Origin of the sequence: Microbacterium songi, assembly GCF_042747925.1 — a bacterium.
Classification (GTDB): Bacteria; Actinomycetota; Actinomycetes; order Actinomycetales; family Microbacteriaceae; genus Microbacterium.
Genome location: NZ_JBHZIE010000001.1, coordinates 390,425 through 788,044, shown reverse-complemented (window position 1 = coordinate 788,044; position 397,620 = coordinate 390,425). Strand labels below are relative to the sequence as shown.

The following is a 397,620-nucleotide window of genomic DNA, read 5'->3' as shown; positions in this document are numbered from 1 at the left end:
TAACGGCCCGCGCCCAATCGAGCCTCCGCGCGACGACCGGGCCCGGTCGTCGCGCGGAGGCGGTGGCGCTCAGCCGCCGAGCTGGATCAGCTTGTCGACCGCCGCGGTGAGGCGGGCGTCGGCGGCGCCGTAGGCGGTCCAGTCACCGGCCGTCAGCGCCGTCTGTCGGTCGAGGAGCGCCTGGCGCGCCTCCTGCAGAGTGGCCTGGTACTCGATGGTCGGCGTCGTTCCACCGGTGGCGCCATCGCTGGAGCCACCGTCGCTCGCGCCCGTGTCGGACGGCGACGGGTTGGGGCTGGCCGATGAATCGGGCGCCACATCCTCGTCGCCGGCGTTGGCGCCGGACTCCCCGCCGAAGAGGGTGTTCAGTGCGTCATTGAGCGTGTCCTCGAAGGCCACCTGCGTGCCGAAGGCGACGAGCACCTTCTGCAGCTGGGGGAGCTGCGTTCCGCTCGAGGCCTGGACGAACACCGGCTGCACATAGAGGAACCCGCCACCGACCGGGAGCGTCAGCAGGTTGCCGTTGAGCACCTCGGACTGGCCCTGCTTCAGGATGTTGATCTGCGCCGAGATGGTCGGGTCGGAGTTGAAGGTGTTCTGCACCTGCCCGGGACCGGGGATCGTCGTGTCGGCGTTGATCTCCAGCATCCGGAGCTTGCCGTAGTCCTCGGCCTTCGTGCCGGCGTCCGATCCGGCGTTCGAGTCGACCGCCAAGTAGCCCATGAGGACGTTCCGCGACGTCGCCCCCTCCGAAGAAGGGATGAACGACGTGAACATCGAGTAGACCGGCGACTCCTGCCCGGGCATCTGCATCGTGAGGTAGTACGGCGGCTGCAGACGCGCATCGGTCTGCGGGTCGTTCGGCGTCGCCCATGCGTTGTCGCGCTGGTAGAACGACTGCGCGTCGTCGACGTGGTAGATGCCGAGCATGGCCCGCTGCACCTTGAAAAGGTCGGTCGGGTACCGCACGTGGCTCATGAGGTCGGCGGACATGTCGCTGATGGGCTTGAGCGTCGTCGGGTAGACCTTCTGCCACGTCTTCAGCACGGGCTCATCCGGGTCCCAGGCGTACAGCGTGACGGTGCCGTCGTAAGCATCGACGGTCGCCTTGACCGAGTTGCGGATGTAGTTGATGTTGTCGAGCGCGAAGCGCGGCGCGGTGTTGTTCGCGTCCTGGATCGCAGCAGCCAAGCTGACCGTGGTCGAGTACGGGTACGTCGCGCTCGAGGTGTAGCCGTCGACGATCCAGACGATCCTGCCGTCCACGACGCTCGGGTACGGGTCGCTGTCGAGCGTGAGGTAGGGCGCGACCTTCTGGACGCGCAGCGCCGGGTCGCGGTCGTACAGGATCTGCGAGTCGTCGTTCACGTAGTCGGAGAAGAGGATCTGCTCGGACTGGAACTTGAGGGCGTAGATCAGACGGTTGAAGACGTTGCCCACGCTCGGTCCGCCGTCGCCCTCGAACGTCGTCTTCGTCTCGCTGGCACCGTCGGCGCCGGAGGGGTAGTCCAGCTCGATCGGGTCGGTCGTCTCGGGGGCTCCGACGATCGAGTAGGCCGGTGAGTTCTCGCCGAAGTACACGCGAGGCTCGAAGTCGGTCGACGAGAGGAAACCGGTGGCAGGGATGCCGCTTTCGATGAAGACCGGGTCGCCGTCGGCGGTGCGCTCATTGCCCTTGGCCACGACGAGTCCGTAACCGTGGGTATACACGAGAGCCGTGTTCTGCCAGGAGGCGGCCGCGCCGAGCGCGCCCTGGTTCAGCTCGCGGACCGACACGATGCTGTCCTGCGACTGCCCGTCGATCTGGTAGCGGTCGACGTCCAGCGGGTCTTGGAACTGGTAGTAGGCACGGTACTGCTCGAGCTGCGCGACCGTCGGAGTGATGATGGCGGGGTCCATGATGCGGATGGAGGCCGTGGTGGCGGCATCCGATCGCAGCTGTCCCGCTTCGGCGTCGGTGGCCGCGTCGTAGTCGCTCTTCTCGAGACCGTCGATGCCGTAGGCGGTCTGCGTCGAGTCGATGTTGCGCTGGTAGTACTCGCGTTCGAGCGACAGCTGGTTCGGCTTGACCTGGAACGTGTTGACGACCCACGGGTACCCGACGCCCAGCACGATGGCCGAGACGACGAGCAGCGCCGTCGCGATCAGGGGCCAGCGCCAGCGCCCGACGAAGGCCGTCACGAAGAACAGTGCCGCGACGAGCACGGCGACGATCGCGAGGATCGTCTGCCCGGGGATGATGGCGTTGACGCCGACGTAGCCGGGCCCGGTGATGCGGTCACCCGGTTCGACGAGCGTCTTGTAGCGGTCGAGCCACAGGCTCGCCCCCTGCACCAGCAGGTACAACCCGGCGATGATGGCGAGCTGGATGCGTGCGGCCTTCGAGATCCGCAGTTCGCGCTGACCGACGCGCACCGAGCCGTAGAGGTACGCGACCAGCGCCGTGACGAGGAGGCAGATGAGCAGCACCGCGGAGATGAACCCGAGCGCGGCGCTGTAGAACGGCATGGCGAACAGGTAGAAGCCGGTGTCGAGGCCGAACTCGGGGTCGGTGGCCGAGGTCTGGACGCCGTTGAACCACATCCACGTGGTCTCCCACTGGGCCGACGCCGCGAACCCGGAGAAGAAGCCGAAGAAGATCGGGATTCCCCACATCGCGAGTCGGCGGAGGGGCTCGACGACCTCCTGGTAGCGGTCGAGCTGCGAGCTGAGACGCGCATAGACGGGCCGCAGGCGGTACGCCAGCTGGATCGCGAGCCACACGGGCAAGGCCATGCCGAGGAATCCGACGACGAACATCACGACGCGCGCGGTCCACTGCGTCAGCAGCACCTGGTCGAACCCCAGCTGCGCGAACCACATCCAGTCCGCATAGAGGGAAGCGAACACGAAGAAGGCCACGACGAGCGCGGCGATGATCGCCAGCGAGATGGCGATGATCCTTCGGGAACGATTCGGTGTGGCCGAGGTGGGGGATGCTGTGGAGGTCACCCACTCATCCTAAGCGGGGCCCTCTGGGCGGATGCCGATGGGACGCCTGAGCATCTCCCAGGAAAGGTCAGCCCGCCGAGCAGGTCGGCAGGGCGTCGAGGTCTCCGCCGTCGGCGATGGTGTTCAGCACCGCCATCGAGTCGCTGAGCGTGGCGACGGAGAACACCCGCAGACCGCTCGGAACATGACCGACGACTTCGTCGCAGTTCGACGCCGGAGCGAGGAACACGGTCGCGCCGGCCTCCTCGGCACCCCACAGCTTCTGCCGGATGCCGCCGATCGGTCCGACCGTGCCGGCAGCGTCGATCGTGCCCGTACCCGCGACGTTCTGGCCGCTGTTGAGCGAGCCTGGGGTGAGGGTGTCGATGATCCCCAGAGCGAACATCATTCCCGCGCTCGGCCCGCCGACGTTGTTCAACTGGATCGTCACGTCGATCGGGAAGTCGAAGTCCGTGGTGAGCGTCACGCCGATGAGCCACACCGACGTGCCGTCCTCCGCCGTCGCCTCGGAGGGCGTGACCGTCACGGTCTGCGGCTCTCCCCCGCGCTCGATGCCGATCTCCACGGGGGCACCGCCACCTTCGTTGATGACCGCACGCAGGGACGTGGCATCCGTCACCGGCTGCCCGTTCGCGCTCTGGATCACGTCGCCTGCCTCGAGCACACCTTCGGAGGCCGACCCGTCCGACAGCGAGTAGACGGTCAGCTTCGCGTCGACGTCGTAGCCGAGCTCGGTGAGCGCGGCCGCGGTCGCCTCCTTCTGCGAGTCCACCATCATCGCCGCGCTCTCCTGATTGCGCTCGTCGCTGGACTGCCCGGCGGGGAACACCGCGTCGATCGGAACGACCGCGCGGGAGGGATCGAACCATGCCAGTGCCAGCTCGAACCACGACGGCGTGCGCTCGCGGTTGCCGACCACCTGGACGGTCAGGAGGTCGAGCGCCCCCTCCGTCGGGTAGGTCTCGGCGCCCTCGACGGAGATGAGCGGCACCGTGGTGCCGTCGGAGGACTGCGTCTCACCCAGCGTGTTGTACACCGGTCCGGGTTGCTGGATCACGTAGGCGGTGGGCAGGAAGGTGAGGACGAGGAGCACGACCATCGCGACCACGAGAGCCCAGACGCCGACGCTCGTCCTGCGGTTCATCCGGCGCCGCGGAGCGGGCGTGATCACGACGTTTTCGTCGAACAGTGCCACTGGTGGTCTTCCTCTGCCTGGTCGTTCGCGACCGGCGTAAGCGCGAGGGTCGCAGCCGGGCACCTGCGATGGTCCGTGCGACTAGCGTAGATCGCAACGTCATGACCGGGCTGAAAGGCGGCTGAAGTGGCAGATGAGGACCGGAGCCCGGAAGACGACTTCCAGGAGCTGATGCGGCAGCTGTTCGCCGGTATGGGCGGCGACGTCGACCCCGAGCAGTTGGCGAAGATGTCGGGTATGGACCCGGCGATGATGCAGGCCGTGATGAGCCAGCTCCAGGGGGCGTTCAACACCTCCGACCCCGGCGGCATCTCCTGGGACCTCGCCAAGCGGCAGGCCCTGCACATCGCCAATCAGGACGGCCTGGGAGTGACCGCCGGACAGCGCACCGACCTCGATCAGGCCTTCGCTCTCGCGACCCTCTGGCTGAGCGAAGCCACGACGATCTCCGAACTCTCCTCTCCTCCGCGCACCCTCACCCGTGGCGGCTGGGTCGAGGAGACACTGCCGGTGTGGCAGGAGCTCGCCGAGCCGGTGGCTTCGAGCATCGCCGACGCCCTGACCGCAACACTGCGGGAACAGGCGCCCGAAGAGATGCAGAGCCTCATCGCCGGCGCCGGCAAGCTCATGCGGACCGTCGGAGGCTCGCTCTTCGCCACCCAGCTGGGCCAGGTCGTCGGCCGTCTCGCCACCGAGGTCGTCAGCGGCGGCGATGTCGGCATCCCCGTGATGCCCGCCGGCGAGGCCGCGATCCTGCCCCAGAACTTCGCTGACTTCGGCCGCGATCTCGAGATCCCCGACGATCAGCTCGCGCTCTACATCGCAACGCGGGAGCTCGCGCACGCCCGGCTCTTCCGGCATGCGAAGTGGCTGCGGCTGCACGTCATGTCGCAGGTGACGGATTTCGCCCGCGGCATCCACATCGACACCGGCGCACTGGAAGACCTCGCGTCGCGGTTCGATCCTTCTCAGCCGGACGAGCTGCGTCAGGCGCTCGAGAGCGGCGCGCTCATCCCCGCGCGCTCCGAGGCGCAGAGCGCCGCGCTCGCCCGCCTCGAGAACGTGCTGGCGATGATCGAAGGCTGGGTCGACGTCGTGACGGAGGACGCGACCTCACGCCTGCCCACCTCGCCGCGTATCGCCGAAGCGGTCCGCCGTCGGCGCGCGGTCGGCGGCCCTGCCGAACAGGCGCTCGGCTCCCTCGTCGGCCTCGAGATGCGGCCGCGCCGCATGCGCGAAGCGGCGGCGATGTGGCGTGCCGTGGGTGATGCCGTCGGCATGGGCGCGCGTGATGCCCTGTGGGACTACCCCGACCTGATGCCCACCGCAGACGACATCGACGATCCGGCTGCACTCATCGCGCGGCTCGAAGCGCGTGCGCGCGGCGAAGAGCCGGCACCGGACGAGTTCGACGACGCTCTGGCGCGGCTGCTGGCCGGGGAGGAGACGCAGGTCTCGGGCGAGGCTGCGGACGAGTCGCCGGCGGTGGACGGCGATCCGGCGACCGACACCGAGGGCGACGACGACGTCCCGGAGGACCCCCGCCCCGTCTGACGGTGACGGATGCCGCTCCCGTCGAGCATCGACGCGCATGCGGTCACAGCATCCGCTCCTCCACAGGGCGGCGATCCGCGCAACGGACGGCATGATCCTGTGGAGTTCGCCTGCGCCCGGCTGAACGCGCACACAATCGGGAGATGCTCCGATTGGACCCGGCCCACCCTCTGGTGTGGCGCACGGCGTCGACGCTGCAGTTCGGCGTCGACGCGCTCGTGGTGATCGATGACCCCTCACCCTGGCAGCAGCGCATGCTGCACGAGCTCACGCGCGGCGTGCCCGACATCGCCTTCGCCGGCATGGCGAGGTCGTTCGGCGCAGCCGCTCCCGACATTCCCGCATTCCTGGCGGAGCTGCGCCCCGCGCTGGTGTCGACGACCCTCGCCGCGCGGTCGCAGAACGTGCGCGTCGATGTCTCCGACGCGTTCCCCGCTCGGGCGGCCGCGCAGATCGCCGCGGCCGTCGGCGGCGACACGACCCGGCCCGCCGGCCCGAGCGGCACGGAAGAGGTCGCAACCGCTGTCGTCCTCGTCGGGCACCACGTCATCGAGCCGCGGCGCGGGGCGGCCCTCCTGAGCGCAGACGTCCCGCACATCCCCGTGCTGTTCACGGCCGGGCGCGTCGACGTCGGGCCGCTCGTCGTCCCGGGCGAGACCGCATGTCTGGCGTGCATCGACGAGCACCGCACCGACGTGGATCCCGCGTGGCCGATGATCGCCGCGCAGCTGATCGGTCGCGATCCCGCACCGATCAGCGATGCCCTCGCGTGCGAGGCGGGCCTGGTCGCCGCGCGCCTGATCAGCGCGGCTCGTGATGCGGGGCCCGCTTCCCGGTCGGTGCGCCTGCACGACGACTACGCTCGGCGGTGGTGGCGCGTGCATCGCCCGCACGAAGCGTGCCGCTGCCGATCTCTTGCACGAAGCGCGACACGGTCCGCTCCCGATGCCCCGACGTCCGCGCCCACGACAGGGACAGCGTCCGCTCGGCTCGCGTGATGCCGACGTAGGCGAGTCGGCGCTCCTCATCGATCTGCTCGAAAGTGGTCGCGTATGAAATCGGCAACAGTCCTTCCGCGAGCCCGACCAGGTGGACGTGAGGCCATTCGAGGCCTTTGGCGGCGTGCAGCGTCGACAGTGTCACGGTGCGCAGGGCGGGCTCGTGCTGCGCTTTGGCGCGGGCCTGCAGGTCGTCGGTGAACACCCGCAGGGTGGTCCCCGCGGGCGACTCCTCCGCGAGCCTCCGCAGCGCGGCGCGCGCCTCCCACGCGTCGCGCAGGGGGCCGCCCGCCGCGGGCGGCTCGTCGGTCATGCCGAGCGACCGCAGTACATCGCGCACGGCGTCGACCAGGGTTCCTTCCTGCGTCGCGACAGACGCGCCACGCAGAGCCATGACCGCCTGACGCACCTCCGGGATGTCGAAGAAGCGCTTGCCGCCCAGCACCGTCGTCGGGATGCCTCGGTCCGAGAGTGCGCGCAGCAGCTCCGCCGACTGCGCATGGGAGCGGTAGAGGACGGCGATCCCGCGCGGGTCGACGTCCGTCCGCAGCGCCGCCGCGATCGCGGCGGCTGTGCCGCGCGCCTCGGCCTGATCGTCGTCGTACGCGGTGACCGTCGGAACAGCGTCGCCCGCGGGAGACGGAACCACGGCACCGGAGGCATCGACAAGTGCTGCCCCGGCGGCTGCGTCATCGGCCACGTCCGACCTCACCGGTGGGTGCAGGGCCAGTGCCCCCGCCCGGTCGCGCATGAGCGCGTTCGCCACAGCCAGGATCGCGGCATCCGACCGGTAATTGGTCTCCAGACGGACGACGCGCGCGTCGTCGTGGCGCTGCTCGAACTCGAGCAGAAAACGAGCCTCGGCGCCGGCGAACGAGTAGATGGTCTGACTCGCGTCACCCACGACGCACAGGTCGCGACGTCCGCCGAGCCAGAGCTCGAGCAGTCGGTGCTGCAGAGGGGACACATCCTGGAACTCGTCGATCGTGAAGTGTCGGTACTGCTCGTGCACGGACTGAGCGACGCGCGGTTCGCTCTCGATCATCCCCGCGCACGCGAGCAGCACGTCCTCGAAGTCCAACTGCCGCCGCTCATCCTTCAGCTTCTCGTAGGCGCGCATGAGATCCGCGACGCGTGAGATGTCGTAGCGCCCCACCCCGTCGGGCCGGTCGCGCGCATACGCCTCGACGCTGCGCATCGTGACCTTGCGCCACTCGATCGCGCCGGCCATCTCGCGAAGAGTCGCCGTGTCGGGCTCCATCCCGATGCCGTCGGCCGCATGGGCGAGCACGCGCACCTTGTTGTCGATGATGGTCGGAGCCGAATCGCCCGCGACCGTCGGCCAGAAGTAGTTCAGCTGCGACAGCGCCGCCGCGTGGAAGGTCCGGGCCGAGACGCCCTGCACGCCGAGCGCACGAAGTCGCCCGCGCATCTCGCCCGCGGCTTTCGCCGTGAACGTGACGGCCATGACCCGACCGGGCGAATAGGCGCCCGTGTCGACACCGTGCGCGATCCGATGGGTGATCACGCGCGTCTTGCCCGTACCCGCGCCCGCCAGCACGAGCAGCGGACCGCGCAGGGTGGTCACCGCCTCGCGCTGCATCTCGTCGAGACCGTGGAGAGGGTCTTGCGTCATCGGGCGCTCGCGTGCCATTCCTCGATCAGTCGCCGCGAGATCGACGCGGGTCCGGGCAGCAGCAGCTCGCCCTCCCCCGCAAGAGCCTCGCCGATCTGCGAGGCGGTGAACCAGCGGACGTCGACGATCTCGTCGCCGTCGGGACGCGCGGCGTCGTCGTCCGCGGCGATGGCGTGAAAGCCCAGCATCAGCGAACGGGGGTACGGCCAGGCCTGCGATCCGCTGTACCGGATGTCGCGCAGGGCGACCCCGGCCTCTTCGTACACTTCACGCGCGACCGTGGACTCCAGCGATTCGCCTGCCTCCGCGAAACCGGCGAAGCAGGAGAAACGATTCGCCCCCCACATCGCGTTCGAACCGAGCAGGAGGCGCGATGGCTGCTGCGCGCTGGCGACGGCGACGATGACGGCGGGATCGGTGCGCGGGAAGTGCTCGCGACCGCACGACGGGCAGTGCCGGGCCCAGCCCGCCTGTCGCTGTTCCGTGTGTGCGCCGCACGCCGGGCAGAACGGTGCGTCCAGCAGCCAGCGACCCAGACTGAGAGCTTCCACGAAGAGCGCCGACTCCCCCGGTGCCAGCCCGCCGCCGACGGCACGCAGCGCCCCCCACCCCCCGATCGGCTCGACGGGGGCGGCGTCGTCGCGCGCGAAGACGGACGTCAGTACGGCGGTCCCGTCGCCCTCGCGTCCGAGGAACGCCCATTCCCCACCGTCGGCCACGTCATCAGGGGCGAAGAACTGGAGCGCGTCATCCGCGCCCAACGGAGCGGCGTCGCCGTGCAGCACCAGAACCCTCGTGGCGGCATCCGCTCGGAGGGCATCGACCAGTCCGTCGACCGTCCGCTCGTCGGCGGCGCGATCGAAGGCGGTGGGCAGGACGGGAGGGTTCGAGCGGGCAGGCGCCATCGGAGAGACCTTTCTACGACGTTCGCCATGCCGGGCGTGGCCATGCCGGGCGTGGCGCGAGGCTCCACCGACATGCCAGACCTACCCTGGGCTCATGGCACGATCTCCTCTCACTCTAGCCGCGTCGGTCGCCTCGGCTCTGCCCCAGGCCGGGGTCATCGGGGTCGGCGCGCTGACCGAGGGGGCAGCCGGGCGCTACGACTCCGCGGTCGCCCAACTCGACGACGGACGGCGGGTCGTCGTGCGCACCCCGACCGACCCCGCCGACTCGTCGGAGCTCGCCGCCGAGGCGAGAGCGCTGAAAGCGCTCACTCCGGGCGTGCGCGGACTGCTCCCGTTCCGGGCGCCTGAGCTGCTCGGCGAATCCGGTATCGGCGGCGCCCCCACGGTGGTCGTGGACTTCCTGCCCGGCTACCGGGTCGATGCCGCACATGTGCCCGCGGGCCGTGGGGCGGCCACCTCGATCGGCGAGGCCCTCGCCGCGCTGCACGCACTCCCCTTGTCGATCGTCCGCACCGAGGGACTCCCGGTACGCACGCCTCAGCAGATCCGCGACGACGTGAACCGACTCCTCGACCGCGTCGAGCACACACGCCGAGCCCCCGCAGAGCTGGTCGCCCGCTGGCGGCGGGCGGTGGAGGCCGATGCGCTGTGGCGTTTCGAGTCTGCGGTCGTCCTCGGCGGCGCGGGTGCGGCATCGTTCCTGTTCGAAGACGCCGACGGCACGCCGACGGTCACGGGGGTCCTGGAATGGCACGGTCTCTCGGTCGGCGACCCGGCCACCGATCTGCAGTGGCTGGCCTCCGCGCCCAACGCGGCTGACGACGTCTACCGGGCGTACGCCGCGCACAGCCGGCGGGCACCGGACGGTCTGGTGCGCGAACGCGCGAGGTTCTACGCGGAGCTCGAGTTCGCCAACTGGCTCGTGCACGGCTTCGACGCTGGCAGTGAGGACGTCGTCGGCGATGCGGTCGATCTTCTCACCGCCCTGGCGACGGGTCTGCAGGGTGAAGACCTCATCTCGGACGCGTCGCTCGACGTGGATGACGCGATCGCGCTGCTGGGCCGGGTGCCGGATGCCTCGACAGCGGCTGTGGACACCTCCATGCAGACCGATGCCTACGATCCGGCCATGCTTTCGCTCTTCATCGCGGAAGCGGACGCGGGTTCCGATCCGGACGTGCGGCGCGAGGACGACGGCGCCGAGCAGGGAGCGGCATCGCCCGTTCCCCTCGTGGTCCCGGCTCCCGCGGAATCGTCCGCGAGCGGGACCCGCGTCGCCGACGACGTGTCCACCGCACCGATCGACATCGCGGCCCTCCTCCAGGACACCGCCCCGCTCGGCGAGAGCCTGGGCGGTGGAAGCGACGGATCGCGACCCGGTCAGGACGTCGGTCAGGATTCCCTGCGCTCGACGGACGACCATCAGGCCGCCGCTGATCGGTCGGCCGAGGCAGCGCTGCGCCGCTGGACGCAGGACGAGAAGTAGCCTGCACCCGCCACCGGCCGCGGTTCACCCCCGGAGGACCACGTCCGCGGCGACGTAGTAGAGGGCGACGTCGATACGATCCATCGGCACTCCGCGCCCGAGATGATAGGCGCGGCGGTACAGCTCGAGCTGCAGCATCCGCTCCTGGCGCTCCGTGTCGTTCGCCGGCGGCCTGCCGGTCTTCCAATCGACGATCTCGATGCGACCATCGCGGTCGTCGCGCCGGTAGACGGCATCGAGCTTGCAGATGACGACATGCGCGGTTCCGTCGAGCCCGGTGTCGGTGAAATCGATCTCGGTCTCGACCTCGAGGGGCTGTAGACGCGCCCACTCGGACCTCTCGAAGTTCTGCTGCAGGCGCTCGAGGTCCGCCGCATCCTCCGACGTGCCCGTGCTGCCCGGCTGCTCCTCGTCGCTCTCCCACAGCGCATCATCCAGCGACCCCCGCGTTCCCACGGAACCCGAGCGCGTCTCGACCCACGCATGGAACAGCGTGCCCAGGCGCGTCTGTCGATACGGGCGCTCGGGCAGGGGGCGCGCGATGCGTGCCACCGTGCCCGCGTAATCCGTCACGAACTCCTTGTACCGCGACGCCGGGATCCGCGTCGGAGCCGTCCGCCCACCCGGTGCACGTCGGGCCTCGCGCTCTGCGAGCAGAAGCGCGAGATCGGCCTCGGGCTCCACGCGCGGTGCTCCACCCGCGGCGCGGACGACGGCGGCAGCATACTCCACCCTCTCCCGTCGGCCCCCGAGCGGGTCGATCGGCCACTCCAGCACGCGCCGTTCTCCGAGGTAGGGGTTCTCTCCCGCGTCATCGACAGGCAGATCCACCTCCAGCGCTGTCGCCATCTCGTCGAAGAACGCGCTGCGCTCGCGCGGCCGCTTGGTTCCCGACCACGTCGCACCGGTCAGGAGGAGATGGTCACGCGCCCGGGTGACCGCGACATAGGCGAGGCGCCGGTCCTCGTCGAGCTGCCGGGAACGATTGGCCTCGACGAAATCGTCGAGCGCGCCCTTCAGATCCTGCTGGGTGGGCGCGCGGTGCCGCTCCCACGCGAAGACGGGAAGCCAGGGCGCGTCGCCGCGGAAAGCGTAGGGAAGCACGCCGAACGCGAGCCAGCCCTTCGTGTCGCGTGCGGCGCTGGGCAGTTCGTCCTTGACGAGTCGAACGACGGCGACGGCATCCCACTCCAGTCCTTTCGAGCCGTGGATCGTCAGGAGCTGAACGACGTCGTCTTCGGGCGGCTCGGTGCGCGGGGCGAATTCGTCGAGCATCTCGGCGTGGTCGAGCCAGGCGAGCAGACTCGAGAGGGACCCGGATTCGTCCGCCGCCAGGAAGGCATGCAGCTCGTCGACGAATGCGCGCAACTGCGACGACGCGATGCGGGCGGGCCCCCGCGACTCGTTGGCGGCGAGCTCGACATCGAGCCGCAGCTCGCGCTCGATCACCCGCACGAGATCGGGAATCGGCATCCCGGCCGCCTGTCGGAGCGCGGCGAACACCGAACCGGCCTCGCTCAGCCGATCGCGCGCTTCGGCCGTGAACTCGGCGAGCCAACCGTGATCGGACGGGTGCCGGAGCACGAAGTCGAGCGCGTCGACCAGCGAACCCTGTTCCTCACCCGCCCCCGCGCGGATGCGCTCCGACACCTCGGGGGTGAGCGGCTGCAGTGCCGCATCGTGTCGAGCGATGCGTCTGCTCAGCTGCGCCAGCGCCCGCAGGTCGGCGAGTCCGATGCTCCAGCGGGGGCCCGCGAGCAGGCGGATGAGCGCCGAGCCGGCCGACGGGTCCGAGATCACGCGCAGCGCCGAGACGACATCGACCACTTCGGGGGTCGACAGCAGCCCGCCCAGTCCGAGGATGCGGTGCGGGATGCCGCGCTGACCGAGGGCGTCACCGAAGCGCAGCATGTGCTTCTTGCTGCGGAACAGCACCGCGCCGGTCGTGGGGCGACCGTCGCGCGCGCGCTCGGCGCGCACCCGTTCGAACCATTCGGCGACCCGGCCGGCCTCGGTGTCGAGGTCGGAGTCGAACCCGAGCTCCACCCGCCCGAGGGGAGCGCCCGGGCGCGCACGCAGCTCCTGCACCGCGACCGGTGATCGCGGTGCCAGCGGGGCCAGCACCGCGTTCGCGGCCGCCAGCACTCCTTCGCTGTTTCGCCAGCTCGTCAGCAGGGAGTACGAGGCGGAGCGGATGCCGGGGCTGAAGGCCGCCGCGAAGCCGCCGAGGTTTCCCGCGCTCGCACCGCGCCACCCGTAGATCGCCTGGTGCGGGTCTCCGACTGCCATGACGGCCGTGCCACCGAAGAGCGCCGCGAGCAGGTCGGTCTGGACGACCGAAGTGTCCTGGTATTCGTCGAGCAGCACCACTCGGTACCGCTGTCGGAGCTCCTCGGCGACGGCCGGGTGACTCTGCACGATCTGCGTCGCACCGGCGACCTGGTCGGAGAAGTCCAGCACACCGAGTCGGCGCTTCTCGGCGGCGTACGCACGGGCGAGATCGGTGAGCAGCGACAGTGCCGAGACCGACACCTCGATCTTCTTGACGTCTGCGTACACGGTGGTGCGCTTGTTCGTCGACGGCCGCTCGAGCACATCTCGGAAGCGTTCGGGGAACCCGCTCAGGTCGTCGAGGTCGACCAGGTTGTCCACCGCGTCCCTGGCGATGCGCAGCGCACCGTCGATGATGCTCCGCACCGCCTCCTCGCGGGTATCGAGGCGCTCGTCGTCCGACGCGAACACGACGCGGCGCATGAGGAGCCACGCCGCCGACTCCGAGAGGATCGCCGCTTCGGGGTCCCATCCGATCCGGACGGCGTGTTCGCGGACGATCGCGTCGGCGAAGCTGTTGTAGGTCGACACCGTGGGCCGGTGCAGAAGCGCGTCATCGCCTTCCGGCGGTGGGACGGTTCGTGTCCGGGGTACCCCATCGGGGTCGCCGGTCAGGACGACCCGCGTGCTCAACTCCGACAGGGCTGCCACGCGCTCGCCGTCGCCCGCGCCTTCGCGCTCGAGGCGCCCGAAGACCTCGAGGGCACCCTGCGCGTGCAGCTCGGGTAGAGCGCTCAGCAGTCCGCGTCGCTCGAACTCCGACAGTCGCGCGAGTCGACGGTGGATGCGCTCGGCGAGCTCGCCCGCGGCTTTCCGTGTGAACGTGAGCCCGAGCACCTCGTCGCGGCGGACGATGCCGTTCGCGATGAGCCAGACGACGCGCGCCGCCATCGTCTCGGTCTTGCCGCTGCCCGCGCCGGCGACCACGAGAGCGGGTTCGAGAGGAGCTTCGATGACCGCGGTCTGCTCGCTCGTGGGGGGGAATTGCCCGAGTGCCGCGGCGATGACGGCGGCCGACAGCGGTGCCACGGGCGCAACGGTCGCGACGTCGCCGCGGGAGGATGACGTGCTCATGAGGCGCTCACCGCAGCGATCGTGTGGATGCGGCACAGTCCGTACGAGTGCTCGTCGCGACAGTGCTCCTCGTAGGGCGCGCGGAACGTGCTGCCGCGCATGACGCCGACGGCGTCTTCGATGCGACCGAGGAACGCCTCGCGCCGCTCCTCGTCGAACGGAGGCTGTGTGGGAGTGACATAGTCCTTGCCGACCGCGGACGGTCGGAGTACCAGCAGCATGGCGCCGCCGGCCGGTCGACCACTCGCCTCGGGGATCGCACCCGACTCGAAAGCCAGCTGGTATGCCGCCAGTTGCGGGTTGTCGAGCACTTTCGCATCAGTCTGCGGCTCGTGCTTCCCCGTCTTCAGGTCCATGATCACGACGGTGCCCTGCGGAGTCAGCTCCACCCGGTCGATGTAGCCCGACAGGATCACGCCGTGCGCGAACTCCTCGGAGTCGCCCACCGGCAGCGCGACCTCGAAATGCGGCTCGGCGCCGATGAGCTCCCCGCCGTCCCGCTCGAAGCGGTGCAGGTACAGATGCAGCCGGCGCACCAGGTCGCGGGCACGTGCCTGTTCGGCCCGATCGCGCCACCCCGCCTCGAACGACAGCTCACCCCAGCGCTCCTGCACGAGCGCCCAGAGCTCTGCCTCGCTCGCTCCGTCGGAGTGCTCGAGCGCCGCGTGGATGATCGTGCCGATCCCGGCGGTCGTCCCGCCGGGGTCACCGCCGAGATCGCCGATCACCCAGTTCAGCTCGCACTCCTCGAGGGTGTGCAGCCGTGACGGCGACACGCGCACGTCCTCGCGCGCGAGGTCGCGCAGCGGCGCCGTCGAGGTCGGTGCGGCGATGCCGTACCACTGCTCCGGCGCGGCGCCCTCCACCCGCGCATCGGCGAGCAGGGCGAGCTGCCCGGGCGCACGCAGTCGGGCCCGCGGCGAAGCCTGCGGATCGGTCAGCGCCCGGCGATGCGACGCCACGAGTCCGCGTAGCGAGAGCGGATGCTCCATCGCCCGCGTAGCCGGCTCCGGAGTGGGCAGGAACTCGAAGAACACGCTCGGACCGGTGTCGTCATCGTCCACGGCCGTCACGACGAGCTGATCGGTGGCGCGTGAGACGGCCCGGGCGAAAAGTCTCAGCTCGTCGTGCATCGCGGCGCGTCGACGGTCCAGGATGCCGGGGCCCGCGGCATCCGCTCGCCCCCCACCCCCTGCGGCCGGGAGGCTCGCCGCGTCCGCGAGCCGCCACGTGTCGAGCAGACCGCCGCGCAGGCGGGTGTTCGGCCAGACGCCCTCCTGTACGCCGGCGACGATCACCGTGTCGAATTCGGTTCCGAGCGCCCCCGCCGGCGTCAGGACGCGGACGGTGTCTTCGGGAGGGGCCGCCGCCAGGCGGTCCTCGGCGACATCGCTGCCGAGCAGCCCGCGGACGAAGACGCGCACGTCGGCGTCCAGGCCCCGCTCGACGAAGCGTTTGGCCGATTCGAACAGCGCGACGACCGCGTCGAGGTCGCGGTTCGCCTGCTCTGCCAGTGGGCCATGGCCACGGGCGGTCTCGGCCCACGCCTTCTCGAGGCGGCTGTTCTCCCACGCCGTCCAGAGAAGCTCGTGCACCGTGCCCCCGCGCCCATGCTCGGCACGCAGCATTCCGAGCGTCGTGGCCACGCGGGCGGCACGTCGAGCTTCGCGGGTGTCGATGAGCTCGAACTCCAGCGGACGCAGCATCGCGGAGGCCAGCAGCTCGCGACCCGGTCGCTTGCCTCCCGCCGCGAGCTCGGTGTGGCGGAGGGCGGTTCGCAGACGCCGCAGCTCGATCGGGTCGAGCCCTCCACAGACGCCCAGGAGCGCGTCCGTGAGTTCGTCGGGAGCCCACGTGTCGGCGTCGCGCGTGGCGAGTTCGACCAGCTGCAGCAGGTCGCGCGCCGGTCGCAGCGCGCCGAGAGACCGCCCCGGTCCGCTCGCCCGCGCCGGCACCTCCCGGGCGACCAGCTCCGCCTCGAGCGCCGCGACCTGGCGGGTGTCGTGCGCGATGACGGCGCAGCGGCTCCACGGGACGCCGTCGTGGATGTGCCGCTCACGCAGCAGGCGGGCCACCGCGTCGTACTCCTCCGACGCGGAGCGCAGCGTGAAGGCGCGCACGGTGTCGTCGGTGGCCGCGCCGGAGGGCGCCCGCCGGTGCGAGACCACCCCCACCGCTCCGATGCGCGCCGTCACCTCGCGGAGCACATCGTTCTGGGCGACCGTCCCGCGGTGCGACGCACGCAGCACGACCGCCTCGCCGAGCGACCGCGCCAATCGGGCGAAGTTCTCGGGGGTCGCCCCACGGAACGCCCCCGCACCCACGTCGGGGTCGCCGAACGCGAGCACAGCCACCCCCCGGGCCGCACATGCCTCGAGGAGCTCGACCCCGCCCAACGTCAGCTCCTGAGCGTCGTCCACGAGGAGCACGCGGGTGCGAGCGAACGCCCCCAGCGCCGGAGCGGGGCCGGGCGGGGCGAGCCGGACCAGCCCCACGGCCTCGCGGACGAGACCGGCCGCATCGCGATGAGCCCCGCGCATGTCGGCCCGCACGTCGAGGTACTCGCGGAAGAAGGACGACAGCGCCGTCCACGCGCGCACGTCCGTGCGCTCGCCGAGCGCGCGCAGCCGGTCGGGCGAGATGCCCAGGTCGGTGCATTCCGCCAGAAAGGTGCGGACATCGGTGCGGAACCCTCTCGTCGAGCGGATGCCCGACCCGAGCCATTCCGGCCATCGGGAGAGGCCACGCGACTCGTCGTCGGCATCGCCCGCGAGGAGGTCCTCGATGATCTGGTCCTCGTCGCCGCCCGTGAGCAGCTGCGGCGGCTCCTCCCCCGCGTGGACAGCCGCACCCCGCACGAGCTGGAAGGCGAACGACGCGACCGACCGGGCGAGCGGACCGCTGGTCGCCGTCCCGACGGCCAGGGCGAGACGGTCGCGCAGCGCGGTGGCGGTCTGACGGGATGGAGTGAGCACCATGAGCGTGTCGACGTCGACTCCTGCTTGCACGAGAGACGCGACGCGGGCGACGAGTGCGGTCGTCTTGCCGGAGCCGGGAGCCCCGACGACGACCCCGGATGCCTCGACCGGAAGACGCGCGACGGCGTGTTGCGCGGCATCCTCCCTCATGTCATCCACGCTATCCCGCGCCGCCGACACCGCCGGCAGCCGCGGGCGCGCACGCCCGATCGGGCGTTCGCCCAGAGCGAGCGCGCTCCGGCCTGGTGCGTTCCACCCGTGTCGTAGAGTTGCCATGCGCCGGGAGATCCGGCTCGTCGGGGAGGCGCCCCGACACAGAAAGGCAGTAACTTCCGTGGAGATCCGCATCGGCATCACGAACACCGGCCGCGAGCTCAGCTTCGAGACGAGCGAGTCCGCAGACGACGTCAAGAAGTCGGTGGCCGCCGCTCTGGACGCGGCCGCGACGCACGTCACGTTCGCCGACACGAAGGGCAACTCCTACATCGTGCCCACCGCCGGCCTCGCGTACGTCGAGCTCGGGACGGAAGAGTCCCGCCGCATCGGCTTCGCCTGACCCATGGACATCCTGCTCGCCTTCATCGTGGGCGGTGTCCTCGGGATCGCTGCGCATTACCTGGCTCCCCACCGCCCCACCCGGGGCACCGTCCTCGGCCCGGTGGTCGGCGCGGTCGTGGGCGGTGCCGTGTGGCTCGCCTTCACGTGGGCGGGCGCGACGACGGCCGATCCGTGGATCTGGCTCGTCTCGTTCGTCGCACCCCTCGCCGTGACGTGGCCGTCGCTCGCACTGCTCGGCCGTCGGCGCGTCGCGCATGACGCACAGGAGCGGATCCGGCTCAAGATCGCCTGATCAGGCGGCGAGGCCCATCCCGTCCATCCGGCGGGAGTGTGCGCCCATGAGCTCGGTGAAGACCGGCTCCACCTTCTTCTCCTCCGCGGCACCGAGGGAGGACGGGCGGAGGGCGGCGCGTGCGATGAGCAGGGTGTCACCGACCAGGCGCCGGCCCCACAGCGCCAGCAGCGAGCGCCACTCCTCGTCGCTCTCGATCGTGGCGGCGATGATGTCGACGATCGCCTGGCGGTCGTCATCGCCGCGGAGGATTCCGGCGACACGGTCGCCCGTCTCGCCGTAGCTGGCGGAGAGCGCCAGATAGAAGTCGTCGAGCATGCCCGCGGTGATGTGGACCGAGAGCATCGTCTCCTGTGGCCGCACACCGTGCGTTGCGCGGCGGAAGGCATCCAACGGTTCACGGAAGGGCAGCATCAGCGCGGTCGGATCGTCGCCGCGGGCGCGGATGAGCGCAACGAGCGCCTCGTGCTTCGTCAGGGCGGCTCCCGCCGCCCGGGACAGCGCCTCCTTCTGCCCGAGCTCGGGCGTGGAGGCGATCAGCTCGCTCAGCGTCTCGACGTACCCCAGCTGGAGATAGGCGGCCTGACCGAGGAACGTGTCGACGTCGGGCGCGAGCTCCTCGAAGTCGACGCGGGTGGCGTCGCTGAGCTCGCCGCGGGACCGCAGGTGCAGGACGCGACCCTCCGGTCGCCGCTGCCAGAACCACTTCACCACGACGTCTCCTGCACGTCGACAGCCTAACCGGCGGCGCTCCGCGGCCCCGGCATCCGCGCCCTGCCGTCATCGACACCGGCCGGCTGCCCGGTCTCCGGTATCCTTGAGCAGTCCCCGGCGTCGGATCGGGGGCCCCGCGCCTGCGGATGAGTGAAGGGCGTGGACTCTCCCTCCCACCCGGCGGCATCTCTCCGCCAGACAGGCATAACATCGTGACGACCTTCGCCGAACTCGGCGTCGACCAGGACATCGTCGATGTCCTCGCAGCGAAGGGCATCGTGGATGCCTTCCCGATTCAGGAGCAGACGATTCCGCTGGGGCTCCCCGGCCAGGACATCATCGGCCAGGCCAAGACCGGAACCGGCAAGACGTTCGGCTTCGGCATCCCCGTCGTGCAGCGCCTCGGCCCCGACCCCGAGCACGGGGTGAAGGCCCTCATCGTGGTGCCGACCCGTGAGCTGTGCGTGCAGGTCTACGAAGACATCGACATGCTCACCGCCGGGCGATCGACCAGTGTGGTGGCCATCTACGGTGGCAAGGCCTACGAGGGTCAGATCGAGCAGCTCAAGGCCGGAGCGCAGATCGTCGTCGGCACGCCCGGTCGTCTCATCGACCTCAGCAACCAGCGACTGCTCGATCTGTCGCACGCGACCGAGGTCGTCCTGGACGAGGCCGACAAGATGCTCGATCTCGGATTCCTCCCCGACATCGAGAAGATCTTCCAGAAGGTCCCCGCGATCCGTCACACGCAGCTGTTCTCGGCGACGATGCCCGGGCCGATCGTCGCGATGGCGCGCCGGTTCATGACCAACCCGATCCACATCCGCGCGACCGACCCCGACGAAGGCCTCACCCAGGCCAACATCAAGCACCTCGTCTACCGGGCGCACTCGCTCGACAAGGACGAGGTCATCGCACGCATCCTCCAGTCCGAGGGCCGGGGCAAGACGGTGGTCTTCACGCGGACGAAGCGTGCGGCTCAGCGGCTGTCGGACGAGCTCGGCGACCGCGGATTCAACACCGCCTCGGTGCACGGTGACATGAGCCAGGAGGCGCGCGAGCGCTCGATGGCCGCGTTCAAGGCCGGCAAGAAGGACGTGCTGATCGCGACCGACGTCGCGGCGCGTGGCATCGACGTCGACGACGTCACCCATGTGATCAACCACACGATCCCCGATGACGAGAAGACCTATCTGCACCGTGCCGGCCGCACCGGGCGCGCCGGCAAGACGGGCATCGCGGTGACGTTCGTGGACTGGGACGACCTGCACAAGTGGGCGCTCATCAACCGTGCCCTCGAGTTCGGTCAGCCCGAGCCCGTCGAGACGTACTCCTCGAGCCCGCACCTCTTCGAAGACCTCGACATCCCCGCCGGCACGAAGGGTCGCCTCACGACGGCACCGCGCACGCAGACGATCAAGACGACGACGGATGCCGCGGCCACCGCCGACCGTTCGTCGCGCTCTCGTCGTGGTGGACGCTCCGGCGGCGGTTCGTCGCCCGCGCAGGCTGCGGAGCGCGCTGCGGCTCCGGAAGTGCCGACCGAGCACGGCGGAAACGACGGCGCAGACGGCACCGGCACCCACGACGGAGGGGGCAAGGAGCACCACGACGGCAATGCGGCACCCCGTCGTCGTCGTCGGCGGCGCGCACCCCGCACCGGCGGCGCCCCCGCAGGCACCCCGTGACGGTCAGCGCGTCGCCGGAAACATCCTGACACCGGAGCCGACCGAGGGATACAGTGATGCCGACGCCGTCGGCGTCTACCTCGTCATCTCTCGAAAGGCACACACGTGCGATTCATCGACGCGGCCGTTGAGTACAACGGCTTCTGGGGCTCCCTCGGGGACATCATCTGGTGGTTCCTCGCGGTCTTCATCTTCTTCTCCTACCTGATGGTGCTGTTCTCGATCATCGGCGACCTGTTCCGCGACCACACGCTCGGTGGCGGCGCGAAGGCGCTCTGGATCGTCTTCCTCCTCCTGTTCACGTGGCTTGCGGCGCTGATCTACCTCATCGTCCGCGGCAAGGGCATGGGAGAGCGCAGCGCCGAGCAGGCGCGCCACTACCAGGCCGCGCAGGCGGACTACATCCAGTCGGTCGCCGGAACGAGCAAGAGCCCGTCCGAAGAGATCGCGAAGGCCAAGGATCTGCTCGACGCCGGCACGATCACCGCGGCCGAGTACGACAAGATCAAGGCCAAAGCCCTCAGCTGAGAGCCCGACCGCCGCGGAAGCGCCCTCGTCCCCTACGGGTAGACGGGGGCGTTTCCCGTGGCGCGATCGATGATCCGGGCGACCATCTCGTCGCTCGTGGTGTTCTCACCCGGGACGTTGGGTTTTCCCAAGCCGTGATAATCGCTCGATCCCGTCGTGATGAGGTCGTGCTCGGCGACGATGCGGCGGAGCGTGCGGACGCCGGCCGTCAGATTCTCGCGGTGCTCGGTCTCGAATCCGGCGAGCCCTGCGTCCAGCAACCGCGTCATCAAGGGCATCGGCAGCAGACCGGCCCGCCCCGCGGGGTGGGCGATGATCGGTACACCGCCGGCACCGACGACGAGGCTCACCGCCACGACGGGGTCGGGGGCGTAGAGAGCCACGTAGTAGTCGCCGCCGGGGCTCAAGATGTCGGAGAACGCCTCCGTGCGGTCCTGCACGTGGCCTTTCGCGATCAACGCATCGGCGATGTGCGGACGTCCGACCGTCGCGTCGACCTCGGTCTGCGCCAGGACGTCGTCCCAGTCCAGGTCGTAGTCGTGCGAGATGCGGTCCACCATCACGCGCGCGCGCTCCATGCGCGACGACCGGATGCGATCGGTCATCGCCCGCAGCTTCGACTCGTCCGGATCGAACAGATAGGCCAGGACGTGGACGCTCCGCCACTCGTGCCGCGCCGACAACTCCATCCCGGGGAGGAACGTCATTCCGAGCGATGTGGCGGCGTCGGCCGCTTCCGCCCATCCGGAGGTCGTGTCATGATCGGTGAGCGCCAGCGTCCGGAGGCCTTGGCGGTGGGCGGCGGCGACCACGAGAGCCGCCGATTCCGTGCCGTCCGAGTGCACCGAATGCAGGTGCAGATCGCTCGGTCCATGGAATCGCCGCGTCACCTGCACGCTTCGACAGTAGCGCGGACGCGGCACCATCAGCTCGAAACGCAGCGTCCGGGCATCCTCCGCGTGCCGCGATCTCTCAGGCAGCTGACATAGATTTGCGACGTGTTGCGCATGCTGGGGATCCTCTTCACCGTGCTGTGCGCCGTCGCCGCGGCGATCCTCACCTGGCCGCAGTTCTTCCGCCTCGAGCGCACGTTCCCGATCGCGCAGATCGTGTCCTTCCGCGCCGTCGTCGCGCTCGCGTTCGCCGCGGCACTCGTCCTCCTGCTGCTGCTCGCGATCGCCCGGCCGCTGCGGGCTCTGGCGCTGTCCCTCGCACTGATCGCGCTGGTGGCCGGTGGCGTGAACGCGGCGATCCTCGTCACGCGCGGACTCGGAGCGGACGCACTGCCCGCCAAGACCGACGCCAGCGTGCGCGTGATGACGTGGAACACCGCGGGCTCGGCGACATCCCCCGACGCCGTCGCGAAGATCGCGGTGGCGATGGATGCCGACATCGTGACGCTGCCCGAGACCACGATCGAGACCGGGGAGCAGGTCGCCCTCGCGATGCGCGACCTCGGTCACCGCATGTGGGCGTTCCACGCCGAGTACGGTACGGATGGGTGGGATGCACGGTCCACGACCCTCCTCATCTCGCCCGACCTCGGCGACTACGCCGTGATCCAGTCCTCTGCGGACGGCACCAGCAACACCTCCACCGTTCCCAGCGCCGTCGCGATGCCGACGGACGGCGACGGTCCGATCGTCGTCGCCGCGCATGCCGTGGCCCCGCGCCAGAGCTACATGCAGCACTGGCGCGACGACATGCAGTGGCTGGCCGACCAGTGCGCTGACGCGAACGTCATCATGGCGGGCGACTTCAACGCGACGCTCGATCACATGGCGGGATTCGGTCAGGACGGGGGCACGCTCGGGCACTGCCACGACGCCGCCGCCGAGACCGGCAACGGCGCGGTCGGCACGTGGTCGACCGACGTCCCCGCCCTGCTGGGCGCGCCCATCGACCACGTGATGGCATCGGACGGCTGGAAGGCCACCGGATCGGTCGTGCTGCGGTCACTCGACGGGTCGGGAAGCGATCACCGTCCCCTGATCGTGCAGCTCGAGCCCGTCGGCTGACGCGAGGCCCTGCGCGCCGCGGCGAGTACCTGCGAGACTGGAGGCATGAGCACGACAGCCGACAGCGACACCATCGCGCAGGACGTTTCCGCCGCAGACGCATCGAAGGAGAGTGCACCGACCAACCGTCGACAGCCCTTCCCCCGCGGTTTCCTCGAGACGATCTCGACGGGATGGGCCGAGCGGCCCGAATCCACGCCGACCGCGCGGGCGCAGGCCGCGTATGCGGCGGACCGCCGCGCGATCCTGTCCGCGGCGTTCCCGGGCATGCGGCTGGTGATCCCCGCCGGCGACGCCCACGTCCGCAGCAACGACACCGACTACCCGTTCCGGGCGCACTCGGCGTTCGCCCACCTGACCGGATGGGCAGCGGATTCCGAGCCCGGCGCGGTGCTGGTCTTCGAGCCCACGGATGGCGGTCACGACGTCGTCCTGCACTTCCGTGAGCGCGCGGACCGCACGACCGCGGAGTTCTACGCCGATGCATCCGTCGGCGAATTCTGGATCGGTCCCCGTCCATCGCTCGCGGGCGTCGCTGCCGACCTCGCGCTGACGACGGCGCACGTGGACACCTTCGAGTCGCGCAGCACCGATCTCGTCGTGGGCGAGGATGACGACCTCACGCGAGCCGTCTCGGAGCTGCGACTCGTCAAGGACGAGTACGAGATCGAGCAGATGCGGCTCGCCGTCGAGGTCACGGCTCGCGGATTCGACGACATCGTCGCCGATCTGCCGAAGATCATCGAGCACCCACGCGGGGAGCGCATCGTCGAGGGCGTGTTCCACCTCCGCGCCCGCTCCGAGGGCAATTGGGAGGGCTACGACACGATCGCGGCATCCGGACCGCACGCGTGCTATCTGCATTGGACCCGCAACGACGGCGCGGTCGTCCCGGGCGATCTCATCCTGGTCGACGCGGGGGTCGAGGTCGACAGCCTGTACACGGCCGACATCACCCGCACGATCCCTGTCAGCGGCACCTTCTCGCCCACGCAGCGGCGCGTCTACGAGACGGTGCGCGAAGCGGCGGACGCGGCTTTCGCCGTCGCCCGCCCGGGTGTCACGTTCCGTTCCGTGCACGAAGAGGCCATGCGGGTCATCGCGACGAGGGTCGCCGAATGGGGCCTGCTCCCGGTCACCGCGGAAGAGGCGCTGGACGCCGACGCGGGTGGCCAGCATCGTCGCTACATGGTGCACGGGACCAGCCACCACCTCGGAATCGACGTGCACGACTGTGCGCAGGCGCGCCGCGAGATGTACTACGACGGCATCCTCGAAGCCGGCATGGTGTTCACCATCGAGCCCGGGCTGTACTTCCAGATCGACGACCTGACGGTGCCGGAGGAGTTCCGCGGAATCGGCGTCCGCATCGAGGACGACATCCTGCTGACCACCGACGGTCCGGTGAACCTGTCGGCATCGATTCCGCGGACGGCCGACGAGGTCGAGGAGTGGGTTCGGCGGCTGAACGCCCGCTGACGTGGCGACCTTTACGCCACCGCCCGCCTTCACCACCCGACCGACCCTCACGGGGACGTTCGGGATGGCCGCCTCCACGCACTGGCTCGCCACGGCGACCGCGCAGTCCGTGCTGGAACGAGGAGGCAATGCGTTCGATGCCGTTGCGGCGGGCGGCTTCGTGCTCCACGTCGTGGAGCCGCACCTCAACGGCCCCGGCGGCGACCTGGTCGGGATCTTCGCGACCGCTTCCGAGCCGGGCGTGCCCGTGGTGCTCGTCGGGCAGGGGCCCGCGCCGGCGGCCGCGACGATCGAGCACTTCGGGCTCGAGGGTCTCGACCTGGTCCCCGGAGCCGGCGGCCTCGCTGCGGCGGTGCCGGGCGCGGTCGACGCGTGGCTGACCCTGCTGCGCGACCACGGCACGTGGGAGATCGCCGAGGTGCTGGGCTACGCGATCGGCTACGCCCGGGACGGGCACCCTCTGCTTCCGCAAGCGGCAGCGACGATCGCGCGAGTGGCGGCGCTCTTCACCGACCACTGGCCCACGTCCGCCGAGCTGTGGATGCCGGACGGGGAGCTGCCCGCAGCAGGTTCACTCCACCGCAACCCCGCCTACGCCGACGTGCTGGGGGACCTCGTCGCGGCCGGTGCCGGTGCGCATGACCGCGCCGGACGCATCGACGCAGCGCTGCACGAGTGGCGTCACGGCCGCGTCGCGCACGACGCTTCCGCGTTCCTGGCCCCTCCTCACCGCCACTCGGACGGAGCCGATCATGCCGGACTCATCCGGTCCAGCGATTTCGAGGCGTTCGCCGCGTCGTACGAATCCGCCGTCGCCGTCGAGTTCCGCGGCCACACGGTGGCGAAGGCGGGCCCGTGGACGCAGGGTCCGGCGCTCCTGCAGGCTCTCCGCATCCTGGAGGGCTACGCCGACACCGAGCTCGACCCGTCGACCGAGCGCGGCGCGCACCTGCTGCTCGAAGCGCTCGGGCTCGCGCTCGCCGACCGCGACGCCTACTACGGCGACCCCTCTCCGCATCGGCCCGTCGTGCCGATCGACGACCTGCTCTCCCCCGCCTACGCCGCTCAGAGACGCGGTCTGATCGGTGAGAGGGTGTCAGAGGGGTGGAGCCCGGGAGTCGTGGATGGGGTGCCGCCGTTCCGCCCGCCCCTGCGTGCCGACGGCGCAGGGGAGGCCGACCTCAGCGCGGTGGGAGAGCCGACCATCGCACGCACAGGCGACACCCGAGGCGACACCTGTCACATCGACGTCGTCGACCGCTGGGGGAACATCGTGGCCGTCACGCCCTCGGGCGGGTGGTTGCAGTCCTCGCCCACGATCCCGACGCTGGGCTTCTGCCTCGGCACCCGTCTGCAGATGACCTGGCTCGATCCCGAATCACCCTCGGCGCTGATGCCCGGTCGTCGCCCGCGGACCACCCTGACTCCGACGCTGGTGCTGCGCGACGGCCGCGCGATGATGGCCATCGGCACACCCGGGGGCGATCAGCAGGAGCAGTGGCAGCTCGCTGCCTTACTTCGCATGCTCGCCGGCGGGTACACGCCCCAGCAGGCGATCGACGCCCCTGCGCTGCACTCGACGGCGCTCATCGACTCGTTCTGGCCGCGGGCGTTCGCGCCCGCCGGCGCGGTGGTCGAGGACCGCCTCGGCGACGACCTCATCGAAGGACTGCGGCGACGCGGCCACGTCGTCACGCGGGCGGGCGAGTGGATGCTGGGCCGCCTGTCGGCTGTCGGCATCGATCATGTTCGGGGGACGCTGTGGGCGGCCGCAAACCCGCGTGGTGCGCAGGGATACGCCTCCGGCCGCTGAGCGTCCAGCGGTCAGGGCATCAGGAACTGCGCGACGAGCGGCGCCAGGTCTGCGCCGATCGCGTCGGCCGCCCGCCGGCGACCCGCCACCTCGAACGAATGGCCGCCGCCCTCGACCCACTCGATGCGAGCCGATGGGCACGATGCGACGGCAACCTCGAGCTGTTCGTGCGGATCGACGAACGGGTCCTTGGTACCCGACAGGAACAGCTGAGGCATCGGGATCGAGGGAAGGTGGGCGGCACGCAGCTTCGCCGGATCCCCGGGGGGATGCAGGGGGTAGCCGAGGTACACGAGTCCGGCCGGCGTGATGGCACCCTCGGCCGCGGCCATCGAAGCCATCCGTCCGCCGTACGACTTCCCCATCGCCCACACCGGCAGGTCGGTCACGGTTCCGGCGAACGCGAAGGCGGCCACCCACGTCGCGATCGCGTGAGCGGCCGGTCCGGGCATCCGTCTCCCGGCCTCTCGATAGGGGAAGTTGATCCGCACCGTCGACACGTGCGCGTCCCGCAGCCCGTCTGCGAGGCCGCGCAGGAACGGGTGGTCGTAGGCGGCACCCGCGCCGGGTGCGATGACCGCCAGGGCTCGTGCATCGGCGGCGACCGTGACGGCCGCCGACACGTCGACCGAGGCCCCCGACGGAAGCGCCACCACGAGGCGCTGCTCCCCCTCGGACGAGGACACGTGCGGTGCTACTCGGGACGCGACGGCTGCGCGACGAACGACGCCGGCTGAGCGCCGGGCGGCGCGGGCTCCGGCTCGGGGATGGGCGAAGGCTCCGGGGATGCCGGCGGTGCGACCGACCGCGGCGGAACGGGCTCCCCCGCAGGCTCGGGCGACAGCGGAGGTGTGGCCGAGCTCGGGGGCTCGGGAGCCACCGGGGCGCCGGGCGAGACCACGGGCTCATCCGTGGGCGGCGTCGGCGTCGTCGGCGGGAGCCGCTCTCCGTACTGCGGCGGATCGGCGGACGCGGGGCCATCGTCGGCCGGTACCGGCGCCGTCGCCGGGGCGGGCGCCGGGGGCGCCGTCGGAAGATGCGTGCCGAGCACCTGACGCGCGCGGTGGATGCTCGAGTCGCTGACCGTCACTTCGTAGCGGTCGGCGACGACCTGCATCACGGAAGCGAAGTCCCGACGGCGGCGCACGATCGAGTACGTCACGATGCTGAGCAGCATCCCGATCGCGATGCCGACGAAGAGCACGCCGACGAAGGCCTGGATGGGAACCGAGGGCGACCCCAGCACGAAGATCGCCGAGAAGACGAGCCCGAGGAGAAGCCCGTTGATGGCTCCGGACCGGGCCGCGGTGGCGTAGCCGAGCTTGCCGGTGACCCGCTCGATGGAGCGCAGACCCTGACCGACGATTGCGATGTCGCGGGCGGGTACCTCTCCCGAGATGAGGGTCGAGACGGCCTTCTGCGCGGCTTCGTACTGCGCGAAACTGGCCACGACCTGTCCGACGTCCTCGCGTCCCGCAGGGATCCTGCCGCCCATCATGCTCATGCCTGCATTCTCGCATGGGCTCCTCGGCGTTCCCTCGACGCCGGTCGTGGGGCGGCTCCGGCCGGTTGCGGCGACGACGCGGACGCGCCGGTCGGACGGGACGAGCGGGCTACGCTGGACGCATGAGCACGCAGAGGGTTTTCGTCGCGCGCCTGACCGGGTGCACGGTCTTCGACCCGGCCGGCGACCGTCTGGGCAAGGTCCGTGACGTCGTCGTCATCTACCGCCGAGACGATCCTCCGCGCGTGATCGGTCTGCTCGTCGAGATCCCCGGCCGGCGGCGCGTCTTCCTGTCGATCAATCGCGTCTCGTCCATCGCGACCGGACAGGTCATCAGCACCGGCCTGATCAACGTGCGGCGCTTCGAACAGCGGGGCGGCGAAGTGCGCGTCATGGCCGAGCTGCTGGGCCGCCGGGTCTACCTCTCCGACGGGTCGGGACACGCGGTCATCGAAGACGTCGCCATCGAGCGCAACCGACTCGGCGAGTGGGATGTCGGTCAGCTGTTCCTCCGCCGACCGAAGACCAGCGCATCGCCGTTCGCGAAAGGCACCACGACGTTCGCCAACTGGTCCGACGTCCGCGAGCAGCAGCTCCCCGGTGAGGCGCAGTCCGCCGAGCAGCTCGTGGCGAGCTATTCGGAGCTCAAGGCCGCCGACCTCGCCAACACCCTCCTCGACCTGCCCGAAGAGCGCATGCTCGAGGTGGCGGAGGAGTTGTCCGACGAGCGTCTCGCCGACGCACTCGAGGAGATGCCCGAGGACGATCAGGTGCACATCCTCGAACAGCTCGGCGACGAGCGCGCGGCCGATATCCTCGACGCGATGGAGCCGGATGACGCGGCCGACGTCCTTGCGCAGCTTCCGGAGGGGCGACTCGAGCAGCTCCTGGACCTGATGGAGCCCGACGAGGCCGACGACGTGCGTGCGCTGCTGAAGTACGGACCGGACACGGCCGGCGGATTGATGACGCCCGAGCCCATCGTCCTCTCGGCCGACGCGACCGTCGCAGAGGCCCTCGCCCTGATCCGTCGCCATGAGCTGCACCCGGCACTTGCGGCATCCGTCTTCGTGACCCTCCCGCCCTACGAGACCCCGACCGGTCGCTTCCTCGGCACCGTGCACTTCCAGCGGATGCTGCGGTATCCGCCGCACGAGCGTCTGGGTGCCATCATCGACGACACGCTCGACCCGCTCCCCGCGAACGCGTCGGCCGCCGATGTGGCACGCGACCTCGCCAGCTACAACCTCGTGTCGCTTCCGGTCGTGGACCCCGCCCACCGCCTGGTCGGGGCCGTCAGCGTCGACGACGTCCTCGACTATCTGCTGCCGGACGACTGGCGCTCGCACAACGACGATGACCGCGCGGCCGGCCCGGCGGTCACTCCCGCTCCCATCCTTCCGAGGAGGCGCTGATGGCCCGCGGCTCTCGCCCCGTGTCGCTCGACGCCCCGCGGGGGCGCTCCGGCATCATCAGTCGCAACCCTCAGCCGTCGCGCGATCGCTTCGGGCGCTTCTCGGAGTCGTTCGCGCGCGGGATGGGGACCTCCGGGTTCCTGATCGGCATGACGATCTTCGTGGTCGTGTGGCTGATGTGGAACTCGCTGATGCCGGTCGCGTGGCAGTTCGACCCTCGCGCGACGAACTTCACCCTGCTGACCCTGATCCTGTCGTTGCAGGCCTCGTATGCCGCGCCCCTGATCCTGCTCGCGCAGAACCGGCAGGACGACCGCGACCGGGTGCAGATCGAGCAGGATCGTCAGCGCGCGGAACGCAACCTCGCCGACACCGAATACCTGGCACGCGAGATCGTCGCACTGCGGATGGCGCTCACCGAGGTCACCTCTGAGGTCGTCACGAAGGACACCCTGCGCCACGAGCTGAAGGCGCTCCTCGAGCAGCTGGACACCCGCCTCAGTCCTGACGACGGCGGGGACGGGGCCGACGCCCGCGGCACGTCGTTCGACCAGCCGGTCGAACGACGTCCATGACGCTCGACATCTCCGCCACCGTCCTGCGCAGCGTGGGCGCGGTCATCGACCCGGAGCTGCGCCGGCCGCTGTCAGAACTCGACATGGTCCGGGGGGCGGTCGTGGAGGACGGCGTCGCCCGCGTCGGGATCGCCCTCACGATCGTCGGATGCCCCGCAGCGTCCCGCATCGAAACCGAGGTGCGCGCGGCCGCGGCGTCTGTCGTCGGCGTCGACCGGGTCGACCTCACCATCGGGGTCATGTCGCCCGACGAGCGACGTGCCCTCACCGAGAAGCTCCGCGGCGGTCGCGCCGCTCGCGAGATGCCGTTCGGCCCCACCTCGCTCACGCGGGTCATCGCGGTGACGAGCGGGAAAGGCGGCGTGGGCAAGTCGACGGTCACGGCCAACCTCGCCGTGGCCCTCGCCCGGCGCGGACTCGCCGTCGGACTCATCGACGCGGACGTCCACGGCTTCTCGATCCCCGGACTGCTCGGACTCGTGGGTCCGGACGGGCTGGCGCCGGTTCCGACGCGCATCGACGACCTGATGCTCCCACCGGTCGCGTACGGCGTGAAGACGATCTCGATCGGCATGTTCCTGCGCCGCGACGCGGACGCACCATTGGGTGCCGTCGCATGGCGCGGTCCCATGCTCCACCGCACCGTTTCGCAGTTCCTCACCGACGTCTACTTCGGCGATCTCGATGTGCTGCTGCTGGACATGCCGCCCGGGACGGGCGATGTGGCGATCTCGGTCGGCCAGCTCCTCCCCCACGCCGATGTCCTCGTCGTCACGACACCGCAATCCGCCGCCTCCGACGTCGCCGTCCGGAGCGGACTCGTGGCCCGCCAGACGGGGCAACGTGTGGTGGGAGTGGTCGAGAACATGGCGCCGATGACCCTTCCCGACGGGACCACGCTCGATCTGTTCGGATCAGGCGGAGGCGAAGAGGTGGCCGTGGCGCTGTCCACGGACGACTTCGCGGTGCCCCTGCTCGCGTCGATTCCGCTCAGCCCGGCGCTGCGGATCGACGCGGATGCCGGCATCCCGGTCGTCATCGCCCACCCCGACGACCCGTCGGCCGCCGCGATCACCGAGGTCGCGGCATCCCTCGCCGCCGAACCCCGCGGCCTCGCTCGGCGTCCGCTGCCGGTGCGACCACGCTGACCGGATGCGACGTCAGGTCGATTCGGAGTCGTACGGTGTGGGCTCGTCGTCGGCACGCGGCCGCTTCTGCTCCGGCGTGGAATCCGTGGCGGCCAGGATCGCCGCGGAGGCGCTCACTGCTTTGACCGTCGGCACCGGCGGATCGTCCAGGAGGGCTTCCCGGATGATGCGGCGGGGGTCGTACTGGCGCGGATCGAGTTTGCGCCAATCGACGTCGTCGAAATCCTCGCCCATCTCCTCCTTGACGCGAGAGCGCGCGCCCTGGAGGAAGTCCCGCGCGCGCGCCGTCCAGTGCGCGAGACCCTCGGCGTAGCGAGGGAGGCGCTCAGGACCGATCAGCACTGCCGCGATCAGTCCGATCAGCAGCAGCTTCTCGATGGAGAGCCCGAAGAACATGACCTCAGATTACCGCCGCGCCTGAAGGACGGGCACCACCCGCGCGCATAGGCTTGCCGTCTGGGAGGCTCCACATGGGCGATCACGACGCGAATCACAGGTTCGCCGCCGAGGCGACGGTCGAACCCGACCACATCGCGCGAGCGCGGGCGCACGCGCTCGAATTGGGGGCCGCGCCCATCAGCGCCGAAGTCGGCGCGCAGATCGCCGTCATCGCCGCCGCCTCCCAGGCGCTGAACATCGTCGAGATCGGCACGGGCGCCGGGGTCTCGGGGCTGTGGCTGCTGCACGGGTCGCCGCGTGCGACCCTGACGAGCATCGACAACGAACCGGAGCACCTGGGCGTCGCGCGACGCGTCTTCGCCGACGCGAAGATCCCCGCCGCGCGGGCGCGCTTCATCACCGGGCGCGCGAAAGAAGTGCTGCCCCGCATGAACGAGGCCTCGTACGACATCGTGCTCGTCGATGCCGACCCCGAAGGCGTCATCGAGTACGTCGAGCACGGTCTGCGCCTCGTGCGCGCCGGCGGTACCGTGCTCATCCCCCGGGTGCTGGCAGGCGGGGCCGTCGCCGACCCCGTTCGCCGTGACGCGGTGACGAGCGCCTACCGCTCGCTCATCCATGAGACGCAGTCCTCCCCCGCCGTCATCGGCGCCCTGTCGATCGTCGGCGAAGGCCTTCTCCAGCTGACCACCGTGCCCGAGACGCCCGTGCGCTGACGGCGCTGGCCGCGCAGCCGGCGCCCCCGCACGCGAGAACGGCCGGTCCCGAGGGACCGGCCGTTCGAATCGTGAAGGAGTCAGACGGGCGCGACGACCGCACCCAGCACGCCGTAGAGTTCCTTGGCCTCTGCGTCGTTGACGGAGACGACGAGGCGTCCGCCACCCTCCAGCGGTACCCGGACGATGATCAAGCGTCCTTCCTTCACGGCCTCCATCGGCCCGTCCCCGGTCCTCGGCTTCATGGCTGCCATCGTGGCTCCCTTTCCTCGTAGGTCTGCCGTCAAGTTTATCCCGCGTCAGGGGGCTGCGGATAATCCGCGGGAAGCGCGTACCGGACGGCTCACGGAATCTGCCAATACGTGTTCCCGAGCGCGTACATGTTGTAGATCCACCACCACTGCCCCAGCAGGCAGAGGAGCAGCACACCGACGCGCCACCCGCGCGACCTCGGTACGGCGACCACGCCCCAGAGCGGAGACAGCGGGAGCAGCAGCCGGAAGATGCTCGACTGCGGAAAGAAGACGGCGAGAAGGTACAGCAGGTAGCTCGCCGACCACAGCCGCACCTCCACCCCCACCCGGCGCGCGACGGGAAGCAGGATCAGGGCCGCGGCGAGTGCCGCGACGCTCAGCGCAAGGGCGACGTAGCCGGTGACCTCGCCGAGACCCCACGTCGTGAACCAGAACGCCGTGGCCTGGAGGAAGCCTTCGAACGGGACGAAGGCGCCCGCGGTGTCGGGGAGCCAGTTGCGCCGCCAGGCGAGCTCCGTCGCGAGATATGCCCCCGGATCACCGGTCACGACCCCGGCTGCCACCTGCCAGGCGAAACCGGTGACGGTCGCGAGCGCGGCCAGCGCGATGAGGTGCACCACTTCCGCTGTGCGCAACGGCTCGATCTCGCGCCGTATCCACCGCCAGATGCCGAAAAGGGCGAGGAACAGCGCGAACGCGAGCACACCGGGCCGGGTGAACGCCATCAGGGGAATCAGCAGGTAGAGCCACACGTAGCGACGGCGGATGACCATCAGTAACGAAAGGAACAGCCAGAGGAGGAAGAGCGACTCCGCGTACCCCACCTGGAACATCGCAGCCAACGGTCCCGCCGTGAAGAAGACAACGGCCCACAACGCCGCGGAATGATCGAGCCGCGGGCGCAGCATCCGATACAGGGTGACGCTCGCGCCGTACCCCGCCACGAGCGAGACGAGAACCGCGGCCGCGCCCCAGGAACCCAGGATCCAGCCGAGGCCGTTCGACAGGTATGCGTAGATCGGCATGAACGCCCAGGAGTTCTCCGCCACACCGCCCGACTCCGTCAGCGGCAGGGTGGTCGGGTAGCCGTTCAGCGCGGTGTACCAGTACCACTGGGCGTCCCACCCGACCATGAGGTCGGCGATGGTCGCGTTCTCCCCGAACCGCGATGTCGCGCCCGACATCTGCGCGGCGACGACCAGGAAGCCCGTCGTGACGAGACGCGCCACGAGGTAGTACGCGCCGATCTGGACGGCGACCGGCAGGCCGCGCCACGGTCGCGCCGGCGCCGCCCGTTCCTCGGTCAGTGCGTCGTCAGCCACGACCGCAGCCCGCGCTCCACGTCCTCGATCTGCGAGAGCGCCACGCGTTCCTCGTCGTGGTGGGCGAGCATCGGATCGCCGGGGCCGTAGTTCACGGCCGGCACGCCCAGCGCCGAGAAGCGGGCGACATCCGTCCAGCCGTACTTCGGACGTGGTTCCGCTCCGACGGCGCCGACGAACTCCTGGGCCAGGGCGGCGTCCAATCCGGGACGGGCACCCTCGGCGACATCGATGACGTCCACCTCGAAGCCCTCGAAGACCTCGCGCACGTGCTGCTCCGCTCCGGCACCGCTCACGCTGGGCGCGAATCGGTAGTTGACCTCGATCTCGCAGAGGTCGGGGATGACGTTGCCGGCCACTCCGCCGTTCACCCGGACGGCGTTCAGACCCTCCCGATACACCAGACCGTCCACCGGCACCTCTCGCGGCCGGTAGTCCGCCAGGCGCTGCAGCACCGGCGCGGCGGCGTGGATCGCGTTCTCGCCGATCCACGCGCGGGCGCTGTGAGCCCGGACGCCTCGGGTGCGGACGATCGCGCGGAGGTTGCCGTTGCAACCGCCCTCCACCGTGCCGTTCGACGGCTCGCCGAGGATGGCGAAGTCGCCCTCGAACAGATCGGGGCGCGTCCTCGCGAGGCGCGTGAGTCCGTTCAGGTCGGCGTCGACCTCCTCGTGGTCGTACCACATCCATGTGATGTCGACACGGGCGTCGGTCAGCTCGGCGGCGAGCTTCAGCTGCACCGCGACACCGGCCTTCATGTCGACCGTGCCTCGACCCCACAGGTACGGCGCGCCGTCGATCTCGACGTCCCGCGTCGGGACGTTGTCGTTGATGGGGACGGTGTCGATGTGTCCCGCGATCACGACGCGCTGCGCACGGCCGAAAGCGGTGCGCACGACGATCGTGTCGCCGTCGCGGTAGAAGTCGAGGTGCTCGAGGTCGCGCACGGCCGCCTCGATCGCATCGGCGAGGGATGCTTCGTCCCCCGACACGCTGGGGATGTCGCAGATCGTCCGGGTGAGGTCGACGGCGGACGAGGTGAGATCGAGCGCGGGCATGCGGCGATTCTACCGAGCCTCCGCGGTGCGGCCACGGGAGCCCTCCGCATCCGGCCGGCCGGCCCGTTCGCTAGCGTGGAGGACATGAGTGCAGAACGATGGGTATGGGGCTTCGGTCTCGCGACGATCTCGAGCGACGGGACGGTGCTGGACACCTGGTATCCCGAGCCGCGCCCGGGAAGACTGCCCGCAGCGAACGAGCTGCAGGGCTTCCCCGAGCACCTCGAGCCCTTCGCGACGCCCGATCCGCGGCGCGCGGTGACCGTCGAGACAGTCGCCGTCGAGATCGACCTCAGCGCTCCCCCGCGTCGGACGGTCGACGCCTACCTGCGACTGCACGCACTGTCGCATCGTCTGGCGCGACCTGGTGACCTGAACCTGGACGGCATCTTCGCCCACCTCCCCACCGTCGCCTGGACCACCGCCGGGCCGGTGCATCCCGACGACCTCGCCCGGCTCCGCCCCGCCCTCATGCGCGCCGGGATCCAGGTGCAGAGTCTCGACAAGTTCCCCCGCATGCTCGACTACGTCACACCACCCGGAGTGCGCATCGCCGACGCCTCCCGTGTGCGACTCGGCGCCTACCTCTCGCCCGGCACCACCGTGATGCACGAGGGTTTCGTGAACTTCAACGCGGGGACCCTCGGCAGCTCGATGGTCGAGGGACGAATCGCGCAGGGCGTCGTCGTCGGCGACGGCAGCGACATCGGCGGGGGCGCATCGATCATGGGAACCCTCTCCGGTGGCGGGGCCCACAGGGTGTCGATCGGGGCGCGCACGCTTCTGGGGGCGAATGCCGGTGTCGGCATCTCGCTGGGCGACGACTGCATCGTCGAGGCCGGTCTTTACGTCACCGCCGGCTCGAAGATCGTGCTCGCCGACGAACCGGTCCGTCATGACGGGTCGCGCCCCGTGGCCAAGGGCGCCGACCTCTCCGGTCGGAATGGCCTCCTCTTCCGCCGCAACTCGCTCACCGGAGCCATCGAGGCCGTCCACCGCGCGGGGGTCGGCGTGACCCTGAACGAGGCGCTGCACGCCTGACGCGGCATCCGTCCCTCGTCTGCGCCGATTCGCACGCGCGACGTCACCCGGACGAGCGCGACTCGCGTTCGACGGGAGCGGTGGGCGCGACGACGTCCTCGCGGGCGTCGACGAGGCGCTGCCCCGACAGCACACCCGGCAGGCCACGACCGCGATCCGTCGTGAACAGCATGACGACACCGGCCACGGCGAGAGCGGCGCTGAGCAGGTTGAAGGGCGCCGGGAGCATGCCGGCGAGCACGATTCCCCCGATGCCGCCGAGGTAGCGCAGAAGCCGCGCGAGCGGAACGGGAAGCGGTCCGCCGACGTATCGCAGTTCGACCGCGAGGTCGCCGATCGTGCGGCCCTTCGCCAGTGTCACCGCGAGCCACAGTCCCGCCGTCACGATCCCACCCGCAGCGGAGGCCACGGTTCCGTCCTGGGAGAGGTCGGTGCGTCCGGCGAGGATGAGGACCAGCTGCACCAGCAGCGCCACGGCGGCCTGCACCAGCACGGCCCCGAGGTAGTCGCAGAACATCACCAGGATGCGGCGGCGCTTGCTCACGGGATCGGGCTCGTCGGCGTCGTCGGTGCGCGCGAGTCCGCGGTGCCGCCGGGGCACGACCAGGGACAGCAGCGCGCCGATCATCGCCCCGGTCGTGTTGGTCAGCAGATCGCCCACGTCGAAAACGCGGTACGCGCAGGGATAGATGCCCCAGACCCCGGTGATCTGCGTCGTCTCGATGAAGGCCGAGACGCCGAGTCCGATCAGCACGGTGACGACGAAGCCTCGCCCCAGCAGGGCTCGGACGAAGAACCCCAGCGGGAGGAACAGCACGATGTTCAGCGCCAGCTGCAGGACCTCGGGACTCGTGAGCGGATTGCCCGGTCGTCGCAGCCCCGCCTGCACATCACGGATCACCCCCCTCGGGTCGAGCTCGACACCCGCGCAACGGATCGTGTCGGGGTCCGGCAGCGGCAGCAGTGTGTAGGTCCAGATGGCGAAGAAATAGACCAGGAACGCCGCCCACCCCACCACCCGCCAGAAGGTCAGTCCTCCCCGCCGCCGATAGCTGATGGCCACGAACGGCACGAACAGCGCGATGCCCGCGACGACCCCGCAGACGATCGCGAGGACACCCAGCTCGATCTGATCACGCACGGCCGCAGTTTAGGGGGTCACGACATCCGTCCGGTGCAGCGCACCCCGCCCGTCGGTGCGCGCGTAGAGTCGCACCACCGACCGAAGGAGTGCACGTGGGCAAGCGCATGAAGAAGGACCTGTACGAATCCGAGCTGATGATCCTGCAGGCGAAGCTCGTCGACATGCAGGCATGGGTGCAGGCCAGCGGTGCGCGCATCGTGGTGATCTTCGAGGGCCGGGATGCCGCGGGCAAGGGCTCGACCATCAAACGCGTCTCGGAGTACCTCAACGCCCGCGTCACGCGCATCGTCGCCCTGCCGACGCCCAGCGAACGCGACAAGACGCGGTGGTACTTCCAGCGCTACGTCCCCCACCTGCCCGCCGCCGGAGAGATCGTCCTGATGGATCGCTCCTGGTACAACCGCGCCGGCGTCGAACACGTGATGGGCTACTGCACGAGCGAGCAGTACCACCGCTTCCTGCATCAGACCCCGATCTTCGAGCGGATGCTGGTGGAGGACGGCATCATCCTGCTGAAGTACTGGTTCTCGGTCTCGGACGTGGAGCAGGAGAAGCGCTTCCAGTCGCGCAACGAGGACCCGATGCGCCGGTGGAAGCTGAGTCCCAACGACGTGCTCGCGATCACCAAGTGGGAGGACTACTCGCGCGCGAAGGACACCATGCTTGTGCACACCGACATCCCGGAGGCCCCGTGGTACGAGGTCGACAACGAGGACAAGCGCCGAGGACGGATCAACACGATCGCACACCTGCTCTCGAAGGTGCCGTACGAGCTCATCGAACGCGAGCCGATCGAGATTCCGCCACGGCCTGCGTCCGGCGGGTACGAGCGCGCCCCGCACAACGAGGACGCGACCGTGCCCGACTATGCGGCTGAGCTCGAGCACAGCAGATCGGCGGCCAAGAAGGCCGACAAGATCGACGGCAAGTCCAAGGGCGGTAAGCACAAGGTCGCCGCGAAGATCGCCGCGAAGGGCGTGAAGAACGGCGACGGCAAGGTCTGACACAACGGTGCGCGCCCGCTCGTCGCGGATGCGCACCGTTCTTGTCAGACAGCGCCGGGGTAGTCGCGCTGCGCGGCGCCGATGTAGAGCTGCTGAGGCCTGCCGATCTTGGTCTGCGGGTCGTGCTGCATCTCGCGCCAGTGCGCGAGCCAGCCGGGGAGGCGGCCGATGGCGAACAGCACCGTGAACATGCGCGTCGGGAAGCCCATCGCCTTGTAGATCACGCCGGTGTAGAAATCGACATTGGGATACAGGCGGCGCTCTTTGAAGTAATCGTCGTTGAGGGCGATCTCCTCGAGCTCCTTCGCGAGGTCGAGCAGCGGATCGCTGACGCCCAGCGCTTCGAGCACTTCATCGGCCGACTCCTTCACGAGCTTCGCGCGGGGGTCGTAATTCTTGTAGACGCGGTGCCCGAAGCCCATGAGCTTGACGCCGTCTTCCTTGTTCTTGACGCGCTCGACGAAGCGCTGCACGCTCTCACCGGAGTCGCGGATACGGCCGAGCATGTCGAGCACCGCTTCATTGGCGCCGCCGTGCAGCGGGCCGTACAGCGCATTGATGCCGGCCGAGATCGACGAGAACTGGTTCGCGCCGGTGGAACCGACGAGACGCACAGTGGAGGTCGAGGCGTTCTGCTCGTGGTCCTCGTGCAGGATCAGCAGTCGCTCGAGGGCACGGGACATCACCGGATTGATCTCGTAGATCTCCGACAGGACGCCGAAGTTGAGCTTGAGGAAGTTGTCGACGAACCCCAGGGAGTTGTCGGGGTACAAGAATGCCTGGCCGATGCTCTTCTTGTGCGCGTATGCCGCGATCACGGGGAGCTTGGCGAGCATGCGGATGGTGTTGAGCTCCACGTGCTCGGGGTTGTTCGGGTCGGATTCGCTCTCGTAGTACGTCGAGAGGGCGGCCGTCGCCGACGAGAGCACCGACATCGGGTGCGCCGTGCTCGGAAGCGAGGAGAAGAAGCGCTTCAGGTCTTCGTGCAGCAGGGTGTGGTGACGGATGCGCTCGTCGAACGCGGCCAGCTCATCGGCCGTCGGGAGCTCGCCGTAGATCAGCAGCCATGCCACCTCGAGATAGGTGCTGTTCTGCGCCAGTTGTTCGATCGGGTAGCCGCGGTAGCGCAGGATGCCCTGATCGCCGTCGATGAATGTGACGCCCGACTTGGTCGCCGATGTGTTGACGAAGCCGTAATCGAGGGTGGTGTGCCCGGTCTGCCGGGTGAAGGTCGAGATGTCGACGCTCGCAGCCCCGTCGGTGCCTGCGAGCACCGGGAACTCGGCAGTCTTACCGCCGATCGTGAGGGTGGCCTTCTCCTGCTGGGTGTCCGCGTCGCTCACGGCGCCTCCTTGCGATTTCTGGTCGGTCGGGGTGTCGTCCGTCGTCCGGGCGAGCCGTGGACTCCCCCGCACACCGGGTCGTGCGGAGGACGGAGGGTGCCGCATCGCCGCGTTTCCTACAGCCTAGTGGGCCTGCGAACCCACTACCGCACCCGCTAACGCTCTGCGGATTCGGCTGGAGGAAACCTCCGAAACGGATGCTTCGCTCCCGGTCCGGCGGTGGAATCAGCCGCGCAGCCGAGCCGCCGCCGCGGCGACGCGCTCGTCCGACGCGGTGAGCGAGAGCCGGATGTGCTGCGGGAAGTGGTCTCCGTAGAAGTGTCCGGGGCCGGCCAGGATGCCGAGGTCCGCGAGCCGTCCCATGCTCTCCCAGGCATCGCGTCCCTCGGTCGCCCAGAGGTAGAGACCTGCTTCGCTGTGGTCGATGCGGAACCCCGCAGCCTCCACGGCCGGTTTCAGGACGTCGCGGCGCGCACGGTAACGATCTTTCTGCGCTGCGACGTGATCGTCGTCGCTCAAGGCCGCGGCCATGGCCGCCTGCACGGGCGCCGGGGGCATCAGACCCAGGTGCTTGCGAGCGGTGAGCAGCCTCGCGACAACGTCGGGGTCTCCCGCGAGGAAAGCCGCCCGGTACCCCGCGAGGTTGGACTGCTTGCTCAGCGAGTACACCGACAGGATGCCGCGCAGATCCCCGTCGGTCACGCGCGGGTCCAGCACGCTGGGCACCGGTTCCCGCTCCCACGGGCCGTCCCACCCGAGCTCGGCGTAGCACTCGTCCGAGGCCACCACCGCGCCGAGCTGCCGCGCCCTGGTCACCGCGGCGCGGAGGTCCGCCGCATCCATCACCGCACCGTCGGGGTTACCAGGCGAATTCAGCCAGACGAGCTTCGTGCCGGCCGGCCAGTCGGCGGGGTCGTCCGAGGCGAGGGACGTCGCCCCGACGAGCCGGGCGCCCACCTCGTACGTCGGGTAAGCCGCTCGCGGGTGCACGACGGTGTCGCCCGCGCCGAGGTCGAGCAGCAGCGGCAACAGCGCGACGAGCTCTTTGGAGCCGATCGTGGGCAGGACGTGGTCGGCAGTCAGCCCCGCCACCCCTCGGCGGCGGGCGTACCACGCGACGATGGCCTCGCGCAGCGCCGGCGTACCGACCGTCTGCGGGTAGGCATGGGCGTCCGTCGCCGCCGCCAGCGCGCGCGCGATCAGCGCGGGCGTCGGATCGACCGGTGACCCGATCGACAGATCGACGATGCCGTCGGGATGTGCCCGCGCGCGCTCCGCGTAGGGGGCGACGGCGTCCCAGGGGTAGTCCGCGAGGTCGGAGACGCCCATCCGCAGCTACTCGCCCTGGGGCGGGAGCACGCTGATGACCGGGTGGTCCTTCGGGATGACCCCGGTCTTGGCGGCACCGCCGGGCGATCCGATGTCATCGAAGAACTCGACGTTCGCCTTGTAGTAATCGCGCCACTCGTCGGGCAGGTCGTCTTCGTAGTAGATGGCCTCGACGGGGCAGACGGGCTCGCATGCACCGCAGTCCACGCACTCGTCGGGGTGGATGTACAGCGAACGTTCGCCCTCGTAGATGCAGTCGACAGGGCACTCGTCGATGCAGGCGCGATCCTTGACATCGACGCAGGGAAGAGCGATCACATACGTCACGAGAACAGTCTAGTTCGCCGAAACGGACGGGCCCTCCGTGTGCGGCATCGCGACGGCGCGGTGGCGGGACAGATCCGGCCACGCCACGACGATGGCGACGAGCACGGGCACGGCGATCGTCCAGATGATCCCCGTGTTGATCTCGCCCTCGGCGGGCTGGGGCACGATGACGGATCCTCCCGGTCCTCGTCCCGAGAACACGAGGGTCGCGATCATCATCCCCAGGCCCGCACCGAGGGCGGTCCAGCGGTCCGATGTCAGGAGGCGCACCGCGGCCAGCAGCGCCGCGCTGCCGACGATCGCCAGGATCAGCCCTAGGGGGAACCAGCCGAGCTGGTAGCTCTGGGCGATGGTGCCGGCGAGGCCGTAGACCGCTCCCACGAGCGCGGAGATGACCCAGGAGCCGACGCGAGACCAGGAGAAGGACACCGGGTAAGTCTAGGTGCGGCTGGTGCGGCGCCGAATCGGGAGCGATCATCTCTTGCGGAGTTCGCAGGATGCGGCGAACCGCGCAGACGGACGCTCCTATCCTGTGAGGTACGCGTCGGTCTGCGAAGTTCGCAGGTCGCCTCAGGCGGCCCAGCCCCACAGCCTGAGAAGCGCGGCCGTCCCCGCCGCCGCGACGACGACGACCAGGAACGGCGCGCGCACGAGCAGCAGCCCGGCCGCGACGAGCAGCGCCGGGACGCGCGCGTCGACGACGATGGTCTGGCCGACGCCCAGCGCCTGCACGCCCACGAGCGCCGCCAGAAGGGCGACCGTCAGCAGGTCGGCGATGCGCGCCGGCCTCGGCGCCTCGAGCACGCTCGCCGGCACCAGGTACCCGAGCGTCTTCAGCGCGACGCAGATGATGGATGCCACGAGGACCGCCGTCCACAGGGTCATGGCAGTCCTTCCCGTTCGGGCACGTCGCCGGGTTCGACGATGCTGCCGCCCGTCTGGGTGCTCGAACGCCCCAGCCAGTTGAACCAGCCGACGACGACCGCGACGACGGCTGCGACGATGACCGGCACACCGGGCATGAGCACGGGCGTCAGCACCACCGCGACGACCGCAGAAGCGACTCCGACGGCGATGGCCTGCCGTCGACGCAGGCGCGGCCACAGCAGCGCGAGGAAGGCGGCCGCGGCCGCAGCATCCAGTCCGTCCGCCCGCGGGTCGCCGAGCACATCCCCCAGCAGAGCCCCGGCAAGCGTCGACACGTTCCACCCGACGTAGATGCCCACCCCGGTGACCCAGAACCCGATCGTGCGGGCCCGCGGGGTGTGCTGCGCCAGCGACACGGCCGTCGACTCGTCGATCGTGAACTGCGCGGCGGCCGCGCGTCGCCAACCTCCGGCGCCGATGACCGGTGACATCCGCATGCCGTAGGCGACGTTGCGAACGCCGAGAAGCGACGCCGATGCGATGGCGGCGGGTGCCGCGGCCAGCCCGCCCGCCCCGATGACGCCGACGAACGCGAACTGCGACCCGCCGGTGAACATCAGCAGGCTGAGCACGCAGGTCTGCCAGATGTCGAGCCCGGATGCCACGCCCAACGCGCCGAACGAGATGCCGTAGGCGCTCGTGGCGAAGGCCACGCCGAGCGCCTCCCGCCATGCGCGCCGCGCGTGGGGGTCGGCGGTGGTGCTCACGTCGTCGAGCCTATCGACGCGCCCGCACGGGCCGCTTCGCGTGGTGCTGCGCGAACGGTCGCGACACGCCGTCACGCACCACAACGCTCCGCGGCACGCGGCATGTCGCGACCGCTCGCCGGACGAAGGCAGCCGCGCCGAGAGACCGCGAACGCGGACAGGGACGCGGACAGGGACGCGGACGGGGACGACGGGCGCGAACGCGAACGGGGACGGATGCCGCGGCATCCGTCCCCGTTCGGTCAGGTCTTCGAGACTCAGGCGTTCGCGTTCGCGTCCTGGCGCTTCAGGCGGGCGGTTGCGCGCGCGCGCTCGGTCGCGTCGAGCGCGACCTTGCGGATGCGGACGATCTCGGGCGTGACCTCGACGCACTCGTCCTCGCGGGCGAACTCGAGGCTCTCCTCGAGTGAGAGCTGCCGCGACGGGGTCATCGACTCGAACGTGTCGGAGGTGGACTGACGCATGTTGGTCAGCTTCTTCTCCTTCGTGATGTTCACGTCCATGTCGTCGTTGCGCGAGTTCTCGCCGATGACCATGCCCTCGTAGACCTCCTGGGTCGGCTGCACGAAGAACGACATGCGCTCCTGCAGGGCGATGATGGCGAAGGGCGTGACGACTCCGGTGCGGTCGGCGACGATCGATCCGTTCTGACGGGTGACGATCTGACCGGCCCACGGCTCGTAGCCGTGCGAGATCGCGTTGGCGATACCTGTGCCGCGGGTCGTCGTGAGGAACTCCGTACGGAAGCCGATGAGACCGCGCGAAGGCACCACGAACTCCATCCGCACCCAGCCGGTGCCGTGGTTGGTCATGTTCTCCATGCGGCCCTTGCGTGTGGCCAGCAGCTGGGTGATCGCACCGAGGTACTCCTCGGGTGCATCGATCGTCAGGTGCTCGAAGGGCTCGTACGTCTTGCCGTCGACCTTCTTCGTGACCACCTGGGGCTTGCCCACCGTCAGTTCGAAGCCCTCACGACGCATGTTCTCGACGAGGATGGCCAGGGCGAGCTCGCCGCGGCCCTGCACCTCCCAGGCGTCGGGGCGTCCGATGTCGACGACCTTCAGCGAGACGTTGCCGATCAGTTCGCGGTCGAGGCGGTCCTTGACGAGGCGCGCGGTCAGCTTGTGACCCTTCACCTTGCCGGCGAGCGGCGACGTGTTGGTGCCGATCGTCATCGAGATCGCGGGGTCGTCGACGTGGATCTGCGGCAGCGGACGGACGTCTTCCGGGTCGGCGATGGTCTCGCCGATGGTGATGTCGGGGAAGCCCGCGATGGCGACGATGTCGCCGGGTGCCGCGCTCTCGGCCGGGTAGCGCTCGAGCGCGCGGGTCTTCAGCAGCTCGGTGATGCGAGCACTGCTGACGGTGCCGTCCGCCCGCACCCATGCGACCGTCTGACCCTTCTTCAGCGTGCCGTTGAAGACGCGCAGAAGGGCGAGACGCCCGAGGAACGGGCTGGAGTCGAGGTTCGTGACCCATGCCTGCAGCGGCGCCTCGTCGTCGTACGCCGGAGCGGGGACGTGCTGCAGGATCGCCTCGAACAGCGGCTCGAGGTCGTCGTTGTCGGGCAGCGAGCCGTTCTCGGGACGATTGCGCGACGCGGCGCCCGCGCGACCGCTGGCGTAGACGACGGGGACGTCGAGCAGCGCGTCGACGTCGAGGTCGGGCACGTCGTCGACGAGGTCGGATGCGAGACCCAGGAGGAGGTCGTGCGCCTCCTCCTCGACCTCGGCGATGCGGGCATCGGGCCGGTCGGTCTTGTTGACCAGCAGGATGACGGGAAGCTTGGCCTCGAGCGCCTTGCGGAGCACGAAACGGGTCTGCGGGAGCGGGCCCTCGCTCGCGTCGACCAACAGGACGACGCCGTCCACCATCGACAGGCCGCGCTCGACCTCGCCGCCGAAGTCGGCGTGGCCGGGGGTGTCGATCACGTTGATCGTGACCGGGGTGTCGCCCGCGTGAACGCCCTTGTACGTGATCGCGGTGTTCTTCGCGAGGATCGTGATGCCTTTCTCACGCTCGAGGTCGTTCGAGTCCATCGCACGTTCGTCCACGTGAGCGTGCTCTCCGAACGAGCCGGTCTGACGCAGCATGGCGTCGACGAGGGTGGTCTTGCCGTGGTCGACGTGGGCAACGATCGCGACGTTGCGTAGGTCTGAACGGTGGGCGCGCGCCATGAGGGTTCCTTGCAAAGTTTGGGGGTTTCGCCGGGATCCGGCCTTCCCAGCTTACCGCAGGCATCCGAGAGGAACCCGGGAGCACCTCCCGCTCGCGGAACGGGGCGGGATTCCGAAGAATCCCGCCCCGTCCCCACCGGCCCGAAGGTCGGTCCGTGCTACTTCTTCCAGCCGACGACGGTCCAGTCGACCGTGGCGGAGACGCCGAACATCGTGGCGCCGTAGTTGACGAGTCCCTGCTTAACGGCCCAGACCTCGGGCAGCGGAGCGATCGGGAACATCGGCATGTAGGACCAGATCTTCTCGTTGATCTCGTTGGCGATCGTGATGCGCTTCGCCGGGTCGAGCTCCTCGTTGGCCTGCGTCCACAGGTCGCCGAGCGCGTCGTCCGTCGTGCCGGTGAAGTTCTGACCGGAATCGAGCGGGTAGAACAGCGACTCCGTGGAGGAGATCGGGAAGGCCGTGCCCTGCCAGGAGAACGACACCATCTCGAAGTTGCCGGGAATCACGTAGTCGCTGAAGTACTGCGCGGCGGGAACCGTCGTCAGCTCCACCGGGATCCCGAACTCGCCGAGGTCGGCCTGAACCTGCTCGGCACGCTGGATGTTGGTGGCGGTGTCAGCGGGAACCGTGATGGTGAGCTTGAGCTCCGTGCCATCCTTCGTCCACGCGTCGCCGTCCTTCGTGTAACCGGCGTCGCCGAGGAAGCCCTCCGCGGCCGACGGGTCGAGCGGAAGCGCCTTGTCGTCGTAGCCTTCCTGCCCGTTCATGAAGATGTAGTCACCCTGCGTGACGGCCGGCACACCCACGGGCGTGTTCGCCGCAGCGGCGATCTGCTCGCGGTTGACGATCGAGGCGACCGCCTTGCGGACGTTGACGTCCGAGAGCGGGCCCTCCTTGGCGTTCATCGTCACGTGCGTCCACGTCAGACCGTTGGTGGCCTGAAGCTCGGCGTCCTCGCGGGACTTGGCCGTCGCGTAGAGGTCGGCGTTGGCCGAGATCTCGAGCGCGTCGATCTCCTTGTTGGCGAACGACGAACCCTGCTGGTCCTGGCTGACGACCTTGAACAGGATGGTGTCGAGCTTCGGCGTCTCACCCCACCACTTCTCGTTCGGCGTCAGCGTGACGACCTGACCGGTCTGGTCGATGTCGGAGATGACGTACGGGCCCATCGAGGGCATCGCCTGAGCGGTGTAGCCCTCGTTGAACGCCGTCGGGTCGGAGGCCACGGAGGCCGGGAGGACGAGTCCGAGAAGACCCTGCCAGTCGGCGTACTTCGCGCTGAACGTGATCTTCACGTCATACGCGTCCGTGCCCTGCTCGATCGACGAGATCTGATCCCAGCCGGTCGTCGAGACGGGAAGGAAGGCCTCGTTCGTGCCGTTGTTCGCCTGCCAGGTGGCCTGCCAGTCCGCGACGGTGATGGGCGTTCCGTCTTCCCACACGGCGTCGGGGTTGAGCTTCATCTCGACGACCTGGGGGTCTTCGCTGACGAGCTCGACCGAAGACGCGTAGTTCTCGTTGAGAACGGGCTCGCCGTCGGTGGTGATCTTGATCGGGCCGCCCTGGGTGGCCGCCAGGATCGTGTTCGTGTCGACGTCGTTGCCGTCGATCTCGAGGTTGTTGTAGTTGACCGGCAGGGCGCCGACGGCGAGCGTCAGCGTGCCGCCGTCCTGAACCTCATCGGCGGTGGCCGAATCCCAGTCGACGGTCGGCAGGTCGGCGGCAGCACTCGCGCTGGAGCTGGGTGCGGCCGTGTTACCGGCTGCGCAGCCCGAGACCAGCAGCGCGGCTGCGCCGAGCATGGCCAGAGCGCCGAGTGTTTTCACACTCCGTGTCCTCATCATGTGATCGTTCCTCTCGTATTCCTTGTGGGGCCTCGGCGGCTTGGTGCCACCACCGGGGGTCTATGACGCTTCGGCGAGTGCCGCCTCCTCCACCAGCGCGGAGCGATCCACGTGGTGGCAGGCGACCTGCGCGCGGCCGTGCGGGGCGAGTTCGGGATCGGACTCGCGGCACCGGGCCTGAGCGGTCTCGTCGAGGAGGAGGTACAGCGGGCACCGCGTGCGGAAACGGCATCCCTCGATCTCCTGCGTGGGGCTCGGCAGATCCCCGTTCAGGAGAATGCGGGTGCGCTGGCGCTCGATGGCGGGGTCGGGGATGGGCGCCGCCGAGATGAGCGCCTTGGTGTACGGATGCCTCGGATTGTTGAAGATCTCCGCGATCGGACCCTGCTCGACGATTCGGCCGAGGTACATCACGGCGACATCGTCGGCGATCTGACGGACGACGGCGAGGTCGTGCGCGACAAAGAGATACGACAGCCCCAGGCGGTCCTTGAGGTCTTCCAGCAGGTTGATGACGCCAGCCTGGATGGAGACGTCCAACGCCGACACGGGCTCGTCGAGGATGAGGACGGCGGGGTTGGTCGACAGCGCACGCGCGATGCCGAGTCGCTGCCGTTGGCCGCCGGAGAACTCGTGCGGGTACCGATCCGCCATCGCCGGGTCGAGCCCGACGAGTTCGAGCAGCTCCGTCACCTTCGCATCGCGCTCGGCCTTCGGCGCTCCCTGAACCCAGAGCGGCTCCGTGATGACCTCGCCGACCGGAAGGCGCGGATCGATCGCACCCATCGGGTCCTGGAAGACGATCTGCACGTCCGGGCGGAGTGCGTTGATCTCGCGCTTCGTCGCGGTCCCGACATCCGTGCCCTCGATGTGGATCGTTCCCGACTGGGGGGCCGCCATCTCCATGATCTCGAGGATCGTCGTGGTCTTGCCGCAGCCCGATTCACCGACCAGGCCCAAGGTGCGGCCGGGGCGCAGCGTGAACGAGACGCCGTCCACGGCGCGGACGGTGCCGATGCGTCGGGGGAAGACCGAGCCCTTCATGAGCGGGAAGTGTCGCGTGAGGTCGGTGACCTCGACGACCGGGGCACCACCGGTCTCGGCGCGCTCCTCCTCGGGCAGGGGTGCGGGGCGCGGGAAGATCTCCGGACGCTTGAGCTCACCCGATGCGATCTCGTCCGCCCGGATGCACGCCGAGACGTGCAGAGGCGTCGCCGGATCGTGCACGGCCAGCATCGGCTCGATGTCGTGGCACGCGTCGATCGCGATCGGGCAGCGGGCAGCGAACGGGCAACCCTGAGGCAGGTTCGCCAGCGACGGCGGACGCCCGTCGAGAGGGACGAGGCGCTGCGTTCCTGCCGTCATCATGTTGGGCACCGATCGCAGCAGCCCGATCGAGTACGGCATGTGCGGAGCGGAGAACACCTCGTCGGTCGTGCCGAGTTCGACCAGCTTCCCGGCGTACATCACGCCGACGCGATCGGCGTGGCCGGCCACGACCCCGAGGTCGTGGGTGATCAGGACGACGGCGGCGCCCGTGATGTCCTTCGCCTTCTCGAGCACCTCCAGGATCTGCGCCTGGATGGTCACGTCGAGCGCGGTCGTGGGTTCGTCGGCGAGGATGACCTTCGGGTCGTTCGCGATCGCCATGGCGATCATGGCGCGCTGACGCATGCCGCCGGAGTACTCGTGCGGGAACGCCCGGGCGCGGCGCTCGGCGTCGGGGATGCCGACGACCTTGAGCAGCTCGACCGCGCGGGACGCGGCCGCCTGGGTCGAGAGTCTGCCGTCGTGCAGGCGCAGAGCCTCGCTGATCTGGTCACCCACCGTGTAGACCGGCGTCAGGGCGGACAGCGGGTCCTGGAACACCATGGCCAGGCCCTTGCCGCGGATGCGCGACAGTCGCGCGTCGTCGAGACCGAGGAGCGACTGTCCTTCGAACTCGATCGCTCCCGTCACCCGCGCGCTCGAGGGAAGCAGGCCCATGACCGCGAGGGACGACACCGACTTGCCCGACCCGGACTCGCCGACGATGCCGAGGAACTCGCCCGGATGCACGTCGTAGGAGATGCCGCGGACCGCCTGCACGGGTGCGCCGTCGCGCTGCGGGAAGGTGACGCTGAGATCGCGGACCGACAGCAGAGGAGTGCCGGTGCGCGGCGGGGTCACGGGACGCGGTTCAGTCACGGTTGTTTCCAGACGTGGGGTCGATGGCGTCGCGCAGCGCGTCGCCGACGAGGCTGATGGCGAACAGCAGCGCGATCAGCACCATGGCGGGGAACACGAACAGCCAGGGACGGGTCACCGCCGCGGCGGTGCCGTCCGAGAGCAGGGTTCCGAGCGACACTTCGGGCTTCTGGACGCCGAACCCGAAGTAGCTCAGCGCCGTCTCGGACATGATCGCCGAGACCACGCCGAGGGTGGCGTCGATGATGAGGATGGAGGCCATGTTCGGGATGATGTGGCGCCCGAGGATCTTGTGCGTCGGCATGCCCATATAGCGCGCCGCGCGCACGAAATCGCGATTGCGCAGGGATCGCGTCTGGCTGCGCACGACCTGGGCCATGATCATCCAGCTGAACAGGGCGATGTAGAGCATCAGCACCACCCATGACAGCCCCTTGATGAGCGGGCTGAGGAGGATGAAGAGAAAGAACGCGGGGATCACCAGAAGCAGCAGGATGAACCACTGGATGACGCGATCGACCCACCCGCCGATGTAGCCGGCCGTCGAGCCGACGATCGCGGCGATGATCGTGGCCGCCGGGCCCGCGACCAGTCCGATGACCAGGGACTTCTGCAGGCCGGAGAGCGTCTGGGCGTAGATGTCCTGACCGATGGAGTTCGTTCCGAACCAGTGCAGGTTGGTGGGGCCCATGCCCATGTTCAGCGGGTCGCGATCGGTCACGCCGTACGCGTAGAGGAACGGACCGAGGAACGCCCACAGGATGATCATGACCACGACGGTGATGCCGATCCAGAAGCGCGGCATCCGCTTCAGGCGCAGCCACACCAGACCGTTGCGCGAGAGCGGACGCCGAGCGCCGGTGACGTCGTTGCCCGGCTCGAGGGGCGCTTCGAGCGCCTGTTCCTGCATCACCGACATGTCAGTTCCTCACCCTCGGGTCGAGCGCGGCGTACAGCACTTCGGAGAGTGTCGAGGCGATCAGGTAGAGGACGGCCACGAACAGCGTGCTCCCCGCGACGGCGTTGATGTCGTTCTTCTGAATGGCCTCGATCTGGAACTGCCCCATCCCCCGCCAGCTGAAGACGATCTCGAGCATCGCGGATCCCGCGATGAGCGTCCCGAAGCTGTAGGCGAAGAACGTCGACATCGGGATGAGGGCGAGCCGCACGCCGTGGCGGTAGAGAGCCTGCGTGCGCGGCAGGCCCTTTGATCGCGCGGTGCGGATGTAGTCGGCGCCGAGCACGTCGAGCATGACGCTGCGCTGGTACCGGGAGTAGGAGGCGGCGCTGATCAGGACGAGCGCGAGCGTCGGGAGAAGCAGGTGGATGGCGCGATCCCACGCGAGCTCCCACCAGTTGCCCGAGATCCCCGCGGTGTACTCGCCGGTGAACTGGATGAGCTGCGTGCCGGCCAGATTGTTGAACTGCGTGGCCACGATCATGAGCAGCACGCCGATGACGAACGTCGGCGTCGCGAAGACGACGTACGACGCGTACGTCACGATCTGGTCGCTCGTGCGGTACTGCCGGACGGCGCCCCACACTCCGAGCAGCACGCCGAGGATCGCGCCGATGATCGACCCGAGAAGGAGGAGGCGCAGGCTCGCCCCCGACCGGGCGAGGATCTCGTTCGTGACCTGGGCTCCACCCACCGTGGTGCCCAGCGAGAACTGGGTGAAGAGGTTCACCAGCCAGGTCCACATGCGCACGATGACCGGGACGTCGGGATTGACGCCCATCGCATCGAGCGAGGCATCGATGGATGCCTGCGGCGGTCGCGGATTCATCCCGTAGAACCGGGCAGCCGGATCCAGGACGGTGCTGGCCAGGATGTAGGCCATGCAGGTCGCGATCAGGCTGAGGATCGCGTAGTTCAGGAACCGCCGGATGACGTAGATCGTCATCGAGCCGGCCTCGCGGTCCGGCGTAGTTCAGACAGACACATCATCGTCGTTCTTTCCTGGGGCCACCGCCACCATGCGCGGTGTCGGCTTCGGGGGGATGTCGGAACCTGTCCGACCCATAGACCCTAACCCCGGCGCTCCGTTGCGGCCGTCGACGTTGACGAGTCTTTTCACGACCGTAACATTTCGTCATTCCTTCGCAAAATGTTCTATCAGCAGACACATAGGTTCGCAGTCAGGCGACCCTAAGCCCTATGCGCTGAGCACAGCGCTCAACGCGCCGATCACGATGATTCCCAAAGCCAGCAGCGCGGGGACATCCCATTCACGGCGGATCGCGGCATCCGCTCTGCTTCGCTCACGCGCCCCGTCCCACTCGTCACGGATGATGCCCAGCTCTCGAAGAGCGGGGGGCACCGTTGCCCCGGGTCGTGCGCCCGCCGTCGGACCGACGCGGCCCGGCCGGCCCGCCACCGGCCCGCCGTATGCCTTGATCTCGGATCCGTCGAGGAGGTCGAACACCACCTGCCAGCGCATCCGGATATCGGCGACCCGACCCCACGGGAGTGTCGTGCGGCGCAGATAGTTCTGGACGATGACATCGTCCCTGCTCATCGAGATGTGCGAGGCGTACAGCACGACATAGATGAACCAGAGGACGAGCAGCACCCAGGGAGCCAGCAGCAGCATCTGGATGATGCCGGCCCGCAGGAGCGCGTCGCCGAGCAGCACCACCGCGATCACGCCCGACACGATCAGGGCGATCGTGCCGGACGTGGCGCGGAACACCCGGCGCGCCGGAGCGGGCGGGTTCGGGCGGGGCGCGCTCAGAGGCCCGCTCCCCCGCCCAGGGGAATCGATGCGCCGGGGATCGCGTCCAGCAGGCGCCTCGTGTACTCCTCGGACGGGTTCGCGAAGATCTCGTCGACGGTCCCCTGCTCGACGACCTTGCCGCGTTCCATGACGCAGACGAGGTCGGCTGTCACACGCACGACGGCGAGGTCGTGGGTGATGAACAGGTAGGTCAGACCGAGTTCGGACTGCAGTTCGGCGAGCAGCTGCAGGATCTGGTCCTGCACGAGCACGTCGAGCGCGGAGACCGCCTCGTCGAGGATGACGATGTCCGGCTTCAGCGCCAGTGCACGGGCGATGGCCACGCGCTGACGCTGACCGCCGGAGAGCTCGTTCGCGTAGCGCGACGCGAGCTCCTGCGGAAGCGAGACCTGGTCGAGAAGCTCGCGCACCCGCTCGCGCCGTGACGCCGTGTCGCCGACTTTGTGGATCTCGAGCGGCTCGGAGATCGTGTTGCCGATGTTGCGCATCGGGTCGAGCGAGCCGTAGGGATCCTGGAACACGGGTTGCATGCGTCGTCGCAGGTCGAACGTGTCTTTGCGCGACAGCCCGGCGACATCGATGCCGTCGACCTCGATGAGACCGGAGGTGGGATCCTCCAGCTTGAGCACCATCTTGGCCACCGTGGACTTGCCCGACCCCGACTCGCCGACGAGGGCGAGGGTCTTGCCGCGCGGGATCTCGAACGAGACCGCATCCACGGCGCGGAACGGCTCGCTGCGGAAGCCACCCATGCGGATCTTGTAGTCCTTCGTGAGCTCCTTCACGCGCAGCGTCGGAGCGGTGTTCGCGACATCCGCCAGCACCTTCACACCGCGGTCCTCGACGACGGCCTGGATGCGCTGCGAGGCGATGCTGGGTGCAGCCGAGACCAGCCGCTGCGTGTACGGGTGCAGCGGGTTCTCGAGGATGGTCCGGCTCGGCCCCGACTCGACGATCTCGCCGTCCTTCATGACGATGATGCGCTCGGCACGTTCTGCGGCGAGGCCCAGGTCATGCGTGATCAGGAGCACAGACGTGCCCTTCTCCCGCGTGAGCTTGGCCATGTGGTCCAGGATCACGCGCTGCACCGTGACGTCGAGCGCCGAGGTGGGCTCGTCCGCGATCAGCAGCTGCGGATCGGCGGCGAGGCCGATGCCGATGAGGGCGCGCTGGCGCATGCCGCCGGAGAACTGATGCGGGAACTGGTTCATGCGCTTCTCGGCGTCTGCGAGGCCGGCCTGCTTCAGGACCTCGATCGCGCGGGCCTCGATGTCACGGCGACCGGACGCGATACCGTTCGCACGCACCGCCTCCTTCACCTGGAAGCCGATGCTCCACACCGGGTTGAGGTTCGACATCGGGTCCTGAGGCACGTACCCGATGTCGCGGCCGCGGACGGCCTCCATCTCGGACAGCGAGTATTCGGTCAGGTCGGCGCCGGCGAGCGTGATGCTGCCGGAGGTGACATGACCGGTCCCGGGCAGGAGGTTCACGATCGCCGACGCCGTCGTGGACTTGCCCGAGCCGGACTCGCCCACGATCGCGATGGTCTCGCCGGGGAAGATGTCGAAATTGATGCCGTGGAGCACCTCGCGCTCACCGGACTGCGAGTCAAAGGCGACACGCAGGTCCTTCACGCTCAGCAACGGCTGACGGGCGGTCTCGCTCATCGGCGGGCCCTCGCTCTCGGGTCGAGGGCGTCGCGGATCAGCTCGCCCAGCAGGATGAACGCCAGCACCGTCACCGTCAGCAGGATCGACGGGTAGATCAGCGCCATGGGGGCCACGCGCAGCGACTGCTGCGCCTGGCTGATGTCGTTGCCCCACGACATCGTGCCGCTGCCGAGACCGACACCCAGGAACGACAGGGTCGCCTCGGCGACGATGGCCGCCGCGAGGCTGATGGTCGTGATGACCAGGAGCGGTGCGATGGCGTTCGGCACGACGTGGGTGACGAGCGTGGTGAACCGCGACTGACCGAGCGCGCGGGAGGCCGTGATGAAGTCCGCCTGACGCACCCGGAGCACTTCCGCACGCACCACGCGGGCGGTGGAGGCCCACGCGAACCCGCCGATGGCGAAGGCGAGGGTGAACACGTTGCGGTTCGTCGAGAAGACGCTCATCACGACGATCGCGGCGAGGATGTAGGGGATCGAGAAGAAGATGTCGCCGATGCGCGACAGCAGGGAATCGAGCCATCCTCCGTAGAACCCGGCGAACGCCCCCATGATCAGGCCGATCGTCGTGCCGATGATGGTGGCGATGAGGCCGACGGTGAGCGAGGTGCGCGCACCCCAGACCATGCGCGACCAGATGTCGCAGCCCTGGAACGTGAAGCCGAGCGGATGCCCGTCCGCCGGTCCGCCGTTGCTGTTGGCGAGCTGGCAGTCGTCGTTGGGCGGGACCGTGGTGAACAGCGTCGGGAAGATGGCCATCACGAGGACGATGCCCACGACGATCAGGCTGATCCAGAACGTGGGTCGACGACGCAGATCGTGCCAGGCATCCGACCACATGCTGCTCGGCTTCTCGCCGACGCGGACCGCGTCGACGACGAGCGTCTGGTCTTTGACGGGGGCGACGTAGTGCGCCGCCGGGGTGCGATCACTTGACATAGCGGATCCTCGGATCGAGCAGGCCGTAGAGCAGGTCCACGACGAGGTTGACGAGCACGTAGATGATGACGAACACGGTCACGAAGGAGACGATCGTCGGGCCCTCGTGACGGAGCGTCGCCTGGAACAGCGTGTTCCCGACACCCGGCACGTTGAAGATGCCCTCCGTGACGGTCGCTCCGACGAGGAGCACGCCGAAGTTGGTGGCGGAGTTCGTGATCACCGGGATGAGCGAGTTGCGCAGCACGTGCACGGGGACGACGCGTCGGCGCGACAGTCCTTTGCTGTACGCGGTGCGCACCCAGTCCTGGTTCAGGGTGTCGATCACCGAGCCGCGCATGAGGCGCATGCTCGTGGCGTAGAGGCTGAATCCCAGGACGAGCGCAGGGAGCAGGAGGTCGCCCCAGTCGTTCTGGGCGCCGACCGTCGGCTTGAACCAGCCGAACTGGATGGCCAGGAAGTACTGGGCCAGGAAGCTGAGCACGAAGATCGGCAGCGCCACGAAGATGAGGGCGATGACGAGCATCGTGTTGTCGAAGATCTTGCCCTTCCGCAGGGCGGAGACCGTGCCGATGATGATCGAGAGGGTGAACTCGATCAGGATGGCCATGATGGCGAGTCGTGCGGTCACCGGGAGGGTGCGGGCGAGGACCTCGTTGACCGACTGACCCGAGAACGTGACGCCGAGATTGCCTTGGAAGATGCCCACGATGTAGTAGAAGTACTGCACCAGGAACGGGTCGTTCAGGTGGTACTGCTCGCGCAGTTGCTCAACGAGAGCCGGGTTCGGCGTGCGATCGCCGAACAGGGCGAGAATCGGATCGCCGGGCAGGGCGAAGACCAGGAAATAAATGAGAAGCGTGGCCCCGAAGAACACGGGTATCACCTGAACCACACGTCTGAGGATGTAACCGAGCATCCTCACTCCCTCCAGCTGAAGGATGCTCTGCGACCAGCGCGTTCGGGTCGTCGCAGGCATCCGGTAAGAGCATCGTGCCGCGTTATGCACGCGATTGCGAGGCCCGGGCGGACAGACCGCGAGGCGGTGACATGACGTCACCGCCTCGCGGGTTCGATCAGATGTTACTTGGTGATCTGGAAGTACAGCGGAACCGAGTTCCAGCCGAACTCGACATTCTGCACGCCCTCGGCGTAGCCGCCGGTGACGTTCGAGTACCAGAGCGGCGTGGCCGGGAGGTCCGTGAGCAGGATCTCCTGTGCCTTCTGGAAGTCGGCGTTGGCGGTCTCCGCGTCGGTGGCCGAGATGCCGCTGGTCAGCAGGTCATCGAACTCCGGGTTGGAGTAGTCACCGTCGTTGGAACCGGCGTTGGTCGCGTACAGCGGGCCCAGGAAGTTGTACAGACCCGGGTAGTCCGCCTGCCAGCCGGTGCGGAACGCGGTCGAGATCGTGCGCCCCGTGATCTCCGTACGGAGCGACGCGAAGTCGACGTACGGAGCACCGGATGCCTCGATGCCGAGCGTGTTCTTGATCGAGTTGGTCACCGCGTCGACCCACGTCTGGTGTCCGCCGTCGGAGTTGTACGCGATCTGGAATGTACCGTCCCACGGCGAGATGGCGTCGGCCTCGGCCCACAGCTTCTTCGCCTCGTCCTCGTTGTACTCGAGGACGCCTGCGCCTTCGAGCGAGTCGGACCAGCCCGCGATGACCGGCGAGGTGAAGTCGCTGGCCGGGGTGCGGGTGCCCTGGAAGATCGTCTGCGTGATCTCTTCCCGGTTGATCGCCATCGAGATGGCCTGACGGCGCAGCTGACCCTCTTCTCCCGAGAAGTGCGCGAGGCGCGCAGGAATGGTGAAGGACTGGAAGACGGCAGCCGGCTGGTTGACCGCGCGGTCGCCCAGGTCGCTCTCGAAGGTGGCGAGCGCCGACGGCGGAACACCGTCGATGACGTCCACGTTGCCGCCGAGGAGGTCGGCGTACGCGGCATCCTGCGTCGCGTAGAAGACGATGTCGAGGCCGGCGTTCTGCGGTGCGCGGCCGCCGGTGTAGTCGTCGTTCTTCACGAGCGAGATCTGCACGTCGTGCTCCCACGCCGTGTCGCTGGCGAGCTTGTACGGGCCGTTTCCGATCGGGTTCTCGCCGAATGCTTCCATGTCTTCGAACGCGGCGTCCGGGAGCGGGACGAACGCCGAGTAGCCGAGACGGAGTGCGAAGTCGGAGGCGGGCTTGCTCAGCGCGATGGTGAACGTGTAGTCGTCCACCTCCTTCAGGCCGGTGAGCTCGGAGTCCTCGTCGTAGCTGAAGCCCTCGATGTCTTCGAAGAAGTAGCTGTTCAACTGAGCGTTGGACGCCAGCGCGCCGTAGTTCCAGGCGTCGATGAAGTTGTGGGCCTGCACCTCGGTGCCGTCCGTGAACTTCTGACCCTGCTTGAGCTTGATGGTCAAGTTCTGCGGGTCGTCGACCGTGATCGACTCCGCCATGTCGTTGACGGGCTCACCCTTGGCGTCGTAGTAGACCAGTCCGGCGAAGATCGAGTCGAGGATCTTGCCGCCGCCGACCTCGTTCGTGTTGGTCGGGATGAGCGGGTTCTCGGGCTCGGAACCGTTCGTCTTGATGACGGCGGTGCTGGTGCCGCCGCCGGACGCGCTCGGCGTGCTGCTGCCGCCGCCGGAGCAACCGGCGAGCGCGAGCCCTCCGACCACCAGCAGCGCGACGCCCGAAAGGGCGATCTTGTTGCGCTTCAACTTTTCCTCCTGTGCAAGGGTGATGCGCCCACAGCAAGGCAGACCAATACTGGGGCGCGGTTAGGGAAACCCTAGGTAAACGACAAGCGATGGTCAAAACCTCGCGCGAAAACGTTACAGACCCTTAACTCAATCGGTGTTCGATGTGGCAATCTGACAAGATGCCCCCGCTGAACCCTCCCTCGTCTTGGCCGGAGGGCACAGCCGATGACCTCGGGGGTGCCCGGTCGTCACGGTGGCGCGCACGACTCTGGTGGGAGATCGGGATCGTGCTGGCGCTCTCGGTGGGGCGCTCGGCCCTCTACTCCGTGCTGTCGCTCATCCAGGCGCTCGGGCGGGAGGAGTCCCTCGGCGGTCAGTCCCAGGCGCTCAACCCCACGGCCGATGCGGAGCAGTTCTGGGACGTCCTCTATCAGCTGCTGTCGCAGCTCTTCGCCTTCGCACCCATCGCACTGGCGGTGTGGCTGCTGTGGGAGCCGGGGAGGAGCGCGTTCGCCCGCATCGGGCTGGACTTCCGACGGTTCGGCGGCGACGTGGGGCGCGGCATCCTGCTCCTTGCCGTCATCGGGATCCCCGGGCTCGGGTTGTACGTCGCCGGCCGTGCTCTGGGCATCACCGTGCAGGTGGAGGCAGCCCCGCTCGACCCGTCGTGGTGGACCGTGCCCCTGCTGCTCCTGGCCGCGGTGCGGGCAGGACTCACCGAGGAGGTCATCTTCATCGGGTATCTGTTCGACCGCTTGCGGCGGCTGGGGTGGGGCTGGTGGGCGATCATCCTGTCGACGGCGGCGCTCCGCGGGGCGTACCACGCGTACCAGGGCCCCGGCCCGGTGATCGGCAACTTCGTCATGGGCGTCGTGTTCGGGTGGTGCTACCGCCGCTGGGGCCGTGTGATGCCGCTCGTGATCGCCCACACGCTCATCGACGTCGTGGCGTTCGTGGGGTATCCGCTCGCCGTGGCGCTCGTGCCCGGGGTGTTCGGGCCGACGCCGGGCGCGTCCGCCACGCCGACGCCCACGGTGTCGGCGACGCCCTGACCCGCCCTCGGGGCAGGCCGGCCGTCACGATCGGCTCCGGGCCGTGCGAACGGTCGCGACACGCCGCGCGCCATCGGGGCAGCGCGGCATGTCGTGACCGTTCGCGAAAGCCGGTGACGCGACAGCGGTCAGGCGAACGCCTCGATCGGCGGGCAGGCGCATACGAGGTTGCGATCGCCCCACGCGTTGTCGATGCGGCGCACCGGCGGCCAGTACTTGCCGCGCACGAGGGTGTGCACCGGGTACGCCGCCAGGTCACGCGGGTACGGGTGCGCCCACTCGGCCACGATGACCGACTCGGCGGTGTGCGGGGCGTTCACCAAGGGGTTGTCGTTCGCGGGCCACTCCCCCGCCGCCACGGCGTCGGCCTCGGCCTTGATCGCGATCATCGCCTCGATGAAGCGCTCGATCTCACCCAGGTCCTCCGACTCCGTCGGCTCGACCATGAGCGTGCCCGCGACGGGGAACGACATTGTCGGCGCGTGGAATCCGTAGTCGATCAGACGCTTCGCGACGTCGTCGACGGTGACACCGGTCTGTTCGCGCAGGGGGCGCAGGTCGAGGATGCACTCATGCGCGACCAGGCCGGCCTCGCCGGCGTACAGCACCGGGAAGTGCGCACGCAACCGGAAGGCGATGTAGTTCGCCGAGAGCACGGCGGCGGCCGTGGCATCCCGAAGCCCGGCCGCGCCCATCATGCGCACGTAGGCCCACGAGATCGGGAGGATGCCCGCAGACCCGTTCGGGGCGGCCGAGACCGCACCGCCCTCGAACACGAAGCCGCCCGCGTGATCGGCGCGCTGCGAGAACGGATGCCCCGGCAGGAACGGTGCCAGATGGGACTTGGCCGCGACCGGTCCGACCCCGGGACCGCCTCCGCCGTGCGGGATCGCGAACGTCTTGTGCAGGTTGAGGTGCGAGACGTCGCCCCCGAGGTCGCCGAAGCGGGCGAACCCGAGCAGCGCGTTGAGGTTCGCGCCGTCGACGTAGACCTGACCCCCGGCGTCGTGCACGGCCGCGGTGATCGCGAGCACCTCGTGCTCGTACACGCCGTGCGTGGACGGGTAGGTGATCATCAGCGCAGCCAGGGTCTCCGCGTGCAGAGCGATCTTGGCGTGCAGGTCGTCGAGGTCGACGTTTCCGGCCTCGTCGCATGCGACGACGACGACCTTCATGCCGGCGAGGACTGCGGATGCCGCGTTCGTGCCGTGTGCGGAGGAAGGGATGAGGCACACGGTGCGGCCGGCGTCTCCGCGGGACACGTGGTATCCGCGGATCGCGAGCAGTCCGGCCAGCTCGCCCTGCGACCCGGCGTTCGGCTGCAATGAGACGGCGTCGTAGCCCGTGACCTCGGCCAGCCACGACTCCAGCTGCTCGATCATCGCGAGGTAGCCGCGCACGTCGTCCTCGGGGGCGAACGGATGCACGCGCGAGAACTCCGGCCACGACACGGCGGCCATCTCTGTCGCCGCATTGAGCTTCATCGTGCACGAGCCGAGCGGGATCATTCCGCGGTCGAGGGCGTAGTCGCGGTCTGCCAGCGACTTGAGGTAACGCATCATGGCGGTCTCGGACCGGTGCGAGGTGAAGACCGGATGCGTCAGGTACTCGTCGGCGCGGAAGAGTCCGACCGGCACGCCGGCCAGGGCACCGGCGTCCGCCCACGGCACGCCGCGCTCGGCCGACCCGCCGCCCTGCATCTCGGACTCGGGGAGGCCGAACGACCAGGCCACCGCGGCCAGATCGGCGGCGGTGGTGGTCTCGTCGACCGAGAGCCCCACCGTGGCATCGTCGACCCAGAACAGCTGGTAGCCGCGCTCGCGGGCACGCTCGATGACGCGTCGCGCGTCGCCGGGGACGTGCACGCGCAGAGTGTCGAAGAACGCGTCGTGGACGACGTCGAGTCCATACGACCGCAGTCGTCCGGCGAGCGCCTCAGCCTTTTTGGCGACGTCGGTCGCGATCGCGCGCAGACCGTCGGGACCGTGGTAGACGGCGTACATCGCCGCCATGACCGCGAGCAGCACCTGCGCGGTGCAGATGTTCGAGGTCGCCTTCTCACGGCGGATGTGCTGCTCGCGCGTCTGCAGCGCGAGGCGGTACGCGGGATGGCCCGCCGCGTCCTGCGAGACGCCCACGAGGCGGCCCGGCAGCTGTCGCTCGAGGCCCCCGCGCACGGCCATGTAGCCCGCGTGCGGTCCGCCGAAGCCCAGCGGCACGCCGAAGCGCTGCGTCGTGCCGACGGCGACGTCGGCGCCGAGTGATCCCGGCGAGCGCAGCAGCGTGAGGGCCAGAAGGTCGGCGGCGACCACCACGCGTCCGCCCTGAGCCTGAACGGCGGCGATCACCTCCGAGGGATCCCAGACGCGGCCGGATGCCCCCGGGTACTGCACGAAGGCGCCGAAGGCCTCGGGCAGGGTGGGCGTTCCGTCTTGCTGCGCCAGGCCGACGACCGGTGCGCCGAAGTCGATCACGCGCAGCTCGATGCCGAGCGCGTCGGCTCGCGACTCCAGCAGCGCACGCGTCTGGGGCAGCGCGTCGGCGTCGACGAGGAACACGTTCGACGTCGACTTCGATGCACGTCGCGCGACGAGCATCCCCTCGACCACCGCGGTCGACTCGTCGAGCATCGACGCGTTCGCGGTCGCGAGACCGGTCAGATCCGTGACCATCGTCTGGAAGTTGATGAGCGCCTCGAGGCGACCCTGGGAGATCTCGGGTTGATACGGCGTGTAGGCGGTGTACCACGACGGGTTCTCCAGCACGTTGCGCGCGATGACGGACGGCGTGAACGTGTCGTAGTAGCCCAGTCCGATCATCGGCCGCGCACTGCGGTTCTGCGCGGCGAGTGCCCGCAGTTCATCCAGCGCCTCCGCCTCGGTGGCCGCGGGCGGGATCTGCGAAGACGTCACCGTCCGGACGTGGATGGATGCCGGTACCGCGGCGTGCATCAGGGCGTCGACCGTGTCGTACCCGAGCGTGTCCAGCATGCGCCTCTGAGAGGCGGCATCCGTCCCGATGTGGCGACGGGAGAACTCGCTCGAGCCCGAGCCGTAGGCGCCGGTCACGCCTCGCCGCCCGTGAGAGCGGCGTAGGCGTCGCGGTCCATCAGTCCGTCCGCGGCACCGTCGGCCACGCGCATCCTGAGGAGCCAGCCGTCGCCGAACGCGTCGGCGTTCACGAGCGACGGGTCGTCGACGACTGCGTCGTTGATCTCGATGACCTCGCCGTCCAGGGGGGCGTAGAGCTCGCCGACGGATTTGGTCGACTCGATCTCGCCGCAGACCGCGTTGGCCGTCAGCGCAGCCCCGACCGCGGGCAGTTCGACGAAGACGACGTCACCGAGCTTGTCGGCGGCGTAGTCGGTGATGCCGACGGTCGCGACGTCGCCGTCGAAGGCGATCCACTCGTGCTCGGCGGTGTAGGACAGGGCGGTGAGATCGGTCATTTCTTCCTCCGGTAGAAAGGCAGCGTCGAAACGGTGGCGGGGATGCGGGTGCCCCGCACGTCGATGGTCAGGGGGGTGCCGAGGTCGCTCGTCGAGGGAGCGACGAGGGCCATGGCGATGGGATGCCCGAGTGTCGGGCTCAGGGCGCCGCTGGTGATCTCTCCCACGCGGGTGTCGCCGTCGTACACGCCGTAGCCCGCACGCCCCGCGCGGCGCCCCTCCGAGACGAGGCCCACGAGCACGGGGGAATCGACCGCGGACCTCGCGATCAGGCCCTCCTTGCCGATGAAGGACTCTTTGTCGAGCGCCACGGCGCGGCCGAGGCCGACCTGTGCGGGAACGATGGCGCGCGACAGTTCGTGGCCGTAGAGCGGCATCCCCGCCTCGAGGCGCAGGGTGTCGCGTGCGGCCAGTCCCGCGGGCACGAGGCCGAGCGGGGCACCCGCGGTGAGGAGGGCGTCCCACAGCGCGACGGCCTGCGCGTGCGGGATCAGCAGCTCGTATCCGTCCTCGCCCGTGTACCCGGTGCGTGCGATGAGCAGCGGCGTCCCGTCGAACGACGCCTGCACCGAGGCGTAGTACGGGAGGTCGTCCAGCGGGTGTGCGAACGCGCCCACGCCCGGTGTGGCATCGAGCACCTGACGCCCAGCCGGACCCTGCACGGCGATGAGCGAGTAGTCGTCGCTCCGATCGACGACCTCCACGGAGTGGCCGTCGACCGCCGAGGACAGCGCGGCACCCGCGGCGCGGCGGTTCCCCGCATTGGCGATCACCAGGAACAGCTCGCCCTCGAGTCGATAGACGATGACGTCATCGACGACGCCGCCGTCTTCGGCGAGGATCAGCGAATACTTCGCCTTGCCGACGGCCATCGTCGACAGCCGACCGGCCAGCGCGTGGTCGAGGTACTCCCCGGCGCCGTCCCCCGACACGGAGAACTCGGCCATGTGCGAGATGTCGAACAGGCCCGCGGCTGAGCGCACGGCGTGGTGCTCCGCGAGGTCGGAGGTGTAGCGCACCGGCATCATCCAGCCGCCGAAGTCGGTGAAAGCGGCACCGAGCGCCTCGTGGCGCTCGCGCAAGGCGGTGTGGCGGGGTTCCGTCATGAGTTCTCCCGGTCTCGTGCGGGCAGCCGTCGGACGACGACTGTGAACTCCCCCTCTGTCATGGGCCTGAGAGTTTCGTCGCGTCACCCGAGAACGGATGCCGCGCCTTTCACCGTGGGCGGACGACAGCGCTCGCGCACGAGCTCGTCATCGCTTTTCAGAGCGGCCGGAACCGAGCGGTACGAATACCTGAGAGATTGGCGGGGAGGCTTGCTCCTTCGGTGCCCGACAGCGTGTGTCGGAGCTCTCCCGCCCGGGTCATGGGCCGAATGTTCAGTTGCCCCGCCAGCATAGCGGGGCGAACCCGGCGGGAGCAGTGCACACGGCGAAGACGGCGGACCGCGGACCGGACGCGGGAATCAACTGATGCAGCGGCCGGTCGGGACCGCGGACGTCCAGCCGGTGGCCGCGGCCACGACCGGCGCGAGCTCGGCGTTGGTCATGGCATATCCCTTTCCCGCGTCGGTGTCGCCGCGGGCGAACACCACCCCTGCCACCTGGCCGCCGGACGTGAGGAGCGGACCCCCCGAGTTGCCCGGCTGCACGGCGGCAGCGAGCGAATACACGTCTCGCGGATTGGTGCTGTCGGAGTAGATGTCGGGCACCGGCACGATCCCCGACGCCACGACCTCGGCGTTGATCGAGGTGAACGGGCCGCCGAAGGGGTACCCCTGGACGGCGCCGGCGGTGCCGATCTCGAGCTCGGCCGAAAGCGGCAGCGCGGGCACTCCGAGGTCGGGCACCGCGATCACCGCGAGATCGGTCACGGGGTCGAAGTGGACGATGGTCCCTTCGCGGGCCTCCCGGCCGGGCAGCTCCACGACCGGCGTCTCGATGCCGGCGAGGACGTGGGCGTTCGTCACGACGCGGTCGGGGGCGATGACGAACCCGGTGCCGGTCTGGCTCTGCCCGCACGCGTAGGCGACGCCCGAGACGCGGGCGACGGATGCTGCGGCCTGCGTCAGTCCGGGCTCGTCGAGCGTGATGGGCTCGGCCTGCGGGGACGCCTCGCCCTCGAACAGTCCACCGAGGCGCGGGATGCCCTCCTCGAGTACGGCGCTGCGCAGCTGCGCCAGCGTCGCGTCGACCGGATCGGGGGTCAGATCCTCGATGACATCGAGGACGCGCGAGGACGCGAGCGCGGCCGACAGCACCGGCGCGCCGCTCACCGCGACGCTCGAGCTCACGAGCAGGAGCACGAGGGCCGTCGCCACCACGCTGATCGCTCCGCCGAGCACGCGATCGAGTCCGCGCAGCTTGATGCGGTCGACCCCGCGCCTCACGGCCGAGCCGATCGCTCCCCCGAGCGATGCGCCCGCGACCAGCAGCACGACGACGAGCCCGATCAGTGCCACCGTCCGCCATTGCGGCCACGGCCAGATGCCGCTCACCACGGGCACGAGCCAGAACGCGGCGAAGGCCCCCGCGACCAGGCCCGCGAGAACGCCGAGGCTGGCGACCAGACCGCGCTGCAGACCGACGATCAGGGCGACCAGCAGCACTGCGACGAGGATCACGTCGACGATGATCACGCCGGCTCCTTCTCCACCCCGCGCGAGCGGATGCGCGCGACCAGCACAGCGTACGCACCGTTCCTGTGGCTTCGGCCTGTACACGTGGATGGAGTTGCCCTTCTGGTCACGGGGACACTAAGCTCGCTTCCGACAGTAAAGGTCGATATGACACAAACCTCCGGTCCCACGGCCCCACAGGGCTCGGCAGCGGTCGAACCCGCCGCCGACGATCTCACGCGCGTGGCCGTCTCGACCGTGATCTTCACACTGCGCCGCGACCGTCCCGACGACGTCCCCACGGTGTCGCTTCCCCTCGTGCGCCGCACGCGCGATCCGCATGAGGGCCTGTGGGCACTGCCGGGCGGCTGGCTCGACATCGCCGAGAGCCTGGATGCCGCGGCATCCCGCACACTCGCCGAGACGACGGGACTCTCCCCGAGCTACCTCGAGCAGCTCTACGCCTTCGGCGACGTGGACCGCTCACCGACCCGCGTCGTGTCCATCGTCTACTGGGCGCTGCTGCGGCCCGATGAGGTGCAGGACACCGCGGGCGGCCCGGACAACGGGCCGGCCGACGCCGAGGAGAACGTCGCATGGTTCGATGCGGCGGCCCTTCCCGGGCTCGCTTTCGACCACCGCCAGATCATCGAGTATGCGCTCTGGCGCCTGCGCAACAAGGTCGGCTACAGCCGGATCGCGCACGGGCTCCTGGGCGACGAGTTCACCCTCGCCGAGCTGCGCGAGGTGTACGAGTCGATCCTCGATCGTCGCCTCGACCCGGCGAACTTCCGTCGACAGGCTGAGAACTCCGACACCCTCATCCGCACCGGCGGCTTCCGCACCGGCAGCCACCGGCCCGCTCGCCTCTACCGCTACAACCGTGACGTCGAACTCGCCGATCGCGGTCCCGTCGCCACCGCACACTGACGTCCTCTTCCCGAAAGAACGTGCTGACATGTCCCTGACCTCGCTGACGCTCCAGCCCCTCCCCCGAGACCCCTCTGTCGACCACGAGATCCAGGCGATCGTCGCCGGCGCCTCCGTCGCCGAGACGTGCAACACCGATCTTGCCGACGGGCCGTGGACCTTCGATGTCCGTCCCGGCTACGGACCGGGTTCCTCGATGGGCGACGTCATCCCCACCGGCTCGCCGCGGCAGGGCGAGCTTCCGGCCTCGTACCGCGAAGCATCCGAGGACGAACTCCACGAGCGCATCCGCGTCGCGAAGCAGACGCTGGGCGAGCGGGTCGTGGTGCTCGGGCACTTCTACCAGCGCGAAGAGGTGATCGCGCACGCGGACTACGTCGGCGACTCGTTCCAGCTCGCGAACGCGGCGAAGGCCCGCACCACGGCCGAGGCCATCGTGTTCTGCGGAGTGCACTTCATGGCCGAGACCGCCGATCTGCTCTCGGGACCCGACCAGGCGGTGATCCTCCCGAATCTCGCGGCCGGCTGCTCGATGGCCGACATGGCCGACATCGACCAGGTCGAAGAGTGCTGGGAGCAGCTCCAGGAGGTGTACGGCGACCTCGAGGCCCCGGATGCCGACGGTCTGGTGCCCGTCATCCCCGTGACGTACATGAACTCGTCCGCGGCGATCAAGGGCTTCGTCGGTCGGCACGGCGGGATCGTCTGCACCTCGTCGAACGCGCGTACGGTGCTCGAGTGGGCGTTCGAGCGCGGTCGCCGCGTGCTCTTCTTCCCCGACCAGCACCTGGGGCGCAACACGGCGAAGGCGATGGGCGTCCCGCTCGCGCAGATGCCGATGTGGAACCCCCGCAAGCCCTTCGGCGGGAACGACGAGAGCGACCTCGCCGACGCGCGCGTCATCCTCTGGCACGGATTCTGCTCCGTGCACCGCCGCTTCACGGTCGAACAGATCGAGAAGGCACGGGCGGAGCATCCGGACGTCCGTGTCATCGTGCACCCCGAGTGCCCGATGGCGGTCGTGGACGCCGCAGACGAGGCGGGATCCACCGACTACATCCGCAAGGCCATTCAGGCGGCCACCGAGCCCGCCACTTTCGCGATCGGCACGGAGGTGAACCTGGTGCAGCGCCTCGCGGCCGAGCACCCGCAGCACACGATCTTCTGTCTCGACCCGGTGGTGTGCCCGTGCTCCACGATGTACCGCATCCACCCGGGCTACCTGGCGTGGGTTCTCGAGGGCCTCGTGGCGGGAGAGGTACGCAACCGCATCGTCGTGCCGGCGGACGTCGCCGATCCGGCCAGAGTCGCTCTCGAGCGCATGCTGGCGGCGAAGCCCCCCGAGGCGCCCAGGATCACCGCGGAGTCGCTCTCGTGAGCACGTCCGGCACCGCACCCGTTCACGTCGTCGTCGTGGGCAGCGGCATCGCCGGGCTGACGGTCGGCCTGCACGCCGTCGTGCGCGGGTGCCGCGTCACGCTCGTGACGAAGGACGTCCTCGAGCACGCCAACACCCGGTATGCGCAGGGCGGCATCGCCGGTGTGATGTTCGACGACGACCGGGTGGCAGACCACGTGCGCGACACCCTCGCCGCCGGCGCCGGGCTCAGCGATCCCGCCGCCGTGCGTGTGCTGGTCGAGGAAGGACCTGAGCGCATCTGCGAGCTCATCGACCTCGGGGTGGCGTTCGACCGCGACGGCGACGGCGCGTTCGTGAAGGGCCTGGAGGCGGCGCACTCGTACCCGCGCATCCTGCATTCGGGCGGGGATGCCACGGGTACCGCGATCGAGAAGGCCCTGGTCGCCCGGCTCCGGGCGAGCGACGTGCGCGTGATCGAGCACGCCTTCCTCGTGGACCTGATGATCGACCCGACCGGCGGCCGCGTCTACGGGGTCGACCTGCTCATCGGCGACGCGCCCGGCGTACAGGGCCGCCGGGAGATCGTCCGTGCGGACGCCGTCGTGCTCGCCACCGGCGGCGCGGGGCAGCTCTACGCCCACACCACGAACCCTCCGGTCGCGACCGGCGACGGCATCGCCGCCGCACTGCGGGCGGGTGCGGCGGTGAGCGACCTCGAGTTCTTCCAGTTCCACCCGACCGTGCTGCAAGGGTCGATCCCCACCCCGGGCGCCGCGATCGACGCCGCACCCGGCTCGGATGAGGCGTTCCTCGTCTCCGAGGCCGTGCGAGGCGAGGGCGCGACCCTGGTCGACGCGCACGGTCGGCGGTTCGCCTTCGATGCGCACCCCGACGGCGAGCTCGCGCCGCGCGACGTCGTCGCGCGGGCGATCGCGCGACAGATGGAGGCGCAGGGCGGGGCTCCCGTCCTCCTGGACGCGACGGGCCTGCGGGCGACCGTCACGGAGCGCGCCGAGTTCCTGGCCCGTCGCTTTCCGACGATCGACCGTGCGGTGCGCGACCGCGGGCTGGACTGGGCCGTCGCACCCATCCCCGTGACCCCCGCCGCGCACTACCTGATGGGCGGAGTGGACACCGACCTGTACGGCCGCACCACCCTCCCCGGGCTCTACGCGGTCGGCGAGGTGGCGCGGACGGGCGTCCACGGCGCCAACCGCCTGGCATCGAACTCCCTCCTCGAAGGAGCCGTCTTCGGCGCCCGCGCGGGCGAAGTGATCGCGGAGGATGCGGCATCCGGCACCTGGTCCGCCCCGTCCCCGCACGCGAGCGCCTCGGCGGCGCCGGCGGCGTCCACTCCGGGACGCCACGCTCCCGCGTTCAGCCGCGCGGCGCTGCAGGAGCTGATGTGGCAGGACGCCGGACTCGTCCGCGATGCGCAGGGTCTTTCGGACGCGGCGTCCGTCATCGCCCGGTGGCGGGCCGAGACGCGCAGCCCGCAGACCGAAGCCCAGTTCGAGGACGAGAACCTGCTGCTCGTCGCCGAACGACTCGTCGCCGCGGCGCAGGCGCGGCCGACGTCGGTCGGTGCGCACTTCCGCCGCGACGCGCCGGAGACGGCCGACACGGATGCTGAGGCATCCGCGTTCTTCGGGGGCGCGGCGCTCCGGACGGAGGTCGTCTGATGCTGACCCGAGCCACGCTCGATCGCGTCGTCGCCGCCGCCCTCGAGGAGGACGCGCCGTGGGGTGACCTGACCAGCGAGTCGCTGATCCCCGCCGACGCCGTCGCCACCGCTGATCTGATCGGGCGGGAGGGCGGAGTGTTCAGCGGCGGTGAGGTGTTCGCCGCGGCCTTCCGCCTGACAGACCCGCGGGTCGAGGTGCAGCTGCTCGTCGCGGACGGAACCGAGTACGAGAGCGGCACCGTGCTCGCGACCGTGGCGGGGCCCGCGCGGTCGGTCCTCACCGCCGAACGGGTGGGGCTGAACTTCGCGCAGCGCATGTCGGGTGTCGCGACGCTGACGGCGCGCTACGTCCGGGAAGTGGCCGGAACGCGGGCGCGCATCGTCGACACCCGCAAGACGACGCCGGGACTGCGGGCGTTCGAGCGGCACGCCGTACAGAGCGGCGGGGGCCGCAACCACCGGTACAGCCTGTCGGACGCCGTGATGGCCAAAGACAACCACCTCGCGGTCCTGACCGAAGGCGGTCTGTCGGTGACGGAGGCGCTGCGCGAAGCCCTCGCGAGCCTCCCGCACACCACGCACGTCGAGGTCGAGGTGGATCGTCTCGATCAGATCGAAGACGTCCTCGCCGCAGGCATCGGGACGATCATGCTCGACAACTTCTCGCTCGACGACCTGCGGACCGGCGTCGCACAGGTGCGCGGCCGGGCGACGGTCGAGGCGTCCGGCGGCGTCGATCTCGACACCGTGCGGGCGATCGCCGAGACCGGGGTCGACGTCATCTCGGTCGGAGCCCTGACGCATTCGGCGCGCGCCCTCGATCTCGCACTCGATCTGCGGATCACACGCATAGGCGGATAATAGGAAGCCATCATGAGCATGCTCTACCTCGACAACGCCGCGACCACGCCCGTGCGCCCGGAAGTACTCGAGGCGATGATGCCCTTCCTCACGCGGTGGTTCGGCAACCCCTCGAGTCACCACACCGTCGGCGAGGCGGCCGCGCAGGCGCTGGCCGACGCGCGCGCACGCGTCGCGCGGGTCCTCGGCATGCGGCAGGGCGACGTCGTGTTCACATCCGGCGGCACGGAGTCCAACAATCTGGCCATCAAGGGCATCTCGATCGCCGCTCAGCTGGGCCGGGATGCCGGACACGTCGTCACGACGCGGACGGGCCACGAATCGGTGCTCGGCTCGGTCGACTACCTGGCACGGGTGCACGGCTTCGAGGTGTCGTACGTCGACGTCGACGAGCACGGACGGATCGACCCGGATGCTGTGGCGGCAGCCCTCCGCGACGACACCGCGCTCATCACCTTCGGGTACGCGAACAACGAGGTCGGTACGGTGCAGGACGTCGCGGCCATCGCGGCGCCCGCCCGCGCACGCCGCATCCCGGTGCACGTCGACGCCGTGCAGGCCGCAGGGTGGCTGCCCCTGTCCGCCGGACTCCTGCACTACGACGCGATCTCGATCGCAGGGCACAAGGTCGGCGCGCCCAAGGGCAGCGGTGTCCTGGGCGTGCGCGGGCGCGTGCCGCTCGAGCCCCTGATGCACGGCGGCGGGCAGGAGGGCGGGCGGCGCAGTGGCACCGAGGACGTCGCCGGTGCGGTCGGGATCGCGACGGCGCTGGAACTCGCCGAGACCGAACGCGAGGAGGACGCCCGTCGGATCGAGGCACTCCGCGACGGCTTCATCGCGCGCGTGCTCGCCGATGTGCCGGCCGCCCGGCTCACCGGCGACCCCGAGCACCGTCTCGCCGGCACCGCGAGCTTCACGTTCGCCGGCACGAGCGGCGAGGCGGTGCTGCTCGAGCTGGAGCGTCGCGGGGTGGTCTCCTCCAGCGGATCGGCGTGCGCGGCGGGGAGCGACGATCCCTCCCATGTGCTTCTCGCGATGGGCGTTCCGGCCGAGGTCGCGCAGACGGCGGTGCGGTTCAGCTTCCCGCACGGGCTCCGAGAATCCCTGGACGGCGTCGCGGACGCCGTCGCCGCGTCCGTGGCGTCCGTCGCCGGCGTGCACGCGTCGCGATGACTTCGGAGCGCCGACCGACGGTCACCTTCATCGTCCCGGGCCACGACGTCGCCGAATACGCGCAGGAAGCGCTCGACTCATTGCGCGCGCAGACGTTCCGTGCGTGGACGGCCGTACTGGTCGACGACACGTCGACCGACGGGACCGGAGAGGTGTTCGACGCAGCAGCGGACCGAGACCCCCGATTCCGCGTGGTGCACCACGCGGAACGCGCGGGCCTCGGCGCGGCGCGGAACACGGGCCTGGACCTCGTGGACACGACCTACGTCGGCTTCCTCGACGCCGACGATCGCCTCACACCCGACGCCCTCGCCCGCCTGGTCGAGACCCTCGCCCGGACGGGGAGCGATTTCGTCGCCGGCGCCTACGTGCGGCTGCGTCCGCACGGAGGCGGCGGCTACACCGCCGGCACGGTGCAGCCGTGGGTCTCTGCGGCCACCGACCCCGAGCGCGTCGGCGTGACGCTCCGTACGCACCCCGACGCATCCGGCAACATCGTCGCCTGGTCGAAGCTCTCGCGACACGACTTCTGGGGGCGCACCGGACTGCGCTTCCCCGAGGGCGCGCTCTACGAGGACCAGGTCGTGGCGCAGCAGATGTACGTGAAGGCGCGGGCCTTCGACGTCATCCCGGACGTGCTCGTCCACTGGCGGGAACGCGCCGACGGCTCGTCGATCACCCAGCGCAAGGATGAGCTCCCCGTTCTGCGCGACTACCTCTCGGCCATGGCCGGCGGTATCGGCGTACTCGATGCGGCCGGTTATGTGGACGCCGCGGAGTCGCGGGTGCAACTGATCCTCACGATGGACGTCCCGCCCCTCGTGCGCATCGCGCAGGGACACCCGGATGCCGCGTACCGCCGTCTCCTCGCAGACTTCGTCCGGACTCTCCACGACCGCCCGTCACCCGCTCCGCGCCCGACGTCCGAGGACGTATCGGCCGCGCTGCTCTGGTAGACGCCGGCGTGGGTCGGCGCCGGGCCGACCGACCGCTGCGCCTGCAGCGCGCGGCTCGGCGACGGGCCGTCAGCGCTCGCGACCCGATGTCTGCGGCAGCTCCGGCCAGGGCGCGGCCTGCTCTCCCAGCATCCCCGGTCCGTGCGCCTCGGGAGCGTCGGAGAACAGGAGCGCACCGGTCGTCTCCGGCACCAGGACAGGGGGTCCTGCGGGGGCGTCGGGCGCGGCGTCCGCGCGCCGCTCGGGGTGGTCCGCCGCGGGTTGGGTCTCCTCGGCCTGCAGGATCTTCGTCGCCGCGATCTGCTCGGCGGCGAGTTCCGCGTAGAGCCCGCCCGCCTGGATGAGCTCGGCGTGCGTGCCCGACTCCACGATCCGTCCGCCGTCCACGACATGGATGACGTCCGCGTGGATCACCGTCGACAGCCGGTGCGCGACCGACAGTGTCGTGCGGCCGCGAGCCGCGGCATCCAATGCCTCTTGGACCACGCGCTCCGAGACCGTGTCGAGCGCCGACGTCGCTTCGTCCAGCAGAAGGACCGGTGGGTCCTTGAGCAGCACCCGGGCGATCGCGATGCGCTGCTTCTCCCCACCGGAGAGGCGGTAGCCGCGCTCTCCCACGATGGTGTCGTAGCCCTGCTCGAAACCGACGATCACATGGTGGATGTTCGCGGCGCGGCAGGCGGCCTCGAGCTCGGCGTCCGTCGCGTCCGGTTTCGCGTAGCGGAGGTTGTCGGCGACGGTGGCGTGGAACAGATAGGTCTCCTGCGACACGATCCCGACGTGGTCGATGATCGCTGCCCGTCGCAGCGTGCGGACGTCGGCCCCGGCGAACATCACGTGCCCCTCGGACGCCTCGTACATGCGGGGGGTCAGGTAGAGCACGGTCGTCTTCCCGGCACCGGACGGGCCCACGAACGCGACATGCTGTCCGGGCGCGGCGACGAACGACACGCCGCCCAGCGTCGGGCGGGCGTCGGGAGACGCGTCGGGGTAGCGGAAGATCACGTCACGGAACTCGATCGTCCCCAGCTCGCCGGGTGCATCGGCGACGTCGATGGCGTCGGGTGCGTCGGTGATCGCGGGCTTCAGATCGAGGTACTCGAAAATGCGCGCGAACAGTGCCTTGGATGTCTGCAGATCGAGCGCGACACGCATGAGCGCCATCAGCGGGAACAGCAGTCGCGCCTGCACGGTCGTGAAGGCGACGATCATTCCCGCGGTGATGTCGGTGCTCCCGCCGGTGAGGAGGAACCCGGCGACCAGGTAGATCACGGCGGGTACCGACGACATCAGGACGCCGACGACGGCGAAGAACCACTGGCCGCTCATCGTCTGGCTCACCTGCAGCCGCACCTGGTTCGCGGTCTCCGAGGCATACCGTCGTTCTTCCGTGCGCTGCCGGTTGAAGGACTTCGACAGCAGGATGCCCGACACGCTCAGCGTCTCCTGCGTGATGGCCGTCAGCTCGGACAGCGATTCCTGCGTCTCGGCGGCGATGCGCGCACGCACGATGCCCACGCGCCGCTGCACGAGCGCGAGGATCGGCAGAGTGATGACCGCGATGATCGTGAGGCGCCAATCGATGATGATCATCGCCACGAGCGACGCGATCACCGTCACCAGGTTGCCCAGGATGCTGGTCATCGTCGTCGTCAGCACGCCGGCGACCCCGCCGACGTCGTTCTGCAGACGGGACTGGATGACGCCGGTCTTCGTGCGGGTGAAGAACGCGAGATCCATCTCCTGGAGATGGGAGAACAGACGCAGGCGCAGGTCGCCGGTGATGCGGTTGCCCACGGACGACGTGAGCCAGGTCTGCACGATGTTTATCCCCGACGAGGCCACGAAGAGGCCGACCATCATGGCCACGAGCTGAATCAGCAGACCGAGCTGCGGTCCCCCCTCCGCAGGGAACAGGGCGTCGTCGAAGATGCGCTCGATCACGAGCGCGGGGATGACCCCCAGCGCCGCGCTGATGACGACCAGGATGCCGGTGACGGTGAGCCGGCCGCTGTAGGGCCGGAACAGGGAGACGACCCGCGCTCCCAGATCGGGGATCTTGGGTGCGGCGGCGTTCTCGGCCCTCTGGGCCTTCGGGTCGACCAGGCGGCCGCCCCCACCACCGCCGCGTCCACCGCGCATGCCCATGCTCATCCGGTCAGCGTATCCCCGCACTCGGACATCCGGCGCCGACGGCGCAGCGCCCGCTAGGCTCGCGGCATGGCCAGCACACCCGAACAGCCCCTCGACGGCGAAGATCTGAAGGCACTCCGCGAGGAGATCGACGAGCTTCAGGCGGTCCCGCAGGAGGAGCTGCTGAGCCCGCTGCCGACAGACGTCGAGCAGGAGGAGCTCGTCCCCCATCCCACCGACGCGATCGGGTCGGAGAAGTGGGACGAGCCCGCCGACGAGGAACACCTCGACCAGGAATAGGGCGACGCGCGGGAGCTCTCCTTCCGCATACGCTCCGGCAACATCGGTGCGCGTGAACTGAACCTGCCGGTCTCCGACGTCCCGGCGGAAGAGGTCTGCTCATGCCCCGTCCCCCGCGCGCCCGGCCGACGCGCTCCATCCTGCTGGCCGCACTGGCGACCGTCGCGGTGGTCGGTGTCCTCACGCTGGCGCCCCGATCGATCGTGGGTCCCGCCCGCGGTGCGGTCATGGGCGCGATGGACGCGGCGACCTCGCCGCTCCGCGTCGCCATCGGCTACGGCGACGCGGAGATCGTCCTGAACCTCTTCCTGTTCGTGCCGCTCGGTGCGCTGCTCGCACTGCTGCTGAGCCCGCGAGCGTGGCCGCTCCCGATCGCGGCCGGGCTCGCCCTGTCGGCGGCCGTGGAGATCGCACAGCGAGCAGTCCCCGGTCGCGTGCCCGACACCGACGACATTCTCTGGAACACCGTCGGTGCGGCCGTGGGTGTGGCCGTCGTGACGGTTCCGCGCGTGATGGCGACTGCTCTCCCACGCGGTCGTCAGCGGGCGAGGTCGACCCGCACGTGAAGGCCGCCGGACGCGGGCGCGGTGACGGACAGCGTGCCGGCGTGCGCTCGGACGATCGAGGCGACGATCGTGAGCCCGAGGCCCGCCCCGTCGTGACCACCCGCCGTGCGCGCCCGTCCGGCGCCACGGACGAACGGATCGGTGAGCGTCGCGACCACGTCCCCGGACAGCACCGGTCCTCCGTTGGACACGGTCAGCACCCCCGCCGTGGACAGCACGACGCGCACCCAGCCCCCGTCGACGTTGTGTGCGAGGGCGTTGCCGAGCAGGTTCGACGCGAGCTGACGCAGGAGCACGCAGTCACCGTTCACCACGGACGGCTCGATGGACGCCGTCAGCGCGATGCCGCGGGCCGCGGCATCCGCCTTCGACTCCTCGATCGTGTCGGAGACGACCGCGGCGAGATCCAGGGGCGCCGTCCGCAGGGCACCGCCCCCTTCGACCCGCGCGATCGTGAGAAGCGCCTCGGCGGAGGCGATCGCCCGTTCGTTCGTCGCGGCGATACGCCGCAGGAGCAGCTCGACGTCGCGGCCGCCGGGGTCCGCCTGCGCGACCTCGACCAGGGTGCGGATGATCGCATGGGGAGTGCGGAGTTCGTGCGAGGCATTGGCGGCGAACACCCGCTCCGCGTCGACCGTTCGCTGCACTCGGTCGAGCATCGCATCGAGGGTGTCGGACAGATCGGTGAGCTCGTCGCGGCGGCCGTCCAGGTCGATCCGATGACCGAGGTCGCCGTCGCGGACGAGGGCCGCACCTTCCGTCATCCGATCGAGCGGCCGTAGGACGGCCCCGGCGAGCAGCCAGCCGCCGCCGAGCCCGATCGCGGCCAGCAGGGCCATCGCCCACCAGGCGTAGCGCACGAACACCTCGAGGAGGTCGCCACGATTCGGCGCCCATGAGCCGCCGTCCAGTGACAGGTTGCCGTCGGGGACGAAGCGAAGCAGCAGGAACCCCACGATGAACAGCGCGATCCCGGCCACCACGAGGAAGGCCGCGTAGCTCGAGGCCAGCTTGACGCGGATCGAGAGTCCCGGTCGCCGAGCACCCAGGCGGCGCCCGCTCATGTCGTCATCCGATATCCGACGCCCGACACCGTCTCGATCACCCAGGGCTCCCCCAGACGTTTGCGCAGCGTCGAGATCGTGATGCGGACGGCGTTCGTGAACGGGTCCGCGTTCTCGTCCCACGCGCGTTCCAGAAGGTCTTCGGCGCTCACGACGCCGCCCCCAGCCGTCATCAGGACGTCGAGCACGGCGAACTGCTTGCGGGTGAGCGACACGAACCGATCGTCACGGAACACCTCGCGCCGGAATCGATCGAGCCGCACCCCCGCGACTTCCAGGATCGGCGGCGTTCCCGCCGCAGTTCGTCGGTCGAGGGCACGCAGCCGCAGGACGAGCTCACGCATCGCGAACGGCTTCGTGAGGTAGTCGTCCGCTCCGCTCTCGAAGCCCCGCGCCTTGTCGTCGAGCCGATCCGCGGCGGTGAGCATCAGTACGCGCGGACTCCGCTGCGCACTCGCCAGCCGACGGGCGATCTCGTCGCCGTTCGGCGGGGGGATGTCGCGATCGAGCACGACGACGTCGTAGGAGTTGACGGCGAGCTGCTCGAGCGCGGCCTCCCCATCATGCGCGAGATCGGCGGCGATCGCCTCGAGGCGGAGCCCGTCTCGGATGGCCTCGGCGAGGAAGACCTCGTCCTCGACGATCAGTACGCGCATCTCCCCAGCGTAGGACGCGCGACATATCGGCGACGTATGCGTTTGCGCGTACGTCCGGGCAACAGCCGTCCGCGTGAAATGGCCTGCATGTCATCGCGTTCGCTCCCCACATCCGTCATTCAGCCGTCACGGCGTCGCCTGCCCTTCCTCCTCGTCGTTCTCGGCGCCGTGATCTCGGCGGGCCTCGCCGGAGTCGCACTGCTGCTGGTGCAAGGCGCCTTCGCCGCCGTGGCCGCGCCGTTCTCGCCGAGCGCGACCGACGGGCTCATCGCCGAGGGAATGGTCGTCACGATCGACGACGACGATGTGCCCGCGGTCGCGCGTCTGAACCGATCCCTCCGCGACGCACTGAGACAGGCGGAGAGGGATGCCGCCGCTGACGGGATCTCGTTGTACGTGACGAGCGGCTGGCGGAGCACCGGCTACCAGCGCTGGCTGTTCGAAGACGCCGTCGAGCTCTACGCCAGTGAAGAGGTCGCACGACAGTACGTCGCCACTCCGGAGCGCTCGAGCCACGTGACCGGCGACGCCGTCGACGTGGGGCCGATCGATGCCCAATTCTGGCTCATGGAGCACGGCCCCGCCTACGGCATCTGCCAGACGTACGCCAACGAACGGTGGCACTACGAACTGGCCACGGCTCCCGGCGGAACATGCCCCGAGATGAAGCTCGACGCCGCGTCGTGACCGCCGCAGAGCGGGCGCTGGTCAGCTGAGGCCCGCCACAAGGTTGACCACCGACGCGAGGATCACCGCTCCGAAGAGATAGGCGAGCAGACTCTGCGCGATCACGATCCGCCGAAGGGCGTTGGTCTGCACGTTGGTGTCGGACACCTGGTAGGTCAGACCGAGGCCGACGGCGAAGTAGATGAAATCGGTGTACATCGGGTCCTCGTCCTGATTGAAGCTGATGCCTCCCACCGGTTCGGCGTAGTACACCCGGGCCACGCGCAGCATGTAGTCGATCTGGATGAGCGCCCACGACGACACCACGCTCACCAGGGCGATGCCCGCGAGCAGGAACTGATCACCGCGCCCGAGATCGTTCGACTGCAGCAGCACCGCCGCCACCGCCCCGAGGCTGGCCACGCTCCCGATCACCGCGATGAGACGCGCCAACCGCCGACCCGGGTCTTCGCGGCGGGCGTGGGTGCGCGTCGCCTCGGCCCCCATCGGCCACACCACGCAGAGGATCCATACGAAGATCACCGTGGCCGCCGTCCCCCACCCCGCGAGCAGGCCCGCGGCGAGTCCCCACCGGCCGCCGATCACGCATCCCACCGCGATCCCGCCCACCGTTCCCGCGATGAGCCGCCCGATCGGACCCGAGAGCATTGCCATGAGCCGATCGTTTCACCCGGCGCGGGAATCAGATGTCGGCGCGCGCCGTTACGTTGGAAGTGCCGACTCCGGCCGACGCACCGATGGGACTCCGATGACTGCCGAGACCGACAGCCTTCGCACGGCGAACGCCGCGAACACTCGATCCGCGATCAGCGCGAAGGATTCGCGCGTCATCTGGCTGCTGCTGGGTGCCGCGTTCGTGGTGATCCTGAACGAGACGATCATGAACGTCGCGATCCCGCACCTGATGACCGATCTGTCGATCACGGCGCTGGCAGCGCAGTGGCTCACGACCGCGTTCATGCTGACCATGGCCGTCGTGATCCCCATCACCGGGTTCCTGCTGCAGCGCTTCACGACGCGGCAGGCGTTCATCGGCGGCATGACGCTGTTCTCGCTGGGCACGCTCACCGCCGCGCTCGCGCCCGGTTTCGAGGTTCTGCTCGTCGGTCGTGTCATTCAGGCGTCGGGCACGGCCATCATGATGCCCCTTCTGATGACCACGATCATGACCCTCGTTCCGATCCACGCGCGCGGTCGCATGATGGGGCGCGTCTCCGTCGTCATCTCGGTGGCCCCCGCGATCGGTCCGACACTGTCGGGTGTCGTCCTCGAGACGCTCAACTGGCGGTGGCTTTTCGGCATCGTCCTGCCCATCGCCGTGGCGATGCTCCTGATCGGCGCGAAGTGGGTCACGAACGTGGGCGAGACCCGCCGCGCACCGATCGACCCGCTGTCGATCGTCCTCTCGGCATTCGGCTTCGGCGGCATCGTCTACGGGCTCAGCCAGATCGGTGGTGCCTCCGCACACGGCGGCGACGCCGCAGCGGCTGCGGCGGCATCCACGGCCACCGTCTCGCTGGTGATCGCGCTCCTGGTCGGCCTGGTCTCGCTCACGCTCTTCATCTGGCGCCAACTGCGCCTGCAGCGAGACGATCAGGCGCTGCTGGATCTGCGGGTGTTCCGGTCGGCGAACTTCTCCTTCGCGATGGCGCAGATGTTCATCCTGTCTGCGGCCTTCTTCGGCGCGATCACGATCCTGCCGCTGTACCTTCAGCGCGTTCTGCTGTTGAGCCCGCTGGAAACCGGATTGATCGTTCTGCCGGGGGCACTCATCATGGGCGTCACCGGGCCCGTCATCGGGCGCATCTACGACCAGCGGGGCACGCGCATCCTGATCGTCCCGGGCGCCATCCTCGCGAGCGCGATGCTCTGGTTCTTCACGACGGTGGGGGAAAGCACCCCCGTGTGGGTCATCGTCGCCGCCCAGGTGGTGCTCTCACTGGGGCTCGCGATGTCGTTCACGCCCTTGTTCACCGCGTCCCTCGGCTCGCTCGAGCCGAGGTTCTACTCGTACGGGAGTGCCATCGTGGGAACGGTCCAGCAGGTCGCCGGGGCGGCGGGCATCGCGATCTTCATCACCGTCATGTCCGGGGTCTCGGCGTCGAGCACAGCCGTCGGATTGGACGCCGTCTCCGCCGAGGCGGCCGGGGTCCGTTCGGCGTTCGTGGTCGGAGCGATCCTCTCGCTCTTCGCCGTCGCCGGGTCGTTCTTCGTCCGGAAGCCAGCGGACACCGGTGCAGCTGCCCCGATAGCCCACTGATCGGTCGGAGCGAGCGGCCCGGACCTCCCCTGTGGGCGGATCCGGATGCGCTCAGCTCACATCGAGCAGGCGCCGCCTCCGCAGCACGAGCCGGACGCCTCCGGGGTGAGGAGATTCTGCTCCTCCGATACCGGGGGAAGGGGCTGAAGCGTCTGCACGGGGTTCGCCTGAGTATTCGACATGAGACCAGGCTAGACCGCCCGGCGCGCCCGGGCGTCGACTCGAACACGTTCTGTCGACCGTCGTGTGTCCTTTCCTGCGCCGGTCGCCCATGACGACGGAGGAGTTAGTACGCCGTCGGGCAGGACGCAACCCCATCGCACCCCCGTCTTCGTCGGACTACCGTCGGATCATGAGCGACACCAACGGCGATCTCGACAACACGTCCGACCACGAAGACGACAAGGCGACTCCCAAGCCCGGCGGCCTCGGCGGTGACGGGACGATTCCCCCGCACCCGAACGGCGTGGCTGCCGGCCACACCGGGGAGCCCACGCACTTCGAGCCGGAAGAGGATGAGCAGGCCGACGCCTGACGATCTCGCGGCGGGCGGATCGGTCCCACCGGACCGGACAGCACAGTCGTCGACGCTACGGGGTCGGAACCCCCGCCCCTCCCTGGCAGGTCGGGCACCACTGGGAAGCAGCACCCGAGAAGGCGAACTCGACGATGGTGTCGCCGCACACCGGGCACGGTTCGCCCGCGCGACGGTGCACCCGCATCGTCGCCCGCTTGTCGTCCTTCAGGTCTTCGGGCGGAAGACCGCGACGCGCATGTGCGGCCTCTGACAGGACCGCGCGAGCGGCTGCGTGCAGTCGGACCACCTCGTCCGGTGTCAGCGCGGCGGCGTGCACCACGGGCGAGAGCCGCGCGGCGTGCAGGATCTCGTCGGAGTAGGCATTGCCGATCCCCGCTACCGTCGTCTGGTCCTGCAGCAGCGCCTTGAGCTGTTTTCGTCGACCGGAGAGCAGACCCGACAATCGCTCGACGGTGAATGACGGGTCGAGGGGGTCGGGGCCGAGTTTGGCGATCGCCGGAACGTCCTCCACCTTCGTGACGACGAAGACGGACAGTCCCTTCCACTGACCGTCGTCGGTGAGGTCGAACCCCGATCCGTCGTCGAGCCGCACACGGGCGATCAGCGTCGCTTCACCGGAACGCCGATCTCCTTCGGGAACGGTGTCGTGCCACAGGAGCCAACCGTCGTGACCCCAGTGCACGACGAGGTGCAGCCGCATGGCGTCCTCATTCTCGAGCACCACGTCGAGCATCTTTCCGTGGCGGACGACGCCCGCGATCCGGCATCCGATGACCGTCTCGACGGACGTGGCGTCGGTCTTCAGAGCCTTCGGCAGGCGGATGTCGATGCTCCGGATCACACGGCCGACGGTTCTGCCGGAGACGAACTCGGCAAGTGCCTGCACCTCGGGAGACTCGGGCATGGCGCCATGATGCCACGCCCCGCGTGCGGAATGACGCATTCTGGTCATCGCGCGGAACGGCCCTGCGGCGTAACCTCGGCGTGTCAGCCACCGAAGGGATCGAGGTCATGCCGTATTACGTGATCGAACGCAACTTCGCCGACGCTCTCGAGGTCCCCCTCGAATCGGCCGCCGACGTGAAGCTCGTCAACGACGAGGAGGACGTCCGCTGGCTGTTCTCCTTCCTGTCGGTGGACCGGCGCAAGACCTACTGCCTGTACGAGGCGGCGTCGCCCGAGGCGATCCGCTCTGCCGCCGCCCACTTGGGCATACCCGCCGATGCCGTGATCGAGGTCGCGGGACGACTGATGCCCGACGGCATGCTCCTCGGCGCGGAGTGACTCACCCCGCGAGGTCATGGGCGCGCGCGTAACGCGCCGCCTGCGTCCTGTTCGCCGAACCCGTTTTCCACAGGATGCTGCGCACGTGGTTTGCCGCGGTGTGCTCGCTGATCACGAGACGTCGGGCGATCTCGCGATTGCTGCACCCTTCCGCGAGCAACCCGATCACCTCGACCTCGCGCTCGCTCAGCCCGTCGCCGCGCCCCGGGCCCCTGCGCCCCTGCTGACGTCGGAGCATCCAGCGCACCCTCGCCCAGTCCGCGCGCTCCGCGGCCTCCCCCGCGGTCCTTTCGAGAACCGCGACCTGCGGTGAACGGGGGTCCGCGCGGCGCAGGTGTCGTGCCCACGCGAGCCGGGTGTATGCGGCGTCCAATCGCGCGCCCGTGCTGTCGGCGAGACGGAGGGCCTTCGCGAATCAAGCGTCGGGATCGCCCGTCCCGCTTACCGAGTCGAGTTCGCCCACGTACCGATCCGCCGCACCGAGCGGAGCGACGAACCACCCCGCGAGCAGGTTCAGGCCGGCGTGTCGGTCGACAGCGGGACGGATGGCGGCGGCGGCATCCCGGTCCTCCAGCCAGCACGCGGCCTCCGCCATGAAGGCGAGCCACGCCGGCCATTCCGCCGAATGCGCCGGGTGCTCCACGGACAGGGGAAGAGCCTCCCCCAACACGCGACGGGCCGGTTGCTTCATCTCGAGTTCGCAATACAACGAGAGCAGACCGGGGACCCATCGTCCGCGGGTCGACTCCGCTCCGGTCAGAAGGGGCGCGATGCGGGTGACCGCCCGCGTCTCGCGACGCAGGATGTAGCTCTGGAGCGCCGAGACCCCGTCGTCGCGGTCGGACTTGAGATCACCGTCCGCGCGACGCACGAGCTCCGCAGTGACGGCGGCGTCCGCGAGGCGACCCTCGATGACCGATCGCCCGAACCGTGTGCTGTAGACCCAGTAGTTCCAATAGGAGCCAGACCGCGCTGCGACATCCACGAGATCGCTTTCCGCCTGATCCATCCCGGCCCCGTCACCCACGATGTAGCAGGCCATCCCGCGGATGTTGACGCCGGCGTTGTATTCGTCGCTGCCCACCGCGCTGAGCTCGCGCAACTCGACGGCGTCCGCCAGGATGCCGCGCACATCGGCCGCGCGCATCCCCAGGTTCACCGAGTAGCGCAACGCGACCGTGAGCGCCGCGGGGCTCTCGGCGTCCCGCGCACGTCGCACCATCTGCGACGAGAGTGCGCGCGCCCTCTCCATGTCGCCCGTGAAGGCGAGGGCGCGCGCCGTGGAGGAGCCGAGCTGGACTTCCTCAGCGAAGGTCATGCCGTCGCGCGACGCCCGGGTGAGGAGCGCGAGCGCCCGACGGCCGTCGAGCCCCGGGCGCCAGGACGCCTCCTCGAAACCGATCGCGGCCGCCCGTCTCTGTGCAGGTGAGCCCTGTTCCGCCACCAGTTCCAGCAGCGCCCGCGCTCGCGCGAAATCGGCCGTCGACACCCACGCGCGAGCCGCACGCAGCCGGAGGTCGTCCGCGGCGACACGATCCACGCAGGAGCCGGCCGCCCGCTCGAAGAGCCGTCCTGCCTCCTCATGCGCCAGTGAACGGTGAGCATGCTCTGCCGCCCGCGTCAGGTATTCCACGGCCTCGTCGCCGTAACCGAGCGGACGCGCAGACGCGAAGTGGTGCGCGAGGCGCTGAACCAGGCGCGGCGCGTTGGGGACGCCGTCCCTCAAGGCGACCGCCGTTCGGGCATGAAGCTGCGCCGTCTCCGTCGAGGACATCTGATCGAGCACGGCCTGCCGGGCGATGGCGTGCGGAAAGCGGTAGGACTCGCGGACGAGCCGCGGTGGTTCCAGCAGGCCGCTCGCGATCGCGGCATCCACTCCCCCCAGCGTGTCTGCGGGGGCGCACTCGCTCACGGCGATCAGCTCCGCGAGATCGACGTCGAGTCCCAGGATCGCGGCATGCCGCAGCGTGCGCTGAGCCGTCGGCGCCAGAGCTGTGATGCGCTCGCGAAGCAGGTCGTTGACCGACTCAGGGAGCTCGACGATCGGTCCACGTTCGGCTGCGGCTGACACGACCTGCTGCCACGTCTCACGGAGCAGAAACGGATTGCCGCCCGTGAGCTCGCCGAGGATGCGCGCCGGCTCGCGCGCTGCCTGGGGCGACATGCCCGTTCGGCGGGAGAGGTATTCCTCGACATCCTCCGCCGTCAGAGGGGCGACGTCGATTCGATCGACGTACTCGAGGCGGCTCAGGCGGGCGATGGCGTGTGCGAGCGCATCCGAGCGCTCAGGCGCGGTCACCCGGGCGGTGGTGATCACGAGAACCGCGGCGTCCGAGGTCGTCTCGATGAGCCGCATCAGCAGACGGATGCTGCCCTCATCGGCCCAATGCATGTCTTCGAGAACCAGGACGAGCGGATGGACCGTCGCGGCGGCACGCACCACGCCCACGACGGAGTCGAAGAGCCTGCCCTGCCCGACCAGGGTGGAGCCGTCGTCGTCGTGCCGCGCGAGCTCGGCCAGGACATCGGCGTGGGAGGTACCGCCGGTGGCAGCGAGCGCACCGCGCGCCAGCGGTGTCAGGGCGCGGAGCGGCCCCACGAACGGCTCGTAGGGTGTCGCGAACTCGGGGACGACCGTACCCACGACGACCACCGCGCCGACCGAGTGCCACCGGCGGCACAGTTCTCCGACGAGTCGAGACTTACCCACACCGGGCTCGCCCAGCACGAACAGCGCGCGACCGGCCCCGGCGCGGACACCCGCCCACGCGGACTCGGACGTGGCCACGTTCTCGTCACGCCCGACGAACGGCGGTTGCTCCGTGCTCGTCCAGCGCAACGGCAGTCGTGGCGGAACCCACTCGACCACGCGCTCACCCTACCGCCCGTCCCTCCGCCGGTCGATGACCCGAATCGACCATCTTCGCGCGGGAACAACCTGGGCGGAACAGGTCATGTGTCCACCCGCGCGGCTTCGTAGCGTCTGGGGCACCACATCCTGAAAGGAAGACGCTCATGCACACCTCACGCTCTCGGATCGTCGCGGTCACGGCCGCGGTCATGATCTTCGTCGCACCGGCGGCGCCCGCATCCGCCCGCCCCGAACCGCAGCCCGAAACGGTGCCGTTCCTGAACGCGTACGGAGGCTCGCTCGAGCGGGTGGGCACGCAGTTCGTCCGGGGCGACGACCTCACCGGTGCGGGGGCGGCTGCTCCCGCTCGGGTCCCCGAACTGGGTTCCTGGCGGCCGTGACGCGCACGCATGTGACCCGGCGGGTCGCGCGTCCCGTCAGCCGACGATGCCCGAGGTGCTCAGCAGCGCCCCGATCGCGAAAGTGGCCGCCAGCGCGATCGCTCCGCCCACCACTACGCGCAGCGTGCCGCGCCCGACCGGGCTGCCGCCGATCCTGGCACCGAGTGCTCCGGTGACCGCCAGTGCGACGAGCACGACGCCGAAGGTGGCCGCGACCCGGATGTCGGCGGGCAGCAGGATCGTCAGGAACGGCAGCAGTCCGCCGACGATGAAGGCCAGGGCGGATGCTCCCGCCGCGCGCCACGGACTGACGAGGTCATCAGGATCGATGTTGAGTTCCGCTGCGAGGTGCGCACGCAGGGCATCGTGGGCGGTCAGTTCTTCGGCCACCTGTCGTGCGGTGGCCGGCGAGAGCCCTTGCCCTTCGTACAGTTCCGTCAGTTCCGCAAGCTCGACTTCGGGCATCGTGCGCAGTTCTTCGCGCTCCTTCGCGATCAGCGCTTTCTCGCTGTCGCTCTGACTGCTCACCGAGACGTATTCGCCGAGCGCCATCGAGATGGCGCCGCCGACGAGCGCGGCGACCGTCGCAGGGATGATGGCGGCCGTATCCGGCGTCGCCGCAGCCACGCCGACCGCGATGGCCGCCACGGAGACGATGCCGTCGTTCGCGCCGAGCACACCCGCGCGGAGCCAATTCAGCTTGCCGGCGATTCCCGCGCCGTGCGGCTCATCGGCGTGTGTCGTCATTCCCACACGATAGGCCTCGGTCGGAGCCTACGGCCCGCCCATCCAGTGGTCGATCCGGTGGGTGTCGGGCGCGAAGCCGTTCTTGATGCCGTAGAGCACCGCCTGCGTCCGGCTGGAGGCGCCGATCTTGCGGTACACGGAACGGATATAGGACTTGACCGTGTTGGGGCTCAAGTACGTGAGCTGGGCGACCTCGGAGTTGCTCTTGCCTTGGGTGATCAAGGCGAGGATCTCGGATTCGCGGTCGGTGATGCCCTCGAGCTTGCCCGGCCAGTCCAAGGCCGGGGCGCTGGGGGCCCGGCGCGCCTGCTGGCTGATGACCTGTTCCCCCGCGTGGACGGCCTCGATGGCGGCGACGAGTTCGCGAGCACTGAGGGTCTTCGACAGGTACCCGTGCACGCCCTGACTCTTCGCCGCCTCGATGAGGTCGGGATGGAAGTTCCACGTGTAGACGACCACCTTGTGCGCCCGAGGATTGCGGATCAGCTCCGCGATCTCGTGATGGTCGGACTCGGGCTGAGCGAACGAGTCGTACAGGACGACGTCGACGTGGTCGTCGACGGCGGTGCGGGCGTCGATCTCCGCCACGATCACGCGATCGCGGTATTCGTCGAACAGGTGGGCGAGGCCTTTGAGCACCACGTCGTAGTCGTCGACGAGGGCTACGGTGATCGGTCGCCGGGAGGATAGCATGCTTAACCTTTACACCCCCAGGGGTGTGACGGCACACCCGCAGGGGTGATTGACTGATCATGTTGCCTGAAAAATTCAGGGCAGCCGGCGCGCCAACGGGAGCGTCCGAAGATGGGTCGCACCCCCGCACCCGCACTCACAAAGGAGCACAACATGCTCGGTCTTATCATCAGCATCATCGTCGTCGGCCTCATCGCCGGTTTCATCGCACGCGCCGTCGTGCCCGGAAAGCAGAGCATGAGCATCCTCATGACGATCGTCCTCGGCATCGTGGGCTCGTTCGTCGGCGGATTCCTCGGATTCCTCATCTTCCAGAAGGACGCCATGGACGGCTTCTTCCAGCCGGCCGGCATCATCGGCTCGATCATCGGCGCCATCGTCGTCCTCGTGATCTACATCGCCGTCTCGCGTCGTCGCGGTGCCTCGCGCCGCAGCTGATCGCCACGAAGGCCGCCGCTCCCGTTCCTCGGGGCCGGCGGCCTTCGCCGATTCCGGCGGCCGTTCGTCAGCTGACCGTACGCCGCGGGTCGATGCTCCGCAGCGCCGGCAGCCGGGCGCCGGCGCCGCCGACCTCAGCCGCAGAACTCGAAGACGACGGCCGGATCGCTCTGGACGAGGATCGTCTGCACGATGTCTTCGGAGAACTGGAACACGAGGAATCGGTCGACCCCGGTGGAGTCCACCCCGCCGATCGTGACGCGCGCAGGGAGCGAGTCGTCGGTCGTTCCGTTCGGATAGGCCGCGACCACGGCATCTCTCGTCGCACCGATACCGACGCCTTCGGCGGTCCGAGGCGACCCGGCTGTGCGGGTCTCGTCCGGGAGGTCGCCGCCGACCGCGATCATCGAGACCACGTCGGGCTGATCGGGGGTGGTCTTCAACCAGAACGTCGGATTCGTCGCGGAGTGGAGGATGGTGGTCGCCGGGTTCGGACAGCTCTCTGGCGGCTCCGCCGTGTAGACGGGTGCGGCAGCTGCCGCTTCGGCATCGGGGGTTGCGCCGATGACCACAGGGCCGACCCCATCGAAGGAGATCACCCATTCGGCGGGATCCGCCGACACCGCGGTCGCGGTCGCGGACGGTGCGGGTGTCGGCGTCGTGGTGATCGAAGGGACACCGGATGCCGAGGCATCCGGTGTCGTTCCCGCTGTCGACGGCGTCGCACACCCGGCCAGCACTCCCGCGACCAGCAGAAGACCTACCCAGGGACCGAGATGACGTGAGCGCATAGCTGCACGCTAACCCAGCCGCGCGCCCACCGCCGTGCGCGACTCAGTCGTCGATGCCGACCGACCGCGACAGCGCGGTGACCTCATCGATGCTCAGCTCCAGGTCCGTCGCCTTCACCGAGTCGGTGATCGAGGCGGCTCGTCGCGCTCCGGGGATCGGGATGACCACCGGGTCGAGCGCCAGCTCCCACGCGAGCACGACCTGCTGCGGGCTGACACCGTGGTGCTCGGCGACCTCACCGAACGCCGCGAAGCGATCGCCGACATCGCGCGCGCCCCCGCCGGTCCCGCCGAGCGGGCTCCACGGCAGGAAGGCGATGCCGTTCTCTCCGCAGTAGCGCAGCTCGTCGATACTGCCCGGATGCCGCGGCGAGAACTCGTTCTGCACGCTCGCAAGGTTGCCTTCACCGAGAACTTCCTGCGCGATGTCGATCTCTTCGACGCTCGCATTGGAGATGCCGATCGCCCGGATCAGGCCCTCCGCCTGCAGTGTCGCGAGCGACGTCATGACGTCTCCGTAGACCAGCCGGCGGTCGGGGCGGTGGTACTGGTACAGCTCGATCGTGTCGACGCCGAGGATGTCGAGCGAGCGCTCGACGGCCGTGCGCAGATACGCGAGAGAGCCGTCACGTGCCCACACCTCACCCTCGCTCCGCGTGATGCCGCCTTTCGTGGCGACGAAGATGGACGCGCTGTCACCGGACCACGAGGCCAGCGCGTCCGCCACGATGCGCTCGTTGTGGCCGATCTCGTTCCAGGCGGGCGCGTAGATGTCGGCGGTGTCGATGAAGGTGACGCCCGCGTCCAGCGCGGCGTGCACGGTGGCGACGGCATCGTCGTGCGACGGCGTCTCATTGTCGTTGTTCATCGACAGGGGCATCGCGCCCAGTCCGATCGCCGAGACCTGTCGGCCGGCCAGTGTGCGCTGCTGCATGGTTGCTCCTCGTGTTGGCGTCCTCCCACCCTGTCACGTGCGGTGTCATCGCCCAGGGGCTGGACAATCTCCGTGATCGGCCGAACCGGTCGACGCCCCGGTCAGGCCAACACGAGCTCGATCTGCGGATGCCCGGCGAAGACCGCGAGCACGATGTCGAAGTAGGTCGCGCCCGTTCCCGCCTCCACCGCGTCCAGGAGCGGCCGGAAATGCTGCGCGTCGTACAGGTCGGGCCGGCTCAGCTTCTCGCGGTAGTACCGGCTCGTGGCATCCGTCCCCAGCACCCGCCGGCTGTGTGCGTGATCCATCCAGACGACACGCGCGTCCGCAACTCCATGCAGTGCACCGAATCCGCCGGAGAGCAGATCGTCGAGAGCGTCGAGGCTGGCGCCGAGCCGCCAATCCTCTGCGCTCATGAACAGGCGGTTCAGTTCGTCGTACAGCGATGCGATGTCGTGGACGGCCGCTCCGCCGATCACGAAAATGGTCATCTCGGCGTTCTAGGCCGTGCCGCCGCCGCTGCCGAACAGCGGATGGGCGGCGAGAGTCGCGGCGATGACCGCGAACGTCGCGATCACGAGCAGAGCCTCGATGAGTGCCGGCCGACGCCGTGACGCGAAATCGCGGACGATCAACGCCATGACCACCACGAACGCGATCGTCGCCCAGACCAGCAGGGCGAGCCCGAGGATCCACGTGAACGAGATGAGCGCGTCCGGATCAGGACTCAGAGCACCCGCGACGTCCCCCACCGCGAATGTGAGCGCCGAGGCGAGCCCGAGAACGAGCGCGACCACGAGGCCGGTCGTCCGCGTGTCACGCGAGGTCGTCTGCATGGTTCACACGCTACCCGCGTCCTCGCACCTCTTCGTGTCCGGACCTGAGTTGCGACCTCAGTTCGGCGTTGTCGGCCTCCAGACGCAGGATGCGCCGAGCGCCGGCGATGTTGACGCCTTCGGCGACGAGCTCGATGACACGACGCAGCAGGTCGAGGTCGTCTTCGCTGTAGCGACGCGTACCACCCGGCGTGCGGTGCGGCTCGAACAGGCCCTTCGATTCGTAGAGGCGCAGCGTCTGAACGCCCACGCCCACGATCTCCGCGGCGACGGCGATGCCGTAGACCCCCCGCGAGCGCTCGGCGGGAACGGCTGTGGCGGATCTCATGTGCTACCTCGAAATTCCCTCGTCGATACCCGTTGATTTCTCGAACGAGCTGCGGTAGAAAATCTACTGCAGTCGACAGAGATCTGTCGACTCGGACACACTCAGGTGAATGGAGGAGATCAAGAAATGCTGTTGCAACACGACCCGTTCCGTGACCTCGACCGGTTCACGCAGCAGGTGTTCGGCACGTCGGCGCGTCCCTCGGCGATGCCGCTGGATGCGTGGCGCGAGGGAGACCAGTTCGTCGTCGAACTCGATCTGCCGGGCATCGACCCGGGCAAGATCGACATCGATGTCGAGCGCAATGTGCTGACCGTGCGCGCCGAGCGCCTCAATCGGATGCCGGATGCCGCGAACGCCGTCGCCACCGAGCGACCGTGGGGTGTCTTCAGCCGCCAGCTCGTGCTCGGCGACGCCCTCGACACCGAGAAGGTCGACGCGGACTACACCGCCGGTGTGCTGCGCCTGCGCGTCCCGATCGCCGAGAAGGCGAAGCCGCGCAAGATCAACGTCAGCACCCAGGACAACCTGGTGCAGCGCGGGGACCGGCGCATCGACGCCTGAGCCGACGACCCGCGAATCGGCAGGAGGTGACGACGATGGCGATGTCTCCCGTGATCATGGATCTTGAGCGCGACACGTTCGAGGCTCGACTCGACGATCCCGAGTGGGTGGCGGCGGAGTTCGCCGCCATCTTGTCCGCCTCGGGCCTGCTTCCGCTCGTCGGCGTCGCCGTGTCGTCGCACGAACCCCGGCCGGGCGGATCGGCGCGGAGAGCTCTGCTCTGTTCTGCGGCGCCGTCTCCGCGCAGAACATCGGCGGTCCGACGGCGCGCCCGGGTGCGATCGCCTCCGATGTGACCCGCGGGCGGCGGTCCGTCTCGGTGAAGGCGCCCCGCGCTCCTCTCGTGCGAGGAGCGCGGGGCGCCTTCTGTGTCGGTGTCAGGCGGGGTGATCCGTCGCGACGTCGAGGATCCACGTCACGCCGAAGCGGTCGGTGAGCATCCCGAAGCCGGGGCTCCATGCCGACGCGGCGAGGGGTTCGACGACGGTGCCGCCCACCGAGATCCTCTCCCCGTAGCCCTGCACCTCTTCGAGCGTCTCGCCGCGGACGGAGAGGAAGAACGTCTGATCGGTCAGGGTCACACCGTTCTCGCGGCGGGCGAAGCGTCCGGCGGACGGCGTTCGGTCCCCGGGGATGTCGTAGGCCATGATGCGGAAGCCGTCGGCGCTCACGACCTGGCCGAAGACGACATCCGCAGCGCCGGGCGCGTCCTGCGGCATCCCGAAGTCTCCGTAGGTGGCGATCGAGATCTCGCCGCCGAAGACGGACTGGTAGAACTCCAGCGCCGCCCGGGCCTCGCCGCGGAAGTTGAGGTGGGTGGTGGTTGCGATGCTCATGTCTGCTCCTGGAATCGAAGCCCGGTCGGTACCGGGGCTCCGTCCAGTGTTCCGGGCGTATAGGACTGTTTCGGTCCTACATCTGGTTACCCTGAAGAAATGACCACGACGACCGCGCGGCTTCTGCAGCTGCTGTCCCTCCTGCAGACACGTCGCGACTGGCCGGGCGGTCTCCTCGCCGAACGGCTCGGCATCAGCCACCGCACCGTGCGTCGCGACGTCGATCGGCTGCGCGAGATGGGCTACCGCATCCAGGCGACGATGGGTCCCGACGGCGGCTATCGCCTCGATGCGGGCGCCGAGTTGCCACCTCTCCTGTTCGATGACGATCAGGTCATCGCTCTCGCCGTCGCGCTGCGGGCCGCGGCTCTCTCCGGCCTCGGAATCCAGGAGGCCGCGGTCCGCGCGCTGACCACCGTCCGGCAGGTGATGCCTTCCCGCCTGCGCCACCGCGTGGACGCGCTGGATTTCACGGCGATCCCCGCAGTCCCCGGCGAGCCGCCACCCGATACGGTGTCCGTCGAGGTGCTCATCGCTGTTTCCGCCGCCGCGCGCGCACACCAGGTGCTGCGATTCGACTACGCCGGCCGGTCGACACCCGATGACCAGCGGATGCTGCGCCGAGAAGTCGAGCCCCACCACCTCGTGACCTCCCGCGGTCGCTGGTACCTCGTCGCGTGGGATCTGGATCGGGAGGGGTGGCGCCTCTTCCGGGCGGACCGCGTGCATCCTCGCGCTCCGACCGGACCGCGGTTCACGCCGCGCGAGGTCCCCGGTGGCGACGTCGCCGAATTCGTGTCGGCGCGCTTCTCCGGTTCGGAGGGGCCCGACCGGTGGGCCTGCTACGGCACGGTGATCCTCCGCCGGCCGGCGTCGTCCGTGCTGCCGTTCGTCGGTGATGGCATCGTGGAGGACCTCGGCCCTGATCGGTGCAGCCTCACAGTGGGCTCGTGGTCGTGGGTGGCGCTGGCCGCTTCTCTCAACCGATTCGACGCGAACATCGAGGTGGTCAGCCCGCCGCAGCTCAAGGATGCGTTCCGGGTACTGGCTGCGCGCAACGCCGCGACCGCGGCCGGTGAGCGTCACGTCCCCGACGGCGCCGCGTATCCTGAGGGTCGATGACCGCATCGCAGGCCCGGAGGATCACGGTGAACATCAGACTGCTCCAGAGGTTCGTCGCCGTCGTCGACGCGGACGCCCACTTCCCCCGCGCGGCCGAGTCGCTGGGGATCCCGCTCGCGGCGCTCTACTCGTCGATGGACAAGCTGGAGGGCGAAGTCGGCCACCCGCTGTTCACCCGTGACAAGGCTCCCTGGTCGCTGACCCCGGCGGGAACCCTGCTCCTGGAAGAGGCCCATCGCCAGATCGCGGCCGCGCCTGCACCCGAGCAGAAGCCGAAGGCACCGGCGGGTGGCAAAGCCAAGGCCTCGAAGGGCAAGGGCCGCGCACCCGTGGTGAAAGGCGAACCGAAGCCGTTCAAGAAGCGCCAAGGACGGTGAGTCGCGGCGGCGCGTTCGGGCTCGCCGCTCTCGCTCGATGACCCGGATGAACGCCGGAGCAGCATCCGTCAGTCATCGCTCCGCGACCCGACCGGCCTCGACCTGCCAGTGCCGATCGGTCTGCACCGTCGACAGCATGCGTCGGTCGTGCGTCACCAGCAGCAGCGTTCCGGTATACGAGTCGAGAGCCTGTTCGAGCTGCTCGATCGCGGGCAGGTCGAGGTGGTTGGTCGGTTCGTCGAGGACCAGCACATTCACTCCGCGCGCCTGCAGCAGGGCGAGGCCGGCGCGCGTGCGCTCCCCCGGAGACAGATCATCGACGGGACGGCCCACGTGGTCGGCCTTGAGCCCGAACTTCGCCAGGAGCGTGCGGACCTCCCCCGACACCATCTCCGGCACCAGGCTTCCGAACGTCGTCGCCAGCGGTTGCGCACCGGCCAGCAGGGAACGGGCCTGGTCGATCTCGCCGATCTGGACGTTGACACCGAGGCTCGCCGAGCCCTCGTCGGGCCGCTGCACGCCGAGCAGCGCGCGCAGCAGCGTCGACTTGCCGGCTCCGTTCGGACCCGTGATCCCGATGCGCTCCCCCGCGTTCACCTGCAACGACACCGGGCCGAGAGTGAAGGAGCCCTGACGGAACACCGCGTCGCTCAGTGTCGAGACCACGCTGCTCGACCGCGGTGCCGAACCGATCGTGAACTCGAGCTGCCATTCCTTACGGGGTTCGTCGACCTCGTCGAGCCGGGCGATGCGACTCTCCATCTGGCGCACCTTCTGCGCCTGCTTCTCGCTCGACTCGACCGACGCCTTCCGACGGATCTTGTCGTTGTCGGGCGCCTTCTTCATCGCATTGCGCACGCCCTGACTCGACCACTCGCGCTGCGTCCGCGCCCGCGCGACGAGATCGGCCTTCTTGTCGGCGAACTCGTCGTACTTCTCCCGCGCCTGGCGACGCGCGGTCGCGCGCTCCTCGAGATACGCGTCGTACCCGCCGCCGAAGACCCGATTGGCTCCCTGGGCCAGGTCCAGCTCGAGCACCCGCGTGACGCAGCGCGCGAGGAACTCGCGGTCGTGGCTCACCAGCACGACACCCCCGCGGATGCCCCGGACGAAGGCCTCGAGACGTTCCAGACCGTCGAGGTCGAGGTCGTTGGTCGGCTCGTCGAGCAAGACGATGTCGAAGCGGCTGAGGAGGAGGGCTGCGAGCCCGACGCGGGCGGCCTGGCCACCGGAGAGCGAGGTCATGAGCTTCTCCGCCGCACGGTCGCCGAGGTCCAGGCCCAGGTCGGCGAGTTGGGCGGGAAGCCGCTCGTCGAGGTCGGCCGCACCACTCGCCAGCCAGCGATCGAGGGCTGCGGAATACGCGTCGGCGGCCGTGGTGTCATCGGGATCCGCGAGACCGGATGCCGCGGCATCCATGTCCTCCGTCGCCTCGGCGCACCCGGTGCGCCGCCCGATGTACTGGGCGACCGTCTCGCCGGGCACACGTTCGTGCTCCTGAGGCAGCCAGCCCACGAACGCATCAGCCGGCGACAGCGACACGGTTCCGGCCTGCGGCTCGTCGATGCCCGCGAGCACCCGCAGCAACGTGGACTTTCCTGCGCCGTTGGCGCCCACGACACCGATGACATCTCCCGGCGCGACCGTCAGATCGAGTCCGTCGAACAGGGTGCGGTGGCCGTACCCGCCGGCGAGGGCTTGAGCGACGAGCGTGGCGGTCATCCGTCAATCCTGTCACCGGCGGCGCGGGGCCATGATCGGCGCCGCGTGTCACGATCCCGGCGGCCCCGTCCCCCCGGGCCGCCCGGCGGGGCCGCGCGGGCCCTCCCGGAAAGCGGGGCCGGAGTCATGGCACGGCAGCCGGGCTACGCCGACAGCCGCGGATAGTCCGTGTAGCCCTCCGCGCCCGCTCCATAGAAGGTGGCCGGATCGGGCTCGTTCTCGGGGTATCCGCCCTCCCACCGCTCGACCAGGTCGGGGTTGGCGATCGCGAGACGACCGACCGCCACGGCGTCCGCCAGTCCTTCCGCGACGAACTCGACGGCCTCGTCCTTCGTCGTCAGGCGGCCGAAGCCGCTGTTGGCGATGAACGTGCCGGCGAAGTCGGCGCGCAGCGCCTGCACCAGATCACCCTCGGGCTCGGCGTGGAGCACGCTGAGGTAGGCGAGGCCGAGCGGGGCGATACCGCGGACGAGCGCTTCGTACGTGGCACGCACATCGGCGTCGTCCGTCTCGACCACGTCCTGGATGTTGTGCGCGGGCGACAGGCGGATTCCGACACGACCCGCGCCGACGGCATCCGCGACGGCCGTCGTGACCTCGATGACGAACTTCGCCCGAGCCTCCGGCGAGCCGCCGTAGGCGTCGGTGCGCTGGTTCGAGACCGGGGAGAGGAACTGGTGCAGCAGGTAGCCGTTCGCGCTGTGCACCTCGACGCCGTCCATGCCCGCGTCGATCGCGCGCGTCGCGGCGGCCACGAATTCGTCGCGCACCTCGGCGAGCTCGTCGGTGGTGAGGGCGTGCGGCACGGGGAACGCGGTCTTCCCCGCGGGCGTGTGCACCTCGCCCTGGATCGCGATGGCACTCGGCGCGACGATGCGCGGGGTGCCGGTGATGTCGGTGTGCGACACGCGTCCGCCGTTCATGAGCTGCATGACGATGCGGCCGCCTTCGGCGTGCACCGCGTCGGCCACGGCCCGCCACCCCTCGGCCTGCGCCTCGGTCACGATGCCGGGCTGTCCCGGATACGCGCGCGACTCCGCACTCGGGTAGACACCCTCGGTGATGATCATGCCCAGGCCCGCCCGCTGCGCGTAGTGCTCCGCGACGATGTCGCCCGGAACGCCCTCCGCACCGGACCGCATCCGAGTGAGCGGTGCCATGACGACGCGGTTGGGAAGGTGCAGCGCACCCACGGTGAGCGGGGAGAACAGATCCACGAAGAGTCCTTTCGACGAAACGCCGGGGCGCGATCTCGTCCCGACCAGACAGGCAACGGAGGTCTCGGGCCGGGTATTCCCCGCTCGCGGATGCAGCGCGACGATCGATCGCAGCGGTACGCCGGCGCGACCCGCCAGGCCGCGGCATGCGCCCGCGTATGGTTGCGGGTGGGCAGCGCGCAGAGCCCGCCGAGCGGATGTCTCGGCCCCGCGGCCCAGGAACGCTGTATCTCGCCTTCAGCAGAGAGCACGGTGGACCCATGACGCACGACGGACTCGACGGATGGGTGCACGTGCGCGGTGCGCGCGAGCACAATCTCAAGAATGTCGACATCGACATCCCCCGTGACAGCCTGGTGGTGTTCACCGGGGTGTCGGGTTCCGGGAAGTCGTCCCTCGCCTTCGGCACGCTGTACGCCGAGGCTCAGCGCCGATACTTCGAGTCGGTCGCGCCCTACGCGCGCCGACTGCTGAACCAGGTCGGGGCGCCGGAGGTCGATGAGATCTCGGGCCTGCCGCCCGCGGTCGCGCTGCAGCAGCGGCGCGGGGCACCGAGTTCGCGCTCGTCGGTCGGCACGATCACCACACTGTCGAACCTGGTGCGCATGCTGTACTCGCGGGCGGGGACGTACCCGACAGGCGCGGCGCACCTGTCGGCCGAGGCGTTCTCGCCGAACACGGCGGCCGGCGCGTGTCCTCGCTGCCAGGGCCTGGGCACCGTGCACGACGTCACCGAAGAGCTGCTCGTGCCCGACGCGGCGCTGAGCATCCGCGAGGGGGCGATCGCCGCCTGGCCCGGTGCGTGGCAGGGTGCGAACCTGCGGAGCATCGTGCGTGGGCTCGACATCGACATCGAGAAGCCGTGGCGTGCGCTTCCGCGCAAGGATCGTGACTGGCTCCTGTACACCGAGGAACAGCCGTCGGTGATGATCGAGCCCGAGGAGGGCCGCGTCGACCACGGCTACTACGGCAAGTTCTGGAGCGCCCGAGCCCACATCATGCACGTGCTCGCGGCATCGCAGAGCGAGCGGATGCGGGAGCGCGCGCTCGGTTTCGTCCAGAGCATGCCGTGCCCCGTGTGCGGGGGCAGCGGCCTGCGCGCCGACGCGCTCGCCGTGACGTTCGCGGGGCGGACGATCGCCGAGATGAACGCCGTGCCGCTCGCCGAGCTGTCGGCGTCGCTGCGCGCCGGCGTCGCGGCCGCTGGCGACAGCGGCGAGGCCGCCGAGCGCATCGCCGCCGACGTGATCGGGCGGGTCGCAGTCCTGCTCGACCTCGGACTCGGGTACCTCAGCCTCGGCCGCAACTCCACCACGCTCTCGCCGGGCGAGGCGCAGCGCCTGCGCATCGCGACGCAGCTCCGCTCGGGTCTCTTCGGCGTCGTCTATGTGCTCGACGAGCCCTCCGCGGGGCTCCATCCGGCCGACGCCAGGCCGCTCCTGGCGGTGCTCGACCGTCTGAAGGCCTCGGGCAACTCGCTGTTCGTCGTCGAGCACGACCTCGACATGATCCGGCGCGCGGACTGGGTGGTCGACATCGGTCCGGGTGCCGGCGAGGGCGGCGGACACGTCGTCTATTCCGGTCCGGTGGAAGGGCTGCGCTCCGTCTCGGAGTCCGTCACCGGGCGCCACCTCTTCCCGACCACCGCTCCACCCGGGCACGAGCCGCGCACGCCCTCAGGCTGGCTGCGTCTGCGCGGGATCACCCGGCACAACCTGCGCGAGGCATCCGTCGATGTTCCTCTCGGCGTGATGACGGCGGTCACGGGCGTTTCGGGGTCGGGCAAATCGACGCTGGTCACACAGGTGCTGGCGCAGGTCGTGCGCGACGTGGTCGGGTCGACACCGGATGCCGGTGACGATGCGGTGCTCGAGCTCGACGTGGACGGCGTCTCGGGGGCGGAGTCCTTCGATCGGCTCGTCGTGGTCGACCAGAAGCCGATCGGACGCACGCCCCGGTCGAATCTGGCCACGTACACCGGCATGTTCGACGTCGTGCGGAAGCTGTTCGCCTCCACACCGGAGGCCAAGAAGCGGAGGTACACCGCGGGGAGGTTCTCGTTCAACGTCGCCGGCGGCCGGTGCGAGACCTGCCAGGGCGAGGGGTTCGTCTCGATCGAGCTCATGTTCCTGCCCGGCACCTACGCGCCCTGCCACACCTGTCACGGCGCCCGCTACAACGCGGAGACCCTCGAGGTGACGTACCGAGGGTCATCCATCGCCGATGTGCTGGCGATGACCGTCGGCGATGCCGCGGAGTTCCTTGCGGATGTGCCCTCGGCCGCACGCAGCCTGCGGACGCTCGGCGACGTGGGGCTCGGATACCTGCGCCTCGGGCAGCCCGCGACCGAGCTGAGCGGCGGTGAGGCGCAGCGCATCAAGCTGGCGACCGAGTTGCAGCGCGCACACCGCGGCCACGCGCTCTATCTGCTCGACGAGCCGACCTCGGGCCTGCATCCCGCCGACGTCGAGCTGCTGCTCGACCAGCTGCAGCAGCTGGTGGATGCCGGCAACACCGTCGTGCTCGTCGAGCACGACCAGTCGGCGATCGTGGCGAGTGACTGGGTGATCGATCTCGGCCCGGGCGGTGGCGACGTGGGCGGCCAGGTCGTCGCGACGGGAACGCCGCGGGACGTCGCGCGCGGCTCGGGCGCGACCGCGGAGCACCTGGCCGCGTGGATCACCCAGGTAGGAACTACGTAGACGAATGTGTCGGGTTCTCGTCCGCGACGAGTGGGTACGCATAATGGACGTACCTCGCCGGGCAGTTCGAACGCTGTGCACCCATCGTCGGCGAGGACATGGGCAGACAGAGCGGGGGCGACGTCATGCGGGAACTCGAGCACCGGAAACCTCAGCACCGGGAACCGTCAGGCGTCCCGACGGTGAACGGAACAGGCGACGCGGGCGGTGCGGCGATGACGAGCCTGCACACGGACCACGGCGGTGGCCATGCCTGATCGCTCCGGTCAGGCCCGCCGGCCCATCGACATCAGGCAGACCTCGGGTCGATCGCACGGGGGCGACGCCGCCACGCGCGACCGCGCGCGCGGGTCGAAGCCGAGCAGTCGGCAGGCCGCCCTCGCGCGGGCGACCGAGCTTCTGCAGCGTCGCCAGAGTGCGCTGCTGGTCGGACCCAACGGCTGGGGCAAGTCCTTCGAGATCGCTCGCATCGGCACCCGACTGCAGGCGAGCGGCCGCGCCGTGCACCACCTGAGAGGTCGCGGCGCCGAGGGCGGACGCGCCATCGCGGAGTGGCGGCAATCGCCCTCCGGTGCGGTGCTTCTCGTCGACGACGGCGAGTCGATGCCTGACCAGACCCTCTCCTCCATCATCGAGCTCGCGCGCTCGACCGATCGCGTCACGCTGATCGCTCTTGAGATGGACAGTGCGCACACCGATGCCGGACTCTCTCGTGGCGGTACCGCCCGGTTGCTCGACGTCTGGCGATCGGGCGCCATCCAGCGCGTGGATCTGCCCGGACTGGATCGAGACGAAGCGCGGGCCCTGGCCGTGGCATCCGCCGGCGGCAATGTCCTCGATGACATGGCGCAGGAGATGATCGTCCGCCTCAGCCAGGGGTCACCTCTGGTCGTCTCCGAACTGACCAAGGACGCTCTCGAGACGGGGAGCGGCTTCTACCGGCCTCGCAGCATCCTCTCTCTCGGCGACGTCGGTGTCTCCCCGCGCGTCCGTGATCTGACGACCCCGCTCCTGGACCGCCTCGACGACGACGGCAGATACGCGCTCGTGATGCTGGCTCAGCTCGGCGCCACCCCTTATCCGCGCGCGGCGAAACTGCTGGGTGAACACGCACTGCATCAGGTGCTCCGCTTCGGGCTCGCGCGCAACGACGGTTCCACCCTCGACCGGATCGTCGCAGACGAGCTGCACGCGTGGGCTGCCCTCGCCGATTGGCGTCGTTCGTGGCGGCTCCGCTCCCATGACCGCGTGCAGCGACTGCTGGTCGCCGACCTGCAGAAGGCGAACCGTCTGGCGCCCCACGAGTGCTTCATCGTCGGACGCTTCTGGACCAACGCTCCCGACGACGAGGTGCTCACCGGCATCCCTCCCGGCACCGCGGCGGCAGTCCTGCTGACCGCGGCCTACGTCGCGAACGTGTCGGGTCTTCCCGGCGACGGTCTGCTGTGCGCCTCCCGAGCCTTCTCCTTCGCCCCCTCCCTCGCCGCAGCGCTGCAGCAGTCTCGCTCGCTCGCCATGCTGGGGGACGTGGTGGGCGCACTTCAGGTGCTGCGCGTCGACGACAGCACGACCACGGACGATGAGACTCTCGCCGAGCGCGTGGGCTGGACGGAGGCGCTGTCGCGGTGGAACGGCCCGGAAGCGCTGAAGACCGCCATGAAAGCCACGACGGAAGCCCTGTCGGCCACTCACCGCACGGTCGCCGAACGCGCTGCGCTCGTCGACGCCTGGCGGATATCGAAGACCGCCGATCCCGCCGCGGTGGACGAGATGTTCGCTCGGATGCTCGCGGACGACCACGCCACGACGGCGTCCCGCTTGTGGGCTGCGGCCGGACTGCTCGGCTGTCTCGCCCCCTTCCACGACATCGACCGCGTGCATCGCGTCCTGACCGAGGGTGACCGCGTCTACCAGGGCATTCCGGACTCGACGAACCACCCCCTGTCGCACTCGACACGCGACGCGCGAGCCGCCTACGTCCTGACGGCCACTCTCACGCGCATCTACGCGGGGCTCCCCTGGACCGGCATCCGGCACGACATCGAGGAGTTCGCCGCACGCGCGCGCTGGGTGGGCGGACAGCTCTCGGCGGCCGACCAGAGCGTCATCGGATTGCTCACCGCCACCCTGGCGCTCCTGGACCGCGATTACGAGCGTGCGCTGGCCGACCTGCGGGTCGTCGAAAGCCTGCTCGACACCACTCTTCCCCCTGACGTGCACACCCAGGCGAGCCTGATCACGGCGCTGGCCCTCGTCGCGCACGGGGATGTGGCGGCGGCGGAGCGGCGCCGAGCGGCCCTCAATCGAAAGATCGTCGATGCGTCGCCCCTGCTCAGGTCGCTGGCGGATTCGCTCGACGTCGCGGTCCTCCTGCGGACGGCCGACCCGCAGCACGCGCGGACGACCCTGCACGACCGCGCAGCCGATCGAAGGCGCGCTCCTCTCACGCGCGTGTGGCTGGCGCACGTCAGTCTCGAGACGGGCGCCTCGGCCTCCATCGCCGTCGGCCTCATCGCCGATCTCCGCGGCACGCCGCTCGCTCCTCTTCCCGACGCGATGCTCCGCCTGCTCGATGCGGACGCCTCCGGCGACGCGTCGGCGACCGAGAGGTCGGCACGTGATCTCGAGCGCCTCGGAGTGACACACCACGCAGCGGGCGCCTTCCAGCTCGCGGAACGTCAGCACTCTCTCGCAGGTCGTCCCGGCCACGCCCGCCGATGCGCGGAACACGCCGAGCGGCTCCTGGCCCCTGATTCCCCCGTCGAATCCGCCCGCGAGACCGAGACGGATGCCGCCGCCTCCGATGTCGTCCAGGATGCACCGGGCCCGCACGGGGAGCCCGACCCCGACGTCGACCTGACATCCCTGACCCGGCGGGAACTCGAGGTCGCGCGCCTCGTCGCCCAGCGGCTCAGCAACCAAGAGATCGCCGATCGCCTCTTCCTGAGTGTGCGCACGGTCGAGTCGCACGTGCTGCAGGCGCGCATGAAGCTGGGAGCGGATCGACGTCGCGACCTGGGTCGCTTCGTCGGGTCGTGAACCCGAGGTGCTGAACACGCATCCTGAACTACCGACGAGCACGGCCGGAAGGATGCCTCGATCCGCGTAGTCCACGCGATATATCGGTAGCCCACTACTGGTTACAGGGCGTCGCCCTCAGTCATAGCCTGCCGGAAACGACCACGCGCCACCGGCCCGCGGCGTTCACGAGCAGACGCGGGGGCGTGCGCATGACCACGGACGACATCATCGAAGAGACCACGACCTCACCAGAGCGCGGCGTGCGCAGCAAGCGGGTCCGCGCGATCCTCGTCGGCGGTTTGGTGCTGGGTGTCGGAGCGGCTGTGACGCTCGCCGCCTGGAACGACTCGGAGTTCGTGACCGGCACGTTCGCGGGCGGTGCGTTCGACATCGAGGGAAGTACGGACGGCGACGTCTACGCGGAGCACCCGGATGCGGGCTCGGCAGCCATCCTCGACTTCGAGCTCGACGCCGACAACCTTGCGCCGGAGGAGCCGGTGTACGCAGGTTTCGCGGTGCAGTTGACATCGGACTCGACCCGCGCGGCCAGCCTTGACATCACGGCGTCGAGCGCGGCGGCGATCGCGTCATCGTTGAGCTACTCCCTCGTGGAGACCGCGGCATTCGGATGCGACGCCACGACCTTCGCCGCCGGCGATCCGCTCGTGACGGATGCCGCGACCACGGCCAGCACGGAGCCCGGTATCTTCACGCTCGACGCGGTCACCGAACCCGTCTTCCTGTGCTTCGAAGTCACTCCGGCCGCAGGGCTGCCGCAGTCGTCTCCGTCCGGCACCGTGGTGTGGCAGTTCCTCGCGACCTCCACCACCGACCTGCCCTGAGAGGCACCGGCATGAGCGGACCTCACACGCTTGCCACACGGCGAGAACGTCGTCGCACCGCGCCTGGCGGCCGACGACGCTGGTCGACCCGGGTACGAGCCGTCCTCGCGGGGGCGCTCGTACTCGGTGTCGGCACGTCGGTCACCTTGGCCGCGTGGAGCGACGACGAGTTCGGTGCCGGCACCTTCGCCGCGAGCACGTTCGTCGTCGAATCGCAGACGGGGATTTCGACGTGGGCGGCGCACGAGTCCGGCAGCCCGGCGACCCTGGCATTCGCCGCCTCGGCGATGTCACCGGCCGTCTCGCAGTACGCCTACATCGACATCCGCACGACCGCCGCGACGAACATCAGCGGAACGGCGGCGCTCACCGCCGTCTCGGCCGCCACCGGCACCCTGCTGCCTCAGCTCGAGTACCGCGTCGCCGTGACGGCGGCCACCGCCCCGTGCAATGCGTCGGCGTTCACGTCGGCCACGATCCCCGCCTACACCGCCACGCTCGCGACGACGACCTCGCCACCGAGCGTTTCGGGCGCACTGGCGGCAGCCGGCGGATCGACCGTGCGGTTCTGCTTCGACGTGCGCGTGAAGGCGGGCACGGCCTCAACGTTCCAGGGCGGGACCGCCGGCGCGACGTGGCAGTTCACGTCCACCTCCAGCTCTTGATCGGATCCTCGTGAGCCGCATCGAGGAAGAACGCATCGATGCCGCTGAGCGCCGCCGGGCACCCCAGAAGCCCCGGCGCTCGGCGGCATCGGTCGCCGGCAGCATCGCGCTCGATGTCGCCGCCCTGGCCGGTGCCGTCTGCATCGTGCTCGTCGTGCTGGCCTACGGGTTCCACGTCACCCTCATCATGTTCAAGACGGGGTCGATGAGTCCCACGATCCCCGCCGGATCGCTCGCGCTGGTGCATGAGATCCCGGCTTCCGACATCGCCGTCGGCGACGTCGTGACCGTCGACAGACCCGGCCAGCTGCCCGTGACGCACCGCGTGACATCCGTGGGCCCCGGCGAGACGGACGACGCGCGCAGCATCACGCTCAAAGGCGACGCCAACACGACGGAAGATCCTGCGCCGTACGAGGTCTCGCACGTGCGCGTCGTGTGGGCCTCCGTCCCAGGTCTTGCGCACGTCGTGATCTGGCTCTCCCACCCGTGGATCCTTGCGGCACTCACCTTCGGCTGCTCAGCACTCGTGACGTGGGCGTTCTGGCCGCGTTCGCGTCGTCGGCGACCGCCACCTCCCAGGCGACGGAAGAGCCGCGAGCGGCACGTCGCTCACGTCGCTGCTGTCGCTCTCGCGATCGGAGGGGGCGCTGCCGTATCCGGCGCCGCCACCCCGGCGCACGCCGCACCGCGGACGTCGGTCGTCACGGGGACGGCGCTCGTGCTGACCACCATCGGCGATCCGTCCGCGATGACGACGCTCGGTCCGGGCGACTCGACGCCCTGGGAGGTCGGCATCGCGACGAAACCCACCGCCGGCCCGGGCTCGATCGACGTGTCGGTCACGTGGACCGGTTCGGCCGAGCTCGGACTGATCGTCTCCGCCGAGGCCTGCACCGAGCAGTGGACCAGAGACGGATGCCGCGGCCGGAGCACGCGCCTCATCGACGCCGCTCCCGCCCCGGTCGACAGCACGCCACGCGCTCTTCTGTCGATGTCGTCGCAACAGGGGCGGTGGGTCCGCTTCAAGGTGACGATGCCCGCCGACCCCGGAGACGGGCAGGGCTCCGCGGCCCTCACCGTGACCGCGAACGGGCTCGGCGACGATCTCTCGTCGTCATCCGGATCCGCCTCTGCACTCGCTGCTACGGGCGGGAACGGCGATCAAGCCGTCGGGCTGAGCGCGTGCGCCGTGATCGCAGGTGTCCTCGGGGCGGGCCTCGTCGCCGCGCAGCGGGGCAGGACGGCCCGGAGCCGGGTATGAGCACTCATCGGCGATTCGGTCTGGTGCTCGCCGCGCTTACCGTCATCGGCGCGATGGCGGTACCGCGCTTCCTCCCGACCGTCACCGAGGCGTCCTGGGCCGACCCGGAGTCCGCCGCCGGCAGCTTCACCGCTCTCACCGTGCCCCCGCCGACGGTCACCGCCTGCACCGTGATTCCCGGCACGCTCGGCATCTTGGGCTCCTTCAACGTCACGTTCCAGGTGCCGACCGGCTACGCGGTCGCGGCCGTGGGCTACGCGGTCGCGAACAACGCGACCATGGCCGGGGCGAGCGCCGTGACCCCGGCGGTCAGCGGTCCCGCGTCCGGGAGCTACACCGCCAGCTTCGGAACCGGGCTCCTCGGCCTCCTGGGCTCGGACGTCTACCTCGGCATCAGGATCGTGGACGCCGGCACCGGGTGGGGGTCGACGTACAAGGTCTCGCACGGAAAGATCGGTCTGCTGGCGAGCAGCTCCAGCTGCGCGGTCCTGTGAGACGGCTCGTCAATCCCAGTCGAGATAGTCCTCGATGGCCCAGGATGTCGCACCGACATGCGTGGCAGGGAACATGTGACCGGCACCCTCGACGCGCACGACGCTCACGCGGTCCGGCGCGGATTGCTTAAGCGCGTCACCGTTGGCCGGCGGGGTGATCGGATCCTCGGCGCCCTGGATGATCAGCACGGGGACGTCCGCGGCCAGTGCCGAGGATCCGCCCGTCCCTCGGGCGGCGCGCTGGAGAGCCTCCACCTCGGAGTCTCGGAACCGCTCCGGCACTTCGGCGAGGTCGGGGGCATCGACGGTGCCGTCCGATTCGACGCCGAGCAGCAGCACGCCGTTGACGCGGTCGTGGTGCCCCAGCGCCACGACCCGGGCGACAGACCCGCCGAAGCCGTGGCCGCCCACCCAGGCGTGATCCATTCCGAGGTGGTCGAGCACGTCCACGACGTCCCGAGCGAGATCCTCGATCGTCACGGGCACGCGGTCCGCGGCATCCTCGTCCTTCGAAGGCCTCCGCGACCCGATCCGCACGACCCGGAAGTCCTCCATCGCGACCGAATGCGCAAGGGCGTTCAGGTAGGAGATGTTCAGGCCCGCGCCGGCGATCAAGACCACGCCCGGTCCGGCGCCCTCGACGGCGAACGGGATCGCCCGACCCTCGGGCTCGAAGGTCTGCGTGTCGGTCATCGTCATCTCCTCGTCTTTGGCGGCCGAACTCGGCGGAACATCAATTGTTGAAGCGGAACTCGACCACGTCGCCGTCCTTCATGACGTAGTCCTTGCCCTCGAGGCGGGCTTTGCCCTTCGACCGGGCTTCGAGCACCGACCCGGTCTCGATGAGGTCCTCGAAGGAGATGACCTCCGCCTTGATGAACCCCTTCTCGAAGTCCGTGTGGATGACGCCCGCGGCCTGAGGGGCCTTCGAACCCTTCGGTATCGTCCACGCCCGAGATTCCTTGGGCCCGGCGGTCAAGTACGTCTGCAGTCCGAGCGTGTCGAAGCCGATCCGCGCGAGCTGGTCGATGCCCGACTCCTCCTGCCCCGTCGATGCGAGCAGCTCCGCGGCGTCCGCGGGATCGAGGTCGATGAGCTCCGACTCGATCTTCGCGTCCAGGAACACCGCGTGCGCGGGCGAGACCAGCGCCTGGAGCTCGGCCAGGCGCGCAGCATCCGTCAGCACTTTCTCGTCGACGTTGAACACGTAGATGTAGGGCTTCGCGGTCATGAGGCCCAGGTCCCTGATCTGCGCGAGATCGACGCCCGACTGCGAGACCAGCGTGCCCCGTTCGAGCGCGTCCTTCGCCGCCACGGCCGCCTCGAGCGCTGCGGGCTCCGCGCGTTTGCCCTTCACGTCCTTCTCGAGGCGCGGGATCGCCTTCTCGAGTGTCTGGAGGTCGGCGAGCATGAGTTCGGCGTTGATCGTCTCGAGATCGTTCTTCGGATCGACGTTTCCGTCGACGTGCACGACGTCGTCGTCGGTGAAACCGCGCACGACCTGGGCGATCGCATCGGCCTCACGGATGTTGGCCAGGAACTGGTTGCCGAGACCCTCCCCCTCGCTCGCACCGCGGACGATGCCGGCGATGTCGACGAACGACACCGTCGCGGGCAGGATGCGCTCCGAGTGGAAGACCTCGGCGAGCTTCGCCAGCCGCGGGTCGGGGAGGTTCACGACTCCGACATTCGGCTCGATCGTCGCGAACGGATAGTTCGCCGCGAGCACGTCGTTCTTGGTCAGTGCGTTGAAGAGGGTGGACTTGCCGACGTTGGGCAGGCCGACGATGCCGATAGTGAGAGCCACGGGAGTCCATTCTACGTGGGTGGACTCGGAGATCACCGGGCGTCGGGCCGCCGGTGCGCGCCGTCGACCACGCCGATGCCGGCGATCAGGCGGCGCGGTGTCAGGGGCGCTGCGCCCGATACGCCTTCGTCACGTACGGCAGCTCGATCGTCGACCCGCCGACCACGCCGATCTCGTCGAAGAGGAGGTCGAGTTCGGTCTCGATGCGCTCCTTCTCCTCGGGTGCGGCGGTGATGACGTAGCTGCGCGAGCGCGCCATGTCCTGCAGCGCGCCCCGCGACATCGGACGCGTCCATCCCCAGACCTGCTCGTCGAGGGTCGAGAACGGCGGGGCCACGGGCGGGTGGCCGTCGGCCAGCATCTGCTCCGCCGAGCTGCCGTGCATGATCTCGCTCATACGTCGCACCCACGGGAGGCGCTCGTCGCGCACGTTCCAGATGAGTCCGAGCATGCCACCCGAGCGCAGCACACGCCCCACTTCGAGCGAGCCTCGGATCGCGTCGACCCAGTGCCACGCCTGGCCGAGTACGACCGCATCGAGCGACGCGTCGGGGAGCGGCATCCGCTCGGCGGTTCCGACGAACGTCGGCACCCCGGGGACCGCCGCGTGGAGGGCGGCGAGCATCTCGGAGTCGGGGTCGATCGCGACGACATCGTCGCCGAGACCGGCGATCACCCGGGTCAGTTTGCCTGTGCCCGCCCCCACATCAGCCACGCGCAGTGCCCGGCCGGGTTCCCGCATCGGCTCTAGAAGCCACTGCACGGCCTCGGTCGGGTAGTCGGGCCGTCCTGACTCGTACACCCCCGCCGCCGCGCCGAAGGAGCGGGACATCTCATCGCGTGTCGCCATGCGACCGACTTTAGCTTTCCGGAGCGGCGCAGATCGCGCAGGCGGAGGGGCGCCACCGGCCGTGCCGATCGAACCGATCCCGGCGCGCCTGCCCCGCGGTTCACCCCCGCACGGTGACCCTGAGGGAGTGCCTCTGGATTTCACCGCCATCGACTTCGAGACGGCGAATTCGAGCACCGCGTCGGCGTGCGCGGTCGGGCTGGTCCGGGTGCGGGACGGGAAGATCGTCGCGCAGAGCGGCTGGCTGATCAAGCCGCCCCCCGGTCACGACCGCTTCTTCGAGCTGAACATCGGCATCCACGGCATCCGCGAAGAGGATGTGCACGACGCCAAGACCTGGACCGACCAGCTCGACGACATCGCCGCCTTCGCCGGTGCGGACGTCCTCGTCGCGCACAACGCGGGATTCGACATGGCCGTGCTGCGCCGGGCCTGCGATGCGACCGGCGACCTGTGCCCGCCGTACCGCTACGCGTGCAGCCTGCAGGTCGCGCGCAAGGTCTACACCCTCGATTCGTACCGGTTGCCCTCCGTGGCCGCGCAGGCGGGATTCCTCGACTTCCCTCACCACGATGCGGTGGCCGACGCCCTCGCCTGCGCTCACATCATGATCGATGCCGCAGCGCGACGGGGCGCGACCGACATCGAGACCCTCGCCGAGCGCACGGGTGTGCGGCTGGGCCGCATCCACCCGTCCGAGCCGATCGTCGAGCCGGTCTTCGGCGCGAGGACGGTCGTCGCCGTCGCCTGAACCGGCACAGCGTGGTCGGCCGCGCGCCGACCCGCTCATGTCGGAGGCCGAGGGCATGCTGAACGCATGGATGCCCTCACCGTTTCGGCGCTCGTCATCGGGTGCCTCGTGCTCGGGGCGCTCGCGGGGTGGTTCTGCGGGCTCGCCCGCGCCACGACCCGCGCGGCGCACGAGCGCGTCGAGCTGACCGCCCGCGTGGCAGCCGCCGATGCCCTCGCGCAGGCGCACCGGGCCGAACTCGACCGGCAGATCGCCGTCACACGGGACTGGGCGGGCCAGGCGCGCGCCGATCAAGCCCAGCGCGACGAGCGCGAGCGACGCGAGCAGGCCGTGCTGCGCGCCCTCGCCCCGGTGCAGGAGACGCTGCAGGCCATGCGCGACAAGGTCGACATGCTCGAGCGCGACCGGCACAGCCAGTACGGAGCGCTGGCCGAACAGCTGCGCCTCGGGCACGAGTCGGGCGAGGCGCTGAGAGCAACGACCGAATCCTTGGCCGGCGCCTTGCGCTCGGGAGCGACTCGCGGCGTCTGGGGCGAAACGCAGCTGCGACGCGTGGTCGAGGCCGCCGGCCTCACGCGCTACGTCGATTTCGATACGCAATCCTCCATCAGCACCGATGCCGGAGCCGGCCGGCCCGACATGGTGATCCGCATGCCGGGGGCGAAGTCACTGGCGGTCGACGCCAAGGTGCCGCTGGACGCCTACCTGGAGGCGTCTGCGATACCGGTGACCGCCGTCGGGGAGGAGGAGGCGCGACGCAAGAGCCTCCTTGCCAAGCACGTGCGAGCCGTGCGCGCGCACGTGGATGCGCTCGCGAAGAAGACGTACTGGGCGGGGCTGGACTCGAGCCCCGAATTCGTGGTCTGCTTCCTCCCCAGCGAGTCGCTCCTGGCAGCGGCGCTGGAGGAGGATCCGTCGCTGCTCGACTACGCATTCAGCAAGCGGGTCGCGCTCGCGTCGCCGGTGAATCTGTGGGCGGTGCTGAAGACCGTCGCCTACACCTGGACGCAGCAGGAGGTGTCGCAGGAGGCGCGCGCACTCTTCGATCTCGGCACGCAGTTGTACGAGCGCATCGGCGGCCTGGCCGGCCACGCCGAGGAGATGCGGAAGGCGATCGAGCGCACGGTGGACAGCTACAACCGGTTCGTCGGATCGCTCGAGGGTCGCGTACTGGTCAGCGCACGCCGCTTCCCGGGCATGGACGAGACGAAGCTCGACGCGCTTGCCGCGCCTCCGGTGATCGAGAAGTCCGCTCGGCGGTTCACCGCACCCGAGATGCTCGAAGCGCTGGACCCGGGCGATGACGACGCGTCCACTCCCCTGCACGCGGATGTGGGCGACCTCAGGGGCCGCCTCTGATCAGATTCCGCCGGGAACCAGGCTGAGGAGCGCCACGACCGTGATCGACACGCCGACGAAGGCGCCGATCATCCACCACGCGCTCATCTGGTGGCCTTCGTCGCGACGCACACGGAAGAACACGTCGGGACGACGCGCCGGGTCGATCGCGTCCGCGATCACGGCCTGCGCGCCCGTCTGCGGAGCGGATCCGCCGATCATCGAGCCGTTCACCTGCGTGGACATGAACCATCCCCTTCGGGCATCGGAAAAACTGAGCGTCTCCGTTGACTCTGCGTACGATTCTGCCAGACAACCCGCGGCGCGAGCATCACGACGCGGTCACGATCGCCACATCTTCCCCACCCGTCACGCACGCCCCACCTGCGTCCCTCGCAGACGAGATCTCCGGGAGGCACCAGCCGGTCAGGCGGTCGTCAGAGCCACTTCGAGACGAGGTGCTCCGAGGTGATGCGACGGAGCGTGCCCGAAGAACCGCGGAGCACGACGCTCTCGGTGTAGAGAAACTCGCCGGCACGCTGCACGCCTGCGACGAGCTGGCCTTCGGTCACTCCTGTGGCGACGAAGATCGTGTTCTTGCCCTTCACGAGGCCCTCGGCCTCGTAGACGTGACCGTCGAGCTTGAGTCCGGCATCGATGCCCTTCTGCTTCTCGTCGTCGTCGCGCGGCCACAGCACACCCTGGATGTGCCCTCCGAGCGCCTTGATGGCGCACGCCGTCACGATCCCCTCCGGCGAACCACCCACGCCGATGCACATGTCCGTGCGCGCGTTGTGACGCGCGGCGTTGATGCCACCGGCGACGTCGCCGTCGGACATCAGACGGGTGCCGGCGCCCGCATCGCGGATCTCCTGGATGAGCTTCTCGTGTCGCGGACGGTGCAGTACCGAGACCACCATCTCGTCGACGGGCTTGCCGAGCGCCTTGGCGAGCAGACGGATGTTCTCGGCCACGGGAAGACGGATGTCGACGACGCCGACGCCCGCGGGACCCGTCACGAGCTTGTCCATGTAGAACACCGACGAAGCGTCGAGCATCGCGTCGTGGTCGGCGACGGCGATCACCGACAGGGCGTTGTTGCGTCCGGTGGCCGTGAGCGACGTCCCATCGATGGGGTCCACGGCGATGTCGCACTGCGGGCCGCGCCCGTTGCCCACGTGCTCCCCGTTGAACAGCATCGGAGCGTTGTCCTTCTCCCCCTCGCCGATCACGATCGTGCCGTCGAAGCTCACCGTCGTGAGAAAGGCGCGCATCGCGTCGACGGCGGCACCGTCGGCCGCCTCTTTGTCACCCCGCCCGATGAACGGCACCGCGCGGATGGCCGCCGCCTCCGTGGCACGCACGAGTTCCAGTGCCAGATTTCGGTCGGGATGCAGGGGACTCATGTCCGCGGTAAGGCTCACCATGAGGCTCAGCCTAGCCATCGGGCCACGACCGGACGGGGCGAGGGCGGGCGTTCGCCGCGAAGGAATCGACGATCTTTGGCCTGGCGAAGAACTGGGCGGTCACGGCATCCGTCGTACCCGGCGCGACGCGCTTCGATAGAGTGACGGTCAACGCCCGACTGATGCAAGGAGCCCCCACATGCCCGTCGCCACCCCCGAGCAGTACGCCGAAATGCTGGACCGCGCGAAGGCAGGTGGCTTCGCCTACCCCGCGATCAACGCCGCCAGTTCGCAGTCGGTCAACGCCGTGCTGCAGGGCCTCACCGAGGCGGGCTCGGACGGCATCCTCCAGGTCACCACCGGGGGTGCCGACTACTTCGCCGGCCACACCGTGAAGGCCCGGGCGACCGGCGCGCTCGCGTTCGCGGCGTTCGTGCACGAGGTCGCCAAGAGCTACCCGATCACGGTCGCCCTGCACACCGATCACTGCCCCAAGCCGGCGCTCGAGGACTTCGTGCTGCCGCTGATCGCCGCATCCGAGAAGGTCGTCGCCGACGGTGGCCAGCCGATCTTCCAGTCGCACATGTGGGACGGCTCGGCCGTGCCCCTCACCGAGAACATCGACATCGCGAAAGAACTGCTCCCCCGCATGAAGGCGATCAACGCGATCCTCGAAGTCGAGATCGGCGTGGTCGGCGGCGAGGAGGACGGCGTCAAGCACGAGGGCTCGAACGAGGCGCTCTACACGACGGTCGCCGACGTGAGCGCGGCCGTCGAGGCTCTCGGACTGGGCGACCAGGGACGGTGGATCGCGGCTCTGACGTTCGGCAACGTGCACGGCGTCTACAAGCCCGGCAATGTGAAGCTGCGCCCCGAACTGCTCGGCGAGATCCAAGAGGGCATCGCGGCGAAGTTCGGTACCGGCCCGAAGCCGCTCGACCTCGTCTTCCACGGTGGCAGCGGCTCGACCTCCGAGGAGATCGCGACGGCGGTCGCCAACGGCGTGATCAAGATGAACATCGACACCGACACCCAGTACGCGTTCACCCGGTCGGTCGCGGGCTTCATGTTCAGCAACTACGACGGCGTGCTGAAGGTCGACGGCGAAGTGGGCAACAAGAAGGCCTACGACCCGCGGGCGTGGGGCAAGGTGGCCGAGTCGGCCATGGCCGCGCGCGTCGTCGAGGCGACGCAGCAGCTCGGGTCTGCGGGCAAGTCGCAGTCCTAGGGCCTCAGCCCGTGAAAGAGCGGATGCCGCGGCCCTCGGGTCGCAGCATCCGCTCTTCCATCGGCATCAGTGCGGAGACGTCAGGCCGGCCAGGAGAAGGTGTCGAGCAGACCGGGTGCGCCGGCGGGAGCGGGAACGATCTCGATCTCGTCGCCCGCCTGCACCTCGCCGGCACGGACGACTCGGAGGTACGGGCCCAGACGCCGCTCGCCGGCGAATCGCTTGACCCACCCGCGCTGCTCGCTCCCGCCGACCCAGCGCGCGAACGTCGCGCACGGCGTCCGCGGCATGGTCACTTCGAGCCGAAGACGCTCGCCGATCTGCCAGATGTCGCCGATGCGCGACGCATTCACCTCGATGCCCTCGGTACGCAGGTTCTCACCGAACCATCCGGGTGCGAGCTCTCGACCGAGCTGCTCCTCCCAGAACGAGGCATCCTCATGGGCATAGGCGTAGACGGCCTTGAGGAGACCACCGTGATGTTTGCGGCTGACCTGTACATCACCGCGCACTCCGTACGGCCCCACCCGCACCGGTCCCTGCAGCGCTGCCTTGTCGATCCCGGTGACGCCCTCCGAACCGGCATCCGGTCGTAATCCGCGCACAGCGCAGACGGCGATCAGACGACCCACGTCATCCCGCCAGGTTCGACAGTGCGTTCATGATGCCCGGGTCGGTCGTCAGCGGCACGGCGATCAGAGCACCGGACGCCATGCTGAACACGAGCGCACCGACGAGCGGAATCCACCACGAGAGCCTCCCCCGGCGCATGACCCGCCAGGACACCACCGCCGTGAGCAGCCAGCCGATGCCGAGCACGAGCATGCCCGCGAAAACCCAGCCCTTCGCGGCATCCGGATCCGCGAGTGTCGCGTCGATGCCCATCAGCGAAAGCATGGTCGAGGAGTACGTGCCGAAGTCGCCGAGCGAGATCACGGTCGACACGACCGACACCAGTCCGTACGCGAGCAGACCCAGCGTCGCGATGCGGTTGGCCGCGCCCGGTCGGGCACCTGCCCGAGCGGACTTCCCGGCGGGCCCCACCGGCCGACCGGGGGCGGGCTCGGCGACCGGGGACCCCGCGGGGGCCACCGGTGCGGAGACGGGGTCCGCGCGAACCGCCTCCCCTGCATCGAGCGCCGCGGTCACATCGGGCTGAGCGATCCGTGCGCGCTGCTCCTCGATGGTCGCGTATTCGCCGTACTCCGGACGGGGACGTGATTCCGGCTCGGTCGAGGAGGCGCTCACACGCGCCTCCCGCCGAGAGCGCGCTCGTCGCGCTTGCCCGACGAGTCCTGCCGCAGTTCCTTCGGCAGCGAGAAGATCAGGTCCTCCTCGGCGGTCTTGACCTCTTCGACGTCGCGGTACCCCGCGCCCGAGAGCTCCTCCAGCACCTGCTGCACGAGAACGTCGGGAACGGACGCTCCGCTCGTGACGCCGACCGTCTCGACGCCGTCGAGCCATTCCTGCTTGACCTCGTCGGCGTAGTCGACGCGGTACGCCGCCTTCGCCCCGTACTCGAGTGCGACCTCCACCAGACGCACGCTGTTCGACGAATTCGCCGAGCCGACGACGATCACGAGGTCGGCGTTCTTCGCCACCTTCTTGATCGCCACCTGACGGTTCTGCGTCGCGTAGCAGATGTCGTCCGAGGGCGGATCCTGCAGCTGCGGGAAGCGCACCCGAAGCCGACGGACCGTCTCCATCGTCTCGTCCACCGAGAGCGTGGTCTGTGACAGCCACACCACGCGCGACGGATCGCGCACCTCGATCAGATCGGCGTGATCGGGCGAGTTGACGACGGTGACATGCTCGGGGGCTTCACCGGCCGTCCCCTCGACCTCTTCGTGACCTTCGTGGCCGATCAGCAGGATCTCGAAGTCGTCGCGGGCGAACCGCACGGCCTCGCGGTGGACCTTCGTCACGAGCGGGCACGTCGCGTCGATCGCCTGCAGACCGCGGTCGGCGGCCTCGGCGACCACAGCGGGCGACACCCCGTGCGCACTGAAGACGACGTGCGCACCCTCGGGGACTTCGTCGACCTCGTCGACGAAGATCGCGCCCTGCGATTCGAGCTCGGTCACGACGTGGATGTTGTGCACGATCTGCTTGCGCACGTAGACGGGGGCGCCGAAGCGCTCCAGCGCCTTCTCCACAGCGATCACGGCGCGGTCCACACCCGCGCAGTAGCCACGGGGCGCGGCCAGCAGCACACGCTTGCGTCCGACCACGGGGATATCCTTGAGGCGCTCGCGCCGCTGTGGAATGCGGGGAATGGGCATTCGTACGGCAGATGTGCTCACCCCTTGATTCTACGGGGGGCACCGGTGCACTGGCTGAGTGCGCCGCCGCCCGGACCACGAAGGACCAGATGACCTCGTTCCAGCCCGCCATCGTGCCCGGTGAGGCACCCCCCGCCGACTCCGTGCACCCGCGAGAGTCGAGTCAGGCGGCGCCCACGTCGGTGTCGCGCCTGAACGACACCATCCGCGGTTTCATCGACAAGTGGGGCTCGGTCTGGGTCGAAGGCGAGATCACCTCCTGGAACGTCCGAGGGGGGAACGTCTTCGGACGCCTCAAAGACCTGGCCGGCGGGTCGACGATCTCGTTCCGCATCTGGTCGAGCACGCTTCAGCGGCTGCCGGACGACCTGAAATCCGGCGATCACGTCATCGCGTGCGTCAAGGCCGACTTCTTCCCCAAAACCGGAGACTTCACCTTCGCGGTCTCGTCGATGCGCCACGTCGGGCTCGGCGACCAGTGGGAACGCCTCGAGCGCCTGCGCGTGCAGCTGCGTTCCGAGGGTCTGTTCGACGCCGCCCGCAAGAAGCGGCTTCCGTTCCTGCCGCACACCATCGGACTGATCACCGGCGAGCGATCGGATGCCGAGAAAGACGTCCTGCGCAACTCCGAGCTGCGCTGGCCGCACGTGCAGTTCCGCGTCCGATATGCCGCCGTGCAGGGTGACCGCTGTGTTCCCGAGACGCTGGCCGCCCTGAAGGCGCTCGATGCCGACCCCGCGGTCGACGTCATCATCATCGCGCGCGGCGGTGGCGATCCGCAGACCCTGCTCGGATTCAGCGATGAACGCCTGCTGCGAGCGGTGGCCGCGGCATCCACACCCGTCGTCAGCGCGATCGGACATGAGAACGACCGGCCTCTGCTGGATGACGTCGCGGACCTCCGTGCTTCGACGCCGACCGATGCCGCCAAGCGGGTCGTGCCCGACGTCGCCGAGCAGCGCGCCGTCGTCCGCGACCTCCGCGCCCGACTGTCGACGCGCCTCACGCAGCGCGTGCGGCACGACATCCTGCAGCTGGAGCAGCTGCGTTCGCGCCCGGTGCTGCGCGCGCCCTCGTCGATGATCGACGGCCGGGCGCAGGAACTGTGGATGCAGGTGTCGCGAGGGCGCGACATCGTCGATCGCCGCATCGAGACGCAGGCGCGCCGCACCGCCGAACTGCGGGCCACGCTGCGGGCGCTCTCCCCCGCCGCCACGCTGGCCCGGGGCTACGCCATCACCCACCTCGCCGACGGGGTGATCGTGCGCGACGCCCTTCAGGCGCCGGCAGGTTCGCGCGTCATCGTCACGCTTGAGCGCGGATCACTCGCGGCCCGCTCGGAGGGCGAGATCGCCGAGTCGGCCCCGGCCGTGGATGCGGACCGATCGGCCTAAGATGGAGGCTATGACGCTGTCGAACGGGGATGTCGCGGAGGTCGCCGAACTCTCGTTCGAGCAGGCGCGCGACGAGCTCATGCGCGTCGTCGCCGAACTCGAGCAGGGCGCGCCCACCCTCGAGCAGTCGCTTTCGCTGTGGGAACGCGGCGAGGCCCTGGCCGCCCGCTGCGAGGAGTGGCTCCTCGGTGCCAAGCGACGCCTCGACGCGGCGCGCGCGAGCGACGACGCAGGCCGTGGCGGCCCCCCTCGACACGATGACACCGAGGCACGATGATGGCCTCGTCGTCCTCCCGCGTGGTGGCCGAACTCGGCAGACCCGAAACGGCGGGCGAGACCGCCGCGCGCAAAGCCGAGTCGTCCCGCGTCTACCGCTCCAGCCAGACCACCCGTAACCTCGTCGCGGCACTTCTGGTGACGCTTGCCGTGGTGGCCGTCATCATCTTCGCCGTGCCGCGCGGCCAGCCCGCGCCGCGCGCCGCGCTCGACGTGTCCGCCGTCGCACAGTCCGTCTCATCGAACCTGGAGCGCACCGTCATCGTGCCCGCGGTCCCCGAAAGCTGGACGGTGAACGGCGCAGCCGTCGAGGGCGACGCCGTCGCGGCCTGGACGGTCGTCTACGCCCCCGACGAGGCATCCGGGTTCCTCCGCATCGCACAGGGGTTCGACGCCGATGCCGCGTGGCCGACGCGAGTGCTCAATGGTGCAGGCGCGGACGACACGGTCACCATCGACGGCATCGAGTGGACCAGCTACCGCATCGCGAACCCCGAGGCGGCCGGCAACATCTCCGCAGCCCTCAGCACGCAGGCCGGGCCCGACACCGTCATGGTCTACGGCACGTCCTCGCAGGAAGCGCTGGACGCCGCAGCCTCATCCGTCAGCGACCAGATCCGCGAACTTCGCCAGGAGGCAGAGTGACCGACGAGCGACCCGATCCCGGAACGGTGTGGGACGAGATGCGACGCGGCAACGCCCGTTTCGTCGCGGGCGAACCGCGGCACCCCCGACAGGACGTCGAACGGCGTCACGTGCTCGCAGCGGCGCAGAAGCCCCGTGCGGCCCTGTTCGGCTGTGCCGACTCGCGACTGGCCGCCGAGATCATCTTCGACAAGGGCCTCGGCGACCTGTTCGTGGTCCGCAACGCCGGGCAGGTGATCTCCGACTCCGTCGTCGGCAGCCTCGAATACGCCGTGGCCGTCCTCGATGTGCCGCTCATCATCGTCCTGGGCCACGATGCCTGCGGCGCGGTCCGCGCCGCGATCGACAGCACCAAGCCCGACTCCCCCGAGCTGCCCCCGCACATCTGGCGACTCATCGCGCCGATCGTCCCCGCGGTGCGCCGCGTCGTGCGCGACGGCGCTGCCGAAGGCCGACCGGTCGACGACATCGACGCCGAGCGCGTCGGACGCGAGCACCTGCGCGACACGGTCGCCGAGCTCATGCACTCCTCGGATCTGATCCGCGATGCGGTCGAGGAGGGTCGACTGGCGATCGTCGGTGCGAACTACCGTCTCGACGAGGGCACTGCGGTCCCCGACATCATCGTCGGCGCCGCTCGCGACGAGCGCGCAGACGTGTCCGCCTGATTTTTCCGCTCGCCACGGCAGCGAACTGCACGATCTCCGCACGAACAAGCCCCATCTCGAAGGAACGACGACGTGACTGACACCGAATACCGCATCGAACGCGACACGATGGGAGAGGTCCGCGTCCCGAAGGACGCCCTGTACGCCGCGCAGACGCAGCGCGCGGTCGAGAACTTCCCCATCTCGGGCAAAGGCCTCGAGAGCGCCCAGATCGCTGCGCTCGCGCGCATCAAGAAGTCCGCAGCGCTCGCCAACAAAGAACTGGGCACGCTCGACGCCGCCATCGCCGATGCGATCGCCGCGGCGGCGGACGAGGTCATCACGGGCGTCCACGACGACCAGTTCCCCGTCGACACCTACCAGACCGGCAGCGGGACGTCCTCGAACATGAACATGAACGAGGTGCTCGCGGCCCTCGCGACGCGCTCGCTCGGTGCGCCGGTGCACCCGAACGACCACGTCAACGCCTCGCAGTCCTCCAACGACGTCTTCCCGACCTCCGTGCACATCGCGGTGACGCAGGCTCTCATCGACGACCTCATCCCGGCCCTCGATCACCTCGCCGTCTCGCTCGAAGCGAAGGCGGAGCTCTGGAAGGATGCCGTCAAGTCGGGCCGCACCCACTTGATGGACGCGACCCCGGTGACGCTCGGCCAGGAGTTCGGCGGATACGCCCGTCAGGTGCGCCTCGGCATCGAGCGAGTGCAGGCGGTCATCCCCCGCGTCGGCGAGGTGCCCCTGGGCGGAACGGCTGTCGGCACCGGGATCAACACTCCCATCGGATTCCCCCAGAAGGTCATCGAGCTGCTGACCGCCGAGACCGAGCTGCCGATCACCGAGGCCAAGGACCATTTCGAGGCCCAGGCGAACCGCGACGGCCTGGTCGAGGCATCCGGCGCCCTGCGCACCATCGCGGTTTCGCTGACCAAGATCAACAACGACCTCCGCTGGATGGGCTCCGGCCCTAACACCGGGCTCGGCGAGCTGCACATCCCCGACCTCCAGCCCGGTTCTTCCATCATGCCCGGCAAGGTCAACCCGGTCGTGCCCGAGGCGACCCTGATGGTGTGCGCGCGGGTGATCGGCAACGACGCCACCGTGGCGTGGGCCGGCGCGTCGGGCTCGTTCGAGCTGAACGTCGCGATCCCCGTGATGGGCACCGCGCTGCTCGAGTCGATCCGCCTGCTCTCCAACGCCATGCGGGTCCTGGCCGACAAGACCATCGACGGCCTCGAGGCGAACCTCGAGCGCGCCGCCGCGCTCGCGGGGATGTCGCCCTCGATCGTGACCCCACTCAACAAGCTCATCGGCTACGAGGCCGCCGCGAAGATCGCCAAGCACGCCGTCGCCCAGGGCATCACGGTGCGCGAAGCGGTCATCGATCTGGGCTACGTGGAGCGTGGCGACCTCACCCTCGCGCAACTCGACGAGAAGCTCGATCTGCTCTCGATGACCCATCCCGGGTGATCGATGCCCACGCGGAGCGTTCTCGCGCAATAATCAGGGTGTGACTCGCACGCCGAGACCCGTATCGGCGCGCGTACGGATTCTGGGGGCGATCCTCGCCGTGGCGTGCGTCGGTTTGGCGATCGTGGGCGCCATCACTTTCCTCGTCCAACGTGAACGGGTGCTGGCCGACATCGATACACGTCTCATCAGTCAGGTGGCGAGTGTGTCTCCGGCCGGCGACGGTGCACCGTCGGGGGGCGGGACGGATGCCGCGCCCTCGGACGTCACGACGGTCACCGAGATCCCCGACCCGACCCGATACACCTCGGTGTCGGACTATCTCGGCGACGTCGTGGGCAGGGTGGTGCTGGCCCGGAACGAGGCATCCGTCGGCATCATCGATGGGGTCGCACGGTTTCAGCCCCCCGAGCTCTCGGGCTTCTCCATCTCCGCCGACACCGGAGTGATCTCGTTTCTGGCGCAGGAGGCGACGCGCGACGGCGGTGGTGTCCCGGCGAGCGCGACCACTCCCGAAGGGACGCTCCGCTACATCGCCGTGCCGATCAGTGTGGCGGGCGACGACCGGGAGGCGCTCTTCGTCCGCGCCGTTGACCTGGACGCAGAACTCGCCCCCGTCACCTGGTCCTTCCTCATCTACGCCATCGCGGCCGTCGTGATGCTCATCGCGATCGGCATCGTCTGCTGGTTCGTGGCCGGTCGCCTCCTCGGGCCGCTCCGCCAGCTGCGCGACACGGCCGACTCCATCACGATCACCGACCTCGGCGCACGCCTGCCCACGCAGGGCAACGACGACATCTCCGACCTCACGCGTACGGTCAATTCGATGCTCGACCGCCTCGAGGGCTCGGTCGACGTGCAGAGGAATCTTCTCGACGACGTGCGCCACGAGCTCAAGACGCCGATCACGATCGTCCGCGGGCATCTCGAGCTGATGAACCCGAACGACGCGGCCGACGTCGAGAACACCCGCGAGATCGGGATCGCCGAACTCGACCGCATGACGCGGCTGGTGGAGGACATCGATCTGCTGGCGACAGCGGAAGCCGACCAGTTCACGATGGAGGAGGTGGATGTCGCTTCCCTCACCGACCGGGTCGGCGAGCTGGTCGCCGTCATTCCCGGTCATACGTGGCGCATCCGCGGTCGCGCCCACGGCACCGTCTTCGGCGACGACGACCGGCTGCTCCAGGCCTGGCTGCAGCTCGCCGACAACGCCGCCAAATACACGCCGGAGGACTCTCCGATCGAGATCGGCAGCACGACCGACACCGGGGAGGTGCGGCTGTGGGTGCGCGATCACGGTCCGGGCATTCCTCCGGCCGCTCGCCACCGCATCTTCCGTCGGTTCGACCGCGCGCACGTGAAGCGCTCCGTCGGCGGTTCGGGCCTCGGGCTCGCGATCGTCGACGCCATCACGAAAGCGCACGGCGGACACTGCTCGGTCGGAGACACCATCGGCGGCGGCGCGACGTTCACGATCCACGTCCCCCTGGGGACTCGCGCCACGGAGCTCCCCGCTCCCGTGCGAGCCGGCGACGTGGTGCTGCAGAGGGAGTCCAGCGCATGACGCACATCCTGATCGCCGAAGACGAGTCCCGTATCTCGGCGTTCGTCGCCCGCGGTCTCGCCGCCTCGGGCTACACGACGGTCGTCGCCGAAGACGGCCTCGAGGCGCTCGATCAGGCGCTGTCGGGCGACGTCGACCTCGTGCTCCTCGACATCGGCCTGCCGTCGATCGACGGACTGGAAGTGCTGCGACGACTGCGGCGTCAGGGGTCGACGGTTCCTGTGATCATGCTGACCGCGCGCTCCAGCACACGGGACACGGTGGCGGGTCTCGATGCGGGCGCGGGCGATTACATCGCGAAGCCCTTCAAGTTCGACGAGCTGCTCGCGCGCATCCGCTCACGGCTGCGCGAGACGGCCAGTGCGGCGAGCATCACGATCGTGCACGGCGATGTCTCCCTCGACGTGCTGTCGCGCCGGGCCAGCATCGCCGGCCGCGAGATCGATCTGTCGTCGCGCGAATTCGCGCTCGCCGAGCAGTTCCTCCGCAATCCCGGGCAGGTGCTGAGCCGAGAGCAGCTGCTGAGCCGCGTCTGGGGCATGGACTTCGATCCGGGCTCGAACGTTGTCGACGTCTACGTGCGCTATCTGCGCGGCAAATTCGGCCCGCAGCACATCACGACGGTCCGCGGAGCGGGCTACCGGTGGGAGTAGCTCCGCCACGACACCCACGCAATGAAGAAGCCCCCGACGCTGGGGGACGTCGGGGGCTGGGAAGGGTCGGTAGCTGGGGGACTCCGACCGATTCAACCGCACTGTCTTGGGGAGGAGCGCGGTTGTTTTCTCTTCTATCCGCCGTGACTGTCGTCTGCGACGGACGGGGAACCCGCCTGAGCGGGAATCGTGGGCGCTTTCGCGCCTTGTATCTATGGTGACAGAGGTCTGCTCGTCCGGCTGTCAGATCGCATGAGACTCTTCTCATCCAGGTGAATCCATAGAGACTGCACACCGGGCACGAAGAGAGGCCCGGGATGCCGCTCCCCGGGCCCCTCGACACTCTCGCGGTCAGGCGAGCTCGCTGGCCTCCAGGAGCTCGGTGACGAGCGCGGCGATCGCGGAGCGCTCCGACCTCATCAGCGTGACATGCCCGAACAGGTCGTGACCCTTGAGCGTCTCGATGACGGAGGCGACGCCATCGTGACGGCCGACCCGCAGGTTGTCGCGCTGAGCGACATCATGCGTCAGCACGACGCGGGAGTTCTGCCCCATACGGCTGAGCACCGTCAGCAGCACGTTGCGCTCGAGCGATTGCGCCTCGTCGACGATCACGAACGCGTCGTGAAGGGATCGTCCCCGGATGTGCGTGAGCGGCAGCACCTCGAGGAGACCACGGTCGATGACCTCTTCGACCACGTTGCCCGAAACGACCGAGCCCAGCGTGTCGAAGACCGCCTGACCCCACGGCCCCATCTTCTCCCCCTGGTCTCCGGGCAGGTAACCGAGCTCCTGGCCGCCGACAGCGAACAGCGGACGGAAGACGATGATCTTCTTCTGCTGCTGCCGCTCGAGCACGGCGTCGAGGCCCGCGCACAGGGCGAGCGCGGACTTGCCCGTGCCGGCACGGCCGCCGAGCGAGACGATGCCCACATCGGGGTCGGTGAGCAGGTCGATCGCGATGCGCTGCTCGGCGGAGCGGCCGTGCACTCCGAAGACCTCGCGGTCGCCGCGCACGAGCCGGTAGGAGCCGTTGCCGGTCACACGCCCGAGCGCCGAGCCGCGTTCGGAGTGCACGATGAGGCCGGTGTTGACCGGCAGCCCGCGAACACCCTCACTCGTGGCCACGTCGCTCTCGTAGAGGTCGCTCAGCTCATCGCCCGACACGTCGAGCGTCGCGATCCCGGTCCAGCCGGAGTCGACCGCCTGTTCGGCGAGGTACTCCTCGGCGGTGATCCCCAGCGACGCGGCCTTGACGCGCATCGGCAGGTCCTTCGACACGACGGTCACATCCTGTCCGTCCTGTGCGATGTTCATCGCGACGGCGAGGATGCGACTGTCGTTGTCGCCGAGGCGCATCCCTGAGGGCAGTACCGAGGCGTCGGTGTTGTTCAGCTCGACGCGCAGCGTGCCGCCCTCACCGACGGGGACAGGGAAGTCGAGGCGCCCGTGCTCGACGCGGAGCTCGTCGAGGTGGCGGAGGGCTTGACGGGCGAAGTAGCCGATCTCGGGGTCGTGCCGTTTGCCTTCCAGCTCGGTGATCACGACGACGGGAATCACGACGGAGTGCTCCGCGAAGCGGAAGAACGCCCGCGGATCGCTCAGAAGTACCGACGTGTCCAACACATACGTGCGCAGATCCTCAGCCTGCTCGTCATCGATCATCCGGCTGTGCTGCTGTGCTGCTCTGGTGGTCACAACCCACTCCCGACCCGGGTGGAATCCCGGTATTCACGAGTCGGCCTGGGCCACGAGTCGCGATCCTGAAGGCCGACTCGAACGGGCGCCCTGCCCGCTGTCATGAACGTACGTCCGCGGCCGATGCGGCGCATCCTCGACACGCGGCGTGTTCGTTACGACTGTGTGAATTCCTGACATCCCCCGCGGGAGAACGATGCGCAGACCGCGGACTCAGCCGCCGTAACGGCGGTCCCGCGTCGCGAAATCCCTGATGGCGCGAAGAAAATCGACCTCACGCAGGTCGGGCCCGAGCGCCTCGACGAAGTAGAACTCGCTGTGTGCGCTCTGCCACAGCAGGAAGTCGCTGAGCCGCTGTTCACCCGACGTACGGATGACCAGGTCGGGGTCGCGCTGGCCTCCGGTGTACAGGTGTTCGCCGATCTGCTCGGGCGTGAGACTGTCTGCGAGCTCCTCGAGTGAGCCGCCACCCTGGTCGTGCTGGGCGATGATGCTCCGGACGGCGTCGACGATCTCACCGCGCCCGCCGTAGCCGACGGCCAGGTTGACGTGCAGCCCGGTGTGCTCGCGCGTGCGACGCTGGGCCTCCGCGAGGACACGCGCGAGCTCCGGCGGAAGGCCGTCGGAGCGACCGACGTGCTGCACGCGCCAGTCGCGCTCCCGCGAGAGCTCGTCCGCCAGCTCGGCGATGATCTCGAGGAGATCAGTCAGCTCGCGCGAGTCGCGCTTGAGCAGATTGTCGTTGGACAGGAGGTAGAGCGAGACGACCTTGATGCCGATGTCATCGCACCACTGCAGGAACTCGCGCATCTTGGCCGCGCCCGCGCGGTGGCCGTGGGCAGCGGACTCGTAGCCGAGCTGGCGCGCCCACCGCCTGTTGCCGTCGATCATCATGGCGACGTGATGCGGGACGGTCTCGGGGGTCAGCTGTCGGCGGAGGCGATTGATGTACAGCCGATAAAGGGGGCCTCTCCCCTCGTTCGCCGACATCTGCGCCACACGCTCTACGCTATCGCCCTCTCCCGGGCCCCCACACGCGCACCTCCGGGCGAGCGCGACGCGTAGGCTCGGAACATGGTCCGACGCCCCCCGATCGACGACGGCGCAGAGATGCCGCAGCTCCCCCTTCTCGAGGCGGGAGCAGTGGGGGCACAGGATGAGGTCAAGCCCACCTGGCGGGGGTGGCTGCACGCCGCGACCTTCCCGGTCGCCCTCGTGGCGGGGATCGTCCTGATCGCCGTGGCACAGGGCACGACGGCGAAATGGGCGGCGGCGGTGTTCATGGTGACGTCCCTGCTGCTGTTCGGCAACTCCGCCCTCTATCACCGCTTCCATTGGGGCCCGAAGACCAAGGCGACGCTCAAGCGCATCGACCACGCGAACATCCTGCTGCTCATCGCCGGGACCTACACGCCGATCGCCGTGCTCGCGCTGGCCCCGTCGCAGGGAGTGCTGCTGCTCACCCTGGTCTGGAGCGGCGCTGTGCTCGGCATCCTGTTCCGGGTGTTCTGGATAGACGCGCCCCGTTGGCTGTATGTGGCGCTCTACCTGCTGCTCGGCTGGGCGGCGGTCATGTACATGGTCGATCTGTTCCGTGTCAGCCCGACCATGATGCTCCTTGTCATCGTCGGCGGGCTGCTGTACACCGGTGGGGCCATCGTCTACGCGATGAAGCGCCCCAATCCGTGGCCGGGCCATTTCGGCTTCCACGAGATCTTCCACGCGTGCACCGTGCTGGCGTTCCTCTGCCACTGGGCGGCCTGCCTGCTGATCGCGCTGCATCCGGCCAGCCCGTCGCTCGGCCTGCCCGGCTGACCCGGGGTCAGTCCCGGCGGGGCCGTCCGGTGTCGCCGGTACCGTCCTCGACGGGGTCGATGTCCTCGCCGTCGGTGTCCGAGGCGCGCACCGCCGCATCGGCCTGTTCGTTCGCCAGTTCCTCGGCGTCCAGCTCCTCACGTACCTCGGCCCGGTAACGTCCACGGCGGATGCGGCGCAGCATGTCCCACACGAGCAGGATCACCGCGACCGCGACGAACGCGATGGCGACGAAGCCCCACGTACCGGGGGTGACGAGATCGGGATCCACGCTCGACGGCGCCGGGGTGGGCGTGCCGAGAAGACCCGTGCGGGGTGCGACGGTCTGCGCGAGCGCGCTCAACGCGGTGATCGCTGCGTCCATGGGTGATGTCCTCGTTCTGCGCCGAAGCGCTTAGCCTGGAGACACCAGCCTATTCTTTCCGTTCAGGCCACCCGCCCCTCCCCGAACAGGCGTCATGACCACCCAGGAAATGCTCGACGAGCGCTACGGACGCGTGACTCCGCGCGGGCGCCGCGTGCGCATCGGAGTGATCTCGGTGATCGTCGCCGCCGTCGTCGGCGGACTCGCGTGGTTGATCCTGCCGGGGACGTTCAACTCGGTCGGGTTCCAAGACACGGCGTTCGAGCTGCGCGGCGATCACTCCGCGAGCATCACCTTCCAGATCTCGGCCCCCGACGGCGCCGCCATCGCCTGCGCGCTCGAAGCGCAGGATGAAGACCACGGAACCGTCGGCTGGAAGATCGTGCAGTACGAGGCCTCCGACCGCCGCACGCGCGAGTATCAGGAGACGATCCCGACGGTCGCCGCGGCGACGACAGGTTTTGTCAACAACTGCTGGGTGACGTAATCTGGGCGGCACGCAGTCAACAGACGCCCTGGCAGGTGCCGGGGCGTTTTGATATGTCGGCTACGGCCGACCGAAGGAGACGACCGTGTCCAACGACGCCCCCGTGACGTTTCTCACCCAGGATGCCTACGACCGCCTCGCCACCGAGCTCGAGCGCCTGTCGACCACCGGCCGCGAGGAGATCGCCAAGCGCATCGAGTCGGCGCGTGAAGAGGGCGATCTGAAGGAGAACGGCGGCTACCACGCGGCCAAGGACGAGCAGGGCAAGCAGGAGGCCCGCATCCGCACCCTGCAGCATCTGCTGAAGACCGCCACGGTCAGCGAGGCGCCCGCGAGCCGGGGCATCGTCGAACCGGGCACCGTTGTCACGGCGCTCGTGGCCGGGGGCGAGGAGGTCTTCCTCCTCGGCAACCGCGAGATCGCCGCGAACTCCGAGCTCGACGTGTACAGCGAGGCGTCCCCGCTGGGCGCAGCGATCCTCGGCCTGAAAGAGGGCGCGAAGACCTCGTACCTCGCACCGAACGGACGCGAGATCAGCGTCGAGGTGACCAAGGTCGAGACCTATACGGGCCAGTAGCGACGCGGCGGCGCAGAATCGTCTGCGCCGCCGCACCGTCCTCAGTCGGCGACGACCGTGGGCTCGAATCCGGCGCGCTCCAGAGTGTCGATCACGTGGGCTCGGTGCTCTTCGCCACGAGTCTCGACGCTCAGCTGCAGCGAGACCTCGCTGATCTGCATCCCCTGACCATGACGCGTGTGCAGCACCTCGATTACGTTCGCACCGGCCTCCGCGAGCAGCTCCGAGACACGCGCCAGCTGGCCGGGCCGATCGGGCAGCGGAATGCGCAGCGACATGTATCGACCGGATGCCGCGAGCCCGTGCGCCACGACGCGCTGGAGCAGGAGCGGGTCGATGTTGCCTCCGGACAGGAGGGCGATCGTCGGGCCGGAAGCGGGGACCTTGCCCGCGAGGATGGCGGCGACGCCGACCGCGCCGGCAGGTTCGACGACCTGCTTCGCCCGCTCGAGCAGTACCAGCAGCGCGCGGGCGATGTCGTCCTCACTCACCGTCACCACGTCGTCCACGAGTTCGCGGATGATCTCGAAGGGCACGACGCCCGGCCGCGCCACGGCGATGCCGTCTGCGATCGTCGGACGGGTGGCGACCTGCAGCGGGTGCCCTGCCGCCAGCGAATCAGGATATGCCGCGGAATTCGACGCCTGCACGCCGATGACGCGCACCGTGCGCCCCGTGGCCTCGGCCCGGGCGCGCATCGCAGCGGCGATGCCGGCAGCCAGTCCTCCCCCGCCGATGCTCACCACGACCGTCTCCACCTCGGGGAGATCGTCGAACAGCTCCAAACCGAGGGTGCCCTGTCCTACGACGATGTCGCGATGGTCGAAGGGATGGATGAGCACGGCGCCCGTCCGCTCGGCGAACTCGGCGGCGAGCCGCAGCGGCGTCTCGACGGTCTCGCCCTCGAGGATCACGTCGGCGCCGTATCCCCGGGTCGCCAGCAGCTTGGGCACCGGCACCCCGAGGGGCATGAAGATCGTCGCCGGGATGCCGAGCTTCTGGGCGGCCAGTGCGACCCCCTGGGCGTGGTTGCCCGCCGACGCCGCCACGACGCCTCGCGCCCGCTCCTCCTCGGTGAGGCGCGAGAGCCGGTAGGTGGCCCCGCGGATCTTGAACGAGCCGGTGCGCTGCAGGTTCTCCAGCTTGAGATAGACCGGCACGCCGAGCACCTCGGTCAGGTGCTGGGACTCCTCCAGGGGAGTATGCGAGACGACCCCCTGCAGAGTCGCTCGCGCGTCCTCGAACTCGGCGAGGGTGGGGATCATCACGTGCGTTTTCTCCTCGGGCGGGGCACTTGGTTCCAGATGAGGTCGCCGGAGGGGGGCGGTGCGCCGCCGTGTTCCCAGGAGCGGGTGCTCAGCGAGACCGCGACCACGTTGACGAAAGCCGCCAGCGGAACGGCGAACAGGGCGCCCGGGATGCCGGCGATCATGGCGCCGCCGGCGACGACGAGCACGACCGCGAGGGGGTGCACCTTGACGGCGGAGCCCATCAGGATCGGTTGCAGAATATGGCCCTCGAGCTGCTGCACGCCGAGCACGACGATGAGCATCCACAGCGCCGTCCACGGACCGTTGTAGACGAGCGCGAGGAACACCGCCAGCGTGCCGGTCACCACGGCGCCCACGATCGGGACGAAGGCTCCGAGGAACACGAGCACGGCCACCGGGATGGCCAGCGGCACCCCCAGCAAGAAGGCGCCCAAGCCGATGCCGATCGCGTCGATCGTCGCCACCAGCAGCTGCGTGCGCGCGTAGCTGACGACCGTGAGCCATCCGGCGCGTCCCGAACCGTCGGCCGCGGGTCGGGCGGCGCGTGGGAAGAGCTTGAGCGTCCACCGCCAGATGCCGGCGCCGTCGGCCAGGACGCAGATGAGGATGAAGAACGCGAGCACACCGCCGGTCACCGTGTGACCGACGGTGGTGCCGATGGCCAGTGCCCCCGACCAGAGCAGGTCGATCTGCTGCTGCGCGAACTGGCCGATCTGCTGGAGGTAGTCGTTGATCTGAGGCGAGGTGAGGTGGAGGGGCCCGTCGATGAGATACCGGCGGAACCCCGCGATCCCCTCGGATGTCCGCGCCTGCACCGACGGCCACTCTCGGGAGATCTGCCAGACGACCAGCGAGACGAGCCCGCCGACGATGGCGAAGGTACCGAGGAGGGTGATCACGATGGCGAGCCACCGCGGCACCTTGTGCCGCAGCATGAAGGTGAACACGGGCCACACCAGCGCCGTGATGAGGATGGCGACGAGCAGGGGGATGACGAGCAGCTTGAGCTGGATGATCAGCCAGATGGCCAGAGCGATCGCTCCGGCGATGATGAGGATGCGCCACGAATACGCGGTGGCGAGGCGCAGCCCCCGCGGGATCGAGCCCGACATGTCACTGCTCACGACGCGGCGCCGGTCGCGGAGCGCATCGAAGACACTGCCCTTGGGCTCGTCCCGCTGGTCGCTCATCACGCCAGTCTAAGCCGCGCGGGCAGCGCCCCTCCGGAACGGCGGAGGCCGCGCGGGCACACCGTGTCGTCGCCCCTGATTAGGCTGACGCTCGTGACAGACAGCCTCAGCGCCGCGCAGGCACGGCGTGTGGCGCTGGCCGCCCAGGGCTTCGCGCGGCCGCGTCCGGACGTCGTCGGCACGCGGCAGCTCAACCTCGCGCTCACCCGCATGGGCGCCCTGCAGATCGACTCCGTCAATGTGTTCTCCCGCTCCCACTACATGCCTCTCTTCTCCCGGCTCGGGAGCTACGACACGACGGTGCTCGACCGGCTGCTGTTCGCCCGCAAGGCGCCGTATGTCGAATCATGGGCGCACGTCGCCGCGTTCGTCCCGGCTGCCGACTGGGCACTGTTCCGCTTCCGCATGGACGACGCGCGGGCCGCCTACGGCACCGATCCCGACGGATGGTTCGCACAGCACGCCGACACGGTGGATTGGGTGCGTGCCGAGCTCGCGGTCCGCGGTCCGCTGCGACCCGCGCAGATCGAGCGCGACGCCGTTCAGGGCCGCCGTGGGCCGTGGTGGGACTGGGACGTCGTGAAGCAGGCCCTCGAGTACCTGTGGCGATTCGGCGACGTGGCGATCGCCGGGCGGCACGGCTTCGAGCGGAGGTACGCGCTCGCGGAGCACGTCATACCCGCCGATGTGCTCGCGAATCCCGTGCCGCGCGACGATGCCATCCGCGAACTGATCCGGCGCAGCGCTCGCGCCTACGGTGTGGCCACGGCGTCCGATCTCGCCGACTATTGGCGCATCAAGGATCGGCCACGCGTGATGGCGTCCATCCGCGATCTCGTCGACGCCGGCGAGCTCCGCGAGGTCACCGTCGAAGGCTGGCTGTCGGCCGGGCGTCCGGCCCGCGCCTGGATGCACCGCGACGCCGCCGTTCCTCGCCGGATCGGTGCAACGGCCATCCTGACGCCCTTTGATCCCGTCGTCTGGTTCCGAGACCGCGCGCAGCGCCTCTTCGATTTCGACTACCGCATCGAGATCTACACGCCGGCGCCGCAGCGTCGGTTCGGGTACTACTCGCTGCCCGTGCTGGTGGGGGACGACCTGGTCGGGCGCGTCGATCTGAAGGCCGACCGGGCACAGTCCACCCTGCGCGTGCAGTCGGCCTGGTGGGAGCGTGGGCGTCCGACGGATGCCGCGGAGCGCGTCGCGCACGAACTGCGTGTGGCCGCACGCTGGCAGGGGCTGGAGAACATCGCCGTCTCGCGGTGGGGAGATGCGACCGTCGACCTTGCCGGCGTGCTCACCGAGGCCACGCGCACCGAGCGCGCGCCCGACGTCAGCTGAGACCGTCCACGGTCAGCCCGAGCCACTCTGCGAGATCCCGCACCTGGGCGCGCACCGCGTCGGACACCTCCGTGCTGAACGTCTCGTCTTCGTGGATGGCGTGCACGCGCAGCATCCCTGCCTTGTGGTCGGCTTTCGCGTCGAGCTTTCCGACGAATCGATCGCCGTACAGGATCGGCAGAGCGAAGTAGCCCCAGCGCCGTTTCACCGCCGGCTTGTACATCTCGAGCACGTACTCGTAGCCGAAGATCTCGGCGAGTCGATCCCGGTCGAACACGAGACGGTCGAGCGGAGAGAGCAGCGCTGCACGACCGACGAACCCGTCGAGCGCGTCGAGCGCCTCCGCGTCGACGCGCCAGAGCCCGGATACCCCGTCGACCACCGCCGATTCCCCCGGGGGACCGACGTCGATCGGTTCGAACGGCTGCGCGATCGACCTCTCCCGCGCGATGCCCAGCGCGCCCAGCCTGCGTTCCCTGCGCTCGCGCGCGGCGTCTTCGGGCGACACGTCCGGCTGATCCGGCGGGTACACGCGCTCGGCGAGGTCGAAGAGCCGCCCCTTGCCGTCGCGACCCGAGACCGCCACCACGCCCATGCCGACCAGGATCTCCAGCATCTGCTGCGCGTTGCGGTTGTCGGTCCACCCCGAAGACGTCCACGACACCTGCGCGGTGTCGGGGATCTGTGCGGCGTGGGCCGGGCCGTCCGCGCGCAGTCGGTCCAGCACGTCCCGACGAAACCCCTCATTCGCCGCGAGCCACGCGCGCGACTTCTCATCCGACGGACGGCCCGCCATCTGCGCGCGCAGCAGCGGCAGATCCGACGTGAGCCGGTAGAACCCGCCCCACTCGAAGATGTCGCGATCCACTTCGGCGGCGCGCACGAGATCTGCGTGCTGATAGGGCCACCCGAGCCTGCTCCACAGGATGTGGTCCGCGCTCGGCGCGATGGCCGCCGTGGGGTCGATCGGCAGAGCGGTGAGGCCGTAGACGGTCTCGACGATCCCACCCGGACGCTCCGCCGCCAGCAGCTGCGCCGTCACCGCGAGTCTTCTCGCCTGCGCTCGCGTCAGCTCGTGCACCATCGCTAGAACGTCCCGCCCATCTTCTCCAGCCGGGCAATCCGGTCGGGCAGCGGCGGATGCGTGGCGAACATCCGCGCGAGCGCGTTCGGGCGCAGTGGATCGGCGATCCACAGATGCGCCATCGAGGTGTTCGACTTCTGCAGCGGCGAACCGTATTCGGCGAGCTTGCCGAGCGCGGACGCCAGGCCGTCGGGGTCGCGCGTCGTCATCGCGCTCGTGGCATCGGCGAGGTACTCGCGCTGACGCGAGATCGCCGCCTGGACGGCACCGGCGAGCAGTGGGGCGATGACCGCGGCGACGAGTCCGAAGACGAGGAAGATCACCTGCGCCTGCCCGTTGCCGCTGTTTCCGCGTCCGCGGAGGCCACCGAAGAACGCCATCCGCATCATCAGGTCGGCGAGGATGCCGACGGCGACGACGAGACCGAAGACGATGAGGGACACGCGGATGTCATAGTTGCGGATGTGTCCGAGTTCGTGGCCGAGTACACCTTCGAGCTCTCGGTCGGTCATCAGCTCGAACAGGCCCGTCGTCACCGTGATCGACGCCTCTTCCGGCCTCCGCCCCGTGGCGAAGGCGTTCGGTGCCGGGTCCTCCACGACGTAGAGTCTCGGCATCGGTGTCCCCGTCGCGATGCAGAGGTTCTCGACCAGACGGTGGTAGCGCGGGGCTTCGGTCTGCGACACCGCGACCGCCCCGGACAGCGCCAGTGCCTGCCGGTCCGCGGTGAAGTACTGCACCGTCGCGTAGCCGCCGGCGAACACGAGGATGACAGCGGTGACCCACCAGTTGTTCCCGGCCAACCAGCCGGCCACGACGCCGATCGCACCGAGGAACGCGACGAAGCCGATCAGGATGAACCAGGTGTTGCGCTTGTTGCGCGCGATGGCGCGGTACACGGCGGGTCCGGATCAGGGGCGGCGGGACGCGCTCAGAACTGAACGCGCGGCGGCTCGGAGATGGCAGCCCCGTCGACCACCTCGAAGAACTCGCGCTCGTGGAAGCCGAGATTCCGCGCGAAGAGGTTGTTCGGAAAGACCTTGATCTTCGTGTTGAGCTCGCGCACTCCCCCGTTGTAGAAGCGGCGGGACGCCTGGATCTTGTCCTCGGTGTCGACGATCGACTGCTGGAGCTGAAGGAAGTTCTGGCTCGCCTGCAGCTGCGGGTACGCCTCGGCGACCGCGAAGATCGACCTCAGCGCCTGCTGCATGTGGCCTTCCGCCACTCCGGCATCGGCAGGGCTCGACACCGACAGCGTCTCGGCGCGCGCTCGGGTCACGTTCTCGAAGACCGCCTTCTCGTGCGCGGCATAGCCCTTCACCGCCTCGATGAGGTTCGGAAGAAGATCCGCGCGACGCTTGAGCTGCACGGTGATGTCACTCCACGCCTCATCGACGCGGACGTTCAGCTGGACGAGCGAGTTGTACGTAGCCCACAGATAGATGCCGACGATCACGACGAGTGCGACGACGATCAGGACCGGGATCAGCCATTCCCACATACGGTGCGACTCCGTTCACGATGAAGTTTCATCCTCGCACACGCATGTGGAGCGGCTGAGATGACAGCGGCGACTCTCAGCCGTTACTCACCGAGTACCCGGTCGAGATAACGGTTCCGGAAGACGCGCTCGGGGTCGAGCCGGTCGCGCACCGCCAGGAAATCATCGAAACGCGGATACTGCGCCCGCAGGCTCGCCGCATCCTGACCATGGATCTTCCCCCAGTGCGGGCGCCCGCCGTATTCCCGCATGATCTGCTCGACCGCCTCGAAGTACTCGGTCGGGTCTTCACGCCAATACCGGTGCACGGCGATGTAACCGGTCGCCCGACCGTGCGCGGTGGACAGCCAGAGGTCGTCTGCCCGCGCGAAACGCACCTCGATCGGAAACGAGATGCGCCAGCCGCGCTCGGCGATCAGCGCCCGGACGGCCTCGAATGCGGGCCGCACATCCTCGGCCGGGAGTGCGTATTCCATCTCACGGAAGCGCACCGTGCGGCTCTGCGTCAGGACCGCGGTCGAGGCATCCGTGTACTCGCGGTCTCCGGTCAATGTGACGGCGACGCGGGAGAACGACGGGATGACGGCCGGGAGGGCGGTGCCGATCGCGCACACCACGCGGTAGACCCCGTTCGACAGCAGTGTCTCGTCCACCCACTTGCCGACCCTCGGCAGGGGCCGTCGCATCGCGTCTCCGGTAAGGCGGGTGTGGGTCTTCGTGAGAGCGACGTCCGTGTGCGGGAACCAGTAGAACTCGAAGTGATCGGATGCCGCGACCCGGGCATCGAGCGTTTCGAGCAGTTCATCCACGGGCTCGGGATGCTCGACCGCGCTCATCATGAATGCCGGAACGCACTGCACGGTCACATCCACCAGGATGCCCAGAGCGCCGAGTCCGAGGGCCACCGCCGGGAGCAGGTCGGCGTTCTCGGTCTCGTCCACCGTGAGCAGCTCGCCGTCGCCGGTCACGAGTGTCGCGCCCACGATCTGCGTCGCGATCCCGCCGAACGCGGCACCTGTACCGTGCGTGCCCGTGGAGATGGCGCCCGCGATCGACTGACGATCGATGTCGCCGAGGTTCTCCATCGCGAGACCGTGGGGCGCGAGCAGTCCGGGGATGCGATGAAGACGCGTGCCGGCCCGCAGCCGCACGCGGGAGCGGGCGGTATCGACGGCGACCACGCCGGAGAGGTCGGTCAGGTTGAGCAGAAGCCCCGGCGCGACCGCGATGCCGGTGAAGCTGTGTCCCGCGCCCACCGCCTTCACGTGCATCCCCCGGCTTATCGCGGCGCGCACGGCTCGCTGGACGGCTTCGGGCGTCGTCGGGAATTCGACGCGCTGCGGCCGGACCCGAGCGGTCCTCCCCCAGTTCCGCCACTCGCCACCCGGGCGGGTCACAGGAACGCCTTCCCCTCGCCGCGATACGTGGGCACGGTGCCGACGTGACGCTCCCCGCGCACGAGATGGTAGCTCTCGACCCGCTCGGCCAGTTCGCCGCTCTTGGAATGCCGGAACCATACGCGATCCCCGATCGACAGTCCTCGCGCCGATTCCCCCTGGAGAGGCGTCTGCACCTCACCGGCGCCCTCGCGTGCGAGGGTCTTGAGCCCGGGAGGCCACACCGGCGACGGCTGACGCGAGGCCACCGGCGGCCCGGAGGCGATCCACCCCCCGCCGAGCACCGTCGCGATGTCGGCAGCGGGCTTGCGCACCACCTCGAGGCTGAACGCCGCCGCCGGCGCGGGCGCGAAACCGCGATAGCCGTCGAACAGATGCCCGGCGAGGAGGCCGCTCCCCGCCGTGACCTCCGTGACCGACTGATCCGACGCGGTGTACTCGAGCGATCCCGTGCCGCCGCCGTTCACGAATTCGAGCGGCGCGATGCCGCGCAGCGCGGCCACGATGGCCCCGCGGCGGTCGAGGAGCTCTGCAGACGACCGCCGCTGCATCCAGCGCACCATCGCGTCACCCGAGCCCGTGGCATCCCCCTGACCGGCGATCTGAGCTTCGTACATCATCAATCCGACGAGGGTGAACCCCGGTCGTGCGACGATCGCCCGCGCCAGCGTGGCCACCTCGGACGGGTCGTGCACGGGCGATCGGCGCACCCCGATGTGTCCGAGGCCCGGGGCCCGCCACGACGCGTCGGCATCGATCGCCACACGGATGCGGGGGCGCGCCGCGGGGCTCACGACGTCGTCGAGCAGGTCGAGCTGGGCCAGGTCGTCGACCATGAGGGTCACGCGGGCAGCCGCCTGCTCGTCTTCGGCCAGAGCCGCGAGGGCGGCGCGGTCGGCCGTGGGATACCCGAGCACGACGTCGTGATGCCAGCGTGCCAGCCAGAGCGCCTCGGGAAGGGTGAAGGCCAGGATGCCTCGGTAGCCGGCGACCGCGAGGGTCGCATCGACGATCGATCGCACCCGCACCGACTTGCTCGCGACGCGGATCGGCACACCGCTCGCGCGCACCACCAGGTCGAGCGCGTTGAATCGCAGCGCGTCGAGGTTGACCGCGGCGACGGGCCCCGAGACCTCGGCGATCGCCCGGGTCATCCCCGCCCAGTAGAGAGCCGGCGACGTCCACGGCTCGAGCGAGCCCGTGCCGGACGAGGAGAGGAGGTCGAGGCTCATCGGGCCCACCGTGCGACAGCACACATGCGCATCAGCCTACGTGCTGGACGCACGACGCCCGGGCAGCCGGACGGTGGTGCCCCCGCCGGGACTCGAACCCGGACTGAAGCGATTTTAAGTCGCCTGCCTCTGCCATTGGGCTACGGGGGCGACGCCCTTCCCGACTCCGCGCGCCGTCACGTCGCAGCGGCGGCCCTCGACGGCTCGGGCTGCTCGGCAGTCTCCGCCGGAGACGGCACCTTGGGCGACGCCGGAGCAGCCGGAGCGGCCTCGACCGGCTGCGGCGGACGCGGACGGGCGGCGAACTCCTCGAACACGTAGCGGGGGTTCTGCACGGTCTCGAGGTTCACCAGGTCGCGGCCCAGCCACAGGTTGTTCCACCAGCCCCACACCACGCGGAACTTGCGCTCCCACGACGGCATGGCGAGGCCGTGGTACCCGCGGTGCGCGAGCCAGGCGATGAATCCCTTGAGGGCGATCTTGCCCGACTGGAACACCCCGTTGTACAGGCCCAGGCCGGCGACCGCGCCGAGGTTCTTGTGGTAGTAGTCCTTCGGCACCTCGCCACGCAGGACGGCCGTGACGTTCTTGGCCATCAGCTTCGCCTGGCGCACGGCGTGCTGCGCGTTCGGAACGCAGAACCCGCCGACGCCGCCGCCCGTGAGGTCGGGCACCGCGGCGACGTCGCCGGCCGCCCAGGCACCCTCGACGAACTCCTCGGGCGTTCCCACGCGGAGGTCGGCGCGAGCGCGGATGCGTCCGCGCTCCTCGACCGGCAGGTCGCCGCCGCGGACGACCGTCGGGTTCGCCATGACACCCGCGGTCCAGACGATGAGGTCGGTGGGGATGCTTTCACCGGTGGACAACTCGACGATGCCGTCGACGGCACTCGTGAGCTGGGTGTCGAGGTGCACGTTCGCGCCACGCTTCGCGAGGTCCTTCAGCACCCATTCGCTCGTCGGGAGCGAGACCTCGGGCATGATGCGGCCCATCGCCTCGATGAGGTGGAAGTGGGTGTCATCGAAGCTCAGCTCGGGGTACTTCTTCAACAGCGCGGAAGCGAAATTGCGCAGCTCGGCGAACACCTCGATACCGGCGAACCCACCACCGACCACGACGACCGTCAGCAGGCGGTCGCGCTCCGGCCCCGGGGGGATCGTCGTGGCGCGATCGAAGTTCGACATCAGGCGGTCGCGGATCGCGACGGCCTCTTCGATGGTTTTGAGGCCGATGGCGTTGTCGGCGATCCCGGGGATCGGGAAGGTGCGCGACACGGCGCCGGCGGTGACGACGATCTGGTCGTACTGCTCCTGCCACGGCTCGCCCTCGTTGGGCGTGATGGTCGCGGTCTTGTGGGCGTGGTCGATGTTGGTGACCTTGGCCGCCAGCACGCGGGTGCGCTTGAGGTGACGACGGGTCGCGACGACGGCGTGGCGGGCCTCGATCGAACCGGCGGCGACCTCGGGCAGAAAGGGCTGGTAGGTCATGTAGGGAAGCGGGTCGACGATCGTGACCTCGGCTTCGCCCTTCCGCAGCTGCTTCTCGAGCTTCCATGCGGTGTAGAAACCGGCGTAGCCACCACCGACCACGAGAATCTTGGGCACGGATGTGCTGACGGTGCTGCTCACGATGGGGGGTCTCCTAGCGGATCAACTGCTCGACGCACGGGAGGCGCGCGACGATCGGATGCGTCGGACAGCTGCGGTGACGCCGAGCGCCACCAGTATACCGCTGAGGGTCACGCCGATCAGCGGAAGACTGCCGTAGAGAAGCGTATCGCCGGTGGGCAGCAGCGGATTCGTCTGACGGCTCGGCTCGTCCGCGCGCGGCAACGGCGGAATCGTCACTTCGGCGGTCGGCGCGGGCGCGGGTTCCACCGCCGCCCGTCGGTACAGCGTGATCCAGTCGGCAAGGCTCCCCATCGGATTGACCGAGACGGGCGCGATGCTCGAGGTGACGGCGGCCGCAGCATCCACCAGTCCGTACCCGTACAGCGGTCCCGGCACCGAGACCGCCTGCGCGGCCGGACGGGCGGTGCGGATGATGCGGTTGATGACACTCGCGGCGTTGAGCTCGGGGTGCGCCGACCTCACCAGCGCGGCGATGCCGGCCACGATGGGCGCAGCCCCGCTCGTGCCGCTCCATTGCACGACCTGTCCGTCCGGGGACACCCCCAGCAGATTCTCGCTCGGAGCCGATACCCCGATCGTGATGCCCTGGGTGGACGCCTCGACGCTGGCTCGCCCCTGCGGATCCACGCCCGCCACCGTGAGCACCCCGGGGATGGTCGCCGGCGCGCCCACCTTGGTGGTGCCGCTGCCGCGGTTGCCGGCTGCCACCACGATGACCACGTCCTGGTCGAAGGCGTACTCGAATGCGCCGTCCCAGCTTTCGTCCCAATCGGGCGTGTTGGTGGTGAAGGACAGGTTGATCACGTCCGCGCCGTTGTCGACCGACCACCGCACGGCCTCGGCGACCTGGTCGACGAACGACACGTTCGCCGACGTGCCGAAGCCGACGGAGATCGACAGCAGTTCGGCCTCGGGCGCCACGCCGATCATCCCGGTATCCGCCCCGGTGCCGCGCGCGGCCGCCAGAGACCCCACCCAGCTGCCGTGGTTGGCGTCGATCACGCCCACGGGTGTCCGACCGTCCGGTGTGCCGGCGCCCGAGACGTCCGTGCCGTCGACGACGGCCCCGGCGAACTCGACCGGCCCCTTGCCGATGCCCGTGTCGATGATGGCGATCCGGACGCCGACACCCTTGGTCGTCTCCCATGCCTTGCGGATGCCGTAGTCGTCCAGCCAGTACTCGGCGGCCCTGGTCGGATCGGCGCGCGGTGTGGGCGCGGGAGTGGGCTGCGGAGCGGCTGCCGCTTCGATCGCATCCGACGCCGCAGTCGGCGACGGCGTGCTCGGCGATGCCGGCGCGCCCGGCGATGACGCGACTGCGGCTCCGGGCAGGGAGGCGACACCGAGGACGGCCGCGAGAACCAGGGCCGCGGCGACCCGATGCGTCATCCGGGTCCCCCGGGGACGGCGCAGACGCACCGGGTGGGCGACCACGACGACAGCTCCAGAGCGCGGTCACCGATCGTATTCACGCCGGGACCTGCCGCCAGCGCATGGCCGGCGAGGGCATGCAGACACTTGACCCGCGTCGGCATGCCGCCCGCCGAGATACCGGCGATCTCCGCCACATCGCCGTACCCCGCCCGGTCGCGGAGGTACGCCTCATGTGCGCTGCGGTACTCGGCCGCGACGTCGGCGTCGTCGGACAGGAGGGCCGTGAGATCGGTCATCACGTGCTCGGCTTCGAGAGTGGACATCGCCGAGGTCGCGGCCGGGTGCGTGAGGTAGTAGAACGTGGGGAACGGGGTGCCGTCCGGCAGACGTGGGGAGGTCGCCACCACCGTCGGGTTCCCGCACACGCAGCGGGCGGCGATGCCGATCACGCCCCGCGCGGGCCGTCCCAGTTGAGCGCGCAGCACGGCGAGGTCATCGTCGGTCACGGGCGGAAACGGCGGGGTGGTCACCCTTCCAGATTACCGGGGCCGAGTGAATCGACGCGGGGCTGCGGAGGTGCGGCCCCTCAGGGCGTCGGCCCGCTCGAGGGTGCCGGATCGGGCACACCGATCGTCGGCGTGGTCGCGCTCTGGGCGAGGCCCGCCTCGGTCACCGACCGGACGAGCTGCATCATCCAATCAGTGGGGGTCTGCGCCACGTCGGCGCTGACATCCGCCTGCTCCTGTGGAGCCTGCGCCGCAGTGAGATCGTCGATCACGAGGTAGAAGACTTCGCCGGGCTTGGTGTAGTACAGCCGCTCCCGCGCCTGTGTGGTGATGTACGCGGGGTCACGCGAGCGGTCGCGTTGCGCCTCGAGGTCGGCGACCTGGTCCGTCGTGAGCGTCACCGCCTCTTCCATCGCGGCGATCTGCTGCCGCTGATCGACATAGGTGCCGATCGTGGGCACGAGCACGAAGGCGGCGAGCACCACGAGGCCCATCATGATCACCATGAAGCCGGACAGGCGGATTCCGCCGAGCCACTCGCGCACGTCCACCGAGCGCCTGGCCGCCGGGTCGCGCGTGCGCCGGGACGTCGCGCCGGCGCGGGCGCCAGAAGGGGGAGCCGTCTTGGCTGCCACGGCTCCCCCTCCTTACGATGTGCGCGTTACGCGCCTAGCCCTTGTACCTCGGGAAAGCCGCGCGGCCGATGAACTCCGCCGCGTCGCCCAGCTCTTCCTCGATACGCAGAAGTTGATTGTATTTCGCGACGCGCTCGCTGCGAGCGGGCGCGCCGCTCTTGATCTGACCCGAGTTGGTGGCGACCACGAGGTCGGCGATCGTGGTGTCCTCGGTCTCGCCCGAACGGTGCGAGAACATCGACGTGTATCCGGCGCGAGTCGCCATGTCGACGGCATCGAGCGTCTCGGAGAGCGTGCCGATCTGGTTGACCTTGACGAGCAGGGAGTTCGCGACGCCGAGCTCGATGCCCTTCTTGAGCCGCACCGGGTTGGTGACGAACAGGTCGTCCCCGACCAGCTGCGTCTTCGTGCCGAGCTTCTCCGTGAGCGTCTTCCACGCGTCCCAGTCATCCTCGGCCAGCGCGTCCTCGATCGTGACGATCGGGAACGCGTCGACGAGGTCGACGTAGTAGTCGGTCAGCTCGTCCGCCGACCAGTCCTTGCCCTCGAAGCGGTACGTGCCGTTGTCGAAGAACTCGGTGGCGGCGACGTCGAGCCCGAGCGCAATCTGGGTGCCGGGGGTGAAACCGGCCTTCTCGATCGCCTTGACCAGGAAGTCGAGACCCTCGCGGTTGCTCGGGAGATCGGGGGCGAAGCCGCCCTCGTCGCCCAGTCCGGTCGCGTAGCCCGCGGCCTTCAGCTCGCTGTGCAGCACGTGGTAGGTCTGCGCACCCCACTGGAGGGCCTCGGAGAAGCTCGACGCGCCGATCGGCGCGAGGAAGAACTCCTGCATGTCGATGCCGTTGTCGGCGTGGGATCCGCCGTTGATGACGTTGAAGAGCGGGACGGGCAGGACGTGCGCGTTCGGGCCACCGAGGTAGCGGAAGAGGGGGAGGTCGGCGCTGTCGGCCGCCGCCTTGGCGACGGCGAGGCTCACTCCGAGGATGGCGTTCGCGCCCGAACGCGACTTGTTCTCGGTGCCGTCGGTCTCGATCAGGATCTGGTCGACGATGCGCTGCTCGCTGGCCTCGACACCCTCGAGGGCGGGTCCGAGCTCGTCGATGACGGCCGCGACCGCCTTCAGGACGCCTTTTCCGCCGTAGCGGGACTTGTCGCCGTCGCGCAGTTCGTACGCTTCGAAGGCGCCGGTGGATGCGCCGGAGGGAACCGCGGCACGCTGGACGATTCCGTCGTCCAGGAGCACCTCCACTTCCACGGTCGGGTTGCCGCGCGAATCGAGAATCTCGCGTGCGCCTACTGCCTCGATGAGTGCCACAGGAATGCTCCTTGCTGGTGAAGAGGTGTTGCGGATGGAGCGACGTCGGTCCGTCGGTCAGTCTATCGACGCGCCCGTCACGACCGCGAGACCGATGCCGTCCCAGCCCTTCAGGTCGAGCGTCTGCAGAGCGGTGGCATCGAACCGGGGATCGCGGCCGAGCATCTCGAGCCCGCGCTGCGTGCCGATCACCCCTGATGCCGTCGAGGCCGGGTTGGCGACCTCGCCGGACCGGCCGATGTTGTCGACGACGACGACGGTGCCAGGGCGGCCCAGGCGGGCCGCCCAATCGAGATACACGGTGTTCGACTCCTTGTCGGCGTCGATGAAGACGAAATCGAACGGCTCAGAGCCGTCGAGAGTGGGCAGGACGTCGGCAGCACGCCCGGTCAGGATCGTCACCCTGTCCCCCACACCGGCGCGGTCCAGATTGCGACGGGCGACCTCCGCGTTCTGCGGTTCGGCCTCGATGGTGACGACCTTTCCTCCGTCGGGGAGGGCGCGCGCCATCCAGATGGTCGAGTAGGCGCCGAGCGTCCCGACCTCGAGCACCCGCCGGGCGCCGCTGATGCGCACGAGCAGGTGCAGGAGCTTCCCGTGCACGGGGGCGACCTCGATGGCGGGCATCCCCGCCGCGTGCTGATCCGCGATCGCCGCCTCGAGCGCCTCGTCGCTGCCGATCAGGAGGTTCGTCAGGTAGCCGTCGACGCGTCGCCAGGCCTCCGGTGTCGGAATCGGCTCGCCCATGCCTCCACCCTCACGTGCGCCGTCGCACCGGTCAAGGGTCGGCGCGCGCCCCGTGCCCGGCGAACGGTCGCGACACGCCGCGCGCCCATCACCGAGCGCGGCGCCTCACGGCATGTCGCGACCGTTCGCGCGGCCTTGGACGCGGCCGTGGACGCGACCGGAGAGACCGGCCGTTTGCGCGGTCTCAGGCGCGGCAGAGGCAGCGGCAGAAGTGGCTCCGCCCCGGCGGGCCCGACCGCGGTGAGGCTACGAGCCGAGCACCTTGATGTCGAGCGTCTCCCTCGTCGTGGTGGGGCCGACCATGGCGAACGAGGTGAACCCGTCGCCGGTCGCTCGATCGAGGACGGCCTTGACGTTCTTCGTGCGGCGTTCCAGCCGCACGCGCGTGCCCTCCGCCACCAGCGCCGCCTTGAGCGCGAGCAGATCGCCCAGGGCGACGTCGGCATCGTGGAGGAGGACGACGGATGCCGCGGCATCCGTCTCGGTGCTCTGCAGCAGATCGACCACGCGTTCGAAACCGATCGAGAATCCCACCGCCGGTACGTCCGCCCCGAGGAAACGTCCGATCATGCCGTCGTACCGACCACCGCCACCGAGGGAGTAGGTGACATCGGGGTGGGCGAGTTCGAAGATCGTGCCGGTGTAGTAGCCCATCCCGCGGACGAGGAACGGATCGAACCGCAACGGCGGTCCGTCGGGGGACGCGGTCGGACGCGCGGATGCGACGGCCTCCCCGATGCCGACCAGATCGGAGATGACCTCGTCGGGAACGCCGTCGGGCAGCGCCTTGCGGATCTGTCGCTCGCCGTAGGGGGTGTACTCGAGCGTCTGAGGCCGCACCAGAAACGAACGGAAGGCCTCGACCGCCGCTGTCGTCGCGCCCCGCTCCGCGAGTTCGGCCACCACGCCGTCGGGCCCGATCTTGTCGAGCTTGTCGATCGTGATGAGCACGCTCGGCCGTTCGTCTCGCGTGAAGCCGAACGCGTCGAGCATGGCGTCCAGCGCCCGGCGATCGTTGATGCGCACCGTCGCATCCGAAAGCCCGAGCGCATCGACGGCGTCCAGGGTGGCGACGATCAGTTCGGCCTCGGCGCGGATGGACGCATCGCCGATGATGTCGATGTCGCACTGGACGAACTGTCGGTAGCGCCCCTTCTGCGGCCGCTCGGCCCGCCACACCGGTGCCGCCTGGATCGCCCGGAAGACGGTGGGCAGCTCGCTGCGGTGGGTCGCATAGAACCGGGCGAGGGGCACGGTCAGGTCGTACCGCAGGCCGAGGTCGGCGAGCGCCGCGGTGTCGTCGGATGCCGCGCGGATCGCCTCGGCGTCGAGACCGCGCTTGAGGACGTTGTAGGCGAGCTTCTCGTTGTCGCCGCCGAGCCCGGAGTGCAGCCGGGCGTAATCCTCCAGGACGGGCGTCTCGATCTCGTCGAAGCCGTGCGCCCGATAGCGCTCACGGATCACGGCGAGGACGCGCTCGCGGCGGGCCTTCTCGGCGGGGAGGAAGTCGCGCATGCCGCGCGGCGGGTTCACGGATGCCACGTCCCCATTGTTCCAGGTGGCGCGAGGTCAGCCCACCTCGGCGTCACGGATCTGCCGGTCCAGGGTGCGCAGACGCTCGCGGAGCGCCCGCTCGGCGTCCCACCCGCGAGCGCGCGCCTGCGCCACGAGGGCGAGGAGCGCATCGCCGAGCTCAGCCTCGTCGCGCGGCGCGACTCCGTTCGGCGCGACGGCGTCGGGCGGAGCGCCGTCGGGCAGCGCGTCGACCTGGCGCGCCTTGCCGAGCATCTTCTGCGCGAGCGCCAGAGACGGCATGTGCGTCGACACGCCGTCGAGCACACTCGTGCGCTGATGCTTCTCCGCGGCCTTCGCCGCGTTCCACAGGACGAGCACCTGATCAGGCGTCTCGGCGATCTCTCCGGCGAAGACGTGCGGATGCCGGCGGATCATCTTCTCGGTGAGCCCGCGGGCCACATCGTCGATGTCGAACGGGTCGTCGCCGTCGCGGGAGGCGATCTCGGCGTGGAACAGCACCTGCCACAGCAGGTCGCCCAGTTCTTCGCGCAGTTCCGCTCGGTCGCCCGTCTCGACCGCGTCGACCAGCTCGCTGCTCTCCTCGATCAGGTAGGGGACGAGCTCGCGATGGTCGATCTGCTGCGTCCACACACAGCGATCGCGCACCGCGCGCATCGTCTCGGCGGCTTCCCGCAACGCGTCCGGTCGCCGGTCCGCGTGCGCGTCCTCGTGATCCTGCGTCATGCCGGCACCGGCACATCCGTCGGCAGAGTGCTGCGGCGATGGTGGCGGGCCCGCCACGACACCAGCACCGCCGCGAGGGCGAGAGAGATGAGGGATCCGCCGAGCACGCCCAGAATCGCCTCATCGCGCACGGCCGCGCTATCTGCGAACGCGAGATTCGCCAGCAGGAGCGACACCGTGAATCCGATGCCGCCCAGGGCGCCCGCGGCCAGCAGATCGGCGAAGGCGATCTTCGGGTGGCCGCCGCTCCCGAAGCGCTGAGCCAGCCAGCCCGCCCCGGCGATGCCGATGATCTTCCCCACCGGAAGGGCGATCAGGATCCCCCAGAAGGCGGGCGAGAGCTCGCCGATACCGAGAGACGGGATCACGACCAGCGCCGCGGTGAAGGCGAAGACCGGCAGCACGATCGCGTTCACCCACGGCTCGATGGCGTGTCGCACGCGCAGCGCCGGGCTCTGCGACATCGCGAGGCCCAGCACGACACCCGCGATCGTCGCGTGCACCCCCGATCCGAGCACGAGCACCCACGTGAGGACGGCGAGCACAACCATGAGCGAGATCACGAGCGGACGCCCGCGCGTGTCGAGATTGCGACTCAGGACGGCGAACGCGATGACCGCCACAAGCGCTCCCACCAGCATCCACACGTTCACATCCGTGGCGAAGAGCACCGCGATGAAGACGATGCCGACGATGTCGTCGAGGATCGCGAGCGCGAGGAGGAACACGCGCACCGCAGAGGGGAGGCCGCGGCCGAAGACCGCGAGCACTCCGAGGGCGAACGCGATGTCGGTCGCGGTGGGGATCGGCCAGCCTTCGGCCACATCGGTCCCTGCAGTGAACGCGAGGTACGCCGCGATGGGCACGATCACCCCGCCCGCCGCGGCGATGGCCGGCTGCACGGCGCGGCTGAAGCTGCGCAGCTCTCCCCGCGTCAGCTCGAACTGCAGCTCGACCGACACGACGAAGAAGAAAATCACCAGCAGGCCATCCGACACCCAGTGCGCGAGCGACAGATCGATGATCGACCCCGGCACGCCCAGATGGGCGTGGGAGACATCGATGACGGCCGCACCGATCGGACTGTTGGCCACCGCCAGGCCGACCACGGCGGCGAGCAGCAGCAGTATCGCGGGGAATCGTGCGGAGCGCAGCAGGGACATGGAACCTTTCCGGCGGGGCATGACGCCCGATCCAGACGGCGACGATCGCCGACGCCGACCAGACTTCCCGGCACTCCGCCGTCCATGTTACCGAGCGTCACGATGTCACTTCTCGGAAACACCGTCCCGATAGATTTGCGGGATGCGCGAGCTCACCCAGACCGAAGCCATCGATCTCGTCGGACGATTCGAGGCCGGTCAAGAGATTCCCGTGCAGATGAGATCCAACGTGCGCATGCTCGGCTCTCTCCTCGGCCAGGTGCTGCGCGAGAGCGGCTCCCCCGGCTTGTTCGACGACGTCGAAAGACTGCGCACCGCCACCATCCACGCCTACACCGATGAGACCTCCGAGGCGTTCGAGCGTGCCGCGGACATCGCCGACTCCTTCACGGTCGCCCGGGCCGACGAGGTCGCCCGCGCGTTCACCGCCTACTTCCACCTCGTCAACCTGACCGAGGAGCACCAGCGTGTCCGCGTGCTGCGCGAACGCGACGGGCGCCCCGACAAGGAGAACGCGTCGGACTCGGTCGCCGCCGCCTTCGTTCGCCTGGCCGCGGAGGTCGGCGACGACACCGCGCTCGAGCGCCTGCGCGGGTTGCGCTTCCACCCGGTCTTCACCGCGCACCCGACCGAGGCCCGCCGTCGCGCGGTGTCCTCCAGCATCCGACGCCTCGCGGAGCTCCTCGACGAGCACGAGAGCTCGCTGCAGGGCGGGGCCGATCGACGTCGCGCCGAGCGGAGGATGCTGGAGGAGATCGACATCCTCTGGCGGACGGCGCCCCTCCGCTCGGAGAAGCCCTCGCCCACCGACGAGGTGCGAGCCATCATGGCGGTGTTCGACGAGACCCTCTTCACCGCGGTGCCGCACGTCTACCGCCGGGTCGACGATGCCCTGCAGGGCCCGGCTGCGGGCTGGCGGCCACCCGTGGTGCAGCCCTTTGTGCGCATCGGCTCGTGGGTGGGCGGCGACCGCGACGGCAACCCCTTCGTGACCGCATCCGTCACGCGGAAGGCGGCCGCGATCGCCAGCGAGCACGTGCTGCTGGGCCTGGAGCGGGCGACGAGCCGCATCGGACGCGGCCTCACCCTGGATGCCGTCACCACTCCCCCGAGCGATGCGCTGCTGGCCCTCTGGCGGCGGCTGAAGTCCGCCGACGACGAGGCTGCGACGGAGATCGCCAAGCGGTCGCCCAACGAGCCGCACCGCCGGGTGCTTCTGCTGATCGGACGCAAGATCGCCGCGACCCGCCTGCGCGACGCGGACCTCGCCTACGGCGTTCCTGACGAGCTGCTCGCCGACCTCACCGTCGTGCAGTCCTCGATCGCGCAGGCGGGTGCCGCACGCCAGGCGTACGGCCACCTGCAGCAGCTCATCTGGCAGGTGCAGACGTTCGGCTTCCACCTCACCGAGCTCGAAGTGCGGCAGCACTCCGCCGTGCACGCCAAGGTCCTGGCCGAGCTCGATGCCGGCGGAGAACGCAGCGAGCTCACCGAGGAGGTGCTCGACGTCTTCCGGGCGGTCGCGTACATCCAGAAGCGCTTCGGTCCACGCGCGGCCGGACGCTACGTCGTGTCGTTCACCCAGTCGGCGCAGGACCTGGCGAACGTGCATCGTCTGGCCGCGTACGCCGCGGGCGCCGACGGCACGCCCCCCGTGCTGGACGTCGTCCCCCTCTTCGAGACCTTCGCCGACCTGCAGGCGGCCCCGGCGATCCTCCGCGAGATCGTCGAGCACCCGGAGTTCGCCGCGCGCCTGGAAAGCACCGGCCGGCGCCTCGAGGTCATGCTCGGCTATTCGGACTCGTCGAAGGATGTCGGTCCCGTCGCTGCGAACCTCGCACTCTACGTCGCGCAGGCGGAGATCTCGGCCTGGGCGGAGGAGAACGCGATCGAGCTCACGCTCTTCCACGGGCGCGGCGGAGCGCTCGGGCGCGGCGGCGGTCCCGCGAACTCCGCCGTTCTGGCGCAGCCCCCGCACTCCGTCGACGGGCGCTTCAAGCTCACGGAGCAGGGCGAAGTCATCTTCGCGCGCTACGGTGACCCCGCCATCGCGATGCGGCACATCGATCAGGTGGCGGCGGCGGTGCTCATGGCGTCCGCGCCGTCGATCGAGAGGCGCAACAGCACGGCGGCCGCCGACTACGCCGACGTCGCCTCGACGATGGACGAGGCATCCCGCCGGCGCTTCTTCGACCTCGTGAAAGCGCCCGGCTTCGCCTCGTGGTTCGCCCGCGTCACCCCCATGGAGGAGGTCGGCCTGCTGGCGCTCGGGTCCCGTCCCGCACGCCGAGGGCTGTCGGTCGAGTCCCTCGAAGACCTGCGAGCGATCCCCTGGGTCTTCGCGTGGACGCAGGCGCGCATCAACCTCGCCGGCTGGTTCGGTCTCGGCACGGCGCTGGAGTCCGTCGGCGACGTCGAGCGACTCACCCGCGCCTACAGCGACTGGCCCCTCTTCCGTACGATGATCGACAACGTCGCCATGAGCCTGGCGAAGGCCGATGCGCGCATCGCGCGCCGCTACCTGGACCTCGGCGACCGGGACGACCTCGCGGACCTGGTGATGGACGAGATGGAGCTGACCCGCACCTGGGTGATCCGCATCACGGGCGGCGGCGATCTCCTGCAGAACAAGGCCATCCTGCAGCGTGCCGTCAAGATGCGCAGCCCCTACGTCGACGCGCTGTCGCTGCTGCAGCTGCGCGCGTTGAAGGCTCTTCGTGACGCCCCCGCCGAGCAGACGACGCCCGACCCGGAGCAGCAGCGTCTCCTGCTGCTGTCGGTGAGCGGAGTGGCCGCAGGCCTGCAGAACACCGGGTGACCCCGCGCGTCTCCGGCCCGTCGAGGCGGCGCGAGGCTACCGTGGGCGCCATGGATCAGCAGGTCACGCCACAGACGATGAGCGCCGTCGCGCACCCGGGGCACGCCGTCACGGCCGAAGTGTGCGCGGAGTGCGGGTCGCTCGACGTGCGCGCCGTCGAGCCGCAGTGGTTCACGGTCGGATTCGACAGGCGCGATGAGCTCCATGAGCACGTCGCGTCGCATGTCGAGGGACTGGAGTTCGGATGCCGCGACTGCGGGGCGCACTGGAGTTGAGCGTTCCGCCTTCGCTCGCGCGCCCGGTCGGTCAATCCACGCGACGGTCATCAGCGTGGCGCGCCAGGCTGCGGCCGTACCGCTCGGTCAACTGCACCATGAGGTCGGGTGTCTCGCGATCGAGTCCGAACACGTAGCCGGGGAAGTCGAGGTCACGCTGAGCCTTCCAGATCTCGTCCGCGGCATCCGGCGGCAGGATCTGCACGGGGTCGCCGACCGCGACCCATCCGATCGGCACGACGGTCTCCGGAGCCAGGTGGGTGCGCAGGTGCACGACCGCGTTGATGCGCACCTCGCTCCGCTCGCCGATCCGCGCGCCGTTGAAGACCCGCGTTCCGGTGGCGAGGAAGACCTCGTCTCCGATCGTCGCGCCCGACACGCTCGCCATCGGCCCGACCAGGGTGTGATCACCGACGCGCACGGAGTTCGCGGACGTCGAGCGGACGAGCGCGTTCTCCATCACGATCGAGTTCGCGCCGATCGTGATGGCACCGCCCTCGGCGGTGATGACGGCGCCGTGCAGAACCTGCGTGTCGGCGCCGATCGTCACATCTCCGCTGATGACCGCCGTCGGGGAGATGACCGCATCGGCGTGGATGCGAGGCGTTGCCCCGAGGTGCTCGTACAGCATGGCCGATCCTTTCGTGCGGGCGATTCCGGCGCCACGCGGTGCCGGAGCCTCAGGCCGCGTTCACGCAACTGGGCGGGTGGGAAGTGCCGCTGATCGCGAGCCAGATCGCCGGCACGAGGAGGGCGGCCGCCCTCGTCCACCGTCGGTGACCCTGCTCGGTCGACGCGGAGACGTCGGCTGATCCGCTCGGTGGCGTGGTCATCCGGGCAACATAGCACGCAGGTCAGGTGAGCCGAGGAAGCGCCCACCCGAACGCCACCGCCCCCATCCGGAGGGCGAACGCCACCCCGAACCCGACCCACAGCGCCAGCCGGGGGCGGCGCGTCACGACGAGCAGGACGCCGGTGACGACGGCACCTGCGAGCGCCGCGGTCCCGTAGATGCTCTCGGACAGCACGTACGGCGTGCGATCGAGGATGACGTCTCGGACGACTCCTCCCCCGGTGGCCGCGACGGTACCCAGGATCGAGATCACCCACAGATTCGAGCCGTGCTCATAGGCCTTCTGCGCCCCGGTGACCGCGAAGAGAGCCAGGCCCGCGGCATCCAGCGTCGACAGCAGCAGCGGAGGGATGACGTCGATCACCCCGACGAGCACGAAGGTCGCGACCGCCGCGACCAAGGCGGTCGCGATGCGGCTCGGCGTGCGCAGCGCCGCGGGCGGCAGGTCTCCGAGGAGCACGTCGCGGATGATGCCGCCCATCAGCGCGACGATGAAGCCGACGACGACCACGCCGAGCAGGTCGAGACCGGCATGCGCCGCGGCCGCGGCCCCCTCGATGCCGAAGAGCGCCGTGGCCGCGATGTCGATGGCGTTGAAGGCCCGTGTGCTCAGCCTCGGACGCAGATCGCCGGGCACGTCGCTCACTGCGTGCTCGGAGCGGTGGCAGGCGCGGAAGACGGGTCGGCCGTGCCGCCTTCGGGCTTCGGGTCGGGGAACAACTGATCCAGGAGCTGTGCCACCCACGCGATCAGCGCGGCATCCTCCAGACGTTCGCCGCCGGCCGTCGGCAGCGGGATGACGAGTGCCTCGCCACTGGCGACCAGCTTGGCCTTCGGGTGCAGTCGCTGCAGCCGCACCTTGAGCGAGTCGGGCAGATTGGCCGGAGCGATACGCAGGTTGGGGCCCATCGCCACGACGTCCTCGAGACCCGCGCGAGCCGCACGCCGGCGGAGGCGGGCCACGGCGAGGAGGCCTTCGACTTCACGCGGAAGGTCGCCGTACCGGTCTCGCAGCTCTTCGACGACGAGATCGAGGGCATCCGGCTTGGCGGTGGCGGATGCCGCGGCCGACAGCTTCTGGTAGGCCTCGAGGCGCAGCCGCTCGCTGTCGATGTACGACTCCGGGATGCGGGCGTCGACCGGTAGTTCGAGGCGCAGCTCCGCCGCGGAATCGGTGTCCTCGCCGCGGAACGTGGCCACGGCTTCGCCGATCATGCGCAGATACAGATCGAACCCGACACCGGCGATGTGCCCGGCCTGTTCTGCGCCGAGCAGGTTGCCCGCCCCGCGGATCTCGAGGTCTTTGAGCGCGACCTGCATCCCGCTGCCCAGTTCGTTGTTCACCGCGATCGTCTCGAGCCGGTCGGCGGCGAGCTCGGAGAGCGGCTTCATGTCGTCGTAGAGGAAGTACGCGTACGCGCGCTCGCGTGCACGTCCGACCCGGCCCCGCAGCTGGTGCAACTGCGACAGTCCGTACTTGTCCGCGCGATCGATGATGATCGTGTTCGCGTTCGCGATGTCGAGGCCGGTCTCGATGATGGTCGTCGACACGAGCACATCGGCCCGGCGCTCCCAGAAGTCGTCGACCACGTTCTCGAGGGCGTGCTCGCCCATCTGCCCGTGGGCGACCGCCACACGGGCTTCGGGCACGAGCTCGGCGAGCTCGGCGGCGACCCGCTGGATCGACTGCACCCGGTTGTGCACGTAGAACACCTGTCCCTCGCGGAGCAGCTCGCGGCGGATGGCTGCGGCGATCTGCTTCTCGTTGCGCGGGCCGACGTACGACAGAATCGGATGCCGGTCTTCGGGCGGCGTCGCGAGCGTCGACATCTCCCGGATGCCGGTGACGGCCATCTCGAGCGTCCGCGGGATCGGGGTGGCGCTCATCGCGAGGATGTCGACGTTCGTCTTGAGCTTCTTCAGCTTGTCCTTGTGCTCGACGCCGAAGCGCTGCTCCTCGTCGATGATCATCAGCCCGAGATCCTTGAAGATCACCCCTTCGGTGAGGATGCGGTGCGTGCCGATGACCATGTCGACCGTGCCGTCGGTGATGCCGGCGAGCGTCTCACGTGCTTCTTTGTCACTCTGGAAGCGCGAGAGGGCCTTGACCTTCACCGGGAATCCGGCGAAGCGCTCGGTGAACGTCTCGATGTGCTGCTTGACGAGGAGGGTCGTCGGCACCAGCATCGCCACCTGCTTGCCGTCCTGGATCGCCTTGAACGCGGCGCGCACCGCCACCTCGGTCTTGCCGAAGCCCACATCCCCCGACAGCAGTCGATCCATCGGGATCGGCTTCTCCATGTCGGCCTTGATCTCGTCGATCGTCTGGAGCTGGTCGAGGGTCTCGGCGAACGGGAAGGCCTCCTCCAACTCGCGCTGCCAGGGGGTGTCGGGTCCGAAGGCGTGCCCCTTCGACGCCATCCGTGCGGAGTAGAGCTTCACGAGCTCGACGGCGATGTCCCGGACGGCCTTGCGCGCCCGGCCCTTCGCCTGCGCCCAATCGCTGCCGCCCATCTTCGACAGCACGGGCGCCTCGCCGCCCACGTAGCGCGAGAGGAGGTCGAGCTGGTCGGTGGGGACGAAGAGCTTGTCGCCGGGGTAGCCCCGCTTGGAGGGCGCGTATTCGAGGGCCAGGTACTCTCGCACGGTCTTCACGGCGTTTCGCCCGCCGCTGGACACTTCGCGCTGCGTCATCTCGACGAACCGACCGATGCCGTGCGTGGAGTGCACGACGAAATCGCCGGGCTTGAGCTGCAGCGGGTCCACGACGTTGCGCCGCCGTGACGCGAGCTTCTTCACCACGCGCGAGTCGCTGCCGATCGTGCGCCCGTAGAACTCCGTCTCGGTGAGCACGGCGAGCTTGGCGTCGCGCACCTCGAATCCGCGCTCGAGGTCGCTCACGACGATGTGCGCCACTCCGGGCTCCGGGGGGACGAGCACGGCGTCGACCATCCGTGCGGCGATGCCGCGCTCGGCGAGGACGTCGCGCGCTCGCTCCACGAGGCCGGTGCCCGAGGCGGCGACGACGACGCTCCAGCCGTCGGCGAGGAGCTCGCCGACGTGCGCGGTCGCGCCGTCGATGTTGCCCTGGAACGACGGCACGCTGGTTCCCGGCACGCGGATCACGCGCGCGGCTTCGAGGGCGACGTCGATGTCGGGATCGAGCAGTCCCTCGGCCAGGCTGTCGGCGGCGCCGGAGTCGAAGGCGCTGAGCGTCCACCAGACGCCGTCGCGGGAATGCGCGGCCTCCCGCAGTCGAGGGAGCGTCACGAAGTCGCCCGCTCCCAGGTCGACCGGCGTCTGCGCTCCCGCCGTCGCCGCGTTCCACGCGGCTTCGAGGAATTCGCGGTTCGTGTCGCTGAGCGTCCGCGCGCGGGTCACGGATCGCTCAGGATCGACGAGCGCGACGGCGGAACCCCGCGGCAGATAGTCCACCAGGGTGACGACCTCGTCGACCACGGCCGGCGTCAGCGACTCCATCCCCTCCACGGGGATGCCCTCGCTCATCTTCTCGAGCATGCCCCGGATGCCGGGGAACCGGGGAATCAGCTCGCGCGCGCGTTCGCGCACCGACGCCGTCAGCAGCAGCTCGCGACTCGGCGAGATGTGCACGGTCGGCACATCGCCGGACAGCGAGCGCTGATCGGCGACCGAGAACGCCCGGATCTGATCGACCTCGTCTCCGAAGAACTCGATGCGGTAGGGGTGGTCGGCGACGGCGGGGAAGACGTCGAGGATGCCGCCGCGCACGGCGAACTCGCCGCGGCGCGACACCATGTCGACGCGCAGGTAGGCGAGCTCGACGAGTCGCTCGATGACGCCCTCGAGCTCTTCGCCCCGTCCGCCCATCGTGAGGACGATGGGCGGCAGATCCAGCAGACCGCCGGCGAGCGGCTGAAGGGCGGCGCGCACGGACGCGGTGATCACGAGCGGCGCGTCGCCGTCCCACTCGGCGACGCGCCGAAGGGCGTCCAGTCGCTGCCCGACCGTCTCGGTGCTCGGGCTGAGCCGTTCGTGCGGGAGGGTCTCCCACGCGGGGAAGTGGATCGAGCTCGCGCCCGGCAGCACGGCCGCCAGCGCCGGGCCGAGGGACTCGGCGCGACGACCCGTCGGCGTCACGACCAGCAGAACGCCGCCGCGGCCGGCGGACCGGCGCCGTTCCACGAGAGCAGCGAGGAGCGGGGCGTCCAGCCCCTCGGCGAGGGAGAACTCCGCATCGATGGGAGCTGCGGATGCGGCATCCGCGAACGATTCCGCGCGCTCGAGGGCGCGGACGATCCCGGGAACTGTCACCGGACGAGTCTACGGCGAGTCTGGGACACCCGACTCGTAGGATGGCGGAGTGAGCGACCAGGATCCCGCCGTCCCCTCCCCTCCGCCGGCCTCGACCGCACCGCCGATGCCTCCCACGCCGCCGGCTCCGCCCTCCGTCCCGCCGACGCCGCCCGCAGGTCACCCGCACGGTACTCCCGCGTACAGTGCACCCGCGGCACCCGGCTATGCAGCACCGGGCTACGCGGAACCGGGCTACGCGGCACCCGTCTCCTCGGCACCGGGCTACGCGGCACCGGGCTACGCCGCACCCGGCTACGCGGCACCCGGCTACGCCGCACAGAACCCCGGTGCACCGGCGTTTGCCGCGCCCTACAGCGCACCGAGCGGCGGTGCTTTCCGTCCCGAACCGACCCCTGCCGGTTCCGCCACGCTGGGCATCGTCGCCCTGATCGCGGCGACGGCGGCCCTCGTGCTGTGCACCGTCGTCGGTGCGATCGCCACCGCCGACATCGGAGCAGGTGTCGCACCGCAGCTCACGTCGACGATGTCATCGAGCTCGTGGGACTGGAGCATCCTGTCATCCGTTCGCGGTTCCGTCCTCCTGGTCGAGGTCGCGTTCTGGGTGGGTACCGCGCTCGGCATCTGGGGGATCGTGCAGGGCATCTTCGCGACGGTCAAGCGCCGCGGACGCGGGTACGGTATCGCCGCGATCGCGGTCGGTGTCATCGCGCCCGTCGTCTTCAGCGTCACCCTCTACATCGTGTTCTTCGTGGCCCTCGCCGGCGAGGCCGCGAAGCTCGGCCTGATGACCTGACGAACGGAGCTCGACCTCGCGAGCCGTCGGGCGGGACGCGCACGGCTCCCGCCCGGAGATCGCCCCGTGAGCGTACGATGTGAAGATGAGCCCACGAACATCTGGGCGCCCCGGTCGTCGCCTCTTCATCGCGATTCCTGCTGTCGCCGTCCCCGTCGCCATAGCCGCCGTGATCCTGGTGCCGATGCAGGCCGTCGGCGCCGTCGATCTTCCCGACAAGACCCCTCAGGAACTCCTGGCGTTCGTCCAATCGGAGCACGTCGACCAGCTCAGCGGCACCCTTGAGCAGACCTCCGATCTGGGTATCCCCGATCTGTCCGCCCTCCTGGGCGGGAGCGGATCGTCCGAGGCGCCGACGAGCGAGGCGACGACGACCGAGGATCTCCTCGCACTGGCCACCGGTTCGTACTCGGCACGTGTCTACCTCGATCAGGACCGTGCGCGTCTGCAGGTGCTGGATGATCTCGCCGAGCGCAACATCTACGTGGACGCCGACGCGGCCACCGGGTGGTTCGTCGACTCGGAGTCGCAGACGGCCACGCGCGTGTCGCTGCCCGACCGCGCGGCGCTCGAGAAGCCCGCGCCCCCCGCCGATGCCGGGTCGGAACTGCCGACCCCGGAGGCGATGCTCGAGCGAGCGCTCGCCGATCTCGATGAGAGCACCGATGTGTCCGTGGGAACCGACGGGCGGGTGGCGGGCCGTGATGCGTACGAGCTCGTCCTGACGCCGCGATCCGACAGCACCCTGGTCGGCAGCGTCCGGTTCGCGATCGATGGCGAGAACGGGACAGCACTCGCGGCATCCGTCACCGCCCGGGGCGCCGACCAGCCTGCGTTCCAGGTGGCCTTCACCGATGTGTCCTTCGCGGCACCGGATCCTGCCGACCTCTCGTTCACGCCGAGCGCCCAGCTCACGGTGACGGAGAAGGAGATCACGCTGCCCACGGCCGTTCAGGTCGAGCGATGGCGCGCGGATGCGGAGGCCGAAGGCGGGACAGCGGATGCCGCGGCACCCACCGTCATCGGCGACGACTGGTCGACCGTCATCGAAGTCGGAGCTCCGGCAGACGGCAGTGCGCTCGACCGGCTGAGCGCCGAACAGCGGCAGCTCGTCGACACCGTGACCACCCCGGTGACGGGCGGCCGGGCGTTCGAGACCGCACTGCTGACGGTGCTGATCACCGACGACGGCCGGATCCTCGCGGGAGCGGTGCCCGTGGAACGTCTCGTGGACGCCGCCGGCTCCGGCCGCTGACGGACCGCGGGTGTCCGTGCTCGACGAGTTCGCGATCGAGACGGACGGTCTGACGAAGCGATTCCGCCGCCAGACCGCCGTCGCGGGCATCGATCTTCGTGTTCCGCGCGGCTCGGTGTTCGGCTTCCTCGGTCCCAACGGCTCGGGGAAGACCACCACCATCCGGATGCTCCTGGGGCTGGTGCGGCCCACGTCCGGAGAAGCTCGACTCCTCGGGTCGGCGATGCCCCGCGCGCTGGATCGCGTACTGCCCCGCGTCGGGGCACTGGTGGAGGGCCCCGCCTTCTCGCCCTACCTCTCGGGCGTTGCGAACCTGAAGCGCCTCGATGCCGCCGACCGCCATGCGGATGCCTCGACGCGCGACCGCCGCGTCGCCGATGCCCTCGACCGGGTCGGGCTGACCTCGGCGTCGCACAAGAAGGCGCATGCGTACTCGCTCGGGATGAAGCAGCGACTGGGCCTGGCGAACGCCCTGCTCGCGCCGCGCGAGCTCCTGATCCTGGACGAGCCCACCAACGGACTCGACCCGCAGGGCACGCGAGAGGTGCGAGCCCTGGTGCGCTCGCTGGCCGCCGACGGCACCACCGTGTTCGTCTCCAGCCATCTCCTGGCCGAAGTCGAGCAGCTGTGCACGCACCTCGCCGTCATGAGCGCGGGCTCCCTCGTCGCGCAGGGCACGCTCGAGCAGTTCCGACAGGCAGGGGGACGACCGCGCATCCGCGTGCAGACACCGGACCTCGCCACCGCCCATGCCGTGCTGGTCGGGCTCGGGCTCGACGTGACCTCCGAGCACGCGGCATCCGATCTCGATACGGTCCTCGCCACCATCGTGGACCCGACCGCGGCCCCCGAGCCGGAGGCGGTCGTCGCTGCCCTGGTGTCGGCCGGGGTCCGCGTGCGCGGCTTCGCGCTCGAGGGTGTCAGCCTCGAACAGCGCTTCGTGGAACTCACCGGTGAGGGCTTCGATGTCGTCGCCTGAACCTCTCCGCACGCGTTCGGGCGGAACGACGAGGCTCCTGGGCAACGAACTCGCGACGCTCTTCCGGAGGTCGCGCACGTGGGCCATGCTCGGAGCGCTCGCGCTCATCCCGATCCTCCTCGGCGTGGCGCTGCGGATTGCGGGGGGCACGAGCGCAGGGCGCGGCCCGGCGTTCCTCGACCAGATCACGAACAACGGGCTGTTCGTCGGCGTCGCCGCCACGACCGTCGCGATCCCGCTGTTCCTCCCTCTCACCATCAGCGTGACCGCGGGAGACGCGATCGCCGGTGAGGCGAGCCACGGCACCCTGCGCTATCTGCTGATCGCGCCGGCAGGTCGTGTGCGGCTGCTGCTGGTGAAGTACCTCGCCGCCGCGGCCTTCTGCCTCGCCGCATCGCTCACCCTGGTCATCGCCGGCACGGTCGTGGGGTGGGCCCTGTTCCCGATCGGACCGGTGACGCTCGTCTCCGGGACGGAGGTGTCGGTGGGAGAGGGGCTGCTGCGGTTCTTGGGCATCGCCGCGTACGTCACCGTATCTCTCCTGGGTCTTTCGGCGATCGGTCTCTTCCTCTCGACGCTCACCACGGTGCCGGTCGGTGCGATGGCCGCGACCGCCATCCTCGCCGTGGCGTCGCAGATCGCCGGGGCGATCCCGCAGCTCTCGGCGCTGCATCCGTTCCTGTTCACCGATCGATGGCTCGATTTCGGCGACCTGTTGCGCGCACCCGTGGTCTGGGACTCGTTCGTCGGCAACGCCGGATTGCAGGCGGCGTACATCGCGGTCTTCGGCGCGGCCGCGGTGCTGCGGTTCACGACGCGCGACGTGCTGTCATAGCGGAGCGGGCAGAGCGGCCGGATGCCCCGCCGGCCGGCAGACGGGGGTGACCGCTCAGGCGGACGCGGAGTCGCCGCCGCGGTTCGCGGCCGGGGTCTCCTCGGCCCCTGCGGGAGCAGGACGCCGGCCTTCGGCGATCCCGCGCCCCAGAGCCTGGCCCTGGATGATGGCGCCCAGGTCGAGTCCGCTGGCGGCCTTCACACTCTCGAACGTCGCCGTCAGGCTCGCGGACTGTTCGCGCGCGAGGTGGGTGGCCGCGCTGTCGCCGCCGATCAGCGTGATGTTGCCGACCTTCTCGTAGCCCTTGGCGAACTCGGCCATGAGCTGCGGCAGCTGACCGATGATCTCCCTGGCCAGGATCGCGTCCTGATTCTGTCGCAGCGCCTCCGCCTCGGCCGCGATGGCATCGGCCGCCGCGGTGCCTCGAAGGCGCACCGACTCGGATTCCGCGTCCGCGCGCACCCGGACCGCCGCCGCATCGGCTTCCGCCTGCACGCGCACCGCGGCGGCCTCTGCGGACGCCGACGCTTCGCGGGCCTGTGCCTGGGCGTTGACCGCGTACGCCTCGGCGTCCGCGCGCTCCTGTGCGACCTTGCGGTCCGCCTCGGCGTTCTTCTGGCGCTTGTACGCCTCGGCGTCCGCCGCCGTCTGCTGCTGGTAGGCGCCGGCGTCCGCCTCGATCTGCTGGCGGTACTTGTCGGCGTCGGCGACCTTCTTCACCTCGGCGTCGAGGCGGGCCTGCGTGTTGTTCGCCTCCTGGAGGAGAACGCCCTGCTCGGCCTCCGCGCGGGCGAGGTTCTCGGCCTGCTCGGCCTGGGCGTTGGCGCGACCGACCTCGGACTTCGCGGCGGCGCTGTTCTTGTCGAGCGCGGTCTGCTCGATGAGGTTCGCCTCGTCGGCGGCGAGCTGCCGCTTCTTCACTTCGCGGAGGGCGTCGATCTCGGCGACGTCCGCCTGACGTCGCACGCGCTGCACTTCGACGGCGCCGAGCGCGGAGATGTAGTTGTTCTTGTCGGTGATGCCCTGGATGGCGAAGGAATCCAGCACGAGACCCTGTGAGAGCAGGTCGCCCGAGATGCCCTCGGCGATCTCGTCGCTGAGCTTCTGCCGGTCCTGCATGACCTGTTCCACCGTGAGCTTCGCGACCACTCCTCGCAGGGCGCCCTCGAGCTGCTCGGTGGTGAAGAGCACGATGGCCTCGTCCTGCGACGCGAACCGCTCCGCGGCACGGCGCACCTGCTCGGGTGTCGACCCGATCTTGACGAGTGCGACGCCGGTCAGATCGATCGTGACGCCGTTGATGGTCTGGGCGGTCGGCTCGAACTTGATCTGCCGCGAACGCAGCGACACCTTGTCGGAGCGCTGCGTGAGCTTGTTCACGAACGCACCGCGACCGCTGATCACGGTCATCTTGTTGGCTTCGCCCTCGGTGCTGTCGCGCGCCTTCTTTCCGACGATGACGATGGCCTCGTCGGCTTTCGGCACCTGGTACCAGGCGCGGAACACGAGGAACCCGATCAGGGCGATCACGAGGATCACCCCGACGGCTACGGCGATCGCGATGAGGACGAACAGATCCATGTGAGCTCTCCCATGAGGTTTCCGGACTGCGCGGTCACAGGCCCTACGTCGAACCTATGCGCACGGCGCGCTCGACACGAACCGGGAGCGGACTCAGGTGCGCGGCGCGTGGTGCTTCTGCTGGGCCGCGAGCAGGCCCTCATCGATCAGCTGTTCGACCGCGTCGGCGGCGTCACCGATGAGGATCGGCAGGTTCGCGCGCTCGCCGGCGGCGAACGGGTCGAGCACCCAGTCCGCGGGATCCTGACGGCCGACCGGGCGGCCGATGCCGACGCGGATGCGCGGGAACTCGGGCGTCCCCAGCGCCTTCGCGACATCGCGCACCCCGTTGTGCCCGCCGTGCCCGCCGCCGGTCTTGAGCTTGATCGTGTCGAACGGGATGTCGAGCTCGTCGTGCACGACGATCACGTGATCGGGGTCGATGCCGTAGAACTGTGCCAGGCCGGCGACGGGCCCGCCCGAGACGTTCATGAAGGAATTCGGTTTCGCCAGGACGATCTTGGCCCCTCCGGGCCGCACCCAGGTCTCCACGACACGAGCGCCGGCCTTGTGCGCACGGAAGCTCTCGCTCCGCCGACGGGCGAGCTCGTCGATCACCATCTGCCCGACGTTGTGCCGCGTCGATTCGTAGCGCGCACCCGGGTTGCCGAGTCCCGCGACCAGCCACACCTCAGCCATGTCCTCATCCTGCCTGTTCGACGGCACGAGACGCCGAAGGGCGCGACCCTCGCGGATCGCGCCCCCGGTTCGTGTCTGGAGTTCTACTCGGCCGATTCCTCGGACCCCTCGGCCTCGATCGCCTGGGCGGCCGCGACAGCGGCGTCGACCTCGGCGATCTCGTCCTCGGCGGCAAGGGCGTCCACCGGCACGGCGACGGCGATGATCAGCGTCTCGGGATCGGTGACGAGCACGGATCCGGTGGGGAGCGTCAGGTCGGCAGCCGTGATGCGCACGCCGTCCTCAAGACCCTCGACGTCGACCTCGATGGTCTCGGGGATGTGCGTGGCCTCGACCTCGAGCGCCACCGACGTGTTGTCGAGGTTGGCGATCGTGCCCGGGAACGGCTCGCCGATGACGATGATCGGCACGTCGACCTGGATCTTCTCGCCCTTCTTCACCACGAGCAGATCGATGTGCTCGATGACCTGGCGCACGGGGTCCTTCTGCACGTCCTTCACGAGGGTGAGCTGCTGTGTACCGGCGACATCGAGCTCGAGCACCGCGTTCGCGCGGCGGATGAGCAGCGCGACCTGGTGACCCGGAAGCGCCACGTGCTGCGGTTCCGCGCCGTGGCCGTAGATGACCGCGGGGATCTTGCCCTGCGCGCGAAGGCGACGGGCGTAACCCTTGCCGAAGTTCTCGCGCAGCTCGGCGCTGACCTTGTTGTCTTCCGACATGATGATTTCTCCTTGCGGGCTGGCAGGCCCTGATCTGTGGTCTGGGGGTTCGACTCGAACGCGAGCGCGTGAGGAAAGCCATGAGCCTGCATCACCGCGTCGATCACGGATGCCTCATCCCACCGCTGCCGGTGGTGCGTGGCATCCCTCGCCGAAGTTCAGTCACTGAGTCTACCAGCGCCCCCGCTACGATGAAGACGCACCTCGATCACCCCACCGGAGGACTCATGGACGCCATTACTGGATCGCATCTCGTGCTCGCCGTGGTCGCGGCGATCACGGCCGTCGGCGGCGTCGGGCTCGTTCTCGCCTTCTGGTCGATGGGTCGTTCGGGGTATCGGGGCGACTGACTCCCCCGCGCACGCGTGACGCCCGGCGCCCGCTGCGGCGCTCCCCCGCACGCGCGCCGTTCCGCTTGCATCCTCACCTCAGATCATTAGGAGCCCGTGTGTCCACGAACGATTCCCCCGCCACGAACGTGTCGAACGACCGGACGGACCATCCCGCGTCGGCGGCGGCCCACGAGGGCGCTCCGGCCCCCGAGACCGTCGAGCGCGTGACTCCCGATCCGAGTGGGGGCACCGGCTCCGGCGCCGCCAACATCGGTGTGGTCGGCCTTGCCGTGATGGGGTCGAACCTCGCTCGCAACCTCGCCTCACGCGAGGGCAACACGGTCGCGATCTTCAACCGCAGCCATGACAAGACCGAGCACCTCGTCTCGCAGCACCCGGAGGCGGGATTCGTCGCGACCTCCACCTACGAGGAGTTCGCCGCCTCGCTTCAGAAGCCCCGCGCGGCGATCATCATGGTCAAAGCAGGCGCCGGCACGGACGCCGTGATCGACGCGCTCGTCGAGGTCTTCGAGCCCGGAGACATCATCGTCGACGGAGGCAACGCCCTCTTCACCGATACGATCCGTCGCGAGAAGGCCGTGCGCGAGACCGGCATCAACTTCGTCGGCGCGGGTATCTCGGGTGGCGAGGAGGGCGCGCTCCTCGGACCGTCGATCATGCCGGGTGGCTCGGACGAGTCGTGGGTCACGCTCGGCCCGATCCTCAAGTCCATCGCTGCCGTGGCCGAAGGAGAACCCTGCGTGACCCACATCGGCCACGACGGGGCCGGTCACTTCGTGAAGATGGTGCACAACGGCATCGAGTACGCCGACATGCAGCTCATCGCCGAGGCGTACGACCTGATCCGTCGCGGCACCGGCAAGAGCCCGGCGGAGATCGCCGACGTCTTCGCCGAATGGAACGGCGGCGAGCTGGAGTCGTACCTCATCGAGATCACCGCCGAAGTGCTGCGACAGGTCGACGCGGCGACCGGCGAACCGCTCGTGGACGTCATCCTCGACCAGGCCGGCGCCAAGGGCACGGGGGCGTGGACGGTGCAGACGGCCCTCAACCTGGGTGTTCCGGTGTCGGGCATCGCCGAAGCGGTCTTCGCCCGTTCCCTGTCCTCCCACCCGGAACAGCGCGGGGTCTCACGCGATCTCCCCGGTCCCGAGGCGGCCTTCGGCGAAGTGCTGCAGGGCGAAGACGCCGAGTCGTTCATCGAACAGGTGCGGCTCGCCCTGTACGCGTCCAAGATCGTGGCCTATTCGCAGGGGTTCGACGAGATCCGCGCCGGCGCCGCCGAGTACGACTGGTCGATCGACCTGGGTGCGGTTTCCAAGATCTGGCGGGGCGGATGCATCATCCGCGCCCAGTTCCTCAACCGCATCGCCGACGCCTACGGCGAGACGCCCGATCTGCCCGTGCTCCTCACGGCGCCGTATTTCGTCGAAGCGCTCGGCCGCGCCCAGGACGGGTGGCGCAGCATCGTCGCCCTGGCGGCGGCCGCCGGCATCCCCGCCCCCGCCTTCTCGTCGTCGCTGGCGTACTACGACGGACTGCGCGCCGAACGACTCCCCGCGGCCCTCATTCAGGGGCAGCGCGACTTCTTCGGAGCGCACACCTACAAGCGGATCGACAAGCCCGGCACCTTCCACACACTGTGGTCGGGCGACCGCACCGAGATCGAGGCCGAAGACACCCATTGAGCGCGTCGGCCTGACCGTCCGACCCCGAGGCTAGGGTCGGAGGATGACAGCTCGACGCATCCTGTACATCGGCGGCACCGGAGTGATCAGCACGGCGTGCGTGCGCAGATCGCTGGCGCGCGGCGACGAGGTGACCGTGCTCAACCGCGGCACGAGCGCGCGCCCGATCCCCGACGGAGCAGAGAGTGTCGTCGCCGACATCCGCGACGCCGCCTCGGTGCGCGACGCGCTCGGTGACCGCGCGTTCGACGCCGTCGCCGAATTCACCGCGTTCACCCCCGCACACGTGCAGAGCGATCTCGATCTGTTCGAGGGACGCGTGGGCCAGTACGTCTTCATCAGCTCGGCGTCGGCCTACCAGAAACCGGCGCTGCGGCTCCCGATCACCGAGTCGACCCCGCTGCGAAACCCGTTCTGGCAGTACTCCCGCGACAAGATCGCCTGCGAAGACCTGCTCATGGCGGCCTATCGGGAACGGGGCGTCCCCATCACGATCGTGCGCCCGTCCCACACGTACGACCACACGCTGTTCCCGAACCGCGGAGGCTGGACGGATGTCGTGCGCCTGCGTGCCGGCCGACCCGTCGTCGTGCACGGCGACGGGACCACTCCCTGGACCCTCACCCACAGCGACGACTTCGCCGTCGGGTTCACAGGCCTGCTCGCTCACCCGCTCGCCATCGGCGATGCCTTCACCCTCACCGGCGACCACGCCCCCACCTGGAATCAGATCTACGCCTGGCTGGCGGACGCGGCCGGTGTGCAGCATCCGGAGTTCGTCCACATCGCGTCCGAGACCATCGCCCGCCTCGTCCCCGAGGAAGGACCCAGCCTGGTCGGCGACAAGGCCTACGCCGCGGTGTACGACAACACTAAGGTCAAGAGCCTCGTCCCCGAGTTCGGCACGACGATCCTCTTCGACGAGGGTGCACGACGGCTCGTCGCGCACTCCGACGCCCACCCCGACCAGCAGCGCTACGACGCAGAGGACGACGCGCTCAGCGACCGGCTCATCGCCGCTGCCGGGCCCGATGCGGCGGCTGCACGCTTCTGACGTCCGCGCTACAGCCAGCCGCGCTTCTTGAACACCGCGTACAGCGTGACGCTCGAAACGAGCATGAGCGCCAGGGCGAACGGGTAGCCGAACGTCCAGTGCAGCTCGGGCATGATGTCGAAGTTCATGCCGTAGATCGCTCCGACCAGGGTCGGGGCGAAGAGGATGGCCGCCCATCCGGAGACCTTCTTCACCTGATCGCCCTGGTCGAGACCGAACTCGGTCATACGACGCATCTCTTCGTTCTGGATCTGCGCGACCAGGGTGGAGTGCACGATCAGCGCGCTCTCGAGGATCGCCCGGAACGCGTCGGCGCGCTCGACGGCGCGCTCCGCGTGGTCGAGCACATCGCGCAGGCCTCGACGCAATTCGAGGTCGACAGGATGATCGTCGTCGTCGCGGAGGATCTCCAGCATGGGCACGAGCGGCTGCACGGCTCGCTGGAACTCGATGACCTCGCGCGACAGGCCGAAGATGCGTTTGGAGACGTCCGGGTCGCCGTCGAACAGCTGATCCTCGATCTCGTCGATGTCGTTCTCGAGCCCCGCGATGACGGGCGCGTACTCGTCGACGACCTCGTCCAGGATCGCGTAGAGCACCGCCTGCGGTCCGAGAGTGAGCAATTCGGGGTGCGCCTCCATGCGTCGGCGCACCTTCCCGAGATCCGGCGATTCCGCATGGCGAACCGTCACCACGAAGTCGGGTCCGACGAACACGTGCACCTCGCCGAACTCGACCGTCTCGGTCTTGTCGATGTAGCGCGCCGGTCGCAGCACGATGAACTGCGTGTCACCGTAGCGCTCGAGTTTGGCCCGCTGGTGACCGAGCAGGGTGTCCTCGACCGCCAGTGGATGCAGCCCGTACTCCCCGGCGATGTCGCGGATCTCACTCTCGGACGGCCGGTACAGTCCGATCCACGCCATGCCGTGCAGAGCACGCATGACCGAGAACGTCTCGGTCAGCGAGCCGAGTTCGGGGGCGCGCACGCCGTCCACGTACACCGCGAGATCGACGAGGGGCATGCTGTACCGCCTTCCGCCGCACCCCCGAGGTCGCGGCATCCGCGCTCACTATAGGTGACGCGGATGCCGCGACCGCGAACGCCTGCGGAGCGCCGAGCACGCCGCGCGGACGTCAGGTCGCCAGCTCGGTCACCGCGCCCTGCTTGAGCCGCAGACGCCGCTGCGCCATGCGTGCGACATGGCTGTCGTGGGTCACGACGACGAGCGTGAGGCCGGTCGCGTTGAGGGCGGTGAGCACCGCCATGATCTCGTCTCGGGTCTGCTCGTCGAGGTTGCCGGTCGGCTCGTCCGCCAGCAGGACGCGCGGATCCTTCACGATCGCCCGGGCGATCGCGACGCGCTGCTGCTGGCCACCCGACAGCTCACCGGGCAGGTGGTCCTGCCGGTCGGCGAGCTGCACCTGCGCGAGGGCTTCGGCGGCACGACGACGCCGATCCGCCGCCGGAACGTGGAGCGGCTCGAGGGCCATCTCGACGTTCTCGATCGCCGTCAGCGTCGGGATCAGGTTGAAGCCCTGGAACACGAATCCGATCTCGGTCGCACGGAGCCTCCCGAGCGCGGCGTCGGACGCGTTCGAGAGCTCCGTGCCGCCGAGGGCGATCGACCCCGACGTCGGCCGATCGAGCGCTCCGAGCAGCTGCAGGAACGTCGATTTGCCACCGCCCGTCGGCCCCTGGACGGCGACGAAGTCGCCCGCTTGCAAGTCCAGGTCGACACCCTTCAAGGCGACGATGCTGCGGCCCTTCTGGCTGTAGGTCTTCGTGATCGCCCTGAGGCGATAGATCGGTCCGGTCGGCGGGGTCGTCCGTGCCGGGTCGGTCGAGGCATCCGTCGTCATGGTCATTTCCTGTCCTCCTGTGTGGTCTCGTCTGTCGACACGTGTGGTCGCCGTGGTCCTCATGCCACCGAACGCAGCGCTTCTGCGGGGCTCAGTCGCGCGGCCCGCCAGCCGCCGAACACGCCCGCGACGAGTCCTCCCCCCACCGCGAGTCCGATCGCGGCGACGATCACCCAGAGGGTGAGCGGGGCATGCAGGACGACGTCGGTCGCGGTCTGGGCCGCCGCGGGGCCGAAGGCGCCCGGACCGCCGCCCCCGGGGCCACCGGTCGTGGCCGTCGTGCTCGAGGTTGAGATCGTCGGGGCGATGAGATTGATCACGGCGATCCCCGCGAGTCCCAGCGCCAGGCCGACGACACCGCCGATCACTCCCTGCACCATCGACTCGCCGGCGACCTGGCCGACGACCCTGCGGTCCGACCAGCCGATCGCCTTCAACGTCCCGAATTCCCGAGTGCGCCGCGAGACGCCCGAGATCGTGAAGAGCACGGCCAGCAGCAGCGCCACCGCCAGGACCAGGATCGACAGCCACGTGCCGAGGTTCGAGATGAGCGACGATGCGCTCGACAGGGAGCCCGACACGGTCGACGCGAGGTCGGACTGCGAACTGACCGTCGTCTCCGGCAACGCCGACTCGATCGTCGTCTGCACCGCCGAGATCGCGTCGGACGACGAGGCCTGCACATAGACCGTCGAGACCACGTCGCCGGCGCCCGCGATGCTCTGTGCGACGTCGAGAGGAATGTAGACGTTCGCGGCGGTGTCCGCCGTGTCCGAGCCCGATGCGATGATGCCGACGATCTGCATGGCCGTGCCACCGACGTCGATCGTGCCTCCCACGGCCAGGCTGTTGGTGGAGGCATAGGTCGCGTCGATCACCGCGACGTCGGTACCCTCGTCGTCGCCCGTCAGTGCGCGCCCCTCGGTCACGGTCACATCCGACAGCGGGCCGACGGCGGTGTTGCCGGCGTCGATGCCCAGCACGGTGAAGGAGTTCAGATCGAACGAGCTTCCGCCCGCGCCGTCGGGGCCGCCCTGCGGGGGCGCCCCGTCCTGCGGGGCCTGTCCGTCCGGCGCCGTGCCCTCCTGGGTCTGCGAGAAGTCGGGCATCTGACCCGAGAAGGTCGTGTTGGTCAGACTCAGAGCGCCGGATGCTGCCGCGACGCCGTCGACGGCGGCGACGGTGTCGACCGTCGATGCCTCGAGGGTCCCCCGCATCCGGTCCGTCATCAGGCGCGACTGACTCACGCTCGTGGTGCCGTCCGCGGTCTCGCCCTCCCCGTCGCCGAACTGGAAGCGTTCGCCGCCGGCCTGACCCGGCTCCGCCGCCGCGCCGGTGACCGTGAGATCCGTGCCGACGCCGTACACCGACGCCAGCGCTTGGGTCTGCGCGTCGCGCACGCCGGTGGCCAGCGAGTTGACGATGATCACCAGCGCGATCGCGACCGCGAGACCGGCCGCGACGATCGCGGTCTGCTTCTTCCGTCCGGCGAGCTCTCGCCGGAGGTACGTCCAGTACATGTCTCTCCTCCCGCCGCGACGCTGCTCGCCGGGCACGGTCCGAACGTAGGGAGCCCCCTGATGCGGCCTCTAGGTCGTGCGTATGGACGGCCTATGCGATCGGCGGCACTCCCGTTCCATCCCCTGCCGGAGCCTGCGCAGGGACGAGCTCGGCTCGGAGCGCGGACCGGGCTCGCAGCATCCGGCGATGATGTTCACAGGAAGCACATAGCGCGCTCCATAGGAACCGCATAGGAGCAGGTGGACAATGAGGGCATGACCGCGATCGCCCCCTCTCCCGCCCTGCACCGCCCTGACGGCTCCGCCCTCCGGGTCCTGGTCGTCGACGACGAGCAGATGCTCACCGACCTCCTGTCGATGGCACTGCGTATGGAGGGGTGGGACGTGCGCAGCGCGGCATCCGGATTCCAGGCCTTGCAGGCGGCGCGGGACTTCGCGCCCGACGCCATGGTGCTCGACGTCATGATGCCCGACCTCGATGGCATGGGCGTGCTTCAGCGTCTGCGTCAGTCGGGAAACGACGTCCCCGTGCTCTTCCTCACGGCGAAGGACTCGGTCAGCGACCGTGTCGCGGGACTGACGGCCGGAGGCGATGACTACGTCACGAAGCCGTTCAGCCTCGAGGAGGTCGTGGCGCGGCTGCGCGGACTCATGCGCCGGGCGGGTACGGCTCTCGCCGACGACGGCGAGCCGATCCTGCACGTGGGCGATCTGTCGCTTAACGAGGACAGTCATGAGGTGATCCGCTCGGGTGACGAGATCGAGCTGACCGCGACGGAGTTCGAGCTGCTGCGCTACCTCATGCGCAATCAGCGCCGCGTGGTGTCGAAGGCGCAGATCCTGGACCGGGTGTGGAACTACGACTTCGGCGGGCGCTCCAGTGTCGTCGAGCTGTACATCTCCTACCTGCGCAAGAAGATCGACCACGGTCGGGAGCCCCTCATCCACACCGTCCGCGGCGTGGGGTACATGATCAAAGCCCCGCAGTGAGTGCCCCTGAGATCACTTTCGACACGCCTGATCCCGCGCCGACGCGCAGCCGGAAGCCGATCAGCCTGCAGGCGCGGTTGATGATCGCGATCATCGGCTTCGTGGCGCTGATCCTCACGATCATCGCCATCGCGACGGCGACCCTGCTCGGCGGAGTGCTGCAGGACAACCTCAGTGCGCGGGTCGTGACGTCCGCCCAGCAGCTCGGCGGGGCTCTGCTCAACGCGCAGTACCCCGGCAATGCGGCCGACGTGACCGCCTATGACATCCTGCAGCAGCGACCGACGAGCGCCGGGATCCTGCTCGTCACGCAGACGAATTCGCTGACGGCTTCCAACACGACGGGTGCGTACATCGACGCCGACGGCGAGGTGCAGCGTCTGACGAACGAACAGGTGGCGCAGGTCATCGCCGCCACCACGGGGCCCGCGACGGGAACGGTCGCGATCGAAGGGCTCGGCGAATACCGCATCACCACGTTCCGCGCCGGCGGCGACGCCGGGATCGCCGGCCTTCCGCTGAGCGATGTGAACTCCACGATCGAGCAGATGCTGATCACCGTCGCCCTCGTGACCGCCGGCGGCCTGCTCGTGCTCGCCGCGGTGATCGCCCTCGTGATCCGCGCCGGCCTCCGCCCCCTCCGCGCCGTCGCCGACACCGCGACCCGGGTGGCAGCCCTCCCCCTGGACCAGGGACGGGTGTCGATCGCGGAGCGGGTGCCGGCCGCGGAGGCCGACGACCGCACCGAGATCGGTCGGGTGGGCGCCGCGCTGAACACCCTGCTCGACCACGTCGACACGTCGCTGGATGCGCGCCAGGCGAACGAGGAGCGGATGCGCACGTTCGTCGCCGACGCCAGTCACGAGCTGCGGACGCCGCTGGCCTCCATCCGGGGGTACTCGGAGCTCTCGCTGCGGGACACGACGCTCAGCGAGACATCCGAGTCGGCCCTGCAGCGCATCCAGGCGCAATCCCTGCGCATGACGACGCTGGTCGAAGACCTCCTGCTCCTCGCGCGCCTGGACGAGGGCCAGGAGCTCGTCTACGGATCCGTCGATCTCACCCGGCTCGCCCTCGAGGCCGTCGGCGATGCGCGTCCCGCCGGACCCGACCACCGCTGGATCCTCGACCTCGCCGAGACGCCGGTCGTGATCGCGGGTGACACCGCTCGCCTGCACCAGGTGATGGCGAACCTGCTCGCGAATGCCCGGACGCACACGCCGGCCGGTACCGAGGTGACCGTCGGCGTCGCGCTCGATGCCGACCGCGCGGTCCTCCGCGTGCACGACGACGGACCGGGCATCGACCCGTCGATCGCCGAGGATCTCTTCGAGCGCTTCGCGCGCGCCGACCGCTCCCGCGCACGCAAGACCGGCGGGACGGGCCTGGGTCTGTCCATCGCCCGGGCGATCGTCGAAGCCCACCACGGCACGATCTCGGTGCGGAGCGTTCCCGGCGACACGACCTTCGAGGTGCGTCTTCCCGCTGCGCCGGCGGCACCCTCCGCCGATGCTGGGGCTGCTGCGGTAGCGGGGGCGTCGGCCTCGTCAGGCTCGGCGGAGACCTCGCAGGTGGCTTCCGCGGGGACCGCGCGGGGAGCTTCGGCGGAAGGCCCGCCGCCGGTACCTCCTCTCTAGCACCGGAACCGGCCCGCTCGAGGTTCGGTGGCCGAAGCCGGCCGCTCAGGCGCTGGCCCAGCGGCAGACTCTGGCCATCCGGCACCCGACCGCAGCCCGACTCCGACAACCGGCATCCCGCAGCCCTTCAGCGGCCGGAGTCTGTCGACTCCGCGGAGTCCCCGCGGCACACTTCGGCCATCCGGCGACGACGCGAAAGTCGCACCGCGGCCGCGGCATCCGGCACGTGAGTCGCCGACGAACGGCGACCCCGCTCAGTACCCGCTGAACGCGTCCGTCGTGATCGACCGGGCCTTCTCCAGCGCCGGCGCGAGGTCGGCGATCAATCCAGGAGGCCCCGACACGTAGGCATGCCGCGCGGGCAGGTCGGGTACGACCCGCTGCAGCACATCGGCATCGAGCCGAGCTCCCCCCGACCACTCCCAGTGCGCGGGCAGGTCGCGCGGCTCATCGCGCGTGAACACGCGCACCGGGATGCCCGTCTCCTCGAGCTCGTCGCGGAACGACAGCTCGGAGGAATCGGATGCCACGTAGACGAGCACCACGTCGCGCGACGCCTCCGACAGGTGGAGGTGACGCAGCTGCGACACGAAGGGCGTTACGCCGATGCCGGCCGCGACCATCAGCACGGGGCTGTCGGGCTTCTTGGGCAGGAGGAAATCGCCCCAGACGCCCGTCACCGCGAGCGCGCCGCCATCGGGAACCTCGGCCAGCGCCTTCTTGTAGGTGCTCTGCTGCTTCGCCGGCGCACCCGGACTCGCGGGCGCCTCACGGAACGCGATGCGCAAGGTCGGCAATTCCTCCGGGGCGGAGACGATGCTGAACTCCCGGCGCGTCCCGCGGGCGTCCGGCCGGTGATGCGGCACCTCGAGCTCGACGTACTGCCCTGGGAGGAACAACAGGCGATCCTGCACGCGGAAGGTGAGCTCCTGCACCGTCCGGGTGAGCGCTGTGCGCCGCTCGAGGCTCAAGCGCACCGCCGTGCGCAGCGCGAAGGCGAAGGCGACCAGATTGCCGATCAGGAGGGCCCGGTCGAAGCCGAGGCTGATGGCGCCGAGATCGATGGGCCAGCCCGCCAGCACGCCGACGACGGCGGCGACCGTCAGCTGCTGCCAGCGGCGTGGTGGCATCGTCAGCGGCTCCGACAGCATGAAGGCGCCGAGGAAGAGGAACGGGGACGACCACAGGATCTGCCAGAAGATCGTGCCGGCGTCGAGGGAGAGCCCGGCCTGCGCGTACTGAACGATGTTCCGTGCGAACGCGAAGACGATCGCGACGACGAGGAACAGGCCGATCATGCGCACCTTCTCGGTGCGCCACAGGACCGCCAGTCCCGCGATGATCACGGGCGCGGCCATCGCGGGCGTGCCCACCCACCACGCAGGGCTGCCGAGCTCGGGAAGCCAGATCGACAAGATCGCGAGCGTCGCCGCGCCCGTGGCCGCCGGGTTGAAGATGTGGCGGCCACGCCAGGCGAGGACGTACTTCGAGAGGGATGCCACTGCCCCGGCGATGGCGATACCCAGGAGCGGGAGCGGCTCGAGTGTGGGGCGCAGCACGAACAGCAGAATGAGGGCGGTGATGAGGGAGGACTCGATGCGCCAGGGCAGGTGAATGGTGCGCTGGGCGGCGGCATCCACCACCGCGCAGACGACCGCGAGCAGCAGCAGGGTGACCACGAGCTCGAGCGGAGTCGGGGACACCACCCCGAGCAGGGAGAAGAACAGGGCGATGACGGCGAGGGCGGCGAGCGCCATCGACACCAACCGGTACATCGACACCCGCCCGAGCACCGCGAAGACGCGGCTCCAGGCGGCGGTCAGCGTCGCCATCACGATCGGACCGTCCGATCACGCTCGAGGGAAGATGCGGGGGTCATGACGGTCATCCCTCCACGTTAGCCGTCCGGCTGAACAGCTCGGCCCGGCAGCCGGGCGACCATTCGACCCGGCCGTCCGTGTACATCCGCACCCACGACACGTTCCAGCGAGCGGCCACCTCGGCACCCCCATCGAAGAAGAGTGCCGTCGCGATCGCATCGGCGCGCATCGCATCGGACGATGTCCCGGATGCCACGGCCCAGGTTGCGGCGATGGTCCGGACGGGCGCGCCGGTCCGCGCATCGAGCACATGGTGGAGGCCGTCTCCCCACGCCCGACGATTGACGGCGGAGGCGCACAGCGCGGCATCCGTGACGTCCCAGACCCCGATCGCGCGACCGGGGTCGTAGGGATGCTCCAGCCCGACGCGCACCGGGGCGCCCCGGGTCGCCAGGTCGCCGCCGGCGTCCACGACGATGTCGCCGCTGACGTGCGCGGCCACCACGCCCAGAACGAGATCGACCAACCGCCCCTTGCCGAGCGCGCCCACGTCGATCGTCGCGGGGCCCCGAAGAACCATCCGCTCATCGTCCCACTGCAACAGCTCCTGCCAGTGCGCGGGCGCGGCGACCGGCCCGCGGTCCACGAAGGAATAGCCGGCGTCGTACCCGCGGTGGGCGAGCGTGGCCCCGACCAGGGGGTTCACCGCGCCCGCCGTCGCTTCCGAAAGCTCTGCGAACGCCCCGAGCATCAGCGCGGCATCCACGGGAACCGAAGCGTCGCCCCCGTCCGGCGCGAGCGCGGTCACGACCGAGTCGGTGCGGAACCGAGACCACACGGCATCGAACGTCGCGATGCACCGCTCGACCTCACCGCGTGCCGACGGCTCGAGAGGAGTTGAGGTCGCGATCTCCCACACGGTGCCGATGGCTTCGAAGCGCCAGAGCGCTCCGGCTGCCATCACGCGGCCGCTTCAGACTTGATCTCTTCGATGGCCTGGTTGAATCCGCTGCTCGTCAGCGATGAGCCCGCGACGCGGTCGACCGAGATCTCGTCGATCGACTTGCCGACGACGACATCGGAGATGCCGCCGATGAACTTCGACTGGTATTCCTTGGACTCCGACTTCTGAGGATCCCCGGTCACCTCGACGGCCGTGATGACGTCATCGGCCAGCGTGACCGTCACGCTGATCTGCTCGACCGACTCGGGAGTCGAATACGACCCCTCGGCGGTGTAGGAACCGTCGACGTACGCCGAACCGGATGCCGCGGCATCCGTCGTCGCCGAACCGGTCGAGGATGCGGACGCCGACGGGGCTGCGCTCGCGGACGTGTCGGTGGTGGACTCGGCCTCGGCGGCCGGGGTCGTGCTGCAGCCGGCAAGGGCGAGCATTCCCGCCACTCCGACGAGGGCGGCGCCGACACGGGCCGGGCGGGGTACTTCCTGGAATCGGATCATGAGGTCCTCTTTCTGGGTTGCCACCGTCGATTCGGGTGACCGACGTTTCATTCGAGCGTATGGAATGCTCGTCCCAAAAGTCGGTGCCCTGGCTGTGAGCACCCTATGAGGTGCCGGACGCGCGGCGCCGTTTTACGCGGCGCCGTCGAACATGCTCGTGACGGATCCGTCCTCGAACACCTCGTGGATCGCCCGAGCCAGCAGCGGCGCGATCGGGAGGACGGTGAGCCCCGGGAACCGGCGGTCCGCGGGCAGCGGCACCGTGTCGGTCACGACGACCTCATCGATCGCGGCATCCTGCAGCACCGTCGGCGCAGGATCGCTGAAGATCGCGTGCGTGGCTGCGACGATGACGCGTTCGGCGCCGCTCGCCTTCAGTGCCTGAGCGGCCTTGACGATGGTGCCGCCGGTGTCGATCATGTCGTCGACGAGGAGGCAGACACGACCGTTCACCTCGCCGACGATCTCGTGCACGGTGACCTTGTTCGCCACCTTCGGGTCGCGGCGCTTGTGGATGATGGCCAGCGGAGCGCCGAGCTTGTCCGACCAGTTGTCGGCGACGCGCACGCGTCCCATGTCGGGTGAGACGACGGTGAGCTTCTCGCGGTCATCGACGCTGAGGGAGTCGCGGAAGTATTCCAGCAGCACCGGCTGCGCGAAGAGGTGATCGACGGGACCGTCGAAGAATCCCTGGATCTGCGCGGCGTGCAGGTCGACGCTCATGATGCGGTCGGCCCCGGCCGTCATCATCAGGTCGCTGACGAGACGGGCGCTGATGGGCTCGCGGCCACGGCCCTTCTTGTCCTGGCGTGAATACGGGTAGTACGGCGCGACGACCGTCACCCGCTTGGCGGAGGCGCGCTTGAGCGCGTCCAGCATGATCAGCAGCTCCATGAGCGATTCATTCAGCGCGCGTCCGAAGGACTGCACGACGAAGACGTCGCACCCGCGGACGCTCACTTCGAAGCGCGTGTACAGCTCGCCGGACGCGAACGTCCGGTGCTCGGTGGGTGCCAATTCGCTGCCGAGGTTGCGTGCGACCTCCATGGCGAGTTCCGGGTGCGAGCTGCCGGCCACCACGACGAGACGCTTCTTCGTCTTCGCGACGAGCCCGGGGGCGATGTCACGATCGAGATCGGCCTCGATCTTCTTCTTACGCGCCATGGGCTGCCTCTTCGTCTGTCTCAGCCCGGGCCGCTTCCGCGGCCGAGGTGCCTTCTCGGTTCTTCTGCACCCAGCCCTCGATGTTGCGCTGCGGCGCCACCGAAAGGGCCAGCGCTCCCGGCGGGACGTCTTTTCGGATCACAGCCCCGGCACCGGTCTTCGCGCCTGCTCCGATCCTAACGGGAGCGACGAAGACGTTATGCGAGCCCGAATGCACGTGGTCGCCGATCTCGGTGCGGTGCTTGGCGATGTCGTCGTAATTCGCCGTGATGGCACCCGCCCCGAGGTTGACGCCCACGCCGATCGTCGTGTCGCCGACGTAGGACAGGTGGGGGACCTTGCTGCCCTCGCCGATCGTGGAGTTCTTCGTCTCGACGAACGTGCCGATCTTGCCGTCCCGGCCGAGGTACGTGCCCGGGCGCAGGTACGCGAACGGTCCGACCGTCGCGCCCTCGCCGATCACGGCCAGCGTGGCGTCCGCACGGGTGATGACGGCATCCTCGGCGACCTCGCAGTCCATCAGTGATGTGTCGGGACCGATCGTGGCGCCCGCCGCGATCGTCGTCGCCCCCAGGATGCGACTGCCGGGCAGCACGGTCACGTCCGGTGCGAGCGTCGCCCGCACGTCGATCCACGTCGTGGCGGGGTCGACCACGGTCACGCCGTCGAGCTGCCACCGGCGCACGGTGCGCGCGTTTAAGAGGCGGCCCGCTTCGGCCAGCTGCACACGGTCGTTCACACCCAGCGCCGCCGTGGCATCCGGGGCGGTCGCCGCGGCCACGCCCAGACGCGAATCGCGCAGCAGCGCGATCACGTCGGTGAGGTACTTTTCCCCCTGCGCGTTGCCGGTGCCGACGAGCGCCAGATGCGACCTCAGCGGTTCCGCCTGGAAGACGTAGACGCCCGCGTTGATCTCCTGGACGGATGCCTCGTCCTCCGTGGCGTCCTTCTGTTCGACGATGCGTCGGACCGCCCCGCTGCCGTCGCGGATGATGCGGCCGTAGCCCGTCGCGTCGGGCAGTCGAGCGCTGAGGAGGGTCACGGCGGCGTTGCTCTCCCGATGGGATCGCACGAGCGCTGCCAGGGTCTCGGCATCGAGAAGCGGCACGTCGCCGCTGAGCACGAGCACGTCTCCCTGGAACGCCGTCAGGCGCTCGAGGGCGACCTCGACGGCGCGGCCCGTGCCCGGGATCTCGTCCTGGTCGACGACCTCGACCTCGGCGGAGGAGTCGGTGACGGCGTCGGCGACGAGGTCGCGCTCGTGCCGCACGACGACGATCACGCGCTCCGGGGCGAGAGCATGCGCCGAATCGAGCACGTGCCCGACGAGAGTCCGCCCGCCGATGCGGTGCAGCACTTTCGGCGTCTTGGATTTCATCCGCGTCCCCTGCCCTGCGGCGAGGATGATGACCGCGAGACCGGTGTCGACCAGGGGACCTTCGTTGTGCTCCGTCATGCTCCGCCGCCAGGATTCGAACCTGGACTTAACAGCTCCAAAGGCTGTCGTGCTGCCGTTACACCACGGCGGACCGCGAGACCGCCGTGGGCAGGATCGCTCGACAAGTCTGCCAGTCGATAATGGATGGATGGGACACGAGAGCGACGAAGTCGACCGCATCGTCGAGGCGTGGGGCGCCCAGCGTCCCGATCTGGACTTCTCCCCCCTCGAAGTGCTCTCGCGCGTCGACCGCCTGTCACGGCACCTCGATCGCGCCCGCAAGGACGCCTTCCGCCGCAGCGAGCTCGAGCCGTGGGAATGGGACGTGCTCTCTGCGCTCCGCCGGGCCGGCGACCCGTTCCAGCTCAGCCCCAAGCAGCTCCTGCTTCAGACGCTGGTCTCCAGCGGCACCATGACCAACCGCATCGACCGGCTCGTCGGACGCCGGCTCGTACGGCGCGAAGCGGACCCTGACGACGGGCGCAGCATCCTGGTCACTCTGACGATCGACGGGCGCACCCGTGTTGATGCCGCGATCACGAGGCTTGTCGACGCCGAGGCTGTCCTGCTGAGCGAGCTCTCCAAAGGCGACCGCGACCGGCTGGCCGCCCTGCTGCGCAAGCTCAGCATCGCCTTCGACGCGTAGCTCGACCGCGCCGGCGCAGGGGCCGGCGCAGGGGCAGTCGCAGGGGCCGGCGGAGGGGCAGAGCGAGCACTCGAGCGTCCCGCCCGACTGCACGGTGGTGCGACACGCCGCCATCCGGCCGCCGAGCGCGGCGCGTCCCGCGCTCGTGCAGAAGGAGGGGACGGTGCGGCCGCGACCTACTCCGGGGTGACGGCTTCCGTGAGTTCGAACCAGCGGTTCTCGAGCTCCTCCGTCTCGGCCTGAAGCGCGCCGACCCGCGCCATCTCGGCGGCGAGGCCCTGGAAGTCGGACTGGTCGTGCTCGGCGAGCGCCGTCCGGGCGGCATCGACCTGGGCGGTGAGCTTGCGGATGCGGCGCTCGATCGCCGCGATCTCCTTCTCGGCAACGCGCAGCTCCGCGCCCGCGAGTCCGGCCTGCAGGGTACCCCGAGCGGGTGTCCCGGACGCCACGGAGGCGGAGGACGCGGCGTCCGTCTGGTCGCGCTGCTGACGCTGTCGCAGTCGCAGGTACTCCTCCACGCCGCCGGGGAGGTGACGCAGGCGCCCGCCGAGGATCGCGAACTGCTGGTCGGTCACCCGCTCGATGAAGTAGCGATCGTGGGAGACGACCAGGAGCGTGCCCGGCCAGGAATCCAGAAGGTCCTCGATCGCGGCGAGCATGTCGGTGTCGAGGTCGTTCGTGGGCTCGTCGAGGATGAGCACATTCGGCTGGTCCAGCAGCACGAGCAGCAGCTGCAGTCGTCTCTTCTGCCCGCCGGAGAGGTCTTTGACCGGCGTGGAGAGCTGCGCGCTCGTGAAGCCCATCCGCTCCAGCAGCTGGCCGGGTGTCAGTTCCTGGGTCTTCGATCCGCTGCCGAAGGAGTAGGTGGTGCGCAGACGCTCGAGGACGACGCGGACCGGATCCTGCAGATGGGCCTCGAGTTCGTCCAGGCGCTGGGTCAAGGTCGCGACCTTCACCGTCTTGCCGCGCTTGACGCGTCCCCCGGTCGGCTCGACGGCACCCGAGACCAGCCCGAGCAGTGTCGACTTGCCCGCGCCGTTCACCCCGAGGATGCCGGTGCGCTCGCCGGGGGCGATGCGCCACTCGACGTCGGTCAGCACCGGACGGTCGCCGTACGCGACCGAGGCGTCCAGCAGATCCACCACGTCCTTGCCGAGGCGCGAGACGGCGAGCGAGCGCAGCGCGACGGGGTCGCGGATCTCGGGGACGTCGGCGATCAGCTCGTTGGCGGCATCGATGCGGAACTGCGGCTTCGACGTGCGTGCCGGTGCTCCACGGCGCAGCCACGCGAGCTCCTTGCGCGCCAGGTTCTGGCGGCGGGCCTCCGAGGAAGCCGCCTGACGGTCGCGCTCGACGCGCTGCAGGATGTAGGCCGCGTACCCGCCGTCGAACGGGTCGACCACCTGGTCGTGCACCTCCCACGTGCGCGTCGAGACCTCATCGAGGAACCAGCGATCGTGGGTCACGACCAGCAGCGCCCCGGATCCCGGCGCCCACCGGCGCTTGAGATGCTCGGCCAGCCAGGCGATCGCCTCGACGTCGAGGTGGTTGGTGGGCTCGTCCAGCATCAGCACGTCGTGATCTCCCACCAGCAGCCGCGCCAGCGACACGCGCCGTCGCTGGCCGCCCGAGAGGTCGGCGATCGGGGTGTCGCGGTCGATTTCGGCGAGGAGACCCGCCATCACGTCGCGTATCCGCGGGTCGCCCGCCCACACGTGCTCGGGGATGTCGCCGATGACGGCCGTGGCGACGGTGGCGCTCTCGTCGAGCGTGTCGCCCTGATCGAGCACGCCGATGTCCACGCCACGGCGCACCGTCACGCGGCCGGAGTCCGGCTCGAGCCGTCCGGCGAGCATTGCGAGCAGGCTGGACTTGCCGTCACCGTTGCGGCCGACGACTCCGATGCGGTCGCCCTCGTCGACGCCGAGCGAGATCGAGTCGAAGATGATGCGGGTGGGGAATTCGAGGTGCAGGGTTTCGGCCCCGAGAAGATGTGCCATGTCCCTTCCAGGCTAGGCGACGACGGGTGGGGCGCTGCACCGGTCGGATGTCGGCGGGGGGCGCGACACTGGCGGCATGCCGAAGACGATCTACTACACCGCCTCCTCGCTCGACGGGTTCATCGCCGATCCCGACGACTCACTGGCATGGCTGCTGAGCCGCGATATCGACGAGGACGGGCTGATGAACTTCGCCGGATTCCGCGCGACGATCGGCGCGGCGGCGATGGGCGCGACGACGTACCTGTGGGTGCAGTCGAACGACCCCGACGGGTGGGACGCGACGCTCCCGTCCTGGGTGTTCACGCACCGCGCGCTGATCCCCGCGCTGGGCGTCACCCTCACGTCGGACGCCGTCCGCGCCGTCCACGCCGAGATGACGGATGCCGCGGCCGGCCGCGACGTGTGGGTCATCGGTGGCGGCGACCTGGCCGGGCAGTTCCTCGACGAGGGACTGCTCGACGAGATCTGGGTGCAGTACGCCCCGGTGATGCTCGGCGCGGGGGCACCACTGCTTCCCCGCCGCACCGATCTGCGCCTCGAGGAGGCGGGGCGGAACCGGGACTTCCTCGTCGCCCGCTACGCGGTCGTGCGGTGACGCCCGCGCCGAGCACTCGCCCGTGCACGCGACGAAGGCCGCCCCACCGAGGGGTGGGACGGCCTTCGTCGGTCGTGGTCGCCGGTCGGACTACAGGAGCCCGGCTTCGGTCAGCCAGTCTTTCGCGGCGGTGGCCGCCGACGCCTGCTCGTCACCCTCGACTCGATCGCGGAGAGCGATCAGGTCGTCCGTGGTGAGCTTGGCAGACACCGCGTTGAGCGCTTCTTCCAGCTCGTCCGACGCGACGGTGGAACTGACGAGCGGGATGACGTTCTGCGCCGCGATGAGGTTCTCGGGGTCCTCGAGCACCACCAGGTTCTCGGCGACGAGCGCGGGCGAGGTGGTGTAGATGTCCGCGACCTGCACGGTGTCATCCACGAGCGCCTTGACCGTGTCGGGTCCTCCGAAGTCCTCGTAGGGCTGGAACGTGACGTCGCTCACGCCGTAGACCGACGCGAGACCCGGGATGCCGTATCCCAGTTCGGCGAACTGCGGGTTGGCGCCGAGGGCGAACGGCTGGACGTTCTTCAGGTCGCCGATCGAGGTGAGGTTGTTCGCGGTCGCGAACTCGCTCGTGACGACGTAGGCGTCCTTGTCCTCCGCCTCGGCGGAGTCGTAGACCACGAGATCGTCGGCCGCGACCGCGTCGACGAGCGCCGCGTCCACGTCCTCGGTCGTGCGCTGCGTGAACTCCGTGTCGTAGAAGGCCAGCAGGTTGCCGTTGTACTCGGGGATCAGGTTGATCGAGCCGTCCTGGAGGGCGGGGATCGTCTGCTGACGGGGCCCGATGTTGAACTTCGTCTGGACGTCGAAACCGTTCGCCTCGAGTGCCTGCGCGTAGATCTCACCAAGGATCTCGCTCTCGGGGAACGCGAATGAGCCGACGATGATCGTGTCGGAGCCTGCGGCGGCGCCCGCATCGTTGGTCTCCGGTGCGGTGGGATCTCCTTGTGCGCACCCTGCCAGAGCCAGAACGGCTCCGACCGCGATGACGCCTGCGGCGACCCGGCCTTTCTGTGAAATGGTCATGCTGTGACATTCCTCTCTTGGTTTGGTGTTTCCACCACCGCCGCCGGGCGGGACGCCCGTCGGCGGAGCTGTGGGTTCCCGGCCCGTCCGGCGTCGTCGCCGGGGACGCGGGTGAGCCGCTGAACGAGTGCGAAGATCCCGTCGACGACCAGAGCGAGTACGGTCACGAGGATGGCGCCGCCGAGGATGCGGTCGTAGTCGTTCAGGCCGATGCCGCTCGAGATCACCCGGCCCAGACCGCCGAGGCCGGCGTACGAGGCGATCACGGCGGTGGCGATGACCTGCAGCACCCCCGCGCGGATGCCGCCGATGATGAGCGGGAGCGCGAGCGGGATCTCGACCCGCAGCAGGATCTGCATCTCGGTCATCCCGTTGGCACGCGCGGCGTCGATGGTCTGGCGCGACACGGACTCGAGACCGGCGTACGCTCCGGCGAGGATGGACGGGATCGCAAGGATCGTCAGAGCGATCATCGCCCCCCAGAAGACCCCGCTGTTGCCGCGCACGGCCGAGCCGATCAGCATCGTGAGGAAGAAGAGCACGCCGAGCGTGGGCAGCGCCCGCATGGCACCGGTGAAGCCGATCACGAACTGGCGGCCGCGACCCGTGTGTCCGATGTAGAAGCCGGCGGGCAGAGCGATGGCGGCGGCGATGAGCACCGCGATGACCGTGAAGAAGAGGTGCTCGGTGATCCGGTCCTGAAGAGGCAGAGGCGACTGTGCGCCCGGCTGCCAGTTGGCCGGGCTGAAGATCCACAGGATGGCATCGACGAAGAGGTTCACGTCGGGCTCCCCGGCGTGATCGGAGCGCTCATCGTCGTGATCTGGCGACGCCGACGGGATGCGCGGTCCGTCCTGCTCCACGGCAGCAGCGCCCGACCGATGAGAACGAGGATGACGTCGAACACGAGTGCGATCAGCAGGCTCGCGATGATGCCGATCGCCACCTCCTCGAGGTTGTTGCGCGCTTTTCCGTTGGTGAACAGATAGCCCAGGTTCTCGGAGCCGATCAGCACGCCGACCGACACGAGCGCGATCGTCGACACCGAGACGACGCGCAGCCCTGCGAGCAGCACGGGCCCGGCGAGCGGGAATTCGATGCGGCAGAACCGACTCCAGCGGGAGAAGCCCATCGCGGTGGCGGCCTGCTTCGTGTCGGCCGACACCGAGCCGAAGGCGTCGCTCGACGCCCGCACCATGATCGCGACCGCGTAGATGGTCAGCGCGACGATGAGGTTGACGTCGCTCAGCACCTTCGTGCCGAGGATCGCCGGCAGGATCACGAACAGGGGCAGCGAGGGGATCGTGTACAGGAGGCTCGTCACCGTGATGATGGTGCCCCGCGTCACGCGGCCCGCGAGGGTCAGCTGACCCAGCGGAATCGCGATGATGAATCCGAGCACGATCGGGATGATGCTCAGCCGGATGTGGTTGATGCTGAGCGACACCACGAGATCGAAGTTCGCGATCAGCCAGTTCACGCGGGAGTGTCCTCGTCGAGGAGCTCGCCCTGGGTGCGACCGGAGGCATCCACCACGACCGTGCCGCGGTCCGTCTTCTTCAGGCGCAGTGCGCGACGGCCCCGATCGGACCCGATGAAACTGGCCACGAACTCCGACGCGGGGTTCTCGATGATCTCGTTCGGCGTGCCCTGCTGCGCGATCTGCGCGCCCTTCTCCAGGATCACGACCTGGTCCCCCAGGAGGAATGCCTCGTCGATGTCGTGGGTGACGAACACGACGGTCTTGTCGAGCTCGCGCTGCAGCCGGATGAGCTCCTGCTGGAGGTCGGCGCGCACGATGGGGTCCACGGCCCCGAACGGCTCGTCCATGAGGAGGATGTTGGGGTCGGCCGCGAGGCCGCGAGCCACGCCGACGCGCTGCTGCTGACCGCCCGACAGCTGGCTCGGGTAGCGTTTCGCGAGCGATCGGTCCAAGCCCACGGTGTCGAGCAGCTCGAGGGCGTCCTCGCGCGCCTTCTTCTTCGGCACGCCGCGCAGGACCGGCACCGTGGCGACGTTGTCGATCACGGTGAAGTGAGGCATCAGACCAGAGTTCTGCATGACGTAGCCGATGCTCCGACGCAGCTGCACCGGCTCACGCCCCGCGATGTCCTCGCCGTCGATGGCGATCACGCCGCCGCTCGGCTCGACCATCCTGTTGATCATCCGCAGCAGCGTCGTCTTGCCGCAGCCGGACGATCCCACGAACACGGTGGTCTTGCGCGACGGCAGCACGAGGCTGAAATCGTCGACCGCCCGCGTACCGTCAGCGAATTCTTTGGTCACACGAGTGAACTCGATCACACCGGCATCCTGTTCATCTCGGGATATTCATCTCGGGACGGTCCAGTCGTCAATCGACGACCTGGACCTCTTTCCAGAACGCGACGTAGCCCGAGAAATCCGTGCCGACACGCTCGATGGCGGTGGGGTAGGGGGTCGGGTACGACCAGGCCCGATCGGTCAGCACCGTGCCGTCGGCCGCGGTCAGCGAGTAGTACTGGCACTCGCCCTTCCACGGGCAGGTGTACGGCGTGGGGCTGTCTGTGAGCACGCCCGGCGTGACGCTCGCCGGCGGGAAGTACCAGTTGCCCTCGATCTTCACGAGATCTGCGGCGTCAGCCTCGGCTACGACTTTGCCTTCGAGTAGTGCCTGCATCGGGTCCTCCCCAAGGGGTCGTGATCAGCCGGAAAGAGCTGATTCTCTACGAACCGTTCCCACGCTACCGTCGCCCACCGACAGCGTGGGGATGATTGCCTTGGATGTCGCCCTGGTGTAGGAGTCAGCGCACGCGGGCGCCGGGTACCGGCCCGTGCACGTGGATCGCGACCCGCCCGGCCGCGGTCAGGGTCACTTGCAGGTCGAGCGCGGCCTCGGGTCCCGCAGTGAGGAAGGCCAGGGTCGGACCTGACCCCGAGACCATTCCGGCCAGCGCGCCCGCGCTCTCACCGAGTTCGAGGACGTCGCGCAGATCGGGACGCAACGACAGGGCGGCGATCTGCAGATCGTTGCGCACTTCTTCGGCCAACGCCGTGGCGTCGCCGGCCCGCAGCGCCTGGAGCACGATCGGCGACACCCGCGGAGCCCGCGGCGCCGGGGCGATGTCGAGTCCGCGATCGCGCCGCAGGTCGTCCAGCCGCCCGTACACCTCGGGTGTCGACAGGCCGCCGTCGGCCGTCAAGACGACCCAGTCGATGCGGCCCTTCGCGAGGGCAGGACTCAGCTGATCGCCGCGCCCCGTCCCGATGGCCGTGCCGCCCATCAGCGCGAAGGGCACGTCCGCGCCCAGGCGCGAGGCCAGTCGGTGCAGCTGCGCGGTCCCGAGGTCGGCCCCCCACAGCGCATCGCACGCGATCAGCGCCGCCGCAGCATCCGCCGATCCTCCGCCCATGCCGCCCGCCACCGGCACGTGCTTCGCGATCTCGAGATGCACGCCGCCGACGTGTCCGATCTCTTTCGCGATCAGCCGCGCGGCGCGAAGCGCCAGGTTGCGGTCGTCCTGCGGCACGCCGGACACGTCGACGGTGCCGGTCACCGCGATCGTGAAGTCGTCGGAGTCCTCGGCCCAGAGGTCCTCGTACAGCGAGACCGCCTGGTAGGCGGACGCGACATCGTGATAGCCGTCGGGCTGCACCTCCCCCACCTCGAAGAAGACGTTGAGCTTTCCCGGCGCGCGGACGTGCACCCGACCGGGTTCGATCGACGCCGGTCCGCTCATCGTGCGCCGTTCACGGGACGGTGTCTCACCGTCCGGCCGACTCGGCCCACAGGTCGACGTCGATCGTGCCGGCGAGCGCGTCGATCTCCTCGAGCTCTTCGGTGTCGAAGGCGGGACCGTTCAGCGCGGCGATGTTCTCGTCGAGCTGCGAGGTGCGCGAAGCGCCGATCAGGGCCGACGTGACCACCGGGTCGCGGAGGATCCACTGGATCGCCATCTGGGCCAGGGACTGGCCGCGTTCCTTCGCGATGTCGTTCAGACCGCGGATCGTCGCCAGCCCCTTCTCCGAGAGCGTCGACGACGGCAGTGACGCGCGCTGCTGCGAGCGGTCTCCGCGTCCTCCGTCCAGGTACTTGTCCGTGAGCAGGCCCTGCGCGAGCGGCGTGAAGGCGATGGCGCCCATCCCCTCCTGCGCGAGCACGCCGGTCAGGCCGTCCTCGACCCAGCGGTTGAGGATGGAGTACGCCGGCTGGTGGATGACGAGCGGGGTGCCGAGTGAGCGGGCGACGGCGGATGCCTCGGCCGTGCGCTCCGCACTGTAGGACGAGATGCCGACGTAGAGCGCCTTCCCCTGGCGGACGAGCGTGTCGAGGGCGCCGATGGTCTCCTCGATCGGTGTCACGGGGTCGACGCGGTGGGAGTAGAAGATGTCGACGTAGTCCAGGCTCATGCGCTTCAGCGACGACTCTGCGCTGGCGATGAGGTACTTGCGCGAGCCCCAGTTGCCGTAGGGACCGGGCCAGAAGTCGTAACCGGCCTTGGACGAGATCAGGAGCTCGTCGCGGTACGGCGCGAAGTCCTCCCGCATCATGCGGCCGAAGTTGGTCTCGGCAGAGCCGTACGGCGGCCCGTAGTTGTTCGCCAGGTCGAAGTGGCTGATGCCCGAGTCGAACGCGTGACGCAGCACGCTGCGCTGCTGGTCGAAAGCGACGTTGTCGCCGAAGTTCCACCACAGACCGAGGGAGATCGGGGGCAGGTACAGACCGGACGTGCCGACCTGCCGATACTGCGTGAGGTCGTACCGATCGTCGGCGGCGACATAGGGACGGTGGATCTCGGGGATACCGGTGCGGAAGCGGGGCTCGTCAGTCACCCTTCGAACCTAGCGCGCCCCACGTGGCGGCGCGTTTCCGGCCCCCGCGCACGTCCGGCACGGGTGATCCTGCCGCGTCGCCGCGCGGGCGGCACGATTGCGCCTCCAGCGCAATCCCCCACCCGCGCAACGTGCCGGAAACGAACGCCATCTACGCTTACGCCTTACCCTGCGTCCGCCGACACGGTCGCCCTGCCAGAGAAGGTGAGCTGATGACGACCCTGACACCCCTGCCCCGCGAACGACGTCCCTGGGCCGCACTCGCCGATCGCGACGACGTGGTTCTGGACCACGGGATGCTCCATCTGGTTCACGATGACACGACACCCCTCGAAGCTCACGACGCCGATCTGACACTGATCGCCGACCTGCTGGCAGCTGCCGACCTCGCGCCGATGCTCATCCGCCGGGAACTGCACGGCTATGCACTCGTCATGGACGTCTCCGAGCGCGACCGAGCTCTCGACGCGATCGCGGCGGTCTGCGACCGCGAGCCGCTGTACGGCAAGTTCCGCGGATCCTCCGTGCTGCCTCTTCCCGACCTCCCCGTGCCGCCCCGGGGGCCGAGCGCGCTGCGCGTCTTCCGTCCGCGCGTCACCGCGTCGGGGCTCCGCTACGGCGTCGCCACGGCAGTCCACCTGGAGTTCTGGCGGTTCGGCGAGGACATCATCGAGGCGCCCCGCGAGAACGCGCTGACGAGGCGCGTGTTCCCGGCATCGGACCTGCAGCTGGCCACCGTCGAGGCGTTCGGCCGCACGTGGTCGACGATCGACGGCATGTTCGACCCGCACCCGGGCGAGTTCACCGGCGAGATCGACATGGTCTTCTCGTGGGTCGACGGTTCGTCGAGCGACTTCCAGCGTCAGCGGGCGGCGCAGCTGGAGGAATACGTCGTCGGCGACGGCGATGACGGGCCGGCGCGCTACCGTCACGTCGACGAGCTCCGCTATGCCCTGCGCAGCGTCCACATGTACGCGCCGTGGGTGCGGCACATCTATGTCGCGACCGACTCGCCGCGTCCGGCGTGGTTGGCCGAGCATCCCAAGGTCACCGTGGTGCGCAGCGAGGAGTTCTTCGCCGACCCGTCGGTCCTCCCGACGCACAACTCGCACGCTGTCGAGTCGCAGCTGCATCGCATCGACGGCCTGTCGGAGCACTTCCTGTACTCGAACGACGACATGTTCTTCGGGCGTCCGGTCCAGCCGGAGCTCTTCTTCTCCGCGGGAGGCGTGTCGCAGTTCGTCGAGTGCGATCTGCGCATCGGCATCGGTGCGCCCGACACCGAGCGCAGCGGCCACGACAACGCGCTCCGCGTGAACCGCGCACTTCTGAAGGAGCGCTTCGGGCGCGTCATCACGCACGACCTCGAGCACTGTGCCACACCGCTCCGACGCAGCGTCGTCGCCGAGATGGAGGAGGTCTTCCCCGAGGACTTCGCGCGCACGGCGGCGTCGAGGTTCCGGTCGGCCACCGACGTGTCGATCACGAACTGCCTCTACCACTACTACGCGCAGTTCACAGGCCGCGCGGTGGCCACCACGCGGCCGCGCACGCGCTACCTGCAGACGACGATGTCCAGCGGGCTGACCCGCATGGAGCGGCTGGCCGAGCGCAGCGACATCGACATGTTCTGCCTCAACGACGGCGGATGGTCGGAAGTGCCCGAGCCGGTCCGGGTGCGCGCCGTGCAGTCGCTGCTCGGACGGCTCTATCCGATCGCCGCACCCTGGGAAGTCGTCGACGTCACGTCAGCACGGTCAGCGGCGCCGTCGGCGGAGCGTTCCGGGAGGGCACGCTGACCTGACGCGGAGCCACCCCCGCGCGGGAGAGTCGGCGCTGCGCTTCGTCGGGGTCGATGTACTCCAGCGCCGCGGGGACGTCGACCGGCACGATCGAGTGCACGACCGTCTCGTCGTAGACGTGCACCAGGTTGAACGACTGCGCACCGTCCTGTGGGCGGGTGCCGCCCACGGGGACCGTCAGATCCTGCGTGTAGCAGGTGGCGGAGGCCACCGAGACGGGGATGCCCGCGAACGTCGCGAAGGTCGAGTAGTGCAGGTGCCCGGCGATGATGGACCGGACGTCGGAACCGCGCAGCACGTCGGCGAGCCGGCGCTGGTCGTGCAGCTCGACGCTCGCCGCGAGCGCGAGCACGCTCGGGACCGGCGGATGATGCATCGCCAGGATCGTGCCGAGCGGAGCGGGCGTGGCCAGCACGTCGGCGAGCCAGCGCAGCTGCTCTTCGCGCAGCTCCCCGTGATGGGCCCCCGGAACGCTCGTGTCGAGCGTGATCAGCCGCAGTCCGTCGAGTTCGTCCACGCGGTCGATCGGCGTGATGTCGCTCGCATCGCCGTCGAGGAGGGCCTCACGGAACGCGCCGCGATCGTCGTGGTTTCCCATGACCCAGAAGAGGCGCGCGCCGAGCCGATGCGCGAACGGTTCGACGAGCTCGCGCAGCGCCGTGTAGGCGCCGAGCTCGCCGAAGTCGGTCAGGTCGCCGGTGAAGACCACGGCGTGCGGGCGGACGGCGGACGCTTCGATCGCCGCGAGCGCGCGGTCCAGGCGGTCAGTCGAGTCGATGACGTCGAAGAGCTTGGATCCGTGGTCGCGCAGGTGCGTGTCGCTGATGTGCAGCAGGACGCGATCCGGTGCGGCGTATTCTGCTGTGCGCATGACGATCGCTCTCCCTGTGCGCCACGGGTGCGGCGCTCCCCTGCCACTCTCACAGGACGGTCCCCTATGTTACAGGCGTGTTTCCGGGAACTGGGGATGAACGGTCATTGAACGTCATCGGGCGCGTCGGGGCGGGTCTCGGAGTCACCCGTGTCGCTCCCGGCAACGGGTGTCATCTCGGCGATCCGGACGAAGTCCTCCACCGAGAGCTCTTCACCCCGCGCGGTCGGCGCCACGCCGGCCGATTCGAGGATGGCGGATGCTTCGGCCGACGTTCCGCCCAGCACGGCCGACAGCGCCTGGCGCAGCATCTTGCGACGCTGCTGGAAGGCGGCGTCCACGATCCGGAACGTGCGACGTCTCAGTTGCTCGGAGCCGCGCGACACGGCGTCCCGCTCGAAAGCCACGAGAACGCTGTCGACGTTGGGGACCGGCCAGAACACGTGCCGCGACACGGTTCCGGCCAGTCGCCACGCGCCGTACCACGCGGCCTTCACGCTCGGCGCGCCGTACACCTTCGACCCGGGGGGCGCCGCCATCCGCTCGCCCACTTCGGCCTGCACCATCACGACGCCGCGCTGCAGGTTCGGGAAGGTCTCGAGAAAGTGCAGCAGTACCGGCACCGACACGTTGTAGGGAAGATTGGCCACCAGGATCGTCGGGTCGCCCGGCAGCTCGGCGATCTGCAGGGCGTCGGCATCGACGACGGTGAGTCGGTCTTCCAAGACTCCGTGCGCCTGCGCGGTCTGCGGCAGACGCCGTGCCAGGCGATGGTCGATCTCGACAGCGGTGACGGATGCCCCGGCCTCGAGGATCGCGAGCGTCAGCGACCCCAGCCCGGGCCCGACCTCGACCACGCGCTCCCCCGCCGTCACCCGGGCGACGTGCACGATCTTGCGCACCGTGTTGGCGTCGACGACGAAATTCTGCCCCAGCTTCTTCGTCGGGGTGACATCGAGTTCGGTGGCCAGCGCGCGGATCTCCGTCGCGCCGAGGAGGGTCACGGGCATGCGATCACCCTATCCGGGGCGTCTCGTACCACTCGCGAGCGCGTCCGCCACTCTCCACCGACACGCGAGTAGGGTGCTCGCATGAGCGATTCCGGTTCCATCCCCACCAACGCGTTCTCCGTCCGGAGTCCGTTCGGACGCCGAGCGATCGGCCTGTCGGTCGCCGCCGCGGTCGGCGGTTTCCTCTTCGGTTTCGATTCCTCGGTGATCAACGGCGCGGTCGACGCGGTGCAGGGCACCTTCGAGATCAACGCCGTCCTCACGGGATTCGTCGTGGCCGTCGCGCTCCTCGGCTGCGCGGTGGGCGCGATCATCGCCGGCAATCTCTCCGACCGGTGGGGACGCCTGGCGGTGATGCGCCTCGGCGCGGTGATGTTCCTCGTCAGCTCCGTCGGATCGGCGCTCACCTTCAGCGTGCCCGACCTGATCCTGTGGCGGGTGATCGGCGGCATCGGCATCGGCATCGCCTCGGTGGTCGCTCCGGCCTACATCGCCGAGATCGCGCCTCGGCAGATCCGCGGCGGGCTCGCATCCCTGCAGCAGCTCGCGATCACCCTCGGCATCTTCGCCGCCCTGCTGAGCGACGCGGTGTTCGCGTGGGGCGCCGGTGGGGCTGCCGAACCGTTCTGGTGGGGTCTGGCCGCGTGGCGCTGGATGTTCCTCATCGGCGTGGTGCCGGCCGCCGTGTACGGCATCCTGTCGTTCACGATGCCGGAGTCGCCGCGCTACCTGATCGCCAAGGGCCGCAGCGCCGAGGCGAAGGAGATCTTCGCACGGCTCGTTCCCGCCGCCGACCTCGACCAGACCGTGCGCGAGCTCGAGAAGGGCATCGAGGACGACCGGAAGAACAAGGGGGTCTCCTTGCGCGGCCCCGTCCTCGGTATGCAGGGAATCGTCTGGACCGGCATCATCCTGTCGGTCTTCCAGCAGTTCGTCGGCATCAACGTGATCTTCTACTACTCGACCTCCCTCTGGAAGTCGGTCGGGTTCTCGGAAGACTCATCCCTCGCGATCAGCGTCGTGACCTCGATCACGAACGTGCTGGTGACTCTGATCGCGATCTTCCTGGTCGACCGGGTCGGTCGTAAGCCCATCCTGCTGACGGGTTCGGTCATGATGGCGGTCTCGCTCGCGACCATGGCCGTCTGCTTCCTGTTCTCGACCGGCAGCGGCGACGACGTCTCACTGCCCGCTCCGTGGGGACCCATCGCCCTCGTCGCGGCCAACGTGTTCGTGATCGGGTTCGGAGCCTCGTGGGGACCGCTGGTCTGGGTGCTTCTCGGTGAGATCTTCCCCAGCCGCATCCGCGGCAAGGCACTGGGGGTGGCTGCAGCGGCGCAGTGGATCGCCAACTTCCTCATCACGGTGAGCTTCCCCGCGATGTCGGCGCTGTCGCTGCCGTTGACCTACGGGATGTACGCCGCCTTCGCGGCGCTGTCGTTCTTCTACGTCTGGCTCCGCATCCCCGAGACGAAGGGCATGGAGCTCGAGAAGACCGAGACGCTGTTCATCCGGCCGCCGAAGAAGACCGCAGCGAAGTAGGCAGTGGGGGTTTATCGTCGAGTCATGACGAACAACTCCAAGGCTCACGAGAAGATCCGCGAAGAGCGCGAGAACGCCGAGAAGGACAAGGAGCGGCTGGAGGCTGCCGAGGAGAAGCGCCTCGACGACCAGGACAGCCCCGAGTAGCGCCTCCGGAGTCCCCCCGGGGGCACCGTCTGCTCGCGAGGACTCCTAGGATGGCGGGATGCCGTCGCTCGGGGATCTGATCGCTCCGCGGCGCCTGGGCGAATCGTTCCGCTGGCTCCTCGCCTCGTCGTGGACGAGCAATATCGGCGACGGCATCGCGCTCTCGGCGGCTCCGCTGCTGATCGCGTCGCTGACATCGTCGCCCCTCCTCGTCGCCGCAGGGGCGATGATGCAGTTCCTTCCGTGGCTGCTGTTCGGCCTCTTCGCGGGATCCGTCGCCGACCACCGCGATCGACGACGCCTCGTGATGATCGCCAACGGGTCGCGCGCGGTGGTCGTACTCGCTCTGGTCCTCTTCCTGGCCACGGGGCACGTCACCGTGGGGGTCGTCCTCGTCACGGCGTTCCTGTACGGCACCGCGGAGGTCTTCGCCGACACCGCGGGCAGCACGCTGCTGCCGATGCTCGTGCGACCAGGCGACCTCGGCATCGGCAACGCGCGTCTGCAGGCCGGTTACCTGGTAGGAAACCAGCTCGCCGGACCGCCGCTCGGAGCCTTCCTCTTCGCGATCGGGTCCTTCTGGCCGTTCCTCGTGCAGATCCTCTGCGTGAGCCTCGCGGTCGTCCTGATCTCGCGAATCGCGTCTACCGCTGTTCCCCCGAAACTAGCGGCAGCCGAGGGCACCGACGGCGCGACGCCCGCTCGTGACGGCGGCACACCGCACCCGATCCGCGAGGGACTCCAGTGGCTGCGCGGCAACGCGCCGGTGCGCACGCTCGTGCTGATCATCCTCGTCTTCAACGTGACGTGGGCGGCGCCCTGGAGCATCCTCGTGCTCTACGCGACCGAGCACCTGCAGATGGGCGCCGTCGGGTTCGGAATCCTCACGACGGCGTCAGCTCTCGGCGGCCTGGCGGGAACCGCGTCGTTCGGCTGGCTGGAGCGCCACGTCTCGTTCGCCACCCTGATGCGGGTGTGCCTGTCGCTCGAGGTGCTGATGCATCTCGCGTTCGCTCTCACCACGATGCCGGCGGTCGCCTTCGCGATCATGTTCGGGTTCGGCGCGTACGCGTTCGTCTGGGGCACGATCTCCACGACCGTTCGACAGCAGCTCGTGCCGATGCAGCTGCAGGGCCGCATCGCCTCCGTGAACATGGTCGGCATCTTCGCGGGGCTCGTGATCGGTCAGCTGCTGGGCGGGCTGATCGCGCAGGCCTGGGGTCTCACCGCACCGTGGTGGTTCGCGTTCGGCGGGTCTGCTCTCACCCTCGCCGTCTTCTGGCGGTGGATCTCTCTGATCACCGCCGCCACCCCGTCGTCGTCGTCCGACGTGGACGGATCCGAGGATCAGTCCACGAACGAGCCGTAGACGGCCAGGGTGTTCGCGGCGAGCTGCGCGCACAGCTCGTCGAGGTCGAGCGCGAGCTCGGCGGCCATGAAGCGCACGGTGACCGGGATCAGGTACGGCGCATTCGGTCGACCGCGATGCGGCGAGGGTGTGAGGAATGGGGCATCCGTTTCGACCAGGATGCGGTCGAGTGGCGTCACGGCCAGCGCATCGCGCAGGTTCTGCGCGTTCTTGAAGGTCACATTGCCGGCGAAGCTGAGGTGGTATCCGCGATCGGCGGCGATGCGGGCCATGGCGGCGTCGCCCGAGAAGCAGTGGAACACCGTGCGCTCGGGCGCCCCCACGCGTGCGAGCGTCTCGAGCACGGCGTCGTGCGCGTCCCGGTCGTGGATCTGCATGGCGATTCCGTGCTTCTTCGCCAGCGCGATGTGCGCCTCGAAGCTCGTGAACTGGGCGGGGAGGCCCGCTTCGTCGGTGCGGAAGAAGTCCAGGCCCGTCTCGCCGATCGCGCGTACCCGCGGCTGCACGGCGAGCTCGTCGATGACGGCGATCGCCTCGTCGAGCCTGCCCGCCTCCGCATAGGCGGGAGCTTCGTTCGGGTGGATCGCGACGGCGGCCAGAACACGAGGATCGGATGCCGCGGCATCCGCCGACCATCGGCTCGACTCGATGTCGCCCCCCGCCTGCACGACACCGACCACCCCGACCTCGGCGGCGAGATCGAGCTGCTCGACCAGGGAGCGCGACTGCTCGCCGTCAGCGATCTCGAGATGGCAGTGGTTGTCGTACACGGCGACGGCGAGGGGTTCGGGAGCCACGGGCCACCGCACGTCACGGCCTTCCTTGTGACGCTCCCGCACATACGCACTCGGGTCGGTCACGCGTGCTCCTCGCTGCCGTTCCCTGCGGCCGAGACCACGCCGCGGCCCTCACGATCGGCCTCGACACGCCGTGATCGCCACGCAGCCCACGGCGCGTCGTGACCGTTCGCGATGGGGAGGGCACTCACGGCGACTGCTCGACGCGGGGGAACAGCGGCGCGAGGCCGTTCACGCTCGACCCCGGCTTCAGCACGCCCCAGCCACCCGCCTCGCGGATGGGCTGATCGTGCAGGCGCCCGACGGTCTCGGCCGCGCCCAGGGCGATCCAGAGCTTCTCGGTCGCGACGGGCATCACGGGCGACAGCAGCACCGCGAGAGCGCGGAGCCCTTCGGCCGCGGTGTACAGGACGGTTCCGAGACGTTCGCGCTGGGCCTCGTCCTTCGACAGCGCCCACGGCTCGTTCTCGGTGATGTACAGGTTCAGCGCGTCGACGATGGTCCAGGTGGCGGCGATCGCTTCATCGATGCGGAAGCGTTCGATCGCGGCATCCGCGGTCGTCACCGCATCAGCCACCACGCGCTGGATGTACATGTCGCCCTCGGCATATTCTCCGGGCGGAGGCACGGTCCCCTCGTAGTAGCGCTCGATCATCGCGATCGTGCGCGAAGCCAGGTTGCCGAAGCCGTTGGCGAGTTCCGCTTGGTAGCGCGCCGACAGGTCTTCCCACGAGAACGAACCGTCCTGACCGAAGGCGATCGCCGAGAGGAAGTAGAAGCGGTACGCGTCGGAGCCGAACACGTCGGTGATCTCCGTCGGTGCGATACCCGTCAACTTCGACTTCGACATCTTCTCACCGCCCACCAGGAGCCACCCGTGCGCGAAGACCCCCCGCGGCACCTCCAGGCCAGCGGCCATCAGCATCGCCGGCCAGATGACCGCATGGAACCGGAGGATGTCCTTGCCGACGACGTGGTAGGCCGGCCACCGGCGGGCGAACTCCTCGGGGTCTGCGCTGTAGCCGACCGCGGTGGCGTAGTTCAGCAGAGCGTCGACCCACACGTAGATGACGTGGGATTCGTCCCAGGGAACCTGGATGCCCCAGTCGAACGTCGACCGCGAGATCGACAGGTCCTTCAGACCGTTGCGGACGAAGGACACCACCTCGTTGCGGGCCGACTCCGGCCGGACGAAGTCGCCCTTGTAGAGCTCGAGCAGCTTGTCCTGGAACTCGCTGAGCTTGAAGAAGTAGTTCTTCTCCTGCAGCAGCTCCAGGGGCTTCGAGTGGATCGCGCACACCTTCAGACCCTCGAACGGGCCCGTGCCGTCGACGATCTCGGAGTCGGTCTTGAACTCCTCGCAGCCCACGCAGTACAGCGCCTCGAACTCGCCGGCGTAGATGTAGCCGCGATCGTAGATCGCCTGCACGAACTTCTTCACACGCTCCTCGTGACGAGGCTGAGTCGTGCGGATGAAGTCGTCGTTCGCGACATCCAGCGTCTCCAGAAGCGGATACCAGGCCTCCGACACGAGACGGTCGACCCACTGCTGCGGGGTCGCGCCGTTCGCGGCGGCCGCGCGCAGCATCTTCTGCCCGTGCTCGTCGGTGCCGGTCAGCATCCAGGTGTCATCCCCCGCCTGACGATGCCAGCGCGCGAGCGCGTCCACGGCCACGGTCGTGTAGCCGTGTCCGATGTGGGGCACGTCGCTCGGGTAATAGATCGGCGTCGTGATGTAGAACGAGGAAGAACTGCCGGTGCTCACGCCACGATTCTAGTTTGGCCGGATGCCGCGGCCCGCCGTGTGACGTCGGCTCCCGGCATCCGTGGCTCCGCTCAGGCGCTGTCGCGGACGACGAGCGTCGTCGGGAGCACGACGGACTCGCGCACCCTGCCGTTGATGATGTCCAGCAGCATCTCGACCATCGACGCGCTGATCTCCGCCCACGGCTGCCGCATCGTGGTCAGCGGCGGCTCGTGCGTGGCCGCGAGCCCCGAGTCGTCGAAGCCGGCCACCGCGACGTCCTCGGGGACGCGCCGGCCCGATGCGCGGATGGCGGCGGCGGCCCCGACGGCCAGGACGTCGGATGCCGCGAACACGGCGTCGATCTCGGGGGCGCGGTCGAGCAGCCGGGTCATGGCGTCGTAGCCCGTCGCCCGCTCGTAGCTCCCCTGCTCCACGAGCTCGGGATCGAAGTCCTCGCCCATCTCCTCGCGGAATCCGACGAGACGGAAGCGTCCGCCCGGGGTGTCGTTGGGGCCGGTGATGACGGCGATGCGCCGGTGGCCGCGGTCGCGCAGGTATCGGGTCATGACGCGTGCCGATCCCTCCTCATCGACCGAGACGGTGGGGACGTCGGCCCGATGGCCCAGCGGCTTGCCCGTGCAGACGGTCGGGATGTGCGCGTCGATGAGCGAGTCCAGCAGGGGGTTGGACTCGTGCGACGAGATCAGGAGGACCCCGTCGACGTGGCCGGCGCGCACGTAGTGCTCGATGTTCGCCCGCTCGGCCGCGGTGTCGGCCACCAGGAGCACGAGCGTCATCGAGCGCTGCGCCAGGGCCTCGCTCGCTCCGCGCAGGAGGAGGGCGAAGGTGGGGTCGTTGAAGAGCAGGTGCTGCGGCTCGGTGAGGAGGAACGCAAGAGATCCGGCGCGACCCGTGGCGAGGCTCCGGGCGTGATGGTTTGCGGTGTATCCCGTGCGATGGATGGCCTCCTCGACCGCCACGCGCGCATCGGGTGAGACCCAGTGGCCCCCGTTGATGACGCGCGACACGGTGCCGCGCGACACCCCCGCCTCGGCGGCGACATCGCGGATCGTCGGGCGACGACGCGCCGAACTGGACTCTTCCACGGAGAGTGACTCTACCTGCCCGACCGACACGCGAACGCTCGGTCGGACAGGCCGGTGTGACCGGTCACGGTTCGATAACGGATGCCGCGGGCTGCGTGCGCCGACCCGCCCGTGCGGGTCATACTGTGACCGGTCCCAGTGCCGTCGACGTCGACCTCGACCTCGATCTCGGCGCGACACTGCACCGCCGCAGCACAGATCGATGAGACCCGACGGAGCGTCATGAATCAGAGCACCCCTTGGCCCGCACTCAGCGGACTCGCCTACGGCGGTGACTACACGCCGGAGCAGTGGCCGCGTGAGGTCTGGGACGAGGACGTCGTGCTGATGCGGGAGGCGGGTGTCAACCTCGTCAGCGTCGGCATCTTCTCGTGGGCGCTCCTGGAGACCAGCGAGGGCGTCTTCGACTTCGGCTGGCTCGACGAGCTCCTCGACCTCCTGCACGCGAACGGCATCAGCGTCGACCTGGGCACCCCCACGGCGGCTCCGCCGGCGTGGTTCTTCGCCGATCACCCCGACGCGCGTCCGGTGTCGCGCGACGGCGTCGTCATGGGCGGCGGCTCCCGCGGCAGCGGATCCCCGTCCTCACCCGCCTATCGCGATGCGATCGTGCGCATCTCCTCCGCCCTCGCCGAACGCTACGCCCAGCATCCGGCCATCGTCCTCTGGCACGTCCACAACGAGTACGGCGTGCCCGTCGGCGAGGACTACTCCCCGGCATCCGTCCTCGCGTTCCGCGACTGGCTGATCGAGAAGTACGAGACGCTCGATGCACTCAATGCCGCCTGGGGCAGCGCGTTCTGGGGCCAGAGCTACACCGCATGGGAGCACGTCGACGCCCCGCGCACCGCGCCGTCGGTCGTCAACCCCGCGCAGCGCCTCGACTTCGCCCGCTTCACCGATCACCAGCTGCGCGCGTGCTTCATCGCCGAGCGCGATGCGATCCGCGCCCGTGCGACGCAGCCGATCACCACGAACTTCATGGCGAACCAGAGCTGGACGACCGACCTCTGGGCCTGGGGCCGCGAGGTCGACGTGGTCTCGGACGACCACTACCTCTGGGCCGCCGACGAAGAGGGCGAGATCGGACTGGCCATCGCCGCCGATCTGTCGCGCTCCGTAGGGGGCGGCAGGCCGTGGATGCTGATGGAGCACTCGACCTCCGCAGTGAACTGGCAGCCCCGCAATATCGCCAAGCGTCCCGGCGAGATGTCGCGCAACTCCCTCAGCCACGTCGCCCGCGGCGCAGACGCGGTGCTGTTCTTCCAGTGGCGCGCCTCCCGCTCGGGCGCCGAGAAGTTCCACTCCGCGATGATCCCGCACGCGGGGACGGACTCCCGCGTGTGGCGCGAGGTCGTGGAGCTCGGATCGCACCTGCGACGACTGGGCGAAGTGCGGGGTTCGCGCGTCGTGGCGGATGTCGCGATCCTGTGGGACTTCGAGTCGTTCTGGGCGCAGGACCTCGAGTGGCGTCCGTCCATCGATCTGACGCACCAGGAGCGCGTCCGCGCGTTCTACGAGCAGCTGTGGCGCGACAACATCACCGTCGACTTCGCCCTGCCGGGTCAGGATCTCTCCGCCTACCGCCTGGTGATCGCCCCCGCCCAATACCTCCTCCGCGTCGAGGACGCCGAGAACCTGAACCGTTATGTCGAGCGGGGCGGCACACTGCTGGTGTCGTTCTTCTCGGCCGTGGTCGACGAGAACGACGCCGTGCATGCCGGCGGGTTCGGCGCGCCGCTCCGGCCTGCGCTCGGTGTGGTCGCGGAGGAGTTCCTCCCCCTCCGCGAGAGCGCAACCGCGTCGGTGGCCTGGCACGGAGACCGCGGTGACGGCTCGGGTACGCTCACCGCCGACACGTGGCAGGAAGACCTCAGGGTCCACGAGGCTGCCGTACTCGCGACGTATGTCGACGGGCCTGCGGCCGGTCGACCGGCCATCACCCGCAACGAGAGCGGCGAGGGCATCGGCTGGTACATCAGCACCCGTCTGGATGCTGCGAGCCTGCGCACCGTGATGCGCGCCGTCTACCTCGATGCCGGTGTGGAGCCGTTCGCTGCTCCGGCGGGCCTCGAGATCGTGACGCGCCATGGCGAGGAATCCGACTACATCGTGGCGATCAACCACGGCGAGCGGGAGCAGCGCCTGCACGCGTCGGGAACCGAGCTCCTCACCGACACCGAGGTCGACGGCGAGATCACGGTGCCGGCCGGCGATGTCGTGATCATCCGCACCGCTCGCGCGCGGAAGGAGGCGGCCACCCATCCACTCGTCCGCGTGTGAGGCCCGCACCGGCATCGCACACCCCGCACCATCACGTGCTCTGCACCATCCCTGAACGGGCCTGACGGCCCACACACCAAACCGGTCGTAACGGCGCGACTCTCCTGAGTCCGCGGTGCGGCCACACCCTGGAAGGAACACTCATGCGCAAGCATCTGGCCATCGGCGCGATCACGATCGCGTCTGCCATTCTCCTGGCGGGCTGCAGCGGAAGCTCGGCCCCCGACAGCTCGGGCGGCGGTGGCGGGGACGCCAGCGGCACCGAACTGACCATCTGGGCCGATGAGAACCGCAAGCCCGCGATCGAGGCCGCGGCGAAGTCCTTCGAGGAGGAGACCGGCGCGACCGTCACCATCGTCCAGAAGAACTTCGACGACATCCGCACCGACTTCATCAACCAGGTTCCGACCGGCGAAGGCCCCGACCTGACGATCGGCGCCCACGACTGGCTCGGGGCCCTGGTGGCCGCCGGTGTCGTCTCGACGATCGACCTCGGCGACAAGGCCGACTCGATCGAGCCCGTCGCGCTTCAGGCGATGACCTACGACGGCCAGCTCTATGCGCTGCCGTACTCGCTCGAGACCGTCGCCCTGGTGCAGAACACCGACCTCGTCGGCGAGGATGCGCCCACCAGCTGGGACGACATGATCGCGAAGGGCACCGCCTCGGGCGCCGAGCGCCCGTTCGTCATCAACACGGCCGGCCAGACCGGCGACGCCTACACGATGTACGGCCTGCAGACGTCGTTCGGCGCTCCCGTCTTCGTCCAGGACGACACCGGCTCGTACACCACCGACGTCGGCATGGGCGGTGCGCCCGGAGACGGCTTCGCGGCGTGGCTCGGCTCGCAGGGTGCAGCCGGGACCGGGATCATCTCCACGACCGTGGACTACGACACCAACAACGAGCTGTTCAACACCGGCAAGGCGGCGTACACGATCCAGGGACCGTGGGCGATCGCCTCGTTCGCCGACGTCAATGTCAAGGTCAACCCGATCCCGTCCGCGGGCGGCCAGACCGCCGCGCCGTTCGTCGGCGTGCAGGGCTTCTACCTCAGCTCGGAGAGCAAGAACGCCCTTCTCGCGCAGGAGTTCCTCGTGAACTACATGGCGACGGAAGACGCCCAGCGCGCCCTGTACGACGCCGACCCCCGCATCCCGGCGTGGACCGACCTGGCCACCGAGGTCTCCTCCGACCCGATCATCGGCGGATTCGTCGCATCGTCCAAGAACGGCGTGCCCATGCCGAGCATCCCCGAGATGGGCTCGGTCTGGGACCTCTGGAACGCCGCGCAGGTGCAGATCATCGGCGGCGCCGACCCGGTCAGCACCTGGAACACGATGGTCCAGCAGGTCACGGACGCGACCTCCTAGCAGCATCCCCGTCCCGGGGGCGGGCCCGCCGCCCGCCCCCGGACACCACCGCCCCGACGCCCGCGGCACGAGGAGAACAGAATGTCGGCACCACAGATCGCGACCGGTCAGCCGGTCCCCCCGTCCGCGGACGACCCACCGCTCGCGCCCCGGAGCGAGTCGCACGCGCGCCGCTGGCACGGCCTGGGGTGGGGGTTCCTCGTCAAACTCGTGCTGATGGCCGGCATCAACGCCCTCGGCGTCATGACGATCCTCGCCGCGTGGAACGAGCAGGCGTGGCTCATCGTCGGCGCTTCCGTCGTGCTCGTCGTCATCGCCGACGTCGTGTACTTCAGCAAACGGGCCATCGCTCTGAAGTACCTGTATCCGGGACTCGTCTTCCTGTTCGTGTTCCAGATCTTCATCTTCGGCTACACCGCCTACATCGCCTTCACCAACTACGGCACGGGGCACGTCGGCACCCAGGAGCAGGCCGTGAACGCCGCGCTCAGCCAGGGCGAGCGCCGGATCGAAGGATCCGACAGCTATCCGCTGACCGTGGTGCAGCGCGGCGGCGCGCTCGGATTCGCCATCGTCGACGGCGACGACGTGCGGGCGGGCTCGGAAGACGAGCCGCTGAGCGACATCAGCGGCGCCGACATCGGCTCGACCGGCGCCCCCTCGGCGGTTCCCGGCTGGGATGTCGTGCCGCGCGCCCAGCTTCTGAGCGATCCCGAACTCCAGCAGCAGATCACGGAACTGCGCGTACCCGTCTCGGACGACCCCAACGACGGCTCCATCCGGACGCGCGACGGCAGCACCGGGTCGGTGTATCTGTCGACGCTGACGTGGGATGCCGCGGCGCAGACCATCACCGATACGAGCACCGGCACCGTCTACACCGCCACCGCAGGCGGCAACTTCGTCGCGGAGGACGGCACGAGGCTGCCCACCGGCTGGGTCGTGAACGTCGGTTTCGACAACTTCATCAAGCTCTTCACCGATCCTTCACTCGGACAGCCGCTGTTCCTCGTGACGGCCTGGACGTTCGCGTTCGCGATCCTCTCGGTGGTCCTCCCCTTCGCGCTGGGCCTGCTGTTCGCCCTGATCTTCAACGACCCTCGTCTGCGCGGGCGCAAGATCATCCGGACGCTGTTCATCCTCCCCTATGCCTTCCCGGCCTTCATGTCGGCTCTGCTGTTCCGCGGCATGTTCAACTCCGAGTTCGGCGTGATCAACGACCTGTTCTTCTTCGGGGCGCAGATCGACTGGCTCGGTGACCCGTGGCTGGCCAGGATGGCGGTGCTCTGGGTCAACGTCTGGCTCTCCTACCCGTACTACTTCCTCGTGTGCACCGGCGCCATCCAGGCACTCCCCGCCGATGCGCTGGAAGCAGCATCCATCGATGGTGCCGGCGCCTGGCGCAAGCTCCGCTCGATCATCCTGCCGCTCGTGCTGGTCTCCACGGCCCCGCTGCTGATCTCCTCCTTCGCGTTCAGCTTCAACAACTTCACGATCATCTACATGTTCAACAACGGCGGCCCCGCGATACCCGGTGCACCGTTCGCCCTCGGTGCCACCGACATCCTGATCTCGGCGATCTACGACATCTCCGGCGTCTCCGGGGGCGCCGCGGACTACGGGCTGGCGAGCGCCCTCTCGATTCTCGTGTTCGTCGTCATCGGCGTCATCGCCGCGCTGGCGTTCCGACAGACCCGCAAGCTCGAGGAGTACCAGTGATGTCCACGACCCCCGCCACCCGCACCCGCCGCCCGGACACCGACACGGCGGCACCCGACCGCACCCGCGCTCGCCGCAGCCGCTGGCTGCGGGACGTGGGCTGGAAGTACGTCCTCGCGCTCATCATCATCTTCTACGCCGTGTTCCCGCTCGTGTACGTCGTGTCCGCGGCCCTCAATCCCCGCGGCACCCTCGCGGCCAGCAACGCCCTGTTCTCGTCGATCGACTTCTCGAACTTCGCCGCGCTCAGCGGCACGAGCTTCTGGACCTGGGCGGGCAACACGCTGATCGTCGGCGCGGCCTCGTCGATCGGCGCCGTCCTGATGGGCGCGTGCGCGGCCTACGCGTTCTCACGTTTCCGCTTCTCGGGCCGCCGAGCCAGCCTCACGGGCCTGCTCATCATCCAGATGTTCCCGCAGGCGCTCGCCTTCGTCGCGATCTTCCTCATGCTGCTGAGCCTCGGCGAAGTGGTGCCGGCTCTCGGCCTCAATTCGAAGATCGCCCTGATCTGCGTCTATCTCGGTGGCGCGCTGGGCGTGAACACGTTCCTCATGTACGGGTTCTTCAACACGATCCCGATCGAGATCGACGAGTCGGCAAAGATCGACGGTGCCACCCACGCGCAGATCTTCTGGCGGCTCATCATGCCGCTGGTGACGCCGATCCTCGCGGTCGTCGCGCTCCTGGCCTTCATCGCGGCGTTCGGCGACTACATCATCGCGAAGATCGTCCTGGTCAGCGAAGACAACTGGACGCTTGCGGTGGGCATGTTCCAGTGGGTGTCGAACCAGCTCTCCTCGAACTGGGGGCTGTTCGCCGCCGGTGCCGTGATCGCGTCGATTCCCGTGCTGGTGCTGTTCTTCGCGCTGCAGCGCTACATCGTGGGCGGACTGACCGCCGGTTCGGTCAAGGGCTGAGGCCGGTCGGGCCGCCCCGTCAGTTCCGGACGGCGAGGGCGGCCTGATACAGCTCTCGGGACGAGTGCCCGGTCTGCGCCGACACCTCGGACGAGGCATCCTTCAATCGGATGCCCGACCGCACGAGCTCGAGTACCTGGGTGACCGCGTCGGGGAATTCGACGCTGCGGGCCGCGGCCCCCTCGACGACGATGACGAGTTCGCCGCGCACCCCCGCTGCCGCCCACTCCGCGAGCTCGGTGACGGTGCCCCGAGCCACTTCCTCGTACATCTTCGTGAGCTCGCGGCACACGGCCGCGCGGCGATCCGCCCCGAAGGCCGTCGCCATGGCCGTCAGGGTCGCGGCGACGCGGGCCGGTGAGTCGAAGAACACCATCGTGCGCTGCTCGGCGGCGAGCGCCCGCAGCGTGGATGCCCGCTCCCCCGCCTTCCGCGGCAGGAACCCCTCGAAGGTGAAGCGGTCGGTCGGCAGGCCCGAGACCGCCAGCGCGGTCACGACGGCGCTGGGACCGGGGATCGCCGTGACGGTCACCCCCGCTGCCGCGGCTGCAGCCACGAGTCCGTAACCGGGATCGCTCACCGTGGGCATGCCGGCGTCGCTCACCACCAGCAGATCCTGTGCGGCGGCGAGCGCGGCGAGTTCGCCCGCTTTCTCCTTCTCGTTGTGATCGTGCAGCGCGATCAACCGGGGCCGGTTGGCGATTCCCAGGGCGAGCAGCAGACGGTGCGTCGTGCGGGTGTCTTCGGATGCCACGACCTGAACGGTCTCGAGGGCCTCGACCAGCCGCGGCGACGCGTCCTTGAGGTTGCCGATCGGGGTGGCGGCGAGGATCAGCATGCGCCCAGTCTGACAGTCCGTACCGCCCTGCCGCCGTAGGCTGTTCGCTGTGACGACGACCGACGAGCCTCTGCTGCCGTCCGCGCCGTCGGAGCAGGTGCGCGCGTCCTTCTACGACCGCTGGTCGACACGACTCGCCGCGGATCCGCAGCGGCAGCGGCGGATCGCCTGGCTGGCGCCCCTCGTGATCACCCTGGTCGCCGGCATCCTGCGCTTCTGGAACCTCGGGCACCCCGACGCACTGGTCTTCGACGAGACCTACTACGTCAAGGACGCCTGGAGCCAATGGGTCCTCGGGTATCCGGCGACATGGCCGACCGAGGGCGCCAACGAACGGTTCGTGGCCGGCGAGACCGGCATCTTCACCGACGAGGGCAGCTTCGTGGTGCATCCGCCACTGGGCAAGCTCCTGATCGGGGCGGGCATGGCGCTGTTCGGCGCCGAGTCCTCCTTCGGCTGGCGCTTCGCGACCGCCGTCTTCGGCACGGCACTGGTGCTGCTCGTCTACCTGGTCGCGCGATCGCTGACGCGGTCGGTCGTCTTCGCGTCGGTCGCGGGCGTGCTGATGGCCGTCGACGGCCTGGCCATCGTCATGAGTCGGGTCGCCCTGCTGGATGTCTTCCTCGCCTTCTTCACCCTGCTCACCTTCTGGTTCGTGATCCTCGATCATCGACGGCACCGACGACGCCTGGAAGCGGCCGTCGCGTCACGCACGGTCGAGGGCGAACCGCCGGCGTGGGGTCCGGTCCTCTGGAACCGGCCGTGGCTGATCGCAGCGGGGCTGGCCGTGGGCGCCGCGACCGCGGTGAAGTGGTCGGGGCTGTACGTCATGGCCGCCGTCGGCATCTACGTGGTCGTCAGCGACGCGCTCGCCCGGCGGACGGCCGGGGTCGGGTATTGGCCGACCGATGCCGCGTTCCGGCAGGGTCCCGTCTCGTTCCTGCTCTTCGTCCCGGTCGCGTGCGTCGTCTACCTCTCGTCTTGGACCGGCTGGCTCGTCACTTCAGGGGGGTGGGATCGCCACGCCATCGACGCGACCCCCGCCACCGGGTTCTGGTCGTGGGTGCCGCTTGCCCTTCAGAATCTGTGGGTTTATCACCGAGACATGTACGCCTTCCACGTCGGGTTGACCTCGCCGCACAGCTATGCCAGTCCGGCCTGGCAGTGGCTGCTGCTGGTGCGCCCCACCTCGATGTACTACCACCAGGACGCGAACGGCGAGGCGGGCTGCGGAGTGGTGAACGGCTGCGTGCAGAACGTGTACAGCATGCCCAACCCGCTCATCTGGTGGGCGGCGTCGGCCGCGATCGTCTACCTTCTCTACCGCTTCGTGAGGACGAGGGACTGGCGCTACGCGCTGGTGCTGACCGGCTTCGCGGCGACCTACGTTCCGTGGCTGCTCTACCCCGAGCGCACGATCTTCCAGTTCTACACGATCGCCATGCTGCCCTTCATGGTGATCGCACTCACGTTCGCGCTACGCGACATCGCCAGCCCCCGACGGCGGAGGGAGAGCCGCGAAGAGGACGCGCACCGGCGCCGGTCCGGTCAGCGGGTGGTCGTGGTGTTCCTGGGCTTCGTCCTGCTGATCTCGGCGTTCTGGTATCCGATCCTCACGGCGTCGCCGGTGCCGTACGACTTCTGGCGTCTGCATAACTGGATGCAGACGTGGGTGTAGCGACGGGCTCATCGTCGCCCTCACCGTCCGCGTTCTGATCCGATGCGACGAGGTCGACGGCCTCGCGCAGACGCGTGAGCGTCTGGATCACGGTGTCGGCCTCCTGCGGGCTGAGGTCGAGGACGGCCGCCATCATCCGCTCATGCATGGCGCCCAGGGTCTGACGGACCGCGGAATCGGCGTTCACGGTCGGCTCGACGTAGATGCTGCGTCGGTCGGTCTCGTGCTGCACCCGCTGGACATGACCGAGCTTCTCCAGCCGGTCGACGATCGCGGTCGTCGACGCGGTCGACACCCGGAGGTACTTTGACAGTTCGCTCGGCCGCACTTGACGGCCCTCACGCTGCGACCTCATCAGGTAGCGCACGACGAGAAGATCGTTCTCACCCATCGACATCTCTTCGCGGGTACGTCGGCGCATCTCCGTGTCGGCCGACCGATACCGGCGGAACGCCTCCAGGACGTCGACCGCCCGTCGGTGCTGAGCGTCCTCGGTGTCGTCGAACCAGTACCCGCCGTGGAAATCCGGGTCGTACGGCATCAGCCGCTTTCCTTCGGGGCGGTCACGTTCAGCTCGCGGCGCGGACCTCTTCGCGCGGCATCTCCGACCCCGCGAGCTGGTTCATCACCCGCATGTGCTTGCGCTCGAGGTAGGCGGCGGCGTCGTTCTCGGGCATGACGGTCAGCGTCCCCGTCGAGTCCTCGCTCTCACCCATGGCCTGCACCCAGAGCCTGTTCATCGCCGGGACGCGGCTGCCGACCGAGATGAACTGCAGCGGGACCGCGGGAGAGATCCAGAGGTTCCTCCGCGATCCGATGCCGATGTCGTCGATCGGCAAGCTCACCATGAACGACTCCCCGCGGCGCAGACGCACGGCCATCGCCAGGCGGAGGTGTTCCAGCGTGCGGTCATCCACGGGGATCGCAGAACCGTTCCCATACAGCAGTGTGCCCATCGTGAGTGCCTTTCGATTTGGCTAGTTCGATAAGTATCTAATCAAACTAGCTAAATAGCAAAGCGAGATCCGCGATCCGCACTCCTGCCGGTTCTCCACCGATCACGACGTCGGCGTCACGTGTTCGGGCGCGCCGGCGACGTAAGATGGAAGGCTATGTCTGCGCTGGAACCTGTGATCTCGTACCCGCCGGAGCTGCCCGTCAGCGCGGCCCGCGAGGAGATCGCGCGCGCCATCCGCGACAACCAGGTCGTGATCGTGGCCGGCGCGACCGGTTCGGGCAAGACGACGCAGCTGCCGAAGATCTGCCTCGAGCTCGGACGCACCCGCATCGCGCACACTCAGCCGCGGCGGATCGCCGCGCGCACGATCGCCGAGCGCATCGCCGAGGAGCTGGAGGTGCCTCTCGGGACGACCGTCGGCTACAAGGTGCGGTTCACCGACAAGGTCTCGGAAAACACCCGGATCGCCCTGCTCACCGACGGCATCCTCCTCAACGAGATCCACCGCGACCGGCTGCTCCGGCGCTACGACACGATCATCGTGGACGAGGCTCACGAGCGGTCGCTCAACGTCGACTTCCTGATCGGCTACCTGCGCCGCATCCTCCCCCGCCGCCCCGACCTGCGGGTCATCATCACCTCCGCCACGATCGACCCGGAGAGCTTCGCCGCCCACTTCGCAGACAGGGCCGGTGTTCCGGCGCCGATCATCGAGGTGTCGGGCCGGACCTATCCGGTCGAGGTCCGCTACCGCGGTACCGACGGCGGTGACGACGACTCGGACGACGACGACTCGGATGACGCGCCCGCTCCCGCGCGGGCTCCCCGCACCGATCGTCCGGTGGCGAAGGCCACGAGGCGGCCGCTGCGCGAGGATCCCCCCGATGACGTCGACGCGATCGTCGAGGCGCTGCGCGAGCTCGACCGCGAGGCCGCGGGCGACGTGCTGGTCTTCCTCCCCGGCGAGGCGGAGATCCGCGACGCCGCCGAGGCGGTGCGGGGCGCGTACGCGAAGGATGCCGCGCCCACCGAGGTGCTGCCGCTGTACGGGCGCCTGAGCGCGGCGGAGCAGCACCGCGTCTTCGAGCGTTCCACCCTCCCCGGCGTGCGGCGCCGCGTGATCCTCGCCACCAACGTGGCCGAAACGAGCCTCACGGTGCCGGGCATCCGCTACGTGATCGACACCGGCACGGCGCGCATCTCGCGGTACAGCAACCGCACGAAGATCCAGCAGCTGCCCATCGAGGCGATCTCGCAGGCCTCGGCGCAGCAGCGTGCGGGCCGCGCAGGTCGAACCGCACCGGGCATCGCGATCCGGCTGTACGGGGAGGACGACTTCGACAAGCGCCCCGAGTTCACCGAGCCCGAGATCCTGCGCACCAGCCTGGCGTCGGTCATTCTGCAGATGCTGTCGCTCGGCTTCGGTGACATCGCCGCGTTCCCGTTCCTCACTCCGCCCGACTCCCGAGGGGTGAAGGCGGCGTTCGACCTGCTCGTCGAGCTGGGTGCGGTCTCGCTGCCGGCGGGTCGCGCCGACGGGCGCACGCCCACGCTCACGGCCCTCGGCCGGGAGATCGCCCGACTGCCCATCGACCCCCGGTTCGCCCGCATGCTGCTGGAGGCCCGGCGCACCGGCGTCCTGTCGGACGTGATGGCGATCGTTGCGGGCATGTCGATCCAGGACGTCCGTGAGCGTCCGGAGGATCGGCGGGAGGAGGCCGACCGGCTGCACGCGCGGTTCACCGACCCGACGAGCGACTTCCTCAGCCTCCTCAATCTCTGGAACCACCTCCAGGAGCAGCAGTCGAGTCTCGGCTCCAGCGCTTTCCGACGTCTGTGCCGCGCGGAGCACCTCAATTACGTGCGCGTCCGGGAATGGGTCGACGTGCACAGGCAGCTGCGCTCGCTCGTCCACGGCGGAGGGGAGCGCGCGTCGATCGGCGCGGCCGACGGCGGCGCGGATGCCGACGCGATCCACAAGGCGATACTCTCCGGCCTGCTGTCGCACATCGGAATCCTCGACGAGCGCTCGGCGCCTGCGGCGCGCACGACGACCGCACGCGGGGAGAACCGCGGACGGACGGCACCCGGCGAATACCTGGGGGCCCGTGGCGCACGCTTCGCGATCTTCCCCGGCTCGGGGCTCAAGAAGAAGCGCCCCGCCGCCGTGATGGCGGCGGAGCTCGTCGAGACGTCTCGGCTCTTCGGACGCTCGGTCGCCGCCATCGACCCCGAGTGGGCCGAGCCCCTCGCGGGCGACCTCGTCAAGCGGCAGCTCGGCGATCCGCACTGGTCGAAAGATGCCGGGGCTGCGGTCGCCGCCGAGAAGGTCACGCTGTTCGGAGTCGAGATCATTCCGCGCCGCCGCGTCCAGTTGGCGCGCTTCGATCAGCCCCTCGCGCGCGAACTGTTCATCCGCAACGCCCTCGTCGAAGAGGACTGGGACCCGTCGCACCTCGATAAGCGCCTGACCGCCTTCCTGCGCCGCAACCTGGAGCAGCGCCGGCGTCTGGAGAAGATCGAGGAGCGCGAGCGCCGTCGCGACATCCTCGTCGGCGACGAAGCCGTCTTCGCGTTCTACGACGCCCGCCTCCCGCGCGACATCTTCGACGCGCGGTCGTTCGAGGCCTGGTGGACCGACGCGTCGTCGCGGACACCGCGTCTCCTCGACCTCACCGAGGCCGATCTGCGCGACGAAGCGGCCCGCACCGACGAACGGGATTTCCCCGCACGCTGGCGTCAGGGCGACCAGGTGCTCACCCTGAGCTACCGCTTCGAACCCGGCGCTCCCGACGACGGCGTCACCGTCATCGTGCCGCTGGCCCTTCTCGCTCAGCTGCGTCCCGACGGCTTCGACTGGCAGGTGCCGGGCATGCGCGACGAGCTGGTGACAGCGCTGCTGCGCGCGCTGCCGAAGGCGATCCGGAGGCACGTCGTACCGGCGGCGGACTGGGCGACGCGGTTCTCGGAGGAGCTCGCGGGACTCGGGCCCGAGGCGCACGACGGCATACCCGAAACGGCGCTGCGCGACGCCCTGGCCCTTCTTGTCCGGCGAGCCGCCGGCCAGCCGGTGACCGCCGCCGATTTCGACGGCGAACGCGTCCCCGGCCACCTGCAGGTCTCGTTCCGCGCGGTCGACGATCGTGGGCGCCCCGTCGGCTCCGATCGCGACCTGCGGGCACTCCAGGAGCAGCTCGCGGGCAGGGCCCGCACCACGGTGGCGCGCTCGCTGCAGCGCGCCGACTCTGGTCGCCCCGCTCCCGGTTCGTCGCCCGCGGCCGCAGCATCCGTCCCGTCCACTTCGCTGCGCGAGCGCTCCGGACTGGTGCAATGGTCGTTCGACGACCTCCCGGAGGTCGTCGACACGCGTGTGGCGGGAGGCATCGTCCGCGGCTACCCCGCGCTCGCCGACGAGGGTCAGAGCGTCGCCATCCGCATCGAGACGACGGCGCAGGATGCCGCGCGGCAGACACGTGCGGGGGTTCGCCGTCTCCTCCTCCTGGCCGTACCCTCCCCCACCTCCTACGTGCAGGAGCACTTGACCTCGAGCGAGAAGCTCGCTCTGGCGACCTCCCCGTATGCGTCGGCGAAGGCGCTCATCGAAGATGCCCGCACGGCGGTCGCCGACGCCGTCCTGTCGCGCCACGGCGACGGAGTGCTGCGGACGAAGGCGGAGTTCGAGGACGTGCGCGCCGAGCTGTCCGCGGCGATGGTCGACGATCTGTTCGGCGCGGTGTCGCTGAGCGCCCGCATCCTCACACTCGCGCGCGACGCCGATCGCGCCGTCCGTGCGCAGAACTCGCTCATCCTCCTGGGCGCGCTGGGCGACATCCGCGCGCAGCTCGGCGGGTTGATCTTCCCGGGTTTCGTGGCGCGCACCGGGCTGGAGCGCCTGGGCCACCTGCCGCGCTATCTGCAGGGTGTGCTGGATCGCGTCGCATCGCTGTCCGACAACGCCGGGCGCGACCGCCAGCGGATGACCGAGTTCGAACGCGCGGGCGCGCTGTACGCCGAGGCCGGCGGCACGATCCCCCTCCCCTCGGATGCGCCCGCGTCGCTCGCGCACGCCCGGTGGCTGCTCGAGGAGTACCGCGTCAGCCTCTTCGCCCAGCGTCTGGGAACGGCCGAGCCGGTGTCGCTGCAGCGCATATCCAAGGCCCTGGCCGATCGCTGACCCGACCCGGGCGCGGGAATACCGCCCGACGGGACGCGGTTTCGAACGGCATGGCACACGCGATCGTCCACACCGAGTTCGGCGGACCCGAGGTCCTCACGCTGCAGGAGGTCGCCGACCCCCGGCCCGGCGACGGTGAGATCGCCGTCCGCGTCGAGGCGGCCGGCGCCAACCCGATAGACGCGAAGCTGCGCAGTGGCCTGCGGGCCTCCGACCCGATCACGACGCCGCGGCGCGTCGGCAGCGACGGCTCGGGCGTCGTCACGGCCGTCGGCTCGGGCGTCGACGGGTTCCGTGTCGGTGATGCGGTCGTGTTCACGGGCGTCCAGGGCACCTACGCGACGGACATCGCGCTTTCCGCCTCCCGGGCATGGCCCCGCCCGCCGCAGGTGTCGGCAGCGGAGGGTGCCGCGATCGGCATCCCGGTCGGCACCGCCTACCAGGCCGCCCGATCCCTCGATGTGCGCGCGGGAGACACCCTCCTCGTGCACGGCGGCTCGGGCGCCGTCGGCCAGGCGCTCATCCAGTACGCCGTCCTCTGGGGAGCGACGGTCCTCGCGACGTCGTCCGAGCGCCGCTTCGACCGTATCCGTGCGCTCGGCGCCGTTCCCGTCGCCTACGGCGAAGGTCTCGCCGACCGCGTACGGTCGGCGGCACCGCAGGGGGTGACCGTCGTGATCGACGCCGCCGGCACCGACGAGGCCTTGCAATCGTCCGTCGATCTCCTCGCCGACAAGACGCGCATCGCCACGATCGTGCGGGGGGCGGATGCCGCATCCTTCGGCATCCGCGCGTTCGCCGGTGGGGCGCCCACGCCGCTGACCCCGCAGCAGGCCGTCTGGCGCGCCGAGGCGATCCCCGCGACACTCGCACTCATGGCCGCCGATGCGTTCTCGGTCGAGGTCGGACCGTCGTTCCCTCTGGCCGAGGCATCCGCCGCCCACACGGCGCTGCATGACGGCGTGGACGGCAAGATCACCCTCGTTCCGTAGCGTCCGCAGCTCCCATCGCGGGACGCCTCGGCGCGGGTGCATCGCCACACCGACCGACACAGAGTGTCACAGCATTTCCCGCCCGGAACGGCCCGTGCCACCATGCTGAGATGACCGATCCGACCGACCCGCGCCCGCCCTCGCCGTCGTTCGCGACCACGCAGGTGCAGGCCGGGTATTCCGCGGGCGTCGCCCAGAACCCGGCGATCACTCCGATCTACCAGTCCAACGCCTACGAGTTCGGGTCGCTGGCCGAAGCACGCGACCTCTTCGCGGTGCGCACGGTGGGCAACGTGTACAGCCGCAACGCGAATCCGACGCAGCTCGTCTTCGAAGCACGCATCGCGCAGCTCGAGGGCGGCACGTCCGCCGTGGCGGTGGCCTCGGGGCAGGCGGCGACCGCGGGCGCGGTCCTCGCGCTCGCCCGGGCAGGCGATCATGTCGTCGCGGCGCGGCAGCTGTACGGCGGCACGATCGATCTGCTGCAAGAGTCCCTCGCCGACCTCGGCATCTCCACCACCTTCGTCGATCAGGACGACTTCTCGGCGTGGGCGGCGGCCGTGCGACCCGAGACCAGGCTCTTCTTCGCCGAGTCGATCACCAACCCGCTCGCCGCGGTCCTCGACATCCGGGCGGTCGCCGACATCGCGCACGCCGCGGGCGTGCCGCTCGTCGTCGACAACACGGTCGCCACCCCCTACCTGGTCCGCCCCGGCGAGTTCGGCGCCGACATCGTCGTGCACTCGGCAACGAAGTACATCGGCGGTCACGGGTCGTCGCTGGGAGGGGTCGTGGTCGACCTCGGTTCCTTCGACTTCGGCGCCGACCCGGAACGGTGGCCGCAATTCACCGCGCCGTTCGCCCGCATCGGGGGCTCATCGCTCTGGAAGCGGTTCGGCGCGGAGGGGCAGGCGCTCGCGGTCTGGCTGAAGACGAAGTACGTCCACGACTTCGGCCCGACGCTCTCCGCCTTCAACTCCTTCCAGTTCCTTCAGGGTCTCGAGACGCTCGATCTCAGGATGCGACGCCACAGCGACTCCGCGCTCGCGGTGGCCCGCTTTCTCGCCGACCATCCGGCGGTCTCTGTCGTGCACCACCCCGGACTCGAGTCGAGTCCCTGGCACGCCACGGCCGCGCGCGTGCTCCCCCGCGGGGCGTCCTCGGTGTTCGCCTTCGACCTCGCGCCCTCGGGTGACGCCCTGCTCGACGAGTCGCGCGTCGAGCACGTGATCGATGGGCTTCGCGTCATCCGGCTGGTCGCCAACATCGGCGATGCCCGCAGCCTGGTCTCGCACCCTGCCTCGATGACCCACAGTCACCTCGACGCGGATCAGTTGCGCGAAGCGGGCATCAGCCCGACGACCATTCGTCTGTCGATCGGCCTCGAAGATGTCGCCGACGTGATCGCCGACCTCACGCAGTCACTCGACGCCGCCTACGCGGAGCACCCCGGCGCTTCGGCCGCGCCTCGTCACAGCGAACTGCGCTGAGCCGCAGCCACCGTGTCCCCGTCTCCGTGGGAGCCGGAGCTCAACCGCCCTCACCGCCGTCGACCCGCGCGCCACGGACCCATACCCGATGACGACGAGGACGGGAAGGGTCGCGAAGCCCTTTCTCTCTCGGGGTACAAAGGAACCATGGACAGGGACCGCACCGGCAGGCCGAAACGCGACCGCGAACCGGTCTACTCGCTCGCCGTCGGTGTGGGGCGCGTCTTCTTCGGCGGCGTCCTCCGGTTACGACCGACGGTCTCCGGGGCGGAATCGCTTCCCGCCACGGGCGCCGCGGTTCTGGCGATCACCCATTTCGGCTACATGGACTTCGCACTGGTCGAGTGGATCACGTGGCTCCGTACCCGGCGCCGGACCCGGTTCATGGTGACCCGGCGGGCTGCCGACAAACCGGTCGTGGGCTGGCTCCTGAAGCAGATGCGGCACATCCCGGTGGAGATCGGGGCAGGGCGGGACGCGTACGCCGATGCCGTGCGGGCGCTGAAGGAGGGAGAGCTTGTCGGGGTCTTCCCGGAAGCAGGTGTCAGCGCCTCGTTCGTCGTGCGCGAGCTCAAGACCGGGGCGGTGCGCATGGCCGCCGACGCCGGCGTACCCGTCATCCCGATCGTGGTCTGGGGTGGACAGCTCCTGAAGACCAAGAACCACAAATCGTCGTTCGCTGAGGCCTTCCGCGCCCCGATCCACGTCTCTGTGGGCGCCCCGCTCCCGGCGGACTCGTCCGATGACCCCGCCGAGAAGACGGCAGAACTGCGCTCTCATCTGCAGGCGCTGCTCGACGACGCACAGGCGGCGTATCCGACGTCGGGCACGGGGAAGTGGTGGCAACCCGCGCATCTGGGCGGCGCCGCCCCCACTCCCGCCGCCGCGGCGGCCGCGGAGGCGGAGCGACAGCGGCGAAAGGCGGCCGCCCGCGCCGAGAAGACCGGCACCTGACGCATCGGGTGCGCCGCATGGCGGCCCGATGCCACGTGAGCGTCAGCGTCGCTCGTCGGATGCCTGTCCGTAGACGTTCTGGTACCGGTGGTAGAGGCTGTCGATCGCGGACTGCGGGATGGGCAGCAACGGGCCCGCCTGCGCGGCGATGTGCACGGTGCGGGCAACGTCTTCGAGCATGACGGCGGCCTTCACCGCGTCCTTCGCGGTCGCGCCGATCGTGAACGGTCCGTGATTCTGCATCAACACGCCGCGGGAGCGATGTCCGGTGAGGGTGTCGACGATGCCCTTGCCGATGGAGTCGTCACCGATGATCGCGAACGGTCCCACGGGAATCGGTCCGCCGAACTCATCGGCCATCGCCGTGATGACGCACGGGATCTCCTCCCCGCGAGCGGCCCAGGCGACGGCGTAGGTGGAGTGCGTGTGCACGACCCCCCCGACGTCCGGCATGTGCCGGTAGACGTACGCGTGGGCGGCGGTGTCGCTCGACGGTGCCCGCTCGCTGCCGGAAGACCCCGGAACGACGTTGCCGTCGAGGTCGCAGAGGATCATGTTCTCCGGCGTGAGGTCGTCGTACGACACGCCCGAGGGTTTGATCACGAAGAGGTCTTCCCCGGGCACACGGCCCGAGACGTTTCCCCCCGTCCAGACGATCAGCCCGTATCGGACGAGTTCGGCGTGCAAAGCGGCGACGTTCTCGCGCGCGGCGTCGATGCCTGGAATGTCACCGGTCACATCTGCAGGATACCGATGGTCGGATGCCGCCACCACCGCCGCCCGTCATCTGTACGCTGGAATGATGACTGGACTGCGCTGGGGAATCCTCGCCACGGGCGGCATCGCCCACGCCTTCACACGCGACCTGAAGACCGCGGGACTCGACGTCGTGGCCGTGGGCTCGCGTCGAGCGGAGGCCGCGGAGGGCTTCGCGGCCGAGTTCGGCATCCCTCGCGCGCACGGCTCCTACGAGGAGCTCGCCGCCGACCCCGACGTGGACATCGTCTACGTCGCCACTCCGCACCCCTCGCACGCGGAGAACGCCCTGCTGCTGCTCGAACACGGGAAGCACGTCCTCGTCGAGAAGCCCTTCACGCTCAACCGCGCCGAGGCGGAGTCGATCCGGGCCGCGGCCGAGGAGCGGGGACTGCTCGTCATGGAGGCGATGTGGACCCGCTACCTTCCGCACATGCGCCGCATCCGGGAGATCATCGCCGCAGGCACGCTGGGTGAGATCCGCACGGTGTTCGCCGATCACACGCAGAAGATCTCCTCCGATCCCACGCACCGCTTGAACGCCCTCGAGCTGGGCGGGGGCGCCCTGCTCGACCTCGGCATCTACCCCGTCTCGTTCATGTGGGACATCCTCGGCGCTCCGACGACGGTCGGCGCGACCGCGCGGCTCGCCGAGACCGGGGCCGACACCGAGGTGGCGACGATCTTCTCGCACGCCTCGGGCGCGGTCTCGACCACGATCTCCTCCTCGCGCGGCGCCGGACCCAACACCGCACACATCGTCGGCACCGAAGCCCGCATCGACATCGACCGGGTCTGGTACTCCGCCACCTCCTTCCGCGTCACGACACCCGACGGCGAGGTCCTCGAGGAATTCGCGTCGCACGTCGACGGCCGGGGCATGCAGTACCAGGCGCTGGAGGCCGAACGCATCATCTCCGAGGGCCGTCGCGACAGCGACATCCTCCCCCTGGCACAGAGCGTGCAGATCATGGGCACCCTCGACGACATCCGCGCCGCGATCGGCGTCACCTATCCCGGGGAGAACACCCATGGCTGATCTCAACGGCGGCCGCGTCGCCGTCTATCTCGACTTCGACAACATCGTGATGTCCTGGTACGACCGCGTGCACGGACGCAACTCGTATTCGCGCGACCGGTCGCGCATCATCGAGAACTCGAACGACCCCGAGATCGCGGCGCGCCTGGCGGCCGCCACGATCGACGTCGGCGCGATCATCGACTACGCCGCCTCGTTCGGCACCCTCGTGCTGACGCGGGCCTACGCCGACTGGTCCTCGCCCGTGAACGCGATCTACCGCTCGCAGCTCGTCGCCCGGGCGGTCGACCTGGTGCAGCTGTTCCCGGCGGCCGCCTATGCGAAGAACGGCGCCGACATCCGCCTCGCGGTCGACACGGTGGAGGACATGTTCCGCCTCCCCGACCTTACCCACGTGGTGATCGTGGCCGGCGACTCGGACTATGTTCCGCTCGCACAGCGCTGCAAGCGCCTGGGCCGCTACGTGATCGGTGTCGGCGTCGCGGGCTCGACCGCGAAGTCGCTCGCCGCCGCCTGCGACGAGTTCGAAGCCTACGACTCGCTGCCCGGAGTCCCCGCCATCGTGCGCGGTCCGGCGATGACAGCGCCCGCCGCGTCGGCAGCCGAAGCCGAGCCGTCGGCCGCTCCCAAGACCCGCACCTCGGGCAGTCGCCGCGGCAAGTCCACTGCCAAAGCGGTGGCTCCGGATGCCGCGCCCTCCGATTCCTCGACCGCAGATGTGGTGCACGCCGAGGCGACCGACACCGCCGAGGCGAAGACCGGTCCCGCTCGGAAGCAGGGCCGGGGCGCGAAGAACCCCCCCGCGCCCGTCAGCGACGGTGCCGCCACGACGGAGGAGCCGAGTGCGACCCCTGTCGTGGACCTGCCGGCGTTCTCCTCGGCCGGCGGCCCGACGGGCACGGTGATCGCCGCGGACGACGCTCCCGAGGGCGCCGAGGCCGCACCGCCGCGCAAGCGCGCCAATCGCCGGGCGACCTCGACGTCGGTCGCCGCGGCGACCACGGCTGCTCCCGCGGAGGATCCCGCGGAGCAGCAGGACGATCAGGGCGACGAGCCCGTCGAGGACCGGCACGAGACGGCGACCGCCCTGCTCGTGCGGGCTCTGCGACTCGGACACGACAAGGACGACACCGAGTGGCTGCACAGCTCGGCGGTCAAGACGCACATGCGCCGGATGGACCCCTCCTTCAGCGAGAAGGCCCTCGGATACCGCACGTTCTCCGACTTCGTGAAGGCGCGCGAGTCGGTGGCCGAGCTCGAGGAGACCGGTCACGAACGCCTCGTCAGATTGCGCGATTCCGACCGCGAGTGAGGCCGGAGGGTAAAGTGACCCTCGTGGCCCGCCTCAACGCCCCACCCGGATCGCAGTCCTCACTGCGCGAAGCGAACCGAGCACGTCTCGTGGAGTCGCTCAAGAGGCATGGGCGTTTGACGCAGGTGGAACTGGCCGGAACGACCGGGCTTTCGCCGGCCACCGTCTCGAACATCGTCAAGGAGCTCACCGCGTCGGGGCTTCTGCACACCTCGTTCACCCTGCGGAGCGGTCGACGTGCGACGCTCGTCTCACTCGCGCGTCAGCTCGGCCTCGTCGCAGGTGTGCACTTCAGCTCGAGGCAGCTGCACATCGCGATCGCGGACGTCACGCGGACGATCATCAGTCAGACCTCCCTCCCCCTGCCGCTGGATCACCGGCACGATGCGGAGCTCGACCGTCTCAGCATCCTTCTCAGCGACATGATGGAATCCCTCGGCGGCTCTCTCGCCGATCTGCTGGCGGTGGGACTCGCGATCCCCGCCTCGATCGACCCCCGCACGGGTGCCGTGTCCACCCCCGGCCTGCTCCGAGGCTGGGAAGGTGTCGACATCGCGGAACGCCTGATGGCGCGGATCGAGCGCCCGGTGTTCGTCGACAGCGAGGCCAACCTGGGCGGTCTCGCCGAAGCACGCGAGGGCAGCAGTCGGGACGTCTCGTCCTCGGTCTTCATCCGCGTGGGCCACACCATCAGCGCCGGGCTGATCGTCGGCGGAGACCTGTTCCGCGGAGTCAACGGCAAAGCCGGTCAGATCGGCCACGTCACGATCGACGAGAACGGTCCGATCTGCCGGTGCAGCAATCGCGGCTGCCTCGAGACGTTCGCCGCCGGCCCGGCGCTGCTCTCGCTCTTCCCGCCTTCCGAGGGGATGCATCGCCTGAAGGATCTGCTGCAGGCGTCCGACGAGGGTGACGGCAGCTCACGCCGCGTGATCGCCGACGCCGGTCGGCACATCGGCATCGCCGCCGCGAGCCTGTGCAACCTCTTCGACCCCGAGTTGATCATCGTCGGGGGCGAGCTCGCCCAGGCGGGCGAGATACTCATGGCTCCGATGCGGCACTCGCTCGATCGCAGCGCGCTGGCGTCCGAAAGCGGTCGGCCCGAGATCGTCGGCGCTTCGTTCGGCGAGTGGGCGGAGGCCCGCGGAGCGATCGCCATCGCCCTCGACCACGTCACGGTGGACGCCGAGGCGCTCCCGTTCTCAGCGTGATCACGCCGCGCACCACGATCCCGCAGCGAACGGGATCGCGTTCCTTCCTCCGGCGCACCGTCGCCGTCGCCGTGATGGCCGGCGCGCTCACCACCGGTCTCCTCGCGTGCAGTCCTGCCGGCACGACCGACGGCAAGATCGCCCTGCTGCTGCCCGACGTCAAGACGGCGCGCTACGAGACGTTCGATCGGCCGATCTTCACCGCGAAGGTCGAGCAGCTCGGAGACTACGACGTCCTGTACTCCAACGCCGACCAGGACGCCGCGAAGCAGCAGCAGCAGGCGGAGTCGGCGCTCGCCAACGGGGCCGGCGTGATCGTCCTCGACCCCGTCGACGCCAAGGCCGCCGTCAGCATCGTGACCGAGGCGAACTCGCGCGGAGTGCCGGTGATCTCGTATGACCGGCTGGTCGCCGGGGGTGACATCGCCTACTACATCTCGTTCGACAACGAGAAGGTGGGGATGCTGCAGGCGGAAGAGCTCTCCGCGGCCCTCGCGGCGCGCGGCGAGGAGCGCGGCGAGATCCTCATGGTGAACGGCTCGCCCACCGATGCGAACGCCGCGCTCTTCAGCGAGGGTGCCCGCGCCGTGCTCGACGGCACGGAACTCACGGTGCTCGGAGAGTTCAGCACCCCCGACTGGAGTCCCGACAAGGCGCAGGAATGGGTGGCCGGTCAGATCGCCCAGTACCGCGACCGCATCTCCGCGGTCTACGCGGCCAACGACGGCACGGCGGGCGGCGCGATCGCCGCACTGAAGGCCGCGAACGTCGACCCGCTGCCGCTCGTGACGGGCCAGGACGCCGAGCTGTCGGCGATCCAGCGCATTCTGACCGGAGATCAGTTCATGACGGTCTACAAGGCGATCCGGCAGCAGGCCGAGAATGCCGCGGAAGCCGCGGTCACCCTGCTCGGCGGAGGCGAGATCGATGCGGCCACGCAGGTCGACGGCATCCCCGCCACTCTCCTCGAGCCGGTCGCGGTCACCATCGACAACATCTCGGATACAGTCATTGCCGACGGCTTCTGGACCGCGGACGACATCTGCACCCCGGATTATGCAGCCGCGTGCACGGCTGCCGGCATCGAGTAGGCGACGGAGATGTCGATGACCCACCCCAAGACCGGGCGTGCGCGCGCGCGTGTTCTGACGATGACCGGCATCGGCAAACGGTTCGGCGCTGTGCGCGCTCTCACCGACGTGGATTTCTGGGTGAACGAGGGCGAGGTCGTCGCGCTCGTCGGCGACAACGGCGCCGGCAAATCGACGCTGGTCAAAGTGCTGTCCGGCGTGCACTCTCCCGACAGCGGAACGATCGAGTACGACGGCGAGTTCGTCGAGATCAACGGACCCGTGGATGCCAAGGAGCTCGGGATCGCGACGGTCTTCCAGGATCTGGCGCTCTGCGACAACCTCGACGTCGTCGCCAACCTGTGGCTGGGCCGCGAGCTCCGCGCCGGGACGACACTCGACGAGGTCGACATGGAACAGCGCACGTGGACCCTCATGCGCGAACTCTCCGCCAAGATCCCCTCCGTGCGCATCCCCGTCGCCGCCCTCTCCGGCGGGCAGCGGCAGACCGTCGCGATCGCGCGATCCCTCATCGGCGAACCCCGCGTCGTGATCCTCGACGAGCCCACCGCCGCGCTCGGGGTCGCGCAGACCGCCGAAGTGCTCAACCTCATCGAACGGCTGCGTGAACGCGGACACGGCGTCGTCCTGATCAGCCACAACATGGCGGATGTCATGGCCGTCGCCGACCGCGTCGTCGTGCTGCGCCTCGGACGCAACAACGGTGTCTACAACGTCGCGGACGTCACGAGTGAGATCTTGATCTCCGCCATCACGGGAGCGAGCGAGAACGCGGTGACCCGACGTGCCGCGCAGGAGGCGCGCGGCACCGACCGCGTCCCGCGAACGGATGACGCGGCGGGATCATCCTCCGCTGAGCCCGCAGACGTCGCCGGCGGCGGCGATGCGCCGATCATCTCGCTCCCCTCCCATCGCTCCCGCCGTCGACGCGACACCCCCGGTGGTGATACCCGATGAGCACCGGCTTCGACTCCCGCGGCAATCCCGTGACCGGATTCACCGACAGCGTGGCGACGACGCCCGCCACCGGCATCCGGGGCTCTCTCGATCTGTTCCTCACGCGCATCCGGGGAGGCGACCTCGGCTCACTGCCCGTCATCGCCGGTCTCGTCGTCATCTGGGTCGCGTTCCAGACCCTCAATCCGGCGTTCCTCTCGAGCAGGAACCTCGTCGATCTGACGATGCAGTGCGCCGCGATCGGCACCATCACGCTCGGGGTGGTGATCGTCCTGCTGGTCGGGCAGATCGACCTGTCCGTCGGCTCGATCTCAGGTCTGGCCGCGGCGGTGCTGGCGGTGACCTTCGTGCAGTGGCAGTGGAATCCGGTCGCCGCGATCCTGGCCGCCGTCGCGGTCGGATGCCTGGCCGGTCTGCTGTACGGGTATCTGTTCACGCGATTCGGGGTTCCGAGCTTCGTGATCACCCTCGCAGGGCTGCTCGGGTTCCAGGGCCTGCAGCTCTGGGTGCTCGGCGACACGGGGTCGATCAACCTCCCGTACGACTCGTGGCTCGTGTTCTTCGCGCAGCAGCTCTACCTGCCGGGCTGGGCGTCGTACGCCGTGGTGGTGCTGGGCGTCGCCGGATACGCCTGGTCGCTCACGACGCGGGCCAGGCGGCGGGCAGCCGCGGATCTCGAGAGCCAGAGCACGGGCGCGATCCTGCTCCGCAGCGCGCTGTTGCTGACCGTTCTCGGCCTGGCCGTCTGGTACCTCAACCTCTCTCGCGGTGTGGGCGTGATGTTCCTGTTCTTCCTCGTGCTGGTCGTCGCGGTCAACCACGCGCTCACGCGCACCCGGTGGGGACGCGCGGTCTACGCCGTCGGCGGATCCGCCGAGGCCGCGCGACGCGCCGGCATCCGCGTGGACCGGATCTACTACTCGGCGTTCGCGATGTGCACGACGCTCGCCGCCGTCGGCGGAATTCTGGCGGCCGCCCGTCTCGCCGCCGCGAACCAGAGCTCAGGAGCGGGAGACACCAATCTGAACGCGATCGCCGCTGCGGTGATCGGCGGCGCGAGTCTTTTCGGGGGGCGCGGAACGGCGTTCGCCGCACTGCTCGGCGTGGTGGTGATCCAGTCGATATCGTCTGGTCTGACCCTGCTCAGCCTCGACTCGTCCGTGCGCTTCATGATCACCGGAGTCGTCCTCGTGCTCGCCGTCATCGTGGACTCCGTGTCGCGGAGGTCACGGACGGCCTCAGGTCGTGGATGACGCGTTCCTGAGTTCACGCTGAGAAGTCGACGGTGACCCCGCCCGCGTTGTGTTCAGGAACGGAAGACATGTTGCACGGCTGAGGCTATCTGCGTTGCGCAGATTGTGCAGCATCGCGCTTCTCGATCGCCTGTTGCCAAAGCGTTACGTTCAAGACTTGACGCCAAGGGCAGATCGGATGATGATCGACCACAGCGCGAAATGTGCCAGGACGACCTGGGGCGTCGCCTCACTTCAACGATGAAAGGTGAATGATGAAGAAGTCTTCACTCCTCGCAGCCGCTGCCCTCGCCGGCTCGGCTGTCATGCTGCTCGCCGGCTGTGCGGGTTCGAGCGGCGGTACCGCCAGCGGTGACGCATCCGGCGGTGCGGAAGCAACCGGCGGCCGTGCCTGCGTGATCCTGCCCGACGCGGCCTCCTCGCCCCGCTGGGAGGGCTTCGACCGTCCGTACCTGCAGAAGGCGCTCGAGGCTGCCGGCTACGAAGTCGACATCCAGAACGCACAGGGCGACGTGCAGAAGTACTCAACGATCGCCGACCAGCAGCTCACCAAAGGCTGCGGCGTCATGCTCCTCGTGGACTACCAGGGTGCGGCCGAGGCCGTCGCGACCAAGGCCAAGGGCGAAGGCATCCCGGTCGTCGCGTACGACCGCCCCTTCACCGGCGCGGACTACTACGTCTCGTTCGACAACTTCAAGGTCGGCCAGCTCGAGGGCCAGACCGTGCTCGACGGGCTCGCCACGGCGGGCAAGGACCCGGCGACGGCGACCGTCGTCTACATGGGCGGCGACCCGACCGACGGCAACGCGAAGATGTTCCACGACGGCGCTGTCGACGTCATGGAGAAGGCCGGCATCAAGCCGGCGGCCGAGCCCGCCGGTGTGTGGGACCAGGGCAAGTCGCAGACCAACTTCGAGCAGGCGCTGACCTCGCTCGGCGGCAAGGTCGACGGCGTGTGGGTGGCCAACGACACCAACGCCGCCGGCGTCATCAAGGTGCTGCAGGACAACAACCTGACCGGCGTCGCCGTGTCGGGTCAGGACGCGAACGTCGCGGGTCTGCAGAACATCCTCCTCGGATGGCAGACGGCCACGGTGTACAAGCAGGTCTCGCTCGAGGCGGATGCCGCTGTCGACGTAGCGACCAAGCTCCTCGCCGGCGAGACCCCGACGGCCTCGCAGAAGCTGGACGACGGCACGCCCTACATCTCGGTCGAGCCCGTCCTGGTCGGACCCGATGACGTCAAGACGGTCGTCGCCAACGGCGACGCGTCAGCCGCGGAGATCTGCACGGGCGACGTCGCCGCCAAGTGCACGGAGTACGGCGTAAAGTAACCACCGCAACAGCGGGGGGCGCCGCGCCACTCAGGCGCGGCGTCCCTCGCTTTGTGCCCAGTGCGACTCCACGCAAGGAAGCGAGCATGTCAGAAACTGCAACTGCCCTCGAGCCGATCATCCAGTTGATCGGCGTCAAGAAGTCCTTCGGCCCGGTGAACGTCCTCAAGGGCGTCAACCTCAACGTCTACCCCGGCAAGGTGACCGCCCTGGTGGGCGACAACGGCGCCGGAAAATCAACCCTCATCAAAGGTCTGGCGGGCGTGCAGCCCTACGACGAGGGTGAAGTCCTCATCGACGGCGCGCACCGCGACCTGAACGCCCCCCGCGATGCCGCCGCCTTCGGCATCGAGGTCGTCTATCAGGACCTCGCCCTGTGCGACAACCTCGACATCGTGCAGAACATGTTCCTCGGCCGCGAGGAACTGTCCGCCGGCACGTTCGATGAGGGCCGCATGGAGAAGGACGCCTCCGACACGCTGCGGTCGCTCTCCGTCCGCACGGTGAAATCCGTTCGCCAGAAGGTGTCGTCGCTGTCCGGCGGGCAGCGCCAGACCGTCGCGATCGCCCGTGCGGTGCTCAAGAAGGCGCGTGTCGTGATCCTGGACGAACCCACGGCCGCACTCGGCGTCGCGCAGACCGAACAGGTGCTGAACCTGGTCGAGCGTCTCGCCTCGCAGGGCGTCGCCGTCGTCCTGATCAGCCACAACCTCGCGGACGTCTTCGCCGTCGCGGACGACATCGCCGTGCTCTACCTCGGTCAGATGGTCGCTCAGATCCAGGTGAAGGACACCACGCGCGACGACGTCGTCGGGTACATCACGGGCACGAAGACCATGGGCGGCATCCAGCACATCGGCACCACCACGATCACGACCGGAGGCGCCGCATGAGCACCACCACGACCAACGCGGGCCCCGATCCCGTGTCGAGCGACCTCATCGGCAGCGGCATGGAAGGCGGACTCGTCGACCAGATGAAGGCATGGTGGCAGCGCGTGCGCGGCGGCGACATGGGCGCCCTCCCCGCCATCGGCGGCCTCGTCGTGCTCACCCTGCTGTTCTCCGCTCTGAGCCCGTTCTTCCTCACGGAGCGCAACTTCGCCAACCTCCTGAACCAGGCCGCGACACTGGTGATGCTGGGGATCGCGCTCGTGTTCGTCCTCCTCCTCGGTGAGATCGACCTCTCGGCCGGTGTCACCGGCGGTGTCGCGATGGCGCTGTTCGTGGTCCTCAATTCGCAGTTCGGGCTTCCGTGGCCTCTCGCGCTGATCATCGGCTTCCTCGTCGGCATCGCCACCGGGGCGCTGATCGGATTCTTCGTGGCCAGGGTGGGCATCCCCTCGTTCGTCGTGACCCTGGGCCTGTTCCTCGGCTATCAGGGTCTGGCGCTGCTCATCATCGGAGCCGGCGGCCTGTACCGCATCGAGGTTCCCGAGCTGCTCGCGATCCAAAACGGCAACATGCCGGTCTGGGGTGGATGGGTCATGCTCGCGGTGATGCTGGTGATCTCGGGCGGCACGTCGTTCTGGGACCGCGCACGCCGCGCTCGTGCCGGCGTCGCAAACCGTGCGATCTCGCTTCTCTGGATCAAGCTCGCCGTAATCCTCGTGATCGGCGGTGTGGTGGTGTTCGTACTGAACTCCGACCGCGGGCAGGGCGTGAACGCTGTTCAGGGCGTGCCGATCATCGTCCCGATCGTGCTGACGATCCTGTGGATCGGCACCTTCGTGCTGGACCGCACGAAGTTCGGGCGCTACATCTATGCGATCGGCGGCAACGCCGAGGCGGCCCGTCGCTCGGGCGTCAAGGTGCGGCTCGTGAAGTGGTCGGCCTTCGTGATCTGCTCCGGACTGGCCGTCGTCTCGGCGCTGTTCAGCGTGGCTCGCGTCGGATCGGTGGATGCGACGGTCGGACGTGAGATCGTCCTGAGCGGTGTCGCCGCCGCGGTCGTCGGCGGTGTCAGCCTCTTCGGCGGTCGCGGACGTCTCGTCCACGCGGCCATCGGCGCCCTGGTCATCTCGGTGATCTCGAACGGCCTCGGCCTGCTCGGGCTTCCGGCCGGCATCAACCTCTTGGTCACCGGTGGCGTTCTGATCCTCGCGGCGACCGTCGACGCACTCTCCCGGCTGCGGTCGGGTGGGGGCTCTCGAACCTAGCCGCCTGCACCGACGAAGCGCCGGGGACCGTTCGGTCCCCGGCGCTTCGTGCATTTCCTGCGGGTCAGCGTCGCACGCCCCCGCGGGTCGACCACAGCGACACGGCGATCAGCACCGCCTGGAACGGCAGCCGAGCAAGACGCTTCGCGTCGGTGTCCAGGCCGAAGCCGTCCCGCTTCTTGGTGTACTGCTCGACATTGCCGGGGAACACCGCGACGAAGAATCCGGCGAGGATCGCTCCGATCCGTCGCTTCTCCTTCGGCAGCAACGCGAGGCCCGCGCCGAGCATGATCTCGACAGCCCCCGAGGCCACCACCACGCCGTCCTTGTCGATCGGGAAGACTTCCGTCGTCCAGTCGGGCACCTGTGCCTGGAACTCTCTGCGTGCCCAGAACAGGTGGCTGACACCGGCGAAGACGAGTGCGGCTGCCAGCAGCCAGCGAGCGATATCTCTCATGTACCCAGTCAACCGCGTGTCGACCGATCCGGCGAACCGTCGACACGACCGACGGAGATCGCCGGCGAAGGAACGGGTAACGTCGACGGGTGTCCTTTCCGTTCCCCGCTCTGCGCCGCCGTCCCGACTTCGAAGCGCCCGGGCTGGAGGCGTCGGATGCTGCGGACCGCCTGGTGCTCGATGAGTCGGCCGCCGCGCGTGAATCGGCGGGCGACGGCGAGGTGAGCGTGATCGGCGACGCCTACGGCGCGCTCACCCTCGCGTCGGCGTTCGACGGACGGCGCGGCATCCGCGTGCACCAGGACGCGCTGACGGGTGAGCGCGCTCTGGCGGCGAACGCACGCGAGCGGGGTCTCGAGAACTCGTTCACCTCGGAGGCCGACGTCCCCGCGGCCGTGACCGGAGCGAAGCTCGTCCTTCTGCGACTCCCCCGATCGCTCGACGCGCTCCGCGATGTCGCCGGGATGATCGCCGCGCACGCCGATCCGGATGTCATCGTGTTCGCCGGTGGCCGCATCAAGCACATGACGGTCGCGATGAATGATGTGCTGCGGGAGTTCTTCACGACGGTCGACGTGACGCACGCTCGACAGAAGTCGCGGGTGCTGATCGCACGCGGCCCGCACGACGGCACGGACCCGGCGCCGCGCGTGGAGCGCCACCCCGGCTTGCCGACCGTGTGTGCGTTCGGGGGCGCATTCGCCGGCACGTCGATCGACATCGGGACGCGGCTGCTCCTGGAGCACCTTCCCGAAACGCTTCCCTCCCGCGCGGATCCGGACGCGCCGCACTCGCTGGTCGACCTCGCGTGCGGAACGGGAGTGGTCGCGACCTGGCTCGCGCTGCATCATCCCTTCCATCGGGTGTACGCGTGCGACCAGTCGGCCGTGGCGGTGTCCTCCGCCGCGGCGACCGCGGAGGTGAACGGGGTCGCCGATCGCATCACCGTCGTGCAGGACGACGGTCTCGCTCTGCTGCCCGACGCGAGTTCGCACTTCATCGCCTTGAACCCACCGTTCCACATCGGCGCCGTCGTGCACGATGGGGTCGCCCTGCGACTGTTCGCCGATGCTGCGCGGGTGCTGGCGCCCCGAGGCGAGCTGTGGACCGTGTGGAATTCGGCGCTCAACCACCGTCCCACCCTCGAGCGCCTGGTCGGTCCGACGCGTCAGGTGGCCCGCACCCCCAAGTTCACCGTGACAGTCTCGACCAGGCGTGAGCGCCCTGACACGGCGTCCGTCGCCCCGGCGGCTTGACGCCTCACCCGTGCGGGGATTCCCGTGCTCGCATCAGGGAGCGAGCATCCGTCGAAGCGTTCCGATCGTGTCGGCCTCGGCCGCGGACTTGTCGTCGCGATACCGCTTGACCCGGGCGAATCGCAGCGCCACTCCCCCGGGATAGCGGGTCGAACGCTGTACGCCGTCGATGGCGATCTCGACGACTGTCGACGGTTCCACGAAGACGGTCGAGGCGGTCCGCCGTATCGCCTGCGCCTCGAAGTGCGCGGTCTGCCACTGCAGCAGCTGGTCGGTGAGTCCCTTGAAGGTCTTGCCGACCATGACGAGCCCGCCCGGCTCGCCGAACTCCCCCGTCGGATCGAATGCCCCGAGGTGCAGGTTCGACAGCAATCCGGTGCGACGACCCGAGCCCCACTCCACCGCGAGCACGACGAGGTCGAACGTGTGCACGGGCTTGACCTTGACCCAGCTCTTTCCCCGACGCCCTGCAGCATATGTCGAGTCGAGCGCCTTCACCATCACTCCCTCGTGACGCGCCGACAGCGCCTCATGCGAGAGCTGCTCCGCCGTCTCCGGGTCGTCGGTGACGACTCCCGGCATGCGCAGCGGGCCGACCACCCGCTCGAGTTCGACGAGGCGCGCAGACAGCGGCTCGTCGAGGAGGTCGCGGCCGTCCACGTGCAGGATGTCGAAGAACCACGGACGGAGGACCACCGACGACGACGCCTCCGAGCCGAAGCGGGCCATCGTGTCCTGGAACGGTCGGGGGCCGCCGTCCTCGTCGAGCGACAGCGTCTCGCCGTCGAGGATGACGCGTTTCACCGGCAGCTGCCGCACGGCCTCGACGATCTCGGGCACGCGGGATGTGATCTCGGCAAGGGTGCGCGTGAAGACGCGCACGTCTGCCCCGTCGCGGTGCACCTGGATGCGTGCGCCGTCGAGCTTGTACTCGACGGATGCCGCGCCCGTGACGGCGAGCGCGTCCGCCGGCGTCGCGGCCGTCGAGGCGAGCATGGGCATGACGGGTCGGCCGACGACGAGACCCACCGCGTCGAGGTCTGCCGCCGTGCCGGCGAGCGCGAGCCGCGCGGTCTCGCCGAGATCGCCCGACAGCATCGCGGCCCGCCGCACATCGGCGGAGGGGCGATCGGCCGCCGCAGCGATGGCGTCGAGCAGAACGCCCTCCAGCGCACCCGTGCGCAGCTCCCCGAGGATCACCCTGGTCGTGAACTCCCACTCCTCAGCGGTGGCGCGATCGGCGAATGCGCGGAGGGTCCCGGAGCGGACGGCGGCGGAGCCCGCGCCCGAGGTGGCGAGGAGTTCGTCGAGGAAGAGGTCGACGTCATCGACGGTCAGGACCGGTTCGGTGGCGTGGCCGACGTCGAGGCCCCCCATGCCCCGCCAACCGACCCCCACACGCCCCTGCCGCGGACGCGCGATGAGCAGTCCGACGGCAGGCGCGACCTCGTGCTCGTCGAGTCGGCCGAGCAGATCGGCGAGCGCGGCGATCTTCGCGGTACGCGAGGGGGTCGCGGCGACCGTGCGGGCGGTGGAGACCAACTCTGCCAACAGCATGGTCGAAGTCTTCCATCGACCACCGACACGGGCACGAGATGTCGTACGCAGCCGCTAGCGTGGCGCCATGCACACGACGAATTACGTCGACACGTTCATCGAGGTCGCCGACGACTGCCCGGTCGACAACGCAGTCGAGCCACCGGCCAGGGCGGATCCCACGATCGCCGAGCTGCACTACGCGCTCGTCAGCGCCGCGCCCTACGCGCTCACCTCCGACGACGTCGTCTTCGAGACATACGCGCGCCGCGCGGGGGTGCCCGAGTCCGACCGGCCTGCCGCCCGCGAGGCATTCTTCGCCAAGGGTCAGCCCTGCCTGCGGTCTTCACCCCTGGGCAAGCGCTACGGGTGGGGCGTGCATCACGACGCGCAGGGGCGGATCGCCCTGTACGCGCGAGAATCCGACGGCTACGCGCGTCTCGCGGCCGACGGTCAGATCGCGCACGTGCGAGCCATGCGCTCCTCGCGGAGTCGCTCCTGACGGCCCGGCCGCAGGGGCGTGTGCGTGCGCATCGCGCACATCCCCTTCCTCAGCGAGCCCCGCGCTCCGCCCAGATCGCGCGCAGCGCGGGCTCGAGCGAGGGGTACGAGAACTCGTAGCCCGCACCGACCAGGACGTCGGGAAGCACCCAACGGCTCTTCAGGACGAGCTCCGGCTCGGTCCGCAGCACCCACATCGCGGGTTCCAGCATGAACCGCCACGACGGGACGCCGAACGGCATCCGCACCACAGTGCGGAGCGTCTTCATCAGCTCGCGGTTGTCGCTGGGCGCGGGCGAGGACAGGTTGACGGGCCCCTCGATCCGCGAATGATCGCGGATGAAGCGCACGGCTCCGACGGCATCGTCGATGTGGATCCAGCTGAAGCGCTGCCGGCCTCGCGAGCGGTGCCAGAGACGCTCGGAGTCCGTCGGGTGTGCGCCGATGCCGCGGTACCGGCGGTGGTGCGGCCACCACCCGTCGTGCTGGGTGCCGCCGATCCCGAACCTGGCCAGCCGGAACAGGATGTCGGTGGCCGGCCCACGTCCGAGCACGATCGCCATCCGCAGCGCCACGCGACGCGTCTCGGGCAGCTCGCCGCGGAACAGCTCGTCCTCCCAGTTGCGCGTCACATCGACCGAGAACCCGGTGCCCAGCGCTCCCGTACTCTCGATCTGCGGACGGTCCATCGCATGGCGGTAGATCGTCGCCGTACTGGCGTTCATCCAGAGCGCAGGAGGCGCCTCGGCGTCGGTGATCGCCTGGCGCAGCATCCGGGTCGTCTCGATCCGCGAACGGAGGATCTCGTCGCGGTTGTCGTCGGTGTACCGGCGGTTGACAGACGTGCCGGCGAGGTTCACGACGACCTGCGCGCCGTCGACGGCACGGTGCACCGAGCCGGAATCGTCCCACCGTGCGTCGGGGCCGCGACGACCGATGATCCGCACCCGGTAGCCGTCCTCGCGGAAGGCTCGAACGAGCGCGTGCCCGACGAATCCGCTCGCTCCCGCGATCGCGACGGTCGGCGCCGAGACCGTGCCGACTCCCGCAGGATCCGTCACGCCTCCTCGCCAGCCGCCACGAGCCGGCTGACCTCGCCGACACCGCTGTAGAAGGCGCCGAGATCGGACTCGTCACCGGTCGGCTGCAGGATCACCGACGTCGCGCCCGCGCGGGCGAAGCGCAGCACCGCGTCCGCGACCCGTGCGGGTGAACCGGCGACGTCGAGCGACGGATCCGGCTCGGTCTCCCACCGCTGCAGGTCCGTGCGCACCCGCGCCCGCGCGTCGTCCTGGCCGAACGCGGCGATCACGAACACCACGAGTTCGTGATCGCCGTCGCGGTCCGCCGCCGCCCGCCCCTCACGAGCGAGCGCGAGAGTACGGGCGACGCGCTCGGGGGTGCTGCCCGCCGGAAGGATGGTGCCGTCGGCGACCTCGCCGGTGAGGCGCACGGTCTTCGGACCCTCCCCGGCGGCGAGCACGACGGGGGGCGAGGCGGGCGGCCAGTCCAGCGTCACCTCGTCGAGCGTGACGTATCGGCCGGTCGTGCTGACGGCGGCGCCGGCCAGGAGCTCCCGGAGCACCGGCACGTATTCGCGCATGAGCGTCAGCGGAGACGCGACACGCGCGCCGACCTGCGCCATCCACGGGAGCACACCGTGTCCGACACCGGGAATCAATCGTCCGGGGAACATGCGCTCGAGCGTCGCGATCTCCATCGCCGTCAGCGCGACGTTGCGCAGCGGCATCGGCGCCACGCCGATCCCGACGCGCAGGGTGCTCGTCCACGCCAGGACGGCGGATGCCGCGGCGAACGCCGACTCGCGGAAGCAGTCCTCCCACAGCCACAACTCTGCGACGCCCGCCTCCTCCGCCGCGAGCGCCGCGCCCCGCAGGTCTTCGGGCGGGAAGTCCGGGATGAAGATGGCTCCTACGGTCACGCTCATCGAGAGGTACTCCATATCGCTCCGGCCACCAGGGGGATCTGCAGAAAAAGACGCGCGAACCTCTTGCGGTCCGTGTCGAGCATCGGGGCGTCCCGCCCGGTACGCCACTGGTGGACGTTGCCCGGAAGCACGGCGACGAAGAATGCCGCCACCAGCGCCCCGATCGTGCGCCGCTCCCTCGGCAGGGCGACCAGCGCACCGCCGAGCATGACCTCCACCACGCCCGAGCCGACGACGATCGCGTCCTTGTCGAGTCGCAGAAGCGTCACCGCCCAGTCGGGGACGACCATGCGGTACCCGCGTCTGCCCCAGGTCAGGTGGGAGACGCCCGCGATCATGAGCAGAGCACCGAGCGCGAGTCTCGTGGCGAGCCGGGCGATGCCGGAGGCGGAAGAGGGTCGTCGACGTCGGCGGTTCACCGTGTCAGTCTGTCACCCGGGCGTCGCTGATCGTCAGCGCGCCCCGCGCACGGTCGACGAACGACAGGTAGTGCTCCACGTCGTCTCCCGCGGTGATCGCGCGCAACACGACTTCGTCGACGGCCGTCGCGAATGCGGCCAGACCGGAGCCGATCCCCGCGCCGCCCGGAAGCGGAAGCATCGTGTCCGCGGGTGTCAGGCCCAGGCGGGCGAAGTTGGCCGCGTAGGCGGGATAGCCGGCGTACTGCGCGCCCTCCTCGTCGCGACGCCGCATGGCCGCCTCGTCGACGGCGGTCCGCACGTAGAGCGCGGCGTACCCGCCGTCGACTCGTCCCGCCACCCCCGCGTCATCGCGCAGGGTCGCGGCCTGCGCCGCAGCTTCGTCCGGACTGAGCCAGCTGAGCAGAGCGCCATCCGCCTGTTCCGCGGCGAGCAGCCGCATCCTGGGTCCCAGCGCCCCCACGAGAACCCGCGCGGAGGTCTCGCCATGGATCATGCGCACGGCGTCGCCGACGAGCGCCAGGCCCCCGGCTCTGCGCTGCCCGGCACCGATGCCGAGTACGAGCCTCTCCTGCGGAAGTGCGTGCGCTCGGACGGCGCGGATGATCTCCCCGGCGGACCGCCGGTCGACCGGGAGCACCCCCGTCGCGAGGACGAGCGTGTCGGTCACCTGCGCGGCTGCACCGAGCGCGGCCAGCGAATCCCCGGTCGGCGTGTCGTTGACCCACAGGGCGTGGTAGCCGGATGCCTCGGCCTTCGCCGCGATCGCTGCGATCGTCTCCGGGCCGAGCGACCCGGCCACTCCCAGTGAGAGGTGTGCGCGTGTCATATCCCGAGCATGCCCCATTCGTCCGACCTGCAGGGCGCTGATACGACGATCGGCGAGACACCCCGCGATGCGGGGCGTCTCGCCGATCAGGTGCGGTCGACCGCGGAGCGGTCCGGTCAGGCGGCCAGGGCGATCCGAGCTGCGTCGACGACGAGGGCGCCGGCCGCGGCATCCACCGTCACCGCTCCCCCGTCGACGAGCGAGCCCGTCACGAACAGGTCGGCCACGCGGTCGTCGACCTCGCGCTGGATCAGCCGGCGGAGCGGACGGGCGCCGTACTCGGGCTCGTACCCGTGCTCGGCGAGCCAGGCGACGGCGTCGTCCGTCACGTCGAGCGTGACGTCACGGCCGGCCAGCCGCTCGGCAGTGGTGGCGAGCATGAGACGGACGATCTCGCCGAGCTGCGCGCGATCCAGCTTGCGGAAGAGCACGATCTCGTCGATGCGGTTGAGGAACTCCGGTCGCATCGCCTCGCGCAGCTTGCCCATGACCCGATCGCGCAGGTCCTTGTCCGACCCGAATCCGGACTCGCCGCCACCATCGGCGATGAAGCCGATCGCTCCGGAACGCGACGCCAGGAACTCGCTGCCGATGTTCGAGGTCATGACGATGACGGTGTTCCGGAAGTCGACCGTACGTCCTTGACCGTCGGTGAGACGGCCGTCGTCGAGCACCTGCAGCAGAAGGTTGAACACGTCGGGGTGAGCCTTCTCGATCTCGTCGAACAGGATCACGGCGTACGGGTTCCGGCGCACCTTCTCGGTGAGCTGCCCCGCCTCGTCGTAGCCGACGTATCCCGGAGGGGCACCGACGAGGCGCGCGACCGTGTGCCGCTCGCCGAACTCGCTCATGTCGAACCGGATCACGGCGTCCGCGCTGTCGAACAGAGCGTGCGAAAGCGACTTGGCCAGCTCGGTCTTGCCCACGCCCGTGGGACCCAGGAACAGGAACGACCCGACCGGTCGACGCGCGTCGCCCATGCCCGTGCGGTTGCGACGCACGGCCTTCGCGACCGCGGTGACCGCGGCATCCTGCCCGATCACCCGTCCGTGCAGCTCCTCCTCGAGGAGGGCGAGCCGCTCGCGCTCGGTCTCGGTCAGACGCGAGACCGGAATGCCGGTGGCTCGGCTGATGACGGCGGCGATTTGCGTCTCGTCGACCACGGTCGCTCCGTCATGACCTGCGCCGTTGGCCGTCGCAGACTCGATCGAAGCCTGCAGCTGCGTGATGTCGTCGCGGATGCGCGAAGCCTCCTCGTAGTGCTCCGCCGAGACCGCGGCGTTCTTGTCGGCCTCGAGCACCGCGAGCTTCTCGATCATTCCCGAGATGTCCACGGGCACGCCCAACCGCAGCCGCAGCCGCGCGCCGGCCTGGTCGATCAGGTCGATCGCCTTGTCGGGCAGCACGCGGTCGCTCACGTAGCGGTCGGACAGCTCGACGGCGGCGCGCAGAGCGTCATCCGTGTACGTCACGCGGTGGTGCTCCTCGTACGCGCCGCGCAGACCCTGAAGGATCAGCACCGCATCGCTCACCGAAGGCTCTCCGACGCGCACCGGCTGGAACCGGCGCTCCAGCGCGGGGTCCTTCTCGATGCGGCGGTACTCGGCGAGTGTCGTGGCGCCGACGAGGTGGAGGTCACCGCGCGCCAGGCGAGGCTTGAGGATGTTGCCGGCGTCCATGCCGCCGTCGCCGGCCCCGCCGGCACCCACGACGGTGTGCACCTCGTCGAGGAACACGATCACCTCGCCCTTGCGGGCTGCGATCTCATCCATCGTCTGCGTGAGACGCTCCTCGAAATCGCCGCGGTAGCGCGTTCCGGCGAGCATGGCCGGAAGGTCCAGGCTGATGACCCGTTTGTCGCGCAGCTGCTCCGGCACGGCTCCTGCCACGATCGCGCGGGCGAGTCCCTCCACGATGGCGGTCTTGCCGACGCCGGCCTCGCCGATGAGAACAGGGTTGTTCTTCGTACGCCGACTCAGGATCTCGATGGTCTGCTCGATCTCATCGCTCCGACCGATCACCGGATCGAGAGCGCCTTCGCGCGCCTGGGCGGTGAGGTCGGTGCCGTATGTGTCGAGCATCGGCGTCTCCGAGGGCTCGGTGTCGTTCGACGGGGGCGCCGAGGGCATGCCCTCGGGCGAGACGGTCTCACGCATTCCCTGCGTGAGGGCTTCGGCGGTCACACCGGCCTGCGCGAGCACCTGGCCGGCGGGAGCATCCTGGCCGATGACCAGCGCGAAGAAGAGGTGCTCCGGGTCGACATACGTCGAGCCCGAGGCGCGGGCCACCTGGTACGCGTGGAACAGCGCACGCTGCACGGACGGCGCGATGACGGCGCCGTCGACGGATGCCGCGCCCGAGGCGGCCGGAAGCCGCTGCTCGGCGGCACGGGCGATCGCCTGGGGATCGACGCCGAGGCGTCGCACCGCCAGATTGGCCGGGTCCTCGTTCACGATCACGCGCAGGACGTGCAAGGCGTCGAGCTCGTGTTGACCGCGCTCCAGGGCGAACTGCCCGGCGGTCTGGAGGATGCCCTGCGTGCGGGCACTCAGGAAGCGGCTGAGGTCGATGGAACGTGCGGCACGGGCGCGCTCGCCGTCGAGGTAGCGGGCGAGGAAATCGTCGAAGGGCGTCGCGTCACCGTCGGCGCCGGAGGAAGTGAAGTCGTCAGGCATGTTTTCTCCTGTGGATATGAATCAAGCACCGCCGAAAATCGGAACTTGAGCTAAGACGTATCAAGTTCAACGGAATGCGGTCTGCGGTATTCCCGGAGGGCACGACATGCGTCGAGAAGACCCGGAAACCCCCTCTTCGCAGACGACGGATGTGGCTACTCTGAAACCACACGAGTGACCATCGCACGCGAGGAGACACCATGTCGTTCATCACCCGAGGCTTCTCCGGCCGCTCACGCGATCGCGACCCCCGCCTTCCTCCCGGACAAACGCTGACCGAGGACTGGCCGGTGCTCTCCGCGGGGCCCACGCCGCGCGTCACCCCCGCCGACTGGTCCTTCTCCGTCCAGACCGAGAACGGCACGAAGACGTGGTCGTGGGACGAGCTGCGCGCTCTCGGGCTGGAGGACATCACCACCGACATCCACTGCGTGACGCACTGGACGAAGCTGCAGATGCCGTGGCGCGGAGTGCCCCTGGACGCCGTCTTCTCGGAGGTCGAGACCGCCCACGAGTTCGTCATGGCGCACTCCTACGGCGGCTACACGACGAACGTGCCCCTCGAAGACCTCCTGGACGGGAAGTCGTGGATCGCGTTCGAGGCGGACGGCGAACCGCTCGACCCCGAGCACGGCGGCCCCGCGCGCCTGCTCGTGCCGCATCTGTACTTCTGGAAGAGCGCGAAGTGGGTCAAGGGGCTCGTCACGATGCCGACCGACGATCCCGGCTTCTGGGAGCAGAACGGCTACCACCTGCACGGCGACCCCTGGCGCGAGGAGCGCTATTGGTGATCCGCCGCCCTGCCGCGTGGCACGTCGCGACGCTGGTCGCGGCATCCGCGGAGACCTCGCACGCACGACGGCTCGTCTTCGACGTCCCCACGTGGCCGGGGAACGACGCGGGCGCTCACGTCGACGTCCGCCTGACCGCCCCGGACGGCTACCAGGCGACGCGCTCGTACTCGCTGGCGTCGTCCGGTGAGGGGACGCGGATCACCCTGGCCGTCGACGAAGTGCCGACCGGCGAGGTGTCGCCCTTCCTCGTGCACGACCTGCAGGTCGGCGACCCCGTCGAGGTGCACGGCCCGCTCGGCGCCTTTTTCATCTGGACGCCCCCCGCCGCCCCGGCGGCGCCGCCCGTGCAGCTCATCGCCGGAGGATCGGGGGTCGTCCCGCTGTACGCGATCGCCTCCGCTCACGCTGCCTCAGGCGATCAGACGCGCCTGCGAATGCTGTACTCGGTCCGCACGCCGGCAGACGTCTTCTTCCGGAGCGAACTGCAGTCGTTCACGACCACCGCGCATCCGCTCGAGCTCGACTTCATCTACACCCGGCGCGCACCGCAGGAGTATCACTCCGCCCCCGGCCGCGTCACCCGTGAGCAGCTCACGGCTCTCACGTGGGACGCGGCATCCGACCCGCTCGTCTACGTCTGCGGTCCCACGTCGTTCGTCGAGACGGTGGCCGAGTGGCTCGTCGCGGCGGGGCACCACCCGGGTCGGGTACGCACAGAGCGGTTCGGAGGAACGTGATGACCCACCTCGACGGCAATGCCCTCGCCGGGACCCTCGTCGACGCGCTCGGAGCCGACCTCACCGACCGCTCCGCGCGGTGCGCCCACTGCGGCACCACAGCCGTGGTCGCAACATGTCTTGTCTACGTCTCGCCGATGGGCGTCGTGGCTCGGTGCGCGACGTGCGATGCCGTGCTGGTGACGGTCGTCGAATCGCAGGATGGACGGCGATGGTTCGGGATGCCGGGTGTCGCCGCCGTCGAGATTCCGGCGTCGCACTGAGCGAGGTCGTGCTCGGCGAGGTCGTGCTCGTACGCTGGTGAGGTGCAGGGGTTCTTCGGGTCGTTCTTCCACGGTGTGCGGTTGCTCATCGCGGGCTTCGGATGGTGGCGCAAGCGCCCCGGTGTGATGGCACTCGGTCTCGTCCCCGCCGCGATCGTCGGTCTGGTACTGAGCGCTGCGCTCGTCGGCCTCGCCCTCGTGCTCCCCGACCTGGCGGACGCGCTGACGCCGTTCGCCGACGGCTGGCCGGGCATCTGGGCGACCCTCATCCGCGCGGCGGTGGGTACCGCTGTTCTCGGATCGGCCCTCGTGCTCGCGGCGGTCACATTCACGACGCTCACGCTCATCGTCGGGGAGCCCTTCTACGACCGCATCTGGCGCGCCGTGGAACGCCGAGAGGGTGGCGAGGTTCCCGAAGCCGATTACGGGTTCCTCCGATCGACCGTGGATGCCCTCGCCTTCTTCGTGCGCGGCCTCGGCGTCGCGATCGTCGCCGGCCTCGCGGGTCTCGTACCGATCGTGGGGTCCGTGATCGGCGCGGTGCTGGGTGTCAGCCTGACAGGATGGCTGCTCGCCGACGAGCTCGCTTCGCGCGCGCTGATGGCCCGCGGCCTCTCCCCCGCCGCCCGCAAGCGCCTCCTGCGCCGTCACCGGGGCGCGACGCTCGGCTTCGGCGTGGCCACCCAGCTCTGTTTCCTGGTGCCACTCGGAGCCGTGGTGACCATGCCTGCGGCGGTCGCCGGATCGACCCTGTTGGCACGCGAGCTGGTCGCAGGCGATGTCGGCTCGACGGCGGCCTCGCTCACCGAGTGATCGCGGGATCGCTGTCCGTCCAGTTCTCCGCGGTCTGCAGGATCCAGAACGCGGCGAAGAGCAGCAGACCGGTGACTTCCCCCGCGAGGACGACCGGTGCGCGGGTCACGGCGGCGATCAGCAGCACCGTCAGGTCGATCGCGATGCCGATCGCGATCGCTGCATAACCGAACCGGTAGCCGCGGCCGGCGCCTCGTGCGGCCAGCCCGGAGACGACGGCGATCAGAGCGAAGAAGCACGTCGTGACGACGAAGTGGCCGACGTCGAGGAACGACGTCCGCGCGAGCGCCCACCATCCTGTCGCACCGAGGATCACGAGGGATGCGGCGGCGGCGGTGACCCACACCCCTGCGCTGAGGGTCTGCTGGAGAGCCGCCAGGGCGAGCACGCCGGCGACCGCGATCAGCCCGAAGACGGCGAAGGTCAGCATGCCGTTGGCGATGTTCGCCCACTCGCTCTCGGGGACGCACCGGATCGCCCCTTCCGGGCAGACGACCTCGACGTCCGGGACCTCACCCGAGGCGACCGGTGTCGGGATGATGACGATGAGCACGGCGAAGACGGCGGCGATGTCGATCAGCGCCTGCGCGACGCTGTGTCCGGACAGCGCGAGGAACGCGACGGCGACCGCGAAGAGAACCCCGACGAAGACCGTTCTCCCGGGCGTGTAGAGCATCGCGCTGATCGACGGCGGCAAGGCCCCGACCTGCGAGGCCACGACGATGAGGGAGACGAAGAGCGCGAGCACGGCTCCGACGATCGACAGGCGCAGGTAGCGATAGGTCCGCTGCGTCGCGGTGGAAGATGTGGCCACGCCCCCATCATGCCCGCCCGGCACGACGGTCAGTCGCGACCGCCCGGCGGGCCCGCCACAAGAAGGATGACGAAGATGGCGATGATCGCGACGACCAGGATGACGGCCAGCGACCAGGGCCTGCGCAGAAGAGCGCGCATCGCGCGATCGTGCCATGCGGCATCCCGTGGATCCGCGGTCTGCTCCCGACGCCAGGCGCCGCTCAGCCGCCGGGTGCGGTGCAGCCATAATTCGGTCGGAATGGTGGCGTACGGGATCACCGCGCTCGCGATCGCGACGATCGTCGGCCACGCGCCCCAACGCTGGTTCTTCGCCACGAGCACGGCCGTCGCTCCGTACGCGAGGAACACGAACCCGTGGATGCCGCCGCCGATCGTGACGGCGATGGGCAGGTCGATCGTGGCGCGCAGGATCAACCCCGTGATGAGGAGGGTCCACGAGACCGCCTCGGCGACGGCGGCGGTGCGGAAGAGGGCGAGGGGCGTCCGGAACATGCCTTCAGTATATCTGAAGGTTAGATCGATGTCGGCTGCGGAGGTTCTTCGTGCAGGCCTTCGAGCGCGCTCGTCAGCGTCGGCGCACCGGTGGCGAAGGCCCCGTCCAGGTCTGCCAGCAGGCGGTCGGCGCTCCGCAGGGCGCGTTCGCCGAGTGCCGTGACACGAAGATCGGATGCCGCGCCCGCATGGGCCGTGGCATCCGTCACGAATTCGTTCTCGGCGAGCGACTTCACCGCCGTGTGCGCGGTCTGGACCGTGATCTGAGAGCGGCGAGCGAGCTCGCTGAACGAGATCCCCGGCGTCGCCTCGATGTGGGCGAGCAGGCCGTATTTGCGGGTGGTGAGTCCGACCTCGCGGAGGTGGGCGTTGAGCTGCGCGTCCCACACGGCCGACACCGTCAGGAGCGCGATCACGGGACTGAAAGGAGGTCGTGCCGTCGCCATCGATTACTCCCTGCGTACCCGCGATCCGATCCCCCATGCTACGTCGGAGGCGCCTCGTAGAGTGCAGGCAGGAACCATTGGACGATCCGCAGAGGAGCAGCACGCCATGGACTGGAAGATCGAGTTGATATTCGTGCCGGTGACGGACGTCGACCGGGCGAAGGACTTCTACGTGAAGATCGGCTTCCACGTCGACCACGACCAGACCGTCGGCGACGACCTGCGGTTCGTGCAGCTGACTCCCCCGGGTTCGGCGTGCTCGATCGCCTTCGGCGTCGGCTTGGGGATAGACCTCGAACCCGGTCGCCAGAACACGATCCAGGTGGTCGTGCCCGATGCCGACGGAGCCCTCGCGCAGCTGCGGGCGGCGGGCGTGGTGGCGAGTGGTGTCGACGATCAAGGATGGGGCCGGTTCGTGACCTTCGACGATCCCGACGGAAACACCTGGACCCTGCAGCAGCTTCCGCCGCGCACCTGACAGGCAACGGAGAGGGCGACCGTCGTCATCGGCAGCGGAGGCCGGCGCGGGTAAGAAAGTTACCGATTCCCGGCGTCTGTGGGGGGTAAAAACCTTATCCTCAGGATTGGCTCAGTACACCCGAAATCACCCTTTCTTGTCCCCCAAACGGCCGACAGGGTGTTATCGTTTTCTCAGTCCACCCGGGGTACTGGGGAACTGGGGAAAAGCTGGGGAGCTCTCCGAGTGGGCGCATCACGGGGCATCCGATTTCTGGGGAAATTGAGAGACTTGCGTGAAGCGATCCCCTCCACGCCACAATGCCGTGCGGGCCAGGCGTGAAGGGGACCGAGGAACACTGCAACACCGAGACCCACTGGGGATGGGTCGATTGGCTCGGTCACTGGGGGAGACCGATCGATCAGATCGAGAAGCAGAGCACCCACCTTGATCTTAAGTTGGGCGATGCGCGTTGTCCAACCGACGCGCGCGTCTGCGGCACAGACACAGCAAAAGTCGTCGTCCCGACATCTGAGTCGGGTCGGTCTTCACAGTGCACAGCACGAACGGCGTCTTCCGAGCATTTCTGCTCCGGAGGCGTCGTTCGTCGTTGCGGTCTGATGCGCGACGCGGCGAACTCGGCGGCCGTCTCTTCTTGACGACGTCGGCAGCCGAACCTCGACGACGGCGGCACCCGAGGCGCCGCGGCGGAGGAAGAGCGCTGCCCCCTCGGACACACGATCGAGCGACCGGCATCCGAGGGGGCACGCGTGCACATCGCCCCAGGCGAGTGCATCAACCACGCAAGCGCAGCCCCAGGCGTACTTGCTTGTTTCAAGGCTACGTAATCTGCGCGTTAGCGACCACATCCGTGGGGGTGGTTGACAAACGCCGCGCCCGGCCGATCACTTCCGAGAAGAACGGCCGCCGCTGATCACCGTTCGGTGACCGGCGCCGGCCGTTCTTCTCGTCGTGAGCACGCCGCGGCGGCTCAGGGTGTCAGAAGTCCCAGTCCGCGTCCTCGGTGGCCTCGGCCTTGCCGATCACATACGACGAGCCCGACCCGCTGAAGAAGTCGTGGTTCTCGTCGGCGTTCGGCGACAGAGCGGAGAGGATCGCCGGGTTCACATTCGTGACCGACGACGGGAACATCGCCTCGTACCCGAGGTTCATCAGCGCCTTGTTGGCGTTGTAGTGCAAGAACTTCTTGACGTCCTCCGTCAGGCCGACGCCGTCGTAGAGGTCCTGCGTGTACTGGATCTCGTTGTCGTAGAGCTCGTACAGCAAAGAGAACGTGTAATCCTTCAGATCGTCGCGTTCGGCCTGCGTGACCTTCTCGAGACCCTTCTGGAACTTGTAGCCGATGTAGTAGCCGTGCACGGCTTCGTCTCGGATGATCAGCCGGATGAGGTCGGCCGTGTTGGTGAGCTTCGCACGCGACGACCAGTGCATCGGCAGGTAGAAGCCCGAGTAGAACAGGAAGCTCTCGAGCAGGGTCGACGCGACCTTGCGCTTGAGCGGGCTGTCACCCTGGTAGTACTCCATGACGATCTGAGCCTTCTTCTGGAGGTTCGGGTTCTCGACCGACCACCGGAACGCCTCGTCGATCTCCTTCGTCGAGCACAGCGTCGAGAAGATCGACGAATAGCTCTTCGCGTGTACCGACTCCATGAAGGCGATGTTCGTGTACACCGCCTCTTCGTGCGGAGTGATCGCGTCGGGGATGAGCGAGACCGCGCCGACCGTCGCCTGCACGGTGTCGAGCAGCGTGAGCCCGGTGAAGACGCGCATCGTGAGCAGCTGCTCGTCGGGCGTCAGCGTGTTCCATGACTGGATGTCGTTGGACAGCGGGATCTTCTCCGGCAACCAGAAGTTGTTGACCAGACGGTTCCACACCTCGACGTCTTTATCGTCCTGGATGCGGTTCCAGTTGATGGCCTGCACCTGCGTGAGCAGCTTGAGCTTTTCGGGGGTCATGAACGTCCTCGGTGATCGAATGAATTGAGCGTCACAGCATGCACGAAACGCACTCGGTCATGTCGGTGCCTTCGAGCGCCATCTGCCGGAGGCGGATGTAGTAGATCGTCTTGATGCCCTTGCGCCATGCGTAGATCTGCGCCTTGTTGATGTCGCGCGTCGACGCGGTGTCTTTGAAGAACAGCGTCAGCGACAGCCCCTGGTCGACGTGCTGCGTGGCCACCGCGTACGTGTCGATGACCTTCTCGTAGCCGATCTCGTAGGCGTCCTGGTAGTACTCCAGGTTCTCGTTCGTCATGAACGGCGCCGGGTAGTAGACGCGGCCGAGCTTGCCCTCCTTGCGGATCTCGATCTTCGACGCGATCGGGTGGATCGAGCTCGTCGAGTTGTTGATGTACGAGATCGAGCCGGTCGGCGGCACCGCCTGCAGGTTCTGGTTGTAGATGCCGTGCTGCTGGATGCTGGCCTTCAGAGCCGCCCAGTCCTCCTGCGTCGGGATCGGGATGCCGGCGAAGAGCTCTTTGACCTTCTCGGTCTCGGGCTGCCATGCGGCATCCGTGTACTTGTCGAAGAACTCTCCCGAGGCGTAGGTGGAGTCGGCGAAGCCGTCGAAGGCGACACCACGCTCGATCGCGAGGTTGTTCGAGGCGCGCAGGGCGTGGAACAGCACCGTGTAGAAGTAGATGTTGGTGAAGTCCAGCCCCTCCTCCGACCCGTAGTGCACGTGCTCACGGGCGAGGTAGCCGTGCAGGTTCATCTGCCCCAGGCCGATCGCGTGGGAGCGGTCGTTGCCGTCCTCGATGGAGCGCACAGACGAGATGTGCGACTGCTCGCTGACCGCGGAGAGCGCGCGGATGGCGGTTTCAACCGTGGCACCGAGGTTTCCGCCGTCCATCGCCAGGGCGATGTTCATCGACCCGAGGTTGCACGAGATGTCCTTGCCGATCTCGGCGTAGGAGAGGTCTTCGTTGTACGTCGTGGGCGTGTTGACCTGGAGGATCTCCGAGCACAGGTTGGACATGTTGATCCGACCCTTGATCGGGTTGGCCTTGTTCACCGTGTCCTCGAACATGATGTACGGATAGCCCGACTCGAACTGGATCTCGGCGAGGGTCTGGAAGAACTCGCGCGCGTTGATCTTCGTCTTCTTGATGCGCGCGTCGTCGACCATCTCGCGGTACTTGTCGGTGACGGAGATGTCGCCGAACGGCACACCGTAGACGCGCTCGACGTCGTACGGAGAGAAGAGGTACATGTCTTCGTCGTTCTTGGCGAGCTCGAACGTGATGTCGGGGATGACGACACCGAGCGAGAGCGTCTTGATGCGGATCTTCTCGTCGGCGTTCTCACGCTTCGTGTCGAGGAAGCGCAGGATGTCGGGGTGGTGGGCCGAGAGGTACACCGCACCGGCTCCCTGACGCGCACCGAGCTGGTTCGCGTAGCTGAAGCTGTCTTCGAGCAGCTTCATCACGGGGATGATGCCGCTGGACTGGTTCTCGATCTGCTTGATCGGTGCGCCCGACTCGCGGATGTTGGACAGCAGGAGGGCGACACCACCACCGCGCTTGCTCAACTGCAGCGAGGAGTTGATGCCCCGCGAGATCGACTCCATGTTGTCTTCGATGCGAAGCAGGAAGCACGAGACCAGTTCACCGCGCTGCGCCTTGCCGGTGTTCAGGAACGTCGGTGTCGCGGGCTGGAAGCGACCGGCGATGATCTCTTCGACCAGATCGGTGGCGAGCTTCTGATCGCCGTCGGCGAGGCCGAGGGCCGTCATCACGACGCGATCCTCGAACCGCTCGAGGTACCGCTTGCCGTCGAACGTCTTGAGCGTGTAGCTCGTGTAGTACTTGAAGGCTCCGAGGAACGTGTCGAAACGGAACTTCTTCGCGTACGCCAGGTCGTTGAGCTCCTGGATGAACTCGGGGGTGTACTTCGCCAGCACGGCCGGCTCGTAGTACTCCTTCTCGACCAGGTAGTCCAAGCGCTCCTGCAGGGAGTGGAAGAACACCGTGTTCTGGTTGACGTGCTGCAGGAAGTACTCGCGCGCCGCCCGCTTGTCAGCGTCGAACTGGATCTTCCCGTCCTCGTCGTAGAGGTTGAGCATCGCGTTCAGGGCGTGATAATCGAGCCCCTCGAAGCGCGCGTTCACCTTGAATTCGGCCTCAGTCAGCGCAGTTTCCACCATCGTTCCAATCCGTCGCTCACGCGATCCACGTCTTCGGGCGTGCCGAAGACTTCCAGCCGATACAAGTGCGGTACTCGGCACTTGCGGCTGATGATGTCACCGGCGGCGCAGAACGCGTCGCCGAAGTTCGTGTTGCCCGCGGAGATGACCCCGCGGATCAGGCTCCGATTGCCCTCGTCGTTGAGGAACCGGATGACCTGTTTGGGTACGGCCCCGCGTTCCTCTCCTCTACCCTGTCCCCCGCCGTACGTGGGCGTGACCAGGACGAAAGGTTCGTCGACGTGGAGCAGGGGCTCGCCGCCGGTGAGCGGAATCCGCATCGCCGGCATGCCCAACTTCTCGATGAATCGCGCCGTGTTGCCGGACACGCTGGAGAAGTAGACCAGCAGCGGCGCTTCTGTCGCTGTCTGCATGAGCGCCGCCGGGGTGTCAGGCCAGGCGGCTGGCGAGTTCGTCGATCTTGTCGGGACGGAATCCCGACCAGTGGTCTTCATCGGTGATGACGACCGGCGCCTGGAGGTAGCCGAGCGCCTTGACCTGCTCGAGCGCACCGGCGTCCTGGGAGAGATCGAGGACCTCGTATTCGATCCCCTTCGAATCCAGCGCGCGATAGGTCGCCGTGCACTGAACGCACGAGGGCTTGGTGTAGACCGTGATTGCCATGTTGACCCGTTTCTCCCCTCAGTTCGTCTGCTTCTCCCGGTAGACCCCACCGGGATGACCAATACTACATATGGGTACCGACATTGGAAAGCACCACAAGGGCTAGTAGTTACATCGGTGTGATTATCCACACCTCTCCCCAGGTACAACACACGTTGTCCACCGATTCATCCACAGGCGCGGGTCGGGTTTCGAAGCTCGGAAAGCCCCGAATCCCGCCGATCTCGCTGCCCGCCCGGCTATCCATCCACAGGTGCTCCTGCGTCGGCCGCTAGACGCAGCGGATTCGATGCCGTCGGGCGGTTCCGGCGTGTCGCGGGCCGCGGCGCGGATCGGTAGCGTGGGTGACCATGGCCGGGTATCGAGAGCTGCTGCGCACGCGCGGAGTGGGGCGCATCATCGCCGCGCAACTCACGGCTCGCTTCCCGAACGGCATGACCAGCCTGGCCATCCTTCTGCACATCGAGCACGTGACGGGCTCGTACGGCGCCGCCGGCCTCGTCCTGGCGGCGACGTCGATCGGCCAGGCGCTCGCCGGCCCCGTCACCAGTCGATGGATGGGCATCTGGGGCATGCGCAAGGTGCTCAGCATCACCCTCGTGATCTGCGCCATCTCGCTGACCACCATCGGGCTGGTCGAGATGCCCTTGCCGGCCTACATGGCCTTGGGGCTGCTCGCCGGGCTCTCCACCCCGCCCGTGCAGTCGGCGGTCCGCACCATCTATCCGAAGATGGTGAACTCCCGACAGCTGACCGCACTGTTCTCCCTCGACGCCTCGCTGCAGGAGATCATCTGGATCCTCGCGCCCGTCGTCATCACGCTCGTCGCCACTCAGGCCGGCACCGTGCCCGCCATCCTTCTCATCGTCGTCATCCTCATCGGCGGCGGGGCGTGGTTCATCCTCTCCCCCGAGCTCGGGCGCGTGCGCATCCCCCGCAGCCGGCGGAAGCTGGGCGTCGTCCTCACGAAAGCACCCGTGCTGCTGGCCACGGTCGTCGGCTTCCTGCTGATCGGCGCGTGCAGCGCCGTCGAGGCGGGCGTGGTCGCCACCTTCGGACACGGCGGCCTCGAGGCCGGGCTCGTCCTCGCCGTCTTCTCGGTGGGCAGCCTCGCCGGCGGACTCCTGTCGGGACGCATCCCGATGAGCTCCTGGTCGATGGCGCGACGACTGACCATCGTCACGATCGGCCTCGCCCTCACCCTTCCGGTGATGTTCGCCGCGGCGCAGCCGAACGTGTGGTGGCTGGGCATCACCCTCGTCCTCGCCGGAGTCGGCATCGCACCGGCACTGGCGCTCATCTTCGCGATCACCTCCGCGAGCGTGAAATTCAGCGACACCGCCGAGGCTTTCGGCTGGGTCGGCACCGGACAGCTCATCGGTGCGGCCGCCGGTTCTGCGGTCGCCGGCTTCCTCATCGACGGGGTGGGCCCGTGGGGTGCATACACGGCGGCGACGGCGTTCGCACTGGTCGGCGTACTCGTCTCGGCGGCGTTCGTGCGCGGCTTCCCCGACCTGCGCGGCCGTGATGCCAGTCCGATTCCCGACACCGAGCCGGTTCCCACGATCACGTGACCCGGCGTGCGTTGTCATGCGGGTGACGTAGGGAGCGCATAGGACGCTCATATCGCCGTGCGGTTGCGTGGAGACATGACATCGCGCTTCCACGACCGCCCGTCCGACGACGCCCCCGACGCCCACGGCACCCGCGTGTGGGAGGACGAGAACGGCGTCCCCATCGATGAAGACCACCGTGGTCTGGTGTACGACGTGCAGACGCTCGTCAACCGCCGCCGCGCGCTCGGGATCTTCGGGGGACTCACGCTGACCTCCCTGCTCACCGCGTGCGGTGTCACCGCAGAGGCGGACGCCTCCGCCACGGCGACCGCGAGCGCCACGCGCGCATCGTCGACGCCGACCGCGTCGGCCACCGCGACGGCCGACGCATCCGTCCCGCTCGATGAGGTCCCCGATGAGACAGCCGGTCCGTACCCGGGTGACGGCTCGAACGGGGTGAACGTGCTCGACGACTCGGGAATCGTCCGCAGCGACATCCGCGCGAGCTTCGGCTCTTCCACGACCGTCGCGCCGGGCATTCCCCTCGTCATCGCGCTGACGGTCCGCGACGCCGCGACCGGTGCCGCGCTCGCCGGCAAAGGCGTCTACGTGTGGCATTGCGATCGCGACGGCAACTACTCGCTGTACAGCTCGGGCGTCGAGAACGAGAACTATCTGAGAGGGGTGCAGCAGACCGACGCCAACGGGCTGGTGACCTTCACCAGCATCTATCCCGCGTGCTACTCCGGCCGGTGGCCGCACATCCACTTCGAGGTCTACGACGATGTCGACAGCGCCGTCACGTCCGGTCCGATCGTGAAGACCTCACAGATGGCGCTCCCGGAGGAGATCGACTCGGCCGTCTACGCGACCGCGGGGTATGAACAGAGTGTCCGCAACCTCGCGCAGACCTCACTGCAGTCCGACATGGTGTTCGGCGATGACGGCGGGATCCACCAGATGGCCACGATGTCGGGTTCGGTGTCCACGGGCTACTCCGCGACGTTGACGGTGGGTGTCTGAGGACCGCCCCCCTCCCCGCTCGCATCAGGCGATGCGGCGCAGCAGCTCGAGCACGGCGAGCGCGTACGCATCCGCGGGCTCCGGATGCTGGAAGGCGAACACGTCTTCCCCCGTGCCCTCGGGCCGACGCACCGCGATCTCGACCTCGTACGTGTCGGGGAGACGCCGTAGGGCGCGGAACGCGGTGCGCAGCATCTCCCGCAGCTGGCTTTCATGGGGCAGCCACAGGGCGTCCTCGAGGGCGACCGAATCCAGGGCCCATTCGGTGGTTCCGTTGAACGCCAAAATGCTTCCCGTGGAATACGACCGTGGCTCGATCGTCATGTCGCTCACGGTGAAAACGTCCGCGTCGAACTCCGGCTCGTTCAACTGGAACCGATCACCCGATGCCGGGCGCCAGACGAGTCCGGCTTGGCGCAGAGCCGCAGCGGATTCCGTAGAGATCATGGAGACAATCATGGCCCGGGATGCGGCGACCGCGGGCCGCTCCTCGAGCGAGCACTCGCCCGTCCCCGTCGTCCCGTCCGCGCGCCCTCGAGGTTCTCCGGATGCCGCGAGCTGACGCCGACGGCGGCCGAGCGGACGAGAATGGTGCGGTGACCTCCTTCGATCCCGCGGCGCTCCTGCCCGACGACCTGCTCGCCCGCTTCCGTGAGCGCGCGGTCGTCCATGACCGCGAGAACACCTTTCCACACAACGACCTCGCCGAGCTTCAGGCCGCCGGATACCTCGCGATCCTCGTGCCGGTCGATCGCGGCGGATCCGGGCTGAGCCTGGTCGAGGCATCCGTCCTGCAGCAGCGCCTCGCGACGGCGGCACCGGCGACCGCCCTGGCGATCAACATGCACCTCGTGTGGACCGGGGTCGCCAAAGTGATGCAGGACCGCGGTATCGACGACCTCGCATTCGTGCAGACGGGCGCCGCCGCCGGCGAGATCTTCGCGTTCGGGATCAGCGAGGCCGGCAACGACCTCGTGCTGTTCGGGAGCGAGACGGATGCCGCGCCCCGGGCCGATGGGGCGTATACGTTCACCGGGACCAAGATCTTCACGACCCTGTCGCCGGTCTGGACGCAGCTGGGGATGCACGGCCTGGACACCACGTCGCCGGATGCGCCTCAGATGATCTACGCCTTCGTCCCACGCAGCGACGCGGTCGTGACGCGCGATGACTGGGACACCCTGGGCATGCGCGCGACGCAGAGTCGCACCACCGAGCTGCACGGCGCCGTCGCCCCCGCCGATCGCGTCGTGCGCCGGGTGGCTCCGGGTCCGAACCCCGACCCGATCGTGTTCGGGATCTTCAGCGTCTTCGAGGTGCTGATCGCATCGGTGTACACGGGCATCGCCCGGCGAGCGCTCGAGGTCGCCGTCGAGACGGCCGGCGCACGGCGATCGAAGAAGACCGGCAAGGCGTACAGCCAGGATCCCGACATCCGCTGGCGCATCGCCGACATGGCGCTCGCCTACGACGCCCTTCCCCCGCAGATCGCTTCGCTCGCCCGCGATATCGATCAGGGCGCGGACCGCGGATCGCAGTGGTTCGCACAGCTGTCGGGCCTGAAGCACCGCGCGGTCGTCACGGCCAAGCAGGTCGTCGACGAAGCGATCCTCGTCAGCGGCGGGTCTTCCTACTTCTCGCGCTCCGAGTTGAGCCGGCTCTACCGAGACGTCCTGGCCGGGATGTTCCATCCGTCCGACCCCGAGTCGGTCCACTCCACCGTGGCCGGCGCATGGCTCGGTCCGCTTCAGCCGTAGAAGTCCGACCTAGCGCCGGTCGAAGTCGAACGCCTTCAGCAGTTCGGCGACGGCCTGGTCGCGCTGCTCGCCGCCCGCGTCGAACATCTCGGTCACGTGGGTGCGCAGGTGGTTCTCGAGCAGCAGCCGGTTCAGCGACTCCAGGGCCCGCTCGATGGCTCGGGACTGGGCGATGATGTCCATGCAGTAGTCCTCGCCCTCGATCATCTTGGCGAGGCCCCGGAGCTGCCCCTCCAGGATGCTGGTGCGGTGCAGGGCGCGCTTCTTGATGTCGTCGATCACGCCGCAAGGCTACCGCCGAGGCTCTCCTCGCCGCGGCCCGCATGCCGCCCTCGTGCGAGGATGGGCCGCATGGCCCGCACTCCCCCTGCTCTGCTCAGTCCCGCGGACCAGGAGCGGCGTCGAGCCCTGAGTCTGATGAAGACCGTCGCGCTCGGCGCGCTCGTGTTCATGGCCGTGCTCTTCGTCGTCGCGTTCACGCTGCAGGAACGCTACCCGTGGCTGGACTACGTCCGTGCCGCCGCGGAGGGCGGCATGGTGGGCGCGCTTGCGGACTGGTTCGCGGTCACCGCGCTCTTCCGGCATCCGCTCGGCATCCCGATTCCGCACACCGCGATCATCCCGAATCGCAAGGACGAGATCGGCCGCACACTCGGAGAGTTCGTCGAGACGAACTTCCTCTCCGAGGAGGTCGTGCGCACCAAGCTCGATTCCCTGTCGATCGCCACGAGTGTCGGCAGATGGCTCACCGACCCGGAGCCTTCTGCGCAGGGGCAGACCCACGCCCAGCGCGTCATCTCCGAAGGCGCCACCATGGCGACGGGGGTGCTGAACGCCCTCAGCGACGACGACGTGAACGGCATCATCGAGGACCTCGCACGCACGCATCTGATCATGCCCGAGTGGGGCCCGCCGCTCGGGGGATGGCTCGAGCGGATCGTGGCATCCGGAGCGCATCACGGCGCCGTCGACATGGCCGCCGAGAACGTCGCGGCGTGGCTCGAGGGCAACCACGCGGCCTTCGACGGGCTGGTGTCTCGACGACTGCCGACGTGGGTGCCCTCGCTGGCGCACCGCCTCGTCGACGACACGATCTACAACGAGGCCGTGAGGTTCGTCGCCGCGGTGCGGGCCGATCCTGATCACCCGGCCCGCCACGCGATCGACGCCTACCTCGAACGACTGGCCGACGGTCTGCAGCACGACCCCGCCACGATCGGCCGACTCGAGGACAGCAAGATCGCCGTGTTCGACAGTCCGCGCGTGCGCGAGCTCGCCGCCGCCGCCTGGAACACGGCCAAGACCGGACTGCTGACCGCCCTCGCCGACCCCGACAGCGGCTTGCGCACGCGCGCCACAGCGGCACTCGTCGACGTGGGCGGGAGATTGCGGACGGATGCTGCGCTCCAACGTCGCGTGGACGACTGGGTCGGCCAGGGAGCGGTGTTCCTCGTGAGTCGCTACCGCCACGACATCGCCTCGATCATCACCGACACCGTCGAACGCTGGGATCCGGCCGAGACGACGGAGAAGATCGAGCTCATGGTTGGTCGAGACCTGCAGTACATCCGCCTGAACGGCACCATCGTGGGCGCGCTGGCCGGGCTGGCGATCTTCACGATCGCACATGCGTTTCTCGGCTGACCGGAGCGCCCGCAGCGGCTAGCCTGAACGCGTGGCCGCCGATCAGCTCCTCTTCACGTACGGGACGCTGCAGCAGTCCGAGGTGCAGCTCGACACTTTCGGTCGCCTGCCCCTCGCCGAGGCCGATGCGCTGCCCGGCTACCGCGTGTCCTACGCCGAGATCGACGACCCTCGGGTGGTCGAGGTGTCGGGACTCGCGGTGCACCCGATCGTCACGGCGACCGGCGACCCGCGCGACAAGGTGACGGGCTCCGTGCTGCTGATCAGCGACGATGAGCTGGAAGCGGCCGACGAGTACGAGGTCGCGCTCTACGTGCGCACCGCGGCCGTGCTGAGCAGCGGGCGCACCGCCTGGGTCTACGTGAGCGTGCGATGAGTGAACGTGGGACGGCTGCTTCGAGGAAAGATGGTGCGGACATGATCCGGCTTGTGCTCGTCCGCCACGCGAAGTCGGATTGGGGCGACCCCGATCTCGACGATCACGATCGACCCCTGAACGCGCGCGGGCTGAGGGATGCCCCGGTGATGGCCCGCAGGCTCGCCGACACCGGATTCCTGCCCGACGTGATCGTGTCGAGCACGGCCGTACGGGCACGCACGACCGCCGAAGCATTCGGGGCGGAACTCGGCACCGCGGTCGACCTCGAGCCGAGCCTCTACGGCGCCCCGCCCCGGACGCTGCTCGCGGTCGCGGCCGCCACCAGGGCGCGGTCGGTCGTGCTCGTCGCGCACGACCCCGGCATGTCGACCCTCGCGGGCGATCTGTCCGGCGACGGGGTGAGCCGGATGCCGACGTGCGCGGTCGCCACCTTCACCTGGACAGATGCTCAGTGGGACACCGTGGACGCCCTGGCCCCGGATGACTGGACGTTCGACGCCCCCGGCCTCGCCTGAGTCGTCGATCCGGCGGCGTCCTCAGCGCACCACGAGCAGCGGCTCGACCAGGACATGGGCGTGGCCGGGCGTTGTCGAGCGCGGAGCGATCGAAAGCCCCTCCCCCATCAGGAGGTCCATGGCCCCGGCGGCGACGCGTTCGGGCAGCTGCTCGACGCTCGACAGGCCCAGGGCCTCCGCCGCAGGGGTGTTGTCGAATCCGATGATGGGCAGGTCCGCACGACCACCGGCCACCGCGGCGAGGTGCGCCCCGATGGCGAGCGAGTCGCTCGCGCACACGATCGCGTCGATGGCCCTGTCGACGAGGACGCGCTCGACCACCTGCCGAGCCGCGGCGACGTTCTCCACCGCGACCAGGCGTGGCGCAGCATCCGTGCCCGCCGCCTCGCCCATCGCCTCACGCCACCCGCGTTCGCGGTCGTCGCCCGTGCCGGACCCCGCGGGCCAGCCCAGGAACGCGACACGTTCCCCGGAGGCGGCACGCAGGTGATCGGTGGCGGCGCGTGTGCCGGCCGCCCCGTCGACGTCGACCCAGAGGTGCTGCGGGTCGTCGATGTCGTCGAGACCCCAGGGGCGGCCGAACGACACGAAGGGCAGCCCGCGCTGCGTCAGCCATCCCGTGCGCGGGTCGCCGTGGAACGTTCCCGTGATGAGCACCGCGTCGACGTCTCCGCCGTCCACGAGCTCTCCCATGCGCGCGATCTCCTCCTCGGGGCTCCGCGCGGCGTAGAGCAGCACCCGCATCCCGCGATCGCTGGCGTGCTCGGCAAGAGCGTGCACGAACCGGTCGAGCACGACGCCCGAGATGCCGCCCGCGTACGGATCGAGGTGCACGCCGATGGTGGAGCTGCGCTGCGTGCGGAGGCGACGTGCCGACGCGTGCGGCGCGTACCCGAGCGCGGAGATCGCCGCGCGCACACGTTCGCGGGTGCCGTCGCGCACGACCTCGGGCGAATTCAGCACGTTGCTGACCGTCTGTCGCGAGACCCCCGCCTGTCGTGCCACGTCCTCGATCGTGGCGGCCCTCTGCATGGTCATTTCGCTCCTCGCCACCCCTTGACATCACCGTCATCGACACTCAAGCTTGGCACTACACGGCAATTTGAACGATCAAATTTCTAGTCTGATGGAATCGAAGGAGATGTCATGACGCGATACACAGCACGCGCGGCCCTCGGAATCGGTGGGATCGCGGCGGTCGCCGCACTCACCCTCAGCGGGTGCGGCCAGGGATTCAGCGGAGGCGGGAGCAGCAGCGACACGGCGTCCGGCGAGCTCACCTCCTCGGACTCGGCGCTCACGGTGATGATCGGCTCGAGCGGCGACGCCGAGACCAAGGCCGTCGAAGACGCCGTCGCGGCGTGGTCGGCGGACTCGGGAGTGGAGGCCTCGGTCACCGTCGCCACCAATCTCTCGCAGCAGCTGTCCCAGGGCTTCGCTGCGGGCTCCCCGCCCGACCTGTTCTACCTGGCCGCGGACTCGATCGCGTCGTACGCGGGCAACGGCTCGCTGAAGGCGTACGGCGACATGCTCGCCAACAAGGACGACTTCTACCCCTCCCTCGTGCAGAACTTCACCGTCGACGACACGTTCTACTGCGCGCCGAAGGACTTCTCGACGCTCCAGCTCGTGATCAACACCGACCTGTGGACCCAGGCAGGGTTGACGGATGCCGACATCCCGACGTCGTGGGATCAGCTGGCAGCCGACGCGCAGAAGCTGACGAACGGCACCACGAAGGGTCTCGTCATCAGCGGCGAGTACGCCCGGCTCGGAGCCTTCATGGCGCAGGCCGGGGGACGCCTCGTCTCGGAGGACGGGACGACGGCGGAAGCCACCAGCGACGCGAACGTCGAAGCGCTGACCTATGTGCAGGAGCACCTCAACGACGGTTCGTTCGCCTACGCGAAGGATGTCGGCGCGGGGTGGGGCGGCGAGGCCTTCGGTAAGCAGCTCGGTGCGATGACGATCGAGGGCAACTGGATCACCGGCGCTCTTTCGGCCGACTACCCCGACGTCAACTACACGATCGCAGAGCTCCCCGCCGGCCCCGCCGGCAAGGGCACGCTGCAGTTCACCAACTGCTGGGGCATGGCAGCGGACAGCCCCAACCAGGAGGCGGCGCTCGACCTGGCCGAGTACATGACCTCGTCCGAGCAGCAGCTCGCGTTCTCGAAGGCCTTCGGACCGATGCCGTCGGTGCAGTCCGCGGCCGACGACTGGTCATCCGCCAACCCGAATCTGGTCCCGTTCCTCACGGGTGCCGACTATGCGCAGGGCGTGCCGACCAATGCGGGTGTCACCGACGTCATCGGCGACTTCAACTCCCAGCTCGAGACGCTGAAGACGGCGGATCCGAACACCATTCTCGAGTCGGTGCAGGCCAACCTCGAGAGCGTCGTCGGCTGACATGACCACCACCGCCACGCCGACGCCCTCGTCGGCCCCCGCCTCTCCCCGCAAGCGGGCCCGCTCCGGCGGCATCCGCGGCGGGGAGGGGGTGGCGGGGTGGCTCTTCACGCTTCCCGTCATCGTCATCCTGGGTGTCTTCCTGCTCGTCCCCGTTCTCATGGCGCTGTGGGTGAGCTTCTCCGACTGGTCGGGACGCGGCTCACCGCTCTCCTCGGACGTCAGCTTCATCGGCGGACAGAACTACGCCGACGTGACGAGCGGTGGCGGACTCGCGGAGCGCAACTTCGGCATCTCCTTGCGCAACAACGCGTGGTACGTCGTGCTGGTCGTCCCGGTGCAGACCGCGCTGTCGCTCTTCCTCGCGGTCCTGGTCAGTCGGGCGATCCTCCGTGGGCGCGGATTCTTCCGCACGGCGTTCTACTTCCCCTCCGTGACGAGCTCCGTCGCCATCACGGTGCTGTGGCTCTTCCTGTTCTCCACGACCGGCGTCGTGAACCAGGTGCTCGGCGCCCTCGGCGGTACCGGACCCAACTGGTTCAACGACCCGCGCGGCATCGTGCACATCGCCCTGGGGGCGGTCGGCATCACCGACGGACCCGAGTCGCTCACCGGCGCCGGCTTCATGGGCATCTCGTGGTGGGAGTGGCTGGCAGGCCCGTCCGTCGCCATGAGCGCATTCATTCTGATGGCGGTCTTCACCACCAGCGGCACATTCATGCTGCTCTTCGTCGCCGCGCTGCAGAACATCGGCGGCGAGCTCGGCGAGGCCGCGGTGATGGACGGTGCCAACGCGTGGCAGCGCTTCTGGCGGATCACCCTCCCCCAGCTGCGTCCGACTCTGTTCACCGTGCTGACGCTCGGGCTGATCGGGTGCTGGCAGGTCTTCGACCAGATCTACACCGGCACGCAGGGCGCGCCCGGCAAGACCACGCTGACACCCGCGTTCCTGTCGTACCAGACGGCATTCCAGGAGCAGAAGTGGGGCAACGGCGCGGCGATCGCGTTCATCCTCTTCCTCATCATCATCGTCTTCACGATCTTCCAGCGATGGGTGCTGCGCGAACGGGCCGTTTCCCGTCGACGCATCCGCGCGTATCAGCCGAAGGGGGCACGGTCATGACCGGAACCGCGATCGGTCGCGTCGAGACCCTTCGATCCGACAACTCCGTCCGCACTCCCCCGCACCGGCGGCGAAGGCTGACGGCGAAGAGCGTGGGCGGCCAGGTGCTGCTCTACGGAACGCTCGCCCTGCTGGCGCTCATCTACATCTATCCGTTCCTGGTGCAGGTCGCGACGTCGTTCAAGAGCGACGCCGAGGCGGCAGCCGATCCGATCTCGCTGTTTCCGCAGACCCTCACGTTCGCCGCGTACGAGCGGCTGTTCGCGAACAGCGACTTCCCGCTCTGGTTCGCGAACTCCGCCATCGTCACGATCGTGGTGACGCTGGGCAGGGTGTTCTTCGTGTCGCTCGCCGGCTACGCGCTCGCCCGCCTCAACTTCCGCGGGCGCGGAGTGATCTTCGCGCTGGTCGTCGCGGTCATGGCCGTTCCGGGCGTCGTGCTGCTGATCCCGAAGTTCCTCGTGCTCAATCAGCTCGGGCTCTACAACTCCTATGCCGGCATGATCATCCCGCTGCTCGTGGACGCCGCCGGCGTCTTCATCATGAAGAACTTCTTCGAGTCGATCCCCGTCTCGGTCGAGGAGCAGGCACGCATCGACGGAGCGGGCTCGTTCCGCGTGTTCTGGTCGGTCGTGCTCCCGATGGCCCGACCCGCGCTGATCACGATCATCATCCTGTCGTTCCAGGGATCGTGGAACGAGCTGAGCCACTTCATCGTCTCGACGCAGTCGCCCGAGCTCACGACTCTGACGAAGGGCGTGGCGTCGCTGGCGTCGGGACAGCTTAGTCAGGGGACGCAGTACCCGCTCAAGCTCGCCGCGGCGGCGCTGATGACGATTCCCGTCGCCGTACTGTTCTTCATCTTCCAGAAGCGCATCATGAACACCACGGAAGGGGCCGTCAAGGGATGACGACCGGACTCCAGCCGTTCCTGCACGATGCCACCATCACCCTCTGCGCTCCCACCCAGGTGTGGTCGCGCGCCTCCGGCGACATGAGCGCCGCCATCGACGGGGTCTACCACGGCGATCGGCGGATGCTGAGCGACGTCGCCGTGACCTGGGCCTCGGGCCGGGCCGAGCCGATCGGCGCGGCCCCGTCCCACGCGGGTCGCACGGGCTTCGACAGCCTCCTGCGCAGCTCGGACGACCCCACACCCGATCCCCACGTGCGCGTGACGCGGGACCGCGAGGTCGTGGCCGGTCGCATGACAGAGACCCTGCGCATCCGCTCCGTGCTGCCGTCCGCCCTGCACACCACGGTGGAGGTCCGGCTGGTGCCGGACTTCCGGCAGCTCAGCGATGTCAAATCCGGGACGGGCCACGCCGAGGCGTGGTACGCCGCGCACCGCGCGGACGGCGTCCGCATCGACGGCGTCGGGGTGAGCGGTGGTCCGTCGATCGCCCTCACCGCCGCGGATGCGCGCTGGCGCATCGACCACGACGCCGTGACCCTCACATGGGACGTCCGCGCAGAGCCCGGGACCGAGGCATCCGTCACCTGGATCGCCGACCTCGCCGACCCCGGTCTCGTCGTGACCGGCCCGACGGGTCCCTCCGACTGGACGACCCCCACCGGGGGCGTCGATCGACGGCTGGCGCGATGGGCCGATGTCGCCCTCGACGACCTCGCGGCGCTGCGGCTGGCGCTGCCCGAGCACCCCGAAGACACGTTCCTCGCCGCGGGGGCACCCTGGTTCTTCACGCTCTTCGGTCGCGACTCGCTGTGGGCCGCACGCATGATGCTTCCGGTCGACACCGGGCTCGCGGCATCCACTCTCCGGGTGCTGGCGAGACTGCAGGGCTCGGTCGACGACCCCGCGACCGAGGAGGAGCCGGGCAAGATCCCGCACGAACTGCGCGCGGGCGAGCTGCGGATGCCGGGCGAGGGCATCGTGCTGCCTCCGCTGTACTACGGCACGGTCGACGCGACGGCGCTGTGGGTGTGCGTCCTCGTCGATGCGCACCGCGCCGGGATGGCGGAATCCGATGTCCGCGCGCTCCTGCCCGCACTGCGCGCGGCGCTGGCCTGGATCGACCGCAGCACTCCCGCCGACGGCTTTCTCTCGTACATCGATCGCACCGGACACGGCCTCGCCAACCAGGGGTGGAAGGACTCCGGAGACTCCGTCCAATGGCGCGACGGACGCCTCGCCGAAGGGCCCATCGCACTCTGCGAAGTGCAGGGCTACGCCTACGAGGCGTGCGTCGGAGCGGCCGACCTGCTCGACCGGCTCGGTGAACCGGGCGCTGAGGACCTCCGCACCTGGGCCTCGGACCTGCGGCGGCGATTCGCCGACCGCTTCTGGGTGCGGACGCCGGAAGGCCGCTACCCGGCGATCGCGCTCGATCGCGACGGCGCACCCGTCGACACCCTCACCTCCAATATCGGCCACCTGATCGGCACGGGACTTCTCGACCACGACGACGAGGTCGCGGTGGCCGCCTTGCTGCTCGGACCCACGATGAGCTCGGGCTTCGGCATCCGGACGATGTCGACGGATGCCGCGGGCTATTGGCCGCTCGGATACCACCGCGGCGCGGTGTGGGCCCACGACACCGCGATCGCGGCGCACGGTATGGCGCGCGCCGGCCTTCGCGACGAGGCGGCGACGGTGGTCGCCGAACTGATCGACGCCGCGGAGACCTTCGCGTACCGCATGCCCGAGCTGTACGCCGGAGACGACCGCTCCGAGCGGGCGGCGCCCGCGCCGTACCCTGCCGCGTGTCGTCCCCAGGCCTGGTCGGCCGCCGCCGCCATCACCTGCCTGGAGATCGCGCGGAGCTGACGGTCAGGACGACGGGCAGCACCGTTCCCCCCGTGAGGTCGACCAGTTCGTCGAAGGTCAGCGGGAACACGGTGTGCGGGGTGCCGCCGGCCGCCCAGATCTGCGGGAAGGCGGCGAGCGCCTCGTCGACGACCGTCTGCAGTCGGGTCGGGTGTCCCGTGGGGGCCACCCCGCCGATGACCTGGCCGGTGGCCTCCCGCACCTGATCCGCGCTCGCGCGGGCGATCCCGCCCCGTCCCCATCGCTCGGCGAGGGCCGTCGTGTCGACGCGGTGCGCGCCGCTCGTCATGACCAGCAGCGGCTCGCCGCCCGACCAGAAGACGAGACTGTTCGCGATGGCGCCCACCTCGACCCCCAGGGCCGCAGCCGCCGCGGCGGCGGTGGCCGCGGCATCCGGCAGGACGACGATCTCGCCGGGGATCCCCGCCGCGCGCAGCGCATCGTGCACGAGACGGCTGCGGGCGGGCAGGGCGGCAAGGTCGGAGGAAGCCGGGTGCTCGGTCATCCCGTCAGCCTAGGGGTGCCCAGCGCGCGCGATCTGACGTAGCCTCGGCGCATGGCGACGACGACAGCCCTCGATCCTGCGAACCCCGAGCACGAGAAGGCGCTGAGGATGCTGGAGCACGACCTCATCGCCTGGATCACGACGATCGGCAAGGACGGGACCCCGCGTGCCGTCCCGGTGTGGTTCCTCTGGCAGGACGGCCGGGTGTTCATCATGAGCGAGCCCACTGCCGGCAAGGTCGCGCACATCCGCCGGGGGTCTCCGGTGCTGGTGCACCTGCAGGCCGGCGGCGAGTTCGGCGATGACGTCGTCATCCTGCACGGCTCGGCGGAGATCTCACCGCAGCCGACCGCGGAATGGTTCGCCACGCACGGCGACACCTACGGGCAGAAGTACGCGGCGGCGATCGAGGACTACGGCACCCCGGCCGACCAGCTCCCGGGCGTGTTCTCGTCGTTGATCGTCTTCACGCCGGCGCGCGTCCAGACCTGGTAGGCCGCCGGGCGGTGCTTCGTCGCTCCAGCGTCCCCCTCCTCTGCGCACTGACGGGAGACGCCTGGCGGCGCCCCTCACAGGCCACCATCGTCACCTCGCTGCAGAACGGCGGGACGCACGCTGCGCGGCACGGCGGGCTTCGCGCAGGCCGATGAGCGCGGCGATGATCACCTCGGGGTGGTGGAACACGTCTTCCGCGATCGGCCTGATGGATGTCATCCCCAGGGCCGCCAGCGCGAGGTCCCGGCGTCGGTCGCGCTTCTGGGACGCCCACCCCGAGTGGAACTGCTCGCTGTCGCACTCGACGACGAGCCATCCGTCAAGAACGAGATCGACCCTTCCCACTCCTGGCACCACGACCTGGACGTCGACACGGAATCCGAGGCTGAGTGCCATGAGCCGCACCAGTGTCTCGGACCCCGCCTCGCTACGGCCGTCGATGAACCCACGAAGGACCCGCCGTCGGGCCGGCAGCCGGGCGAAGATCGCGTCGAGATCGCCCTCGTCGATGAGACCGAGGTGAAGCGCGGAATCCAGGGTGGCGATGGCGGCTCGCGCGCTCTGGCAGGCAACGGCCTGGGCGACCGCATCGATGGGGTGCACCGTGGTCGCTCGCGGGTGCGGCGTGCGGATCAGGGTTCCCCAGTGCCAGGTGTTGCGGCGGCCCGCACTCTCCTTGTGTGCGGCGTGGTCGAGGTGCACGTGCAGTCGCGTGGCTGCCAGCACGAACACACCCCATTCGGCGAGGGCCGAGATGCACGCGAGTCGACCTCCGTCGGATGCGGCCTCGGCCACGGCGAGGGGCACGCCGGTAACGAGGTAGGCGCCACGGCGGGCCCGCAGAAGTGTGCCGCCGATGACCGCGTCGCGGATCTGCCGTTTCGTCATGCCCATCCGGTGCAGATCGAGAGTCGTGTACAGGCGGTGCGTGACCTGAGCGGGATCGAGATCGAGCGATACGTGCGGAGCGATGGTCATGGTCACACCGTGCTCGCGGGGGCGGCGCGTGTGCGCGAACATGGTCGAAACCGTGGATGGCACCCGAGTGCGCACGGTCAGTCAGTGCTGGGGAGGAAGCGTGCAGCCCCCGTCGCCGGCCGCAGCCCGCAGCGCCCGTCCTCAGCTTCTGCGAATCGGCGGCGCACGGTCGGGATCCCACCCCAGGGCGCGACACTCACACCACCCCGCAGAAGCCCCGGGACGCGCAGGCCGGGGCGGCGACGCCGCAGCAGGGGCGGGGGCGTCGCCGCAGCGCCGGCGGCCGGATCGGCGCCGCCGGATCGGCGCCGGGCCGGCCGCAGCCCGCAGCGCCCGTCCTCAACTTCTGCGGACCGGCGGCGCACGGTCGGGATCCCACCCCAGGGCGCGACACTCACACCACCCCGCAGAAGCCCGGGACGCGCAGGCCGGGGCGGCGACGCCGCAGCAGGGGCGGGGGCGTCGCCGCAGCGCCGGTGGCGACGCCGTTGCGCTCGGCCCCGGCACCGACGCGCCGGGCCGGCGACGCGCGCGGTCCCCGTGGCCGGATCGGCAGCGGCGCGGCAGAATGGGAGGCAGGACCCGCAACGCCGCGGGTCCGGGAGAGCCCAGCCCACAAGGCCGGCCGAAAGAGGATGCGATGACCCACGCCCTGCCCCTGCCCGATATCCACCACGAACGAGTGGAGGTGGTCACGGGACGGCAAAGCGGACTGTTCATCGCCGTCGCCCTCCACTCCTCCGTCCTCGGCTCCGCCCTCGGTGGCGCCCGCCTGTGGTCCTACCCGCACTGGAGCGACGCCCTCGGCGACGCCCTGCGCCTCTCGGCGGCGATGACGCTGAAGAACGCGGCCGCCGGGCTCGACGCGGGCGGCGGCAAGGCCGTCATCGCGCTCCCGCCCGGCACGATGCTCGACGCCGAGCGACGCAGGGCCGCCTTCCTCGACCTCGGAGACGCGGTGGAGAGCCTGGGCGGCCTGTACCGGACGGCCGAGGACGTCGGCTCGACCACCGAGGACATGCTCACCGTCAGTGAGCGCACCGCCCACGTGGTCGGGCTGCCCGACGCCGTCGGCGGCTCGGGCGAGCCGGCCGGCCCCACGAGCCTCGGCGTATACGAGTCGATCCGTGCCACGCTGGAGCGCCTCACCGGCACCGCCGATGTCGCCGGGCGACGCCTCACGATCTCGGGACTCGGACAGGTGGGCAGCCGCCTCGCGGTGCGTCTGTCTGCCGAAGGCGCGCTCCTCACCGTGACCGACGTCAATCCCGCCAAGCGGGAACTGGCCCTCGACCTCCAGGCGGCGTGGGTCACCCCGGGCGAAGAGCACCTCGTCGCCGCCGATGTCTTCGTGCCCGCGGGCATCGGGGGTCTCCTCACCGACGCGGTCATCGACGCGCTCGACGCCCGAGCCGTCTGCGGCCCGGCGAACAACCCCTTGGCCGCGCACGGCGGCGCCGACCGATTGGCCGCGCGCGGCATCCTCTACGCCCCCGACTTCGTGGTGAACGCGGGTGGCGTGATCTACCTCGACCTCGTGGCGAAGCAGATCGGTTCACGGGCCGAGATCATGGAGCGCGTCGGCGCCATCGGCGACACCGTCCGCCGCCTCTTCGACGATGCCGAGGAGCGCGGGGTCACCCCGCTCGCCGCCGCCGAGGCGCTGGCCGAGGAGCGTCTCACCCGCGGTCGCCGACCCGCCCTGGTCTGAGACACCGAGATGAAATGACCGGATGCCGCGACCCGCGGCGTCCGGTCCTTTCGCCTGCGACGAGCCCGCGCACGGGACCGCCCGGTCCCCGCCACGAGACCGGGTTCCACATCCGGTGAGACCAGGTCGCACCACCGGCGACCCCCGCGTGACAGGATGGAGAAGTCAAAGGAGACAGCATGTTCACCAGTCCCATGCCCGATGTCGAGATCCCCGAGATCAGCATCTACGACTTCCTCTTCGCGTCCCTCACCGACGACGACGCGCAGCGTGTCGCGCTGATCGATCCCGCGTCCGGTGCGGAGACCACCTACGGAGCGCTGCGGGCGCAGGTGCTGGCGTTCGCGGGGGCGCTGGCCGCCCGCGGCGTCGGCACCGATACCGTGGTCGCCCTGTTGTGCCCGAACGTGCCGGCGTTCGCGACGGTGTTCCACGGCATCCTGCGCGCGGGCGCGACCGTGACGACGATCAATTCGCTCTACACACCGGGCGAGATCGAGAAGCAGCTGAAGGATGCCGCGGCCACGTGGCTCATCACCGTCACACCGCTGCTCCCCCAGGCGGAGGCCGCGGCGTCGGCGTCGGGTATCCCCGATGACCATCTGATCGTGCTCGACGGCGCGGAGGGCCACCTGAACCTGCGGGAACTGCTGACCGAGCAGAGCCCCGCCCCCGACGTGAGCTTCGACCCCGCGACCCACGTCGCTGTGCTCCCCTACTCCAGCGGTACGACCGGCAACCCCAAGGGCGTGATGCTCTCGCACCGCAACCTCGTCGCCAACGTGCAGCAGTGCCGGTCGAACATCGATCTGCGCGACACCGACCGCGTTCTGGCGGTGCTGCCGTTCTTCCACATCTACGGCATGACCGTCCTGCTCAACCTCGCCCTGCGTCAGCGCGCGAGCCTCGTGACCATGCCCAAGTTCGACCTGGTCGAGTTCCTCACGATCATCCAGAACCACCACTGCACCTACCTCTACATCGCGCCGCCGATCGCCGTCGCTCTGGCGAAGCATCCGATCGTCGACCAGTTCGACATCACCAGCGTGCACTCGGTGTTCTCCGGCGCCGCCCCGCTCGACGGCGAGACCGCCGAGATCGCGGGTCGGCGCATCAACGCCCGCATGCTGCAGGGCTACGGCATGAGCGAGCTCAGCCCGGTCTCGCACGCGATGCCGTACACGCGCGACGACATCCCGGTCAGCTCCGTAGGGACGCTGCTGCCGAACAGCGAGTGCAAACTCGTCGACACCGAGACCGGCGCCGAGATCACCGAGATCGGGGAGGACGGCAGGACGGCGCCCGGCGAGATCTGGGTCAAAGGTCCGAACGTCATGCTCGGCTACCTGAATCGTCCGGACGCCACGGCCGAGACGCTCGACGCCGACGGGTTCCTGCACACCGGCGATGTCGGGGTCTACCACGAGGGCGGCTACTTCTCGATCGTCGACCGGGTGAAGGAGCTCATCAAGTACAAGGGCTACCAGATCGCTCCCGCCGAGCTCGAGGCTCTGCTGCTGTCGCATCCGAAGATCATGGATGCCGCGGTCATCGGCGTGAACGACGAGGACAAGCAGGAGATCCCGAAGGCCTTCATCGTCGCCGCCCCCGACTCCGGACTGACCGAGGACGAGGTCATGACCTTCGTCGCCGAGAACGTCGCCCCGCACAAGAAGGTGCGTCGCGTGGAGTTCATCGACGCGATCCCGAAGTCGACCGCCGGCAAGATCCTGCGCAAGGACCTCCGCGCCCGGGAGACCGCCGCCGTCTGACGCGCGGCCTCAGCTGATGATCGTGTTGACCGCCAGCACGATGATGAGCGCGTTGAAGAAGAACGACAGGGTCGTGTGCCACACCACCGTGAAGCGCATACGGGTCGTCAGCACAGTGACGTCCGAGACGGAGAACGCGGTCGCGTTGGTGAACGAGAAGTAGACGAAGTCGGCCAGCCGCGGCTCGTCGGTGCCGGGGAAGCCCAGCTGCTTCTCGACCGCGCTGCGACACCGGCGGTCGTAGATGCGCGCGAACCCCCAGTGGAACAGCGCCCACGACAGCAGCATGGCCCACACGGCGACGCCTTCGATGAGACCGCTCCAGTCCGCGTCGTGGCGGAGGACGAGCAGCTCCACCGCCGCAACCAGACCGACGATGCTCGACAGGAACGTCGCAGCCGTGATGGTGCCGCGGACGGCCGGCATGCGCTCGAACCACCCGAATACCCTCGAGGGCGGGGCGGGACGCCGGACGGCGACGGCGATGGCCGTGGCCGCCAGCGCCCAGTAGAGCGACGCGATGACGCACCAGAGCACGAGCAGAGAGACCGTGCCCTCGTGGCTTCCGTCGTAGATCAGCAGCCAGAGCCCGACGGCGATCAGGGCGATCTGGAACAGCACGTCGACGACGGCGGCCGTCACGAGGGCGACATCGGCGCGCTGCCACGGCGCCGACGTCGGGGAAGCACTCATGTGCACACGCTAGCGAATCGGGGTCGAGGCGAGCCGTGGTCCGTCGGCGCAACCGCCGTGGAAACGCGAGAAGCCCCGATCAACGGGGCTTCTTGCGGGATGGTGGACCTAAGGGGATTTGAACCCCTGACCTCCTCGATGCGAACGAGGCGCGCTACCAACTGCGCCATAGGCCCGTGAACCTCCGTCAGGTTATCACGAGCGATCATGCGTCTTGAAACCGACGCACGGCGGGGGAACGCTCATTCGCCGGAGGCGCGGCGCGACAGCAACTGCCGCACGTGAGCCTCGATCTCGGCGTCGTCGACCGGACCGCGTGACGCGAACCGAGCGGCCTCCTGCTCGTCTCGTGCGCGACGGGCACGATCGATGGATGCCGGACGCAGGGCCTCCTCGCGGGCACGCAGCGTCTCCTCCTGCGCAGCCTGCCGGAGCGCTTCGCGAGCGGCCAGCGCATCGAGCTCGGCGGCGGCGCGCGACCCCGCCGATGATGCGAGCGGCTTGGGCAGCTCCCGCGGAGTCCACGCCTGCCGATCGCTGCTGAGGACGAGATCCTGCATGGACGCCTCGGCGCGCGGTGCAGCTTCGTGGGACACCACCGCGACGGGAATGCGTGCACCGACCCGCGACATCCGACGCAGAAGTCCGCCGCACACCGCGGCGAGGGCGACAGCCGACCACAGCATGATCTGCGACCCCGTCTGCACGACCTGAAGACCGCCCCAGACGGCGAGAGCCACGGCGAGGACCCCCACCGTCGTCGTCACGATGCGGGCGCGCCGGCGGGCGCGGGCGCGGCGGGCGGCGGGCTGGGACCGTGCTTCGACCAGATCTCGGCGGGCCTGCTCGAGGTCGGCGTGCTCGCGCTCGGCCTGCGCGCGGCGGGCCAGCTTCTGCTGAGCCATGACCGTGCGCGCAGACAGCTCGAGCCGCACTTCGGCAGGCGTCTCGCTCGTCTCGGCGAGAACACGGAGGGCCTGATTGAGGCGCACCGCGTTGCGCTCAGCCGCGTTGTACTGGTGGCGGCTATGCCAGGACGGCAAGAGATAGACGAGCCACAGCAACGCCGCGACGAGGACGATCACGCCCCCACCCAATACCTGTCCGCCCATGGGTCCCACGGTAAGGGACGATGTCTCCGGTCACCCTCAGCCGACCGCGTGTCGGACGAGCAACTTCAACATGAACTTCAAGGTCAGCCCGCACCCGTGTCGAAACCCGCGCGGCGCCGGAGGCGTCACTCGGTCAGGCGGTCGGCCGGGGGAATCGCGGCCGCGTCCTGCGGAGCCTTGCCCGCCACCCACCGCGCCAGGACACCTTCCGGCACGTCCTCGCGCACGAGAGCGAACGCGTAGTGGTCGCGCCAGTCCCCGTTGATGTGGATGAACCGACGCCGCAGTCCCTCGTACCGGAACCCGAGCTTCTCGACCACGCGCAGGCTCGCGACGTTCTCGGGGCGGATGCAGATCTCCATTCGGTGCAGGCGCAGATCCTCGAACGCGATGTCAGTGGCCATGGCGACGGAGGTGGGGGTGATCCCGCGACCGGCGAACCGCTCGCCCACCCAGTAGCCGATCGTGGCCGAGGCCAGCGACCCGCGTGAGATGCCCCAGACGTTCAGCTGCCCGGCGACCTCGCCGTTGTACTCCATGACGAACGGCACTCCGGCGCCGTCGCGGTACTGCTGCAGCAGTCGTCGCACGCCCAGACGCATGTCGAACGAGACCGGCCCGTCGGGGCTCGTGGCCTCCCACGGTCGCAACCAGCCGCGGTTGGAGAGCAACTCGTTCTGCAGCGCTCGGGCATCGCGGGGTTTGACGAGGCGCAGACCGATCGCGCCGTGCTGGCGAGGGGCTGTCACCTCCACGGGATCCCCCTTCGAACGGGCCGCTTCACTGCAGGAATGTCATCGAACGAGGACGACGAGCCCTCACAGCGTCGCGGCGAATTCCTTGAACCAGGGACGCAGTTCGGGGCCCAGATCGTCGCGGTCGGCGGCGAGCTGCACGATCGCCTTGATGTAGTCCACTCTATCGCCGGTGTCGTAGCGACGACCCCGGAAGACGACGCCGTAGACGCCGGGGCCGTCGGGGTCGGCGGCCAGCACCTCGAGGGCATCCGTCAACTGGATCTCGCCGCCCTTGCCGGGCTCGGTGTGCTCGAGGATCTCGAAGATTCCGGGGCTCAGCACATACCGACCGATGATGGCCAGGTTCGACGGCGCCTCCTCCTTCTTCGGCTTCTCGACCAGTCCGGTCACCTTGACGACGTCGGGATTGTCCGTCGCCTCGACCGCGGCTGCGCCGTACAGGTGGATGGCGTCGGGTTCGACCTCCATGAGGGCCACGATCGTGGCTCCGCGGCGCTCGTACTCATCGATCATCGTCGGCAGAAGAGGATCGCGCTCATCGATCAGGTCATCACCCAGCATCACGGCGAACGGGGAGTCGCCGACGTGCGCCTTGGCGCGCAGCACGGCGTGCCCGAGGCCCTTCGGCTCGCCCTGGCGCACGAAGTGGATGTCGGCCAGGTCGCTGGACTTCTGCACGCGTCGCAGCTTGTCCTCGTCGCCCTTCGCCTTGAGCTTCTCTTCGAGCTCCGGCACCGAGTCGAAGTGGTTCGACAGGTTGTTCTTGTTGCGCCCGATGATGATGAGCACATCTTCGATGCCCGCCGCGACCGCCTCTTCGACCACGTACTGGATCGCGGGCTTGTCGACGACCGGCAGCATCTCCTTCGGCATCGCCTTGGTGGCGGGGAGGAAGCGCGTACCGAGTCCGGCCGCAGGAATGACGGCTTTGAAGGGCTTATGGGGCATTCCGCCACTCTACCGACCGCGGGCGAGCGACCCGCAAGCACGCCACGCCTAGAATCGTGGGTATGTCTGATGACGTCGGCCACGAGAAGCGCGCCCTCCGCGCCGAACTCCGCGAGCGTCGCAGCATGCTGTCCGAATCGGCTCGGGATGCCGCGGCCTCGGGCGTGCACGCCCAGCTCGACGAGCTCGTGCGATCCGTGGGGGCGCGTTCCCTCTCCTGCTTCCTCTCGACGCAGACCGAGCCCGACACACGCCGATTCATTGCGGATGCCGTGGCCAGAGGCATCCGCGTCCTCCTTCCGATCACGCGCAACGACGGACTGCTCGACTGGGCGGTCGCCACGGCGGACGGCGACATCGCCGAGGGCCTCTTCGGCCTCCCCGAACCGGTGGGCGAGCTGCTCGGACCCATCGCGGTGAACGACGTCGATCTGCTGATCATCCCGGCCGCAGCCGTGGATCGTGGCGGCATGCGGCTCGGATGGGGCCGCGGCTATTTCGACAAGACCATCGGCTCGATGGAGCGCTGTCCGCCCGTGTACGCGGTCATCTACGACACCGAGATCCTCGAGAGCGTGCCGCGCGAGATCCACGACCAACCCGTCACCGGCGTCGTCACGCCCACGCAGACGATCACCCTGGCGCCCACCCGGCGCTGACCTCGCACCGAAAGAGCACATGCCCACCTACGCCTATGCCTGCAAGTCCTGCGGCCACCGTTTCGACGCCGTCCAGTCCTTCGCCGACCCGACGCTCACCGAATGCCCCGAATGCGGCGGACCGCTCCGCAAGGAGTACGGCTCCATCGGCGTCACCTTCAACGGCTCCGGCTTCTACCGCACCGACTCCCGCGCCGGCGAGTCCCAGGGCGGCGCGTCCGGTGCGAAGGAGTCGTCCGGTGCGAAGGAGTCCGGCAGCTCGAAGGAGTCCGCAGGCTCCACGGTCTCCGGGGGGTCGAAGGAGTCGTCGGGGGGTTCGAAGGACTCGTCGAGCGGGTCGTCGGGTGGCGGCTCCGGGTCATCTTCGGCATCATCGAAACCGGGAGCGAAGTCTTCTCCCGCCGCAACGGGTTCGTGACCGGACGCCGCAGACAGTGAGGAACATCCCATGATTAAAGGCTTCAAAGACTTCATCATGCGGGGCAACGTCATCGACCTCGCCGTCGCCGTCGTCATCGGCGCCGCGTTCACCGCCGTCGTCAACGCGATCGTGGCGACCATCATCACACCGCTCATCGAGATCTTCTGGAAGAAGGATGCCAACGGCGTCGCCGGCATCCCCGTGCCCGACCTCTATGGCGGCACCGTGACGTTCCCGATCGGCGATCTGGTGAGCGCGATCATCAGCTTCTTCGCTGTGGCCGTCGTGGTCTACTTCGTCTTCGTCGTGCCGATGAACCACTTCAAGGAGCGCGCGGCCGAGAAGGCCGGCGTCGTGGAGAACCCCGAGTCGAAGCTCCCCACCGAGTCCGAGCTGCTGATGCAGATCCGCGATCTGCTCGAGAAGCAGACCGGCTCGTCGGTCAGCTCGACGCCACCCGCGCCCTAGGACTCAGTAGTGCGGCGGCTTCTCCCGCCGCATGCGGTCATCATTCGGACCGGATGCCTCGCCCGTCGTGGGCGGGGCGTCCGGTCTTTCCTCGTCCGCGGGCAGCGGCGCATCCGTCGTGTCGGGCGCCGGCGTGAGCTTCGCCCGCCGGGCGCCGGGCACCTTCTCTACGCGCTGACGCTCACTCGGCGACATCGATCGGCTGCGTCTCCGCGTTCGCACGCGGGGTCTCGGGCTGGATGCCGAGCATCGCCGCGATACGCGTCGCCACCGCCGCCGGGTCGCTGTACAGATCGAAGGCGTGCACACGCACGTAGTGCCAGCCGAGTCGTCGCAGGATCTGCGGACGCAGTCTGAGCGACTCGCGCAGCGACTCCCCCACCGTCTCGGGATCGCTCTCCGCGACGACGGCCTTGCCGCCGTGCTGAGCGACGAGCGGCAGCAGCCCGCGGTACTGCACGTCGACGGCGACCCCGAGTCGCCGCAGTTCGCGCGCCAGGGCGAGGGTGAGCGGGTCGGCGAGGTCTTCCAGCCGCGACTCGCGGGCACGCGCCGCGATGCCGCCGAGGATCGACATGAGCGTCGCCGCACCGTATTCGAGCCGGCCGTCGTCGAAGGCCGAAGGCCGGATCGACGACACGATCACCATCGAACGGCGGGCACGGGTCATGCCGACGGTGAGCAGGCGTTCGCCGTCGGGCGTCGACAGGTCGCCGAAGTCGCTGAGCACCCGACCGTGCTTGGTGAGTCCGAAACCGAGGGAGAAGATCACGCGGTCGCGGCTCTCCGCCACGGCGTCCTCGAGGCTGAGGACGGCGAACGGCTCTGCCGTGTCGCGCGAGACGAAGTCCGCGACATCCGCTCGTCCCTGGAAGGCGGCCTCGACGGCCGCCCGCACCCGCTCGGCGTGCTTGGTGCTCGCCGTGACCACCATGAGCGACTCGCTCCCGCGGTTGACGGCGTGCTCGACCACGAGGGTCACGACGCGCTTCACTTCGGCTTCCGGGCTCTCGACGGCGCCGGTGATCGGGTCGGGCACTCCCATGCCGCCCTCGACATAGTCCACGCCGAGGCTTCCGCGACCGAGGTAGGACCCCGCCCACGGCAGCGACACGATCTCGCCGCCGTAGAAGGCGTCGTTGACGAGCTCCGCGAGATCCTCTCCACCGGCGCGGTAGCTGCGGGTGAGCGTCTCGACCGGCAGCAGCTCGGCGAGGCGCTCGAACACCGACGTCGGGTCGAAGGGCTCGTCGAAGTCGTCGGGATCTGCCGGCGTGCCCGCGCTGAGATGGAACGGTGTCGGCTTCTGGGTCACCGGGTCGCCGAACGCGACGACCTGCTGAGCCCGTCGCAGAGCCGGCGCGGCCTCCGCGAGACACAGGGCCGCGGCATCCGCGATCACGACGACGTCGAACCCGTAGGTGTCGGGGATCAGCGGCACGTCGTAGGGCGACGCCAGCCACACCGGGGCGAGGGTGCGCAACAGCGACGGGGCGGCCTCGAGGGCCTCGGCCGGACTCGACACACCCCGCTTCAGCGCGGCCTTGAGGGCAGTCGCCTCGCTCTGTCGATCGACGATGCCGATGCGCCACTGGGTGGCGAGCTGGGCCGCGAGAAGGGGACCGGATGCCGCGGCATGGGCTTCGTCGACGAGCCGGAAGTCACGCTCCAGCCGGTCGACGACCGTCGTGTTCGCGCCGAGGAGTGCACGGTCGGTGCGCAGCAGATGCTCGAGCGCCGACTGCCACCATGCGAATTCGAGCTCGGCGCCGACGCGGTCTTCGGGGACGTGGCGCACCGAGAGCTCGGCCAGCAGTGGTTCGAGTCCCAGTTCGGCGAGCTGGGTACGCAGGGTGGCGCGCTCCACGAGGTTGTCGAACACGTCGGAGTCGGCGGCGAGTCCGGCCAACGTGCGGACGAGCGGTTTGACCGCCAGGGTCGACAGCTGCGCCGAGTCGGGACGCCCGAGGATCTGGGTGAGCTCACGCAGCTCCGCGTCGACGCGCTGCCATGCCACGTGCACGTCCGCGAGACCGACGGGCACATCGGGGGTGGCGCCCGCGTCGACGTAGCGCTGCCACTGCGTGCGCTGCTGCTGCACCCGGACGAGACCCTCGTACATGTCGGCGATGTGCACGCCGGGCCGCACGTATTCGCGCGAGAGTCGCTTCAGCCGGCGGCGGTTCGCCCCGTTCATCTCGGGTGCATCCCGGCGCGGACCGTGCGCCTGGATCAGCTCGGCCAGGGGCCGCTCGAAGACGGTGGGGCTGAATCGATCGAGGGAGTCGCGGATGCCGCGCAGAAGCTGCAGGTACTCGCCGAGCTCCGCGATCGTGCGGAACGGACGCATGTGCGTCTGGGCGATGAGCTCGTAGCCGCGGGACAGCAGCGACGGCACGTCCTGGCGGTGCAGGCGCCCGGCGAGCGCATGCGCGGCGCGGGCGGACTCGGTCGTGGCGAACGAGACGCCGTACCAGGGCGAATCGTCGGGGCCGAAGCGGAACTCGCCGAGGCGGGCGGCCGCCGCGAGCTTCGCGGCGGCGGAGGAGCGGTCGGCCGCGAGGCGAGCGAGCGTCTGCAGGTCGAGGCGGGCGGCCGTCGAGGGGGCGGGGGTGCGCCCGGCGAGCTGCGTCAGCGTGCCGAGGATCTCGAGCGCAGACACTCCGAGGCTGGGGTGCACGTCGGTGACGGCGGCGCGATAGTCGCGCAGCACGCCGCGAAGACGCACGAGCGCGTCGTCGACGTCGGAGACGCGGGGCTGCTCGGCTTTCTCGTTGCGGCCGATCGCCCTGATCAGGTCGCGTTGCAGGTGACGTGGCGACACGGCGAGGCCGTTGAGGCCGATGCCCGAGAGACGGTGGCGCACGCCCTCGAGGGTCGAGCGCCGCGCGCTGACCACGAGCACCCGCTTGCCGTCGCGGACGAGTGCCCCGACCGCGTTGATCACGGTCTGCGTGCCGCCGGTGCCGGGGAGCGTGTGCACGGCGAGCGAGTGGCCGGCGATGATGCGCGCGAGCACGGCCTCCTGCTCGGCGTCGGCGTCGAGCAGGAGATTGTCGGCACCGGGAGGGCGCTCGTCGGGGTTCGCGAGAGGGTGCACCGTCGGGCGCTGCATGAGCGTCGCGCGATCGTCGACATGGCCCGCGAGGGCATTGAGGATCGGGTGATCCAGGTTCGAGGCATCCCGTTCCATCAATGATCCGACGTCGGCGAACGTCGACACGACCAGGCGGGGGTGGACGGTGAACGTCTCGATCTGGGAGGTGAGCGCGCGCACGTGGTCGATGACGGGCTGGGGCTTGAACACCCCGCCGTCGGAGGCGAGGGCGACCATGGCCGCCCCGTCCAGGGCGATGCCGAAGTGCGTGCGCAGGGCGCGAACGAGTTCGGGGTTGACCGAGAACGCGCCGTGCAGCTTGAGCTCGAAGTCGGCGTGGTGCCGGCGGATCGCCAGCGGTCGCAGCAGCACCGGCGCGGTGAACGAGGTGCCCCCGAGCGTCCATGAGGCCAGACCGACCGCGAGGTGGACGGTCTCGATGCCGCGCGCGGTGCGCAGCTCGACGTTCTTCGCCGTGATGCGCTCGGCCGCGAGCCGGGCGTTGCGCAACGCGACCTCGTCACGGAACAGACCCGACAGCAGGGTCGAGCGGCCGGTGATGAACTGGGGAAGACTGCCGGGATGCGCGCCGGTGATCTCGATGCCGGCGTCGCCCGCATCGGTGTAGTGCATCAGGGTGGAACGGCCGCCCAGGTCCGCGCCCTGGACGCGCAACCGCTCCCTCTCAGGTTCAGCGACATGCACGACCGTCACCCCCGGCTCTGAAACGCCCAGGTGACTGGGGTCTATGGAGTCCGCGATCGCGGAGTCCTGCTCGCCGACCACGGCGTTGCCTTCTGCTCGCCACACACGTGCCACCATAAGCGCGCGGTCCGTCCTTGCCCCGCATCCGAGCCGGGTTTTCGGCAGATTGACCGACACGCCGGGTGATCAGCCGTTCCTCCCCCACCGCGCCTCAGCGGTGGATCGGAGGCGTTCTTCACCGACCCCGGCGACGGTCGGGGGCGGCCTGCCGCGGCGCGCGAGGATGGACCCATGAGCGACCTCCGCTACCGCATCCTCCCCTCGCCCATCGGTCCGATCCTCGTCGTCGCGGCGGGGCTCGAGGATGATCTCCACGCCGCCGGAAAGCCGCGACAGAGCCGCGACACCATCGCGCTGCTGCACCCGTTCGACGGTCCGGCCGCGTACGCGGTCGAACGCGCCGCGCGGGTGCTGGCGGGGCCGATCGAACCCGACGAGTCCATCGCGTCGCACGCGGCGGAACAGCTCGAGGAGTACTTCGCGGGGCGACGCGACACGTTCGACCTCGCCCTCGACTGGCGCGGGGTGCGCGGGTTCACCCGGGCCGCCCTGGAGGCGGTCTGCGAGATCCCCTACGGAGAGACGGCGTCCTACGGCGAGGTGGCCGTCATGGCCGGCACCCCGCGTGCGGCTCGCGCGGTGGGCACGGCGTGCTCGGTCACGCCATTTTCCATCGTCGTGCCGGTGCACCGCGTCATCCGCTCCGACGGCTCGATCGGCGAATACGGCGGCCACCCGGAGGTGAAGCGGTTCCTGCTCGACCTCGAGAAGCAGGACGCCGACGAGGTCGCAGACGTGTAGGCCGTCTGCGACGCACGCGGATGCCCCGGGACGACCGAGCGTCCCGGGGCATCCGATCACCGCCTGCCGGCGCACGTGCGGGCCACCGGCAGTCGATCATCGCGTGGCGATCAGTGCTCCGTCGCCTTCTCGGCCCCGAAGCCGGTGAGCGAACGCACGTCCATCTCGGCCGCCTTCTTCGGGTCCTCCGCCTTGCCCGGGAACATCGACCCCAGCCATCCGAGGAAGAAGCCGAGCGGGATCGAGACGATACCCGGATTGTTGAGGGGCCAGATCGCGACGCCGACGTTCTTGAACACGCTCGTCTCGGTGCCCCAGAAGACCGGGGACAGGAGGATGAGGATGATCGCCGACGCGAGCCCGCCGTACATGCTCCACACCGCGCCGCGGGTGGAGAAGCGACGCCAGAACAGCGAGTAGAGGATCGTCGGCAGGTTCGCCGACGCGGCCACCGCGAAGGCCAGCGCCACGAGGAACGCGATGTTCTGTCCCTGCACGCCGATTCCGCCGATGATCGCGAGGATGCCGATGACGATCACCGTGCGACGGGCGACCTTGACCTCACCGTCCGCGGGGACGTTGCCCTTGCGCAGCACGCTCGCGTAGATGTCGTGCGCGAACGATGCGGCAGCCGTGATGGTGAGACCCGCGACCACCGCGAGGATCGTCGCGAAGGCCACCGCCGAGATGAATCCGAGGAGCAGCGGGCCGCCGAGCTCGAGGGCGAGCAGCGGGGCCGCCGAATTGACGCCACCCGGTGCGGCCTTGATCGCGTCGGGGCCGACGAGGGCTCCCGCGCCGTAGCCCAGGACGAGCGTGAGCAGGTAGAACAGGCCGATCAGCCAGATCGCCCACACCACCGAGCGACGCGCCTCTTTGGCCGTGGGAACGGTGTAGAAGCGCATCAGCACGTGCGGCAGACCGGCGGTACCGAGCACCAGGGCGATCGCCAGCGAGATGAAGTCCCACGGGTTCTTGCCGTACTGCAGGCCCGGGCCGAGGATCGCGTCCTTCGGGTCGGTCGTCGACGCCGCCACAGCACTCTCCAGCAGCGTGTTCAGGTTGAACCCGTTGATCGCGAGCACCCAGATCGTCATGACGAGCGCCCCGCCGATCAGCAGGAAGGCCTTGACGATCTGCACCCACGTGGTGCCCTTCATGCCCCCGATCAGCACATAGACGATCATCAGCAGCCCGACCACCGCGACGATGAGCGACTGGCCGATCCTGTCGTTGATGCCGAGGAGAAGCGAGACCAGCCCACCGGCGCCCGCCATCTGGGCGAGCAGGTAGAAGAAGCAGACCGCCAGAGTGGTGATGGCCGCCGCCATCCGCACGGGTCGCTCCTTCAGGCGGAACGACAGGACGTCGGCCATGGTGAACTTGCCGGTGTTGCGCATGAGCTCGGCCACCAGCAGCAGCGCCACGAGCCAGGCGACGAGGAAGCCGATCGAGTAGAGGAACCCGTCGTAGCCGTTGATCGCGATGGCCCCGGTGATGCCGAGGAACGACGCGGCGGACAGGTAGTCCCCGGAGATGGCGAACCCGTTCTGCGGGCCGGTGAACGAGCGACCGGCGGCGTAGTAGTCGGCCGCGGTCTTGTTGTTGCGGCTCGCGCGGATGACGATGAAGAGCGTCACCGCGACGAAGGCCGCGAAGATGGAGATGTTGAGGACGGGGTTGTTCTCCACCTCGTCCACGGCCGTCTTGACCGCACCGAAGACCTCGTTCATGACGACGCCTCCTGCTCCAGCCGGGCGCGCAGGGCTTCGGCTTTCGGATCGAGCTTGCGGTTGGCGAAGGACACGTAGGCCATCGTGATCGCGAAAGTCGTCACGAACTGTCCGAGCCCGAACAGCAGGCCGACGGTGATGTCTCCCCAGACGCGCTGCGACATGAATTCGACCGCGAACGACGACAGCAGGACGTAGACGAAGTACCAGAGCAGGAATGCGATCGCGAGCGGGAAGACGAAGCTGCGCTGCGTGCGTTTGAGTTCGACGAACTCGGGCGAGCGCTCGACGGCGACGTAGTCGATCCCGTCGGTGGGCGCTCGATCGGTGCGGGAGTCTGACATGGGGCCTCCTTGCCTCGTGTGGAAACAGCTGACGCGGCTGCGTCAGAGTCGATTTCGCCGGTTTTGGCCGCCCTCTTCCGCGAGGGCGCCGCACCGGGCTGCGTCGGTCGTCACGCCCGAGCCCGGTGGTAACGTCGACGCTACAAACGCGGCAAGGGGGCCGTCACCCCCGGAAGTAGGTAGTGCATGGTGGCACTCACCCGGACGCAGAGCGACGCGCAACTGCTGAGTCGCGCCGTCGGCGACATCACCCGTCGGACCAGTTTCCCGGTGTCGTTCGCGGGAATGCACCGCAACGGCACCGTCGATGTGCTGTCGATCGCCGGCGCCCGCACCCGCAGCCTCGACGGCCTGGTCGTGCGCTCGATGCGAGGACTCGGCGGCAAAGCGCTGGTCGAGAAGCGGCCGCGGCTGACCGGCGATTACGGTGCTGCGCAGAGCATCACGCATGATTACGACCTGGCGGTCCTGGGCGAAGGCATCGGCACGCTCCTCGCCGTCCCCGTCATGGTCGGCGGGGAATGCCGCGCGGTCCTCTACGCGGGTTCGCGAACCGTCGGCGGTGTCGGTGACGCCGTCCTCGGTCCGGCATTCCGGGTCGCTGAAGAGTTCGCGACCGAATTGCGCATCCGCGACGAAGTGGAGCGTCGGCTCGAAGAGATCTCACCCGCGGTGTCGGATCCGCCCGCTCTCGCGCCCTTCGCACAGGAGGAATTGCGAGAAAGCTATGTGGAATTGCGTCGCATCGCCGCCACCGTCAGCGACGCCGGTCTGCGAGCCCGTCTCGCCACCGTCGAGGACCGCCTCGCGGCACTCAGCGCCGACGGCCGGGCGCCGATTCTTCCGCTCGACGACGTCCACCTCTCTCCGCGTGAAGTGGACGTGCTCGCGTGCGCGGCGCTCGGATCGACGAACAGCGAGATCGCGGCTTCGCTTTCCTTGAAAGAGGGCACCGTCAAGTCCTATCTCTCTTCTGCCATGTCGAAATTGGATGCCTCGACGCGCCATTCCGCCGTCACCAAAGCGCGCCGCGTCGGCATTCTTCCCTGACCATTTGCGGAATGGTGGTCGCGGTGGCTCACTTCTCCACCGCACGGGAATGGTGACCCGAATTCGAGGCGAAAACGACTATTCGCCCGAAAGGGCGAATAGTCTGAATTCATGGCTCGCAGAATTGTGCATCAACTCGTCGACGACCTCGATGGCACCGAGATGGAAGTCGGCACCGGCGAGACCGTGTTGTTCTCGCTCGACGGCGTCGCGTACGAGATCGACCTGACCGACGAGAACGCGGCCCGGCTGCGAGACGCGTTCGAGCCGTTCCTCGCGGCGGGGCGCTCGATCTCCGGGGCGCGTGGGGCTGCAGCATCCGGATCCCGTCCCCGGCGGCGCACCGGCCAGCAGGACTACTCGGCCATCCGCTCGTGGGCCGCCGAGAACGGCTACACGGTATCGGAGCGCGGTCGCGTTCCGGCGACCATCATCGAGGCGTACGAAGCCGCCCACTGACTCGAGCCTCGCAGGGCCCGTCGCCTACGGGCTTCGGCCGGCCGTCACTCGTCGCCGAGAGACTCCAGGTGGTCCCGCGCCCAGATGGCCGCGCTCGTACGGTCGCCCACGCCGATCTGGCGGAAGACGCGACCGAGATGGGCCTTCACCGTGCGCTCCGCGATTCCGAGGTGAGCGGCGATCTGCTTGTTCGCGAGACCTCGGGCCACCAGGCGCAAGACTTCACGCTCACGCGGGCTCAGGCCGTCTTCGGGGATGGCTGTCGGCAGCAGGATGCCGGCGATGCGCGGGTCGAGCGGCGCGTGACCGGCTGCGACGGCGCGAACGGCGGCCCGGAGGTCGGACGGCTCGGCGTCCTTCAACTGATACCCGGTGGCGCCCGCGTCGATGGCCTGTCGCACGCGCACGCGATCCGAGAACGACGTGAGCACGAGCACACGGACAGGGGGCGCCTGAAGGCGGAGTGCACGCGTCGCCTCGATGCCGTCCATCACAGGCATCGACAGGTCCATGACGACCACATCCGGTGCGTGGGTCTTTGCCGCCGTGATCGCCTCTGCGCCATTGGCCGCGGACGCGATCACCTCGATGTCGCCGTCCCCGGCGAGCACGGCCGACAGCCCCTCCCGCACCATGGCGTGGTCATCGACCACCAGCACCCGGATCATGACCCGGCCTCAGGCGCCGACGCCCGCCGGGCGGCCGGAACTCGCAACCGCCACGCGACCCCACGGCCCGGAGCGGTGGCCAGCGACAGTTCGGCGCCGGACTCTTCCGCCAGATCGACCAGAACCTGCGTGCCGAGGTGTCCCGGAGTCTCGCGCGTGCGCAGTCCGTTGGCGTCGAATCCGGGGCCGTCGTCGCTCACGTCGAGCACCAGATCCCCCGCAACGGCATCGCGCCGCAGCGCGACCCATGCCGAGCAGGGCGCGGCATGAGTGGCGGTATTGCGCAGGACCTCCTGCGCGACACGGTGGATGAGGCGCTCGTCGGCCTCATCCAGGTGCGTGACGTCGGGGTCGACGTCGACGTCGACGGTGACCCCGCGCGACCGGGTCGTGGCCGCGAGATCGTCCAGCGCGTGGCCGAGGCCGGCCGCCGCGAGGCCGGGCGGGTAGATGTCCACGAGCAGCGATCGCAGCACGCGGATGTTCCCTCGGACGGATGCCGCGACCTCACGCAGCTGACTGGCTGTGTGCTCGTCGCCCCGACGCGCGGCCGCTTCCGCCGCGCCCTCCGCGGCGAAGGTCGTGGCGATCAGCTCCTGCACCGGACCGTCGTGCAGCGACCCGGCGATCCGCCGGCGCTCCGCGTCGGAGGCGTCCACCGCGTGCTCGAGCAGCGCGGTGCGTCGGCGTTCCTCGGTGCGCAGACCGGCGAGCAGCCGCCAGACGATGGGGGCGGTCAGCACGACGAGCAGCAGCAGGCTGCTCGTCGTGACGCCGGCGAAGCCGCGCCACAGGTCGGCCGATCGCGCGGCGACGGGTTCGTACGGGAAGTAGATCTCGAACAGCAGCTCACGGCCGTCGGGCGCCCACACCGGCCGGTACACCTCGAGAAGCCGGGTGCCGCTCTCGAACTCGTTCTCGGCCTCCGACAGGTCGCTGATATCGGCGCGCGTCTGCGGGTTCGACAGCGCCTCCCGCTGCGCATCGTCCAGGGCGAAGGTGCGGCCGATCAGCTGTGGCTCGTCGGCGTAGAGCACGACGCCGTCGGGGCTCCAGATCTTCACGCGGACGATCTCCTCGCTGAGCACCCGTTCACGCATGATGGCGTCGAACTCCTCCACCGCCGTCGCCTCCCCGTCGGCGAGCGCGTCGGTGATCGCCGGCTGCACGACCGCTTCGGCGAGCACGTCCGCGACGGTGGCCGCGTCATTGACCGCTTCGCGTTCGGCGAGCCATTGCGCGGCGAACGCACCGAGCACACCGACGACGACGAGCACGGCGGCCAGACCCACCGCCAGGCGCACCATGACGGATCGCGCGCGGGGAGACCGGCGGGCGCGCACAACCTGCTCGCGTCCCGCGACGATCCGGACCCACGGCACGGGCGTAGACGGGACGGATGCCGGCGCGCCAGCATCCCCGATCGTCGAGACGTCGATCGGGGCTGCGCCGGGGACACCGGAATCGACGCTCAGTCGTCGCCCCCGGATCCACCGTGGTCGTCGCCGCCGTGATCGTCGGAACCCGACGAACCCGACGAACCCGAACCGCCACGGTCGTCCGAACCCGAAGAACCCGAACCGCCGTGGTCGTCCGACCCGGACGAACCGGACGAATCGGAATCAGACGAACCCGAAGAGCCCGAGCCGGAGGAATCCGACCCCGAACCCGAGTCATCCGTTCCCGAACCCGCATCGCGGTCGTCGCCGGGCTCGACGCGCTGGTCGCGCGGGACGTCACCGCCGTGGTCGTCCACCGTCGCGGACGGCGAAGGGGAAGCCGATGGCGAGACGCTGGGTGACGGGGTCGCCGTCTGCACCTGACCCGAGACCGGCACGCGCACCGGCACCGACTGTGCGAAGGACGCGTTGCCCCACAGTCCGATGACGGCGGGCGCGGCGACCAGCACCAGCGCTGCTCCGCCGATCAACAGTCGATTCTTCATGTGTCTCACCTTCCGCAATTGTGGCCTGCCGGCGGGCTTCGCCGCACCGAGGTCGCTGATCCGTTGTTCTCAGCCTCGGCGCAGGGCGCAGCATCCGCCATTGCACATTGGTCTTAGTACCCCCGCCCGAAGGCCGCGAACCCGTCGGTACTAGTACCAAGGTCTGATTGCCGGGTCTCGGCCCGGCGAACCACAGTGAGTGCTGCTCCCCAGACCATTTCCGAGAAAGAGGAACCCATGAGCAGCATCTCCCTGGTTCGTCGCGGCGCACTCGCCGCGGCCACCGTCATCGCCGCCACCGCCGTCGTGTTGGCCGGTGCCGGCGCCGCCGAGGCGAAGACCACCTCCGCGGGAGGTGATTACGCGATCACCGTGAACGGCACCACCTACAACCCGGCGTCCGGCAAGGACCTCAAGCTCGAGAACCTCGCGGTCACGGGCAAAATCACGGTCACCGGCCGCAACAACGGCTTCACGATCGACCCGAGCACGCTCGGGGTGTACAACTACACACTCACCGGCGCCGCGGACACGCAGCGCATGGTCACCGCGCCGACCGTCGTGTTCGCGTCGAAGGTTCCGACGCTGACGGCAGCACAGCGTTCGGGGATCCGGCTGTCGAAGCTCGAGGTGAAGGACGACTCGCTCGTGGCGATCTTCACGACCGGTGGCGGCAAGCTGAAGATCCAGGCCAAGGACGGCGCGCAGGGCGGGATCTTCCAGATGGAGCCCGAGTTCGCCGCACCCGTCGAGCTGACCCACACGCTCGGCGCCGGCCTCTTCTACTTCGTGAACCAGTACACCGGCAAGATCAACTTCGGGAACGGCACGAATGCTGTCACTTCAGGCCCGAACGCACACCAGATGCTGCTCGGCAAGGACAGCCCCCAGGTCGCCACCAAGACGTTCCAGAGCGGCACGGTCACGAAATGGATCGTCCAGCCCGACGGCCGGCTCGGCGGTGTGCTCGGCGAGGACGCGATCGAACTCTCGGCGGGGGCGACGAACTGCACGAGTCAGTGCCAAGCGCAGAACCGCATCAACGGCTCCCTGCCCGTCCCGCCCGACCCGACCAACCCCACGCCGATCGGCGGCTGATCACGTCATCACCCCCGCAGCCCCCGTATCCATCCGGGGGCTGCGGTGTCGGCGTGTGATGCGCAGACCGGAAGGAAGCGCGCGCATTCCCTCGTGCTCTGCCCAGGGCGTGCACAGGACAGGTCGATATCCTGATGGCGGATCCTGAACAGGACCCCGGACGACGGATCAGTACCCGGTGAGCGACAAGACTGGCCATGGAGGCAGTGCCATGTCGTGGGTCATCCTTGTTGTTTCCGGTGTGCTCGAGGCGGTCTGGGCGACCGCCCTCGGCAAGTCCGAGGGGTTCACCAAACTATGGCCGACCGTCGTGTTCGGTGTGGCGCTCATCGCGAGCATGGGCGGGTTGGCGTGGGCCATGCGCGACATCTCCACCGGCACCGCCTACGCGGTGTGGGTGGGAATCGGCGCCGCACTCACCGTCGGGTACGCGATGGTCACCGGTGCCGAGCCGTTCTCCATCGTGCGCCTCCTCCTCATCCTCGGCCTCGTGGGATGCGTGGTCGGGCTCAAGCTCGTCGGTCACGAGTAGCGCGTCGGGGCCGGTGTCCCTACGACGTCATCGCGTCGAAGTCCTCCTGGGTCAGAGCGCGAGCGACGCGGATACCGCCGTCCACCGCAGCCTCGGGAAACCGCGCCGCGATCTCGTACGCGCGCGCCGCATCGGGCACGTCCACGAGGTAGTAGCCGCTCACCACGTCCCCCGTGTCGGGGGTCGGGGCATCGGTCACCATCGGGCCATCGGGACCCCGTCGCACGGCGCGCTGCGTCCGATCGTCGACCGCCTTGCTGTCGACGAGTTCGCCGGATGCCTCGAGATCGCTTTCCACATCCCAGTACAGCTGGAACGCGGCCGTCCGCTCGGCGTCCGTCATGCGCGCGAACATCTCGATGACCGACGGGTTGTTGTAGATCAAGATCTGATACTTCACGGTCGCTCCTCCGTCGCCTTCCCCCCATGATGGGCGGTCGGCGCCGGGAGCTCAAGGTCGCGACGCGCGCGCGGCCGCCGACTCCCCCGACAGCCAGCGGATCCAGCGGGCGCCGTCGTCTCCCCCGAACACCAGCGCGCGTACCAGCAGCGTCAGCGGGATCGAGAGGATCGCGCCGAGGGGCCCGATGATGAACGTCCAGAAGATGACGGAGAAGAAGCTCAGCGTGAGACTCAGATCCACCGCGTCGCTGACGAACTTCGGCTGGATCAGCACCTGGAGCGTCACGTTGACGACGCAGTAGATCGCGATGACGGTGAGCATCATCGGCCAGCCCCCGACCACGAGCGCGAGCAGCGCCGGCGGGATCACCCCCAGCACGAATCCGATGTTGGGCACGAAGTTCGTCACGAACGCCAGGATCGCCCAGACGACGGGAACGGGCACTCCCAGCGCCCACAGCGCAAGACCGTCGATGACGGCGACCACCGCCCCGAACGCCGCATTCACGACGTAGTAGCGGCGTACACCGGTGTTGAAAGCCTGGAACCGGCGGACGGTCGGCCGGATGCTCGCGCCGAAGGCCGCCTCCGCGCGTGAGTACCGCGAGCCGTCCGCCGCCATGAAGATGACGTACGCGAGGACGAAGAAGAATGCGGTCAGGACGTTGAGGACCGTGCCGCCGAGGGATGCCGCGAACGACGCGATCGTCGCGGGCTTGAGCAGGGCGCCGGCCGCGTCGGCCGCGTCACCGTCGAGTCCGGTCGACTGCAGCCAGGCGGCGACGTTCTGCGCCGTCGCCTGGAGCTCGTCGGAGTAGTCCGCCACCAGCCGCACGAACTGCGTGCCCGCGAACCACAGCAGCGCGACCATCACCGCGAGGATGAGGTAGCCGAGCACGATGACCGCCGTCGTGGCCGTCCAGGACGGCCAACCCCGCCGCTCGAACGGGTGTCGCAGCGGATGGCAGATGATGACGATGACCGCCGCCAGCACCAGCGGACCGACGAGTTCCCGCGCGAAGTACAGGCCGGCAAGCGCGATCACCCCCGCCGCGAGCCCCATCAACACCACCACCGACGGGGGAAGAGCGGGTGCCGGCCGGGGCGTGGGATCGACGCGCTTCACGATGTCAGATTAGGCGCAGCCGACGAATCCGTTTGCTGACGGCGGCATCTTCGCCATCATTGACGGATGACAGCAGGTGAAGACGACGTCGACCGGTGGTTCGACGACCAGACGCATGATCTGGTCGAGACGGCACGCTCGTTGCGCGAAGCAATCCTGCGGGCTGCGCCCGAGGCGACCGAGAGCATCAAGTGGAAGGCCCCCAACTACGCCCTCGCCGACGACTTCGCCACGTTCAGCCTGCGCCGACCCGGCCAGGTGCAGGTCATCCTGCACACCGGCGCGAAGCCGAAGCCCGGGTCGCCCCAGATCAGCGTCGACGATCTCGGTGGGCGGCTCCGCTGGGCGGACCGCAACAGGGCTGTCGTCACCTTCACGTCGGCGACGGATGCCGCGGCCGCGCTGCCCGCTTTCGAAACCCTCGTCCGCGACTGGGTCGCCCAGCTCTGACCCCTGCGGCACCACGACGCGGATGTTAGCGTGGTGCCGACGACCGATGAGGGGAGCCGAACGATGATCGATGCGATCGCGTCCTTCGCGCGACTCCTGCTCACCTCGCTGGGGATGGTCGCGGGCGTCGATGCCGGGTCGGTGGCACTGTTCGCCGCAGCCGTCGCGACGGCCGTGCTCCTCGTTCTGCTGCTGGCGGCCTCCACATCGTGGTTCGGGAGCGCCGTTCAGGCGCGTCCCGCCCGGCAGATCGATGTCTCCGCGCCCTTGTCGCAGAGTGATCCGGATGCCGCGGGCCACCCCCGCTCGCGGGCGCCCGGTGACGTCGCCCTGGCCGCGTAACCCTCGACGCCCGAATCCGCCCCGCACCGTGGGGTGATGGCGGTGTCCGTCGATGTCGTCGTGGCCGCTCAGCGACCCACTTCCCTCATCGATGAACGGACCATTCATGGATCTCTTCTCCTTCCCCCCGATCGCCGCCACCCTCGACGGCGTCTACGCATTCCTGATGAGCATCACAACCTTCGTGCACCCTGTGGTCGGGCCCGCGTCGGCTGCCGTCGCCGTCATCCTCCTCACCCTGCTGGTTCGCACCCTTCTCCTCCCCACCGGTGTGGCGCAGGCCAAAGCCGACCAGACCCGCGCGCGGCTCGCCCCCAAGCTCCGCGCCCTGCAGAAGAAGTACCGGGGTGACCGCGAACGTCTGCAGCGCGAGACCATGCAGCTCTACGCCGACGAGAAGGCCTCTCCTCTCACCGGCTGTGCTCCCGTCCTCATCCAGGCGCCCATCGTCGGACTCGTCTATGCCCTGTTCCTGCACGGGTCGATCTCGGGGCATCCGAACGCTCTCCTCACCGAACACCTGCTGGGTGTTCCGCTCGGGGCGAGTGTCACCGGGCTGGTCGGGAGCGGAGGCATGACCCTCGCATCCGGCGCGGTGTTCGCCGGTCTGATCGCCGCGATCGCGGTCGTCGCCGAGGTCACGCGCAGGTGCTTCCGGCCCCAGCCGGCCACGGAGGATTCTCCCCTCGGAGGGGCAGGCTCGGCACGACTCCTCGGCGCTCTGCAGTTCGCCTCGGCGGTGTCGGCCGTCTTCATTCCGCTGGCCGCCGGGCTCTACCTGCTGACGACCGTCTCCTGGACGCTCGGCCAGCGGCTCCTCCTCAGACGCCGGTACCCGCTCACCTCTCCCCCGCACGCCGGCTCTCCAGGGCCTGCCTGACACACGACATCTCCTGTCGCGCTCCGGCCCGCCGGGACGGACCATGGCCGAGCGCGACGCCGCGCTGTACGGTGAGCGCGTGGGAATTCAGCGCGCAACCGTCGTCGGTGACCAAGACCCCCTCGGCGAGGGCCGGTTGCAGGTCTCGGTCGCCTCGGGCGGGTCGGCCTGGGCGACCCGCCTGATCCCGATCGCCGCCTTCACGGCACACCATGTGGCGGTGGGCACACAGGTGTGGATCGCGCACGAGGACGACGATGCCGAGCTTCCGGTGGTGCTCGGTCTCGTCGACCCGCCTTCGCGCGCGGCGGCGCTTGCGCGAGATCTCGAGGCGCTGGGAGATGCGTGGGACCAGGGTCATGCGGCGGGGAGAGCCGACGCATCCGGCGACGCGACACCGAATCCCTACCGCTGACAGGGGCGAACACCTGCCCGCGGGCATGAAAAAGCCCCGACCGTTACCACGCGGCCGGGGCGAGACGGATGAGAAATCCGCCTATCGCTGACAACACTACCTCACGCGCTCCCGCGGCAGAGCCACTTCGGCGGCTCCCGTCATGCCACGAGTCCACCGAACAGCAGCGACACCATCATCGCGACGATGACCGAGTTGAACGCGAAGGCGAAGAGGACATTCACGCGCACCAGCGACCAGGCCTCGCGTGAGCGGATGGTTGCCGAGACCGTCGCGGCCATCGTCGACAGCAGGATCGACAGCGTGAGGTAGTCCGCGAAGTGGGGGTCGCCCGGCACGCTGAGCTCGATGTGCGCGCTCTTGTCGTCGTCGGTCAGGACCAGACGCAGGTATTCGAGGGCGAACGAATACACCATGAGCGCCCAGGAGCCGGCCACCGTCAGCAGCCCGAACACGACGAACAGCGCGTCTTCACGGAATGTCTGGTTCTGCGCGACGACGATCGTGAGCAGCACCGCCGCGAGCGCGCCCGTCAGCGTCCAGGTGGAGGCGCCCCCGTACCCGAAGACCTTCATCCACCAGCGGCGCAGGTTGAGCGTCTCCCGCCGCGCCGCCGCTTCGAGTCTGCGCGGCCCCTGCCGCGCGTAGACGAGGTGCGTCCACAGCAGGTACATGAACACGAACGTCGGCCACGTGACGAGGTAGAACAGGATCAGGATGCCGGAGAGATCACGTGCGGACCCGTCGGTGCGCGTGAACGCGAACAGGGTCGCCGCGCCGAACCCGGCAGCCCCCGCCACCAGCACGCTCCAGTTCGCGCGGGCGACGTCGCTCACATATCGGGCGGCCATGCGTCCCATGCTGGCACAGGGTGCGCGTGCGATCCGGCAGGCATGAGGGTCTCGCGACGGCCGCTCTCAGCCGTTCCCGTTGCCGTTGCCATTGCCGTTGCCATTGCCATTGCCGCCGTTGCCGTTGCCGTTCCCACCGTTCCCGCCGTTGCCGCCGCCGTTCCCCCCGCCGGTGCCGTTCCCGTTGCCGTTGCCCGGGGTCGCCGCCGGGACGGGCGCGGGAGCCGGGGTGTCGACGACCGGCGCGGGGTCGGGCTCCACGACGGTGTCGTCCGCCGGGAGCGGCGTCGACTCGGGAGCTGCGGGCGACTCCGACGGTGCGGTCGACTCTGCAGGTACTGTCGTTCCGCTGGGCGCCGTCGAGACTGCGGGTGCCGGGCCCGTCAGGCGGTTGGCGCTGAGGAAGCCGGCCACTGTCGCTCCCCCGACGAGGAGAACGGCGAGCACCGTGAGGACACCCACCCACCCTTTTCTCCGGCGCGGACGGCGTCCTTCGGGACCTGACCGCGGGAGGCCCTGCGGCTCACGCGGGATCAGCCGTGTCGTCTGGTCGCTCGCGGATGCGAACGGGCGTGCTTCGCCCGGGGCAACGAGCGTCGGCGAGGTCATCTCGTCGCCCTGGCTTTCCGCGTCCAGATAGGCCGTCACGACCGGGGCGGTCGATTCCTCGCCGGTCCCGAATCGGTCGATCGCGTCGACGATGGCGAGCGCCGTCGGCCGATCGAGCGGGTCGCGCGCCGTCATCGCCGTGAGCAGGTGCGACCACCCGCTCCCCAGCGAGGCGGGGACGACCGGATCCTGCGTCAGACGGACGATGACGGATTCCGTGGGGGCCGTCCCCGGGAATGCGCGTTTGCCTGTGAGCGACTCCAGCAGCACGAGCCCGAGCGCGTAGATGTCGGAAGACGTCGCCGGGCTGGCCCCCTGGAGCTGCTCAGGGCTGAGATACGCAGCCGAGCCGACGACCAGGCCGGGGGTGGTCAGCCGTGTGGAATCGATGAGATGAGCGATACCGAAGTCGGCGAGCTTCGCGCGGAACTCCTCGCGCGGCACCGTCGAGGGCTGCACCAGGACGTTGGACGGCTTGATGTCGCGGTGCACGATACCGGCGTCGTGCACGACGTGGAGCGCACTGGCCAGATCTCGAGCCATGGCGGCGACGAGGTGCCCGGCGATGGGTCCGCCGACGATGCGCTCACGGAGTGTGGCGCCGGGCACGTACTCCATCACGAGGTAGCGAGGTGGCTCCTCGCCGACGTGGGCGTCGAAGACGGTCACGAGCGCCGGATGGTTCAAACCCGCGAGGATGTGCGTTTCTGTGACGGTCCTTTCGGACTCCGGCATCCCGTCGCGGAAGACTTTGACGGCCACGGGCCGGCCGAGCACGGTGTCGCGAGCCCGGTAGACGACGCCCATCCCGCCCTCGCCGAGCTTCGGACCCAGGGCGTACCGACCGCCGAGCAGATCTTTCGTCCGCCGGGCGCTCGGCTCGGCGGGCGGTGAGGTGTCGGGCTCAGGCGAGCGGGTCATTGTCGCGGACGCTTCTTCGCGTCACACGCTCGCCGGTGGCCGGATCGACCGACTGACGGGTGGTCGACTCCGTCTGACGTCGGCGCAGCATGAGGATGAGGCTGATGAGGAACACGATCGCACCCGCGCCCATCAGGATGTACCCGATCAGGTGCAGGTCGACGACCCCGCCCGTGTCGAAGTTGACGGCGAACGCCAGGATCGCTCCGATGACGAAGAGTGCAATGCCACTGCCAAGACCCATGATCGATCCTTCCTAGGACACCCGCACCTGCGAGCCACCGACCACAATACGGTCATCGACGCCGAACACCTGCAGCGGATGAACCAGTTCACCCCTTGGGGTGGGTTACAGCCACCCCGCTTCGCGCAGGGCCACGCGGGTGTCGCGATGGGGCGAGTACGGCACCCGGTCGGCGCCGACGATGCGATAGTCGGTCAGCCCCGGTCCCGCCCAGAGGATCGAGTCGCCCGGTCCGGCGAGCGCGATCGCCGCTCGAATGGCGTCGCGGGGGTTCGCGATCTCGTAGACGTCGGCAGAGTCGGCGCCTGGGACCGACGCGGCCCCGTCGCGTAGCGCCGCTCGGATCGCCGTCGGATCCTCATGGCGCGGATGGTGGTCGGTGATGATCAGGATGTCGGCGCACGCGGCGCTGACTCGCCCCATGTGCGCGCGTTTGGTCGGGTCCTTGTCGCCGTCCGCGCCGACCACCATGACGACCGAGCCGCTCGTGACGCGCCGCATTGCGAGCAGCGTCTTCTCGAAGGCATCCCCATTGTGCGAGAAGTCGAGGAGGACGAGCGGACCTCGGTCGCCCGACACCCTTTCACCCCGTCCGGGCACATGCACGCGCAGTCCCGTCGATTCGAGCGCCGTGGATACCGATTGCAGGCTGAAGCCGGCCTCGAGAAGCATGACGATGGCCAAGCCCGCGTCGGCCGCCATGTGCACACCCATCAGGCTGACGCGGATCTGCAGCATCCGTCCGTCCGTCGACGAGAGCGTGAACCACGTCGATTCGGGTGTCTCGCGGGTCACTCTGACACGCCAGTCGGCAGGGATGTCGGGCTGCGTCGTGATGGTCGTCACGGGGATGCCCGACAGCCGACGGAGACGTTCGCCGTACTCCGTGTCGACCGAGACGACCGCGCGCCGGGCGTGCTCGGGCCGGAACAGCGCCACCTTCGCGTCGAAGTAGTCCTCCATGCCGCCGTACTCGTCGAGATGATCGTGCGTGAGATTGGTGAACCCGACGACGTCGAACATCAGCCCGTCGACCCGGCCCCGGCTCACTCCGTGCGCGCTCACCTCGAGCGCCACCGCCGAAGCGCCCGCCTCGCGCATGCTCTCCAGCAGCGCGTGCAGCTCGGGCGCCTCCGGCGTCGTCAGTCTGCTCGCCACCGCGCGACCGCCGATGCGCCGTTCCACGGTCGTGCTGAGCCCGGCGTGCACGCCCATCTGGCTCAGGATGCCGTGCAGCATGTGCACCGTCGACGTCTTTCCGTTCGTGCCGGTGACGCCGAGCAGCGTCGGCGCGTCGGCATCGGAGCCGTACAGCCACGCCGAGAACATGGCGAGCATGCCTCGCGGGTCGTCCACGACGAGCGTCGGCAATCCCGTCTCGCATGCGAGATCTGCTCCGGCCAGGTCGGTGACGATCGCGGATGCGCCCGCCGCCGCCGCGGCCGCCGCGTAGCGCGCGCCATGTACGTGGGCGCCCGGCAGCGCGACGAAGAGGTCGCCGCGCGCGACGTCGAGCGACGCGCACGCCAGGCCGTTGAGCACCACCTCCCGATCACGGACCATCGCGTCGTGATGGATCCGTTCCGCCCCGAACGTGCGCTCGAAGTCGCGAAGTGTCCGTCGTGCGCGCCGAGCAGGACGCAACAACGCCGGTCGTGCCCGCGCCGAGTCGTCGCGGATCACGGTCGGAGGTGAGATGGAATCGAACATGGCGCCCTTTCCGGAACGCCCGACGCTAGACGCGCGACCGGATCTGTCCCAGCATCTTGCGCCCGCACGCCGTCCGTGCATGGGCGCACCCCGATGGCGCCGCACCGCACCCCCGCCTGATGCAGACCTGTCAAGGGGCGCCCGCGGAACGCCGTCCCCGTGCCACGGTGTGTGCCACTGCACGCACGGAACGGGGAACACATGACCGCCGAGACGAGCGCACCATCAGGCATCGACCCCGGTGCGCGAGCGCGATTCTCTGCGCGAAACCTGTGGTCGGGCATCCTGTTCGGCATCGGTCTCATCGCCTTCATCGACGAGACCGTGTTCCATCAGCTCCTGCACTGGCACCACTTCTACGATCTGGCGACCCCCGACATCGGCCTCGTCTCGGACGGCTTCTTCCACGCGCTGAGCTGGGCGGCGACCGTCGGCGGCCTCTTCCTGCTGGCCGATCTGCGCCGGAGGAACGCGTTCCGGCAGACCCGGTGGTGGGGAGGCGTCCTGATCGGGGCCGGCGCCTTCCAGCTGTACGACGGCCTGGTGCAGCACAAGCTGTTCGGCATCCATCAGATCCGGTACGTGCCCGACCTCCTCATGTACGACGTGCTGTGGAACGTCACCGCCATCGTCTTCCTCGTCGTCGGCGTCATCCTCGCCGTGCGCACACGCCCGAGCGTCACCGCCTGACGACGTGCACGATCACGGCACGACCGGATCGTGGGGCATCACCCTGCTCTTCGCGGCGCCCTTCGTGCTCGCAGCGCTGCTGTACGGCGGCGGGGTGGTCGTCGAAGCGCGACGCGGACGTCCCTGGCCGTGGCCGCGTACGCTGGCCTGGCTTGCGGGTGTGGCGATGGCGGGCATCGCCACCGCGGGCCCGCTCATCGTGCCGGTCGATCCGGGCTTCGTCGCGCACATGTGGACGCACCTGCTGGTCGGCATGGTCGCCCCGGTGCTTCTGGTCGTCGCGTGCCCCGTCACTCTGGCGCTGCGGTCTCTGCACGTCCGCCGTGCCCGCCAGATCTCGCGCGTGCTGAACAGCGGGCCGGCGCGGGTGATCGCGCATCCGATCACCGCGGCGATCCTCAGCGTGGGCGGCATGTGGCTGCTCTACGCGACGGATCTGTACGGCATGATGCTGCAGAGCCTGCTCGTGCACCTGGCGGTGATGACGCACTTCCTCGTCGCAGGCGTGCTGTTCACGGCGGCCGTTATCCCGTGCGACCCGTCGCCGCACCGCGCGCCGTACCCGATGCGGATGGTCGTGCTGGTGGTCGCCCTGGCGGCGCACGACATCCTCGCCAAGGTGATCTACGCCTCTCCCCCCGCGGGCATGACGAGCGCCGACGGGCAGTCGGGCGCCCTGCTGATGTACTACGGCGGCGACATCGTCGACGCCGTCATCATGACGATCCTGTGCGCGCAGTGGTACCGGGCGGCCGGAGGCCGGCTGCTGCGCTCGCGCGCAGCGCCACTCGTCGTCGACGGTGTCGCGGGCGCGCCCTGATCGGGACCGGTGCCCCTGTCGACCCGGGAACGATGCGCGCGAACATCACGGCATGACAAGCTCTCGAATCCTCGTTCTCGCCGCCGGCCTCGCCGCTCCCGTCCTCTTCGTCGCCGGTCAGGCGCTCCTCCCCAACCTCGGTAGGGAGGTCGGCCCCGCCTTCGCGATGATGCTGGAGTACCGGGATCAGCTCATCGTGTCCCGCCTGCTCACGACCGCTGGGGCCTACCTTCTGCTCGCGACGCTCTGGCTCGTCGCCCGGCTGGGGGGCAAGGTAACGCGCGTGGGGGCGGTCATCGCCGCGGTCGGCACCTACTTCAATGCGTTCAGCCAAGGGGTGCAGGGCTACGCCGCCTGGGGGGCGACCGCGCCGGGGCTTCCGCACGAGCAGTCGATGTTGACGCTTCTCCATCTCGAAGACGGGCTGGCGGGCATCTTCGTGTCGTACTGGTCGATCCCCTTCTTCGGAATCGGGCTCGTCGTTCTCAGTATCGGGCTCCTCGTCGCCAGGACGACACCCGTGTGGATGCCGGTGCTCTTGCTCGTCGGAGTGGTTGCCGCATTCCTCACCGCCGGGCTGGGGCCGGTCGTCGCTCTCACCCAAGCCCCTCTCGCCATCGCACTCATCGCGCTGACCCTGCGCAGTGGTTCCGCCCTTGCCTCGCAGCCGGTGACCGTCCACGCTGAGGTGTGATGAACGTGGCCCGCATCCGGCGCTCTCGCGCCTTGATCTGTGCTGTCGCCTGCGGACTGCTGGCGGCCGCAGGGATGTGCGCGATCGTGGCGGCGGGGCCGGACCGTGCGCTGGCCTCGCACCTCATCGAAGACACCGTCGTCGCGCTGGCGTGGGCGGCGCTCGCCACCCTCTGCGCCGTTCGTGGCCGGCCCGCCGCTGTGGTCCTCACGATCGCGGTCGCATGGGGCGTCTCGGCGGCGACGAACGGCTGGGCGCTGCTGGGCGTGCCGTCGAGCGTCGCCTCCGCCTGGGTCAGTACGTGTGCGTGGGCGATCGCGGTGGGCCTCTCCTACACGGTGGGCGTGCTTCACGTGCTGCCTCGGCGTTCTCCACGAGCGTTCCGAGGCGCCGCGGTGTTCAGTGTCGCGCTGATGACGAGCGGATTCGCCACGCTGCCCGCCGTCACGATCGAAGACGGCGTCGCGTTCCCCAACCCGCTGGCACTCCCGTTCTCCGACATCCTGGCCGCCGGCGGCGTTCTGGCCACAGTGGTCACGGCATTCGCCGCAGGAGCGGTTCTCGCGATGCAGGCGACGAGTCCCTCGCGGCGTCGACGACTGATCCCGGTGGTGGCAGCGGCCATCACCGGGATGGTCGGTCTCGGGGTGGGTGGCCTGGCGAACGAATGGGCGCCGCTCGTCCAGGTGCTCACGGTTCCCCTTCTTCCGGTCGCCATCGCCGTGAGCTCCTCCCCGCTGATCCCGCGAGCCCTGCGGGCCGTGTCGGCGCAGCTCGATGGCGCCGCCGATCCCCTGAGCGCACTGGCTGCGACGCTGACGCAGATCAGCCGAGACGTCGGTCTGGCCGGTCTCGCGATCGAGGTGGACGATGTCGTCGTGGCCTCGGTGGGGCCCGTCGGCCCCGAGAAACTTCTGCTCATGCACATGGGCCGGCTCGAGGGTCACCTGCGAACGCCACGCCTGGCCGACGACGAACTGATTGAGGTCAGTTCGGTGACCGCATCGATCGCGGCCGTGCTCTGTTCTGCTCGGCTCGTGGAAGAAGTGCGTCGTTCACGAGCCGAGCTGACCGTGGCGCGCGCGGAGGAGCGCCGCAAACTGCGACGCGATCTGCACGATGAGGTCGGACCGCTCCTGGCCGCGGTTCTCACCCACGCGGATGTCGCGGAGCTGGCCCTGGATCGCTCTCCGGAACGCACCCGAGACTCGCTGACCAAAGCGCGGGCCGCCGGAGTCGACGCCGTCGTCGCCCTGCGCCGGGTGGTCCGTGATCTCGGACCGGCCGCGGTAGACGACCTGGGGCTGCGGGGTGCGCTGGAGGAGCTCGCCTTCCACCTGTCCGGCGGATCCACCGCGGTCTCCGCGACGGCAGCGGCGGTGCCGGCGATGCCCGCCGCGGTCGAGATCGCGCTGTACCGCATCGCCGCCGAAGCCGCGACCAATGCGCTCCGCCACGCGTCGCCGTCCGTCGTCGGTATCCGGCTGTGCGCGGCCGACGGCGGCGTGCTCTTGACGGTGGCAGACGACGGGAGAGGCTTCGATCGGAGTGTCGTCGATGCGGGTGTCGGACTCGCCTCGATGCAGAATCGGGCCGCTGAGCTCGATGGCGAACTCATCATCAGCACCGGCGCGACAGGCACGACGGTGAGCGCCCGGATCCCGGTGTCGGTGTGAAGCGGTCGACGCCGTGAGGGTGCTTCTCTGTGATGACCACCCGATCTACCGAGACGGATTGAGGACGCTATTCGACGAACTCGGCGTCGACGTGGTGGCGGAGGCGGGGAACGGCGAGGATGCGGTTGCCCTGGCATCCGCGTTCGAGCCTGACATCGTGGTGATGGACCTCTCGATGCCCGGGATCGGAGGAGTCGAGGCGACGAGACGCATTCTGGCAGAGCATCCGTCCATGAGAGTCCTGGCGCTGACGATGATCGACGACCACGCGACGGTGCTCGCAGCGCTTCGCGCGGGGGCGAGCGGGTATCTTCTCAAGGGCGCCGGCCACGCCGAGATCCGCACGGCTCTCGCTGCCGTGCAACTCGGTGGGGTGACGGTTTCCGCGGAGGTCACCGCGGGCCTGCGCGCAGGACTGCGCAGTCCGCATCCGTTTCCGCAGCTGACGCCGCGCGAGCGCGATGTGCTCGGCCTGATGAGCCGCGGGCGTACGAACGAGCACATCGCTGACGTTCTTTCGCTGTCGGTGAAGACGGTGCGCAACGTCGTCTCGAGCATCTTCTCAAAGCTCGCGGTCTCGAGTCGTGCAGAAGCGGTTGCGGTGGCGCGGGACGCCGGGCTCGAGGGGCACGGATAGCCCCGCGAGCTGAGGGTTCGCCCTGTTAGGGTGAGGCAAGCGTTCCCAGACCTCGAGCGCTGACTCCGTTCAGCGAGCCAGAGAGGTCGGGATGCCGCACATCAGGTACGAGCCCATGGCCTCCCGTTCGCCGAACTCCCGCAGGGAACGTCTCTCATGACGCGCGAGAGGGAGCTGGTCCGCACGTTCGTCGAACTGGCGGACACTCTCGTGGCCGGGTACGACATCGTCGATCTGCTCTACCGACTGGTGACGCGGTGCGCGCGCACCCTCAACGCCGCAGACGCGGGCATCCTCCTCGCGCGTGCCGACGGCACACTCGAGGTCGTCGCATCGACGAGTGAGCGCAGCATGCTGATCGGTCTGCTGCAGCTGGACGAGAGCCAAGGTCCGTGCGTCGGGGCCTACCGCACCGGGCACATCGTCACGGTCGACAACATCGCCGACATGCGCAGCCGGTGGCCCGCGTTCGTCGAGGCCGCGGGCGCCCAGGGATACCAGACGATGCACGCGATCCCTCTCCGACTCCGCGAGCAGACCATCGGTTCCCTCAACCTGTTCGGTGACACCTCGGGCCCGCTTTCGGCCGAGGACGCCCTCGTGGCACAGGGTCTCGCCGACATCGCGACCATCGGCATCCTGCACGAGCGCGCGCTGCGCGAGTCCAACAGTGCGAGAGAGCAACTGCAGTTCGCGCTCGACAGCAGAGTCATCATCGAACAGGCGAAGGGGGTGCTCGCGCAGACAGAGCGCATCACCCCGGAGCAGGCCTTCGAGATCCTCCGACGCATCGCCCGCACGTCCCGCCGCAAACTCTCCGATGTCGCCCGCGAGGTCATCGAGGAGGCGGGTCGCGCCTAGCCGGGCTGTCGCTCGACAGCATCCTTCCGTGATCAGGCCATGACCGGTTCCCGCCGCGCGGGTGCGGGGGCGGGCGCTCCGGGCATGACCGGCTCGGGCACCACCCACAGGCCGCCGCTGCTGGAGGCGGCGTCCGCGAGCAGGTGCAGCCAGGCCGTGTTGTAGACGTGGCGCGCGGGGACGCTGTAGGTGAACACGATCGGAAGTGCGGAGGTCATCCACAGCACCCGCACCGGACCACTGATCCCGTCTTCCGGCGAGAGCCTGAGCGTGAAGCGCTCGTCTCGGCGCAGTTTGTTGCAGATGACGAGCTGCAGGTGTGCGAGGGTGCGATCGTCGATCTCGGCAATGTGCTGAGAGGTAACGTATTCCAGAGTGCCCATGATCTTCTCCCGGTCTGTTGATTCACGCGGCGTGCGGCGGAGTCGACCAGGGTCTGGGGCAACGTCCTTCGACCATACGCCCCGGTCGCCCCCATCACAACGCCTGCGCGCAACACATCGCGCCGGGTTTCGACCGTCAGGCTTCGAGCCGAGACCCGCTGCCGACGAACTCCGCTCGCACTTCTCGGCTGAGCAGCGCGTCGTCCAGCTCCCATTCGTACGACGCGAGGATCTCGCGAGACGCGATGGGCGCCTCGATCCAGAACTCGAGCGCCACCCACCCCACCTGCGCGGGCTCGTGCGGGCACGGGCGACTGGAGTAGCCGCGCACACTCCACATGCGCCACATCGTCCGACGCGCCGTCTTGCGCGGCACCTCTCGGCGCATCACCACTCGAAGGGTCATCGCAGCTCCCGGTTCGCGAACGTTGCGGGTCACCTTCGCGCGGAGAGCACTCCGGAAACAGCACCCTTGACCTGCGCGGTCGTTGCGCGTATGCGCGAGGGGCCGGCTGGCTGCGGACGACGGGGGCGCAGCATCCGTCACGACCTGTCCGGTCGAGTCGCTCTGCGCCGGCGGCGGCTACAGCGTCAGACGTCCGGCGACGATCTCGGTGGCGACGAGTCCGAGCCGGGTCTGCGTCGCCCGGGCATGGTCGCGCACCAGCTGGAAGGCCGCGTCCGTATCGATGCCGCGACTCTGCGCGACGTACCCCTTCGCCTGCTCGATGAGCACCCGGCTGTTGAGCGCGCGCTGCAGTTGACCCTGAGCGACGTGGGTCTCTTCGACGAGGCGCTGCTGGAGGATGCTGATCGTGGCGATGTCGGCGAGGGTCCTCGCGGCCGTCGCGTCGTCATCGTTGAGTTTGCCCGTGTGGTCGCTGAAGAGGTTCAAGGACCCGATGATGGTGTCGCGGATGCGCATCGGGATGGCGTGCACCGACGAGAACCCCGAGCGGCTCGCGTCTGCGGCGAACTTCGGCCACCGGTCCGTCACGTGACTGAGGTCTTCGACCGAGACGACTCGTCCGGTCGCAACCGCTTCGACGCAGGGACCTTCGCCGGCACGCAGCTGCATGAGCCCGACGAACTCGCTGCGCTCGCTCGTGGAGACGATGACTTCGAGCACTCCGGAGGGATCCGCGAGCAGGATGCCGGCAGCGGTCGCGTCGAAGATCAGTGCGCATTCATCGACGAGCACCTGCAGGAGTTCGACGACATCGAAGTCATCGACGAGCGAGTCGGCGAGCTTGCCGACTGTCTGGAGCAGCTGATCTTCGCGAGTGCTCATAGTTGAGTGTAGGACTGACCGGTCACGGTTCGAAGGTGAGTCGTCGTGCGATCACGTCGGCCGCGACCTCGCTGACGGACCGGCCGGAGGAGAACGCCCGCGCTCGGATGACCAGCAGCGCCTCGTTCACGCCGACGCGCAGTTGCGCGGCGACCATGCCCGAGGCCTGGTGCATCTCGCGGCGGGAATGAGGTCCGTCGTCCATCCCCTGTTCGGCGGTGTCGATGTCTTCCAGCGCCCGCTTGAGGAGGTGGCGGGCCGCGATGGCAGCCAGCACCCTGATGTCGTCGACATCGCTGTCGCGCAGCCGGCGGGGCTCGTCGGAGTAGAGGTCGACTGCGCCGACGCTGAGGTGGCCGACGTACAGCGGGAAGGCGTACAGCGACCCGATCTCGAGCGAGCGGAAGGCCTCACGCGCGCCCGGCCACTCCTTGCCGCCGCGCTGCAGATCGGGTTCGAGCACCGGACGGCGGGTGCGCGCGGCGTCCCAGCACGGGCCCTCGCCCAGGTCGATCTGGATCTCGTCGATGCGTGCGGCGGTGAGGCTGCTGGCGCACACGGTCTGACTGCCGAGGGGTTCACCCAGGGTGGAGATGACCGCGCCCGACACGCCGACTGCCGATACGAAGGGGCTGCAGAGCGAGTCGTGGCGCCGAGCGACACTCAGCCGCGTGAGCGCGGCGGTGAAATGTTCGCGATCATCGCCCGGTAATGACACAGGAATGGATATTAGTCGGGTCCGAGCGCGGAGGCCACCAGCCTGGTAATTGTCATCGGGCAGTCGTGTCAAGACCCTGGGTGACGCCGCGGCCCAGGATCTAGCATCCTGATCATGGCCCTCGAATTGAACAAGCCCGCACTCGCGTATGCGCGCGCCCTCATCCGCGATGGCGATGTCGTGCGCGATGAGCGCGATGACTGGTCGGAAGCGGCGCCCTCGACCGCCGACGAGAACGCCTTCATCGACAAGAACGGCTGGACCGAGTACTCGCACTGGCATCTCGGAATCGACAAGAGCGCCAATCGCGAGACGAAGGGCGCCTACACGTTCCCGTACGGCGACTTCCGCAAGGTGCACCGTTCGGGTGTCATCTCCGGCGAGAGCCGCGCCGGGCAGTACGACCACGACGAGATCCGTGACCAGTTGCGGGCTCTGCTGGAGCTGATCGACGGCGACTGAGCGGGGGCGCCGTTACGGCGCCGTGGTCGCGTCGAGCCAGTCGATCGTCTGCGCGAGGGCGTCCTGCGCGTCGGCGAGGTCGAGGTGGAACTGGTACTCGTGCGGCAGTTGCGGCTCGTGCGAGGCGGGCCAGAACAGGGTGGTGACGGGCACGTCGAGCTCTTCGAGCCGCTGCGACATCGGGATCGACTGCAGCCAGGTGAGTCCGTCGCCGTTGCCGCCGCTGATGTAGGTCGGCGGAAAGTCCTCGGTGACGAACTCGATGGTCGACATCGTCGTGCCGGCGGCCTTCTCGGACCAGTCCTTGCTCCCCGTGTAGGCCCACAGTGCGACCTTGAACCCCCAGGCCGGCAGGCCCTGCAGCTCGGCCATATTCGCCAGGTCGTAGACGCCGCAGTTCAGGATGACGCCGTCGAGCTGATCGGGGGCGAGCGCCGGAGCGATGCCGAGCAGGTCGGCGTAGTCGGGGCTGGTGGTCATGGTCGCGACCTGACTGGCGAGCTGGGCACCGGCCGAGTCTCCGGCGAGCACGATGCGCGAGGCATCCACCCTCAATTCGTCGGCGTGAGCCGAGATGTAGGCGAGCGCCTCGTTCAGCTGGGTGACGGCGGTCGGATACGTCTGCTCAGGGCCGATGCCGTAGTTGACGCCGATCGTCGTGTAGCCCTGGGCGGCGAGGATGCGGAGGTAGGGGTCGACGTTTGTGCTGGAGCCCGAGATCCACGCTCCCCCGTGAATCCAGACGACCGCGGGCAGCTTCTCCCCGGCGTCGGCGATGCTGAACACATCCATCGTGGTCGCGGGGTCCCCGTCGTCGGTGTACGGGATCGCCTGCTCGACGTGCAGGTCGACGTCGGGCACGTACGGGGTCATCTCGGCCACCGTCGCGGCGCCCCCCTGTTCGAACACGCCTCGGATGAGCATGGCGGACGGCCACGGGGTGAGCGTCGTCGCGCCGACGACCACCAGGATCACGGCGAGCAGGATTCCCAGCGTGATCTTGGTGCGACGCCACGGATGCTGCCGCTTGGCCGGTGCGGGAGCGGCAGCGTCGGTCGTGCTCATGGTTGATCAGTCTGGCAGGCGCGGGACGGCGGGTCGGGCTCTTCGCGCTCCGACGTGCCACGGAGATCCGAGACCGCGGTCAGCCGCATCGGATCACCGTCAATCCACGGTGGGACCCGCCCTCAGCCAGATGCGGGACTCTGCCACCGCCTCCACCGCGCTCCTCGAATACGCCAGGGGAAAGCTTTCACCATCCACCCACGTGTCGAACAGGTCGGCGTAGTGCGGTGAGCGAGGGTCGCCGGATTGACCGGGCGAATTGACCGCGCGGCTGCTGTCCCACTCCCCCACGTCGATGACCATCCGGAACGTCGAGCCGATCGACTGGCGGAATTGCGCGTCGTAGCCGGCCATGCCCACGGTGTCACCGCTGCCTCCGCGCGGTCGAGGTCCGACCGATCGCCACGACGGGTTACCGCCGTCGCTCGCGGAGAAGGCGGCATGGGCCATCGACGAGTGGTGCACCCGGCCCCACGACCAGGTTTCGTCGACTTCCGGGCCGAGCATGGACGTGACCTCATGAAGAGCCTGGCCGAGCGTCGAGTCGATGCCGCGTACGAGCTCGGTGACCGCGAGTTCGATGGCGAGACGCTCCACCATGCGCAGGTCACCGCGCAGGTCCCCTCCGAAGGACTCGTCCTTCATCACACGAGTTCGCGCCTCTGCAACCTGCTCCGGTGAGAGTCCGTCGGCGGCCATGACCTGACCGATCATCCACGGGCGCAGGTGTCGGCGCGCCCAAATCTCGAAGACGAGCGCATCGCGGGATGATGCCGATGCGACGCCGTCCCAGCGGCGCAACAGACGCAGCTCGTGGCCGTTGATCATCGCGTCGGCATCAACATCCGCCAGCGCTCGGATGAGCCTCAGCGCGTGGGGACTCTTCGCGTCCGACTGCATTTCGAGACTCTGCGCGATGCTGATGTCCGTGTTGTTCTCGAGCCACTCGCTGAGACGTTCGCTCCGCGCGCCCGAGTACCAGTCGTAGGTGGTGGTGAGTTCCGCGTTGTCGAAGTCCGGAGGCAGGTTCATCTCGTTCGCCGAAGCGAACCACCCGCGATCCTGGCGACGTACCGCGGGCAGGCCGGATGCCGAGACGAAGCCGTCCCACTCGTACCTGCCGTCGCCGGTCACCGGCAGACTCCCATCCCAATTCGGTCGACGAGGGATCTTGGCGGATGCCTGCCAGCCCCAGTCGCCCTCTGGCGTGGCGAAGACCTGATTGACTCCGGGCGCACCCCACGATTCGAGCGCATCCAGGAACTCGGAGCCATCCTTCGCGTCGTCGTATCCGATACTCGCGACGTACGGCGCCATGCCCGGCTCGAGCCATGCCGCTCGAACAGCCACGGCGAACCCGCGGGCGGGGTCCGAGTAGATGACCGGTCCGTGCCTCGTGTACTCCAGCGTGACGGGTACCTCGCCGGCGCCGACGGCAATCGTGTCCTCGATCACGCGCATCTGCTCCCAGCCGGCGCCGTATCGGTACGATGACACGTCGTCCGGGTTCAGCTCGTAGACGTAGAGATCCTCGTGATCGACAGGCCAGATCGTGAGACCGAAGGCGACGTGCCCGTTGTGGCCGATCGATATTCCGGGCAGCCCGGGCTCACCGGCGCCGATCACGCTCATGCCGGGCGCGTCGAGGTGCGCGATGTACCGGAGCGATGGCAGCGTGATCGCGCGGTGCGGGTCGTTCGCGAGGATCGGCCGTCCCGTCGTCGTCCGCTCCCCGGCGACGACCCAGTTGTTGCTTCCGCTGATCGCCTCGCGCGCCGATACGGGATCGGCGGCACCGGTGAAGTCCACCGGCGCGAAGGCCAGCCGATACACCCGCAGGATGTCGTCCGAGATGAGTTCGAGGTCGAGTCCGGTCGGGATGACCAGGGGGTCGGCAGGTTCCCGCGCCTGTCGAAGCTCTTCTGCCTCAGGGCCCGCGGTTCGCAGAGTGACAGCCCGCGCCACCTCCTGCTCCGCGTTGTAGAAGAGTCCGTGCGTGCGAAATCGCACGGCGTCCTGCGGCTTCCAGAAGGACGGCACGTAGCCGTAGAGGGCGAACTCCGGCGCGAGGTGCTCGGGGTTGTCGCGCACCCAGCCGACATATGCGTTCACACCCGCTGCGAACGACTCGACCGCCTCGCGGGTGCCGTCGACGTAAGAGCCCCATTCGGCATCCATATCGCCGCGGTAGAGGAAGAGTCGGTTGGCGCGGTCCTGCTCGATGTAGCTCGGGCCGAAGACTTCGGCGAGTAGCCCATTACCCCTTCGCCGCCAGAGGTCGATCTGGAAGAGGCGATCGCGCGCGGCATTGAATCCTTGAGCGAGGAAGACGTCGTCTTTGGACTGGGCGTACACGTGGGGCACTCCCCAGCGGTCCACGATGATCTCGACGTCGTGCGCGAGCGCGGGGACCTCGTACTCGGTCGGCGGCGTCGGATGATTCTCGTGCATCATCCGCGCTTTCGCACCCGGACCATTGCGTCGACGCCGACCGCGGCGACGACGATCAGACCCTTGGCGATGAGCTGCCAGTTCTGCGAGACGTTCAGGCTGTAGAAGACGTTCGTGAGGGTCGCGAGGATGAGAAGGCCGACGGCGCTGCGCCAGATGGCTCCCTCCCCGCCGAGGAGAGATGTGCCGCCGACGACGACGATCGCAATCGCATCGAGCGCCATGGCGGATCCGACATCCGCCTGGCCGACGCCCAGGCGCGAGGCATCCATCATGCCGGCGAGGGCAGCGAGCAGACCGGTGAGGATGTAGACGCTGCTGTTGAGCCCCTTCACTCGCAGACCCGTCAGCCACGCCGCCTCGTAGTTTCCGCCCACGGCATAGATGTTGCGGCCGAAGGTCGTCTTCGCGAGCAGCAAAGCGGCGATGAGGAAGGCGCCGAGCAGGATCCAGATGGGGAGCGGCACTCCGCCGATCCGAGTGAGCGCCAGGTCCTGGAACGCCGGGTTGTTGTTGACGATGAACGGGGAGGAGTTGGAGTAGATGTACGCGATTCCGCTGATGATGGATGCCGTGCCCAGTGTGGCCACGAACGGGTTGATGCTGAGGCGGGAGATGATCGTGCCGTTCAGCGCACCGACGATCACGCCGGCCGTGAGGGCGCCCAGACCAGCCACGACGACCGAACCCGTCTGCAGGGTCAGTCCGGCGTAGAGGGTGGCGCCGAGCGCGTAGGTCGCTCCGACCGACAGGTCGAACCCACCCGAGATGATCACGAACGTCATTCCGATCGCGATGAGACCCACGGCGGAATTCTGAGTGAGGATGTTGCCGATATTGGCGGGGTTGAGGAATCCCGGGTACAGGATCGTGGCCACCACGATCAGCGCGACGAGCACGCCGAGCATGCTGTACCGAGCTGCGTAGTGTCCCATCCCGCGGCGCCCGGTGCCGACCCCGTCTGAGACCTTGGGTGTCACGGGAGTCGGCGTTCCGCCGCCCCCGATCGGTGGTGCTGTGGTGTCGCTCATGCCGCTGTCTCACTCTCTCCGAATCCGAATTTGACGATCTCCTCGACCGAGAACTCGCCGCTGGCCGTGTCGAACTCATGCACCACCCGCCCATGCGAGAAGACGAGGAGCCGGTCGCACACCGCGAGGACCTCCTCGAGTTCTGATGAGGTGACGATGATCGTCGCGCCGTCGCGTGCGAGGCGAACGAGCGACGCGAGTACCTCCGCTTTCGCTCCCACGTCGATGCCCCGCGTCGGCTCGTCGACAAGGAACACGCGGGGCCTGTGGCCGGCCCACTTCGCGAGCAGCACCTTCTGCTGGTTACCGCCCGACAAGTTGCGCACCGGGTCGAACAGACGCCGGGCGTTGAAGCCGAAGAATGCAGCGTCGTCCGCGGCGGCAGGCTTCTCGCGCCGAGACGACACGATGCCGGGGATCGGGCCACGACGGCCCAGCCAGTAGTTGGCGAGGCTGTCCATTCCCATGACGAGTGCCGCCCGCCGACTCTCGGGCACCATGACGATCCCCTCGGCGATCGCGGCACGCGCGGACTTCGGCCAGGGCACGCTGCGGCCGGCGAGGGTGAGTGTTCCTCGAGACCTCGGCTCGAGGCCGAAAAGTGATCGGAAGAATGAGGTGCGCCCCGATCCGACCAATCCCCAGAGGCCGACGATCTCGCCCTCGCGAGCGCGTACGGTGACATCGTCGAGCACGCCGGGGTAGGTGATCCCTTCAGCAGATATCGATTCCTGCCCCAGTGGATGCCGCTCGACACGGCGCTCGATGACCACGTCCTTGCCGACCATGTTGCGCACGATGGACGCCTTATCCCATTCGGCGCGCGGCGCGGAGTGGACGACTTCGCTGTCGCGCATCACCGTGATGTGGTCGCTCAGTGCGAGCACCTCGTCGAGATTGTGGCTCACGAAGACGATGGTGGTGCCTCCCTCGCGCAGTCGCGCGAGGATGCGGTAGAGCACTTCTCGTTCGCTCTCGGCGAGGGCGGCGCTCGGTTCGTCGAGCATGAGAATGCGGCCGTTCGCCTGCACTCCGCGCATGATCTCGACGATCTGCTGTTGTGAGATCGACAGGTCCCGCGCCGGGACGTCCGGATCGATCGACACATCGAACTGACGGCAGAGCTCGAGGTAGCGCTCACGCATCGCACGATCCTTCGTGATTCCCGAGACGGACGTGAGCTGGCCGAGGAAGACGTTCTGGGCCGCCGTGAGCCCGGGCACCATCGTCAGCTCCTGATACACGACGACCAGCCCATGGTGGCGGGCATCGCGAGGGCTCTGGCCGCGGAGCGCATCGCCGAAAATAGAGATCGAGCCCTCGTCCGAGGCGACGCGTCCCGAGATCATCCCCAGGAGCGTCGACTTGCCGGCGCCGTTTTCACCGACGAGCGCGTGCACGGTGCCCGGTTCGACGACGAGGTCCGCTTTGTGCACCGCATACTTGCCTGCGTACTTCTTGGAGACGCCGTCGCAGTGGATGGCGTGCACTTCGTTCGTTGACACGGCCCCTCCTCGGAGCGGGGTGTCGGGTGGCTCAGGACGCATCCTGAGCCACCCGACGATCGGTGAGTCAGTACTCGGCGGTGTAGTCGGTCACGTTGTCGGGGTAGACGAACGGGCTGCCCCCGGGGAGCGTGTCGAGTTCGGCGAGGTTGACGAAGACCGGGGTCTCCTCGCCGTTGACGAGGTCGACGATTCCCTGCAGCGCGTACTTGGTCTCCTGCCGCGGGAGCATGATGATCGTCGAGCTGAGCTCCCCGCCGGCGACGTTGTCGAGCGCCCACTGGTCACCGCCGAAGTCGAAGACGTCCACGTCGGTACCGGTCGTCGCCTGTACGACTCCGCGGGTCATCCCGGAGAAGTTCGACATGATGATGTCGAGGTCGGGGTTGGCCTGCATGATCGTCTGCGCGGCCTGGAACGCCTGAGCCGTCGTGTAGTCCGTCGTCTGCTGCGCCACGACCTTCCACGGCCCGTCTGCGAAAGCCTCGGCCGCCTGGAAGAACGCGATCGAGTTGGCGTTCAGGTCAGGTCCCGACACGAGGGCGATGTTCGCGCCGTCCGGGTACGCCTCTTTGACCTGTTCCACCCACGCTTCGTACACGTCGAGGGTCTGGCCACCGACGTAGTTGACCGTTCCCGGCTCCCACGTCTCGTCGCCCAGGTTCGTCGCGCGACCGCAGATGGGCAGATTGAACACCGCGACCATGACGCCGGCTGCGGGGGCATCCTTCGTCAGCAGGTTGCACACCAGATTGCCGTCATTGGGCTCGACAGCGAACGCGTTGTACTTGCCGCTCGTCAATGCGGTCTGCATCTGGTCGAACTGCGTCTGGGCGTCGAACTCTCCGTCGAAGACGTCGAGTTGGAATCCCTGGTCAGCCGCGTACGTCTGGGCTTCGTCGATCGCAGCCTGCAGATACTGGTTGCTGCTGCCGGCGGAGAAGTAGGCGACCTTGAGGTCTTCCACCGCATCGACGGATGCCGCGGGCTGACCGCTTGTTCCCTCCGACGCGGCGGGAGTGTTCGCGGCATCCTGGCTGGGGCTCGAGCATCCAGCCAGCAAGACGGCGATACCGACGGCGGCCGCCGTCAGCAGGAATCGGTTCTTCATGAGATCTCCTTGGGTGCGGGTGGTGGTGCGGAGTGTGCAAAGGGTCGTGCGGGTGGTGATGGCGTGATGGGCTGCCGGGGACGAAGGGGCAGTGACCGAGCTCAGTCCTCGCCCCACTTGTCGTAGATGTCGCTGAGCGGCGCGAACCACGTACCAGGAAAGGAGGCCATGTAGTCGATGAGCTTCTCGAACCCGATCATGTGGTGGGCACGGCCAATAGTCTGCGGATGCACGGTGATCGACAGGACCCCGCCCGGCACGTTCTTGTAGGCGTAGTCGAAGTGGTCTTTGAAACGCTGGAACATCACGTCGCTGGAGCCGAGGCCCTGGTTGACGCCAGGGATGTACTCGGCGACAGGGAAGTCGTCGAGGAACCACGACACGGGGAACTCGAGGATCGGACTGGGCTCACCGAAGGTGCTTCCGTCCTCCCAGCCGACGTTGACGGGTCGCGGATGGTAGGGCTCGAAGTCGCGGCCCATGAGGGAGGAGTCCCACTCGAAGCCGAATTCCTCAAGCAGCGACAGGGTGTCGTCGGTGAAATCCCAAGCGGGCGAGCGGTAGCCCCGCGGACGCTTTCCGACGTACTTCTCGTGAAGCTCGAGCGTCTTCTCCATGAGGCGTCGCTCTTGGTCTCCTTCGAGCTTGGGAACGGGCTCATGCCAGCAGCCGTGCGCGGCGATCTCGTGGCCGCCGTCGAGGATCGCGTTGAAGCGGTCGGTGAACGTGATCATCGTGTGCGCCGGCGTGCACCAGGTGGTCGTGATGCCGTACCGCTCGAACAGGTCCAGCAGACGCGGGACGCCCACCTCGGCTCCGAATTCTCCGCGAGACAAGTAGCTGGGGCTGGACAGGCCGAATGTCCCCATCCAGACGCTGTGCGCATCGAAGTCGGCTCCGATGCTGACGGCGAGGGTCTTGCCGTCGGGAAGGTGCAGGCTCATTCGGTTCTCTCCTTGGTGGTGGGGGTTCAAACGGCGAGGAATCCGCCGTCGACGACGAAGTCCGTGCCGGTGACGAAAGTAGATTCGTCCGACGCGAGGTAGACGCAGCCGAAAGCGATGTCCGCCGGGTCCCCGCCGTGTCCGACGGGCGTGGACCCGATGACGCGGTCGTTCGCATCAGTCGGCTGGCGGTCGGTCAGGGGTGTGCGGATCCAGCCAGGCACCATTGCATTCACCCGGATTCCCGACGTGGCGTACGTCACCGCGGCGTTGCGCGACATCGACCGGACGGCACCCTTGGCGGCGTTGTAGGCCGCGACGCCCACTCCCCCGACGACGCCCCAATCCGACGAGAAGTTGATGATCGACCCGCTTCCGGCATCCACCATGTGCGGAACGACCGCGCGCATGCCGAGGAACACTCCGGTCTGATCGATGCGGATGATGCGTTCCCACTCTGTGAGCGAAAGGTCGTGGATGGCGTCGTATCCGATGACACCGGCTGCGTTCACGAGGACATCGATCCGGCCGTACGTCGCCATGGTTTTTTCGACCACCGTGGCCCACGACTCTTCGCTCCCGACGTCGAGATATGACTGATCGATATGGATGTCGCCCGGATTGCCGAAGGGGGCGACGTCGCCAGCGACCACCCACGCGCCTTCGTCGGCATAGGTGCGCGCCACCGCGGCCCCGATGCCCATGGCGGCACCGGTGACGAGGGCTACTTTTCCGTTGAGTCTGCGCATGTGTCCGCCTCCGTGAGCCCGTTCAGCGGGCGAGGTAGCCGCCGTCGACAGGGAGGTCGACGCCGGTGATGAAGTCGGATTCGTCGGAGGCGAGGAAGACGGCCGCTCCGGCCACATCGGCGGGTGTACCCGGCCGGGCGAGAGGTGTCGCTTCGAGGAACACGTCGTTGACGGCTTCGGTCTGTCCGGCCGTCATCGGGGTGGCGATCCAGCCGGGCAGGATGGCGTTCGCACGGATACCGTCGGGCGCGTAGGTGATGGCGGCGTTCTTCGTCATCGTGAGCACGGCGCCCTTCGCGGCGTGATACGCCGCGATACCGGGCACCGCCGCTGCTCCGCAGATGGACGACACATTGACGATCGCGCCGCCGCCGCCCCGGCGCATGCTCGGGATGGCTGCCTTCATGCCCAGGAAGACTCCGGTCTGGTCGACACCCACGACGCGTTCCCACACCTCGAGGCTGGTCTCGTGGATCGCCTCGGGCGAGGTGATACCGGCGTTGTTGACGAGGACGCTGACGGGTCCCCACTCCGCTTCGACGTCCGCCACGATCGCGAGCCAAGACTGTTCGTCGGTCACATCGAGTACCCGGGTAGCCACGAGTCGGTCGGAGGCGAAGGGCAGGATGTCGCAGCCGATGACCGTGGCGCCTTCCCTGGCCATCGCATCAGCGATACCAGCGCCGATCCCACGGGAGGCTCCGCTGACGATCGCGACTTTTCCGTCCAGCCTGTTCATCGTTTCCCCTGATCCGGCGCGACGAGCTGTCGAGCGTGAGTTCAGGCTACGAATCGGGGCAGGGCCACCGGATCGTCCGAATTACGTATCCCTTATTAAGGTCTCGCGACTCCGGCAGACATGCGGGTGCGCGTCAGCCACGGCTGGGGAACGAAGGTCGACTCCGCGTAGGGGGCTGGTCCGAGGATCCGCTGGGCGCCGCTCTGGATCTGGAACACAAGGTGCGCTTGGGCCAGCGAGGGGTCGACATCCGCGCTCGGATAGGTGAGAGCCGTCTGCGACGGCCCCCCGAAGTAGTAGACGCCGTTCACCCCCCGATGGATGACTCCGCGGAGTTCCTGCGCGACGGCCGCCCGGTCACGAGGGTTCGCTGTCTGTGACCATGCCTGGCTGATCACCTTGACGCGGTCGTACGCGATCCCTGCATGCGACCGGCCGGGATTCGTACCGAAGCGGTCGCGATACTTGTTCACGAACGCCCGGGCGAGCGGGTCGGAGTATGTTCCCGTCACTGTGGCCCACAGCAGCCCGTCGGCCCGTCCGCCCATCAAGTCGCGGAATTCGGGGACGCTGGGGGCGTAGAGCGAATAGATCAGCGTGTCGCTCGGATCAGTGAGGAAACGTTCGAGGAAGCTCATCGTGCCCTCAACCAGGTAGTGCCCGATCATGACGGCGCCGGGCTCGCTCACGCGGATCCGATCGGCGACTCCCGCCCAGGACTCCTCCGACTCGCCGATCAGCCGGATCACCTCGAGCTGCCAACCGGCATGGTCGGCCAGCTCCGCGGCACGCGCAATGCCGAGATTCGTGAGGTCCCACGCGGACTGGATGATGACGAGGCGCGGAGAGGATGGCTTCCATCGGCCCTGATCGCGCAACTCGGTCATGACCTCGACGAACCGCGGCGCGTAATGCGAATCGCTCGGACACACCTGAAAGATCCGCCCGTATCGATGCGGGTCCGCGAGCACGGTCTGCTCCATCGCATCCATGGTGGCCGCGTGCAGGTACGGGATGCCGGAGTCGGCGACGATCTCGTGCGCAATTTCCTGGTGAGCGAAATAACCAGAAGTGATGACGTCCACGTCTCTATCGGCGAGCGTCGTGAGAGCGTGCCGGACGCTGGCTGCGTCGAGGATGTCGACGTCGACGATCTCCATCGCCACCAGTCGGCCGTCGATCCCGCCGCGATCGTTGAGCTCGTCGACGGCGAGCTGCGTCGCGTGAGCCATCTCCATGCCGTCGCCCGCGACGAATCCCCGCAAGGGCAGAGCAGCACCGATGACCAACGGACGCTTGACGAGGCGCGGACCGCCCGTCGCCCGCGCCGACGATGCGCCCCCGCGGAGCGCCCTACCCAAGCGCAGGAGGTCGAATCCCTCCTCACCACCGGGGAACGGCACACGGATGAAGCCCTCGTCGACAGCGATCACGGCGGCCGACGTGCGGCTGAAGACTCCCAGTTTGCGCATCACGTGGTCGACATGCGTGGTGACGGTACGGGGGCTGAGGGTCAGGCGCGCCGCGATCTCAGTGTTGGACAGTCCAATAGCGAGAAGCGTGAGCACGTCCAGCTCGCGAACGGTGAGGCCGTAGGGCAGCTCGTAGCACCACTCTCCGGCGACCGTGGCGGTCGGCGACGGGCGAGTGGTCGATAGACGGACGTTGACACGGCAGGGAATCGAGTCGCCCGGAGGCGCCCACATGAAGGCGCAATGCGAGATCCCGTCGAGCAAGAGGCCGCGCGCGATCGCGAGCAGTGGGGCGGGGACATCCGCGAGCTCACCGGCTTCGACCGACACGACGCCCGCCGTGTCGACTTCGATGCAGAACTCCGCACCCACCGGTGTTTTCATCCTGCGCCGACCAACCAGGATGGGTCCGCGAGGTAGCGTTCGGCCACGAGGATCGCCCCCGGGATGTTCTGCGCCCAGAGGTCGGCGGGCAGCGCGTCCGCGCGGTGGGTGGTCGCCCATCCCAGCATCGTGAGCCTCCTCATCACCGAGAGCGCCGCTGCGCGTTGCAGATCCTGTGATGTGAGCGACGCAACACCGCGGTAGCCGTCCAGCCAGTTCCCGGCCATCTCGGGAGCATAGGTGGTGTGCTCGTAGAAGGTCAACGCCGATGCGAAGTCATACAAGAACCAGCTATAGCCGCAATCGTCGAAGTCGATGACGGTCAGCTCACCACCGTCGAGCATGATGTTCGACGGTCGCAGATCGGAGTGGATCAGGCCCCACTGGGCCGGATCGCGGCGCATACCCGAGAGTGCTTCACGTGCCGACACTTCGGCACGCTCGAGTGTCGTCACCTCCTGCGGGGTCAGGACGGCGCCCCGCCAGTCGCCCCAGCGCGCTTCCGATCCGACCATGTCACGCAGGTCCCATTCGAACCGGCGGAACCCCGTCGGCGCGGTCCAGGTCTTCGCGTGGGTGTGGAGCGTCGCGGTCACGCGACCGATCTCGGCGAAATGCGAAGCATCCACTACGTCCTCGAGGATTCGACCGGACACGAACTGGAAGGCGACGGCGGTCCACTGAGTGTCGCCTGCCCCTGGAAACGCCTGCACGAGTTCACCGTCCGCGCCTCGCACCGGCGCGGGTGTCCGGATGTCGGTCTCGCCCAGGAGAGATTCGACCCACATCAGTTCAGAACGCACGTTGTCGAGATCGGCGATGTAGCCGGGCCGGTGGATGCGGACGACGAGCGCGGGCACACCGGCGCAGGACACGCGGAACGTGGCGTTCTCGGAAACAGCGATCAACTCGACCGCGAGGTGGGGCTCAGTGGGGAACCACGAGACGCGGATGCCGTCGGTGATCCATTTGGGCGCGGCAACACCACGCTCCAGGCTGTCGAAAGCGGCGAGAGCGTGCGAAACGGGGGGAGATGCGGTGGTCATGGAAGACCCTTCGGGATGCAGGGCCGGCGCCTCAGAGTCCGAGCGTAAGCGCCGCCCGTCGGCGTCGGGGGTAACGGTCGTCAGTGTTTACCGGCGCCGGGGTAAGGAAACAAACCGTTCACGCTCGCGGCCGCATCTGTAACACCGACGAGACATTGGCCGCTCTCGGCCGGCCAGGCGGCCGCGAGACTAGAGACTCACTGTTCACCGGCTTGGCGCCTCACGCGAAGTTCGCTCGACAGCCCGGGGCCTTGCCCTACTTCAGTCATCTCGGAGGACCCATGCCCACTCGTTCGACGATCATGGACACCAATAGTTTCCGCGCGGAGCACGCCGATGCCCTCGACGAGGTCACCCGCGAGCTCACGGCGAAGCGCGAGGCTCTGCTGGGAGCTTCGTATCGCCTCTTCTATCGCAATCCGGTGCACGTCGTGCGCGGCGAAGGTGCATACCTCTGGGATGCCGACGGCCGACAGTACCTCGACATGTACAACAACGTCCCCAGCGTGGGACATGCCCATCCGGCGGTCGTCGCGGCCGTGAGTGCCCAGGTGGCCACGCTCAACACCCACACCCGCTATCTGCACGGAGCCGTTCTGGCGTACGCCGAAGACCTGCTCTCCACCCTCCCCGCCGAACTCGACCAGGTCATGTTCATGTGCACGGGGTCGGAAGCGAACGACCTCGCGATCCGCGTCGCACGGGCATTCACCGGCGGTACGGGCATCATCCTCACCTCGGAGGCCTACCACGGCAACACCGAGCTGACCTCGGCGCACTCCCCCGCGCTGGGCTCGAGTCAGCCGCTCGATCCGGCGGCGCGGCTTGTCGCCCCGCCGGACGCCTACCGTGCCGACTGGGCCGGTGAGGGATCGGTGGGACATTGGTTCGCCACGAGAGTGCAGCAGCAGATCGATGCGATGCGGGAGGACGGGGTCGTGTTCGCCGGGCTGTTGATCGATTCGGTCTTCTCATCGGATGGGGTGTTCACAGGCGATCCGGGGATGCTGGCTGCCGCCGTCGACGTCGTTCATCAGAACGGCGGCGTGGTGATCGCCGACGAGGTGCAGCCCGGATTCGGGCGCACCGGCGACGCGTTCTGGGGTTTTGGTCGGCACGGCGTCGTCCCCGACATCGTCACGATGGGCAAGCCGATGGGTGCTGGCATGCCGATCTCCGGCATGGCCGCGAAGCGCGAGGTCCTCGAGGCGTTCAGCCTGAAGATCCCCTACTTCAATACGTTCGGCGGCAACCCCGTGTCGATCGCAGCGGCTCAGGCAGTGCTCGACACGATTCGTGCCGAGAAGCTACAGGAGCGCGCACGTGTCGTCGGAGCTGAGCTGCGTGCAGCTTTCACAACACTGGCCGACCGCTACGAGGTGATCGGCGATGTGCGGGGGGCAGGGCAGTTCACGGGGCTCGAGCTCGTCACCTCCCGAGGGGCGAAGCAGCCGGCCACGGCGCTCGCGCTGGACGTGATCGAGGGCATGCGCGAGCGCGGCGTACTCACGTCCGTGGCTGGACCGGCTGGCAACATCCTCAAGCTGCGCCCCACTCTGGCGTTCCAGAGCGGCGATATCGACTGGCTCGTCGAGTCGTTCGAGGATGCTCTGCAGCAGGCACTGTAGCCACCGCTCGGCGACGAGCCGGCCGGTATCGTGGCGTTATGAATGAGGTCACGAGGCGCCTCGTCGACGAGATCGCACGTCTGATCTCCGATCAAGGCCTGCGTCCAGGTGAGCGGCTGATGAGTGAGCGCGCGCTCGCCGAGCAGCTCGGCGTCGCACGCACCGCGCTGCGCCTCGCGCTGACGGAGTTGGAGGTGCGCGGGGCAGTCCGACGCACCATGGGCCGTACCGGGGGGATTCTGGCCGCCGACGGCAAGATCGAGCGACAGTTGAATACCACGGCCGGCGTGCCCGATATGCTCCGGCAGCAGGGTCTGCGTTCGACAACCGTCGTCATCCGCGTCGACATCGGGCTCGCTACCCCCCGCGAGTCTCGCGGACTCCGGCTCGCTCCCGGTGAGAACGTGGTGCGCATCGTGCGACGCCGTGATGCTGACGGCACCCCGTGGTCACTGGACACCTCTGTGCTTCCTGCGCGCCTCGTGCCCGCGATCGGCAGCTACGACCATTCGGGGTCGCTCTACAGTCTGCTCGCGGACAGGTACGGTCTTGAGCCCGCCGAAGCAGATGAGACGGTGGACATCGCCACCGCCGACGAAGCCACTGCCGCACTGCTCGGGATCGACGTCGGCGCCTCACTGCTACAGGTGTGGCGGACGGCGAGGACTGCCGACGGCACTCCCCTCGAGTTCGCCCACGACTACTTCCGCGGCGACCGAACGCGGATGCATCTGCGGCGGTACGGAGCAAGCTGGAAGCGCGCGGGCTGACCCACGACGGATCCATTGCTACCGCGGGGCTCGCGGGCCCCTGCATCTCTTGACAACTCCACGCGGAAGGGACGACACCGGACGGGCCTTCCGACGTCGCCGTCGCACCACACAGGTGGGCGTCGCCTGCCCAGAGTGACGGCTGTGGCGCCCTGGAGGTGGCCATGCCATCCGATCCCCATATTCCGGCGTGTGCATCGAGGAGGCGCTGGGCGGAGCCCATCCGATCGCAAGCGTTGCGACGGCCGTCACCGCGCTCGGCGGCGCTCGTCTCGTGGGCAGACGAACTCCCCCTGGAAGTGACGGGATTCGAGGACTTCGACCGCATCTTCAGTGGGCTCTGGCTGGAGACCGATCGGCCGCCCGCGGACGACCCGGTACTTGCGCTAGACCTCGAGCGCGATGTACTTCTCCTCGAGGTACTCGAGGATGCCGACGGAGCTGCCTTCACGACCGAGGCCGCTCTGCTTCGACCCGCCGAATGGCGCAGCGGGATCGCTCAGAACCCCTCGGTTGACAGCGACCATGCCGACCTCCATGTCCATAGCGATGCGGAGCGCGGCGGCCTCGGGCCCGAAGACGTATCCGACGAGGCCGAACTCGGTGTCGTTCGCCATCCGCAGCGCATCCTGCACGTCGGCGTAGCCGATGACAGCGGTGACGGGGCCGAAGATCTCGTGACGCGTGATCGTGTCGCCATGCGAGACGTCGTCCAAGAGCGTCGGCGCATAGAAGGCACCTTTCGGCAGCGACTCGCCGCCGACGACCACCCGCGCACCTTCGGCCACGGCGGTTCGGACAAGTTCCGCGACCTTGTCGCGTTCGTCCACGGAGACCAGCGCGCCGAGGGTGTTCTCCCGATCGAGGCCCGATCCCGTGCGCACGGCACGTAGGTGAGCCGTCATCCGCTCAACGAAGTCGTGACGCAGGCTCTCGTGAACGTAGAAGCGGTTCGCCGCTGTGCACGCCGAGCCGCCGTTGCGCATCTTGGCGAGGAAGGCGGCCGGGACCGCGTGATCGAGGTCGGCACCAGGCAGCACGATCACTGGAGCGTTACCACCGAGCTCCATCGACGCGCTCACCACGGTGTCGGCGCATTCGTGGAGCAGTGTGCGCCCGACCTCGGTGGAGCCGGTGAACGATACTTTCCGAACGGCGGGATGTGCGATCATCTCGGCGACGAGCGGGCCTGTCGGCACCGGTGTGACCAGGTTGACGACGCCGCGGGGCACGCCGGCGCGACGCAGCACGTCGACGATGTACGCCGCGGTCAGCGGGGTCTCGCGCGCGGGCTTGAGGATGGTGGTGCATCCTGCCGCCAACGCGGGCCCGAGCTTTCGCGTGGCCATCGCCGCCGGAAAGTTCCAAGGCGTGATCAACAGCGCGACCCCCATGGGTTCGTGCGCGACGACGATCCGCTTGTCACCCGCGGGCGAGAGGCGGAAGTCGCCCGGAATGCGCACCGCCTCCTCGGCGAACCAGCGGAAGAACTCCGTTGCATACCCTGCTTCGGCGATCGCATCCGGCCACGATTTGCCGTTTTCGCGCACCATGATCTCGGCGAAGTCGTCGCGCTCGAAGCGGAGAATCTCGAACGCTCGGTGAAGGATTTCCGAGCGCTCACGCGGACTCGTGCGAGCCCACGCGGGGAAAGCCGCCTCCGCTGCGGTGACGGCATCGCGACAGTCGTCTGACGTCGCTCCGGGAAAATCGGCGATCACGTGTCCGGTCGCGGGATCGATGACGGCGAAGGTTCCGCCATCGGACGCGTCTCGCCATTCGCCGTCGATGTAGATCTTCGCGATAGGAGTCACAGGGCGACCGTCGCTTCGTCCACAGTTTGTTTGTCGGAACGCGGATGCCGCAGCATGCCACGATCGCCGAGGATCGCCGCACGCACGATCTGCTCGATCGCGCTGCGGTCCGCCGGGATGGGCGCGATCGCTATCAGGCGCGTCACCCGCAGGGTGAGGTCGACGATGCGCCCGATATCAGCCTCCACAACTCCGAGCTCACGGAGAGAGACCGGAAGCCCGACTCGGGCACAAAGCGCGGCGATCTCGTCGACCGCGGCCTGGGCATGACTGGCGATGTCGACGGAGGGCGGGATCCCCATCGCGTCGGCGATCGAGGCGAGCCGGTCGGGAACCGCATGCACGCACGCTTGCATCACGTACGGCAGAAGCGTTCCGGTGCCCATCCCGTGCGGCGTGTGCGTGATGGCGCCGATCGGATACTGGATCGCATGGCTGAGGTGTGTTCCCGCCGCACCGAATGCCATGCCCGCCAGCAGACTGCCGCGCGACATGTCGATGCGGCCGTCGATGTCATTCGGATCATCCACGACGCGCGGAAGGGCGCGGTGTATGAGCGTCACTGCTTCGAGCGCCAACGGATCCGTGAGTACGTTCCGGCCGACGAAGACGGGAAGCACACCGGCCGTCCGCTCAAGTGGCCGCGCTGTCAACGATTCAATGGCGTGGACGAGGGCGTCGATGCCCGCGTAGATCGTCACTCCGCGAGGAGCGGCGATCGTCAGCTCCGGGTCGACGACGGCGATCCGAGGAACCAGGTAAGGACTCGAAATACCTACCTTGAGCTCTCGGTCCGGATCTGAGACCACCGCAACGGGGGTCACTTCACTGCCGGTGCCCGCCGTGGTCGGAATGGCGATCAGCGGGAGCACGGGCCCGGCCACGGCGTTCTCTCCGTAATAGTCCGGGAGCACTCCTCCCCTCGCGCACAGGAGCGCGACGAGCTTCGCTGCATCGAGCGCACTCCCCCCGCCGTAGCCGAGTACGACCGTCGGGTCGAAGTTCGCGGCTGCGTCGGCTGCGCGATGAACCGCGTCGATAGGGAGTTCGGCGGGAATGTCCGAATAGACCTGAATGTCGCGGCATCCGCTCGTGATGGTGGTCAGAAGCTCGCCGAACTGAGGGGTCGTGGCGAGGAACGCGTCAGTGACCACGAACACACGCTCGCCGAGCGACGCCACGAGGGCCGGCACGTCGGCACGCGTCCCAGCCCCGAACCGCACGTCAGACGGCAGCCTCAGAATGCCGAACGGCGCGCTCACGGGCGCGTCCCCGACACGTCGGCGGTGTCGCGTATCGCCATGAGCAGCTGCCACACCTCGTCCGTCACGTCGAAGCCCTCTTCGAGAGAGCGCGCGCGATGGGCACGCGACCGGTCCCCCGGAATGCTGACGCTGCCGCCATCGATGCCACTCTCACGCACGTCCTGCAGATACAGCGACAGGGCTCGGGAGCGTGCGTTTTGCCCGAACGCCTCGATGTCGACCGCGATGATCACATCGCCCTTGGTCGTCTCGTGCTGGCTGTCGAGAGTCCCGACGACGCCTGGCCCAAATTCCGTTCCCGTCAGCACGCCGACGACGGCCCCGAGGGCGAGTCCCAATGCATACCCCTTCGCTCCGCCGAAGGGCGAGATCGCCCCAACTATCGCCTCCCCCGGATCCTGGGTCGGTCGTCCCGCGGCATCCACGGCCCATCCTTCGGGCAAGGACATGCCGCGCTCAAGATGGTCGAGGATCTTGCCCGCCGATACCGACGCCGTGGACATATCCAAGGTGACGCAGTCACCGTCTGCGGGGACACCGATGGCGAGTGGATTCGTGCCCACCAGCGCTCCCGAACCACCCCAAGGATGCACGAGTCCTTCGGTCGACGAGATCACGATACCGATGTAGCCACGTTGGGCGATGCGTTCGACGTAGGGTGCCAGCATCCCCAGGTGGTGCGTGCCCCGGAGGGCACCGACGACGACGCCCGACGGCGCGATTTTGCTGAGCATCTCGTCGATCGTCGCGTAGGCGACGACGGGACCGAGGCCTCGGCATCCGTCCACCCGCAAAGCACCGGAGCCTGTCCAATCGAACGTGGGCTCGGTCTGGGTGTCGATCAGGCCGGCGTGGATGCGCGCGAGGAGGACCGAGAGCCTGCGCAGCCCGTGAGACGGATGACCACGAAGTTCCGCCTCGACGAGGTGCGCGGCTTGAAGCCGTGCCCCGGACGGCGGCGAACCGTATCCGATGAGAGCGTCGGCGGTGAGCGCGATCGCCTCATCGGCCGTGAGCCGGTGCAGTCCCTCAATCGCACCCATCGACCATCCTCTGCTCATCCGACACTGGGATCGGGCGGACGTCCGATCGGGTGTCATTGTCACCCGGGCCGGGCACGGCCGGGGGCGAGAGTCCCGGCATGCAGGACGGTGCCTCACGTGCCGCTCCACTGTGAATCGAGCGCATAATGGCTCATCGAAGAGAGAGACAGGACAGATGAGCGCAACGACGCGCGGCGAAGGCGATTCATCATTGACACGCGGTCTCCGACTGCTGGAGCTCTTCTCGCCCGATGAGAGCGAGATCTCCATCAGCGAGATGGCCCGGCGTACGGGGATGCCCAAGTCGACCACCCACAGACTCGTCAGCGACCTCGTGAAGTGGGGCGCACTCGAGCGGGGAAAGGGCGGCGTTCGTCTGGGCGTCCGCTTGTTCGAACTCGGACATCTGGTGCCCGACCACAATCGTCTGCGCGAACTGGCGATCCCGTTCGCCCACTCCCTGAACGAGATTACCCATCTGACATCGAACCTCGCGGTGAGGGAGGGCAACGAGATCATCTACATCGAGAAGATCACCAGTCGCGACCTGCGTGTGCCTCATTCGCGCGTGGGCGGCAGGCTTCCGATGCACTGCACGGGGCTCGGAAAGGCCATCCTCGCAAATAGCAGTCCGACGTTCGTCGACGCGATCCTCGAAGCGCCCTTGGCCGCCGTGACGCCCCACACGATCACCGACCCCGACGTCCTGCGTCGCGAACTCGCCGACATCCGGCATTCACGCGTCGCCTATGACCTCGAGGAGTCCCGACCGGGACTCTTCTGCGTCGCCGCGCCCATCTTCGCCCGGGGAGGGCGCGTCGTGGGTGCGCTCTCGGTGACCGGCGCGACGACGCAGAGCCAGGCCCGCAGCTTCGCCGGTGTCGTGCTCGCCTCCGCCCATGCGCTGTCCCACGCTCTCGGGGCGTCCTCCGCGGCTACGGCAGCAGCTCCGGTGTGAGACCAGCCGGGATGCCCTGGCGCGGTGTGTCGCGTCGCCCGCGTTCCGGCGAGCGGGACGACCGTGGCGCTCGTGCCCGCTCTCGCCCAGCATGAGAGGGTGGCAATTCAGCTGATCGAGTCCGTGACCATCCGCAAGCTCGAGTGGGAGGCCGAAGGCAGGCGCCAGGAGCGCGGGTTCTACCCGACCGCCTACGACGGGGGTGTCACGCCACAAACGGGGTTCATCCTCGAGGTGCGCACAGATGCCGGGATCACGGGTGAATACACCTGGACCACAGGGATCAACGGCCACGCTGCCGATCACATCCGTTCCATCGCGCCGTGGCTGATCGGGCACGACGCCATGCAGCGTGAGCGGATCTGGAACGAGCTTCGCCGTGTCTGGCGCAAGTACGACCAGCTCGGCCTGGGCCCGCTGGACTGCGCGCTGTGGGATCTGGCAGGCAAGACATACGGCGTGCCGCTGTGGGAATTGCTCGGCGGCTACCGCAAGCGCCTTCCGGCCTACGCCTCGACCCTTTTCGGAGACGACGCCGGCCTCGGTCCCCTCGGCACTCCCGCCGCTTACGCGGAATTCGCGACCTACTGCGTGTCTCTGGGCTATCGGGCCATCAAGCTCCATGGCTGGAATGACGGCGACATTCGACGTGAGATCGAGCTCGTGTTCGCGGTCCGCGAAGCGGTCGGACCCGACATTGCGTTGATGCTGGATCCGTCGGGTGCCTACAACACGTTCGGTGACGTGCTCACAGTGGGCCGCGCGCTGGATGAGGCGAACTTCTACTGGTACGAAGATCCAGGCATTGAGGGAGGTAACTCCGCTTTCGCCTACCGGAAGCTACGCGAGCTGCTGAAGACCCCCTTCCTCCAGGGCGAGCACATTCGCGGCCTGCAGCTGCGCATGGACAATATCCTCGCCGGTGGTACGGACTTCATGCGCGCAGACGCGGGACTGGATGGCGGGGTAACGGGCGTGATGAAGACGGCGCACGCGGCTGAGGCGCTGGGGGTGGATGTCGAGTTGCATGCGACGAGCGCGGTGCACCGTCATCTGATGGCATCCATCCGTAACAGCAACTTCTACGAGCTGGGCCTGGTGGCGCCAAGCCTCAACGAGGTGTCGCCCCCGTTCTTCGAGAGCTATGCCGACCGCCTCGATGAGATCGACTCCGACGGCACCGTGGGTGTGCCCGACGGCCCGGGCCTCGGCACCCCGCTCGATCGCGACTGGATCATCGCGCACCAGACCGACATCTTCGTCGCCGACTAGCCGACACGCCTCTCGCGCGGCCATGGCGATCCGCTCTCGCCTGGGTGGTCCCGATGGAGTCGGGCCTCGTCCACCTCAACGCCGAGCCCGGGCTCCTCACCCAGACTCGCACGGCCGTCCATGACGAGTGCCCCACCCGAGATCGCACCATTACGAAACGGATTCTCAGCCGTCGGGTCGGCCTCGAAGAAGTCCGTCGACCCCACGGCCGACATCACGGTGAGCGTGGCAGCGTGGTTGAGCGCGGAGTGGGAGATGTGGGGCACGAATCGGGCACCGTGGGCCTGCGTGACGTGGCCGATGCGGATGGCCTCGGTGATCCCGCCGACTCGACTGACGTCCGGCTGTGCGACCTGGATCGCACCCTCCCCGATCCATTCGGCGAATGCATCCGCCCCGAAGAGGTTCTCGCCGGCCGCGAGCGGAACGCGGCGGAGCGATGAGAGCGCCCTGAAGTCGCCTCTCCGTCCTGGGGCGAAAGGCTCTTCGAGCCACTCCGCGCCGATCTCGCCGAGCACCGTTGCGAGGCGCGAGACGTCGTAGTTCTGGCCGAGGTTCGCGTCCGTCATGATGCGAAAGTCCTCGCCGAGCGCGCTGCGAGCCGCAAGCACGCGGGCGACGTCAGCCTCGAAGCCATCGCCGACGCGCACCTTCGCCGCGCGGTACCCGCGGTCGCGGAGTCCTTGCAGGTCGGCAACGAGCAGCTCCGGCGTCGAATAGCCGAGCGTGAATCCTCCGGCATACGCGGGGAAATCGGGTGTCACTGCGTTGAGGAGCTGCCACGCGGGTCGGGACGACGACTTTCCGTAGGCATCCCACATCGCGATGTCGATCCCGCTGAGCGCGAAGATAAACCCACCCATGCCGCTCGCGATGAGAAAGCGGTCCCGCGTCTCCTCACGGACGGCGAGCATCTCGTTCGCGCGCCGGCCGAGCACGACCTCCTGCATCGTGGTGTTGACGATCTCGGCGACCGCGGTGCCGGCGTGGCCGTGGAACGCCTCGCCATAGCCGATCGTTCCGTCTGCGAGTTCGACGCGCACGAGCACGAGATCGCGGCGAAGGATGGACCCCGTCCCAATCTTGCGCGGGCGGTTCGCGAATCTCCAGGTGTGCACGGTCGCGCGAAGGGCGACGATCTCGGACGCCGTCATCATGCGTCACACGGGGATGGTCGCGGGGTGGGCGCGGATTGCGTCCTCGTCTACCACGCAACCCCACCCGGGCGCGTCGGGAAGTAGCAGATCACCGTTCTCTATGACTGGCGGCGTCACGAGTTCGTCGCGCCAAGGCACACCGTCGACGTCGATCTCGAGGATGGAGAAGTTGGTGAGCGACGCGCCGAACTGCGCGCTCATGTGTGTCATGAGATGGCTCATTGGGTTGTGAGGAGAGACGTTGAGGTCGTACCCGGCGGCGAGATCGGCGATCCGTTTGGACTCGGGCATGCCATTCCACGCGACGTCCACCTTGACGATGTCCATCGCGCGACGCTCGAAGAACCGCCGGTACTCGCGAACCCCTGAGAGCGCCTCACCCGAGACGATCTTGAGCTTGCCGTTCCCACGCGCAGCCCGGAGTTGCTCGGGATCGTGGGTGTCGGCCTCGAACCAGGTGAGGGGGGTCTCGGCGAGGCGGCGCGCCAGGCGTGGGATCGCCTCGCCTTTTACACACCACACCGTGTCGAGCAGGATCTGCACGCCATCACCCGTGCCCTCGTAGAACGCGTCGATGAGATCCACGACCCCTTCGATGGTCGTGTCGCCCAGTTCGAGCGATGTCTCGCCGGTGCCGCTCCAGAGCGGCAGGTAGAGCCGGGCAGCGCCGTCCTCGAAGAGGATGACGTTCGTCTTGAGGGCTCGGAAGCCGCGATCACGCACCTCGGCACCCAGTGCGGAGATGTCGTCGAGCGACGTGATCGGCGTATGGACGCCGGCCTGCGACATTCGAATTCTGCCCAGCCCGCAATGCGACCAGTACACGGGCAGACGATCGCGCAACGCACCCCCCAGCAGTGCGGAGACGGGAACGCCGAGATCCTGAGCACGGATGTCGAGGCTCGCGTTGAGGATCGCCGCTGCGGCACGACGATTGAGGCCCTCTTCGGCTTCATGCGTCGCCGAGCGGAGGATTGCCTCGAGGCGGTTGGTGTTCGCCGGGTCCTGACCGACGACGAGCGCAGCGAGTCGCTCGATGACGAGGTGCGTGCCGCGGGAGGAGTACCCGCCATCGGTGAACTCTGCCCAGCCAGTGGGACCGTGATCTGTCTCAAGCTTGAGGAACGCCCATACGCGATTGCCCGCCGCGCAGTGGAGGGTCTCGTATCGCGTGATCCTCATGTCGTCACTTTGCCACGGGGACGAAGTGCACGTCGTGGGCTCGGACGCCGATGTCGACGACGTCCCCCGATTCGACGGCGGCGTCCGAGCGCACCTCCGCTCGGATGACTCCCCCGGGCAGCCGCAGTGCGACGTCCAGGTGTCGGCCGAGGAACGACACTCGCTCGACTATCCCAGACCATTGGTTCTCGCACTCCAGCGCCGGGGCGCCGAGGACCACGTTCTCGGAGCGGAAGACCGCGAAGACACCCGTCCCCGCTCCCCCGTAGGCCTCTGCCGATCGGATACGCACGTTATCGCCGACGGCGACGTGAGCGTCATCGGCGAGCTCGGCCCGGATAAGGTTGGCGCGCCCGATGAACGTCGCTGCGAACTCCGTCGCCGGTCGGCGGTAGATCTCGCGCGGCACATCGAGCTGCTCGATCTCGCCGTCGCGCATCAGGACGACGCGGTCCGACATGGACATCGCCTCGGTCTGGTCGTGCGTCACGTAAATGCTGGTGATACCGACGGTGCGCTGGAGCTCGAGCAGCTCGAAGCGCATCTGCTCGCGCAGACCCGCGTCGAGGTTCGAGAGCGGCTCGTCGAAGAGCAGGAGCTTAGGTCGGGTCACGATGGCCCGCGCGAGAGCCACACGCTGCTGCTGCCCGCCAGAGAGCTCGGTGCCGAAACGCTTCGCGTAAGGGTCGAGTCCCACGAGGCTGAGCACCTCGCCAACCCGCGCGGCGACCTCCTTGCGGTCGAGGCCTTTCAGGCCGTATCCGACGTTCTTCTCGACGGTCATGTGAGGCCACACCGCATAGGACTGGAACACCATGTTGATGCCCCGCTTCTCGGGAGGCAGCTGCTTCTGCTCCGACGCGATGACCGTGTCATCGAGCGTGATGGACCCGCCGGAGGGCGCCTCAAGTCCTGCGATGCAGCGCAGCGTCGTGGTCTTGCCGCACCCGGACGGCCCGAGCAGCGTCAAGAACTCCCCTGGGCGAATCGAGAACGAGATTCCCTTCACGGCCTCGACGTCGCCGTACTTGATGCGCAGGTCGCGGACTTGAAGCGAGGCGCCGCTGGTCGTGAGCACGGACTCCGCCGCGGCCCTCTCCTGCTGTGTCGTCTGGCTCATGTGATTCCTTCGGTTTCTGCGGGAGGGTGCCCGCGGCTACAGGTTGGACGAGTCGAGCTTCGCGCGCAGCACAAATCTCGCGAACAGGATGCCGATTGCCATGACGACCGTCAGGAAGAGTCCGACGATGGCCGCGTTGCGAATTGATCCTTGTTCGACGTAGTTCCACGCGAGCACGGCGAGCGGACGGGACTTGGGCCCCGAGAGGATCACCGCTTCGTTAACCTCACGTGTCGCGAAAACGAACAGCAGAGACCAGGCCGAGAGGAGCGCCGGCCGCAGCAGCGGCAACGTCACGGTGAAGATCGTCCGGAGCTTGCCGGCGCCGTTCATTCGCGCCGCCTCCTCGAGAGATTTGTCGACTTGGATGAGTCCCGCGCTCGCGAAGCGCGCGGCCTGCGGGATGTAGGCACCGATCAGCGCGATCGTCACGAGGATGACCGTCGCGTAAATCGGGGAACGCACGTACATCCACAGGATGCCGGTGGCGAACACGATGCCCGGAACCGCGATCGGGAACGTGCCTAGGTAGTCGACGATGGCTCCAAGCTTGCCCTGTTCGCGGACCACCACGTAGGCGACTGCGAGTCCCACGAGAACGGTGAGCGTCGGCACGAGGATACCGAGCCAGAGGGTGTTGCCGAACGCGGTCAGTACGTCGGGTGCATTCCACACCTCGACGATGCCGTCGAACGAGAACGTCATCCGCCGGAAGTCCGTGATGGCGAAGGGTGACAGCGACATCACGATGAGCACGGCATACGGAAGCACTGCGGCGAGGAACGCGTATAGCGCGAAGACAGCCGCGGCGACGTAGCGTCCTGCACGAAGCTTGACCAGCCGCGGTCGAGTACCGCGCGCGCTGATCGTCACGAACCTATTCGCGTTGCGCACTGATCGGCGGTAGAGGTACACCCCAGCCAACGTGAACCAGAACAGCAGGGTACCGAGCGCGGCTCCCACCGGCGGACGTGCGGGGAACACCGTCACCGCACGGTAGACCTCCACGGCGAGCGGCGAGAAGCTTGTGTTCAGACCGAGAACAGCCGGGATCACGAAAACGCCAGTCGCAAGCACTGCGACGAAGAAGAACGACGCGACGAGCGCGGGCCGCATGATCGGAAGCGTCACCTTCATCGCCGTCGCGAAGGTGCCCCGCCCGTTCATGTAGCTCGCCTCTTCGAGAGAGGGGTCCATGTTCTTCAGCGCCGACGAGATGAAGAGGTAGGCGTAGGGGATGTAGAAGAGCAGCATGACGAAGATCACACCGGGCAGCGTCATGACATTCACGAAGGTCGCGTCGGTGCCGAGCATCCAACGCAGATTCACGTTGATCATCCCGGAGTTCGGGGCCGCCAACAGGAGCCACGCCAGTGCGCCGACGAAAGGCGAAAGAAAGAGGGGCAGGATTAGTCCGAACTCCCAGAGCTTGCGCAGCGGCACATTTACCCGCGTCAGGAACCATGCCGCTAGGCCGCCGAAGAAGACCGAGAACGCCGCGACGCTGATCGCCATGATGAGGGTCCCGATCAGCGAGGCGTAATACTCCCCGCTGATATAGACGCGGTAGACCGCGTCTAGCGAGAACGTGTTGTTCGGGAGCCCTGGCGCGTCGCTCTGCACTGCGCCGACGAAGACCATGGCGACCGGACCGGCCACCAGCCCGAGCAGCAGGATGAAGACCACGACCGCGAGCGCTGATGGGCGCTTCCACAGTGCCCGGCGGCCGCCCGGCGGCACCGCGACCGCGGAGCTCGCGGTGCCGCCGGGCGTGCCGAGCGCGAGCTCGGTCTGATCGAGAATCGTCATCCGGAGTACCCGAATACCTCGCTCCACCGCGAGAGGAAGTCGCCGTCAGCCGAGGAGGCTTCGAGGAACTCCGCATCGTCGATGAAGCTGAACCAGACGCTCCCTACATCGGGCTCGGTGTACCAGTCAGATGCCAATAGTTCGCGCTCATCCGTGACGTCGCTGTTGGCCGGCACCGTCTGCGTGATCTCGGTGTATAGCGCGTTGGCTTCGGGCGTGGTCGCCCACTCCATGAAAAGTCGCGCGGCATTCGCGTGCGGAGCGTCGGCGACGACGCCGGTCGAGAAGTATCCGCCGGTGGTGTCGGCGGGGTATACGAATTCGAGCGGAGCACCCTGCAGTGCCTGAGGAGCCGCGAGGCTGTCGGTCAGCGCAACGGCGATGGCGTACTCGCCGGCGATGAGGTTCTGAACGAGCGTCGCCGAGCTGTAGAACAGCGGCTTGTTGTCGGCAATGGCCTGCAGTGCGTCCCAGCCGTACTCCTCGGACGCATCGCCCTCGGCGTAGCGGTAGTAGAAGGCTGCCGCCTGCTGCGAGGACTGCGGCATGTTCACTCCGACGCGTCCTTCGAAGACGGGGTCGCCCGCGGCTTTGATCGGGTCTTCGCGGATCATCTCGATCTCGTCGGCGCTCAGCAGTGTCGGGTTGTAAGCGACCGTCTGAAAGTAGCCGTTCTGCACCGGGTAGAAGAACCCCTCGACGAGCTGCTCTGCCGGGAAAAGATCACCGTTCTGCGGCGTGTACTCGGCGATCCACCCCTCGTCGACAGCGGACTGCATCGAAACGCGGTCAGCGATGCTGAAGACGTCCGCCTGGAACTGGCCTGCCGACATCTCCTGTGCGAACCGCTGATTCAGTTCGCTTCCCGGAAGGCGCAGGATGTTCACCGAGATGTCGTACTCGGCGGTAAAGGCCTGCGTCCATTTTTGCAGCGACGTCTCGTTCGCATCGCCGTAGAAGGTGAGTTCGCCTTCAGCCTGCGCTGCCGCGACCAGGTCCTGCATTTCATCGCCGCCCGCAGCGGGGGACGCGGGGGCGGCCGTGCCCCCACTGCACGCCGTCATGGTCGCGACTGCGACGGCAGCCATTGCTATGGCCGCAAACCTCCGGGAGTTCTTCACAACAGCTCCTTTGCCATTCATGGATGTAGTCTCGCGACGCAGATCTCCGCGTCGTGGCGCGGCTCGCACGGTCAGGTGCAAGTGTTTTCACTATTTGACGCGGAGCGTGCTCGCGAGACAACGGGGCGTCCCGCATAGGGGGACAACGGCGCTGATTCGCCCCGATCTCGCGGCAGCGGTACCGCGGGTTGGGACGACTGTCAGGTCACCGAAGGCTCTCGCAGTTGCTCAGGGGCGAGAGATACCCCTGGAGGGACTCGAACCCCCAACCGTTTCCTTAGGACGGAACTGCTCTTCCATTGAGCTACAGAGGCTGGCGGCATCCAGTCTATCGATGCTCGTCCGAGGCCGACGCGTCGTCCGGCTGCGCGACACGACTGGCGAACACGACCCGGTTGTCGACGTACGACGCCGCCTCGCGATCGAACACTCCCCCGCACGTGATCAGGCGCAGCTCGTCGGACGGGATGGCGCCGAAAACGAGCTGGGTGGGAAAGGACGACTTCGGGTAGTCCTCGACAGCCGTGACGACGTAGTGGAACACCGTGCCCGCGGCGTCAGTCACCTCGACCGCATCGCCCGCCCGCACGTCGCGGAGCCGGATGAACACGGCCGGTCCGGTCGGCGAATCCACGTGACCCGCAATGACCGTCGGGCCGAAGCCCCCCGGACGGCCCCCTCCGGCGAACCAGCCCACTTCTGCGTAGTCCTCCGGCACCTCCATGCCGCCCTCCGCGGTGATGCCCAGATCGATCAGCGGCACAGCGAGGTCGATCGAAGGGATCGCGACCGATACGGGTGGGAGCGCCGCGACCGGAGCAGGCTCCGGTGCCGCCGGCGGCTGCACATTGGGGGCCGAACTGACAACGGGCACGGGCTCGATGACGGACGGACCGACGTCGGCGGGCAACGCCGCGCACCCGCCGACCACCATGGCCAGCATCAACCCCACGACGACGACGCCCGCGGGCCGCGGCATCCTGACTGCACTGGCAGAATGCCGCGGTGCCCGCGAGCGCGTGATCACCGAGCGTCCGCGTGTCGACGGCGGTGCAGCACGACGCCACCCACTGCAGCGACGCCGGCGAGCGCGAGCGCCCCGATCGTGACGCCCGCGGCATCCCACTGCCCTGCCGCCCCACCGGCACCGGTGTCGACACCGCCCACGGGCACCGACGTCAACTGACCACGCACCACTCCGGCGCTGAAACTGGCCGTGTGCGAATCAGCGGCGAATCCCGCCGCGTCGGCCTCGATCTGGGCGAGGCTGAACCCCTCGCCGGTGTCGACGCCGTTCGCCAGCACTCCTGTGGTGAACGGTCCCTGCAGGCAGCCGGAGCTCGTCCGCGGTCCGTCACCCACGGGCGACGGGTTTGGGAAGGCGATACGCGGGGGTCCGGGCTTGCCCGCGACGGCCTGGTGGATGTGGGTCGCGGTCTTGGCCGGGCTCTGGTAGTCGCCCGTCACGCCGTCGAGCGTGATGTCGTAGCAGATGATCTCGAGGTCGGAATTGATGCGGAACGTGAACGTACCCGTCGCGCCCTCCTCGCCCGCAGTCGCCACTCCGTCGGTGTTGACGACCTGATCGGGCGTGGCCATCACCGTGAACGCACTGGTGAACGACGCCGGCTCCTCGACCTCGGTCTCTGCGTGCGCCGGCGCCGCGAACGCCAGTACTCCGACGGTTGCGACCGCACCGATCATCAGCGCGCGGGTGGAAGTCCTGTTCATCATGATGCTCGATTCTTGATGCGGATGCCGGTTGCCTCCGTTGCAGGGTGTTACGACCGTCGTCGTGATTGCGTTCATCTCCCACGAATCTTTTCTTCGAGATGAACGCCGAGCACTCGGTGGGCGTATCCCTCGATGGCTTCCGAGCTGCGGCTTCTCAAACGGAGGGGTCTCGATCGCCTAGCCTGAAGGTGAGCGTGCACGATGGGGCAGACGCGTTCGGGGAGCGTGATGGATCATCGGGCGAGCGAGTTCGTGGCGTTCGACGCGCGTCGCAGCTTCGACGAGCACGGGTCTGCACTGCTGGGTTTCGCCGTCAACGCACTGCGCGACCGTCCGCTGGCGGAGGACTGCGTGCAGGAGACCTTTCTTCGCGCGTGGCGGGCACGCGAGCGTTTCGACCCCGCCGTCGCCTCGGAGCGCACGTGGCTGTTCTCGATCGCGCGCAACGTGATCGCGGACGCGCTTCGCGCCCGGTCTCGGATGCCCCGGATCGGCGACGACGCGCAACTCGACCAGCTCCCGTCGCCGCACGCGGACCCGCTCGATCGGCTGCGGATCGTGGAAGGTCTCGCACAGCTCAGCGATGCCCACCGCGAGGTCGTCGTGGCCGTTCACCTCGAGGGTCGGACGTATCACGAGCTCAGCATCGCCACGGGTGTGCCGATGGCGACACTGCGCACTCGAGCCTTCCACGCCCTGCGAGCCCTGCGCAGCCACCTCGATGCACCGGAGGAACACGATGAACAGTCCTGACGATCGGATCGCCGCACTCATCGCCGCCGCCGTCGCGGAGGAGCTGACACCCGAGGAGAAGGTGGAACTCGACGGGTTCCGCCGCACTCACCCGTGGGTGGACGAAGAGATCGCGAACATGCGCGACCTCGCACGCCGCCTCGCCCTCGCCGAAGTCGCGTGGACCGATGTCGCGCCGAGCGATGCGCTTCGGCAGCGCGTCGCCGCGTCGACGAACGTGCCGTCGGACGCGTCACCCGGGCCGGTACCGATAGGTCGAGTCGCGGCGACGCCGCCCGACTCTCGTCGATCACGACGATGGCTCGTCCCGATGCTCAGCGCGGCGTGCCTCGCGATCGGCCTCGTCGTGGGGCTTGCGATCCCTCCCCTGGTCGACGCCCCACCGTCGGGTGGACCGGGCACCCTCGGTGCGATCGAAGAGATCGACGTGCGTTCCGAAGCCGCCGGAGCGCAGATCGATGCAGCTCTGGTGGCGCACACCTGGGGCACCGAGGCCGTTGTCGACGCATCGGGTCTCGACGTCGGCGCGACGTACTCCGTCGTCTTGATCGGCAGCGACGGCGCGGAGTTCTCAGCTGGCGAGATGCTCGGCTCGGCGGTGCCCATCCACTGCCGACTCAACGCGGCGGTGCTGCGGGCGGAGACGGTGCGTCTGGAGATCCGCGAAGTCGGCGCTGAGACACCCACCGCCGTCGCCGACCTGCCGCAGACGTAGCACGCTCGTCTGTCGGGGTGCGATCACGGCCCTTCCGCCCTCGGGCGACGGCGGGAAGCGAGACATCGACAGCTAGCGCGTGAGGGGAGTCCCGACCCTGACCAGATTGTTGTCGGGGTCGGCGAACGAGAACTCCCGCATTCCCCACGGTTCGTCGCGCACCGGACGGATGCGGGCCAGCGATTCCCCGTTGCGCCATCGACGGAGGAGCTCATCATGGCTGAGCGCATCCGCGTCTTCGAGGGTGACGGACGCGTGGACCGCATCCACGTCGGCGACGTAGAGGTACACCATCGCGGCGTGGACGAAGGGGTCGAGATCAGCGCTCTCGGACAGGTGGAAGCGCATCTCCCCCGCTTCGACGAACGCGTAGCCCCCGACGTCGGCGATCTCGACCTCGAACCCGAGCCCGCGGTAGAAATCCGCTGCGCGCGAGAGGTCGGCGACGGGGAGGATCGCGCTGGCCGACCCACGCCACAGACCTTCTCTGGTCGACACGATGTCAGCTCTCAGCTGCGGCAAGCCGGCGCTCGATCGGCGCCCAGCCGCTGTCGAGGATCGCGAACCCCGCTTCGAGCGTCGCCGGCGGATCACTGCTCTCCGATACGAGAATCTGCATCTGCAGCACGAACCGCGCATACACGCGGATCTCGGCGGTGGGTTCGGCGAGTCCGAGCTCGTCGGCGATCGTGTCGGCGAGGGCATCCTCGTGCCGCAGCCACATCTTCGCCGCATACTCGCGAAGCGCCGGCGTCTTGTTCAGGAAGGCCATGAAGGTGCGGGCGACCTCATCGCCGTGCTCTCCGACGTTCAGGGCGACCTCGGCCGCATAGAAGTCGTGCAGCGCGCGATTGATCGTGGTGCCCGCGGGCCGCTCCGACACTGCGGCGACGAGGCGATCCCGTTGCTCGTCGTCTTCGTCGAAGACGAGCGCCTCCTTCTGCGAGAAGTGCGCGAACACGGTGGTGGGCGACACATCGGCCGCCTCCGCGACCTCTCGAATACTCACGTTGTCGAAGCCGCGCTCGAGGAACATCAGGGTGGCGACGTCGGAGATCGACTTGCGTGTGGCCGCCTTCTTCCGTTCACGGCGCCCGATCGGCTCTGGTGTCGACATGTACACAGCTTATCGAACACTCAGTACGAACATGGTTTGACTCTTAAGTTGGTATGACTACACTCATGGTGTGACTTCACTGAATCCGATCGCTCAGCCGCGCAACGCCCGTCGCGCTTGGGTCATGCTCGTCGTCCTGACCATGCTCACCGTCGTCGGCATGACCGTGGTCCTTCCCGTCCTCCCCTTCGTGGTGCTCCAGTACGTCTCCCACGAGAACGAGCTGGCCCTCTGGGTGGGGGTGCTCGAGTCGATCAACGGGCTCTGCGCCTTCCTCGTCGCCCCCTTCCTCGGCCGACTCTCCGACCGCTTCGGCCGCCGACCGGTCATCATCGCGGCGGCCTTCGGTGCCGCCTTCGCCATGACCCTGTTCGGCATCGGCGGGGCGATCTGGGTGCTCGTCCTCGCGCGCGCCATCCAGGGGCTGACCGCCGGCGATCTTCCCGCGCTCTTCGCCTACCTCGCCGATATCACTCCTCCCGAGCAGCGGGCCAGGCGCTTCGGCATCCTCGGAGCGCTCTCCGGCATCGGAATGATGATCGGACCCGCCGTCGGCGGCCTGCTCGCTGCGGTCAGCCTGCAACTCCCCGTCTTCGTCACCGCCGGGGTCGCCCTCACCGTCGCGATCCTGAGCATCTTCCTGCTCCCCGAGAGCCACAGGCCGGAGAATCGCATCCGCACCATCTCCCTGCGAGATGTGCAGCCCTTCACCGTCTTCACGACCGCGTTCCGCCGGAGGGAGCTGCGCGGACTGCTCATCGGGTTCGGCCTGATCGCGCTTCCCTTCGGCTTCTTCGTCAACAACTTCAGCGTCCTCGCGCTGGACTCGATCCAGTGGGGCCCGACCGCGATCGGGCTGCTCACCGCATCCGTCGGTATCGTCGACATCCTCATCCAGGGCGTGCTGCTCGGCATCCTGCTCCCCCGGATCGGCGAGCGCGGCGTCATCATCAGCGGCATCGTCGCTCAGACCGTCGGCCTCATCGGGCTCGCCCTCGTCGCGTCGATCTTCGCCCAGCCGTGGCTGTTCATCGTCGGCGCCCTCACGCTCGCCGCCGGTCAGGGCGCCGCACAGGCCGCGATGGACGGCGCCATGTCGAACGCCGTCGGTGACGACGAGCAGGGCTGGCTCGGCGGATCCACACAATCGCTCAACGCGGCGATGTCCACCGTCGCCCCGCTCATCGCCGCCGCGCTCTACGCCACCGTCAGCCACGCCGCGCCGTACTGGCTCGGGGCGGCCATCATGGTCGTCGCCGCCATCGTCATCGGACGGGCGCACATCGTGAACACGGCCACCTCGCCGGCGGTCGTTCCCGATGAGCGTGCGGAGTCGCCGGTCGCGCGGTGAGTGAGCGAGTGGGGGCGACGCGGCGTTTCGTCTCGTCGCTCGCTCCTGGCTCACGACCGGGCCGGGCGACGACGCGACCGGCTGACCGAAGGGCACTACGCCGTCATGCGCCGCCGGTACACGACCATCGCGAACACGTACGCGAGCACGAGGATGCCGATGCACCAGGCCAGGGCGATCCAGATATCGGCGCCGACCGGCTGCTGCGCGAACAGCGTGCGGATCGTGTCGACGATCGAGGTGACCGGCTGATTCTCGGCGAACCACTGCACCGGACCGGGCATCGTGTCGGTCGGCACGAAGGCCGAGCTGACGAACGGCAGGAAGATCAGCGGATACGAGAACGCGCTCGCCCCGTCCACCGACGAGGCGGAGAGCCCGGCGATGACCGCGATCCACGTGAGCGCGAGCGTGAATACCACCAGCATGCCGACGACGGCGAGCCACGCGGACACCCCCGCGCCGGTGCGGAACCCCATCGCGAACGCCGCGCCCACCACGATCACCAGTGAGATCAGGTTCGCGACCAGCGAGGTGAGCACGTGCGCCCAGAGGATGCTGGAGCGTGCGATCGGCATCGATTGGAACCGCTCGAAGATGCCGCTCTGCAGATCGAGGAAGAGCCGGAACGCCGTGTAGGCGACGCCCGACGCGATCGTGATGAGCAGGATGCCGGGCAACATGTAGTCGATGTAGGACGATGACCCCGTGTCGATGGCGCCGCCGAACACGAAGACGAAGAGCAGCATGATCGCGACCGGCATGACGGCGGTCGTGATGATCGTGTCGAGGCTGCGCGTGATGTGGCGCAGCGACCGCCCGAGCAGCACGGCGGTGTCGCCGAAGAAGTACCCGCTCACGGCGGGCCGGGTCAGAGTGAGTGCGGTCATGATGCCTTCTCCTCGGATCCGTTCCGGTCGTCTCGGCGAACGGAGTCCCCGGCGGGGGTCGCTCCCCCGACCAGTGATAGGAAGACGTCCTCGAGCGTCGGCTGCTCCTGCACGTACCGCACCGTGGCGGGCGGCAGCAGCTCTTTGAGCTCGGCGAGCGTGCCGTTCACGAGGATGCGCCCCTCGTGCAGGATCGCGATGCGGTCGGCGAGGTGCTCGGCCTCGTCGAGGTACTGCGTCGTCAGCAGCACCGACGTGCCGCGGCCGGCGAGCTCGGTGATCGTGTTCCACACCTCGCTCCGCGCCTGCGGATCGAGCCCGGTCGTGGGCTCGTCGAGGAAGATGACGGGCGGGTCCCCGATCAGACTCATCGCGATGTCGAGGCGCCGGCGCATGCCGCCGGAGTACGTCGCGACCTTGCGGCCACCCGCATCCGACAGCGCGAATCGCCGCAGCAGGTCATCGGCGATCTCCCCGGCGTTCCGCAGGTGCCGCAGCTGGGCGACCATCACGAGGTTCTCGCGCCCGGTGAGCACTTCGTCCACGGCCGCGAATTGACCGGTCAGGCTGATCGACGCGCGCACCTCCTGCGGCTGGTCGGCGACGTCGAACCCGTCGATGACGGCGGCTCCGGCATCCGCTCTCATCAGTGTCGAGAGGATCTTGACGATCGTCGTCTTGCCGGCGCCGTTCGACCCGAGCAGCGCGAAGATCGTGCCGCGCTCGACGTCGAAGTCCACACCGCGCAGCACCTCGAGCGCGGCGAACGACTTCTGCAGTCCGCGCACGCGGATGGCGGGGGCGGATGCGGCACTCATGACGCGCCCGCCTCATCGGCTTCTGCGCGCTCGATGGCCGCCGTGAGGCGCTCGCGCTCCTTGTTGATCCACTGCCCACCCGCATAGTTGCGCAGGAACGTCTCGGCGAATTCCACCGGGTCATCGCCCACAATCTCGCGGATCGGTGTGCGGTCGGCCGCGCACTGCTCGAACAGGTCGGCGAGATCGTCGAGCATCGACAGCAACGTGTCGCCCGCCGCGATCGAGCCGTAGTACATCAGGTACCGGTCGAGCGCTTCGGCGGCGGTCCGGTAGTTCGCGGGCAGCCGCTCGATGCGCGCCTTGTAGGCCCGGTACTGCTTCTTCTGCTCGAGCGATCCGGTGACCTTCTCGATCCATCCTGCAGCCATGATCACTGTCCTCCTTCGCGGAGCTGGTTCAGTCGTTCTGTGAGGAAGCTCCAGGTCCCCCAGAATTCGGTGAGCGCCGCGCGCCCCTGTGTGTTGAGCGAGTAGACCTTGCGGGGCGGCCCCTTTTCGGACGGCACCTTCTCCACGTCGACGAGCCCGCGCTGTTCGATGCGCACGAGCAGCGCGTAGACCGTGCCCTCGGCGATGTCGGTGAATCCCTGCTCGCGCAGCCACGCCGTGATCTCGTAGCCGTACGCGGGTCGCGCCGACAGGATCGCGAGCACGATGCCCTCGAGCACACCCTTCAGCATCTCGGTCGCCTGTTTGCCCATGGCCGTGATTCCCTGCTACTCAGTGATGCTACCTACCGGTACATAGTAACACTGAATAGCTTCCTGTCCAGAGGTCGTTCCGCGGTCCCGTGCGGCGGCCATCGGTCTGTACAGGACGGATGCCGCGCCCCTAGGTTTGGCCTCATGAAGACGACGATCGCCGGCACCACGATGCCCATCCTCGAACTGACACTCGACGCCGGAGAGGCCATCGTCGCCGAGGGCGGTGACGTGGCGTGGCTCTCGCCGGGCTTCGACATGGACACCTCCACCGCCCACGGCGGCGGCAGCGGCGGCTTCATGGGGGGCCTCAAGCGCGTGCTCGGTGGCGCGCAGCTGTTCCTCACGAAGTACACCGCTCCGCAGAACGGCGCGATGATCGCGTTCGCCGCCCAGCTGCCCGGCACGATCCGCGAGATGACGATCGACCCCGCCGACGAATTCATGATCCAGGCCGGCTCGTACACCGCCAGCACCACCGGCGTCGAGGTCTCGGTCGGCCTGCAGAAGCGACTCGGCGCGGGCATCTTCGGCGGCGCCGGGGTCGTCTTCCAGAAGCTCGCGGGGCAGGGCACCGCCTGGGTTCAGCTCGCCGGCGAGATCGTCGAGTACGACCTCGCCGCCGGTCAGTCGCTGCTGATCCACCCCGGACACCTCGCGATGTTCCGCGCGGGCATGGACCTGCAGTTCGCCACGGTGAAGGGCATCCGAAACAAGTTCTTCGGCGACTCGCTGTTCCTTGCGGAGCTGCACGGCCCCGGGCACGTGTGGCTGCAGTCGATGACCGCCGCCAAGCTCGCCGGTGCGATCGAGCCCTACCTGCCCGACAAGCGCTCCGACGGCAACTGAGCCGCCGCGCCCGTCACCAGGTCGAGACGTACTCCGACACGCGCAGCAGTGCCGCCTGCTCGATCATGGGCAGCCCGCGGGTGACGGCCTGATCGATGCGCTGCTGCACCGACCCGTCGCGCAGGGTCGCGCCGTCGAAGTCGGAGGCGCTGGCGTACACGCCGAGCGGCAGGGTCGTCGACTGGAAGAATCCGAACAACGGCCGCAGCTGGTGCTCGATGATGAGCGCGTGACGCTCTCCCCCGCCGGTTGCCGCGAGGAGGACGGGCTGGCCGATGAGCGCGTACTGACCGACGAAGTCGAACAGGTGCTTGAAGAGCCCGGTGAACGATGCGCGGTAGACCGGGCTGCCCACGACGAGGAGGTCGGCGCCCTCGATCTCGCGCAGGGCCTCTTCGATCTCAGGAGGAAGATCCTCCCGCGTGAGCGCGCCGGCGAACGAGGGCCCGATCTCGGCCAGCTCGATCTGACGCGACTCGATCGCCACGCGACTACCGACCGAAGCGATGATCGCCGCCACGAGCGCGCTCGTCTTGCTGCCCTCGTGCAGCGACCCCGAGACTCCGACGACCTTCAGCGGGCCGCGCCCCGAGCCGGGCGCAGCGGATGTCGCGGACTCGTGGTCGGAGGCGATCCTTGTCATGCACCGACCGTACGTCTCCGCAGCCGGGGCCGGGGGCGCGGCCGGACACAGAGCGTCATACGGGCGTCTGCTCGCGACCCTCGTGCCGGCCGTCGTCAGGACGCGGTCCGGTCGCGACCGGACGATCGGGGTGATTCGACCATTGACTCCACGAGCCGGCGTAGAGCTGCGGTGAGAACCCCGCAAGGGTGAGCGCGACGTAGGCGTGCGACGCCGTGACGCCCGAGCCGCAGTAGACGCCGACTGGGGCACCGGTACGGGCCCCCACTTCGGCGAAGGCTTCGCGGAGCACCGCCGGATCGAGGAACCGTCCATCGTCGTCGACGTTCTCGGAGGTCGGACGGTTGACCGTCCCGGGGATGTGACCCGCACGTGGGTCGACCGGCTCGACGTCGCCGCGGTACCGCTCCGCCGCCCGCACATCGATGAGCACTCCGTCGCTCGCGAGGTCGGCCGCTTCGTCGATGGAGAGCGCGGCCAGGTGCCCGCGGCCCAGGACCACGTTGCCGGGGACCGCGGTGACGTCACCGGTCTCGAGGGCGAAGCCGGCGCTCGTCCACGCCTGGAGCGACCCGTCGAGGATCCGGACGTCGGCGATGCCGGCATCCTTCAGCACCCACCAGGCCCGGGCGGCCGACAGCGACTTCAGGTCGTCGTAGACCACAACGGTGTCGCCGTTGCCAACCCCCCAGCGCCGGGCGGCCTCCTGCAGCGCAGAAGCCGACGGCAGCGGATGCCGCCCGTCCGAGGGAACGCCGTGCTCAGCGAGCTCGTGGTCGAGGTCGACGTAGACCGCGCCCGGGATGTGGCCGGCACGGTGGTCGGGCCGCCCGTCGGGGCGGTCGAGCCGCCACCGCACATCGAGGACGCGTACGGGGTTCTCGTCGGGCGCAGAATGCGCGATCAGCGCGGCGAGCTCTTCGGGGGTGATGAGGATGTTCGGCATGGTCTCAGTGGAAGATCCGCCGCCACACGTTCGTGTCGGCGAGGTCGAGCAGCTCGTCTCCGCGACCCGACATCACGGTGCGCATGGCGTACAGGGCGAAGCCCTTCGCCTGCGCGGCCGTGATGGATGGCGGGATCGACAGCTCCTCACGGGCGACGACGACGTCGACCAGCACGGGGCCGGGGTCGGCGAATGCACGGCGCAGCGCGCCCTCGAGCTCGCCCGGATCGTCGACGCGGATACCCGTGACGCCGACCGACTCCGCCACATCCGCGAAATTCGGGTTGTGCAGGTCGGTGCCGAAGGCGACGATGCCGGCGGCCTTCATCTCCACCTCGACGAAGCCCAGCGACGAGTTGTTGAACACCACGATCTTGATCGGCAGGTTGTTCTGACGGATCGAGAGCAGATCGCCCATGAGCATCGCCAGACCCCCGTCGCCCGCGAGCGCGACGACCTGCCGCTCACGGTCCACGGCCTGCGCGCCCAGCGCCTGCGGCATCGCGTTGGCCATCGACCCGTGCGTGAACGAGCCGATGAGGCGCCGCTTCTCGGTCATGTGCAGATACCTCGCCGACCAGATGACGGGGGTGCCCACATCCGCGGTGAAAACGGCGTCGGGAGCGGCGAGCTCGTCGATCAGGCGCCCCACGTACTGCGGATGGATCGGTGCGCGCCCGTCGTTGTTCGCGAAGGCGTCGAGCTCCTTCCGCGTCTTGCGGTAGTGCTCCACGCTGTCGGTCAGATGCGCGCTGCTGCGACCGGTCGACAGCAGGGGCAGGAGAGCGGATGCCGTCTCCTTCACTCCCCCGACGAGGCCGAGGTCGATCGGGGTGCGGCGCCCCAGCTGCTCACCGCGGATGTCGACCTGGATGATCTTCGCCTTGGAGGGGTAGAACTGCCGGTACGGGAAGTCGGTGCCGAGCATGAGGAGCGTGTCGCACTTCTCCATGGCCCGGTAGCCCGACGCGAAACCCAGAAGTCCCGTCATCCCGACGTCGAAGGGGTTGTCGTGCTCGATGTGCTCCTTGCCACGGAACGCGTGCACGATGGGCGCCTGCAGCCGCTCGGCGAGCGCGAGCACCTCGGCGTGCGCTCCGGCCACGCCGGCACCGGCGAGGATCGTGACCTTGCCCGCGCCGTTCAGCAGCGCGGCGGCGGCATCGAGGTCGGGCGCGGCCGGGACGGTGACCGACCGTGTCGCGCGGATCGGTGCGGCGTCACGTCGCTTCGGAGCATCCGCGAAGAAGACGTCGCCGGGCACCACCACGACGGCCACGCCGCGCTTCTCGATCGCGGTGCGCATCGCGATCTCGAGCACCCACGGCAGCTGGGCGGGATCGCCGACGAGCTCGGTGTAGACGCTGCACTCGCGGAAGAGCTCCTGCGGGTGGGTCTCCTGGAAGTAGCCGCTGCCGATCTCCTCCGACGGGATGTGCGAGGCGATCGCGAGCACCGGGACGCGGCTGCGCTGGGCGTCGAAGAGCCCGTTGATGAAGTGCAGGTTGCCGGGGCCGCAGCTGCCGGCGACGACGGCGAGTTCGCCGGTGATCTCGGCCTCGCCCGCCGCCGCGAAAGCGGCGGCCTCCTCGTGGCGCACGTGCAGCCACTCGATGCCCTTGTCGCGGCGCAGGGCGTCGGTGAAGGCGTTGAGCGAATCGCCGGGGAGCCCCCAGATGCGCTTAACCCCCGCGCGCTTGAGAGTGTGGACGAAGAAGTCTGCGACGGTCTCAGCCATGCGTCCAGGCTATGCCTCGGCGCGAGCCACCCCCGGCATTCTTCGCCATCCCTCCACGTTTCAGCGAGAGCCGTCCGGAGGTCGCCTGATCCCGGCAGGCGGCCACCCGTCGCGGCAACCCAGTTGTACACAATCGAGATGCATGGAATGCTGGAGCAATGGCAGTGACCGACGACATGGTGTGCTTCTCGCTTTATGCGGCGACGCGCGCGACCACGCAGACCTATCGTGCGCTGCTCGAGCCCTGGGGCCTCACATATCCCCAGTACCTCGTACTGGTGACGTTGTGGATGGAAGGCCAGCAGACCGTCTCGTCGCTCGGCGAGCATCTGCAGCTCGACTCCGGCACGCTGTCGCCGCTCCTGCGGCGAATGGAGCAGTCGGGCCTCGTGCATCGGGACCGCCGCTCGCAGGACGAGCGCATCGTGACCATCGCCCTCAGCGACCGCGGGGCCGAGCTCCGGGCGGAACTCCGCCACATCCCGGCGCGGATCGCCGCGGGCATGGGCATCTCCGACGAGGCATCCGCGCATGCCTTGATCGCCACGCTGCAGAACCTCACGGCCGCGATGCACGCCGCCGCACCGGCCGGGGCGCTCGAGCCGGCACACGCCGCGGCCCGCTGACGCCGCCGCGCGACCCTCAGCTGCATGCCGCCGGCCAGCGCCCACACCGCAACCCGCTGCACCGCACCGGACCGCGTTCACCCGCGGCATCCGCACCCCGAACCGATCCGATCGAAAGGACGCCATGCGCGGTCTCATCCACTCCACGTTCGCCGCGCCCGAGAAGGTCCTGACCGTCGAGGAGCGGCCGCTCCCCCAGCCCGGCCCCGGCGAGGTGCGCGTCCGCACCGTGCTCGCCACGATCCACAACCACGACCTCTGGACGGTCCGCGGCACTTACGGCTTCGTGCCCGACCTGCCGGCCCGTGCGGGCACCGAAGCCGTCGGTGTCGTCGACGCGCTCGGACCCGATGTGACCGGCCTCGAGATCGGCCAGCGGGTCGCCGGCGGTGCGTTCGGTGCGTGGGCGGAGTACTTCACGGCGAAGGCCGCGGGCCTGATCCCGGTGCCCGACAGCCTGTCGGACGAAGTGGCCGCGCAACTGGTCTCGATGCCGTTCAGCGCCGTCAGTCTGGTGCATTCGCTCGACCTGCACGAGGGTGACTGGCTGGTGCAGAACGCGGCCAACGGCGCGGTCGGCCGCATGGTCGCGCAGATCGCCGCCGCCCGCGGGTTCCACGTGATCGGCCTCGTCCGCCGTGAGGATGGTGTCACCGAGCTTGCCGAGCAGGGCATCGGGAACATCATCGCCACCGACGCCGATGACTGGCGCGACGAGGTGGACGCGCTCACGGGCGGCGCGCCGATCATCGCGGGCGTCGACTCCGTCGGAGGGTCGTCATCGCAGGACGTCCTGTCGCTCATCGCCGAGGACGGCACGCTCGTCGTCTTCGGCGCGATGCAGTCGCCGGTCATGGAGATCCGCTCGGGTGACGTCATCTTCAAGCAGGTCACCATCAAGGGCTTCTGGGGCAGCAAGGTGAGCAAGAACCTGGATGCCGCGACCCGCGGCGCCCTCTTCTCGCAGTTGATGGGCCACGTGCTCGCGGGCGAGCTCACCCTCCCCGTCGCCGGGATCTACGGCTTCGACGACATCCACGACGCCGTCCTCGCCAGTCAGACCGCCGGCCGGGTCGGAAAGGTGCTGCTGCGGCCGTAGCGTCAGCGGAAGTCGCGGGACTGGTGCTCCACCCCCACCCGCAGGTCTTCGCAGTTGTCGGCCACCAGGTTCGTCACTCCCTCGACCGAGCGCTCCAGCATCCCCCGCACGATCAGCGCGGGAGAATCCCGCAGCACCGCCCTGTGCCGGTTCCAGACGCCCACCGAGCAGATCACGTTGACCAGTCCGTGCTCGTCTTCGAGGTTCAAGAACGTGATGCCGGATGCGGTGGCCGGCCGTTGCCGGTGGGTCACGAGTCCCGCGATCTCGACGCGTCTGCCGGTCTCGTGGGTGCGCAGCTCGGTGGAGGTGAGCACCCCGCGGGCATCGAGCCGTGACCGGTAGTGGGTCATCGGATGATCGGTGGTGGAGACGCCCGTCGCCCACAGGTCGGCGGCGAGCACCTCGTAGCTCGTGGGGTCGGTGAACAGCGGAGGCTGCACCGACACCATCGAGTCGGGGAGGAACTCGGGACGGTCCTGAGCGGCCGACCCGGCCAGCCAGATCGCCTCGCGCCGGCTGAGCCCGAGACACTCGAACGCGCCGGCGGTCGCGAGGGCCTCCAGCTGCGCCGCGGTGACACCGGTGCGACGCACGAGATCGCGCAGGTCGCGGTACGGGCCGCTCTTCTGCCGCGCGGCGACGATCCGCTCGGCGACCTTGATGCCGATGCCCTTCACCGCCGCCAGCCCCTGACGCACCGCGAACCCGCTGTCCCGGCGGTGCGCGAGCGACTCGTCGGGGGCGGTGATGTCGAAGTCGCCCACCGGCGCCTGCACGCGGTGGGTGCAGGCATCCATCCCCTCCTCCCGTGGGCCGTCGCCCACCGGCTCGAGCGTCGCCTGCACGTCGGAGCGCAGCAGGTCGGGTCGCAGCATCTGGACGCCGTGCCGGCGCGCATCGGCCACGAGCGTCGCCGGCGAGTAGAACCCCATCGGCTGCGCCCGCAGCAGTCCCGCGAGGAATGCTCCCGGGTAGTGCAGCTTTATCCATGAGCTCGCGTACACCAGCAGCGCGAACGACAGCGAGTGCGATTCCGCGAACCCGAAGTTCGCGAACGCCTGGATCTTCGTGTAGATCGCGTCGGCCTCGGCGCCCACCAGCCCGTTCGTCGCCATCCCGGCGTAGAGCTTCTCGCGGATCGAGTCGATCCGCTCATGTCCTCGCTTGGAGCCCATCGCCCTGCGCAGCAGGTCGGCGTCTTCGCCGGTGCACTCGCCGACGGCCACCGCCATCTGCATGAGCTGCTCCTGGAAGATCGGGATGCCCAGTGTGCGCTCCAGCACCGGCTTGAGCTTGGGGTGCGCGTACGTCACCTCCTCCTGGCCGAGCTTGCGCCGGACGAAAGGGTGCACCGCCCCGCCCTGGATCGGCCCCGGTCGGATCAGGGCGATCTCGACGACGAGGTCGTAGTAGCGTCGCGGCTGCAGCCGCGGGAGCAAGCCCATCTGGGCGCGGGACTCGACCTGGAACACCCCGATCGAATCGGCGCGGCAGAGCATGTCGTAGACCGCCTTCTCCTCCTTGGGGATCGTCGCGAGCTCCCACTCCTCCCCGGTGGCGCCGCGGATCAGATCGAAGCAGTACTGCAGCGCGGCGAGCATCCCGAGCCCCAGCAGATCGAACTTCACCAGCCCCATCCAGGCCGCGTCGTCCTTGTCCCACTGGATCACCGTGCGGTTGTCCATGCGCGCGTGCTCGATCGGCACGACTTCGCCCACCGGCCGGTCGGTGAGCACCATTCCGCCGGAGTGGATGCCGAGGTGCCGGGGCGCTTTGAGCAGCTCGGTGGCGAACTCGATGACCTGGTCGGGGATGTCATGGCCCGGACCGCTCTCGAGCGATGCCCCCCACCCCTCGACCTGCTTCGACCAGGCGTCCTGCTGTCCGGGAGAATGCCCCAGCGCTTTCGCCATGTCGCGGATCGCGTTCTTCGGCCGGTACTGGATGACGTTGGCGACCTGGGCGGCCCGATGACGCCCGTACTTCTCGTAGACCCACTGGATGATCTCTTCCCGCCGGTCCGAGTCGAAGTCCACGTCGATGTCGGGCTCTTCGTCGCGCAGGCTCGAGAGGAACCGCTCGAACGGCAGCTTGTAGGCGATCGAGTCGACGGCGGTGATGTCGAGCAGGTAGCAGACGGCGCTGTTGGCGGCGGACCCGCGACCCTGGCACAGGATGCCGCGACGCCGGGCCTCCTGCACGATGCCGTGCACGATCAGGAAGTAGCCGGGGAAGTCCTTCATCTCGATGACCCCGAGCTCTTTCTCGATGCGCGCACGGTCCTCGTCGGTCGCATCGGGGTATCTGCGGGGCACCGCCTCCCAGACCAGGTGACGCAGCCATGACATCGGGGTGTGGCCCTCCGGCACATCCTGCTTCGGCAGCGCGGGCTTGGCCCGGCGCAGGGGGAAGGCGAGTTCGTCGGCGAGCGACACCGTGCGCGCCACCGCCCCGGGGTAGCGGGCGAACCGCGCCTGCATCTCCGCCCCCGATCGCAGATGTGCTCCGGCGTGGGCGGGCAGCCATCCGTCGAGCTCGTCGAGCCCTCGCTGGGCGCGGACGGCGGCGACCGCGGCGGCGAGCAGCTGACGATCGGGGGCGGCGTAGTGCACGTTGTTCGTCGCGATCACGGGCAGCTCCCGTTCGGCGGCGAAAGCGGCGAGCACGTCGTTGGTGCGCGAGTCGAGCGGATCGCCGTGGTCGATCAACTCGACGTGCACCGCCTCGGGTCCGAACAGCGTCACGAGTCGGTCGAGCTCTGCGCCCGCTTCGCGGATCGCGGAGTTGGAGAGAGCGGATGCCGCGCCCGCTGCGCCTCCCGCCAGTGCCCGACGCACCGCTCCCTTGCGGCACCCGGTGAGGATCGCCCAGTGCGGGTCGTGCGGGCCCCCCGCCTGCGCGGCGAGGTGTTCGAGGTCGTAGCGGGGACGCCCCTTCTCCTCACCGGCGAGCTGGGCATGCGTGATCGCGCCGGCGAGACGGTGATAGCCCTCTTCGCCCCGGGCGAGCACCAAGAGGTGCGCACCGACGGGATCGGGTTCGCCGTTCTGGGGCCCGGGCAGTTCGAGCGAGAGCTCGGCGCCGAACACGGTCTTCAGCTGCAGCGTCTCGGCTGCTTCGGCGAAGCGCACGATGCCGTAGAAGCCGTCGTGGTCGGTGACCGCCAGCGCGTGCAGCCCGAGCCGCTCCGCCTCTTCGGCGAGGTCTTCGGGAGACGACGCGCCGTCGAGGAAGGAGTACGACGAATGCGCGTGCAGCTCGGCGTACGGCACGACATCGTCCGGACGCTCGATCGAGGGCGCGACGTAGGGTCCGCGTTTGCGGGACCATGCGGGGCTGTCGCCGCCGTCGGCCCCCGCCGGCACGTCGCCGGGGCGGCGGGTGTCGCTGAGCAGCTTCTCGAGCTCCGACCACGGCACCGAGGGGTTGTGGAAGCCCATCAGGTGCCTCCCGTCGGCTGCGTTCCGTCTCGCTGCGCTCGCTCAACCACCGGACCCCCGCCCCCGATCGTTGAGCGAGGAGCGCAGCGACGAGACGAAACGCCGCCCTCAGTCATAGCGGGCCTCCGCCTGCCAGGCGCCGTCTTCGCACACCAGCAGCCAGGCGATCTGATCGGCGTCGACGACCTGGAATCGATGCGCCCGACGGCGACGCACCGCATCCCAGCTCCTCTCGACCACGGGCCACGGGCCCGCCCACGCCACCACCTCGCGCCGACGACCCCCTTCGCGCATCATCGCGGGTGCGGCCACGAGGGTGCCGCGGTCATCGACCGCGATCGCGGCGCCGTCCGCCGCAGTCACTTCGACCGCGCGCGGCTCGGCGAAGACCGTCGTGGGCAGCGGGTCGGGCAGGCTCCCCGGCCACGGTCGCGCGCGTTCTTTGGCGACCACGGCACGATCGCCCCACGGCACGAGCACCTGCCGTTCCGCCAACCAGCGACCACCCCCGATCGCCGTGGTGACGACACCGCGGTGCCCCAGCATCGCCTGCACGCGCGAGAGGGCGTGGTGCACGCGCTCCTCCGGCCCCGAACCGAAGATGGCCGGAGCGTGGTGGGACGCAGCATCCACCGCCGCCGGTTCGATCCGCACGAGCGCCACCCCGCTGGCGAGTCCGCGGGGCACCGGCACGTCACCCTCGCGTCCGCCGCGGGAGCCTTCGCGCTGCGCCTTCTTCTGCGCGTCCTCCAGCGCCTCGCCCAGCTGCCAGCGCACACGGTCGACGACCGCCGCAGCGTCGAACGACGCCGGATGCAGCCACACCCGTTCGTTGCGCTCGCCCCGCTCGCCGACCAGCACGACCCGCAGCTCGGTGCAGACGAGCCGTTCCGCCGCGAGCCCGGTGAGGAACTCGTCGGCGGCGATGCGCATTCCGAACGCGACCTGATCGGCCAGTTCGAGAGGGGGCTCGAAAGCCACTTCGCGGTGGAGTTCCGGGGGCGGCACCCGTGGCTCGACGGCGCGGGAATCGTGACCGGCGGCCAGGGAGTGCAGACGGATGCCGCGCCCTCCGAACCGCTCGCGCACGCGTTCCGGGGCCAACGCCGCGAACTCCCCCAGCGTGTGCACGCCGAGTCGGGCGAGCAGCTCGGGAAGGTCGAGCCCGGTGGCGAGCCCGGTCAGAGCGTCGTCGAGCACGGTGACGGGCAGCGGGGCAAGGAACGCGGCGGCCGTCCCCGGGGGGACGATCCGCAGCGGTCCGGCGCCCGCCGCGCCGGCGCTGCGTGCTGCCTGCTCGGCCGTGAACGGGCCGTCGGCGACACCGACACGCACGCCGGTGAGGCCATGAGCGGCGAGGACGTCCAGCAGCACGCGCACGGCCTCGGCCTCGCCGCCGTAGTACCGCGCGGGTCCTCGCGCCCGCAGCGCGCACAGACCCGCGCGTACGATCTGCACTCCAGGGGCACGCTCTTCGAGCAGCGACACGACCGGCGCGAACGCCCGATTGTCGCGCGCATGATCGGCCGCGACGATGTCGAGGCGAGGGCAGCGGGCTTGCGCGTCACGTCGTCGCTGACCCCGCCGCACACCTTCGGCGCGAGCTGCTGCCGAGCACGCCACGACGGCGTTGTGCTCGACGACGGCGATCGGGCGCTCCGCGGCCGGGAGATCGAGCACACCATCGCTCACGGAGCGCCCTTCGCTGCTCGCCTCCCCGTCGCGGGCGAGAGCGGTGACCGGCCAGTCCGGGAACCACAGCACGATGCTGCGCACCGGGGCGTTCCTGTCTTCGGAGATGTCCGGCATGTCAGCCCACCGCCCGGATGTCGAGGGAATCGTCCGCCGCGAACCGATCCTGCGCCGTCTTCGGCATCGCGTTGATCGGCACCGCGTTCGGCACCGCCGAGATCTGCACCCGCTCGTCGGGCACCACCGAGACGGTGCCGTCGGGGGCGGGCAGCAGCATCCGCGAACGCCGGGGCACCGGCCATCTCCTGCTCGACGCGGTGACCGTCAGCGCCCGTCCCGCGAGGTAGCCGAACCCGTCGCCGAGACCGGTCCACTCGGGCTGATCGACGCGCAGCGTGGCCTCCGCCTGCGCCCACGGGCCCTCCACCAGAAGCACCGAACCGCGGTCGCGCAGCCGAGCCCCCAGCCGTGACGCTTCTGCCCCGGTCGCCCGCCCCTGGGGGCGCACGGCGACGATGGGCAGCACGTCGGCGACGGTGGCGGCGACGGCCAGCCAGCGCGGCCCGGGGTCGGGGATGAGGACGAGCCGGTCGAGGTCGACCCCCAGCCTCTCGGCCGCTTCGGCGCCGAGTTCGGGCATGCCGATCACCGCGCACCACGAGCCCTGCTGCGACGGCTGGGCGAGCAGCGCGAGCAGGAGCGAGACCGAGGAGGGCAGCGAGTACGCCGAACCGGGCTTCAGCCCCCCACCGGGGAGCAGGCCGGCGAGCGCGGGATGCGTCGGCAGCACCGGCTCGTCGAGCCGACGGCCCTGCACCCGCTCCAGTTGCGCACGCAGCCGACTCGCTTCAGAATGAACGTCCGCGCGCGCTGCACCCTGCTCCGCACGGGCGGTGGCGTTCTGCAGCATGATCGGACTCACTCCCTCAGGCTAGAACAGATGTTCTATATCCTCTACCTGAGATTCGAAACTAGTCCCGACCTCCGACATCGCCGGGCGCAGCATCCGTCACCAAACTCACGGCCCGCTTTCAGCTTGACGGGACCAAAACGCCGCCCTCCGCCGTTCTCCTCTATGACGCTGCAGCCAGCCGCGTACAACCGATGTCGACGAAGGTCGACCCAGGAGGAAACCGTGTCACAGGACTACCGCGCGACTGCCGACGCACTCAGTCGCCTCACCCCCAGCCAGTACACCGTCACGCAGCAGGACGGCACCGAGCCACCGTTCCGCAACGAGTACTGGAACACCCACGAAGACGGCATCTACGTCGACGTCGTCTCGGGTCAGCCGCTGTTCTCATCGATCGACAAGTACGACAGCGGCACCGGATGGCCGAGCTTCACGCGTCCGCTGGCCGCTGACGCCGTCACCGAGAAGACCGACGGCATGCTCTGGATGAAGCGCACCGAGGTGCGTTCCGCCGGTGCCGACAGCCACCTGGGCCACGTCTTCGACGACGGTCCGCGGGATGCCGGCGGCCTGCGCTACTGCATGAATTCCGCCGCGCTGCGCTTCGTCCCCGTCGCACAGCTCGAGGAGCAGGGTTACGGTGAGTACCGCGCCCTGTTCGCCCACTCCGATCAGCCCAGCGACCGTATGAACGAGGAGACCGCATCATGACCAGTGGAAAGACCGACACCGGAGCCATCACCCGCACCCCCGGCACCGAGACCGCAGTGCTCGCCGGTGGCTGCTTCTGGGGCATGGAAGACCTGATCCGCCGCCAGCCCGGTGTGCTCAGCACCCGCGTCGGCTACACCGGCGGCAAGAACGACCACGCCACCTACCGGAACCACTCCGGGCACGCCGAGTCCGTCGAGATCGTGTTCGACCCGACGAAGACGACGTACCGCGACATCCTGGCGTTCTTCTTCCAGATCCACGACCCGTCGACGCTCAACCGTCAGGGCAACGACGTCGGATCGAGCTACCGTTCGACGATCTTCCCGCTCTCGCCCGAGCAGGAGCAGATCGCGCGCGAGACGATCGCCGACGTCGACGCCTCGGGTCTGTGGCCGGGCAAGGCCGTCACCACGATCGAGCCCGCGGGCCCCTTCTGGGAGGCCGAGCCCGAGCACCAGGACTACCTGATCCGCTACCCCCACGGGTACACGTGCCACTTCCCGCGCGCGGGCTGGGTGCTCCCCCGCCGCAACGCCACCACCGCGGTCTAGGATCGCGCCCGTGATCGCCCGGTTCGAAGAGCTCGACTGGCAGCCGACCCCGATGGGGGATCTCACGCTGCGACGGCGCTTCGAACCGGCGGTCGCCCACGACGTCTACGAGGTCAAGCTCGGAGACGAATACCTGATGTCGAGCCTGTTCACCGTCGCGGAAGAGGCCCTCGCCACACTGGGGCTCGCGGCGACGACGGGCGAACGCCTGACCGTCCTGGTCGGCGGCCTGGGGCTCGGCTACACCGCGGTCGCCGCGCTGCGCGATCCTCGGGTCGGCTCGCTCACCGTGATCGACGCACTGCCCGCCGTCATCGGCTGGCACGAGCGCACGCTGCTGCCGGTGTCGGCGGAGCTCGTCGGCGACAGCCGCACGACACTCACCCTCGACGACTTCTTCGCCGTCGTGCGACGTGCGCCGGAGGGCTCCCGTTACGATGCGATCCTGCTCGACGTCGACCACTCGCCGCGCCACCAGCTCGATCCGAGCCACGCCGACCTCTATACGACCGCCGGCCTCCGGTCGCTGGCTCGGCACCTCGTCGATGGCGGCATCTTCGCGCTGTGGTCGGATGACCCACCGGATGCCGCGTTCCAGGCCGACCTCGAATCGGTCTTCGTCGACACTGCCGCACACGTCGTCGACTTCGACAATCCGCTCACCGGGGGCGTGTCGTCCAACACCGTCTACATCGGCCGCCGGCCCACCGCGTAAGACCGCGGCGGGCGTCTACGCGGCCAGCTCCAGGTACGGGCTCCAACGGGGGTCCGCCCGCTCGGTGCCGCGCACGGTCCACTGCGCGCCACGAGGTGGTCGCGGAGTGAAGAGCAGGTTCCAGTTCATCTCCTGCGGCGTGCGGTCGCCCTTGACGTTGTTGCACCGCAGGCAGCACGCCACGAGGTTCTCCCACGTGTCCGCTCCCCCGCGCGAGCGCGGAAGGACATGGTCGATCGTCGAGGCGGTCTTGCCGCAGTAGGCGCAGTGGTGCAGGTCGCGCCGCAGCACGCCTCGGCGGGTCACGGGCACGTGTCCTGCGCCGGGGACGCGCACGTAGCGCGAGAGCAGGATCACCGCCGGTCTGTCGTAGGAACCACGGGCGGCCCAGACAGGTTCGCCCTCCATGCGTTCGATCACGGTGGCTTTGTCGTTCATCACGAGCACGAGCGCTCGCTTGTAAGACACCACGGCGAGCGGCTCGTAGCCCGCGTTGAGCACCAGTGTGCGCATTCCCTCATCCTCTCGAATGGCCGGGACGGCTTCCCGGATCTTCGATTCGACGACGATCAAGCGGTGGAGGGGTATGAAAAAAGGCGCTGTCTCATGGACAGCGCCTGGACGCCGCGACTACGTCGCAGCACCCGATCACACGATGCCGAAGGACGAGCAGGCCGAGCGCATCCATGGTTCGGATGCGTGGTGTGCTGTCCATCGGCGCCCTCCGCCTTCTTCTCAGCGTCGGATTTCAGGGTAATGCACGCCGAAGGGACCCTGCGCCGTTCGGAGGTGAATCACGGGTGGCGTGTCGGCCAACACGCAGCCTCGACGGCGAGGACGAGCGGATGCCGCCTCGCGCGGATCAGCCGGCGTTGGCTTCGAGCCACGCCCAGGGGTCGACGACGCCGCCGTTGATGTGCACCTCGAAGTGGGTGTGGTTCGCCGTCGAGCTTCCCGTGCTGCCGACAAAGCCGATGAGCTGGCCGGCGGCGACGGTCTGGCCGACCTGCACCTGACGGGTGCCGTAGGTCATGTGGCCGTACAGGGTGTTGACCTGCTGGCCGCCGAGCACGTGGTCGATCGAGATCGCGACACCGTAGCCGCCGTAGCTCTCCTGCGAGACCTTCACGACGCCGGCCGCGGCCGCGTAGATGGGCGTCATCGCCGGGGCGAGGAGGTCGACGCCCTGGTGGTAGCCGGAATCCCAGAGGCCGCGACCCTTGGTGAAGTTGAGAAGCGGCCAGCGCACCTCGCCGGTGCCCGGCGAGACCATGTTCAGGTCGACGCTGTAGCTGGCTGCGACGGAGGAGGAAGACGAGGAGGAGGACGCGGCTGAGGATGCCGCGGCGGCGGCGGCCTTGGCACGGGCCTCGGCGGCGGCGGCGGCGGCCTCGGCGGCCTTCTTCTGCTCGATCTCCTCCGCCGTGGTCGCCGCGTAGCTGTCACGGGTGAAGGTGCTCGCAGTGGCGTCGGAGGCGACGACGAGCGACTGCGCATCGCCGGCGGAGAGCTGCTGCAGCGTCTGCGTCTCGGCGGTGGGACGCCAGGCGCCGTACGCGGGAAGGGCGACCGTGGCGATCAGGCCGGCGACCATCGTGATGATCACGAGGCTGCGGACGGGCTTCGCGCGACCTCGGGCCCGACGTGCGGCACGCGGCGGGCGCGTGACGGACGCGGCGGTGGTCGCGACGATGCGACGCTCGCGGGCGCGCTGGGACACGCGGGATCGGTCTCGGGTGCGCGGTGTCAGCGACGTGGCGTCCGCGTCAGCCGCGGGCGACTCGTTCTGTTCAGCCAAACTATCCTCCGGCGCCTCAGCGCCGATTGGTGCGCCAGCTCGTCAGCACCATGCGTTCGGGCACGTTGTGCGGGTCACCGTGCGGACGACGAGCCAGTGAGGCAATCCACTCGGGGTCCGACGGCGGGAATCTTGCCTGTGGACGTTCCGAGGCTACCTGAAGGTAACGAATATGTCACGTTGAGCAACTAACCCCCGCGGAATCACGCGGATTCCGCGCTCGAGGCCGATCTGGGGAGGAGCGGACGGATGGTCCGACCCGCGCGTCGCTCAGTGGCGGTCGTCGACCAGGAAGATGTGCGAAGCAACCTCGACCGGGAGTTCGAGACCCTCGTCGTTGCCGTCCATCTGCACCAGCACATAGCCCTCGCTGAAGCGGTAATCGCCGTGCGCACCGGGCATCACGCCGGCGGACTTGAGCTGCTGCAGAAGCTCGGGATCGACCTGCACGGGCTCCGCGAGACGACGGACCGTGCCGGTCACGGGCCCGCTCGCGGCGTTGAGGCGACGGACGAGACCGACGACGCCCTCGTCGAAGGTGATCGCCGGCACATCGCCGAGCTGGTCGAGGCCGGGGATGGGGTTGCCGTACGGCGACTCGGTCGGGTGACCCAGCAATTCGACCAGGCGACGCTCGACCTGCTCGCTCATGACGTGCTCCCAGCGGCAGGCCTCTTCGTGGACGTATGCCCAGTCCAAACCGATGACGTCGCTGAGCAGCCGCTCGGCGAGACGGTGCTTGCGCATCACGTCGACGGCCTTCTGGCGCCCGGCGTCGGTGAGCTCGAGCGAGCGGTCGTCGGACACGATGACGAGGCCGTCGCGCTCCATGCGGCCCACGGTCTGGGAGACGGTCGGCCCGGAGTGACCGAGACGCTCCGAGATCCGTGCCCGCAGGGGGACGATGTTCTCCTCCTCGAGTTCGAGGATCGTGCGCAGGTACATCTCGGTGGTGTCGATCAGGTCGGTCATCATGCCTCGCAGACGCGGTGAAACTATGTAAGGACAGCCTAATCGAGTCCGCATCGACGCTCGTCGACGCCGGCGGTTCACGGGACGTCACAGGATGAGGACGGCGGTGCGCGCGACTCTAGAATCGAGGGCATGCCCCGCCTCGACATCCCCCGTGATCTCCTCCCCGCCGACGGTCGTTTCGGCTGCGGCCCGTCGAAGGTGCGGCCGGAACAGCTGGCCGCCCTCGCGGCGAGTGGATCATCCGTGCTGGGGACGTCTCACCGCCAGGCACCTGTGAAAGGCCTCGTGCAATCGGTGCGGGAGGGCCTCGCCGACCTCTTCCGCATTCCGGACGGCTACGAGGTCATCCTCGGCAACGGCGGATCGACCGCCTTCTGGGACGCCGCGGCTTTCGGACTCATCGAGCACCGCAGCCAGAACCTCGTCTTCGGAGAATTCGGCGGCAAGTTCGCCGCGGCGGCGAAGACGCCCTGGCTGCAGGCGCCCGACGTCCGCAGGAGCGACCCGGGCACGAGCATCCGCCCGGAGACGGTCGAGGGCGTCGATCTCTACGCCTGGCCGCACAACGAGACTTCGACCGGGGTGTCCACGGCGATCACCCGTGTGCACGGGGACGAGGGCGCCCTCACAGTCATCGACGCGACCAGCGCCGCGGGCGGCATCGACGTCGACGTCTCCGAGACCGACGTCTACTACTTCGCGCCCCAGAAGAACCTGGGGTCGGACGGCGGACTGTGGTTCGCCCTGTTCTCCCCTGCGGCGCTGGAGCGCGTCGAGCGCATCGCCGCGTCCGACCGGTACATCCCCGAATTCCTCAGCCTGAAGAACGCGGTCGACAATTCACGGCTGCAGCAGACGCTGAACACTCCCGCGCTGACGACCCTGCTGCTCCTCGACGACCAGATCGCGTGGATCAACGGCAACGGCGGGCTGGCGTGGGCCGGCGGCCGCACGGCGGAGTCGTCGTCGGCCCTGTACGACTGGGCCGAGGCATCCGCCGTCGCGACGCCCTTCGTCACCGACCCGGCGGACCGCTCGCCCGTCGTCGTCACGATCGACTTCGCCGACGAGGTCGACGCCGCGGAGATCGCCAAGGTCCTCCGCGCCAACGGAGTCGTCGACACCGAGCCGTACCGCAAGCTCGGTCGCAACCAGCTGCGCATCGCGACGTTCGTGTCGATCGAGCCCGAGGACGTCCGCCAGCTGATCCGCTCGATCGACTTCGTGATCGAGAACCTCTAGGCGAGGAACCCGGCGGCCTCAGCGGCGGTCGTCGTCTTCCAACTCGTCGTCGTCTTCGTCTTCGTCCGACTCATCGTCGTCCTCGTCCGACTCGTCGTCGTCTTCGTCCGAGTCGTCGTCGTCGTCCTCGGACTCGTCTTCGTCGGACTCCTCGTCGAGCGGAGCGGCCGGGTCGAGTTCGTCGATGTCGACACCGTCGAGGTCACCTGCGTGCAGGATCGGCGATCCGTCGTTGTCGAAGTCCGCGGCATCCAGATCCTCGACGTCGTCGAGGTCTTCGTCCAGCTCGGCATCCTCGTCGTCCACGATGATGACGTCGTCCTCGAGGACGACACCGGCGTCGGCGAGCGCCTGCTGGGCGGCTTGATAATCGGCCAGACGAACTGCCCACGGCACCCAGTCCGGAGCGAGAAGTGCGGCGTCACCCGGCAGGAGCTCGACCTCGAGCACGGTCGGCTCGGCGTCCTCGACGCGCGCGACGCTGACCGTCCAGAACCACCCGGGGTACCCGGGGAGGAGGGTCTCGAAGCGCAGTGAGACGACCCCGTCGCCTTCCGGTGTGTAGCCGACGGGAGCCCCGATGGTCGCCTCAGGTGTGATCTCGGCGAGCGCCGCGCGCGCGAGGTCGTGCGATTCGAGCAGTCGTGCGTCGATGTCGGACGAACCGGCCTCAGGCGTCGAGTTCATCGGCGACCTTGCGCAGCACCGCTGCGACCTTCGTCGAGTGCGCACCGCTGGGGTAGCGGCCGCGACGCAGGTCGCCGCCGATGCCGTCGAGAAGCTTCACAAGGTCTTCGATGATGATCGCCATGTCGTCCGCGGGCTTGCGTGCGCGCTTGGCGAGGCTCACCGGAGCCTCGAGCACGCGCACCGACAGTGCCTGCAGTCCGCGCTTGCCGTCGGCGACGCCGAACTCGAGCCGCGTGCCGGCCTTGGGTGCTGCCGTACCTGCAGGCAGAGACGTGGCGTGCAGGAAGACATCCTGGCCGTCATCGGTGGTGACGAAGCCGAAGCCCTTCTCCTCGTCGTAGAACCTGACCTTGCCGGTGGGCATGAAAACCTCGCTGGGAACGGGCCGCGCGGACGCGCGGGCATGACGGAACTGAGATCTGAAGACCCCTCACCTCCAGCCTACGGCACCGCCGCGCGGGAGTAGGCTGAGGCGGATGAGCACACCCAGCCCCCGTCAGGACGTTCCGGTACGTCGGATCGACCGCATCCTGGCGTTCATGTCGCTCGGGTTGCTCGCAGTGTCCATCCTGTGCTTCTTCACGATCATGATCGCGTCCGCGTTCGGTATGACACAAGCGGATTTCCTGAACGGGCTGTGGCCGCTCGTTTCGGTCCTGCCGTTGCTCGGTCTGCCGATCGCGTTCCTTCTCCTACTCGCCGTGCTCATCATGAGCTTCGTGCGGAGGGCTCGGGCCAACCGGGGTCAGTGAGTGCCTGACACCTCAGACGCTCGTGCGCTCGCCACTCGACTCGCCGGGCTGAGTGACGCCGATCTCGCCGACGCTCTGGCGGTCCGGGGCATCGCACCGTCGGTCAACTGGCACGACTACTTCGATGCCGCGGACGGGCTGCTGGATGCCGCGTCCATCGATCGGTCCCTGCACCGGCTTCCGCGTTCCGTCCTGACGGCGCTCCACGCGGGGGTGCCGATCCCCGCCGAACCCGGGGCGACGCTGAGTCGGCTGCTCTTGGCAGATGTCGACGGCCTCCCCTACCAGGCGGTCTCCGCCCGCGTGAAAGAGGCCGCTGCCGCACACCCCGAGGCGTTCATCCCCGCGCCGACGGCGGCGACGCCCGAGCCCTCCGATGAGGCGCAGTGCGCAGCATCCGCCGAACATGTGTTCGCGATCGTCGCCACTCTCGCCGATCTGCTCCTGGCCAGCCTGCACGCCCCGCTCGGGCGCACCGGCGCGGGGACGGTCAGCGCGGCCGACCGCCGCCGCCTCGTCGAGGCGGGTGTGCTGGACGCCGGCGACGACCTCGATGATCTGATCGCCGCCGCGGTGGCCGCCGGTCTGGCGCATTCCGCAGAACGGGAGTGGGTCGCGGACGCCGAGGCCGAGACCTGGCTGCGCGAATCCACCACCTCGCGCTGGCGACTGGTGGCGGAAGGACTGCGGGACGGTCTGCCTCCCGATCTGCGCACTCCGGACGGCGGGTACGTTCCCCTCCCCGCGTGGGCAGACGCGTTCCCCCTCGATCCCGACTGGCCGACGCGCACCGCGCAAGCGCACCGCATCGCGGAGCAGTGGACGCTCGTCCTTCCCGACGGGACCGAGCCGCCCTGGGCCCGCAGCATCCGAGAAGGGGGCGAAGCCGACACCTCGACCCTCGCCGCTCATCTGCCCGCCGAGATCGACAGGGTCTACCTCCAGGCGGACCTGACCGCGATCGCCCCCGGTCCGCTCTCGCCGCCGCTCGATCTGCGGCTCCGGGGCATCGCGCACCGCGAATCGCGCGCGCAGGCGTCGACCTATCGCTTCAGCGCCGATTCGCTGCGCTCCGGAATCATCGACGGCGAGAGCGCCGAATCGATCCGTTCGTTCCTCTCGGAACTGTCGCTGACCGGCATCCCGCAGCCCCTGGACTACCTGATCGAGAGCACCGCGAACCGACACGGCCGGGTGACGGTGGGGACGGATGCCGCGACCGGCCGCACCCGGGTCGACACCGACGACCCACAGCTGCGCGACACGCTGGCGATCGATCAAGCGCTCCGACCTCTCGGTCTCGTGCCCGATCAGGACCGCCTGACCACGCGCGCCCACCGCGATGCCGTCTACTGGGCGCTGGTCGACGCGCGCTACCCCGTCATCGCCGTCGACGACGACGGGGCACCGCTCCCGCTGCGTCGTCGACGGTCGTCGGCAGGCGACGGGTCGGCGTCGGCGAACCCATACGACCGTCTCCTCGCGACGCTCCGGTCGGGCGCCGGCCAGGACGACGACGCGGATGCGGCCTGGCTCGTCCGCGAGCTGGAGCAGGCCGTCCGCGCGCGAGCCGTCATCGCCGTCGCGGTGAAGCTGCCGGACGGCTCGGCGCGCACCTTCACGATCGAGGCATCCGGTCTCGGCGGCGGACGGCTGCGCGGGCGGGACCGTGGAGCGGATGTCGAGCGCACGCTTCCGGTGTCGAGCATCGTCAGCGTGCAGCCGGTGGCCTGAGCGCCCGCCTTCGCAGCACGCCGCGTAGACTTTCTCGTTATGGCTGATGGCCCCCTGATCGTCCAGAGCGACCGCACGGTGCTCCTCGAGGTCGCGCACCCCGATGCGGAGAGCGCGCGCCACGAACTGGCGATCTTCGCGGAACTGGAACGTGCACCCGAGCACATCCACACCTACCGGATCACCCGGCTGGGCCTGTGGAACGCGCGCGCGGCAGGACACGACGCCGAGGACATGCTGGCCACGCTCGACCGGTGGACGCGCTTCCCCGTGCCGCCGTCGGTCTCGCTCGACATCCGCGAGACGGTCGGACGCTACGGCCGCCTCGTGATCGAGCGCGACACTGTGGACGGCCAGGAGGGGACGCTCGTCCTGCGGTCCACGGATGCCGCGGTCCTGACCGAGATGGCACGGAACAAGCGCATCCAGCCGCTGCTCGTGGGGCACCCCGCGCCCGACACGTACGTGGTGGACGCATGGGCCCGCGGTCAGATCAAGCAGGAGCTGCTCAAGATCGGCTGGCCCGCCGAGGACCGCGCCGGCTACACACCCGGGACGCCGCATCCGATCGAACTGGCCGAAGACGGATGGACGCTGCGCCCCTATCAGCGCCAAGCCGTCGACATCTTCACCGAGGGCGGGTCAGGCGTCGTGGTGCTGCCGTGCGGCGCCGGCAAGACGCTCGTGGGCGCCGCGGCGATGGCCGACACGAAGACGACGACACTGATCCTCGTGACCAACACCGTCAGCGCCCGGCAGTGGCGTGACGAGCTGATCAAGCGCACGTCGCTCACGGCGGAGGAGATCGGCGAGTACTCCGGTCAGGTCAAAGAAGTGCGTCCCGTGACGATCGCGACGTACCAGATCCTGACCGCGAAGCGCGGGGGGCAGTACGCGCACCTCGCCCTGCTGGACGCTCTGGACTGGGGCCTCATCGTCTACGACGAGGTGCACCTTCTTCCCGCTCCCGTCTTCAAGCTGACGGCGGACCTGCAGGCGCGACGACGCCTGGGGCTGACCGCGACGCTCGTGCGCGAAGACGGACGCGAGGGCGATGTCTTCAGTCTCATCGGACCCAAGCGCTTCGATGCGCCCTGGAAGGAGATCGAGGCGCAGGGGTTCATCTCCCCCGCGGCCTGCTACGAAGTGCGCGTCGATCTCCCGGCTAGCGAGCGGCTCGAGTACGCGGCCGCCGCGGATGACGAGCGGTACCGTCTCGCAGCCACCGCCGACGCGAAGATCGGAGTCGTCAAAGAACTGGTCGAACGGCACGAGGGCGAGCGAATCCTCGTGATCGGCCAGTACCTCGACCAGATCGACATGCTCGCCGAGGCACTCGATGCCCCGCAGATCACCGGGGCGACGCCCGTCGACGAGCGCGAGCGGCTCTATCAGGCCTTCCGGGTCGGAGAGATCACGCTCCTCGTGGTCTCGAAGGTTGCGAACTTCTCGATCGATCTGCCCGAGGCATCCGTCGCCATTCAGGTCTCGGGGTCGTTCGGCTCCCGCCAGGAGGAGGCGCAGCGCCTCGGTCGCCTGCTGCGGCCGAAGGAATCGGGGCACACCGCGAGCTTCTACACGCTGATCGCCCGTGACACGGTCGATCAGGACTTCGCGCAGAACCGTCAGCGGTTCCTGGCCGAGCAGGGCTACAGCTACACGATCCTCGACGCGGACGCCATCGCGGCCTGAACCCCCGCGGCCGGCCGCGATCCCCTATCCTGCGAGGTAGCAGGCCGGATCATCGCCACTGGGGTGACCTCGCCCGGCGTGCGACTGGGGCAGGTCATGGGATTCCTCGTCAGTGTCTTCGTGCTCATCGGCTACGGTCTGCGTGCCATCTGGATGGTCCCGTGGAGGTGGTGGCGCTTCGTCCTCGCCTCCCGGCGCGATGTCCTGGCCGAAGACCCGCCGCTCGCGGTGCTGATGCGCGTGCGCAACTACCTCGGGTTGGCCGTCGTGATCGGCGCCCACGTGAATTGGCGCTGGGGCAGGATCGACGGCGGCGAGATCGCGAATGGGTGGATGCTCGACTCCGGGTGGTTGATCGTCGTGCTCATGACCGCCATCACCGCCGTCTGCGTGTTATTCGTCGCCTGCGCCCGGCGCGGCCAGAGAATCGCGATGACCGCGCGCATGTCGATCCCCGTATGGACGATCGGGATGACCCTCGCGATCGTCTGGATCGGGGGCTTCGTCGACGAGGCATTGGACATGCTGCTGCCGACGATGGCCGCGTGGGGTTGGTGGGATTGGCTCGCCAGCCTCGTATGGCTGTCGGCCGGACTCGTCGTGATCCTTCTCCTGGTCACTTTCATCGCCGCCTACCTCGTGCTCGGGGTCAGCGACTTCTTCCGGGCGCCGGACGCGCATCCGATGATGATGCCGATACTGGCCCTCGTCCTGTGCGGATGGACCCTCGCGGACGGTCTCGGCCAATATGTCAGCGGTGACGCAGATCCGCTGTTCCCCTGGTGGGCGACACTGCTGCTCACCGTCGGCGGGCCCCTCAGCGTCGGGGCATTGTCCGTGGTCCAGTTCGTCCGCCAGCGCGAAGTATTGGGTATCGAGTTCAGACGTGTCAGCGGCGAATCCGAGTCGCGGATCGCGCGCATCGTCGGCACGACGTTGCGTCAGTTCACGCGCACCGCTCGCTGAGAACCCCTCCGATGCGGGCACCCGCAGCAGCGGGGCGCACGCGCGTTCCCCGGCGATCCGGACGATATCCAGGCAGCGCAGGACTCCGGTCGCCATAATGGGCCTATGACTGCACCTCGCATCCTTGTCGTGGACGACGAACCGAACATCCGCGACCTGCTCATCACGAGCCTGCGCTTCGCGGGGTTCCAGGTGAGAGCCGTCTCCAACGGCGCTCAGACGATCTCCGCCGTGCTCGAGGAGGAGCCCGACCTGATCATCCTCGACGTGATGCTGCCCGACATGAACGGATTCAGCGTCACCAAGCGGCTGCGCGGAGCGGGCTACACCGCGCCGATCCTCTTCCTCACCGCGAAGGACGAGACCGAGGACAAGATCGCCGGGCTCAATGCCGGTGGCGACGACTACGTCACCAAGCCGTTCAGCCTCGACGAGATCGTGGCGCGCATCCAGGCCATCCTGCGACGCACGATGCAGGCCGACGAGGAGTCGGTCATCCGCGCGGGCGAGCTCACGATGGATCAGGACACGCACGACGTGCTCGTCGGAGACGCGTCGATCGACCTGAGCCCCACCGAGTTCAAGCTGCTGCGCTATCTCATGCTCAACCCGAACCGCGTGCTGTCGAAGGCCCAGATCCTCGACCACGTGTGGGAGTACGACTTCAACGGAGACGCCGGCATCGTCGAGAGCTACATCTCCTATCTGCGGCGGAAGATCGACCCCCTCTCGTCCGAGGCGCTCATCCAGACCAAGCGCGGGTTCGGCTACATGCTGAAGGCGTCCAAGTCCGCCTGACCGGCGGCTCGTGCCGCGTGCACGACGTGATCGATCCAGGGGGCTGAGCTGGCGAAGAAGACCGACTCGGTCACCCGCTGGTGGCGTGGCATCAGCCTGCGCGCAAAGGTCACGGGTGTCACCGTCGCGCTCCTGGCCATCGGCCTGTTCGTCGCGGGCATGGGAACCATGGCGTTCCTGCGCACGGCGCTCATCCAGAACCTCGAGACCACCCTCCAGCAGACCGTCTCGACGGACGTCACGAGCGGTCTGCTCACCGTGGGCACACAGGACGGCGCGGCGACGTTCGCGCAACGGGACGACGCCGTGAAGACCGACTTCTACCTGGCCGTCTATGCCCCGACCGGGGAACGGATCGCCACGGCAGGAGGCGCCGGCGACCCGCCCGAGTTCCCCCTGGAGTACGGGCTGGACAAGGCTCTCATCCAGGGCCGGCTGCCCTTCGACCTGGTCAACCCCGACACGGGCGCGATCTACCGGGCCAGCGTGGACGTGCTGGAGATCCCGGGAGTCGCCTCGAACTACACGCAGATGATCGCGTTGCCGCTGGCACCGGTCGATCGCGTCGTCACGTCGTTCCTCGGCATCTACGGGGTCATCTCGATCATCATCATCATCGCGGGGGCCCTCGCGACGCGCGCGCTGGTGACCCTCGCGTTCCGCAACCTCGGACAGGTGGAGACGACGGCGATGTCGATCGCGGCCGGCGACTTCAGTCAGCGCATGACCGACATCGAGCCGGGCACGGAGGTCGGTCGCCTCAAGATCGCGATCAACACGATGCTGGGCCGGATCGACGGTGCGCTGTCGGAGCGCGATGCCACGGTGCGTCAGATGCGCCGATTCATCGGCGACGCCAGCCACGAGCTGCGCACGCCGCTGGTCACGGTGCGCGGCTACGCCGAGCTGTACCGGATGGGTGCGATCACCACCGACGACGACGTCACCCAGGCGATGGAGCGCATCGAGAAGGAGGCGATGCGCATGGGTGTGCTCGTCGAGGACCTCCTGGCCCTGGCGCGCCTCGACGAGCGTCGCGACGTCGTGATCGGTCCGGTCGACCTTCGGCCGGTGGCGCGGGATGCGGCGATGGACGTCCGCGCGGCATCCCCTCAGCGGCCCGTCACGGTCATCGACACCACCCTGGAGGTCGCGGACGAGTCGATCCCGATCGGTCCCGTCGAGGACGACGAGCCGGCCGGTGGGAGCAAACGCCGCGGCGGACCGTCGACATCGGCGATCGCGCGGGCCGGCGCCGGCCTGTCGATGCTCCGTCGGAAACCCCGCCCTGTCTCCGCCACCCAGGCCTCGACCGCGGGCGAGATGCCCCCCGTCGCTCCCATCGACATGTCCCCCGCGCCGATCGCCGCCGCGGGGCTGCCGCCCATCGTGCTCGGCGACGAGAACCGTATCCGCCAGGTGGTGACGAATCTGCTCGGAAACGCGCGTCGCTTCACCGCCGAGGAGTCGCCCATCGAGCTGAAGGTGGGCGTCGACGCGGCCGCGCGCATGGGGTGGGTGGAGGTCATCGATCACGGCGAGGGCATCCCCGAGCAGATCCGCGACAAGATCTTTCAACGCTTCTGGCGCGCCGACACCTCGCGCACGCGCGAGACGGGCGGCACCGGTCTGGGCTTGTCCATCGTGGCGTCGATCGTCGAAGCACTGCACGGCTCGGTGGAGGTGGGTGAGACGCCCGGCGGCGGGGCCACGTTCCGCGTCGCCTTCCCGCTGGCCGACCCCGCCGACGCCTCGCACCAGCTGATGATCGACACGCAGCCCCTGACGCGGCTGACCGCCGACTTCTGACCCTCTTCCCCGGCGGCCGCCCCCGGCGGCGGGCGGCGAAGGCGCGGGGACGCCCGCCACCCCGGGCGGCGCTCCTCCCCGCCGAGCCGGAAGACCGATCGCTCCCCAGGTGATGGTCGGGGCGCCGGCTGCTGCGCCGATGCGGCCTATCGTCGGTCGCAGGTCCCCGATCCGAAGGAGCACACCATGGCCGTCTTCTCCGTCGACAGCGACGCCGTCCTCTCCGCCACCGCCGCCGCCCGCAGCACCGCCGATCGACTGCAGGCGGAGTCCTCCACCCTGCTCGCGCAGCTCACCCAGCTGCAGTCTTCATGGACCGGTCAGGCGGCCGTCGCGTTCCAGACCGTGATCGACGACTGGCGTGGGACGCAGCGCCGCGTCGAGGAGTCGCTGACGGGAATCAGCACGGCGCTGGCCTCCGCAGGCCAGCAGTATGCCGATGCCGAACAGCTCAACGCGAGCCTGTTCCGCTGACCCCGGGCCCCGCCACCACCCGGGCAAACGGCAGCAGGGCCCCTCCCGAAGGAGAGGCCCTGCTGTCGACTCAGAACTGCGTGCGTGAACTCAGAAGTCCATGCCACCGGTCGGGTCGCCGGCCGGAGCGGCAACGCGCTCGGGCTTGTCGGCGACGACGGCCTCGGTGGTGAGGAAGAGTCCGGCGATCGATGCGGCGTTCTGCAGCGCCGAACGCGTCACCTTGGCGGGGTCGATGATGCCCTGTGCGAACATGTCGCCGTACTCGCCGGTCGCGGCGTTGAGGCCGTGACCGATGGGCAGACCTGCGACGGTGTTCGCGACGACACCGGGCTCGAGGCCCGCGTTCAGAGCGATCTGCTTCAGGGGCGCCTCGATGGCGACCTTGACGATGTTCGCGCCGGTCGCCTCGTCACCCGTGAGCTCCAGCTTGGCGAAGACGACCTTGCCTGCCTGGATGAGCGCGACGCCACCACCGGCGACGATGCCCTCTTCGACGGCAGCCTTCGCGTTGCGGACGGCGTCCTCGATGCGGTGCTTGCGCTCCTTGAGCTCGACCTCGGTCGCTGCGCCGGCCTTGATGACGGCGACGCCACCGGCGAGCTTGGCCAGACGCTCCTGGAGCTTTTCGCGGTCGTAGTCGCTGTCGGTGTTCTCGATCTCGCGACGGATCTGGGTCACGCGACCTTCGATCAGCGACGCCTCGCCGGCACCCTCGATGATGGTCGTCTCATCCTTGGTGATGATGACCTTGCGAGCACGGCCGAGCAGGTCGACCGTGGCGTTCTCGAGCTTGAGGCCCACCTCTTCGGTGATGACCTGGCCTCCGGTGAGGATCGCGATGTCCTGCAGCTGCGCCTTGCGGCGGTCGCCGAAGCCGGGCGCCTTGACGGCAGCCGACTTGAAGATGCCGCGGATCTTGTTGAGCACCAGCGTCGCAAGAGCTTCGCCCTCGACGTCCTCGGCGATGATGAGGAGTTCCTTGCCCTCCTGGATCACCTTGTCGACGATCGGCAGAAGGTCCTTGATGTTCGAGATCTTCTGGTTGGCGATCAGGATGTAGGGGTCTTCGAAGACCGCTTCCTGACGCTCCGGGTCGGTGACGAAGTAGGGGTTGATGTACCCCTTGTCGAAGCGCATGCCCTCGGTGAGCTCCAGCTCGGTGCCGAAGGTGTTCGACTCCTCGACGGTGACGACGCCTTCCTTGCCGACCTTGTCGATGGCCTCGGCGATGAGCTCGCCGATCGTGGGGTCAGCGGCCGAGATCGACGCGGTCGCGGCGATCTCTTCCTTGGTCTCGACCTCTTTGGCGCTGGCGAGCAGTTCGTCCGAGATGGCCTTGACGGCCTTCTCGATGCCCTTCTTCAGCGAGATGGGATCGGCGCCGGCCGCGACGTTGCGCAGGCCTTCCTTGACGAGCGCCTGGGCGAGCACGGTAGCGGTCGTGGTTCCGTCACCGGCGACGTCGTCCGTCTTCTTGGCGACCTCTTTCACGAGCTCCGCGCCGATCTTCTCGAACGGGTCGTCGAGCTCGATCTCCTTGGCGATCGAGACGCCGTCGTTCGTGATCGTGGGGGCGCCCCACTTCTTCTCGAGCACGACGTTGCGACCGCGGGGGCCGAGCGTCACCTTGACGGCGTCAGCCAGGATGTTCAGGCCACGCTCGAGACCGCGACGGGCCTCTTCGTCGAAAGCGATGATCTTTGCCATGTGTATGTCGTCCCTCCCGGACCTCTGAGGTCCGGACGTAGCGAATGGTCTTTAGCACTCAGATGACCCGAGTGCTAATTCCATTCTGGCACTCGACCAGTGCGAGTGCAAGCCACGGGAGAGGATGCCGCCTCCCGGCGTGTCGGACGACGCAGGGCGCAGCATCCATCCCTCGAAGACGGGGTGCGGCCGATCAGACGACGCGGACGGACTCGGCCTGCGGGCCCTTCTGGCCGGCGCCGACGGTGAACTCGACGGCCTGTCCTTCCTCGAGCACTCGGAACCCCGACATGTCGATGTTCGAGTAGTGCACGAAGACGTCCTGGCCATCGGCCACGGTGATGAAGCCGAAGCCCTTCTCGGCGTTGAACCACTTGACGGTGCCCTGGGTCATGCGAATCTCCTGTTGCTGTGCGACAGGGTCATCGTATGGCGGGATTCCGCGCCGAAACGGCCGGTCCGGGCACTGTTGACACGCGTGCATCGAACTGTTTACCGCCGCGAAACACCGACCGCATCCGGCCGGTGGATCAGGGCGTGGGCGTGACGCTCGGCGGGTTCGAAGAGCGGTCGAGGCCGATGACCACCGCGAGCTGCTTGGCCTGGCTCTCGTCGACGTCGCCGGTGCCCGCATCATCCAGCGGCTGGTAGGCGGCACTCTGCTCGAGCACCGCGCCGCCGATGACCTGTGCGAGACCCGCCGCGGCGGCCTCGTCCGACGGGAAGGCGTAGTAGATGGTCGTGGTGGGGAAGTCCGTCGTGGATGCCGAGCTGGCCTGCACCGCGTCGCCCGGCCACCCGGCGGCGACGATCGTGTCCTTCATCGTCGTGGCCAGTCCGTCTTCACCGGTGGCATTGAGCACGATGACGGAGTACGTCGTATCGATCACCGGGGTGACCGAAGGCAGCGGAGCGACCGTCGGCGCGGGGGTCGGGAACAGCGTGACCCTGCCCGACGCGAGCAGTGTTCCGAAGATGCCGAGCGCGATGAGCACGACCGTGGCGACGGCGGCCCAGAGGAAGACCACCCATCCGCGCATGTGCGGGTTCTCGGCCCGATGCGCACCGACGCGCCCCGAGTCCGAGGGAAGGTCATCGAAGCGGTCCTTGGGGTAGGGCGATTTCGACACCCCCCGATGCTACCGGGCCGTTCCTGCGCGCCCGATCAGCCGTGCCGCGAGGCGGGGGCGCCACCGAGCGCGGTGCGCGCGACGCCCGCGTCGTGCCGGTTCTGCCGGATGCGCCGCAGGCGCTTGACCAGCATCGGGTCGTACTCGAGGGCGTCGGCGGTGTCGAGCAGGCGGCCGAGCAGCTGGTAGTACCGAGCCGGCGAGAGCTGCAGCTCCGCCCGGATCGCCTCTTCCTTGGCGCCCGCGTGCCGCGTCCAGGCGGCCTCGAAGTCGAGCATGGCGCGATCGCGGTCGGTGAGGGGCACGTCTTCACGGTAGACCGGAGCGCCCTCCGATCACGCGCGCCACTCCACGAACCCGCCGAGTGGGTCGACCGCGGCGAGCGGCACACCGTCGAGGCCCAGGACGAACCCGTGCCAGCGCGACGCATCGATCGCCGGATGCCACTCGGAGTGGAGGGTCGGCGGGTCGATCGTCACCCACCGCGCGGACAGGGAGCGAACGGCGTCGATCAGTCTTCCCCGTCCCTCGCGGGGGATGTGCGGGAGCACCCCCGGGGTGGTGATCACCAGCGTCGCCTGTCGAGGAGCCTGCTCGGCGAGCGCCTCCAGCACCGCACGGTCGGTGGCATCACCCCGCACCAGCAGGGGCGGGTCGGATGCCGCGACCTCGAGCGCGGCGTCGATGCGGGCTGCTCTCCCCTGTTCGCCGGGCCACGCCAGGGTCGTGAGGAAGCGGCGGTCCGCGGCATCCGCGGCGTCGAGGGGATGGAGGTCGATGCCGGCCCGCCAGACCACCTCGGGCATGCGCAGCGTCGGCAGCCGATCCCCGCGCAGGTCGCACTCCAGCGTCACGCTCGACGCTCCGTCGGGCGGGTCGAGGCGGGTGACGGCTGATCCCCGCTCGGAAGCGGTGTAGCGGTACGAATAGCGGTCGGGGTAGAGGCAGAGTCCCGCGCTGGCCCCGATCTCGAGGAGCGCCAGCGGACCGTCGATCGCGGCGAGGGCGGGGAGGAGCGCCGCGCACCGGAGCGGCTCGTTCGTCTGGAGGCTGCGGCGACCGCATTCCGCGATCAGGGCGTCTGCGTGCCGGCGCAGCCACTCCGCCCAGCCCGCGTATTCCTGTTCCGGTGCACCGAGCAGGCGCGACACCGCGAACACGAGCGGCGGCTGCCGGTGTGTCGGCGCGATCCGGGCGATGATCCGCTGTACGTCGACATCCCGGGCGACGCCGTCCGCCCACTGCGCATACAGCTCGGACCGGCCGGGTGCCTCCGCCTGAGCGAATCGCTCGTAACGGGCGGCGACGTCGGCCGCGGCATCCGTCTTCATCTGTCCATTCTCACCGGCGATGCCGAGCGAGCGCGCCCGAGACCTGCCGCGCGTCGGGTTGAATGGAGTGTCAGAAGGAGACGTGATGGCTTATTCGGTGAACAAGAGCGATGACCAGTGGCGGGCGGAGCTCAGCCCGGAGCAGTATGCCGTGCTGCGCCAAGCGGGAACGGAGCGCGCCTGGACGGGCGAGCTGCTCGACGAGGGGCGGGCGGGCCTGTACACCTGCGCGGCCTGCCATGCCGAACTCTTCCAGAGCGGCACGAAGTTCGACTCCCACTGCGGGTGGCCGAGCTTCTACGAATCGGTCCGGCCCGAGGCGGTCGAACTGATCGAGGACCACTCGCACGGGATGCTGCGCACCGAGGTGCGCTGCGCGAACTGCGGTTCGCATCTCGGCCATGTGTTCCCCGACGGCGTCGGCACGCCCACCGGCGACCGCTACTGCATGAACTCGCTGTCGCTCGACTTCGCGCCGGAAGAGTCCGCGTGAGCAGTGCTCTGGAGGCGATGCGGAACCGTCGCTCCTGGTCGAAGGTGACGGATGCTGCGCCCACGAGCGATGAGCTCGCGACCTTCGTCGCCGCGGCCGGTCGTGTCGCCGATCATTCGTCGATGAAGCCGTGGCGCCTCATCGAGCTGCGCGGGGCCGACCGCGACCGCCTCGGACGCGCGATGAACAAGGCGGAGGGCCGCAAGGGTGCATCCACCAAGCCCCTTCGGGCACCGCTGCTGATCGCAGTGGTCGGCAGCTACCGCCGCACCGACAAGGTGCCCGAGTGGGAGCAGGAGACGGTGCCTTCGGGCGTCGCGCACATGCTGAGCCTCCTGCTGGACGAGGCGGGATGGGGCGTGTTCTGGCGCTCCGGCCATCACACCCGCTCCAAGGCCGTCGCGAAGGCCCACGGCTTGAAGAAGCACGAGAAGCTCCTCGGCTGGCTGTACGTCGGCGGCAAGCCGCCGATGAAGCGGGAGGGTCGCCGCAAGACCGTCGACCCGCATCAGTTCCTGTCGCGGATGCCGCACGACTGACGTCTCCGTCACCGCCGCCGCGCTCGGCGCCAGGGGACGGCGGCGACGACCACGCCCACCAGGGCAACGGAGACCATGGCGATCTCGGTGACGAGTCCAGGGCTCGCCACGGCCGGCCAGACGGCGTCGAGCACCACCGCGGTGAACAGCTGGCCGACGACGATTCCGAGGGCGAGCAGCAGAACTCCGGTGTATGCGACCAGGGCGGCTGACAGGAAGATGTAGACGACGCCCAGGGCACCCCCGGTGTAGATCCACGGTTCCGCGGGGAGCGCGCGCGGCGGGCCGACCACGGCCACGTGGATCACCGCCACGACGACGAGGATCACTGTTCCGCCGAGGAAGTTCACGAACGTGGCCGTGATCGCGGTACCCACACGGGCGCGAAGTCGCCCGTTCGTGGCCTGCTGCCAGGCGACACCTGCCCCGACGAGGAACGGCAGCACCAGCATCCAGACGGGCACCGCGTCACCCGCTCCGCCGGCGAGCGAGATGGCCACCGCGACCAGGGCGAGCCCTCCCCCGACGACGCGTGGGAGGGTGACGGCCACCGCTCCTCCGGGTCCGTAGCCGAGACGGTCCAGGGTCAGGCTGCAGACGACCTGACCCGCGACGTAGCCGACGGTGAACAGCGATACCCCGATGACGCCGACGGTGAGGCCCTGCGTCGCGACCGTGAAGGCGCCGGCCGCGCCTCCGGCCAGCATCCACGAGGGGATGCTGCGGGCGCGGACACCCGCGACGAGACGCTGCAGGCCCGCCCTGCCCTCCGGAAGAAGGGCCGACAGGACGGCCACGATGACCAGCCCCGACCCGAACGAGATGGCCGCCGCCACGAAGCCATCGCCGAGGCGGAGCCCCAGCTGACCGTTGACCCGCGCCTGCGCGGCCGTGAGCACTCCGATGAGCACCGCACCCGCAACGGCGAGCCAGGCGGGCAGGCGGACGGCGGTGGGCACCACCCCATCCTGCCGTGCGGCCGCCTATGCGCTGGCGACGGCGGCGTCCTGTGCGGCGCCCAACGTGGCGAACCACCCGAGCGTCGCCGGTTCCCGGCTGAAGGCGATGTATCCGCCCTCGGCCGCCACCACATGCCCGATGACCTTTCCGGACAGCGTTCCGGTGTGCATCCCCGGCTCGGGCGACGTCCAGAGCGGCCGTTCGGCTCCGCGTCGCCACGACCCCAGTTTGATGTTCGTGTCAGCTTTCGCGCGCACGAGATACCCCCATATCGGCTGACATCCCCAGTTCCAGTCAGCTGAATGGAAATATAGCGAACAAGACCGGTCGTTGTCACACCCTGGGGAAACGCTGAGCCGAAGATGAGGCGGCATCGCGTCGTCGCATCGGGAGGACGGTCCGTCCTGCGCGTCGGCTCACCCAGACGACATGCAGGACGGACCGGAGTCCGCAGGCTGAGCGGCGACCCGACGTGGCCGATCAACCGACGAGGGATCGTCTGCTGACTCTGCCGGCGCCTCGGGGGAAGGCGACCGGTGCGCTCACGGTAGGCAATCGTCGGATTTATCTCACGGGTATTGACAAGCGTCCCGCAGAGCAGGAGCGATACACCGCATCGATGTGGAGCCGACTACGGGACTTGAACCCGTAACCCCCATATTACAAGTATGGTGCGCTACCAATTGCGCCAAGTCGGCAGAGGACCGAGTCTAACGGTCCGCGACGCTCCGCCCCGAAAGGGGCTCAGCTCGACGGGGTGGGCGTCGCTGTCGGCGAGACCGACGGGGTGGGCGTAGGGGTGCTGTAGTACGAGTCGCTCGCGATCGTGAGGACGAACTGCGCGAACTCCTTCGGATCGTCGAGCGCTCCCACGTAGGGCGTACCGTTCACGAGGACGGTAGGGGTACCCGTCAAAGAGATGTCATCGGTGTCGGGCAGTCCGTCGAGCGCGCGATCGGTGGCGTTCCGGGCCCACACGGCGTAGGCCTCGTCCTCGATGCACTTCTGCACGTCCTTCGCCTTGTCGGAACTGATTCCGCTCGCGATGGCGAGCGTCGCCAGATCCTGGTCGGTCGGCCCGTCGGAGTCGACGTCCGGCTGTCCTGCGAGCAGAGCGTTGTTGTAGGCGAAGAACGTGTCGGGCGCGTGGGTGGCGACGCAGGCAGCCGCACTGGCGGCACGCAGGGAGTACTTCGTGCCGTTCGACTTCGCCGAGAGCATCGCGACCGGGTAGTACGTCAGGGTGGCGGCATCCTGCCCCACCCATTTGGCCAGCTGCTGCACGTTGGCCGCCTGGAACTCCTTCGATCCGACGGACAGGTAGTCGACGTACACGCGGATGTCGACCATGCCGCGGGTGGCCGTCGGTGCAGGGGTTGCCTCGGCGGTGGCCTCCGCAGGGGCCGGAGTGGGCGTCGGCGTCGGCGTCTCATCGGCGGCGGGTGCGCCACCCCCCACGCTCGTCGTGACGCCGGCCACGGATGTCACGGCGAAACCGTCGCCGGAGCCGCTGACGGGCTGCAGCACGGGCTGCGAGCTCGCGGATGAGAACGCCCACGAGACGACGACCGCCGCCACCGCGACGACGGCGACCACCCCGATGATCAGCGAGGCCCGACCGAGCAGACGCGCTCGGGACTGCTTGGCCTGCAGCTGCTGCGCCTTCTCGCGCACCGCGTCACGGCGGTCGCTGGGGACGGGCACATCTGTGGGGTCGTCGCTCGACATGGAACCTCTTGGAGAAATGGGCCGGTATTCCGGCGGGCCGCATGGGTGAGGCGGTCTCTCCGATGCTAACCAGGCAGTCTGGGAAATGCCCAGACGCTCCCGCGGGAAAAGCCGCGGATCCGCCCGGCGGCTTGTCAGACTGCCGTGCCATAATGATCGAGCGTCCAATGATGGGCGTGCGGGCTGCGGTCCGCTCATCCTCACTACGGATCGTCCGGCACGTACCTGCCGGTGAAGGAGAACAATCATGGCGTCCGTCACATTCGACAACGCAACCCGCCTGTACCCCGGAGGCACGCGTGCCGCGGTGGACAAGCTCAGCCTCGAAGTCGCCGATGGCGAGTTCCTGGTGCTCGTCGGCCCGTCCGGCTGCGGAAAGTCCACCTCGCTGCGCATGCTCGCAGGTCTCGAGGAGGTCAACTCCGGTCGCATCCTCATCGGCGACCGCGATGTCACCGACATCCCCCCGAAGGATCGCGACATCGCGATGGTCTTCCAGAACTACGCGCTCTACCCGCACATGACCGTGGCAGAGAACATGGGCTTCGCCTTGAAGATCGCCGGCGTGGGCAAAGAAGAGCGTGCCTCCCGCGTGCTCGAAGCCGCCAAGCTGCTCGACCTCGAGGAGTACCTGACCCGCAAGCCGAAGGCCCTCTCGGGTGGCCAGCGTCAGCGTGTCGCCATGGGTCGCGCCATCGTCCGCCAGCCGCAGGTGTTCCTCATGGACGAGCCCCTGTCGAACCTCGATGCCAAGCTCCGCGTGCAGACCCGCACGCAGATCGCGTCGCTGCAGCGCCGCCTCGGTGTCACGACCGTCTACGTCACGCACGACCAGACCGAGGCGCTCACCATGGGTGACCGCATCGCCGTGCTCAAGGATGGTCTCCTCCAGCAGGTCGGAACGCCCCGCGACCTGTACGAGAAGCCGCGCAATGTCTTCGTCGCCGGCTTCATCGGCTCGCCGGCGATGAACCTGTTCCCCGCAGCCCTCACCGAGGGTGGCGTCGTCTTCGGCAACGGCAACGTGCCCATCGAGGCGGACGTGCTCGGCAAGGCCAACGGCTCCGAGGTCACGATCGGTGTGCGCCCCGAGGACATCGTCGTCGGCCCGGCTGACGGCAAGGGTCTCAGCGTGGTCGTCGACCTCGTCGAGGAGCTCGGCGCCGACGGCTACCTGTATGGTCACGCAGAGCTGAACGGCAAGCGCACCGACATCGTCGCGCGCGTCGACGGTCGTCGTCACCCGAACGCCGGTGACACGGTCATCCTGGCCGCCGTGCCCGGACACGTCCACGTGTTCGACGCCGAGTCGGGCGAGCGTCTGACCGACCGGGCGATCGCCGCGGCCTGATATTCGATCGACGGCAACGGCGCGGGTGGGTCACAGACCCACTCGCGCCGTTGCCGGTTAACGGGAAGAAGCATGTCACCTGACGCACTGAGCATCACCGCGAGTTCCTTCGATCCGGACCTGCTGACGCTCCCCTGGCCCACCCCCCTCGGCGAATGGCCGTCGAGCGAGATCGTCTTCCTGCCGAAGGGACTCTCCCGCCACCTCGTGCGCTTCTCGAGCCTCGCCGGACGGGTCATCGCGGTGAAGGAAACGACCGAGGAGATGGCACGTCGCGAGTACGACATGCTCGGCAACCTCGCTCGACTGGATGTTCCGTGCGTCGAACGCATCGCCGTGATCGCAGGACGGACGGATGCCGCGGGGACGGTGCTGCCCGCAGCGCTGGTGACGGCGCACCTGAAATTCTCCCTCCCGTATCGCGCGCTGTTCACCCAGGTGCTCCGGCCCGACACGGCGACTCGTCTGGTCGACGCCCTCGCCGCTCTTCTCGTACGACTTCACAACGTGGGCTTCTTCTGGGGCGACGTGTCGCTCTCCAACACCCTGTTCCGCCGAGACGCAGGCGCGTTCGCGGCCTACCTCGTCGACGCCGAGACCGGGGAGCTGCACGAAGGCGGCCTCACGCCCGGGCAGCGTGCTCACGACCTCGACATCGCCCGCACCAACATCGCCGGGGAGATCATGGACCTCGAGGCGGGCGGACGACTCGAGGGCGGAGTCGACGCGGTCGCCATCGCCGACGGGATCATGTCGTCCTACGCATCGCTCTGGGCGGCGCTGACGGATCAGGAGACGTTCGCGTCGGACGAGGCCTGGCGCATCACCGAGCGCATCCAGCGGCTGAACGGACTCGGCTTCGACATCGACGAGATGTCGATCCAGTCGACCGCCGACGGAACGCGCGTGTCGATCCAGCCCAAGGTGGTCGACGCCGGGCACCACCAGCGTCGACTCATCCGACTGACCGGGCTCGACGTCGAGGAGAACCAGGCCAGACGGCTGCTGAACGACCTCGACGAGTTCCGCGCGCGCATCTCACGGCTCGGCTCCGACGAGGAGATGGTGGCCCACGAATGGCTCACCCGCGCATTCGAACCCGTGGTCAAGGCGATCCCCTTCGACCTGCGTGCGAAGCTCGAGCCCGCCGAGGTGTACCACCAGGTGCTCGAGCACCGGTGGTACATGTCGCAGGCTCGAGGACGCGCCGTACCCCTGGCCGAAGTGCTCACGTCGTACATCGACGATGTGCTGCGACACCGTCGCGACGAGGCGACCGTCATGGGCCCACCCACCGAGACGATGTCGATCCCGATGATCACGACGGGTTCCGATGACGAAGAGCCGGTTCTCGACGACGACGACGAGGGCGTCGACTGGCGCGATCTGGTCTGAGTCGCCGCGCCGGCGCGCCCTGGGCGTCAGTAGCCGACGGTGAACCGCTCCCGTGAGTGCCGCGGCTCGTCGATCTCGTCGAGCACAGCGACCGCGAGATCGGCGCCCGAGATGAACGACTCGCCCGCCTCATCGGTGACCAGCACATCTCCGCCGTCGCGATACGAGCCGGTGCGCTCCCCCGCGGCCCAGGCGCCGAAGCCGCCGGCCGGGTGGATGTAGAACCAGTCGTGGCCGTAGTCGGAGGCCTGCAGATCTTCGAGCACACCGTAGGCCTCGTGAGCCTCGGGTTTGAACTCCTCGGGGAAACCCTCGGTGTCGACGAGTCGGGGACCACCGGGCGCGACGAGGCTGCCCCCGGCGCCTCCGATCACACCGATGCGCACCGTCGTCGGCAGAGAGCCCACGAACTCCGCGATCGCCGGGCGGAAGAAGCCCTGCATATCGTCTCGCGCGGCCACCGCCGACACCACGACGTCCACACCCTCGAGTTCGCTCACCAGCGACGGTACGTCGAGCAGGGTGCCCTCGATGTACGTGGCGCCCTCGACACGTTCCGACGGCACCTTCCGGGCAACCGACACGACGGTGTGTCCGCGATCCACGGCCTCCGCGACGATGTGGCGTCCGGCGTAGCCGGTTCCTCCGATGACGGCGATGCGTGGCATGGTCTCCCTTTCGACGAGCGGATGCTGCGGATGTGTTCGATGGAACGGATCAGTCGGGTGTCACTCCGAGGAGGCGCGGGTGGTGGCCACCTGGTACAGCGCCACGGATGCCGCGATCCCGGCGTTGAGCGACTCGGTCGTGCTCGCGATCGGGATGGACACGATCTGGTCGCACGTCTCGGTGACGAGACGAGAGAGCCCCTTGCCCTCAGAACCCACGACGATCACGACCGGGCGGTCGGCGAGCTGGAGCGAGGGAAGCGCGATGTCGCCGCCGCCATCGAGCCCCAGTACGAACACCCCCTGCTTCTTGAATTCCTTGAGCATGCTCGTGAGGTTGGAGGCGATCGCGACCGGGATGCGCGCGGCCGCACCGGCGCTCGTCTTCCACGCCGCCGAGTTGACGCTCGCGGACCGGCGCTGGGGCAGGATCACCGCGTGTCCGCCGAACGCGGCGGTGGAACGGATGATGGCGCCCAGGTTGCGGGGGTCGGTGATGCCGTCCAGAGCGACGAACAGCGGAAGCTGCCCCTTGTCGATGATCTCCTCGAGGAGGTCCTGCGGGTGAGCGTATTCGTACGGCGGCACTTTCAGCGCCACGCCCTGGTGGACGCCGTCGAATCCGGCCATCCGGTCGAGCTCGGGACGCATGACCTCCATCACCGGGATGCCACGGTGGGTGGCGATCGACAGCATCTCCTTGACGCGGTCGTCCATCTCCACCCGTTGCGCGATGTAGAAAGCCGTCGCGGGGATCTTCGCGCGGAGCGCCTCGAGCACGGAGTTGCGGCCGGTGACGACCTCGGTGTCATCGTCCTTCTTGGCCCGCGACTGGCGCTGCCCGCCGCTCGGCGCCTGGCCGGGCTTGCCCCGCCCGCCCGCAGCGGCGTAGCGCTCCTCGGCAGCCTTCCGCTTTCCGGCGGGGTGCCAGGCGCGGTCCTCCGCCCTCGGCGTCGGCCCACGGCCTTCGAGTGAGCGCTTGTTCTTGCCGCCCGTGCCCTTGAGCGGGCCCTTCTTGCCCTTGGCGGCGCCCGGGCGCCCTGGCTTGCCGGCCATCAGTTCTCCTTGGTGTGTGAGTCAGTGTCTATGGGGCCGTCGGAACGTGAACCGGCGGCGGCGAGGGACCACGAGGTGCCCTCGGTCGAGTCTTCCAGCATGATGCCCGCCGCCGCGATGGCATCGCGGATGCGGTCGGCGGCCGCCCAGTCCTTCGCAGATCGGGCATCGGCGCGCTGGCGCAGCATCGTCTGCACCAGGGCGTCGAGGGCGGATGCCTCGGCCGAGCCGTCCGCGGTCGCGGCCGCGAAGCCGCCCAGGCCGTTCAGCCCGAGGATGTCGAGCATCGCCACGACAGAGCGCGCCGCGTCGACGGCGCCGTCGATATCGTGCGCGTCGACGGCAGAGTTGCCTCGCCTCACGGTCTCGTGGATGACGGCGAGCGCTTGGGGCACGCCCAGGTCGTCGTCGAGTGCGGCCGTGAAGGTCTCGGGCAGGGCGCCCGGCGACAGGGCGGCGGGATCCGCGTCCGGGTCGCGGCGGACGCGCTGCAGGAACGTCCGGATGCGCTCCAGTGCCGCCTCGGCCTCATCGAAGGTCTTGTCCGAGACATCCAGGTTGGATCGATAGTGGGCCGCGCCGAGCGCGTACCGCACGACGAGCGGGTCACGGTCTCGCAGGGCGTCGTGTGCGAGCACGAAGTTGAAGAGCGACTTCGACATCTTCTGCCCGTTCACGGTGACGAGCCCGTTGTGCACCCAGTAGCGGGCGAAGGGGTCTCCTGCTGCCGTGGACTGCGCCAGCTCGTTCTCGTGGTGCGGGAAGCGCAGGTCGAGGCCACCGCCGTGGATGTCGAACTGCGGACCGAGGTAACGCCGTGACATCGCGGAGCACTCGATGTGCCACCCGGGCCGACCCGCTCCCCACGGTGATTCCCAGACCGCACTGGACGGCTCGCCGCCCTTCGCGCCCTTCCAGAGTGCGAAGTCGTGAGGGTCGCGCTTGCCGCGCGGGTCGGCGTCCTCGGCCGGTTCCATCGCGTCGAGCGATTGGCGCGTGAGCGAGCCGTATTCGCTCCACGATCGCACGTCGAAGTACACGTCGCCGGCCGCCGCATAGGCATGCCCCTCGTCGATCAGCCGTGCGATGAGCTCCTGCATCTGCGGGATCGATGCGGTCGCGCGCGGCTCGTACGTCGGCGGGAGGATGCCGATCGCGGCATACGCCCGGGTGAACTCGAGCTCCATGCGGTACGCGAGTGCCCACCAGGGCTCTTCTGCGGTGGCGTTCGCGAGCACTTTGTCGTCGATGTCGGTGACGTTGCGGACGAAGGTGACCCTCCCGAACCGGTGGGCCAGCCATCGACGCAGGATGTCGAACGCGAGCGCGCCGCGCAGATGCCCGATATGGGGCCCCGACTGCACCGTCGGTCCACAGACATAGATCGTGACGTCGTCGGCGCGCGCAGGCGCGAAGTCGCGCAGGGCCTGCGCCTTGGTGTCGTACAGCCGAACAGTCACCCACCCAGCCTACCGGCGGGGTATGTGCGCGACCCGGGTGTGACGATCGGCTAGAACAGAGGGGTGGTCTCCGTCCTCGCCGTCCTCGCCGCCGCCGTGCTGTTCGGCACGACCGGCACTTCGCAGGCGCTCGGTCCCGACGACACCACACCGCTGTCGATCGGCGCGGTGCGCCTGGTCATCGGCGGGAGCGGTCTCGCCGTCCTCGCCTTCGCTCTCGCCCGGCGCCACGCACGACGCCGGGCGGAGGCCGCGCCGCGCCCGGCCCTCGGCATCCGTCCGCTCCTCCTGATGACGTCGACCGGCCTCTGCCTCGCCCTGTACCAGCCGCTGTTCTTCCTGGGCACGGCCCGCAACGGGGTCGCGGTGGGAACCGTGATCGCGCTCGGCTCCGCTCCCATCCTGGCCGGACTCCTGGAATGGGCTCTGACGCGCCGGCTGCCCCGTGCCACATGGATGTCTGCGACGGCGCTGGCCACGGTGGGCGTCGTCATGCTCGGCTTCGGCGGCGAGGCGGGAGCGTCATCGGGGGCCGACCTTGTGGGGATCACCGGCAGCGTGGGGGCGGGCGCCACCTTCGCGGTCATCGCGAACGCACAGCGGCGGCTGCTCGACGGGGGCTGGGATCCGTTCACGGTGGTCGGGGCGATGGGGGCGAGCTCCGCGCTCATCAGTGCGTGTGCGCTGCCGTTCGTCGACCTGCGGTGGCTGGCGACGACGCCCGGACTCGTCATGGCGCTCTGGCTCGGAGTGGGAACGATCTCGATCGCGTACGTCCTGTTCACATGGGGGCTGAGCGGCCTGACCGCTGCCACCGCCGCGACGCTGACGCTCGGCGAGCCACTCACCGCGGCCGTGCTGGGGATCACCGTCCTCGACGAGCGCCTCAGCGCTCTCGCGGTGGCGGGGTTGATCGTGCTCGCCTGCGGCCTGACTCTGCTCGCGTGGGGCTCGAGGCGTCCCCGTGATCCGATCCCGTTCGCCGTGGAGGCATGAGGTGACCGACCTCGTCATCCGTCTCGACGACCTCAGCGGTGAGGACACCCGTGCCCTGGTCGCGGCTCACCTCGACGGTATGCGCGACACCTCGCCACCCGAGAGCGTCCACGCTCTCGACGTCGACGCACTGCGCGGGCCGCGCATCACGTTCTGGTCCGCGTGGATCGGCGACCACGTGGCAGGGATCGGCGCGCTGTCGATGCTCGATCACGACCGCGGTGAGCTCAAGTCGATGCGGGTGCACGACCGCTTCCGTGGAACCGGCGTCGGGCGGAGGATCCTGCGCCACATCGTCGCCGAAGCCGAGGGACGGGGAGTTCGCAGCCTGTGGCTCGAGACGGGTTCGACCCCGGACTTCCTCCCCGCGCAACGTCTTTACGAGAGCGAGGGCTTCCAGCGGTGCCCACCGTTCCCGCCGTACGTCGACGACCCGTTCTCGGTGTTCATGACGCGCACCCTGTGAATCGATCCGTCACCGTGCGTGCCGCGGCGGACCCTCAGATCGGGAAGACGAGCGCGACGGCGAACGCCGAGACGCCTTCACCCCGGCCGGTGAAGCCGAGGCCGTCCGTCGTCGTGGCGCTGAGGGAGACGGATGCTCCGCCCAGCGCGGCCGACATCACCGCCTCGGCTTCGAGTCGGCGGGCGGAGAACCGCGGTCGATTGGCCTGCACCTGAACGGACACATTGCCGACCTCCCAGCCGGCCTCCCTGAGGAGGGAGCGAGTGCGGCGGAGGAAGGCCTCGGCGTGCCCACCCGCATATTCGGGCCGATCCGTGCCGAAGTGCGTGCCGATGTCGCCGAGGCCGGCCGCCGCCAGCAGCGCATCCACGATCGCGTGCGCGATCGCATCGCCGTCGGAGTGCCCCGAGAGAGCCTGCTCGTCCGCCCACCGCAGGCCCCCCAGCCACAGGTCGCCGTCGCCGCCGAACGCGTGCACATCCGTACCGATACCGACCCGCGGCAGCCCGGCCGCCACCCGATCGGGGTCGGTGTGACGAGGAGTGATGAGCCCTCGCGCTCTTTCGAGATCGGCGGGCGTGGTGATCTTGAAGGCCGAGGCGTCTCCCGGCACGGTCACGATGCGGTGACCAGCGGCCGCGACGAGCGCCGCGTCGTCGGTGTACTCCTGTGCAACGCCGCGATAGCTGTCGTCGAGGATCCCGCGCGGAAATCCCTGCGGCGTCTGCGCCGCCGCCAGCTCCGACCGATCCACGGCGGCCACGATCTCGTCCGCGTCGACCCGCTTGATCGTGTCGATCACCGGGAGCACCGGGACGACGCCCGACGCCCCACCGCGCACAGCGTCGATCACGCGGGCGAACACGTCGGGTGGGGTGAGGGCGCGCGCGGCGTCGTGGACGAGGACGACATCCACGTCGGGCCACACGGCCGCGAGGCCGGCCATCACCGACTTCTGCCGGGTCTCGCCACCCGCCACGATCGTCATGAGATCACGACGGTCCCCCGCCGCCGAATCGGCGTCGGTGAGGGCCTCTCCGACGCGGTCCTCCGGCACGACGACGACGACCTGCGCCGTGGGCGCCGCCAGGACGCCGTCGAGTGCGTGGCGCAGAATGGTGTGCTCGTCGATGCCGACGAACGCTTTCGGCGCACCCGCACCCAGCCGGCTGCCTGAGCCGGCGGCGACGACGATGACGGCTGTCCGAGGCACGGGCGTGATGCTCACGCCTCGAATCTAGCCTGCCCGGTCAGCTGGCGAGGACCTCGTCGAGGACGACGCCGGCCTGCTCTTCGTCGGTCTTCTCGGCCAGGGCGAGCTCGGAGATCAGGATCTGACGTGCCTTGGCGAGCATGCGCTTCTCTCCCGCAGAAAGACCGCGGTCCTGATCGCGACGCCACAGGTCTCGAACGACCTCACTGACCTTGATGACGTCGCCGGAGGCGAGCTTCTCGAGGTTCGCCTTGTACCGACGCGACCAGTTGGTCGGCTCCTCGGTGAAGGGAGCGCGAAGCACTTCGAACACCCGCTCGAGTCCTTCTTTGCCGATCACGTCTCGAACGCCCACGAGGTCGACGTTGTCCGCCGGAACCTCGATAGTCAGGTCACCCTGAGTGACGCGAAGCTTGAGATAGATCTTCTCTTCGCCTCTGATGATGCGGGTCTTGACTTCCGCAATGGTGGCCGCCCCGTGATGGGGGTAAACGACCGTTTCGCCAACCTCAAAAAGCATGCAGGTGTGTCCTTTCGGCAAACTCCAGGATACCACAGGGCGCATACACTAAGGTGCCGCGGCCGGCGCCCGGGCGACCAGCGGGCGGCCATCCGCACCCCATAGAATGCAGGGACAGCAGCAAGCTCTCTTGGAGGATCCGTGAAATCGCGCCTGATCGCGTCCCTCGCTCTGGGCGTCGCCGTCCTCGTCGGAACGAGCGGATGCGCTCTGATCTCGCCGCAGGCGACGACGATCGAGTACTCCGCCGCCGAGGGTGTGAACATCCCCGACTCCGGTCCCCTCCAGGTGCGCAACGCGCTGATCGTCGCGAACGAGGACGGCACGGTCGGAAACCTCGTGGCCGCGATCGTCAACCAGACCTCGGACGCGCAGGTGCTCAACATCGACCTCGGTCCGGGCGTGGTGTCGAAGTCCGTTCGCGTGCCCGCGAACAGCGTGGTCAGCCTCGGATCGGACGACCACGAGCCGCTCACGCTGGAGGACATCGACGCCGTTCCGGGTACCGATGTGCAGATGTCGTTCCAGTCGGGCGATGCCGACACCGTCACGACGTACGTGCCGGTGCTCGACGGTCAGCTGTCGTACCTCCGGCCGCTCGCCCCCTGACGCGACTCGTCCCGGTCAGCTCTCGAACCGATAGCCCAGCCCGCGCACCGTCACCAGCATGGTCGGGTCGCTCGGCTTATGCTCGATGCGCGACCGGATGCGCTTGATGTGCACATCCAGCGTCTTGGTGTCTCCGAAGTAGTCGGTGCCCCAGACCCGGTCGATCAGCTGGCCGCGCGTGAGGACCCGCCCGGTGTTGCGCATCAACACCTCGAGCAGCTCGAATTCCTTCAGCGGCATGGCTATCTCACGACCGTCCACCGACACGGTGTGGCGATCGATGTCGACGGTCACACGGCCGGCCTGCAGGATGCGCTCATCGAGATCGGCATCCAACGTCGCGATGCGACGGAGCACGGCCCGCATGCGCGCCAGGAGCTCGCGCGACGAGTACGGCTTGGTGACGTAGTCATCGGCTCCCAGCTCGAGACCCACGACGATGTCGACCTCGGAGTCCTTCGCCGTCAGCATGATGATCGGCACATTGGACGTGGTCCGGATCTGCCGGCAGACCTCGGTGCCCGGCATGCCGGGCAGCATCAGGTCGAGCAGGATGATGTCGGCCCCGCGCTCGTGGAACGTGGAGATGGCCGACGGGCCGTCCTCCGCGATCTCCACCTCGTAACCCTCCCGCTTGAGCAGGTACGCCAGAGGGTCGGCGAGATCGGGTTCGTCTTCGACGATCAGAACGCGGGTCATGGTGTTTCTCCGTTCGGCGACACGAACTGCTCCGTGCCGCCCTTCATGGATGCGGTGTCGGCCGCCGACGGCGGGTAGCTCTGCTTCTTCTTCTTGGCCGGTCGCCTCTTCTTGCGGTCCGGCTGATCGTCCGGCCGGGCGACCAGCGGAAGACGGATGGTGAAGGTCGACCCGCGACCGGGGCGTGACCACAGTCTCACCTCGCCGCCGTGTCGTTGAACGGCGTACTTCACGATCGACAGGCCAAGTCCCGTGCCTCCGGTCCGCCGCGACCGGGCCTGGTCGGCACGGTAGAAGCGTTCGAACACGCGATCCTGCTCGGCCTCGGCGATGCCGATGCCCCGGTCCGTGACGGCGATCTCGAGGATCCCGTCGGCGGCCTTCACCCCGATCCCGACGGTCGATCCGGCGGGCGAGTAGGCGATCGCGTTCGCGATGAGGTTGCCGAGCGCCTCACTGAGCACCTGGGCGTCGCCGCGCACATACAGCCCGCGCTCGCCTCCGCGGACCACATCCACGCCCGACGACGTCGCCTGAATGGCGTGCGCCTCGAGTGCAGAGGTGACGACTTCGTCGACCGACACCTCCCTGTCGGTGTCCAGTTCGTCCGCCGCCTGCAGGCGGGAGAGGCTCATGATGCGCGAGGTGAGCCCGCTCAGTCGTGAAGCCTCCGCCGACAGCCGTGCGACGAACTTGCGCACCTGATCGGGATCGTCGGCGGCCGACTCGATCGCCTCGGCGAGCAGCATCACCGCCCCCACGGGGGTCTTCAGTTCGTGGCTCGTGTTCGCCACGAAGTCCCGGCGCATCTCCTCCACCCGTTCGCGCTCGGTGATGTCGCGGAAGACGACGAGCGCGAGTCGGGGGGTGATCATCATCGCCCGGGCGGCGACGAGGCGCGGCTCGGCGGGCGGGGCGCCGCGACGCAGTCGCATCGTCGCGGTGGCGGCGGTCGCGGTGCCCCGCGCCTGCCGAGCCAGCGCCCGCAGCTCCGCGCTGTGCAGGACCTCCCCCTCGAGCATCCCGAAGGGGGCGGAGGGCGGCGAGGCGGCGAGCACCGTCGAGGAGGTGTCGACCACGACGGCGGCGTCGTCCATCACATGCAGCACATCACGCACGCCCTCGGGAATGCTCAGCGACGTCTCCGCGCGGAGACGGTCACGAGCACGCAGGGCAGCGACGACGATGATCGACGCCGAGCTGCCGATGATCGCCCCGACGACCAGGGCGAGCAGCGCAAGCTGCGTCGTTTCCATGTCTTCAGCGTAGACGGCGCGAATCCGGGCGCCCGCTCGTCACCGTCTGTCAGCCCGCCGGACCGGTTACTATTCACTCTCGCGGCACCGTTCGTTAACCTTCCCTGACGACAATCGCGCTGGCGATATCCGCCGATCGCGTGACTCACGCGTGCCCGCGCAACAGGAGAGGTGCCGCACCATGCGCGAACTATTCCATCAGACACTCGAAGACGTGCAGGCTCGACTGGTCGAGATCTCGGAGCTGGTCACGATCGCGATCGACAAGGCCACCCGCGCCTTCGGCACGAGCGACGTGGCCCTGGCTGAAGAGGTCATCGCCGACGACAGCATCATCGACGAGAAGGCCGTCGCGCTCGACGAGCTCGCCATCGAGATCCTCGCCCGTCAGCAGCCGGTCGCCCGCGACCTGCGCGTCGTGGTCACTGCCCTCCGGGTGAGCGCCTCGCTCGAGCGCATGGGCGACATCGCCGAGCACATCGCCCAGCTGACGCGCATGCGCTTCCCTGAGCGCGCCATCCCGAAGGGGCTCAAGGGCACCTTCACGAAGATGGGCGAGCTCGACGTCGCCGTGGCCCACAAGCTCACCGAGCTCTTGAAGACCCAGGACCTCGAGCTGGCCGAAGAGATCCGCAACGACGACGACGCGATCGACGATCTGCATGTCAGCGTGTTCGAGAAGGTGCTCAGCGACAGCTGGCAGGGCGAGACGGGCGCGACCGTCGACGCCACGCTCGCGAGCCGCTACCACGAGCGCTTCGCCGACCACGCGGTCTCCGTCGCGAAGAAGGTGGTCTACCTGGCCACGGGCGACTGGACCGCAGACGAGAACCGAGCCGAGACGGTCTCGAGCCCGTCGATCTGACGGGCTCCGCGCCTGATCAGGTCCGCACCTGATCAGCTCCGCACACCATGAGAAGAGCGGATGCCTCGCGACGAGGCATCCGCTCTTCCGCGTTGTACGGACCGACCTACTTCTTTCCCTGCGATGCGACCGCCGCGGCGCCCGCGGCAGCGGCCTCGGGGTCGAGGTACTCCCCCGGGCCGAGCGGCACGAGGTTGTCGTCGAGCTGATAGACGAGCGGGATGCCCGTGGGGATGTTCACCTCGGCGATGTCGGCGTCGCTGATGCCCTCCAGGTGCTTGACGACCGCGCGGAGCGAGTTGCCGTGCGCCGTGACCAGCACGGTCTTGCCGGCCTTGAGGTCTTCGGTGATGTCGCTCTCCCAGTAGGGCAGCAGGCGGTCGATGACGAGCTTGAGCGACTCGGTGCGCGGGACCTCGCCGTCGATCCCGGCGTAGCGCGGGTCGCCGACCTGGCTGAATTCGCTGTCGTCGTCGAGAGGCGGCGGCGGTACGTCGAACGACCGACGCCACAGCATGAACTGGTCCTGCCCGAACTCGGCGAGCGTCTGCGCCTTGTCCTTGCCCTGCAGAGCGCCGTAGTGGCGCTCGTTGAGCCGCCACGTGCGCTTGACGGGGATCCAGAGCCGGTCAGCGGCGTCCAGCGCGATGTTCGCGGTCTGGATCGCGCGGCTCAGCACGGAGGTGTAGAGCACGTCGGGGTGCAGCCCCGCTTCGGCCAGAAGCTCGCCGCCTCGGCGGGCCTCGGCCTTGCCCTGCTCGGTCAGACGGACGTCCACCCAGCCGGTGAAGAGGTTCAGTTCGTTCCATTCGCTCTGGCCGTGGCGGAGCAGGATCAACGTGTGGGGCGCGGTCATGCCGCCATGATACCGAGGGCGGGTGACCGCCGTCGGCTCGCCTGCCGAGCAGATGCCCAGCGGATGTCGGGGCGCGGCTGACATCATGGCGTCATGGTCGCCCGCCCCTCCGCCGCCGGTCACGTGACCCGCGGGACGACCGGCACGAACCGCCTGCGACGTGTCGATCGGTGGATCGCCCGCCGCCCGGAACTCGTGCGCGCGATCGATCCACTGGTGGTGGATCTCGGATTCGGGGCGAGCGCCGTCACGACGCTCGAGCTGCACGCCCGGCTCGCGCGCGTGCGCCCCGACGTGGAGGTCCGCGGCCTGGAGATCGAGCGTGCGCGGGTCGTGCGGGCCGACGAGCAGCTGGACGCGGTTCGAGCGGGCGGACGACCGTTCTCACCGGACGCGCGGGTCTCGTTCGGATTCGGCGGCTTCGAGGTGCCGATGACCGCGGGGCGTCGGCCGGTCCTGATCCGGGCGATGAACGTGCTCCGTCAGTACGATCCCGCGGAGGTCGCCGATGCCTGGGCGCGGATGGCCGCGCGGCTCAGCCCCGGCGGCCTTCTGGTCGAAGGCACCTGCGACGAGATCGGTCGCGTGTGCACGTGGCTGGCGATCGGGGCCGACGCCTCGCCGCGGACGCTCACGGTCTCTCTCCGACTCGCCGAACTGCAGCATCCGTCCATCGCGGCCGAGCGGCTGCCCAAAGCGCTCATCCACCACAACGTCCCCGGCCGGCGGGTGCACGGCTTCTTCGTCGCCCTCGACCGGGCGTGGGATGCCGCGGCGCCCCTGTCCACCTTCGGCGCGTCGCAGCGCTGGCAGGGGGCCGTGCGAGCTCTACGTGACGACGGCTGGCTGGTTCTCGAGCCCGGCCGCTGGCGTCTCGGCGAGATCACGGTCGACTGGCGCGCGGTGGCCCCGGACTAGATCCGAGGCACCGCCGCGCGCGCCTGGTCCGCCGGCATGCCCGATGCGGCCAGGAGGTCGACGACCAGGGGGCGCATCGCGGCGATCAGATTGTGGTCGCCGAGCGAACCGTCGGGCATGAGGGTGCGCGGGTCGAGCATCCCCGCGACGACGAGGAGCGCCTCGCGGGCCGCCGGTTCCAGGGAGATGTCCTCGAGCGACGCCTCCAGCAGATCCAGGCCACGGAGCATGTCGCTCAGCAGGTCGGCGGCCACCGGACGCGGCATCCGGTCGTCGCTCTGGTACACGGCGCGGCGCCCCACGACCCGCAGGTTGCGGATCGCATAATCCATCGACGAGCGGACCCTCTCGTGCCGTTCCAGCTCGGTGCGCTGGCGGCGCAGGAAGGGCGAGATGCGCGCGATCGCGAGACCGGACTCGAGGGACACGCGCCACTCCTCGAACAGGGGCTGGATACCGCGCGCCTTCTCGAGTCCGCGCTCGGCCCGGATCCGGTCACCCCGGCGAAGCGCCTGGATCATGGTCTCGACGGCCGCGTGCACGGCGTCGAAGACCGCGCGGGCGTCTCGGAGCTCGGGCGCGCGGGGATTGCGCGGCACGAGCGCGGTCACGAGGAGAGCCGCGACGCCACCCACCAGACCGTCCGCCAGGCGGGTGAAAGGCGCGCCGACCTGTGCAGGCAGGATCAGCACGATCAGCGACTGGATCGCGGCCGCGATCGCGAAAGCGGGCTGCGGGGACAGGAAGCGCGCGATCATGAGGGTGAGTGCGAGAGCGAGGGCGAGCTGCCACCACCCGCTGCCGATGGTGAACAGCAGGAGCTCGGCGACGAGGATGCCCACGAGCATGCCGATGACGGTCTCCAGCACTCGACGGGGCCGGGCATCTCGGACCAGGCCGAGGCTCGAGATGGTCACCGTCGCCGCGATCAGCGGAGTCGCGTGGCCCAGGACGTAATGGGCGAAGGCGAACGCCGCCGTCGCGGCGACGACGATCTGGATGATCGCGTTCGCCGAGCCGTGCATGCGACGCAGGCCCGGCCGCACGTCGAACCGCGTGCGCCAGCCGGTCGGCACGACCGCGGTGTGCGGGGACGGCGCCCCGTCGCTCATCGTGCCGGAGTGCGACGACCCAGGCGCGGGATGCGCGGGACCGACGCCGTCGCGCCGGCCTCCGGCGGGACGATGACCTCCTGCGCGGCGGCGATCGGCCCGTCCTCGCCGTCGACCACGAGGTCGGCGTCGGTGGGGGTGCTGCGCTTCACCACGGCCAGGGCGATCGGCCCGTCCTCGTAGTGCAGCGCGGCCGAGGTGATGACGCCCACGTCGTCTGCGCCCACGCGGACGGCCGCCCCGCGGACGGGAAGGCGACTGCCGCTGCCGTCGAGCTGCAGCGCCACGATGCGCCTCGGGGGGTGGCCGAGGTTGTGCACCTTCGCCACGGTCTCCTGACCGCGGTAACAGCCCTTGCTCAGGTGCACCGCCGTGCGGAGCCAGTCGTATTCGTGCGGGAGGGCGCGTTCGTCCACTTCGGTGCTCCAGCGCGGGCGCCACGCGGCGACGCGCAGCGCATCGACGGCGATCAGGCCGGCCATCCCGAGCCCGTCCCGGGTCGCGGCATCCACCATCTGCTCGAGGGTCGCCCGCGGCACCAGCAGTTCGGACCAGTCCCGGTCGGAGCCCGGGTGCGGCTCTACCGCTGCGTAGCCGTACCCGCCGGTCGAGATCTGCGGCCAGGGGTCGTGCCAGACCACCCGCGCGGTGTGGTCCCCGCTGTTCCCGACGAAGGCCTCGATCGCCGCGGACGTGCCGCCCACCACCGTGAACTCGTCGCCGGCATCGCGAGGAACCACCCGGAGACGGAACCGCATGCGCGTGAGCCACGTCAAGAGCCCGGCGGCGTCGCCGGCGTCCACGATGAGCCACGTGGTCTCACCGTCGTCGAGGACGGATGCCGTGTGCTCCACGCGACCCTGGGGGTCGAGCACCAGCAGCTCGGTGCTGACTCCCGGCGCGAGACGGGTGAGCGCCTGCGATGTCAGGGAATCGAGCCACGACAGGCGGTCCTCGCCCGTCACCGCGAGAACTCGCCGGTCTCCGAGGACGGCGACCGACCGACCGACGGAGAGCGCGCGCTGCTCGCCAAGCGGATTCCCCAGGTGCTGGAGTCCGGCGTCATCGACGACAGCTCCCGGAAGGCGGGTGAGGAAGTCGTCCATCACTCGGCCTTCGCCAGGCGGGCGGAGGCGTGTGACCCGAGTTCCTGGCCGAGGGCCGCGATGTCCCAGGCCCAGAGGAGATGGTTGTCGACGAGTCCATACAACCGGGACGCGGCGGCGTAGGGCTTCGAGCCCGCGGTGCGCATCACGTAGTCGGTCGCGATGTCGATGCGCGGACCGCGCACCTGACCGAGGTAGAGCTCGCTCACCCCGTCGGAGTGCACGAGCAGGGCCTCGATGTCGAAACCGCCCTCGGCGTTGCGCAGCGCTTCGATGTCGTCCACGGTTCGGACGGGCTCGTCCGCGAGGGCGGGCAACAATGCCGGCCCCGCATCTCCCTCGCCGGCGGGGATGGAGAGCCGCCAGTAGCCCATCTCCGACACGAGCGGCGTGCGCGTGCGGTCCTCGCCGTCGCCGTGCAGAAGCCAGGCGCTGGCGGCGTAGTTCAGGAAGGAGCCGCCATCGTGGCTGAAGCTGACACGGTGGGCGAACTCGCCCGCATAGTGCGTGTCGGCCACGTCGTAATCGATGACGCCGGTGCCCTCCCAGACCCCGATGAGCCAGGAGAGGGGAACCAGTTCCGCGGGGAGATCGGTCGGCAAATCGAACATGCCGCGGACCGTCAGCGCTGGCCGCGGTAGAGGTTCTTCAGGACGACGCCGGCGATGAAGAAGATCGCGAGAGATGCGAGGACGAGAAGTCCGACGTAGAAGAGTTCCAGCGCGACGAGATCCATGCCACAACCTTATCGCGCTCAGCCGGGAACGATCGCGGCGAGGCCGAACCCCGCGCTGATGACACCCATCACCAGGAGGGCGCCGAGCGCACTCGCGGCCACCCGTTCCGTGAACCCGTGAGAGCGCCCACCGGCGAGCTGGATGACGAAGCCGAGGATCACGCATCCCCCCAGGCCGAGGATGAGCCACGCAGCGCGCCAGTCGGGCGGCACGAAGACTCCGACGGCGAGGGCGGTGACGACCGCGGCGATCCACACCGCGACGACGCCGCCGAAAGCGGTACGGGGGGTCAGTTCGGGCGTGGCCACGGAGCTATTCTCCTTCATCACGGGCGATTAGCCACCCCCGGTCCGGCACGGAGGACGACACCCGCGGAGGGGAGCGGTCACCCTCTAAACTCGGTCACACCCTAAACTGGGTCGACGGCGCGCCCGATTGCGCTCGAAGGATGATGTCTTGGCACAGCTTCTGGTTCTGAGCTCCACGCACGGAGGCGGCCCCGTCCTGCCCTCGCTCGAGCTGCTCAGCCACCGCGTGCGCCAGATCCCCGCCGAACCGGCGCAGCTCGTGAACGCCCCCAGCGCCGACGTGATCTTCGTCGACGCGCGCATCGACCTGGTCGGAGCGAAGTCGCTCTGCAAGATCCTGAACACGACGGGGCTCGACGCCCCGCTCGTCCTCGTGGTGACCGAGGGCGGCCTGACGGCGGTGTCGACCGACTGGGGAGTGGACGACGTCATCCTCGTGACCGCCGGGCCCGCCGAAGTGGACGCCCGCGTGCGTCTGGCGATCGGACGGATGACGAAGGAGCAGGTCTCGACCCGCATCCAGACCTCGGGCATCACGATCGATGAGTCCTCCTACTCGGCGAAGGTGCACGGCAAGCCCCTCGATCTCACCTACAAGGAGTTCCAGCTGCTGCATTTCTTCGCCACGCATCCCTCCCGCGTGTTCACCCGGGAGCAGCTGCTGAGCGAGGTCTGGGGCTACGACTACTTCGGCGGGACGCGGACCGTGGACGTGCATGTGCGTCGCCTGCGGGCCAAACTCGGCGACCTCGAGCAGCTCATCGGCACCGTTCGCAACGTGGGCTACCGGTTCAACGTGTACGAGGACGACCAGCTGCCCACTGCGGGTTCGCGCTCCTGACGATCGCGTACACGCACGGACACGTCACCCTGCAATGATGAGGGGATGATCGAACAGGACGTGCTCGACGCCGGATTCGGCGATGCGGACGACGACGACTTCGATGCCGCCGTCGAGGTCTTCGACTCGCAACTCCCCGAGAACCGCTACCTCGATCGCGAAGTCGCGTGGCTCTCGTTCAACCAGCGCGTCCTGGAACTCGCCGAAGATCCCCGGCTTCCCGTGCTGGAACGCGCGAACTTCCTGGCGATCTTCGCCAGCAACCTCGACGAGTTCTTCATGGTGCGCGTCGCGGGCCTGAAACGTCGCATCGTCACCGGCCTCGCCGTGCCCACGAACGTCGGGCGCGCGCCCCAGGACGTGCTCACCGACATCTCGGGCGAGGCTCATCGCCTGCAGGAACGGCATGCCGACGTCTGGACCCGGATGGTACGGCCCGATCTGGCGAGCTCCGGTATCGAGGTGATGTCGTGGGATGCTCTGTCCGAGGACGAGCAGACGCGGTTGACCGACTACTTCCAGGCTCAGGTGTTCCCCGTGCTGATGCCGCTCGCGGTCGACCCCGCGCATCCGTTCCCGTACATCTCCGGACTGTCGCTGAATCTCGCGATCCGCATCCGCAACGCCAAGACGGGCCGGCAGGAGTTCGCGCGTCTCAAGGTTCCGCCGATGCTCCCCCGCCTCGTCGAGGTTCCGCGCGACGGCAAGACCGTGCGCTTCCTCCCGCTGGAGGACCTCATCTCGAATCACCTGGGCGACCTGTTCCCGGGGATGGAGATCCTCGATCACCACGCCTTCCGACTGACCCGCAACGAAGACGTCGTGATCGAGGAGGACGAGACCGAGAACCTCATCCAGGCCCTCGAGGCGGAGCTGCTGCGGCGCCGCTTCGGACCCCCCATCCGCCTCGAGGTGACCGAGGACATGGACGACGTCACGCTCAGTCTGCTCATCAACGAGCTGACGATCACCGAGCAGGAGGTGTACCGGCTCCCCGGCCCGCTCGACCTCCGCGGACTGTTCGAGCTCGGACGCATCGACCGTCCCGACCTGAAGTACCCGCCGCACGTCCCGACCACGGCGGTGGCGTTCCAGCCCGCCGAGCAGAACGGCCGCGCCGACATCTTCAAGGCCATCCGTGCCGGCGACGTCCTCGTGCACCACCCGTACGAGTCCTTCGCGACGAGCGTCCAGGCCTTCCTCGAGCAGGCCGCGAAAGACCCGCACGTCCTCGCCATCAAGCAGACGCTCTACCGGACGTCGGGAGACAGCCCCATCGTCCAGGCGCTGATCGACGCCGCCGAGGCCGGCAAGCAGGTGCTGGCGCTAGTCGAGGTCAAGGCCCGCTTCGACGAGGCTGCGAACATCGTCTGGGCGCGCAAGCTCGAGAAGGCCGGCGTGCACGTGGTCTACGGGCTCGTCGGATTGAAGACGCACTGCAAGCTCGCGCTCGTCATCCGCGAGGAGAACGGCGTGCTGCGCCACTACAGCCACATCGGGACGGGCAACTACAACCCGAAGACGAGCCGCATCTACGAGGACTTCGGGCTGTTCACCACCGACGGCCAGGTGGGTAAGGACCTGACCCGACTGTTCAACGAGCTCAGCGGCTACGCCATTGAGAAGAAGTTCAAGCGCCTCCTGGTCGCGCCGCTGCATCTGCGCAAAGGTCTGCTCCGCCAGATCGACAAGGAGCGCAAGCATGCGCTCGAGGGCAAGCCCGCCCACATCCGCATCAAGGTCAACTCGATGGTCGACGAGGAGATCATCGACGCCCTGTACCGGGCGAGCCAGGCAGGCGTCCGGGTGGACGTCTGGGTGCGCGGCATCTGCTCGCTGAAGCCCGGCGTCGAGGGGATGAGCGAGAACATCACCGTCCGCAGCATCCTGGGTCGCTATCTGGAGCACTCGCGCATCTTCGCCTTCGACAACGACGGCGATCCGCAGATCTTCATCGGCAGCGCCGACATGATGCACCGCAACCTCGACCGGCGCGTGGAGGCTCTCGTGCGGGTGATCGCGCCCGCGCACATCAAGGAGCTGACCGACCTGTTCGAGCTGGCGATGGCCGACACGACCAGCTCCTGGTGGCTGGGCACCGACGGTGAATGGACGCGCCACAGCGTGGGGGACGACGGCAAGCCGCTCGTCGACATCCAGGACCGCACCATGGCGAGCGTGCAACGGCGTCGTCGCACGCGGGCGGCGCGATGACCGACACCGCCGTGTACGCGGCGGGCGGCGTCCTGTGGCGGGTCGTCGAGGGCAAGCTGATGATCCTGGTGATCCACCGCACCGCCTACGTGGACGTCACGCTCCCCAAAGGCAAGGTCGATCCGGGAGAGACGCTCGCAGAGACCGCCGTCCGCGAGATCTTCGAAGAGACGGGCATCCGTGTCCGTCTGGGCATCCCCGTCGGCGTCTCGCGCTACCGCATGCCCAGCAAGCGGCAGAAGATCGTGCACTACTGGGCGGCCGAAGTCACCGAGGACGCCATCCGCGCGTCGGTGTTCAAGCCCAATCGCGAGATCGCCGCCCTGGAATGGGTCAGCCCGAAGAAGGCACTCGCCTACCTGAGCTACCCCGTCGACGTCGAGATCCTCGAGAACTTCCTGCGCTTCGTGGACGACCGCGTGCTCGCCACCTTCCCGATCATCGTGCTGCGCCACACGAAAGCGCGCGCGCGGGAGGACTGGAAGGGCACGGATGCCGCGCGCCCGCTGACGGATCGAGGTGCGAAGCAGGCCAAGGCGATCGTCGGCCCGCTGGCCGCCTTCGGCGTGCGCAAGATCATCTCGAGCGACGCGGTCCGCTGCATCGCGACCGTCACGCCGCTCGCCGCCCACCTGGGCAGGAAGGTCCACCGCTCGCCTCTGGTCAGCCAGGACCTGTGGGAGGAGGGGCGGGCGGATGCGCGCACCGTCATCGGCAAACGCGTGCGTTCGGGGAAGGCCGCCGTCATCTGCACGCACGGCCCCGTCCTGCCCGACCTGCTCGCCGAGCTCGCGCTGGCGACGGGCACCCTGCGCGGGTCCTACCTGGGCAGCGCATCCGCGCTGGAGCTCGGCGCCTTCTCGGTGGTGCACCTCTCCGCGTCGAACCCGGGGTCGGGCATCGTCGCGATCGAGACGCACGAACCCCAGGTCTGACGCGAGAGTCCGTCTGCCGGCCGCCCCGTCTGACCGTGCAGCGTTCACCTGCCGTTCACCTTCCCAGCCCGATCGCTTAAGAGTCTTTCCGTACGTTTCAGGACGAGCCCTGCACCGGGCTTTTCCCGACATGTGAAGGATTCACAGTGAAGATCTCTCGCTTCGCCCAGCTGGGCGCAGTCGCGGCCGTTGCGGCCCTCGCTCTTGCAGGTTGCGCATCCAACGAGGGCGGCGGCGCCGCCGCTCCCTCCTCCGACAGCTCCGCCGTCACCGGACTCTCCGGAACGTTGAACGGCTCGGGCGCCACCTCGCAGCAGGTCGCGGTCCAGTCGTGGACCTCCGCCTTCCAGACGTCGAACCCCGACGTGACGGTCAACTACGACCCGCAGGGCTCGGGCACCGGCCGCGAGTCGTTCCAGTCCGGCGCCGTCCAGTTCGCCGGTTCCGACCGCGCATTCAAGACCGACGAGATCACCGCCGGTCCGTTCGAGGCTTGTGCCGCCGATTCCGACCTCGTCGAGATCCCCGCCTACGTCTCCCCGATCGCGATCGTCTTCAACATCGACGGCGTCGAGACCCTCGACCTCGACGCGGCCACGATCGCCGGCATCTTCGCCGGCACCATCACGACGTGGAACGACCCGGCCATCGCGGCGACCAACTCGGGCGTCACCCTGCCGTCCTCGGCGATCACGCCCGTGCACCGCTCCGACAAGTCGGGCACGACGCAGAACTTCACCGATTACCTCTCCGCCAACGCCACCGATGTGTGGACGGCCGGAGCTGTCGAGGAATGGCCCATCCAGGGTGGCGAAGCCGCTCAGGGCACGTCCGGGGTCGCGAACGCGGTCAAGGGCGGCCAGGGCACGATCGGCTACATCGACTCCTCGCAGGCCGAGGGCTTCTCGTCGGTGAACGTCAAGGTGGGCGAGGACTTCGTCGGCCACTCCGCCGAGGGCGCAGCCATCGCGGTGGACGCGTCGCCGTTCGAAGAGGGCCGTGCAGCCACCGACCTGGCGATCAAGATCGACCGCACCACGACCGAGGCCGGTGCCTACCCGGTGGTCCTGGTCAGCTACCTCATCGGCTGCGCCACCTACGGCGACGCCGCTGCAGCCGAGCTCGTCAAGGGCTTCATGACCACGGCGATCAGCGAGGCCGGCCAGGAAGCATCGGCGACGAACGCCGGCAGCGCCCCGATCTCGGACACGCTCCGCGAGAAGGCCGTCACCGCAGTGGACGCGATCAAGTAACCACCCCGCCGGCCCCGCTACGGAACCGAGGGACACCCGAATATGACATCGACCACCGCGCCACCCGAGCCGCGGGTTCCCGAGGTCAAGCCCAAGCCGAAGCAGCGCCCCGGAGACCTCTGGTTCTCCGGCACCGCTCTCTTCGCCGGCTCGATGATCCTCGCGACCCTGGCTGCGGTCGCGTTCTTCCTGGTCATCCAGTCCATCCCCGCACTCGGCGCCGACAGCGCCCAGGCGTCACTGCTGTCCGACAACTTCTGGGGCTACGTCGGTCCGCTTCTGTTCGGCACCATCTGGGCAGCACTGCTCGCCCTGATCATGGCGGTGCCCCTGTCCCTCGGCGTGGCCCTGTTCATCACGCACTACGCCCCGCGGCGCATCGCGCAGGGCCTCGGCTACATCGTCGATCTGCTGGCAGCCGTCCCGTCGGTCGTCTTCGGCCTCTGGGGCATCCTCGTGCTGGCGCCCGCCGTGCAGCCCGTCTACAACTGGCTCAACCAGAACGCGGGCTGGTTCCCGCTGTTCTCGGGAGACATCTCCGCAACGGGGCGCACCATCTTCACCGCGTCCATCGTGCTCGCCGTGATGGTCGTCCCCATCATCACCGCGATCTGCCGCGAGATCTTCCTGCAGACCCCCAAGCTCCACGAAGAAGCGGCGCTCGCCCTCGGCGCCACCCGTTGGGAGATGATCCGCATCGCGGTCCTCCCGTTCGGTCGCTCGGGAATCGTGTCGGCATCCATGCTGGGCCTCGGCCGCGCGCTCGGTGAGACGATGGCCGTCGCCATGGTCCTCTCGGCGACCGGCACGGTGACCTTCCAGCTCTTCACCTCGACCAACCCGTCGACGATCGCGGCGAACATCGCGCTCACCTTCCCCGAGGCATACGGCGTCAACATCAACGTGCTGATCGCCACGGGGCTCATCCTGTTCGTCGTCACTTTCGCGGTCAACGCGATCGCGCGGTTCATCGTGAACCGTCGCAAGGAATTCTCGGGAGCGAACTGACATGACCATCACTGCTCCCCCGGACGTGCGCGTCGATCGCCCGGTCGAGAACCTGCGCAGCGGACAGCTGGCCCGTTGGGTGCCGTGGACGCTCCTCGGCGCGGCCCTGGTCGCCATGCTCGGCGTGTTCCTCGTCATCGCGGGTGCCGGCGGCGGCGAACTGAACATCCCCGGCTGGATCATCACCGGCGCGCTGCTCTACCTCGTCACGATATACATCACATCCTCGATCGTCGAGGGGTCGCGCAAAGCGACCGACCGACTGATCACGGGCATCGTCACCGGTGCGTTCCTCATCGCGATGGTGCCGCTCGTCTCGGTCGCCTACACCGTGATCTCCAACGGTGTCGCCCGGTTCGATCCGCTCTTCTTCACTTCGTCGATGCGCAACGTCGTCGGCGACGGCGGCGGTGCACTGCACGCGATCATCGGCACGGTCCTGATCACCGGTGCGGCCGCGATCATCTCCATCCCGATCGGGCTGATGACGTCTGTGTACCTCGTCGAGTACGGCGCGGGCAAGCGCCTGGCGCGCGCGATCACCTTCTTCGTGGACGTCATGACGGGTATCCCCTCGATCGTCGCCGGCCTGTTCGCGTACGCCCTCTTCGCGATCTTCCTCGGCCCGGGGGTGCGCCTGGGCATCATGGGAGCCATCGCGCTGGCGGTGCTCATGATCCCCGTGGTGGTGCGCTCGAGCGAGGAGATGCTCCGCCTCGTGCCCAACGAGCTGCGGGAAGCCGCGTTCGCCCTGGGTGTGCCGAAGTGGCTCACGATCCTGAAGGTCGTCCTGCCGACGGCCCTTGCGGGCATCACGACCGGTGTCATGCTGTCGATCTCCCGCGTCATCGGCGAGACCGCGCCGCTGCTGATCACGGCCGGGTTCACCGACTCCATGAACTACAACCTCTTCGACGGCCGCATGCAGACGCTGCCCGTCTACACCTACACGCAGTACGCCAACCAGGGCATTCCCCCCGAGCTCTACACCGACCGCGCGTGGGCGGCCGCGTTGACGCTGATCGTCATCGTGATGGTCCTCAACCTCGTCGCGCGGCTCATCGCTAAGGTGTTCTCGCCCAAGACCGGTCGCTGACGCGATCCCGAAGGAATCAATTCATGTCGAAAAGCATCGAAGTCAACGATCTCAACGTCTACTACAGCGAGTTCCTCGCGGTGGAGGGTGTCTCGCTCTCCATCGAGCCGCGCAGCGTGACGGCCTTCATCGGCCCGTCGGGTTGCGGCAAGTCCACCTTCCTCCGCACCCTCAACCGCATGCACGAGGTCATCCCCGGCGCCCGCGTCGAGGGGGAGGTCCTGCTCGACGGCGACGACCTCTACGGCCACGGGGTCGACCCGGTGGCCGTCCGCCGCCAGGTGGGCATGGTGTTCCAGCGCCCCAACCCGTTCCCGACGATGTCGATCAAGGAGAACGTCCTGGCCGGGGTGAAACTCAACAACAAGCGCATCTCGAAGTCGGATGCGGACGCCCTCGTCGAGCGCTCACTGCAGGGTGCGAACCTCTGGAACGAGGTCAAGGACCGTCTCGACAAGCCGGGTTCAGGCCTCTCGGGCGGGCAGCAGCAGCGTCTGTGCATCGCCCGCGCGATCGCGGTCTCGCCGCAGGTGCTCCTGATGGACGAGCCCTGCTCGGCGCTCGACCCGATCTCGACCTACGCGATCGAGGAGCTGATCGAGGAGCTCAAGCAGGACTACACGATCGTCATCGTGACGCACAACATGCAGCAGGCATCGCGTGTGAGCGACAAGACGGCCTTCTTCAACATCGCGGGCACCGGCAAGCCGGGGAAGCTCATCGAGTACAACGACACCACCTCGATCTTCACCACCCCCGCCGTCCAGGCGACGGAGGATTATGTCTCGGGCCGCTTCGGCTGATCCCGCAGAACTCCTTCAGGAGCGGATGCCGCGAGCCGCGGCATCCGCTCCTGTCATGAGGGCGACCGTCACGACGTAGACGAGCAGGTCGCGCGCGTCGAAGACCGTGCCGAGGACGAGCACGGCCGGAGTGATCAGCCCGCCCACCTGCAGCGGCACGCCCGTCAGCTGGAACAGTTCCACGGCCATGCACCACCCGAGCGCGATCGCCCCCGCGATCCACGGACGCACACGTGGAGCGATGAAGACGACGGCCAGGAACGCCACCATGGCGTAGAGCGCGTCGCCGGCGATGTCGCTGACCGCCGAGTCCGGCAGCCGGAGGTGCACGGCGAGGCCCGCACCCACGACCAGGACAGCGAGGGCGGCCACCCGCACCCGAGAACGGGCATCCGGTTCACTCACGCGGCGACAGCAGATACGCGTTGAGTCTGTCCGTGAAGCCGTGGTCCACGGCGAGCGGAGTCCCGTCGATCGCCGTGATCGGCGCCGCCAGCCGGACGCTCGAGACCAACCACGCGGCATCGGCTCGAGGGAGCGCCGAGGCGGGCACCTCCCGGTAGGCCGTCGCACTCCCCTGCTCCTCGAGCCAGGCGAAGACGCTGAGCTGGGTCGTGCCGTGCAGGATCGATCCGCGCGGGGCCGGGGTGACATAGGTCTCGCCGACGCGCAGGATGACAGAGGCGGTGGGGGCCTCCAGGACGATCCCGTCGGACGATACGAAGATCGCGTCGTCGGCTCCGCGCCGGTGGGCCTCGCGGAGGGCCGCCATGTTGACCGCGTACGACAGGGTCTTCGCGCCGAGCAGCAGCCAGGGCGCGCGCCCTGCGGCTCCGCTGTCGATTCCGCGATCGAGGGTGACGACCCGGATGCCTTCGGCACGTACGCGCGCGAAATCCGCGGCGGAAGAGACGGTCGCCCACGCGGTCGGCCCATGGCCGTCGTCCCGTCCGCGGCTGAGGATCAGTTTGACGACCGCCTCTCCCCCTCCGGCGTGCGCGACGACCTCGCTGATTGCGGCACGCCACTGGCCGAGATGCGGCTCTGCAAGATCGCACAGGAGAGCGGAGTGGGCGAGACGCTCCAGGTGCGCCTCGACCTCCTGCGGATGGCCGTCAGCGACTCCGATCGACTCGAAGACGCCGTCGCCGCGCTGGGCGCTCAGCTCCGAGAGCTCGAGTGCGGGCTCCCCCGGATCCACTCGGGTGAAGGTGTCGCGGAAATCCGTACGAGGATCATCGGATGCCGCGGGGTCGAGCAGGACGGCGAAACGCAAAGCCATGAGGCCGAGCTTACGGCGCGGATTCCGCGGCCGGGGAATGCCTCACGGCGGGGCTCGGTTACACTTGATCAGCCGGGCCGCAGTAACCCCGGGCTCCATCTTCTGCCGCTATGAGCGGCTCTGCGCCGTGAGGCGTTCTGCGGCCCGGCACTTCTCGTGCAGGCACTCCACAGTGATGTTTCGTCGCGGAGGGACGTGGATCTTCAGGTGAGTGCGTCGCGCCGCCAGAGGTTGGCGGATGCCGTCAGGTCTGCGGCGTAGGTCGCGAGCCGCAGGGCGCGCGTCGTGAGTGCCGACGCACGCTCGGACTCGGTGGCGTCGTAGTCGTCGGCGAGATGCGTCGCACCGGACGCCTGCACCCGGCTGAACGCCGCAGCGCGATCGAGGGCGACCGCGAAGTCGCCCTGGAAGAGTCCGCGAAGGATCATGTCGATCAGCGCAACGAGTTCGTCCGGCCCGGCCGGGGTCGGTGCCCCCGCCACGACGGGGTCGACCGAGTCCAGCTCGTGCTGCCCGCGCTCGTACAGCAGCGCTGCCGTCTGAGGATCGTCGTGGATCATGAGTTGCAGCAGATACAGCCGCCAGAGCGCACCCGGCAGACTTCTGGCGGGCGATCGTGACCACAGCTCGGCGATGTCATCGATCCCGTGCTGGTCGGTGAAGGTGACGAGTCGCTCGACCACCCCGCTCTCCGGCTGCTCGCGCACGCGCGCGAGCAGCGCCTGAGCGGTGCTGTGCGCCACCCGAGAGACTTCGGCCGGGTCCTCTGCGGCGAAGAGACGGTCGAAGAGCTCTGCCGGGCGCCGTACCGGCTTGTGGAACTCCCGGGAGTCATCGCTCATGCCTTCCAGGCTAGTCGGGCGGCGCGCGGGGGGTCCGCCGCGCGGCCGATCAGACCGTCTGGTTGACGCGGATCGTATTACCGGCAGGATCACGGAAAGCGCAATCGCGCGGACCCCAGTCCTGGTCGATCGGCTCCTGGAGCACCTCGGCTCCGGTGGCCCTGACGCGTTCGAACAGCGCGTCGACGTCGTCGGTGCTGAAGACGATCAGACCGAGCACGCCTTTCGCCAGCAGTCGATGAACGGCCTCGCCGTCCTCCGGCGAGCGACCGGCCCCGGGTGCGGACAGCACCACCTCAGGGGCGGGCAGGCCGGGGAAGCCGAGCGTCACCCAGCGGAAATCTCCCGCACCGACGTCGGTGCGCTCCTCCAGTCCGAGAGCGTCCCGGTAGAAGACGATGGCGGCGTCGACGTCGTCGACCGTGATCGGGCAGTAGCGCAGAGCGATGGTGGTCATGCTCCCACGGTAGGGCCGACGAAGGTCGGATGCTTCTCCGATCCTGCTCGATGCCTTCGCCCGTCGCGCCGCCCCGTCAGCCGAACCGGGTGGGCCGTCCGAGCACGCGCGAGATGCACGACGGCATCGCCTCCGCCGCATCGTGGGAGCGCGCGCGATACGCACTCGGCGTCTCGCCGGCGAGCTGCGTGAACGTCGAGCTGAAGGATCCCAGAGATGTCGCGCCGACGGCGGTACAGGCATCCGTGACGGTCGACCCGGCCCGCAGGAGGGCCATCGCCCGCTCGATGCGCCGGGTCATGAGATAGGCGTACGGCGTCTCGCCGTACGCCAGACGGAACTCGCGGGAGAAATGCGCAGGCGACATCAGAGCCCTCCGCGCCATGGTCGGCACGTCGAGCGGTTGCGCATACTCCCGATCGATCAGGTCGCGTGCCCGCCGCAGATGGGCGAGCGTCGCGGGCGACTGCCCCACTACCGGAAGGTCGGATGCCACGGCCTCACGTTAGCGCGACCGCGCGGCACGCCGGACTAGGCCGTCGGGATCACCAGGATCGGATCGCCGCTGGGCTGGCCTGTCGGCGAACCCCCCTGCGGCTCCACGGTGACCGCGATCGCATCCCCGTCGCGCAGTTCTCCGTCGAGGAGGGCGGTCGCGCTGCCACCGGCGGCAGCATCGAACACGCCGGCCGGAACAGCCGCACCGTCGCGGACGAACCAGAGTTCGAACTGCTGATCCGAGGTGAGCGCAGGCAATCCGTCGGAGACGAGGACCGTCTTGCCGACGGACTCCGACCAGTGCACCGTGCCCTGAGCGCCGTCGTCGAGAGCGATGGAAGCCGTCTGGGCGTCGGGCGCATCTTCGATCTGGTTGAGCGCGACCACAGATGCCGGTGTGTTGAGCTGCTGCCCGATGAAGGCGGCGCCGAAGCCGAGGGCGATCAGGAGCACGAGCGAGGCGGCGAGCGCGAAGAGCCCTCGGGTCCAGCGCGCTCGAGAGACGGCCTGAATCGACTGCGTGTCGGTCGGTGGCTCCGTGGAGATCATGAGACCCGGCGAGGTGTCCGCCGGATCGTCCTGCGACGGACGGACATCATTCACGGGCGTCGCCGCCGCGACCGGAGCGTCGCGCCTCGCAGCGTGCGTCGAATCGCCGGCCGAGGCGTCCGCCGTCGAGAGCTGAGGCGTGGCGGCGATCAACGACAGCAGACGGCCACGCAAGGCGAGGGGCGGTGCGACGTCGTGCGTCATGTCGGCAAGGGCGACAATTGTCGCCGCATCCATTCGCACGATCGTCTCCCATTCGGGGTGTGCGTCGAGCGCGGCGAGGAACACCTGCTCGTCGTCCGGAGACAGAGCGTTCACGGCGTGGCCTGCCGCCAATTCGGCGAACTCCTGCTCGTTCACATCTGCACCCCCATTTCCGTACGCATCCGAGACAACCCGTCTCGCATTCTCGTTTTGATGGTCCCCAGTGGAGCACCCACGAGCGCGGCGATCTCGCTCTGAGAGTAACCGCCGTAGTAAGCCAGCGTCAGCGCTTCGCGCTGCGCCTCGGGGAGAGCCGAGAGCACCTTGGCCACGCGTCCCCCCTCGATCTTCAGTTCCACCTGCTCGGCGACGCTGTCATGGGCGACGTCGAGATCGCGAAAGCCCACTCGCACATCACGATCGCTGCTCGCTTGGGCCGATCGCACGCGATCGACTGCCCGACGATGGGCCATCGTGAGTATCCACGACCTTCCTTGGCCTCTATTCGGAGCGAACTTCGCGGCGGATTGCCACACCTCGAGAAACACCTCTTGCAGCACTTCTTCGCTCTGCGACCGGTCGACGAGCACACGCAGAATCAACCCGAACACGCGGGAGGAGAGCATGTCGTAGAGCCTCGCGAAAGCGGCCTGGTCTCCGCCGGCCACCCGCTGGAGCAGCTCCGCGACGTGGTCGACGGCAGCCTCGCCGTCTTCGCGTACGTCCACTCCGTCGATAACCACGTCCCCAGCATGCCCTAGTCCCCTGTGGGCGCGTGTATCCGACGCCGGGGGTTGACGGGTGGCCACGATCCGGTCTCGTACAGAAAGACGCTCGCGCGCGCGAGGAAACATCAATCCCCATTTCTTCCGATCCGATCCCATCCGATGCGTGAGGGGCTCCGAAGACCTGTTGTACCCGCCGGAACAAGCGGGTGCCCCCGCACCTGGGGTACTCGCGGTCCAGTCGGACCACCTACACAGGAGGAACACCATGTCACGCAAGACTCGCCTCACCGCAGGAATCTCGCTCGCATTCGTCGCTGCGCTGTCGCTCAGCGCATGTTCGGGCGCCACGAGCGGCGGAACCACGACCGAAGAGTCGTCCGCAGCACCGATGCCTTCGGCATCCGCCTCGGCCTCGTCCGAGATGATGGACCCCACGGCCAACCTGGTCGGCTCCGGCTGCGCAGCGTACGCCGAGGCCGTTCCGGACGGCAGCGGCTCGGTTGCCGGCATGGCCGTCGACCCGGTGGCGACCGCCGCCTCGAACAACCCGATCCTCACCACGCTGACCGCTGCGGTCTCGGGTGGGCTCAACCCCGACGTCAACCTGGTCGACACGCTGAACGGTGGCGACTTCACGGTGTTCGCACCCGTGGACGACGCCTTCGCGAAGATCGACCCCGCGACGATCGAGGCACTGAAGACCGACTCGGCAACGCTGACGTCCATCCTCACGTACCACGTCGTCCCCGGCATGATCCAGCCTGACGAGATCGTCGGCACGCACGCCACCGTCCAGGGCGGCGACCTCACGGTCGAGGGCAGCGGCGACAACCTCACGGTCAACGGCACCTCTGCCGTGATCTGCGGTGGCGTCCAGACCGCGAACGCGGTCGTCTACCTCATCGACACGGTCCTGACGCCCCCGGCTTCCTGATCGTGACCCCGGCATCGCCGGGGTGACCGACGGCACCGCCGGCGACTCCTCGAGGAGTCGTCGGCGGTGCCGTCTTTCGTGCGAGCGGCGACCGGAAATGCCGTAGATTCGATATACGGGCCTGTAGCTCAGTTGGCAGAGCATCGGACTTTTAATCCGCGGGTCGAGGGTTCGAGCCCCTCCGGGCCCACCACCGCCATGATGATCAACGAACTTCGCCCCCTGCGCGCCGGCGTGTGCGCCGTGGTCCTCATCCTGGCGCTGTCCGGGTGCGGGGCGACGCCAGCCGACTCGTCGGATCCGCCGCCCCCCACGAGCAGCGCCTCCCCTCCTCCCCCCGTCGTCGTCGTCGCGCCTCCCACCACCGGGGCGTTCGACTACCAACTCGGCGGGGCCTACGATCCCGTGGACGACATCACCATCGTCGTCCGGGACAGCACGGAGATGCCGATGGAGGGCATCTACTCGATCTGCTACGTGAACGGCTTCCAGACGCAGCCCGGCGAGACGGCGGACAGTTCCCTCATCCTGCGGGATGCCGATGGAGCGCCGATCGTGGACCCGAACTGGCCGGATGAGGACCTCATCGACATCTCCAGCCCGGAACGGCGATCCGCGGCCGCAGCCCGTCTGCAGACGACGATCGATTCGTGCGCAGAAAAGGGCTTCGCCGCCGTCGAGTTCGACAATCTCGACTCGTGGACCCGCTCCGGAGGGCTGCTGACCGAGGACGATGCGATCGAGTTCGCGACGATGCTGGTGGGCGCCGCCCACGAGGCCGGACTCGCTGCGGGCCAGAAGAACGCCGCCGAGCTCTCCGCCATCGGAAAGAACCGCATCGGCTTCGACTTCGTGATCTCCGAGGAGTGCGACGTCTTCGCGGAGTGCGAGGACTACACCTCCGTGTACGGGGCCTACGTCCTGAATGTCGAGTACGCCGACGACCTGCGGGGCGACTTCGCATCCGTGTGCGCTCGTGCGTCGACGCCGCGCCTGACGACACTGCGTGATCGCGATCTCGTGCCGCCTTCCGAGAAGGCCCACGTCTACGCGCACTGCTGAGGGGTGGTGGCCCCCGGGTCAGACTCCGGAACGGGCGAGCTCGACCCCGGCATGGGCCAGTTCTGCCAGCGCGGCCTCGCTCGAATCGGGGTGCACGCCGGCGATGAGGTCGGTGAAGACGCGGACCCGATGACCGAGCGACACCGCATCCAGCGCCGAGGCGCGCACGCAATAGTCGGTGGCGAGACCCACGACGTCGATGTCGAGGATGCCGTGCTCCCGCAGCAGCTGCGCGGCGGTCGTTCCGTCGTCGGCGACGCCCTCGAACAGCGAATATGCGGGCTTTCCCTGACCCTTCTTGAGGTGGTGGGTGACCGCGCTCGTGTCGAACACCGCGTCGTAGTCCGCACCGGCCGTGCCGGCGACGCAGTGCACCGGCCAGGTGTCGACGAAGTCGGGGGTCGCGGAGAAGTGCCCGCCGTTGTCGTCCTCTCCGTGATGCCAGTCACGGGACGCGGCGATCGCCGCGTACTCCCCGGCATGCTGCGCGAGGTGACGCGAGATGCGTTCTGCGACGGCGTCCCCGCCGTCGACGCCGAGCGCCCCGTGCTCGGTGAAATCGTTCTGGACGTCGACGATGAACAGTGCGCGGCTCATGAATCGAGCGTACGTCGATAGTCGGCGCGCGTCATGGGCACGTCATCCCCCGTCGCTCCCTCCACAACGGGATCCGCCGCGACCGGAACACGGACAGCGGGTGCCGCGGCATCCGTCCCCTCGTTCCGGGAGAGCTTCGAGGGCCACCAGATCGCGCGACCGACGTCGTAGGCCGCCGCCGGGACAAGCAGCGAGCGCACGATGAAGGTGTCAAGCAGCACGCCGAACGCCACGATGAACGCCAGCTGCGCCAGGAAGAGGATGGGGATCACACCCAGTGCGGCGAACGTGGCCGCGAGGACCAGGCCGGCCGACGTGATCACGCCCCCCGTGGCGACCAGCCCGCGCAGGATGCCGCGACGCGTGCCATGGGCGAGCGACTCCTCGCGCACCCGGGACATCAGGAAGATGTTGTAGTCCACCCCCAGCGCGACGAGGAACACGAACCCGTAGAGGGGAACCGAGGGATCGGCCCCGGGGAAGTCGAGCACGTGGTCGAACACGAGGGCGCTCACTCCGAGTGCTGCGCCGAAGGACAGGATCACACTGACGATCAGCAGCACGGGGGCGAGGACCGCACGGAGCAGCAGCATCAGGATCAGGAGGATGACCACGAGCACCACGGGGATGATGACGGAGCGATCGCGGATCGCGGTGTCGTTCGAGTCGACGTCGGTCGCCGTCACGCCGCCCACCAATGCGGTGCCGTCGCCGAGCTGATCGGCCAGAGTGACCCTCAGGTCGCGGACCGTCTGCTCGGCGGCCGCCGAGTCCGCGGTGTCGGTGAGAGTACCCACCACGAGAACGTCTCCGTCCGAGACGGTCGGCGCGGGTTCCGGAGTTCCCGGAGGACCTGCGGCAGTGAACACCGGCGTGCCGTCTTGAACGGTGACGGTCGCCTGTCCGGTGGGCGAATCCTCGGAGGCCACGGCCACGGAATCGACGCCGGAGCTGCTGTCGAGCACGTCGACGACGCCGGCGAGCTCACCTTCGGCCACGACGACGTACACGGGGCTGCCCGAACCGCCGGGGAAGTGCTCCGCCAGCACCTGCTGCCCGTCCCGCGCCTCGGAGGCGCCGAGCACCAGATCGCTCGAGGGCACGCCGTCCGCCTTCAGCTGCGTCAGACCGACGGACGCGCCGAGGAGGACGATCGTGCAGAGGATCCAGATCGGCCGCGCATGCCGCGAGACGAACCGCGCCTGACGTGGCCACAGACCCTTGACCGGCTTCGAGAGATCGTCGGGGATCGTCGCGATGGGGTGCTTCGGAGCGAAGGGCCAGAAGGCCGCGCGGCCGAACAGTGCCAGAAGGGCGGGAAGGAAGGTGAGCGCCGACAGCACCGCGAAGACGATGCCGATCGAGGCGATCGGCCCGAGGGCCTTGTTGGTCGCGAGGTCGGAGAGGAGGAGGCAGAGCAGGCCGGCGATGACGGTGCCGCCGGAGGCGAGGATCGGCTCGAAGGCGCCCTTCCACGCACGCAGGGTGGCATCCCACCGCCGCTCGCCGTCCCCGATCGCTTCGCGGAATCGCGCG

Annotated in this window: 385 protein-coding genes, 6 tRNA genes, 1 pseudogene and 2 riboswitches (1 of these 394 running past the window's edge); of the genes and pseudogenes, 168 read left to right on the top strand and 224 right to left on the bottom strand. The window is 69.0% G+C overall.

All coding sequences use genetic code 11. The features are described from left to right. Positions 1-69: 69 nt before the first annotated feature. Entirely contained in the window at positions 70-2,991 is a 2,922-nt protein-coding gene (locus ACFM35_RS03975) for a UPF0182 family membrane protein (protein WP_378838583.1), read from the bottom strand. Between the two features lie 67 nt (positions 2,992-3,058). Further along, positions 3,059-4,186: a YlbL family protein gene (locus ACFM35_RS03970; RefSeq protein WP_378838580.1), complete on the bottom strand. Its 1,128-nt coding sequence runs from the start codon at positions 4,184-4,186 to the stop codon at positions 3,059-3,061. A gap of 126 nt (positions 4,187-4,312) precedes the next feature. On the opposite strand from ACFM35_RS03970, the gene ACFM35_RS03965 reads away from it, so the two are divergent. Next, complete coding sequence (locus ACFM35_RS03965) at positions 4,313-5,740, top strand: zinc-dependent metalloprotease (protein WP_378838578.1); 1,428 nt, start codon at positions 4,313-4,315, stop codon at positions 5,738-5,740. A gap of 801 nt (positions 5,741-6,541) precedes the next feature. Here ACFM35_RS03965 and ACFM35_RS03960 read toward each other — a convergent pair. Both ACFM35_RS03960 and nudC read right to left on the bottom strand, forming a co-directional pair. Further along, positions 6,542-8,374: an ATP-dependent helicase gene (locus ACFM35_RS03960; RefSeq protein ID WP_378838575.1), complete on the bottom strand. Its 1,833-nt coding sequence runs from the start codon at positions 8,372-8,374 to the stop codon at positions 6,542-6,544. Beyond that, entirely contained in the window at positions 8,371-9,279 is a 909-nt protein-coding gene (gene nudC / locus ACFM35_RS03955) for an NAD(+) diphosphatase (protein ID WP_378838573.1), read from the bottom strand. Before nudC ends, ACFM35_RS03960 begins: the two co-directional genes overlap by 4 nt. A 94-nt stretch (positions 9,280-9,373) precedes the next feature. Here nudC and ACFM35_RS03950 point away from each other — a divergent pair, with 94 nt between their 5' ends. Further along, positions 9,374-10,768 (top strand): phosphotransferase, encoded by a 1,395-nt coding sequence (locus ACFM35_RS03950; protein WP_378838570.1) that lies wholly within the window; start codon positions 9,374-9,376, stop codon positions 10,766-10,768. A gap of 24 nt (positions 10,769-10,792) precedes the next feature. Here ACFM35_RS03950 and ACFM35_RS03945 read toward each other — a convergent pair whose 3' ends face one another. Further along, positions 10,793-14,173 (bottom strand): ATP-dependent helicase, encoded by a 3,381-nt coding sequence (locus tag ACFM35_RS03945; protein ID WP_378838568.1) that lies wholly within the window; start codon positions 14,171-14,173, stop codon positions 10,793-10,795. Beyond that, the gene (locus ACFM35_RS03940; protein ID WP_378838565.1) at positions 14,170-17,301 is read right to left on the bottom strand and encodes an ATP-dependent helicase; all 3,132 of its coding nucleotides are present in this window, start codon (positions 17,299-17,301) and stop codon (positions 14,170-14,172) included. Before ACFM35_RS03940 ends, ACFM35_RS03945 begins: the two co-directional genes overlap by 4 nt. 184 nt (positions 17,302-17,485) lie before the next feature. Here ACFM35_RS03940 and ACFM35_RS03935 point away from each other — a divergent pair, with 184 nt between their 5' ends. Beyond that, positions 17,486-17,707 (top strand): DUF3107 domain-containing protein, encoded by a 222-nt coding sequence (locus tag ACFM35_RS03935; protein WP_378838562.1) that lies wholly within the window; start codon positions 17,486-17,488, stop codon positions 17,705-17,707. 3 nt (positions 17,708-17,710) lie between these two features. Next, positions 17,711-18,001 (top strand): hypothetical protein, encoded by a 291-nt coding sequence (locus tag ACFM35_RS03930; RefSeq protein WP_378838560.1) that lies wholly within the window; start codon positions 17,711-17,713, stop codon positions 17,999-18,001. On the opposite strand, the gene ACFM35_RS03925 is transcribed toward ACFM35_RS03930, so the two are convergent. Then, on the bottom strand, positions 18,002-18,715 hold the full coding sequence (locus ACFM35_RS03925; RefSeq protein ID WP_378838558.1) for a ferritin-like fold-containing protein: 714 nt from the start codon (positions 18,713-18,715) through the stop codon (positions 18,002-18,004). A 212-nt stretch (positions 18,716-18,927) separates the two neighbouring features. Here ACFM35_RS03925 and ACFM35_RS03920 point away from each other — a divergent pair, with 212 nt between their 5' ends. Together ACFM35_RS03920 and ACFM35_RS03915 are read left to right on the top strand one after the other, a co-directional pair. Continuing rightward, a complete protein-coding gene (locus tag ACFM35_RS03920; protein WP_378838555.1) occupies positions 18,928-20,403 on the top strand; it encodes a DEAD/DEAH box helicase in 1,476 nt (491 codons plus the stop codon). A 105-nt stretch (positions 20,404-20,508) separates the two neighbouring features. Beyond that, on the top strand, positions 20,509-20,931 hold the full coding sequence (locus ACFM35_RS03915; RefSeq protein ID WP_378838553.1) for an SHOCT domain-containing protein: 423 nt from the start codon (positions 20,509-20,511) through the stop codon (positions 20,929-20,931). A gap of 32 nt (positions 20,932-20,963) precedes the next feature. Here the strand turns inward: ACFM35_RS03915 and ACFM35_RS03910 are convergent, their stop codons facing one another. Beyond that, positions 20,964-21,827: a PHP domain-containing protein gene (locus ACFM35_RS03910; RefSeq protein ID WP_378838552.1), complete on the bottom strand. Its 864-nt coding sequence runs from the start codon at positions 21,825-21,827 to the stop codon at positions 20,964-20,966. Between the two features lie 102 nt (positions 21,828-21,929). Between ACFM35_RS03910 and ACFM35_RS03905 the strand changes: the two genes are divergently transcribed. From ACFM35_RS03905 to ACFM35_RS03895, 3 genes are all read left to right on the top strand, one after another. After that, on the top strand, positions 21,930-22,949 hold the full coding sequence (locus ACFM35_RS03905) for an endonuclease/exonuclease/phosphatase family protein (protein ID WP_378838550.1): 1,020 nt from the start codon (positions 21,930-21,932) through the stop codon (positions 22,947-22,949). A 45-nt stretch (positions 22,950-22,994) separates the two neighbouring features. Then, positions 22,995-24,428 carry an aminopeptidase P family protein gene (locus tag ACFM35_RS03900; RefSeq protein WP_378838549.1) on the top strand — a complete coding sequence of 478 codons (1,434 nt, stop codon included), beginning with the start codon at positions 22,995-22,997 and terminating at the stop codon, positions 24,426-24,428. A 64-nt stretch (positions 24,429-24,492) separates the two neighbouring features. Then, the gene (locus tag ACFM35_RS03895) at positions 24,493-26,241 is read left to right on the top strand and encodes a gamma-glutamyltransferase family protein (protein WP_378838548.1); all 1,749 of its coding nucleotides are present in this window, start codon (positions 24,493-24,495) and stop codon (positions 26,239-26,241) included. Between the two features lie 11 nt (positions 26,242-26,252). On the opposite strand, the gene ACFM35_RS03890 is transcribed toward ACFM35_RS03895, so the two are convergent. Both ACFM35_RS03890 and ACFM35_RS03885 read right to left on the bottom strand, forming a co-directional pair. Further along, entirely contained in the window at positions 26,253-26,927 is a 675-nt protein-coding gene (locus ACFM35_RS03890; RefSeq protein ID WP_378838545.1) for an alpha/beta hydrolase family protein, read from the bottom strand. A gap of 8 nt (positions 26,928-26,935) precedes the next feature. Next, positions 26,936-27,745, bottom strand: a complete 810-nt coding sequence (locus tag ACFM35_RS03885; RefSeq protein WP_378838542.1) for a YflT domain-containing protein — start codon at positions 27,743-27,745, stop codon at positions 26,936-26,938. Positions 27,746-27,867: 122 nt separating this feature from the next. On the opposite strand from ACFM35_RS03885, the gene ACFM35_RS03880 reads away from it, so the two are divergent. The 3 genes from ACFM35_RS03880 to ACFM35_RS03870 are packed head-to-tail and all read left to right on the top strand — an operon-like array spanning position 27,868 to position 30,883. Then, entirely contained in the window at positions 27,868-29,160 is a 1,293-nt protein-coding gene (locus ACFM35_RS03880; protein ID WP_378838540.1) for a magnesium transporter MgtE N-terminal domain-containing protein, read from the top strand. Then, the gene (locus ACFM35_RS03875; RefSeq protein ID WP_378838538.1) at positions 29,160-29,735 is read left to right on the top strand and encodes a DUF1003 domain-containing protein; all 576 of its coding nucleotides are present in this window, start codon (positions 29,160-29,162) and stop codon (positions 29,733-29,735) included. Before ACFM35_RS03880 ends, ACFM35_RS03875 begins: the two co-directional genes overlap by 1 nt. Further along, a complete protein-coding gene (locus ACFM35_RS03870; protein WP_378838535.1) occupies positions 29,732-30,883 on the top strand; it encodes an Mrp/NBP35 family ATP-binding protein in 1,152 nt (383 codons plus the stop codon). The genes ACFM35_RS03875 and ACFM35_RS03870 overlap by 4 nt, the downstream gene beginning before the upstream one ends. Positions 30,884-30,895: 12 nt before the next feature. On the opposite strand, the gene ACFM35_RS03865 is transcribed toward ACFM35_RS03870, so the two are convergent. Beyond that, positions 30,896-31,279, bottom strand: a complete 384-nt coding sequence (locus ACFM35_RS03865) for a twin-arginine translocase TatA/TatE family subunit (RefSeq protein ID WP_378838533.1) — start codon at positions 31,277-31,279, stop codon at positions 30,896-30,898. Positions 31,280-31,353: 74 nt separating this feature from the next. On the opposite strand from ACFM35_RS03865, the gene ACFM35_RS03860 reads away from it, so the two are divergent. After that, complete coding sequence (locus ACFM35_RS03860) at positions 31,354-31,998, top strand: O-methyltransferase (protein ID WP_378838530.1); 645 nt, start codon at positions 31,354-31,356, stop codon at positions 31,996-31,998. An 80-nt stretch (positions 31,999-32,078) separates the two neighbouring features. Here ACFM35_RS03860 and ACFM35_RS03855 read toward each other — a convergent pair whose 3' ends face one another. The 3 genes from ACFM35_RS03855 to dapE form a co-directional block, all read right to left on the bottom strand. Continuing rightward, positions 32,079-32,252 carry a DUF3117 domain-containing protein gene (locus ACFM35_RS03855; RefSeq protein ID WP_378838528.1) on the bottom strand — a complete coding sequence of 58 codons (174 nt, stop codon included), beginning with the start codon at positions 32,250-32,252 and terminating at the stop codon, positions 32,079-32,081. A gap of 89 nt (positions 32,253-32,341) precedes the next feature. Beyond that, the gene (locus tag ACFM35_RS03850) at positions 32,342-33,574 is read right to left on the bottom strand and encodes a hypothetical protein (RefSeq protein ID WP_378838525.1); all 1,233 of its coding nucleotides are present in this window, start codon (positions 33,572-33,574) and stop codon (positions 32,342-32,344) included. Beyond that, entirely contained in the window at positions 33,556-34,632 is a 1,077-nt protein-coding gene (dapE, locus tag ACFM35_RS03845; protein WP_378838522.1) for a succinyl-diaminopimelate desuccinylase, read from the bottom strand. The genes ACFM35_RS03850 and dapE overlap by 19 nt, the downstream gene beginning before the upstream one ends. Positions 34,633-34,716: 84 nt before the next feature. On the opposite strand from dapE, the gene dapD reads away from it, so the two are divergent. Beyond that, complete coding sequence (gene dapD, locus ACFM35_RS03840; protein ID WP_378838520.1) at positions 34,717-35,673, top strand: 2,3,4,5-tetrahydropyridine-2,6-dicarboxylate N-succinyltransferase; 957 nt, start codon at positions 34,717-34,719, stop codon at positions 35,671-35,673. Between the two features lie 43 nt (positions 35,674-35,716). Here dapD and ACFM35_RS03835 read toward each other — a convergent pair whose 3' ends face one another. Continuing rightward, positions 35,717-36,814: a VanZ family protein gene (locus ACFM35_RS03835; RefSeq protein ID WP_378838517.1), complete on the bottom strand. Its 1,098-nt coding sequence runs from the start codon at positions 36,812-36,814 to the stop codon at positions 35,717-35,719. 107 nt (positions 36,815-36,921) lie between these two features. On the opposite strand from ACFM35_RS03835, the gene ppk2 reads away from it, so the two are divergent. Beyond that, a complete protein-coding gene (gene ppk2 / locus ACFM35_RS03830) occupies positions 36,922-37,821 on the top strand; it encodes a polyphosphate kinase 2 (RefSeq protein ID WP_378838671.1) in 900 nt (299 codons plus the stop codon). A 44-nt stretch (positions 37,822-37,865) separates the two neighbouring features. Here the strand turns inward: ppk2 and ACFM35_RS03825 are convergent, their stop codons facing one another. The 16 genes from ACFM35_RS03825 to ACFM35_RS03750 all read right to left on the bottom strand — a co-directional run bounded on the left by ACFM35_RS03825 (position 37,866) and on the right by ACFM35_RS03750 (position 56,720). Next, positions 37,866-39,164, bottom strand: coding sequence for a citrate synthase (locus ACFM35_RS03825; RefSeq protein WP_378838515.1), 1,299 nt, complete (start codon positions 39,162-39,164; stop codon positions 37,866-37,868). Between the two features lie 225 nt (positions 39,165-39,389). Then, positions 39,390-40,493 (bottom strand): succinyldiaminopimelate transaminase, encoded by a 1,104-nt coding sequence (dapC, locus tag ACFM35_RS03820; protein WP_378838512.1) that lies wholly within the window; start codon positions 40,491-40,493, stop codon positions 39,390-39,392. 6 nt (positions 40,494-40,499) lie between these two features. Next, positions 40,500-40,820: a ferredoxin gene (gene fdxA, locus ACFM35_RS03815; protein ID WP_378838509.1), complete on the bottom strand. Its 321-nt coding sequence runs from the start codon at positions 40,818-40,820 to the stop codon at positions 40,500-40,502. Between the two features lie 9 nt (positions 40,821-40,829). Further along, positions 40,830-41,249 carry a DUF6113 family protein gene (locus ACFM35_RS03810; protein ID WP_378838507.1) on the bottom strand — a complete coding sequence of 140 codons (420 nt, stop codon included), beginning with the start codon at positions 41,247-41,249 and terminating at the stop codon, positions 40,830-40,832. 141 nt (positions 41,250-41,390) lie between these two features. After that, positions 41,391-41,705 (bottom strand): AzlD domain-containing protein, encoded by a 315-nt coding sequence (locus ACFM35_RS03805; RefSeq protein ID WP_378838504.1) that lies wholly within the window; start codon positions 41,703-41,705, stop codon positions 41,391-41,393. Next, the gene (locus tag ACFM35_RS03800) at positions 41,702-42,454 is read right to left on the bottom strand and encodes an AzlC family ABC transporter permease (RefSeq protein WP_378838501.1); all 753 of its coding nucleotides are present in this window, start codon (positions 42,452-42,454) and stop codon (positions 41,702-41,704) included. The genes ACFM35_RS03805 and ACFM35_RS03800 overlap by 4 nt, the downstream gene beginning before the upstream one ends. A 257-nt stretch (positions 42,455-42,711) precedes the next feature. Then, positions 42,712-44,631, bottom strand: coding sequence for a translational GTPase TypA (typA, locus tag ACFM35_RS03795; RefSeq protein WP_378838499.1), 1,920 nt, complete (start codon positions 44,629-44,631; stop codon positions 42,712-42,714). A 158-nt stretch (positions 44,632-44,789) separates the two neighbouring features. Beyond that, entirely contained in the window at positions 44,790-46,460 is a 1,671-nt protein-coding gene (locus tag ACFM35_RS03790; protein WP_378838497.1) for an ABC transporter family substrate-binding protein, read from the bottom strand. 78 nt (positions 46,461-46,538) lie between these two features. After that, positions 46,539-48,665, bottom strand: coding sequence for an ABC transporter ATP-binding protein (locus tag ACFM35_RS03785; RefSeq protein WP_378838494.1), 2,127 nt, complete (start codon positions 48,663-48,665; stop codon positions 46,539-46,541). Continuing rightward, complete coding sequence (locus ACFM35_RS03780) at positions 48,658-49,584, bottom strand: ABC transporter permease (RefSeq protein ID WP_378838492.1); 927 nt, start codon at positions 49,582-49,584, stop codon at positions 48,658-48,660. The genes ACFM35_RS03785 and ACFM35_RS03780 overlap by 8 nt, the downstream gene beginning before the upstream one ends. Position 49,585: 1 nt before the next feature. Further along, the gene (locus tag ACFM35_RS03775; protein WP_378838489.1) at positions 49,586-50,569 is read right to left on the bottom strand and encodes an ABC transporter permease; all 984 of its coding nucleotides are present in this window, start codon (positions 50,567-50,569) and stop codon (positions 49,586-49,588) included. Between the two features lie 252 nt (positions 50,570-50,821). Beyond that, positions 50,822-51,358, bottom strand: a complete 537-nt coding sequence (locus ACFM35_RS03770; protein ID WP_378838487.1) for a PH domain-containing protein — start codon at positions 51,356-51,358, stop codon at positions 50,822-50,824. 38 nt (positions 51,359-51,396) lie between these two features. Next, positions 51,397-53,073: a dipeptide ABC transporter ATP-binding protein gene (locus ACFM35_RS03765; RefSeq protein ID WP_378838484.1), complete on the bottom strand. Its 1,677-nt coding sequence runs from the start codon at positions 53,071-53,073 to the stop codon at positions 51,397-51,399. Then, on the bottom strand, positions 53,070-54,017 hold the full coding sequence (locus tag ACFM35_RS03760) for an ABC transporter permease (protein WP_378838482.1): 948 nt from the start codon (positions 54,015-54,017) through the stop codon (positions 53,070-53,072). The genes ACFM35_RS03765 and ACFM35_RS03760 overlap by 4 nt, the downstream gene beginning before the upstream one ends. Then, a complete protein-coding gene (locus ACFM35_RS03755) occupies positions 54,007-54,936 on the bottom strand; it encodes an ABC transporter permease (RefSeq protein ID WP_378838669.1) in 930 nt (309 codons plus the stop codon). Before ACFM35_RS03755 ends, ACFM35_RS03760 begins: the two co-directional genes overlap by 11 nt. 164 nt (positions 54,937-55,100) lie before the next feature. Beyond that, positions 55,101-56,720: a peptide ABC transporter substrate-binding protein gene (locus ACFM35_RS03750; RefSeq protein ID WP_378838479.1), complete on the bottom strand. Its 1,620-nt coding sequence runs from the start codon at positions 56,718-56,720 to the stop codon at positions 55,101-55,103. Positions 56,721-56,881: 161 nt separating this feature from the next. Between ACFM35_RS03750 and ACFM35_RS03745 the strand changes: the two genes are divergently transcribed. Next, positions 56,882-57,754: a CPBP family intramembrane glutamic endopeptidase gene (locus ACFM35_RS03745; protein WP_378838477.1), complete on the top strand. Its 873-nt coding sequence runs from the start codon at positions 56,882-56,884 to the stop codon at positions 57,752-57,754. 128 nt (positions 57,755-57,882) lie between these two features. Here ACFM35_RS03745 and gcvP read toward each other — a convergent pair whose 3' ends face one another. From gcvP to ACFM35_RS03725, 4 genes are all read right to left on the bottom strand, one after another. Beyond that, positions 57,883-60,744, bottom strand: a complete 2,862-nt coding sequence (gene gcvP, locus ACFM35_RS03740) for an aminomethyl-transferring glycine dehydrogenase (protein ID WP_378838667.1) — start codon at positions 60,742-60,744, stop codon at positions 57,883-57,885. A 74-nt stretch (positions 60,745-60,818) separates the two neighbouring features. After that, positions 60,819-61,202 carry a glycine cleavage system protein GcvH gene (gcvH, locus tag ACFM35_RS03735; RefSeq protein ID WP_378838472.1) on the bottom strand — a complete coding sequence of 128 codons (384 nt, stop codon included), beginning with the start codon at positions 61,200-61,202 and terminating at the stop codon, positions 60,819-60,821. Beyond that, complete coding sequence (gcvT, locus tag ACFM35_RS03730; RefSeq protein ID WP_378838470.1) at positions 61,199-62,308, bottom strand: glycine cleavage system aminomethyltransferase GcvT; 1,110 nt, start codon at positions 62,306-62,308, stop codon at positions 61,199-61,201. The genes gcvH and gcvT overlap by 4 nt, the downstream gene beginning before the upstream one ends. A gap of 167 nt (positions 62,309-62,475) precedes the next feature. Then, positions 62,476-62,570: riboswitch (glycine riboswitch) on the bottom strand. Between the two features lie 97 nt (positions 62,571-62,667). Next, the gene (locus ACFM35_RS03725; protein ID WP_378838467.1) at positions 62,668-63,840 is read right to left on the bottom strand and encodes a MarP family serine protease; all 1,173 of its coding nucleotides are present in this window, start codon (positions 63,838-63,840) and stop codon (positions 62,668-62,670) included. A gap of 147 nt (positions 63,841-63,987) precedes the next feature. Here ACFM35_RS03725 and ACFM35_RS03720 point away from each other — a divergent pair, with 147 nt between their 5' ends. From ACFM35_RS03720 to ACFM35_RS03695, 6 genes are read left to right on the top strand one after another with little or no spacing between them, the layout of a single operon-like run. Further along, complete coding sequence (locus ACFM35_RS03720; protein ID WP_378838465.1) at positions 63,988-64,749, top strand: NUDIX hydrolase; 762 nt, start codon at positions 63,988-63,990, stop codon at positions 64,747-64,749. 28 nt (positions 64,750-64,777) lie between these two features. After that, the gene (nadA, locus tag ACFM35_RS03715) at positions 64,778-66,127 is read left to right on the top strand and encodes a quinolinate synthase NadA (RefSeq protein WP_378838462.1); all 1,350 of its coding nucleotides are present in this window, start codon (positions 64,778-64,780) and stop codon (positions 66,125-66,127) included. Further along, positions 66,124-67,791: an L-aspartate oxidase gene (nadB, locus tag ACFM35_RS03710; protein WP_378838460.1), complete on the top strand. Its 1,668-nt coding sequence runs from the start codon at positions 66,124-66,126 to the stop codon at positions 67,789-67,791. The genes nadA and nadB overlap by 4 nt, the downstream gene beginning before the upstream one ends. Further along, positions 67,791-68,654, top strand: a complete 864-nt coding sequence (gene nadC, locus ACFM35_RS03705) for a carboxylating nicotinate-nucleotide diphosphorylase (RefSeq protein ID WP_378838458.1) — start codon at positions 67,791-67,793, stop codon at positions 68,652-68,654. Before nadB ends, nadC begins: the two co-directional genes overlap by 1 nt. 18 nt (positions 68,655-68,672) lie before the next feature. Further along, positions 68,673-69,827, top strand: coding sequence for a cysteine desulfurase family protein (locus tag ACFM35_RS03700; protein ID WP_378838665.1), 1,155 nt, complete (start codon positions 68,673-68,675; stop codon positions 69,825-69,827). Then, positions 69,824-70,783: a glycosyltransferase family 2 protein gene (locus tag ACFM35_RS03695; RefSeq protein ID WP_378838456.1), complete on the top strand. Its 960-nt coding sequence runs from the start codon at positions 69,824-69,826 to the stop codon at positions 70,781-70,783. The genes ACFM35_RS03700 and ACFM35_RS03695 overlap by 4 nt, the downstream gene beginning before the upstream one ends. 69 nt (positions 70,784-70,852) lie before the next feature. Here ACFM35_RS03695 and ACFM35_RS03690 read toward each other — a convergent pair whose 3' ends face one another. Continuing rightward, positions 70,853-72,931: an ABC transporter ATP-binding protein gene (locus ACFM35_RS03690; protein ID WP_378838663.1), complete on the bottom strand. Its 2,079-nt coding sequence runs from the start codon at positions 72,929-72,931 to the stop codon at positions 70,853-70,855. Positions 72,932-73,003: 72 nt separating this feature from the next. Between ACFM35_RS03690 and ACFM35_RS03685 the strand changes: the two genes are divergently transcribed. Together ACFM35_RS03685 and ACFM35_RS03680 are read left to right on the top strand one after the other, a co-directional pair. Further along, positions 73,004-73,216, top strand: a complete 213-nt coding sequence (locus ACFM35_RS03685) for a hypothetical protein (RefSeq protein WP_378838454.1) — start codon at positions 73,004-73,006, stop codon at positions 73,214-73,216. Between the two features lie 101 nt (positions 73,217-73,317). Continuing rightward, a complete protein-coding gene (locus tag ACFM35_RS03680) occupies positions 73,318-73,782 on the top strand; it encodes a VanZ family protein (RefSeq protein WP_378838452.1) in 465 nt (154 codons plus the stop codon). On the opposite strand, the gene ACFM35_RS03675 is transcribed toward ACFM35_RS03680, so the two are convergent. Both ACFM35_RS03675 and ACFM35_RS03670 read right to left on the bottom strand, forming a co-directional pair. After that, complete coding sequence (locus ACFM35_RS03675) at positions 73,755-74,846, bottom strand: sensor histidine kinase (protein WP_378838449.1); 1,092 nt, start codon at positions 74,844-74,846, stop codon at positions 73,755-73,757. The genes ACFM35_RS03680 and ACFM35_RS03675 overlap by 28 nt on opposite strands. Further along, a complete protein-coding gene (locus tag ACFM35_RS03670) occupies positions 74,843-75,502 on the bottom strand; it encodes a response regulator transcription factor (RefSeq protein WP_378838447.1) in 660 nt (219 codons plus the stop codon). The genes ACFM35_RS03675 and ACFM35_RS03670 overlap by 4 nt, the downstream gene beginning before the upstream one ends. A gap of 87 nt (positions 75,503-75,589) precedes the next feature. On the opposite strand from ACFM35_RS03670, the gene ACFM35_RS03665 reads away from it, so the two are divergent. Beyond that, complete coding sequence (locus ACFM35_RS03665; RefSeq protein ID WP_378838445.1) at positions 75,590-76,189, top strand: M15 family metallopeptidase; 600 nt, start codon at positions 75,590-75,592, stop codon at positions 76,187-76,189. 21 nt (positions 76,190-76,210) lie between these two features. Here the strand turns inward: ACFM35_RS03665 and ACFM35_RS03660 are convergent, their stop codons facing one another. Further along, entirely contained in the window at positions 76,211-76,843 is a 633-nt protein-coding gene (locus tag ACFM35_RS03660) for a DUF1345 domain-containing protein (RefSeq protein ID WP_378838442.1), read from the bottom strand. A 94-nt stretch (positions 76,844-76,937) separates the two neighbouring features. Here ACFM35_RS03660 and ACFM35_RS03655 point away from each other — a divergent pair, with 94 nt between their 5' ends. Continuing rightward, entirely contained in the window at positions 76,938-78,449 is a 1,512-nt protein-coding gene (locus ACFM35_RS03655; RefSeq protein ID WP_378838438.1) for an MDR family MFS transporter, read from the top strand. Between the two features lie 56 nt (positions 78,450-78,505). Here ACFM35_RS03655 and ACFM35_RS03650 read toward each other — a convergent pair whose 3' ends face one another. After that, positions 78,506-78,631 carry a hypothetical protein gene (locus ACFM35_RS03650; RefSeq protein WP_378838436.1) on the bottom strand — a complete coding sequence of 42 codons (126 nt, stop codon included), beginning with the start codon at positions 78,629-78,631 and terminating at the stop codon, positions 78,506-78,508. 170 nt (positions 78,632-78,801) lie between these two features. Here ACFM35_RS03650 and ACFM35_RS03645 point away from each other — a divergent pair, with 170 nt between their 5' ends. Further along, complete coding sequence (locus ACFM35_RS03645) at positions 78,802-78,984, top strand: hypothetical protein (RefSeq protein WP_378838434.1); 183 nt, start codon at positions 78,802-78,804, stop codon at positions 78,982-78,984. 55 nt (positions 78,985-79,039) lie between these two features. On the opposite strand, the gene ACFM35_RS03640 is transcribed toward ACFM35_RS03645, so the two are convergent. Further along, positions 79,040-79,891 (bottom strand): Fpg/Nei family DNA glycosylase, encoded by an 852-nt coding sequence (locus tag ACFM35_RS03640; RefSeq protein ID WP_378838432.1) that lies wholly within the window; start codon positions 79,889-79,891, stop codon positions 79,040-79,042. A gap of 80 nt (positions 79,892-79,971) precedes the next feature. Between ACFM35_RS03640 and ACFM35_RS03635 the strand changes: the two genes are divergently transcribed. Beyond that, a complete protein-coding gene (locus tag ACFM35_RS03635) occupies positions 79,972-80,271 on the top strand; it encodes a DUF4242 domain-containing protein (protein ID WP_378838429.1) in 300 nt (99 codons plus the stop codon). Position 80,272: 1 nt separating this feature from the next. Here ACFM35_RS03635 and ACFM35_RS03630 read toward each other — a convergent pair whose 3' ends face one another. Continuing rightward, the gene (locus ACFM35_RS03630) at positions 80,273-80,509 is read right to left on the bottom strand and encodes a response regulator transcription factor (RefSeq protein ID WP_378838426.1); all 237 of its coding nucleotides are present in this window, start codon (positions 80,507-80,509) and stop codon (positions 80,273-80,275) included. 177 nt (positions 80,510-80,686) lie between these two features. Continuing rightward, positions 80,687-83,140, bottom strand: coding sequence for an ATP-binding protein (locus ACFM35_RS03625; protein WP_378838423.1), 2,454 nt, complete (start codon positions 83,138-83,140; stop codon positions 80,687-80,689). Between the two features lie 146 nt (positions 83,141-83,286). On the opposite strand from ACFM35_RS03625, the gene ACFM35_RS03620 reads away from it, so the two are divergent. After that, positions 83,287-83,523 carry a hypothetical protein gene (locus tag ACFM35_RS03620; protein ID WP_378838421.1) on the top strand — a complete coding sequence of 79 codons (237 nt, stop codon included), beginning with the start codon at positions 83,287-83,289 and terminating at the stop codon, positions 83,521-83,523. 36 nt (positions 83,524-83,559) lie between these two features. Here ACFM35_RS03620 and ACFM35_RS03615 read toward each other — a convergent pair whose 3' ends face one another. Both ACFM35_RS03615 and ACFM35_RS03610 read right to left on the bottom strand, forming a co-directional pair. Then, positions 83,560-84,270, bottom strand: a complete 711-nt coding sequence (locus ACFM35_RS03615) for a VIT1/CCC1 transporter family protein (protein WP_378838418.1) — start codon at positions 84,268-84,270, stop codon at positions 83,560-83,562. Positions 84,271-84,297: 27 nt separating this feature from the next. Next, a complete protein-coding gene (locus tag ACFM35_RS03610; protein ID WP_378838415.1) occupies positions 84,298-84,963 on the bottom strand; it encodes a response regulator transcription factor in 666 nt (221 codons plus the stop codon). Positions 84,964-85,116: 153 nt separating this feature from the next. Between ACFM35_RS03610 and ACFM35_RS03605 the strand changes: the two genes are divergently transcribed. Then, a complete protein-coding gene (locus ACFM35_RS03605; protein WP_378838412.1) occupies positions 85,117-85,401 on the top strand; it encodes a GlsB/YeaQ/YmgE family stress response membrane protein in 285 nt (94 codons plus the stop codon). 134 nt (positions 85,402-85,535) lie between these two features. Here ACFM35_RS03605 and ACFM35_RS03600 read toward each other — a convergent pair whose 3' ends face one another. The 5 genes from ACFM35_RS03600 to ACFM35_RS03580 form a co-directional block, all read right to left on the bottom strand. Beyond that, positions 85,536-86,192, bottom strand: a complete 657-nt coding sequence (locus ACFM35_RS03600; RefSeq protein ID WP_378838411.1) for a hypothetical protein — start codon at positions 86,190-86,192, stop codon at positions 85,536-85,538. A gap of 43 nt (positions 86,193-86,235) precedes the next feature. Further along, a complete protein-coding gene (locus tag ACFM35_RS03595) occupies positions 86,236-87,126 on the bottom strand; it encodes an aldo/keto reductase (RefSeq protein ID WP_378838409.1) in 891 nt (296 codons plus the stop codon). A gap of 101 nt (positions 87,127-87,227) precedes the next feature. Further along, entirely contained in the window at positions 87,228-87,617 is a 390-nt protein-coding gene (locus ACFM35_RS03590; RefSeq protein WP_378838406.1) for a barstar family protein, read from the bottom strand. Positions 87,618-87,626: 9 nt separating this feature from the next. Next, on the bottom strand, positions 87,627-87,962 hold the full coding sequence (locus ACFM35_RS03585; RefSeq protein ID WP_378838404.1) for a hypothetical protein: 336 nt from the start codon (positions 87,960-87,962) through the stop codon (positions 87,627-87,629). A 10-nt stretch (positions 87,963-87,972) separates the two neighbouring features. Then, positions 87,973-88,290 carry a MerR family transcriptional regulator gene (locus ACFM35_RS03580; RefSeq protein WP_378838401.1) on the bottom strand — a complete coding sequence of 106 codons (318 nt, stop codon included), beginning with the start codon at positions 88,288-88,290 and terminating at the stop codon, positions 87,973-87,975. Positions 88,291-88,416: 126 nt separating this feature from the next. On the opposite strand from ACFM35_RS03580, the gene ACFM35_RS03575 reads away from it, so the two are divergent. Continuing rightward, entirely contained in the window at positions 88,417-88,854 is a 438-nt protein-coding gene (locus tag ACFM35_RS03575; protein WP_378838398.1) for an Hsp20/alpha crystallin family protein, read from the top strand. A 377-nt stretch (positions 88,855-89,231) separates the two neighbouring features. Here the strand turns inward: ACFM35_RS03575 and ACFM35_RS03570 are convergent, their stop codons facing one another. Continuing rightward, positions 89,232-89,690 (bottom strand): VOC family protein, encoded by a 459-nt coding sequence (locus ACFM35_RS03570; RefSeq protein ID WP_378838396.1) that lies wholly within the window; start codon positions 89,688-89,690, stop codon positions 89,232-89,234. A 99-nt stretch (positions 89,691-89,789) separates the two neighbouring features. On the opposite strand from ACFM35_RS03570, the gene ACFM35_RS03565 reads away from it, so the two are divergent. Together ACFM35_RS03565 and ACFM35_RS03560 are read left to right on the top strand one after the other, a co-directional pair. Further along, a complete protein-coding gene (locus ACFM35_RS03565) occupies positions 89,790-90,812 on the top strand; it encodes a helix-turn-helix transcriptional regulator (protein ID WP_378838393.1) in 1,023 nt (340 codons plus the stop codon). Further along, on the top strand, positions 90,809-91,189 hold the full coding sequence (locus ACFM35_RS03560; RefSeq protein WP_378838391.1) for a LysR family transcriptional regulator: 381 nt from the start codon (positions 90,809-90,811) through the stop codon (positions 91,187-91,189). Before ACFM35_RS03565 ends, ACFM35_RS03560 begins: the two co-directional genes overlap by 4 nt. A gap of 72 nt (positions 91,190-91,261) precedes the next feature. Here ACFM35_RS03560 and ACFM35_RS03555 read toward each other — a convergent pair whose 3' ends face one another. Both ACFM35_RS03555 and ACFM35_RS03550 read right to left on the bottom strand, forming a co-directional pair. Then, positions 91,262-92,911: an ABC-F family ATP-binding cassette domain-containing protein gene (locus tag ACFM35_RS03555; protein ID WP_378838389.1), complete on the bottom strand. Its 1,650-nt coding sequence runs from the start codon at positions 92,909-92,911 to the stop codon at positions 91,262-91,264. A 143-nt stretch (positions 92,912-93,054) separates the two neighbouring features. Beyond that, positions 93,055-94,128 (bottom strand): alkene reductase, encoded by a 1,074-nt coding sequence (locus ACFM35_RS03550; protein ID WP_378838386.1) that lies wholly within the window; start codon positions 94,126-94,128, stop codon positions 93,055-93,057. Positions 94,129-94,388: 260 nt separating this feature from the next. Between ACFM35_RS03550 and uvrA the strand changes: the two genes are divergently transcribed. The 6 genes from uvrA to ACFM35_RS03520 all read left to right on the top strand — a co-directional run bounded on the left by uvrA (position 94,389) and on the right by ACFM35_RS03520 (position 103,116). Next, a complete protein-coding gene (uvrA, locus tag ACFM35_RS03545) occupies positions 94,389-96,830 on the top strand; it encodes an excinuclease ABC subunit UvrA (protein ID WP_378838384.1) in 2,442 nt (813 codons plus the stop codon). A 249-nt stretch (positions 96,831-97,079) separates the two neighbouring features. Beyond that, on the top strand, positions 97,080-99,869 hold the full coding sequence (locus ACFM35_RS03540; RefSeq protein WP_378838381.1) for a helix-turn-helix transcriptional regulator: 2,790 nt from the start codon (positions 97,080-97,082) through the stop codon (positions 99,867-99,869). A gap of 191 nt (positions 99,870-100,060) precedes the next feature. Next, entirely contained in the window at positions 100,061-100,693 is a 633-nt protein-coding gene (locus tag ACFM35_RS03535; protein ID WP_378838379.1) for a SipW-dependent-type signal peptide-containing protein, read from the top strand. A gap of 11 nt (positions 100,694-100,704) precedes the next feature. Continuing rightward, positions 100,705-101,358 (top strand): SipW-dependent-type signal peptide-containing protein, encoded by a 654-nt coding sequence (locus ACFM35_RS03530; RefSeq protein ID WP_378838377.1) that lies wholly within the window; start codon positions 100,705-100,707, stop codon positions 101,356-101,358. 10 nt (positions 101,359-101,368) lie between these two features. After that, positions 101,369-102,622 (top strand): signal peptidase I, encoded by a 1,254-nt coding sequence (locus ACFM35_RS03525; protein ID WP_378838375.1) that lies wholly within the window; start codon positions 101,369-101,371, stop codon positions 102,620-102,622. After that, complete coding sequence (locus tag ACFM35_RS03520; RefSeq protein ID WP_378838374.1) at positions 102,619-103,116, top strand: hypothetical protein; 498 nt, start codon at positions 102,619-102,621, stop codon at positions 103,114-103,116. The genes ACFM35_RS03525 and ACFM35_RS03520 overlap by 4 nt, the downstream gene beginning before the upstream one ends. 9 nt (positions 103,117-103,125) lie before the next feature. Here the strand turns inward: ACFM35_RS03520 and ACFM35_RS03515 are convergent, their stop codons facing one another. From ACFM35_RS03515 to ACFM35_RS03505, 3 genes are all read right to left on the bottom strand, one after another. Beyond that, positions 103,126-103,809, bottom strand: a complete 684-nt coding sequence (locus ACFM35_RS03515) for an alpha/beta fold hydrolase (protein WP_378838372.1) — start codon at positions 103,807-103,809, stop codon at positions 103,126-103,128. A 40-nt stretch (positions 103,810-103,849) separates the two neighbouring features. Next, positions 103,850-104,923: a redox-regulated ATPase YchF gene (gene ychF, locus ACFM35_RS03510; RefSeq protein ID WP_378838368.1), complete on the bottom strand. Its 1,074-nt coding sequence runs from the start codon at positions 104,921-104,923 to the stop codon at positions 103,850-103,852. A gap of 100 nt (positions 104,924-105,023) precedes the next feature. Next, on the bottom strand, positions 105,024-105,773 hold the full coding sequence (locus ACFM35_RS03505; RefSeq protein ID WP_378838366.1) for a class I SAM-dependent methyltransferase: 750 nt from the start codon (positions 105,771-105,773) through the stop codon (positions 105,024-105,026). Between the two features lie 127 nt (positions 105,774-105,900). On the opposite strand from ACFM35_RS03505, the gene ACFM35_RS03500 reads away from it, so the two are divergent. Both ACFM35_RS03500 and ACFM35_RS03495 read left to right on the top strand, forming a co-directional pair. Next, entirely contained in the window at positions 105,901-106,524 is a 624-nt protein-coding gene (locus ACFM35_RS03500) for a 3'-5' exonuclease (RefSeq protein ID WP_378838364.1), read from the top strand. A gap of 66 nt (positions 106,525-106,590) precedes the next feature. Next, positions 106,591-107,883 (top strand): DNA recombination protein RmuC, encoded by a 1,293-nt coding sequence (locus ACFM35_RS03495; RefSeq protein WP_378838362.1) that lies wholly within the window; start codon positions 106,591-106,593, stop codon positions 107,881-107,883. Here ACFM35_RS03495 and ACFM35_RS03490 read toward each other — a convergent pair whose 3' ends face one another. After that, entirely contained in the window at positions 107,884-108,108 is a 225-nt protein-coding gene (locus ACFM35_RS03490) for a UDP-N-acetylmuramyl pentapeptide phosphotransferase (RefSeq protein WP_378838360.1), read from the bottom strand. It lies immediately after the preceding gene. Positions 108,109-108,299: 191 nt separating this feature from the next. After that, on the bottom strand, positions 108,300-109,289 hold the full coding sequence (gene glpX, locus ACFM35_RS03485) for a class II fructose-bisphosphatase (RefSeq protein ID WP_378838357.1): 990 nt from the start codon (positions 109,287-109,289) through the stop codon (positions 108,300-108,302). A gap of 178 nt (positions 109,290-109,467) precedes the next feature. Here glpX and fbaA point away from each other — a divergent pair, with 178 nt between their 5' ends. Beyond that, positions 109,468-110,496, top strand: coding sequence for a class II fructose-bisphosphate aldolase (fbaA, locus tag ACFM35_RS03480; protein ID WP_378838355.1), 1,029 nt, complete (start codon positions 109,468-109,470; stop codon positions 110,494-110,496). A gap of 80 nt (positions 110,497-110,576) precedes the next feature. Here the strand turns inward: fbaA and ACFM35_RS03475 are convergent, their stop codons facing one another. Genes ACFM35_RS03475 through ACFM35_RS03465 form a run of 3 tightly spaced genes read right to left on the bottom strand, consistent with a single transcriptional unit; the run spans position 110,577 to position 112,778 of the window. Beyond that, the gene (locus ACFM35_RS03475; RefSeq protein ID WP_378838352.1) at positions 110,577-111,128 is read right to left on the bottom strand and encodes an MOSC domain-containing protein; all 552 of its coding nucleotides are present in this window, start codon (positions 111,126-111,128) and stop codon (positions 110,577-110,579) included. A 1-nt stretch (position 111,129) separates the two neighbouring features. Further along, the gene (locus ACFM35_RS03470) at positions 111,130-111,744 is read right to left on the bottom strand and encodes a DUF6264 family protein (RefSeq protein ID WP_378838349.1); all 615 of its coding nucleotides are present in this window, start codon (positions 111,742-111,744) and stop codon (positions 111,130-111,132) included. Next, positions 111,741-112,778, bottom strand: a complete 1,038-nt coding sequence (locus tag ACFM35_RS03465) for a 4-hydroxy-3-methylbut-2-enyl diphosphate reductase (protein WP_378838660.1) — start codon at positions 112,776-112,778, stop codon at positions 111,741-111,743. The genes ACFM35_RS03470 and ACFM35_RS03465 overlap by 4 nt, the downstream gene beginning before the upstream one ends. A gap of 89 nt (positions 112,779-112,867) precedes the next feature. On the opposite strand from ACFM35_RS03465, the gene xseA reads away from it, so the two are divergent. From xseA to ACFM35_RS03430, 7 genes are all read left to right on the top strand, one after another. After that, positions 112,868-114,172, top strand: a complete 1,305-nt coding sequence (xseA, locus tag ACFM35_RS03460; RefSeq protein ID WP_378838347.1) for an exodeoxyribonuclease VII large subunit — start codon at positions 112,868-112,870, stop codon at positions 114,170-114,172. 1 nt (position 114,173) lies between these two features. Then, the gene (locus ACFM35_RS03455) at positions 114,174-114,449 is read left to right on the top strand and encodes an exodeoxyribonuclease VII small subunit (RefSeq protein ID WP_378838344.1); all 276 of its coding nucleotides are present in this window, start codon (positions 114,174-114,176) and stop codon (positions 114,447-114,449) included. Further along, positions 114,449-115,093 (top strand): DUF4245 family protein, encoded by a 645-nt coding sequence (locus ACFM35_RS03450; RefSeq protein WP_378838341.1) that lies wholly within the window; start codon positions 114,449-114,451, stop codon positions 115,091-115,093. The genes ACFM35_RS03455 and ACFM35_RS03450 overlap by 1 nt, the downstream gene beginning before the upstream one ends. Before the next feature lie 38 nt (positions 115,094-115,131). Then, entirely contained in the window at positions 115,132-115,761 is a 630-nt protein-coding gene (locus ACFM35_RS03445) for a carbonic anhydrase (protein ID WP_378838657.1), read from the top strand. Positions 115,762-115,833: 72 nt separating this feature from the next. Beyond that, positions 115,834-117,228: a class II fumarate hydratase gene (locus ACFM35_RS03440; RefSeq protein ID WP_378838338.1), complete on the top strand. Its 1,395-nt coding sequence runs from the start codon at positions 115,834-115,836 to the stop codon at positions 117,226-117,228. Positions 117,229-117,268: 40 nt separating this feature from the next. Further along, positions 117,269-118,798, top strand: a complete 1,530-nt coding sequence (locus ACFM35_RS03435; RefSeq protein WP_378838336.1) for a sensor histidine kinase — start codon at positions 117,269-117,271, stop codon at positions 118,796-118,798. Further along, on the top strand, positions 118,795-119,451 hold the full coding sequence (locus ACFM35_RS03430) for a response regulator transcription factor (RefSeq protein WP_378838333.1): 657 nt from the start codon (positions 118,795-118,797) through the stop codon (positions 119,449-119,451). Before ACFM35_RS03435 ends, ACFM35_RS03430 begins: the two co-directional genes overlap by 4 nt. Positions 119,452-119,802: 351 nt before the next feature. Here ACFM35_RS03430 and phoH2 read toward each other — a convergent pair whose 3' ends face one another. Together phoH2 and ACFM35_RS03420 are read right to left on the bottom strand one after the other, a co-directional pair. Then, positions 119,803-121,116: an RNA 5'-3' helicase PhoH2 gene (phoH2, locus tag ACFM35_RS03425; RefSeq protein ID WP_378838655.1), complete on the bottom strand. Its 1,314-nt coding sequence runs from the start codon at positions 121,114-121,116 to the stop codon at positions 119,803-119,805. A 246-nt stretch (positions 121,117-121,362) separates the two neighbouring features. Next, positions 121,363-122,139: an isoprenyl transferase gene (locus ACFM35_RS03420; RefSeq protein ID WP_378838653.1), complete on the bottom strand. Its 777-nt coding sequence runs from the start codon at positions 122,137-122,139 to the stop codon at positions 121,363-121,365. Positions 122,140-122,223: 84 nt separating this feature from the next. Here ACFM35_RS03420 and trhA point away from each other — a divergent pair, with 84 nt between their 5' ends. Continuing rightward, positions 122,224-122,964: a PAQR family membrane homeostasis protein TrhA gene (trhA, locus tag ACFM35_RS03415; protein WP_378838330.1), complete on the top strand. Its 741-nt coding sequence runs from the start codon at positions 122,224-122,226 to the stop codon at positions 122,962-122,964. 7 nt (positions 122,965-122,971) lie between these two features. Here the strand turns inward: trhA and ACFM35_RS03410 are convergent, their stop codons facing one another. Then, positions 122,972-123,328: a hypothetical protein gene (locus ACFM35_RS03410; protein ID WP_378838328.1), complete on the bottom strand. Its 357-nt coding sequence runs from the start codon at positions 123,326-123,328 to the stop codon at positions 122,972-122,974. A gap of 94 nt (positions 123,329-123,422) precedes the next feature. On the opposite strand from ACFM35_RS03410, the gene ACFM35_RS03405 reads away from it, so the two are divergent. Both ACFM35_RS03405 and greA read left to right on the top strand, forming a co-directional pair. Then, positions 123,423-123,815, top strand: coding sequence for a DUF4307 domain-containing protein (locus ACFM35_RS03405; RefSeq protein WP_378838326.1), 393 nt, complete (start codon positions 123,423-123,425; stop codon positions 123,813-123,815). Between the two features lie 85 nt (positions 123,816-123,900). Then, positions 123,901-124,392, top strand: coding sequence for a transcription elongation factor GreA (gene greA / locus ACFM35_RS03400; protein WP_378838323.1), 492 nt, complete (start codon positions 123,901-123,903; stop codon positions 124,390-124,392). Positions 124,393-124,433: 41 nt separating this feature from the next. Here greA and ilvA read toward each other — a convergent pair whose 3' ends face one another. Next, complete coding sequence (gene ilvA, locus ACFM35_RS03395; RefSeq protein WP_378838650.1) at positions 124,434-125,657, bottom strand: threonine ammonia-lyase; 1,224 nt, start codon at positions 125,655-125,657, stop codon at positions 124,434-124,436. Then, entirely contained in the window at positions 125,657-126,853 is a 1,197-nt protein-coding gene (locus ACFM35_RS03390) for an AI-2E family transporter (protein ID WP_378838321.1), read from the bottom strand. Before ACFM35_RS03390 ends, ilvA begins: the two co-directional genes overlap by 1 nt. 93 nt (positions 126,854-126,946) lie before the next feature. Between ACFM35_RS03390 and ACFM35_RS03385 the strand changes: the two genes are divergently transcribed. Next, complete coding sequence (locus tag ACFM35_RS03385) at positions 126,947-128,194, top strand: winged helix-turn-helix domain-containing protein (protein ID WP_378838318.1); 1,248 nt, start codon at positions 126,947-126,949, stop codon at positions 128,192-128,194. Here the strand turns inward: ACFM35_RS03385 and ACFM35_RS03380 are convergent. The 15 genes from ACFM35_RS03380 to nhaA form a co-directional block, all read right to left on the bottom strand. Continuing rightward, on the bottom strand, positions 128,187-129,278 hold the full coding sequence (locus tag ACFM35_RS03380; protein WP_378838315.1) for a DNA glycosylase AlkZ-like family protein: 1,092 nt from the start codon (positions 129,276-129,278) through the stop codon (positions 128,187-128,189). The genes ACFM35_RS03385 and ACFM35_RS03380 overlap by 8 nt on opposite strands. Before the next feature lie 2 nt (positions 129,279-129,280). Next, entirely contained in the window at positions 129,281-130,177 is an 897-nt protein-coding gene (locus tag ACFM35_RS03375; protein ID WP_378838312.1) for a M48 family metalloprotease, read from the bottom strand. A gap of 32 nt (positions 130,178-130,209) precedes the next feature. Beyond that, complete coding sequence (locus ACFM35_RS03370; protein WP_378838310.1) at positions 130,210-130,779, bottom strand: LemA family protein; 570 nt, start codon at positions 130,777-130,779, stop codon at positions 130,210-130,212. 83 nt (positions 130,780-130,862) lie between these two features. Further along, positions 130,863-132,176: a D-arabinono-1,4-lactone oxidase gene (locus ACFM35_RS03365; RefSeq protein WP_378838307.1), complete on the bottom strand. Its 1,314-nt coding sequence runs from the start codon at positions 132,174-132,176 to the stop codon at positions 130,863-130,865. After that, positions 132,173-133,408 (bottom strand): alanine racemase, encoded by a 1,236-nt coding sequence (locus ACFM35_RS03360; RefSeq protein ID WP_378838304.1) that lies wholly within the window; start codon positions 133,406-133,408, stop codon positions 132,173-132,175. The genes ACFM35_RS03365 and ACFM35_RS03360 overlap by 4 nt, the downstream gene beginning before the upstream one ends. Positions 133,409-133,482: 74 nt before the next feature. Then, positions 133,483-133,558: transfer RNA gene (locus ACFM35_RS03355), tRNA-Leu, on the bottom strand. 26 nt (positions 133,559-133,584) lie between these two features. Next, positions 133,585-135,012, bottom strand: coding sequence for an NAD(P)/FAD-dependent oxidoreductase (locus ACFM35_RS03350; RefSeq protein WP_378838648.1), 1,428 nt, complete (start codon positions 135,010-135,012; stop codon positions 133,585-133,587). Between the two features lie 45 nt (positions 135,013-135,057). Beyond that, complete coding sequence (locus ACFM35_RS03345; protein ID WP_378838302.1) at positions 135,058-136,428, bottom strand: S8 family serine peptidase; 1,371 nt, start codon at positions 136,426-136,428, stop codon at positions 135,058-135,060. Beyond that, positions 136,425-136,943, bottom strand: coding sequence for a DUF501 domain-containing protein (locus tag ACFM35_RS03340; RefSeq protein ID WP_378838299.1), 519 nt, complete (start codon positions 136,941-136,943; stop codon positions 136,425-136,427). The genes ACFM35_RS03345 and ACFM35_RS03340 overlap by 4 nt, the downstream gene beginning before the upstream one ends. Positions 136,944-136,999: 56 nt before the next feature. Further along, complete coding sequence (locus tag ACFM35_RS03335; protein WP_378838297.1) at positions 137,000-137,554, bottom strand: FtsB family cell division protein; 555 nt, start codon at positions 137,552-137,554, stop codon at positions 137,000-137,002. Positions 137,555-137,588: 34 nt separating this feature from the next. Beyond that, positions 137,589-138,869, bottom strand: coding sequence for a phosphopyruvate hydratase (gene eno, locus ACFM35_RS03330; RefSeq protein ID WP_378838295.1), 1,281 nt, complete (start codon positions 138,867-138,869; stop codon positions 137,589-137,591). 57 nt (positions 138,870-138,926) lie between these two features. Then, positions 138,927-139,616 carry an O-methyltransferase gene (locus ACFM35_RS03325; protein WP_378838292.1) on the bottom strand — a complete coding sequence of 230 codons (690 nt, stop codon included), beginning with the start codon at positions 139,614-139,616 and terminating at the stop codon, positions 138,927-138,929. A 246-nt stretch (positions 139,617-139,862) separates the two neighbouring features. Further along, positions 139,863-141,131: a histidine--tRNA ligase gene (hisS, locus tag ACFM35_RS03320; protein ID WP_378838645.1), complete on the bottom strand. Its 1,269-nt coding sequence runs from the start codon at positions 141,129-141,131 to the stop codon at positions 139,863-139,865. Between the two features lie 54 nt (positions 141,132-141,185). Further along, on the bottom strand, positions 141,186-141,875 hold the full coding sequence (locus ACFM35_RS03315) for a nucleoside triphosphate pyrophosphohydrolase (RefSeq protein ID WP_378838290.1): 690 nt from the start codon (positions 141,873-141,875) through the stop codon (positions 141,186-141,188). Then, a complete protein-coding gene (gene nhaA / locus ACFM35_RS03310; protein WP_378838288.1) occupies positions 141,872-143,038 on the bottom strand; it encodes a Na+/H+ antiporter NhaA in 1,167 nt (388 codons plus the stop codon). The genes ACFM35_RS03315 and nhaA overlap by 4 nt, the downstream gene beginning before the upstream one ends. Positions 143,039-143,180: 142 nt before the next feature. On the opposite strand from nhaA, the gene ACFM35_RS03305 reads away from it, so the two are divergent. Together ACFM35_RS03305 and ACFM35_RS03300 are read left to right on the top strand one after the other, a co-directional pair. Continuing rightward, positions 143,181-145,856, top strand: a complete 2,676-nt coding sequence (locus ACFM35_RS03305) for a phosphoenolpyruvate carboxylase (protein WP_378838285.1) — start codon at positions 143,181-143,183, stop codon at positions 145,854-145,856. 50 nt (positions 145,857-145,906) lie between these two features. Then, positions 145,907-146,131 carry a hypothetical protein gene (locus ACFM35_RS03300; protein WP_378838282.1) on the top strand — a complete coding sequence of 75 codons (225 nt, stop codon included), beginning with the start codon at positions 145,907-145,909 and terminating at the stop codon, positions 146,129-146,131. A 31-nt stretch (positions 146,132-146,162) separates the two neighbouring features. Here the strand turns inward: ACFM35_RS03300 and ACFM35_RS03295 are convergent, their stop codons facing one another. Genes ACFM35_RS03295 through mfd form a run of 4 tightly spaced genes read right to left on the bottom strand, consistent with a single transcriptional unit; the run spans position 146,163 to position 151,277 of the window. Next, positions 146,163-146,762: a gamma carbonic anhydrase family protein gene (locus tag ACFM35_RS03295; RefSeq protein ID WP_378838280.1), complete on the bottom strand. Its 600-nt coding sequence runs from the start codon at positions 146,760-146,762 to the stop codon at positions 146,163-146,165. A gap of 49 nt (positions 146,763-146,811) precedes the next feature. After that, positions 146,812-146,964: a hypothetical protein gene (locus ACFM35_RS03290; RefSeq protein WP_378838278.1), complete on the bottom strand. Its 153-nt coding sequence runs from the start codon at positions 146,962-146,964 to the stop codon at positions 146,812-146,814. 21 nt (positions 146,965-146,985) lie between these two features. Beyond that, entirely contained in the window at positions 146,986-147,630 is a 645-nt protein-coding gene (locus ACFM35_RS03285; protein ID WP_378838276.1) for a trimeric intracellular cation channel family protein, read from the bottom strand. Further along, positions 147,627-151,277 carry a transcription-repair coupling factor gene (gene mfd, locus ACFM35_RS03280; protein WP_378838274.1) on the bottom strand — a complete coding sequence of 1,217 codons (3,651 nt, stop codon included), beginning with the start codon at positions 151,275-151,277 and terminating at the stop codon, positions 147,627-147,629. The genes ACFM35_RS03285 and mfd overlap by 4 nt, the downstream gene beginning before the upstream one ends. A 49-nt stretch (positions 151,278-151,326) precedes the next feature. On the opposite strand from mfd, the gene ACFM35_RS03275 reads away from it, so the two are divergent. The 4 genes from ACFM35_RS03275 to ACFM35_RS03260 all read left to right on the top strand — a co-directional run bounded on the left by ACFM35_RS03275 (position 151,327) and on the right by ACFM35_RS03260 (position 155,142). Continuing rightward, a complete protein-coding gene (locus tag ACFM35_RS03275) occupies positions 151,327-152,073 on the top strand; it encodes a hypothetical protein (RefSeq protein ID WP_378838272.1) in 747 nt (248 codons plus the stop codon). An 85-nt stretch (positions 152,074-152,158) separates the two neighbouring features. Continuing rightward, positions 152,159-153,328, top strand: a complete 1,170-nt coding sequence (locus tag ACFM35_RS03270) for a LolA family protein (RefSeq protein ID WP_378838270.1) — start codon at positions 152,159-152,161, stop codon at positions 153,326-153,328. Between the two features lie 10 nt (positions 153,329-153,338). Beyond that, positions 153,339-154,307 (top strand): ABC transporter ATP-binding protein, encoded by a 969-nt coding sequence (locus ACFM35_RS03265; RefSeq protein ID WP_378838267.1) that lies wholly within the window; start codon positions 153,339-153,341, stop codon positions 154,305-154,307. Then, positions 154,294-155,142 carry an ABC transporter permease gene (locus ACFM35_RS03260; protein WP_378838265.1) on the top strand — a complete coding sequence of 283 codons (849 nt, stop codon included), beginning with the start codon at positions 154,294-154,296 and terminating at the stop codon, positions 155,140-155,142. Before ACFM35_RS03265 ends, ACFM35_RS03260 begins: the two co-directional genes overlap by 14 nt. 54 nt (positions 155,143-155,196) lie before the next feature. Here the strand turns inward: ACFM35_RS03260 and ACFM35_RS03255 are convergent, their stop codons facing one another. From ACFM35_RS03255 to ACFM35_RS03245, 3 genes are all read right to left on the bottom strand, one after another. Next, positions 155,197-156,723, bottom strand: a complete 1,527-nt coding sequence (locus ACFM35_RS03255; RefSeq protein WP_378838262.1) for an SPFH domain-containing protein — start codon at positions 156,721-156,723, stop codon at positions 155,197-155,199. A gap of 93 nt (positions 156,724-156,816) precedes the next feature. Continuing rightward, positions 156,817-157,401: an aminoacyl-tRNA hydrolase gene (gene pth, locus ACFM35_RS03250; RefSeq protein WP_378838259.1), complete on the bottom strand. Its 585-nt coding sequence runs from the start codon at positions 157,399-157,401 to the stop codon at positions 156,817-156,819. Between the two features lie 83 nt (positions 157,402-157,484). Then, positions 157,485-158,120: a 50S ribosomal protein L25/general stress protein Ctc gene (locus ACFM35_RS03245; protein WP_378838257.1), complete on the bottom strand. Its 636-nt coding sequence runs from the start codon at positions 158,118-158,120 to the stop codon at positions 157,485-157,487. Between the two features lie 191 nt (positions 158,121-158,311). On the opposite strand from ACFM35_RS03245, the gene ACFM35_RS03240 reads away from it, so the two are divergent. The 3 genes from ACFM35_RS03240 to ACFM35_RS03230 all read left to right on the top strand — a co-directional run bounded on the left by ACFM35_RS03240 (position 158,312) and on the right by ACFM35_RS03230 (position 161,215). Beyond that, positions 158,312-158,470, top strand: coding sequence for a hypothetical protein (locus ACFM35_RS03240; RefSeq protein WP_378838254.1), 159 nt, complete (start codon positions 158,312-158,314; stop codon positions 158,468-158,470). A 206-nt stretch (positions 158,471-158,676) separates the two neighbouring features. Then, the gene (gene gndA / locus ACFM35_RS03235; protein ID WP_378838643.1) at positions 158,677-160,161 is read left to right on the top strand and encodes an NADP-dependent phosphogluconate dehydrogenase; all 1,485 of its coding nucleotides are present in this window, start codon (positions 158,677-158,679) and stop codon (positions 160,159-160,161) included. A 43-nt stretch (positions 160,162-160,204) separates the two neighbouring features. Continuing rightward, the gene (locus ACFM35_RS03230; protein WP_378838252.1) at positions 160,205-161,215 is read left to right on the top strand and encodes an SDR family oxidoreductase; all 1,011 of its coding nucleotides are present in this window, start codon (positions 160,205-160,207) and stop codon (positions 161,213-161,215) included. Between the two features lie 8 nt (positions 161,216-161,223). On the opposite strand, the gene ACFM35_RS03225 is transcribed toward ACFM35_RS03230, so the two are convergent. The 3 genes from ACFM35_RS03225 to ACFM35_RS03215 all read right to left on the bottom strand — a co-directional run bounded on the left by ACFM35_RS03225 (position 161,224) and on the right by ACFM35_RS03215 (position 164,595). After that, positions 161,224-162,237, bottom strand: a complete 1,014-nt coding sequence (locus tag ACFM35_RS03225) for a magnesium and cobalt transport protein CorA (protein ID WP_378838249.1) — start codon at positions 162,235-162,237, stop codon at positions 161,224-161,226. Positions 162,238-162,349: 112 nt separating this feature from the next. Beyond that, on the bottom strand, positions 162,350-163,081 hold the full coding sequence (locus ACFM35_RS03220) for an ABC transporter ATP-binding protein (protein WP_378838246.1): 732 nt from the start codon (positions 163,079-163,081) through the stop codon (positions 162,350-162,352). 53 nt (positions 163,082-163,134) lie between these two features. Continuing rightward, positions 163,135-164,595 carry an ABC transporter permease gene (locus ACFM35_RS03215; protein ID WP_378838243.1) on the bottom strand — a complete coding sequence of 487 codons (1,461 nt, stop codon included), beginning with the start codon at positions 164,593-164,595 and terminating at the stop codon, positions 163,135-163,137. Between the two features lie 255 nt (positions 164,596-164,850). Here ACFM35_RS03215 and ACFM35_RS03210 point away from each other — a divergent pair, with 255 nt between their 5' ends. Together ACFM35_RS03210 and ACFM35_RS03205 are read left to right on the top strand one after the other, a co-directional pair. After that, positions 164,851-165,585, top strand: coding sequence for a response regulator transcription factor (locus tag ACFM35_RS03210; protein WP_378838241.1), 735 nt, complete (start codon positions 164,851-164,853; stop codon positions 165,583-165,585). A gap of 80 nt (positions 165,586-165,665) precedes the next feature. Then, the gene (locus ACFM35_RS03205; protein ID WP_489672260.1) at positions 165,666-167,222 is read left to right on the top strand and encodes a sensor histidine kinase; all 1,557 of its coding nucleotides are present in this window, start codon (positions 165,666-165,668) and stop codon (positions 167,220-167,222) included. A gap of 254 nt (positions 167,223-167,476) precedes the next feature. Here ACFM35_RS03205 and ACFM35_RS03200 read toward each other — a convergent pair whose 3' ends face one another. The 6 genes from ACFM35_RS03200 to ACFM35_RS03175 all read right to left on the bottom strand — a co-directional run bounded on the left by ACFM35_RS03200 (position 167,477) and on the right by ACFM35_RS03175 (position 173,196). Continuing rightward, positions 167,477-169,054, bottom strand: a complete 1,578-nt coding sequence (locus tag ACFM35_RS03200) for an FAD-dependent oxidoreductase (protein ID WP_378838641.1) — start codon at positions 169,052-169,054, stop codon at positions 167,477-167,479. 52 nt (positions 169,055-169,106) lie between these two features. Then, positions 169,107-170,003: an FAD:protein FMN transferase gene (locus tag ACFM35_RS03195; protein ID WP_378838235.1), complete on the bottom strand. Its 897-nt coding sequence runs from the start codon at positions 170,001-170,003 to the stop codon at positions 169,107-169,109. Further along, a complete protein-coding gene (locus tag ACFM35_RS03190) occupies positions 170,003-170,503 on the bottom strand; it encodes an FMN-binding protein (RefSeq protein WP_378838232.1) in 501 nt (166 codons plus the stop codon). The genes ACFM35_RS03195 and ACFM35_RS03190 overlap by 1 nt, the downstream gene beginning before the upstream one ends. Positions 170,504-170,635: 132 nt before the next feature. Further along, on the bottom strand, positions 170,636-171,667 hold the full coding sequence (locus ACFM35_RS03185; protein ID WP_378838229.1) for a ribose-phosphate diphosphokinase: 1,032 nt from the start codon (positions 171,665-171,667) through the stop codon (positions 170,636-170,638). Further along, positions 171,657-173,123 (bottom strand): bifunctional UDP-N-acetylglucosamine diphosphorylase/glucosamine-1-phosphate N-acetyltransferase GlmU, encoded by a 1,467-nt coding sequence (gene glmU, locus ACFM35_RS03180; protein ID WP_378838227.1) that lies wholly within the window; start codon positions 173,121-173,123, stop codon positions 171,657-171,659. The genes ACFM35_RS03185 and glmU overlap by 11 nt, the downstream gene beginning before the upstream one ends. 1 nt (position 173,124) lies before the next feature. Further along, a tRNA-Gln gene (locus tag ACFM35_RS03175) sits at positions 173,125-173,196 on the bottom strand. 57 nt (positions 173,197-173,253) lie between these two features. Here ACFM35_RS03175 and ACFM35_RS03170 point away from each other — a divergent pair. Further along, complete coding sequence (locus ACFM35_RS03170; RefSeq protein WP_378838224.1) at positions 173,254-173,751, top strand: MarR family winged helix-turn-helix transcriptional regulator; 498 nt, start codon at positions 173,254-173,256, stop codon at positions 173,749-173,751. A 176-nt stretch (positions 173,752-173,927) separates the two neighbouring features. On the opposite strand, the gene ACFM35_RS03165 is transcribed toward ACFM35_RS03170, so the two are convergent. Beyond that, positions 173,928-175,751 carry an ABC-F family ATP-binding cassette domain-containing protein gene (locus tag ACFM35_RS03165; protein WP_378838222.1) on the bottom strand — a complete coding sequence of 608 codons (1,824 nt, stop codon included), beginning with the start codon at positions 175,749-175,751 and terminating at the stop codon, positions 173,928-173,930. Positions 175,752-175,827: 76 nt separating this feature from the next. On the opposite strand from ACFM35_RS03165, the gene ACFM35_RS03160 reads away from it, so the two are divergent. Then, entirely contained in the window at positions 175,828-176,349 is a 522-nt protein-coding gene (locus ACFM35_RS03160) for a dihydrofolate reductase family protein (protein ID WP_378838221.1), read from the top strand. Between the two features lie 90 nt (positions 176,350-176,439). On the opposite strand, the gene ACFM35_RS03155 is transcribed toward ACFM35_RS03160, so the two are convergent. The 7 genes from ACFM35_RS03155 to mgrA form a co-directional block, all read right to left on the bottom strand. Then, the gene (locus ACFM35_RS03155) at positions 176,440-177,378 is read right to left on the bottom strand and encodes an ABC transporter substrate-binding protein (protein WP_378838219.1); all 939 of its coding nucleotides are present in this window, start codon (positions 177,376-177,378) and stop codon (positions 176,440-176,442) included. Beyond that, positions 177,375-178,160 (bottom strand): ABC transporter permease, encoded by a 786-nt coding sequence (locus ACFM35_RS03150; RefSeq protein ID WP_378838216.1) that lies wholly within the window; start codon positions 178,158-178,160, stop codon positions 177,375-177,377. The genes ACFM35_RS03155 and ACFM35_RS03150 overlap by 4 nt, the downstream gene beginning before the upstream one ends. After that, positions 178,157-178,858, bottom strand: a complete 702-nt coding sequence (locus tag ACFM35_RS03145; protein ID WP_378838214.1) for an ABC transporter permease — start codon at positions 178,856-178,858, stop codon at positions 178,157-178,159. The genes ACFM35_RS03150 and ACFM35_RS03145 overlap by 4 nt, the downstream gene beginning before the upstream one ends. Continuing rightward, the gene (locus tag ACFM35_RS03140; protein ID WP_378838211.1) at positions 178,855-179,682 is read right to left on the bottom strand and encodes an ABC transporter ATP-binding protein; all 828 of its coding nucleotides are present in this window, start codon (positions 179,680-179,682) and stop codon (positions 178,855-178,857) included. The genes ACFM35_RS03145 and ACFM35_RS03140 overlap by 4 nt, the downstream gene beginning before the upstream one ends. A gap of 49 nt (positions 179,683-179,731) precedes the next feature. Next, positions 179,732-180,037: a DUF427 domain-containing protein gene (locus ACFM35_RS03135; protein ID WP_378838210.1), complete on the bottom strand. Its 306-nt coding sequence runs from the start codon at positions 180,035-180,037 to the stop codon at positions 179,732-179,734. Positions 180,038-180,161: 124 nt separating this feature from the next. Beyond that, complete coding sequence (locus tag ACFM35_RS03130) at positions 180,162-181,097, bottom strand: 4-(cytidine 5'-diphospho)-2-C-methyl-D-erythritol kinase (protein ID WP_378838208.1); 936 nt, start codon at positions 181,095-181,097, stop codon at positions 180,162-180,164. 25 nt (positions 181,098-181,122) lie between these two features. Then, positions 181,123-182,190 (bottom strand): L-glyceraldehyde 3-phosphate reductase, encoded by a 1,068-nt coding sequence (gene mgrA, locus ACFM35_RS03125; protein WP_378838205.1) that lies wholly within the window; start codon positions 182,188-182,190, stop codon positions 181,123-181,125. Positions 182,191-182,402: 212 nt separating this feature from the next. Here mgrA and ACFM35_RS03120 point away from each other — a divergent pair, with 212 nt between their 5' ends. Next, complete coding sequence (locus ACFM35_RS03120; RefSeq protein ID WP_378838203.1) at positions 182,403-183,989, top strand: stealth conserved region 3 domain-containing protein; 1,587 nt, start codon at positions 182,403-182,405, stop codon at positions 183,987-183,989. Here the strand turns inward: ACFM35_RS03120 and ACFM35_RS03115 are convergent. After that, complete coding sequence (locus ACFM35_RS03115) at positions 183,934-184,863, bottom strand: phosphodiesterase (protein WP_378838201.1); 930 nt, start codon at positions 184,861-184,863, stop codon at positions 183,934-183,936. The two genes, ACFM35_RS03120 and ACFM35_RS03115, sit on opposite strands and share 56 nt — an antisense overlap. A 104-nt stretch (positions 184,864-184,967) precedes the next feature. Next, the gene (rsmA, locus tag ACFM35_RS03110; protein ID WP_378838198.1) at positions 184,968-185,873 is read right to left on the bottom strand and encodes a 16S rRNA (adenine(1518)-N(6)/adenine(1519)-N(6))-dimethyltransferase RsmA; all 906 of its coding nucleotides are present in this window, start codon (positions 185,871-185,873) and stop codon (positions 184,968-184,970) included. Positions 185,874-185,954: 81 nt separating this feature from the next. On the opposite strand from rsmA, the gene ACFM35_RS03105 reads away from it, so the two are divergent. The 3 genes from ACFM35_RS03105 to ACFM35_RS03095 are packed head-to-tail and all read left to right on the top strand — an operon-like array spanning position 185,955 to position 188,931. Further along, positions 185,955-187,415, top strand: a complete 1,461-nt coding sequence (locus ACFM35_RS03105; RefSeq protein WP_378838195.1) for a sugar porter family MFS transporter — start codon at positions 185,955-185,957, stop codon at positions 187,413-187,415. Between the two features lie 24 nt (positions 187,416-187,439). Next, entirely contained in the window at positions 187,440-187,562 is a 123-nt protein-coding gene (locus ACFM35_RS03100; protein ID WP_378838193.1) for a hypothetical protein, read from the top strand. A 58-nt stretch (positions 187,563-187,620) separates the two neighbouring features. After that, on the top strand, positions 187,621-188,931 hold the full coding sequence (locus ACFM35_RS03095; protein WP_378838190.1) for an MFS transporter: 1,311 nt from the start codon (positions 187,621-187,623) through the stop codon (positions 188,929-188,931). Here ACFM35_RS03095 and ACFM35_RS03090 read toward each other — a convergent pair. The 4 genes from ACFM35_RS03090 to ACFM35_RS03075 all read right to left on the bottom strand — a co-directional run bounded on the left by ACFM35_RS03090 (position 188,910) and on the right by ACFM35_RS03075 (position 192,581). Further along, positions 188,910-189,791 (bottom strand): TatD family hydrolase, encoded by an 882-nt coding sequence (locus ACFM35_RS03090; protein ID WP_378838187.1) that lies wholly within the window; start codon positions 189,789-189,791, stop codon positions 188,910-188,912. The two genes, ACFM35_RS03095 and ACFM35_RS03090, sit on opposite strands and share 22 nt — an antisense overlap. Next, positions 189,788-189,919, bottom strand: coding sequence for a hypothetical protein (locus ACFM35_RS03085; protein WP_378838185.1), 132 nt, complete (start codon positions 189,917-189,919; stop codon positions 189,788-189,790). Before ACFM35_RS03085 ends, ACFM35_RS03090 begins: the two co-directional genes overlap by 4 nt. Further along, positions 189,916-191,493: a methionine--tRNA ligase gene (metG, locus tag ACFM35_RS03080; RefSeq protein WP_378838183.1), complete on the bottom strand. Its 1,578-nt coding sequence runs from the start codon at positions 191,491-191,493 to the stop codon at positions 189,916-189,918. The genes ACFM35_RS03085 and metG overlap by 4 nt, the downstream gene beginning before the upstream one ends. A gap of 71 nt (positions 191,494-191,564) precedes the next feature. Continuing rightward, positions 191,565-192,581 (bottom strand): LacI family DNA-binding transcriptional regulator, encoded by a 1,017-nt coding sequence (locus ACFM35_RS03075; RefSeq protein ID WP_378838181.1) that lies wholly within the window; start codon positions 192,579-192,581, stop codon positions 191,565-191,567. Positions 192,582-192,803: 222 nt separating this feature from the next. Here ACFM35_RS03075 and ACFM35_RS03070 point away from each other — a divergent pair, with 222 nt between their 5' ends. The 4 genes from ACFM35_RS03070 (at position 192,804) to ACFM35_RS03055 (ending at position 198,873) form a co-directional block, all read left to right on the top strand. Beyond that, a complete protein-coding gene (locus ACFM35_RS03070) occupies positions 192,804-194,864 on the top strand; it encodes a beta-galactosidase (protein ID WP_378838178.1) in 2,061 nt (686 codons plus the stop codon). Between the two features lie 143 nt (positions 194,865-195,007). Further along, positions 195,008-196,237: a sugar ABC transporter substrate-binding protein gene (locus ACFM35_RS03065; protein WP_378838176.1), complete on the top strand. Its 1,230-nt coding sequence runs from the start codon at positions 195,008-195,010 to the stop codon at positions 196,235-196,237. A gap of 81 nt (positions 196,238-196,318) precedes the next feature. Then, positions 196,319-197,956 (top strand): ABC transporter permease subunit, encoded by a 1,638-nt coding sequence (locus ACFM35_RS03060; RefSeq protein ID WP_378838174.1) that lies wholly within the window; start codon positions 196,319-196,321, stop codon positions 197,954-197,956. Further along, entirely contained in the window at positions 197,956-198,873 is a 918-nt protein-coding gene (locus ACFM35_RS03055; protein WP_378838172.1) for a sugar ABC transporter permease, read from the top strand. The genes ACFM35_RS03060 and ACFM35_RS03055 overlap by 1 nt, the downstream gene beginning before the upstream one ends. 19 nt (positions 198,874-198,892) lie before the next feature. Here the strand turns inward: ACFM35_RS03055 and rsmI are convergent, their stop codons facing one another. Further along, positions 198,893-199,711: a 16S rRNA (cytidine(1402)-2'-O)-methyltransferase gene (rsmI, locus tag ACFM35_RS03050; RefSeq protein WP_378838169.1), complete on the bottom strand. Its 819-nt coding sequence runs from the start codon at positions 199,709-199,711 to the stop codon at positions 198,893-198,895. 49 nt (positions 199,712-199,760) lie between these two features. Between rsmI and ACFM35_RS03045 the strand changes: the two genes are divergently transcribed. After that, positions 199,761-201,389, top strand: a complete 1,629-nt coding sequence (locus ACFM35_RS03045) for a dolichyl-phosphate-mannose--protein mannosyltransferase (protein ID WP_378838167.1) — start codon at positions 199,761-199,763, stop codon at positions 201,387-201,389. Here the strand turns inward: ACFM35_RS03045 and ACFM35_RS03040 are convergent. Then, positions 201,325-201,930 (bottom strand): MarR family winged helix-turn-helix transcriptional regulator, encoded by a 606-nt coding sequence (locus ACFM35_RS03040; protein WP_378838165.1) that lies wholly within the window; start codon positions 201,928-201,930, stop codon positions 201,325-201,327. The two genes, ACFM35_RS03045 and ACFM35_RS03040, sit on opposite strands and share 65 nt — an antisense overlap. A 28-nt stretch (positions 201,931-201,958) precedes the next feature. Further along, positions 201,959-202,345, bottom strand: a complete 387-nt coding sequence (locus ACFM35_RS03035) for a DUF7882 family protein (protein WP_378838162.1) — start codon at positions 202,343-202,345, stop codon at positions 201,959-201,961. A gap of 156 nt (positions 202,346-202,501) precedes the next feature. Here ACFM35_RS03035 and hrpA point away from each other — a divergent pair, with 156 nt between their 5' ends. From hrpA to ACFM35_RS03015, 4 genes are all read left to right on the top strand, one after another. Further along, the gene (gene hrpA / locus ACFM35_RS03030) at positions 202,502-206,521 is read left to right on the top strand and encodes an ATP-dependent RNA helicase HrpA (RefSeq protein WP_378838159.1); all 4,020 of its coding nucleotides are present in this window, start codon (positions 202,502-202,504) and stop codon (positions 206,519-206,521) included. 50 nt (positions 206,522-206,571) lie between these two features. Then, a complete protein-coding gene (locus ACFM35_RS03025; RefSeq protein WP_378838157.1) occupies positions 206,572-207,513 on the top strand; it encodes a quinone oxidoreductase family protein in 942 nt (313 codons plus the stop codon). Positions 207,514-207,623: 110 nt separating this feature from the next. Continuing rightward, a complete protein-coding gene (locus ACFM35_RS03020) occupies positions 207,624-209,003 on the top strand; it encodes an O-acetylhomoserine aminocarboxypropyltransferase/cysteine synthase family protein (protein WP_378838155.1) in 1,380 nt (459 codons plus the stop codon). A 147-nt stretch (positions 209,004-209,150) separates the two neighbouring features. Next, complete coding sequence (locus ACFM35_RS03015) at positions 209,151-209,957, top strand: lysophospholipid acyltransferase family protein (RefSeq protein WP_378838152.1); 807 nt, start codon at positions 209,151-209,153, stop codon at positions 209,955-209,957. 42 nt (positions 209,958-209,999) lie between these two features. Here ACFM35_RS03015 and ACFM35_RS03010 read toward each other — a convergent pair whose 3' ends face one another. Beyond that, positions 210,000-210,695: an L-ribulose-5-phosphate 4-epimerase gene (locus tag ACFM35_RS03010; protein WP_378838150.1), complete on the bottom strand. Its 696-nt coding sequence runs from the start codon at positions 210,693-210,695 to the stop codon at positions 210,000-210,002. Between the two features lie 64 nt (positions 210,696-210,759). Between ACFM35_RS03010 and ACFM35_RS03005 the strand changes: the two genes are divergently transcribed. The 10 genes and pseudogenes from ACFM35_RS03005 (at position 210,760) to ACFM35_RS02960 (ending at position 221,068) form a co-directional block, all read left to right on the top strand. Then, the gene (locus tag ACFM35_RS03005) at positions 210,760-211,752 is read left to right on the top strand and encodes a Gfo/Idh/MocA family protein (protein ID WP_378838148.1); all 993 of its coding nucleotides are present in this window, start codon (positions 210,760-210,762) and stop codon (positions 211,750-211,752) included. Beyond that, positions 211,745-212,305, top strand: a pseudogene (locus tag ACFM35_RS03000) (NYN domain-containing protein); the annotation flags it as partial. The gene ACFM35_RS03005 and the pseudogene ACFM35_RS03000, both read left to right, overlap by 8 nt. A gap of 24 nt (positions 212,306-212,329) precedes the next feature. Continuing rightward, positions 212,330-213,064: an OST-HTH/LOTUS domain-containing protein gene (locus tag ACFM35_RS02995; RefSeq protein WP_378838639.1), complete on the top strand. Its 735-nt coding sequence runs from the start codon at positions 212,330-212,332 to the stop codon at positions 213,062-213,064. 23 nt (positions 213,065-213,087) lie between these two features. Continuing rightward, on the top strand, positions 213,088-214,275 hold the full coding sequence (locus ACFM35_RS02990) for an ROK family transcriptional regulator (RefSeq protein WP_378838145.1): 1,188 nt from the start codon (positions 213,088-213,090) through the stop codon (positions 214,273-214,275). Next, positions 214,272-215,366: a sugar ABC transporter substrate-binding protein gene (locus tag ACFM35_RS02985; protein ID WP_378838142.1), complete on the top strand. Its 1,095-nt coding sequence runs from the start codon at positions 214,272-214,274 to the stop codon at positions 215,364-215,366. Before ACFM35_RS02990 ends, ACFM35_RS02985 begins: the two co-directional genes overlap by 4 nt. 15 nt (positions 215,367-215,381) lie before the next feature. Continuing rightward, positions 215,382-216,323, top strand: a complete 942-nt coding sequence (locus tag ACFM35_RS02980; protein ID WP_378838637.1) for an ATP-binding cassette domain-containing protein — start codon at positions 215,382-215,384, stop codon at positions 216,321-216,323. Then, positions 216,320-217,576 carry a sugar ABC transporter permease gene (locus tag ACFM35_RS02975; RefSeq protein ID WP_378838140.1) on the top strand — a complete coding sequence of 419 codons (1,257 nt, stop codon included), beginning with the start codon at positions 216,320-216,322 and terminating at the stop codon, positions 217,574-217,576. The genes ACFM35_RS02980 and ACFM35_RS02975 overlap by 4 nt, the downstream gene beginning before the upstream one ends. 254 nt (positions 217,577-217,830) lie before the next feature. Then, positions 217,831-218,910, top strand: a complete 1,080-nt coding sequence (locus ACFM35_RS02970; RefSeq protein ID WP_378838138.1) for a sugar ABC transporter substrate-binding protein — start codon at positions 217,831-217,833, stop codon at positions 218,908-218,910. An 86-nt stretch (positions 218,911-218,996) separates the two neighbouring features. Beyond that, positions 218,997-219,803, top strand: a complete 807-nt coding sequence (locus ACFM35_RS02965; protein WP_378838136.1) for an ATP-binding cassette domain-containing protein — start codon at positions 218,997-218,999, stop codon at positions 219,801-219,803. After that, on the top strand, positions 219,800-221,068 hold the full coding sequence (locus ACFM35_RS02960) for a sugar ABC transporter permease (protein ID WP_378838133.1): 1,269 nt from the start codon (positions 219,800-219,802) through the stop codon (positions 221,066-221,068). Before ACFM35_RS02965 ends, ACFM35_RS02960 begins: the two co-directional genes overlap by 4 nt. A gap of 64 nt (positions 221,069-221,132) precedes the next feature. On the opposite strand, the gene ACFM35_RS02955 is transcribed toward ACFM35_RS02960, so the two are convergent. Next, a complete protein-coding gene (locus ACFM35_RS02955; protein ID WP_378838131.1) occupies positions 221,133-221,525 on the bottom strand; it encodes a DoxX family protein in 393 nt (130 codons plus the stop codon). A gap of 89 nt (positions 221,526-221,614) precedes the next feature. Between ACFM35_RS02955 and ACFM35_RS02950 the strand changes: the two genes are divergently transcribed. Then, the gene (locus tag ACFM35_RS02950) at positions 221,615-222,781 is read left to right on the top strand and encodes a class I SAM-dependent methyltransferase (protein ID WP_378838129.1); all 1,167 of its coding nucleotides are present in this window, start codon (positions 221,615-221,617) and stop codon (positions 222,779-222,781) included. A 33-nt stretch (positions 222,782-222,814) separates the two neighbouring features. Here ACFM35_RS02950 and ACFM35_RS02945 read toward each other — a convergent pair whose 3' ends face one another. Continuing rightward, the gene (locus ACFM35_RS02945; RefSeq protein ID WP_378838126.1) at positions 222,815-224,338 is read right to left on the bottom strand and encodes an ATP-dependent DNA ligase; all 1,524 of its coding nucleotides are present in this window, start codon (positions 224,336-224,338) and stop codon (positions 222,815-222,817) included. Positions 224,339-224,405: 67 nt separating this feature from the next. Here ACFM35_RS02945 and ACFM35_RS02940 point away from each other — a divergent pair, with 67 nt between their 5' ends. Then, positions 224,406-224,819, top strand: coding sequence for a DUF6157 family protein (locus ACFM35_RS02940; RefSeq protein WP_378838124.1), 414 nt, complete (start codon positions 224,406-224,408; stop codon positions 224,817-224,819). A gap of 49 nt (positions 224,820-224,868) precedes the next feature. On the opposite strand, the gene ACFM35_RS02935 is transcribed toward ACFM35_RS02940, so the two are convergent. From ACFM35_RS02935 to ACFM35_RS02915, 5 genes are all read right to left on the bottom strand, one after another. Further along, entirely contained in the window at positions 224,869-225,879 is a 1,011-nt protein-coding gene (locus ACFM35_RS02935) for an epimerase (RefSeq protein WP_378838121.1), read from the bottom strand. Further along, complete coding sequence (locus ACFM35_RS02930; protein ID WP_378838119.1) at positions 225,876-226,766, bottom strand: LLM class flavin-dependent oxidoreductase; 891 nt, start codon at positions 226,764-226,766, stop codon at positions 225,876-225,878. Before ACFM35_RS02930 ends, ACFM35_RS02935 begins: the two co-directional genes overlap by 4 nt. Continuing rightward, on the bottom strand, positions 226,763-227,185 hold the full coding sequence (locus tag ACFM35_RS02925; protein WP_489672259.1) for a hypothetical protein: 423 nt from the start codon (positions 227,183-227,185) through the stop codon (positions 226,763-226,765). Before ACFM35_RS02925 ends, ACFM35_RS02930 begins: the two co-directional genes overlap by 4 nt. 4 nt (positions 227,186-227,189) lie before the next feature. Then, positions 227,190-228,014, bottom strand: coding sequence for an LLM class flavin-dependent oxidoreductase (locus ACFM35_RS02920; RefSeq protein WP_378838117.1), 825 nt, complete (start codon positions 228,012-228,014; stop codon positions 227,190-227,192). A 116-nt stretch (positions 228,015-228,130) separates the two neighbouring features. Then, positions 228,131-230,689 (bottom strand): ATP-dependent Clp protease ATP-binding subunit, encoded by a 2,559-nt coding sequence (locus tag ACFM35_RS02915; RefSeq protein WP_378838114.1) that lies wholly within the window; start codon positions 230,687-230,689, stop codon positions 228,131-228,133. Between the two features lie 200 nt (positions 230,690-230,889). On the opposite strand from ACFM35_RS02915, the gene ACFM35_RS02910 reads away from it, so the two are divergent. The 4 genes from ACFM35_RS02910 to ACFM35_RS02895 are packed head-to-tail and all read left to right on the top strand — an operon-like array spanning position 230,890 to position 233,296. Then, a complete protein-coding gene (locus ACFM35_RS02910; RefSeq protein WP_378838112.1) occupies positions 230,890-231,480 on the top strand; it encodes a molybdopterin-dependent oxidoreductase in 591 nt (196 codons plus the stop codon). Beyond that, positions 231,477-232,220, top strand: coding sequence for an FAD-binding oxidoreductase (locus tag ACFM35_RS02905; protein WP_378838110.1), 744 nt, complete (start codon positions 231,477-231,479; stop codon positions 232,218-232,220). The genes ACFM35_RS02910 and ACFM35_RS02905 overlap by 4 nt, the downstream gene beginning before the upstream one ends. Then, positions 232,220-232,483 carry a DUF6510 family protein gene (locus ACFM35_RS02900; protein WP_378838108.1) on the top strand — a complete coding sequence of 88 codons (264 nt, stop codon included), beginning with the start codon at positions 232,220-232,222 and terminating at the stop codon, positions 232,481-232,483. The genes ACFM35_RS02905 and ACFM35_RS02900 overlap by 1 nt, the downstream gene beginning before the upstream one ends. A 42-nt stretch (positions 232,484-232,525) precedes the next feature. Next, positions 232,526-233,296 (top strand): EI24 domain-containing protein, encoded by a 771-nt coding sequence (locus tag ACFM35_RS02895; protein WP_378838106.1) that lies wholly within the window; start codon positions 232,526-232,528, stop codon positions 233,294-233,296. Here ACFM35_RS02895 and ACFM35_RS02890 read toward each other — a convergent pair. The 3 genes from ACFM35_RS02890 to ACFM35_RS02880 are packed head-to-tail and all read right to left on the bottom strand — an operon-like array spanning position 233,286 to position 235,050. Then, entirely contained in the window at positions 233,286-234,110 is an 825-nt protein-coding gene (locus ACFM35_RS02890) for a hypothetical protein (RefSeq protein WP_378838104.1), read from the bottom strand. The two genes, ACFM35_RS02895 and ACFM35_RS02890, sit on opposite strands and share 11 nt — an antisense overlap. 29 nt (positions 234,111-234,139) lie before the next feature. Continuing rightward, positions 234,140-234,604, bottom strand: a complete 465-nt coding sequence (locus ACFM35_RS02885; RefSeq protein ID WP_378838102.1) for a DUF3817 domain-containing protein — start codon at positions 234,602-234,604, stop codon at positions 234,140-234,142. 20 nt (positions 234,605-234,624) lie between these two features. Continuing rightward, the gene (locus ACFM35_RS02880) at positions 234,625-235,050 is read right to left on the bottom strand and encodes a MarR family winged helix-turn-helix transcriptional regulator (protein WP_378838099.1); all 426 of its coding nucleotides are present in this window, start codon (positions 235,048-235,050) and stop codon (positions 234,625-234,627) included. Positions 235,051-235,156: 106 nt separating this feature from the next. On the opposite strand from ACFM35_RS02880, the gene ACFM35_RS02875 reads away from it, so the two are divergent. Then, positions 235,157-235,528: a VOC family protein gene (locus tag ACFM35_RS02875; RefSeq protein ID WP_378838096.1), complete on the top strand. Its 372-nt coding sequence runs from the start codon at positions 235,157-235,159 to the stop codon at positions 235,526-235,528. A gap of 978 nt (positions 235,529-236,506) precedes the next feature. Here ACFM35_RS02875 and nrdF read toward each other — a convergent pair. The 4 genes from nrdF to nrdH are packed head-to-tail and all read right to left on the bottom strand — an operon-like array spanning position 236,507 to position 240,335. Next, positions 236,507-237,484, bottom strand: coding sequence for a class 1b ribonucleoside-diphosphate reductase subunit beta (gene nrdF, locus ACFM35_RS02870; protein WP_378838094.1), 978 nt, complete (start codon positions 237,482-237,484; stop codon positions 236,507-236,509). 31 nt (positions 237,485-237,515) lie between these two features. Then, a complete protein-coding gene (nrdE, locus tag ACFM35_RS02865; protein ID WP_378838091.1) occupies positions 237,516-239,672 on the bottom strand; it encodes a class 1b ribonucleoside-diphosphate reductase subunit alpha in 2,157 nt (718 codons plus the stop codon). After that, on the bottom strand, positions 239,654-240,085 hold the full coding sequence (gene nrdI / locus ACFM35_RS02860; RefSeq protein WP_378838088.1) for a class Ib ribonucleoside-diphosphate reductase assembly flavoprotein NrdI: 432 nt from the start codon (positions 240,083-240,085) through the stop codon (positions 239,654-239,656). The genes nrdE and nrdI overlap by 19 nt, the downstream gene beginning before the upstream one ends. A 16-nt stretch (positions 240,086-240,101) precedes the next feature. Beyond that, positions 240,102-240,335 (bottom strand): glutaredoxin-like protein NrdH, encoded by a 234-nt coding sequence (gene nrdH, locus ACFM35_RS02855; RefSeq protein ID WP_378838086.1) that lies wholly within the window; start codon positions 240,333-240,335, stop codon positions 240,102-240,104. Between the two features lie 350 nt (positions 240,336-240,685). On the opposite strand from nrdH, the gene ACFM35_RS02850 reads away from it, so the two are divergent. Further along, on the top strand, positions 240,686-241,909 hold the full coding sequence (locus tag ACFM35_RS02850) for an MFS transporter (RefSeq protein ID WP_378838083.1): 1,224 nt from the start codon (positions 240,686-240,688) through the stop codon (positions 241,907-241,909). Between the two features lie 75 nt (positions 241,910-241,984). Further along, positions 241,985-242,914, top strand: a complete 930-nt coding sequence (locus ACFM35_RS02845) for an intradiol ring-cleavage dioxygenase (RefSeq protein ID WP_378838081.1) — start codon at positions 241,985-241,987, stop codon at positions 242,912-242,914. Positions 242,915-242,938: 24 nt separating this feature from the next. Here the strand turns inward: ACFM35_RS02845 and ACFM35_RS02840 are convergent, their stop codons facing one another. Further along, entirely contained in the window at positions 242,939-243,361 is a 423-nt protein-coding gene (locus ACFM35_RS02840) for a pilus assembly protein CpaE (RefSeq protein WP_378838078.1), read from the bottom strand. A 149-nt stretch (positions 243,362-243,510) separates the two neighbouring features. Here ACFM35_RS02840 and ACFM35_RS02835 point away from each other — a divergent pair, with 149 nt between their 5' ends. Continuing rightward, positions 243,511-244,671, top strand: coding sequence for an acyl-CoA dehydrogenase family protein (locus ACFM35_RS02835; protein ID WP_378838076.1), 1,161 nt, complete (start codon positions 243,511-243,513; stop codon positions 244,669-244,671). 9 nt (positions 244,672-244,680) lie between these two features. Here ACFM35_RS02835 and ACFM35_RS02830 read toward each other — a convergent pair whose 3' ends face one another. Continuing rightward, on the bottom strand, positions 244,681-244,953 hold the full coding sequence (locus ACFM35_RS02830; RefSeq protein ID WP_378838074.1) for a metal-sensitive transcriptional regulator: 273 nt from the start codon (positions 244,951-244,953) through the stop codon (positions 244,681-244,683). Positions 244,954-245,022: 69 nt separating this feature from the next. On the opposite strand from ACFM35_RS02830, the gene ACFM35_RS02825 reads away from it, so the two are divergent. Genes ACFM35_RS02825 through ACFM35_RS02815 form a run of 3 tightly spaced genes read left to right on the top strand, consistent with a single transcriptional unit; the run spans position 245,023 to position 247,209 of the window. Next, entirely contained in the window at positions 245,023-246,315 is a 1,293-nt protein-coding gene (locus ACFM35_RS02825; RefSeq protein ID WP_378838072.1) for a DUF445 domain-containing protein, read from the top strand. A 31-nt stretch (positions 246,316-246,346) separates the two neighbouring features. Further along, positions 246,347-246,691 (top strand): gamma-glutamylcyclotransferase family protein, encoded by a 345-nt coding sequence (locus ACFM35_RS02820; RefSeq protein ID WP_378838070.1) that lies wholly within the window; start codon positions 246,347-246,349, stop codon positions 246,689-246,691. 41 nt (positions 246,692-246,732) lie between these two features. Continuing rightward, positions 246,733-247,209, top strand: coding sequence for a SixA phosphatase family protein (locus ACFM35_RS02815; protein WP_378838068.1), 477 nt, complete (start codon positions 246,733-246,735; stop codon positions 247,207-247,209). A 21-nt stretch (positions 247,210-247,230) separates the two neighbouring features. Here ACFM35_RS02815 and ACFM35_RS02810 read toward each other — a convergent pair whose 3' ends face one another. Then, a complete protein-coding gene (locus ACFM35_RS02810) occupies positions 247,231-248,241 on the bottom strand; it encodes a LacI family DNA-binding transcriptional regulator (protein ID WP_378838632.1) in 1,011 nt (336 codons plus the stop codon). Between the two features lie 114 nt (positions 248,242-248,355). Here ACFM35_RS02810 and ACFM35_RS02805 point away from each other — a divergent pair, with 114 nt between their 5' ends. Genes ACFM35_RS02805 through ACFM35_RS02790 form a run of 4 tightly spaced genes read left to right on the top strand, consistent with a single transcriptional unit; the run spans position 248,356 to position 253,529 of the window. After that, the gene (locus ACFM35_RS02805) at positions 248,356-249,618 is read left to right on the top strand and encodes a sugar ABC transporter substrate-binding protein (protein WP_378838066.1); all 1,263 of its coding nucleotides are present in this window, start codon (positions 248,356-248,358) and stop codon (positions 249,616-249,618) included. A 1-nt stretch (position 249,619) separates the two neighbouring features. After that, positions 249,620-250,741: a carbohydrate ABC transporter permease gene (locus ACFM35_RS02800; RefSeq protein ID WP_378838063.1), complete on the top strand. Its 1,122-nt coding sequence runs from the start codon at positions 249,620-249,622 to the stop codon at positions 250,739-250,741. Then, positions 250,738-251,652 (top strand): carbohydrate ABC transporter permease, encoded by a 915-nt coding sequence (locus ACFM35_RS02795; RefSeq protein WP_378838061.1) that lies wholly within the window; start codon positions 250,738-250,740, stop codon positions 251,650-251,652. Before ACFM35_RS02800 ends, ACFM35_RS02795 begins: the two co-directional genes overlap by 4 nt. Then, positions 251,649-253,529, top strand: coding sequence for a glycogen debranching N-terminal domain-containing protein (locus ACFM35_RS02790; protein WP_378838059.1), 1,881 nt, complete (start codon positions 251,649-251,651; stop codon positions 253,527-253,529). The genes ACFM35_RS02795 and ACFM35_RS02790 overlap by 4 nt, the downstream gene beginning before the upstream one ends. On the opposite strand, the gene ACFM35_RS02785 is transcribed toward ACFM35_RS02790, so the two are convergent. Continuing rightward, on the bottom strand, positions 253,501-254,034 hold the full coding sequence (locus tag ACFM35_RS02785; RefSeq protein WP_378838056.1) for a YbaK/EbsC family protein: 534 nt from the start codon (positions 254,032-254,034) through the stop codon (positions 253,501-253,503). The two genes, ACFM35_RS02790 and ACFM35_RS02785, sit on opposite strands and share 29 nt — an antisense overlap. Positions 254,035-254,085: 51 nt before the next feature. On the opposite strand from ACFM35_RS02785, the gene ACFM35_RS02780 reads away from it, so the two are divergent. After that, positions 254,086-254,529, top strand: a complete 444-nt coding sequence (locus tag ACFM35_RS02780) for a pyridoxamine 5'-phosphate oxidase family protein (protein ID WP_378838054.1) — start codon at positions 254,086-254,088, stop codon at positions 254,527-254,529. A 90-nt stretch (positions 254,530-254,619) separates the two neighbouring features. Here ACFM35_RS02780 and ACFM35_RS02775 read toward each other — a convergent pair whose 3' ends face one another. Further along, a complete protein-coding gene (locus ACFM35_RS02775) occupies positions 254,620-255,507 on the bottom strand; it encodes a hypothetical protein (protein ID WP_378838052.1) in 888 nt (295 codons plus the stop codon). 640 nt (positions 255,508-256,147) lie between these two features. On the opposite strand from ACFM35_RS02775, the gene ACFM35_RS02770 reads away from it, so the two are divergent. Both ACFM35_RS02770 and ACFM35_RS02765 read left to right on the top strand, forming a co-directional pair. Next, positions 256,148-257,218 carry a Glu/Leu/Phe/Val dehydrogenase family protein gene (locus ACFM35_RS02770; RefSeq protein ID WP_378838049.1) on the top strand — a complete coding sequence of 357 codons (1,071 nt, stop codon included), beginning with the start codon at positions 256,148-256,150 and terminating at the stop codon, positions 257,216-257,218. Between the two features lie 179 nt (positions 257,219-257,397). After that, a complete protein-coding gene (locus tag ACFM35_RS02765; RefSeq protein ID WP_378838046.1) occupies positions 257,398-258,990 on the top strand; it encodes an AMP-binding protein in 1,593 nt (530 codons plus the stop codon). A 9-nt stretch (positions 258,991-258,999) separates the two neighbouring features. On the opposite strand, the gene ACFM35_RS02760 is transcribed toward ACFM35_RS02765, so the two are convergent. The 5 genes from ACFM35_RS02760 to galU all read right to left on the bottom strand — a co-directional run bounded on the left by ACFM35_RS02760 (position 259,000) and on the right by galU (position 262,501). Next, positions 259,000-259,683, bottom strand: a complete 684-nt coding sequence (locus ACFM35_RS02760) for a DUF1345 domain-containing protein (RefSeq protein WP_378838044.1) — start codon at positions 259,681-259,683, stop codon at positions 259,000-259,002. 100 nt (positions 259,684-259,783) lie between these two features. Then, a tRNA-Ala gene (locus ACFM35_RS02755) sits at positions 259,784-259,859 on the bottom strand. A 66-nt stretch (positions 259,860-259,925) separates the two neighbouring features. Further along, entirely contained in the window at positions 259,926-260,795 is an 870-nt protein-coding gene (locus tag ACFM35_RS02750) for a large exoprotein (RefSeq protein WP_378838042.1), read from the bottom strand. A 125-nt stretch (positions 260,796-260,920) separates the two neighbouring features. After that, a complete protein-coding gene (locus ACFM35_RS02745; RefSeq protein WP_378838039.1) occupies positions 260,921-261,550 on the bottom strand; it encodes a GNAT family N-acetyltransferase in 630 nt (209 codons plus the stop codon). A 63-nt stretch (positions 261,551-261,613) separates the two neighbouring features. Then, complete coding sequence (galU, locus tag ACFM35_RS02740) at positions 261,614-262,501, bottom strand: UTP--glucose-1-phosphate uridylyltransferase GalU (RefSeq protein ID WP_378838037.1); 888 nt, start codon at positions 262,499-262,501, stop codon at positions 261,614-261,616. Positions 262,502-262,563: 62 nt separating this feature from the next. Between galU and ACFM35_RS02735 the strand changes: the two genes are divergently transcribed. Genes ACFM35_RS02735 through mscL form a run of 3 tightly spaced genes read left to right on the top strand, consistent with a single transcriptional unit; the run spans position 262,564 to position 264,049 of the window. Beyond that, entirely contained in the window at positions 262,564-263,160 is a 597-nt protein-coding gene (locus ACFM35_RS02735) for a 5-formyltetrahydrofolate cyclo-ligase (protein WP_378838035.1), read from the top strand. 19 nt (positions 263,161-263,179) lie between these two features. After that, positions 263,180-263,578, top strand: a complete 399-nt coding sequence (locus ACFM35_RS02730; RefSeq protein ID WP_378838033.1) for an FmdB family zinc ribbon protein — start codon at positions 263,180-263,182, stop codon at positions 263,576-263,578. Positions 263,579-263,608: 30 nt separating this feature from the next. Further along, positions 263,609-264,049 (top strand): large conductance mechanosensitive channel protein MscL, encoded by a 441-nt coding sequence (gene mscL / locus ACFM35_RS02725; RefSeq protein ID WP_378838032.1) that lies wholly within the window; start codon positions 263,609-263,611, stop codon positions 264,047-264,049. A gap of 3 nt (positions 264,050-264,052) precedes the next feature. On the opposite strand, the gene ACFM35_RS02720 is transcribed toward mscL, so the two are convergent. Further along, complete coding sequence (locus tag ACFM35_RS02720) at positions 264,053-264,244, bottom strand: hypothetical protein (RefSeq protein ID WP_378838031.1); 192 nt, start codon at positions 264,242-264,244, stop codon at positions 264,053-264,055. Then, complete coding sequence (locus ACFM35_RS02715) at positions 264,231-267,965, bottom strand: AAA family ATPase (RefSeq protein ID WP_378838630.1); 3,735 nt, start codon at positions 267,963-267,965, stop codon at positions 264,231-264,233. Before ACFM35_RS02715 ends, ACFM35_RS02720 begins: the two co-directional genes overlap by 14 nt. Positions 267,966-268,142: 177 nt before the next feature. Between ACFM35_RS02715 and ACFM35_RS02710 the strand changes: the two genes are divergently transcribed. Next, the gene (locus ACFM35_RS02710; protein ID WP_378838030.1) at positions 268,143-268,712 is read left to right on the top strand and encodes a methylated-DNA--[protein]-cysteine S-methyltransferase; all 570 of its coding nucleotides are present in this window, start codon (positions 268,143-268,145) and stop codon (positions 268,710-268,712) included. 110 nt (positions 268,713-268,822) lie between these two features. Here the strand turns inward: ACFM35_RS02710 and ACFM35_RS02705 are convergent, their stop codons facing one another. Continuing rightward, positions 268,823-270,445, bottom strand: a complete 1,623-nt coding sequence (locus tag ACFM35_RS02705) for a solute symporter family protein (protein WP_378838029.1) — start codon at positions 270,443-270,445, stop codon at positions 268,823-268,825. After that, positions 270,442-270,789 carry a DUF485 domain-containing protein gene (locus tag ACFM35_RS02700; RefSeq protein ID WP_378838027.1) on the bottom strand — a complete coding sequence of 116 codons (348 nt, stop codon included), beginning with the start codon at positions 270,787-270,789 and terminating at the stop codon, positions 270,442-270,444. The genes ACFM35_RS02705 and ACFM35_RS02700 overlap by 4 nt, the downstream gene beginning before the upstream one ends. A gap of 186 nt (positions 270,790-270,975) precedes the next feature. Between ACFM35_RS02700 and ACFM35_RS02695 the strand changes: the two genes are divergently transcribed. Then, entirely contained in the window at positions 270,976-271,839 is an 864-nt protein-coding gene (locus ACFM35_RS02695; RefSeq protein WP_378838026.1) for a LuxR C-terminal-related transcriptional regulator, read from the top strand. Positions 271,840-271,950: 111 nt separating this feature from the next. Next, positions 271,951-272,298: a histone-like nucleoid-structuring protein Lsr2 gene (locus ACFM35_RS02690; protein WP_378838024.1), complete on the top strand. Its 348-nt coding sequence runs from the start codon at positions 271,951-271,953 to the stop codon at positions 272,296-272,298. 44 nt (positions 272,299-272,342) lie between these two features. Here ACFM35_RS02690 and ACFM35_RS02685 read toward each other — a convergent pair whose 3' ends face one another. From ACFM35_RS02685 to ACFM35_RS02675, 3 genes are all read right to left on the bottom strand, one after another. Next, positions 272,343-272,966, bottom strand: coding sequence for a response regulator (locus ACFM35_RS02685; RefSeq protein WP_378838021.1), 624 nt, complete (start codon positions 272,964-272,966; stop codon positions 272,343-272,345). Next, positions 272,963-274,348 carry a sensor histidine kinase gene (locus tag ACFM35_RS02680; protein WP_378838018.1) on the bottom strand — a complete coding sequence of 462 codons (1,386 nt, stop codon included), beginning with the start codon at positions 274,346-274,348 and terminating at the stop codon, positions 272,963-272,965. Before ACFM35_RS02680 ends, ACFM35_RS02685 begins: the two co-directional genes overlap by 4 nt. A gap of 89 nt (positions 274,349-274,437) precedes the next feature. Continuing rightward, entirely contained in the window at positions 274,438-274,911 is a 474-nt protein-coding gene (locus ACFM35_RS02675) for a hypothetical protein (RefSeq protein ID WP_378838017.1), read from the bottom strand. Positions 274,912-275,148: 237 nt separating this feature from the next. On the opposite strand from ACFM35_RS02675, the gene ACFM35_RS02670 reads away from it, so the two are divergent. Together ACFM35_RS02670 and ACFM35_RS02665 are read left to right on the top strand one after the other, a co-directional pair. Next, a complete protein-coding gene (locus ACFM35_RS02670; protein WP_378838014.1) occupies positions 275,149-276,009 on the top strand; it encodes a hypothetical protein in 861 nt (286 codons plus the stop codon). 137 nt (positions 276,010-276,146) lie between these two features. After that, positions 276,147-276,209, top strand: a riboswitch (guanidine-III (ykkC-III) riboswitch). 11 nt (positions 276,210-276,220) lie between these two features. Beyond that, positions 276,221-276,541: a DMT family transporter gene (locus ACFM35_RS02665; RefSeq protein ID WP_378838628.1), complete on the top strand. Its 321-nt coding sequence runs from the start codon at positions 276,221-276,223 to the stop codon at positions 276,539-276,541. A gap of 19 nt (positions 276,542-276,560) precedes the next feature. Here the strand turns inward: ACFM35_RS02665 and ACFM35_RS02660 are convergent, their stop codons facing one another. Together ACFM35_RS02660 and ACFM35_RS02655 are read right to left on the bottom strand one after the other, a co-directional pair. After that, positions 276,561-276,941 carry a YciI family protein gene (locus tag ACFM35_RS02660; protein ID WP_378838012.1) on the bottom strand — a complete coding sequence of 127 codons (381 nt, stop codon included), beginning with the start codon at positions 276,939-276,941 and terminating at the stop codon, positions 276,561-276,563. 51 nt (positions 276,942-276,992) lie between these two features. Continuing rightward, positions 276,993-278,069, bottom strand: coding sequence for an AI-2E family transporter (locus ACFM35_RS02655; protein ID WP_378838010.1), 1,077 nt, complete (start codon positions 278,067-278,069; stop codon positions 276,993-276,995). Positions 278,070-278,135: 66 nt separating this feature from the next. Between ACFM35_RS02655 and ACFM35_RS02650 the strand changes: the two genes are divergently transcribed. The 4 genes from ACFM35_RS02650 (at position 278,136) to ACFM35_RS02635 (ending at position 280,156) form a co-directional block, all read left to right on the top strand. Beyond that, positions 278,136-278,519 (top strand): DUF1801 domain-containing protein, encoded by a 384-nt coding sequence (locus ACFM35_RS02650; RefSeq protein WP_378838007.1) that lies wholly within the window; start codon positions 278,136-278,138, stop codon positions 278,517-278,519. Between the two features lie 63 nt (positions 278,520-278,582). Continuing rightward, positions 278,583-278,861, top strand: a complete 279-nt coding sequence (locus ACFM35_RS02645; RefSeq protein WP_378838004.1) for a DUF6412 domain-containing protein — start codon at positions 278,583-278,585, stop codon at positions 278,859-278,861. Positions 278,862-278,967: 106 nt separating this feature from the next. Continuing rightward, positions 278,968-279,741 (top strand): membrane protein insertase YidC, encoded by a 774-nt coding sequence (gene yidC / locus ACFM35_RS02640; protein ID WP_378838001.1) that lies wholly within the window; start codon positions 278,968-278,970, stop codon positions 279,739-279,741. Positions 279,742-279,784: 43 nt separating this feature from the next. Continuing rightward, the gene (locus ACFM35_RS02635) at positions 279,785-280,156 is read left to right on the top strand and encodes a phage baseplate assembly protein V (RefSeq protein ID WP_378837999.1); all 372 of its coding nucleotides are present in this window, start codon (positions 279,785-279,787) and stop codon (positions 280,154-280,156) included. A 140-nt stretch (positions 280,157-280,296) separates the two neighbouring features. Here the strand turns inward: ACFM35_RS02635 and ACFM35_RS02630 are convergent, their stop codons facing one another. The 4 genes from ACFM35_RS02630 to ACFM35_RS02615 form a co-directional block, all read right to left on the bottom strand. Then, the gene (locus tag ACFM35_RS02630; protein WP_378837997.1) at positions 280,297-281,007 is read right to left on the bottom strand and encodes a DUF1345 domain-containing protein; all 711 of its coding nucleotides are present in this window, start codon (positions 281,005-281,007) and stop codon (positions 280,297-280,299) included. A 66-nt stretch (positions 281,008-281,073) separates the two neighbouring features. Beyond that, a complete protein-coding gene (locus ACFM35_RS02625) occupies positions 281,074-282,537 on the bottom strand; it encodes a serine/threonine-protein kinase (protein ID WP_378837994.1) in 1,464 nt (487 codons plus the stop codon). Beyond that, positions 282,521-282,781 (bottom strand): DUF6458 family protein, encoded by a 261-nt coding sequence (locus tag ACFM35_RS02620; protein WP_378837991.1) that lies wholly within the window; start codon positions 282,779-282,781, stop codon positions 282,521-282,523. The genes ACFM35_RS02625 and ACFM35_RS02620 overlap by 17 nt, the downstream gene beginning before the upstream one ends. A 105-nt stretch (positions 282,782-282,886) precedes the next feature. Next, on the bottom strand, positions 282,887-284,491 hold the full coding sequence (locus ACFM35_RS02615; protein WP_378837988.1) for a Mur ligase family protein: 1,605 nt from the start codon (positions 284,489-284,491) through the stop codon (positions 282,887-282,889). Between the two features lie 201 nt (positions 284,492-284,692). Here ACFM35_RS02615 and ACFM35_RS02610 point away from each other — a divergent pair, with 201 nt between their 5' ends. The 6 genes from ACFM35_RS02610 to ACFM35_RS02585 all read left to right on the top strand — a co-directional run bounded on the left by ACFM35_RS02610 (position 284,693) and on the right by ACFM35_RS02585 (position 289,869). After that, positions 284,693-285,181 carry a DUF2243 domain-containing protein gene (locus tag ACFM35_RS02610; RefSeq protein ID WP_378837986.1) on the top strand — a complete coding sequence of 163 codons (489 nt, stop codon included), beginning with the start codon at positions 284,693-284,695 and terminating at the stop codon, positions 285,179-285,181. A gap of 4 nt (positions 285,182-285,185) precedes the next feature. Beyond that, positions 285,186-286,001 (top strand): cytochrome c oxidase assembly protein, encoded by an 816-nt coding sequence (locus ACFM35_RS02605; protein ID WP_378837985.1) that lies wholly within the window; start codon positions 285,186-285,188, stop codon positions 285,999-286,001. A 52-nt stretch (positions 286,002-286,053) separates the two neighbouring features. Then, positions 286,054-286,695, top strand: coding sequence for a hypothetical protein (locus ACFM35_RS02600; RefSeq protein ID WP_378837982.1), 642 nt, complete (start codon positions 286,054-286,056; stop codon positions 286,693-286,695). Beyond that, positions 286,695-288,371 (top strand): sensor histidine kinase, encoded by a 1,677-nt coding sequence (locus tag ACFM35_RS02595; protein WP_378837980.1) that lies wholly within the window; start codon positions 286,695-286,697, stop codon positions 288,369-288,371. Before ACFM35_RS02600 ends, ACFM35_RS02595 begins: the two co-directional genes overlap by 1 nt. Before the next feature lie 13 nt (positions 288,372-288,384). Next, a complete protein-coding gene (locus tag ACFM35_RS02590; protein ID WP_378837978.1) occupies positions 288,385-289,008 on the top strand; it encodes a response regulator in 624 nt (207 codons plus the stop codon). 156 nt (positions 289,009-289,164) lie between these two features. Then, positions 289,165-289,869 carry an ANTAR domain-containing protein gene (locus ACFM35_RS02585; protein ID WP_378837976.1) on the top strand — a complete coding sequence of 235 codons (705 nt, stop codon included), beginning with the start codon at positions 289,165-289,167 and terminating at the stop codon, positions 289,867-289,869. Positions 289,870-289,901: 32 nt separating this feature from the next. Here ACFM35_RS02585 and ACFM35_RS02580 read toward each other — a convergent pair whose 3' ends face one another. The 4 genes from ACFM35_RS02580 to ACFM35_RS02565 all read right to left on the bottom strand — a co-directional run bounded on the left by ACFM35_RS02580 (position 289,902) and on the right by ACFM35_RS02565 (position 292,261). After that, positions 289,902-290,252 carry a DUF7882 family protein gene (locus ACFM35_RS02580; protein WP_378837974.1) on the bottom strand — a complete coding sequence of 117 codons (351 nt, stop codon included), beginning with the start codon at positions 290,250-290,252 and terminating at the stop codon, positions 289,902-289,904. 136 nt (positions 290,253-290,388) lie between these two features. Beyond that, on the bottom strand, positions 290,389-290,658 hold the full coding sequence (locus ACFM35_RS02575) for a hypothetical protein (protein WP_378837971.1): 270 nt from the start codon (positions 290,656-290,658) through the stop codon (positions 290,389-290,391). A 177-nt stretch (positions 290,659-290,835) separates the two neighbouring features. Next, positions 290,836-291,543, bottom strand: coding sequence for an ANTAR domain-containing protein (locus ACFM35_RS02570; RefSeq protein WP_378837968.1), 708 nt, complete (start codon positions 291,541-291,543; stop codon positions 290,836-290,838). Between the two features lie 22 nt (positions 291,544-291,565). Further along, positions 291,566-292,261 carry a GAF and ANTAR domain-containing protein gene (locus tag ACFM35_RS02565; protein ID WP_378837965.1) on the bottom strand — a complete coding sequence of 232 codons (696 nt, stop codon included), beginning with the start codon at positions 292,259-292,261 and terminating at the stop codon, positions 291,566-291,568. A 114-nt stretch (positions 292,262-292,375) separates the two neighbouring features. Here ACFM35_RS02565 and ACFM35_RS02560 point away from each other — a divergent pair, with 114 nt between their 5' ends. Further along, on the top strand, positions 292,376-292,723 hold the full coding sequence (locus ACFM35_RS02560) for a hypothetical protein (RefSeq protein ID WP_378837962.1): 348 nt from the start codon (positions 292,376-292,378) through the stop codon (positions 292,721-292,723). A 12-nt stretch (positions 292,724-292,735) separates the two neighbouring features. Here the strand turns inward: ACFM35_RS02560 and ACFM35_RS02555 are convergent, their stop codons facing one another. The 10 genes from ACFM35_RS02555 to ACFM35_RS02510 form a co-directional block, all read right to left on the bottom strand. Beyond that, entirely contained in the window at positions 292,736-293,788 is a 1,053-nt protein-coding gene (locus tag ACFM35_RS02555; RefSeq protein WP_378837960.1) for an alpha/beta hydrolase, read from the bottom strand. A gap of 99 nt (positions 293,789-293,887) precedes the next feature. Beyond that, positions 293,888-296,242 carry a penicillin acylase family protein gene (locus tag ACFM35_RS02550; protein WP_378837957.1) on the bottom strand — a complete coding sequence of 785 codons (2,355 nt, stop codon included), beginning with the start codon at positions 296,240-296,242 and terminating at the stop codon, positions 293,888-293,890. Continuing rightward, the gene (locus ACFM35_RS02545; RefSeq protein ID WP_378837955.1) at positions 296,239-297,270 is read right to left on the bottom strand and encodes an ABC transporter permease; all 1,032 of its coding nucleotides are present in this window, start codon (positions 297,268-297,270) and stop codon (positions 296,239-296,241) included. The genes ACFM35_RS02550 and ACFM35_RS02545 overlap by 4 nt, the downstream gene beginning before the upstream one ends. Further along, a complete protein-coding gene (locus ACFM35_RS02540; RefSeq protein ID WP_378837952.1) occupies positions 297,267-298,775 on the bottom strand; it encodes a sugar ABC transporter ATP-binding protein in 1,509 nt (502 codons plus the stop codon). The genes ACFM35_RS02545 and ACFM35_RS02540 overlap by 4 nt, the downstream gene beginning before the upstream one ends. Positions 298,776-298,842: 67 nt before the next feature. Then, positions 298,843-299,886: a sugar ABC transporter substrate-binding protein gene (locus tag ACFM35_RS02535; protein WP_378837950.1), complete on the bottom strand. Its 1,044-nt coding sequence runs from the start codon at positions 299,884-299,886 to the stop codon at positions 298,843-298,845. Positions 299,887-299,987: 101 nt separating this feature from the next. Next, positions 299,988-300,830, bottom strand: coding sequence for a polysaccharide deacetylase family protein (locus tag ACFM35_RS02530; protein ID WP_378837947.1), 843 nt, complete (start codon positions 300,828-300,830; stop codon positions 299,988-299,990). A 26-nt stretch (positions 300,831-300,856) separates the two neighbouring features. Then, positions 300,857-301,579 (bottom strand): SDR family NAD(P)-dependent oxidoreductase, encoded by a 723-nt coding sequence (locus ACFM35_RS02525; protein WP_378837945.1) that lies wholly within the window; start codon positions 301,577-301,579, stop codon positions 300,857-300,859. Positions 301,580-301,601: 22 nt separating this feature from the next. Continuing rightward, positions 301,602-302,318: an SDR family NAD(P)-dependent oxidoreductase gene (locus ACFM35_RS02520; protein WP_378837942.1), complete on the bottom strand. Its 717-nt coding sequence runs from the start codon at positions 302,316-302,318 to the stop codon at positions 301,602-301,604. A gap of 95 nt (positions 302,319-302,413) precedes the next feature. Beyond that, positions 302,414-304,174: an ABC transporter substrate-binding protein gene (locus tag ACFM35_RS02515; RefSeq protein WP_378837939.1), complete on the bottom strand. Its 1,761-nt coding sequence runs from the start codon at positions 304,172-304,174 to the stop codon at positions 302,414-302,416. Beyond that, a complete protein-coding gene (locus ACFM35_RS02510) occupies positions 304,171-305,220 on the bottom strand; it encodes a phosphotransferase enzyme family protein (protein ID WP_378837937.1) in 1,050 nt (349 codons plus the stop codon). Before ACFM35_RS02510 ends, ACFM35_RS02515 begins: the two co-directional genes overlap by 4 nt. A 281-nt stretch (positions 305,221-305,501) precedes the next feature. Here ACFM35_RS02510 and ACFM35_RS02505 point away from each other — a divergent pair, with 281 nt between their 5' ends. Further along, the gene (locus ACFM35_RS02505; RefSeq protein ID WP_378837934.1) at positions 305,502-306,848 is read left to right on the top strand and encodes an aspartate aminotransferase family protein; all 1,347 of its coding nucleotides are present in this window, start codon (positions 305,502-305,504) and stop codon (positions 306,846-306,848) included. Between the two features lie 38 nt (positions 306,849-306,886). Then, positions 306,887-307,618 (top strand): GntR family transcriptional regulator, encoded by a 732-nt coding sequence (locus ACFM35_RS02500; protein ID WP_378837931.1) that lies wholly within the window; start codon positions 306,887-306,889, stop codon positions 307,616-307,618. Between the two features lie 386 nt (positions 307,619-308,004). Here the strand turns inward: ACFM35_RS02500 and ACFM35_RS02495 are convergent, their stop codons facing one another. The 3 genes from ACFM35_RS02495 to ACFM35_RS02485 are packed head-to-tail and all read right to left on the bottom strand — an operon-like array spanning position 308,005 to position 311,740. Further along, the gene (locus ACFM35_RS02495) at positions 308,005-309,432 is read right to left on the bottom strand and encodes an NAD-dependent succinate-semialdehyde dehydrogenase (RefSeq protein ID WP_378837928.1); all 1,428 of its coding nucleotides are present in this window, start codon (positions 309,430-309,432) and stop codon (positions 308,005-308,007) included. Next, the gene (locus ACFM35_RS02490) at positions 309,429-310,694 is read right to left on the bottom strand and encodes an iron-containing alcohol dehydrogenase (RefSeq protein WP_378837925.1); all 1,266 of its coding nucleotides are present in this window, start codon (positions 310,692-310,694) and stop codon (positions 309,429-309,431) included. The genes ACFM35_RS02495 and ACFM35_RS02490 overlap by 4 nt, the downstream gene beginning before the upstream one ends. Further along, entirely contained in the window at positions 310,691-311,740 is a 1,050-nt protein-coding gene (locus ACFM35_RS02485) for an Ldh family oxidoreductase (protein WP_378837923.1), read from the bottom strand. The genes ACFM35_RS02490 and ACFM35_RS02485 overlap by 4 nt, the downstream gene beginning before the upstream one ends. A gap of 175 nt (positions 311,741-311,915) precedes the next feature. Here ACFM35_RS02485 and ACFM35_RS02480 point away from each other — a divergent pair, with 175 nt between their 5' ends. Together ACFM35_RS02480 and ACFM35_RS02475 are read left to right on the top strand one after the other, a co-directional pair. After that, on the top strand, positions 311,916-312,698 hold the full coding sequence (locus ACFM35_RS02480) for an IclR family transcriptional regulator (protein WP_378837920.1): 783 nt from the start codon (positions 311,916-311,918) through the stop codon (positions 312,696-312,698). Between the two features lie 63 nt (positions 312,699-312,761). Beyond that, entirely contained in the window at positions 312,762-313,970 is a 1,209-nt protein-coding gene (locus ACFM35_RS02475; protein WP_378837917.1) for an enolase C-terminal domain-like protein, read from the top strand. On the opposite strand, the gene ACFM35_RS02470 is transcribed toward ACFM35_RS02475, so the two are convergent. The 8 genes from ACFM35_RS02470 to ACFM35_RS02435 form a co-directional block, all read right to left on the bottom strand. Continuing rightward, the gene (locus ACFM35_RS02470) at positions 313,967-315,127 is read right to left on the bottom strand and encodes a mandelate racemase/muconate lactonizing enzyme family protein (RefSeq protein WP_378837915.1); all 1,161 of its coding nucleotides are present in this window, start codon (positions 315,125-315,127) and stop codon (positions 313,967-313,969) included. The genes ACFM35_RS02475 and ACFM35_RS02470 overlap by 4 nt on opposite strands. A gap of 3 nt (positions 315,128-315,130) precedes the next feature. Continuing rightward, on the bottom strand, positions 315,131-316,309 hold the full coding sequence (locus ACFM35_RS02465) for a mandelate racemase/muconate lactonizing enzyme family protein (protein ID WP_378837912.1): 1,179 nt from the start codon (positions 316,307-316,309) through the stop codon (positions 315,131-315,133). A 4-nt stretch (positions 316,310-316,313) separates the two neighbouring features. Next, positions 316,314-317,429, bottom strand: a complete 1,116-nt coding sequence (locus ACFM35_RS02460) for an ABC transporter ATP-binding protein (RefSeq protein ID WP_378837909.1) — start codon at positions 317,427-317,429, stop codon at positions 316,314-316,316. Between the two features lie 36 nt (positions 317,430-317,465). Further along, complete coding sequence (locus ACFM35_RS02455) at positions 317,466-319,238, bottom strand: ABC transporter permease (protein ID WP_378837907.1); 1,773 nt, start codon at positions 319,236-319,238, stop codon at positions 317,466-317,468. Continuing rightward, positions 319,235-320,326 carry an ABC transporter substrate-binding protein gene (locus tag ACFM35_RS02450; protein WP_378837905.1) on the bottom strand — a complete coding sequence of 364 codons (1,092 nt, stop codon included), beginning with the start codon at positions 320,324-320,326 and terminating at the stop codon, positions 319,235-319,237. Before ACFM35_RS02450 ends, ACFM35_RS02455 begins: the two co-directional genes overlap by 4 nt. Before the next feature lie 275 nt (positions 320,327-320,601). After that, a tRNA-Arg gene (locus ACFM35_RS02445) sits at positions 320,602-320,673 on the bottom strand. Between the two features lie 14 nt (positions 320,674-320,687). Continuing rightward, entirely contained in the window at positions 320,688-321,338 is a 651-nt protein-coding gene (locus tag ACFM35_RS02440) for a class F sortase (RefSeq protein WP_378837902.1), read from the bottom strand. A gap of 44 nt (positions 321,339-321,382) precedes the next feature. Next, positions 321,383-322,093, bottom strand: a complete 711-nt coding sequence (locus ACFM35_RS02435) for a CHRD domain-containing protein (protein WP_378837900.1) — start codon at positions 322,091-322,093, stop codon at positions 321,383-321,385. Positions 322,094-322,321: 228 nt separating this feature from the next. Here ACFM35_RS02435 and ACFM35_RS02430 point away from each other — a divergent pair, with 228 nt between their 5' ends. Both ACFM35_RS02430 and ACFM35_RS02425 read left to right on the top strand, forming a co-directional pair. After that, positions 322,322-322,846, top strand: coding sequence for a sigma-70 family RNA polymerase sigma factor (locus ACFM35_RS02430; RefSeq protein ID WP_378837898.1), 525 nt, complete (start codon positions 322,322-322,324; stop codon positions 322,844-322,846). Beyond that, positions 322,833-323,561, top strand: a complete 729-nt coding sequence (locus ACFM35_RS02425; protein ID WP_378837896.1) for an anti-sigma factor — start codon at positions 322,833-322,835, stop codon at positions 323,559-323,561. The genes ACFM35_RS02430 and ACFM35_RS02425 overlap by 14 nt, the downstream gene beginning before the upstream one ends. A 72-nt stretch (positions 323,562-323,633) precedes the next feature. On the opposite strand, the gene ACFM35_RS02420 is transcribed toward ACFM35_RS02425, so the two are convergent. Further along, positions 323,634-324,059, bottom strand: coding sequence for a bleomycin resistance protein (locus tag ACFM35_RS02420; protein ID WP_378837893.1), 426 nt, complete (start codon positions 324,057-324,059; stop codon positions 323,634-323,636). A 4-nt stretch (positions 324,060-324,063) separates the two neighbouring features. Next, positions 324,064-324,678: a TetR/AcrR family transcriptional regulator gene (locus ACFM35_RS02415; RefSeq protein ID WP_378837891.1), complete on the bottom strand. Its 615-nt coding sequence runs from the start codon at positions 324,676-324,678 to the stop codon at positions 324,064-324,066. A 70-nt stretch (positions 324,679-324,748) separates the two neighbouring features. On the opposite strand from ACFM35_RS02415, the gene ACFM35_RS02410 reads away from it, so the two are divergent. Next, positions 324,749-326,029, top strand: a complete 1,281-nt coding sequence (locus ACFM35_RS02410; protein ID WP_378837889.1) for an MFS transporter — start codon at positions 324,749-324,751, stop codon at positions 326,027-326,029. A gap of 95 nt (positions 326,030-326,124) precedes the next feature. Here the strand turns inward: ACFM35_RS02410 and ACFM35_RS02405 are convergent, their stop codons facing one another. The 4 genes from ACFM35_RS02405 to ACFM35_RS02390 are packed head-to-tail and all read right to left on the bottom strand — an operon-like array spanning position 326,125 to position 328,440. Further along, complete coding sequence (locus ACFM35_RS02405) at positions 326,125-326,919, bottom strand: ABC transporter permease (RefSeq protein ID WP_378837886.1); 795 nt, start codon at positions 326,917-326,919, stop codon at positions 326,125-326,127. Beyond that, on the bottom strand, positions 326,916-327,737 hold the full coding sequence (locus ACFM35_RS02400; RefSeq protein ID WP_378837883.1) for an ABC transporter ATP-binding protein: 822 nt from the start codon (positions 327,735-327,737) through the stop codon (positions 326,916-326,918). The genes ACFM35_RS02405 and ACFM35_RS02400 overlap by 4 nt, the downstream gene beginning before the upstream one ends. Beyond that, a complete protein-coding gene (locus ACFM35_RS02395) occupies positions 327,734-328,108 on the bottom strand; it encodes a DUF1048 domain-containing protein (protein WP_378837881.1) in 375 nt (124 codons plus the stop codon). Before ACFM35_RS02395 ends, ACFM35_RS02400 begins: the two co-directional genes overlap by 4 nt. Positions 328,109-328,110: 2 nt before the next feature. Beyond that, a complete protein-coding gene (locus ACFM35_RS02390; RefSeq protein ID WP_378837878.1) occupies positions 328,111-328,440 on the bottom strand; it encodes a PadR family transcriptional regulator in 330 nt (109 codons plus the stop codon). 144 nt (positions 328,441-328,584) lie between these two features. Here ACFM35_RS02390 and ACFM35_RS02385 point away from each other — a divergent pair, with 144 nt between their 5' ends. Beyond that, the gene (locus ACFM35_RS02385; protein WP_378837876.1) at positions 328,585-329,289 is read left to right on the top strand and encodes a TIGR00266 family protein; all 705 of its coding nucleotides are present in this window, start codon (positions 328,585-328,587) and stop codon (positions 329,287-329,289) included. 13 nt (positions 329,290-329,302) lie between these two features. Here the strand turns inward: ACFM35_RS02385 and msuE are convergent, their stop codons facing one another. Genes msuE through poxB form a run of 3 tightly spaced genes read right to left on the bottom strand, consistent with a single transcriptional unit; the run spans position 329,303 to position 332,616 of the window. Then, positions 329,303-329,932, bottom strand: coding sequence for an FMN reductase (gene msuE / locus ACFM35_RS02380; protein WP_378837873.1), 630 nt, complete (start codon positions 329,930-329,932; stop codon positions 329,303-329,305). A gap of 55 nt (positions 329,933-329,987) precedes the next feature. Continuing rightward, positions 329,988-330,878 (bottom strand): sulfurtransferase, encoded by an 891-nt coding sequence (locus ACFM35_RS02375; RefSeq protein WP_378837871.1) that lies wholly within the window; start codon positions 330,876-330,878, stop codon positions 329,988-329,990. Positions 330,879-330,882: 4 nt separating this feature from the next. Beyond that, positions 330,883-332,616 (bottom strand): ubiquinone-dependent pyruvate dehydrogenase, encoded by a 1,734-nt coding sequence (poxB, locus tag ACFM35_RS02370; protein ID WP_378837868.1) that lies wholly within the window; start codon positions 332,614-332,616, stop codon positions 330,883-330,885. 158 nt (positions 332,617-332,774) lie between these two features. Between poxB and ACFM35_RS02365 the strand changes: the two genes are divergently transcribed. After that, positions 332,775-333,242: a MarR family winged helix-turn-helix transcriptional regulator gene (locus tag ACFM35_RS02365; protein ID WP_378837865.1), complete on the top strand. Its 468-nt coding sequence runs from the start codon at positions 332,775-332,777 to the stop codon at positions 333,240-333,242. 124 nt (positions 333,243-333,366) lie between these two features. After that, complete coding sequence (locus ACFM35_RS02360; protein ID WP_378837862.1) at positions 333,367-334,341, top strand: zinc-binding dehydrogenase; 975 nt, start codon at positions 333,367-333,369, stop codon at positions 334,339-334,341. A gap of 2 nt (positions 334,342-334,343) precedes the next feature. On the opposite strand, the gene ACFM35_RS02355 is transcribed toward ACFM35_RS02360, so the two are convergent. The 3 genes from ACFM35_RS02355 to ACFM35_RS02345 all read right to left on the bottom strand — a co-directional run bounded on the left by ACFM35_RS02355 (position 334,344) and on the right by ACFM35_RS02345 (position 340,386). After that, complete coding sequence (locus ACFM35_RS02355) at positions 334,344-337,784, bottom strand: error-prone DNA polymerase (RefSeq protein WP_378837860.1); 3,441 nt, start codon at positions 337,782-337,784, stop codon at positions 334,344-334,346. 108 nt (positions 337,785-337,892) lie between these two features. Continuing rightward, positions 337,893-339,593 carry a DNA polymerase Y family protein gene (locus ACFM35_RS02350; RefSeq protein WP_378837857.1) on the bottom strand — a complete coding sequence of 567 codons (1,701 nt, stop codon included), beginning with the start codon at positions 339,591-339,593 and terminating at the stop codon, positions 337,893-337,895. Between the two features lies 1 nt (position 339,594). Next, the gene (locus ACFM35_RS02345) at positions 339,595-340,386 is read right to left on the bottom strand and encodes a hypothetical protein (RefSeq protein WP_378838626.1); all 792 of its coding nucleotides are present in this window, start codon (positions 340,384-340,386) and stop codon (positions 339,595-339,597) included. 225 nt (positions 340,387-340,611) lie between these two features. Here ACFM35_RS02345 and msrB (ACFM35_RS02340) point away from each other — a divergent pair, with 225 nt between their 5' ends. From msrB (ACFM35_RS02340) to ACFM35_RS02330, 3 genes are read left to right on the top strand one after another with little or no spacing between them, the layout of a single operon-like run. Then, on the top strand, positions 340,612-341,100 hold the full coding sequence (msrB, locus tag ACFM35_RS02340; protein WP_378837854.1) for a peptide-methionine (R)-S-oxide reductase MsrB: 489 nt from the start codon (positions 340,612-340,614) through the stop codon (positions 341,098-341,100). Next, a complete protein-coding gene (gene msrA / locus ACFM35_RS02335) occupies positions 341,097-341,654 on the top strand; it encodes a peptide-methionine (S)-S-oxide reductase MsrA (RefSeq protein WP_378837851.1) in 558 nt (185 codons plus the stop codon). The genes msrB (ACFM35_RS02340) and msrA overlap by 4 nt, the downstream gene beginning before the upstream one ends. 10 nt (positions 341,655-341,664) lie before the next feature. After that, positions 341,665-342,369: a polyamine aminopropyltransferase gene (locus ACFM35_RS02330; protein WP_378837849.1), complete on the top strand. Its 705-nt coding sequence runs from the start codon at positions 341,665-341,667 to the stop codon at positions 342,367-342,369. Between the two features lie 15 nt (positions 342,370-342,384). Here ACFM35_RS02330 and ACFM35_RS02325 read toward each other — a convergent pair whose 3' ends face one another. From ACFM35_RS02325 to ACFM35_RS02315, 3 genes are all read right to left on the bottom strand, one after another. Continuing rightward, positions 342,385-342,882: an HNH endonuclease gene (locus ACFM35_RS02325; RefSeq protein ID WP_378837846.1), complete on the bottom strand. Its 498-nt coding sequence runs from the start codon at positions 342,880-342,882 to the stop codon at positions 342,385-342,387. 349 nt (positions 342,883-343,231) lie between these two features. Then, the gene (locus tag ACFM35_RS02320; protein ID WP_378837843.1) at positions 343,232-344,167 is read right to left on the bottom strand and encodes a M23 family metallopeptidase; all 936 of its coding nucleotides are present in this window, start codon (positions 344,165-344,167) and stop codon (positions 343,232-343,234) included. A gap of 270 nt (positions 344,168-344,437) precedes the next feature. Continuing rightward, entirely contained in the window at positions 344,438-345,139 is a 702-nt protein-coding gene (locus ACFM35_RS02315) for an iron-dependent transcriptional repressor DtxR (protein WP_378838624.1), read from the bottom strand. A 132-nt stretch (positions 345,140-345,271) separates the two neighbouring features. On the opposite strand from ACFM35_RS02315, the gene serC reads away from it, so the two are divergent. After that, complete coding sequence (gene serC / locus ACFM35_RS02310) at positions 345,272-346,384, top strand: phosphoserine transaminase (RefSeq protein WP_378837841.1); 1,113 nt, start codon at positions 345,272-345,274, stop codon at positions 346,382-346,384. A gap of 18 nt (positions 346,385-346,402) precedes the next feature. Here the strand turns inward: serC and ACFM35_RS02305 are convergent, their stop codons facing one another. Next, entirely contained in the window at positions 346,403-347,071 is a 669-nt protein-coding gene (locus tag ACFM35_RS02305) for a DUF3027 domain-containing protein (protein ID WP_378837838.1), read from the bottom strand. Beyond that, entirely contained in the window at positions 347,055-347,438 is a 384-nt protein-coding gene (locus ACFM35_RS02300; RefSeq protein WP_378837835.1) for a cold-shock protein, read from the bottom strand. The genes ACFM35_RS02305 and ACFM35_RS02300 overlap by 17 nt, the downstream gene beginning before the upstream one ends. 112 nt (positions 347,439-347,550) lie before the next feature. On the opposite strand from ACFM35_RS02300, the gene ACFM35_RS02295 reads away from it, so the two are divergent. The 7 genes from ACFM35_RS02295 to ACFM35_RS02265 all read left to right on the top strand — a co-directional run bounded on the left by ACFM35_RS02295 (position 347,551) and on the right by ACFM35_RS02265 (position 355,299). Further along, positions 347,551-347,826, top strand: a complete 276-nt coding sequence (locus ACFM35_RS02295; RefSeq protein WP_378837832.1) for a multidrug ABC transporter ATPase — start codon at positions 347,551-347,553, stop codon at positions 347,824-347,826. Next, positions 347,827-349,560: a helicase-associated domain-containing protein gene (locus ACFM35_RS02290; RefSeq protein WP_378837830.1), complete on the top strand. Its 1,734-nt coding sequence runs from the start codon at positions 347,827-347,829 to the stop codon at positions 349,558-349,560. A 39-nt stretch (positions 349,561-349,599) separates the two neighbouring features. Next, complete coding sequence (locus tag ACFM35_RS02285) at positions 349,600-351,252, top strand: DNA repair helicase XPB (protein WP_378837827.1); 1,653 nt, start codon at positions 349,600-349,602, stop codon at positions 351,250-351,252. Between the two features lie 63 nt (positions 351,253-351,315). Beyond that, positions 351,316-352,218 (top strand): hypothetical protein, encoded by a 903-nt coding sequence (locus ACFM35_RS02280; RefSeq protein ID WP_378837824.1) that lies wholly within the window; start codon positions 351,316-351,318, stop codon positions 352,216-352,218. 105 nt (positions 352,219-352,323) lie between these two features. Further along, a complete protein-coding gene (locus tag ACFM35_RS02275; protein WP_378837822.1) occupies positions 352,324-353,016 on the top strand; it encodes a response regulator transcription factor in 693 nt (230 codons plus the stop codon). Between the two features lie 168 nt (positions 353,017-353,184). After that, positions 353,185-354,825 (top strand): sensor histidine kinase, encoded by a 1,641-nt coding sequence (locus ACFM35_RS02270; RefSeq protein ID WP_378837819.1) that lies wholly within the window; start codon positions 353,185-353,187, stop codon positions 354,823-354,825. A gap of 186 nt (positions 354,826-355,011) precedes the next feature. Continuing rightward, complete coding sequence (locus ACFM35_RS02265) at positions 355,012-355,299, top strand: WXG100 family type VII secretion target (protein ID WP_378837817.1); 288 nt, start codon at positions 355,012-355,014, stop codon at positions 355,297-355,299. Between the two features lie 90 nt (positions 355,300-355,389). Here ACFM35_RS02265 and groL read toward each other — a convergent pair whose 3' ends face one another. From groL to ACFM35_RS02240, 5 genes are all read right to left on the bottom strand, one after another. After that, on the bottom strand, positions 355,390-357,009 hold the full coding sequence (gene groL, locus ACFM35_RS02260; protein ID WP_378837814.1) for a chaperonin GroEL: 1,620 nt from the start codon (positions 357,007-357,009) through the stop codon (positions 355,390-355,392). Between the two features lie 193 nt (positions 357,010-357,202). Continuing rightward, a complete protein-coding gene (locus tag ACFM35_RS02255) occupies positions 357,203-357,403 on the bottom strand; it encodes a cold-shock protein (RefSeq protein ID WP_378837812.1) in 201 nt (66 codons plus the stop codon). Positions 357,404-357,539: 136 nt separating this feature from the next. Then, the gene (locus tag ACFM35_RS02250; RefSeq protein ID WP_378837809.1) at positions 357,540-358,139 is read right to left on the bottom strand and encodes a LytR C-terminal domain-containing protein; all 600 of its coding nucleotides are present in this window, start codon (positions 358,137-358,139) and stop codon (positions 357,540-357,542) included. 35 nt (positions 358,140-358,174) lie between these two features. Further along, the gene (locus ACFM35_RS02245) at positions 358,175-358,444 is read right to left on the bottom strand and encodes a DUF3263 domain-containing protein (RefSeq protein WP_378837807.1); all 270 of its coding nucleotides are present in this window, start codon (positions 358,442-358,444) and stop codon (positions 358,175-358,177) included. Positions 358,445-358,474: 30 nt separating this feature from the next. Continuing rightward, positions 358,475-359,470 carry a DUF2332 family protein gene (locus ACFM35_RS02240; RefSeq protein ID WP_378837804.1) on the bottom strand — a complete coding sequence of 332 codons (996 nt, stop codon included), beginning with the start codon at positions 359,468-359,470 and terminating at the stop codon, positions 358,475-358,477. Between the two features lie 85 nt (positions 359,471-359,555). On the opposite strand from ACFM35_RS02240, the gene msrB (ACFM35_RS02235) reads away from it, so the two are divergent. After that, positions 359,556-359,963 (top strand): peptide-methionine (R)-S-oxide reductase MsrB, encoded by a 408-nt coding sequence (gene msrB, locus ACFM35_RS02235; RefSeq protein ID WP_378837802.1) that lies wholly within the window; start codon positions 359,556-359,558, stop codon positions 359,961-359,963. 17 nt (positions 359,964-359,980) lie between these two features. Further along, a complete protein-coding gene (locus ACFM35_RS02230) occupies positions 359,981-360,502 on the top strand; it encodes a nitroreductase family protein (protein WP_378838622.1) in 522 nt (173 codons plus the stop codon). Positions 360,503-360,510: 8 nt separating this feature from the next. Here the strand turns inward: ACFM35_RS02230 and ACFM35_RS02225 are convergent, their stop codons facing one another. The 4 genes from ACFM35_RS02225 to ACFM35_RS02210 all read right to left on the bottom strand — a co-directional run bounded on the left by ACFM35_RS02225 (position 360,511) and on the right by ACFM35_RS02210 (position 363,190). Continuing rightward, positions 360,511-361,461, bottom strand: coding sequence for a DMT family transporter (locus tag ACFM35_RS02225; protein WP_378837798.1), 951 nt, complete (start codon positions 361,459-361,461; stop codon positions 360,511-360,513). A 24-nt stretch (positions 361,462-361,485) separates the two neighbouring features. After that, a complete protein-coding gene (locus ACFM35_RS02220) occupies positions 361,486-361,719 on the bottom strand; it encodes a hypothetical protein (protein WP_378837796.1) in 234 nt (77 codons plus the stop codon). 365 nt (positions 361,720-362,084) lie between these two features. After that, positions 362,085-362,160, bottom strand: a tRNA-Thr gene (locus ACFM35_RS02215). Between the two features lie 46 nt (positions 362,161-362,206). Continuing rightward, entirely contained in the window at positions 362,207-363,190 is a 984-nt protein-coding gene (locus ACFM35_RS02210; RefSeq protein ID WP_378837793.1) for a DsbA family protein, read from the bottom strand. 247 nt (positions 363,191-363,437) lie between these two features. Here ACFM35_RS02210 and ACFM35_RS02205 point away from each other — a divergent pair, with 247 nt between their 5' ends. Then, on the top strand, positions 363,438-364,541 hold the full coding sequence (locus tag ACFM35_RS02205) for an ABC transporter ATP-binding protein (RefSeq protein WP_378837790.1): 1,104 nt from the start codon (positions 363,438-363,440) through the stop codon (positions 364,539-364,541). 72 nt (positions 364,542-364,613) lie between these two features. Further along, on the top strand, positions 364,614-365,936 hold the full coding sequence (locus ACFM35_RS02200; protein ID WP_378837788.1) for a DUF4032 domain-containing protein: 1,323 nt from the start codon (positions 364,614-364,616) through the stop codon (positions 365,934-365,936). Positions 365,937-365,962: 26 nt separating this feature from the next. Here the strand turns inward: ACFM35_RS02200 and ACFM35_RS02195 are convergent, their stop codons facing one another. From ACFM35_RS02195 to cysS, 3 genes are read right to left on the bottom strand one after another with little or no spacing between them, the layout of a single operon-like run. After that, positions 365,963-366,604: an NAD(P)-dependent oxidoreductase gene (locus tag ACFM35_RS02195; protein ID WP_378837785.1), complete on the bottom strand. Its 642-nt coding sequence runs from the start codon at positions 366,602-366,604 to the stop codon at positions 365,963-365,965. Between the two features lie 60 nt (positions 366,605-366,664). After that, a complete protein-coding gene (gene rlmB, locus ACFM35_RS02190; RefSeq protein ID WP_378837783.1) occupies positions 366,665-367,660 on the bottom strand; it encodes a 23S rRNA (guanosine(2251)-2'-O)-methyltransferase RlmB in 996 nt (331 codons plus the stop codon). After that, positions 367,660-369,120: a cysteine--tRNA ligase gene (cysS, locus tag ACFM35_RS02185; protein ID WP_378837780.1), complete on the bottom strand. Its 1,461-nt coding sequence runs from the start codon at positions 369,118-369,120 to the stop codon at positions 367,660-367,662. Before cysS ends, rlmB begins: the two co-directional genes overlap by 1 nt. Positions 369,121-369,183: 63 nt before the next feature. On the opposite strand from cysS, the gene ACFM35_RS02180 reads away from it, so the two are divergent. Beyond that, the gene (locus ACFM35_RS02180) at positions 369,184-370,116 is read left to right on the top strand and encodes a DMT family transporter (protein WP_378837778.1); all 933 of its coding nucleotides are present in this window, start codon (positions 369,184-369,186) and stop codon (positions 370,114-370,116) included. Between the two features lies 1 nt (position 370,117). Then, on the top strand, positions 370,118-370,582 hold the full coding sequence (locus ACFM35_RS02175) for a GNAT family N-acetyltransferase (RefSeq protein ID WP_378837776.1): 465 nt from the start codon (positions 370,118-370,120) through the stop codon (positions 370,580-370,582). A 34-nt stretch (positions 370,583-370,616) separates the two neighbouring features. On the opposite strand, the gene ispD is transcribed toward ACFM35_RS02175, so the two are convergent. Together ispD and ACFM35_RS02165 are read right to left on the bottom strand one after the other, a co-directional pair. Beyond that, positions 370,617-371,810, bottom strand: a complete 1,194-nt coding sequence (gene ispD / locus ACFM35_RS02170; RefSeq protein WP_378837773.1) for a 2-C-methyl-D-erythritol 4-phosphate cytidylyltransferase — start codon at positions 371,808-371,810, stop codon at positions 370,617-370,619. Positions 371,811-371,832: 22 nt separating this feature from the next. Then, positions 371,833-372,315 carry a CarD family transcriptional regulator gene (locus ACFM35_RS02165; protein ID WP_378837770.1) on the bottom strand — a complete coding sequence of 161 codons (483 nt, stop codon included), beginning with the start codon at positions 372,313-372,315 and terminating at the stop codon, positions 371,833-371,835. Positions 372,316-372,456: 141 nt separating this feature from the next. Between ACFM35_RS02165 and ACFM35_RS02160 the strand changes: the two genes are divergently transcribed. Then, on the top strand, positions 372,457-372,924 hold the full coding sequence (locus ACFM35_RS02160) for a DNA modification methylase (protein WP_378837768.1): 468 nt from the start codon (positions 372,457-372,459) through the stop codon (positions 372,922-372,924). Between the two features lie 15 nt (positions 372,925-372,939). On the opposite strand, the gene ACFM35_RS02155 is transcribed toward ACFM35_RS02160, so the two are convergent. Both ACFM35_RS02155 and ACFM35_RS02150 read right to left on the bottom strand, forming a co-directional pair. Beyond that, a complete protein-coding gene (locus tag ACFM35_RS02155) occupies positions 372,940-373,623 on the bottom strand; it encodes a response regulator (protein ID WP_378837765.1) in 684 nt (227 codons plus the stop codon). Next, positions 373,620-374,879, bottom strand: coding sequence for a sensor histidine kinase (locus tag ACFM35_RS02150; RefSeq protein ID WP_378837763.1), 1,260 nt, complete (start codon positions 374,877-374,879; stop codon positions 373,620-373,622). Before ACFM35_RS02150 ends, ACFM35_RS02155 begins: the two co-directional genes overlap by 4 nt. 181 nt (positions 374,880-375,060) lie before the next feature. Here ACFM35_RS02150 and phoU point away from each other — a divergent pair, with 181 nt between their 5' ends. After that, the gene (phoU, locus tag ACFM35_RS02145; RefSeq protein ID WP_378837761.1) at positions 375,061-375,744 is read left to right on the top strand and encodes a phosphate signaling complex protein PhoU; all 684 of its coding nucleotides are present in this window, start codon (positions 375,061-375,063) and stop codon (positions 375,742-375,744) included. Positions 375,745-375,850: 106 nt separating this feature from the next. Here the strand turns inward: phoU and ACFM35_RS02140 are convergent, their stop codons facing one another. After that, positions 375,851-376,600 carry a phosphoglyceromutase gene (locus ACFM35_RS02140; protein ID WP_378837758.1) on the bottom strand — a complete coding sequence of 250 codons (750 nt, stop codon included), beginning with the start codon at positions 376,598-376,600 and terminating at the stop codon, positions 375,851-375,853. 93 nt (positions 376,601-376,693) lie between these two features. Between ACFM35_RS02140 and ACFM35_RS02135 the strand changes: the two genes are divergently transcribed. After that, a complete protein-coding gene (locus tag ACFM35_RS02135; RefSeq protein ID WP_378837756.1) occupies positions 376,694-377,518 on the top strand; it encodes a class I SAM-dependent methyltransferase in 825 nt (274 codons plus the stop codon). Here the strand turns inward: ACFM35_RS02135 and ACFM35_RS02130 are convergent. The 4 genes from ACFM35_RS02130 to ACFM35_RS02115 all read right to left on the bottom strand — a co-directional run bounded on the left by ACFM35_RS02130 (position 377,515) and on the right by ACFM35_RS02115 (position 380,781). Beyond that, entirely contained in the window at positions 377,515-378,630 is a 1,116-nt protein-coding gene (locus tag ACFM35_RS02130) for an FUSC family protein (RefSeq protein WP_378837754.1), read from the bottom strand. The two genes, ACFM35_RS02135 and ACFM35_RS02130, sit on opposite strands and share 4 nt — an antisense overlap. Further along, positions 378,627-379,736, bottom strand: a complete 1,110-nt coding sequence (gene ygfZ / locus ACFM35_RS02125) for a CAF17-like 4Fe-4S cluster assembly/insertion protein YgfZ (RefSeq protein WP_378837751.1) — start codon at positions 379,734-379,736, stop codon at positions 378,627-378,629. The genes ACFM35_RS02130 and ygfZ overlap by 4 nt, the downstream gene beginning before the upstream one ends. Then, on the bottom strand, positions 379,736-380,347 hold the full coding sequence (locus tag ACFM35_RS02120; protein WP_378837749.1) for a nitrobindin family protein: 612 nt from the start codon (positions 380,345-380,347) through the stop codon (positions 379,736-379,738). The genes ygfZ and ACFM35_RS02120 overlap by 1 nt, the downstream gene beginning before the upstream one ends. A 143-nt stretch (positions 380,348-380,490) precedes the next feature. Next, the gene (locus tag ACFM35_RS02115) at positions 380,491-380,781 is read right to left on the bottom strand and encodes a hypothetical protein (RefSeq protein ID WP_378837746.1); all 291 of its coding nucleotides are present in this window, start codon (positions 380,779-380,781) and stop codon (positions 380,491-380,493) included. Positions 380,782-380,929: 148 nt separating this feature from the next. Between ACFM35_RS02115 and ACFM35_RS02110 the strand changes: the two genes are divergently transcribed. From ACFM35_RS02110 to pstB, 7 genes are all read left to right on the top strand, one after another. After that, positions 380,930-381,622, top strand: coding sequence for a winged helix-turn-helix domain-containing protein (locus ACFM35_RS02110; RefSeq protein ID WP_378837743.1), 693 nt, complete (start codon positions 380,930-380,932; stop codon positions 381,620-381,622). A gap of 45 nt (positions 381,623-381,667) precedes the next feature. Continuing rightward, positions 381,668-383,836: an RNA degradosome polyphosphate kinase gene (locus tag ACFM35_RS02105; RefSeq protein WP_378837740.1), complete on the top strand. Its 2,169-nt coding sequence runs from the start codon at positions 381,668-381,670 to the stop codon at positions 383,834-383,836. Further along, entirely contained in the window at positions 383,833-384,771 is a 939-nt protein-coding gene (locus ACFM35_RS02100) for an NUDIX hydrolase (RefSeq protein WP_378837738.1), read from the top strand. The genes ACFM35_RS02105 and ACFM35_RS02100 overlap by 4 nt, the downstream gene beginning before the upstream one ends. A gap of 146 nt (positions 384,772-384,917) precedes the next feature. After that, positions 384,918-386,024 carry a phosphate ABC transporter substrate-binding protein PstS gene (pstS, locus tag ACFM35_RS02095; RefSeq protein WP_378837736.1) on the top strand — a complete coding sequence of 369 codons (1,107 nt, stop codon included), beginning with the start codon at positions 384,918-384,920 and terminating at the stop codon, positions 386,022-386,024. 42 nt (positions 386,025-386,066) lie between these two features. Continuing rightward, on the top strand, positions 386,067-387,032 hold the full coding sequence (gene pstC, locus ACFM35_RS02090) for a phosphate ABC transporter permease subunit PstC (protein WP_378837733.1): 966 nt from the start codon (positions 386,067-386,069) through the stop codon (positions 387,030-387,032). A gap of 1 nt (position 387,033) precedes the next feature. After that, complete coding sequence (pstA, locus tag ACFM35_RS02085) at positions 387,034-388,128, top strand: phosphate ABC transporter permease PstA (RefSeq protein ID WP_378837730.1); 1,095 nt, start codon at positions 387,034-387,036, stop codon at positions 388,126-388,128. Between the two features lie 23 nt (positions 388,129-388,151). Continuing rightward, entirely contained in the window at positions 388,152-388,931 is a 780-nt protein-coding gene (pstB, locus tag ACFM35_RS02080) for a phosphate ABC transporter ATP-binding protein PstB (RefSeq protein ID WP_378837728.1), read from the top strand. A gap of 15 nt (positions 388,932-388,946) precedes the next feature. On the opposite strand, the gene ACFM35_RS02075 is transcribed toward pstB, so the two are convergent. From ACFM35_RS02075 to sigK, 7 genes are all read right to left on the bottom strand, one after another. Next, on the bottom strand, positions 388,947-389,336 hold the full coding sequence (locus ACFM35_RS02075; protein ID WP_378837725.1) for a ribosomal maturation YjgA family protein: 390 nt from the start codon (positions 389,334-389,336) through the stop codon (positions 388,947-388,949). Further along, positions 389,329-390,213, bottom strand: a complete 885-nt coding sequence (locus ACFM35_RS02070; RefSeq protein WP_378837723.1) for an aminodeoxychorismate lyase — start codon at positions 390,211-390,213, stop codon at positions 389,329-389,331. Before ACFM35_RS02070 ends, ACFM35_RS02075 begins: the two co-directional genes overlap by 8 nt. A 203-nt stretch (positions 390,214-390,416) precedes the next feature. Next, on the bottom strand, positions 390,417-391,055 hold the full coding sequence (locus ACFM35_RS02065; RefSeq protein WP_378837720.1) for a DNA-directed RNA polymerase subunit beta: 639 nt from the start codon (positions 391,053-391,055) through the stop codon (positions 390,417-390,419). Positions 391,056-391,104: 49 nt separating this feature from the next. Next, the gene (locus tag ACFM35_RS02060; protein ID WP_378837718.1) at positions 391,105-391,512 is read right to left on the bottom strand and encodes a VOC family protein; all 408 of its coding nucleotides are present in this window, start codon (positions 391,510-391,512) and stop codon (positions 391,105-391,107) included. A 76-nt stretch (positions 391,513-391,588) separates the two neighbouring features. Next, complete coding sequence (locus tag ACFM35_RS02055) at positions 391,589-392,008, bottom strand: helix-turn-helix transcriptional regulator (protein WP_378837715.1); 420 nt, start codon at positions 392,006-392,008, stop codon at positions 391,589-391,591. Between the two features lie 35 nt (positions 392,009-392,043). Further along, on the bottom strand, positions 392,044-392,919 hold the full coding sequence (locus ACFM35_RS02050; RefSeq protein ID WP_378837712.1) for an anti-sigma factor: 876 nt from the start codon (positions 392,917-392,919) through the stop codon (positions 392,044-392,046). Then, complete coding sequence (gene sigK, locus ACFM35_RS02045; protein ID WP_378837710.1) at positions 392,916-393,506, bottom strand: ECF RNA polymerase sigma factor SigK; 591 nt, start codon at positions 393,504-393,506, stop codon at positions 392,916-392,918. The genes ACFM35_RS02050 and sigK overlap by 4 nt, the downstream gene beginning before the upstream one ends. A gap of 250 nt (positions 393,507-393,756) precedes the next feature. Between sigK and ACFM35_RS02040 the strand changes: the two genes are divergently transcribed. The 3 genes from ACFM35_RS02040 to ACFM35_RS02030 all read left to right on the top strand — a co-directional run bounded on the left by ACFM35_RS02040 (position 393,757) and on the right by ACFM35_RS02030 (position 395,487). Beyond that, entirely contained in the window at positions 393,757-394,425 is a 669-nt protein-coding gene (locus tag ACFM35_RS02040) for a fasciclin domain-containing protein (RefSeq protein ID WP_378837703.1), read from the top strand. A gap of 117 nt (positions 394,426-394,542) precedes the next feature. Further along, positions 394,543-394,618 (top strand) — tRNA-Lys (locus tag ACFM35_RS02035). Positions 394,619-394,623: 5 nt separating this feature from the next. Further along, a complete protein-coding gene (locus tag ACFM35_RS02030) occupies positions 394,624-395,487 on the top strand; it encodes an endo alpha-1,4 polygalactosaminidase (protein WP_378837701.1) in 864 nt (287 codons plus the stop codon). 18 nt (positions 395,488-395,505) lie between these two features. Here ACFM35_RS02030 and ACFM35_RS02025 read toward each other — a convergent pair whose 3' ends face one another. Beyond that, positions 395,506-396,084: an isochorismatase family protein gene (locus ACFM35_RS02025; RefSeq protein ID WP_378837699.1), complete on the bottom strand. Its 579-nt coding sequence runs from the start codon at positions 396,082-396,084 to the stop codon at positions 395,506-395,508. Next, on the bottom strand, positions 396,081-397,620 hold the 3' portion of the coding sequence (locus tag ACFM35_RS02020) for an MMPL family transporter (RefSeq protein WP_378837697.1). The gene runs 764 nt beyond the window's last position; 1,540 of the gene's 2,304 nt are visible here — the last part of the coding sequence; its start codon lies off the right edge, out of view; its stop codon occupies positions 396,081-396,083. The genes ACFM35_RS02025 and ACFM35_RS02020 overlap by 4 nt, the downstream gene beginning before the upstream one ends.

Coding starts and splice junctions, on each gene's coding strand:
- ACFM35_RS03960 (WP_378838575.1), bottom strand. CDS start 8,374: ATGACGCAAGACCCTCTCCACGGTCTCGACGAGATGCAGCGCGAGGCG.
- nudC (WP_378838573.1), bottom strand. CDS start 9,279: ATGGCGCCTGCCCGCTCGAACCCTCCCGTCCTGCCCACCGCCTTCGAT.
- ACFM35_RS03950 (WP_378838570.1), top strand. CDS start 9,374: ATGGCACGATCTCCTCTCACTCTAGCCGCGTCGGTCGCCTCGGCTCTG.
- ACFM35_RS03945 (WP_378838568.1), bottom strand. CDS start 14,173: ATGAGCACGTCATCCTCCCGCGGCGACGTCGCGACCGTTGCGCCCGTG.
- ACFM35_RS03940 (WP_378838565.1), bottom strand. CDS start 17,301: ATGAGGGAGGATGCCGCGCAACACGCCGTCGCGCGTCTTCCGGTCGAG.
- ACFM35_RS03930 (WP_378838560.1), top strand. CDS start 17,711: ATGGACATCCTGCTCGCCTTCATCGTGGGCGGTGTCCTCGGGATCGCT.
- ACFM35_RS03900 (WP_378838549.1), top strand. CDS start 22,995: ATGAGCACGACAGCCGACAGCGACACCATCGCGCAGGACGTTTCCGCC.
- ACFM35_RS03895 (WP_378838548.1), top strand. CDS start 24,493: ATGGCCGCCTCCACGCACTGGCTCGCCACGGCGACCGCGCAGTCCGTG.
- ACFM35_RS03885 (WP_378838542.1), bottom strand. CDS start 27,745: ATGAGCATGATGGGCGGCAGGATCCCTGCGGGACGCGAGGACGTCGGA.
- ACFM35_RS03880 (WP_378838540.1), top strand. CDS start 27,868: ATGAGCACGCAGAGGGTTTTCGTCGCGCGCCTGACCGGGTGCACGGTC.
- ACFM35_RS03875 (WP_378838538.1), top strand. CDS start 29,160: ATGGCCCGCGGCTCTCGCCCCGTGTCGCTCGACGCCCCGCGGGGGCGC.
- ACFM35_RS03870 (WP_378838535.1), top strand. CDS start 29,732: ATGACGCTCGACATCTCCGCCACCGTCCTGCGCAGCGTGGGCGCGGTC.
- ACFM35_RS03865 (WP_378838533.1), bottom strand. CDS start 31,279: ATGTTCTTCGGGCTCTCCATCGAGAAGCTGCTGCTGATCGGACTGATC.
- ACFM35_RS03860 (WP_378838530.1), top strand. CDS start 31,354: ATGGGCGATCACGACGCGAATCACAGGTTCGCCGCCGAGGCGACGGTC.
- ACFM35_RS03855 (WP_378838528.1), bottom strand. CDS start 32,252: ATGGCAGCCATGAAGCCGAGGACCGGGGACGGGCCGATGGAGGCCGTG.
- dapE (WP_378838522.1), bottom strand. CDS start 34,632: ATGCCCGCGCTCGATCTCACCTCGTCCGCCGTCGACCTCACCCGGACG.
- dapD (WP_378838520.1), top strand. CDS start 34,717: ATGAGTGCAGAACGATGGGTATGGGGCTTCGGTCTCGCGACGATCTCG.
- ppk2 (WP_378838671.1), top strand. CDS start 36,922: ATGAAGAAGGACCTGTACGAATCCGAGCTGATGATCCTGCAGGCGAAG.
- dapC (WP_378838512.1), bottom strand. CDS start 40,493: ATGGGCGTCTCCGACCTCGCGGACTACCCCTGGGACGCCGTCGCCCCC.
- ACFM35_RS03805 (WP_378838504.1), bottom strand. CDS start 41,705: ATGACCCTGTGGACGGCGGTCCTCGTGGCATCCATCATCTGCGTCGCG.
- typA (WP_378838499.1), bottom strand. CDS start 44,631: ATGGCGCGCGCCCACCGTTCAGACCTACGCAACGTCGCGATCGTTGCC.
- ACFM35_RS03780 (WP_378838492.1), bottom strand. CDS start 49,584: ATGTCGGTGATGCAGGAACAGGCGCTCGAAGCGCCCCTCGAGCCGGGC.
- ACFM35_RS03775 (WP_378838489.1), bottom strand. CDS start 50,569: ATGACGATCTACGTCATCCGGCGGTTCCTGAACTACGCGATCCTCAGC.
- ACFM35_RS03765 (WP_378838484.1), bottom strand. CDS start 53,073: ATGAGCGAGACCGCCCGTCAGCCGTTGCTGAGCGTGAAGGACCTGCGT.
- ACFM35_RS03760 (WP_378838482.1), bottom strand. CDS start 54,017: ATGTCAAGTGATCGCACCCCGGCGGCGCACTACGTCGCCCCCGTCAAA.
- ACFM35_RS03755 (WP_378838669.1), bottom strand. CDS start 54,936: ATGCTCGGTTACATCCTCAGACGTGTGGTTCAGGTGATACCCGTGTTC.
- ACFM35_RS03745 (WP_378838477.1), top strand. CDS start 56,882: ATGCCCCCGCTGAACCCTCCCTCGTCTTGGCCGGAGGGCACAGCCGAT.
- gcvP (WP_378838667.1), bottom strand. CDS start 60,744: ATGCTGGACACGCTCGGGTACGACACGGTCGACGCCCTGATGCACGCC.
- gcvH (WP_378838472.1), bottom strand. CDS start 61,202: ATGACCGATCTCACCGCCCTGTCCTACACCGCCGAGCACGAGTGGATC.
- gcvT (WP_378838470.1), bottom strand. CDS start 62,308: ATGACGGAACCCCGCCACACCGCCTTGCGCGAGCGCCACGAGGCGCTC.
- ACFM35_RS03720 (WP_378838465.1), top strand. CDS start 63,988: ATGACACAAACCTCCGGTCCCACGGCCCCACAGGGCTCGGCAGCGGTC.
- nadA (WP_378838462.1), top strand. CDS start 64,778: ATGTCCCTGACCTCGCTGACGCTCCAGCCCCTCCCCCGAGACCCCTCT.
- nadC (WP_378838458.1), top strand. CDS start 67,791: ATGCTGACCCGAGCCACGCTCGATCGCGTCGTCGCCGCCGCCCTCGAG.
- ACFM35_RS03700 (WP_378838665.1), top strand. CDS start 68,673: ATGCTCTACCTCGACAACGCCGCGACCACGCCCGTGCGCCCGGAAGTA.
- ACFM35_RS03695 (WP_378838456.1), top strand. CDS start 69,824: ATGACTTCGGAGCGCCGACCGACGGTCACCTTCATCGTCCCGGGCCAC.
- ACFM35_RS03690 (WP_378838663.1), bottom strand. CDS start 72,931: ATGGGCATGCGCGGTGGACGCGGCGGTGGTGGGGGCGGCCGCCTGGTC.
- ACFM35_RS03685 (WP_378838454.1), top strand. CDS start 73,004: ATGGCCAGCACACCCGAACAGCCCCTCGACGGCGAAGATCTGAAGGCA.
- ACFM35_RS03680 (WP_378838452.1), top strand. CDS start 73,318: ATGCCCCGTCCCCCGCGCGCCCGGCCGACGCGCTCCATCCTGCTGGCC.
- ACFM35_RS03675 (WP_378838449.1), bottom strand. CDS start 74,846: ATGAGCGGGCGCCGCCTGGGTGCTCGGCGACCGGGACTCTCGATCCGC.
- ACFM35_RS03670 (WP_378838447.1), bottom strand. CDS start 75,502: ATGCGCGTACTGATCGTCGAGGACGAGGTCTTCCTCGCCGAGGCCATC.
- ACFM35_RS03665 (WP_378838445.1), top strand. CDS start 75,590: ATGTCATCGCGTTCGCTCCCCACATCCGTCATTCAGCCGTCACGGCGT.
- ACFM35_RS03660 (WP_378838442.1), bottom strand. CDS start 76,843: ATGGCAATGCTCTCGGGTCCGATCGGGCGGCTCATCGCGGGAACGGTG.
- ACFM35_RS03655 (WP_378838438.1), top strand. CDS start 76,938: ATGACTGCCGAGACCGACAGCCTTCGCACGGCGAACGCCGCGAACACT.
- ACFM35_RS03650 (WP_378838436.1), bottom strand. CDS start 78,631: ATGTCGAATACTCAGGCGAACCCCGTGCAGACGCTTCAGCCCCTTCCC.
- ACFM35_RS03645 (WP_378838434.1), top strand. CDS start 78,802: ATGAGCGACACCAACGGCGATCTCGACAACACGTCCGACCACGAAGAC.
- ACFM35_RS03640 (WP_378838432.1), bottom strand. CDS start 79,891: ATGCCCGAGTCTCCCGAGGTGCAGGCACTTGCCGAGTTCGTCTCCGGC.
- ACFM35_RS03630 (WP_378838426.1), bottom strand. CDS start 80,509: ATGCTCCGACGTCAGCAGGGGCGCAGGGGCCCGGGGCGCGGCGACGGG.
- ACFM35_RS03620 (WP_378838421.1), top strand. CDS start 83,287: ATGCACACCTCACGCTCTCGGATCGTCGCGGTCACGGCCGCGGTCATG.
- ACFM35_RS03615 (WP_378838418.1), bottom strand. CDS start 84,270: ATGACGACACACGCCGATGAGCCGCACGGCGCGGGAATCGCCGGCAAG.
- ACFM35_RS03610 (WP_378838415.1), bottom strand. CDS start 84,963: ATGCTATCCTCCCGGCGACCGATCACCGTAGCCCTCGTCGACGACTAC.
- ACFM35_RS03605 (WP_378838412.1), top strand. CDS start 85,117: ATGCTCGGTCTTATCATCAGCATCATCGTCGTCGGCCTCATCGCCGGT.
- ACFM35_RS03600 (WP_378838411.1), bottom strand. CDS start 86,192: ATGCGCTCACGTCATCTCGGTCCCTGGGTAGGTCTTCTGCTGGTCGCG.
- ACFM35_RS03595 (WP_378838409.1), bottom strand. CDS start 87,126: ATGCAGCAGCGCACACTGGCCGGCCGACAGGTCTCGGCGATCGGACTG.
- ACFM35_RS03590 (WP_378838406.1), bottom strand. CDS start 87,617: ATGACCATTTTCGTGATCGGCGGAGCGGCCGTCCACGACATCGCATCG.
- ACFM35_RS03585 (WP_378838404.1), bottom strand. CDS start 87,962: ATGCAGACGACCTCGCGTGACACGCGGACGACCGGCCTCGTGGTCGCG.
- ACFM35_RS03580 (WP_378838401.1), bottom strand. CDS start 88,290: ATGAGATCCGCCACAGCCGTTCCCGCCGAGCGCTCGCGGGGGGTCTAC.
- ACFM35_RS03575 (WP_378838398.1), top strand. CDS start 88,417: ATGCTGTTGCAACACGACCCGTTCCGTGACCTCGACCGGTTCACGCAG.
- ACFM35_RS03570 (WP_378838396.1), bottom strand. CDS start 89,690: ATGAGCATCGCAACCACCACCCACCTCAACTTCCGCGGCGAGGCCCGG.
- ACFM35_RS03565 (WP_378838393.1), top strand. CDS start 89,790: ATGACCACGACGACCGCGCGGCTTCTGCAGCTGCTGTCCCTCCTGCAG.
- ACFM35_RS03560 (WP_378838391.1), top strand. CDS start 90,809: ATGACCGCATCGCAGGCCCGGAGGATCACGGTGAACATCAGACTGCTC.
- ACFM35_RS03555 (WP_378838389.1), bottom strand. CDS start 92,911: ATGACCGCCACGCTCGTCGCTCAAGCCCTCGCCGGCGGGTACGGCCAC.
- uvrA (WP_378838384.1), top strand. CDS start 94,389: ATGACGCACGACGGACTCGACGGATGGGTGCACGTGCGCGGTGCGCGC.
- ACFM35_RS03540 (WP_378838381.1), top strand. CDS start 97,080: ATGCCTGATCGCTCCGGTCAGGCCCGCCGGCCCATCGACATCAGGCAG.
- ACFM35_RS03535 (WP_378838379.1), top strand. CDS start 100,061: ATGACCACGGACGACATCATCGAAGAGACCACGACCTCACCAGAGCGC.
- ACFM35_RS03530 (WP_378838377.1), top strand. CDS start 100,705: ATGAGCGGACCTCACACGCTTGCCACACGGCGAGAACGTCGTCGCACC.
- ACFM35_RS03520 (WP_378838374.1), top strand. CDS start 102,619: ATGAGCACTCATCGGCGATTCGGTCTGGTGCTCGCCGCGCTTACCGTC.
- ACFM35_RS03515 (WP_378838372.1), bottom strand. CDS start 103,809: ATGACCGACACGCAGACCTTCGAGCCCGAGGGTCGGGCGATCCCGTTC.
- ACFM35_RS03505 (WP_378838366.1), bottom strand. CDS start 105,773: ATGGCGACACGCGATGAGATGTCCCGCTCCTTCGGCGCGGCGGCGGGG.
- ACFM35_RS03495 (WP_378838362.1), top strand. CDS start 106,591: ATGGATGCCCTCACCGTTTCGGCGCTCGTCATCGGGTGCCTCGTGCTC.
- ACFM35_RS03490 (WP_378838360.1), bottom strand. CDS start 108,108: ATGTCCACGCAGGTGAACGGCTCGATGATCGGCGGATCCGCTCCGCAG.
- glpX (WP_378838357.1), bottom strand. CDS start 109,289: ATGGTGAGCCTTACCGCGGACATGAGTCCCCTGCATCCCGACCGAAAT.
- fbaA (WP_378838355.1), top strand. CDS start 109,468: ATGCCCGTCGCCACCCCCGAGCAGTACGCCGAAATGCTGGACCGCGCG.
- ACFM35_RS03465 (WP_378838660.1), bottom strand. CDS start 112,778: ATGCCCATTCCCCGCATTCCACAGCGGCGCGAGCGCCTCAAGGATATC.
- xseA (WP_378838347.1), top strand. CDS start 112,868: ATGACCTCGTTCCAGCCCGCCATCGTGCCCGGTGAGGCACCCCCCGCC.
- ACFM35_RS03455 (WP_378838344.1), top strand. CDS start 114,174: ATGGAGGCTATGACGCTGTCGAACGGGGATGTCGCGGAGGTCGCCGAA.
- ACFM35_RS03450 (WP_378838341.1), top strand. CDS start 114,449: ATGGCCTCGTCGTCCTCCCGCGTGGTGGCCGAACTCGGCAGACCCGAA.
- ACFM35_RS03445 (WP_378838657.1), top strand. CDS start 115,132: ATGCGACGCGGCAACGCCCGTTTCGTCGCGGGCGAACCGCGGCACCCC.
- ACFM35_RS03430 (WP_378838333.1), top strand. CDS start 118,795: ATGACGCACATCCTGATCGCCGAAGACGAGTCCCGTATCTCGGCGTTC.
- phoH2 (WP_378838655.1), bottom strand. CDS start 121,116: ATGATCGATGACGAGCAGGCTGAGGATCTGCGCACGTATGTGTTGGAC.
- ACFM35_RS03420 (WP_378838653.1), bottom strand. CDS start 122,139: ATGTCGGCGAACGAGGGGAGAGGCCCCCTTTATCGGCTGTACATCAAT.
- trhA (WP_378838330.1), top strand. CDS start 122,224: ATGGTCCGACGCCCCCCGATCGACGACGGCGCAGAGATGCCGCAGCTC.
- ACFM35_RS03410 (WP_378838328.1), bottom strand. CDS start 123,328: ATGGACGCAGCGATCACCGCGTTGAGCGCGCTCGCGCAGACCGTCGCA.
- ACFM35_RS03405 (WP_378838326.1), top strand. CDS start 123,423: ATGACCACCCAGGAAATGCTCGACGAGCGCTACGGACGCGTGACTCCG.
- ilvA (WP_378838650.1), bottom strand. CDS start 125,657: ATGATCCCCACCCTCGCCGAGTTCGAGGACGCGCGAGCGACTCTGCAG.
- ACFM35_RS03390 (WP_378838321.1), bottom strand. CDS start 126,853: ATGAGCGACCAGCGGGACGAGCCCAAGGGCAGTGTCTTCGATGCGCTC.
- ACFM35_RS03380 (WP_378838315.1), bottom strand. CDS start 129,278: ATGGTGCACGAGCTGACGCGAGCGCAGGCGAGAAGACTCGCGGTGACG.
- ACFM35_RS03370 (WP_378838310.1), bottom strand. CDS start 130,779: ATGTGGGAATGGCTGATCCCGGTCCTGATCGTCGTCGCACTCGTCGTG.
- ACFM35_RS03360 (WP_378838304.1), bottom strand. CDS start 133,408: ATGAGCCTCGACCTCCTCTCCTCGTCCGGCACGGGCTCGCTCGAGCCG.
- ACFM35_RS03345 (WP_378838302.1), bottom strand. CDS start 136,428: ATGACGCATCGGGTCGCCGCGGCCCTGGTTCTCGCGGCCGTCCTCGGT.
- ACFM35_RS03325 (WP_378838292.1), bottom strand. CDS start 139,616: ATGGGCGAGCCGATTCCGACACCGGAGGCCTGGCGACGCGTCGACGGC.
- hisS (WP_378838645.1), bottom strand. CDS start 141,131: ATGCGCGACTTCCTCCCCGCCGAGAAGGCCCGCCGCGAGCGCGTCCTC.
- ACFM35_RS03315 (WP_378838290.1), bottom strand. CDS start 141,875: ATGACGCAGGATCACGAGGACGCGCACGCGGACCGGCGACCGGACGCG.
- nhaA (WP_378838288.1), bottom strand. CDS start 143,038: ATGTCCCTGCTGCGCTCCGCACGATTCCCCGCGATACTGCTGCTGCTC.
- ACFM35_RS03305 (WP_378838285.1), top strand. CDS start 143,181: ATGCGCGAGCTCACCCAGACCGAAGCCATCGATCTCGTCGGACGATTC.
- ACFM35_RS03300 (WP_378838282.1), top strand. CDS start 145,907: ATGGATCAGCAGGTCACGCCACAGACGATGAGCGCCGTCGCGCACCCG.
- ACFM35_RS03295 (WP_378838280.1), bottom strand. CDS start 146,762: ATGCTGTACGAGCACCTCGGGGCAACGCCTCGCATCCACGCCGATGCG.
- ACFM35_RS03290 (WP_378838278.1), bottom strand. CDS start 146,964: ATGACCACGCCACCGAGCGGATCAGCCGACGTCTCCGCGTCGACCGAG.
- ACFM35_RS03270 (WP_378838270.1), top strand. CDS start 152,159: ATGAGCCCACGAACATCTGGGCGCCCCGGTCGTCGCCTCTTCATCGCG.
- ACFM35_RS03260 (WP_378838265.1), top strand. CDS start 154,294: ATGTCGTCGCCTGAACCTCTCCGCACGCGTTCGGGCGGAACGACGAGG.
- ACFM35_RS03255 (WP_378838262.1), bottom strand. CDS start 156,723: ATGGATCTGTTCGTCCTCATCGCGATCGCCGTAGCCGTCGGGGTGATC.
- pth (WP_378838259.1), bottom strand. CDS start 157,401: ATGGCTGAGGTGTGGCTGGTCGCGGGACTCGGCAACCCGGGTGCGCGC.
- ACFM35_RS03245 (WP_378838257.1), bottom strand. CDS start 158,120: ATGTCGGAAGACAACAAGGTCAGCGCCGAGCTGCGCGAGAACTTCGGC.
- ACFM35_RS03240 (WP_378838254.1), top strand. CDS start 158,312: ATGAAGACGCACCTCGATCACCCCACCGGAGGACTCATGGACGCCATT.
- ACFM35_RS03230 (WP_378838252.1), top strand. CDS start 160,205: ATGACAGCTCGACGCATCCTGTACATCGGCGGCACCGGAGTGATCAGC.
- ACFM35_RS03225 (WP_378838249.1), bottom strand. CDS start 162,237: ATGCCCCTCGTCGATCTCGCGGTGTACGTGGACGGCGTGCGCGCCCCC.
- ACFM35_RS03220 (WP_378838246.1), bottom strand. CDS start 163,081: ATGACCATGACGACGGATGCCTCGACCGACCCGGCACGGACGACCCCG.
- ACFM35_RS03215 (WP_378838243.1), bottom strand. CDS start 164,595: ATGTACTGGACGTACCTCCGGCGAGAGCTCGCCGGACGGAAGAAGCAG.
- ACFM35_RS03210 (WP_378838241.1), top strand. CDS start 164,851: ATGACCGCGATCGCCCCCTCTCCCGCCCTGCACCGCCCTGACGGCTCC.
- ACFM35_RS03205 (WP_489672260.1), top strand. CDS start 165,666: ATGATCGCGATCATCGGCTTCGTGGCGCTGATCCTCACGATCATCGCC.
- ACFM35_RS03200 (WP_378838641.1), bottom strand. CDS start 169,054: ATGGCGACGCTGACCGCCGCCTGGAGCCGCGTCTTCGCGGTGCTCGGG.
- ACFM35_RS03195 (WP_378838235.1), bottom strand. CDS start 170,003: ATGGCAGCCGGAGCGCTCTGGCGCTTCGAAGCCATCGGCACCGTGTGG.
- ACFM35_RS03190 (WP_378838232.1), bottom strand. CDS start 170,503: ATGATCCGATTCCAGGAAGTACCCCGCCCGGCCCGTGTCGGCGCCGCC.
- ACFM35_RS03185 (WP_378838229.1), bottom strand. CDS start 171,667: ATGGCGCGTAAGAAGAAGATCGAGGCCGATCTCGATCGTGACATCGCC.
- glmU (WP_378838227.1), bottom strand. CDS start 173,123: ATGACGGAGCACAACGAAGGTCCCCTGGTCGACACCGGTCTCGCGGTC.
- ACFM35_RS03170 (WP_378838224.1), top strand. CDS start 173,254: ATGGGACACGAGAGCGACGAAGTCGACCGCATCGTCGAGGCGTGGGGC.
- ACFM35_RS03165 (WP_378838222.1), bottom strand. CDS start 175,751: ATGGCACATCTTCTCGGGGCCGAAACCCTGCACCTCGAATTCCCCACC.
- ACFM35_RS03160 (WP_378838221.1), top strand. CDS start 175,828: ATGCCGAAGACGATCTACTACACCGCCTCCTCGCTCGACGGGTTCATC.
- ACFM35_RS03155 (WP_378838219.1), bottom strand. CDS start 177,378: ATGACCATTTCACAGAAAGGCCGGGTCGCCGCAGGCGTCATCGCGGTC.
- ACFM35_RS03135 (WP_378838210.1), bottom strand. CDS start 180,037: ATGCAGGCACTACTCGAAGGCAAAGTCGTAGCCGAGGCTGACGCCGCA.
- ACFM35_RS03130 (WP_378838208.1), bottom strand. CDS start 181,097: ATGAGCGGACCGGCGTCGATCGAACCCGGTCGGGTGCACGTCCGCGCG.
- ACFM35_RS03120 (WP_378838203.1), top strand. CDS start 182,403: ATGACGACCCTGACACCCCTGCCCCGCGAACGACGTCCCTGGGCCGCA.
- ACFM35_RS03115 (WP_378838201.1), bottom strand. CDS start 184,863: ATGCGCACAGCAGAATACGCCGCACCGGATCGCGTCCTGCTGCACATC.
- rsmA (WP_378838198.1), bottom strand. CDS start 185,873: ATGCCCGTGACCCTCCTCGGCGCGACGGAGATCCGCGCGCTGGCCACC.
- ACFM35_RS03105 (WP_378838195.1), top strand. CDS start 185,955: ATGAGCGATTCCGGTTCCATCCCCACCAACGCGTTCTCCGTCCGGAGT.
- ACFM35_RS03100 (WP_378838193.1), top strand. CDS start 187,440: ATGACGAACAACTCCAAGGCTCACGAGAAGATCCGCGAAGAGCGCGAG.
- ACFM35_RS03095 (WP_378838190.1), top strand. CDS start 187,621: ATGCCGTCGCTCGGGGATCTGATCGCTCCGCGGCGCCTGGGCGAATCG.
- ACFM35_RS03070 (WP_378838178.1), top strand. CDS start 192,804: ATGAATCAGAGCACCCCTTGGCCCGCACTCAGCGGACTCGCCTACGGC.
- ACFM35_RS03065 (WP_378838176.1), top strand. CDS start 195,008: ATGCGCAAGCATCTGGCCATCGGCGCGATCACGATCGCGTCTGCCATT.
- ACFM35_RS03060 (WP_378838174.1), top strand. CDS start 196,319: ATGTCGGCACCACAGATCGCGACCGGTCAGCCGGTCCCCCCGTCCGCG.
- ACFM35_RS03055 (WP_378838172.1), top strand. CDS start 197,956: ATGTCCACGACCCCCGCCACCCGCACCCGCCGCCCGGACACCGACACG.
- rsmI (WP_378838169.1), bottom strand. CDS start 199,711: ATGCTGATCCTCGCCGCCACCCCGATCGGCAACCTCAAGGACGCGTCG.
- ACFM35_RS03040 (WP_378838165.1), bottom strand. CDS start 201,930: ATGCCGTACGACCCGGATTTCCACGGCGGGTACTGGTTCGACGACACC.
- ACFM35_RS03035 (WP_378838162.1), bottom strand. CDS start 202,345: ATGGGCACACTGCTGTATGGGAACGGTTCTGCGATCCCCGTGGATGAC.
- hrpA (WP_378838159.1), top strand. CDS start 202,502: ATGTCTGCGCTGGAACCTGTGATCTCGTACCCGCCGGAGCTGCCCGTC.
- ACFM35_RS03025 (WP_378838157.1), top strand. CDS start 206,572: ATGGCACACGCGATCGTCCACACCGAGTTCGGCGGACCCGAGGTCCTC.
- ACFM35_RS03020 (WP_378838155.1), top strand. CDS start 207,624: ATGACCGATCCGACCGACCCGCGCCCGCCCTCGCCGTCGTTCGCGACC.
- ACFM35_RS03015 (WP_378838152.1), top strand. CDS start 209,151: ATGGACAGGGACCGCACCGGCAGGCCGAAACGCGACCGCGAACCGGTC.
- ACFM35_RS03005 (WP_378838148.1), top strand. CDS start 210,760: ATGACTGGACTGCGCTGGGGAATCCTCGCCACGGGCGGCATCGCCCAC.
- ACFM35_RS02995 (WP_378838639.1), top strand. CDS start 212,330: ATGACAGCGCCCGCCGCGTCGGCAGCCGAAGCCGAGCCGTCGGCCGCT.
- ACFM35_RS02980 (WP_378838637.1), top strand. CDS start 215,382: ATGACCCACCCCAAGACCGGGCGTGCGCGCGCGCGTGTTCTGACGATG.
- ACFM35_RS02975 (WP_378838140.1), top strand. CDS start 216,320: ATGAGCACCGGCTTCGACTCCCGCGGCAATCCCGTGACCGGATTCACC.
- ACFM35_RS02970 (WP_378838138.1), top strand. CDS start 217,831: ATGAAGAAGTCTTCACTCCTCGCAGCCGCTGCCCTCGCCGGCTCGGCT.
- ACFM35_RS02965 (WP_378838136.1), top strand. CDS start 218,997: ATGTCAGAAACTGCAACTGCCCTCGAGCCGATCATCCAGTTGATCGGC.
- ACFM35_RS02960 (WP_378838133.1), top strand. CDS start 219,800: ATGAGCACCACCACGACCAACGCGGGCCCCGATCCCGTGTCGAGCGAC.
- ACFM35_RS02955 (WP_378838131.1), bottom strand. CDS start 221,525: ATGAGAGATATCGCTCGCTGGCTGCTGGCAGCCGCACTCGTCTTCGCC.
- ACFM35_RS02945 (WP_378838126.1), bottom strand. CDS start 224,338: ATGCTGTTGGCAGAGTTGGTCTCCACCGCCCGCACGGTCGCCGCGACC.
- ACFM35_RS02940 (WP_378838124.1), top strand. CDS start 224,406: ATGCACACGACGAATTACGTCGACACGTTCATCGAGGTCGCCGACGAC.
- ACFM35_RS02930 (WP_378838119.1), bottom strand. CDS start 226,766: ATGAGCGTGACCGTAGGAGCCATCTTCATCCCGGACTTCCCGCCCGAA.
- ACFM35_RS02920 (WP_378838117.1), bottom strand. CDS start 228,014: ATGACACGCGCACACCTCTCACTGGGAGTGGCCGGGTCGCTCGGCCCG.
- ACFM35_RS02915 (WP_378838114.1), bottom strand. CDS start 230,689: ATGCCTGACGACTTCACTTCCTCCGGCGCCGACGGTGACGCGACGCCC.
- ACFM35_RS02910 (WP_378838112.1), top strand. CDS start 230,890: ATGTCGTTCATCACCCGAGGCTTCTCCGGCCGCTCACGCGATCGCGAC.
- ACFM35_RS02900 (WP_378838108.1), top strand. CDS start 232,220: ATGACCCACCTCGACGGCAATGCCCTCGCCGGGACCCTCGTCGACGCG.
- ACFM35_RS02885 (WP_378838102.1), bottom strand. CDS start 234,604: ATGTTCCGGACGCCCCTCGCCCTCTTCCGCACCGCCGCCGTCGCCGAG.
- ACFM35_RS02880 (WP_378838099.1), bottom strand. CDS start 235,050: ATGGCGACGGCACGACCTCCTTTCAGTCCCGTGATCGCGCTCCTGACG.
- ACFM35_RS02875 (WP_378838096.1), top strand. CDS start 235,157: ATGGACTGGAAGATCGAGTTGATATTCGTGCCGGTGACGGACGTCGAC.
- nrdF (WP_378838094.1), bottom strand. CDS start 237,484: ATGACCCCCGAAAAGCTCAAGCTGCTCACGCAGGTGCAGGCCATCAAC.
- nrdE (WP_378838091.1), bottom strand. CDS start 239,672: ATGGTGGAAACTGCGCTGACTGAGGCCGAATTCAAGGTGAACGCGCGC.
- nrdI (WP_378838088.1), bottom strand. CDS start 240,085: ATGCAGACAGCGACAGAAGCGCCGCTGCTGGTCTACTTCTCCAGCGTG.
- nrdH (WP_378838086.1), bottom strand. CDS start 240,335: ATGGCAATCACGGTCTACACCAAGCCCTCGTGCGTTCAGTGCACGGCG.
- ACFM35_RS02850 (WP_378838083.1), top strand. CDS start 240,686: ATGGCCGGGTATCGAGAGCTGCTGCGCACGCGCGGAGTGGGGCGCATC.
- ACFM35_RS02845 (WP_378838081.1), top strand. CDS start 241,985: ATGACATCGCGCTTCCACGACCGCCCGTCCGACGACGCCCCCGACGCC.
- ACFM35_RS02840 (WP_378838078.1), bottom strand. CDS start 243,361: ATGATCTCTACGGAATCCGCTGCGGCTCTGCGCCAAGCCGGACTCGTC.
- ACFM35_RS02825 (WP_378838072.1), top strand. CDS start 245,023: ATGGCCCGCACTCCCCCTGCTCTGCTCAGTCCCGCGGACCAGGAGCGG.
- ACFM35_RS02815 (WP_378838068.1), top strand. CDS start 246,733: ATGATCCGGCTTGTGCTCGTCCGCCACGCGAAGTCGGATTGGGGCGAC.
- ACFM35_RS02810 (WP_378838632.1), bottom strand. CDS start 248,241: ATGCAGAGGGCCGCCACGATCGAGGACGTGGCACGACAGGCGGGGGTC.
- ACFM35_RS02805 (WP_378838066.1), top strand. CDS start 248,356: ATGACGCGATACACAGCACGCGCGGCCCTCGGAATCGGTGGGATCGCG.
- ACFM35_RS02800 (WP_378838063.1), top strand. CDS start 249,620: ATGACCACCACCGCCACGCCGACGCCCTCGTCGGCCCCCGCCTCTCCC.
- ACFM35_RS02795 (WP_378838061.1), top strand. CDS start 250,738: ATGACCGGAACCGCGATCGGTCGCGTCGAGACCCTTCGATCCGACAAC.
- ACFM35_RS02790 (WP_378838059.1), top strand. CDS start 251,649: ATGACGACCGGACTCCAGCCGTTCCTGCACGATGCCACCATCACCCTC.
- ACFM35_RS02785 (WP_378838056.1), bottom strand. CDS start 254,034: ATGACCGAGCACCCGGCTTCCTCCGACCTTGCCGCCCTGCCCGCCCGC.
- ACFM35_RS02780 (WP_378838054.1), top strand. CDS start 254,086: ATGGCGACGACGACAGCCCTCGATCCTGCGAACCCCGAGCACGAGAAG.
- ACFM35_RS02775 (WP_378838052.1), bottom strand. CDS start 255,507: ATGACCATCGCTCCGCACGTATCGCTCGATCTCGATCCCGCTCAGGTC.
- ACFM35_RS02770 (WP_378838049.1), top strand. CDS start 256,148: ATGACCCACGCCCTGCCCCTGCCCGATATCCACCACGAACGAGTGGAG.
- ACFM35_RS02765 (WP_378838046.1), top strand. CDS start 257,398: ATGTTCACCAGTCCCATGCCCGATGTCGAGATCCCCGAGATCAGCATC.
- ACFM35_RS02760 (WP_378838044.1), bottom strand. CDS start 259,683: ATGAGTGCTTCCCCGACGTCGGCGCCGTGGCAGCGCGCCGATGTCGCC.
- ACFM35_RS02750 (WP_378838042.1), bottom strand. CDS start 260,795: ATGGGCGGACAGGTATTGGGTGGGGGCGTGATCGTCCTCGTCGCGGCG.
- galU (WP_378838037.1), bottom strand. CDS start 262,501: ATGCCCCATAAGCCCTTCAAAGCCGTCATTCCTGCGGCCGGACTCGGT.
- ACFM35_RS02735 (WP_378838035.1), top strand. CDS start 262,564: ATGTCTGATGACGTCGGCCACGAGAAGCGCGCCCTCCGCGCCGAACTC.
- ACFM35_RS02730 (WP_378838033.1), top strand. CDS start 263,180: ATGCCCACCTACGCCTATGCCTGCAAGTCCTGCGGCCACCGTTTCGAC.
- mscL (WP_378838032.1), top strand. CDS start 263,609: ATGATTAAAGGCTTCAAAGACTTCATCATGCGGGGCAACGTCATCGAC.
- ACFM35_RS02720 (WP_378838031.1), bottom strand. CDS start 264,244: ATGTCGCCGAGTGAGCGTCAGCGCGTAGAGAAGGTGCCCGGCGCCCGG.
- ACFM35_RS02710 (WP_378838030.1), top strand. CDS start 268,143: ATGAGCGACCTCCGCTACCGCATCCTCCCCTCGCCCATCGGTCCGATC.
- ACFM35_RS02705 (WP_378838029.1), bottom strand. CDS start 270,445: ATGAACGAGGTCTTCGGTGCGGTCAAGACGGCCGTGGACGAGGTGGAG.
- ACFM35_RS02700 (WP_378838027.1), bottom strand. CDS start 270,789: ATGTCAGACTCCCGCACCGATCGAGCGCCCACCGACGGGATCGACTAC.
- ACFM35_RS02695 (WP_378838026.1), top strand. CDS start 270,976: ATGGTGGCACTCACCCGGACGCAGAGCGACGCGCAACTGCTGAGTCGC.
- ACFM35_RS02690 (WP_378838024.1), top strand. CDS start 271,951: ATGGCTCGCAGAATTGTGCATCAACTCGTCGACGACCTCGATGGCACC.
- ACFM35_RS02685 (WP_378838021.1), bottom strand. CDS start 272,966: ATGATCCGGGTGCTGGTGGTCGATGACCACGCCATGGTGCGGGAGGGG.
- ACFM35_RS02675 (WP_378838017.1), bottom strand. CDS start 274,911: ATGAAGAATCGACTGTTGATCGGCGGAGCAGCGCTGGTGCTGGTCGCC.
- ACFM35_RS02670 (WP_378838014.1), top strand. CDS start 275,149: ATGAGCAGCATCTCCCTGGTTCGTCGCGGCGCACTCGCCGCGGCCACC.
- ACFM35_RS02665 (WP_378838628.1), top strand. CDS start 276,221: ATGTCGTGGGTCATCCTTGTTGTTTCCGGTGTGCTCGAGGCGGTCTGG.
- ACFM35_RS02650 (WP_378838007.1), top strand. CDS start 278,136: ATGACAGCAGGTGAAGACGACGTCGACCGGTGGTTCGACGACCAGACG.
- ACFM35_RS02645 (WP_378838004.1), top strand. CDS start 278,583: ATGATCGATGCGATCGCGTCCTTCGCGCGACTCCTGCTCACCTCGCTG.
- yidC (WP_378838001.1), top strand. CDS start 278,968: ATGGATCTCTTCTCCTTCCCCCCGATCGCCGCCACCCTCGACGGCGTC.
- ACFM35_RS02635 (WP_378837999.1), top strand. CDS start 279,785: ATGGCCGAGCGCGACGCCGCGCTGTACGGTGAGCGCGTGGGAATTCAG.
- ACFM35_RS02630 (WP_378837997.1), bottom strand. CDS start 281,007: ATGGCCGCCCGATATGTGAGCGACGTCGCCCGCGCGAACTGGAGCGTG.
- ACFM35_RS02625 (WP_378837994.1), bottom strand. CDS start 282,537: ATGACCCGCTCGCCTGAGCCCGACACCTCACCGCCCGCCGAGCCGAGC.
- ACFM35_RS02620 (WP_378837991.1), bottom strand. CDS start 282,781: ATGGGTCTTGGCAGTGGCATTGCACTCTTCGTCATCGGAGCGATCCTG.
- ACFM35_RS02615 (WP_378837988.1), bottom strand. CDS start 284,491: ATGTTCGATTCCATCTCACCTCCGACCGTGATCCGCGACGACTCGGCG.
- ACFM35_RS02610 (WP_378837986.1), top strand. CDS start 284,693: ATGACCGCCGAGACGAGCGCACCATCAGGCATCGACCCCGGTGCGCGA.
- ACFM35_RS02600 (WP_378837982.1), top strand. CDS start 286,054: ATGACAAGCTCTCGAATCCTCGTTCTCGCCGCCGGCCTCGCCGCTCCC.
- ACFM35_RS02595 (WP_378837980.1), top strand. CDS start 286,695: ATGAACGTGGCCCGCATCCGGCGCTCTCGCGCCTTGATCTGTGCTGTC.
- ACFM35_RS02585 (WP_378837976.1), top strand. CDS start 289,165: ATGACGCGCGAGAGGGAGCTGGTCCGCACGTTCGTCGAACTGGCGGAC.
- ACFM35_RS02580 (WP_378837974.1), bottom strand. CDS start 290,252: ATGGGCACTCTGGAATACGTTACCTCTCAGCACATTGCCGAGATCGAC.
- ACFM35_RS02575 (WP_378837971.1), bottom strand. CDS start 290,658: ATGACCCTTCGAGTGGTGATGCGCCGAGAGGTGCCGCGCAAGACGGCG.
- ACFM35_RS02570 (WP_378837968.1), bottom strand. CDS start 291,543: ATGAGCACTCGCGAAGATCAGCTGCTCCAGACAGTCGGCAAGCTCGCC.
- ACFM35_RS02560 (WP_378837962.1), top strand. CDS start 292,376: ATGGCCCTCGAATTGAACAAGCCCGCACTCGCGTATGCGCGCGCCCTC.
- ACFM35_RS02555 (WP_378837960.1), bottom strand. CDS start 293,788: ATGAGCACGACCGACGCTGCCGCTCCCGCACCGGCCAAGCGGCAGCAT.
- ACFM35_RS02550 (WP_378837957.1), bottom strand. CDS start 296,242: ATGATGCACGAGAATCATCCGACGCCGCCGACCGAGTACGAGGTCCCC.
- ACFM35_RS02545 (WP_378837955.1), bottom strand. CDS start 297,270: ATGAGCGACACCACAGCACCACCGATCGGGGGCGGCGGAACGCCGACT.
- ACFM35_RS02535 (WP_378837950.1), bottom strand. CDS start 299,886: ATGAAGAACCGATTCCTGCTGACGGCGGCCGCCGTCGGTATCGCCGTC.
- ACFM35_RS02530 (WP_378837947.1), bottom strand. CDS start 300,830: ATGAGCCTGCACCTTCCCGACGGCAAGACCCTCGCCGTCAGCATCGGA.
- ACFM35_RS02525 (WP_378837945.1), bottom strand. CDS start 301,579: ATGCGCAGACTCAACGGAAAAGTAGCCCTCGTCACCGGTGCCGCCATG.
- ACFM35_RS02520 (WP_378837942.1), bottom strand. CDS start 302,318: ATGAACAGGCTGGACGGAAAAGTCGCGATCGTCAGCGGAGCCTCCCGT.
- ACFM35_RS02515 (WP_378837939.1), bottom strand. CDS start 304,174: ATGAAAACACCGGTGGGTGCGGAGTTCTGCATCGAAGTCGACACGGCG.
- ACFM35_RS02510 (WP_378837937.1), bottom strand. CDS start 305,220: ATGACCACCGCATCTCCCCCCGTTTCGCACGCTCTCGCCGCTTTCGAC.
- ACFM35_RS02505 (WP_378837934.1), top strand. CDS start 305,502: ATGCCCACTCGTTCGACGATCATGGACACCAATAGTTTCCGCGCGGAG.
- ACFM35_RS02500 (WP_378837931.1), top strand. CDS start 306,887: ATGAATGAGGTCACGAGGCGCCTCGTCGACGAGATCGCACGTCTGATC.
- ACFM35_RS02485 (WP_378837923.1), bottom strand. CDS start 311,740: ATGGGTGCGATTGAGGGACTGCACCGGCTCACGGCCGATGAGGCGATC.
- ACFM35_RS02480 (WP_378837920.1), top strand. CDS start 311,916: ATGAGCGCAACGACGCGCGGCGAAGGCGATTCATCATTGACACGCGGT.
- ACFM35_RS02470 (WP_378837915.1), bottom strand. CDS start 315,127: ATGATGACGGCGTCCGAGATCGTCGCCCTTCGCGCGACCGTGCACACC.
- ACFM35_RS02465 (WP_378837912.1), bottom strand. CDS start 316,309: ATGAGGATCACGCGATACGAGACCCTCCACTGCGCGGCGGGCAATCGC.
- ACFM35_RS02460 (WP_378837909.1), bottom strand. CDS start 317,429: ATGAGCCAGACGACACAGCAGGAGAGGGCCGCGGCGGAGTCCGTGCTC.
- ACFM35_RS02455 (WP_378837907.1), bottom strand. CDS start 319,238: ATGACGATTCTCGATCAGACCGAGCTCGCGCTCGGCACGCCCGGCGGC.
- ACFM35_RS02450 (WP_378837905.1), bottom strand. CDS start 320,326: ATGGCTGCCGTCGCAGTCGCGACCATGACGGCGTGCAGTGGGGGCACG.
- ACFM35_RS02440 (WP_378837902.1), bottom strand. CDS start 321,338: ATGCCGCGGCCCGCGGGCGTCGTCGTCGTGGGGTTGATGCTGGCCATG.
- ACFM35_RS02435 (WP_378837900.1), bottom strand. CDS start 322,093: ATGATGAACAGGACTTCCACCCGCGCGCTGATGATCGGTGCGGTCGCA.
- ACFM35_RS02430 (WP_378837898.1), top strand. CDS start 322,322: ATGGATCATCGGGCGAGCGAGTTCGTGGCGTTCGACGCGCGTCGCAGC.
- ACFM35_RS02425 (WP_378837896.1), top strand. CDS start 322,833: ATGAACAGTCCTGACGATCGGATCGCCGCACTCATCGCCGCCGCCGTC.
- ACFM35_RS02415 (WP_378837891.1), bottom strand. CDS start 324,678: ATGTCGACACCAGAGCCGATCGGGCGCCGTGAACGGAAGAAGGCGGCC.
- ACFM35_RS02405 (WP_378837886.1), bottom strand. CDS start 326,919: ATGACCGCACTCACTCTGACCCGGCCCGCCGTGAGCGGGTACTTCTTC.
- ACFM35_RS02400 (WP_378837883.1), bottom strand. CDS start 327,737: ATGAGTGCCGCATCCGCCCCCGCCATCCGCGTGCGCGGACTGCAGAAG.
- ACFM35_RS02395 (WP_378837881.1), bottom strand. CDS start 328,108: ATGGCTGCAGGATGGATCGAGAAGGTCACCGGATCGCTCGAGCAGAAG.
- ACFM35_RS02390 (WP_378837878.1), bottom strand. CDS start 328,440: ATGGGCAAACAGGCGACCGAGATGCTGAAGGGTGTGCTCGAGGGCATC.
- ACFM35_RS02385 (WP_378837876.1), top strand. CDS start 328,585: ATGAAGACGACGATCGCCGGCACCACGATGCCCATCCTCGAACTGACA.
- msuE (WP_378837873.1), bottom strand. CDS start 329,932: ATGACAAGGATCGCCTCCGACCACGAGTCCGCGACATCCGCTGCGCCC.
- ACFM35_RS02375 (WP_378837871.1), bottom strand. CDS start 330,878: ATGCCGAACATCCTCATCACCCCCGAAGAGCTCGCCGCGCTGATCGCG.
- poxB (WP_378837868.1), bottom strand. CDS start 332,616: ATGGCTGAGACCGTCGCAGACTTCTTCGTCCACACTCTCAAGCGCGCG.
- ACFM35_RS02365 (WP_378837865.1), top strand. CDS start 332,775: ATGGCAGTGACCGACGACATGGTGTGCTTCTCGCTTTATGCGGCGACG.
- ACFM35_RS02360 (WP_378837862.1), top strand. CDS start 333,367: ATGCGCGGTCTCATCCACTCCACGTTCGCCGCGCCCGAGAAGGTCCTG.
- ACFM35_RS02355 (WP_378837860.1), bottom strand. CDS start 337,784: ATGGGCTTCCACAACCCCTCGGTGCCGTGGTCGGAGCTCGAGAAGCTG.
- ACFM35_RS02350 (WP_378837857.1), bottom strand. CDS start 339,593: ATGCCGGACATCTCCGAAGACAGGAACGCCCCGGTGCGCAGCATCGTG.
- ACFM35_RS02345 (WP_378838626.1), bottom strand. CDS start 340,386: ATGCTGCAGAACGCCACCGCCCGTGCGGAGCAGGGTGCAGCGCGCGCG.
- msrA (WP_378837851.1), top strand. CDS start 341,097: ATGACCAGTGGAAAGACCGACACCGGAGCCATCACCCGCACCCCCGGC.
- ACFM35_RS02325 (WP_378837846.1), bottom strand. CDS start 342,882: ATGCGCACACTGGTGCTCAACGCGGGCTACGAGCCGCTCGCCGTGGTG.
- ACFM35_RS02315 (WP_378838624.1), bottom strand. CDS start 345,139: ATGACCGACCTGATCGACACCACCGAGATGTACCTGCGCACGATCCTC.
- serC (WP_378837841.1), top strand. CDS start 345,272: ATGCCCCGCCTCGACATCCCCCGTGATCTCCTCCCCGCCGACGGTCGT.
- ACFM35_RS02305 (WP_378837838.1), bottom strand. CDS start 347,071: ATGAACTCGACGCCTGAGGCCGGTTCGTCCGACATCGACGCACGACTG.
- ACFM35_RS02300 (WP_378837835.1), bottom strand. CDS start 347,438: ATGCCCACCGGCAAGGTCAGGTTCTACGACGAGGAGAAGGGCTTCGGC.
- ACFM35_RS02295 (WP_378837832.1), top strand. CDS start 347,551: ATGAGCACACCCAGCCCCCGTCAGGACGTTCCGGTACGTCGGATCGAC.
- ACFM35_RS02285 (WP_378837827.1), top strand. CDS start 349,600: ATGGCTGATGGCCCCCTGATCGTCCAGAGCGACCGCACGGTGCTCCTC.
- ACFM35_RS02275 (WP_378837822.1), top strand. CDS start 352,324: ATGACTGCACCTCGCATCCTTGTCGTGGACGACGAACCGAACATCCGC.
- ACFM35_RS02270 (WP_378837819.1), top strand. CDS start 353,185: ATGGCGTTCCTGCGCACGGCGCTCATCCAGAACCTCGAGACCACCCTC.
- ACFM35_RS02265 (WP_378837817.1), top strand. CDS start 355,012: ATGGCCGTCTTCTCCGTCGACAGCGACGCCGTCCTCTCCGCCACCGCC.
- groL (WP_378837814.1), bottom strand. CDS start 357,009: ATGGCAAAGATCATCGCTTTCGACGAAGAGGCCCGTCGCGGTCTCGAG.
- ACFM35_RS02255 (WP_378837812.1), bottom strand. CDS start 357,403: ATGACCCAGGGCACCGTCAAGTGGTTCAACGCCGAGAAGGGCTTCGGC.
- ACFM35_RS02240 (WP_378837804.1), bottom strand. CDS start 359,470: ATGAAGACGGATGCCGCGGCCGACGTCGCCGCCCGTTACGAGCGATTC.
- msrB (WP_378837802.1), top strand. CDS start 359,556: ATGGCTTATTCGGTGAACAAGAGCGATGACCAGTGGCGGGCGGAGCTC.
- ACFM35_RS02230 (WP_378838622.1), top strand. CDS start 359,981: ATGCGGAACCGTCGCTCCTGGTCGAAGGTGACGGATGCTGCGCCCACG.
- ACFM35_RS02210 (WP_378837793.1), bottom strand. CDS start 363,190: ATGTCGAGCGACGACCCCACAGATGTGCCCGTCCCCAGCGACCGCCGT.
- ACFM35_RS02205 (WP_378837790.1), top strand. CDS start 363,438: ATGGCGTCCGTCACATTCGACAACGCAACCCGCCTGTACCCCGGAGGC.
- ACFM35_RS02200 (WP_378837788.1), top strand. CDS start 364,614: ATGTCACCTGACGCACTGAGCATCACCGCGAGTTCCTTCGATCCGGAC.
- ACFM35_RS02195 (WP_378837785.1), bottom strand. CDS start 366,604: ATGCCACGCATCGCCGTCATCGGAGGAACCGGCTACGCCGGACGCCAC.
- rlmB (WP_378837783.1), bottom strand. CDS start 367,660: ATGGCCGGCAAGCCAGGGCGCCCGGGCGCCGCCAAGGGCAAGAAGGGC.
- ACFM35_RS02165 (WP_378837770.1), bottom strand. CDS start 372,315: ATGCTTTTTGAGGTTGGCGAAACGGTCGTTTACCCCCATCACGGGGCG.
- ACFM35_RS02155 (WP_378837765.1), bottom strand. CDS start 373,623: ATGACCCGCGTTCTGATCGTCGAAGACGAACCCGATCTCGCCGACCCT.
- ACFM35_RS02150 (WP_378837763.1), bottom strand. CDS start 374,879: ATGGAAACGACGCAGCTTGCGCTGCTCGCCCTGGTCGTCGGGGCGATC.
- phoU (WP_378837761.1), top strand. CDS start 375,061: ATGCGCGAACTATTCCATCAGACACTCGAAGACGTGCAGGCTCGACTG.
- ACFM35_RS02140 (WP_378837758.1), bottom strand. CDS start 376,600: ATGACCGCGCCCCACACGTTGATCCTGCTCCGCCACGGCCAGAGCGAA.
- ACFM35_RS02135 (WP_378837756.1), top strand. CDS start 376,694: ATGGTCGCCCGCCCCTCCGCCGCCGGTCACGTGACCCGCGGGACGACC.
- ACFM35_RS02130 (WP_378837754.1), bottom strand. CDS start 378,630: ATGAGCGACGGGGCGCCGTCCCCGCACACCGCGGTCGTGCCGACCGGC.
- ygfZ (WP_378837751.1), bottom strand. CDS start 379,736: ATGGACGACTTCCTCACCCGCCTTCCGGGAGCTGTCGTCGATGACGCC.
- ACFM35_RS02120 (WP_378837749.1), bottom strand. CDS start 380,347: ATGTTCGATTTGCCGACCGATCTCCCCGCGGAACTGGTTCCCCTCTCC.
- ACFM35_RS02105 (WP_378837740.1), top strand. CDS start 381,668: ATGATCGAACAGGACGTGCTCGACGCCGGATTCGGCGATGCGGACGAC.
- ACFM35_RS02100 (WP_378837738.1), top strand. CDS start 383,833: ATGACCGACACCGCCGTGTACGCGGCGGGCGGCGTCCTGTGGCGGGTC.
- pstC (WP_378837733.1), top strand. CDS start 386,067: ATGACATCGACCACCGCGCCACCCGAGCCGCGGGTTCCCGAGGTCAAG.
- pstA (WP_378837730.1), top strand. CDS start 387,034: ATGACCATCACTGCTCCCCCGGACGTGCGCGTCGATCGCCCGGTCGAG.
- pstB (WP_378837728.1), top strand. CDS start 388,152: ATGTCGAAAAGCATCGAAGTCAACGATCTCAACGTCTACTACAGCGAG.
- ACFM35_RS02070 (WP_378837723.1), bottom strand. CDS start 390,213: ATGGCTTTGCGTTTCGCCGTCCTGCTCGACCCCGCGGCATCCGATGAT.
- ACFM35_RS02065 (WP_378837720.1), bottom strand. CDS start 391,055: ATGAGCGATGACTCCCGGGAGTTCCACAAGCCGGTACGGCGCCCGGCA.
- ACFM35_RS02060 (WP_378837718.1), bottom strand. CDS start 391,512: ATGACCACCATCGCTCTGCGCTACTGCCCGATCACGGTCGACGACGTC.
- ACFM35_RS02040 (WP_378837703.1), top strand. CDS start 393,757: ATGTCACGCAAGACTCGCCTCACCGCAGGAATCTCGCTCGCATTCGTC.
- ACFM35_RS02030 (WP_378837701.1), top strand. CDS start 394,624: ATGATGATCAACGAACTTCGCCCCCTGCGCGCCGGCGTGTGCGCCGTG.
- ACFM35_RS02025 (WP_378837699.1), bottom strand. CDS start 396,084: ATGAGCCGCGCACTGTTCATCGTCGACGTCCAGAACGATTTCACCGAG.